Origin of the sequence: Granulicatella adiacens ATCC 49175 (assembly GCF_025150565.1) — a bacterium.
In the GTDB taxonomy this organism is placed as follows: domain Bacteria; phylum Bacillota; class Bacilli; order Lactobacillales; family Aerococcaceae; genus Granulicatella; species Granulicatella adiacens.
The window spans coordinates 519,043-980,415 of the sequence record NZ_CP102283.1 but is presented as its reverse complement, the minus strand read 5'-3'; the positions used below and the strand labels follow the sequence as shown (position 1 = coordinate 980,415).

404 protein-coding genes, 27 tRNA genes, 3 rRNA genes, 3 other RNA genes, 4 pseudogenes, 2 riboswitches and 2 other annotated features (2 of these 445 cut by a window edge) are annotated in these 461,373 nt (G+C 37.3%); of the genes and pseudogenes, 55 read left to right on the top strand and 386 right to left on the bottom strand.

Annotation, left to right across the window (positions count from 1 at the left end; all coding sequences use genetic code 11):
• Both parC and parE read right to left on the bottom strand, forming a co-directional pair.
• On the bottom strand, positions 1–1,047 hold the 5' end (the start) of the coding sequence (gene parC, locus NQ540_RS04880; RefSeq protein WP_005605452.1) for a DNA topoisomerase IV subunit A. 1,422 nt of this gene lie to the left of the window's left edge; 1,047 of the gene's 2,469 nt are visible here — the first part of the coding sequence; its start codon is at positions 1,045–1,047; its stop codon lies beyond the left edge, outside the window.
• Position 1,048: 1 nt separating this feature from the next.
• A complete protein-coding gene (parE, locus tag NQ540_RS04875; protein ID WP_005605450.1) occupies positions 1,049–3,109 on the bottom strand; it encodes a DNA topoisomerase IV subunit B in 2,061 nt (686 codons plus the stop codon).
• A gap of 171 nt (positions 3,110–3,280) precedes the next feature.
• Here parE and plsY point away from each other — a divergent pair, with 171 nt between their 5' ends.
• Positions 3,281–3,901 carry a glycerol-3-phosphate 1-O-acyltransferase PlsY gene (plsY, locus tag NQ540_RS04870; RefSeq protein WP_005605448.1) on the top strand — a complete coding sequence of 207 codons (621 nt, stop codon included), beginning with the start codon at positions 3,281–3,283 and terminating at the stop codon, positions 3,899–3,901.
• A gap of 19 nt (positions 3,902–3,920) precedes the next feature.
• On the opposite strand, the gene NQ540_RS04865 is transcribed toward plsY, so the two are convergent.
• The 16 genes from NQ540_RS04865 to deoD form a co-directional block, all read right to left on the bottom strand.
• Entirely contained in the window at positions 3,921–4,793 is an 873-nt protein-coding gene (locus tag NQ540_RS04865) for an aldose epimerase family protein (RefSeq protein WP_005605447.1), read from the bottom strand.
• A gap of 15 nt (positions 4,794–4,808) precedes the next feature.
• Positions 4,809–5,612, bottom strand: a complete 804-nt coding sequence (codY, locus tag NQ540_RS04860) for a GTP-sensing pleiotropic transcriptional regulator CodY (protein WP_005605445.1) — start codon at positions 5,610–5,612, stop codon at positions 4,809–4,811.
• A gap of 17 nt (positions 5,613–5,629) precedes the next feature.
• On the bottom strand, positions 5,630–7,036 hold the full coding sequence (gene hslU / locus NQ540_RS04855; protein WP_005605443.1) for an ATP-dependent protease ATPase subunit HslU: 1,407 nt from the start codon (positions 7,034–7,036) through the stop codon (positions 5,630–5,632).
• Positions 7,037–7,048: 12 nt separating this feature from the next.
• Positions 7,049–7,579 carry an HslVU peptidase proteolytic subunit gene (gene hslV, locus NQ540_RS04850; RefSeq protein WP_005605441.1) on the bottom strand — a complete coding sequence of 177 codons (531 nt, stop codon included), beginning with the start codon at positions 7,577–7,579 and terminating at the stop codon, positions 7,049–7,051.
• A complete protein-coding gene (gene xerC / locus NQ540_RS04845; protein ID WP_050755084.1) occupies positions 7,576–8,529 on the bottom strand; it encodes a tyrosine recombinase XerC in 954 nt (317 codons plus the stop codon). The genes hslV and xerC overlap by 4 nt, the downstream gene beginning before the upstream one ends.
• Positions 8,530–8,701: 172 nt before the next feature.
• Entirely contained in the window at positions 8,702–10,774 is a 2,073-nt protein-coding gene (gene topA / locus NQ540_RS04840; protein WP_005605437.1) for a type I DNA topoisomerase, read from the bottom strand.
• 147 nt (positions 10,775–10,921) lie between these two features.
• Positions 10,922–11,788, bottom strand: coding sequence for a DNA-processing protein DprA (gene dprA / locus NQ540_RS04835; RefSeq protein WP_005605435.1), 867 nt, complete (start codon positions 11,786–11,788; stop codon positions 10,922–10,924).
• Positions 11,789–11,853: 65 nt separating this feature from the next.
• Positions 11,854–12,624 (bottom strand): ribonuclease HII, encoded by a 771-nt coding sequence (locus tag NQ540_RS04830; protein WP_005605433.1) that lies wholly within the window; start codon positions 12,622–12,624, stop codon positions 11,854–11,856.
• Positions 12,624–13,484: a ribosome biogenesis GTPase YlqF gene (gene ylqF / locus NQ540_RS04825; protein WP_005605431.1), complete on the bottom strand. Its 861-nt coding sequence runs from the start codon at positions 13,482–13,484 to the stop codon at positions 12,624–12,626. The genes NQ540_RS04830 and ylqF overlap by 1 nt, the downstream gene beginning before the upstream one ends.
• 188 nt (positions 13,485–13,672) lie before the next feature.
• Positions 13,673–14,326, bottom strand: a complete 654-nt coding sequence (locus tag NQ540_RS04820) for an NAD(P)H-dependent oxidoreductase (RefSeq protein WP_039848771.1) — start codon at positions 14,324–14,326, stop codon at positions 13,673–13,675.
• Between the two features lie 172 nt (positions 14,327–14,498).
• Positions 14,499–15,200: an MgtC/SapB family protein gene (locus NQ540_RS04815; RefSeq protein ID WP_005605428.1), complete on the bottom strand. Its 702-nt coding sequence runs from the start codon at positions 15,198–15,200 to the stop codon at positions 14,499–14,501.
• A 204-nt stretch (positions 15,201–15,404) separates the two neighbouring features.
• Positions 15,405–20,921, bottom strand: a complete 5,517-nt coding sequence (locus tag NQ540_RS04810) for a putative Ig domain-containing protein (RefSeq protein WP_005605427.1) — start codon at positions 20,919–20,921, stop codon at positions 15,405–15,407.
• Positions 20,922–21,241: 320 nt separating this feature from the next.
• The gene (abc-f, locus tag NQ540_RS04805; RefSeq protein ID WP_005605426.1) at positions 21,242–22,720 is read right to left on the bottom strand and encodes a ribosomal protection-like ABC-F family protein; all 1,479 of its coding nucleotides are present in this window, start codon (positions 22,718–22,720) and stop codon (positions 21,242–21,244) included.
• 83 nt (positions 22,721–22,803) lie between these two features.
• On the bottom strand, positions 22,804–23,454 hold the full coding sequence (lepB, locus tag NQ540_RS04800; protein ID WP_005605425.1) for a signal peptidase I: 651 nt from the start codon (positions 23,452–23,454) through the stop codon (positions 22,804–22,806).
• A gap of 11 nt (positions 23,455–23,465) precedes the next feature.
• A complete protein-coding gene (locus NQ540_RS04795; RefSeq protein ID WP_005605424.1) occupies positions 23,466–24,959 on the bottom strand; it encodes a S41 family peptidase in 1,494 nt (497 codons plus the stop codon).
• A gap of 26 nt (positions 24,960–24,985) precedes the next feature.
• Entirely contained in the window at positions 24,986–25,690 is a 705-nt protein-coding gene (gene deoD / locus NQ540_RS04790) for a purine-nucleoside phosphorylase (RefSeq protein WP_005605422.1), read from the bottom strand.
• Between the two features lie 196 nt (positions 25,691–25,886).
• Here deoD and trhA point away from each other — a divergent pair, with 196 nt between their 5' ends.
• On the top strand, positions 25,887–26,552 hold the full coding sequence (gene trhA / locus NQ540_RS04785; RefSeq protein ID WP_005605420.1) for a PAQR family membrane homeostasis protein TrhA: 666 nt from the start codon (positions 25,887–25,889) through the stop codon (positions 26,550–26,552).
• Positions 26,553–26,604: 52 nt separating this feature from the next.
• Here the strand turns inward: trhA and NQ540_RS04780 are convergent, their stop codons facing one another.
• From NQ540_RS04780 to NQ540_RS04710, 15 genes are all read right to left on the bottom strand, one after another.
• Positions 26,605–27,603: a 2-hydroxyacid dehydrogenase gene (locus NQ540_RS04780; RefSeq protein ID WP_005605418.1), complete on the bottom strand. Its 999-nt coding sequence runs from the start codon at positions 27,601–27,603 to the stop codon at positions 26,605–26,607.
• 61 nt (positions 27,604–27,664) lie between these two features.
• Positions 27,665–28,711 carry an AEC family transporter gene (locus NQ540_RS04775; RefSeq protein WP_005605416.1) on the bottom strand — a complete coding sequence of 349 codons (1,047 nt, stop codon included), beginning with the start codon at positions 28,709–28,711 and terminating at the stop codon, positions 27,665–27,667.
• A gap of 106 nt (positions 28,712–28,817) precedes the next feature.
• On the bottom strand, positions 28,818–29,975 hold the full coding sequence (gene hemW, locus NQ540_RS04770) for a radical SAM family heme chaperone HemW (RefSeq protein WP_005605415.1): 1,158 nt from the start codon (positions 29,973–29,975) through the stop codon (positions 28,818–28,820).
• 18 nt (positions 29,976–29,993) lie between these two features.
• The gene (pcp, locus tag NQ540_RS04765; protein WP_005605414.1) at positions 29,994–30,629 is read right to left on the bottom strand and encodes a pyroglutamyl-peptidase I; all 636 of its coding nucleotides are present in this window, start codon (positions 30,627–30,629) and stop codon (positions 29,994–29,996) included.
• A gap of 9 nt (positions 30,630–30,638) precedes the next feature.
• Positions 30,639–32,354, bottom strand: coding sequence for an NFACT RNA binding domain-containing protein (locus NQ540_RS04760; RefSeq protein WP_005605413.1), 1,716 nt, complete (start codon positions 32,352–32,354; stop codon positions 30,639–30,641).
• A gap of 31 nt (positions 32,355–32,385) precedes the next feature.
• Positions 32,386–33,612 (bottom strand): peptidase T, encoded by a 1,227-nt coding sequence (gene pepT / locus NQ540_RS04755; RefSeq protein WP_005605412.1) that lies wholly within the window; start codon positions 33,610–33,612, stop codon positions 32,386–32,388.
• Entirely contained in the window at positions 33,605–34,750 is a 1,146-nt protein-coding gene (locus tag NQ540_RS04750) for a Nif3-like dinuclear metal center hexameric protein (protein WP_005605411.1), read from the bottom strand. The genes pepT and NQ540_RS04750 overlap by 8 nt, the downstream gene beginning before the upstream one ends.
• The gene (locus tag NQ540_RS04745) at positions 34,737–35,444 is read right to left on the bottom strand and encodes a tRNA (adenine(22)-N(1))-methyltransferase (RefSeq protein ID WP_005605409.1); all 708 of its coding nucleotides are present in this window, start codon (positions 35,442–35,444) and stop codon (positions 34,737–34,739) included. Before NQ540_RS04745 ends, NQ540_RS04750 begins: the two co-directional genes overlap by 14 nt.
• 23 nt (positions 35,445–35,467) lie before the next feature.
• Positions 35,468–36,235 carry a DeoR/GlpR family DNA-binding transcription regulator gene (locus NQ540_RS04740; RefSeq protein ID WP_005605408.1) on the bottom strand — a complete coding sequence of 256 codons (768 nt, stop codon included), beginning with the start codon at positions 36,233–36,235 and terminating at the stop codon, positions 35,468–35,470.
• 34 nt (positions 36,236–36,269) lie between these two features.
• The gene (aspS, locus tag NQ540_RS04735) at positions 36,270–38,027 is read right to left on the bottom strand and encodes an aspartate--tRNA ligase (protein WP_039848770.1); all 1,758 of its coding nucleotides are present in this window, start codon (positions 38,025–38,027) and stop codon (positions 36,270–36,272) included.
• Positions 38,028–38,041: 14 nt separating this feature from the next.
• A complete protein-coding gene (gene hisS, locus NQ540_RS04730; RefSeq protein WP_005605405.1) occupies positions 38,042–39,358 on the bottom strand; it encodes a histidine--tRNA ligase in 1,317 nt (438 codons plus the stop codon).
• Between the two features lie 421 nt (positions 39,359–39,779).
• Entirely contained in the window at positions 39,780–40,574 is a 795-nt protein-coding gene (locus tag NQ540_RS04725; protein WP_233420211.1) for an IS3 family transposase, read from the bottom strand.
• 17 nt (positions 40,575–40,591) lie between these two features.
• Positions 40,592–41,317 carry a helix-turn-helix domain-containing protein gene (locus tag NQ540_RS04720; protein ID WP_005608237.1) on the bottom strand — a complete coding sequence of 242 codons (726 nt, stop codon included), beginning with the start codon at positions 41,315–41,317 and terminating at the stop codon, positions 40,592–40,594.
• A gap of 92 nt (positions 41,318–41,409) precedes the next feature.
• Positions 41,410–42,216 (bottom strand): Cof-type HAD-IIB family hydrolase, encoded by an 807-nt coding sequence (locus NQ540_RS04715; RefSeq protein ID WP_005605404.1) that lies wholly within the window; start codon positions 42,214–42,216, stop codon positions 41,410–41,412.
• A gap of 44 nt (positions 42,217–42,260) precedes the next feature.
• On the bottom strand, positions 42,261–43,406 hold the full coding sequence (locus NQ540_RS04710) for a hypothetical protein (RefSeq protein WP_005605403.1): 1,146 nt from the start codon (positions 43,404–43,406) through the stop codon (positions 42,261–42,263).
• Positions 43,407–43,500: 94 nt separating this feature from the next.
• Between NQ540_RS04710 and NQ540_RS04705 the strand changes: the two genes are divergently transcribed.
• Positions 43,501–43,815, top strand: a complete 315-nt coding sequence (locus NQ540_RS04705; protein WP_005605402.1) for a winged helix-turn-helix transcriptional regulator — start codon at positions 43,501–43,503, stop codon at positions 43,813–43,815.
• 57 nt (positions 43,816–43,872) lie between these two features.
• On the opposite strand, the gene NQ540_RS04700 is transcribed toward NQ540_RS04705, so the two are convergent.
• From NQ540_RS04700 to mnmA, 14 genes are all read right to left on the bottom strand, one after another.
• Positions 43,873–44,955 (bottom strand): 3D domain-containing protein, encoded by a 1,083-nt coding sequence (locus NQ540_RS04700; RefSeq protein WP_005605401.1) that lies wholly within the window; start codon positions 44,953–44,955, stop codon positions 43,873–43,875.
• A gap of 114 nt (positions 44,956–45,069) precedes the next feature.
• On the bottom strand, positions 45,070–45,555 hold the full coding sequence (locus NQ540_RS04695) for a nucleoside 2-deoxyribosyltransferase (RefSeq protein WP_005605399.1): 486 nt from the start codon (positions 45,553–45,555) through the stop codon (positions 45,070–45,072).
• A gap of 83 nt (positions 45,556–45,638) precedes the next feature.
• Positions 45,639–47,264 (bottom strand): ABC-F family ATP-binding cassette domain-containing protein, encoded by a 1,626-nt coding sequence (locus NQ540_RS04690; protein WP_005605398.1) that lies wholly within the window; start codon positions 47,262–47,264, stop codon positions 45,639–45,641.
• Positions 47,265–47,381: 117 nt separating this feature from the next.
• Entirely contained in the window at positions 47,382–47,663 is a 282-nt protein-coding gene (locus NQ540_RS04685; RefSeq protein WP_039848768.1) for a helix-turn-helix domain-containing protein, read from the bottom strand.
• Positions 47,611–47,871: a hypothetical protein gene (locus tag NQ540_RS04680; RefSeq protein ID WP_039848767.1), complete on the bottom strand. Its 261-nt coding sequence runs from the start codon at positions 47,869–47,871 to the stop codon at positions 47,611–47,613. Before NQ540_RS04680 ends, NQ540_RS04685 begins: the two co-directional genes overlap by 53 nt.
• A gap of 105 nt (positions 47,872–47,976) precedes the next feature.
• Positions 47,977–49,608, bottom strand: a complete 1,632-nt coding sequence (locus NQ540_RS04675; RefSeq protein ID WP_005605392.1) for a Na/Pi cotransporter family protein — start codon at positions 49,606–49,608, stop codon at positions 47,977–47,979.
• A 76-nt stretch (positions 49,609–49,684) separates the two neighbouring features.
• Positions 49,685–50,902 (bottom strand): DUF438 domain-containing protein, encoded by a 1,218-nt coding sequence (locus NQ540_RS04670; RefSeq protein WP_005605390.1) that lies wholly within the window; start codon positions 50,900–50,902, stop codon positions 49,685–49,687.
• Complete coding sequence (locus NQ540_RS04665; protein WP_005605389.1) at positions 50,903–51,136, bottom strand: DUF1858 domain-containing protein; 234 nt, start codon at positions 51,134–51,136, stop codon at positions 50,903–50,905. It lies immediately after the preceding gene.
• Between the two features lie 10 nt (positions 51,137–51,146).
• A complete protein-coding gene (locus NQ540_RS04660) occupies positions 51,147–52,154 on the bottom strand; it encodes a CPBP family intramembrane glutamic endopeptidase (RefSeq protein WP_005605387.1) in 1,008 nt (335 codons plus the stop codon).
• Positions 52,132–53,508 carry an MATE family efflux transporter gene (locus NQ540_RS04655; protein ID WP_005605386.1) on the bottom strand — a complete coding sequence of 459 codons (1,377 nt, stop codon included), beginning with the start codon at positions 53,506–53,508 and terminating at the stop codon, positions 52,132–52,134. The genes NQ540_RS04660 and NQ540_RS04655 overlap by 23 nt, the downstream gene beginning before the upstream one ends.
• On the bottom strand, positions 53,508–54,239 hold the full coding sequence (locus NQ540_RS04650; protein ID WP_005605385.1) for an HAD family hydrolase: 732 nt from the start codon (positions 54,237–54,239) through the stop codon (positions 53,508–53,510). Before NQ540_RS04650 ends, NQ540_RS04655 begins: the two co-directional genes overlap by 1 nt.
• Positions 54,239–54,679: an ACT domain-containing protein gene (locus tag NQ540_RS04645; protein WP_039848764.1), complete on the bottom strand. Its 441-nt coding sequence runs from the start codon at positions 54,677–54,679 to the stop codon at positions 54,239–54,241. Before NQ540_RS04645 ends, NQ540_RS04650 begins: the two co-directional genes overlap by 1 nt.
• 101 nt (positions 54,680–54,780) lie before the next feature.
• Positions 54,781–57,183, bottom strand: coding sequence for an SF1B family DNA helicase RecD2 (gene recD2, locus NQ540_RS04640; RefSeq protein WP_005605383.1), 2,403 nt, complete (start codon positions 57,181–57,183; stop codon positions 54,781–54,783).
• A 24-nt stretch (positions 57,184–57,207) separates the two neighbouring features.
• Positions 57,208–58,332 (bottom strand): tRNA 2-thiouridine(34) synthase MnmA, encoded by a 1,125-nt coding sequence (gene mnmA, locus NQ540_RS04635; RefSeq protein ID WP_005605382.1) that lies wholly within the window; start codon positions 58,330–58,332, stop codon positions 57,208–57,210.
• A gap of 217 nt (positions 58,333–58,549) precedes the next feature.
• Between mnmA and NQ540_RS04630 the strand changes: the two genes are divergently transcribed.
• Positions 58,550–58,786 (top strand): helix-turn-helix domain-containing protein, encoded by a 237-nt coding sequence (locus NQ540_RS04630; RefSeq protein WP_005605381.1) that lies wholly within the window; start codon positions 58,550–58,552, stop codon positions 58,784–58,786.
• A 73-nt stretch (positions 58,787–58,859) separates the two neighbouring features.
• Here the strand turns inward: NQ540_RS04630 and NQ540_RS04625 are convergent, their stop codons facing one another.
• A complete protein-coding gene (locus tag NQ540_RS04625) occupies positions 58,860–59,207 on the bottom strand; it encodes a cysteine desulfurase (protein WP_005605379.1) in 348 nt (115 codons plus the stop codon).
• Between the two features lie 73 nt (positions 59,208–59,280).
• A complete protein-coding gene (locus NQ540_RS04620; protein WP_005605377.1) occupies positions 59,281–60,387 on the bottom strand; it encodes a cysteine desulfurase family protein in 1,107 nt (368 codons plus the stop codon).
• A 139-nt stretch (positions 60,388–60,526) separates the two neighbouring features.
• On the opposite strand from NQ540_RS04620, the gene NQ540_RS04615 reads away from it, so the two are divergent.
• From NQ540_RS04615 to NQ540_RS04605, 3 genes are all read left to right on the top strand, one after another.
• On the top strand, positions 60,527–61,798 hold the full coding sequence (locus NQ540_RS04615) for a replication-associated recombination protein A (RefSeq protein WP_005605375.1): 1,272 nt from the start codon (positions 60,527–60,529) through the stop codon (positions 61,796–61,798).
• Positions 61,799–61,867: 69 nt separating this feature from the next.
• A non-coding RNA gene (ssrS, locus tag NQ540_RS04610) (6S RNA) lies at positions 61,868–62,057 on the top strand.
• A gap of 139 nt (positions 62,058–62,196) precedes the next feature.
• Positions 62,197–62,655, top strand: a complete 459-nt coding sequence (locus tag NQ540_RS04605) for a universal stress protein (RefSeq protein ID WP_005605373.1) — start codon at positions 62,197–62,199, stop codon at positions 62,653–62,655.
• Between the two features lie 47 nt (positions 62,656–62,702).
• On the opposite strand, the gene dtd is transcribed toward NQ540_RS04605, so the two are convergent.
• The 4 genes from dtd to prmA form a co-directional block, all read right to left on the bottom strand.
• On the bottom strand, positions 62,703–63,152 hold the full coding sequence (dtd, locus tag NQ540_RS04600; protein WP_005605371.1) for a D-aminoacyl-tRNA deacylase: 450 nt from the start codon (positions 63,150–63,152) through the stop codon (positions 62,703–62,705).
• 9 nt (positions 63,153–63,161) lie between these two features.
• Positions 63,162–65,378, bottom strand: a complete 2,217-nt coding sequence (locus NQ540_RS04595) for a RelA/SpoT family protein (RefSeq protein ID WP_039848763.1) — start codon at positions 65,376–65,378, stop codon at positions 63,162–63,164.
• 77 nt (positions 65,379–65,455) lie between these two features.
• Positions 65,456–66,205 carry a 16S rRNA (uracil(1498)-N(3))-methyltransferase gene (locus tag NQ540_RS04590; RefSeq protein ID WP_005605367.1) on the bottom strand — a complete coding sequence of 250 codons (750 nt, stop codon included), beginning with the start codon at positions 66,203–66,205 and terminating at the stop codon, positions 65,456–65,458.
• Entirely contained in the window at positions 66,206–67,150 is a 945-nt protein-coding gene (gene prmA, locus NQ540_RS04585) for a 50S ribosomal protein L11 methyltransferase (RefSeq protein WP_005605365.1), read from the bottom strand.
• 168 nt (positions 67,151–67,318) lie between these two features.
• Here prmA and gpsB point away from each other — a divergent pair, with 168 nt between their 5' ends.
• The 3 genes from gpsB to NQ540_RS04570 all read left to right on the top strand — a co-directional run bounded on the left by gpsB (position 67,319) and on the right by NQ540_RS04570 (position 69,362).
• The gene (gpsB, locus tag NQ540_RS04580) at positions 67,319–67,732 is read left to right on the top strand and encodes a cell division regulator GpsB (protein ID WP_005605364.1); all 414 of its coding nucleotides are present in this window, start codon (positions 67,319–67,321) and stop codon (positions 67,730–67,732) included.
• 44 nt (positions 67,733–67,776) lie between these two features.
• Positions 67,777–68,133, top strand: an RNA gene (rnpB, locus tag NQ540_RS04575) — RNase P RNA component class B.
• A gap of 80 nt (positions 68,134–68,213) precedes the next feature.
• Positions 68,214–69,362, top strand: a complete 1,149-nt coding sequence (locus NQ540_RS04570; protein WP_039848762.1) for a THUMP domain-containing class I SAM-dependent RNA methyltransferase — start codon at positions 68,214–68,216, stop codon at positions 69,360–69,362.
• Positions 69,363–69,413: 51 nt separating this feature from the next.
• Here the strand turns inward: NQ540_RS04570 and clpB are convergent, their stop codons facing one another.
• A complete protein-coding gene (gene clpB / locus NQ540_RS04565) occupies positions 69,414–72,020 on the bottom strand; it encodes an ATP-dependent chaperone ClpB (RefSeq protein WP_039848761.1) in 2,607 nt (868 codons plus the stop codon).
• Between the two features lie 137 nt (positions 72,021–72,157).
• Complete coding sequence (locus NQ540_RS04560; RefSeq protein ID WP_005605361.1) at positions 72,158–73,270, bottom strand: hypothetical protein; 1,113 nt, start codon at positions 73,268–73,270, stop codon at positions 72,158–72,160.
• Positions 73,271–73,370: 100 nt separating this feature from the next.
• Between NQ540_RS04560 and NQ540_RS04555 the strand changes: the two genes are divergently transcribed.
• Positions 73,371–74,312 carry a diacylglycerol/lipid kinase family protein gene (locus tag NQ540_RS04555; RefSeq protein ID WP_005605360.1) on the top strand — a complete coding sequence of 314 codons (942 nt, stop codon included), beginning with the start codon at positions 73,371–73,373 and terminating at the stop codon, positions 74,310–74,312.
• Between the two features lie 31 nt (positions 74,313–74,343).
• Here the strand turns inward: NQ540_RS04555 and NQ540_RS04550 are convergent, their stop codons facing one another.
• From NQ540_RS04550 to NQ540_RS04450, 21 genes are all read right to left on the bottom strand, one after another.
• Positions 74,344–74,706: a DUF956 family protein gene (locus NQ540_RS04550; RefSeq protein WP_005605359.1), complete on the bottom strand. Its 363-nt coding sequence runs from the start codon at positions 74,704–74,706 to the stop codon at positions 74,344–74,346.
• Positions 74,707–74,729: 23 nt separating this feature from the next.
• Complete coding sequence (locus NQ540_RS04545) at positions 74,730–75,656, bottom strand: PTS system mannose/fructose/sorbose family transporter subunit IID (RefSeq protein WP_039848760.1); 927 nt, start codon at positions 75,654–75,656, stop codon at positions 74,730–74,732.
• Between the two features lie 14 nt (positions 75,657–75,670).
• Positions 75,671–76,483 carry a PTS mannose/fructose/sorbose transporter subunit IIC gene (locus tag NQ540_RS04540; protein WP_005605354.1) on the bottom strand — a complete coding sequence of 271 codons (813 nt, stop codon included), beginning with the start codon at positions 76,481–76,483 and terminating at the stop codon, positions 75,671–75,673.
• A 20-nt stretch (positions 76,484–76,503) separates the two neighbouring features.
• Positions 76,504–77,496 carry a mannose/fructose/sorbose PTS transporter subunit IIA gene (locus tag NQ540_RS04535; protein WP_005605352.1) on the bottom strand — a complete coding sequence of 331 codons (993 nt, stop codon included), beginning with the start codon at positions 77,494–77,496 and terminating at the stop codon, positions 76,504–76,506.
• Positions 77,497–77,669: 173 nt separating this feature from the next.
• A complete protein-coding gene (locus NQ540_RS04530; RefSeq protein ID WP_050755083.1) occupies positions 77,670–79,304 on the bottom strand; it encodes a CHAP domain-containing protein in 1,635 nt (544 codons plus the stop codon).
• A gap of 13 nt (positions 79,305–79,317) precedes the next feature.
• Positions 79,318–80,157, bottom strand: coding sequence for a YitT family protein (locus tag NQ540_RS04525; protein ID WP_039848862.1), 840 nt, complete (start codon positions 80,155–80,157; stop codon positions 79,318–79,320).
• 52 nt (positions 80,158–80,209) lie between these two features.
• Positions 80,210–81,103, bottom strand: a complete 894-nt coding sequence (locus NQ540_RS04520; protein WP_005605346.1) for a YitT family protein — start codon at positions 81,101–81,103, stop codon at positions 80,210–80,212.
• Positions 81,100–81,978, bottom strand: a complete 879-nt coding sequence (locus NQ540_RS04515; protein WP_005605344.1) for a VOC family protein — start codon at positions 81,976–81,978, stop codon at positions 81,100–81,102. Before NQ540_RS04515 ends, NQ540_RS04520 begins: the two co-directional genes overlap by 4 nt.
• A gap of 61 nt (positions 81,979–82,039) precedes the next feature.
• Complete coding sequence (locus NQ540_RS04510) at positions 82,040–82,969, bottom strand: manganese-dependent inorganic pyrophosphatase (RefSeq protein ID WP_005605342.1); 930 nt, start codon at positions 82,967–82,969, stop codon at positions 82,040–82,042.
• 138 nt (positions 82,970–83,107) lie between these two features.
• Positions 83,108–83,869, bottom strand: coding sequence for a pyruvate formate-lyase-activating protein (gene pflA, locus NQ540_RS04505; protein WP_039848759.1), 762 nt, complete (start codon positions 83,867–83,869; stop codon positions 83,108–83,110).
• A 187-nt stretch (positions 83,870–84,056) separates the two neighbouring features.
• On the bottom strand, positions 84,057–86,285 hold the full coding sequence (pflB, locus tag NQ540_RS04500; protein WP_005605338.1) for a formate C-acetyltransferase: 2,229 nt from the start codon (positions 86,283–86,285) through the stop codon (positions 84,057–84,059).
• 333 nt (positions 86,286–86,618) lie between these two features.
• A tRNA-Arg gene (locus NQ540_RS04495) sits at positions 86,619–86,692 on the bottom strand.
• A gap of 57 nt (positions 86,693–86,749) precedes the next feature.
• Entirely contained in the window at positions 86,750–86,977 is a 228-nt protein-coding gene (locus tag NQ540_RS04490) for a hypothetical protein (RefSeq protein ID WP_005605336.1), read from the bottom strand.
• 3 nt (positions 86,978–86,980) lie between these two features.
• A complete protein-coding gene (locus NQ540_RS04485) occupies positions 86,981–87,751 on the bottom strand; it encodes a TrmH family RNA methyltransferase (RefSeq protein ID WP_005605334.1) in 771 nt (256 codons plus the stop codon).
• A 4-nt stretch (positions 87,752–87,755) separates the two neighbouring features.
• Positions 87,756–88,121, bottom strand: a complete 366-nt coding sequence (locus NQ540_RS04480) for a hypothetical protein (protein ID WP_005605332.1) — start codon at positions 88,119–88,121, stop codon at positions 87,756–87,758.
• The gene (locus NQ540_RS04475) at positions 88,087–89,274 is read right to left on the bottom strand and encodes a DEAD/DEAH box helicase (protein WP_005605330.1); all 1,188 of its coding nucleotides are present in this window, start codon (positions 89,272–89,274) and stop codon (positions 88,087–88,089) included. The genes NQ540_RS04480 and NQ540_RS04475 overlap by 35 nt, the downstream gene beginning before the upstream one ends.
• A gap of 133 nt (positions 89,275–89,407) precedes the next feature.
• On the bottom strand, positions 89,408–90,055 hold the full coding sequence (locus NQ540_RS04470) for an amino acid ABC transporter permease (RefSeq protein WP_039848861.1): 648 nt from the start codon (positions 90,053–90,055) through the stop codon (positions 89,408–89,410).
• A 13-nt stretch (positions 90,056–90,068) separates the two neighbouring features.
• On the bottom strand, positions 90,069–90,944 hold the full coding sequence (locus tag NQ540_RS04465; protein ID WP_039848758.1) for a transporter substrate-binding domain-containing protein: 876 nt from the start codon (positions 90,942–90,944) through the stop codon (positions 90,069–90,071).
• 146 nt (positions 90,945–91,090) lie between these two features.
• Positions 91,091–92,869, bottom strand: a complete 1,779-nt coding sequence (gene uvrC, locus NQ540_RS04460) for an excinuclease ABC subunit UvrC (RefSeq protein WP_005605326.1) — start codon at positions 92,867–92,869, stop codon at positions 91,091–91,093.
• A 43-nt stretch (positions 92,870–92,912) separates the two neighbouring features.
• Positions 92,913–94,091, bottom strand: coding sequence for an iron-containing alcohol dehydrogenase (locus tag NQ540_RS04455; protein ID WP_005605325.1), 1,179 nt, complete (start codon positions 94,089–94,091; stop codon positions 92,913–92,915).
• Between the two features lie 103 nt (positions 94,092–94,194).
• Positions 94,195–94,518: a hypothetical protein gene (locus tag NQ540_RS04450; RefSeq protein ID WP_039848757.1), complete on the bottom strand. Its 324-nt coding sequence runs from the start codon at positions 94,516–94,518 to the stop codon at positions 94,195–94,197.
• A 150-nt stretch (positions 94,519–94,668) separates the two neighbouring features.
• On the opposite strand from NQ540_RS04450, the gene NQ540_RS04445 reads away from it, so the two are divergent.
• Together NQ540_RS04445 and NQ540_RS04440 are read left to right on the top strand one after the other, a co-directional pair.
• On the top strand, positions 94,669–95,703 hold the full coding sequence (locus NQ540_RS04445) for a glycosyltransferase family 4 protein (protein ID WP_005605323.1): 1,035 nt from the start codon (positions 94,669–94,671) through the stop codon (positions 95,701–95,703).
• Positions 95,704–95,713: 10 nt separating this feature from the next.
• A complete protein-coding gene (locus tag NQ540_RS04440; RefSeq protein ID WP_005605322.1) occupies positions 95,714–96,340 on the top strand; it encodes a TVP38/TMEM64 family protein in 627 nt (208 codons plus the stop codon).
• 41 nt (positions 96,341–96,381) lie between these two features.
• On the opposite strand, the gene NQ540_RS04435 is transcribed toward NQ540_RS04440, so the two are convergent.
• The 40 genes from NQ540_RS04435 to NQ540_RS04240 form a co-directional block, all read right to left on the bottom strand.
• Positions 96,382–97,884 carry a serine hydrolase gene (locus NQ540_RS04435; protein WP_005605320.1) on the bottom strand — a complete coding sequence of 501 codons (1,503 nt, stop codon included), beginning with the start codon at positions 97,882–97,884 and terminating at the stop codon, positions 96,382–96,384.
• A 90-nt stretch (positions 97,885–97,974) separates the two neighbouring features.
• Entirely contained in the window at positions 97,975–98,574 is a 600-nt protein-coding gene (locus NQ540_RS04430) for a DUF6630 family protein (RefSeq protein ID WP_005605319.1), read from the bottom strand.
• A gap of 112 nt (positions 98,575–98,686) precedes the next feature.
• Entirely contained in the window at positions 98,687–99,673 is a 987-nt protein-coding gene (gene guaC, locus NQ540_RS04425) for a GMP reductase (protein ID WP_005605317.1), read from the bottom strand.
• Between the two features lie 140 nt (positions 99,674–99,813).
• Positions 99,814–100,530 carry a Bax inhibitor-1/YccA family protein gene (locus NQ540_RS04420; RefSeq protein ID WP_005605315.1) on the bottom strand — a complete coding sequence of 239 codons (717 nt, stop codon included), beginning with the start codon at positions 100,528–100,530 and terminating at the stop codon, positions 99,814–99,816.
• Between the two features lie 33 nt (positions 100,531–100,563).
• Entirely contained in the window at positions 100,564–101,568 is a 1,005-nt protein-coding gene (gene ftsY, locus NQ540_RS04415) for a signal recognition particle-docking protein FtsY (RefSeq protein WP_005605313.1), read from the bottom strand.
• 14 nt (positions 101,569–101,582) lie between these two features.
• The gene (locus NQ540_RS04410) at positions 101,583–102,404 is read right to left on the bottom strand and encodes a Cof-type HAD-IIB family hydrolase (RefSeq protein WP_005605311.1); all 822 of its coding nucleotides are present in this window, start codon (positions 102,402–102,404) and stop codon (positions 101,583–101,585) included.
• 127 nt (positions 102,405–102,531) lie between these two features.
• Positions 102,532–106,101: a chromosome segregation protein SMC gene (smc, locus tag NQ540_RS04405; protein ID WP_005605309.1), complete on the bottom strand. Its 3,570-nt coding sequence runs from the start codon at positions 106,099–106,101 to the stop codon at positions 102,532–102,534.
• A gap of 17 nt (positions 106,102–106,118) precedes the next feature.
• Positions 106,119–106,829 (bottom strand): ribonuclease III, encoded by a 711-nt coding sequence (gene rnc / locus NQ540_RS04400; RefSeq protein WP_005605307.1) that lies wholly within the window; start codon positions 106,827–106,829, stop codon positions 106,119–106,121.
• Between the two features lie 115 nt (positions 106,830–106,944).
• Positions 106,945–108,147, bottom strand: a complete 1,203-nt coding sequence (gene hflX / locus NQ540_RS04395) for a GTPase HflX (protein WP_005605305.1) — start codon at positions 108,145–108,147, stop codon at positions 106,945–106,947.
• A 1-nt stretch (position 108,148) separates the two neighbouring features.
• The gene (miaA, locus tag NQ540_RS04390; RefSeq protein ID WP_005605304.1) at positions 108,149–109,090 is read right to left on the bottom strand and encodes a tRNA (adenosine(37)-N6)-dimethylallyltransferase MiaA; all 942 of its coding nucleotides are present in this window, start codon (positions 109,088–109,090) and stop codon (positions 108,149–108,151) included.
• The gene (locus NQ540_RS04385; protein ID WP_005605302.1) at positions 109,080–109,808 is read right to left on the bottom strand and encodes a glycerophosphodiester phosphodiesterase; all 729 of its coding nucleotides are present in this window, start codon (positions 109,806–109,808) and stop codon (positions 109,080–109,082) included. The genes miaA and NQ540_RS04385 overlap by 11 nt, the downstream gene beginning before the upstream one ends.
• Positions 109,805–111,526 (bottom strand): DNA repair protein RecN, encoded by a 1,722-nt coding sequence (recN, locus tag NQ540_RS04380; protein ID WP_005605301.1) that lies wholly within the window; start codon positions 111,524–111,526, stop codon positions 109,805–109,807. The genes NQ540_RS04385 and recN overlap by 4 nt, the downstream gene beginning before the upstream one ends.
• Before the next feature lie 3 nt (positions 111,527–111,529).
• The gene (locus NQ540_RS04375; protein ID WP_005605300.1) at positions 111,530–112,345 is read right to left on the bottom strand and encodes a TlyA family RNA methyltransferase; all 816 of its coding nucleotides are present in this window, start codon (positions 112,343–112,345) and stop codon (positions 111,530–111,532) included.
• 9 nt (positions 112,346–112,354) lie between these two features.
• On the bottom strand, positions 112,355–113,233 hold the full coding sequence (locus tag NQ540_RS04370) for a polyprenyl synthetase family protein (RefSeq protein ID WP_156780408.1): 879 nt from the start codon (positions 113,231–113,233) through the stop codon (positions 112,355–112,357).
• Positions 113,234–113,237: 4 nt separating this feature from the next.
• The gene (gene xseB, locus NQ540_RS04365) at positions 113,238–113,450 is read right to left on the bottom strand and encodes an exodeoxyribonuclease VII small subunit (RefSeq protein WP_005605298.1); all 213 of its coding nucleotides are present in this window, start codon (positions 113,448–113,450) and stop codon (positions 113,238–113,240) included.
• Positions 113,450–114,784, bottom strand: a complete 1,335-nt coding sequence (xseA, locus tag NQ540_RS04360) for an exodeoxyribonuclease VII large subunit (protein ID WP_005605297.1) — start codon at positions 114,782–114,784, stop codon at positions 113,450–113,452. The genes xseB and xseA overlap by 1 nt, the downstream gene beginning before the upstream one ends.
• A 3-nt stretch (positions 114,785–114,787) precedes the next feature.
• Positions 114,788–115,636 (bottom strand): bifunctional methylenetetrahydrofolate dehydrogenase/methenyltetrahydrofolate cyclohydrolase FolD, encoded by an 849-nt coding sequence (gene folD / locus NQ540_RS04355; protein ID WP_005605295.1) that lies wholly within the window; start codon positions 115,634–115,636, stop codon positions 114,788–114,790.
• 313 nt (positions 115,637–115,949) lie between these two features.
• Complete coding sequence (gene nusB / locus NQ540_RS04350) at positions 115,950–116,411, bottom strand: transcription antitermination factor NusB (RefSeq protein WP_005605293.1); 462 nt, start codon at positions 116,409–116,411, stop codon at positions 115,950–115,952.
• Positions 116,411–116,800: an Asp23/Gls24 family envelope stress response protein gene (locus tag NQ540_RS04345; protein ID WP_005605292.1), complete on the bottom strand. Its 390-nt coding sequence runs from the start codon at positions 116,798–116,800 to the stop codon at positions 116,411–116,413. Before NQ540_RS04345 ends, nusB begins: the two co-directional genes overlap by 1 nt.
• Positions 116,801–116,900: 100 nt before the next feature.
• Positions 116,901–117,962: a M24 family metallopeptidase gene (locus NQ540_RS04340; RefSeq protein ID WP_039848755.1), complete on the bottom strand. Its 1,062-nt coding sequence runs from the start codon at positions 117,960–117,962 to the stop codon at positions 116,901–116,903.
• Positions 117,963–118,048: 86 nt separating this feature from the next.
• Positions 118,049–118,816, bottom strand: a complete 768-nt coding sequence (gene accA, locus NQ540_RS04335; RefSeq protein ID WP_005605288.1) for an acetyl-CoA carboxylase carboxyl transferase subunit alpha — start codon at positions 118,814–118,816, stop codon at positions 118,049–118,051.
• The gene (gene accD, locus NQ540_RS04330; protein ID WP_005605287.1) at positions 118,813–119,673 is read right to left on the bottom strand and encodes an acetyl-CoA carboxylase, carboxyltransferase subunit beta; all 861 of its coding nucleotides are present in this window, start codon (positions 119,671–119,673) and stop codon (positions 118,813–118,815) included. Before accD ends, accA begins: the two co-directional genes overlap by 4 nt.
• Before the next feature lie 25 nt (positions 119,674–119,698).
• Positions 119,699–121,069 carry an acetyl-CoA carboxylase biotin carboxylase subunit gene (gene accC / locus NQ540_RS04325; RefSeq protein ID WP_039848754.1) on the bottom strand — a complete coding sequence of 457 codons (1,371 nt, stop codon included), beginning with the start codon at positions 121,067–121,069 and terminating at the stop codon, positions 119,699–119,701.
• 4 nt (positions 121,070–121,073) lie between these two features.
• The gene (gene fabZ, locus NQ540_RS04320; protein WP_005605285.1) at positions 121,074–121,505 is read right to left on the bottom strand and encodes a 3-hydroxyacyl-ACP dehydratase FabZ; all 432 of its coding nucleotides are present in this window, start codon (positions 121,503–121,505) and stop codon (positions 121,074–121,076) included.
• A 24-nt stretch (positions 121,506–121,529) separates the two neighbouring features.
• The gene (gene accB, locus NQ540_RS04315; RefSeq protein ID WP_005605284.1) at positions 121,530–122,000 is read right to left on the bottom strand and encodes an acetyl-CoA carboxylase biotin carboxyl carrier protein; all 471 of its coding nucleotides are present in this window, start codon (positions 121,998–122,000) and stop codon (positions 121,530–121,532) included.
• Between the two features lie 3 nt (positions 122,001–122,003).
• Positions 122,004–123,239: a beta-ketoacyl-ACP synthase II gene (gene fabF, locus NQ540_RS04310; protein ID WP_005605283.1), complete on the bottom strand. Its 1,236-nt coding sequence runs from the start codon at positions 123,237–123,239 to the stop codon at positions 122,004–122,006.
• Positions 123,240–123,259: 20 nt separating this feature from the next.
• Entirely contained in the window at positions 123,260–123,991 is a 732-nt protein-coding gene (gene fabG, locus NQ540_RS04305; protein ID WP_005605282.1) for a 3-oxoacyl-[acyl-carrier-protein] reductase, read from the bottom strand.
• A 4-nt stretch (positions 123,992–123,995) separates the two neighbouring features.
• Positions 123,996–124,949 (bottom strand): ACP S-malonyltransferase, encoded by a 954-nt coding sequence (fabD, locus tag NQ540_RS04300; protein WP_039848753.1) that lies wholly within the window; start codon positions 124,947–124,949, stop codon positions 123,996–123,998.
• Between the two features lie 82 nt (positions 124,950–125,031).
• Complete coding sequence (gene fabK, locus NQ540_RS04295) at positions 125,032–125,985, bottom strand: enoyl-[acyl-carrier-protein] reductase FabK (protein ID WP_039848752.1); 954 nt, start codon at positions 125,983–125,985, stop codon at positions 125,032–125,034.
• 22 nt (positions 125,986–126,007) lie between these two features.
• Complete coding sequence (locus NQ540_RS04290; protein WP_005605278.1) at positions 126,008–126,238, bottom strand: acyl carrier protein; 231 nt, start codon at positions 126,236–126,238, stop codon at positions 126,008–126,010.
• Between the two features lie 26 nt (positions 126,239–126,264).
• Positions 126,265–127,215, bottom strand: coding sequence for a beta-ketoacyl-ACP synthase III (locus NQ540_RS04285; RefSeq protein WP_005605273.1), 951 nt, complete (start codon positions 127,213–127,215; stop codon positions 126,265–126,267).
• Positions 127,216–127,220: 5 nt separating this feature from the next.
• A complete protein-coding gene (locus NQ540_RS04280; protein WP_005605272.1) occupies positions 127,221–127,682 on the bottom strand; it encodes a MarR family winged helix-turn-helix transcriptional regulator in 462 nt (153 codons plus the stop codon).
• A gap of 255 nt (positions 127,683–127,937) precedes the next feature.
• Positions 127,938–129,524, bottom strand: coding sequence for an amidohydrolase (locus NQ540_RS04275; RefSeq protein ID WP_005605270.1), 1,587 nt, complete (start codon positions 129,522–129,524; stop codon positions 127,938–127,940).
• Position 129,525: 1 nt separating this feature from the next.
• Complete coding sequence (locus tag NQ540_RS04270; protein ID WP_005605268.1) at positions 129,526–130,614, bottom strand: ABC transporter substrate-binding protein; 1,089 nt, start codon at positions 130,612–130,614, stop codon at positions 129,526–129,528.
• Positions 130,615–130,684: 70 nt separating this feature from the next.
• On the bottom strand, positions 130,685–131,644 hold the full coding sequence (locus NQ540_RS04265; RefSeq protein ID WP_005605266.1) for an ABC transporter permease: 960 nt from the start codon (positions 131,642–131,644) through the stop codon (positions 130,685–130,687).
• A 6-nt stretch (positions 131,645–131,650) separates the two neighbouring features.
• The gene (locus NQ540_RS04260; protein WP_005605264.1) at positions 131,651–132,709 is read right to left on the bottom strand and encodes an ABC transporter permease; all 1,059 of its coding nucleotides are present in this window, start codon (positions 132,707–132,709) and stop codon (positions 131,651–131,653) included.
• 1 nt (position 132,710) lies between these two features.
• Positions 132,711–134,261 (bottom strand): ABC transporter ATP-binding protein, encoded by a 1,551-nt coding sequence (locus NQ540_RS04255; RefSeq protein ID WP_005605262.1) that lies wholly within the window; start codon positions 134,259–134,261, stop codon positions 132,711–132,713.
• A 100-nt stretch (positions 134,262–134,361) separates the two neighbouring features.
• The gene (locus tag NQ540_RS04250) at positions 134,362–135,420 is read right to left on the bottom strand and encodes a BMP family lipoprotein (RefSeq protein WP_039848859.1); all 1,059 of its coding nucleotides are present in this window, start codon (positions 135,418–135,420) and stop codon (positions 134,362–134,364) included.
• A 124-nt stretch (positions 135,421–135,544) separates the two neighbouring features.
• Positions 135,545–137,989 (bottom strand): DNA translocase FtsK, encoded by a 2,445-nt coding sequence (locus NQ540_RS04245; protein ID WP_005605259.1) that lies wholly within the window; start codon positions 137,987–137,989, stop codon positions 135,545–135,547.
• Positions 137,982–138,296: a DUF1033 family protein gene (locus NQ540_RS04240; RefSeq protein ID WP_005605257.1), complete on the bottom strand. Its 315-nt coding sequence runs from the start codon at positions 138,294–138,296 to the stop codon at positions 137,982–137,984. Before NQ540_RS04240 ends, NQ540_RS04245 begins: the two co-directional genes overlap by 8 nt.
• A 98-nt stretch (positions 138,297–138,394) precedes the next feature.
• On the opposite strand from NQ540_RS04240, the gene NQ540_RS04235 reads away from it, so the two are divergent.
• Together NQ540_RS04235 and yidC are read left to right on the top strand one after the other, a co-directional pair.
• Entirely contained in the window at positions 138,395–138,667 is a 273-nt protein-coding gene (locus NQ540_RS04235) for an acylphosphatase (RefSeq protein WP_005605255.1), read from the top strand.
• A 68-nt stretch (positions 138,668–138,735) separates the two neighbouring features.
• Complete coding sequence (gene yidC, locus NQ540_RS04230; protein ID WP_156780407.1) at positions 138,736–139,665, top strand: membrane protein insertase YidC; 930 nt, start codon at positions 138,736–138,738, stop codon at positions 139,663–139,665.
• A 186-nt stretch (positions 139,666–139,851) separates the two neighbouring features.
• Here the strand turns inward: yidC and NQ540_RS04225 are convergent, their stop codons facing one another.
• The 32 genes from NQ540_RS04225 to NQ540_RS04065 all read right to left on the bottom strand — a co-directional run bounded on the left by NQ540_RS04225 (position 139,852) and on the right by NQ540_RS04065 (position 181,861).
• Positions 139,852–141,891, bottom strand: coding sequence for an extracellular solute-binding protein (locus NQ540_RS04225; RefSeq protein WP_005605252.1), 2,040 nt, complete (start codon positions 141,889–141,891; stop codon positions 139,852–139,854).
• A complete protein-coding gene (locus tag NQ540_RS04220; RefSeq protein WP_050755082.1) occupies positions 141,861–142,499 on the bottom strand; it encodes an HAD family hydrolase in 639 nt (212 codons plus the stop codon). Before NQ540_RS04220 ends, NQ540_RS04225 begins: the two co-directional genes overlap by 31 nt.
• Before the next feature lie 53 nt (positions 142,500–142,552).
• Complete coding sequence (locus NQ540_RS04215) at positions 142,553–144,253, bottom strand: ABC transporter permease (RefSeq protein WP_005605250.1); 1,701 nt, start codon at positions 144,251–144,253, stop codon at positions 142,553–142,555.
• 11 nt (positions 144,254–144,264) lie between these two features.
• Positions 144,265–145,260, bottom strand: coding sequence for an ABC transporter ATP-binding protein (locus NQ540_RS04210; RefSeq protein ID WP_005605249.1), 996 nt, complete (start codon positions 145,258–145,260; stop codon positions 144,265–144,267).
• Positions 145,261–145,278: 18 nt separating this feature from the next.
• The gene (locus NQ540_RS04205; protein WP_005605248.1) at positions 145,279–146,346 is read right to left on the bottom strand and encodes an extracellular solute-binding protein; all 1,068 of its coding nucleotides are present in this window, start codon (positions 146,344–146,346) and stop codon (positions 145,279–145,281) included.
• A 12-nt stretch (positions 146,347–146,358) separates the two neighbouring features.
• Complete coding sequence (locus NQ540_RS04200; RefSeq protein WP_039848751.1) at positions 146,359–147,186, bottom strand: glycerophosphodiester phosphodiesterase family protein; 828 nt, start codon at positions 147,184–147,186, stop codon at positions 146,359–146,361.
• A gap of 320 nt (positions 147,187–147,506) precedes the next feature.
• Positions 147,507–149,234 carry an ABC transporter ATP-binding protein gene (locus tag NQ540_RS04195; protein WP_005605239.1) on the bottom strand — a complete coding sequence of 576 codons (1,728 nt, stop codon included), beginning with the start codon at positions 149,232–149,234 and terminating at the stop codon, positions 147,507–147,509.
• Positions 149,221–150,987: an ABC transporter ATP-binding protein gene (locus NQ540_RS04190; protein ID WP_005605238.1), complete on the bottom strand. Its 1,767-nt coding sequence runs from the start codon at positions 150,985–150,987 to the stop codon at positions 149,221–149,223. Before NQ540_RS04190 ends, NQ540_RS04195 begins: the two co-directional genes overlap by 14 nt.
• 113 nt (positions 150,988–151,100) lie before the next feature.
• Complete coding sequence (locus NQ540_RS04185) at positions 151,101–152,438, bottom strand: MFS transporter (RefSeq protein ID WP_039848750.1); 1,338 nt, start codon at positions 152,436–152,438, stop codon at positions 151,101–151,103.
• A 100-nt stretch (positions 152,439–152,538) separates the two neighbouring features.
• Positions 152,539–153,975, bottom strand: a complete 1,437-nt coding sequence (gene ffh / locus NQ540_RS04180) for a signal recognition particle protein (protein ID WP_005605236.1) — start codon at positions 153,973–153,975, stop codon at positions 152,539–152,541.
• Positions 153,976–153,992: 17 nt separating this feature from the next.
• A complete protein-coding gene (locus NQ540_RS04175) occupies positions 153,993–154,331 on the bottom strand; it encodes a putative DNA-binding protein (protein WP_005605235.1) in 339 nt (112 codons plus the stop codon).
• 141 nt (positions 154,332–154,472) lie between these two features.
• Positions 154,473–154,892 carry a hypothetical protein gene (locus NQ540_RS04170; RefSeq protein WP_039848749.1) on the bottom strand — a complete coding sequence of 140 codons (420 nt, stop codon included), beginning with the start codon at positions 154,890–154,892 and terminating at the stop codon, positions 154,473–154,475.
• 91 nt (positions 154,893–154,983) lie between these two features.
• Positions 154,984–155,520, bottom strand: coding sequence for an LOG family protein (locus NQ540_RS04165; protein WP_005605230.1), 537 nt, complete (start codon positions 155,518–155,520; stop codon positions 154,984–154,986).
• 53 nt (positions 155,521–155,573) lie between these two features.
• Positions 155,574–156,353: an inositol monophosphatase family protein gene (locus NQ540_RS04160; RefSeq protein WP_005605229.1), complete on the bottom strand. Its 780-nt coding sequence runs from the start codon at positions 156,351–156,353 to the stop codon at positions 155,574–155,576.
• Complete coding sequence (locus tag NQ540_RS04155) at positions 156,353–156,634, bottom strand: UPF0223 family protein (RefSeq protein WP_005605228.1); 282 nt, start codon at positions 156,632–156,634, stop codon at positions 156,353–156,355. Before NQ540_RS04155 ends, NQ540_RS04160 begins: the two co-directional genes overlap by 1 nt.
• A 1,049-nt stretch (positions 156,635–157,683) precedes the next feature.
• Positions 157,684–158,598: a pseudouridine-5'-phosphate glycosidase gene (locus tag NQ540_RS04150; protein WP_005605227.1), complete on the bottom strand. Its 915-nt coding sequence runs from the start codon at positions 158,596–158,598 to the stop codon at positions 157,684–157,686.
• On the bottom strand, positions 158,595–159,548 hold the full coding sequence (locus NQ540_RS04145; RefSeq protein WP_005605226.1) for a carbohydrate kinase family protein: 954 nt from the start codon (positions 159,546–159,548) through the stop codon (positions 158,595–158,597). The genes NQ540_RS04150 and NQ540_RS04145 overlap by 4 nt, the downstream gene beginning before the upstream one ends.
• A gap of 254 nt (positions 159,549–159,802) precedes the next feature.
• A complete protein-coding gene (gene lpdA, locus NQ540_RS04140; RefSeq protein WP_005605225.1) occupies positions 159,803–161,209 on the bottom strand; it encodes a dihydrolipoyl dehydrogenase in 1,407 nt (468 codons plus the stop codon).
• A 78-nt stretch (positions 161,210–161,287) separates the two neighbouring features.
• Positions 161,288–162,904, bottom strand: a complete 1,617-nt coding sequence (locus NQ540_RS04135) for a 2-oxo acid dehydrogenase subunit E2 (protein ID WP_005605224.1) — start codon at positions 162,902–162,904, stop codon at positions 161,288–161,290.
• An 81-nt stretch (positions 162,905–162,985) separates the two neighbouring features.
• Positions 162,986–163,963 carry an alpha-ketoacid dehydrogenase subunit beta gene (locus tag NQ540_RS04130; protein WP_005605223.1) on the bottom strand — a complete coding sequence of 326 codons (978 nt, stop codon included), beginning with the start codon at positions 163,961–163,963 and terminating at the stop codon, positions 162,986–162,988.
• A 2-nt stretch (positions 163,964–163,965) separates the two neighbouring features.
• The gene (gene pdhA, locus NQ540_RS04125) at positions 163,966–165,072 is read right to left on the bottom strand and encodes a pyruvate dehydrogenase (acetyl-transferring) E1 component subunit alpha (protein ID WP_005605221.1); all 1,107 of its coding nucleotides are present in this window, start codon (positions 165,070–165,072) and stop codon (positions 163,966–163,968) included.
• 308 nt (positions 165,073–165,380) lie between these two features.
• Positions 165,381–166,439 carry a DNA polymerase IV gene (gene dinB, locus NQ540_RS04120; RefSeq protein ID WP_005605219.1) on the bottom strand — a complete coding sequence of 353 codons (1,059 nt, stop codon included), beginning with the start codon at positions 166,437–166,439 and terminating at the stop codon, positions 165,381–165,383.
• 96 nt (positions 166,440–166,535) lie between these two features.
• A complete protein-coding gene (locus NQ540_RS04115) occupies positions 166,536–166,973 on the bottom strand; it encodes a hypothetical protein (protein ID WP_039848748.1) in 438 nt (145 codons plus the stop codon).
• A gap of 129 nt (positions 166,974–167,102) precedes the next feature.
• Complete coding sequence (locus NQ540_RS04110) at positions 167,103–168,893, bottom strand: prealbumin-like fold domain-containing protein (protein ID WP_005605217.1); 1,791 nt, start codon at positions 168,891–168,893, stop codon at positions 167,103–167,105.
• A 91-nt stretch (positions 168,894–168,984) separates the two neighbouring features.
• A complete protein-coding gene (gene ung, locus NQ540_RS04105; protein ID WP_005605216.1) occupies positions 168,985–169,641 on the bottom strand; it encodes a uracil-DNA glycosylase in 657 nt (218 codons plus the stop codon).
• Complete coding sequence (locus NQ540_RS04100; RefSeq protein ID WP_005605215.1) at positions 169,625–170,134, bottom strand: dihydrofolate reductase; 510 nt, start codon at positions 170,132–170,134, stop codon at positions 169,625–169,627. The genes ung and NQ540_RS04100 overlap by 17 nt, the downstream gene beginning before the upstream one ends.
• Positions 170,135–170,149: 15 nt before the next feature.
• The gene (locus tag NQ540_RS04095) at positions 170,150–171,097 is read right to left on the bottom strand and encodes a thymidylate synthase (protein WP_005605214.1); all 948 of its coding nucleotides are present in this window, start codon (positions 171,095–171,097) and stop codon (positions 170,150–170,152) included.
• A gap of 15 nt (positions 171,098–171,112) precedes the next feature.
• A complete protein-coding gene (locus NQ540_RS04090) occupies positions 171,113–173,002 on the bottom strand; it encodes an ABC-F family ATP-binding cassette domain-containing protein (protein WP_005605213.1) in 1,890 nt (629 codons plus the stop codon).
• Between the two features lie 20 nt (positions 173,003–173,022).
• Positions 173,023–174,687 carry a formate--tetrahydrofolate ligase gene (locus tag NQ540_RS04085; protein WP_005605212.1) on the bottom strand — a complete coding sequence of 555 codons (1,665 nt, stop codon included), beginning with the start codon at positions 174,685–174,687 and terminating at the stop codon, positions 173,023–173,025.
• 97 nt (positions 174,688–174,784) lie between these two features.
• The gene (locus tag NQ540_RS04075) at positions 174,785–176,992 is read right to left on the bottom strand and encodes a Spy0128 family protein (protein WP_005605210.1); all 2,208 of its coding nucleotides are present in this window, start codon (positions 176,990–176,992) and stop codon (positions 174,785–174,787) included.
• Between the two features lie 204 nt (positions 176,993–177,196).
• Positions 177,197–180,289: a Cna B-type domain-containing protein gene (locus NQ540_RS04070; protein WP_005605208.1), complete on the bottom strand. Its 3,093-nt coding sequence runs from the start codon at positions 180,287–180,289 to the stop codon at positions 177,197–177,199.
• A 231-nt stretch (positions 180,290–180,520) separates the two neighbouring features.
• Positions 180,521–181,861, bottom strand: coding sequence for an MATE family efflux transporter (locus tag NQ540_RS04065; RefSeq protein ID WP_005605206.1), 1,341 nt, complete (start codon positions 181,859–181,861; stop codon positions 180,521–180,523).
• A gap of 131 nt (positions 181,862–181,992) precedes the next feature.
• On the opposite strand from NQ540_RS04065, the gene NQ540_RS04060 reads away from it, so the two are divergent.
• A complete protein-coding gene (locus NQ540_RS04060; RefSeq protein WP_005605205.1) occupies positions 181,993–182,298 on the top strand; it encodes a hypothetical protein in 306 nt (101 codons plus the stop codon).
• A 334-nt stretch (positions 182,299–182,632) separates the two neighbouring features.
• Here the strand turns inward: NQ540_RS04060 and NQ540_RS04055 are convergent, their stop codons facing one another.
• Together NQ540_RS04055 and NQ540_RS04050 are read right to left on the bottom strand one after the other, a co-directional pair.
• On the bottom strand, positions 182,633–182,962 hold the full coding sequence (locus tag NQ540_RS04055) for a metal-sulfur cluster assembly factor (protein WP_005605203.1): 330 nt from the start codon (positions 182,960–182,962) through the stop codon (positions 182,633–182,635).
• 11 nt (positions 182,963–182,973) lie between these two features.
• The gene (locus NQ540_RS04050) at positions 182,974–183,735 is read right to left on the bottom strand and encodes a prolyl oligopeptidase family serine peptidase (RefSeq protein WP_005605202.1); all 762 of its coding nucleotides are present in this window, start codon (positions 183,733–183,735) and stop codon (positions 182,974–182,976) included.
• 118 nt (positions 183,736–183,853) lie between these two features.
• Between NQ540_RS04050 and NQ540_RS04045 the strand changes: the two genes are divergently transcribed.
• Positions 183,854–184,663, top strand: a complete 810-nt coding sequence (locus NQ540_RS04045; protein ID WP_005605200.1) for a Cof-type HAD-IIB family hydrolase — start codon at positions 183,854–183,856, stop codon at positions 184,661–184,663.
• 591 nt (positions 184,664–185,254) lie between these two features.
• Here the strand turns inward: NQ540_RS04045 and NQ540_RS04040 are convergent.
• From NQ540_RS04040 to NQ540_RS04010, 7 genes are all read right to left on the bottom strand, one after another.
• Entirely contained in the window at positions 185,255–187,000 is a 1,746-nt protein-coding gene (locus NQ540_RS04040; protein ID WP_005605198.1) for an ABC transporter ATP-binding protein, read from the bottom strand.
• Positions 186,993–188,717 carry an ABC transporter ATP-binding protein gene (locus NQ540_RS04035; protein ID WP_223429375.1) on the bottom strand — a complete coding sequence of 575 codons (1,725 nt, stop codon included), beginning with the start codon at positions 188,715–188,717 and terminating at the stop codon, positions 186,993–186,995. The genes NQ540_RS04040 and NQ540_RS04035 overlap by 8 nt, the downstream gene beginning before the upstream one ends.
• 8 nt (positions 188,718–188,725) lie before the next feature.
• The gene (locus tag NQ540_RS04030; RefSeq protein WP_169304261.1) at positions 188,726–189,202 is read right to left on the bottom strand and encodes a MarR family winged helix-turn-helix transcriptional regulator; all 477 of its coding nucleotides are present in this window, start codon (positions 189,200–189,202) and stop codon (positions 188,726–188,728) included.
• A 121-nt stretch (positions 189,203–189,323) separates the two neighbouring features.
• Positions 189,324–190,691, bottom strand: a complete 1,368-nt coding sequence (gene mgtE / locus NQ540_RS04025; RefSeq protein WP_005605195.1) for a magnesium transporter — start codon at positions 190,689–190,691, stop codon at positions 189,324–189,326.
• A gap of 17 nt (positions 190,692–190,708) precedes the next feature.
• Positions 190,709–191,602, bottom strand: coding sequence for an RluA family pseudouridine synthase (locus NQ540_RS04020; RefSeq protein ID WP_211204703.1), 894 nt, complete (start codon positions 191,600–191,602; stop codon positions 190,709–190,711).
• Complete coding sequence (locus tag NQ540_RS04015; protein WP_005605193.1) at positions 191,599–192,426, bottom strand: NAD kinase; 828 nt, start codon at positions 192,424–192,426, stop codon at positions 191,599–191,601. The genes NQ540_RS04020 and NQ540_RS04015 overlap by 4 nt, the downstream gene beginning before the upstream one ends.
• Before the next feature lie 3 nt (positions 192,427–192,429).
• A complete protein-coding gene (locus NQ540_RS04010) occupies positions 192,430–193,098 on the bottom strand; it encodes a GTP pyrophosphokinase (protein WP_005605192.1) in 669 nt (222 codons plus the stop codon).
• 132 nt (positions 193,099–193,230) lie between these two features.
• Between NQ540_RS04010 and NQ540_RS04005 the strand changes: the two genes are divergently transcribed.
• Together NQ540_RS04005 and NQ540_RS04000 are read left to right on the top strand one after the other, a co-directional pair.
• A complete protein-coding gene (locus NQ540_RS04005; protein WP_005605191.1) occupies positions 193,231–193,815 on the top strand; it encodes a CYTH domain-containing protein in 585 nt (194 codons plus the stop codon).
• Positions 193,816–193,978: 163 nt separating this feature from the next.
• Positions 193,979–194,617, top strand: a complete 639-nt coding sequence (locus NQ540_RS04000; RefSeq protein WP_223429387.1) for a DsbA family protein — start codon at positions 193,979–193,981, stop codon at positions 194,615–194,617.
• A gap of 141 nt (positions 194,618–194,758) precedes the next feature.
• Here NQ540_RS04000 and pepF (NQ540_RS03995) read toward each other — a convergent pair whose 3' ends face one another.
• The 4 genes from pepF (NQ540_RS03995) to NQ540_RS03980 all read right to left on the bottom strand — a co-directional run bounded on the left by pepF (NQ540_RS03995) (position 194,759) and on the right by NQ540_RS03980 (position 200,256).
• Positions 194,759–196,561, bottom strand: coding sequence for an oligoendopeptidase F (gene pepF / locus NQ540_RS03995; protein ID WP_005605180.1), 1,803 nt, complete (start codon positions 196,559–196,561; stop codon positions 194,759–194,761).
• A gap of 131 nt (positions 196,562–196,692) precedes the next feature.
• Entirely contained in the window at positions 196,693–197,358 is a 666-nt protein-coding gene (locus tag NQ540_RS03990; RefSeq protein ID WP_005605179.1) for a potassium channel family protein, read from the bottom strand.
• A gap of 12 nt (positions 197,359–197,370) precedes the next feature.
• Positions 197,371–198,750, bottom strand: a complete 1,380-nt coding sequence (locus tag NQ540_RS03985) for a TrkH family potassium uptake protein (RefSeq protein WP_005605178.1) — start codon at positions 198,748–198,750, stop codon at positions 197,371–197,373.
• 129 nt (positions 198,751–198,879) lie between these two features.
• Complete coding sequence (locus tag NQ540_RS03980) at positions 198,880–200,256, bottom strand: aspartate kinase (RefSeq protein WP_005605176.1); 1,377 nt, start codon at positions 200,254–200,256, stop codon at positions 198,880–198,882.
• A gap of 171 nt (positions 200,257–200,427) precedes the next feature.
• Here NQ540_RS03980 and gloA point away from each other — a divergent pair, with 171 nt between their 5' ends.
• Together gloA and NQ540_RS03970 are read left to right on the top strand one after the other, a co-directional pair.
• Positions 200,428–200,805, top strand: coding sequence for a lactoylglutathione lyase (gloA, locus tag NQ540_RS03975; RefSeq protein WP_005605167.1), 378 nt, complete (start codon positions 200,428–200,430; stop codon positions 200,803–200,805).
• 267 nt (positions 200,806–201,072) lie between these two features.
• A complete protein-coding gene (locus NQ540_RS03970) occupies positions 201,073–201,939 on the top strand; it encodes a zinc ribbon domain-containing protein (protein ID WP_070438742.1) in 867 nt (288 codons plus the stop codon).
• A gap of 68 nt (positions 201,940–202,007) precedes the next feature.
• On the opposite strand, the gene NQ540_RS03965 is transcribed toward NQ540_RS03970, so the two are convergent.
• The 5 genes from NQ540_RS03965 to trkA form a co-directional block, all read right to left on the bottom strand.
• Positions 202,008–202,631: a DUF4230 domain-containing protein gene (locus NQ540_RS03965; RefSeq protein WP_005605163.1), complete on the bottom strand. Its 624-nt coding sequence runs from the start codon at positions 202,629–202,631 to the stop codon at positions 202,008–202,010.
• A gap of 231 nt (positions 202,632–202,862) precedes the next feature.
• The gene (locus NQ540_RS03960) at positions 202,863–203,186 is read right to left on the bottom strand and encodes a hypothetical protein (protein WP_005605162.1); all 324 of its coding nucleotides are present in this window, start codon (positions 203,184–203,186) and stop codon (positions 202,863–202,865) included.
• Between the two features lie 210 nt (positions 203,187–203,396).
• Positions 203,397–204,347: a DUF1002 domain-containing protein gene (locus NQ540_RS03955; RefSeq protein ID WP_005605161.1), complete on the bottom strand. Its 951-nt coding sequence runs from the start codon at positions 204,345–204,347 to the stop codon at positions 203,397–203,399.
• A gap of 119 nt (positions 204,348–204,466) precedes the next feature.
• Positions 204,467–205,930: a TrkH family potassium uptake protein gene (locus NQ540_RS03950; protein ID WP_005605160.1), complete on the bottom strand. Its 1,464-nt coding sequence runs from the start codon at positions 205,928–205,930 to the stop codon at positions 204,467–204,469.
• 10 nt (positions 205,931–205,940) lie between these two features.
• Complete coding sequence (gene trkA, locus NQ540_RS03945; RefSeq protein ID WP_005605159.1) at positions 205,941–207,293, bottom strand: Trk system potassium transporter TrkA; 1,353 nt, start codon at positions 207,291–207,293, stop codon at positions 205,941–205,943.
• A gap of 121 nt (positions 207,294–207,414) precedes the next feature.
• On the opposite strand from trkA, the gene NQ540_RS03940 reads away from it, so the two are divergent.
• A complete protein-coding gene (locus NQ540_RS03940) occupies positions 207,415–207,849 on the top strand; it encodes a SprT family protein (protein ID WP_005605158.1) in 435 nt (144 codons plus the stop codon).
• A 36-nt stretch (positions 207,850–207,885) separates the two neighbouring features.
• A tRNA-Leu gene (locus tag NQ540_RS03935) sits at positions 207,886–207,968 on the top strand.
• Positions 207,969–208,359: 391 nt separating this feature from the next.
• Here the strand turns inward: NQ540_RS03935 and gorA are convergent.
• From gorA to gpmA, 3 genes are all read right to left on the bottom strand, one after another.
• Positions 208,360–209,709, bottom strand: a complete 1,350-nt coding sequence (gene gorA / locus NQ540_RS03930) for a glutathione-disulfide reductase (RefSeq protein WP_005605154.1) — start codon at positions 209,707–209,709, stop codon at positions 208,360–208,362.
• Positions 209,710–210,306: 597 nt separating this feature from the next.
• A complete protein-coding gene (locus tag NQ540_RS03925) occupies positions 210,307–210,849 on the bottom strand; it encodes a cysteine peptidase family C39 domain-containing protein (protein ID WP_050755081.1) in 543 nt (180 codons plus the stop codon).
• 11 nt (positions 210,850–210,860) lie between these two features.
• A complete protein-coding gene (gene gpmA / locus NQ540_RS03920; RefSeq protein WP_039848746.1) occupies positions 210,861–211,547 on the bottom strand; it encodes a 2,3-diphosphoglycerate-dependent phosphoglycerate mutase in 687 nt (228 codons plus the stop codon).
• Positions 211,548–211,720: 173 nt separating this feature from the next.
• On the opposite strand from gpmA, the gene NQ540_RS03915 reads away from it, so the two are divergent.
• Positions 211,721–212,917: an O-antigen ligase family protein gene (locus NQ540_RS03915; RefSeq protein WP_005605150.1), complete on the top strand. Its 1,197-nt coding sequence runs from the start codon at positions 211,721–211,723 to the stop codon at positions 212,915–212,917.
• Between the two features lie 55 nt (positions 212,918–212,972).
• Here NQ540_RS03915 and NQ540_RS03910 read toward each other — a convergent pair whose 3' ends face one another.
• From NQ540_RS03910 to NQ540_RS03820, 19 genes and pseudogenes are all read right to left on the bottom strand, one after another.
• Positions 212,973–215,894, bottom strand: coding sequence for an insulinase family protein (locus NQ540_RS03910; RefSeq protein WP_039848745.1), 2,922 nt, complete (start codon positions 215,892–215,894; stop codon positions 212,973–212,975).
• A gap of 716 nt (positions 215,895–216,610) precedes the next feature.
• Complete coding sequence (locus NQ540_RS03905; RefSeq protein WP_005605148.1) at positions 216,611–217,150, bottom strand: ECF-type riboflavin transporter substrate-binding protein; 540 nt, start codon at positions 217,148–217,150, stop codon at positions 216,611–216,613.
• Positions 217,151–217,165: 15 nt separating this feature from the next.
• A complete protein-coding gene (gene murB / locus NQ540_RS03900; protein WP_005605147.1) occupies positions 217,166–218,077 on the bottom strand; it encodes a UDP-N-acetylmuramate dehydrogenase in 912 nt (303 codons plus the stop codon).
• 34 nt (positions 218,078–218,111) lie between these two features.
• Positions 218,112–219,053 carry a Gfo/Idh/MocA family protein gene (locus NQ540_RS03895; protein ID WP_005605146.1) on the bottom strand — a complete coding sequence of 314 codons (942 nt, stop codon included), beginning with the start codon at positions 219,051–219,053 and terminating at the stop codon, positions 218,112–218,114.
• A 3-nt stretch (positions 219,054–219,056) separates the two neighbouring features.
• Positions 219,057–219,755 carry a 5'-methylthioadenosine/adenosylhomocysteine nucleosidase gene (locus NQ540_RS03890; protein WP_005605145.1) on the bottom strand — a complete coding sequence of 233 codons (699 nt, stop codon included), beginning with the start codon at positions 219,753–219,755 and terminating at the stop codon, positions 219,057–219,059.
• A 15-nt stretch (positions 219,756–219,770) separates the two neighbouring features.
• Entirely contained in the window at positions 219,771–220,295 is a 525-nt protein-coding gene (locus tag NQ540_RS03885) for a GNAT family N-acetyltransferase (RefSeq protein WP_005605144.1), read from the bottom strand.
• The gene (tsaE, locus tag NQ540_RS03880; protein WP_005605143.1) at positions 220,288–220,761 is read right to left on the bottom strand and encodes a tRNA (adenosine(37)-N6)-threonylcarbamoyltransferase complex ATPase subunit type 1 TsaE; all 474 of its coding nucleotides are present in this window, start codon (positions 220,759–220,761) and stop codon (positions 220,288–220,290) included. The genes NQ540_RS03885 and tsaE overlap by 8 nt, the downstream gene beginning before the upstream one ends.
• An 87-nt stretch (positions 220,762–220,848) precedes the next feature.
• Positions 220,849–221,586, bottom strand: coding sequence for an amino acid ABC transporter ATP-binding protein (locus NQ540_RS03875; protein ID WP_005605142.1), 738 nt, complete (start codon positions 221,584–221,586; stop codon positions 220,849–220,851).
• A pseudogene (locus NQ540_RS03870) lies at positions 221,586–222,350 on the bottom strand (amino acid ABC transporter permease); the annotation flags it as partial. The gene NQ540_RS03875 and the pseudogene NQ540_RS03870, both read right to left, overlap by 1 nt.
• Before the next feature lie 406 nt (positions 222,351–222,756).
• A pseudogene (locus tag NQ540_RS03865) lies at positions 222,757–223,539 on the bottom strand (transporter substrate-binding domain-containing protein); the annotation flags it as partial.
• Between the two features lie 154 nt (positions 223,540–223,693).
• Positions 223,694–223,837, bottom strand: a riboswitch (Lysine riboswitch).
• Between the two features lie 590 nt (positions 223,838–224,427).
• Positions 224,428–226,797 carry a phosphoketolase family protein gene (locus NQ540_RS03860; protein WP_005605139.1) on the bottom strand — a complete coding sequence of 790 codons (2,370 nt, stop codon included), beginning with the start codon at positions 226,795–226,797 and terminating at the stop codon, positions 224,428–224,430.
• Positions 226,798–227,185: 388 nt separating this feature from the next.
• On the bottom strand, positions 227,186–227,620 hold the full coding sequence (gene msrB, locus NQ540_RS03855; RefSeq protein WP_005605138.1) for a peptide-methionine (R)-S-oxide reductase MsrB: 435 nt from the start codon (positions 227,618–227,620) through the stop codon (positions 227,186–227,188).
• 11 nt (positions 227,621–227,631) lie between these two features.
• Positions 227,632–229,542, bottom strand: coding sequence for a DNA mismatch repair endonuclease MutL (gene mutL / locus NQ540_RS03850; protein ID WP_005605137.1), 1,911 nt, complete (start codon positions 229,540–229,542; stop codon positions 227,632–227,634).
• Positions 229,543–229,545: 3 nt separating this feature from the next.
• Entirely contained in the window at positions 229,546–232,101 is a 2,556-nt protein-coding gene (gene mutS, locus NQ540_RS03845; RefSeq protein WP_039848742.1) for a DNA mismatch repair protein MutS, read from the bottom strand.
• Positions 232,102–232,123: 22 nt separating this feature from the next.
• Positions 232,124–232,921 carry a TIGR00282 family metallophosphoesterase gene (locus NQ540_RS03840; protein ID WP_005605135.1) on the bottom strand — a complete coding sequence of 266 codons (798 nt, stop codon included), beginning with the start codon at positions 232,919–232,921 and terminating at the stop codon, positions 232,124–232,126.
• 110 nt (positions 232,922–233,031) lie between these two features.
• Positions 233,032–233,355, bottom strand: a complete 324-nt coding sequence (locus tag NQ540_RS03835; RefSeq protein ID WP_005605134.1) for a branched-chain amino acid transporter permease — start codon at positions 233,353–233,355, stop codon at positions 233,032–233,034.
• Positions 233,348–234,046 (bottom strand): AzlC family ABC transporter permease, encoded by a 699-nt coding sequence (locus tag NQ540_RS03830; RefSeq protein WP_039848741.1) that lies wholly within the window; start codon positions 234,044–234,046, stop codon positions 233,348–233,350. The genes NQ540_RS03835 and NQ540_RS03830 overlap by 8 nt, the downstream gene beginning before the upstream one ends.
• Before the next feature lie 73 nt (positions 234,047–234,119).
• The gene (gene tkt / locus NQ540_RS03825; RefSeq protein ID WP_005605130.1) at positions 234,120–236,114 is read right to left on the bottom strand and encodes a transketolase; all 1,995 of its coding nucleotides are present in this window, start codon (positions 236,112–236,114) and stop codon (positions 234,120–234,122) included.
• A 191-nt stretch (positions 236,115–236,305) separates the two neighbouring features.
• On the bottom strand, positions 236,306–236,554 hold the full coding sequence (locus NQ540_RS03820; RefSeq protein WP_005605128.1) for a DUF896 family protein: 249 nt from the start codon (positions 236,552–236,554) through the stop codon (positions 236,306–236,308).
• Positions 236,555–236,695: 141 nt separating this feature from the next.
• On the opposite strand from NQ540_RS03820, the gene lexA reads away from it, so the two are divergent.
• Positions 236,696–237,319 carry a transcriptional repressor LexA gene (gene lexA, locus NQ540_RS03815; protein ID WP_005605127.1) on the top strand — a complete coding sequence of 208 codons (624 nt, stop codon included), beginning with the start codon at positions 236,696–236,698 and terminating at the stop codon, positions 237,317–237,319.
• Positions 237,320–237,361: 42 nt separating this feature from the next.
• Here the strand turns inward: lexA and NQ540_RS03810 are convergent, their stop codons facing one another.
• The 39 genes from NQ540_RS03810 to NQ540_RS03620 form a co-directional block, all read right to left on the bottom strand.
• Positions 237,362–237,856 carry a PTS sugar transporter subunit IIA gene (locus NQ540_RS03810; protein WP_083788958.1) on the bottom strand — a complete coding sequence of 165 codons (495 nt, stop codon included), beginning with the start codon at positions 237,854–237,856 and terminating at the stop codon, positions 237,362–237,364.
• Positions 237,857–237,872: 16 nt separating this feature from the next.
• Positions 237,873–238,688, bottom strand: a complete 816-nt coding sequence (locus NQ540_RS03805) for a MurR/RpiR family transcriptional regulator (protein ID WP_050755080.1) — start codon at positions 238,686–238,688, stop codon at positions 237,873–237,875.
• 122 nt (positions 238,689–238,810) lie between these two features.
• Positions 238,811–240,316 (bottom strand): PTS transporter subunit EIIC, encoded by a 1,506-nt coding sequence (locus tag NQ540_RS03800; RefSeq protein WP_005605121.1) that lies wholly within the window; start codon positions 240,314–240,316, stop codon positions 238,811–238,813.
• Positions 240,317–240,359: 43 nt separating this feature from the next.
• Positions 240,360–241,037 carry an N-acetylmannosamine-6-phosphate 2-epimerase gene (locus tag NQ540_RS03795; protein WP_005605119.1) on the bottom strand — a complete coding sequence of 226 codons (678 nt, stop codon included), beginning with the start codon at positions 241,035–241,037 and terminating at the stop codon, positions 240,360–240,362.
• 262 nt (positions 241,038–241,299) lie between these two features.
• Positions 241,300–241,935, bottom strand: a complete 636-nt coding sequence (locus NQ540_RS03790) for a response regulator transcription factor (protein WP_005605116.1) — start codon at positions 241,933–241,935, stop codon at positions 241,300–241,302.
• On the bottom strand, positions 241,928–242,995 hold the full coding sequence (locus tag NQ540_RS03785) for a sensor histidine kinase (RefSeq protein WP_272876336.1): 1,068 nt from the start codon (positions 242,993–242,995) through the stop codon (positions 241,928–241,930). Before NQ540_RS03785 ends, NQ540_RS03790 begins: the two co-directional genes overlap by 8 nt.
• Positions 242,992–243,726 carry a cell wall-active antibiotics response protein LiaF gene (liaF, locus tag NQ540_RS03780; RefSeq protein ID WP_005605111.1) on the bottom strand — a complete coding sequence of 245 codons (735 nt, stop codon included), beginning with the start codon at positions 243,724–243,726 and terminating at the stop codon, positions 242,992–242,994. Before liaF ends, NQ540_RS03785 begins: the two co-directional genes overlap by 4 nt.
• Positions 243,727–243,859: 133 nt before the next feature.
• On the bottom strand, positions 243,860–244,339 hold the full coding sequence (gene greA / locus NQ540_RS03775) for a transcription elongation factor GreA (protein WP_005605110.1): 480 nt from the start codon (positions 244,337–244,339) through the stop codon (positions 243,860–243,862).
• A 171-nt stretch (positions 244,340–244,510) separates the two neighbouring features.
• Entirely contained in the window at positions 244,511–245,143 is a 633-nt protein-coding gene (gene udk / locus NQ540_RS03770; RefSeq protein WP_039848740.1) for a uridine kinase, read from the bottom strand.
• Between the two features lie 4 nt (positions 245,144–245,147).
• Positions 245,148–246,290, bottom strand: a complete 1,143-nt coding sequence (mltG, locus tag NQ540_RS03765; RefSeq protein WP_005605107.1) for an endolytic transglycosylase MltG — start codon at positions 246,288–246,290, stop codon at positions 245,148–245,150.
• A gap of 184 nt (positions 246,291–246,474) precedes the next feature.
• Positions 246,475–247,080, bottom strand: coding sequence for a GyrI-like domain-containing protein (locus NQ540_RS03760; protein ID WP_005605106.1), 606 nt, complete (start codon positions 247,078–247,080; stop codon positions 246,475–246,477).
• Between the two features lie 60 nt (positions 247,081–247,140).
• Positions 247,141–248,034 (bottom strand): helix-turn-helix transcriptional regulator, encoded by an 894-nt coding sequence (locus NQ540_RS03755; protein ID WP_005605105.1) that lies wholly within the window; start codon positions 248,032–248,034, stop codon positions 247,141–247,143.
• A gap of 124 nt (positions 248,035–248,158) precedes the next feature.
• Positions 248,159–248,488: a DUF1292 domain-containing protein gene (locus tag NQ540_RS03750; RefSeq protein ID WP_005605104.1), complete on the bottom strand. Its 330-nt coding sequence runs from the start codon at positions 248,486–248,488 to the stop codon at positions 248,159–248,161.
• Positions 248,489–248,505: 17 nt separating this feature from the next.
• Entirely contained in the window at positions 248,506–248,931 is a 426-nt protein-coding gene (gene ruvX / locus NQ540_RS03745) for a Holliday junction resolvase RuvX (protein WP_039848739.1), read from the bottom strand.
• A gap of 1 nt (position 248,932) precedes the next feature.
• Entirely contained in the window at positions 248,933–249,199 is a 267-nt protein-coding gene (locus NQ540_RS03740; RefSeq protein ID WP_005605102.1) for an IreB family regulatory phosphoprotein, read from the bottom strand.
• 168 nt (positions 249,200–249,367) lie between these two features.
• Positions 249,368–252,010 (bottom strand): alanine--tRNA ligase, encoded by a 2,643-nt coding sequence (gene alaS, locus NQ540_RS03735; RefSeq protein WP_039848738.1) that lies wholly within the window; start codon positions 252,008–252,010, stop codon positions 249,368–249,370.
• Positions 252,011–252,276: 266 nt separating this feature from the next.
• The gene (locus tag NQ540_RS03730) at positions 252,277–253,968 is read right to left on the bottom strand and encodes a cache domain-containing sensor histidine kinase (protein WP_005605100.1); all 1,692 of its coding nucleotides are present in this window, start codon (positions 253,966–253,968) and stop codon (positions 252,277–252,279) included.
• Complete coding sequence (locus tag NQ540_RS03725; RefSeq protein WP_039848737.1) at positions 253,965–254,711, bottom strand: response regulator transcription factor; 747 nt, start codon at positions 254,709–254,711, stop codon at positions 253,965–253,967. Before NQ540_RS03725 ends, NQ540_RS03730 begins: the two co-directional genes overlap by 4 nt.
• 123 nt (positions 254,712–254,834) lie before the next feature.
• Positions 254,835–255,950 carry a peptide-methionine (R)-S-oxide reductase MsrB gene (gene msrB, locus NQ540_RS03720; RefSeq protein ID WP_005605097.1) on the bottom strand — a complete coding sequence of 372 codons (1,116 nt, stop codon included), beginning with the start codon at positions 255,948–255,950 and terminating at the stop codon, positions 254,835–254,837.
• Positions 255,951–255,966: 16 nt separating this feature from the next.
• The gene (locus tag NQ540_RS03715) at positions 255,967–256,557 is read right to left on the bottom strand and encodes a redoxin family protein (protein WP_005605096.1); all 591 of its coding nucleotides are present in this window, start codon (positions 256,555–256,557) and stop codon (positions 255,967–255,969) included.
• 15 nt (positions 256,558–256,572) lie between these two features.
• On the bottom strand, positions 256,573–257,265 hold the full coding sequence (locus NQ540_RS03710) for a cytochrome c biogenesis CcdA family protein (RefSeq protein ID WP_005605095.1): 693 nt from the start codon (positions 257,263–257,265) through the stop codon (positions 256,573–256,575).
• 178 nt (positions 257,266–257,443) lie between these two features.
• A complete protein-coding gene (locus tag NQ540_RS03705) occupies positions 257,444–259,165 on the bottom strand; it encodes a septation ring formation regulator EzrA (RefSeq protein WP_005605094.1) in 1,722 nt (573 codons plus the stop codon).
• Between the two features lie 170 nt (positions 259,166–259,335).
• Entirely contained in the window at positions 259,336–260,745 is a 1,410-nt protein-coding gene (gene pepV, locus NQ540_RS03700) for a dipeptidase PepV (protein ID WP_039848735.1), read from the bottom strand.
• A 122-nt stretch (positions 260,746–260,867) separates the two neighbouring features.
• Positions 260,868–261,584 (bottom strand): pseudouridine synthase, encoded by a 717-nt coding sequence (locus tag NQ540_RS03695; RefSeq protein WP_005605092.1) that lies wholly within the window; start codon positions 261,582–261,584, stop codon positions 260,868–260,870.
• The gene (locus NQ540_RS03690; protein WP_039848734.1) at positions 261,584–263,254 is read right to left on the bottom strand and encodes a putative polysaccharide biosynthesis protein; all 1,671 of its coding nucleotides are present in this window, start codon (positions 263,252–263,254) and stop codon (positions 261,584–261,586) included. The genes NQ540_RS03695 and NQ540_RS03690 overlap by 1 nt, the downstream gene beginning before the upstream one ends.
• Positions 263,255–263,416: 162 nt before the next feature.
• Positions 263,417–264,268, bottom strand: a complete 852-nt coding sequence (locus NQ540_RS03685; RefSeq protein ID WP_233420212.1) for an IS3 family transposase — start codon at positions 264,266–264,268, stop codon at positions 263,417–263,419.
• Positions 264,247–264,801: a transposase gene (locus tag NQ540_RS03680; protein WP_005608245.1), complete on the bottom strand. Its 555-nt coding sequence runs from the start codon at positions 264,799–264,801 to the stop codon at positions 264,247–264,249. Before NQ540_RS03680 ends, NQ540_RS03685 begins: the two co-directional genes overlap by 22 nt.
• A 77-nt stretch (positions 264,802–264,878) precedes the next feature.
• Positions 264,879–265,925: a recombinase RecA gene (recA, locus tag NQ540_RS03675; RefSeq protein WP_005605090.1), complete on the bottom strand. Its 1,047-nt coding sequence runs from the start codon at positions 265,923–265,925 to the stop codon at positions 264,879–264,881.
• A gap of 85 nt (positions 265,926–266,010) precedes the next feature.
• Positions 266,011–267,264 carry a competence/damage-inducible protein A gene (locus NQ540_RS03670; RefSeq protein WP_039848733.1) on the bottom strand — a complete coding sequence of 418 codons (1,254 nt, stop codon included), beginning with the start codon at positions 267,262–267,264 and terminating at the stop codon, positions 266,011–266,013.
• A gap of 72 nt (positions 267,265–267,336) precedes the next feature.
• A complete protein-coding gene (pgsA, locus tag NQ540_RS03665) occupies positions 267,337–267,930 on the bottom strand; it encodes a CDP-diacylglycerol--glycerol-3-phosphate 3-phosphatidyltransferase (protein WP_039848732.1) in 594 nt (197 codons plus the stop codon).
• A gap of 10 nt (positions 267,931–267,940) precedes the next feature.
• On the bottom strand, positions 267,941–268,786 hold the full coding sequence (locus NQ540_RS03660; protein ID WP_223429376.1) for a helix-turn-helix domain-containing protein: 846 nt from the start codon (positions 268,784–268,786) through the stop codon (positions 267,941–267,943).
• 86 nt (positions 268,787–268,872) lie between these two features.
• A complete protein-coding gene (locus NQ540_RS03655; RefSeq protein ID WP_005605086.1) occupies positions 268,873–269,223 on the bottom strand; it encodes a hypothetical protein in 351 nt (116 codons plus the stop codon).
• Positions 269,210–269,722: a type II secretion system protein gene (locus tag NQ540_RS03650; RefSeq protein ID WP_039848731.1), complete on the bottom strand. Its 513-nt coding sequence runs from the start codon at positions 269,720–269,722 to the stop codon at positions 269,210–269,212. Before NQ540_RS03650 ends, NQ540_RS03655 begins: the two co-directional genes overlap by 14 nt.
• The gene (locus tag NQ540_RS03645) at positions 269,682–270,047 is read right to left on the bottom strand and encodes a hypothetical protein (RefSeq protein WP_005605083.1); all 366 of its coding nucleotides are present in this window, start codon (positions 270,045–270,047) and stop codon (positions 269,682–269,684) included. The genes NQ540_RS03650 and NQ540_RS03645 overlap by 41 nt, the downstream gene beginning before the upstream one ends.
• Entirely contained in the window at positions 270,025–270,453 is a 429-nt protein-coding gene (gene comGD, locus NQ540_RS03640) for a competence type IV pilus minor pilin ComGD (protein ID WP_005605082.1), read from the bottom strand. The genes NQ540_RS03645 and comGD overlap by 23 nt, the downstream gene beginning before the upstream one ends.
• Positions 270,454–270,455: 2 nt before the next feature.
• Entirely contained in the window at positions 270,456–270,761 is a 306-nt protein-coding gene (comGC, locus tag NQ540_RS03635; RefSeq protein ID WP_065427295.1) for a competence type IV pilus major pilin ComGC, read from the bottom strand.
• Between the two features lies 1 nt (position 270,762).
• A complete protein-coding gene (gene comGB / locus NQ540_RS03630; protein WP_233420201.1) occupies positions 270,763–271,749 on the bottom strand; it encodes a competence type IV pilus assembly protein ComGB in 987 nt (328 codons plus the stop codon).
• Positions 271,750–271,780: 31 nt separating this feature from the next.
• Positions 271,781–272,851: a competence type IV pilus ATPase ComGA gene (comGA, locus tag NQ540_RS03625; protein WP_005605077.1), complete on the bottom strand. Its 1,071-nt coding sequence runs from the start codon at positions 272,849–272,851 to the stop codon at positions 271,781–271,783.
• 106 nt (positions 272,852–272,957) lie between these two features.
• Positions 272,958–273,440: a VanZ family protein gene (locus tag NQ540_RS03620; protein WP_005605075.1), complete on the bottom strand. Its 483-nt coding sequence runs from the start codon at positions 273,438–273,440 to the stop codon at positions 272,958–272,960.
• 179 nt (positions 273,441–273,619) lie between these two features.
• Here NQ540_RS03620 and NQ540_RS03615 point away from each other — a divergent pair, with 179 nt between their 5' ends.
• The gene (locus tag NQ540_RS03615) at positions 273,620–275,080 is read left to right on the top strand and encodes a thermostable carboxypeptidase (RefSeq protein WP_005605073.1); all 1,461 of its coding nucleotides are present in this window, start codon (positions 273,620–273,622) and stop codon (positions 275,078–275,080) included.
• Positions 275,081–275,122: 42 nt separating this feature from the next.
• Here the strand turns inward: NQ540_RS03615 and NQ540_RS03610 are convergent, their stop codons facing one another.
• The 3 genes from NQ540_RS03610 to mgtA form a co-directional block, all read right to left on the bottom strand.
• A complete protein-coding gene (locus NQ540_RS03610) occupies positions 275,123–275,683 on the bottom strand; it encodes a GNAT family N-acetyltransferase (RefSeq protein WP_005605072.1) in 561 nt (186 codons plus the stop codon).
• Entirely contained in the window at positions 275,676–276,104 is a 429-nt protein-coding gene (locus NQ540_RS03605) for an OsmC family protein (RefSeq protein WP_039848729.1), read from the bottom strand. Before NQ540_RS03605 ends, NQ540_RS03610 begins: the two co-directional genes overlap by 8 nt.
• 92 nt (positions 276,105–276,196) lie before the next feature.
• A complete protein-coding gene (gene mgtA, locus NQ540_RS03600) occupies positions 276,197–278,854 on the bottom strand; it encodes a magnesium-translocating P-type ATPase (protein ID WP_005605068.1) in 2,658 nt (885 codons plus the stop codon).
• A gap of 188 nt (positions 278,855–279,042) precedes the next feature.
• Positions 279,043–279,198: riboswitch (M-box (ykoK) riboswitch) on the bottom strand.
• 105 nt (positions 279,199–279,303) lie between these two features.
• Here mgtA and NQ540_RS03595 point away from each other — a divergent pair.
• Positions 279,304–279,960 (top strand): DUF6287 domain-containing protein, encoded by a 657-nt coding sequence (locus NQ540_RS03595; RefSeq protein WP_005605067.1) that lies wholly within the window; start codon positions 279,304–279,306, stop codon positions 279,958–279,960.
• A gap of 88 nt (positions 279,961–280,048) precedes the next feature.
• Here the strand turns inward: NQ540_RS03595 and NQ540_RS03590 are convergent, their stop codons facing one another.
• Genes NQ540_RS03590 through NQ540_RS03570 form a run of 5 tightly spaced genes read right to left on the bottom strand, consistent with a single transcriptional unit; the run spans position 280,049 to position 286,422 of the window.
• The gene (locus NQ540_RS03590; protein ID WP_039848728.1) at positions 280,049–282,262 is read right to left on the bottom strand and encodes a TIM-barrel domain-containing protein; all 2,214 of its coding nucleotides are present in this window, start codon (positions 282,260–282,262) and stop codon (positions 280,049–280,051) included.
• Complete coding sequence (locus NQ540_RS03585) at positions 282,249–282,974, bottom strand: DUF624 domain-containing protein (protein WP_005605063.1); 726 nt, start codon at positions 282,972–282,974, stop codon at positions 282,249–282,251. The genes NQ540_RS03590 and NQ540_RS03585 overlap by 14 nt, the downstream gene beginning before the upstream one ends.
• A gap of 42 nt (positions 282,975–283,016) precedes the next feature.
• Positions 283,017–284,579, bottom strand: coding sequence for a type 2 periplasmic-binding domain-containing protein (locus NQ540_RS03580; RefSeq protein WP_005605061.1), 1,563 nt, complete (start codon positions 284,577–284,579; stop codon positions 283,017–283,019).
• Positions 284,580–284,589: 10 nt separating this feature from the next.
• Positions 284,590–285,486, bottom strand: coding sequence for a carbohydrate ABC transporter permease (locus tag NQ540_RS03575; protein WP_005605059.1), 897 nt, complete (start codon positions 285,484–285,486; stop codon positions 284,590–284,592).
• Between the two features lie 18 nt (positions 285,487–285,504).
• Complete coding sequence (locus tag NQ540_RS03570; RefSeq protein ID WP_005605058.1) at positions 285,505–286,422, bottom strand: ABC transporter permease; 918 nt, start codon at positions 286,420–286,422, stop codon at positions 285,505–285,507.
• A gap of 197 nt (positions 286,423–286,619) precedes the next feature.
• Between NQ540_RS03570 and NQ540_RS03565 the strand changes: the two genes are divergently transcribed.
• Together NQ540_RS03565 and NQ540_RS03560 are read left to right on the top strand one after the other, a co-directional pair.
• Positions 286,620–288,290: a sensor histidine kinase gene (locus NQ540_RS03565; RefSeq protein WP_005605057.1), complete on the top strand. Its 1,671-nt coding sequence runs from the start codon at positions 286,620–286,622 to the stop codon at positions 288,288–288,290.
• A complete protein-coding gene (locus NQ540_RS03560) occupies positions 288,271–289,809 on the top strand; it encodes a helix-turn-helix domain-containing protein (protein ID WP_005605056.1) in 1,539 nt (512 codons plus the stop codon). Before NQ540_RS03565 ends, NQ540_RS03560 begins: the two co-directional genes overlap by 20 nt.
• A gap of 43 nt (positions 289,810–289,852) precedes the next feature.
• Here the strand turns inward: NQ540_RS03560 and NQ540_RS03555 are convergent, their stop codons facing one another.
• The 13 genes from NQ540_RS03555 to NQ540_RS03495 form a co-directional block, all read right to left on the bottom strand.
• Positions 289,853–290,233 (bottom strand): rhodanese-like domain-containing protein, encoded by a 381-nt coding sequence (locus tag NQ540_RS03555; RefSeq protein WP_005605055.1) that lies wholly within the window; start codon positions 290,231–290,233, stop codon positions 289,853–289,855.
• Positions 290,234–290,292: 59 nt separating this feature from the next.
• Entirely contained in the window at positions 290,293–291,261 is a 969-nt protein-coding gene (locus NQ540_RS03550; protein ID WP_005605054.1) for an ROK family glucokinase, read from the bottom strand.
• 45 nt (positions 291,262–291,306) lie between these two features.
• A complete protein-coding gene (locus tag NQ540_RS03545; protein WP_005605053.1) occupies positions 291,307–292,005 on the bottom strand; it encodes a rhomboid family intramembrane serine protease in 699 nt (232 codons plus the stop codon).
• Positions 291,998–293,125 carry a 5-formyltetrahydrofolate cyclo-ligase gene (locus NQ540_RS03540; protein WP_050755079.1) on the bottom strand — a complete coding sequence of 376 codons (1,128 nt, stop codon included), beginning with the start codon at positions 293,123–293,125 and terminating at the stop codon, positions 291,998–292,000. The genes NQ540_RS03545 and NQ540_RS03540 overlap by 8 nt, the downstream gene beginning before the upstream one ends.
• A 483-nt stretch (positions 293,126–293,608) precedes the next feature.
• Positions 293,609–293,908, bottom strand: a complete 300-nt coding sequence (locus NQ540_RS03535; RefSeq protein ID WP_005605051.1) for a hypothetical protein — start codon at positions 293,906–293,908, stop codon at positions 293,609–293,611.
• 1 nt (position 293,909) lies between these two features.
• Positions 293,910–294,329: a hypothetical protein gene (locus NQ540_RS03530; protein WP_005605048.1), complete on the bottom strand. Its 420-nt coding sequence runs from the start codon at positions 294,327–294,329 to the stop codon at positions 293,910–293,912.
• Entirely contained in the window at positions 294,311–295,528 is a 1,218-nt protein-coding gene (locus NQ540_RS03525; RefSeq protein WP_005605046.1) for a hypothetical protein, read from the bottom strand. Before NQ540_RS03525 ends, NQ540_RS03530 begins: the two co-directional genes overlap by 19 nt.
• Positions 295,521–295,916, bottom strand: coding sequence for a DUF1310 family protein (locus NQ540_RS03520; protein WP_005605044.1), 396 nt, complete (start codon positions 295,914–295,916; stop codon positions 295,521–295,523). The genes NQ540_RS03525 and NQ540_RS03520 overlap by 8 nt, the downstream gene beginning before the upstream one ends.
• Positions 295,917–296,067: 151 nt before the next feature.
• Complete coding sequence (locus NQ540_RS03515; protein WP_005605043.1) at positions 296,068–297,237, bottom strand: ATP-binding protein; 1,170 nt, start codon at positions 297,235–297,237, stop codon at positions 296,068–296,070.
• Positions 297,238–297,568: 331 nt separating this feature from the next.
• Positions 297,569–297,886, bottom strand: a complete 318-nt coding sequence (locus NQ540_RS03510; protein WP_005605041.1) for a PTS lactose/cellobiose transporter subunit IIA — start codon at positions 297,884–297,886, stop codon at positions 297,569–297,571.
• Between the two features lies 1 nt (position 297,887).
• Positions 297,888–298,190 carry a PTS sugar transporter subunit IIB gene (locus NQ540_RS03505; RefSeq protein ID WP_005605039.1) on the bottom strand — a complete coding sequence of 101 codons (303 nt, stop codon included), beginning with the start codon at positions 298,188–298,190 and terminating at the stop codon, positions 297,888–297,890.
• Between the two features lie 4 nt (positions 298,191–298,194).
• The gene (locus NQ540_RS03500) at positions 298,195–299,490 is read right to left on the bottom strand and encodes a PTS sugar transporter subunit IIC (RefSeq protein ID WP_005605038.1); all 1,296 of its coding nucleotides are present in this window, start codon (positions 299,488–299,490) and stop codon (positions 298,195–298,197) included.
• 17 nt (positions 299,491–299,507) lie between these two features.
• The gene (locus NQ540_RS03495; protein ID WP_039848727.1) at positions 299,508–300,917 is read right to left on the bottom strand and encodes a glycoside hydrolase family 1 protein; all 1,410 of its coding nucleotides are present in this window, start codon (positions 300,915–300,917) and stop codon (positions 299,508–299,510) included.
• Between the two features lie 157 nt (positions 300,918–301,074).
• On the opposite strand from NQ540_RS03495, the gene NQ540_RS03490 reads away from it, so the two are divergent.
• Both NQ540_RS03490 and NQ540_RS03485 read left to right on the top strand, forming a co-directional pair.
• A complete protein-coding gene (locus NQ540_RS03490) occupies positions 301,075–301,803 on the top strand; it encodes a GntR family transcriptional regulator (protein WP_005605033.1) in 729 nt (242 codons plus the stop codon).
• 11 nt (positions 301,804–301,814) lie between these two features.
• Complete coding sequence (locus NQ540_RS03485) at positions 301,815–302,768, top strand: type I phosphomannose isomerase catalytic subunit (RefSeq protein ID WP_005605031.1); 954 nt, start codon at positions 301,815–301,817, stop codon at positions 302,766–302,768.
• Between the two features lie 46 nt (positions 302,769–302,814).
• Here NQ540_RS03485 and pepF (NQ540_RS03480) read toward each other — a convergent pair whose 3' ends face one another.
• The 16 genes and pseudogenes from pepF (NQ540_RS03480) to NQ540_RS03405 form a co-directional block, all read right to left on the bottom strand.
• Positions 302,815–304,608: an oligoendopeptidase F gene (gene pepF, locus NQ540_RS03480; RefSeq protein ID WP_005605030.1), complete on the bottom strand. Its 1,794-nt coding sequence runs from the start codon at positions 304,606–304,608 to the stop codon at positions 302,815–302,817.
• A gap of 129 nt (positions 304,609–304,737) precedes the next feature.
• Positions 304,738–305,229, bottom strand: coding sequence for an endolytic transglycosylase MltG (locus tag NQ540_RS03475; protein ID WP_005605028.1), 492 nt, complete (start codon positions 305,227–305,229; stop codon positions 304,738–304,740).
• 14 nt (positions 305,230–305,243) lie between these two features.
• Positions 305,244–305,735, bottom strand: a complete 492-nt coding sequence (locus tag NQ540_RS03470) for a helix-turn-helix domain-containing protein (RefSeq protein WP_005605026.1) — start codon at positions 305,733–305,735, stop codon at positions 305,244–305,246.
• A gap of 214 nt (positions 305,736–305,949) precedes the next feature.
• Positions 305,950–307,143: a toxic anion resistance protein gene (locus tag NQ540_RS03465; RefSeq protein ID WP_005605024.1), complete on the bottom strand. Its 1,194-nt coding sequence runs from the start codon at positions 307,141–307,143 to the stop codon at positions 305,950–305,952.
• Between the two features lies 1 nt (position 307,144).
• The gene (locus NQ540_RS03460) at positions 307,145–307,822 is read right to left on the bottom strand and encodes a 5-bromo-4-chloroindolyl phosphate hydrolysis family protein (protein WP_005605023.1); all 678 of its coding nucleotides are present in this window, start codon (positions 307,820–307,822) and stop codon (positions 307,145–307,147) included.
• Positions 307,823–307,949: 127 nt separating this feature from the next.
• Complete coding sequence (gene ileS, locus NQ540_RS03455) at positions 307,950–310,739, bottom strand: isoleucine--tRNA ligase (RefSeq protein WP_005605021.1); 2,790 nt, start codon at positions 310,737–310,739, stop codon at positions 307,950–307,952.
• A 70-nt stretch (positions 310,740–310,809) separates the two neighbouring features.
• Positions 310,810–311,035: a binding site (T-box leader), on the bottom strand.
• Between the two features lie 152 nt (positions 311,036–311,187).
• Positions 311,188–317,385, bottom strand: a pseudogene (locus NQ540_RS03450) (SpGH101 family endo-alpha-N-acetylgalactosaminidase); the annotation flags it as partial.
• Between the two features lie 216 nt (positions 317,386–317,601).
• A complete protein-coding gene (locus NQ540_RS03445) occupies positions 317,602–318,234 on the bottom strand; it encodes a V-type ATP synthase subunit D (protein ID WP_082160303.1) in 633 nt (210 codons plus the stop codon).
• Positions 318,235–318,239: 5 nt separating this feature from the next.
• Entirely contained in the window at positions 318,240–319,616 is a 1,377-nt protein-coding gene (locus NQ540_RS03440) for a V-type ATP synthase subunit B (protein WP_005605013.1), read from the bottom strand.
• Positions 319,609–321,390 (bottom strand): V-type ATP synthase subunit A, encoded by a 1,782-nt coding sequence (locus NQ540_RS03435; protein WP_039848726.1) that lies wholly within the window; start codon positions 321,388–321,390, stop codon positions 319,609–319,611. The genes NQ540_RS03440 and NQ540_RS03435 overlap by 8 nt, the downstream gene beginning before the upstream one ends.
• A gap of 31 nt (positions 321,391–321,421) precedes the next feature.
• On the bottom strand, positions 321,422–321,733 hold the full coding sequence (locus NQ540_RS03430) for a V-type ATP synthase subunit F (protein WP_005605011.1): 312 nt from the start codon (positions 321,731–321,733) through the stop codon (positions 321,422–321,424).
• On the bottom strand, positions 321,723–322,724 hold the full coding sequence (locus tag NQ540_RS03425) for a V-type ATPase subunit (protein WP_005605010.1): 1,002 nt from the start codon (positions 322,722–322,724) through the stop codon (positions 321,723–321,725). The genes NQ540_RS03430 and NQ540_RS03425 overlap by 11 nt, the downstream gene beginning before the upstream one ends.
• A gap of 11 nt (positions 322,725–322,735) precedes the next feature.
• Entirely contained in the window at positions 322,736–323,320 is a 585-nt protein-coding gene (locus NQ540_RS03420) for a hypothetical protein (RefSeq protein WP_005605009.1), read from the bottom strand.
• 14 nt (positions 323,321–323,334) lie between these two features.
• The gene (locus NQ540_RS03415; protein ID WP_005605008.1) at positions 323,335–323,817 is read right to left on the bottom strand and encodes a V-type ATP synthase subunit K; all 483 of its coding nucleotides are present in this window, start codon (positions 323,815–323,817) and stop codon (positions 323,335–323,337) included.
• A 17-nt stretch (positions 323,818–323,834) separates the two neighbouring features.
• Positions 323,835–325,799, bottom strand: a complete 1,965-nt coding sequence (locus NQ540_RS03410; RefSeq protein ID WP_005605007.1) for a V-type ATP synthase subunit I — start codon at positions 325,797–325,799, stop codon at positions 323,835–323,837.
• Positions 325,786–326,112, bottom strand: coding sequence for a hypothetical protein (locus tag NQ540_RS03405; RefSeq protein ID WP_005605006.1), 327 nt, complete (start codon positions 326,110–326,112; stop codon positions 325,786–325,788). The genes NQ540_RS03410 and NQ540_RS03405 overlap by 14 nt, the downstream gene beginning before the upstream one ends.
• Positions 326,113–326,342: 230 nt before the next feature.
• Here NQ540_RS03405 and NQ540_RS03400 point away from each other — a divergent pair, with 230 nt between their 5' ends.
• The 3 genes from NQ540_RS03400 to NQ540_RS03390 all read left to right on the top strand — a co-directional run bounded on the left by NQ540_RS03400 (position 326,343) and on the right by NQ540_RS03390 (position 328,181).
• Positions 326,343–326,687 (top strand): hypothetical protein, encoded by a 345-nt coding sequence (locus tag NQ540_RS03400; RefSeq protein WP_005605005.1) that lies wholly within the window; start codon positions 326,343–326,345, stop codon positions 326,685–326,687.
• Between the two features lie 109 nt (positions 326,688–326,796).
• Positions 326,797–327,351 carry a transposase gene (locus tag NQ540_RS03395; protein ID WP_005608245.1) on the top strand — a complete coding sequence of 185 codons (555 nt, stop codon included), beginning with the start codon at positions 326,797–326,799 and terminating at the stop codon, positions 327,349–327,351.
• Positions 327,327–328,181, top strand: coding sequence for an IS3 family transposase (locus NQ540_RS03390; RefSeq protein WP_217953278.1), 855 nt, complete (start codon positions 327,327–327,329; stop codon positions 328,179–328,181). Before NQ540_RS03395 ends, NQ540_RS03390 begins: the two co-directional genes overlap by 25 nt.
• A 353-nt stretch (positions 328,182–328,534) precedes the next feature.
• On the opposite strand, the gene cls is transcribed toward NQ540_RS03390, so the two are convergent.
• The 3 genes from cls to NQ540_RS03375 all read right to left on the bottom strand — a co-directional run bounded on the left by cls (position 328,535) and on the right by NQ540_RS03375 (position 332,358).
• On the bottom strand, positions 328,535–329,995 hold the full coding sequence (gene cls, locus NQ540_RS03385) for a cardiolipin synthase (protein WP_005605003.1): 1,461 nt from the start codon (positions 329,993–329,995) through the stop codon (positions 328,535–328,537).
• A gap of 63 nt (positions 329,996–330,058) precedes the next feature.
• Positions 330,059–330,664, bottom strand: coding sequence for an energy-coupled thiamine transporter ThiT (locus NQ540_RS03380; protein ID WP_005605001.1), 606 nt, complete (start codon positions 330,662–330,664; stop codon positions 330,059–330,061).
• A 20-nt stretch (positions 330,665–330,684) separates the two neighbouring features.
• Positions 330,685–332,358, bottom strand: a complete 1,674-nt coding sequence (locus NQ540_RS03375) for a ribonuclease J (RefSeq protein ID WP_005605000.1) — start codon at positions 332,356–332,358, stop codon at positions 330,685–330,687.
• 237 nt (positions 332,359–332,595) lie between these two features.
• Here NQ540_RS03375 and NQ540_RS03370 point away from each other — a divergent pair, with 237 nt between their 5' ends.
• Both NQ540_RS03370 and NQ540_RS03365 read left to right on the top strand, forming a co-directional pair.
• Positions 332,596–333,150 (top strand): transposase, encoded by a 555-nt coding sequence (locus NQ540_RS03370; RefSeq protein WP_005608245.1) that lies wholly within the window; start codon positions 332,596–332,598, stop codon positions 333,148–333,150.
• Positions 333,126–333,980, top strand: a complete 855-nt coding sequence (locus NQ540_RS03365; protein WP_217953278.1) for an IS3 family transposase — start codon at positions 333,126–333,128, stop codon at positions 333,978–333,980. Before NQ540_RS03370 ends, NQ540_RS03365 begins: the two co-directional genes overlap by 25 nt.
• 97 nt (positions 333,981–334,077) lie before the next feature.
• Here the strand turns inward: NQ540_RS03365 and NQ540_RS03360 are convergent, their stop codons facing one another.
• The 16 genes from NQ540_RS03360 to NQ540_RS03285 all read right to left on the bottom strand — a co-directional run bounded on the left by NQ540_RS03360 (position 334,078) and on the right by NQ540_RS03285 (position 349,726).
• Positions 334,078–334,494, bottom strand: a complete 417-nt coding sequence (locus NQ540_RS03360) for an RrF2 family transcriptional regulator (protein WP_005604999.1) — start codon at positions 334,492–334,494, stop codon at positions 334,078–334,080.
• An 8-nt stretch (positions 334,495–334,502) separates the two neighbouring features.
• Positions 334,503–335,870, bottom strand: a complete 1,368-nt coding sequence (locus tag NQ540_RS03355) for an FAD-dependent oxidoreductase (protein ID WP_005604997.1) — start codon at positions 335,868–335,870, stop codon at positions 334,503–334,505.
• 145 nt (positions 335,871–336,015) lie between these two features.
• Complete coding sequence (locus NQ540_RS03350; RefSeq protein ID WP_005604995.1) at positions 336,016–336,462, bottom strand: HIT family protein; 447 nt, start codon at positions 336,460–336,462, stop codon at positions 336,016–336,018.
• A 13-nt stretch (positions 336,463–336,475) separates the two neighbouring features.
• Entirely contained in the window at positions 336,476–337,024 is a 549-nt protein-coding gene (locus NQ540_RS03345) for a GNAT family N-acetyltransferase (protein ID WP_005604994.1), read from the bottom strand.
• Positions 337,025–337,142: 118 nt separating this feature from the next.
• On the bottom strand, positions 337,143–337,667 hold the full coding sequence (locus tag NQ540_RS03340; RefSeq protein ID WP_005604993.1) for a hypothetical protein: 525 nt from the start codon (positions 337,665–337,667) through the stop codon (positions 337,143–337,145).
• 87 nt (positions 337,668–337,754) lie between these two features.
• A complete protein-coding gene (locus NQ540_RS03335) occupies positions 337,755–338,711 on the bottom strand; it encodes a 3'-5' exoribonuclease YhaM family protein (RefSeq protein WP_005604991.1) in 957 nt (318 codons plus the stop codon).
• 18 nt (positions 338,712–338,729) lie between these two features.
• Positions 338,730–341,159, bottom strand: a complete 2,430-nt coding sequence (locus NQ540_RS03330; RefSeq protein WP_005604990.1) for an ATP-binding protein — start codon at positions 341,157–341,159, stop codon at positions 338,730–338,732.
• Positions 341,159–342,328 carry a metallophosphoesterase family protein gene (locus tag NQ540_RS03325; RefSeq protein ID WP_005604988.1) on the bottom strand — a complete coding sequence of 390 codons (1,170 nt, stop codon included), beginning with the start codon at positions 342,326–342,328 and terminating at the stop codon, positions 341,159–341,161. Before NQ540_RS03325 ends, NQ540_RS03330 begins: the two co-directional genes overlap by 1 nt.
• Before the next feature lie 111 nt (positions 342,329–342,439).
• Positions 342,440–342,784 carry a YlbF/YmcA family competence regulator gene (locus NQ540_RS03320; RefSeq protein WP_005604985.1) on the bottom strand — a complete coding sequence of 115 codons (345 nt, stop codon included), beginning with the start codon at positions 342,782–342,784 and terminating at the stop codon, positions 342,440–342,442.
• Between the two features lie 78 nt (positions 342,785–342,862).
• A complete protein-coding gene (locus tag NQ540_RS03315; RefSeq protein WP_005604983.1) occupies positions 342,863–345,025 on the bottom strand; it encodes a transglycosylase domain-containing protein in 2,163 nt (720 codons plus the stop codon).
• Between the two features lie 185 nt (positions 345,026–345,210).
• Entirely contained in the window at positions 345,211–346,527 is a 1,317-nt protein-coding gene (gene murA, locus NQ540_RS03310) for a UDP-N-acetylglucosamine 1-carboxyvinyltransferase (RefSeq protein ID WP_005604981.1), read from the bottom strand.
• A 27-nt stretch (positions 346,528–346,554) separates the two neighbouring features.
• Positions 346,555–346,785, bottom strand: coding sequence for a DUF1146 family protein (locus NQ540_RS03305; RefSeq protein ID WP_049555919.1), 231 nt, complete (start codon positions 346,783–346,785; stop codon positions 346,555–346,557).
• A gap of 79 nt (positions 346,786–346,864) precedes the next feature.
• A complete protein-coding gene (locus NQ540_RS03300) occupies positions 346,865–347,353 on the bottom strand; it encodes a hypothetical protein (RefSeq protein WP_005604977.1) in 489 nt (162 codons plus the stop codon).
• Positions 347,350–347,949 carry an ATP-binding cassette domain-containing protein gene (locus NQ540_RS03295; RefSeq protein ID WP_005604976.1) on the bottom strand — a complete coding sequence of 200 codons (600 nt, stop codon included), beginning with the start codon at positions 347,947–347,949 and terminating at the stop codon, positions 347,350–347,352. Before NQ540_RS03295 ends, NQ540_RS03300 begins: the two co-directional genes overlap by 4 nt.
• Positions 347,950–347,962: 13 nt before the next feature.
• The gene (locus NQ540_RS03290) at positions 347,963–348,469 is read right to left on the bottom strand and encodes a hypothetical protein (RefSeq protein ID WP_005604974.1); all 507 of its coding nucleotides are present in this window, start codon (positions 348,467–348,469) and stop codon (positions 347,963–347,965) included.
• Positions 348,470–349,318: 849 nt separating this feature from the next.
• The gene (locus NQ540_RS03285; protein WP_005604970.1) at positions 349,319–349,726 is read right to left on the bottom strand and encodes a hypothetical protein; all 408 of its coding nucleotides are present in this window, start codon (positions 349,724–349,726) and stop codon (positions 349,319–349,321) included.
• Between the two features lie 181 nt (positions 349,727–349,907).
• Between NQ540_RS03285 and NQ540_RS03280 the strand changes: the two genes are divergently transcribed.
• The gene (locus NQ540_RS03280) at positions 349,908–350,540 is read left to right on the top strand and encodes a YigZ family protein (RefSeq protein ID WP_005604968.1); all 633 of its coding nucleotides are present in this window, start codon (positions 349,908–349,910) and stop codon (positions 350,538–350,540) included.
• 236 nt (positions 350,541–350,776) lie between these two features.
• On the opposite strand, the gene NQ540_RS03275 is transcribed toward NQ540_RS03280, so the two are convergent.
• The 10 genes and pseudogenes from NQ540_RS03275 to NQ540_RS03230 form a co-directional block, all read right to left on the bottom strand.
• A complete protein-coding gene (locus NQ540_RS03275; protein WP_005604967.1) occupies positions 350,777–351,853 on the bottom strand; it encodes a hypothetical protein in 1,077 nt (358 codons plus the stop codon).
• A gap of 306 nt (positions 351,854–352,159) precedes the next feature.
• Positions 352,160–352,798, bottom strand: a complete 639-nt coding sequence (locus tag NQ540_RS03270; protein WP_005604965.1) for a PepSY domain-containing protein — start codon at positions 352,796–352,798, stop codon at positions 352,160–352,162.
• 127 nt (positions 352,799–352,925) lie between these two features.
• A complete protein-coding gene (gene rpoC, locus NQ540_RS03265; protein WP_039848725.1) occupies positions 352,926–356,570 on the bottom strand; it encodes a DNA-directed RNA polymerase subunit beta' in 3,645 nt (1,214 codons plus the stop codon).
• 215 nt (positions 356,571–356,785) lie between these two features.
• Positions 356,786–360,260: pseudogene (gene rpoB / locus NQ540_RS03260) on the bottom strand (DNA-directed RNA polymerase subunit beta); the annotation flags it as partial.
• Between the two features lie 299 nt (positions 360,261–360,559).
• On the bottom strand, positions 360,560–361,231 hold the full coding sequence (gene deoC / locus NQ540_RS03255; protein WP_005604959.1) for a deoxyribose-phosphate aldolase: 672 nt from the start codon (positions 361,229–361,231) through the stop codon (positions 360,560–360,562).
• Positions 361,210–362,019, bottom strand: a complete 810-nt coding sequence (gene udp, locus NQ540_RS03250) for a uridine phosphorylase (RefSeq protein WP_050755078.1) — start codon at positions 362,017–362,019, stop codon at positions 361,210–361,212. The genes deoC and udp overlap by 22 nt, the downstream gene beginning before the upstream one ends.
• Positions 362,020–362,223: 204 nt before the next feature.
• The gene (locus tag NQ540_RS03245; protein WP_005604956.1) at positions 362,224–363,321 is read right to left on the bottom strand and encodes a competence protein CoiA; all 1,098 of its coding nucleotides are present in this window, start codon (positions 363,319–363,321) and stop codon (positions 362,224–362,226) included.
• Positions 363,322–363,384: 63 nt separating this feature from the next.
• Positions 363,385–365,157, bottom strand: a complete 1,773-nt coding sequence (locus NQ540_RS03240; RefSeq protein ID WP_005604954.1) for an oleate hydratase — start codon at positions 365,155–365,157, stop codon at positions 363,385–363,387.
• A gap of 140 nt (positions 365,158–365,297) precedes the next feature.
• Positions 365,298–365,840, bottom strand: coding sequence for a TetR/AcrR family transcriptional regulator C-terminal domain-containing protein (locus tag NQ540_RS03235; protein ID WP_005604952.1), 543 nt, complete (start codon positions 365,838–365,840; stop codon positions 365,298–365,300).
• 46 nt (positions 365,841–365,886) lie between these two features.
• The gene (locus NQ540_RS03230) at positions 365,887–366,762 is read right to left on the bottom strand and encodes a DegV family protein (RefSeq protein WP_005604950.1); all 876 of its coding nucleotides are present in this window, start codon (positions 366,760–366,762) and stop codon (positions 365,887–365,889) included.
• A 195-nt stretch (positions 366,763–366,957) separates the two neighbouring features.
• Here NQ540_RS03230 and NQ540_RS03225 point away from each other — a divergent pair, with 195 nt between their 5' ends.
• A complete protein-coding gene (locus tag NQ540_RS03225; protein ID WP_005604949.1) occupies positions 366,958–367,815 on the top strand; it encodes a DUF368 domain-containing protein in 858 nt (285 codons plus the stop codon).
• An 844-nt stretch (positions 367,816–368,659) separates the two neighbouring features.
• Here NQ540_RS03225 and NQ540_RS03220 read toward each other — a convergent pair.
• From NQ540_RS03220 to hpf, 15 genes are all read right to left on the bottom strand, one after another.
• Positions 368,660–368,905 carry a type B 50S ribosomal protein L31 gene (locus NQ540_RS03220; RefSeq protein WP_005604946.1) on the bottom strand — a complete coding sequence of 82 codons (246 nt, stop codon included), beginning with the start codon at positions 368,903–368,905 and terminating at the stop codon, positions 368,660–368,662.
• A 107-nt stretch (positions 368,906–369,012) separates the two neighbouring features.
• The gene (tsaD, locus tag NQ540_RS03215; protein WP_005604945.1) at positions 369,013–370,032 is read right to left on the bottom strand and encodes a tRNA (adenosine(37)-N6)-threonylcarbamoyltransferase complex transferase subunit TsaD; all 1,020 of its coding nucleotides are present in this window, start codon (positions 370,030–370,032) and stop codon (positions 369,013–369,015) included.
• Between the two features lie 10 nt (positions 370,033–370,042).
• Positions 370,043–371,125, bottom strand: coding sequence for a ribosomal protein S18-alanine N-acetyltransferase (gene rimI / locus NQ540_RS03210; protein WP_005604944.1), 1,083 nt, complete (start codon positions 371,123–371,125; stop codon positions 370,043–370,045).
• Complete coding sequence (tsaB, locus tag NQ540_RS03205) at positions 371,109–371,840, bottom strand: tRNA (adenosine(37)-N6)-threonylcarbamoyltransferase complex dimerization subunit type 1 TsaB (RefSeq protein WP_005604943.1); 732 nt, start codon at positions 371,838–371,840, stop codon at positions 371,109–371,111. Before tsaB ends, rimI begins: the two co-directional genes overlap by 17 nt.
• Before the next feature lie 18 nt (positions 371,841–371,858).
• Positions 371,859–373,343, bottom strand: a complete 1,485-nt coding sequence (locus NQ540_RS03200; protein WP_005604942.1) for a UDP-glucose--hexose-1-phosphate uridylyltransferase — start codon at positions 373,341–373,343, stop codon at positions 371,859–371,861.
• Between the two features lie 35 nt (positions 373,344–373,378).
• A complete protein-coding gene (proS, locus tag NQ540_RS03195; RefSeq protein ID WP_005604941.1) occupies positions 373,379–374,827 on the bottom strand; it encodes a proline--tRNA ligase in 1,449 nt (482 codons plus the stop codon).
• 49 nt (positions 374,828–374,876) lie between these two features.
• Positions 374,877–375,078, bottom strand: a binding site (T-box leader).
• A gap of 39 nt (positions 375,079–375,117) precedes the next feature.
• Entirely contained in the window at positions 375,118–375,459 is a 342-nt protein-coding gene (locus NQ540_RS03190; RefSeq protein WP_005604940.1) for a MazG nucleotide pyrophosphohydrolase domain-containing protein, read from the bottom strand.
• Positions 375,460–375,705: 246 nt separating this feature from the next.
• On the bottom strand, positions 375,706–376,419 hold the full coding sequence (locus NQ540_RS03185; RefSeq protein ID WP_005604939.1) for a methionine ABC transporter permease: 714 nt from the start codon (positions 376,417–376,419) through the stop codon (positions 375,706–375,708).
• Positions 376,412–377,437: a methionine ABC transporter ATP-binding protein gene (locus NQ540_RS03180; protein WP_005604938.1), complete on the bottom strand. Its 1,026-nt coding sequence runs from the start codon at positions 377,435–377,437 to the stop codon at positions 376,412–376,414. Before NQ540_RS03180 ends, NQ540_RS03185 begins: the two co-directional genes overlap by 8 nt.
• Positions 377,438–377,535: 98 nt before the next feature.
• Positions 377,536–378,393: a MetQ/NlpA family ABC transporter substrate-binding protein gene (locus tag NQ540_RS03175; protein ID WP_005604936.1), complete on the bottom strand. Its 858-nt coding sequence runs from the start codon at positions 378,391–378,393 to the stop codon at positions 377,536–377,538.
• Between the two features lie 508 nt (positions 378,394–378,901).
• Complete coding sequence (gene ftsX, locus NQ540_RS03170) at positions 378,902–379,789, bottom strand: permease-like cell division protein FtsX (RefSeq protein WP_005604931.1); 888 nt, start codon at positions 379,787–379,789, stop codon at positions 378,902–378,904.
• A complete protein-coding gene (gene ftsE / locus NQ540_RS03165) occupies positions 379,779–380,465 on the bottom strand; it encodes a cell division ATP-binding protein FtsE (protein WP_005604930.1) in 687 nt (228 codons plus the stop codon). The genes ftsX and ftsE overlap by 11 nt, the downstream gene beginning before the upstream one ends.
• Positions 380,466–381,011: 546 nt before the next feature.
• Positions 381,012–382,137, bottom strand: a protein-coding gene (gene prfB / locus NQ540_RS03160) for a peptide chain release factor 2 (protein ID WP_211204702.1) whose coding sequence is annotated in 2 segments (ribosomal slippage) — positions 381,012–382,064 and positions 382,066–382,137 — 1,125 coding nt in all. Because the reading frame shifts where the segments join, the coding sequence is not laid out codon by codon here.
• Positions 382,138–382,191: 54 nt separating this feature from the next.
• Positions 382,192–384,636, bottom strand: a complete 2,445-nt coding sequence (secA, locus tag NQ540_RS03155) for a preprotein translocase subunit SecA (protein WP_005604926.1) — start codon at positions 384,634–384,636, stop codon at positions 382,192–382,194.
• Between the two features lie 188 nt (positions 384,637–384,824).
• Positions 384,825–385,367, bottom strand: a complete 543-nt coding sequence (hpf, locus tag NQ540_RS03150; RefSeq protein WP_039848722.1) for a ribosome hibernation-promoting factor, HPF/YfiA family — start codon at positions 385,365–385,367, stop codon at positions 384,825–384,827.
• 378 nt (positions 385,368–385,745) lie between these two features.
• Between hpf and NQ540_RS03145 the strand changes: the two genes are divergently transcribed.
• On the top strand, positions 385,746–386,840 hold the full coding sequence (locus tag NQ540_RS03145) for a glycerol dehydrogenase (protein ID WP_039848720.1): 1,095 nt from the start codon (positions 385,746–385,748) through the stop codon (positions 386,838–386,840).
• A 99-nt stretch (positions 386,841–386,939) separates the two neighbouring features.
• Here the strand turns inward: NQ540_RS03145 and NQ540_RS03140 are convergent, their stop codons facing one another.
• From NQ540_RS03140 to secG, 16 genes are all read right to left on the bottom strand, one after another.
• Complete coding sequence (locus NQ540_RS03140) at positions 386,940–387,512, bottom strand: ComF family protein (RefSeq protein ID WP_223429378.1); 573 nt, start codon at positions 387,510–387,512, stop codon at positions 386,940–386,942.
• A 104-nt stretch (positions 387,513–387,616) separates the two neighbouring features.
• On the bottom strand, positions 387,617–388,975 hold the full coding sequence (locus NQ540_RS03135) for a DEAD/DEAH box helicase (RefSeq protein ID WP_005604920.1): 1,359 nt from the start codon (positions 388,973–388,975) through the stop codon (positions 387,617–387,619).
• 83 nt (positions 388,976–389,058) lie between these two features.
• Positions 389,059–390,186, bottom strand: a complete 1,128-nt coding sequence (locus NQ540_RS03130) for a sodium ion-translocating decarboxylase subunit beta (protein ID WP_005604919.1) — start codon at positions 390,184–390,186, stop codon at positions 389,059–389,061.
• Between the two features lie 13 nt (positions 390,187–390,199).
• Complete coding sequence (locus NQ540_RS03125) at positions 390,200–390,568, bottom strand: biotin/lipoyl-containing protein (protein WP_005604917.1); 369 nt, start codon at positions 390,566–390,568, stop codon at positions 390,200–390,202.
• The gene (locus NQ540_RS03120; protein WP_005604916.1) at positions 390,569–390,886 is read right to left on the bottom strand and encodes an OadG family protein; all 318 of its coding nucleotides are present in this window, start codon (positions 390,884–390,886) and stop codon (positions 390,569–390,571) included. It abuts the gene before it with no gap.
• Between the two features lie 10 nt (positions 390,887–390,896).
• Complete coding sequence (locus NQ540_RS03115; RefSeq protein WP_070437004.1) at positions 390,897–392,288, bottom strand: oxaloacetate decarboxylase subunit alpha; 1,392 nt, start codon at positions 392,286–392,288, stop codon at positions 390,897–390,899.
• An 18-nt stretch (positions 392,289–392,306) separates the two neighbouring features.
• Positions 392,307–393,956 carry a phosphoenolpyruvate carboxykinase (ATP) gene (locus tag NQ540_RS03110; RefSeq protein ID WP_005604912.1) on the bottom strand — a complete coding sequence of 550 codons (1,650 nt, stop codon included), beginning with the start codon at positions 393,954–393,956 and terminating at the stop codon, positions 392,307–392,309.
• Positions 393,957–394,156: 200 nt separating this feature from the next.
• A complete protein-coding gene (locus NQ540_RS03105) occupies positions 394,157–395,476 on the bottom strand; it encodes a sensor histidine kinase (protein ID WP_005604911.1) in 1,320 nt (439 codons plus the stop codon).
• Complete coding sequence (locus NQ540_RS03100; protein WP_039848833.1) at positions 395,473–396,129, bottom strand: response regulator transcription factor; 657 nt, start codon at positions 396,127–396,129, stop codon at positions 395,473–395,475. The genes NQ540_RS03105 and NQ540_RS03100 overlap by 4 nt, the downstream gene beginning before the upstream one ends.
• 51 nt (positions 396,130–396,180) lie before the next feature.
• Positions 396,181–397,557, bottom strand: a complete 1,377-nt coding sequence (locus NQ540_RS03095) for an ABC transporter permease (RefSeq protein ID WP_005604907.1) — start codon at positions 397,555–397,557, stop codon at positions 396,181–396,183.
• 5 nt (positions 397,558–397,562) lie between these two features.
• Entirely contained in the window at positions 397,563–398,210 is a 648-nt protein-coding gene (locus NQ540_RS03090; protein WP_005604905.1) for an ABC transporter ATP-binding protein, read from the bottom strand.
• Between the two features lie 12 nt (positions 398,211–398,222).
• Positions 398,223–399,509 (bottom strand): ABC transporter permease, encoded by a 1,287-nt coding sequence (locus NQ540_RS03085; protein WP_039848718.1) that lies wholly within the window; start codon positions 399,507–399,509, stop codon positions 398,223–398,225.
• Between the two features lie 147 nt (positions 399,510–399,656).
• Positions 399,657–400,121, bottom strand: a complete 465-nt coding sequence (gene smpB / locus NQ540_RS03080) for an SsrA-binding protein SmpB (protein ID WP_005604901.1) — start codon at positions 400,119–400,121, stop codon at positions 399,657–399,659.
• An 11-nt stretch (positions 400,122–400,132) separates the two neighbouring features.
• Entirely contained in the window at positions 400,133–402,427 is a 2,295-nt protein-coding gene (gene rnr / locus NQ540_RS03075) for a ribonuclease R (RefSeq protein ID WP_005604898.1), read from the bottom strand.
• A gap of 4 nt (positions 402,428–402,431) precedes the next feature.
• Positions 402,432–403,160 (bottom strand): alpha/beta hydrolase, encoded by a 729-nt coding sequence (locus NQ540_RS03070; RefSeq protein WP_005604896.1) that lies wholly within the window; start codon positions 403,158–403,160, stop codon positions 402,432–402,434.
• 73 nt (positions 403,161–403,233) lie between these two features.
• Complete coding sequence (secG, locus tag NQ540_RS03065) at positions 403,234–403,467, bottom strand: preprotein translocase subunit SecG (RefSeq protein ID WP_039848716.1); 234 nt, start codon at positions 403,465–403,467, stop codon at positions 403,234–403,236.
• Positions 403,468–403,632: 165 nt separating this feature from the next.
• Here secG and NQ540_RS03060 point away from each other — a divergent pair, with 165 nt between their 5' ends.
• Genes NQ540_RS03060 through NQ540_RS03045 form a run of 4 tightly spaced genes read left to right on the top strand, consistent with a single transcriptional unit; the run spans position 403,633 to position 405,876 of the window.
• A complete protein-coding gene (locus NQ540_RS03060) occupies positions 403,633–404,400 on the top strand; it encodes a Cof-type HAD-IIB family hydrolase (RefSeq protein ID WP_005604891.1) in 768 nt (255 codons plus the stop codon).
• Positions 404,401–404,416: 16 nt separating this feature from the next.
• Positions 404,417–404,893: a glutathione peroxidase gene (locus NQ540_RS03055; RefSeq protein ID WP_005604890.1), complete on the top strand. Its 477-nt coding sequence runs from the start codon at positions 404,417–404,419 to the stop codon at positions 404,891–404,893.
• A 46-nt stretch (positions 404,894–404,939) separates the two neighbouring features.
• Positions 404,940–405,365 carry a pyridoxamine 5'-phosphate oxidase family protein gene (locus tag NQ540_RS03050; protein WP_005604888.1) on the top strand — a complete coding sequence of 142 codons (426 nt, stop codon included), beginning with the start codon at positions 404,940–404,942 and terminating at the stop codon, positions 405,363–405,365.
• Between the two features lie 19 nt (positions 405,366–405,384).
• Positions 405,385–405,876 carry a TlpA family protein disulfide reductase gene (locus NQ540_RS03045; protein ID WP_005604886.1) on the top strand — a complete coding sequence of 164 codons (492 nt, stop codon included), beginning with the start codon at positions 405,385–405,387 and terminating at the stop codon, positions 405,874–405,876.
• Between the two features lie 75 nt (positions 405,877–405,951).
• On the opposite strand, the gene NQ540_RS03040 is transcribed toward NQ540_RS03045, so the two are convergent.
• The 14 genes from NQ540_RS03040 to NQ540_RS02975 form a co-directional block, all read right to left on the bottom strand.
• A complete protein-coding gene (locus tag NQ540_RS03040; RefSeq protein ID WP_005604885.1) occupies positions 405,952–406,377 on the bottom strand; it encodes a F0F1 ATP synthase subunit epsilon in 426 nt (141 codons plus the stop codon).
• Between the two features lie 2 nt (positions 406,378–406,379).
• Complete coding sequence (atpD, locus tag NQ540_RS03035; RefSeq protein WP_005604883.1) at positions 406,380–407,804, bottom strand: F0F1 ATP synthase subunit beta; 1,425 nt, start codon at positions 407,802–407,804, stop codon at positions 406,380–406,382.
• A 23-nt stretch (positions 407,805–407,827) separates the two neighbouring features.
• Positions 407,828–408,760 (bottom strand): F0F1 ATP synthase subunit gamma, encoded by a 933-nt coding sequence (locus tag NQ540_RS03030; protein ID WP_005604882.1) that lies wholly within the window; start codon positions 408,758–408,760, stop codon positions 407,828–407,830.
• Between the two features lie 24 nt (positions 408,761–408,784).
• On the bottom strand, positions 408,785–410,293 hold the full coding sequence (atpA, locus tag NQ540_RS03025; RefSeq protein WP_005604881.1) for a F0F1 ATP synthase subunit alpha: 1,509 nt from the start codon (positions 410,291–410,293) through the stop codon (positions 408,785–408,787).
• Positions 410,294–410,303: 10 nt separating this feature from the next.
• Positions 410,304–410,846, bottom strand: a complete 543-nt coding sequence (gene atpH, locus NQ540_RS03020; RefSeq protein ID WP_005604880.1) for an ATP synthase F1 subunit delta — start codon at positions 410,844–410,846, stop codon at positions 410,304–410,306.
• A complete protein-coding gene (atpF, locus tag NQ540_RS03015) occupies positions 410,846–411,352 on the bottom strand; it encodes a F0F1 ATP synthase subunit B (protein WP_005604879.1) in 507 nt (168 codons plus the stop codon). The genes atpH and atpF overlap by 1 nt, the downstream gene beginning before the upstream one ends.
• A 41-nt stretch (positions 411,353–411,393) precedes the next feature.
• Positions 411,394–411,609, bottom strand: a complete 216-nt coding sequence (atpE, locus tag NQ540_RS03010) for a F0F1 ATP synthase subunit C (protein ID WP_005604878.1) — start codon at positions 411,607–411,609, stop codon at positions 411,394–411,396.
• 24 nt (positions 411,610–411,633) lie between these two features.
• Positions 411,634–412,347 carry a F0F1 ATP synthase subunit A gene (atpB, locus tag NQ540_RS03005; RefSeq protein ID WP_039848714.1) on the bottom strand — a complete coding sequence of 238 codons (714 nt, stop codon included), beginning with the start codon at positions 412,345–412,347 and terminating at the stop codon, positions 411,634–411,636.
• A gap of 138 nt (positions 412,348–412,485) precedes the next feature.
• The gene (gene upp / locus NQ540_RS03000) at positions 412,486–413,121 is read right to left on the bottom strand and encodes a uracil phosphoribosyltransferase (protein ID WP_005604875.1); all 636 of its coding nucleotides are present in this window, start codon (positions 413,119–413,121) and stop codon (positions 412,486–412,488) included.
• A gap of 130 nt (positions 413,122–413,251) precedes the next feature.
• Positions 413,252–414,484: a serine hydroxymethyltransferase gene (glyA, locus tag NQ540_RS02995; protein WP_005604874.1), complete on the bottom strand. Its 1,233-nt coding sequence runs from the start codon at positions 414,482–414,484 to the stop codon at positions 413,252–413,254.
• A gap of 74 nt (positions 414,485–414,558) precedes the next feature.
• A complete protein-coding gene (locus tag NQ540_RS02990) occupies positions 414,559–415,569 on the bottom strand; it encodes an L-threonylcarbamoyladenylate synthase (protein WP_005604873.1) in 1,011 nt (336 codons plus the stop codon).
• Positions 415,570–415,571: 2 nt separating this feature from the next.
• A complete protein-coding gene (prmC, locus tag NQ540_RS02985) occupies positions 415,572–416,444 on the bottom strand; it encodes a peptide chain release factor N(5)-glutamine methyltransferase (protein WP_005604872.1) in 873 nt (290 codons plus the stop codon).
• Positions 416,431–417,510 (bottom strand): peptide chain release factor 1, encoded by a 1,080-nt coding sequence (gene prfA, locus NQ540_RS02980; RefSeq protein ID WP_005604871.1) that lies wholly within the window; start codon positions 417,508–417,510, stop codon positions 416,431–416,433. Before prfA ends, prmC begins: the two co-directional genes overlap by 14 nt.
• Before the next feature lie 21 nt (positions 417,511–417,531).
• Positions 417,532–418,110: a thymidine kinase gene (locus NQ540_RS02975; RefSeq protein ID WP_005604870.1), complete on the bottom strand. Its 579-nt coding sequence runs from the start codon at positions 418,108–418,110 to the stop codon at positions 417,532–417,534.
• 194 nt (positions 418,111–418,304) lie between these two features.
• On the opposite strand from NQ540_RS02975, the gene NQ540_RS02970 reads away from it, so the two are divergent.
• The gene (locus tag NQ540_RS02970; protein ID WP_005604867.1) at positions 418,305–419,648 is read left to right on the top strand and encodes a Mur ligase family protein; all 1,344 of its coding nucleotides are present in this window, start codon (positions 418,305–418,307) and stop codon (positions 419,646–419,648) included.
• A complete protein-coding gene (locus NQ540_RS02965; protein WP_005604865.1) occupies positions 419,645–420,304 on the top strand; it encodes a type 1 glutamine amidotransferase in 660 nt (219 codons plus the stop codon). The genes NQ540_RS02970 and NQ540_RS02965 overlap by 4 nt, the downstream gene beginning before the upstream one ends.
• A 48-nt stretch (positions 420,305–420,352) precedes the next feature.
• Here NQ540_RS02965 and sstT read toward each other — a convergent pair whose 3' ends face one another.
• The 3 genes from sstT to NQ540_RS02950 form a co-directional block, all read right to left on the bottom strand.
• Entirely contained in the window at positions 420,353–421,600 is a 1,248-nt protein-coding gene (gene sstT, locus NQ540_RS02960; RefSeq protein ID WP_223429379.1) for a serine/threonine transporter SstT, read from the bottom strand.
• 200 nt (positions 421,601–421,800) lie between these two features.
• Positions 421,801–422,526 carry a prepilin peptidase gene (locus tag NQ540_RS02955; protein WP_005604861.1) on the bottom strand — a complete coding sequence of 242 codons (726 nt, stop codon included), beginning with the start codon at positions 422,524–422,526 and terminating at the stop codon, positions 421,801–421,803.
• Positions 422,527–422,577: 51 nt separating this feature from the next.
• Entirely contained in the window at positions 422,578–423,747 is a 1,170-nt protein-coding gene (locus NQ540_RS02950) for an AI-2E family transporter (protein ID WP_005604860.1), read from the bottom strand.
• 122 nt (positions 423,748–423,869) lie between these two features.
• On the opposite strand from NQ540_RS02950, the gene NQ540_RS02945 reads away from it, so the two are divergent.
• The 5 genes from NQ540_RS02945 to ssrA all read left to right on the top strand — a co-directional run bounded on the left by NQ540_RS02945 (position 423,870) and on the right by ssrA (position 427,504).
• Complete coding sequence (locus tag NQ540_RS02945; protein ID WP_005604858.1) at positions 423,870–424,895, top strand: lactonase family protein; 1,026 nt, start codon at positions 423,870–423,872, stop codon at positions 424,893–424,895.
• A gap of 112 nt (positions 424,896–425,007) precedes the next feature.
• Positions 425,008–425,832 carry an undecaprenyl-diphosphate phosphatase gene (locus NQ540_RS02940; RefSeq protein ID WP_005604856.1) on the top strand — a complete coding sequence of 275 codons (825 nt, stop codon included), beginning with the start codon at positions 425,008–425,010 and terminating at the stop codon, positions 425,830–425,832.
• Positions 425,833–425,916: 84 nt separating this feature from the next.
• Positions 425,917–426,279, top strand: coding sequence for a fluoride efflux transporter CrcB (gene crcB / locus NQ540_RS02935; RefSeq protein ID WP_005604854.1), 363 nt, complete (start codon positions 425,917–425,919; stop codon positions 426,277–426,279).
• Positions 426,280–426,340: 61 nt separating this feature from the next.
• Entirely contained in the window at positions 426,341–427,066 is a 726-nt protein-coding gene (locus NQ540_RS02930) for a histidine phosphatase family protein (RefSeq protein ID WP_005604852.1), read from the top strand.
• 71 nt (positions 427,067–427,137) lie between these two features.
• Positions 427,138–427,504, top strand: a transfer-messenger RNA (tmRNA) gene (gene ssrA / locus NQ540_RS02925).
• 103 nt (positions 427,505–427,607) lie between these two features.
• Here ssrA and NQ540_RS02920 read toward each other — a convergent pair.
• From NQ540_RS02920 to NQ540_RS02755, 34 genes are all read right to left on the bottom strand, one after another.
• A tRNA-Glu gene (locus NQ540_RS02920) sits at positions 427,608–427,679 on the bottom strand.
• 15 nt (positions 427,680–427,694) lie between these two features.
• Positions 427,695–427,765 (bottom strand) — tRNA-Gly (locus tag NQ540_RS02915).
• Positions 427,766–427,778: 13 nt separating this feature from the next.
• Positions 427,779–427,851: transfer RNA gene (locus NQ540_RS02910), tRNA-Asp, on the bottom strand.
• Positions 427,852–427,860: 9 nt separating this feature from the next.
• A tRNA-Val gene (locus NQ540_RS02905) sits at positions 427,861–427,933 on the bottom strand.
• Between the two features lie 5 nt (positions 427,934–427,938).
• Positions 427,939–428,010, bottom strand: a tRNA-Glu gene (locus tag NQ540_RS02900).
• Positions 428,011–428,029: 19 nt separating this feature from the next.
• Positions 428,030–428,117 (bottom strand) — tRNA-Ser (locus NQ540_RS02895).
• A 42-nt stretch (positions 428,118–428,159) separates the two neighbouring features.
• Positions 428,160–428,233 (bottom strand) — tRNA-Ile (locus NQ540_RS02890).
• A gap of 11 nt (positions 428,234–428,244) precedes the next feature.
• Positions 428,245–428,315 (bottom strand) — tRNA-Gly (locus NQ540_RS02885).
• Positions 428,316–428,328: 13 nt separating this feature from the next.
• A tRNA-Phe gene (locus tag NQ540_RS02880) sits at positions 428,329–428,401 on the bottom strand.
• Between the two features lie 23 nt (positions 428,402–428,424).
• Positions 428,425–428,497, bottom strand: a tRNA-Asp gene (locus NQ540_RS02875).
• 3 nt (positions 428,498–428,500) lie between these two features.
• Positions 428,501–428,573: transfer RNA gene (locus NQ540_RS02870), tRNA-Met, on the bottom strand.
• Positions 428,574–428,582: 9 nt separating this feature from the next.
• Positions 428,583–428,672 (bottom strand) — tRNA-Ser (locus NQ540_RS02865).
• A gap of 12 nt (positions 428,673–428,684) precedes the next feature.
• Positions 428,685–428,758, bottom strand: a tRNA-Ile gene (locus NQ540_RS02860).
• 14 nt (positions 428,759–428,772) lie between these two features.
• Positions 428,773–428,846 (bottom strand) — tRNA-Met (locus NQ540_RS02855).
• Positions 428,847–428,862: 16 nt separating this feature from the next.
• A tRNA-Ala gene (locus tag NQ540_RS02850) sits at positions 428,863–428,935 on the bottom strand.
• 8 nt (positions 428,936–428,943) lie between these two features.
• Positions 428,944–429,017, bottom strand: a tRNA-Pro gene (locus tag NQ540_RS02845).
• 4 nt (positions 429,018–429,021) lie between these two features.
• A tRNA-Arg gene (locus tag NQ540_RS02840) sits at positions 429,022–429,095 on the bottom strand.
• Positions 429,096–429,112: 17 nt separating this feature from the next.
• Positions 429,113–429,198, bottom strand: a tRNA-Leu gene (locus NQ540_RS02835).
• Between the two features lie 25 nt (positions 429,199–429,223).
• Positions 429,224–429,295 (bottom strand) — tRNA-Gly (locus NQ540_RS02830).
• 14 nt (positions 429,296–429,309) lie between these two features.
• Positions 429,310–429,382: transfer RNA gene (locus NQ540_RS02825), tRNA-Thr, on the bottom strand.
• A gap of 4 nt (positions 429,383–429,386) precedes the next feature.
• Positions 429,387–429,468: transfer RNA gene (locus NQ540_RS02820), tRNA-Leu, on the bottom strand.
• Positions 429,469–429,485: 17 nt separating this feature from the next.
• Positions 429,486–429,558 (bottom strand) — tRNA-Lys (locus NQ540_RS02815).
• 5 nt (positions 429,559–429,563) lie between these two features.
• Positions 429,564–429,636: transfer RNA gene (locus NQ540_RS02810), tRNA-Val, on the bottom strand.
• A gap of 11 nt (positions 429,637–429,647) precedes the next feature.
• Positions 429,648–429,763: ribosomal RNA gene (gene rrf, locus NQ540_RS02805) — 5S ribosomal RNA — on the bottom strand.
• Between the two features lie 78 nt (positions 429,764–429,841).
• Positions 429,842–432,758, bottom strand: a 23S ribosomal RNA gene (locus NQ540_RS02800).
• Positions 432,759–432,906: 148 nt separating this feature from the next.
• Positions 432,907–432,979, bottom strand: a tRNA-Ala gene (locus tag NQ540_RS02795).
• Positions 432,980–432,993: 14 nt separating this feature from the next.
• A tRNA-Ile gene (locus tag NQ540_RS02790) sits at positions 432,994–433,067 on the bottom strand.
• 121 nt (positions 433,068–433,188) lie between these two features.
• Positions 433,189–434,738, bottom strand: a 16S ribosomal RNA gene (locus NQ540_RS02785).
• Together the 16S, 23S and 5S rRNA genes with 25 tRNA genes alongside form the textbook arrangement of a ribosomal RNA operon.
• 377 nt (positions 434,739–435,115) lie before the next feature.
• Entirely contained in the window at positions 435,116–436,627 is a 1,512-nt protein-coding gene (locus NQ540_RS02780; protein ID WP_005607089.1) for a phosphohexomutase domain-containing protein, read from the bottom strand.
• 134 nt (positions 436,628–436,761) lie between these two features.
• A complete protein-coding gene (ntdP, locus tag NQ540_RS02775) occupies positions 436,762–437,301 on the bottom strand; it encodes a nucleoside tri-diphosphate phosphatase (protein WP_039849260.1) in 540 nt (179 codons plus the stop codon).
• Positions 437,302–437,431: 130 nt separating this feature from the next.
• A complete protein-coding gene (mutY, locus tag NQ540_RS02770; RefSeq protein ID WP_005607092.1) occupies positions 437,432–438,604 on the bottom strand; it encodes an A/G-specific adenine glycosylase in 1,173 nt (390 codons plus the stop codon).
• Positions 438,595–439,410, bottom strand: coding sequence for a regulatory protein RecX (locus NQ540_RS02765; protein WP_005607094.1), 816 nt, complete (start codon positions 439,408–439,410; stop codon positions 438,595–438,597). Before NQ540_RS02765 ends, mutY begins: the two co-directional genes overlap by 10 nt.
• Positions 439,411–439,536: 126 nt before the next feature.
• Positions 439,537–442,194, bottom strand: a complete 2,658-nt coding sequence (locus NQ540_RS02760; RefSeq protein ID WP_005607096.1) for a cation-translocating P-type ATPase — start codon at positions 442,192–442,194, stop codon at positions 439,537–439,539.
• Between the two features lie 241 nt (positions 442,195–442,435).
• On the bottom strand, positions 442,436–443,659 hold the full coding sequence (locus NQ540_RS02755; RefSeq protein ID WP_005607097.1) for an aminotransferase-like domain-containing protein: 1,224 nt from the start codon (positions 443,657–443,659) through the stop codon (positions 442,436–442,438).
• A 100-nt stretch (positions 443,660–443,759) separates the two neighbouring features.
• On the opposite strand from NQ540_RS02755, the gene NQ540_RS02750 reads away from it, so the two are divergent.
• Complete coding sequence (locus NQ540_RS02750; RefSeq protein WP_005607099.1) at positions 443,760–444,608, top strand: pyridoxamine kinase; 849 nt, start codon at positions 443,760–443,762, stop codon at positions 444,606–444,608.
• Entirely contained in the window at positions 444,605–445,150 is a 546-nt protein-coding gene (locus NQ540_RS02745) for an ECF transporter S component (RefSeq protein ID WP_005607101.1), read from the top strand. The genes NQ540_RS02750 and NQ540_RS02745 overlap by 4 nt, the downstream gene beginning before the upstream one ends.
• An 86-nt stretch (positions 445,151–445,236) precedes the next feature.
• Here the strand turns inward: NQ540_RS02745 and NQ540_RS02740 are convergent, their stop codons facing one another.
• The 6 genes from NQ540_RS02740 to NQ540_RS02715 all read right to left on the bottom strand — a co-directional run bounded on the left by NQ540_RS02740 (position 445,237) and on the right by NQ540_RS02715 (position 452,532).
• Positions 445,237–445,530, bottom strand: a complete 294-nt coding sequence (locus tag NQ540_RS02740) for a hypothetical protein (RefSeq protein WP_005607103.1) — start codon at positions 445,528–445,530, stop codon at positions 445,237–445,239.
• A gap of 577 nt (positions 445,531–446,107) precedes the next feature.
• Positions 446,108–447,115: a UDP-glucose 4-epimerase GalE gene (galE, locus tag NQ540_RS02735; RefSeq protein WP_005607105.1), complete on the bottom strand. Its 1,008-nt coding sequence runs from the start codon at positions 447,113–447,115 to the stop codon at positions 446,108–446,110.
• A 15-nt stretch (positions 447,116–447,130) separates the two neighbouring features.
• Positions 447,131–447,904 carry a type I methionyl aminopeptidase gene (gene map, locus NQ540_RS02730; RefSeq protein WP_005607106.1) on the bottom strand — a complete coding sequence of 258 codons (774 nt, stop codon included), beginning with the start codon at positions 447,902–447,904 and terminating at the stop codon, positions 447,131–447,133.
• Between the two features lie 196 nt (positions 447,905–448,100).
• On the bottom strand, positions 448,101–448,814 hold the full coding sequence (locus NQ540_RS02725; protein WP_005607108.1) for an LPXTG cell wall anchor domain-containing protein: 714 nt from the start codon (positions 448,812–448,814) through the stop codon (positions 448,101–448,103).
• A gap of 183 nt (positions 448,815–448,997) precedes the next feature.
• Entirely contained in the window at positions 448,998–450,803 is a 1,806-nt protein-coding gene (locus tag NQ540_RS02720; protein WP_005607111.1) for an ABC transporter ATP-binding protein, read from the bottom strand.
• Positions 450,796–452,532: an ABC transporter ATP-binding protein gene (locus NQ540_RS02715; protein ID WP_005607112.1), complete on the bottom strand. Its 1,737-nt coding sequence runs from the start codon at positions 452,530–452,532 to the stop codon at positions 450,796–450,798. Before NQ540_RS02715 ends, NQ540_RS02720 begins: the two co-directional genes overlap by 8 nt.
• Positions 452,533–452,834: 302 nt before the next feature.
• Here NQ540_RS02715 and thrC point away from each other — a divergent pair, with 302 nt between their 5' ends.
• Positions 452,835–454,325, top strand: coding sequence for a threonine synthase (gene thrC, locus NQ540_RS02710; protein WP_039849190.1), 1,491 nt, complete (start codon positions 452,835–452,837; stop codon positions 454,323–454,325).
• Positions 454,326–454,374: 49 nt separating this feature from the next.
• Here thrC and NQ540_RS02705 read toward each other — a convergent pair whose 3' ends face one another.
• The 5 genes from NQ540_RS02705 to NQ540_RS02685 form a co-directional block, all read right to left on the bottom strand.
• Positions 454,375–455,124, bottom strand: a complete 750-nt coding sequence (locus NQ540_RS02705) for an NADPH-dependent oxidoreductase (RefSeq protein WP_005607116.1) — start codon at positions 455,122–455,124, stop codon at positions 454,375–454,377.
• 55 nt (positions 455,125–455,179) lie between these two features.
• Positions 455,180–455,863 carry an adaptor protein MecA gene (locus NQ540_RS02700; protein ID WP_005607117.1) on the bottom strand — a complete coding sequence of 228 codons (684 nt, stop codon included), beginning with the start codon at positions 455,861–455,863 and terminating at the stop codon, positions 455,180–455,182.
• A gap of 757 nt (positions 455,864–456,620) precedes the next feature.
• Complete coding sequence (locus tag NQ540_RS02695) at positions 456,621–457,778, bottom strand: ABC transporter permease (RefSeq protein WP_005607119.1); 1,158 nt, start codon at positions 457,776–457,778, stop codon at positions 456,621–456,623.
• Positions 457,765–458,829, bottom strand: coding sequence for an ABC transporter permease (locus NQ540_RS02690; RefSeq protein ID WP_005607121.1), 1,065 nt, complete (start codon positions 458,827–458,829; stop codon positions 457,765–457,767). The genes NQ540_RS02695 and NQ540_RS02690 overlap by 14 nt, the downstream gene beginning before the upstream one ends.
• On the bottom strand, positions 458,826–459,770 hold the full coding sequence (locus NQ540_RS02685) for an ABC transporter ATP-binding protein (protein ID WP_005607123.1): 945 nt from the start codon (positions 459,768–459,770) through the stop codon (positions 458,826–458,828). The genes NQ540_RS02690 and NQ540_RS02685 overlap by 4 nt, the downstream gene beginning before the upstream one ends.
• Before the next feature lie 186 nt (positions 459,771–459,956).
• On the opposite strand from NQ540_RS02685, the gene NQ540_RS02680 reads away from it, so the two are divergent.
• Positions 459,957–460,985: a sensor histidine kinase gene (locus tag NQ540_RS02680; protein ID WP_005607124.1), complete on the top strand. Its 1,029-nt coding sequence runs from the start codon at positions 459,957–459,959 to the stop codon at positions 460,983–460,985.
• On the top strand, positions 460,978–461,373 hold the 5' portion of the coding sequence (locus NQ540_RS02675; RefSeq protein ID WP_005607126.1) for a response regulator transcription factor. The gene runs 213 nt beyond the window's last position; the window shows 396 of its 609 coding nt (coding positions 1–396); it begins with the start codon at positions 460,978–460,980; its stop codon lies off the right edge, out of view. The genes NQ540_RS02680 and NQ540_RS02675 overlap by 8 nt, the downstream gene beginning before the upstream one ends.

Genomic DNA, 461,373 nt, shown 5'->3' with positions numbered 1-461,373 from the left:
TAGAATTGTTTTTAATCCTACTTGTACAGGTCGGCGTTCATCGATAGCGACCATATTGAAGTTATAGTTCACTTGTAAATCTGTATTCTTCAATAAGTAGTTTAAGATTCCCTCTGCATTAGCTTCTTTCTTCAATTCAACAACGATTTGAAGCCCAGTACGGTCTGATTCGTCCCTTACTTCAGCAATCCCGTCAATCTTCTTATTCAAGCGAATTTCATCAATCTTTTTCACTAATAAAGCTTTGTTTACTTCATAAGGAATCTCTGAAATAATGATTTGCGATTTTCCACCTTTAATCGGTTCGATTTTCGTTTTCGAACGGATCACTACTTTACCGCGTCCAGTTTCATACGCTTGTTCTAATTCCTCAAGCCCCTGAATAATTCCTCCTGTTGGGAAATCAGGACCTTTAACAAATTGCATCAATTCTTTCACAGTCGCTTTAGGATGGTCAATCGCATGAATGGTTGCATCGATGACTTCTCCTAAGTTATGAGTAGGAATTTCTGTAGCGTAACCGGCTGAAATCCCAGTAGCTCCATTTACAAGAAGGTTTGGATAACGCGCAGGAAGTACAGTCGGTTCTTCTTCTGTATCATCGAAGTTTAAAACAAATTCAACGGTTTTCTTGTCTAAATCTTTTAGTAATTCTTCTGAGATTTTAGAAAGACGAGCTTCCGTATAACGCATCGCAGCAGCAGGGTCTCCATCCATACTACCGTTATTCCCATGCATTTCAATTAACACATCACGAAGTTTCCAATCTTGACTCATACGAACCATTGCTTCATAAACTGAAGAGTCTCCGTGTGGGTGGAAATTACCGATTACGTTACCGACAGTCTTTGCTGATTTACGGAATTGTTTATCGCTTGTGTTTCCATCGATAGACATCGCATATAAAATACGACGTTGTACTGGTTTCAAGCCATCACGGATATCAGGAAGAGCACGGTCTTGGATAATGTATTTTGAATAACGTCCAAATCGGTCACCCATTACATCTTCCAGATTCAATTCTTGAATATCTTGAATTTGACTCATACTATTCCTCCTCTCCTAGTAACGACAATTGTTCTACATGATCAATTGTTGCTTCTTTTTTCTTAACTGATGGTTTCTTTTCTTCTTTTTTCGGACTAGCTGTTGTGCTAATGGCATTTACATCTGATTCTAAAATGCTCTTATCTTCTTCCAGACCAAACTCAACGTGGCGTTCAATCCACTTACGACGAGGTTCCACTTTATTCCCCATCAAAGTGCTTACACGACGTTCTGCTTGAGCTTTATCATCGATCACAACACGAATTAACGTTCTTGTATCTGGGTTCATGGTAGTATCCCATAATTGGTCAGCGTTCATTTCCCCAAGACCTTTATAACGTTGTAATAAGTAGCCTTTTCCGACTAATTTAGTCTTCTCTTCAAGTTCTTTTTCTGTCCACGCATACTCAATCACTTGTTTTTTACCAGTTCCTTTAGAAATTTTATATAAAGGTGGTAATGCAAGATAAACTTTTCCGGCTTCAATCAATGGTTTCATATAACGATAGAAGAATGTTAACAGCAAGACTTGAATGTGAGCCCCATCGGTATCCGCATCGGTCATAATAACAATTTTGTCATAGTTACAATCCTCAATCTTGAAGTCACTACCAACACCAGCACCAATTGTATAAATGATCGTGTTAATCTCTTCATTTTTCAAAATATCTGAAATCGATGCTTTTTCAGTATTGATAACTTTACCACGCAATGGAAGAATCGCTTGGAACTTGCGGTCACGACCTTGTTTTGCAGAACCTCCGGCAGAATCCCCCTCTACTAAGTAAAGTTCATTCTTCTTAGGGTTCTTACTTTGAGCAGGCGTTAATTTACCAGAAAGAAGTGTTTCCTTCTTCTTGCCCTTCTTACCATTACGGCTCTCTTCTCTGGCCTTACGACTCGCCTCACGCGCTTCACGTGCTTTAATGGCTTTACGAATTAATTCCTGTGCAATTTCACCGTTTTCCGTTAAGAAGAAACCTAGTTGTTCAGAAATTGTATTATCAACAATTCCGCGAGCAGCAGGTGTCCCTAATTTATCTTTCGTTTGTCCTTCAAATTGTAGAATCTCTTCAGGAATACGAAGCGAAATAATCGCTGTTAATCCTTCGCGAACATCGCTACCTTCTAAGTTTTTGTCTTTCTCTTTTAAAAGACCAACTTTACGTGCGTATTCGTTGAACGCTTTTGTTAAGGCACTCTTCATTCCCACTTCGTGAGTACCACCGTCTTTTGTACGAACGTTATTTACAAAAGATAAAATCGTTTCTGAATAACCATCGTTATATTGGAATGCAAATTCGGTTTCAACACCATCCACTGTGCTATCAAAATCAACAACAGGAGATAATGTATCTTTTTCTTCATTTAAGTATTGGATAAAATCGCGAATTCCTTCTTCATAATGGAACGTTTCTGATTCTCCAGTACGCTCATCTGTTAAAACAATTGTAAGTCCTTTTAATAAGAACGCTGATTCTCTTAAACGTTCAGCTAATGTTTCATAAGACCAATTCGTTGTTGAAAATGTCTTATCACTTGGAAGGAAAGTAACTGTAGTTCCAGAACCACGACGGCTTGTTTTTTCTTTTTTAACAGTTCCGACTGGTTCACCACCATTTTTAAACGATTGTTTGTATAATGTTCCATCTCGCAAAACTTCTACGGTTAACCAATCTGACAACGCGTTAACAACAGACGCCCCAACACCGTGAAGACCACCTGATGTTTTATATCCACCTTGGCCGAATTTACCACCGGCATGTAATACAGTAAAGATAACTTGAATAGTAGGAATTCCAGAAGCATGTTTTCCCGTTGGCATTCCACGACCATTATCTTTTACTGAAAGTGATTGATCTTTATGAATTGTTACTTCAATTTTTGTAGCGTAACCTGATAATGCCTCATCGACCGCATTATCAACAATTTCATACGCTAAGTGATGAAGTCCTCGATGATCAGTTGATCCAATATACATCCCTGGACGTTTACGAACAGCTTCAAGACCTTCTAAAACTTGAATCGCATCATCATTATACTGATTCGTCACTTTGCTCATTTAATACTCTCCTTTTTTCATCATCTTATCTATAATACTTGTTTTTAAATATTTTCGCAAGATTTCCCTTCATAAATAGCGTTATAATAATATTTCTTATTAGAATTGTAAGTTAAAATGTTTTTGTGTTAAACTGTTTCTAGACTGTTTTTAAAAGGAGAAGTCAAACAAATGTCATTTACATTTATAATTGGTGCCATAGTGGCATACTTACTTGGTTCGATTCCATCTGGATTATGGGTTGGGCAGTATTTCTTTAAAAAAGATATTCGCCAATATGGGAGTGGAAATTTAGGATCAACAAATGCGTTTCGAGTTTTAGGAAAAAAAGCGGGTTCCCTAGTATTATTCTGTGATATCTTTAAAGGATTCTTAGCGATGATTCTTGCTTTAACTATATTTAAGCAACCTGATATTTCTCCATTGTGGATTGCCTCATTCGCGGTTATTGGTCATACTTTTCCCATTTTTGCTTCATTCAAAGGAGGAAAAGCGGTTGCTACTTTTGCTGGAATGATTTTAGCTTACCAACCATTATTACTTTTATATGGACTTATTATTTTCTTAGTACTACTTGCAATTACACGAATGGTTAGTCTTACTGCTATGGTAACTATCACTTTAGGAGTATTCCTTTCACTACTATTTAATGATTGGACACTAACACTTTTTGCACTTGCAATAGATATTTTTATCATTTACCGACACCGTTCTAATATTCAAAGAATTTTAAACGGAACAGAAAATAAAGTTCCAATGCCTTGGGAACAAAAAAATAAAGACACTAAGTAAGTACTTAGTGTCTTTTCGTTTACTCGAAAATAAAACTGGCTGTAGATTGATAAGGTGTCTTGTTTGTAATTTTCAAGACATTCTTTTTTTCTTCTAAATTTTGCGTAAAATCATTCGCCAAGTCTGGATATCCATCCCAAGGTTCAAAACAAACAAAAGGAGAATCATCTGGCATAGTCCATACTCCTAACGCGCCAATCCCATTTAAAAGTACGGTTACGCTTTTATTCCCTTTTTGAGAGTACAACTTTCCTTTGAAATGAGGGGAATTTGATTTAAATAATAATACATCATTCGTAAATAAATCATGGTGTAATCGAAATTCTTTTTCTGGATACGAAACCCCTTCAAGTGAAGCAAGATATGGAATCTCTAATTCAAGTTTATGAATCGAACTTTCCGAATCTAATTGGATTCGATAATCTTCAAACGACAATCCTTCTTCCAACGGTACTCTAAATGCAGGATGACCACCAATTGCAAAGTACATTTCAGGACTTTGAGTAGTAACGAAATAACTCATATCTAATTGACGACCATTTAAAGTGTATTTTAGACGCAATTGAAAATCGAAAGGATAGTTTTCCTCGATCATCTCATTCGTGAGTAAAAAAGTGGCAAAATCACTTCCATTATCCTCTAACTTAAATGCATAGTCACGAGCAAAACCATGTTTTCTAGCTTCGTAATCATTCCCTTTGTAGGAAAAAGAGTTATTTCGAATAGCACCAATATTCGGAAATAAAATTGGAGATTGTTTATTCCAATGAATCCCATCTGGTTGATACATATATTCCGTATGAGTCTCTTTATCAAATACAGAAGTTAGTTCTGCCCCAAAAATTTTTACTCTGACTTTTAAAAATTTATTTTCTAAAGAAATGTTATCCATGTAATCGCCTCTAAATTATGAATGTTTTAATTCAGTTAATAAGGATTTTTTGATATTTTGATTTTTTATTTTTATATAGGTTCCTTTAGTTCCTAGGCTGCGACTTTCAATAATTCCTGCTGATTCAAGTTTACGAATAGCATTTACAATTACTGTACGAGTAATATTATATTCTTTCGCAATTTTTAAAGCAGTGAATCTTAAATCCATACCATCAAACAATTGGATAATCACTTTAATGGCTTCTAATTCACTATAAGATAACGAACTAAGAGCTAAATGAACATTTTGTTGTTCTCTCTTTTCTTGCTCAATCTTTCTTGTATACCAGTGCAACATTTCTGTTCCAATTACTGTTCCTGCGTGTTCAGCCAAAATAAGATCGTCGGTTGAAAAAGGTTCCTCATCCTTCCCCATTACTACAAAGCCTAGTTGAATTCCTGAAGCAAAAATTGGAATAATGGTGGTCATTGCATTCTTGAAATTATCATGTAATTCAACCGGAAAAATCGTTAGTTCATCCGTTACAGGTATATTTTCCTTCGTGAATTTTAAAGATGTTAATCCGTCCATATAAAAATCCGGAAATTGTCTACTATTTTTATACTCTTTCATACGATCGTTATTTACTTGAAATTCATCATGAATTCCTAACAATCTTCCATCGCTTGATGCGATATATAAATCAACTTTCAAAAGAGTTCCCAAAATTTCTGTTAGTTTATTAAATGGTAAATCCGCTGTTTCAGAATCTCTCCAAATATTATCATACTGGACAATTTCATTAATCTTCCTTAAATCAGCTAAAACTTTACGCATGAGTATATTCTCCTTTTTTATAAAATGTATTTAGTTAAATCTTGATCCTCTCGAATCGCATTTAATTTACTTTCTACATATTGTTCAGTTATTTGGATGCTTCCCATTTGCATCGTTGGTGCTTCGAACAATAATTCTTCTAATACAGTTTCTAAAATAGTGTGAAGACGGCGAGCACCAATATTTTCCATTGTACTATTCACTTCGAAAGCAATCTCAGCCAATTTTGAAACAGCTTCTTTTGTGAAAACGACTTCCACATTTTCAGTAGCAAGTAATGCCTTATACTGTTTTAATAATGCGTTTTTAGGTTCCATTAAAATGCGTTCAAAATCTTCTTTTGATAAATCTTGTAATTCAACCCGAATCGGGAATCGCCCTTGTAGCTCGGGCATTAAATCACTTGGTTTAGCCACATGGAACGCCCCAGAAGCGATAAACAGAATATGGTCTGTATTAATCACACCGTACTTCGTATTCACTTGACTACCCTCAACAATTGGTAATATATCTCTTTGTACTCCTTCTCTTGAAACTTCCCCACCGTTTTGACCTTTGGCAGCAATCTTATCAATTTCATCGATAAAGATAATTCCTGATGTTTCAGCTAGTTTTAAAGCTTCTGCATGCATATCTTCCTGATTGATAAGGTTATTTGCTTCTTCCTCCGTTAATAGTTCTAACGCTTCTTTAACAGTGACTGTACGGCTAATTTTCTTCTTAGGAGTCATCTGGTCAAGAACGGATTGAATTTGCATCATTTGTTCCATTTGGTTACCAGATCCCGCCATCCGCATTGGTTTCTCTGTTAATTCAATCGTTACTTCTTTTGAATCAAGTACTCCATTTCTTAATTGTTGCTCAATATCACGACGACTTTGAGCAATTTCTTCTGTAACTTCTTCCTTCATTTCAGGTTCTAATCCAGGGTTTTGAATGCCCATTTGTTGGAACATATTGAAGAGAGAATCTTGTTGTGGGTTCGAAACTTTCTTCATGATTCCAGGTTTTAAAATCTTCGCAAGCTTTTTAACAGCCTTATCAAAAGCTTGTAGTTTTACTTCTTCTTGTTTTAGTTTAGTTACAATTTGAATCGCATTCTCCACCAAATCACGAACCATCGATTCTACATCACGTCCGACATAACCCACTTCGGTAAATTTTGTCGCTTCGACTTTTGCAAATGGTGCATCAACTAATTTAGCAAGACGACGAGCCAATTCGGTTTTACCAACCCCAGTAGGACCAATCATCAATAAATTTTTAGGAGTGACTTCCTTTTTCATTTCTTCATCTAATAATAGACGACGGTAACGATTACGAAGAGCCACCGCTAACGCTCGTTTTGCATCCTGTTGCCCAACGATGAATTGATCTAATTCAGATACAACTTCTCTAGGTGTTTTACTAATATTTGCTTGCATACTTCCACTTCCTTACGCCAACGTTTCAGTAATGATATTATCATTTGTAAAAATATCAATCTCTGAAGCGATTTTTAAACTTTCACGAGCAATATCTTCTGCTGTTAAATTCGAATCCCCAAATCTTAGGAGACCTCTAGCAGCTGATAAAGCGTAGTTTCCACCAGAACCAATTGTTAGAATACCATCATCTGGTTCAATGACTTCTCCTGTCCCTGAAACAAGTAACACTTGTTCTTTATTCATTACGATTAACATCGCTTCTAATTTTTGTAAACCACGGTCACTTCTCCATTGTTTCGCCATTTCAATAGCTGCACGTTGTAAGTTCCCTTTGAATTGTTTAAGTTTATCTTCAAACATTTCTTCTAAAGTAATTGCATCTGCTACACCACCAGCAAATCCCACAAGTACTTGATTGTCAAAAATACGACGGATTTTACGAGCGGTCCCCTTCATTATCACTTTTTCACCCATTGTCACTTGACCGTCACCAGCCATAGCAACTTGGTTATCTTTTTTTACTGCACAAATTGTAGTCATGATTTTCCTCCGTTATTCTTATTAAAGGCACTAGCGTCAAATTCGTTCTTCCCAGCTTTAGACCTTGGAAAATATAATTGGTAATTTTGTTGAAGAGCTTCTTTTGTCACATGTGTATATATTTGAGTCGAACTGAGACTCACATGCCCTAAAAGTTCCTGAACGGTTCGCATATCCGCACCATTATTCAACAAATGCGTTGCAAACGTATGTCTTAGCATATGTGGATGAATCTTTAATGTTAGTCCACTTTCTTGAATTAGTTTTTCTAAAATATAACGAACTCCATTAGTCGTCAGTGGATCACCTAAATGATTCACAAACACGAAAAAATGCTCCTTCCTTTCTTTAGCCATAAGATCCTTTCGTCCTTCTTCAAGATAAGTTTCTAAAGCCGTTCTTGCAAAGTCACCAATCGGAACATAGCGTTCTTTAGAACCTTTACCGATGACGAGGATAATGCTATTATCCAGGTCTAATTGCTCAAGAGTTAAATTCGTTAACTCACTGACACGCATACCTGTAGCATATAATACTTCGACTAGAGCTTTATTACGTTGGTCTAAAGACTGATTTCCATCAATAGAATTGATAAATTTTTCAATTTCATCTTCATAAAAAAACTCTGGAAGAAGCATTTTACCCTTTTTATAACTGACTGACGCAAAAGGATTTGATTCTACTGCTTTTCGTTCTACCAAAAAATGATAAAAAGAACGTAAACTTGAAAGGAACCGAGAAATACTTGAACGATTATAGTTTTCACGATGTAAAACTCCTAAATAGATTCGAACATCAACGACAGATACATCGTTCCATGACGTAATTGGAACTTCTGTTAAGTAATCGCAGAAATGTTGAATATCACGCTCATACGCATGAATCGTCTCTGGTGAATAACGCCGTTCAACTTTTATATACGCTAAGAAATCTTGCATTTCATTCTTCATCATCTTCCTCCTATCGTTAACTTTATCACAGTAAGCACTTTCTTACAACCGAATTGTCAAAATTATTAAGACAATTAATACATATTTAATAAACTCTGCGTCATAGTCAATGCACTAACATAATTTCACGCACATAAAGAGAGCACCCAGATTTCTCCAAGTGCTCTTTCCTTTATTTTTGAACTTCCTCTTTATAATCGCAATTACTACACACAATTTGTTTTCCACCGCGACCTTTTTTCTCAACTAAGTAGTGTTCACATTTTGGACAATTACGTCCTACTGGTTTATCCCATGAAACGAATTCACATTCAGGATAACGATCACAACCATAGAAGATACGATTTTTCTTCGACTTACGTTCAATCACTTTCCCTTTGCCACAAGTTGGACATGTAATCCCAATATCTTTAACAATGGCTTGTGTATGATGACATTCTGGGAAATTGCTACATGCGTAGAATTTACCAAAGCGACCTAATTTAATCACCATCGGATGGCCGCATTTTTCACAGTTGAATCCAGCTGGTTCATCTTTAATCTGAACTTTCTCGATTTCTACTTCCGCTTTATCCACTTCAACCTTGAATGGTTGGTAAAACTTATCGATAACTTGTACCCACTCTTCTTTCCCTTCTTCAACAAGGTCGAGATTATCTTCCATTGAAGCAGTAAAATGAGTATCCACAATATTTGGGAAGTATTGTTCGATAATTTGATGAACAACATATCCAAGTTCCGTTGGTTCAAAACGTTTAGAAACTAATTTAACGTAGTAACGTTTTTGGATTGTTTCGATTGTTGGTGCATACGTTGATGGACGACCAACACCAATTTCTTCTAATGTTTTAATTAACGTAGCTTCAGAATAACGTGCAGGCGGTTGTGTGAAATGTTGTTCTGGATTTAGTTTTGCTAATTGAACTTCATCCCCAACTTGCATTTCTGGAAGCACGTTTCCTTTTTTCGCTTCTGCATTATCTTGATATACCTTTTGATACCCAGCAAACTTAATTGTAGATCCATTTGCCTTAAACACATGATTGTTTTGTTCTAAATCTACTTGTACAGTATCATAAACTGCTGCAGTCATTTGACTAGCAACAAATCGAGACCAAATTAAGGTGTACAATTTCAATTGATCTTTTGTTAAATAACTTGCGATTGAATCCGGTGTACGTATAACAGATGAAGGACGAATTGCTTCGTGAGCATCTTGAGCGCCTTCAGCATTCTTTACAGTGCGTTTAGTTGCAAGACAGTAATCTTTACCAAACTCTTTCTCAATGAACTCAGAAGCCTCATTTTGGGCAGATGCTGAAATTCGAGTTGAGTCTGTACGCATATACGTAATCAAACCAACTGAACCACTACGACCAAGAGATACCCCTTCATAAAGTTGTTGAGCTACCATCATTGTTTTTCGCGTTCTGAAGTTTAAGCGGTTTGACGCATCTTGTTGCAAGCTACTTGTTGTAAATGGAGCTGCAGGATTGCGTCTACGTTCTTTCTTCGTTACTTTAGTAACTTTGAATGGTTTCTTCTCAGAAAGTTCGTTCATAACTGATTTAACAGTCGCTTCTTTATCTAAAGACGCTTTCTCAGCAGTTGTACCATAATAATTTGCTACAAAAGCTTTCTTTTCTTTTTTGAATTGTCCTTCAAGAGTCCAGTATTCTTCTGGAACGAATGCTTTAATTTCGTTTTCGCGATCAATAATTAATTTTACCGCGATACTTTGAACACGACCAGCACTCAATCCTTTTTTCACTTTCTTCCATAAAATAGGAGATAAAGTGTAACCCACAAGGCGGTCTAAAATACGACGTGCTTGTTGCGCATCAACTAAATCCATGTCAATCATTCTAGGATTCTTAAATGCTTCTTTAATTGCATCTTTTGTAATCTCATTAAACTCCACACGAATAGGTTTGTTTAAATCAAGTCCTAATAAATGCGCTAAATGCCAAGAAATAGCTTCTCCTTCTCTATCCGGGTCACTTGCAAGATAAACTGCATCTGCTTTGGCTGCTTCCTTTTTAAGAGACTTAATTAAATCGCCCTTCCCTCGAATCGAAATATAATGAGGTTCATAATTATTTTCAATATCTACACCCATTTTGCTCTTAGGTAAATCTCTTAAGTGACCTTTACTTGCGACCACTTTAAAATTTTTCCCCAAATAGCGTTCAATGGTTTTAGCTTTTGTAGGAGACTCTACAATCACTAAGTTTTGCTTCACCATTAAATGGCTCCTTCCATCATTACTCTGTCTAATATTAAAATATCAGGCAAAAAGCCTGTATTTAGCGAGATTGTTTAAATTGTCTTTTGTCATCATATCTAAACACATTCTTTTTGTCAAGGCAACAAATTATCTCTTATAGTTTTTTTATGGAAAGTAATGTAGATTTTTATCAATAGTTTCAGCGCTAGAAACTAAACAAGCTCCAGCTTCAATTAGTTGATTAGTTCCTTTTGAATGTGATGAAAAAATACTTCCAGGAATAGCAAATACCTCTCTATTTTCACTCAAGGCAATATTAGCAGTAATTAGACTTCCACTTCTCTCATTAGCTTCTACTACACAAACTCCATGGCTTAACCCTGCTATGATGCGATTTCGGTAAGGAAAATGAAACTTCAAAGGTCGACTTCCTAAAGGATATTCAGAAATAATAAGACCTTTTTCCCCTATTTCTTTATAGAGATTAGCATTTTCAGGTGGATATACAACATCTAATCCACTTCCTATAACCGCTATCGTTTTTCCATCATCCTTCAAACATTCAAGGTGTGCTAAAGAATCGACCCCCTTGGCTAAACCGCTAATAATTCCGATTTTTTTCTGCACTAAATCCTGTACAATAGTTTTCGTACATTGTTTTGCATAGTTTGAATGTTCTCTAGAACCTACCAAAGCGACTAAACGTTCATTTAACAAAGACCATTCTCCTTTATAGAAAAGAACAATTGGAGGTAAATAAATTTCTTTTAACCGTCTTGGATATTCGGCATCCAAAATGGTCAATACTTTTACTTTTTCTACCTTCATTTTTTCAAAAGAAGCTAACCAATCAAATGTCTCTAACCATTTAGAAGTTTCTTCGGGCAAGCTGAATTTTACATCCCCTAAAACAAATGGATGAATTAAAGAAACATCATCATTCAATTTTTGAAATAACTCATAAAACTGTTTACTATTTAATTTTTCACTAATCGCTATTCCAATTAATAGTTTTCTTTTTGTTAATAACATAAATAAACTCCTTCCGGTAAATAGTTTTCAAAACTATTTACGAGAAAGAGTTTATTTTTGGAACTTTATTGTTGATATTCTTTTACAGGTGCAAATGTCATACGATGTATTGGCGTCGGACCTAATTTCTCAAGACCTTCTATGTGTGCTTTCGTACCATATCCTGCATTTTGTGCAAATCCATATCCTGGATACAGTTGTTCGTAATCCTTCATCATTTGGTCCCTTACCTCTTTAGCAACAATACTTGCCGCGGCTATCGAGATGCTCTTCGCGTCCCCTTTAATAATGCCTTCTTGTGGAATTCCTGTATCCAATCTCATCGCATCAATTAATAAATAATCTGGCTGTTCAGGCAACAATTCAATCGCTCGTTTCATCGCCACTTTACTAGCTTCATAAATATTAATTTTATCAATCGTGAATGCATCGACAATACCGATACCAATCGCAACAGCTTGCTCTTTAATCATTTCGAAGATTTCTTCGCGTCTTTTCGCGCTCAACTTCTTAGAATCATCGAGACCAATATCTTCCATACCTTCAGGAAGAATGACAGCAGCTGCTACCACTGGACCGGCAAGTGGGCCGCGACCCACTTCATCAATTCCTGCAATCATTCGATAGCCTTTTTGTTGGGCTGCACGTTCAAAGCTTTGCATTTCCTCAAAGTGTGCAGCACGTTCTGCTTTTTTGGCGAAATGACGTTCAAACTTTGCGATTAAATCTTGAACTCCTTTACGATCGTCACTTCTAAGTTCTGTTAAACGTTCATCCGACAACGTTTGAATTTTTTCAAGAATCAATTTAATTTCTTTGATGGAACGTTTTTCCATTATGCTTCCTCCGTTAACGACACAGGCGCTTGGTCTAATGTATAACGACCCAGTTTTCCTGAACGAATATCAAACACGATTCGTTCACTTGCCTTTTCATAATCTTCTTTAAAGCCTAAATTCTTTGTAATTAACATTAATAAATCAACATTTGAAAGTTCTAAATCGCTATCTATTAAACGATAAGCTTTCTTTAAATACTCTGGATAATCTAATTTAAACTGACTAAGAGCAAAAAGTGCAATATCATCCATGTGAAGGAGTGCATCTTTAATCGCACCCGTAAGTGCTAGTTTATTCCCAACTTCTTCACTTTCAAACTTTGGCCATAAAATACCTGGAGTATCCAGTAATTCAAAATCATTTCCGATTTTTAACCAGCGTTGTCCCTTTGTAACACCAGGACGATTTGCTGTTTCAGCTTGATTTTTATTAATCATACGGTTGATAAAGGTTGATTTTCCTACGTTAGGAATTCCGAGAACCATTAAACGAATCGGTCTAGGACGAATACCTTTTTCCAGATTCTTTTCAAAGACTGGCGCCATTAATTCCTTAATGGCCGCTTTAACCTGTTTTATCCCTTTGCCATCTTTAGCTTCTGTTGTAAGAACTTTAATTCCTTGGCTAGTAAAATAATCATTCCAACGTTTTGTTTGAGATGGATCTGCCAAATCAACTTTATTTAATAAGATTAATTGCTTCTTCTGTCCTTTAATTTCTTCGATAATAGGATTGCGACTTGATTCTGGAATACGAGCATCCACCATTTCAATCACGACATCGACTAATTTCAATTTTTCAGTTGCTTCCCTGCGCGCTTTGGCCATATGCCCCGGGAACCATTGGATTGTTGCCATACGTTTCGAATCCTTTCTATATTACATTCACAAAAACATTCTTATAGAACCAACGAACATTATACCATGTTTTAATCCTTTTTTCCGTTCTCTTCCTTATTCTTTATAATAAAAAAATCTCAGTACAGTAGCAATTATTCATTGCTGATGTACTGAGATAGCAGTTGTTTGCTATGAAAAAATTACTTCTAATCAATTACTTCATAAATACTTTCTGTATTCCAACGAATTTTTGGTTTAATGTCTTCATCTCTATAACCAAACGCGCACATTACTGATACTCCAAATTCTGATGTATCCAAAACTCCTTTTTCTTCTAAATAAGCTTCAACTTTAGCTTTATCATATCCTTCAATTGGACAAGAATCCATTCCCATCAAAACTGCTGCATTCATCATATTCGCCATTTGGATATACGTTTGTTTACTTGCCCAGTCAAAGAGTGATCGTTCATCGTTTAGCTGTGCATCATTTTCTTGGAAGCTCTTGATTCGATGCGCATATGCAGAATCCGGGTCATAACGTCTATGTCTTACCTCTTGCATTATTTTTTCAATATAAGGTGTTTCATAGTTTAATCCTTTACGAGCTAGATAAATCACAAAATGACTTGCTCCATCGAGCATTGAAACAGCGCCCCATGCCATTGATTTTAAATCTTGTTTCATTCCTTCATTGTTTAGTAAAAGCAATTTCCAAGGTTCAAACCCCAATGAAGAAGGTGCTAATCGTCCTACTTCGACAAGGGCTGCCCAATCTTCATCAGAAATACGACGTGTTGGGTCAAACTTTTTAGTAGCATAACGTTGATGTTGCAACGCAATAATTTCTTCTCTATTCATAATAGTAAACTCCTTTATCTTGATTATTACGAAAACTTCAACTAACAAATGATTAACTCATATAAATTAAGTTTATCAGCCAATAAACAAAATAGCAATTCACTCACAAATAATTCTTTTTAATCAATAATAGATATAAAAATAAGACTGGAGTAGTCCAGTCTCACTATAACTATTGCGGATTATTTTCAGAAGATTTAAATTTGACCTTTTTAATTTTAAAGTCAATATGTCTTTCTCTGATGGTTGATTCGATATCATCAATTAGGATTCTCTTATCATTCTCTATTTGAATATTGATTTCGTACTTTCCTCCAATATCCTTAACATCCACATTTGCGATTTGATATTGTTTTAAATTACAGTATTCATAAATATCGTGAACAAGAGAAATATCTCCTACAGTTCCATTAATACTTGCCTGATAAATCTGCTGCTGTTTTGTAAAATCATGTGTTAACCATTGAATTAACATAACAAAGATACTACAAACAATACCAAAGAACCAAAATCCTCCACCAATGGCCATTCCAATCCCTGAAGTAGCCCAAATACCAGCAGCTGTTGTTAAACCACTTATTTTTTTATCCCTCATGAAAATGATACCACCACCAATGAAGGAAATCCCACTTACAATTTGAGCAGCCACACGTGAAGTATCGTAATCTGGAGTGTCCAGAAAAGCTTCTTTAGAAATAATCATCATTAAGGCAGAAGTAAGACAAACAATCACGTGTGTCTTTACTCCGGCTTGTTTATTCCTTGCTTTTCTTTCATAACCAATTAATAAACCACAAATACAAGCCAAAATAATTGATGTAAAATGTCGTAATTCAAGCATTGCATCAAATGAACGTATAAACACTTGATCCATATCTTTCCTCCCTAAAAACGTGTATTCCTATTTTACGTTTGTTTAATAAGAAAGTCAAATTTTATGAAATCGTTTACTGGAGAAAGAAAAAGGAAATTTAACAAAAAAATCAGGAAGTGAGTACTTACGACTCAATCTTCCTGATCTTTTAAATAGGTGCTTTTCTAGAAAAAATAAATTTTTTAAGAAAAACCACTCTAACAACTATTCTTCTTTTCTTTTACCTACATAGAGTGTTAAAAGAATACCACTCCCTAGAAGCATTGGAATGACTTCTGTATGCGCTCCAGTATTTGGCAAAATAGCATTATTGTTAGTCTCATTAGCTACTTTATTTGTAGTTGAGATAGTACTTGCGACTAATGATGGATTCTTATCGGAATTCACTGGAATTGCTGATGGAATTGCTCCTCCAATAGTTGTGCTTCCAACAGGAGTATTATTTCCTGGTGTATTTGTAGAAGGTGTACTATTTGTTGGAGTACTATTTGTTGGAGTTCCATTTGTCGAAGAACCATTTGATGGTGTAACACTAGTCGTCGTTCCGTTAGATGGAATTCCATTTGTGGATGTTGGATTGGTAGGAGTTCCATTTGTTGGCGAAATAGAGCAATTACATGTTCCATCCTTTCCATCTTTCCCATTTTTAACTACGACTTCTTGTTTAGTTCCGTCAGGATTTGTTACTGAAATTGTATAACTTCCATCATTATTATCAGTTAATGTAATAACTGGAGAAATACCATCTTTCCCGTCAATACCATTTTGACCGGAAACACCTGGATCCCCTTTGTCTCCTTTAGGTCCGGTTTCGCCATCTTTTACAACAAATGTTCCAAGAACTTCATCAGTGGCTTCATCAAACTGACTATTACCGTTTTTGTCAAGGTAGAACGTTAGTTTTGTCTCTTTCTTAGCATCGTCGCGTTCTATTTTAACTTTTGGAGTTTCTCCGTCTTTACCGTCACGTCCAGCTTGACCTTGTTCACCTTGCTCACCTTTAGCTCCGGCTGCACCTGGATCGCCTTTATCTCCCTTAGGTCCAGCTACACCTTGAGGACCTGCTTCTCCTGGGTCTCCTTTATCACCCTTAGGACCGGCTACACCTTGAGGTCCAGCTTCTCCCGGATCACCTTTATCACCTTTAGGGCCGGCTACACCTTGAGGTCCAGCTTCTCCTGGATCGCCTTTAGGACCTGCTTTTCCGTCTTGTCCGTCTTTAACAATTAAAGTACCAAGAACGGTATCAGTGGCTTCATCAAACTCATTATTAGCATTTACGTCTTTGTAGAAGGTTAGTTTTGTCTCTTTCTTAGTGTCATCACGTTCTACTTTAACTTTTGGAGTTTCGCCGTCTTTACCGTCACGACCTGCTTGACCTTGTTCGCCTTGCTCACCTTTAGCTCCAGCTGCACCTTGAGGACCAACTGCTCCTGGATCTCCTTTGTCACCCTTAGGACCGGCAACACCTTGAGGACCAGCTTGACCTTGTTCTCCTTTTTGACCATCGGCGCCATCTTTGATTACAGATGTACCTAATACAGTATCAGTATTTTCATCAAACTCATTATTGGCGTTTACGTCTTTGTAGAACGTTAGTTTTGTTTCTTTCTTAGCGTCATTACGTTCTACTTTAACTTTAGGAGTTTCTCCATCTTTACCATTTTTAATGATTGTTTCTATTGGAGATTGACCATCAGGTTGAGTAATGGTGATTGTGTGAGTTCCGTCATTATTTTCTTTAACAGAAATTGTTGGAGGAGTCACTTGTTGTGGCGTAAGGTCAACAACATCAATCGAGATATTTTTTGTAATGGTTTTATTTCCACTAGAACTTGTTACCGTTACTGGAATATCATATTGACCAGCAACTGTTGGAGTTCCTTCAATTGTTTTCGTCTGCTCATTGTATGTTAGACCGCTAGGAAGTTTTGTTTGGTCAACACTCACTCTAGCATCAGAAGGAACCTGTAATGTAACAGGTCTAGCTTTATTTCCTAGAACAATTAACTGACGATCATTTTTCATATCAAGAGATACTGGATCATCAATAACCTTCAAGGTAATAATTTCTTCTGCTGTCCCTTTTCCTAATGAATCTGAATCGACAGACGCTTTCATACGAATTTTGTATACTCCAGCTTTTGTAGGAGTTCCACTAATTGTGTGAGTTGCACGATCATAATGTAACCCTGCCGTTGATTCTAGATAAGAGTCTAAGTCTGACTCAGGTAAATCTACACTTAAGTATCTTGCTCCAAGTTTTGAATGCTCGCTATGACTCACGACCATTTTTTTGATATTTTCGCCTAAATGGATGGTTTGTTCTTTGTCGGTTACATTGATACTTACAGGAAGAGGTCTGATATTAAATCTAATATATCCTCCAGACACCGGAGAATCTGCCATTTCAGCAAATGTTGCCTTATAAGGTACGTAATAATCACCAACTTTTGTAGCAGTTCCAGAAATTGTTTTCGTGGAAGCATTGTATGTTAACCCTTGAGGAAGTTTACTAGTATCAAGCTCTAATCTAGCCTTCTCATCAGAAACTGTTAATCTCACTTCGTCTACAGGAGATAGGACTGTTTTCTCTTGGTTTTTATTTTCAACTGTAACATTTAAATCCCTTGGTGTAACAGTGATTGTTACAGATGCACTAGCAGTTGTGTTGCCACTAATCGTCGCACTTGTTGCTGTAAATGTAGCTGTGTAAGTCCCAACTCTAGTCGGTGTACCTTCAAGCGTTTTAGATACTGAATTATAATTAACTCCTGGTGGTAGGGAACCGGAAGTTAGAGTAATATTTGCACCTTCTGCTTGCAACGGAATTGAAGGAAGAGCGTCTAAAACTTTCACTTCTTTACGATTATTAGGAATCGTAAAGTTAAGTGGTATACTATTTACTTTAATCTTAATTGTTGCAGTTGCTCTTTGGATACTTCCAGCAGCAGTAGTTCTTGTAACATCTGCTGAAGCGGTATAAGTCCCAACCTGAGACGGTGTTCCTGTAATTGTTTTTTTATCTTCAGACCATTTTAATCCTGTAGGTAAAGAGCCAGAAGTATAGTTTACTTTTGTGTTTTCTGGAATCGTTAGACTAATTGGTTCTATTTCTTTTCCTGCAGTAAATTCATAAGAAACGCTTGGGATATTAAACGCACCAGGTGTAACCGTTAGTTCAACTAGTTTTGTTATAGATTCTCCATTTTTTGAAGCTGTAACAGGGATAATATATTTCCCTTCATACTGGCCAACCCCCGAAAATTTCTTTAAAGTTTTATCATAAGTTAATCCAAAGGGAATTTTACTTTCATCTACATTTAATTCAGCACCCTCACTAGTATTAAACTGAATATCTTTATACTTATTCCCTTCAACAACTGTTTGTCTATCATTTGTAATCGTTAAATTTAAATTCGACACTAATCGAGGTGTAACTTCATAGGTAAATCTCGTTTTAATCTGGCGAATCTCATTTTCACTATTTAAATAGGTTGCCGTTACAATTGCAGTTTTCTTACCCTCAGTCTTTTTAACAGCAAATCCAGCTAAACCATTATTGCTGCTATTAGACTCAAAATGAACATGCTCATTATCCTCTTCATACTCCACAGACAGATTAGTAATATTCGTTCCACTTGTAAGAGAAATTGGTACATTAGGTATAGCTTGTCCCTCCTGCCAACTTTGATCAGGAATATTATTTAACCCCTCTAATACTTCAAACTTAAAAGTACGAAATAGATTGTTATCACCAAAATGTCCATCAATAGCTTTAGCTTTAAACGAATACACACCAGTAGGTAGGACTACCCCTGCCTTTTTAGTAATAATATATTTTGTCTTGTCTAAAGGATCTTTCTCAATAGTTATTCCTTGAGGAAGACTATCATGTTGAATCTCTAATGTGGCATTTGCTTTATTTAACACCAAATTTCCGATAGTCTGTTTCTGGTTTGTAGATGGAATGGCTACAGGTGTCGGATTTGATACTTGATAAATTTTATCAGTTTCAAACATAACATCAGCATTCGTTAATGTAAAGTTCGGGTGTTCTGATTTCGGCGTTGTTTGAGAGATTTCTTTAGTAATCAAATTTAGATGGTACGGTGTTACTCGACCAATGTTATCTGTCACTTCAAAATCCACAAAATAATTACCTGCTTTTTCTGGTAATCCTTTAAAATTAATACGATATGGAGATAGTTCTCTATCTTTTGCAGTTGTAGAGTATGCACTATAAAACGTCTCTACAGCCTTATTCCCAGTTAAATTGTCAGAAACTGAATATGGAGAAGTATTTAAAACAAACACATTATCAGCAGAAGCAGGTTTATCTATTGAAAATTCGACTTTTACTCCAGGACTAGCATTTTTAACCTCAAACTTTGTAATTTTAACAGGTGCATCATTGTTTACATTATTATATTCAGTTTTTTTCCCTGGAATAGACATCCATAAATTCGAAGTATATTGTGGAGTTTCTGCTGTAGTATCTGTAATAGTACTAGCCTTACTAGAGTTTAGATAGTACCCGAAAGGAGTTACAGTCATATACGCTGTATTAGTTTTGCTATCATAAGTAACAGAATCTCCCTTTAAATCGTTTGATCCAGTTTGTCCACTATTAAAATAAGAATAAGAATAATTATCAACAATTCTGTATAATGGAGGCTCTTCAACAATAAGATTAGCAACAATTCGAGTAGATGAATCTAATTTTGATTGAAGACCAATTTCATACTTTTTACTTGCTAATTGATGATTTAATGGTAAATCCCTTGTTAAAAAACCTGTTTCTTTTTCATAAGTAAATCCTAAATCTTTCGCATCTTGAGTTAATTCTACTTCATCAGGTGTAATCCGAGTTAATCCAACCTTATACCTTAATTCTAATGTAGAACCATCTTTAATTATTTTATAATCTAAATTCGATCTTCCCTCATCAGGGCCAAAATAACGTTCAAGGGTCATATAAGGTTTTTCGTTAACTGGAGAAGACACTTGCAACCCAGCTGTATTAAGCAGATAACTTACATTATCAGTGTGACCTGAACTTTTCATCTGATTCCATAAAGTTTCAATGGCATTGGATAGATTTAAACGAAGTATGTCTAAGGACTCTTGTTTTTCATCTTTAGAAAGAATAACAGCTCTTGCTTCCTTCAATAATTCGGATGTATGACGCAATAATCCTTCAATTTCGGATTTATTAGTTGAATCATTTAAATTATTTAAAAATTTTTCGGCTTCTTTCGTTACGACTTCGCCTTCAACGATTGCATTATTTAATTGCTCTTTTGAAAGGTTTGACTCTAAACCATCTTCTTTATTAGTTGTCTCTCTCGTTTTGTTATCTGTATTATCAGTTGTTACCTTGTTGATTTCTTCACTTTCAGAATTATTTACTTTATTAGATTCTAGATTAACAATTTCTTGTTCCTTTTTAAATTGGTTTGCCCTAGAAGTAATTTCCTTATTTTCTAATACTCCTTTTTCTTCACTCTGTTTAGTTGTCTCAGTCGGCAAACCAACTTTGGATATTTGTTCTTCTTCAGCATCTTTGTCTTGTGACTTTATACTAGATTCAATGACTTCACTAGCCTGAACAGCGGGTGCGCTTGATACAGTACCTAAAAAGAATTGTCCAATAATAACTGAAGCAACTCCAACACTAAATTTCCTTATTGCAAACTTTTGGCGTTTTTCAAATTTCATTATAATTCCTCACCTTTATTATGATATTTTACTTTTTCTCCTTCTTTCTTGTAGTCCTGCCACCATTCCTGAAATAAAACTATACAAATGATAATTAACATACCCAATCAGATAACAATCGTACAGTACCATTCTAGTTATTTTTAAATAAAAATCAACATAAATTGCCTGAAAAATTCAAAATATTTCAAACTTTGCGAAAAATTCATAAAGTTATATATTTTATTAGAATTTATTTCGAATATTGTGAGAATCAACACGTAAAAAAGGAGACTACCTTTTGATAATCTCCTTGATAAATTTAAAAACTTATTTGATTATTACAATTCTATATTTTTATTAGCAATCTTCTTTTTAAAATAGTTATCGTGTTCAACAAATATAAGAGTAATATCATTATCCAGTATTACTTTCTCAATTTGCTCTCTAGAAATTACGTCGATATAATTCATGGGTTCATCCCATATATACAAATGAGCTTTCGTAGCTAAGCTTATTGATAATAACAATTTCTTTTTTTGACCATCACTGTAAGACTCGATATCACTTTCTAACAGATCTTTCGAAATATTTAGTTTTGATAATAGAGTTCTACAGAGTGTCTCATCGACTTCCTTTGACCGAATATATTCTTTAAAGCTTCCTTTTAAATTTTTAATCTCCTGAGGAACATAAGAAATTTTTAGATTTTTTGGCTTTAAAATCATAGAGGACTCCACTTCTAGTTTACCAATCAGACAATTAAATAAAGTACTTTTTCCAGAGCCATTTTCTCCATTAATCGATATTCTATCCCCTCTTTTTATCACAAAAGAAAGATCTTGAAGAATATTTTTATCTCCATAATTAAAATAAAGATGATTCACTTTTATGAATTCCTTTTTAGGGTAGTTCAATGGTTGTAAAAACAAGGTTTCCTGAAGCTCTATATCTTTTAGTAACCGTTCTTTCTCTTCAATTAGTTTTTCTTGCCGTTTTATAAGATTCTTTGATTTTTTCATCATTTTTGCGGATTGATGCCCAATATATCCCTTATCTGGTTTAATTCCCGATATTTTATGCCCATTTTTAGTGTTTTCAATCCGATCGGACCATTGTTTGGTTTCCTTCGAAGCATCCTTTAATCGGCTAATTTCCTTTATTAGTTTATGATTTTCATTAAATTCTAGTTGATCTTTTTGGAGTTTGTTTTGATACCAACTACTGTAATTTCCACTTTGGATTTCTATACTATTGCGATTAATGGCTAATACATGATCGATACATCCATCTAAAAATTCACGATCATGTGAAATAACCATGAACCCCTGCCTTTTTTTACGAAGATATTCGCTCACTACCTTTCTTCCTAAGGAATCAAGATGATTCGTAGGTTCATCAATTAATACAAAAGCATCTTCCTTCGTAAACAGAATTCCAAGAAGAACTTTCATACGTTCTCCTGGAGATAATAAAGATAAAGGCTGATCCAAAACTCTTAAATCTAAACCTAATTGATTAAGCTCTCTTATAAATTTCCATTCTTCCTCTTCACTACTTTGTCTATATATTTCCAAACACGTTAAATCATGATTTTTAATTGTAGGAGGAAAATAAAAGCATGTAGTGCTATTTGTAATGACACCTGTATATTCTAATTCCTTCGTTAACATTTTTAATAAGGTAGTTTTACCGATTCCATTTCTTCCAATCAAACCTATCTTCCAATTTGTATCAAAAGATAGATTTATCTGATTAAAAATAGGTCTTAGACTACCATAGTAAGAAAAAGAAACATTCTTTAAAGAAATATCAGTCATGAACCCACCTCCTCTATTCTAATTTTACCATATTCATTTAAAGACACAAAAAGGTGATTACGATAATCGTAATCACCTTTATATTAATGGTATAAATTTGAGTAATCTTTAAGACCACCGATTCTATTTAGAGGCCAAACAGTAAATACTGCTTTTCCTTCAATTGAAGCCTGATCAATAAATCCAATCATTCGGCTATCCTTTGAAACTCCTCTGTTATCTCCCATTACGAAGTATTTTCCTTCTGGTACTTTATCTTCTCCAGTCAATTGTTTTAATGTAAAATCATCAATATAGACGGTCTTTTTATCACTATTCGAATTGATAAACGGCTGTTCTACCTGTTTTCCATTAATGTAAAGGACTCCGCCTTTCACTTCAACAGTGTCTCCAGGCATCCCAATCACTCGTTTAATATACTCTTTGTCTTCATCGGGTGCTTTCAAAATAACCACATCAAAACGATTAATACCTCCAAGTTTTGACATAATCATATGATCCCCATTATGAAGTGTAGGATACATCGATTGTCCACTAACCGTAAATGGTCTTCCTACAAAAACGTATAAAAGAAACATAATAGTTGCTGCAACAATTATTGACCAAATCCAACTCACAATTTCCTCGATGATTGGATGAAGTTTTTTCTTTTGTTTACTCTTATCTTTTCGAGACTGAAGACGTTCTTCAATAGATGATAGGCTTGAATTTTCTAGTTGATTCTCTTCGTTCATTCCTATCCTCCTTATTGTAATGCTTTCACCGCAGCTTTATATTGTGTATCGTTTTTCTTCAATTCTTCGCGAATTGCATTCATTAAAGCCGATCCCGTTTGTTCATTCACTTCACCAGTTTCTGAGATTCCTTTTGATTTTTGGAACTGTTTTACTGCTTCAGTTGTTTTAGAATCAAAATATCCATCTGCTTTTACATCATATCCTAAACCTTTTAAGATTGTTTCGATAGTTTTAACATTATCAGATACAGAACCTTCTTTTACGACTTCACGAGTATCCACAATTGTAATGTTATAGTATTCAGGCATTGATACCGCTTCGGTTGGTTCAATTCCTGTTTTGTGAATCCACGTTTCATTTGGAGTTAACCATTTAGCAGTTGTATATTTTAGCTCTGCGTTTTTTGAAACATCAACTACAGACTGTACGGTTCCTTTTCCGTATGTTTTAGAACCAATTAATTTTGCATTTGCAGATTCTTTAAGGGCTCCTGCTAAAATTTCAGATGCAGAAGCACTTCCTTCGTTCACAAGAAGCGCATAAGGTTCTGTGATTTTAAAGGTACCATATTCTTTAGAAGCTTTATAGGCTGTAATTTTACCATTTCTATCTTCAATATTTAAAATAGTCTTGCCTTCTTCTACAAACATATTACTAATCGCTAATGCTTGGTCTAACAATCCACCAGGATTATAGCGCACATCAAAGATAAATTTCTTCACGCCTTTTTGACGTAAATCAGTCACAGCATTTTCAACTTCTTGAGCTGTATTTTTAGCAAACGAATTGATTTTTACATGACCAATCGTTGGATCTGTTTCATCTACAGTGCCCTTTACAGTCTCAATGGAAATTTTCGCTCTAGTGATTTTTACTTCTAATTCTTGACTTCCACGTTGAATGGTTAAAGTGACATCTGTTCCAACTTCTCCACGGACTTTGGATACTACATAAGAAATACTTTTTCCTTCCATATCCTCACCATCTACTTTAAGAATTACATCGTTTTCTTGTAATCCTATTTTTTGAGAAGGTGTTCCTTCACGAGTATTACTGATAATCACTTTATTATTTTCAGATCTTAATTCCGCACCGATTCCTCCGAAAGAACCCGTTAGTGTTTCGTCTATCGCCGCTGTTTCTTCATTTACTAAATAGGTTGTATACGGATCTCCAGCTGCATCACTCATTCCTTTTAAGGCTCCATTAATAAGATTGTCTTTGGAGATGTTCTTATCCACATAACCGTTCATCAAAGTTTTATAGACTAACTCTATTTTACTTAAGTCTTCGTTAGAGAGCACGCTACTATTAGAATTTCCATTGGTAGTTTGCGTAGATTGCGTAGTTTGCGCTTGGGTTTGTGGTGAAACTGTAAGAGTTGTGCCAAAGTAAGTTAAAGCAGCAGTGATTAGTACAGCCAGTATTAAAATCCAAACGGAAACTTTTTTTGACTCTAAGCCTGTTTGAACAGCTCCTTGAGGTTTTGGATTATTTCCCATTCGGGTTCCTTCTTTCTATTCAAATTTTATGCACGAACTGTTTCTAACGCGATTTCCATCATGTCGTTAAAAGTTTGTTCACGTTCTTGTGCAGTTGTTTCTTCACCTGTTAACAGATGATCACTAATGGTAAGAATTGCTAAAGCTTCTTTCTTATGTTGTGCTGCTAATGCATATAGTCCAGCAGCCTCCATTTCAACACATAGCATTCCATAATCCATTAATTTTTTCTTATCTAATTCCGCATTATAGAAGCGATCTGATGATAGTACGTTTCCAACGTGTACACCTACACCACGATCTTTCGCAAGATGATATGCTTTATCCAATAAATTAAAGCTTGCAATTGGAGCAAACGTTACTTGATTATGGAAAATGTTATTGAAGATTGATGAATCTGTAGTAGCTCCTTGAGCTAATACAATATCACGAACTTTAACATTCTCTTGCATACCACCCGCAGAACCAATACGGATGATGCGTTCTGCACCAAATTCAGTATATAATTCTTTTGCATAAATCATAATTGAAGGAATTCCCATTCCACTTCCTTGAACAGAAACACGTTGTCCTTTATAAAGTCCTGTATATCCAAACATATTTCGGACCGCATTATATTGTTCCACTTCAGTCAAGTAATGCTCAGCAATAAATTTCGCACGTAATGGATCTCCTGGCATTAAAACTGATTCGGCAACTTGCCCTTTCGTTGCATTAATATGAACACTCATTGTTAAATCTCCTTTTCTGGGAAACCCCAATACTTATATATCCACTATTTTACTATAAAATGGAATTAATGAAAACTTAAAAAGGCACCTTTAAGCCTTTCTTAACAACGAATATGCTTCAGGTTCACAAAAAAGTCAGTTGGACAAATAACGATTTGCCTTCTATAATAAGATGTATTGAAAGGAGCGTGTTTCTATGAAAGAATCAACTCTCAAAAAAGAACGAAAAGTCCAATCGATAAAATCAGAGATTGTCGGTGAAGTCCTTAATGCGGTCACTCATGGCATTGGAGTCGCATTAGCCATTACTGCGCTTGTACTTCTCTTAATGAAGGCTGTGGCAGTCAATAATACCACGCAAATTATCGCATTTAGTGTTTATGGAGCTTCACTTATCTTATTATTTTTAGCGTCAACGCTCTATCATAGCTTTAAATTTACAAAAGCCGCAAAAGTATTTCAACGAATTGATCACTCTTCGATTTATTTATTAATTGCCGGTACTTATACCCCTTTCTGTTTAATCGGAATTGGAGGTCAAGAAGGTTTAATGTTCTGTATTGCTATTTGGATTTTTGCAGTTGGTGGCGTCATTATTGAAGCATTTTTTTTAGAGAAATTCTCCAAAATATCTGTCTTTCTTTATTTAGCAATGGGATGGGTATCCATTTTCACCTTGAAACCTTTATATGAAAGTATGGGTTGGGGAGGCATTTTCTATCTCTTCTTGGGTGGATTAAGTTATTCTCTTGGTACAATCTTCTACAAACGTAAATATCATAATTTTTACCATGTGATTTGGCATATATTCGTTCTAGCAGGAGCCATTTTTATGTTTCTGGCTATTTTCAAATATTTATAAAGCAAAAAAACATCTCTTAGAAAATTCTAAGAGATGTTTTCTTTTCTTTCAATTAGCATTGAATGTCATTTTTACATGAACCAGTTTCAACATATGCTTTTAAGTTTTCAAAACTTGTTTCAACCATGTTTAATACTGCTTCATCAGTGTAACTACCCATATGAGGTGTTAATAATACACGTGGGTATAATTCAACTAATTTACGGATAGCAGGATTTTTGATTTCTTGACCACGTAAGTCTTTGAAGAATACTTCGCTTTCCCCTTCTAAAACGTCTAAACCAACACCACGTAAGTGACCTGATTCTAATGCTTCGATGATCGCATCGATATCTTGTAATTCACCACGAGCAGTGTTTACTAAGATAGCACCTGGTTTCATTTTGCTGATGAATTCTTTAGTGATTACTTTTCCGTTTGCTGGAATGTATGGAGCGTGAATTGAAATCACGTCTGATTTTGCTAATAACTCATCTAAAGGTACTTGAGTACAGATATGATCAACGCCTTCTTTAGGGAAAGCATCGTAAGCTAATACGTTAGCGCCTAAACCTTTGAATAATGTTGCAGTTGTTAAACCGATACGTCCGATACCAACAACCCCAACAGTACAGTTACGGATTTCTTTAGCAAACATTTGAGTATCTACTGTGAAATCTTGTTGGCTAGTTTTTGCTGCAGTGTAAGCAACGTTACGTAATAATGTCATTGCTAAAGTAACTGCTAATTCACTAATTGCGTTTGGAGAATAGAAAGGAACGTAACCTAATTTCATTCCTAATGATTTTGCGTATTCAGCATCGATGTGGTTTACACCCACAGTACGAGTTAATACGTACTCTACTCCTAATTCTTTGTAGATATCTAAAGTTTCTTTGTTTGCCCAGCAGTTACCACGTAAGATAACAGCTTTGAAACCTTCTGCTTTGCGGGCAGTTTCTTCAGAATTTAAGTATTCTGGAATACATGTTAATTCGTATCCGAATTTCTTGTTTACTTGTTCGAAAATTGGTAATTCAACTTCACGAACCCCATATGCTAAAACTTTCATTTTAAATCCTCCATTTTATATAAATTGAAAAGTAGACCGAAATTCGATCTACTTTTTTGGTTTAACCTACTCCAGGGAAAATAACAGATCCAGCAACAATCCAGAAGACGATTGCGAATACTGCTAATACAGTTCCTAGTAATGAAGCATTACTTGCAAGTGCTGCTTCTTTATCGTATTTGATAGCGTAAGCCACTGCAACTGTTGCTGGTGGTGTAGCTAACATAATTAGAATCCCTTTTGAAGCTTCAGGAGCCATTGGTAAGAATGGGCTAACTGCGAAGATAATTCCAACGAATACTGCAGGAACTAAGATTAATTTAACAATGCTGTAGTACCAAACCATCTTATCTTTAACGGCTTCACCTAAAGAAATGTTTCCTAAAGTGATACCGATTGCTAACCATGCAAGTGGTGAGCTTAAGTCAGCTAAGTAAGTAATAGCTTTGAATAACCATGGAGCTGTCTTATCAATACGTAAGAAAGCATACATAACTTCTTTAGTTTCTTCACCAACTTTAACTTGAACAGCTACTTGTGGTAATGAAGATTGGAAAATCCAGATTAATAATCCGGCAAATGTTGCGATAACGATGATATTACCGAAAATCATTTTGAAGTTTTTCTTCTCGAATTTTAATCCGCTCATACGAATTAATCCGTAAGAATATAAGAACACACGGTAAGCTAAGTTGAAGATATTAGCATATAAAATACCAGCTGCTCCTAATAAACCGTTAATAATTGGAATCCCAAAGAAAGTTGTTGAACCGAATGTTGTTAATACTGATAAAGTAGTTTTACGGTCACCTTTCTCCTTAATAAAGAATAATTCTCCTAAAAGAATTAAAATGACATAAGCGATAAAGCCGAAAATAAATACGTTTAATCCAGTTGTGAATGTTTTGTCGTTAATGTCAACCATGAAGGCTTTGAACGCTAACGCAGGAAGTGCAACTGATAGTAAAACGTTAGATAAGACTTTACCACTGTTTGCATCAACAATATTTTTCTTGCGGATGAAATAACCCACTAAGATAATAGAGATTGTTGAAAAGATAGCAGACACAAATGCTGGTGCTGTTAAAATCTTAACGATGTTTTCCATTGGATAGATATCCCCTTTTCTTTTATTATATTTTTGTGCATTTAAAATGCCATAAAGTATAATAACACATTCTTTAAGAAATGTTTAACAAAACCCCTTGTTTTCATCAAATTTCATTCTGATTTTCATCAATCAAAAATGATTGGAAAACGTTATTTCCAAGAAACTTCCCTCGGTGAGTAAGAACGTACCCATCAGAAGTAGTTGTGAGCAATCCCTCTTCAATTAATTCTTGAATAACTTCTCTGTAGATTTCGTCCATTGAATTTCCAAATCTTTCCATGAATTCTTTCTTTGATACACCAGAAAATTTTCTTAACCCTAAGAACATGAACTCTTCAATTAGCTGTTTTTTAGACAATTGTGTTTCTGAAAAGATAGGAAGTTTCCCCTCTCGGAGCGGCTCAAGATAATGTTGAATAGGTCCATTGTTTTGGTAACGAACTCCATTCACATAGCCGTGGGCACCTGCACCAAATGCAAAGTACTCATCCGCCTTCCAATAATGCAGATTATGTCTTGATTCGTAACCAGGAATTGAATAATTGCTAATTTCATAATGATGGCGACCAAAGTCTTTCATCGTCTTCATTGCGAGTTCAAACATATCTGCTTCTTCATCTTGCGTCGGTAAGGGTAATTTCCCTTGCCTCATCAGATTATAAAAAACAGTCTTTTGTTCTAAAATCAGTGAATAAATTGAGTAATGAGGTAGATCTAGATCCATCGCCATTTTTAAACTCTCTTCAAAATCAGCAATCGTCTGTTTTGGAAGTCTGAAAATCAAGTCAATACTCATATTCTCGAATCCAACTTGTCTTGCATTTTCGATGGTACGGATTGCTGTTTCCTTTGTATGTTTGCGACCAATCGCTTTCAGTAAATCATTATTAAAGGTTTGAACGCCCATACTGAGGCGATTCACTCCTCCTTTTTTCATTACGGTGAGCAGTTCATGAGTACCATCATCAGGGTTCAATTCCATTGAAAACTCTGCACCTTTTTGAAGTGGTAAATATTGATGAATTCCATCCAATAATCGCTCCATTTGTTGTGGATTTAAAGAAGACGGTGTTCCCCCACCCACGTAGAGAGTTTCAAGAGGTTCAATTTTATATTTTTTCCCAGTCAGTTCCATTTCTCTAATCAATAATTCGATATATTCATCAACCGGCTGTCCTTCAATAAATACTTTGTTAAAATCGCAATAATAACAAATATGCGAACAAAAAGGGATATGAATATATGCTGCTTTTGGTAACACTATTCATCTCCCTCCTTTCTAAAAAATGGCTCCCTCTTGAACCTTAATATCTTCATCGTTTAAATAATCACGGATTGTCTCAATCGCTATCTGTAATGCTTTCGTGCTCTCTTCAAGAGGTAGAGACGGTTTATCCGTTGTTTGTTCTGGTATAAACGGAATATGCATAAAACCTGCTTTAAACGGTTTATCAGCCTTTGTTGCAGCAAATAACGCTTGGTACATGATGTGATTACATACGAATGTCCCAGCGGAATTAGATACTTCAACTGGAATTCCCGCTTCACGAATCGCTTTTACAATTCGTTTAATCGGTAAAGTTGAAAAATAAGCAGCTGCCCCTTTTGTTTGAATGGTTTCATCAATTGGTTGTTGGCTGATATTGTCTGGAATTCTCGCATCATCGACATTAATCGCAATACGTTCCATTGTAATTCCAGGTCTCCCCCCTGCTTGGCCAACGCTTAATACTGCATCTGGTTTCACTTCATTAATGACTTCATTCAAACGCTTTGCTGATTCCTTAAATACAGTCGGTAATTCTAAGCGAATGAGTTCTACTCCTTCAATTTCTGGAAAAGCCTTCACACATTCAATCGAAGGATTAATCTTTTCCCCTCCAAAAGGGTCAAATCCTGTCACAATAATTTTCATAACATCCCTCTATTTCGGATTATTATTTCTTAACGCTTCTACCTTTAATGGATCAGGCGTAATATACGTATTTTGTTGGCCTTCGTAGACTACAAAACCTGGTTTAGCTCCATTTGGTTTACGAATTTTCGATACTTGAACATAATCCACTGGAACCGTTCCTGAAAGACGATATTTCGAGTAGTATGCAGCAAGCATAGCGCCTTCACCAATTGTTTCTTCCGCTGGATTACTAGATTCAATAATCACGTGAGATCCTGGAATATTTTGTGCATGAAGCCATAAGTATTCCTTTTTCGCTTGTCGAAGTGTTAATTGGTCGTTTTGTAAATTGTTACGTCCAACTAGAATTCGCGTGCCATCAGTTGCGTAGAACACTTGTGGTTTTGCGCTTCCTTGTTTCTTAATGCCTTTTTTCAAGGCAGAACGTTTTAAGTAGCCGCTCTCTACAAGTTCTTCTCGGATGGCTTCTAAGTTAAAGACATCCGCTTCTTCAATTTGATAGATGACACTTTCTAAGTAATCCATCTCATTTTTCGTAGCTTTTTGTTGCTCATGAATATGCGTTACCGCATTTCTAAGTTTTTGGTATTTTTTAAAATACGCCTGTGCATTTTGAGAAGCCGTTAATAATGGATTTAATGGAATTGTTACTTCTTCGTAGTCTTGATAGAAGTTTTGAACCGTAACACTATTTGCACCTTTTTCAATTTGGTGTTGGTATGTGTTAATCAGATCTCCATATATACGATAATGATCCGCATCTTCTGTTCTGGCTAAATCTTCATCGAGTTTTACCATCTTTTCGCGATTCTTGCGAAGTTCGGATTTTAGCATTTGCAACAGGTGGCCTGCTAATTGCTGAATCTTTTCTTCTTGAATTTTCTGTACATAATAAACACTTAATAATTCAGAGAGGCTGTCAAAGCTTTGAGACTCACCAACCTTACTCATATAAGGAAATGGTAAGAAGTACGTCTTTCCATCCTCTGCCTTTGTAAGTGTAGGCTGAATCGCTGTATTTCCTTCTTCAAGATAGTGATGTAGCGCTTCGGCTAAACTTTGGCCTCCTCTTTCACTACGTTCCACAATTTCATGAGCAGTTTGCTTACTAATCCCTTGAAAGACATTCATCAAAGTTCGCTCATCTGGTTCACCACTATAAGGATGGAGTAAACTATCTAATTCAAAGAGCGAGTATTCAAAAGGATTCTTCTTCTGCGTTTGCGGTGGCAACACATAGCTTGCACCTGGTTGTAAGGTACGATAACTGTTTTGCCCAAGAGAGACACGTTTCACACAATCGATGATCGAGTTATCCTCTTGATTCACTAAAAATAAATTACTATGACGTCCCATCATCTCAATGGTGAAACGATAGCCAGCCTTATCTCCCAGTTCATCACGTGTAGAAACATCCAAATGTAAAATACGGTCATTTTCTACTTGAGAGAACGATTGAATAATAGACCCTTCTAAATACTTACGCAGAATCATACAAAAGTTAGGAGCAACTTCTGGATTCTCTGGTTTCTCAGAAATAAATTGTACACGAGCCATCATTGGGTGTGCCGAACAGACAAGCAAATAATTCTTACGGTTGGCACGAATGGTGAATTGTACATCGTATGGTAATGGCTGATGAATCTTTGTAATACGTCCTCCCACTAATTGAGGCGCCACTTCGTCCATCATCCATTTGGTGAAAATACCATCAAATGTCATGAACCCACTCCTTTCCTTTTCTAGTTAAAAATTATAACGCTGCTAATCGAGCGATTTCGATAATCACTTGTGTTGCTTTTTCCATTGATTCAACAGCAACATATTCATAGCGGCCATGCATGTTTTCGCCACCTGCAAAAATATTTGGCGTTGGTAATCCCATGAATGAAATCTTAGAACCATCTGTACCACCACGGATTGGTTTAATGATTGGAACGATGTCTAAGTTTTCTAACGCTTGTTTGGCCACATCCACACAACGGAAATCTTTTTCGATGATTTCTGCCATGTTGTAGTACTCATCATGTAAATCAACAGTAATGCGGTCTGTATCTAATTCTTTGTTCATACGAGAAGCGATACGTAACATCATATCTTTTTTCGCATTGAATAATTCGCGGCTGTGGTCACGTAAAATGTAGACTAATTTAGCTTCCTCAACAACACCTTCCGCTGCTACTAAGTGGTAAAATCCTTCACGCCCTGTAGTATGTTCAGGAACTTCGAACTCTGGAAGAGCATTTTGGAATTTACGAGCTAATTCTAATGCGCTCACCATAGTATCTTTAGCTGTACCAGGGTGAACGTTCTTTCCTTGAATACGAACTGTAGCACGGCAAGCGTTGAAGCTTTCATATTCTAATTCGCCAACTGGTCCACCATCCATTGTATAAGCAAAATCGCACGCGAATTGTTCTACATCGAATAAATCAGCTCCACGTCCGATTTCTTCATCTGGACCAAACGCTACACGAATTTTTCCGTGTTTAATTTCTGGATGTTGTAATAAATAAGCCCCAGCTGTAACAATTTCTGTCACACCAGACTTATCGTCAGCACCTAGTAAAGTTTTACCATTTGTTGTAATTAATGTTTGACCAACATAGTTCTTTAAGTTCGGGAAGTCTTTAGGGTCTAATACGAATTTTCCTTCTTCGTCTAGGACAATTGCTTCACCGTTATAGTTTTCGTGGATTTGAGGTTGAATATTTCTAGCTTCAAAATCAGCTGTATCTACGTGAGCAATAAATCCAATAGTTGGCACTTCGTGGTCTACGTTAGATGGAATTGTTGCTGTTAGGAAACTGTTTTTAGGATTTAAATACACTTCTTGGAATCCTAATTCATTTAATTCTTGTTCTAAGTCCTTTAAAAACGCTGTTTGAGATGGCGTTGTTGGGACTGTTTGACTTGTTTCGTCAGATCTTGTTTCTTTCTTTGCGTAACGGATAAAACGTTCTGTTAATTCTTTATGCATTTTCTTCACCTGCTTTATAAAATTCAAATGGATCTGTAAAAGTTTCACTTTCAATCACTGTTACATCCCAATTATTTTCTTCTTTCCATTCACGAGCCCATTTGGCTAATTGTTTTCGACATACAACTTCGATATGATGCCCAGCATCCACTAGGAATAATGAAGTCTCTTGAATATCATGCGCTGTATGGTAAAAAATATCACCTGTTACAAAGGCATCTGCGCCGTTTTTTAGTGCATCCAAGTAATAGTTTCCGCCAGAACCGCCCATCACAGCGACTCTAGAGATGAGTCCATCTGGATTTACACGAGAAGGAACGTAGCGGAGCCCCTTGAGTTTGAAACGCTCAGTAACAAAAGCGATAAATTCATCCCCTGTCATTGCTTTTGGAAGATTTCCAACACGACCAAATCCTAGCGTCTTGCCTGCATTCTTCAATGAGAAGACGTCGATTGCTGGTTCTTCATAAGGATGTGAAGCTCTTAAGCTTTTTAAAACATCACTTAATACTTCTTCAGAACAAACAACCTCTAGTTTCACTTCTTCTACAAATTCTGGTTTATTTAACGAACCAATTGCAGGATTTGCGCCTTTAACGGGTGTAAATTGTCCAACTCCTGAAGTTTGAAACGCGCAGTCTTTATAGTTGTCCCCAATTGCTCCAGCACCTGCTTCAAACATGGCTTCTAAAACTTTCTCTGCATTATTTTTAGGAACATAAGTAATGACTTTGACAGATGGAATGGTAGTCGTTGGAGACATCACCGTCACATCCGTTAATAGCAATTCATCTGCCAACCAATCATTCACTCCACCTTTGACTACATCAAGGTTAGTATGTGCCGCATAAACCGCAATATCATGTTTCAAAATTTGTTGGAACATTTTATTTTGCGGAACCGTTAAATCAAATAACGCAACTGGTCTAAAGATTGGTGGATGATGTGCGATAATTAAATCAACGTTTTTAGCAATCGCTTCTTCAATAACACTTGGACGAATATCCAGCGTAGTCATAATCACTTTAACTTCTTGATTCCAATCTCCAAAATGAAGTCCAATGGGGTCTTTTGGAACGGATAAACTCTTTGGCACGCGTTTTTCAAAACGACTTACCACATCTCTAACTGTTGGCACGATCAATCACTCCTTTCAATTCATTAAACGCTTTTTCAAACTGCTCAATTTTTTCATGTTGAGGCGTCTTACTCTTTTGTAATTGCTCCAAAATTTCTTTATTTTTACGGTTCATACGTGTCCATTTTGCAACCGATAATTCTGATGGTCCTTTTAGTAAAATCGGACCGTATTTGATTTCTAATTCTGTATACTCTACTCGTTCTTCGACTGGTTCCGCAACGATAATTTCATATAACCGATGATTATCTTCAACAACCGTCTCATGAGTAATACGGTACGAATGATTCATTAACCATTCACGTACAAAATGTTCTGCAACGTTTGGTTGAAGAATGAGACGTTCTTTACCGTTTAAATGACCGCCACTGAATCCAGCTTCTAGGATCCGAGAAATGAGTTCGCCGCCCATCCCACAAATCGTAACAGCAGTAATCTCATCTTCTTTTGAAAGAATTTGCAATCCGTCCCCAAAGCGTACTTCAATGCTCTCTTCCATCCGGTAATCACGAACTGTTTGCTTTGCTGATAAGAACGGTCCTTCGACCACTTCTCCTGCAATGGCTGAAGTAATCTGGTTATTTTGGATTAAATACACTGGTAAATACGCATGGTCACTACCAACATCGCATACCTTTGAATCCTTTGGAACAAAACTAGCAACTTTAGTTAATCGTTCTCCTAATTCAATCATTTTATACCTCTACATTCTTTTTCTTACGAAATAAATATGACTTTTACACCAATGCTCTTTAGATAAGCTACTGTTTCAGGGTCAGCGGTATGATCTGTAATTAAATGAGTAATCATATTACAATCAGCCGTATGGAAGTTTGAATCACGACCCACTTTAAATCCTTCCGTAACGATGATGCGGTGCCCTGTTGTCCGTTCTAAAATCACACGGTTTACGGCAGTCTCTGGAAGTGCATAGGTTGAAATTCCGTTTTTACTAATCCCTCCAACCCCTAAAAAACAAATATCTGCACGGGCTTTAGAGAATGAGTTGATTGCAAAATCCCCTACAAGAGATTTCTTTTGTTCGAAAATTTCACCACCACTAATCACAATAGATGCTTTCGTAGATGGCTTTTTGAAGATGGAACGACCATTATTCGTTAAAATCGTAACATTGGCATCCGCTAGAAAATTTAATAACAAAAAGGCAGTAGAGCCTGAGTTAATAAAGACCATATTATGATCTCGTACTAATCCCGCGGCTCTTCTTGCAATGTTTTTCTTCATGGAATTATATTGAATTTGTTCCACGTTTTCCTGTTTAATTTTTCCAGCAAGGAAACGTGCGCCTCCGTAGAAGCGCTCGACAACTCCTTGATCTTCAAATTGTTGTAAATCTCTTCGAATGGTGATTTCAGAAACTTCTAACTCTTTCGATAAGTCTTCAACAGACATCTCTTGGTTTTCTTGTAAAAGCTGAAGGATACGTTGTTGTCTTTTAAACACAACCCCTTTACTACTCTTCAAAGTTTCTTCCTCCTTTTAGAAATCCATTCCCGTCTTATTTAATTTTTAATGAAAGCTCATCTAGTTGTTTTGCTGACACTTCACTTGGAGCTTGTGTCATTGGATCTACTGCTGAACTGTTCTTAGGAAACGCGATTACTTCACGGATGTTATCTTCACCAGCAAGTAACATTACTAAACGGTCTAAACCAAGAGCAATTCCTCCGTGTGGTGGGAATCCGTAATCTAATGCGTCTAATAAGAATCCAAATTGACTTTCAGCAGATTCTTTTGTGAATCCAAGAACTTTAAACATCGCTTCTTGCATATTGCGACGGTAAATACGTAATGAACCTCCACCTAATTCATATCCGTTTAATACGATATCATAGGCTTGTGCTTTCGCTCCAGCTGGATCATCGATTAATGCTTGGAAGTCTTCGCTCACCGGACGAGTGAATGGGTGGTGCATTGCAACATAACGGTCTTCTTCAGCGTCATGTTCTAATAATGGCCAATCAACAACCCATAAGAAGTTGAATTTGTTTGTATCGATTAAGTTATGTTTCTTACCAAAGTGTAAACGTAATTCAGATAATGATTGTGCAACCACTGATGGTTTGTCTGCACAGAAGAACACGATATCTCCTACTTCAGCGTTGATACGTTCACGGAAAGCAGATTCTTGGTTCACGATGAATTTCGCGATTGGCCCTTTTAAGCCGTCTTCTTCGACTTTAATCCAAGCCAAACCTTTAGCGCCGAATTTAGCTACAAAGTCCGCTAAGCTATCGGCATCTTTACGAGAGTACTCATCCGCAAGACCTTTTAAGTTAAGTACTTTAACTTCTCCGCCATTTTCAATACATGAACTGAACACTTTAAGGTCAGATTCTTTCATGATATCGCTCACATCGATTAATTCTAAGTCAAAACGAGTATCAGGTTTATCGTTTCCGTAACGAGCCATTGCTTCTGCAAACGAAATACGAGGGAATGGAGTTTGAACCTCCACATCCAATGTATCTTTCATCACTTTCTTCAATAAGCCTTCCATCATCTCTTGGATTTCTTCAGCTGATAAGAAGCTTGTTTCGATATCGACTTGTGTAAATTCTGGTTGACGGTCTCCACGCAAGTCTTCGTCACGGAAGCAACGAACGATTTGGTAGTAACGGTCTAATCCAGCACCCATTAACAATTGTTTAAATGTTTGCGGTGATTGAGGTAATGCATAGAAGCTTCCTTCGTGAACACGTGAAGGTACTAAATAGTCACGCGCTCCTTCTGGTGTTGATTTTGCTAAAATTGGAGTTTCAACATCGATATAACCTTCGCCATCTAAATACTCACGAATAGATTTAGTCGTTTTATGACGTAAGCGTAAGTTTTCTAATACAGGACGACGACGAATATCTAAGTAACGATATTTCAAACGCAATTCTTCTGATGGTTTTTGTTCGTCATCGATATAGATTGGAGAAGTTTTTGCTTTAGAGAATACTTCAACTTCATCGACTAATAATTCAAATTTACCCGTTTTTAGATTTGGGTTTTCTAGGCCTTCTCCACGATAAGCCACTTCACCAGTTACTTGAATCACATATTCAGAACGTAATTTTTCTGCGATTTCAAACGCTTCTTGGTTACGTGCTGGGTTAAAGACTACTTGCATAATCCCTTCACGGTCACGTAAGTCAATAAAGATAACTCCACCGTGGTCACGACGTTTTGCCACCCAACCATCTAATGTCACTGTTTGTCCAACTAATTTTTCACTAATTAATCCACAATATTCTGTTCTTCTTTTCATATCCATCCCTCTTCCTATTTACCAAAGTACTCGTCAATGGCTGTTGTATCCATTGTGATTTGACGATAAATGCTATCAAAATCTTCGTAGAGTTCTTGTAAATTAATTTTTACTTCTTTACCAGTCTTCATTACTTTGACCGGTACTTGTTTTGTTTCTAATTCTTCTTCACCAAGCGTGATAACCACTTTAGCGCCATATTTTTGAGCGTTCTTGAACTGTGGTTTTGCTTTACGTCCAAAGAAATCACGGTCCACTGAGTACCCTTGTTGACGGAGTGAAATTGAAAGTTTCAATACTTCCTCTTCTGTTGCTTCACCAAGACCAACAATATATACATCTAGTTCTTGTAATTCAGGAACTTCTACTTGCTCGTCTTTCATTAATAATACAAGACGTTCGATTCCAAGACCAAATCCAAATCCTGGTGTTTCAGGTCCGTCAAGTTCTTGGACAAGACCATCATAACGTCCACCACCACAAATCGTCGTTTTAGCACCGAATGATTTAGAATCTGTCATGATTTCAAAAATTGTATCTTGATAGTAGTCAAGCCCACGTACCATTGTTTCATCGATTTCAAATGGAATCTCTAATGCGTTTAAGTATTGTTGTACTTTTTCAAAGTGAGTGCGTGCTTCATCTGATAAGAATTCTAAGATGCGTGGTGCATTTTTAACGATTTCAATATCACGTTTGTCTTTACTATCTAAGACACGTAATGGATTTTTGTGAAGTCGATTTTTAGAATCTTCACTGAGTTCATCCGCAAATGGTTCTAAGTAACTAATTAAGGCTTCACGGTATTTAATACGATCAGCAGTTTTTCCAAGAGAATTAATCACTAAGCGCATATTGGACAATCCTAATTCTTTTAATAAATCCCATGCCATTGCAATGGTTTCAACGTCAGTGGCGGGATTTGTAGATTCAAACACCTCAACTCCTAATTGGTGGAATTGACGAAGACGTCCTGATTGTGGACGTTCGTAACGGAACATCGGAGCCATATAATACACTTTATACGGTTTTTTATGTTCTGGTCCAAATAATTTATTTTCTACATACGCACGAACAATCGCTGCAGTTCCTTCTGGACGAAGTGTAATGTGACGATCTCCTTTATCGTAGAAATCATACATCTCTTTTGAAACGATATCGCTTGTATCCCCAACACCACGACTAAATAAATCGTAGCTTTCAAACATTGGTGTACGCATTTCTTCAAATTGATAATCGCCTAAAATGATGCGTGCTGTTTCTTCGATATAATGCCAAATTTTGAGTTCCTCAGGTAATAAATCGGCTGTCCCTTTTGGTTTTTGAATCATATGAATCATCCTTTCTTTCAGTAAAAATAAAAAAATCCCAACTTCAATAGAAGTCAGGACGAAAATTTCGTGGTACCACCTTAGTTCGGAAAGAGCTCTTTCCCTCTTAATGATAACGGAATTACCGGAATAACTTTGCATTATTCTCCTCAAGAGTGTCTTTCCTTGTACGGTTAGAAGCTTTCAGCCACGGCTTCTATCTCTTTAGTGTACGTCTTTATCTCTGTCTAAGGATTTTTATTGTTGCTATAAAGAATACTAGAGGAATGCGTATTTGTCAAGAAAATCTAATTATTTTTTAATCTCAAACTCTACAAGAAACGAAAAAGCAAAATGTAACATATATGTGAAGTGCACCCTGTCAAGTAGACAGGAAAATAATTAAATTGTATGACGAGTTCATAAGAACTCGTCTTTTTGTTTATGCAGGGATTTTTAAACCCATTGATAAAGTAATTCTTTTCTCATTATAGAAGTGGATATACTCTTCAACTTTCTTGAAAAGAGATTCATAGTTTTTGAAATGATATAAACGATATACTTCTTCCTTTAATGTTCCCCAGAACGATTCAATTGGGCCGTTATCGATACATCTGCCAGGACGGGACATGCTGTGTGTTATCTGACCTTTTTCTATAAAGTGCTTAAAGAAATGAGAAGTGTATTGAAATCCTCGATCACTATGAATCATTGTTTTTGTTGGGATTATCTTTCTCTTTATTTGATCAAAAGTGTCTTTAACGATTTGATTATTATTTTGTTTAGATATTTGATATGCAACTATTTTCTTTGTGCCATAGTCTAAAACTGCACTTAAATAAGCTTTTTCTCCCTTTCCATACTTTAATTCAGTAATATCCGTTAATAGTAGAGCCATTGGCTCGTATTCTTTCTTAAATTCTCTATTTAAAATATTAGCTGCGGTGTATTCTTCAGAGTTGGATTTATAACGATAACGTTTTTTTCGTATAATTGCCTTTAATCCCATTAGTTTCATAAGACGCTGAATACATTTATGATTCACTTTTGCATTTCTATAATAGTTTAAATAGATTGTGATACGACGATATCCATATATACCTTGAACAGATTCATATACTTCGTGTATTAATTCCATTAAACGACATAGTCGTTTTTCAGATTCCGAAGGGACACGATTTAACCATTTATAATAGCCAGCTCTACTGACTTTTAACACTTTACATAATTGAGTAATATGAAATCCTCTTTTACTTAATTTTTTAATCGTTTGATATTCCGCTTCAAATCTCGTCTGGCAAACATCAGCTCGCTTTCCACTTCTTGTAATTTTTTTAGTGCGGCATTTTCTGTTTCTAAATATTCGTTTCGTGCCTTTAATATAGCCATTTCTGCACGAATACGCTCAGTTTCTGTCTGTATATTATCTGGTTTTCGTTTTCCTCGACTGTCTATTAATCCATCAGGGCCATATTTTTGATATTTTTTTACCCATTGATACACCAAGTTGTAAGAGATGTTATATTTCTGTGCGGTTTGTTTATAGTTTAATTGATTTCGAATACAGTCTTTGACGATAAGGATTCTTTCTTCGTGCGATGTTTTTCTATATTTCATAGTGTATACCTCTGGCTTAGGATAGTAGGCCTTCGTGGCCTCACCATTAGTATACTTAATAATCCAATTTCGTACAGTTGTAATAGAAGGAATTTTATATTTTCTTGTGATTGCCGTTAAATAGGTTTTCGATTCTAAAAACTCTTTAACCACCTTTTCTTTAAATTCATTTGTATAAGTGTTAAACCCATCTCGATCTTCTAATGCAGAAGCTCCATATGCTTTATAGTTCAAAAAATGCATATTAAATGTTCCAGGTGAAATCCTTAAACCATATTCACTACGCAACTCACGAAAAGGCACACCATCTAAATACAATTCTATGAATCGTTCTAATTCTTTTGCAGTATGTTTCTTAGCCAATCTAAAAAATACCCCCTCTAAAGTAGTTTACTTTTTTAGTGTCTACTTTAGAGGGAGCATATCAATGTTACATTTTGCTTTTTTGCTCTTTACTAAATTAACTTGTCAATCGCCTTAATAACGCCATTGTTTTCATTGGTATCTGTTACGATATCTGCAATAGCTTTTACTTCTTCGCTGGCATTTCCCATTGCAATCGAAAGTCCTGCATATTCTAACATTTCGATATCATTAGCTGCATCTCCAATAGCTGCGATTTCACTCGGCTCGATATTTAGGTTTTGAGCTAATTTTTCTAAACCAAAAGCTTTGTTCACACCTTTTGCTAGAACTTCTACTAAATACTTTTGACTACGAACAACATAAAATTCGTCTCTCCACTCTTCTGGAATAAATGTTTCAAACTCATTAAGTTGTTCTTCATCTCCCATTAGTAGAATTTTATAGAAATCAGTGTTTAAAGACTCTTCGGTTGGAATTCTTTTCAGCTTGCCACTCACAAGTTTTACATCAAACTCCATCCATTCTGTTGGATCCTCATCGAATGAATAATAGTAATCAACACCAGCCCCCATAACGCTAACTCCGTGTTTCTTGCCTAGTTCAATCCATTTTTGAATCGCAGTAGAATCTAGAAACGCATCCATCACGCGTTTACCGGTTTGACTCTCATAAATGTTCGCACCATTTTGGCTAATAATATAATGGTTTTCTTCTAAATAGCCTAAGTCTTTTAAATAAGGATGAATTCCACTCTCAGGGCGACCAGTACAAAGAACTAATAAAGTATCCGTTCCTTTTTTATGGAAATCTTTGAAATATTTTTTTGTTTCTTCTAATATTTCTTTTTTACTGTTTAATAATGTGCCATCCATGTCGATAGCTACTAGCTTAATCATAGAAATCCTCCTAGTTTTAAGTTGCTAATATCTATTTTATCAAATTAACAATCATTTAACCATTCAAAAATGACATCGTTTGTGACAAAGGATGCTCCATTCTGACAGTGAAGTTCGCTAAAGTATTTTTCTTTATCAAATACAACTAATCTCTTTTCTTTTATACTGAGTGAATGGTAGTATTCGATCCCAAATGACGAATCATAATAGTTATCTTTTTTTGAAACACAAACCAACACTGGATTATTCACCGGAAGCTCTTCGAATTCCCTACAATAACGAATAAGTTCATTTAAGGAGCTCTTTCCAAACACCCATTTTGCGTTTTCGATTTGCCAATTTAAGAACGGAACTTTCTTGATATAGAAAGAAACAATTTTCTCAATTGCTACTGGGAATCCAGTTTCAAGATAACGATGTAGGAATTTTGGAATACTCGTTTTAAAGGAATCTAGTAAGGACGGAAAATAATTATACAATACTACTTTGTCTAATACCTGTGGATTTAAATTAGAAGTACGAGCCATAAGTAAACCACCTAAAGATAACCCAATTCCAATTTTAGGAGATACAATTTCATCCTTGTAAGCATCTACTACCTGAGAAACAACCGTATCCCAGTTGGGTATAAAAGCTTTATGTTGATAGCGTATGACATGGGATTGCCCTGGTCCCTCAAAAAGGATACAATTATATCCTTCGTCTAAAGCTGCTTTAACATTTGTGAAATAAAGTTCCTCCAACAATCCATCAAAACCACTACAAATTAGTAAAGTTCCTTTACATTTTTTTGTTGTTCTAAATGATAAGGTACGTAAAGTCACTTCTTTAAAATGTATGTTTTTCATTTGATACGGAATTTGTAAAAGGTCTAACCCACGATAAAAGTATTCAACGGAATTGTTATAGACTTCTAACTTCCGAGAGTCAGTTGGATGTAAGAAAAATTCAGCAGCTTGATAATAACGACTAGCTCTTAAAAAAGCCTTTCCTTTAGAGATATCACTTATATAAAATCTACTTGTTAATAAATCCCCAATCTCCTTCCACTCAGTATACCAAGACTCATAGTCTCTTTCTTTAATCTTTTCTGCAGTAGTAGAAACCTCAGCAAAATCACTTCCTCCATATGGGCAGTACCACATTAAGCGTCTCGTCTCAAAATCAAATTCAAACGTCTTAAAAAACATTTTTTTCCTCCTTAATAGTCTAAATACATGTTAATATGTATAATTATAAAGAATAATTATACGATTAATAGAAGTTACTTTGAGGTGCCTGCATATGGAAAATGAAACATATTTACGAAAATTAGCTCTCCCCTTGTTAGGAAAATGGAGTGTCTTTATCTTATTAACTCTAGAAAAAGAAGAAATGTATTTTGCGCAAATTGAAAGAACACTCGGTTCCATTTCTCGTAAAGTCCTCACCCAATCTTTAAATGATTTAATCGAAATCAACATTCTATACAAACGTGGTAAGGCCAGTACTGGTCATAAAACCTATTATGGATTGACGCCTTTAGGAAAAAGGCTACTTCCCCTGATTCATCAAATTAAAGAATGGATTCGTGAAAATAAAGACGAATTAGAAAACTAAATAATTAAAAAATATTAATAACAAAAAAACACTCTTGGTCTCAAGAGTGTTTTCCTGTTATTTTAAAATTTTAATTGTAACTGTTCGTCTTCCCCATTGATTGGCTTGATCGACAGAAACGAAATGAAGGTCAATTATATTTCCCTTTATCGCACTACCAGTATCCCCAGCAATTGCAACTCCATAACCAGGAACCTCAATCAAACTTCCTAAAGGAATGACACTTGGATCCACCGCAATGACAGTTGGATTAGAGCGCAAATCAATTCCTGTTGCTGTATAGTATCCTAAACCTGGTTCATTATATGAATATCCAGTCGCGACTACTTGTAGTGTTCTTCCGCTAGATTGTGAGGAACTTGAACTGTTTGAGGTAGTCGTAGGCGTCTCAGTCGTAGTAGGAGCTGCTTGAGTCGTCGACGTTGAAGGCTCAGCGGCTACTGGTTTAGCAGCTGTCGTTTCTTGACCTGAAGTAGATGGCGCCACCTGATTCGTTTGTTTAGAATCACTCGTTAATGCAGCAATTGTAGGTGAAAAAGCTACTTTTGCTTCTTTCTTTTCCTTTTCCATCTTCTCAAATGTCGCTTTATTGTCAGCTATCAACTGCTTAAGTCCTTCAATTGAGCTTTGGTAGGATTGACTTTCAGAAGTTAATTTTTCTTTCTTAGTTTCTAAATCGCTTTGTGCCTGAGAAGCTTCAGATTTCAAACGATTCAACTCATTCACTTGATCTGCCAAGTTCTTCAATACTTCTTCATCGGATTGGAAGAACTGTTGAAATACAAATAAACGATTTAGAAAATCTGAAATACTTTCTGAATTTAATAAGTGAAGGATACTGTAAGTTGCTAAATCTGAAATTTGCATCAATTGCAATCTTTTGCTAGCAACCACTTTTCTTTCTTCCACTTTCGCTTCTTGAGTTTTCACTTTTTCCGCAAGAGTTTCTTGCTCTTTATGAAGCGATTCAATCTGTTGGTTTAAACTTTCAATTTCTTGATACTTTGTATTCACTTTTTGTAGTTCTGACGATAATTGAGCTTCTAATTTTTGCACATCCGTTTCTTCTGCAAACACAGAAGGAGCTAAAGGACCTGCAACTAAAAAGAATGCTGTTGTTGTCAAAAATAGTTTTTTCATCTTTTTCAAAAGCGATATTCACCACACTTTCTCCAACATACTCCTTATTTTACAAGAGGAACATATGGAGAACGTATCAGTTATATTACAAAGTTGTAACAAAAGTTTACAGTTTTATGATTCCTTAAGATAGGCTTTTAGAGCTTCTAATAATTCATCGCTGCTAGAAACAATCTCTCCTCTAAGTTTTACCAAGCCTACTGTATATAAATTTACATAGCTAAATTGTGATTCAGCTACCTCTTGCAAGGCAGCTATTTTTTGAGGATTATCTGCTCCTTGTTGGCGACTGTCTGTGTATAAGCCAAGAATTGGCATATCTGCATGGTATGCTACTCCAATTTCACTTGCAACACCAACATCAATGACCGCTCCATCTAATACCGCAATCATTAAATCAGAATCTAATAACGCATCTGTGTCATATTGGGCAATCATTGTTGAGTCTGCATACGAGCTCTTATCATTAATCGCCATTTGTTCTTGTGGCAAATACACCTCTACTCCTGGAAACTGATTACGAATCTTTTCTACGAGTACTTTGTTAAAGGCTAATTCCATTTCCGAGAATAATGGACTTGCAAAATAAATTTTTGTCATTTGAATACCTCCTCTACTAACTTTATCCTACACTAAAAACACCAAAAAGACCAGAAGACATTTCACTCTTCTGGTCTAGTCCATTAATTATATAAAGCATCTACACGTGCTTGAACTGCCTCATCTTCAAGGAACTCATCATAAGTAGAGCCAAGACGGTCTACAATGCCTTTTGGTCCAATTTCGATAATGCGGTTTGCTGTTGTTTGAATGAACTCGTGGTCATGACTTGAGAATAGTAATGAACCTTTGAACGCGATTAAACCATCATTCAATGCTGTGATTGATTCTAAGTCTAAGTGATTTGTTGGATCATCTAAGATTAACACGTTTGCTTTAGAAAGCATTAATTTAGATAACATACAACGCACTTTTTCTCCCCCTGAAAGAACCGTTACTTGTTTCATAACATCGTCTCCAGAGAATAACATACGACCTAAGAAGCTCCGTAAGAAGGTGTTATCTTGCTCTTCTACTGGTGCGTATTGACGTAACCACTCTAAGATGTTTAATTTTTCGTTTGAGAATTCATCTGTCATATCTTTTGGTAAGTATGCTTGACTAGTTGTAACACCCCACTTGAATGTACCACTGTCTGCTTCCATTTCGCCTGTTAAAATCTTGAATAATGTGGTGATCGCAATATCTGAACGGCTTAAGAAAGCAACTTTATCATCTTTAGATAATTGGAAGCTTACATTTTCGAAAATCACTTCGCCATCAATTGATTTTGATAGGCCTTCGACTAATAATAAGTCATTCCCAATTTCACGCGCTGGTGAGAATCCAACGAATGGATATTTACGGCTTGAAGGTTGAATATCATCCAATGTAATTTTATCCAACATTTTCTTACGAGAAGTCGCTTGTTTTGATTTAGAAGCATTCGCAGAGAAACGAGCGATGAATTCTTGTAACTCTTTGATTTTTTCTTCTTTTTTCGCGTTTTGGTCTGCTAATAATTTCGCAGCTAATTGGCTTGAATGTAACCAGAAATCATAGTTACCAACGAACAATTTAATCTTACCAAAGTCAACGTCCGCCATATGTGTACATACTTTGTTTAAGAAGTGACGGTCATGGGAAACAACGATGACTGTGTTATCAAAATTGATTAAGAACTCTTCTAACCATGCGATTGATTTTGCATCCAAACCGTTTGTAGGTTCGTCTAATAAAAGAACGTCTGGTTTACCGAATAATGCTTGAGCAAGTAACACTTTAACTTTGTCTGCTTCGACTAATTCGCTCATTAATTTGTAGTGTTGGTCTTCAGTGATTCCTAAACCTTGTAGTAATTGAGAAGCATCACTTTCCGCTTCCCAACCATTTAGTTCAGCAAATTCCCCTTCAAGTTCAGCGGCGCGAATACCATCTTCATCAGAGAAATCTTCTTTCATATAGATGGCATCTTTCTCTTTCATGATGTCATAAAGATGTTTATGTCCCATGATTACTGTATCAATGACGCGTTCATCTTCGAATGCGAAGTGGTCTTGTTTTAAGACTGTTAAACGTTCATGTGGATCTAGAATCACTTCACCTGTTGTTGGTTGTAATTCTCCAGATAGGATTTTTAGGAAAGTTGATTTTCCGGCACCATTCGCACCAATAACCCCATAACAGTTCCCTGGAGTAAAAGTGATGTTTACATCGTCAAACAATTTACGGTCTGAAAATAATAGACTTACATTTTGTACTTTTAACATTTCGTTCTCCTTTGTTTATGAATTCGATTCATTCTATCATACTCTCACTCTTTTTTAAACCTTTGTACTAACTGTGACATAAAAATAAGCTAGCCTGCTTCAGACTAGCTCACTTGCTTACTTGGTATATTTTAATTCAACCTTATACCCATTCTTCGCAGCCATCTCAATAATCGTCGATAGTCTCGGATTACTCCTTCCCTTTTCAAGATTAGAAACTTTATTTTGCATCAGTTCATTCGCTTTGGCATATTTTCTTTGAGAAAGACCCGTTTCCAATCGAAGTTCAACTAACTGCAAGGCAATCTTTTGCTTCGAATACTCCTTATTAAAATCAGATACAAAATTAGGATACGTAGTATTTAACTGAGTGTATAGTTTCTTCTGGTATTGGCCCATTTGGAACACCTTCCTTATACGTTCTTGAAACTTCAAAGAGTAAATACTCTCGTTTATCCTTACCCGCTCCCCATTTTTCCCAAACAGCAGGTGTCAGACCTTCTTCTTCAATAATGGTCAGTATCGTAAGTATTTTTACTAACTCATTATAAGGTAAATCTTTAATATCCTCATATCCAGATTCGCCAATCTCAAATGTTTCTCCCATAAACATCCCTCCTAAACTCATTATACCTTATAAGGTATATACCGTATACGGTATAAAGGCATTTTCACAAAAAATCCGTAGACAAAATGCCTACGGAAAATTTAATTATTCAGTTACAATAACCGGACGTTTTAAACGTTCCACAGTTTCAGCAATATTTCTGAAATGGTCACTCACACGTTCTAAGTTACTGAGTAAATCCATAACAAAGATTCCAGATTCCGCTGAAGCAATTCCTTTATTCATACGTTTCATATACTTATCGCGTACTTCAATTTTTAATTTATCAATGTCACGTTCAATTTGGATTGCTTGTTGGACTTTCTCTTGGTCTCCAGTAGACAATGCATCAATAGATAATGCAAAACCACTTTTAATAAGCTCATAGATTCCGTCTAATTCTTTAACGGTATCTTCATCAAGAAAAATTTCACGTTCGATAATCGATTTTGCAAAGTCAGCAATATTTTCTGCATGATCCCCGATACGTTCAATATCATTTGCAGTACTAAATAATTCATCGATTGTTTGCTGGTCTTTAGCAGAAACTTTTTGTTGAGAAATTTCCACTAAATACTTAACAATCGCTTTTTCATAAGCGTTGATATTCTTCTCGTTCTCAAGTGCCTTTTTAACAAGCTTTTTATCTCTGTTACGAGCTGCGCCTACTGCATTATCAAGAGCTTGAATGGTTTCTTGAGCCATTGCCGCAAATTCATACATGGTATTTTCTAAGGCAATTGAAGGAGTAACCAAAATGCGTTTATCAAGATAACGCGTAATGCTTTCTTCTTCATCTTCCCCATCTGGAATAATCATTTGGATTAATTTCACTAGAAGATTTGTGAATGGGAATAAGATAATTACATTTACGATATTAAAAATCGTATGCGCATTGGCAATTTGTCGAGCCACATTCCCTGGATCAATGCTTTCAACGACATTCACAAGAATGTTACTTAAGAAAAGCATGAAGTAAATTGTACCAATGATATTAATCATTAAGTGGAATAAAGCTACTTGTTTTCCTCGGCGAGAAGTACCTAAACTACTAATTAATGCGGTCGTACACGTTCCGATGTTATCACCAAAGATGATAAACACAGCGGTTGTAATTGGAAGAACACCTTGACTGGCAAGAGCAATTAATACCCCAATGGTTGCTGATGAACTTTGCAATACAAGTGTCATTAACAGACCAATTCCAACTCCAATAAAAGGGTTACTACCATATTGAAGAATCCAGTTTGTAAATTCAGGTAATTCTTTTAAAGGTTCTAGTGAGTTACTTAATGTACTCATCCCGATAAATAGAATCCCAAAACCTATAAAGATTTCACTCGCTTCTTTTACTTTTGGATTTTTCGTTAGCATGTTAGCCACTAAACCAGCAGCTATGACAATCGGTGCCCATTGTGATAAATTAAAGGAAACCATTTGTCCTGTAATGGTCGTTCCAATATTGGCCCCGAAGACAACTCCAACCGCTTGAGCGAGTGTCATAAGACCGGCATTTACGAAACCAACAACCATTACTGTCGTTGCTGAAGAGCTCTGAATAATAGTAGTTACAAACATCCCTACTAATACGGACATCAAACGATTTTTTGTTAATCTACGTATGATTCCTTTTAATCCTTCACCTGCAACTTTTTGTAATCCATCGCCCATCAATTGCATCCCATATAAGAATAAACTGAGTCCTGCAATTGCGCCAAGAATCATCTGCGTGTACATAAAATTGTAACTCCTTTAAAGTATAACGTTTAGGTATAAATTCATTTCCAGAAAGATTGTAACACATCAATTTTAATTACGAAAGTGTTCGCTTTATATCTGCTTCTTCGAAATGCTTAACAAGCGGTTTGATATCTTGAACATATTCAAGACATCCCCTATACTTCCCTTCTTCATCCCAAACAGCATGATAGGTCACATGAACCATTTTATCTTGTGTTTTAAACCACATTTCTTCTTTTTCTTTCTGTTTTGATTTTAATTGTTCAAAAATCGTTTGGACCGTTTCATGGACACGAGGCGGGTGGCACAGAATAACATCTCTTCCAATTGCACTTGGGGTTCTCTTAAAGATTTTTTCTTCGCCATTTCCTTCGTTGTAGTACTTAACTATATTTTGAGCGTCTACAAAAGATAATTCCATCGGTAATAAATTTAAAATTAAATTCAATTCTTTTAACGAAAGCGAACCGGTAGATAAAGGAATATCTCCCTCTGATTCAACTTGTGTTTCTTCTTTTACTGGAGAAAAAGATTTTTTAACAGCCCATTCTTTTTCTGGTTTTACGATACAGTATCCATAATCAGGCGACTGAGATGCTATTGTCTCCCAATCGTCTACATGAAATACTTGCTCTACCATGGGGATTAAGATATTTTCTTCTTTTTGAATCATCTCTAACATTTCGTCACGGGCTATTTGAAATTCTTCCAAAGTGGATTCTTTACCATCGTTCAAAGCTTTTTTGAAATCACGGTACAAATCTCTTATTTGGTCGTGAACTCCCCACATCACTTTTGGAGGAGCTGTAATTCCCTTTTTTTCCATTATCGGAAACATCGCATACTCTTTACGTTGATAATGATTTTCAAACTGATCCAGCAAAGAAATTTGTCTTCTTAATCCTTTTTCAATTGTAGAATCCTTTGTTTCGAGATAATTGACTAAGAGGCGCTCCACTCTATCTAAAGCCCCTCTAATAGCCAAATTCTCCATTTTCATCACATGAACTGGATGTCCTGGTTGTTCAAAATCAGCTACTGATGTTTGTGTATTCACTTTAGAACCCATCAAATTGGCGTGAACATTACATAAACTCATGATTTCAGCAAAAGTAATACCTTCACTCATTAAGTTTCTTTCCATCAATTGAATCTCGTATGGAGAAATCTCGTCAAACACTTCATTGAACTCTTCTTGAATAACTTCTTTATCCTCACCCGCGTGAAGTCTGAGCATTAGATTTTTTAGAATTTCTTGACGTTCTTCCATAGTGTAATCTTCTTTAGCCATCTAATCCCTGCTTTCTTTTACGATATATCCATTCGCTTCAAGAGTTTCTACAATGGTAGTCAGTGGAATTTTAGCGATCTTTGACCCTTTTTTTAGACTAGTTATTCTCCCCACTGTTTGTACCATTTGTGGTTGATTTAAGGGAGTAAACCCGATTTCCACTAACAAATCCTTTACTTCTGGGTGTTCCTTTAAAGTAGTAAATACAGTGTCTTCTAAATAGATTGTATTCATTGTAAACCTCCTAGAAACCACGTTGGATAAAGTAAATTCCAACTGAATAGTACAATATCACTAGAATATATAAAACAATCTGCCATTTAGTAAAAGTGATGAACCCAATTCCTTTAAAGGCATGATTCTCACTAATGTAAGCTTTAATCTCTGGTAATTTTGCAAATAAAATATAAATTAATAGAACAAATCCTAGAAGTTCTAAAATCGAATGGAGTGGATGTTTGTCTATCACAATGGCAGGAGAAAGGTAAACATCCACAATAATTGCAAAAATAAAGTTATTAATCATATGAAACGCTACAGCCCATTGGAATCCATACTCAAATGCAATATAGGCTAACAGAATTCCCAAGAAGAATGTAAAAATTTCTTGTGATAAATTTGCATGGAATAAAGAGAAAATCATTGCAGAAAAACCAATCGCAAATATTTTCCCATAGCGTTCCATTCGGTATCCAATAAAACCTCTAAAAATAACTTCTTCAATAAATGGAGCAACAACGCCTAAATAAAGTACAAATACAATACTACTCGTAATTTCTGGAGAAGCATCTCCTAAAAGCGTAGCAGGAATCCCCATTTGTGTAAATAATTTATCGATTCCCATTAGAATCAACTTAGAAACGAAACGAATCCCAAAAATGGAACCAGAGATTAAGAAGAAAGTTCCTACGTTCATTTTCTTAGGAGCAACATGTTCAAAAATCCGTTTAAATGGGAATTTAGTTTTAACGACCCAAGCAATAAGGCCAACAAACGCACCAATGTACAAAAATACAGCTGTAATGGTATAAACAAAGCTAGTATCCATCAGTAAATAATGATATTTTGAATCTAATTGCATATGTCTTAATACAGATCTTCCTAAAAGGCTAAAGAAGAAAAAGATTATAAAATAGATTAATAGTCTTCTTGCAATTGATAAAATATCTTTCTTGTATTCAGATTTTACATTCTCTTTTGAAGGAGAAGTTTCCTCAATATTAAAATCATCATTTTGTGTTTGATACATCATTTCCACCTCTATTAATTTTATTTTTAATAACAGCTCGTTTTAGACGAAAGACTAAAAACGTGCAATTGGACATTAAGCCCAAAATTAATCCTATCCAATATGAAAATGGACCGAAATTAAAACCATAATGTAAAAGGAAACCAATGGGTAGCCCAATGAGCCAATATCCAATTAAACACAAGATAAACGGCATTTGAACATCCTTAAATCCTCTTAAAATTCCTTGTATAGGAGCAGCAATAGCATCAAATAGTTGAAAAAGTAAACTATATGCTAAAAATTGAATAGTAATTTTAATAAACTCCTCTTCACTTCCATAGAAACTTGCTATGGTATTCAAATTTAACGCTAAACATATAAGCGTCACAACTGCAATGATAAAGGAGGTCAAAATCCCTATCTTACTATATTGAACCGCTGATAAAATATTTTTCTGCCCAACTTCAAAGGATACAATAATCGTTAAAGCGGTAGAAATACTAATAGGAAAAGCATAAATCAATGTAGCAAAGTTCATAGCGGCTTGGTGAGCTGCAATAACCGTTGTTCCAAACCCTGCCATTAATAATCCTACAAAACAAAAAATTGCAACTTCTGCAAAAATCGATAATCCAATGGGAAATCCAATTTTAAAAGGTTCCTTCCATAAAGAGAACCGGATTCCTTCCCACTTAAAAATGGGATATTTTTTTAATTCTGAGTGCCATTTAAAAACAAAATAAGCAATGAATAATAAGCCCCAATAAGCTAAAGCCGTTCCCAGCCCCGCTCCTGGCCCTCCCATTTCAGGAAAACCAAATTGACCGTAAATCAGAGAATAGTTAAAAAATACGTTCAACGGGACCACTAAAACCATTAATAGCATTGAAAGTTTGGTTAATCCTAGGGCATCTACAAATGATCGCATTACGCTAAATAATAGTAAAGGTACTAACCCAAGAGATAACCAGGATAAGTACTCAAACGCAATCTTTTCCACCGAAATCTCTAAATTCATAATCCCTAAAGTGGGCTTCAAAAATATCCAGCCAAAAAGAAATAATAGAAAAGCAAGAAAAATTCCAATCAGTAAATATTGACGCATGACTTCTATAATTTTCTCTTTTTTCTTTTGACCTAAATATTGGCCAACGATTGGAACTAACCCAGAGACTATCCCTGTCAACATTGTAAAGAACGGTGAGTATAGGCTTCCTCCAATCGAAACCCCAGCTAAATGAACTTCATTGTAACGTCCTGTCATTACTGTATCGATAAATTGAGCTGAATAATTCGCTAACTGATAAATTAAGACAGGAATCAATATTTTTAGTAAATGTTTTATTTTATGATTTTTTTGAGTAGTAAGTTCCATTAATTCTCCTTTATTAACTCCTCGATGGAATTTACTTTAACGAATGCGGTTTTAAAACAATTCTCATTGTCTTCGTTATTCACAACAGCTACAAAGCCTGCAGTATGACTTGCAAACTCTTCGTCAATAGCAGAATCACCAATATAGATCATTTCATTGAAAGCGACATGATAGTTCTCTGAAATGCTCTTTAATGAATCTATAGCAGGTTTAGAAGGAAATTCATCAGTCGTTCCGATAAAATCAAATAAAGATTCTACCTTCAATACTTCTAATACGGCTTTAGTTGGTAATTTCGAATCATTTGTTACTAAAGCTAACATAAAACCCAACTCTTTGAATCGTTGAAGAGTCTTTTTAACATTCCCAAGAGCGATAATTTTATCTGGATTGGAAGTAATATATTGATAAAAAAATTGAACCGTAAACTGATAATTCTCCTCAATATCAAACTCTCCAAATTGAGCAATCACTTCCAGCATGTCTCGAACGCTTCCTGATGCAATAACACTATTTTCAATTATTTCAGAGCTGGTAATTCCTAACTTTCCATATAAAGTCCGATTTTCCTCTTTATCTAAACGCATTCCATTTCTCGCTAATAAAGCTTCGATAACTTGTAAAGTAGGCTCCAACCATAAAGCGGAAGTATCTGTAAGCGTACCATCCTTATCAAAAATAAGAACCTTAATCTGATTATGATTTAAATAATCCAAAAATTTCATTGTCATTATTCAATACTTTGGAGCTCAACGGAAATAATATTTTCTAATGAGCTGATTTCCTTCAATACTTCTTCTACACTAACAGTTGCTTCAGAAATATCAATCATAATTTGAACAACCGCTACACTATGAATGGCTAATCCTTGGAATATCGTTAAAATATTCATGTTACGACTCGCAAATACATCTAGCGTTTTCGTTAACGTTCCTCTAATGTTCTTCATATGAATATTGATAGAAGCTTTTCTTCCTGCATTCACAGAGGAGAAACCTTGTACTTTGCGATAATATTTGTAGTACACACTTCTGGAGATGCCAACCATTTTCACTACTTCGGTTACATCTTTTGCTTGTCCAGTAGCAAGTAATTCCTTTGCTTGCAAAACTTTAGAAAAAACCGGTGGCACAGCATCTTCTGATACTAAAAAATGTTTTTGTCTATTCATTTGCTGTCCTTCTTTCATAATCATTTGTATTCATTTTACCTTATATCAAGGACAGATATCAATTGATTCCTGGAAAAACAAAAAAGAAGTCAGAAAAAATTCTAACTTCTTTTCATAAAGTCATATGGAGAAAGATCCTCCATTCCAATCATCGGTGAAATCAAGTCCTCATCGATTATTCTCATATTTAACACGACGTTTTCTTTTGAATGGGACTCCTCTACATTAAATGAATGAGTATCACTGCTATCTTCTACAATTTTTTCTACAAATTCGTCAAAAGCATTTGTACTCAAATCTCTAAGGAATTCTTGTAAAAAAGTTGCTCTTTTAGGGGAAATGGTGGTCGCGCTTTTTTGAAAGGCTCCAGCCTCTCCACATAAAATTAAGTACTGTTGACCTCTAGTAACTGCTGTATACAGAAGATTTCTTTGTAGCATTCTAGAATATTGATTAACCATTGGTAGAATCACCATTTTAAATTCGGAGCCTTGCGCCTTATGAATGGAACAGCAGTAGGCTAAAGTTAATTGTTGCCAATCCGTTCTAGTGTACTCCACCTCAGTTTGGTCAAATAGAACATAAATCTTGTCTACTTGATCTTCATTTTCTTTTGCAAATTGAATTGCCGTAATCTCCCCAATATCTCCGTTATAAACATTTTCCTCCGGAAGATTCACTAATTGGAGAACCTTGTCTCCAACACGAAACACTCTATCAAACGATTCCACCTCACGAACACTATTTCCAATTTTCGGATTTAATATTTCTTGCATCATTTGATTAATGGCGTTTATTCCAGAGTCTCCCTTGTACATAGGAGCTAATACTTGAATATCTTTTTTCGTGTAGCCTTTTTTCAAAGCTGCGACCACTACTTGTTCGATAATCGACACTAGGCGCTCCGGAGTACATGGTAGAAAACTTCTATCTAGCTGTTTTTGAGCGAAATTATTCGGTAAAAACCCATCTTTAATACAGTGAGCTAATTCTACAATAGAAGATTGATTTGTCTGACGATGGATTCGTTTCAACTCCATTGAAGGAATTGATTTTGTTTCAAGTAAATCTGTAAGGACTTGACCAGGTCCAACCGAAGGCAATTGGTTACTATCACCGACTAACAATATCTTCAAACGATCCGGAGAAGCCTTTAATACACGATTCATTAACCACGTATCCACCATTGACATTTCATCAATGATTAAAAACTCACCATTAATCTCTTTATCTTCAAAACTTTCTTCGGGACTATCAATAGCAATTCCCAACAAACGATGGATTGTTGATGAAGGAAATCCCGTGAGTTCATTCATTCTTTTAGCCGCACGCCCTGTCGGAGCTGCTAAAACTAGAGCATCTTCTACATCTTGAATTTCATTCAATTGGCAATAGACATCAATCACAGCATTTATAATCGTTGTTTTTCCCGTACCAGGTCCACCTGTTAATACAAATATCGGTTCATTCATAATTTGATGAATGGCTTCTTTTTGGAATTCATCATAAATGATGTCAAATTTTTCTTGAGTCCTTTGAATCGCTTTACTAATGGATTCTTTAGAAAGAGAGTCTTTTTCATTAGTCACTCTTCTAGAAATTGCATTTCGTATTCCAAGCTCTGCAAAATAAAGAGAAGCGATAGCAATTCTACTTTCATCTGAATAAACAACGCCTTCTCGAATTAAATCATTCAAAGCATCTACCAATTTTTCAGGATCAATTAAATAATTCTGACAGGATTCTAACAAACGCTGTGCTTGAGTAATTAAGACTTCACTCGAAATATAAGTATCGCCAGTCTGGTAGCAAAAGTCTCTAGTAACAATAAATAAGGCACCTTTTATTCTTGATGCATCATCAGGATCAATTCCCATTGATTGAGCAATACTATCCATCCGCCTAAATCCAAGACCTTCAATTTTTTGTAACAATAGATAAGGATCTTCGTCTAAAATCTGTTTAGCTTTATCTTTAAACATTCCAATAATTTTTTGCGCGATAGAAGGAGTAAAACCTAAATTCGTTAACTCAAACATCAGTTTTTCTGTGCCTTGATTTTGAGTAATAACTTCACGAATCATTTCCTTTTTCTTTTTCGTTAATCCTGTAATTCCATCCAGAGCATTGCCGTCATTTAATATGCGTTCGAGGGCATCTTCTCCTAATTTTTCGACGATTTTCTCGGCAGTTTTCTCCCCAATTCCTGGAAAATGAGCGCTTGAAAAATATTGAATGAGACCTCTTTTTCCAGTAGGTTGTGTTTGTTGATAGTTATCTGCTTGGAATTGTTCCCCATATTTTGGATGAGAGACAATTTTTCCATTAAAACGATAGGAGATATCCGAATGAATTTGGCCGAAAATACCTGTAACAACAATCTCGTCATCTACTGACACGCAGTTTGACTCAATCACACGGACTAACAAAACTTTGTAAAAATTTTGTGCATTCTCAAAAAATGTTGTCAGTACTTCTCCAACAATATAATTAGCCTCGCTCATTGGCTATCTCCTTTCTTTAAAATTTTAAACGTATTGACGTTCTTCCCCGTTCATAAACGCTATATCAATGATGCCTCCACCAAGGCACTCTTCGCCGTTATAAAATACGACAGCTTGGCCAGGTGTAATCGCACGAACAGGTTCATCAAAAATTACCGTTGCCCTCGTTGGGTCCTTTTCATCTAACACAACTTTCACTTTTGTATCTTGTTGACGGTATCTAAATTTAGCCGTACATTCGAACGTTTTCTCTCTTGGTAAATCGTTCGTAAATTGAATATCTGTTGCTGTTAAGCTATCTGAGTAAAGGTTTGGATGATGGAATCCTTGACCAACATATAAAGTGTTTGTTGATAAGTCTTTCCCGATAACGAACCATGGATCATTCGTCTTACCACCGCCACCGATACCAAGACCTTGGCGTTGTCCAATTGTGTAGTACATCAGTCCAGCGTGGTCGCCTTTTACTTCTCCATCAAGGGTCACCATTTTACCAGGTTTAGCTGGCAAATAGTTTGATAAGAACTCATTGAAGTTACGTTCTCCGATGAAACATACGCCAGTTGAATCTTTCTTCTTGGCAGTCGCAAGATCATACTTTTCAGCAATCTCACGCACTTCTTTTTTCTCTAAGTGTCCAATTGGGAACATCGCTTTTTCTAATTGCTTTTGGTTCAATTGACTTAAGAAATACGTTTGGTCTTTATTATTGTCCTTTCCTCTTAATAGGTGAACAATTCCGTTTTCGTCCTTCTCAACACGAGCATAGTGGCCCATTGCCACATAATCTGCTCCTAATTGCAGTGCATAATCTAAAAACGCTTGGAACTTTACTTCTTTATTACACATCACATCTGGGTTTGGTGTACGTCCTAGACGATATTCGCGAAGGAAGTATTCAAATACACGGTCCCAGTACTCTTTCTCAAAATTCACTGAATAATATGGAATTCCTATTTGTTCTGCAACAGCAGCAACATCTTTATAATCTTCTGTTGCCGTACAGACACCATTTTCGTCCGTATCATCCCAGTTTTTCATAAAAATACCGATGACATCATATCCTGCCTCTTTTAATAAGAGAGCTGTTACGGAAGAATCCACTCCTCCACTCATGCCAACAACAACCCTAATTTTTTCATTACTCATTTTTTCACCATCATTTCTTTTTATTTCCTGAACTAGTCGATTTGAAGGTCGAGTTGTCAGATTTATCCTTAATTTTAAATTTATTTTTTAATTTTTCAAAAAAATTGCTTGAAAATCATTGAAAATGCGATAGTACTGGGATTTTTGCCCAGTTGTGCTTTTGACAAACGATTTCATTTTCACTATAATTATATTGAGAAAAAGGGGGCGAAGGTGTATGATGATCTCTTTACGAGCAGCACGGGTTAATCGTAATTTAACACTGTTAGAGGCCGCCAAATATCTTAAAATAAACAAAGATACGCTTACGAAGTATGAAAAAGATTCAACTAATCTTCCATATTCTTTAAGCAAGAGAATGCAGGAGCTATATGAAGTTCCTAGCGAGAATCTTTATTTTGGCGATACCTTGAGCTTCGTAGCACAATTCAAACCGCTACCAGAAGTCGAATAACAGTCCATAGGGTACTCTGCCCGTGCATGATAAATGAGACAGTTCAAATTGAACTGTCTCTCTTTCTTTATCCTTATTTCGTTGTTACTTCTAGAACTCCACGTTCTACTAAGCCTTCTAAAATGAATTCCAATTTTTCAACAGCCATTGCTGTATTTGATTTTCCATACAAATCTACTGTTTGAAGACCATTCTTAGTAACCGTTGAAATTTTCAATGATTTTTTATCTTTGTCAACCATCACTTTTAATTTTAAGCCACGATGATCATCAATGGTATTATCTAAACTACGAATTAGTTGGAAATTTCCAGATTTTGTTTCTGTAAAGCCATTATCACGTAATGTGTATCCTTTACATGTTGGACTAACCGAAAATACTTGGTTTGACCCTTTTAATGATGCAGTTGGTGTAAATGCCATATACGTTTCTCCTCTTTCTTTTTCTACAAAATTAGTTTACCATATTTTACCTTTAAACAAAAGCTCTCTTTTATCAGAGAGCATCCACAAATGCATCAATATCCTCTTTCGTTGACCCCATTCCAAATGAAAGTCTAATTGACTCTTCAAGACGACCTCTTTCATCTGGATACATTGCAGATAATACCGGACTAATTTGCACGCTTCCGGCTGAACAAGCAGATCCAGCAGACACTGAAACATCTTTCAAATCATTAAAGATTAATGTTTGCGTTGCTTTTCTTCCTTTTAGCCAAAGATTACATATATGTGGATTCTTTGGATTAGCCAAACCATTGATCTCAAACGCAATGCCTTTTTGAGTTAATTCAGCAATGAGGTACTCACGTAACTTTTGATATGTTTGAATTAACTCGTCTCTTCTATTTACAACAATTTGAATTGCTTTTTCCAGACCCAAAATATAAGGAACGTTCTCTGTTCCTGCTCTAAACCCTAATTCTTGTCCACCACCCTTAATTAAAGCGTGAATAGGAGCATCTTTTGATTTATATAAAAATCCAATTCCTTTTGGCGCGTAAATCTTATGCCCAGAAGCTGTTAAGTAGTCGATACCATCAACATTAATTTCTTCTTGTGCAAAGGCTTGAACAGCATCTGTATGAAAATAAGTAGGCGTGTTTTTTAAAAGAGCTGCAATTTCTTCGATTGGAAAGCGGGCTCCTGTTTCATTATTAACGGTCATGATAGAAACAAGACGAGTATCTTCTCTTAGAGCTTTTTCAACCGACGACACCTCAACACTTCCGTCTCTATTCGGAGCTAAATATGTTACCTCAAATCCATCTTGTTCTAAAAATTCAGCTGATTTACGAACAGAAGGATGCTCTACAGCGGAAATAATAATATGTCCTTTTTCCTCTGCAAAATGCTCCCGAATACTCTCGAATACTAAATTATTTCCTTCTGAACCTGAACTAGTAAAGATAACGGCATCGTGTGGAGAGGCTTGTAGTTCTTTTAAAATAGCTTTTCTCACACGTTCGATTTTTTGTTTTTGTTCACGACCAATGCGATACACACTAGATGGATTCCCAAAAGAAGACATTTCCTTTGTAATCACTTCTAAAACTTCCGGATGAACCGGAGTTGTTGCTGCATAATCTATATAATTCACCATGCATTCTCCTCACTTTCAAACAATATTATTATAAGGGAAGTCTATTTATTGTCCTAACAAGATGTTTTAATCTTTCCTATTATATCATTCTTTCAACTTATGATACACTTAACTTAAAGAAATTTAAGGAGGAACTGAAATGAACCATCAACCGCTCGCTTACCGCATGCGACCTCGAACGATTGAAGAAGTGATTGGTCAAGAGCATCTTGTCTCTCCTGGAAAAATTATCAATCGTATGGTTGTGGCCAAACAATTATCATCTATGATTTTATACGGACCTCCAGGAACTGGGAAAACTAGTATTGCAAGTGCTATTAGCGGAAGTACGAAAGTATCCTTTAGACAACTAAATGCAGCAACTGATACAAAAAAAGATTTACAAATCGTTGCTGAAGAAGCAAAGATGTCTGGTAGTGTCATTTTGCTACTGGACGAAATTCATCGACTCGATAAAACGAAACAAGACTTTTTATTGCCGCATATAGAAAACGGACGAATTATTTTAGTGGGAGCAACGACAGAGAATCCATATATATCAATTAACCCAGCGATTCGCAGTCGTACACAAATTTTTGAACTCAAACCACTCTCTCCTGAAGATATTATAAAGGCGCTCGTCAATGCAATTGAAGATGAAGAACGTGGATTAGGAAAACTTGATTTAGACGTCTCAGAAGAAGCCTTAAATCACTTTGCAAGTAGTACCAACGGAGACGTTAGAAGTGCCCTAAACGCACTTGAACTAGCGGCGAAATCTACTGAACCTGGAGAAGATGGAATCATTCATATTACGATTCAAATCGCTGAAGAATGTATCCAAAGAAAGGCACTCTCCTACGATAAGGACGGAGATCACCATTACGATGTCATCTCTGCTCTTCAAAAATCCATTAGAGGTTCAGATGTAAATGCGGCTTTGCATTACGCTGCTCGTTTAATAGAAGCTGGAGATCTCACAAGTCTAATGAGACGACTCTTAGTTATTTCCTACGAAGATATTGGACTAGGAAATCCTCAAGGAGCTGCTCGCGCTGTCTCAGCTGTGCAAGCTGCGGAAAGACTAGGTTTACCGGAAGCTCGAATTCCACTAGCAAATGCGATTATCGAACTTGCCCTTTCACCTAAATCAAATACGGCTATTCGCTCAATCGATAGTGCCTTATCGGATGTCAGAAAAGGTCGCGCAATAAGTATTCCAGATTACTTAAAAGATGCTCATTATTCAGGAGCTCCAAAGTTAGGACGTGGCATTGGATATAAATATCCTCATGACTACCCTGAACATTTTGTAAAGCAACAATACTTGCCAGATGCTCTTAAAAATGAGGAATATTTTAAGGCAGAACCAACCTCTTCCTATGAGGAAGCCTTGATGAAACAATACCAAAAATATCGTCAAAATAATTAGTGATTTCTTAAGAAATCGGTACCAAAAATTTATTGCATTTCACCTATTCATGTGCTACTATAATGACATAGAGATCTATGATGTGCGCGGTATTTACTAAGTGTTGACCGAACAATTTACGACTTTTTAGGGATTCAGATTGATGTTACTGATAACAAGCCTTTTCACTTGGTAGTTAGGAAGTAATACATAGAAGCCCACCTGCTTTAGATGCGGGTTCAAACTAACAAATACATCAAACGGCATCGTTGGAAATCTATATAAAGTTATTAACTTTAGGCCACTCTTCGTGAGTGGTTTTTCTTTACCTAAATTCCTATTTTCTTCCTTTTTGGTTCCCTTTTCATTCCCTTAATTTAGGTGTATAATGAGAGTATCAAGAATAAGGATGTGATTTTATGTTTCATGAATATGAAAAAATTCTCGTTCCAATTGATGGTTCAAAAGAAGCAAAACTAGCATTTGACAAAGCCATTGAAGTTGCCAAACGAAATCATGCGAAGCTTCTATTATCACATGTCATCGATACTCGTTCTCTTCAAACACCTACTGGATTTGAAGGAAATTTTTCAGATGAAATTCGTAAGCAAGCTGAAAACTTATTTGCTGAATATGTTGATTATGCTAAATCTCATAACTTTACAGATGTTGAAACCGTATTTGAATATGGTTCGCCTAAAGTGGTCATTTCTAAACAACTGACAAAAAATTACGATATAGACCTTATCATGATGGGAGCTACAGGCTTAAATGCTGTAGAACGTCTCTTCATTGGTTCAGTTTCTGAATACGTGATTCGGAATGCCTCTTGTGACGTTTTAGTCGTAAGAACCGACTTAGAAAACAAACGTCCATAATCATTTGATAAAAAAAATAAGCACAGGAGAAATCCTGTGCTTTCTTTTTATTGATTTTTTGTATCGAGTAAAATCGTTACTGGCCCATCATTTACAAGACTCACTTGCATATCTGCTCCGAACTCTCCTGTTGCAACAGTTAACCCATACTCTGTGCGTAGGATTTCATTGAATTCTTCATAAAGTTGGTTCGCTACTTCAGGACTGGCAGCCCCTGTAAAAGAAGGTCTATTCCCCTTTTTCGTATCTGCAAACAGTGTAAATTGCGAAACAGATAAAATCTTTCCGCCGACTTGGTCAATCGACAGATTCATCTTTCCATTCTCGTCACTAAAGATACGCATGCCTGCAATCTTTCTAGCTAAATAGGACGCATCATCTGTGTTATCATCAGGACCTACACCAACTAATAAGAGGAACCCTTTATTGATTTCACCGACAACAGATCCTTCAATCGATACACTCGCGGACTTCACTCGCTGTAATACTATTCTCATGAACTCCTCCTATGAAATCACACGGCGTACACTGTAAACATCGGGAATTTGTTTAATCTTATCCACAATAAAGTCTAATTGTTGCGTATTCATAATTCCGATATTGACGGAGATTGTCGCCATCTTATTCGCATCAACTTTCCCATTGACCGAGTTTAAAGATTTCGTCGTACTGTTGATTACATTCAAGACTTCATTCAATAATCCATTACGGTTATATCCTTCAACAACCAATTCTGTATCGTATTGTTGACCCATATTGGCAGCATCCTCCCAATCCACTTCGATCAGGCGATTTTGTTCGCTCTCAGGTAGTTGAACGTTCGGACAGTCTTTTCTATGAACAGAAATTCCTCTACCTTTCGTAATATAACCAACAATATCGTCCCCAGGAACTGGATTACAACAACGACTTAAACGAATTAAAAGATTGTCTACTCCTTCAATAATCACGCCACCTTCGTGACGAATTTTCATCTTTTGACTTTCTTTCTTCTGTCCTTGAGTCGTTGTTTTCTCAAAAGCAGTTTCAACAACTTTTTGGTCCTCAATTTCTTTACGAGCTTTATCGGTCATCTTATTAGCAACTGTTTGATAAGAGACTTCTCCAAAGCCAATTGCCGCTAACAAATCTTCTTCCGTTCCAAAGTTGAAGCGAGCAGCAATGTCTTTCATGCCTTGTTTTGTCATAAAGTCTTTGAAATTAAATCCAAGCTCAGTAATTTGTTTTTCGAGTAGCTCGCGACCTTTGATAATATTCTCATCGCGATCTTGTAATTTGAAGAAACGTTTGATTTTATTTTTCGCACGAGTCGTATAAACAAGGTTAATCCAGTCACGGGAAGGTCCAAATGAATTGGCAGAAGTCAATACTTCAACAATATCCCCAGTCTTTAACTGGTAGTTCAATGGAACAATCTTATTATTGACTTTGGCCCCTACTGTTTTGTTACCAACCTCAGTATGAATATTATAAGCAAAATCAAGCGGCCCAGAACCTAAAGGAAGCTCAGATACATCTCCCTTTGGCGTAAAGACATAAACCTTATCTCCGAAGATGTCTCCTTTTACACTATTCATAAAGTCTTTGGCATCTTTAGTTTCATTTTGCAGTTCGATTAAGTCCTTAAACCAATCTAATTGTTTTTGCAATGGATCGTTCGTAACTTTTTCTTTATTTCCTTCTTTATAAGCCCAGTGAGCTGCAACCCCGTACTCAGCTACTTGGTGCATTTCGAAGGTACGAATTTGAATTTCCACAGGTCTTCCACCAGGACCAATCACGGTTGTATGAATGGATTGATACATATTCGCTTTTGGAATCGCAATATAGTCTTTAAAACGACCTGGCATTGGTTTCCATTTCGTATGAATCGCTCCAAGTACTGCGTAGCAATCCTTAATACTATCCACTAAAACACGGATCGCAAGTAAATCGTAAATCTCGCTAAACTGTTTCTTTTGATCTTTCATTTTACGGTAAATGGAATAAATATGTTTTGGTCGTCCATAAATGACCGCTTCAATTTCCAAATCTTTAGTCGCTTCTTTAATATTTTCAATCGTCGTTTCAATGTACTCTTCACGTTCATCACGTTTTGAATTCATGAGATGAACAATACGATAATATTGTTGTGGGTTTAAATAACGAAGAGACGTGTCTTCTAATTCCCACTTAATTTTATTCATCCCTAGACGGTGCGCTAACGGTGCATAAATTTCAAGCGTTTCTTCCGCAATCATTCTTTGTTTTTCAGGCTTATGAAATTTTAATGTACGAAGATTATGTAGTCTATCAGCTAGTTTTACCATAATCACACGCAAATCATTAGCCATCGCAAGAAGCATTTTACGGTGATTCTCCGCTTGTTGTTCTGCGTGAGATTTATATTTGATTTTTCCTAATTTCGTGACACCTTCTACAAGAAATGCTACATCTTTTCCAAACTCATACTCAATATCATCGATACTAAATCCTGTATCTTCAACAACATCATGAAGAAACCCTGTTGCAATAGTATCAGGATCCAGCTTTAATTCCGCAAGAATCCCAGCAACTTGGATAGGATGAACAATATACGCTTCACCTGATTTACGCACTTGTTCCTTATGAGCGAAGGTTGCGAAATAAATCGCTTTTTCTATAAATTGAATGTGCTTCTCATTCATGTACTCCTTACACATTGCAAGGACATCATCTGAGGTGTAAGTCTTATTTTTAGACATTTGAATCTCCTTAAGCATTTCTTGATTGCATGTAGTAATTTATAGTACCGCTCTAAACGAATATCGTCAACTGAAGTTTATTGGAGTATTTCACATTGGTATGATAATGCACTTAAAGCATATAAAGGAGCCGTTTCTGCTCGTAAAATTCTTGGCCCTAATGAACAAGTATGAAACTCATTCATTTGTAATTTGGCTACTTCTTTTTCGTCAATGCCGCCTTCCGGACCAAAAACGAAAACAATCTTTTCTCCTTCTTTTAAAGCTTGTAAACTCTTTACAAGTTGAACCCTTTCGCCTTCTTTTGCAGCTTCTTCGTATGCAATTAATTTTTGATGATACGTTTTTGTGTATTCAATCAAACTGTCGATCGTCATTACTTCACTAACAAAGGGTAATTTTAATCGATGAGACTGTTCGCTTGCTTCTTCTGCTATCTTTTGTAGTCTTTCAGTTTTTTTGCTAGCTTTATCCTTGTTCCATTTCACAACATTTCTAGACATCTCAATAGGAATAATTTCATTAACTCCTAATTCCGTTGCTTTTTGAACAATCCAATCTAATTTGTCTCCTTTTGATAAACCGACTGCAATTGCGGTAAATACGGGAAGTTCCACCTTTTGATTTAAGGTCTTAATAACTCTTACTTCAAAAGGTTCTAAACAAACTAGTTCAACTATGGCTAAGGTACTATTCTCATCCACAACTTCAAACTGCTCTTCTACTTTCATTCTCATCACTTTTTTTAACTGATGAATCTGTTCCTTTGAAAACTCAAGCGAATGAGTAGTTTCACTAACGATTCCTTTTACAAAATAACGTTGCATTTACTCAACATCCTTTTTCATAATAAAACAATTCCACTCTCTCATTATCATTCTTTCAACAAGAGTAAATCCAGCTTTTTCATAAGCTTCCTTCACTTCATTTGCTTTTGACTCTATGATTCCAGATAAAATTAACCTTCCATCATCATTCAGATTTCGATAAGCATCTTCTGGCATTTGAAGTAAAATCTCAGCCAAAATATTCGCAACGATTAAGTCACTCTTCTGATCTACCCCAACAAGTAAATTATTTTCAAAAACTTCAATTTCACCAATGGTAGGATTCAATGCAATGTTTTCTTTCGCAACTCGAGTAGCCATTTCATCAATATCAAATGCAGTCACCTTACTTGCACCTAATAGTTTAGAAGCAATACTTAAAACACCAGATCCTGTACCCACATCCAAAACACTCTCATTTCCTCGAATCGTTTGCTCTAAAGCAGTTAGGGACAATTGAGTCGTTGGATGTGTTCCTGTTCCAAATGCTAAACCAGGGTCCAATTCGATTAATAACTCATCATCTTGTTCCTTTTCATAATCAACCCAACTAGGAACCACTGTTAAAAATCTCGTGACACGCACAGGAAAATAATATTGTTTCCATGCATTAGCCCAGTCTTCTTCTCCTACTTCTTTCACTTGTACGAATAGCGGTCCTGTTTGCAAGCCATAAACTTTAATTTCCTCTAGTTTTTCATGAAGAAGGACATCTGAATCCTTTGACCACTGTGAAGGTTGAAAATATCCTTTAACGATCACTGTATCTGTTTCGTAAAGATCTTTTTGTTGAACTTTTAACCATTCAAGTTGTTCATCCGTTAATTGATAATAGTCCTGTGGATCTTCAATAGAAACTCCTTTAGAACCTAATTCAATCAGAATAGAGCTTACTACTTCTACACTTTCTGAATGTGTATTTACCGATACTTCTAACCAATTCATGATAATCCTCTACTTTATAAGTTTATTTTTAAAAATTATATCAAATTTCATTAAAAATAACTAAAAATAACTCTGTCGTATTTGTATTTTCCTAGTGATTTTAGTATCATAAAGAAGATAAATTAAATTAATGATTATTATGATTGATTAAAAAAGGGGAAAGCAATTATGGCGCGTATTTCATTAAGTACAAAAGATATTTTACAAAAACAATTTAAACGCTCATTCAGAGGTTTTGATATTGAAGAAGTCGATGCATTTTTAGACTTAATTATTCGTGATTATGACACATTCCAAAAGGAAATCAGCTTTTTACAAGCAGAAAACGAACGTTTATTAACAAAAGTAGACGAATTATCTCGTCAAGCAACTGTATCAAAAGTAAATCGTACTTCTAATGTTTCTTCTTCAGGAGTGACTAACTTTGATATTTTAAAAAGACTTTCAAATCTAGAAAAACATGTTTTTGATTCGAAGTTAGAAGAAGGAAATGGTGCTCATTCTTCATTGGATTCAACAGAAGATGATGACGATTTTTATAAAACACGTGTAATTACACCATTACGTGACAACGATTATTAATCATAAATGTATCAATATTGATACATTTAACTAATTACTAAGTAAACTTTGAGTAATCGCGGCATTCAATGCTGAGGAAAGTCCATGCTCGCACAAGCTGAGATGCTTGTAGTGTTCGTGCTTAGCGAAACAATAAGCTAAGGCAACTTCATGTTGACGGCAGAAAAACGAGCTACGGCAATGCTATGCTCTAGTATTCTTGAAAGTGCCACAGTGACGAAGCAATTTTGGAAACGAAATTGGTGGAACGCGGTAAACCCCTCGAGCGAGCAACCCAAACTTATGGTAGGGGCACTCTTACTAGGAAATGAACGAAAAAAGAGACACATCATGTGTAGACAGATGATTACTGAAATTTAATAGATCCTGCTATTAAATGGAACAGAACATGGCTTATAGAAGTTTACTTCAGGATTTTTAGCAAATGGTAAGGAGTGAGGCCTTGAGTCCACTCCTCTTTTTACGAATAAAGGAGAAATCTATGACAAAATATAAATTAGTAGCGACCGCTGCTGCCGGTATCGAAGCTCTTGTGGGTAAAGAATTACGCAACTTGGGTTATGAGGTTCAAGTAGAAAACGGAAAAGCCTTCTTTGAAGGTGACGACTACGATATCGCTCGTACAAATATTTGGCTTCGAACTGCAGACCGTATCAAAATCATTATGGGACAGTTCACTGCAAAAACTTTCGACTCGCTCTTTGAACAAACAAAAGCGATTCCTTGGGAGAAAATTCTTCCAGTCGATGCTGAATTCCCAGTTTCTGGTAAATCTGTAAAATCGACTCTTCACAGTGTTCCAAACTGCCAATCCATCGTAAAAAAAGCGATTGTCAATCGTTTAAGCGAGGCTTATCATCGTCGTACTCACTTGCCTGAGTCTGGTGCCCTCTACCCTATTGAAGTGGCGATTTTAAAAGATGTTGTCACTTTAACAATTGATACAAGTGGAACAAGTCTCTTTAAACGTGGCTACCGTACAGAAAAAGGTGGCGCGCCACTGAAAGAAAACATGGCTGCGGCTCTTGTGATGCTTACAAGTTGGTATCCCGATAAACCATTCTACGATCCGACTTGTGGTTCTGGGACAATCCCAATTGAGGCGGCTCTGATTGGTAAGAATATCGCTCCTGGATTGAATCGTTCGTTTGCTGCTGAAAAATGGACATTCTTTACTCCAGGCGTATTTGACAAAGTCAGAGAAGAAGCAAGAAAAGAAATCCGCACTGATATCCAACTCGATATTCTTGGTGCCGATATCGATGGTTCAATGATTGAGATTGCTAAACAAAATGCGATTAAAGCAGGTGTCGCAGACCAAATCGAATTCAAGCAAATGCAATTAAAGGACTTCCGTACTAAGAAAGAAAATGGAATAATTGTGGCAAACCCACCATACGGAGACCGTCTTCTTTCTGAAGAACAAGCTCAAGCCATCTATAAACAAATGGGTGAAACCTATGCACCACTGACAACTTGGAGTAAATATATTTTAACGAGCGACTTAACATTTGAAGATCACTATGGTCAAAAAGCGACAAAGAAACGCAAACTCTATAACGGTGCTATCCGTACTGACTACTTCCAATTCTGGGGTATTAGGAAACGTCGTATTCAAGAAGAACAATAAAGCACAAAAAAACGCAATGGACAAATGTCCATTGCGTTTTATTATTACTTATTATTCATTCTTTCCAATCACTTCAAATGTCACATGATCAATTCCTAAATCACATTTCACTTGGTCGCCTGGAAGGATGCTTGCACGGATGATTTCTTTAGCAAGTGGCGTTTCAATTTCACGTTGAATATAACGAGAAATTGGACGAGCACCGTACACTGGATTATAAGCATTATCTGCAATCCAATCTTTCAATTCATCTGTGAAGCTTAGGACGATTTCTTGATCTTCTACACGTTTGGCTAATTGTTTCAACATCTTCGTAATGATTCCACGAATATTGTCTTTAGAAAGTGGTGTGAAGAAGATTGTTTCGTCGATACGGTTTAAGAATTCAGGTTTGAAGGTTGCTTTTAGGACACCCTCTACCGCTGTACGAGTTTCTTCATCGATTGTTTCACCTTGATTTTCAAGCAAGAATTGTGAACCGATATTACTTGTCATAATCATCACTGTATTCTTGAAGTCTACTACACGTCCTTTAGAATCGGTTAAGCGTCCATCGTCTAATACTTGTAATAAGATATTAAATACATCTGGATGTGCTTTTTCAATTTCATCTAATAGAACGATTGTATATGGATTACGACGAACAGATTCTGTTAATTGGCCTCCTTCTTCATATCCAACATATCCTGGAGGAGCTCCCACTAAACGAGACACTGAATGTTTTTCCATATATTCACTCATGTCGATACGAACCATATGGTCTTCTGAGTCGAACAAATCTTCTGCAAGAGCTTTAGCAAGTTCTGTCTTACCCACCCCTGTAGGTCCGAGGAATAAGAAACTTCCGATTGGACGGCTAGGATTTTGTAAGCCTGCACGAGAACGAAGTACTGCTGAAGCTACTTTTTGTACAGCTTCATCTTGACCGATGACACGTTCATGAAGAATATCTTCTAAGTGAAGAAGTTTTTCACGTTCGCCTTCCATAAGTTTTGTTACAGGAATACCTGTCAAGCGTCCCACTACTCGAGCAATTTCTTCTGAAGTTACTGATTCTTGAACGAGACGTTGCGTGCTTTCAGCATTCGCTTTATTTTGTTCTTCTAATTCCTTCAATTCTTGTTCAAGAGCTGGAATACGTCCGTGACGAAGTTCAGCAGCTTTTTCAAGGTTATAATCAGCTTCTGCTTGTTCTAATTCACGTTTAGCATGATCGATTTCTTCACGTTTATTACGGATTTTATTGACTTCTTCTTTTTCGATTTCCCATTTCATTTTGAGGTTATTGGCTTTTTCACGTTGTTCTGCTAATTCCTCTTGTAAAATAGCAAGACGTTTTTGAGAAGCGTCATCTTTTTCCATCTTCAACGCTTGTTCTTCGATTTCAAGTTGCATCAAACGACGAGTGACTGCGTCAAGTTCTGTTGGCATTGAGTTCATTTCAACTCGGATTGTAGCACAGGCTTCATCGACTAAGTCAATCGCTTTATCTGGTAAGAATCTGTCAGTAATATAGCGGTTTGATAAAGTCGCAGCAGCTACTAACGCACTATCGTGAATATTTACACTGTGGTGGATTTCGAAACGTTCTTTCAATCCACGAAGAATTGAAATCGTATCTTCAACTGTTGGTTCTTGAACAAGTACTTTTTGGAAACGACGTTCTAACGCTTTGTCTTTTTCCATATTTTCACGGTATTCGTCAAGAGTTGTAGCACCAATACAATGTAATTCACCACGAGCCAACATTGGTTTTAGTAAGTTACCAGCATCCATTGAGCCTTCTGTCTTACCAGCACCAACGATTGTGTGGATTTCATCGATAAATAAGATGATGCGTCCTTCTGATTTTGTTACTTCTTTAAGAACGGCTTTCAAACGTTCTTCGAATTCACCACGGTATTTTGCACCTGCGATTAAAGCACCCATATCTAATGAGTAGATTAATTTATCTTTTAAGTTTTCTGGTACGTCTTTTTTAACGATACGTTGCGCTAATCCTTCAACGATTGCTGTTTTACCAACACCAGGTTCCCCGATTAAGACAGGGTTATTCTTTGTTTTACGAGATAAAATACGAATCACATCTCGAATTTCTTCGTCACGTCCAATGACTGGATCTTGTTTACCAGATTGAACAGCTTCATTTAAATTACGTGCATATTTTGATAATGCTTCATATTGTTCTTCTTGATTTTGACTAGTCACACGTTCTCCCCCTCTTAGCTCTTCAATTCGAGCTCTCAAATTTTCTTTGGTTATATGCTGTTGTACTAAATAGCGTGTTAATGGATGATTTTGTAGTTCCATTAATGCAAGTACAACTACCTCTGTAGATAAGTAATCGTCTTTAAAGCTTTCTCTAATCTTTTCAGCTTCTGTAAAGAGTCGATATAAGTTTTGACTCATACTTTGACCGTATTGGACATTTTGCCCTTCCACTACAGAAATACGGTCTAATTCTTTATCAATTAATTCCTCAAATTCTTTGTCATTCACTTGTAAATCACTATATAAATTTCTAGCAAAGTGATTTGGTTCCATAAATACTTTCCATAAATGAGGAATATCTATTTCTTGATGTTTACGGACCATCGCAATTTGTTGCGCTTGGCCTAATGCTTGTTGCATTGTTGTTGTCATTTTTTCAATATTCATCTTCATTCCTCCTTTTGTGGTCTCTTGACCATGAATTAAGTATACACCTTTAGTCAGGAAAGGTCAATAGTATTATTTGACTTTTTTTGACCTTAATAAAAATTTAAAAACAGCCACTTGAGTAGCTGCTTTTACTATTACATTTCAATTCGAATAGCTCTTCTTATACAATAATATCCTGCTGCTAATTTTCCGTTTGGATCAACAAAAAGTGGTAGATTTACTGAATAGTAAGAAGAAAGAGGTAATAAATTTAACACAGGTGCTTTAAAGTTTTCTTCAAGCCAAGCTCCTTTTGTATATGGACGACCTTCTATAATTTCTGGTCCGAATTCAGCATTTGCTATTTCTAAACCAAACATATTTACTTTCCATAAAGGAGACTTAAACTCATCCTGCAGAAGTGTTCGATGTAGTTGATTTCCCCATTTAAATAATCGTCTTGTACCACTACCGCAACAATATTCCCATTCATCTTCATTTAAAAGTCCCATTCCAGATCTTTCTATCTCTTTGCGTCCCTCATCATAACTAACTGGATCTGCTACATAACACGCAAAAAGATCTGGATTCTGAATATCTTGTTGCATAAAATACTGATCAACTCTTACTGCTCTTGGAAATTCTTGAAAAAGAGCTTCTAATGAATTATCTGGGGTAATGGCCTCTTCTAAAATAGATAATGTTTCACTTGATACCATGTCATCCCCATCTAGCTGACCAGTAACCACAGAATAATGACCAATAAATTTTAAGCCAACAAAATTAGGCTTCTTTTCGACTAACATTGCTGGTATATCTACTTGTCTTAACTCTGAAGTCATGACATTAATCCCATCTTCAACAATTTGAGTCGTTAATTTTTCTTGAGTTAAATCTTTTTCTTGAACATTTTGATTTAAAAACATAAACCCAGTTACGTGTTGGTTCAAATAACGTTTAAACGCATATCTTAGTTCTTGTCTCTCTTCACTGCAGTCAAGACCTGAAAGTCCTGACAAACCGCTATCCCACCCAAGAACAACCTCTTTCTGACCAGGTACAAAAACAAAAACTCTGCCATCAATCGTTACTTCAAACGTATCATTTGTGATACCAGCGTAATCATATTGTACAAACTTTAAATCTTCAATTGTTAGTATTGGATTCACGAAAAAGCGTAGTATATTTCGAATTACTACCTCTTTTGATTCTCTACTTAAATTTTTCCAAGTAGGATTTAACACTCGCTCAAAAAAATCATTAGCCATACTTTCACCTCATCTTCATTATACGTTATTTCTTACAAAAATCACTCTATTTTAACTTTCATTTATGCTATAATTGTGAAGAATCGAAAGGAAGTATTTCATGAATTTATTTATTTTTGGAAATCCGATGTCTGGCAGTTTTTCAGGCCAGCAACAAATTAATCATATTGTTGAAGTTTGTACAGAAAAAGGAATTCCCTTCAAGTTATTTCAAACTCAAAAAGCAGGAGAACTTCCAGAATTAATGGACAAACATCTACAGCAACGAAATCAGCATACAATAGTCGTTATTGTTGGTGGTGATGGCACTCTCAATGAAGCTCTTCAATATTTAAAACAACAGAACATCTTTGTACCCCTTAGCTATTTACCGGCCGGAACTGGGAATGATTTTTCACGGGAAATGAATTTAACTCATCACGCGAGAAAGTGTATCGAAAACCTTTCAAAGAATCATATTATTGACTTAGAGTTTCTTACTTATTCAGAAGAAAACTCACAGACAACTGGTATCATTTTAAATTCGATGGGATTTGGGATTGATGCTGCTATTTGTGAAATAAACCAAAAACAAAGGCAAGCACTCCTGCAAGCTAAAGCGATTAAAAAAGCTTCTTACTTAACTCCTATTATTAAGGCTTTTAAAGAACGCAAAGAGTTTGACGCCCTAATCACACTTGATGACAAAGAAAGTTTTACTTCTACAAGAAATCTTCTACTTGGAGCTTTTAATCACGCCTACTTTGGTGGTGGGATTCGCTTTGTACCTTCTGCAACACAAGGAAGTCATCATTTTCAAATTGCAATTGCAAGAAAAGTTTCTCTTTTTACAGTTCTAAAAGCTCTTCCGTTTATTTTAACAAATGGAACTCATTTCAAACTGTTTCCCAAAAATTTAAAAGAATACTCATGTACAAAAGCCAATATAAAAATTAATGAACCTATAAAAGCTCAAAAAGATGGAGAATTTGTAACATATCCAACGGTGAATTTGAATCTTTCCATGGATCATTATCCTTTTCTACTTACAAATGAAACCTAAAAAGGCGAATGCTAAAGCATTCGCCTTTTTATTACTTTTTAAATAGTTTTTTCAAACTAAATAAAGGTTCAGTTTTAACGATTTTATCATTTCCAATAAAATCTCTCATCATTTTAAGAGTTCGTCCAGCATCTGAAGAAATAAACTGAAATGTTCCAGCTTGTTTCGTATCAATATAGTATGCTCTAATAAAACGTCCTTTAAACATGACATGAGCCCTAACCAATTTAATTTCTTCCCATGGAATTTGAAGATAGCTTTCCGGGTTCTGATGATTATAGAATTCAAATGCGCGATCTCCAATGAGGATATCACCATTTTTAAATCCTATTCCTCCATTAAAAAGGTTTGCTTTTGTTTTATAAATCGCTTTTGTATTTAATGAAACAGCCATAGTCTATCTCCAATCAAGTAGGATTAAGGAGCCATTACTCCTGTTAAACCAGCTAAAATACCTAGGACAAATAGCCCGAAGATAATGTAAATTGGTTTTACATTTTTCTTCAATAACCACATTACTAAGAATGTTAATAGTAAAGCAGCCAATCCTGGAATCAATTTGTTCAAGTTGTCTTGAAGAGTAGTTACCACTTCAGGCGATAATTTTTTACCATCTAATAATTTAGCAACAATCTCTTGAAGTTGTCCACCAGTCACAACATCATCTTTTCCAGGTGTTTGAATATATTGATCAGCCGTCAATTGTACTTTTGTTAAGACAAGTGGGAATTTCATACTTGTCCAACGTTGTACTAAAATCCCCATTACAAACATCCCTACAATTGATGAAACTTTTGTAATAGATTGTAAAATACCACCAGATAAGTCTTTAGTAATCTCAGAACCTTGGCGATATCCTAACTCTTGTGTATACCACATAAAACCGATACGAATTAAGTTCCAAACAATAAAGAAGAATAATGGTCCAATGATTGAACCCGTTGCTGCTAACCCAGCGGCAATCGCACCTAAGATAGGACGAGCAGTAAACCAGAATACAGGGTCACCGATACCAGCTAGTGGTCCCATCATACCAACTTTAACCCCTTGGATTGTTGCGTCATCAATTGGCGCACCGTTTGCACGGTCTTCTTCTAAAGCTAAAGTTACCCCAAGAATTGGTGAAGCAATATATGGGTGAGTATTAAAGAATTCTAAGTGACGTTTTAACGCTGCTTTTGAATCTTCTGGGTTTGGGTATAATTTTTTCAATGCAGGAATTAGGGAGAATGCCCATCCTCCATTTTGCATACGTTCATAGTTCCAAGAACCTTGTAAGAATTGTGAACGTAACATAACTTTTAAGCGGTCTTGTTTCGTTAAAGATACTTTTTTCTCTGTCATCTCATTCACACTCCTTAGTAGTCATTTAAAATGTCACCTAGTGGGTCTCCAGAACCTGAGCGTCCACCAGTTGAACCATTTCCGCTGTTATTAGATAAGTTTAAGTAAATTAACGCTAAACTTAAAGCGATAACACCAGTTGCAATCAATGTTAACTCGTTTAAAGGAGCGATTGCGAAACCGATGAAGAAGAATGGCCAAGTTTCTTTAGAAGCCATTAAGTTAATAACCATTGCTAGCCCCACTGCAACTACCATGTTACCACCAATTGTCATACCATTAGCAAACCAATCAGGAATTGATTTTAAATAACCTTGAACAACATCTGAAGGTAAGAATAAAAGTAATCCGGCTGGAATCATAATTCGTAATCCTTGGCAACATAATGCAACATAATGCCAGAATGAAACTCCTTTGAAGTCACCTTTTTCAGCCGCTGCATCCGCTCTATGGACTAATGCAACTGATAATGTACGTACCACCATTGTTAAAACTAAACCAACTGTTCCTAAAGTAACAGCAGTAGCAATAGCAAGGTTACGTCCACCTTCTGAAAAATCATTCCCTTTAATAAAAATAATAGCTGAAGCTACAGACGCTAAAGCAGCATCTGGTGCCACCGCAGCACCTACGTTTGCCCAAGCAAGCGCAATAATTTGTAAAGAACCACCAAGGATAATTCCCTCAGTTAAATGTCCTGTCGCAAGCCCAACTAATGTACAAGCAATAATTGGTTGGTGGAATTGAAACTCATCTAAAATCCCTTCCAAACCAGCTAAGAATGCGACAATTAGGACTAAAATAATTTGAAATACATTAAAATCCATAATAATCTCCTATCTCTCTATTATAGTTTCAAGCCTTCGTTAGACTTTGCTTCAATCAATTTAAAGATGTCGGCAGGAGAATCCGAAACAACTTTTCGAACATCCATTTTAACACCTAAGTCACGTAATTTTTTATAAGTTTCCACATCATCTTGGTCTAATGATAATGCATTACTTACTTGAACTTTACCTACAGAGTGTGCCATTGATCCAATATTTAATTCATCAATATGAACACCTTTTTCAATAACTTCTAAAGCCTCTTGCGGTGTTTCGAATAATAATAATGCCTTTGTATCCCCAAAACGTGGATCGTTATAAACTTCAACTAGTTTATTTAGTGGAATCACATGAGCACGAACTCCAGTAGGTGCTGCTTGTTCAATTAATTTCTTACGTAAGTCATCTTTTGCAACTTTATCAGAAACTACGATAATGCGGTTTGGATTTGTTGCTTTCGTCCAGCTTGTAGCTACTTGTCCATGTAACAAACGAGTATCGATACGAGCAAGAACGAATTTAATTTTCCCATCTCCAATAACTGTTCCTTCTGGAATGGCTCCGTTAGTAACAGGTGCTGAAGGTGCAGATTTTTCCTCTTTCTTCTCTTCTGGTTGAAGAGCTTCTGGACGAATCTTAACTCCTTCAATCGCAGTTGGTGCAATTGCCTTTGCGATTTCATGAGAAGTATTCATTGAAAAACGACTAGCGTACGATTCAATAAGCATTGGTAAGCTTAAACCAGCAACAATTGCACGATGTTCAGGATCTTCTTCGAACAAAATATTTGCTTGGTTAAATGGGCTTCCTCCCCATAAATCTACTAAAAATAGAATTTCTTCTGTCTCTAGTTTATCAACAGCCTCACGCAGTTTACGTTGTAAGTCTTCAGGGCCTTCACTTGGCATAAATGTAACTGATTCAACTTTTTCTTGGTTTCCAAAAATCATAGAACCAGATTGTTTTATCCCGTCAGCGAATTCACCATGACTTGCAATGATAATCCCTACCATAAAGCTACCTCCTTTATATAAATTTAATCATTTTATTGATTTAATTTATAATAACACAACACTGGGAATTTTTCACTAAAATCAACCGTTAATATACGCTGAATTGAGTGCTTTTTGAGCAATAAAAAAAGATAAAAAACCAGTCAAAAATGACTGGTTTTTTATAACATAAATTAATAGTTAGGACGAGCGTACCCAATGATATAGTATGCGGATAAGCGATGAGTGTGGCGCACTACTTTTGACTCATCAACATTCAAATGTTCCGTGGTATTTCCTTCAATAGTTACGATTTTCCCATCTTCTACTTTTTCAACAATTGCAATATGATCTGCAAGACCATCACCGTTCCAGTCAAAAGTTACAATATCTCCAGCTCTTGGTGTTGATTTGCCAATCCAAATTCTCTTATTTTTGAAAATATTTATGTGATAAGGAACATACGCTTCTTTATCAATAAGATCAATCATTCCCGCAATTTGGTACATAGATGAAACAAAAACATCGCACCAATCATCCCAGCTTTGTACTTTATATCCACTATAACTACTTGGTCCAGAATTATATTGATTCACCAAATATTGGTGAAGAGGATCATACTGTTCTACTCCAATAAAGCCTCGAGCTAAATCCAGTAAGATTTCTTTACGATTTTTAGCTTCGCTAATGTTGGAAACCCAAGCACCATCAGAACCTACATAATATTTAAAATTATCTACCCATTTATTGGTTGCCATCTTTCCATCATCTAAAAGATAATAACTTCCAACCCATTTGTTTCGGGAAGGAATACCATTTGAAAAATGATACCAATCACCGGAAGCGTTTTGTTTCCAACCATCTTTCCCTTTTTGGGCTTCTGGAATCCATTTTCCATCCTCATTGACATAGTATCGATTTTGATCGACCCATTGGTTAACGAGCATCTCTCCCCTTTCACCCAAGTAATAATTACCTCTCCAAGCATTTTTAACTAGAGATTCTTTTCCTTCGTAAAAGTACCAATAACCATTCTCTTTTACCCATCCAGATTTCATCTTCTTATCTCTAATCCAAGCACCATTATCACCAACAAAATAACGATAATCATCTACCCATTTGTTCGTTGCCATTGTGCCATCTTCTTGTAGAAAGTAATTTCCTTTCCATACATTTCTTACTGGTAATCCATTTTCATAGAAATACCAAATAGAATCTAATCTAATCCAATTTTCTTTTTGCTTTTCTGGAATCCAAACACCATCTTTATCGACGTAATATTGGTAATTATCAACCCAATTATCAACACTCATTTTCCCATCAGATCCTAAATAATAATAAGAATCGACCCATTTGTTTCGAGTAAGATTTTCTTGTACGTCATAATAGTACCAAAAACCATCTTCCTTTTTCCAACCGGTTTTTTTGATTTTTCCTGGTATCCATTTTCCTGAAGAATCAACATAATAGCGATAATCATCTACCCACTTATTTGTCGCCATTTGACCATTATGTTCTAAATAATAGTCCCCAATCCATTTAGAAGTCTCTAGAACACCATTTTGATTATAATAGTACCAAATCCCATTTGAATCCTTCATCCATCCGGTGCGTTTCACTTCTTTTTCTTTATTAGGAGCCTCTTCTTTCTTTTTCAATACCGTTTCTTTTGTAGTGACTTCATCTTTTTCAGGCTTTGCAACGGTAGTAGTTTCTTCAGTAACATTTTTATTCACTGTTGATTCTGTTTGATTTTCATTTGCTAAAACCGCTTGTCCATTCATAAAAAGTAAACCTATAAAAATTCCCAAAGCTTTCTTAATTTTCATACTCCCCATCCTTTTAATGCAAAAATTTATTTCCACTGTCGTCAAAGTAGAAAGTAAATCCTTCTCCAATGACCTGATTTACATCTGTAATAATAACAAAGGCGTTCGGATCTATTTCATGAATGATGCGTTGAATTGGCATTAATTGTTGACGATTCACTACAACATAAAGAACTTGTCTTTTATCTTTTGAGTAAAATCCATGCCCATCAAGAACCGTGATTCCTCTGTCTAATTGCTCTTGAATCTTTTGACCAATTAGTTCGTATTGATTTGAAATAATCATTATTGCTTTTCGTGGGTTAAATCCTTCAAGTATAAAATTAATAACCTTACTTGCAATAAATAGCATCATTAACGTTAAAACAGCTTTCTCAAATCCTATTACAAAAGCTAAAGGAGTAACGACAATAGTATCAATTACCAATAATGAAGATGAAACTGGCCATCCAAGATATTTATTCATCATCATTGCAATAATATCTGTTCCAGCAGTTGTGCCTTTTCCTAAAATAACAAGTCCCAAAGCAATACCAACAAATACACCAGCAGCAACCGAGGCTACTACTAGATTCTCAGGTACAAATACTGGCCATTCCTGAGTGTATTTTAGAAACATCGGTAGTTCAAATACAGCAAGAACTGTATAAATCATTGTTTTCTTCTCTAAGTAACGATAACCGACGATTAATAAAAAAACATTTAAAACTAGACTTGATAATGCAGGATCAATATTTAGCGTATAGAACATAAGAAGTGTTACTCCCGTAAGGCCACCTTCACCAAAATGATTAGCTATTACTACAGCGTTAATAGTGTATGAAAATAAAAAACAGCCTAAAGTTACGAGCATAAACGATTTTAAAATATCTTTTTTAGAAATAGCTTGCAGTTTAATTACCTCCCTACTCTGGTTCTCTATGGAATCTTCCATAAAAGTTTTCTGTACTAATTTGATTGATAATCGCACGAGGATCCGCTTCTTTAATAACAGCTACGGCATCCATAACTTCATAAGATGAAATTACTGTATGTAATAGATACATTTTTTCTCGACTAAATCCTCCAATAGCGTCCACACATGATATTCCATGCCTTATATTCTTTAAATAAGATTGCATAACATCTTCCCCATAACGAGTCGTAATCTGTAATGTAACCCTATGATATCTCTGATGGAATGTGCTAATCACTTTCGTAGAAATGTATTGGAATATAATCGAATAACCTGCATTTCTCCATCCAAATAACGCCCCAAATATTACAAGTAATAATGTATTAAATAAGAATACTTGTTGCCAGATGGTTTTTCCGCTCTTATTCGAAACATATAATGCAATAAAATCCATTCCCCCTGTTGAAGCATTCCCTTTCAGTGCGAGCGAAACATACAAGCCGTTTAATACTCCACCAAAAATTACATTCAACATAGTGTCATCGACAAATAAAGGATCAAAATTTAAAACACGAATAAAGAAACTTCCAACAAAAACTTGAAGAATCGAATAAAACGTAAAACGAGCACTAATCCCTCTATAACATAAAATGGCCACAGGAATATTGAGTAATATTAATAAAATCGAAATGGATAACTCTACACCAAATAATTCGGATATTTGATTTATTAAAATTGCAACACCCAAAAAACCACTAGAAAGTAAATTTGAAGGTTGGATAAATACTTTTAATGTGAATGCTTGTAAAAATCCCGAAATAATAACGGCAATCACTGAAATAAAGTGACGAAATAGTTTATTTTTACGGTATTTACGATATGAGTATTTCTCAAGTAAGCTCATGAATGATCACCTACTTTGAAACAATATTCTATCCCATCTTTCGTAGGGACTTTTAAATAGGCATCATAATAATGAAAAGGAACTTGATTCATTTCTAAATGGAGAACAAGATTTTCTAGTTCCTTCATATTTGGAACTCGCCATTCAATCATGGAAAGCCCATAAATACTCTTACTATTCTTATTCCTTTCATTCCAGGAATTTATAGCTAATGAATATCCATCACGGTTTACTTTAAAGTTTTTTCGCTTCGTTACATAATCATATGTTGTTTTAAACGAGAAGTTGTTTATTAAAAATTCAGTTGTTGCTTCTACGTCCATCACATTATAATGAAGTTGCGTAATTCTCGCACTTGCGGGAAATTCTTCAGAAGCTCCATCAATTCCATCAATAAATTCGTGCAACGAACGTTTCATTTCATTTCCTTCTAGATATTGATCCACTTCTTGAGAAGAATTATCTTCAACAACCATAAATTTCAATCGATTTCCCTCTGGATCCATAATATAAAAATTAGTTGTATAACCATCGAATCCTGAACCTATAATCGTTTGTTCTTCCATAATAAAATGGTTCATCAATTCACCAATTTGAGAAGATTTTGTCAAACGAAACCCTATAGAATAGGTTGTTAAAAATGAATCAGAGTCACCATTTCCTTGGACTAGTTTAAAAAGTGGGATACTCCCTCTACCATGACCAATCAAAACTTCATTATCAAATTCTTGCAAAACAGAAAGACCTAATATTTGTGTATAAAATTTTTTCATTACGGTTAAATTTCGAACTGTAATCGAAATTAAAGAAATCGTCCACTCTTTTTTTGACTGTGGAACAACAAAATCTTTCATAAATTGTATCAAATTACGCATGATTTATTTCCTTTACAAAAAAATGGGGAGGAATAAAATTGTTCCTCACCCACTCAAAATTTTATCCTTCAAAAGCAACAGTTAATGGAGGTACTACTTGTTTTTTACGAGAAACAACTCCTGGTAATGTAAGTAATCCATCTGTATAGCTTGAGTTGAACGCTTGGGCAACTTTGTCTTTATAATCTCCTACAACTAAAACTGTTGAGACGCTTGTTAAGATATTTGTAATTACAAAAACAAAAGTATCATATCCATTTTCTGAATTTGCAGCTCTCATACTTTCTTCTAAGGCTTCTCTACGAGCTAATAATTCTTCAGGGTCTACAACATTTACTTGAGCAATACGTAAATTTGCCCCACCCATTGGGAATGATTTAGCATCTAAGTCAATTAACTCCGCTTCAGATTTGTCACCAAGATTTGTTCCGGCTTTTAACATTTCTAGCCCATAGACATTAACATCAATCTCAGCAATGTTGGCTAAATCTGTTGCTGCTTCAATATCTTGTTGTGTACATGTTGGAGATTTGAATAATAAAGTATCCGAAACAATGGCAGATACCATTAATCCAGCAATATCTTTAGGAACTTCAACCCCATATTCTTTATACATTTTGTATAAAATGGTATTCGTACATCCAACAGGTTCTGCACGATAGAATAAAGGATTTGCTGTTTGGAAATTTGCAATACGGTGATGATCCACTACAAATTCAACTTCTACTTTTTCTACGCCAGTTGCGCTTTGTTGTACTTCGTTATGATCCACTAAAGCAACACTGTTTGTCTCTTGTGAAACATCCCCAATAACTCGAGGAGCTTCTTTCTTGAAATAATTTAATGCATATTGTGTTTCTTCATTAGGAGTCCCTAAGGCAACTGCTTCTGCATCCTCACCTAATTGACGTAATAAGAAAGCATATGAAATTGCTGATGTAATTGCATCAGTATCTGGATTTTGATGTCCGAAAACTAATAATTTACTCATTTTATGGCCTCTCTCTATTTAAATTTACATTGACAATTTTAACATAATTACCAATTAAAACCAACAAAAAATGCACTTATACATAAAAATTGAACATAAAAAAACTGTTATAGCTTTTACACTATAACAGTTCTTTCATTAGGCATTTAAAAATCCTTTATAATCATCAGTTCTTAAAATTCGTCGAGCGTTATCCACACGTTCTTGAGTTGGTGGTTCAATATGATCCAATTTATATGGAATCCCTAAATTTTTCCATTTATATACACCCAATTTATGATACGGTAAAATCTCAAACTTCAATACATTTTTCAGTTTACTTACAAATTCACTTAATCGGATGAGATATTCATCATAGTCTGAACGTTCTGGAACTAACACATGGCGAATCCATACGGGTTGCCCTTTGTCTGATAAATACTCTGCTAGTTGAAGAATATTTTTATTCGTCCATCCTGTTAATTTCTTATGTTGTTCATCATCAATATGTTTAATATCCAATAAAATAAGATCTGTATATTCTAATAACTCTTCGAATTTTGAAAAGAATGGTTCGTCATACGTAAATGGCATTCCACAACTATCTAATGTTGTGTGCACTCCAGCTTTCTTACAACGTTTAAAGAAATCAATTAAGAAATCAATTTGCAATAAAGGCTCTCCTCCGCTGACAGTTACGCCACCTTTACGTCCCCAGAATGCACGATATTGCAATGCTTGATCGAGTAATTCTTGAGAAGTAATCGGATGACCGCCCCCAATATTCCAAGTATCTGGGTTATGACAAAACTCACAACGCATACGACAACCTTGCATGAAGGTTACAAAACGGATACCTGGTCCGTCTACAGAACCAAAACTCTCTGTAGAATGAATATATCCAGTTACTGGTTCACTCATCATTATTCCTCCTATCTTTTCTCTTCTAGTATATCACAATTCGTGTCCTTTAGGGCTATTTCGACTAAAAAACGGATGGACGATTTTGCCCATCCGTTTTCTTAATTTCAGCAATTTTGCGAGTCAACCTCACACCATTCGTAATCCAGTTCGGTCTCCTTAGTACAGTCGACCTCACACCTTAACATTACATGCTTTCGTGCATTGTACGGTTGATTACGTCTAATTGTTGTTCACGAGTTAATTTAATGAAGTTAACTGCGTAACCAGATACACGAATTGTTAATTGTGGGTATTCTTCTGGGTGTTCCATAGCATCTAATAATGTATCACGGTTGAATACGTTGATGTTTAAGTGGTGACCACCTTTTGAAGCGTAACCATCTAACATAGAAACTAAGTTTTCTTCTTGTACATCTAATTCACGTCCTAAAGCTTTAGGAATGATTGAGAATGTATTTGAGATACCATCTAATGCATATTTGTAAGGTACTTTAGCAACTGATGATAATGAAGCTAATGCTCCGTGTGTGTCACGACCATGCATAGGGTTAGCACCTGGTGCAAATGGTTCGCCAGCACGACGTCCATCAGGAGTGTTACCTGTCTTCTTACCATAAACTACGTTAGAAGTAATTGTAAGGATAGAAGTTGTATGTTTAGCATTACGGTAAGTTTTATGTTTTTTAACTTTAGTCATGAATTCTTTCAATAACCAAATTGCGATTTCGTCAGCGCGGTCATCGTTGTTACCATATTTAGGGAAGTCGCCTTCTACTTCATAGTCTACAACAACGCCATCTTCATCACGAATTGTCTTAACTTTCGCGTATTTAATAGCTGATAATGAGTCAACTGCTACTGAGAATCCAGCGATACCAGTTGCCATTGTACGTAGAATTTCAGTGTCATGTAATGCCATTTCAAGTCTTTCGTAACTGTATTTATCATGCATATAGTGGATGATGTTTAATGTGTTTAAGTATAAACCACAAATCCATTCCATCATATCGTTGTATTTAGCCATTACTTCTTCATAATCTAAGTATTCTGAAGTGATTGGTTGATATTTAGGACCAACTTGCGCTTTAGATTTTTCATCGATACCACCGTTGATCGCATATAATAATGTTTTCGCTAAGTTAGCACGAGCTCCGAAGAATTGCATTTGTTTACCAATACGCATAGCAGATACACAGCAAGCAATTCCATAGTCGTCGCCCCACTCAGGACGCATTACATCATCGTTTTCATATTGGATTGCAGAAGTTTGAATAGAAGTTTTAGCTGCAAACAATTTGAAGTTTTCTGGTAAACGAGTTGACCAAAGAACTGTTAAGTTTGGTTCTGGAGCTGGTCCTAAGTTTACTAATGTGTGTAAGAAACGGAAACTGTTCTTAGTTACTAATGGACGTCCATCTTCACCAACACCAGCGATTGATTCAGTTACCCAAGTTGGGTCTCCTGAGAATAAAGCGTTGTATTCAGGTGTACGAGCGAATTTAACTAAACGTAATTTCATAACGAAGTGGTCAACAAGCTCTTGTGCTTGTTCTTCAGTTAATGTTCCGTTTTCTAAGTCACGTTGTACATAAATATCTAAGAATGTTGAAGTACGTCCAAGAGACATAGCCGCACCATTTTGTTCTTTAATAGCTGCTAAGTATCCTAAGTATAACCATTGGAAAGCTTCGCGAGCGTTTGAAGCTGGTTTAGAAATATCGAATCCGTAGATGTTACCTAATTCTTTTAATTCTAATAATGCACGGTATTGTTCTGAAACTTCTTCACGTAAACGAATTACATCGTCTGACATTGTGCCATCGCCAATGTTAGCGAAATCTTTTTGTTTTTCAGCGATTAAACGATCAACCCCGTATAAAGCTACACGACGGTAGTCTCCGATGATACGTCCACGTCCGTAAGCATCTGGTAAACCTGTGATAACACCTGATTTACGAGCTGCACGCATTTCTGGAGTGTAAGCATCGAATACACCTTGGTTGTGAGTTTTACGCCAATCACGGAAGATACGAGAAATTTCTTCATCAATCTTGAATCCGTAAGCTTCAGCTGATTGCTCACTCATACGAATACCACCAAATGGTTGTAAGCTACGTTTGAATGGTTTTTCAGTTTGGAAACCAACAACTGTTTCTAAATCTTTGTTTAAGTAACCAGGACCATGTGAAGTGATTGTTGATACAACTTTAGTGTCCATATCTAAGACACCACCAGCTTCACGTTCTTGTTTGTTCAAGTCCATTACTTGTGCCCATAAAGCTTTAGTAGCTTCTGTAGGTCCAGCTAAGAAACTGTCGTCTCCTTCATAAAGTGTGTAGTTTTCTTGGATAAAGTCACGGACATTAACTTCTTCTTTCCATACTTTACCTTTGAAACCGTTCCATTGTTCCATAAATTTTTCCTCCTTAGATAATTGGTTGTGAAACTTATAACAGCTATCTACACAAATATTATAACACAATTAATTTTAAGTGCAATACATAAGTGTAAAAAAATACAAAGATTTTGTTAAGTATTGTTATAATCGCTATTTTAAGGCAGTATAAGTTGTGAAAGATGTATTATAACAGTTTAATATGCTGTACTAAATTTTTGAAACAGAATGAAATATTTCACAATGTGGCTTTAATTATTCACAATCTAACCTTTTTTTACCTTGATTTCACTGACTTAAAAACAAAAAGAGCATTATCAAATTAAATTTGATAATGCTCTTTCAATTTAGCGTTTCAGGAGGGATTCGAACCCCCGACCGTTCGCTTAGAAGGCGAATGCTCTATCCTGCTGAGCTACTGAAACAGTACTAAATTATTATACCTAAAGACGAATATTCTGTCAATCGATTTTACAGCTTCATTACGACTCTTCGGTTTCTTTTTCTCTATCATCTAATTTATGCTTTTTTGAAAATAACATGATGGTATAGATGACCAACATTACTATCGCCATGATTAGTACTCTCACAGCTAAGGCAAAATCATATAAAGCTGCAATGGCACTTAAAGCAAAGAAAATAATTGTCATAGTTTTAACAGTTTCAAGAATGGGACGTTTTCTTCCCATTGGATTTGGTCTATTATCCATTGATTACTCCTTCGTTTCTTTCGTTTTATACATTAATAAAGCTGAGGCAATTGAAACGTTCAGTGATTCCGCTTTTCCAAATATCGGAATCGTCACTACGACATCTGCTAAATCAATCACGTCATCAGAGACTCCCTGACCTTCATTACCAACGACAATAGCTACATCTGTTGCTCCTTGTAAGACTGAATAATCCTTTGAATCTCGATGCAATGCTGTAACAGCCACTTGAACACCCTTCTCTTTGAGTATTGGCAAGTATTCTTGTAAGTTCGCTTGGAAAACGGGAATGTGAAAATGACTTCCTTGCATGGAGCGAAGAACTTTGTCGTTATATAAATCAACCGTCCCCGTCCCTAAAACAACCGCATCAAAACCAGCAGCATCAGCCGTTCTTACAATCGTTCCTAAATTACCAGGATCTTGAACTGCGTCTAACACAATGAAACGACCCTTATGAGGTAATATCTCTTGCTTAACAATTTCAACAACTGCTAAAATCCCTTGAGCCGTCTCCGTCATTGATAACTTATGGAAGACGTCTTGTGATACAACTAGCACCTGTACATCTGTTTGGGCTAACAGATTTTTATAGTCTTCAAGACGATTACTGGTAACCACTATCAACTTAATCTGAGCTCTTTCTTTAATCGCTTCTTCAACAAGGTGTTCCCCTTCAAGAAGATACATCCCTGCTTTCTTACGACCTTTTGCAGTCTGAAGTTTAACAAGCTCCTTAATTTTTTCGTTCTTAGGTGAACTTATACTTTCCATACAACTACCCTTTTAATCCTTCTATTGTATTAATGAATTTCTTTACTTCTGTTTTTTGATTTTGATGAAATCTGCATTTCATCGGTACAACGAAAGTCTCCTCTTTATCTAAATATTGCAATATTAGTTTTGGATTTCCTAAAAGCCTCTTTTCAAAAGAAACTTTTTGAATACGATTGGAAGGGATAACGATGGGTCTATTTGCTCTCCAAACACCTTCTTTAGAAGTTTCAAACAGAACGAAACCATCTTTAGCCCAAAAGAGTACAAAGTTCTGTTCTCCTTTATCTAAAGCTATTAAGCTATCGGTATCTGTCATTTCAAATCCGAAGAAACTAATTTGACTTTTTAAATCCTCGATGATTTCCATTCTTATTCCCCTTCTTTCGTTTCTGAATTGGTTTCTTAGAACTTACTTCTTTCTTCTTCAATTGCTCAACTGGTTTTAATTGTCCTGCATATAATTCGAATGGAACTAGTTTATGTTTTCCAGCAACTTTCTTCAAGTCTCTTAGTTCACGGTCGTTCACTAGACTCAGAACTAAACCATCTTTCCCCATTCGTCCTGTGCGACCAGAACGATGTGTATATTGATCTGTTGAGTCTGCAATATCATAATGAATAACAAGTGGTAAATCTTCAATATCCAGTCCCCGCTGTGCTAAATCAGTACTAAGTAAGAACGGAATCTGCCCTTTTTTAAATAAATCAATAGCTTTTTTACGTTCCGTTTGATGAGCATCACTTGTTAAAAGTGCAACTGGGACTTGATGAAACGATAACTTTTCTCCGAGTAATGCAGCGTTTGCAATCGAATTAACGAAAACTAATGCTTGGTTTGCATTTTCTGAAAAAGCGAGCTTTCTTAACACTTCATCCCGTTTTCTAGTTGGACATTCAATATATCCATGAATTACATTCGCATGCGCAGCGTTTCCCTCTGAAACTTCAACAAAAGTCGGTTGCATATTAATCCATTTACTCACTTCTTCTAAATTTTTATTCTTTGTCGCTGAAAAACAAAGTACTTGTCTTTCAGAAGGAAGTTTCTTTACAAGTTCTCTCGTATTATTCAATTGCTCCGGGTCTAGTAAATAATCTGCCTCATCTAATACAAGCAGTTCTACTTGATGTAGCTTTAATTTACGAAGCTTAGACAGTTCAAGTAATCGTCCAGGTGTTCCTACAACGATTTCTGGTTTTTCCTTTAACTTCTCTACTTGGCGTTTAACGTTTGCACCGCCTGCTAAAACTTGTACACGGATTTCTAACGGTTTCCACTCTCTAATCACTGTTCCAATTTGTTGGGCTAATTCTTGTGAAGGCGCCACAATAAGAGCTTGGAGTGTCCTATCTGCTTTTACTCTTTCCAAAATAGGAACGACATACGCTAATGTTTTCCCTGTCCCTGTCGGAGAGATGGCAACGATATCTGTCCCCTCTTTAATCAGTTCTTGTGTCTTTTCTTGTATCGGTGTTAATGTGTGGAAGCCGTGTTGCTCCCAAATAGTCTTTGTATTCATAAGTGTCCTTTCCGATAACCTTGTTCTTTTGAGTCCTATTCATTTTAACGAAGAAACTCTTATACTTCAAATAGTTTCAACGTTTCTATAAAAAAGAGAACTGCTGTTACACAGTTCTCTGTACTATTTTCTATTAAAGTGCCATTTTATTTTCTAAATATCGTTGCCCTTGTTCAAAAAGCAAACAGATAATCCAGTAAATAATTGCTACTAAAATATAAACTGTCATATAGTTTTGTTCACGACCACCTACAATTTTCGCATTTTGGAAAATATCAGGTAGTGAAATCATCGCAACTAGAGACGATCCTTTAATCATATCCAGTAACACATTACTTAATGGTGGGATTGCAATTCGAAACGCTTGAGGTACAATTACTTTTTGTAAAGTTTGACGATAACTCATCCCAAGAGACATCGCTGCTTCCCATTGGCCATTATCCACTGCATCCATTGCCGAACGTAATACTTCGGAAATATACGCGCTACTTGCAATACTAAAGCAAAGGAGCGCACAGACTAAAGCGGGTAACGTTATTTTTAAGAATGGTAAACCAAAATATAGTAAAAATAAAAACACTAGCGTTGGTGTTCCTCGCATAAAGGACACATGAAACGTTGCAATCCATCGTAGAAAACGGAACCTGGAACGTCTCATTAATACGAGAATAAATCCTAAAATCGTTCCGAATACGAAGCTTGTTAATGCGACTCCTAATGTATATCCTAATCCACTAAGAATAAACCAAAAATTGTTAATCGCAATACTGATATCGAAGATTTTATTTAACATATTAGTCTACATCTGAAATATCGATTTTTTCTGTTTTGAATTCTTTAGGTTCTGTTACGTCTTGCCCGGCGAAGAATTTTTCAGAGATTTTTTTCAATGTTCCATCTTTCTTCATTGCATCCATCGCTTCATTGAACTTATCACGTAATACAGTGTTATTTAATGAAATTGAGAAGCTTGAACTATAAGGGTTTGCGTAAACACCTTCGTTAATCTTAATGTCATATTTATCTTTAGCAAAAGCGACCGCGATTGATTGTAAGTAGTAATCGTTGATAATTACATCTGTACGTCCGTTTACTAAATCAGACATATATACATCATTTGTTACGTTGTCATAAACAACTAATTCCGCACCAAGTTTTTTAGCAATCTTCATGTAGTTTGTACTAGCTGCACCTGCTGCTTTTTTTCCTTTTACATCAGCCCAAGAATGGATTCCTGAATTATCGCTTCCACGAACAACCATTGATGTAAATGAGTATTTATGAGGTGTAGTGTGCAAATAGTCATCGAAGTTTTTCGCACCTTCTTCAATTGAATAGTTGGCGATGTCCGTCATACCACTATCTAATGCTGTTAACATTCCGTCAACACCCATTTCCGTAAATTCAACTTTAAGGTTTAAACGCTTCGCAACTTCCTTCATGATTTCCACATCGTAACCAGTTAGTTCATTATTATCATTATGGAATGATTGTGGATATAAAGTACCTGCAGTTGATACTTTAATGACACCAGATTCAACAATTTTATCCCAGTTTGCTTGCGCATCTGAAACTGATACAGTTGTTTCTTGTGTTTTTGTTGTGTTTGCTCCGCATGCTGCTAATAATGTAGCCACAGCAACGAAACCAGCTTTCATCCATTTTTTCATTGGTTTAACCACCTTTTATTTATTTTTCAACAATCAAAAAGATAGCACATCCATCCAAAAAAAACAAAGATTAAGTCTTGAAAAGCAAACTAAAAAATGAAACAGATAATTTACCTGTTTCATTTTTTAGTTTTACTCTTAATAATTTATTCATTCTGAAACGTTGTTATTATATTGCTTGCAACTTTTTCAGAGATTCCAATCTTCCGTAACTCCTCAACACTAGCATTTTTTATTGCGGTAGTAGTCTTAAAATGACTTAAAAGTTTCTTTCTAGTTTTTGGTCCTACTCCATCTATTAACTCCAATCTTGAAGAGAAAGTATTCTTGCCTCTAACTTGTCTGTGAAAAGTTATAGCAAATCGGTGAACCTCTTCTTGGACTCTTTGAATCAATTGAAAGGCTTGTCCTTTTCGATCTAATTCAATAGGAGTAAATTTTTCTCCATAAATTAAAGAAGCTGTTTTATGTTTATCATTTTTTACCATCCCACAAACCGGAATAGATAAGCCTAGTTCATCTTCAAGAACTTCCATAGCAGCCTTCATTTGGATTTTTCCACCATCCATTAAAACTAAGTCAGGAAGGTCCGCTTTTTCTCTTAGCAATCTGGAATAACGTCTTCTAATCACTTCTTGCGTCGTCGCGAACTCATGGCTTCCAAGGACCGTCTTCACCTTAAATTTTCGATAATGTTTCCGATCGGGTTTCCCATCTCGAAAAACAACCATAGCAGAAACAGGATTCGTACCTTGAATATTTGAATGGTCAAAAGACTCAATCACCGACAACTTTTCAAGTCCAAGAGCTTGTGATAACTCATCTAAAGCACCTAATGTTTTTAACTGACTCTGCTCTTCTCTTCTAAACTTCTCTAATAAAGAAATCTCACTATTTTGAGTCGCTAAGTCTAGCATTCTTTTTTTAGATCCTCTTTTTGGAGATACAGCTTTTACACCCAGTGTCTCGGATAGTAAATCAATATCTAAAGCATCCGGAACTAATATTTCTTTAGGTAAAATATGGTTTTGATCTTCATAAAACTGGATAATAAAGGATAGAACTTCATCTTCAATTTGATCATAAATAGGAAACATCGCTGCTTCCCTTTTAATAATCGTTGATTGTCTTAATAAAAATACTTGAATTGAAATCCATCCTCGATCAACAAAGTACGCAAATACATCTCGATTCGTGAAATCAGAACTCATTATGTTTTGCTTCTCAACCGTTGCTTCAATGTAATGAATTTGATCACGATAATCCATAGCTTTTTCGAATTCCAATCGTTCAGAGGCCTCTAACATTCTCTGATTCAAATCATCTTTAATGGCTTTTACATCTCCATTTAAAAAGCGTTGAATTTTCTTTATTTGTGTTTTGTACTCATCCTCAGAAATTTCATGGTCGCAACAACCGATGCACTGTCCTAAATGATAATAAAAACAAGCTCTGGTTTCATTCTTCCCACATTTTCTTAATGGATAAATTTTTTGAATGAGTTGTTGGGTAGAAGTAGCAGCAGTTACATTAGGGTAAGGTCCAAAATAGATTCCTCCATCTTTTTCAACTTTGTGAGAAATCACTAATTGCGGATCCCTCTCTGAAGTGATTTTTAAATAAGGATACATCGTCCCCTGTTTCAACTTAATATTGTAGTACGGTTGATATTTTTTTATCAGGTTAATTTCTAGTAAAAGAGATTCTTTATTTGTCTTTGTCACAATATACTCAAAATGGTGGATTTCACTAACTAGTTTTTCAGTTTTCGTATCAAGTGCACCTCTGAAATAAGAACGAACACGATTTTTTAAATTCTTGGCCTTCCCAATATAGATAATCTCATCGTTACTATTTCTCATAATATAGCAACCCGGTAAATCTGGAAGATTCTTAAGTTTGCTTTCAATCAATTCACTAGCCATTTAATCTTCCTTTCATTCAAGACTAATAAAAAGTACATACTATTTATAAAGCCGTTTTATATACCTCATAAGCAACTTCTGGAGTCACATCTCCATGTTCGGATAAAGCAACCTTCTTATGACGTTTTAGTCCTTCTACTAATGCTGGGATTACTTCTTCACCTAAACCTACATCACTAAATCGAGTAGGAGCACCTAGAGATGAGAAAAATTTTTCTGTATTTATAATAGCTTGTTCAACAACCTCATTCTCTTCTCCATCTAATCCCCAGACGCGTTTTCCATATTGAACTAACTTATCCCATTTTTGTTTTTTTCTAACTTTCATCATCGCTGGCAATACAATTGATAATGTTCTTCCATGGTCTAATCCATGATTTAATGTGATTTCATGACCTAATGCATGAGAAGACCAATCCGTCGGAACACCTAAATTAATTGTCCCATTTAACGCATTAGTGGCACACCACATAAAAGTAGCTCTATCGTTATAATCAATATGATGAATATCAATAATACGAGGAGCAATCTCAATCAACGTTTGAAGGATACTTTCTGCATAACGATCCTGAAGAATTCCTCCTACTGGATAGGTTAAATAATTCTCCATTACATGGATGAATGAGTCTAAGAGTCCGTTTACTAATTGACGTTCAGGTAATGTATAGGTTAGTTCAGGCTCTAATACTGAAAATACTGGAAACGTCTTTGGCCCTCTAAAACTTACTTTTGCATTTTTTTCAACAAAACTAATCACTGCTCCAGAATTCATTTCAGAACCAGTTGCTGGTAAGGTTAAAATCGTTCCAAATGGTACAACCTCTTGAACGGGTAGTCCTTTTCCAATTCCCCAACCAAATAAATCTATAGGGTCTCCTTCAAACAGGCTGGCTGCAGAGACAAATTTAGTTCCATCAATGACAGAACCACCTCCGATTGCAAGTAAGTAGGTAAAACCTCCTTCTCTTACTTTATGGACAGCCTTCATTAACGTTTCGAATGTAGGATTTGCCTCTATTCCCGAAAACTCATCCCAATCGCGTCCTCCAAGAGCCAAAACCGCTCTCTCAAAGGCTCCATTTTTTTTGACTGATCCTCCACCATATAAGATGAGGACTTTTGCATCTTTAGGTATTTCATTATCAATTTCCTCTATACGTTTTTTTCCAAATAAAATTTTTGTTGGATTTTGAAAAGTAAAATTTTGAATACTCTTTTCCATTTCTCTTCACCTCACGCTTTATCAAATGATGTTTGCTAAAAATAATTAACTCTTAGACTTCTAACAAAATAAACTGGACAACGCCCAGCTTACTTTTCTATTATCAATCAATCTTTGATAAGATATATTTATTTAATCTTTCCGCTGAAATCTCTTTTTCCAATTTTGAAACTTCAATAGGACTTAGAGGGATTTCGCAAGTCTTATTTCCATTATCATCATAAGAAACAACTACTTGTCCCACCTCTTCTCGATACTCGCGAACTACTTTCGAAAACAATAATGCTAGTTCCTTTTCAACTTCTAGTGCACAATGCTCTCTTAAAAGCTGAAATTGTTCCGCTATAACAGAAGGAATATAGTAACAATCTACTAGTGTCATTTCTTCTTCTTTAGATTTTTTATTAGATTTTTTACTTTTTTTCATAAACACCCTCGATTCTTTCTTCTTTTTTAGTATACAAAAATTCAAACAATAAGGCAAAAACATTAATTTTTCTAAATTTTGTTGATGCTGTTTTCCAAATGCTTTAATTCATGGTAAAATGGGTTGGAAATATACTATTAAGGAGTCAATATGCTTACAATAAATATGCTAACTCGTGCAGACAGTGTCAAAGGACAAGGAGTGATGTCTGCAACAGAGGAACAAATTAATTTAGTGACTGAAGGTCTTAAAGGATACAAAGTAGTTGTAAACCAATTAAAGATTGCTGATATTAATCATATTCATACAATTAATCCAGACTTTCTGTTTAAGTCATTCTTAAACAATAAGAAGCAACCAACAATAGCATCAGTACATTTCTTACCTGAAACACTCGAAAAGAGTATTTCTCTTCCAAAACCAATAAAAGAATTGTTCTATAAATATGTCTTATCTTTTTACAAACAAGCGGATTATTTAGTGACTGTGAATCCACGTTTTATTGACGACCTCGAACATTATGGAGTCGATCGTTCGAAAGTTACTTATATTCCAAACTTTGTATCTCGTGAAACCTTTTATAAAATCACTGATCAATCTAAAAGGGAATTAAGAAAGAAATTTGGATTAAATCCTGATCAGTTCACCGTTGTATCTGCAGGTCAATTGCAAATGAGAAAAGGTGTTCTAGAATTTATCGATTTAGCTGAAAAAATGCCTGAAATTCAGTTCGTTTGGGCTGGAGACTTTGCTTTTAAAGGAATTTCTGAAGGACGCAAAGAAATTATGGAACATATGGATGATCTTCCTGATAATGTTCATTTTCTAGGATTGGTTGAAAGAAACCAAATGAATGAATTTTTTAATATGGCTGATGTCATGTTACAACTTTCTTTTGAAGAATTATTCCCTATGACTATTTTAGAATCCATGAATGCTAATATTCCTCTTCTATTACGTGACTTACCTGAGTACAAGCCAATATTATTTGACTACTATTTAAAAGGGACAAGTCAACAAACGTTTAAAGAACAATTAACTAAACTTAAAGAAGATCCTGAGTACTATGCTATGGCATGTGAAGGCTCAAAACGTGGCGAACAATTTTACTCAAAAGAGAGTATTCTTCTCCAATGGCAACAATTTTACGATAAAGTTGCAACAGAAAGAAATTTAAAATCATAAAGGAGCAACAATGACAACCAACGAAATTAAACAAGGAAAACCACTCTCACCTACCGCTCAGAAAGTAATGAATATTGCTTCCATTTTAGGAGCAATCGCAACAGTCGTATTTATTGTTTGGGCTTGGCAAAAGGGCTTATTCACTTCTGAAGAGACTTTATCTGCGTATATGTTACAGGCGGGAATTTGGGGACCTCCAATTTTTATCTTTCTCCAAATCTTACAAACGGTTGTTCCAATTATACCAGGTGCTCTAACAAGTATTGCTGGGGTTTATATTTACGGAAATATTATCGGGAATGTCTACAATTACATCGGTATCATTATCGGTTCGATTATCGCATTCTATCTTGCTCGTCAATACGGTCAACAATTCGTAAAATCAATGGTCAGTGAAAATACGTATAATCGTTATATCAATTGGCTGGATAAAGGAAAATGGTTTGACTACTTTTTTGCTTTTATGATGTTCTTCCCAGTTTCTCCGGATGACTTTTTATGTATGTTAGCTGGTTTAACAAAGATGACTTATAAAAAGTTCATTATTATTATTCTAGTCTTTAAGCCATTCACATTAGCTGCTTATACTATCGGATTAAGATTCATCATCGATTGGTTCTGGGCATTCTTTAAATAAACAAGAAACCCCTGAGAAGAAATTCTCAGGGGTTTCTTGTTTTAATAATCTTTTTTGAATACTTGAACAGTTGCAATCACAATCCCACTAATAAATACACTTAAAGCTAATAAAATGCCAGCAAGTAATAATGGGTTTTTACTTAAGCTTCGTAACCATCCAACAAAAGTGTTTGTATCCTCATCATTAAAGGATAATACACCTTCATTCTTAGCTTCAGACGTAGTTGCAGGTTCTTCAGTTGTTGTTTCTTCTACTACCTTAGTAACTTTATGTACATTACTTTTAATCGCTTTTGTTAAAGTTGGAAAAGTATTTTCAACGATAATTTCATCGCCAACTAATTTATAAGTTGGTTTTGAATCGCCTTTGGTAATAGCTTTAATATCTTTTTCTACTTTAATTTCTTGACCATCAATTTCATGAACTCCAGCTTTTAAAACTGTTTCTTCATGATATTCCGTAAATGCCTTTTCTAAAATAGCATTCCCAAATTGAGCTCTGTAGTATACGCTAGTATTATAATCACTCCAACTACCTACCCCCATTAGCACTTCGATTACTCGTCTACCTTTTTCTTTTGCTGTAATAACATGGTTCAAAGCTGCATTAGGAGAAGATCCAGTTTTAAAACCATCAACATGGAAATAACCTTGATTCATTCCGCTTGCTAGTTGGTTTAGTGTGTAGAATGTTTCTTCTACCACCGTTCCTTCCATTGTTGTCACTGCTGGCTCTCTAGTGATTTCAAGAAATTCTGGGTAATTTTTTAAGAAATAATAAGATAAAGTTGCTAAATCTCTAGCAGTTGTTTGATTATACTCATCTGGAACACCTTCCACGGTATATAATCCACGGAACGCCGATACCACTGCTCCACTTGGATTATAGAACTTAGAATTCGTCATACCAAGTTCTTTTGCTTTATCGTTCATCATTTTAATATATTCTTCATTTGATTGACTGATAGCGTGCGAAAGCATCACAGTAGCTACATTTGAAGAAGGATACATCATTAAATATAATAAATCTCGAACCGGATATTCAATACCTGCTCTAATTTGATTATTACTAATATCATCAATCGTAGAAATAGCTCTGTCTAATTCAGTCGCAGTAATTTTCGTATCTAATGTAATTTTTCCAGCTTTAATAGCTTCATATACTAAATAAGCTGTCATTAGTTTAGTAGTACTAGCAGGATCCCAAGGCTTATCAATATGGTCACCATATAAAATTTGTCCAGTTTCAGCATCGACTAAAATGGCACTTTCTGGTCGATAATACTCACTAACATCATAACCATATCTTTGAGTGATCTCGAAAATCTCATCTTCAATAGAAAGTTCTGTTGATTTTTGCTGAGTCGTTTCTTCTTTCTTCTCCGGAGCGACCGTTGTTGGTGCTTCTTCTGTTTCTTCCACAACAGTTGTTTGCGAAACAGATTCTTCTGTCGTTTCCTCCGCTGAAATGGGTGCTAAACTAGTTAATACAAAAGAACAACTCAGTACTCCAAGTAGAAACTTTAAATTTCGTTTATTCATCACTATCCTCCTTACAATCTATTTTATTTTACTAAGATTTTCTTAAGTTTTCAAATAGAAAGAAGCAAAAACGTAACCATTTTGTAATCGTTACGAAATTTGCTTCCAACTTTTCTCTATTGTATTCACTAATTTATTGAATTTTCCCATCCTTTTTTCCATCATTGAAAAAATTAAAACATTCTCATCATCCAATTCGAAAGTTCCAATAATTATCTCAAGCTTCTGGAGTTCCATTGAAATGCACTCTAGAAATTCCACTAAAGATTGATAGTTACAATGGCTTAAACATTCATCAAGAGAAATCTCTTTTAGCTGTTTTAACTGTTTGAGATTTTTCATGACAGTTTCTACATTATCTCTCCAGTATATCCTTTTAGCATATGATTCTTTTTCTAAAGTCAATAGAAGAATCAACCAATAATCATCCAACAATTCCTCATGAAGAAGTTCAGAATCCTCATTCCATTCATCGCAATCTTCTTGGAACTCTTCCAATAAAAGTCTAGGATCCTCAAAATAATTTTCTAATAATCCTTTTACGGTCTGATTATGGTCTGTGATAATTTCCGAAATTTGGAGATAACAATCTTCATCGGAATCACTGTCTACTTCGACAGTTTCACTATCAAGCGTCTCTTCCAATTCGAATTCATCTTTCCTTCGACTTTTTCGATTAAATAGCCACATAGTTTTTTCCTCCTTTTATGGAGTTCTTTAGATTAGTATAACAAACAATTTTCGAAGAATAAATATCAAATTAAAAAAGCAGAAAGATTTCTCTTTCTGCTTAACAATCTGTTTAAATAGAATCCCCATTAAAAATAGAGTTTTTTACAATCACATAATCAACTTTACGAATGGCTTCGATATCTTTTCCGCCTGCATAAGAAATTGATGATTGCAAATCTTGTTGCATTTCAATTAAAGTATCTTGAAGCAATCCCTTATATGGAACGACAATTTTCTTACCTTCCACATTTTTACGTTCCCCTTTTTGGTACTCAGAAGCACTTCCAAAATACTCTTTGTATAATTGTCCATCCACTTCCACAGTTTTACCGGGTGACTCTTCATGTCCTGCAAAAAGTGAACCAATCATAACCATTGTGGCACCAAAACGAATAGATTTAGCAATGTCACCATGAGTACGGATTCCACCATCTGCAATGAGAGGTTTACGAGCAGCTTTAGAGCACCAACGTAGAGCCGCTAACTGCCATCCGCCAGTACCAAATCCTGTTTTAATTTTTGTAATGCATACTTTTCCAGGTCCAATCCCTACTTTTGTTGCATCTGCCCCAGCATTCTCAAGTTCACGAACGGCTTCTGGCGTTCCTACATTTCCAGCAATTACAAAAGTTTCTGGTAAATGTTTTTTAATATGGCCAATCATATCAATCACAGAATTTGAATGACCATGGGCGATATCTATTGTGATATAGTCAGGAACTAAGTTTTTTTCTTTTAATTCTAGAATGAAATCATACTCTTGCGGTTTTACACCCACACTAATAGATGATATTAAACCATTCTCTTTCATTCGTTTTACAAATGGCAAGCGACTTTGCTCATCAAAACGATGCATAATATAAAAATAACCATTCTTCGCTAAAAACTCTGCCACAGATTCATCAATAACTGTTTGCATATTAGCAGGAACTACTGGAAGTTTAAAAGTGAACTTCCCTAATTTTACTGTAGTATCACACTCCGAACGACTATTTACAATACATTTATTTGGGACTAATTGAATATCCTCATAATCGAATGCATTTAACTCAAACATAAATTTCCTCCTATATCGTTAATGCGTACGTAGGTAGTATACATGATTTTCTACTATAATGCATGTAATTATTTCTTTCCTACTAAAAATATTTTTACAAAAAAATAAGCCTGGGATTAACCCAGACCTATTTCAACGAATTAATCTTTTCCACTTCCGAATAAACGAAGAATATCTAAGAAGATGTTAATAAAGTCAAGATATAATTCTAAAGCACCTAGAATGGCAATTCCTTCAAGAGCTGATTGTCCTTCGAAGTAATCATACATTCTTTTTAGTTTTTGTGTATCATAAATTGTTAATATGATAAAGATGATTAGAGAGATACCTGACATAATCCACTCTACCATTGAACTACGGAAGAAGAATAAGTTAAGAGCACTTGCAATAATAAGGCCTATTAAAGCGCCTAAAGCTTGTTGTCCCCATCCAGTTAAATCTTTCTTAGTTGTAAAACCTACTACTGATAGACCAACAAACAAAGCACATGTAGAAGCAAATGCTTGAACAATACTACCTAAATCATATACAAAAGTTAATGTAAAGAATGTTAACCCTGTTAGTGCAGCATATAAGCAATACATCACCATATAGCGAATAGGATTTCCTAATTTTTCGTAATCAGGTCGCATTAAAAATACAAGAACTAATTGCAATAAGAAAATTCCCCACATACCATATCCATGTGTTTTTACCATGAAATTATAAAATAGACTGAATAATGCAGGAGTTGTGCTAAATAAATAAGCAACCACAGCAGAAATTGCAATTCCACCAAACATCCAGCCGTATACTTTCATGAAAAATTGATTTCTTCCTTCAATACTAGATTGAACACTATAATGATTATTCTCCATTATATCGCCTCATTTCAATTTAATATAAATGTATTATAACATATCTTTCACTAATCCGTAAATAAATTGTTCTGGTTCAAATGGTTGCAAGTCGTCCATCTGTTCACCTAAACCAATGAATTTAACAGGAATATTTAATTCATGACGAATCGATAAAATAACTCCACCTTTTGCTGTACCATCTAATTTTGTTAAGATTAACCCAGTAATATCAATGGTTTCTCCAAACTGTTTCGCCTGAACTAAAGCATTTTGACCAGTTGTCGCATCTAAAACTAATAAAGTCTCATCTGCTCCCGTTTCAATTTCACGGGAGATGATACGATTCATCTTTTCTAACTCTTTCATCAAATTCACTTTGTTTTGAAGACGTCCAGCCGTATCGATTAATAAATAATCAAAGTTTTCTTCTTTAGCCTTCTTAATAGCATCAAAGACAACTGAAGAAGGGTCGCCACCTTCTTTACCTGCAACAACAGGAACTCCGACACGTTCTCCCCAGACTTCTAACTGTTGAATGGCTCCAGCTCTGAATGTATCTCCTGCAGCAAGTAAAACTTTGTTACCTTCTTGCTTCAGTCTCCAAGCAATTTTTCCTATCGTTGTTGTTTTACCAACACCATTGACACCAACAAACATTAGAACTGTTGGACGACCTTCAGCTTTTTTAAGCACTGATAAATTATCTTCGCCTTTTTCGTAAATGTCTACCATCTTCTCAATGATGACTTCTTTGACTTGACCAGAAGTTGTTGCATTTTTTAAACGAACTTCATCTCTTAAGGCGTCCGTAATCGCCAAAGTCATTTCGAAACCTACGTCTGAAGAAATAAAAGTCTCTTCTAAATCCTCAAAGAAATCTTCATCGATTTCTCTGAAATCTGCAAGAAATTCATTCAATCTATCTGAGAAACTGCGACGCGTTTTTTCCATCCCTTTGTCATATTTTTCAATAACAATTGATTCTTTCTTTTCCTCATGTTTAATGACTTCATCTTCACCAGTAAAGGCACGTTTAATTCGATCAAATAATCCCATATTTTTCCCTCACTTTACGCTTGTTTATTCATTTCTATAATATGATAAATAGCCTTAGCAACACCTGAATCCTCATTCGTTGCTGTTACATATTTTGCTACATCTTTGACTTCTTTTGAGCCATTGCCCATGGCTACTGGATAACCGACAACTGTTAACATTGGTAAGTCATTTTCCTCATCACCACATGCTGCCATTTCATCCAGCGAAATTCCTAGAATTTCTCCTAACATCTTTAAGCCATTTCCTTTTGAAACATGTTTTGGAACAACTTCTAATAAAAATGTTCTTGATTTCATACAGTTAAAGCGTTCGAAGAATTCTTTTGGTAATTTTGCAATTCCTTCATCCAAGATGTCTTGAGCGATACAAAGAACGGCTTTATTAAAGATATGTCCCTCTTCGAAATCTTCTGGATTCTTTTGTTCAAACGTAATTGGATGCGGTAATGTATTATAAATTGACGGACGTCCTTTGGGAGGCGTTGGCTCGTAAGCTCTTACCGTATCAATCATCACTAATGGAAGCCCTACTTTGGTTACTTCTTCATGGCAATACTTCATATCTTCTACAGTATGCCCTGTTTCATAGACGATTTCTCCATGTTTTGTTTTTTGAATCAGGCCGCCATTAAAGTTAACTGCGTAATCATCGTCCCCCATTAGGTCTAATTCTTCAAGCAAATGAACAATACTTACAATTGGTCGACCCGTACAAAGAACTACTTTAATCCCATTTTCTTTGGCTAATTGAATAGCTTTTTTATTTTCTTCAGTTATCTTCTTTTCACCAGTTAATAATGTTCCATCTAAATCTAGTGCAATTAATTTAATCAACTATAAAACTCCTTTAAGCATTTCTGCTCACATTATACGCACATTGAACGTATCTCTTATAGTATACCATAAAATAAACCATTCGTATTATAAAATAAGAGGCAGCGCGCATTGCTACCTCTTACTCTTATTTCACTTCTTCTAATTCGTCAAAGTCTTCAAACTTAACGGATGCAAGTTTTGATACGCCAGATTCTTGCATCGTTACACCATACAATACATCTGCCTCTTCCATCGTACCACGACGGTGAGTAATAACGATAAATTGAGTACTATTCGTAAATTCCTTCAAGTAACGTCCGTAACGAGCAACGTTAGCCTCATCCAGTGCTGCTTCAACCTCATCGAGTAAGCAAAATGGAACTGGCTTTACTTCTAAGATTGCAAAGAGTAATGCAATCGCTGTGAAGGCACGTTCTCCACCAGAAAGTAAGCTGAGTGATTGTAGTTTCTTTCCTGGTGGTTGAGCGATAATCTCAATCCCTGTCTCAAGAAGGTTATCTGGATCTGTTAATTCAAGTGTCGCACGGCCTCCACCAAATAAGCGAGGGAATGTGCGCTCAAATTGAGTACATACGGCATCAAATGTTGTCTTGAATCGAGTTGTTACTTCCTCGTCCATTTCCGTGATCGTTTCTTCCAACGTTTGTTTGGCTTCTAGTAAATCTTGTTGTTGCGCTGTTAAGAATGTGAAACGTTCTTGTACAGCTTCAAACTCCTCAATCGCCAACAAGTTTACAGCACCCATTTGTTCAATTTGTTGTTTCAAACTACGAACCAGTTTTGAAGCTTCTTCAATCGACATATCAAGTGTTGTTTTAGAAATCGCTGCTTCAAACGTTAATTCGTATTCTTCGCTCAAGTACGTTAATTTTTGGTCAATAGAAATTTCAAAACGATTTGCTTTCGTTTCTAATCGTGTTTGATTCTTCAATTGTTCTTGTAATTGATGTTGTGCATGCGTACGAGAAGCTTCTGATTGTTTTACATGAATCTCAAGAGTTGCACGCTCATCACGTAACTCTTTAATCAGTGTATCTAATTCATCCACTTGGCCTTTTAATGCATCAAACTCTTCTTGAATTTTCGCGTAAATAGCCTCATCTTCCTCTTGGTTACGAGACTGTTCAGATTTCTTAGAATGTAATAATTCAATTTGATCTTCTAAGCGAGTTTTTTGAAGTTTCGTTTGATGAATTTCACGTTTTTCTTGGTTAAATTGCTCTTGAACACGAGCACGATTTGTTCCAAGTTCTTGCAATTCTTTTTGCTTCTCTTGAATTTGTTGAGTCTTATCTTCATTCGATAATTGAAGGTAATCCAATTCTTTTTTCAAGGATGCATTTGCTTTTTGAAGAGCCACCAATTTCTCATGGTTTTCAACATATTGCTCTTCCAATTGCTCATATGCTTCAATGAGTTCATCCATTTCAAATTGGTTTGCTTGTTGAATACGTTCGTGCTTTTGAACTTCTTCAAGAGCAAATCTTGATTGGAATTCTAATTGATTGAGGGTTTGTTCCAATTGAGTATGACTTGCATTTAATGTGCGATACTCTTCTTCTAGCTTGTTCTTTTCAGCTGTCACTTTTTGGAACTGTGCTGATAATTTTTCGTACTCAGCTTTTGCTTCTTCAAATTGCTTCGTCACTGTTTCTAGTTGACTGTTACGTCGAACGAGTGATTGTTGGCCAGAGTTCTTAGAAGCTCCCCCTGTCATCGAACCGCCCGCGTTTACGACATCCCCTTCAAGTGACACAATACGATAACGATAACCGAGTTGTTTTGCTAATAGTTGTGCTACTTGTAAGTTTGTCGTTACAAGAGTTGTTCCAAGTAAATTTTTGATAATAGAAGCATATTTTTTATCTGATGAAACAAGTTCACTTGCGATACCAATAAATCCGTCGACTTTTTTTGCTTGGTTCAGAACTGTATCTGGAACTTGTTTTTCTTTAATAATTGATAAAGGTAAGAATGTTGCACGTCCTAGACGATTCGTCTTTAAATACGTAATCGCTTTGGCAGCAGCCTTCTCATCCGTTACTACAATATGTTGACTCGTCGCTCCTAGCGCGATATCGATGGCTGTTGTTAATTGTTCATCTACACGGATTAGTTCCGCTACAGAATTGACAACACCCGGTAAAGCCGTTTTGTGTTTAAGAACCTCACGAACCCCTTGATAGTAACCAGCGTAGTCTTCAGAAACTTGTTTTAAGCTTCGAACCGTCGCTTGTAATTGTTGAAGATGACGTTCCTTTTCCATCCCTTCATTAGAAAGAATAGAGTGTTGGTCATTGATTTTTGATAATTTTTCTTTTAGAGCTAGAAGCTGTTTTTCAGAACTTGCTTTTTCTTTTGTGAGTTCTTCAATCTTTTCAATGAATTGATTTGCTTTTTCTTCTAAAGCTCGATGTTCTCCATCAAAGGAATCAAAACGCTCTGTCATTTTTTCTTGAGTGTTTTGGTTTACCTCCATAGACTTCTCAAGGTTCTTCTCTTGGTTGAGTAAACGTGAGATTTCTTGTAATTGCTCAATATAACGATTTTGAAGCTCTTTAACGCTTTCTTCGTTACTTTGACTTAATTGGTCTAATTCTTCGACTAATTGACTCCAAGACTCTTCTACGTTCTTTAATTCAATCTTACGTTCTACTTGATTCTTTTCAAGAAGAGCTAATTTTTCTTCTACTTCTTCTAACTCACGAAGAGCAGCAGCTAGTGCTTCTTGATTTTCCTCATCGCTACGTTCTGCAAATTGGCGACGTTGCTCGAAGACTTTACGTTGACCATCCAATTGCTCTACTTTTTGGATTAATTCTACGTATTCCTCTTGTTTTGCATCGAGGTCTTCATTACGGGCTTCAAGTGTTACTTGATTTTCCTCGATGTCCAATTGAAGGCTTTCTAGCGTTGCTTCCGTTTGCGCTAATTGCTCTTGGAGTTGCTCCACTTCCTGAAGAGCTACTTTCCACTGAGCATTTAATGTTTCAATTTCGACTGCTAAAAGAGCGGTTTCCACCTCTTCTAGCTGTTCCTTCTTAGAAACGTAAGCAATCGCTTTTTCACGTTGTTCTTCTAGTGGTGCTAATTGACCTTCAATCTCATGAAGAATATCTTCCACACGATTTAAGTGATCTTGTGTTTGATTCAATTTACGTTGCGCTTGATTTTTACGGTCTTTGTATTTAAGTACTCCTGCCGCTTCTTCGATAATCATTCGACGTTCTTCTGGTTTTTCGTTAAAGATTTGCTCTACTTTCCCTTGAGAAATCAAAGCAAATGAATCTTTCCCTAATCCTGAATCCATCATTAAATCTGTAATATCTTTTAGACGCACTGGTTTCTTGTTAATTAAAAAATCACTTGCTCCATTACGATTCAAGCGGCGTGTTAATACCACCTGTGTTTGATCGGTTGCCAACACTTTATCTTCGTTATTGATATATAGATTAACTTCAGCAATATTCACTGGTTTTCTAGTTTGAGAACCTGCGAAAATGACGTCATCCATCCGTTTTCCACGTAAACTCTTAGCCGATTGTTCCCCAAGAACCCACTTAATCGCTTCAGAAAGATTGGACTTTCCACTACCATTAGGTCCTACAACCGCAGTCACGCCTTTATCGAATTCAATTGTAGTCTTATCGGCAAATGATTTAAATCCCGACATTTCAATTTTTTCTAATTGCATGCTTTAACCCTTTCTTTCTATGAAAGTGAACTCTTTGTTAGTTCTTCCATAGTCAATTTTGCGGCCATTTGCTCGGCTGCTTTCTTCGTCTTGCCGCTGGCGGTCTTGTATTTTTTTCCATCCACAATTAATTGAACAGTAAATGTTTTATCGTGCGAAGGTCCTTCTTCTTTAACTAATTCATAACGGATGTGTACCGGACCATTTTGTTGCAAGTATTCTTGTAACTCTGTTTTGAAATCAGTAATTAGTTCATATCGTCCATTCTTAATTTTAGGAATAACGACTAGATTAAGAAAACGTTGAACCTCGTTCACTCCTTTATCAAGATATAGAGCGCCGATAAAGGCCTCGAACACGTCACATAAAATAGCTGGTTTCTCACGACCGCCACTCAGCGTTTCTCCTTTTCCAAGCAGCAAATACTCATTCAAAGAACATTCCTTCGCAAGTAACGATAAGCTATCCTCACAAACGATTTGAGCTCGTAGTTTCGTTAATTGCCCTTCTTGGAAGTGAGGAAATTGTCGAAAGAGCCAATCGGAAATCGTTAATTCTAAAACAGCATCTCCTAGAAACTCAATACGCTCGTTATAGATTCCCTTCATCTCTTTATGCTCATTAGCATACGAAGAGTGAGTCATCGCTTCCATGAGCAATGCCTCGTTGTTAAACGAAATATCGAACTTCTCTTTTAAAATTTTTGAGAGTGCTTTTATCTCTTTCATGATGGCCTCCTGAAAAAATCCTTATCTTTAATATTATACGAGTTTTAGGGATGGATTACAAATGTACTCCACAATAAAACGGCTTGATTTATAGGTTCAAGCCGCTTTTTGCATATTATTTACGATAGCCTTTGACACAATATTGATTCTTTTCTTCGACATAGTTTAATGATTCTACGAGGGTACGTTGTTGCAGTTGATTCAACTCCTTCGTCTCCGTCACTTCCAACCATTCTTCATAGTAAGTCATTTGCGCTTTGACTTGTTCTTTTAAAAATGCTTTCAATCGTTCCACATCTGCATCATTGACTGCAGAAATTTGAATCGATGGATAAAGGTTTGGTTGAAATTCTCCCTCAATCAAGTCTGTCTTATTGTAGACTGTTACCATCAGGATTTCTTGCATTTCTAAGTCATTTACTAAATCGATGACTGTTTTTTCATGTAATGAAAACTGTGTGTTTGACGCATCCACTACATGCACTAATAAATCGACATCCGCGCTTTCTTCAAGAGTTGATTCAAAAGCATGAATCAATGTCGTTGGCAGATCTTGGATAAATCCTACCGTATCCGTTAAAGTCACTTCAAAATTCGGGAACAAGTCCACCTGTCTTGTTAGTGGATCAAGAGTCGCAAACAATTGATCCATTTGATAGGTTCCTGCCTGTGTTAATTGATTTAAAATCGTTGACTTCCCAGCATTCGTATATCCAATTAATCCAAGCTGGAATCCATTTGAACTCTTTCTCTTCTCCCGTGAACGTTCACGATGTTTCTTGATTTGTTCTAGCTGTTCTTCAATATCTTGAATTTGTTTACGAATATAACGTCTATCTGTTTCTAGGCGAGTTTCCCCTGGACCACGAGTACCGATTCCCCCACCTTGACGAGATAAACCTTCTCGTTGTCCTGAAAGACGAGGAAGCAAGTAGTTTAATTGCGCAAGCTGTACTTGAAGTTTCCCTTCTTTAGAACGAGCACGCATTGCAAAAATATCTAAAATCAATTGCACTCGGTCAATAATACGACAGTTAATCGATTCATTGAGATTTTTCACCATCGAACCAGTGAGCGATTGATAGAATACAACAAGATCCACTTCTAGTTCATCGACAAGATGGCTGATTTCTTCCACTTTTCCTTTCCCAACAAGCGTACGTCCACTAATCGACTCACGTTTTTGTGTCACAGTAGCAACCACTTCACCCATCGCTGTATCGACTAACTGCGCTAGCTCTTGGTTCGCATATGCGAAATCCTCATCAGTTTGCGTTGTTTGCATACTTACAATTAATACGCGTTCTCTTTGTTCCATTCTATCCCTCCTCTACAAAAGCTGTTAACTCTTCTAATAGTTCTTCTTTCTCTTTTGGATTCTCTAATAAATTCACCCAACGAATTTGTGGTAGTCGATTTCTAAACCACGTTAATTGACGTTTGGCGTATCGTCTTGAGTTTTGTTGAATAGTTGAAATAATCGCCTCACGCGACTGCTCTCCTTCAAAATACGGAATCCATTCCTTATATCCAATTCCACTAATCGATTGGATATCTAGACCTTTTGATTTTTCATATAACTCTCTAGCCTCTTCTTCCAGACCAGCCTGAGACATCAGTTCTACACGCAAATTGATGCGCTCATATAGTAGTGCTCGGTCTGTATTTAAACCAATAATAAACGCATCATAGTGCGGCGTCTTTTGAATTTCTAGGCTTGAGAACTTCTTGCCGGTTGCATGAATCACTTCTAGCGCACGAATCACGCGTCTAGGATTATTCACCGAAATCTTGGTAGCCGCCTCAGGATCTACTGCATTCAATTCATTCCAAAGAACCTCAGAACCTTTTTCTTCCAGTTCTTGTTCTTTTAATAAACGATAGTCCGGATCATTCGAACCTTCGCCACTATAATGGAATCCATATAATAGACCTTCGATATAGAGTCCTGTACCACCGACGATAATCGGTAGCCTCCCACGACTCGTAATTTCTGCAATAGCTGCTTCTGCCTTTTCTTTAAAGTCGCTTGCTGTAAAAGGTTCATCCCACTCACAAATATCTAATAGGTGGTGAGGAATACCTTCTTTTTCTTCCTCAGTAACTTTTGCAGTCCCAATATCAAACTCCTTATAAACTTGAAGCGAATCTCCATTAATGATTTCCCCATTGAAGTGTTTGGCTAGTTCAATACTGAGAGCTGTTTTCCCTACCGCGGTTGGACCCACGATAATCATAATTTTTGGTAGCTTATCGCTCATAATTCTCCTTTAATTGTAACGCCTTTTGCGGATAATCCGTAAAAATAGCTTCAATGTTTAGTTCAAAGCAACGGTTGATGTCTGTATCTTCATTCACTGTCCATACACGTAAAGGCAACTGATTCGTATTCCATTTAAGCGTCCAATCAAGCAACTTCAAATCAGGATGATACGATTCTTTTTCAAGCATGGCATCACCTTTATTTGCCCACTCAACTGACTCAAAGAGAAGTCCAATTTCTTGATCTGGCTTCATCTTTTTGAGCTCAACTAGTGTATATGGATTAAAGCTAGAATAGAAAATTACAAATGGCCACGCCTCGGTACTTTGAAGCGCGAGACATTTCTCAACGAGTCCTTCATATTGAATAATATCTGTTTTTAGCTCGATATTTAATTGCCCGTTAAAGTTCAATTCTTTTAATAAGTGAAGTACTTCGTCTAGCGTTGGAATCTTCTCACCTGCAAAATCGTTCTTAAACCAACTTCCTGCATCCATTGCTTTAATTTCTGCTAGCGTTAAGTTTCTGATTTCACCAGTACCATTGGTTGTACGGTCAACCGTTTCATCATGAACCACGACTAACTGTCCATCCTTTGTTAAATGGACATCAAGTTCAATGCCGTCACTACCGACAAGTACCGCTTCTCTAAAAGATGCGAGTGTGTTTTCTGGATGCGTTCCTTTACTCCCTCTATGTGCAAAGATTTTTGTCATTTGCGTTCACCTTCTGCTCGTGTATCATTTTCTTGTTTAATCGCGTTTGAAATTTGTAATAATTCTTTTGCATTTTCAAGTGTTAATGCGGTAATCGTTGTACCTGAAAGCATACGTGCGATTTCTTCGGTACGTTCTGTTTCGTTCATCACTTTTAGAATCGTATGTGTCCGTTCGCCTTCTTCGACTTTTTCAATATGAATATGCGTATCCGCCATACTTGCCACTTGTGGTAAATGCGTAATACTCAACACTTGAGCGTATTCTGAAATATAGTGCATCTTCGAAGCAATCGCCTGCGCCACACGTCCGCTGACACCTGTATCCACTTCGTCAAAAATAATTGTTCCAACAAGTTGTTCTTTCGTGAAGATGGATTTCATCGCTAAGGTAATACGAGACAACTCCCCACCAGAGACAATCTTGCTAAGAGGCTTCAACGGTTCCCCTTTATTCGTTGAAATGTAAAACTCAACGATGTCAATCCCGGTTTCGAGTAAGCTATCTGAAGTTTCAAATTGAATGGCAAATTGCGCATTCTCCATGTAGAGACCGTGCAATTCGCTCACAATATCTGCTTCTAAGCGTTTAGCCACTTCACGACGAATAATTGAAATCTTCTCTGCAATCGCAAAGGCTTCAAGAGTGGCCTGCTTCAACACTTTTTCAGTTTCAGCGATTAAAGTCTCTTTATTTTCAATCTTATTCAAAGCGTCTCTGGCTTTATCTTGGAAGGCTAGAATCTCTTCTGCATCATCCCCATATTTTCGTTTTAATTGATAGTAAACATCAAGACGCTCTTCAATAAAAGCAAGGCGTTCTTCATCAAATTCGGCATTTTCGATTTCATGACGAATCGCACTTGCAGCATCTTGCAGTTGATAGTAAGCCTCGCTCATTTGCGTAGAAAGTGCCTTAAAGCTTGTTGAAATTGACTCTAAACTTTCCACTTCACGAGTAGCTTCTCCGATGGCATCAATGCTTGAATATTCTTCACCTTCAAGTGCACCTAAAGCTGTCTGAAGAGCCGTTTGGATTTTTTGGAAATGCGTAAAGTATTCTTTTTCTTCGCTTAACTGCTCTTCTTCTCCCACATAAATATTAGCTTCTTCAATTTCTTGCAATTGGAATTTCAACATATCTACTCGTTGTGCGTCTTCTTTTTCTGCTGTTTGCAAGGCTCTAAGCTCTTGTTTGGCAGCAACCACTTTAGCGTATGCTTCATCGTACTCGGCCATTAATGAACCCATTTGATGATGTGCGAACTCATCTAATAGCCCTAAGTGTTTCTCTTCGTTTAATAAGAGGAAATGCTCATTTTGGCCATGAATATCTATTAAGTAAGGTCCGATTTGTTTGAGGAGCGCTACTGTAGCTAACTGACCATTAATGCGACAGTTTGATTTTCCATTTTGCAATAATTCACGTTGAATCATTAATTCATCTTCAACGACTTCAACCCCGAATTCTTGCAGCTTTTCAACAACGGCTGGATCCTCAATTCGGAATACCCCTTGAATCAAGGATTTTTCTTCACCATAACGAATCATCTCAAGCGATGCACGTTCACCAATTAATAGGCCCACCGCATCAATAATAATTGATTTCCCAGCGCCCGTTTCACCGGTTAAAACCGTCATTCCTTTTTCAAACGTACACTGAACTTCTTCGATAATGGCAAAATTCTTAATATAAATCTCTTGAATCAAGTTCGTCACCCTTTACTTTTTTAATCGTTGCGCTTCTTTAACCGTCTCACGCGCGAGTTCTTCAAATGAACGAACCTCATTTGGAGCCGTATTTCTTAAATGCGCTAAAAATTCAATATTTCCACTTCCACCAGTGATTGGTGAATACGTTACTTTTTCTACAGTAAATCCGATTTGTTCACTGAAGCTTAAAATATCCACTAATACATCTTCATGGACTTTTGGATCGCTGACAATTCCTTTTTTCCCAATGCGTTCACGACCTGCTTCGAATTGTGGTTTAATCAATACAAGCACGTCGCCGACTTCTTTTAGAATTGGTTTTAATGGCGGTAAAATCAGTTTCAACGAGATAAACGACACGTCGATGGATGCTACATCCGGTTGTCCTTTTGTAAAATCATCTGGTGTAGCGAAACGAAAATTCATTCGCTCCATGACAACAACACGATCATCTTGGCGTAGTTTGTAATCTAATTGGTTATAGCCCACATCGAGTGCGTAACTTTGTTTTGCCCCGTCTTGTAAGGCCGCATCTGTAAATCCACCAGTAGATGCACCAATATCTAATAAAATCTTTCCATCGACACTGACATCGAATTCTTTTAAGGCTTTTTCTAATTTCAAGCCGCCACGAGAGACGTACTTTAACGGTTCTCCTTTAATCATCAATGAACTCGTTACAGGAATTTTCTCCCCTGGTTTATCGTATCGGTTATGATTCACTGCATCCACAATCTGTCCAGCCATGACAAGACGTTTTGCTTTTTCTCTGGAATCCGTCAATCCTTGTTGGACGACCAGAATATCCACACGTTCTTTTTCCATTTGTTACTCCTATATTTCTAAATACGTTAAAAACTCAATGAGAAGAGCCTTGGTTTGTTCGTTCTCTAACGTAAAATCTACTCCATCCAAAGCATTCTTACAAAAGGCAATTTCAGTTGATAGGGCTTCTTTTGCACCTTCTACACCCAAAAGACTCGGATACGTATTTTTACTTAGTTCTGAATCCTTCCCTGTTTCTTTACCCGTTTGTTCACTTGTCCAACATACATCTTGTAAGTCGTTTTGAATTTGGAATGCTAGACCAAAGTGAGTTGCATAAGAAACAAAAGCTTCTTTCATCTTCGCATCATCGACAAAAAGATTCCCAAGACGAACAGCAGCTAGTAGTAACTCGCCGGTTTTCTCACGATGGATTTCTTTCATTCGTTCGAGAGTAATCGTCACTTCTTCACTAGCAATATCTTTCATTTGGCCAGAAATCATGCCACTCATACCAGAAGCACTCGATAAAATCTTCACGGCTTCCACTAATTGACGTGCTTCCAAGTTGGCATTTGCAGCCACTTCGAATGCTAATGTCAGTAATGCATCCCCAGCTAAAATCGCAGTGGCTTCGTCAAACGCTTTATGCACAGTTGGACGACCGCGACGCATGTCATCATCGTCCATTCCCGGTAAGTCATCATGAATAAGGGAATACGTATGAATCATCTCTAAGGCACATGCTAAGTCTAACGCGGCTTTATTTGTCGATGTTCCAGCAGAACCAACTGCAAGCGTTAAGAGCGGTCTAATGCGTTTCCCACCGGACTGTACCGCATAAAGCATAGCTTCTTTCAAGCGAGCTTCTGTTGGTCTTTCTTCAATAAGCTTTGTTAAGTGATTGGCTACGTCTTGTTGAAGTTGTTGAATGACAGCCTTCACCATAGGACTATGCCTCTTTTCCTTCTGCATTCACTGTAATCATTGCGCGAACAGTTTCTTCTGCTTTTGTTAATGTTTCATTACAAAATTGGCTAAGTTCCATTCCTTCTTTAAATTTATCTAATGCTTCATCAAGTGGAACATTTCCACTTTCCAATTGTCTAACGATTTGTTCTAATGCAGACATTGCTTCTTCAAATTTTAATGTTTTCTTCGCCATTATAAACTCTCCTTGTTCTTTTCATTAACGGTCGCATTTACAAGACCATCACTTAACCGAATCTCTATTTCTTCATTATTTTCAATTTGTTCTACCGAATTTACGATTGTTCCTTTTTTAAACACAATACCGTATCCTCGCGTCATAATTTTTAATGGACTGAGTAAATCCAATTTCTCTACTAGTTGGTGGAACCTAATTTGCTTATCCTGCAAGTAGTTTTGATTACTATCAAGTAATTGCTTTTGTAACCATTCAAGTTTTTGCTTTTGTTGAATTAACAATTGTTCTGGCGATAATAATTGCAGACGGTGCGTAAATTGCATCGATTGTTGTTTTGCCAGATGAAGTCTTTGTTGCATCCCTTGCATCAACTTCAATCGCAATTGATCCACTTGCTGTGCATACACTTCATACATGCGTTCTGGTTTTACAAAAATACCAGACTTTTCTAGTTTACTTAATAACTCTTTACGAGTGTTCAATTGGTTAAGCATCGTTGTTTGCAAGCGACCCGTTAAGTTTCCAAGTGTTAAATGGATGTCATTGAGTACCGGTGTCGCGAGCTCAGCTGCAGCAGTCGGTGTTGCTGCACGTTGGTCAGCTGCAAAGTCCGTTAAGGTCGTATCAGTTTCATGCCCAACACTCGAGATAATCGGTAGTGAGAATGAAGCAACACGTCTTACAACAGGTTCTTCGTTAAAGGCCCATAAATCTTCTATGGAACCTCCACCACGACCAATAATAACAACATCAGCATCCGACTGTTCTACTAAGTCTAAATTTTTAAGAATGCTTGGAACCGCGTGCACTCCTTGGACCACTGTTGGATATAACACGAGTTGCGCAATCGGGAAACGGCGAGCAACTGTTGTTTGAATATCTCGAATAACGGCACCTGTATCACTCGTTAAAATCGCAATTTTCTTTGGAAATACAGGAATCGGTTTCTTCGGTCCAGAGAATACTCCTTCTTCAGTTAATTTTTTCTTCAACTGTTCATAGGCTTGATAAAGAGCTCCTACTCCATCTGGTTCCATGTGCTCAATAATCATTTGATATTTCCCAGATTTCTCATAGACCGTAACACGACCAATCACAAGAACCTTCATTCCTTCTTCGGGTTGGAATTGAATTTTCTTATAGGCGCCTTGGAACATCGTTGCTGCGATAATCGCATTTTCATCCTTCAAGTTGAAATACTTATGCACACTATTTTTATTAAAGTTCGAAATTTCTCCCGTCAAATAAACGCGGTCTAAGTGCGGATCACGGTCAAATTTAGTTTTAATATACTTCGTCAGCGCACTGACGGTTAAGTATTCTTGTTCCATGTCCTACTCCTTCTTACTTTTTGCATTTTTTACGGTTTGCGCTAGTAACATCGCAATCGTCATTGGACCTACTCCGCCAGGAACTGGTGTAATAGCACTTGTGAGTGGTGCCACTTCTTCAAAATCAACATCTCCACAGAGTTTTCCAGCTTCATTACAGTTAATCCCAACATCAATCACAACGGCTCCTTCTTTTACGAAGTCTTTTGTAATAAGTCCTGCTTTCCCTACTGCACTAATGAGAATGTCAGCGCGTTTTGCCACTTGCTCTAGATTTTTTGTACGGCTATGACAAACCGTAACTGTCGCTCCATGATTCAACCCTAAAAGTGCCATTGGCCGTCCTACAATTGTACTTTGGCCGATAATCACCATCTCTTTTCCAATAAGGTCAATATTGTATTCTTTGAAGAATTCCATAATTCCTTGTGGAGTACATGGGACAATCGATTCATCTTTTTGAAGTAACTTTCCTAAGTTTACTGGGTGAAAACCGTCGACGTCTTTTTCAGGAACGATTGCTTCTAAGACTGCATCTGTATCGATATGCTTTGGCAAGGGTAATTGCACCAAAATCCCATGAACGCTAACATCATGGTTGAGTATATTCACGTATTCTAATAACTCTTCTTGTGTCGTTTCTTCACTGAGGCGAATCACGTTTGAATGAATGCCTACTTCAGTAGCAGCGCGTTCTTTATTACGCACGTATACTTGGCTAGCTGGGTCTTCTCCAACGAGAATAACCGTTAGTGAAGGTGTAACTCCACTCTTAGAAAGTTGTTGTACTTCCTGTTTTAGTTCTTCTCTTATTTTTCCAGCTAATGCTTTCCCATCTAGAATTTGCGTCATAGAAGTCTCCTTTTTAAAAAATAATCTCTAGTTTTGATAAAAATAAAATATGTATGGTGAAATTAACAAATGTGTGAATTAACATATATGTTAATTATTGAGCGCGAAGAAGGTGGCTGCGTGTTAGATTGCTCGCATCCTGAAGTTGAGTTCGTCTTCGCAGAAATCGCGTCCACTTCCCAAACCATACGCACATCGTTTTTAACGATGCTTGCGTTGGTTTGGTCCAGTGGTCGATTTCTACCCGCGAAGACTCACATCCTGTTTTAAAAAAGAGTCTGAAACGTTTGCTTCAGACTCTCCTCTTAGAATCTTACCCATTTACAAAGTTTGATAAGATACCATTAATAAATTTCGCTGATTTTTCATCACTGTAAGTTTTGGCAATTTCAATTGCTTCGTTTAACGCTACAGTTTGTGGAACTTCTAATTCTGGAGAAGTCATCTCAAAGATTGCTACTCGCATGATGATCAAGTCTAAACGTACAATACGATTTAACTTCCATCTCTTAGAGTGTTTTTCAATTAATCCATCAATCTTTTCAAGATTATTTTGTACTCCTCTTACTAATGCAATGCTGTATGCAATTTCTGGCACTTCATTTATTAAATCTTCTTCCGTAATTGCATCGCTAGAATAAGGTGAATCTTCTGAGCATTCCAACGCAAGACTGAGCGCATCCACAATGTGCATTTCAGGAGTCATATCTAATTGATATAATGCTTGAATTGCCAACACACGTAGTGCTCGTCTTTTTAATGGTTTACGACTCACTATTCATCCCCCAATTCAAATAATTCAGTTTCTTCTTGTTTCACAGGTAAAATCTCATGAACGTGAACATTTACTTGTGAAATAACGAGTTCACAACTGAATAGCAATTGTTCTTTAATTTTGTTTTGTAATAATAATGCTATTTTAGGAATTGAAACCCCATAGTCTACGTTTCCGTAAATATCGATTACAAAGGATCCATTTTCCTCTGTTAAGTAAGCCCCTTTAGATAGTTCTTTCCCACCAAAGATGGTATTTAATAAACCAGGAACAGGATAAAATCCTTTTACTTGTGCAGCTACAATCCCTGCAATACTTTCAATTACTTCAGGTGCAATTTCAATAGCGCCTAGTTCTTTATCTTTAGAATATTTCTTCATTTGTTCCATTTTGTAACCTCCTTTTTTACTAGAAAATTACTCTTTAAAAGATTTTCTCAGTCTCATTTAGTTTACCATGAAACAGGTATTCTAACAACTACAGTCCATTTTAAAGGATGATTAATTCACGAGGAACTTGTTGAATGACTTCGCCGCCAGTTTCATTGATAATAATGTCATCTTCAATACGTACTCCACCCACACCTGGAAGATAAATTCCTGGTTCATTTGTAATCACATTTCCTGGTACAAATGCTTGTGTTGCAATACGAGAAACATTTGGTGCTTCGTGGATTTCAAGACCGATACCATGTCCTGTTGAATGAGTGAAGTATTCTCCATAGCCACGGCTAGAAATGTAGTCACGAGCAATCTTGTCTAATTCTACACCTGTTTTACCAGGACCCGCTGCTTCACTTACTTTTAATTGAGCTTGTAAGACAACATCGTGAATTTCTTTTAATTGGTCGATAGGTTCGCCTACTGCAATGGTTCTAGTCATATCTGACACATACCCATTGTAATAGCAACCAAAGTCTAGTGTTACAAGGTCACCTTTTTCAATAACTTTTGCACTCGCAACTCCGTGAGGCATTGAAGAACGAACTCCGCTTGCAATAATCGTATCAAATGAAACTCCTGTCGCACCTAGTCCACGCATATAGAAATCTAATTCATTTGCCACTTGGATTTCAGTCACTCCTGGTTTGATGAAATCTAAAATGTGTAAAAATGCAGCATCTGAAATACGACATGCTTCACGAATTGTTTGAATTTCTCCTGCGTCTTTCACTTCACGAATTTTTTCGACAATGTTTTGTGTTGGAATTAATGCTGTATCAAATGCATCTTCAAAGATTTCTAATTGAGAAACTGAAACATGGTCTGCTTCAAACCCAACAAATTTTAAGTCGTTTTCGCGAATGATTTTTTCAAATGCTGGAACCCAACCTGTTTTGTGTTCAATCACATGAAATCCTTGTGCTTGTTGTTGAGCTTGTTGTGTATAACGAGCATCGGTAACAAAATAAGCGTCTGTTAATGTGATTAATGCAAACCCAGTTGTTCCAGTAAAGTTGGCTAAATAACGTAAATTGTATGGACTATAAACAATGAATCCATCAATTTCTTGTTCTTTCATGGAATTTCTTACTTTTTCTAAACGTGTCATAAACAATCCCTCCAATGAAAATGGTAACTTTAGTATAACAAAAAAGAGCCTAACAACAAAGTCAGGCTCCTTGATTTTACTCATTTTTAATACTGATTAAATCGTTCTAATCGACGAGATACAATCTCCTCTTTCGATTTCTTCATCCAAAAATCTAATTGTACTTTTAATTGCTCACGTAATTCTGATGCAATTTGTTCATTAGATTTTTTCTTCTCAAAAATCACTCGGTCAACAATTTTTTGATCTAATAAATCATGACAAGTAAATTTCATGAGTTCAGCAGCTTGGGCAGCTTTCGATCCATCTTTCCACAAAATAGATGCAAATCCTTCAGGAGAAAGAATAGAATACATCGCGTACTCCATCATCCAAACTTCATTAGCGACTGCCAACCCTAAGGCTCCACCACTACCGCCTTCACCACAGAGAATGGCAATAATGGGAACTTTGAGATGACTCATAATACGAAGATTATCCGCGATAGCTTCTCCGATTCCACGTTCTTCTGCAGTAGCCCCACAAAAAGCACCCGCTGTATTAATAAAGGTAACAATTGGACGATTAAACTTCTCCGCTTGCTTCATCAATCGTGCACTTTTTCGGTATCCTTCTGGATGCACTTGGCCAAAATTCGTTTTGAGATTTTCTTGAAGAGTATGCCCTTTTTCCATCCCAATAACGGTAACAGGAGTTCCATTTAAGGTAGCAATCCCACCTACTAAAGCTTTATCATCTGCATAATAACGATCTCCATGTAATTCAATGAAATCGTCAAATACAGCTTTAATCCATTCTTTTGTCGTTGGACGATTCACGTCACGCGCCAACGAAACAATTTTCATCGGTTTCATGCATTTGACTCCTTTCTATGAAGTACAAGAAGTTTATGAATTGTTTTTTTCATCTCTTTACGATGAATCACTGCATCAATAAAACCTTGCTCTAGCACGGTTTCCGCTGTTTGGAAATCATCAGGAAGTTGTTGATTCATTGTTTGTTCAATAACTCGCTTCCCTGCAAATCCTACGATGGCTTTAGGTTCAGCAAGAATAATATCCCCTTGCATCGCAAAACTAGCTGTTACCCCACCTGTAGTTGGATCTGTTAATACGGTTAAATAAAATAATCCAGCTTGATGATGTTCTTCAACCGCTCCAGAAATTTTAGCCATTTGCATCAGAGAAAAAATTCCTTCTTGCATTCTAGCTCCTCCAGAAGCAGTAAAAATAACTACTGGCAATTGGCGTTTGATTCCTTCCTGAAAAGCCTTGGTGATTTTTTCACCAACAACTTGTCCCATTGAACCCATCATAAAAAATGAATTCATGACACAGCAAATGAAGGTCTCTTCTCCAATGGTAGCAATCCCGACAGTAACAGCTTCATTTTCTTTAGCAACTTTTGCTGCTTTTTCTAATTTCGCTTCGTACCCTGGAAATGCCACATCCACTTTTGGTTTTTCATCTTCAAAAAGCTCTTCGAATTTGTCGACCGTAATGGCTAAACGTTCTGAAGCACTAATTCGAAAATGCGCATCACAATTTGGACAAACTTTTAGTGCCCCTAAATCTTCTTTGTAGACGGTCTTACCACAACCAGGACATTTAATCCATTTTCCATCTGGTACAGTAGGTAACTCAGACTGCTCAGACAAGTCTACTTTTATACGATTGATGGTGATATACGATCGTCTTTTAAACAGACCCATCTAATCACTCCTTTACTAAATCATTCTAATTCTCTTTAGGCTGATTCCAATGTTTCAAAAATTCCGATTCAACATAAGCAGTTGTATAATCGCCGCGTTTGAATGCTGAAGAATCTAATAAATCTTCCACAAATTCCTGGTTGGTATCTACACCTTCTACTACTAATTCAAATAACATGCGTTTCATTCTTAGAATCGCTTCTTCACGTGTCTTTCCATGTGCAATCAACTTCGTTAACATCGAATCATAGAAAGGTGGAATCTGATAGCCAGTATATAGAGCAGATTCAATACGAACGCCCATTCCACCAACAGGTTGATGAAGGAACGTTACCTTCCCTGGAGAAGGTCGGAATCCTTCAAATGGATTTTCAGCATTTAGACGACATTCAATGGCATGTCCTGAAAAAGAGATATCCTCTTGGGTAAACGGAAGCTCTTCTCCAGCAGCAATTTTGATTTGCTGTTGGACTAAATCCACATTCGTAATCATTTCTGTAATAGGATGTTCCACTTGAATTCGGGTATTCATTTCCATGAAATAGAAGTGTTTATCCTCATCTACAAGAAACTCGATGGTCCCTGCATTTTGATACCCTACTGCTTTGGCGGCTCGAACAGCTGCCTCTCCCATATCTCTTCTAAGTTGAGAAGAAAGAGAAGGACTTGGAGCTTCTTCAATAATTTTTTGATTTTTTCTTTGAAGTGAGCAATCACGCTCGCCAAGATGGACCACATTTCCATGTTGATCCGCTAAGATTTGTATTTCAATATGTTTTGCAGGATAAATGATTCTTTCCATGTACACATCTGCATTTCCAAAGGCTTGTAAGGCTTCTTGTCGAGCTGTGACAAATTGATGTTCAAATTCTTCCACAGACTCCACACGACGGATTCCTTTTCCTCCGCCACCTGCGACAGCTTTGATTAACAGAGGGAATCCAATTCGCTTAGCCAGTTCAATCCCTTCTTCTACAGTTGGCACTATATCATCGCTTCCTGGAATAACTGGTACATTTGCTGCAATCATCTGTTTACGTGCTTCTGCTTTATCTCCCATTTGAGAAATAACTTCACTAGAAGGTCCGATGAAAGTTATTTGACATTCTGCACACATTTTAGCAAATTTCGCATTTTCAGATAAAAATCCAAATCCTGGATGGATTGCTTGTGCGCCAGTAGTCACAGCCGCACTTAAAATATTTTCTACGTTTAAGTAAGAATCTTTTGAAGCAGCTGGGCCAATACAGACAGCGTGGTCCGCTAATTGTACATGAAGAGCATCTTTATCCGCTTGGGAATAGACTGCTACCGATTCAATTCCTAACTCACGACAAGCTCGAATAATACGGCAAGCAATCTCTCCACGGTTTGCGATTAGTACTCTATTAAACATAGGCTTAACGTCCAATAATAAAGGTTAATTCAGCTTCTGCGACTTTCTTACCATCGACATAAGCAACGCCTTTACCGATTCCTGCATATTCTTTTAATTTAACGATATCCACTTGAAGTGTTAACACATCCCCTGGAGTTACTTTTTGACGGAATTTAACATTGTTTAATCCGCCTAAGTAAGCTGTTTTTCCTTTGAAAGAATCAAGTTTTAATAATGGGATTGAACCAGCTTGTGCTAATGCTTCAACGATTAACACACCAGGCATTACAGGTTCACCAGGGAAATGTCCTTGGAAGAAGCTTTCGTTAAATGTCACGTTTTTACGCGCCACAACATGTTCACCTGGTACTAATTCATCAACACGGTCGATATATAAAATTGGTTGACGGTTAGGAATTAACTCAGCTACGTCAGTTACAGTCATAATGTTCATCTTTTTTTCCTCCTAAAATTGGGTTTAGCGAATCGCAAATAGTTTTTGTCCGAAATCAACCATTTGGCCGTTTTCTACAAGGACTTCCACCACTTCACCATTGAAGTCACTCTTAATTTCGTTCATGATTTTCATTGCTTCGACAATACATACAGTATCGTTTGAAGTGATTTGTTTACCCACTTGTACAAATGGATCTGCATCTGGTGAAGATTGTAAGTAAACCACCCCAACGATTGGGCTTGTAATGTATTTTGCATCTGTTGCAACTTGTGGTGTTTCTTGAGCTTCTGCAGAAGAAGCGGCATTTACTGGTGCAACTTCTACTACTGGACTTGCCACGTTTGCAACGGGTGCAACGGCATTAGAAACGACTTGAGGGTATTCCTCACGTTTACTAAATTGCACTTCGAACTCTTCATTTGATAAATGAAACTCCGTCATGTTCGATTCATTGAACAAAGTCATTAGTTCTTTAATTTCTTCTACATTCATGTATTAATCCTTCCATTTCTTCACACAGATAACGGCATTATGTCCTCCGAAACCAAGTGAATTACTGATCGCTACTTCTACTTTCGTTGCAACACCAACATTTGGAGTTACATCTAAATCACAAGCTTCATCTTGCTCTGTAACATTAATCGTTGGTGGAATAAAATCTTCCTCAACTGCCTTCACACAAGCAATTGCTTCAATTGCTCCTGCAGCTCCTAATAAGTGACCAGTCATTGATTTTGTACTAGACACATGAACCTTATCCGCTGCTTCTTTTAATGCATAACGAATTGAAGTTGTTTCAGCAGAATCGTTTGCTGGAGTACCTGTTCCGTGAGCATTCACATAGTCTACTTCGCTTGGAGTTACTCCTGCTTCTTCGATAGCTTGTAGAATTGCTTTACCAGCACCACTTCCGTCAGGATTTGGAGCAGTCATATGATAAGCATCTCCGGTAGCACCATATCCAACGACTTCTGCATAAATTTTAGCACCGCGTTTTTGTGCGTGTTCTAGGCTTTCAAGAACAAGAACCCCTGCTCCTTCACCCATTACGAATCCGCCACGCTTTTTGTCAAATGGTAATGAAGCTGCATTTGGATCTTCGCTGCTTGAAAGAGCCGTTAAAGCCGCAAAACCTGCAATTCCGATTTCACAAATAGAACCTTCCGCACCACCGGCTAAAATCACATCAGAGTATCCATGTTTAATGTTACGGAATGCTTCCCCGATGGCATGAGTTCCTGTTGCACAAGCAGTTACTAATGACGTACATACACCACGTGCACCAATTTTCATTGAGATATTTCCTGCGACCATATTACCGATAGCCATTGGAACAAATAATGGAGCTACACGAGTTGGACCTTTATCATGCATTTTAATGATTTGGCTTTCCATTACGGTTAACCCACCGATACCAGAACCCACCATAACACCAAAACGGTCGTAGTCTGTATTTTCTGGAGTAATCCCGCTGTCTTCTACCGCTTGCATTGCTGCTGCAAGTCCGTATTGACAGAATAAATCCATTCGTTTTGCTTCTTTACGATCCATGTATTTTGTAGCATCGAAGTCTTTCACTTCAGCAGCCACATAAACATCTAAGTCTTTTTTATCAAATTTTGTAATTGGAGCAATTCCGTTCTTACCTTCTTTAAGGCCTTCCCAGAAGCTTGCTACATCATTTCCTAAAGGAGTGATGGCTCCCATTCCTGTAATTACTACTCGATTCATTGTTTTCCTCCTTTAAGAGATTACATGTATAATCCGCCGTTAACGTTTAACACTTGTCCTGTAACGTATTTTGTTTCCGCTAAGAACACACATGCTTCAGCAATGTCTTCTACTGTACCAAAACGACGTACTGGGATTTGTTTTTCCCACTCATTACGAATCTTTTCAGGTAATGCTTGTGTCATATCTGTATCGATGTATCCAGGAGCAATAGCATTTACTGTAATCCCACGAGAACCAATTTCTTTAGCAACAGATTTTGTTAAACCAATGATTCCAGCTTTACTTGCAGCATAGTTTGCTTGACCTGCATTTCCAGTAACCCCAACGATACTTGTAATGTTAATAATGCTTCCTGATTTTTGTTTTACGAAAACTGGAGTCGCAAAACGAATCATATTGAAGTATCCTTTTAAGTTAATATTCATTACATCGTCAAAATCAGATTCACTCATACGCATTAATAAACCATCTCGCGTAATTCCAGCGTTATTGACTAACACGTCAATGCGTCCAAAACGCTCTTTTACTTCGTTAATAAAGTTTTCAGCTACGTCGAATTTCGAAACGTCTCCAACAAACGTCATCACTTCACCAGGATAAGCATCAAATTGAGCAAGTGTTTCTGCATCAATTTCACGAGTACCGTTTAAAACAACATTAGCACCAAGTTTGGCAAATTCTAATGCGATCCCAAGACCAATCCCACGACGGCTCCCTGTTACAACAACTGTTTTATCTTTAAATTTCATTTCGTTATCCTTTCAGTTCCTTTACTTTTTCAATGGTTTCTGACATTGCTTTAAGGCTATCTGTTTGGAATAATTGAACAGAAGCACCTTTTGCTTTGGCAATTTGTTTCACCATTTGCGTCAATGTTTTGCCAGGACCTACTTCAATAAAGACATCTACGCCGTCTTGAAGCATCCACTCTACATTTTGTTTCCATTTTACGGCATTCGTAATTTGATCACAGAGAACGTCTTTTGAAGGTACGCCTTCATGTGGAGTGCCTAACGTATTGCTTAATACCGGGCATTTACTTTCGTGTAACTCTGCCACTTCCATCTCAGGAGCAAAGCGAACTTTCGCTTCTTTCATTAATGGTGTATGGAAAGGTCCAGATACTACTAGTGGCACAGCTCTTTTAGCGCCAGCTTCTAAGCATTTTTCGCTTGCAACATCAACTGCTTCTGCATGACCACCAATGACTAATTGTCCTGGTGTGTTGTAGTTTGAAGGAACTACAAGTGCTTCTGGTGTAGAGACTTCAAGGCAAATGTCTTCGATAACATTGTCTTCAAGACCTAAAACGGCCACCATTTTCCCTTCGCCTTCTACAACCGCTTCTTGCATATATTGACCGCGTTTGGCGACTAAATTTAGAGCTTCCTTGAAGTCAAGGACTCCTGCTTCCACAAGCGCTGAATATTCACCTAGAGACAATCCAGCAGCCACATCTGGTATGATGCCTTCTTGTTCTAATACACTTGCTAACGCATGAGAAACCGTTAATAACAACGGTTGCGTATATTCTGTTTGATTGATTCGTGTGGCAGGTTCTTCCAAAAGAATGTCCGTCACACTGTATGGCAGAACGTTACTTGCTTCTTCAAAAACAGCTTTAGCCACCTCGAAGTGCTCAGCAATTTCTAAGCCCATTTGTGGTTTTTGACTTCCTTGACCTGGAAATAAAAATGCGATTTTCATGAGTTTCCTCCTATTGCGCTGTAAAAAAAATGGTGGAAATATGCTAAATAAGCATATTTCACCATTCCCTTTTTTCATTTAATTAAAAACGTGCAAGTTCTTTCTGGATGACTTCATGAGATTCGGCCATCAATTCTTGAATAATCTCTGAACAGCTTTGTTCTTTTGAGATTAAACCAGCAATTTGTCCAGCCATCATTGATCCCATTTGAGTATCTCCTTCCACTACGATTCTACGTAAAGCACCACGTCCAATTTCTTCTAAACGTTCAAAATCAGGATTTTCTTTACTAGTTTCCTCTTTTTCCGCTTGAAGATAAATCTTCGTTAATTTATTACGTAAAACTCGAACTGGGTGACCTGTAATTTGTCCAGTAATAACAGTATCGATATCTTTTGCCTTTAAAACAGAAGCTTTAAAGTTGTCATGTGCAGTACACTCAGTAGAGACCAAAAATCTTGTTCCTAGTTGAACCGCATCGGCACCTAACATTAAAGCAGCTGCCATTCCGCGACCATCTCCGATACCACCTGCACCAATCACTGGTACACTCACTGCATCTACTACTTGAGGTAATAGAGCCATAGTTGTGGACTTACCAATGTGTCCACCGGCTTCCATTCCTTCTACTACAATAGCATCTGCTCCTTCTTTTTCCATTCTTTTTGCTAAAGCAACCGAAGCGACAACTGGAATAACTGTGATACCAGCTTCTTTAAACTTCGCCATATATTTGCCAGGACTACCAGCACCAGTACAAACCACTTTAACGCCAGCCTGACAGACAACATCCACTACTTCATCAACAAATGGACTTAATAGCATAATATTTACACCATAAGGTTTATCTGTTAAACGATTCATTTCTTCAATAAATCCTTTAACGACTTCGCCAGGAGCATGTCCGCATGCAACGATTCCTAGACCGCCAGCATTAGACACAGCACTTGCAAGCGCAGGATTTGCAACCCATGCCATTCCTCCTTGGATAATCGGATATTCAATTCCAATCATTTCGCAGATTCTTGATTTCATGTGTTACCATCCTTTTTTGTGATTATTTTTCAGCTAATTGTTTATCAACGTAGTTCACTAAGTCTTGAACTGTTTCTAGACCTTCTTTAGTATCGATTTTTACATCGAATTCATCTTCGATATCGTTGATGATTTGGAATAAATCTAAGCTATCTGCGTCTAATTCATCTTTAAGACGAGTAGTTAATTGTACTTCTTCTTCCTCTTTACCTAATTGATCTACGATAATTGCTTGAATTTTTTCAAATGTCATTGTGTTTTCCTCCAATATTTTAAAAATTATAATGTGATTGTGATACTTCCCCAGGCAAGGCCACCGCCAAAACCTGATAGAAGAATTTTTTTATGTTCTCCGATTTTCAATGTTCCATTTTCTACGAGTTCATTAAATAAAATCGGAATACTAGCAGCCGAAGTGTTTCCAACATGATCGATATTCATTGGGAATTTTTCGATCGGTTGTTTTAATTTCTTAGCCACTTGTTCGACTAAACGACGATTTGCTTGATGTAACAAGTACAAATCAATATCGTCAGCTGTATATCCAGCCTTTTGTAAAGTATCTTGGATATTGACTGGAACAGTTTTGCTGACTAATTCATAAACGCCTCGACCATCCATTGTCATGGTTGAAACTGTTTGATTTGTCATTCTTTTTCCAGCGACTAATGCCTCAGATTTCTGTCCATCATTTTGTAATGTTTCCGCCAAAAAAAATGGCTCTTCATCTTTTTGTAAAAGAACAGCTCCAGCACCATCTCCAAAGAGAATAGCCGTTGAGCGGTCTCCCCAATCGAGTGAACTAAGCATCGTTTCTGCTCCGATGACGATTCCGTATTTTCTTTGCCCGTGTTCTAACATCTTTAGTCCAGTAGACAATGCAAATACAAAACCACTACAAGCTGCACTCACATCGAACGCAAAAGCATTCGTTGCTCCGATAGCTCCTTGTACAAGAGACGCGCAAGAAGGACTTGCTGCATCAGGTGTCATCGTTGCTACAATGATAAATTCAATAGATTCAGGATTAATCTGACTCTTTTCAACTAAGCGTTTTGCGGCAATTGTTGCCAAATCACTTGTTGTCTGTTCTTTTGCCCAATATCGGGTTTTGATTCCTGTTCTCTTTACGATCCATTCATCAGAAGTATCTACTCGTTTCGCCCAGTCATCATTTGTGATCACGGACGTTGGGAGATAGGAACTTGTCGCTATCACTTGAACCCCCACAATGTCTACTTCCCTTCTTGATTTGCTAGTACAGCCTCGTGTAGGAAATCATGTAAATTATGAAGCCCCTTCACAAGAACTGCCATTTCTTCAGCGTTCATTCCTTCAATTGTTTTTAAAACTAATTTTTCATGGAATTTACGATGAAGACGATAAAGTAAGCGACCTTTCTTGGTCAGACCTAAAATTACAATTCTTCGATCGGCTTCGCTCTTCAAACGAACCACGTAGCCTTTTTTGACTAATGCATTTACTGCAACTGTTAGCGTCCCAACAGTGACATTCAATTTATTAGCGACTTCCGTTGTCGTATGTTCGCTATACATTCCAATCGCTTCAATGGCATGCATCTCTTTAATGGATAAATCATTAAATTGGCTTTGCGCCAGCGAAGATTCTTCAATGTCGAGCATTTGGTTAAAGACGTCCACCAAGTACCCGTTTATGGTCTCTAGAGTTGGTTCCATAAAAGATTTTCTCCTTTTGTTTGAATATCAAATCATTTGATGTTCAAAGTATATTATTTTTTACTTTGACTGTCAAACTATTTTTTGTAAGTTATTTTGAAATTCAAACTATCTTCAAATTTATTAGTGCTTACATTATGATAACAAAGGGATTTTAATTTTTTCATTTTCATAAAAACAACAATTTTGAAAGAAAACTATCCAGCTGAAAATATATGAAAAAAGCTAGATAGAAGACTCTATCTAGCTTTTGAACTACTTTTTGAAAACACATTTCCCATTTACATAGGTTGCTACCACTTCCACTTTTAATAAGTCTTGTGGATTTCCTGCTACAATATTTCTATCTAAAACGACAAAATCGGCCAAATTGCCTACTTCCAATGTTCCGATATCTAATCGACTTAATGCTTTAGCGGCACCACTGGTGTGCGCCTTTAATGCTTCAACAATAGAAATGCGTTGTTCAGGCATTAAACAAGGTTCCGGTAACTGTTCTCTAGTTTGACGGGCTACCGCGTTAAACATCGACTCAAACGGTGTAACATCCAGTACCACTGGCGTATCCGTTCCAAAACCAAGCGTCGCACCTTCTTCTAAGAAGGATTTGAACGGGAACATATGACGCGCACGCTCTGCTCCAACTTCTTCATCTAAAGTTTCATATCCGACTAATAAATGACTTGGCTGAACAGAAACAATGAGGGAAGCTTGAGCCGTTAATGGAAGGTCTGTAGGATCCATCACTTCTAAATGCTCAATCGTGTTGAATTTATACGGTGCGTCAAAGGGGGTTTCTTCTTGAGCCTTTTTGAAATTTTGAAGCGTTAAAGCAATGGCCTTATCGCCTACCGTATGAATTCTCATTGGCCATCCTTCTTTATTGGCAAGAAGCGTTAAACGTTCCATCTTTTCTTCTGTTAAGAGTGGCCCTCCGACATCTCCCTCGAAGAACGGCATTGGATACGGCTCTTTCAAATAGGCGGTATGAGAACTTGTCACTCCATCATAAAATTGCTTTACGCCACCCATTTGAAGCATTTTGGAACGGTATTTTTTGTACAGTTCACGGTTTTGTTCTACTGCCTCACGCATCGCTGGGAAGAAGCTAACACGTACAGTGGCCTCTTTTTCCACTTTTGCGTAAAGCTCAGGGTATACAATATCATCAGGACTTTCACCCGTTAAGGCCACATCCCCAACTGCCGTCACACCCATTTGGTTTAAGTATGACATATAATTTTTTAACGCCTGTTCTTCATCGTCTTTATAAACAGATAATACTTTTGATAAATAATAGATGGCTTTTGCTTCAAGAAATACTCCTGTTAGCTTGCCGTCTTTTACAACTGCTTCTCCACCAATGTTTTGTGGAATGGCTTCTGGGGTTAATTCGAGTACTTCTAGTGCCTTTGAATTAAACCAAATCGTATGAGCGTCCCCTGCAATTAAACAAATAGGAATTGTCTTTGAAGCTTTATCAAGGTCTTCATTCGTTGGCAAAATTTGCTGTCCAAAATCACTCGCATACCATCCAATTCCAATTTTCCAACCATTATATTCAGGAATGGATTCCGCTTGTGTGATGACTTCTTCAATAGAGGCTCCTCCCACCGCTTTCATTTTTCCTAAATGAATTAAAGCAGACAAATACAAATGAACATGCGCGTCAATAAACCCAGGAGTCACTAATTGGTCTCCTACATCGATAACTTCCCCTACAAGGGAAGTATTGTAATCTAAATGGTTTACAATCACGCCATCTTTGATTTCTAAAATAGCAGGTACTGCTTCATTTGTGTCTCCAATGAAGATATTCTTACTTTTTAAATAATAGTGCATATTATAATCCCATCTTGAAGTCTAAAAAGGCTTCATTATATTTTGTTATCCATTCATTTCCTAAAAACTCATAATGTTCCAGAGATTGGATAACTTCTTCTGATGGATAGAACGTCTCATCTGCAGTGACTTCTGGATCCATCAACTCTTTGGCTTTTTCATTAGGAGTTGCGTACCCAACAAATTCAGCATTTTTGGCTGCATTTTCTGGACGTAACATAAAGTTAATAAAGGCATATGCTCCTTCAACATTCACTGCTGTGTGCGCAATTGCAAAGTTATCCGTCCAAACGGCACTTCCATCTTTTGGTAAAATATATTGTACGTTTGGATTTTCTTCTGCAACTGCAGCTGCATCTCCAGAATACCCCATTCCGATTGGAGCTTCTTCCAGTTTCATCATGGTTTTAATTTCTTCATTGAGTACTGCGCGAACATTTGATTTTAATTCTTTCAATTTTTCTTCAGCTGCTTTTAATTCAGTTTCATTCTTAGAATTTAATGAATACCCTAAGGATTGGAGAGCCATCCCTAACGCTTCACGGTTTCCGTCAAGTACAAGAAGTTTGTTTTTAAACTCCTCTTTCCATAAATCACCCCACGTTTGGATACTTTCAGGATCGATATACTTCGTATTCACCATAATCCCAACCGTTCCCCAGAAATAAGGAATGGTGTATTGATTTCCTTGATCAACGGGACTATTTAATAAGAAAGAAGAAATATTTTCTAGTCCTTTAATCTTTGAATGGTCTAATTTTTGAAGTAAATTCTGATTTACTAATTTGGTAATACTTGATTCACTTGGAAATACCAAATCATATCGCGTTCCACCTTGTTTCAATTTAGCCTCCATCGCATCATTGGAATCAAATGTTTCATAAACCACTTGAATTCCAGTTTCTGCTTCAAATTCTTTAATTAATTCTGGATCGATATAATTCCCCCAGTTAAATAGGAACAATTGTTGTTGTTCTGAAGAAGAACTCGATTCTTCTTTGGCCTCTTTGTTTTGAATAAAATTTTTTACTCCAAATAAAATAGCTACCATTGCAAGGATAGCAATCATTAAAGTGACTAGTCTTTTCATTTATAACCCCTTCTCATTAAAAAACTGCTTTTAACAAAGATTCAAATCCAAATTAAAAGCAGTTTCATTATTATTTTGATTTAACGTAGTTTTTGCCGTTCGCAGCTGGCCCTTCCGATTTACCAATGAATCCTACCAATACAATGATAGTAATCAAATATGGCGCAATCGTCAAGCCTACTGACGGAATATCTTTAATAATTGGAATGTAGTTTCCAATAACCCCTAAACTTTGAGCAAGACCAAAGAGTAAAGCGGATAACATCACACTCACAGAATTCCATTTACCAAAGATCATCGCTGCCATTGCAATAAATCCTTGACCCGCTATGGTTGTCGCAGAAAAGTTCAGTGTAATCGATTGAGCAACAATAGCTCCACCAATCCCTGCTAAGAACCCTGAGATTAATACTCCTGCAAAACGCATATGATAAACATTAATTCCTAAAGTATCGGCTGCTTGAGGATGTTCCCCAACCGAACGTAAACGTAAACCAAATTTTGTTTTATTTAAAATCATCGAACAGACAAAGGCCAATCCAATAGCTAAATAGGCTAAGAGGAAAGTATCTGTAAAGAAGATTTGACCGATGATTGGAATTGAACTTAGTACTGGAATAGTTGTCTTTCCAAAGTAGTTCGTAATAATTTCCGTTTGTCCGAGTTCGTTATACAAAAGTCTACATAAAAATACGGTTAAAGCGGGTGCCAGTAAGTTTAACACCGTTCCTGAAATAATATGATCAGCGCGCAAGTAAACAGTAGCTACAGCGTGAATCACCGAATAGCATGCTCCAGCAAGTGCCGCAACAAGGAGCGCTATCCAAGGTGTCCATGCGCCCAATTGTGGTGCAAATGCTAGGTTGAATACTGCAGATGCAAAAGCACCTATAACCATCGTTCCTTCAAGACCAATATTAACAATCCCACTTCTTTCAGAAAATACACCACCAAGTCCAGTTAAAATAAGAGGCGTTGAATAGATGAGCATATTTCCGACAATTACTTGTAATAGAGTGACTAAATCCATATCTATTTACCCCTTTCTTTTCCCAAAACTTGGAAATTTATCGACAATCACTTGCATTAAATAGTTCGCCCCAACAAAGAAAATAATAAAGGCAACTACAATAGATACAACCTCTGTAGGAATTTTTGCAAGTAGTGGCATGGAAATTCCACCAATCCGTAAAATTGCAAATACTAATGAAGAGAATAAGATTCCAAATGGATTACTTAGACCTAATAGCGCTACCGCCATTCCATCCCATCCAATACTTGGTAAGCTTTCAGAAGCAAATGCATGTTGGAATGTTCCTAATCCTTCCATAACTCCTCCAAGACCTGCAAGCCCACCAGAGATTAACATTGCTAAAATAATTGTTTTTTTAGCGCTCATACCGGAATACTCGGCCGCGTTTTTATTTAGCCCTACTGTTTTCAACTCAAATCCGGTTGTTGTCTTATTCATTAAAAGCCAGACAACAAACACAGCAGCTATCGCAATGAAGATTCCACCATGTAATGTAGATTTGCTTGTTAATTGATATAAGAAAGACATTTTTAAGCTGGCGGCTTCTGGAACGGATGCTGTAATTTCTGCTTTTTCTGTTAGAATTTCACGAATCACATAATTCACAATATGCAATGCTGTATAATTCAACATAATCGTCACGATAACTTCACTCGTATTAAAGTATGCTTTTAAATAACCCGCAATTCCTGCCCATAAAGCCCCTGCAAGCATCCCTACAAGAATACATAAAGGAAGTAATACAATTTTAGGTAAATCAGAGAAAAGAAGTCCTGTTGTAACAGAAGCAAACCACCCCATCAACGCTTGACCAGCTACCCCGATATTGAAGAACCCTGCATAACTTGCAAATGCAAAACCTAAGGCTACAAGAATCAGAGGCGTAGCTTGTCTTAAAGTTTCACCAATATAAAATGGTTTTCCTAGGGAACCTTTTAAAAGAGCTGAATAACCTTTAACAGGATCAAACCCAAATACCGCCATAATAATGGCCCCTACTAATAGCCCTAAAACAACTGAAAGGACAGGAATAAGGACTTTTTTATAACTCGCACCTTTCATTTTATAACTCCTCCTGTTTCATAGCTCTTACTTGTTCTCTTGTAGAACCAGCCATCAATAATCCTAATTCTGTTTCATTTGTTTCCTTAGTGTCTAACACATCCACAATTTTACCTTCATACATAACGGCAATTCGGTCCGCCACGTTTAAAATTTCATCTAGTTCAAAGCTCATTAACAAAACTGCTTTCCCTTTATTTCTTTGTTCAATAAGGCGTTTATGGATATATTCAATCGCCCCAACATCCAATCCCCTCGTTGGTTGTGCTGCAATTAATAAACTTGGGTCACGATCGATTTCTCGAGCAATAATCGCTTTTTGCTGATTTCCTCCTGAAAGAGAACCAGCTGAAATAGTAGGACTTGGTGTACGAACATCAAATTCTTCAATTAAGCGTTCTGCCAAATCGACAAATGCTTTTTTATTAAGGAATCCTCTTTTAGAGAGAGGTTCTTTATAATAAGTTTGAATTCCAATGTTCTCATCTAATCCCATTTGCAATACAAGCCCATGTTTATGACGGTCTTCTGGAATATGGCCTAGTCCCGTTTCCGTTCTTTGTCTTGTTGGCAGATGCGTTAAATCTTTTCCATTTAATTCAATTGAACCCTCTTCAATTTTTCTCAAACCTGCAAGAGCTTGAACGAATTCTGTTTGACCATTCCCATCCACCCCTGCAATACCAACCACTTCACCGTGGCGAACTGTTAAATCCAGACCGTTTACCGCATTAATTCCACGACTATCCTTTACAACTAAATTCTTAATTACAAGTGCGTCTGTCGTTGGTTTTGCAGCTTCTTTTTCCGTTTTAAAGGAAACTGAACGTCCAACCATCATATCTGCTAGTTCCTGATCAGAAACACTTCCCATTTCTACTGTCCCAATGACATTTCCACGACGAATAACAGTACAACGATCGGCTACAGCTTGAATTTCTTTAATTTTATGAGTGATTAAGAAAATCGATTTTCCTTCTTTTGTTAATTGCTTCATGATTAAAATCAATTCTTCAATTTCTTGTGGCGTCAATACAGCTGTTGGTTCGTCGAAGATTAAAATATCTGCCCCACGATAGAGAGTTTTAAGAATCTCCACTCTTTGTTCCATTCCCACAGAGATGTCTTCAATTTTAGCGTCTGGATCCACTACTAAGTGATACTTTTTAGACAACGCCAAAATTTCTTCTTTTACAGTATTTTTATTGATAAAACCGAATTTAGTTTGTTCTTTCCCTAAAATAATATTCTCAACAACTGAAAATTTCTTCACTAGCATAAAGTGTTGGTGAACCATCCCGATTTTCAATCGGTTCGCTGTATTTGGTGAATCAATTTTCGTTGGAACACCATTGACTTTAATTTCTCCCTCTGTTGGTTCTAATAAACCAGAAAGAATATTCATTAAAGTAGATTTTCCTGCCCCATTTTCTCCTAATAACGCATGGATTTCACCTTTCTTTAACGTTAAATCAATTTCGTTATTCGCAACAAAATCCCCAAATTTCTTCGTGATTCCTTTCATCTCAATCACAAATGTATCTTGTACCACTCTTCTCACCTCATAAATGATCTATGTATAAAAAAGTAGGAGTGAAGAAATATCCATTCTCTTCCACTCCTACTCCTCTCGTTTTAATCGTTAAATCTAATTAAGGTTTCGCAGGAACTTCTTGTTTTCCATCGATAATTGCTTTCTTATATTCAGCAACTTTTGCCTTAACTTCTTCCGTTAATTGACCATCTGTTAAACCAACACCATCATCTGATAATCCGTATACCACTTGTTCTCCACCATGATAGTTTCCTTTAGCAGCATCATCCGTAAATTTCATTAATGCCTGTTTAACACCTTTTAAAGTTGAAGTTAATGTAACATTACGAGAATCGTTGACCTTACCTTCTGCTTGTTGGTCTTGGTCTACCCCGATTACCCAAATTTTACGATCTGGATTTGTTTCAACGATAGATTTGGCTGCTGCAAATACACCTAAACCAGCACCACCTGCTGCCGCATAGATAACGTCGAAATCTGAAGCGTACATTGCTTCTGCTAAAGATTTAGCTTTTGCTGCATCAGAGAATGATTCAGCATATTGAATTTCAACAGTTGCATTTGGATTTACAGCTTTAACACCAGCTTTGAATCCTGCTTCGAATTTGTCAAGCGCTGGTCCGTGCATTCCACCGATGAAAGCAACTTTATTTGTTTTTGTAGTTAAACCAGCAGAAACCCCAGCTAGGAAAGCAGCCTCTTGGTCTCTATAGTTGATAGAAGCTACGTTTGGTTGTTCTACCACACTATCAATGATTGCAAAGTGAGCTTCTGGATTTGCTTTTGCTGCTTCTTCAACAGCTTTTTGTAATTTAAATCCGATAGCAAAAATAATATTATATTCATTTAACACTGCTGTGTTGAGGTTTGTTGTGTAATCAGATTCTGACTTAGAAAGAATGTAATCAACGCCATTGCCTTTTGTTTTACCACCATTGTTTTTACCCCATTCTAACAAACCTTCCCAAGCACCTTGGTTGAAAGATTTGTCATCAATACCACCAGTATCTGAAACCATAACGGCTTTAAAATTATCATTTGAACCTGAATTTGAAGCATTTGATGATGAAGATGAGTTAGTAGAAGAACCACCACATGCTGCTAATACAGCACTTGCACCAATAGATAAAGCGAATAAAGCAAAACTCTTCTTAATTTTCACAATAAAAAACCTCCAATAAATGATTTACTACAGTCATTCTATCATAAATAAAATGAAAAGCAAGATAAATCTTTCTATTGGAGGTAATTTTATCGAAAAATGTTCGTGTTTTACATTTCTAAGTGTTTGTTTCAGTGGTTTCAGAAGCATTATTTTCACTGAAAACATGAACATTCACTTTTCTTCCTTTGCTTCCATCTGCAGGACCGACATAACCACGCGCTTCTAAATCGTCAATCATTCGTGCTGCACGGTTAAATCCGATACGGAAACGTCTTTGTAAGTAGGAAGTACTAATCGTTTCTTGTTCTTTTAATAATTCGATGACTTCGTAGAATAGTTCGTCTTCAGGTTCACTACCACCAGCAGCAGTTGTGTTTTCTGAAGGCATCATCGCTTCATCATACTCTACTTCTTGCTGATTTTTCACGAAATCAACGATACGTTCGACTTCTTCATCCGTTAAGAATGCACCCTGTACACGAATTGGTTTATTTTCACCCATTGGCATATACAGCATATCCCCGCGTCCTAAAAGTTTCTCAGCGCCATTAGCATCAATAATCGTACGAGAGTCTGTACCACTAGATACCGCAAAGGCGATACGAGAAGGAACGTTGGCTTTAATAATCCCTGTGATAACGTCAACCGATGGACGTTGTGTTGCTAGAATCATATGAATCCCGGCAGCACGAGCCATTTGCGCAAGACGAATAATCGTGTCTTCCACTTCATTACTTGCAACCATCATTAAGTCCGCAAGTTCGTCTACAATCACGACGATATAAGGAAGCGTTGGGTTATTTTCGCCTGTTTCACGGTTATATTGTTCGACATGAGCGTTATACCCATCGATATTACGCATTCCCATTGAAGCAAATAATTCGTAACGTTTTTCCATCTCAGCCACAACCTTTTGTAAGGCTTGCGCGGCTTTACGAGGGTTTGTTACAACCGGTGTTAATAGATGAGGAATACCATTATACACATTCAACTCTACCATCTTCGGATCAATCATCATCAGTTTCACTTCATGTGGTTTTGTCTTCATTAAAATACTTGTGATAATGCCGTTAATACATACGGATTTACCAGAACCAGTTGAACCGGCAATTAACATATGCGGCATTTTCGTAATATCGCAAAGACGAACATTACCAGAGATATCTCTTCCTAATGGTACGTCTAAAGGTTTTGGAGATTGAATCGCCGATTGAATCACATCGCTAAAGGATACAAAACTTGTTTGGCTATTTGGAACTTCAATCCCTACATATGGTTTTCCTGGGATTGGAGCTTCGATACGAATATCTTTAGCAGCAAGTGCTAGAGCTATATCATCACTCAAGTTAACAATCTTACTTACCTTCACACCGATTGCTGGTTGAATTTCGTATTTTGTAACGGCTGGCCCTAGCATTGGGTTTGGCATGACTTTAGCATCCACCCCAAAACTTGCAAACGTACGCTCTAAAATACGCATATTGCGTTCCACAATTGTACGTTCATTCGATTGATCGGATTGTTGAACAGGATTCAATAAGGTCACTGGAGGTAATTGATAATCTTCATCATTTTCCTCGCCTCCCATTGCTAAGTCTCCGATATCTTCCCCATCATCCTCAAACGCATCATCCTCATGGATAGAGTTTTCTTGTGTTTTAGAAGCGATTGGCGATGGAGTTGAAACTACTGGTGTTACCGGCGGAACTGGCTCTGGAGAAACTACTGGCTCACTGTAGACAGGTTCATACAATTCCTGCTCCGTATCTACCATTGATTCATCTTCATAATCATCAAAGAAGGCATTTTTCATTCGGTTTAATAAGGAATGTTCTTTTCGTTCTTCCTTTACTGGTTCTTCTACTGGTAAAGAATCATCCGGATGGGTTTCTGGATTTGAAGTATATAAATCCTCTTCTTCAAGCGCTTTTTGTTTGGCTTCTTTTTCTGCCTTTTTCTCAGCAATTTTTTGAGAAAGATTGGATACGTGAGTTCGAACAAAATTCATAACATCACTTAAATGAATATCAAAAATAAGTAAGGCACTGCATACTAGAAGTAAGAATACTAATAAATAAGTTCCCCATTGCGATACGAGGAAATAAGTTCCCGCATATAAAAGCGTACCAATGAGCCCTCCACCAAGGTTTTGAGAAATCATATTGGATGTAAAATCAACCATAAATCGGTTCATCATCTCTTGAAATAAAGGAGACCCTGAACTCGTAAAGCTACTATAAGTCATTACCGATACAAATAGGAGTAACGCAATACTTGAGCAAACTGCTGCCACAGTCCATCTCCAAATAATTTTAGGCATTCGTCCTCTAAAGAGCATTCCAAATCCAGCAAGGATTCCGCAAATGCCTCCGAACACAAATAAATCTCCTATAAAGAAGCGAATGACGTTTGCAAAAAATTTACCCAAGAATCCCAGTTGAAATATTGCTAATAAACAATAGACAATCAAAAATACCGCTAACGCTTCTATAGAAAGTAAGGGATTTGAGTTTTGAGTATTTTTGCTTCTAGACGTTTTTTTCTTTGTTTGTTTAGCCACGTTCTTCTCCTTTCAAGTCTACTAATTGATTTTTTTTATCAACAATCATAATTCCATGAAAAATCTGAAGGTCACATTCACAAGGAACACAATAATCTGTTTCTACAGTGTTCCAAAATGCAACACAGCAAGATCCTTTCTCACGTTTTTCTGGATAGTTATCTTCAAAATTTTGATAGAGAGCCTGATAGGCACAAAGAGCCTCTTCAATCTCATCAAATTCTTCTGTCGAAACAATCATCTTTTCCCAGTCTTCAAAAAACCACCATGGTTCATCATGACCCGCTGTTTCAATCACTTTAAACATGTTTTCACCTCGTATCTTAGTATACCAAATTTTAGGAAATCATGGTAATCTTGTTTCATAAAGATGACAAATTAATCATCATTTAAGGAGGTATTTCTATGATTACTCGACAAATTCGCGTCTGGGGACGAGTTCAAGGTGTTGGCTTCCGTTTCTTCACACAGCAACTCGCTATTCAACTAGAGATTACTGGAACGGTTCAAAACAAAATGGATGGTTCTGTCCTAGCCGTAGCTCAAGGAGAGCCAAACGCTGTCAATCGCTTTATTGAACGTGTAAAAGCATCCACTTCTCCTTACGGACGTGTCGACCGATACGAAGAATGTTCATTGATGGATGCACCTCTTTTTACAAAATTTGAAATTATATAAAGAACATTGCTATTTCAACGAAACCCGTGTAAAATAAGTCATGTTATTAAATGAAAAGGAAAGTGATTATGAAACTTACTAAAAAAACGCAACTGCTTTTCGTTGCAACTGTTCTTCCACTACTATTAGCAGGATGTACCGTGCAATATAATGCAGATCATCAACCCGTTGGATGGCTCTATGAATATCTAGTCGTCCCAACACAATGGTTATTAAATCAAATTGCTTCTATGTTTAATGGAAATTATGCTATTGCGATTGTTATCGTCTCCGTTTTAGTCCGTGTGGTTTTAATGCCAACACAATTCCATCAAATGAAATCAATGCTTGTGCAACAAGAGAAGATGGCTGTTTTAAAACCATATATTGCGGAAATTACTGCTCGTGCAGAACAAGCAGCAACTCCTCAAGAAAAACTAGAAATTCAACAAGAGCAAATGGATCTATACAAGTTAAATAACGTCTCATTAATGGGCGGACTTGGTTCTGGATGTCTTCCACTCTTAATTACACTTCCAATTTGGAGCGGATTATATAATGCAATCTTGCTATCTAACGAGATTTCAAGCAGTGACTTCATGGGAATTGCTCTAGGTAAAGAATTTGTTCCTTTAGCAATTGCTACAGCTGCACTATACTACATTCAATCTCTCGTAAGTCAAATGGGAATGGATGAAGAAACAAAGAAACAAAGTCGTTCTATGAACTATATTTTACCAGTAATGATGTTTATGATGACTTTCCAATCACCTGCAGGGGTTGGTATTTACTTCTTTGCTTCCGCTTTAATTCAAATCTTACAATCTTGGATTCAAAACACATACTTACGTCCAAAAATTAAAGCTCAAATTGACGAAGAGTTAAATCATGACAATGTAGTTTTACCAGAGCGTAAAACACCAAGCAAACCAGCACAAAAAGCAACACAACAAGAAACTTTTGCAAAGCGCCAAAATAAACCAGTTGGAAGAAACGCTGGAAAACAAAACCGCAAATAATAACGCAAAATACCTTTGAGAGTCTTCTCAAAGGTATTTTTTTGATGCACTGTGTATCCTGCATAATACGTAACATAGATGATACACTTTTCGTTTTTAAGTAAGTTTGTATCATTTTTGATACGTATCAAAAATTGTATGATCATTGTTTTTCTGCAAAAAAAAGAGATAAGAATCCTTATCTCTTCAATCGTTAAAAACTTCTTGTAATACTCTTTCGCCTAGTTCTATTTCATCCGACAAACTGAATTTTTGATTATTCCAAACTTGCCTTTTTCCTAATTGAATAGACTTCTCCAAATGTGATAACCATGGGTGCATTTCCATTAATTCTTGGTTACTTAGAACTTCCTTACTAAGAATCATTCCTCCAAGCGCTACGATTAGTTTAGAAATTTCGTCACTATACAACCATTCTAAAAATAATAGCGCTTGCTCTTTCATCTTACTTTCTTTTACAATCCCCACAGTTCCTCCACCAATCAGTGGTTGTTTTCCAGGAATACGAGCTACACCAAAATCAATATCGTTTTGCAACTGACCAGCAAGCACTGTTGAATAGTTAGAAAAGACGGTCATCATTGCTGTTTTTCCTTCAGCAAATTCCTGAACGATATCTCCCCACCATTTATCTTTGTTCTGATCACTAGTTTTCAAACTAGCCATATATTGCTCTAAAGCCGTTTGATAAGGATTATCAACTTGATTTAACACTTGCTCACGGTATCTTGGTAAGAAATCACATGAAGCAACGAGCGGCGTTTTCATCGCAATACTATGCCCATACTCAGTTTGAGATGCCTTATTTATATTCTTAGTGAAAAATTGGCAAATCAAGTCAAATTCTTCATAACTTTGTGGTACAATTAATTCTTTTCTAAACCGCTCATAAAACTCTCGTTGAACTAATTTATTTAAAAATAAGTCCTTGCGATAATAAAGTAATTGAACGGAAACATCTAAAGGAACACCATACCATTTTTTATTTGAATACATAAATTCGTTTAGTAATTTTTCGTCAAATTGTTTAAGAAGTTTCTTACTGCCTTCTACATCCTCTAAAGGAACAAAAAGATCCTCCGCCACTTCAGGTAACACGGCCATATCCAGTCGGATTAGATCATACCTCTTTGTGAATGCACTATTTTTAATTTTCGTAACATCGTACTCTGAAGATTCCAATTCTTCTATTTCAATGCGAATATTTGTCTCATGTTCAAAAATACCTGATAAGAATTTCAACACACGAGTTGTTGGAGAACTAATCGTTAGCAATCGTATCTTCTGAGGATTTGCATATTTCGTATAAACGTTTTTAGCTCTAAACCCTTCTGGTGTCATCAGAATACGACCCATATCCCCATTTTTAATTATATCGATGACCTTTTTAGCACACAATTTATAATCCAACTCAAAAATATTTTTTTTTGCACGAATAAGTTGAAAACTATCTAGAGCAAAAATATTTTCTATTCTGCTTCTTCCTAACCAAGACTGAATTTCTTGAATGTTTCTAAGAATCTCTCTATCAATTGCAAAAATAGCGCTGAACTCGTCAAGCCTCTCATATTGTTCAAACAATCGAATTAAATCTTGCCTATTCTCCATTGAAAATCTCTCAATTGAAATATGTTCAGAAATCTCATTCAAAATATCTTCAGATAATGATTTCCCATTCTCGAATTTATAATCGATTAACAGTAATTTTTGATTACCTTTATTCAATCGTTTTATTAACTCTTTTGCTAAAAGACTATAATCAAATGAGATAACACCATATTTATTCGGATCCTCCAAAACATCAACAAAATGTATTTTCGTATCCTGTTGAAATATTGTTAACACATTGTCTTTTGGAACATACCCAACAAATACTGCAACTGAAGGTTTTAATAAACTTTCCTTTTCTACAATACTTCGTAAATTTTTTTCTTTAAAATAGAAAACCTCAATCTCAATACTCTCTTTTTCAGCCTGTTGTAATATACTTTCGTAGAACACAGAATAATGTTCTTTTAAAACAAAGGGAATAAAAACAACTACTTTATTCGAGAAGCCCTTTCTCAACAGTTGAGCCTGAGGATTAATCGTATAACCTAATTCTTTTGCAGCCTTTAGGACTTTAGAAATCTTTTCTGAACTGACATTACCTCTCTGGTTTAAAACATTAGAGGCGGTTCCGTGAGAAACACCTGCTAATTTAGCAATGTCCTTAATTGTCGCCAATTCATTTCCTCCCTTAACTTATCTAAGTAAGTTAATAATTCACGTTCATTTTCTACAACAAATCCATTAATCCCGCAACGCGCTGCTCCCCAAATATTTTCTGACAAATCATCAAAAAACATCGTATCGTGAGGATCTAAATTGTAGCGTTCAAGAAGGATGTTATAAATTTTTTCATTGGGCTTCAAGACTTTTTCTTCGCAAGAAAGTACGATTCCTTTAGCAATAGAAGCCGCTGGAAGGTATCCTTCTTTTACCAAATCATAAAAAGTATAAGCTGTATTTGATAAAATGTAAATATTGTAGCCATTTTTTGAAAGTTCAATAATTCTATCTTGAACCTTTGTATAAACATCCACGTATTTATACCAGTATCTTGAAAGTTGAGTTAATTCATTTCGATACTCTTCCCCAATTTTAGTTGTAACTATCTCAATCATTTCTTCCCTAGTCTTCACACCTTCATCAGTTTGAACCCACAAACCAGTTTCAAAAACCTCTTTTCTTAACAAGTTTTGTAATTTTCTATCATCTGTAATAGCTTGTAAAATCTTCTCACTATTCCATTCAATGAGGACGTTTCCCATATCAAACACTAAATTTTTCAAATTATCTCCTCCAATAAAAAAGGCAATGACTTATATTCATTGCCTTTTAAATGTTATTTCTTTTTCTTTGATTTCTTAGCGTTTCTTCCTCTTGTTAAGTACAATGCTGCTGTTGAAATAATCATAAGAACTACAGTATATACAAAAGTCATTGCTTGAGCATTTGTAGTTGCTGTTTCATCACTGGCTTCCTTAATAACAATACCTAAAGGTTTAAATAAAGGATGATATAAGAATACGGATAAATCAAAGTCTGATAGTAAGCTGTTAAAGTTCAATACTGCCACAGATAATACCGTTGGCAAGATAAATGGAATGATAACTTTAATCATCGTTTGAAAAGTTGAAGCTCCCATACTACGAGATGCTTCTTCTAATTCATCATCAATACTGAAGAATACAGCTCTCACCATTCTGTATGAGAATGGTAATTTAACAACAATAAAAGCAATTAGTAACATTACAACAGTACCGATTAATACCCAGTTTAAGATAATCCATCTTGGTTGGTTGTATGTGAATAAAAATCCTAAAGCAATCAACGTTGATGGTAAAATCCATGGTACTAATGCACCGTATTCAAAAAGGAAATCAAATTTCCATGTGCTACGACGTACGATTCTTGCAATCACAATTGCTAAAATCGTTACTAACACCGCAGCCAATCCTGCATACACCAAACTGATTAAGTAAGGAGAAAATGCAGAAGCACTTGTAAAGAGTTGTTGGTAATTTTCTAGCGTAAAGTTCGCAAATGAAATTTCACCCTGTTTTATCGCTAATGGTTTTGTAAATGAATACAAAATAATAAATACAATTGGCATCACATAGATGAAGAATAAAACATAAGCGACAATATGCGCAATCACATTACCAATTGGTGATTGAATCTTTTGTTTTTTAATTTTTGCTTTAGTTTTTGAGATTGACATATAACGACCACCACGTTCAACACGATTCATGATAGTTAATAAGATAATTGTCGCTAATCCCAATAGCATAGCTAAAAATGCAGCTAAATCTTTTGAGGATTGTGATTTAGCAAATGTAATAATCATTGGGTTAATAGTTTGGAAATCAGTTCCCCCAACAATTAATGGTGCAGAAACTGCAGCTAACCCTGTTAAAAATGTTAAGATTGTTAACGCAAAAATGGTTGGTAGCAATGTAGGTAAAACAATCTTAAACAACACATTTGCTGGACTTGCCCCCATATTTCTTGCAGCTTCAATCGTATGATAGTCAACCGACCTCACTGCGTTTCGTAAGAACATCATATGGTTGGATGTACATGCGAAAGTCATAATAAATAATACAGCACCAAACCCGGTAAACCAGTTACTATCTAAACTTGGGAAAATTTGAGTTAAGAATTTAGTAATCACACCATTGCTTCCATAAACAAATTTATATCCAGTAACTAATACTACCCCACCATAAACTAGTGACGTCATATATCCAAGTTTTAATACTTTACTACCTTTAATTTCCCAGTACTCTGTAAATAAAACTACTAAAGTACCGACAACATTAACGGTAATTACTAATGCTACCGCTAAAATAAAACTATTTTGAATGGATTGCATTGCACGTTGAGAAGAAAAAATCTTCTGAACAGCAGTGAATGAAAATTGCCCATTTTTGTAGAAAATTTCTTTTAGTAGATTTAAGTTTGGGTAAATGACTAATGCAATTAATATCCAGCCCACAATGAGTCTTAAAATCCATTGACTTAGGCTATTTCTTTTGGCCATTAATCTCACCCCTAGTACTGTAGAATATCATTAGGATGAATAAATAATGTTAATTCTTGTCCTAACTCAAAAATTTCTAGATAATCATTCTTCTGAATCACACGTAGGATTTGTTCACTTTCAGCTTTAACGGTGTATTGAACCAATACCCCTTTAAACTCTGTATCAACCACCGTTCCTTTAATTGTGTAATCTTCTTCAGAAGTTGATTTGAATTTAATTCTTTCAAGTCGAATGTATCCAACTTTTTCTTCTTCCTTACCAGTCAATTCTTTCATTGTCTCTTCAGTAAGTTTATTAATATCTCCAATGAAATCACAAACAAACTCAGTCGCAGATTGGTTATAAATTTCTTGTGGAGTACCCACTTGTTCGATAAACCCATTATTGAATACAGCAATTCTATCTGAAAGCGTCAATGCTTCTTCTTGGTCATGGGTTACGTACAATGTAGTAATTCCTAAATCTCTTTGCAATCTCTTTAATTCAAGACGTAAATCAATTCGAAGTTTAGCATCTAAGTTAGATAAAGGTTCATCTAAGCAAAGAATTTTTGGTTCTAATACTAATGCACGAGCAAGAGCCACACGTTGTTGTTGTCCCCCACTTAATTCAGATACATTTCGTTGTAATTGTTTATCTGAAATTTTAATCTTTTGAGCAATTTCATTTACTTTTGCATCAATCTCAGATTTTGGCATTTTTTTGATTTTTAACCCATATGCGATGTTGTCATATACAGTCATAGTTGGGAATAAAGCATAACTTTGGAATACAATACCAATCTCTCTTTTTTCAGGAGCTAGACGAGTTATATCTTTCTCGTCTACGAAAATATTTCCTTTGGAAGGATCAATAAAACCAACTAGTGTTCTTAAAGTTGTAGATTTACCACAACCTGAGGGCCCCAAGAATGTAAAAAATTCGCCCTCTTTAATTTCTAAATTCAAATCATCTACGGCGACAAAGTCACCGTAGCTAATTTGAACATTCTCAAATTTAATCATGTTCAATTCCTCATCATTCTATTTTAAAAATTCAAGTTCAACTTTTTCAACCCATGAGCTGATATTTTTTGAAATGAATTCCCAATCTAATTTTTGAGATTTTACTTTACTCATAAAGTCTTTAACATCATCATTTGCTTGTTCAAGAGCTTTTTTATTTGCTGGAATAGAAGAGAATTTCTTAGACCATTCAGCTTGAACTTCTGCACTACCAAACCAATTAATGAATTTTTGTACTGTTTCTTTCTTCTTAGAAGTGTTTAAAATACCAATTTGTTCAGTTACAAACGGTTCACCAACTTCTGGATACATAACATTGAAGTTATATTTACGTTCGTTTTTATTTTGTAAATAACCAGAACCCCACATCATGTTATATTCAATACCATCTTTTTTATCGATAATCATACCAATATAGTCTGTTTCACTTGCTACGACTTTAGCGTTTTGAGCGTACCCCTTGATAACGTCCCAGCCTTCTTTAGAAACTCCTAACTCGCCGCTGTCATCGCGGTAGCGAGAAGCAATACTTCCTAAGATAACTTTTGAAGTACCTCCACTTAATTTGAAGATGTTATATTTACCTTTGTATTCAGGTTTAGCTAAGTCGGTCCAATCTTTTGGCATTGTTGAAGATTCGTTACCAATCAATACTAGTGGTTGTACTACTAATGGATAGAATAATCCGTCAGCATCTCCAAGAGATAAGTCTACTTCGCTTTTCCAACTTGGCTCATATTTTTCTAATAAGTTTTCATCTTTCAAACGGTTAAATTCCATATTATTTAAACCAAAAATCATATCCGCAATCGCATTATTTTTTTCTGCGATAACACGGTCTGCTAACTCACCACCGTTGATACTTACAAATTCAATATTAAAGCCATTTTCAGCAGCTTTTTCTTTCAACCAGTCTCCACGACCGTTTGATACTGAGTTTGAGTAAATAACGATTTTTTCATCTGAAGATCCTGATGATCCAGAAGATGCTTGCGTACTTTCAGATGAAGAAGATGTGCTAGGCGCACATGCCGCACCAAGTATCGCAACTGATAATAAAGCTAATTTTTTCAATGTTTTGTTCATAAAGATTCTCCTTTATTTTTGTATATTTTTAATATATGAACTTAATAAATATGGCCAATCGGTTTGAATAATATCAAATCCCATTTCCAATAATTTGCCAAAGCTACCATCTAAATCTCCTGAAACTGCTCTATGGTCATCACAGTCTCCACATAACTTAGACACTTTATTTAATGTCAAAGTATTGGCCCAGAGTAGCAATCCTTTTTGATGAAGTTCATCCATAAAATCAGGATTTACCGTTTCAGCATCTAGAGTTTTAAAGATTAACTCAACAGCAACTGTATTGATGTTGGCATATTGCTCAACCAACCGATACTCTTCTTGAGTCTTGACGATTGGCATAAAAGCGATTTCAAATTTAGCCGCATTTAAAACTTCTAGAATTTCTGCTTTAGCTGGAGCTTTTAAAATACAACAACTTGTATCTGGACGTTTTTTTAAATAATCAAGGAACGTATCCCAGTAAAACCAGCTACGATCTAAGTTGATAAAGCAATCCTTTTCTGATAAATAATCTAAGATAACATCGACTCTCTCAACATGACCTTCAAGTGGTTTATCGAATTCATTCGTCACTACAAGATGATCGATTTCATCAGAGTTTAATTCTCTAATATCTACTTCCTTTCCAAAAATATACTTTTCAACCCCGTCATGTAGTCCGTAAAAAATACCATCTTTTGAACGAACAATATCGAGTTCGACAATATCAGCACCATGTAATAATGCGTTATTAAAGGCTAGTCGAGTATTCTGAATTACAGAAGCTCCACAAGTTCCTCTATGAGCGCACACTAGTACATGCTCTTTTCTTGCTTCTTGTAATGGATTAGTCATAATCATCCTCCTCTACTTTGATAGTGTACAATTAATTTTGGAACGTGTCAATATGAAACGCTATCATTTTTCACCGCTTTTTTCACACCATTATATTCTTCTTAAAATTTTATAATTATTACATGTGTATCCTGCATGATACGTATCACAGATGATACAACTTTAATTCAAAAACTCCTTTTGTATCAATTTTGATACAAATCATTTTTGATACAGCAGAACTTTTCCAACTTATGATGTAACAATTATGTTACGTAACAAAAATGTTACACTTGCAAAAAAGACATAGCGTTTTTTCGCTATGTCTTTTCTAATGATTGTTATTCTTGCATCATCCCAGCTTGGAGTTGGTACATTTTATAATAGAGTCCTTCTTTTTCTAAGAGTTCCGTATGCGTTCCGCTCTCGACGATTTCTCCTTTATCGAGTACAAAAATTTGGTTTGCATCTTGAATCGTCGATAATCGGTGCGCAATCGCTAAAGTGGTTCGACCGTTTCTCATCTTCTTAAGAGATGTTTGAATCACTTCTTCGGTTTGCGAATCGATATTAGCAGTCGCTTCATCCAGAATCAGGATTTTCGGATTGGCTGCAATCGTTCGAGCAAAGGCGATTAATTGGCGCTCACCGCTAGAGAATGTTGAGCCCTTTTCAGAGACTTTATGGTCATATCCTTGTGGAAGTTGTTCGATAAAATGATGAGCATCTACGAACTCACTCGCCTGCTTCACGTCTTCGTCTGTGATGTCTTGGTACATGCGAATATTAGAAGCAACCGTTCCATGGAATAAGAATGGATCTTGAAGTACGAGTCCGATTTTATCGCGAAGAACTTCTTTTGAATATTGTTGAATTGGAAGTTCATCAATCAAGATTTCCCCTTCTTTAAAATCATAAAATCTTAAGAAGAGATTCATGATGGAAGACTTCCCTGAACCCGTCGACCCTACAAAGGCAACGGTCTCTCCTGGATTCACCACAAAATTAATATTCTTAAGTACATTTCGTTTCCCGTCATAAGAGAAAGTAACGTTTCTAAATTCAATCTTCCCGTCTTTAATCTCAGTAACCTTCCCAAGTTGTTCAGGTTCATAATCGGTATTATCGATGACTTCAAAGACACGCGTTGCTGCAATCATCGACGTTTGAATAATCGAGAAGTTTTGTGTCACATCGATTAATGGATTAAATAACTGATTCGAGAATTGAATAAAGGCGTACATCACCCCAGCAGTCACTCCTGCTATTTCCCATGTAAGGCCAAAGTATAAAATAATGACCGCATAGGCAACGAGCTTCAAAAGTGACATCGCTGGGCGAAGGAACAAACTGTTCACGTTAATCGAACGATTCGAGAATTGCACATGTTCCTCGTTAATCTGTTCGAATTCACGTCTTAAACGTTCTTCTTGATTAAAGGCCTGTATCATCTTCATCCCGTCAATACTTTCTGCAAGCTTCACGTTAATCTCACTGAGCTTCTCACGCGTCTTACGAATTACGCTGTGAGATAAATGGTTATAAATTTTAACGGACGCAAACATCACCGGAATAAAGAGAACCATTAAAATCGTAAGGCCTACATTCATACTAAACATCGCAGACAGTGTTGCCACGACAATAAATAAAGTACTTAGAAATGTCGAAAAAATCGAACTAAACATATCGCTAACTGCCTGTGTATCGTTGGTTAAACGAGAGACAATCGCTCCAGCTGGAGTTGTATCAAAATACGTCATATTGAGCTTTTGCATGTTGGTAAAGGCTTCTTGACGTAAATCGCGAACAACACTATTGGATACATAACTAAAAGCATAGGTTCCGATATACGTGAGTAGAACACGTAACAAGAATAATGAGTAGTAAACCATCAGGATCCAGTACCCTTCATTCCATACGCCATTATCAATATACGTATCGATATAATAACGAGCCATCAATGGAATCACCGTTGCAGTCACACTGGATAAGAGGATAAATAATATCGCAATCGTACTCGACTTCTTATAACGCCATAAGTAGGCGATGAGTCGATTAAAAGTCTTCATGTTCAACTGCGTCTCCCCCTTCCTCAAGTGTCGCTTCAAGCTGTTGACGGTCGTAAGTTTTAGCATACCATCCACTAAGCGCCATTAATTCTTCATGCGTTCCTTTTTCCACAATACGTCCATCTTGGATCACGATAATCAGGTCCGCGTGCACAATCGCTGATAGACGATGCGCAGTAATCATCGTTGTTTTGTCGCTACGTTCACGTTTCAAGTTTTCTAAGATTAAATGCTCTGTCTTCGCATCAACAGCCGATAACGAATCATCAAGCATCAAGATTTCCGGATTCACTACAAGAGCGCGTGCCATCGATAGACGTTGTTTTTGACCGCCTGATAAAAGGACACCCTTCTCCCCGATTAACGTATCGAACCCTTCCGGCATCGCCATAATATCGTCATACAATCCGCAGCTTTTAGTAGCTTCTATCACTGCTTCATCAGGAAGTGTTGGATTTCCAAAGCGGATATTGTCTTTAATCGACATCGCAAATAAAATCTGTTCTTGTGGCACATATCCCATAAGCGTTCGCAAATCCTTTATGCGATAGTTTTGAATGGAACGTCCATTCATCAAAATCTCTTCTTTTCCTGCATCGTATTGACGAAGGAATAATTTTAAGAGCGTTGATTTTCCAGAACCTGTTGGGCCCACAATCCCAAGCGTTTGCCCTTGACGAAGGTGAAATGCTACATCTTCTAATGTTGGCACATCTTCGTATTGGAAGTTGTGAATATCGACATCAATCTCACGAACTTCTGTAATCGGAAGTGCGTTAGGAGCTTCTTTGACTTCGCTTGTTTCGTCCATTAAGGTTTCAATACGACGATACGAGATGCTTGCACGTTGACCGATATTTAGGAGCCAACCAATGGCTTGAAGCGGCCACACCAGCATATCTAAATACGTCATAAAAGTAATCATTTCTCCAACCGTGAATTCACCCTGTTGGATTAAATAGCCACCATAACCAAGGCTAATTAAGTAGCTGAGCCCCACGAAAATCAGAACGATTGGATCAAACAGATTATTAAATTTTGCAGCATGGTTATTTTTCTTCCACGCATCTTGGTTGGTTTTCCAAAATAACGTCGTTTCTTGTTCTCCATATCCAAATGATTTGGTAACTTTAATCCCAGAAACACTCTCGTTTACATGGTTATTCAGCAGTGAGAAAGCTTCTTGCGATTCTTTGAAACTTTGATGTTCCGCACGAACTACAATATTTGTCGCGATCGCCAGTAGCGGCAATGGAATAATCGCAACCAGCGTTACTCGCCAATCGAGCACAAAGAACATCGTCGCGAGCGTCACTAGCGCTGTAATCGAAGCATCGACGGCCGACATCACACCGCCACCAGCTGTCATGACAACAGCACTCACATCATTGGTGGCATGGGCCATTAAATCTCCAGAACGGTACTTTTGATAGAAACTTGGAGACATCTTTGTGAAGTGCTCGTATAGACGATTGCGAAGTCTTTGTCCGAGCGAGTTTGCAGTCCCGAAGATGAACAGTCTCCATACAAAACGAAGGCCATACATGGCTACTGCTGAAAGGAGTAACAACAATAAGTTCCATAGTAAAGACGATGTTGTTAAGGTCTTCAGGTCAATGGCATCGACAACTTCCCCAATCACTCTTGGTGGAATCAGATTCAGTACACTAACAAGAGATAATGCAAGAATCCCGATAGCATATCGTTTCCACTCTAATTTAAAAAACCACGATAATTTCTTTAGTAAATACATTTTGCTCTCCTTTCACACGTCTATCTATTGTACTATAGTCCTCTTTTCATTTCATATGATAAGTACTAAAAAAGGCAACCCTTTTCCCAGTAGAAAAGGATTGCCTCACTATTTTAATTTTTCTTTTGCGTTTGTGGATAAATCCACAAGAAAACAACAAGGGCGATCACCGCAAGTGTCGTTACAAAGATGACACTGATTTGTCCTGCTGTTACTAAGTTTGAATCAAAAGAGCTGAAAATACGTGCGATAACAGCTGTTGAAATCGCACCAGTGAACTGTTGCAATGTATTCACAATACTATTCCCATCTGCTTGAATCTCTGAATTTAATTGCGCTAATGAATAGGTTACATTGCTTCCCATTACAAATCCAATCCCTGTCATAAAGATTACGTTTAGCGCTAAGAGTGGATAAATCGTTAATCCTGGGAAGAAGACGCTGATGGCTACTCCCCCAAAAGCCGCAAATACTAATCCCGTTAAGATTGGTTTTAGCGGGCCTGATTTATCATACCAACGACCCGACACAACAGATAATACCGCAACCATCGTAGCCCCAGGGAACATGAAGAGCCCAGCCACTGTGGCTGTTTCGCCCCACGCCAATTGAATAAAGTTTGGATAAATAAACGATAAACCTAAGACGACTGCTTGGAAGGCTAACACGATATAAAGTGTCGCATTAAAGCGAACAAGCTTGAATGGTTTAAACGATAAGAGTGGATTCACTTGGTTAAAGTAAAAGAACGCCGCAAAAGCCACAACTACTACTCCAAGGTAGATGACGGATAAATGTTCAATCGCCATCAGTAAGCTTGCAAGGCCAATCCCTAACGTTACAAACGCCATAAAGTTGAATGGTTGCTTCTTCGGTGACTCTTCCGATTGAATCGCCCAAAGTCCCATCACTAATGAGAAAATAAGGAATGGAATCAATGCGTAGAAAATCGCACGCCATCCAAACATACTTGAGACAACACCCCCAAATGTTGGACCGATTGGTGGCGCAAGAGCGGTCGTCATTCCTCCGATTCCAATCACAGTTCCATGTTGGTGTAAAGGCACTTTTGTCAATACGATATGGAACATTAGTGGAAGTGCAATCCCTGTTCCAATCCCCTGCATAAAGCGTCCGAGTAATAAAATCAATAAGTTTGGTGAAATACAGTCGATTAAGACCCCACCGATAAATAAAAGATTCGCAGCCAAGAAGAGTTGGCGAATCGTGTAGTTTCGTGTTAAATACGCCGTAATCGGCACGACAATGGCAATAGCCAGTAAGTATCCTGTTGTTACCCATTGAATCCCTGAAGAATCTGTATTGAATTCTGTCATCAATGTTGGGAAGGTAACGTTCATTGCGGTTTCAATCAGCACACCACAAAAGCTCATAATCGCCGTTGCGACTACCGCTGAAATGACATGCCATGTTTTCGTTTGATTTCCCATTGAGTTCTCCTTTCTTTGCGTTATCTTCTCCATAATAAAAACCGCAACCTTACGTGTTTAGTAAGATGTTGCGGTTTTTATTATTTTATAACGCTGTTTCCTAACGTTTTTTCTTTAATTTTTTCAATTTATTTTGTTTTTGACGGCGTGCGTATTGTTGCATACCGATTTGAGCAAGTTTATTCGTACGTCCGCCCATGCCCATTTGGTTCATCATGCCTTCTAAGCCTTTCATGTTACCGTTGGACATTTGGTTCATCATCTTCTTAGACTCGTTGAACTGTTTAATTAAACGGTTCACTTCTGCAAGTGGACGAGCTGAACCTGCCGCAATCCGTTTACGACGAGCTTGTGATAAGATATCTGGATTTTCACGCTCTTGTGGAGTCATCGATAAGACTATAGCTTTCATACGAGCTGTATCTTTTGGATCCACTTTTAAGTCGTTTAGACCAGCCATTTTATTTAACCCCGGAATCATCTTCAAGATGTCTTCAAGTGGTCCCATCTTATTCACTTGGTCTAATTGGTCGATAAAGTCATTAAAGTCAAAGGTATTTGCTTTAATTTTATCAGCCATCTCTTGCGCTTTGGCTTCATCGAAGTCTTGTTGCGCCTTCTCGATAAGGGTCATCATATCCCCCATACCAAGAATACGAGAAGCCATACGTTCTGGGTAGAAGATTTCGAAGTCTTCTAATTTTTCCCCACGACCTGTAAATTTAATTGGTTTTCCTGTAACAGAACGGATAGATAGAGCCGCACCACCACGAGTGTCCCCATCAAGTTTTGTAAGGATAACCCCTGTAATATCCAGACGTTCGTTAAATGTTTGAGCAACGTTTACGGCATCTTGCCCTGTCATTGAGTCGACAACGAGTAAGATTTCACTTGGATTTGCAACTGCCTTGATGTTTTGTAATTCTTCCATCAAGGTTTCGTCAATATGCAAACGACCGGCCGTATCGATAATCACTAAGTCTCGACCATCAATTTTCGCTTTTTCAATCGCTTGTTTTGCGATTTCTACTGGGCTTACTTGATTTCCAAGTGAGAACACTGGGAAGTTTAATTGTTTTCCTAATGTTTGTAATTGGTCAATCGCGGCTGGACGATATACATCGGCAGCAACGAGTAATGGGCGTTTCTTTTCATGTTTCGCCATGAAAGAAGCGAGTTTACCAGCAGTTGTTGTTTTACCGGCCCCTTGAAGACCGACCATCATCACTACCGTAGGCGGTTTAGCTTCGAAACGGAATGGCGCTTGTTCGCCCCCCATTAATTCTGTTAATTCTTCGTTAACGATTTTAACGACTTGTTGTGCTGGTGATAATGCTTCAAGCACATTGGCACCTAATGCACGTTCGTTGACTTTACGCACGAAGTCTTTTACAACTTTGAAGTTAACGTCAGCTTCTAAAAGCGCAAGACGCACTTCACGCATCATTTGTTTTAAGTCAGCTTCCGTAATTTTTCCTTTTCGTGAAACGGAAGTCATCGCATTTTGCAAACGATCTGATAATCCTTCGAATGCCATAATTTCACTCCTTGAGTTTATTTATTCATCTCTTGTAATTTTGAAACGATTGAAGCAATCTGTGTTGCCTCAGGATAGTTCTTTTGAATCTCTTTTTCTAATTCATCATAGTGCTCTTGGCGTTTATAGAAATCAGCGACAAGATGCAATTTCTCTTCGTAGTTTTCTAATAACTTTGCCGAGCGGCGGATATTATCATATACTGCTTGACGGCTCACGTCAAATTCTTCGGCGATTTCACCAAGCGAATAATCATCCCCATAATAGAGCTCCATATATTCGAGTTGTTTATCGGTTAAAAGGCTGCCATAGAACTCTACAAGCAAGTTCATTTGCGTTGTTTTTTCTAATTCCATTCGTTGCCCTCCCTTAAACTCATATCCTTTATTATAGCAAAGTTAGGGGTATTACGCTAACAAAAAACGGAGTAGAACTTCCACCAGAACTTGCATCATTCCGACTTACATTTCCACTCCAAAAATAGAACTACATTCGATTTATTTTGTTGTCACCCTTTTTACACAGAACATTCTACCAAACTGCATCAACAGTTGAAGAATACTCCATCCCATCATCAAAAGAACTAGTTTACTACAAATCCCAAAAACTTCTTGTAAGAAAAGTGGAAGGGTACTATCCACAAATGCATCCACAATCATAATATGACTGGCATAGATTTGATAAAATAGTAAAAGAAGGATTAAAGCTTCCCCTACTCCAATTAGCCAATCGTGTTGCTTGTTACTTCGTTGCACTATTCCAAACACCAACAGTCCATTTAAGGATAGAAAGAGTATTTGTACTCCTTCATCAAAAAATACACCACTTTGATTATAGAAATAGATTGAAAAAAGAAATTGAATCAATAAACAGATAAAAGACAAATACTGGTAGACCTTACTTAACGACTTCATCATTAGCTCATTCCCCTTTCTATTCAGCTATTCACTAAGTAAATTATATAAAACATAAAATCGATTTTTAAGTAAATGCACTCGAAATTTAAACTTATACCAACCCAATAAGTGCTTCAATTTCCGCTAGACTTTTCGCAAAATGAATTTGACTTCTGTCGTCTTCGCTTAGTAAGTTCGCCTCCACCATTTTATCGAAAAAGGCTTCTAAATGGTCGTAGTAGCCTTCCATATTATAAAAAATACAAATGCCATTGGTCTGGCCTACACGTACCCAAGAAACGACCTCTGCGATTTCTTCAAGGGTACCAGGACCACCAGGAAGGGCAATATACACTTCACTGAGTGCGATCATCTGATTTTTACGCTCGGACATCGTATCGACAATATAGAGCTTCGTAATATCTTGTTTCGCAATTTCACGGTCTACAAAAAACTGCGGCATCACGCCAATCACTTCGCCACCTTCCTGCATCACAGCAGTCGCTACTACTCCCATGAGTCCAGTATTTCCACCACCGTAGACAAGCGTGTGGTTGTGTTTTGCCATCCACTTGCCTAGTTCTTCTGTTTTCTGATCAAATGCAGGACAATTACTTTGGCTTGCGGCACAATAAACTGCAATATTCATACGTTCTCCTTTAAAAGAAAGAGGCGTAATCTCTTACGCCCCTCCATTCATTTTTATTTAAATGCTGCGATAATTTCGTCAGCAATATTTTTAGAACAGATAACACCTGTTGTCTTTTTGTTAGGAACTAAGAAGTCTACTTCTTTTCCGTCAACTGTACTGTAGTGTAATCCTAGTTCTTTAGCAATCACCATTCCTGGTGCGATATCCCATGGAGCAAGTAATGTAGAAACATACGCTACAGATTTTCCTAAAATCACTTGGATATGCTCGATTGAAGAAGCACCGTAAGTACGAGTAACCATTGCTTTACGAATCATTTCTGCTTCTTTTTCAGTCGCTTCTAATAACATAAATCCATTCACGTTGATTGAGCTGTCGCCAATACTGTGGATTTCAGGAGTTGAAAGACGACGGCCGTTGCAGTACGCACCGTAATCTTTAATACCGTACACGAAGCGATCACGCATGACATCGTAAATGTAACCTAATAGACCTACGCCATCTTTATATAACGCAATCATAATACCGAAGTCTTCTTGACGTTTCACGAAGTTCAATGTGCCATCGATTGGGTCGATTAACCAAACGTAACCGTCCATTGAAGTTAATTCGTCACCGAAACCTTCTTCTCCCATGATTTTGTGTGTTGGGAATTGTTCGCGAATTTTTGCGATAAAGAATTGTTCGATTTCTTTATCCACGTTTGTTACTAAGTCGTTACGACTTGTTTTTGTATCTACTTTTAATGGCTCCCCAAAGCTGTGACGGATTTTTTGTCCAGCCTCCATAATCCAGTCATTTACTAATAGGTGTGTTGCTAATAAATCCATTATTTTTTCAATCCTTCCATACGAATAATTTTTGTTGCGTTTTTACTTGCTTGGACAACACGATACAGGCTATATCCACTTACTTCCTCGAATTCACGGCCAAGTCTCTTCTCTTCACCGATACTACGGACTACCGTTTTAAATTCTTGGTAGGCTTTTTTAAATGCCTCGACTTGGATTCCTTTTTCGTAAGCCTCTTCGACCGCATTCCAAAGTTTGATGACTTTATTCATCTCTTCATGCGACCATTCCAAATCAATTGGATAACTATAATTGGCCATTTCGCCACCTCACAATCATACCTATTTAGTATACACTTTTTCTGCAAGAGTTTCCATTTATGCATAAAAAAACTTTTTAATAAAGAAGATGATTCCTGAGAATCCTTGCGGATTTTTTCATTGTCGTTGTAAAGGGGCACCGGCTCAAGCCTTACGTCTTTCGCCTTTAAAGCCTCAAAGCAGGAGTAAGAAAAACATTTCTAACTCCTGCTAATTCGCATTTAATGCACTTTCCCATTACTACGACGATGACATCCGTCAGATTCTCAGTCATCATCTTCTTGGTGCTTTATATGGTTTAATCCTACTCTTACAGAATTTACTAAATAGGTTGATTCCTCGAAAATTTGAGACAATAACTCAAATTTTAAAACTGCTTTTCAGTTTAATTTGTTAATAGCATGCCCTTCAAACTTAGTCCCTATACTCTCTAACTCAAGAAGCACAGCCACCTTTTCTCTTGGGTACAATCACAAAAGAAAACCAATCATTTATGGATTACTTCGTATCCACGGATTCTATATTAGCAATAACGGGAATAGCATTAAAACGAATAAGAGGGCGTAGGATTTTGAATCCATACGCCCTCTTTGAGGCTTTAAAGGTGAGAGACCTTGGGCTCGAAGCGATGCCCCGTTATCGCTAATATGAAGATATCCGTAAGGATACAGAGTAATCCATAAAAGTATTTTTAAGAATGAATTATTTTCTTTCTTGCATTTATGGATTACAGAGAATCCGCGGATTTTGTAGTTGCAGTGACAGGAAGTGCATCAAAACGAGGGAGAAAGACAGAAATGCCATAGATACAATGTATCTATGGCATTTCGTTTTCTTTCCCCCACAAAGTTGAATAGGAATGAGATAGCTGCTTACAGCGAAACTCATTCCATTCAACCACTGTGCTAAGAGGGCGTAGGATTTTTAATCCATACGCCCTCTTTGAGGCTTTGAAGGTGAGAGACATCGGCTCGAACCGGTGCCTTGTCACAGCATCTACAAACAAATCCGCAAGGATTCGTTGTAATCCATAAAGCCTTTTTCTTTGATTATTTTCCTTCTTGGTATTCTTTTGCGATTTGCGCACCAAGCTTCGCGTTGTTATAAACAAGCTGAATGTTTGTCTTCAAGCTTTCCCCGCCTGTTAACTCAACGATTTTCGCTAATAAGAGTGGTGTGCTGTCTTTTCCGTGAACACCTTTTTCGTCTGCTTCACGAACCGCTTGATCGATAATCGCATCGATTTTTTCATGTGGAATCTCGTGTTCAGCTGGGATTGGGTTTGTGACTAAGATACCGCCTTTAAGGTTCAATAACTCAGAGTAACGAATCATTTCAGCAACTTCTTTAGCTGATTCAACTCGGCTGTTTAATTTGTACTCAGATGTACGAGTGTAGAATGCTGGTAAGTAGTCTGTTTGGTAACCTACTACTGGAACGCCTTTTGTTTCTAAATATTCAAGAGTACGTGGTAAATCAAGAATCGCTTTGGCACCAGCGCAGACAACTGTTACTGGAGTTTGTCCTAATTCATCTAAGTCTGCTGAAATATCCATTGTTTCTTCAACGCCACGGTGAACCCCACCGATACCGCCAGTTACGAATACTTTGATACCCGCTAAGTGCGCACCAATCATCGTTGTCGCTACTGTAGTTGCACCTAAAACACCTTTAGCAAATGTTTCTGCTAAGTCACGGCGTGATACTTTTGCAACTGGTTTTTCTTTTGCAAGACGTTCTAAGTCAGCTTCTTCTAAACCAATTTTGTATTTTCCGTCCATGATAGCGATAGTTGCTGGAACAGCCCCATTGTCGCGGATAATTTGTTCAACAGTTTTAGCCATTTCAACGTTTTGTGGATATGGCATTCCGTGTGAAATGATGGTTGATTCTAACGCAACGACTGGTAAGTTGTTGTCTAAAGCGTGTTGCACTTCTTTACTGATTGATAATAATGGATTCATGATAAACCTCTTTCCTTTAATTGTTGATATTCTTTTTCAAATGACTTAGCATTTAAGTCTTTTCGAACTGTTTCAATAGCTTGGACTGTATAGTACGAATTCGTTAATCCGTATCCAATCGACTCTTCCAAACTTGCTCCCTTAAGAGCCCCATAGAGTACTCCAGAAGAAAATGAATCTCCTGCTCCTGTCACATCACAGACTTGCTCTGCTTTAATCGGTGTAAAAGTCTTTACGATTCCTGTAACATCTGCAAAGACGCCACATTTGGTTCCTTTAGTAATCACAATGTTTTCAACGCCATCCCTCTGCCACAGAGTAGCCAGTTCAGGAAGTTCGTGTTCGCCGTACCTCGTTTTTGACTCATCTTCATTCACGACAATCCAAGAAACTCCTTGTAATTTGTCTGGGATTCGTTTCATCTTCGGTCCGCTCACTGGAATAATCGCAAGTGGAATTTTTCCTTCATTTGTTAGCTGTATAAGCGCTGCTAATGTTTCTTGAGGAAGATTGAGATCCGCAATGACGAGCGCTGCTTCTTTCACCGCTTCTTCATGCGAAGTGAGCCACTTAGGTGTCATCTCCTCACAAATGCTCATATCTGCTAAAGCAAGACACATATCACCTTGTAGGTCCAAAATCGCTGTATAATTCGACGTTATTTTTCCTGAAAGTCGGTCAACTAATGAAAAATCAATGATGTCTTTCGTTTCTCTTTCAAGCCATGTAAAACTTTCGTCATCTCCTGCTACCGATAACATCTTAACAGGAAGCCCTAGTCGTCCTAAATTTTCAGCAATGTTTCTGGCAACACCACCTGCACTTAATGATGAGACTACTGGATTGCTCGTTTCGAGCACGAGATTTTCGAGCAATTGGACTTTCTTGTCCACGTTCATTCCACCGATACAAAGTACGTAGGAATCCTTAAATTTCTTGTCCTCAGACATGAAACATCCCCCTTCGTTTACATAAAGGTTCGATGAATGGAGGAGGATGAAGCTTTTCCTTCATTCGGTCTTATACGCTTCATTATAAGCGATAACCCCCACTCCAATCAAGCTATCCAGGAGGAAACCACAAATATTTTAAACTTCAGTCAGATAATTGTTCGGGTTTAAAACGCAAACTACGTCATCTTTTCTTTAACAGCAACAAAAAAGGACCCGAAAATTCGAGTCCTCTAAGTTCATTAATATGAAAATTAAACGTGAATTGGCATACCTAATGCTAATTCAGCTGTATCCATAACTACTTCTGATAATGATGGATGTGAGTGAATTGTTAATGCGATATCTTCTGCATTCATTCCAGCTTCAATTGCTAAACCTAATTCAGCAATGATATCTGAAGCATTCACGCCGGCAACTTGTGCACCAACGATTACGTTATCATCTTTAGTAGTGATTAAACGAACGAAACCTTCAGTAGCGTTCAATGATAATGCACGACCATTTCCTGATAATGGGAATTTAGAAGCTTTCACTTGTAAACCAGCATCTTTAGCTTGTTGTTGAGTGTATCCAACTGAAGCTAATTCTGGATCAGTGAAGGCAACAGAAGGCATTGCACGGTAGTCAACAGCCACTGCTTTACCTGAGATTGCTTCTGCAGCAATTTTTCCTTCGTAGCTTGCTTTATGAGCTAAAGCTGGTCCAGGAACGATATCACCAATAGCAAAAATATTTTTAACGTTTGTACGTCCTTGGTTGTCAACTTTTACTAAACCACGTTCAGTCATTTCAACACCAGCAACGTCTAATCCTAATTCGTCAGTGTTAGGACGGCGACCTACAGCAACCATTACGTAGTCCGCTTCAACCGCTTCTTCTTTGCCGTCAACTGTGTACTTAACAGTTACGCTGTCACCATTATCAACAGCTTCTTTAGCCATTGCGTTAGTTACGATAGTAACACCTTTTTTAGCCATGTTATCTTCAACAAGTTTAACCATGTCTTTGTCAAACATTGAAAGGATGCTTGGAGCACCTTCAAGGATTGTCACTTCTGAACCTAAGTTAGCGTATGCTGAACCTAATTCTGAACCGATAACTCCACCACCGATAACAACTAATTTTTTAGGAACTTCTTTAAGACCTAAACCACCAGTTGAATCGATCACGCGTCCACCAAATTTGAAACCTTTGATTTCGATTGGACGGCTACCAGTAGCTATGATAGCATGGTTGAATGAGTATGTTTGAGCGCTGTCTTCAGTCACAACACGTAAAGTGTGTTCGTCTACTAAGAAAGCTTCTCCACGAATGATTTCAACTTTGTTTTTCTTTAATAAGTACTCAACACCAGCAGTTAATTTCTTAACAACTTGGTTATCTTTCCATTCTTGAGTTTTTGCGAAGTCTAAAACAACTTCTTTAGCAGTCACACCAAATACTTCTGAGTGTTGTGCTTCTTGGTAATGATGTCCAGCAGCAATCAATGCTTTAGAAGGAATACATCCAACGTTTAAGCAGACACCACCAATATATTCTTTCTCGATAATCGCAACTTTTTGACCTTCTTGTGCTGCACGAATAGCTGCAACATATCCACCAGGGCCGGCACCGATTACGACTGTATCTAGTTCAATAGCGAAATCGCCTACTACCATTTTTTTCACCTCTTAAAAGTTTTCAAATAAGGAACCGACGTAAACACGTGTCTACGTCGCCCCTAACTGTTTAATGAATTAAGCTTCCATTAATAATAATTCTGGATCGTTTAATAGACGTTTGATTTCGTTCATAGCTTTTTGAGCAGTTGCGCCGTCCACGATACGGTGGTCAAAGCTTAATGATAATTTCATGTTACGTCCGATTACGATTTCATCGTTTTCGTTGATTACTGGTTCACGAACGATTGTACCAACACCTAAAATCGCAACTTCAGGGTAGTTGATAACTGGAGTGAACCAACCGCCACCTACTGAACCGATGTTAGAGATTGTAATTGTTCCTTGTCCCATTTCAGCAGCTGTTAATTTACCTTCATGAGCTTTTGCAGCTAATGCGTTAATTTCATCTGCAATACCGAACATGCTCTTAGTATTCGCATCTTTGATATTTGGAACGAATAAACCTAAATCTGTATCTGTAGCGATACCGATGTTGATGTAGTTTTTGTAAACAATTTCTTGAGATGCGTCATCGATAGAAGCATTCAATACTGGGAATTTCTTCATTGCTACTGCTAAAGCTTTAACAACATAAGGTAAGAATGTTAATTTAGTACCTTGTGCAGCTGCAACATCTTTGAATTTCTTACGGTGATCCCAAAGTTTAGAAACTTCAACTTGGTCATGTAATGTAACGTGTGGTGCAGTATGTTTGCTGTTAACCATTGCTTTAGAGATTGCTTTACGCATTGGAGTTAATTTAACACGTTCTTCACGTTCTGCTGATCCAACGAATGGTTTAGCTGGAGCTGGAGCTGCTGCTGGTGCAGATGCTTGAGCTGGTGCTGCAGATGCTACTGGAGCTTCTACTGCTGCTGGAGCTGCTGCAGGAGCTGCTACTGGCGCGCCACCGAAGTTATCGATGTCTTCACGAGTTACGCGTCCACCTTTACCAGTTGGAACTACTGCTGTGATATCAACGCCTTTTTCACGTGCATATTGACGAACTGAAGGCATTGCTAATACTAATTTACCAGGGTTGCTTGCTGCTGGAACTCCAGTTGGAGCTGCAGGTGCCGCTGGAGCAGCTGCTGGTGCTGCTGGTGCTGCTGGAGCCGCTGCTGCAGGTGCGTGAGAACCGCCTTCTGTTGCGATTTCAACGATTACATCACCAACGTGAGCTACTGTTCCTTCAGATACTAAAACTGCTGTAACAGTTCCAGATACTGGAGAAGGAATAGATTCTACTGATTTATCGTTTTGTACTTCGAATAAAATGTCATCTTCAACAATCTTGTCGCCTACTTTGATGTCGATTTTAACGATTTCACCTTCTGCAATTCCTTCACCGATGTCAGGTAATTTGAATTGGAAAGTGCTTGATGCTGCAGGTGCTGCTGGTGCAGGTGTTGCCGCTGGAGCCGCTGCTGGTGCAGATGCTTCGGCTGGACCAGAACCATCGTCGATAACTACGATGATGTCGCCAACTCGTGCTACTGTACCTTCTTGAACTTTAACTTCTAATACTTTACCACTTACTGGAGAAGGAATTTCTTCTACAGATTTGTCGTTTTGTACTTCGAATAAAATATCATCTTCTTGAATTGTATCTCCGACTTTAATGTCGATTTTTACGATTTCGCCTTCTGCGATACCTTCACCGATATCAGGCATTTTAAATTGGAAAGCCATGCTTGTACATCCCTTCTTATTTTTATAAAACTCTAAAGAGCACACTCATGCGAGAGGCTCTTTAGAATGAAAATTGTTGAATTAGAAGTTCACTGTTTCGCGAACTTTAGCTTCAATATCGCTAGCATTTGGTAACCAGTCGTTTTCTGCTTGACCAAATGGGAAGATTGTATCTGGAGCTGCAACACGTCCGATAGGAGCTTCTAAACTTAAGATTGCACGTTCAGAAATTTCAGACATTACCATTGCGCCGATACCAGCTTGACGTTGTGCTTCTTGAACAACCACTACGCGACCAGTTTTTTCAACTGATGCTAAGATTGTGTCTAAGTCTAATGGAGAAACAGTACGTAAGTCGATAACTTCTACTGAGATTCCTTCTTTTTCTAAGTTTTCAGCAGCTTTAACAGCTTCACGAACCATTGCACCGTAAGTAATTACAGATACGTCTTTACCTTCACGAGTTACTGCAGCTACTCCTAGAGGAACTGTGTATTCTCCTTCTGGAACTTCTTCACGGAATGAACGGTATAATTTCATGTGCTCTAAGTAAACAACTGGATCGTTGTCACGAATAGCTGCGATTAATAACCCTTTTGCATCGTATGGATTTGAAGGGATAACCACTTTCAAACCTGGTGATTGAGCTACTAAACCTTCTAAGTTATCTGAGTGTAATTCTGGAGTATGTACCCCACCACCCATTGGTGAACGGAATACGATTGGCATGTTACGAGTTCCACCCATACGGTAACGTGTACGAGCTGCTTGAGCTACCACGCTATCCATTACTTCGAATACGAAACCGAAGAATTGGATTTCAGGAACTGGACGGTAACCTTCTAAAGCTAAACCGATTGCTAAACCACCGATACCAGATTCTGCTAAAGGAGTATTGAAAACGCGGTCTTCACCGAATTCATCTTGAAGTCCTTGAGTTGCACGGAAAACCCCACCGTTTTTACCAACGTCTTCCCCGAAAATTAGGACATTTTCATCACGTTTTAATTCAACAGCCAATGCATCAGTGATGGCTTGAATCATTGTCATTTGTGCCATAATTATTTATTCTCCTTTGCTTTAAAGTGTTCGATTTGTTCTTTAATAACGTTTGTTGGTTCTTCAAACATTGTTTCTAAGAAGAATGAAACTTTTTGTTTAGGTTGTTTGTCAGCCTCTTTAATAGCTTCTTTGATTTCTTCTTTAGTCGCTTCGATTACTTCGTTTTCTTTTTCTTCTGACCATAAGCCTTTAGCTGTTAGGTAGTTACGGAAACGAATTAATGGATCTTTCTTAGCCCATTCATCTTGAATTCCTTCTGGTTGGTAACGAGTTGGATCGTCACCTGATAATGTATGAGGACCATAACGGAAGCAGATTGTTTCGATTAACACAGGACCGTTTCCGGCAACTGCGTATTCACGAGCTTTTTTAGTTACAGCGTAAACTGCTAATGGGTCCATACCATCTACTTGGATACCAGGGATACCAGCAGCAACAGCTTTTTGAGCTAATGTTGGAGCAGCTGTTTGTAACTCACGAGGAGTTGAAATTGCCCAACCGTTGTTTTGAATGAAGAAGATTGCAGGTGATTTATAAGCACCAGCGTAGTTAATACCTTCATAGAAGTCCCCTTGTGAAGATCCTCCATCACCAGTATAAGTTACTGCAACGTTTTTCTTACCACGTTTTTGTAAACCTAAAGCAACACCTGCTGCTTGAACATATTGTGCACCAATAATGATTTGTGGTGGTAAAGCTTTTAATGATTCTGGGTACATGTTACCTGCAACATGTCCACGAGACCATAAGAATGCTTGTGATAATGGTAAACCGTGTTTTACTAATTGAGGTACATCACGGTAACCAGGTAAAAGAACGTCTTCTTTTTCAATTGCTTTAATTGAAGCTAATTGAGAAGCTTCTTGTCCAGCTGTTGGAGCATAGAAACCTAAACGTCCTTGACGGTTTAATGCAGTTGAACGTTCGTGTAAAATACGAGACCATACCATATCTGTCATTAATTCAACTAATTCGTCGTCAGATAAATCTGGTACTAAGTCAGGATTTACAACTTTTCCTTCTGCGTCTAACACTTGAACCATTTCAAAGTTCGTGTTATTTGGTGTGAAAAGTGCATCGAGATTGAATTTTTTCTTCGTTGCCATACTTCTTTTTTCCCCTTTTCTATAAGAAATTGTGCTTCACAGACAAAACAGGTAGTTAAAACTGTACTATTCCCTCTGCTATCGTATAATAATTTAACAAACTTTTGTGAATTATGCAAGCAAAGAAGACTTTATAGAGCGTTTCTGTTAACTTTGTGAATAAAGTTCTATTTTGTTACGCTTTATAAAGTCTTTTTTTATTCCGATTTGTTCATCTCTTTATCTGTTTTCATCTATTTTCAGCAAATGAACCTATTGTTTTCACTTGCAAACTGTACTAGTTTCACTTTTAGAACTGTACTAATTTATTAAAACAGTTTTAATTGTTTATAAATTTTATCTGTCTTTTCTAAATGCGAAACACTTAGCCCAATCAAACGAATTGGCTTTTCATCCATCATTTCTTCAAATAGTTGCAATGCAAGCTGAAGAATTTCTTCTTTTTTATTAAAATAGTCCCGTAATGTAACACTTTTACTTGTTGTATTAAAATTAGAATCTCTTAATTTTAAGGAAATTGTACGAGATGCTAATGCTCTTTTCTGTAGCATGCTCGCTATTTCAAGAGAAAACTTTTCTAAATACTCACTCAAAATACCATGATCTGTCGTATCCTTGATAAGAGTTCTTTCTGAACCCATGGATTTTCTTTCTCGATACAAAGTCAATTGATCATTCGAGATTCCTCTTACCTGTGCATATAACCTAGGTCCTAAATTTCCAAATCTACTTTCTAATTCTGCTTTCGATAAATGAAGCAAGTCTTCTCCCGTTTCAATTCCTGCTCTTCTAAGCTTTTCGGCACTCACTTTTCCAACCCCATAAAAATCTCCAATTGGAATAGTCCGAATAAATTCTTGTGCGTTTTCAGGTGTAATCACTGTAATTCCAGAAGGCTTTTGATAACCTGAGGCCATTTTAGCCAAGAACTTATTAAAAGACACGCCCACAGAACAAGTAAGTCCAGTCTTTTCATACACTTCCTTTTGAATCAAGTGTGCTACTAAAGTGGCAGAAGCAATCCCCCTACTATTATTGGTTACGTCTAAATAAGCTTCATCAATCGAAAGTGGTTCTATCATATTCGTAAAGGATTTAAACACCTCACGAACTTGAGAGGATATCTCTTTGTACAAAGAATAGTTTCCTGGAGTAAGAATCGCTTTTGGACATAGTTTCATGGCTTTTGCTGTAGGCATCGCAGATCGAACACCAAAAGCTCGTGCTTCGTATGAACAAGTTGAGACGACTCCTCTTTCATTGGGTTTTCCTCCAACAATAACTGGTTTTCCTCTCCACTCTGGGTGCTCTCTTTGTTCAACAGAAGCGAAAAAAGCATCCATATCCACATGTAATATTTTTCGCATCTATACCTCCACCTGAAAACGAACATTTGTTCTTATTATATCAACCTTTTCAAAAAAAGTAAAAACGGAACGTTCTCACGTCCCGTTTTAAGAAGATTATGAATGAGTTACTAGTTTAGACTGTTTTAAATAGCGAATCCCATTTCCAATCACAAAAGCAATACTTAAAATAAATAGTACTAAGCGACTCCATTCGAATCCCGAAATGATTTGTTGAAATACACTATTCAACTGAAGACTACTTGCGTGGTTGTTGACAGTAACCCCAAAAGCACGGACAACAAACATCAACCAGCCTATACAAAGCATTCCGATCGTATTCAACATTAATTCAAAAAGGCTATCTGGGAACCTCCTGCGTGCATATTCTAGGCCAAAAACAATCACAAGAATAAAACTACTTAGGATAATGACATACCATCCTTCACGAGTGATTAAAGAATCTCCTAAACTCATTAAGTAGATTGTAATCATTAAATAGAGGATGGTCACAATTGCAACTAATTTATAGAAGTAAGACATCAGTTTTTCCATTGAAAATCCCTCCATCCATATATTCTTTTCCTACTTCTATTTTACTCCTCAGTACTTCTATATTCAACCTTATCATTTGCAAGTCCAAATAAAAAAGACCGACAGTATAACTGTCAGTCTTTCATACTATTATTGATCATCTTTTTTATTTTTTGCAAAGAATAATAATCCAGCAGCTGCTGCTAGTAAAACAATTCCTCCGATAATGTAGAAGCCTTGACTTCCTGTACCAGTATTTGGAAGTTCTTCTTTTTTATCTTCTGTTGTAGAAGGTTCTTCAGAAGAAAGAGCTGTCGTAGTATCTAAAGTAGTAACTTCACTAGTAGTACTTTCTGTAGTTGTTACTTCAGTAGTTGGTGCTTGTGTAGTCACTTCTGTAGTAGTTGTTTGTGTAGTTGTACTTGCTTCAGTAGTCGTTGATTGTGTTGTTGTCGTTGCTTCAGTAGTAGAAGCAGTTGTTGTTGTCGTTGTTGTAGTAGTCGTAGTGGTTGTTGTTGTCACTTCTTTTGGTTGATCTTTCAATTTGAGAAGACTACGTTCTACTCCTAAAACAACTTTGTATTCTGTTGCGTCTAATTCATATCCTTCTGGAGCTGTTTTCTCTTTTACAGTAAATTCTTTTCCAACGTACTTTTGGTCAAAAGCTTGAGAAACCGCATTTCCATCTTGGTCCGTCGTCAATTCAACAGTTGCTCCGCTAGGATCTGTAACGACATACACCGCACCATTTACTGGCTGACCAGTTACAGCATCTACTTTCACTAGTTTAATCGTGTATGCTCCAGCAGCCTCAATGGTTCCTGAGAATAATGATGTAGCAGTAGCTGTAAAAGTTGTGTCTGTTACATTTGTGCGACGAGTAATTTCTTCTCCGTCTTCTTTTGTAAGAGAAACCATATTGGCTACCTTGCTTCCATCATTTGGTGTAGTTGTTTCGTAAGTGACAAAATATTTTTGACTTCCGTCTTTAAATGTAATTGTGAAGCTCTTATAATCGGCTGCCCAATTAACTGTATAGTCAACTCCCTCTGTTAAAAGAACGAAATCAGCAGCATCTGCTGAAGTTCCTTCAGTCATCGAAGGGGCTTTATAGACTAATAATGATTCAGGAATATATTGGATACTTGCTGTACCATCCAATTGAGGTAGAACATCATTTAAAACTAAATTATTCCCTAAATTCTTTCCACTTGTGTTAACACGAACTCTCCATCTAGAGACATATTGGCCAGAAGATGGACTGCCAGCAGCTTTTAATTTAGGAGAATCCCAAGCTTTTCTAACTGCTTGACCACCATTTTTGGCAAAGTTTTCTTCCCCTACTACCGCGTCAGGTATATAAGTTTTTGAAGTGTGTACTTGAGTAATCACTGTTTTCAATGATTTAGAATCAAAAGTAACAGTCTTGTCGGTTACATCTTGCTTATAGACAAAGTTTAGAGCTAAGTTTCCTTTTACTCCTTTAACTGTATCCGCATTTTTCTTTTCTAGATACTTTTCTAAGTTTTTCAAAGTAACGGTTACAGTTCCTCCTTGATTATCACCATTGCTTTCAAAGTGAGCATCTGCAATTGGAACTTGAGTCTCTAAATCAACTAATTCAATATCATTATTATTAAAGAATGTTAGTGAAGGCGGTACTGTTAATTTAAAGAAATCGCCATTTTTAATATTATTGTCATAACTTGCTAAATCGAAAGTAGCTCTTAACTTATACGAATTGTTCGTTCGTATTTGATAAACGCCATTTTCATCTGGAGTTAACTTCGTATCAGATTGATCTAATAATTCTAATCCCGAAATAACTTTTTCTAACTCTCTACCTTCTGCAGCGTTTGCAAAAGAATTACCAACAAATAATATTGACAAAATCATCAATAAACTTGCAAAAAAATGAAGTCTTTTAGACTTAAGATTCATATTATACCTTCTTTCTATTCATACTTTATAACGATTGTATCATAAAAATCATATAATGAACATAAAAATTGAGTAAGTGAATTATTTTCACTTACTCAACTCTCCAATCTATCGGTTTTTGATTTGTGGCTATTAGAAAATCATTAATTTTACTAAATGGTTTACTTCCAAAGAAGCCGCGGTAAGCTGACAGTGGGCTTGGATGCGGAGACTTTAAAATTAAGTGATTCGCATTTGTAATCAATTTTTCTTTAGATTGTGCAGGTTTTCCCCATAATAGAAATACGATTGGGTGATCACTTTTATTTAACGATGAAATCACCGCATCTGTAAAAGTTTCCCATCCCATTCCACGATGACTATTCGCTTCATGTGCTCGGACTGTTAAAACGGTGTTGAGAAGGAGCACCCCTTGTTTTGCCCAAGAGGTTAACTCTCCAGTCTTTGCAACGGGGATTCCTATATCCGTTTCTAATTCCTTATAGATGTTTTGCAAAGAAGGCGGAAGTGCCACACCTTGTTGCACTGAAAAACTAAGTCCATGCGCTTGATGATCTCCGTGATAAGGGTCTTGACCTAAGATAACCACTTTCACTTGATCAAATGGTGTGAGTTCAAGCGCCTTAAATACATTCTCCGCTTTTGGAAAAACCTGATGTCGACTTCGTTCTTCTCTTTCAAACAAACGAACCTTTTTAAAGTATTCCTTTTCTTTTTCTTCCCCAATCACATCATGCCAAGTGGTCATAAGAACCCTCTTTTCGTTCATAAATTTCAAAGGTGTGAGGATAGAGATTTTTTTCATCTATTTCCCCTTCTAACGATTTTACTTTAATAAAATCATGCCAAGGAAATTCTGTTGGAAAATAAGAATCTCCCTCAAAACTAGCATGAATTCTCGTACAATAGAGAAGTTCCACATGATTTTTCAACAGATTATATACTTGTGCTCCACCACAAACATAAATATCCTCATGTCGACTATCTTCAACAATCTCCTCAATATTCGTTACGACTTCTGCACCAGGAACAATATAATCCGAGCTAGTAGTTAGGATGATGGTTTGTCGCCCCGGAAGTAAGCGACTTCCCATTCCTTCAAAAGTCTTTCGACCCATTAATATTGTTTGCCCCATCGTGACTTCTTTAAAGAACTTCAAATCATTCGGCAAACGCCAAGGAAGTGTCCCATCTTTTCCGACTAGACCCCTCTCATCTTGAGCCCAAATATAAATTAGCATATTTTTCCTCCTGCATTAAACAGCTATAGGCGCTTTAATTGTTGGATGTGATTGATATCCTTCAACCACGACATCCGTAACATCAATATCAAACATCGATTTTTCAGGATGTTTTAAAACTAGTGTAGGTAACGCCATCTCTTCACGCGCTAATTGTGTTTTTACTTGTTCCATATGATTTAAGTAAATGTGTGCATCTCCTAAAGTATGGACAAATTCACCCACTTCTAATCCTACTTCATTAGCAATTAAATGTGTTAATAATGCATAGCTTGCGATGTTGAACGGTACTCCGAGGAACACGTCTGCACTACGTTGATATAATTGGCAACTTAATTTACCATCCGCCACATAAAACTGAAACATTGTGTGACATGGTGGAAGAGCCATACTTGGAACATCTTCTGGATTCCAAGCAGAAACAATCATCCGACGTGAATCAGGGGAATTTTTCAACAAGTTGAGTAAGTCTTCGATTTGGTCAATGGTTTCTCCTTTTGAAGTTTTCCAATGACGCCATTGTGAACCATAAATATTTCCTAGTTCTCCGAATTCCGCCGCAAACGCATCATCCGATAAAATTTTCTCACAGAAGTCTTTTTTCACTTCTTGATAAACTTCATTAAACGCTTCGTCTTGTAAGCAACGGCGACCAAAATCTGTCATATCTGGTCCTGTGTATTTTGGCGAAGACACATAGCGTTCAAATGCCCATTCATCCCAAATATGATTATTATGCTCTAATAAATATTTGATATTAGTGTCTCCGTGTAAGAACCACAATAATTCGCTCTTAATTAATCCAAAAGGGACTCTTTTAGTCGTCAAAAGAGGAAATCCTTTTTGAAGATCAAAACGCATTTGATACCCAAAAATACTCTTCGTTCCTGTTCCAGTACGATCTGTTTTTGTCGTACCCTCTTCTAAAATTTTAGTTAGTAACTCTTTATACTGCTTCGTCATGTCTGTTCCTTTCTATTAATTCCCAGCTAATTCTGCTAAATATTCCCAACGTTCATAGGCGTTTGCAGCTGCTTCTTCTGTTTTATCGAGTTCTTCTTGTAATGCTTGTAATTTTGCAAAATCTTGCGCAGTGGCATTCATTTCGCTTTGCAAGGATTCCATTTTTTCTTCTAACTCTTGTATCGTCGCCTCAATAGTTTCCCATTCTTTCTTCTCTTGATACGTCATTTTCTTGGCCGGAGTTAGCTTAGTAGTCTCCTCTTTACTCTTTTCCACTTTGGGAGTTTCGACAACTACTCTCGATAAACTCTTCTCTTGTTCTAAGTAATCACTCATAGACCCATAGAACAATTCCGTTTGACCTTCTCCACGGATGACAAATAATTGTTCCACCGTTTTATCTAAGAAATAACGATCGTGAGACACAATGAGAACTGCTCCATTAAATGATTGAAGAAAGTCTTCTAATACAGTTAATGTATCGATATCTAAATCGTTTGTTGGCTCATCCAGCAATAAAACATTCGGCTTTGTCATTAATAAACGGAGTAAATAAAGTCTTCTTCTTTCTCCCCCGGATAGTGTATGAATATATGCACCATGCAAATGTCTTGGAAACAAAAAAATCTCCAGTAATTCAGAAATGGATGCCACTTCTCCATTTGCGCGTTTAATTTCTTCTGCTTCTTCACGTAAGTACTGAATCAATTGTTTATCCATTGGGATATCTTCGTCTTGTTGCTTATAATACGCAATTCGAACAGTCTCCCCTACAACAAACTGACCGCTGTCAAATGGAATTTGCCCAGCTATCGCATTCAGAAAGGTTGATTTTCCGACTCCATTCACACCCGCAATCCCAATTCTGGCCTGGCTTTGGATAATCCAGTCAAGGTTTTTAACGATATCCTGTCCGTTAATAGAAAGAGAGGTCTGATTGAATTGGAAGACCCGTTTCCCGATTCTCGTTTGGTCAAATTCCATTACTAATTTTTCTTGACTAGTTGTCTGTTTCACATCTTTTTCTAATGCTTCAAATCGCTGAATACGCGCTTGTTGTTTTGTCGTACGAGCTCTTGCGCCCTGACGCATCCATTCTAATTCGCTCTGGTATAATCGCTTTTGCTTTTGGCTCATACGGCTCGCAATTTGCTCTCTTTGGCTTCTTTGCTCTAAGTAAGACTCATAGTTTCCTTCATGGGCTTCAATACGACCATTGACCAATGCAAACATATACGTTACCGCACGTTCTAGGAAGTATCGGTCATGGGTAACAAGCATCATCGCACCTTTATAATTGGCTAAGTAGCCTTCCAACCATTCTATCGCTTCAAGGTCTAAGTGGTTTGTTGGTTCATCTAGTAAGAGTAAATCCGGTTCTTCCATCAATACTTTTGCAAGACCAACACGTTTCTTTTGACCACCTGATAAAGTCCCGACTTTCTTTTGGATATCCGTCAATCCCATTTTCTGAAGAATAGTTTTAATTTGAACCTCTACTTGCCATCCATCAATTTCGTTCATTTTTTGCTCAAGGGCACTATATCGTTTTGTAAGGCTTTGGGACGTTGGATTTTCACGTAATTGATCCACCACTTCTTCAAAATCATGAACGACTTTTAATGTTGGATGATCGCCTTTATATAACGCTTCAAAAATTGTATCTTCATCGTCCAATTCCGGTTGTTGAGATAAATATCCAATTCTGTAGTCATTTGAAGTTGTAATATCTCCTGATTCTGCAAAATCGACCCCAGCTAAAATCGAAAGAAGCGTACTTTTACCAGTCCCATTTTGACCAATGAGACCTACATGTTCTCCTTCATTGATAATAAAAGAAACATCTTCTAATAGTGTTTTTGCACCATAAGATTTTTTTAAATGATCTACTCTAAAATCTTTCATGCAAACTCCTTTCGTCACCTCTAATAGAGGCCTTGAATTTTTCCATCTTCACTTACGGTAATTCCTAAGGCTGCGGGTACTTTCGGAAGTCCAGGCATTGTAAGAACTTTCCCTGTCAGCGCAACAATAAATCCAGCACCTAATTTAGGAACAAGTGAACGAATGGTGATTTCAAAATTGTTTGGACGTCCTTTCAATTTTGCATTATCTGAGAATGAATAAGGTGTTTTTGCAATACAAATATTCATTTCATTCCAACCCATACGCTCTATTTCTTTTAAATCTTCGAGCGAATTCTCGGTATAATTCACTTTCGATGCTCCATAAATTTTTGTAGCAACTGCATCAATCTTTTCTTGAATCGTCGCATCTACTGGATACAATGCATTAAACTGACTCTTTTGTTCACAGAGTTCTACTACTTTTTCGGCTAACTGAATTCCGCCTTCTGAGCCTTTTTCCCAAACGGAAGACAAGACACAATCTACTCCAATCGATTCACAAAGCTCCATAAACAATTCTCTTTCAGCCAGAGTATCCGTTGTAAATTCATTTAAAGCTACGACCATTGGAATACCGTACTGTTGAACATTCTCAATGTGTTTAGCAACGTTTTTAAATCCTTCTCTTAATGCATCGAGCGATTCCCCATTAGATAACTCTTCGAGAGACAACCCTCCATGCATTTTAGTCGATCGAATGGTCGCGACAAGAACTATCGCATCTGGAGACTTGCCTAATACTGGCACTTTAATATCCAGGAATTTTTGAGCTCCTAAGTCGGCCCCAAAACCAGCTTCTGTCACTGTATAATCCGCCAATGTTAAGGCCATCTTTGTAGCCATCACACTATTACATCCGTGTGCAATATTGGCAAATGGTCCTCCGTGAACGATAGCAGGTGTCCCCTCTAAAGTTTGAACCAGATTCGGTTTAATGGCCTCTTTCAATAAGGCAGTAATCGCACCTTCTACTTTTAAGTCAGAAACACGAATTGGATTGCCAGAAATATCATACGCGACAAGAATATTCGAAACTCTCTTTTGTAGGTCATTTAAGTCCCGTGCTAAACAAAGAACAGCCATCATTTCGGTTGCAACTGTAATCTCGAATCCGTCCTCTCTAGGAACTCCATTTACAGGACCTCCGAGCCCGATTTCAATCGTTCTTAAAGCACGATCATTTAAATCTACCGCCCTTTTCCATAGTATTCGTTTGATATCAATATTTAGTTCATTTCCTTGATGGATGTGATTATCAATAATGGCAGATAGAAGGTTGGTTGCACTCGTTAATGCATGCATATCCCCAGTGAAATGAAGATTAATTTCTTCCATCGGAACCACTTGAGCATAGCCACCACCTGTTGCCCCTCCTTTTAGTCCAAGAGTGGGCCCCAAAGATGGTTCTCGTAACGCAATGGCTGTTTTCTTTTGGATAGAGCTTAAAGCATCCCCAAGACCAATTGTAACGGTTGATTTCCCTTCCCCTGCTGGAGTAGGATTCATTGAAGTTACTAAGATTAACTTACCATAGTTGTTGGCTTCATGTATATCTGATTTAAGAATCTTCGCTTTCACTTTCCCATATAAATCAATCTCATCTTCTGTTAATCCGAGCTTACTTGCTATCTTTGTAATTGGCTGCATTGTCGCTTCTTGTGCAATTTCAATATCCGACTTCATTTCTCCACCTCGATTCAAGTATATTCGTTTTATTATACCATTTAATAAATAAAAAAAAAATGAGGATGCATATGCATCCTCATTTAAAGATTAACGATTAGTTTTCTCTTTTCTTAAATCCTAATACTGCAAATCCTGATAACAATACAGCAACACCTGCTCCAGCTAAAGTAGCTGTAGCACCAGTATTTGGTAATTCTGGTTCTTTTGGTTCTTCTACTGTTGTAGTAGTTGCTTCAGTTGAAGGAACTTCAGTAGTAGTTTCAGTTGTTGTAGTTGTAGTTGTTGTTGTAGTTGTAGTAGTTGTTGTTGTTGTCGTTGTAGTAGTTGTTGGTTCTTCGTATTTGTTAGTAAATACTAAGTTGTCACCATCAGTTACATTTGCAACTAATTGACCTTTTCCGTTATCTACAACATCAACAGTTACTGTGTATACTTTAGAATCGTAAGTATATCCAGTTGCTGAACCAGCTTTTTCTGATACTGTGTAAGTATGTTTGCCTGCAGCTGTATATTCAATTTCTTTGAATGTTACTGAACCATCAGCTTTGTTCTTAGCTGTAGCAACAACATTTTGGCCTTCTTTCAATTCGAATTCGAATTGATCGTCAGCTAATGTTCCACCGTTAAGAACTTTAGTAGCTGTTAATGCTTTTTTAACTGGTTTAGCAGAGTAAACATTAGTGAATGTTAAGTTATCTCCATTTTTAATTGTAGCAACTAATTGACCTTCACCATTGTCTTTTACTTCAACAGTCACTTCGTATGCATTTGTATCAAATGCAACTCCGTCATCTTCAGTTCCAGCTTGTTCAGTTACAGTATAGGTGTGGACTCCCTCTGTAGCATAAGTAATTGCTGGGAATTTAATTGAACCATCTTGAGCGTTCTTAGCTGTTTGAACAACTTGACCGTTTTCTTTTAGTTCAAAAGTATATTTATCAGCTTCAAGAGTTTTGTTTTGTAAAACTTTAGTAGCTTTTAATTCAACTGTTGTAGGAGCAGCTTTATATGAGTTAGAGAACTCTTTGCTGTCATATTTAACACTTGCAATTTTTTCACCGTATACATCTTCTACAGTAACTGTAGCAGTGATTGTTTTTTCATCGTAAGTGTAACCTTTTTTAGCATCGTTTACTTCTTTAATTGTGTAAACAGATTCGCCAACTTCGCTGAATTTAATCGCTTTGAATTTCACTTTACCATTTTCATCGTTTTTAACTGTTTCAACTACTTGACCAGTTTTGTCGATTAATTGGAAACTGAAAGCATCTTTTTCAAGAGTTTTTCCTTCTAATTTCTTAGTTACTTGGAATTCAACTTCGTCAGATTTAGCACCTGTACCGACACCATCAGTTGTAGTAATTGGAGCAAATCCATCTACTTCAAATGGTTCAGCTTTTTCATTCGTTGTAACAGTCGCATGGTTTAAAACACGTTTAGTAACTGGATCAACAGGTTTTGTTAAACGAGTTCTATAAATTAAATACAAACCTTTGTTTGGTAAAGTTCCGTCTCCGTTTGGAGTAACAGTAAAGTTGTTTTTATCTGTTACTTGAACATGTGCTTTGTCTAATGGAGATCTTCCATCACCGTTTTCCCAGTTAGGGAAGTAGTAACCAGTAATTTCACTTGCTAATACTTGACCTTCTGGAATTGTATCTTTGATAGAAACTCCAGTGTAGTTCTCAGCATAACGGTTAATACGTACACGCCAGTTTACGTAGTTAGGGTCATTAGAATCTTGTACCCCCCATTTAGTAAACCCAGTTGGGTCATCATCTGGAACAATACGAGTTAAGTGGTAAACCCCAGCACCTGGAATAGTAATTTCATATTCCTTGTTTCTTTGTACATGGTCTGCCCATACTGTCGTAAATGAAGCTACAAGTTCTTTATTTTCGTTGAACTTTTTGAAGTATTCTTCATTTGTAACAGTAATTTTAGCAGTATTTGTTGCTTTGTCTGTTGTCAATTCCGCAATAGTTTCCCCATTTGCAGCCTTTAATGGAGTTGTTGAATCTTGTTCAATTTTGAACTCCGCAGGAACTTGATAAGTAACAAAATCCCCATTGTTAAGGGTAACATTATCTGGGAATTTGTAAGTTGTTTGTAGATAGAACTTACCTTCACCATATTTTGCGTGGTCGACTAATTTATTAGTATTAATCGTTGGTACCGTCGTTAACGTATATTCTGAAGATGGTTTTTCAGCAGCGTTAACAACACTATTCATTTTAAGTAAAGGTACGAAGACCGATACTAGCATCAATAGTGCTACAAAAGAATGAAATAATTTTTTCATCTATAATTGTCCTCCTAATTTTTAGTTATAGTCCACTACGGTTATAATAAAGGTTTCCTTAATCACTTGTCAATCTTTTATTATGTTAAATTTTAAAACTTTATATTTTAAATATGAATTTTCTATTGTTTTAAACAAAAAAAAGAGAATAAGTTTTTAAATAAAACTTATTCCCTTCATAAAACCTACTATATTATAGAGATTTTAGTTTTCTTTTCTTTGAAACTTTAATAATGCCACTCCACCAATTAGGGCTACCGCTCCAAGAAGTGCTAATGAAGCAGCTGTACCTGTCTTCGGTAACTCATCTTTTGGTTTTTCAGGAGGCGTATTTGGAGTTCTCTTGTTTGTAACCACAAATCCTTCTTGAACATTTCCTGTAATCAGAGTTGTATATCCTTTTCCTACTGTTTCTTCAGAAATTGTATATTCAATCTTCTTACCATCTTTATATTCATCAAGATCTGTGAAGTTACCTGTCCAGTTATTCTCTTTCGATAATACTAATTTCTTATCTGTTTCTTTTCCATCTGCAAGTAACTTAATCGTTACACTTGTTGGACGAACACCATCTTGGTCATTAGCATCATCCCAAGCTTTTGTTACTTGGATACTTGTCTTCCCTGGAGTATAAGAGTTTGTGACGTTGAAGTCTTTAACCGTAGCTGTGTAGCCTTCCACTTTTTCTTCTACAATTGTATAAGTGATTTCTTGTCCATTCTCATACTTGTCAAGATTTTCAAAGCTCCATTTCCACTCGTCAGCCTCTGTTACTTTCTTCGTAGCCACTTGTTGACCATTCTTCAATAAGTTGATTGTGATTTCTTTTGGACGTTTGCCATCTTGGTTGTTGGCATCATCCCAAGTTTTACTTCCTTTAACAGAAGTCTTTTCAGGAGTTCTAGAGTTTGTCACTACGAAACCTTTTTTAGCATCTCCTGACACTTGGCTCACATAACCATTTTTAACAGCTTCTTCTTTAATAGAATACTCAATCTTTTTACCATCTTTGTATTCATCTAAATCTGTAAAGCTTCCTGTCCAATTGTTTTCTTTCGTTAATTGAAGAGTCTTATCTGTTTTTTGGCCATCTGCATATAAAGTAACCGTTACTGTTGCAGGACGTTTGCCATCTTGGTTATTCGCATCATCCCAAGATTTTGTTACTTGTACGCTTGTTTTACCAGGTGTATACGAGTTTGTGATATCGTACCCATTTACTTTAGTTGTATAGCCTTCTACTTGTTCTTCTACAACAGTATAAGTAATTTCTTGTTTATTCTCATACTTGTCTAGATTATCAAAACTCCATTTCCAACCATCAGCTGCAGTAACTTTTTGAGTTTTAAATTCTTGACCATTCTTCAACAATTTAATGGTAATTTCTTTTGGACGTTTGCCATCTTGGTCGTTAGCATCATCCCATGTTTTAGTTCCCTTCACAGAAGTTTTTTCTGGAGTTCTACTATTTGTAACAGTGAAGCCTTGTTCTACGCTACCTGCTGTTGAACTTGCATATCCATTTTCAACAGTCGTTTCCTTAATAGTGTATTCAATTTTCTTACCTGCTTTATACACATCAAGATTTGAGAAGCTTCCTGTCCAATTGTTTTCTTTATTTAAGACAAGCGTTTGATCTGTTTTTTGACCATCTGCATAAAGAGTGATGGTGACACTTGTAGGACGTTTTCCGTCTTGATCTTCGGCGTCATTCCAGCTCTTAGTCACTTGGATACTTGTCTTTTTAGGTGTGTACGAGTTTTTGATGTCATATCCTGTAACTTCTGTTGTATACCCTTCTACCGCTTCTTCGGTAATCGTGTAATTCATCTTTTTACCGGTTTTGACATTATATTCATCTACATTTTCAAATGTATACTTCCATTTACCAGAAGCATCTGGTGTCACATCTTTAGATTGAACTACCTTTTGATTTTCATCTAGTAAGTTCACTCTGATTTTTGAAGGACGTTTTCCATCTTGATCATTGGCATCATCCCATGTTTTTTCACCAGAAATGTTGATTTTAATTCTCTTATTAGTAACAGTTTTTAAGGCTCCACCTTTAGGAGTTACTTCTAAAGTAAATGTATCTCCATTTAATTGATACCCAGTAGGAGCTTGAATTTCTCTGACTGTGTATGTTCCTTGTTTTAACACACCAGAAATAATCGTACCGTCATTACCCGTTTTTAGTTCGAATTTTTGGTTGTCTGGACCAGTGACTTCGAACACCGCATTTGCAAGAACAATATTTTTATCTTCTTCATCGACTTTCGTCAATTTGATTTTACTTGCTAATTGTCCATCGGCAGTACCACCAGCTTCTGATGACTTATAAGTAAATCCGTGTTCTTTCGAACCACCTGCATGCGTTACTTTAATTTTATTTCTTAGAGAAGAACCAATAGTGTAAGTCGTTCTATAAGTTAAGCGATATTGTTTCGCTCCAGTATCTCCCATATTAATCGTAAATGATTGGTTATTGTTTCTAAGTTGAAGTTTGCCTTCTAAACTAATGTTCTTAAGTCTTCTAAGAATTGCACCTTCATCTGTATATTCTACTTCTTCTAACACAAAAGAACCCGGAATATAAGTTTCTCCATTTGGAAGTTCATCTGTAATAACCGCATTTTTTAAATCTGCTTTAGCATAGTTGATATTTGCATACCATTCTACTTGATCAATCCGTTGGCCATTTTGTGTAACTTGTTGACCCCATTTAGAAATAATTTGATCTGATGGAACTCCTACTTTTGTTACCTTAAGATTTGTAGAAGTGACTTTCCCTTTAACAGAAATATCAAATTGGTTAACCACATTGTCTTTTGTAACACGTTTATTAAATAGAGCACCTAAATAAAGTTTCCCTTTTACATTATATTTATTATTAATTTTGTCATTAAAGGTAACTCGAATCTTACCTCCAATAGCTTCAGGGCCTGTAGTCACAACAGCTCTAGCTATAACATTCCCCTCAGAATCCGTTAAATCAAATTGGGGTTCTGAATATCCAGGTGGAAATGTTAAATTATTGGGTAGTGTAATATCGAAATAATCACCAGAATGTAATACAGAACCCGAATTACTTACTTGCCAATCCATTGCTAAGTAAAAGAAGTCGTTTTTATTTAACTCGTTAACAGACTTTTTATTTGCATTTTGGATTTCAAAATGTGTAATCGTTGCATCTACTTCCTGAGGCGTTCCCTGCGCAAATACTGAAGAATTCAATCCTTGCATGAGAAAACCAACGACGACAAACAGCGACAATAATTTTAAAAATTTTTGTTTCATCTTAATCTCCTTTTTCTATGTGCGTTTCCCAACATAACACATGAGCAACTAACCTCTCATTCCCCAAATAAGAAAAAAATCATCACCTTTCCACAATAATTGTTAACTATCGATTAAATTGTAACATAAAAAAGAACATTTTATAAATGTTATCATAATTTCTTCATATAAATTTATATATTTCGGGATTAATTCCCCGAAACTTAGGATATAACATTTTTTATATACTCATTAAGAAAACTGCTCTGCTGGAAATTTATTCTTAAATAAATAATATGCGATCATCAGTGGAATTAACGAACCTAGCCATGCTAATGGGTTTGCCATCGTTGCTCCCGTATACCCGTATAAATTAGAAAGTACTACGGCTGCAAACGCACGCATAAATAATTCCATAATTCCCGCTACGGTAGGTGTAAAAGTCTTTCCTACCCCTTGTAAAGTGTATCGATAAATAAAGAGCAATGATAAAAGACTATACATCGTTCCATTCGTTATAAAATAAATCGCCCCTAACTCAACCACTTCTTCATGTCCAACGCCGACAAAAGCACGAATAAAAATAGGACTAAACAGATTGAGAATAATTCCTACCGAAATGGCAAAAGTCAGGGATAACTTAATGCAGTCTCGTACGCCTCTCCAAATACGATCGTATTTTTTTGCTCCATAATTTTGAGCCACGAAAGTTGCCATCGTTACTCCAAAGGACATCATTGGAAGAATAGCAACCTGATCAATTTTTTGTGCAGCTGTATAAGCAGCTACAGCAGTTGCTCCCAATTGATTTAAAGTGATTTGAATAATAATGGCCCCTATTGCAATAATGGAGGATTGAAAGGCCATCGGAAACGAAATACGAACATGTTCTTTAACGTCCGAAGATTCTGCAACGAAGTCTTTTGAGTTCAATCTTAAAATAGGAATTTTCTTCCATATATAAATAATACATGCGAGAACAGAAAAAATTTGAGAAAGAACTGTCGCATATCCTGCTCCTTCAACTCCCATTCCGAACCCAGCAATAAAAACAACATCTAGAATAATATTCATGATGCAAGCAATCACAAGGAAATACAATGGCGTTTTCGCATCTCCAATAGAACGGAAAATGTTAGACAGTAAGTTAAATGCCATAGATGAGAAGATTCCCGCAAAAATGACCATCAAATAATCATAAGCGCCATCAATAATTTCAGCTGGTGTTTGCATGACTTCTAAAATTTGACGACAAAAAACCATACTGAGAATTGTTAGAAGAATAGCAACCACGGCAGAAATGAGTATGGATACATAAAAACTACGCTTTACTCCTAAATAATCTTTAGCGCCGTATCTTTGCGCAAGTGGAATGGCTAATCCTGCCGTTAATCCATTTGCAAATCCTAAAATAAGAAAGATAATACTTCCAGTTGAGCCAACAGAAGCTAATGCATGAACACCAATCGTTCGTCCAACGATAAATGTATCCGCCATGTTATATAATTGTTGAAATAAATTACCGATTAATAACGGAATCGTAAAGTTCCAAATCAACTTGATAGGCTTGCCACTTGTCATATCTTTTGCCATAATTCACTCTCCTTTCTAAAAAACAGCATTATCTAGTATAATGCAAACAAATAAAAATGAACAGTAATTTAAATAGTTCTTTTTTCAAAAACAGAGCTGTGATAAAATATAAATGAAAAGAGGCGAACGTTATGGCAGATTTTGATAAAAATAGAATTGCAAAAATGCAACAATACTTAACAGAAGTAACAGACCCTGAATTTAAAGGGAGTGCCACCGATAAAACTATCGCAATGGCTGAATTATTCAATTACTATCATTCCGATTGGAAAGCTGATGCAAGTCACTTCGTCGATCAAAACCTTGAACTCTTCGACGACGAAAAAATGCAAATGCTCTTTCGAAACTCAAATGCGGGACGTAAATCCCCACATACCATCATCCGACAAGAATCAAAGAGTAAATATAAACGCCCGATGAGACCGGGAGAAGACTAAGGATGTGAGGGCGAACGTTCAGGACTGAATCACTGGACTGATATGACGCAAAGGACTTTGAAAAAGTCGTGCAAAATCCTTCACAGTGTGAAGGATTTGGGTGTGGGCATTGGAAATGATATCGAATGATTAATTTATAAGACAATACAATATAAAATATATGCGGTATTAAACATAAACTCGAAACTCAATAACCACCCTGCATTCAAGTCAAAGCACATACCCTTGAATGCACCATGAAAATTATCATATATGATAATTTCACCATACGTATTTATCTGACAGAATTTATTTTATTGCAAAAAAAAATCCCCACATCTGTGGGGATTTTGTTTTATCTAATACCTAATGCAATTCTTGCGTATCGTGACATCCGTTCAGGAGTCCATGCCGGATACCAAACGAGTTTCACATCGATTGTCTTCACTTCTTCAATCTCAGCTAGCGCACGATGAATTTCATCTGTAATAATATCTGCTAAAGGGCATCCCATTGTGGTAAGGGTCATATCCACTTTACAATGGCCTTCTTCATTTAAGTCCACTCCGTAAATCAATCCTAAGTTTACAATATCAATTCCTAACTCAGGATCAATGACTGTTTCTAACGCTTCTAAAATCTTTTCTTGCATTGCTTCTGCTGCAGTTTTATTCTCTTCTGTCATTTGCTTCTCTCCTATTGAAATACTTTTTGGAAAAAATCCGCTACAGCTTCAAACACTTGGTGAGGTACACGATGACCTTCCCCTTGTGTCTCATGCCATTCTACCTTTGTAGCGTAAGGTTCATTCTTAATACTATCATAAAACTCTTTATTTAATTCATATGGCACTTTATCATCTGCCGTCCCATGCCATAAGAATAATGGACGTCCATTAATATGTTCAGGTTGTTTTGCAAGAGCCATTGCATCTAAGAATGCTTTATTCTTCTCAATTTCCGCTTCTAATGCATCACACTGTTCCTTCGTTGCTCCTGTCATCCAAATGGAAGAAATCGTCCATTTAGCAAAACGAGCAGGATCCGCACTTCCCATCAAACTGGCAGCAGCTGTAATCTCAGGATAGCGATTGAACAATGCGTATGTCGTAATACCACCCATGCTTAAACCAGACACACCAAACTTCTCTTCATTTAAGAGTCCACGTTGTCTCATCTCTTCTTTTAAAATAGGAAGTTCTTTAATATTATTGGCAACGATTTCCCAGATTTCTCCTCCAATTAGACGCACACCTCTGTCTCCGTGTAACAGTTGGTCTGGTAAAATCGCACGAATGCCACGCTTAGCGAGTTCAACCCCAATCGTCACTACACGATCTTTACTACCTGTCCAACCATGATAGAACACAACAATAGGAAGTACTTGGTCTTTTAAAGCTGTATCTACGACTTCTGCATAAGGGATTCCCTTTACTTCACGATAATCAATTTGAATCATAACTTCCTCTTTCTTCTTATTTTATTGAAAATATGGTACACTTATACAGATATTGTACTAAAATGAAACTTTTATCTCAAGTTTCCAATTTACATAACTTTATTAGAAAGGAGTATTTATGAACCAAAAATTAATTGCTATCGATTTAGATGGGACTACTTTAAATGCAAATTCTGAACTGACACAAGAAACGATTGACACTCTTCATGCCGTTCAAAAACTAGGTCATAAAGTTGCTATCGTTACCGGTCGTCCTTATCGTAGTTCAAAAGAAATTTATAACCAATTGAATCTGGGAGGCCCTATTGTTAACTTTAATGGTGCTCTCTGTCATAATCCAAGCAAGCCAGAATGGGATGGACGCTATCATATCACATTGGATACTGAACTTGTTTTAGATTTAGTTGCTTTTAACAAGACTTTACCAGTGGATTATTTGATGGTCGAAGGGACTGAATTAATGTATTCCAATATTGCAGAATTACCTGATTGTCCTTATTATCCAAAAGATCAAAAACCATTACTGATTCATCCAACAACAAAATTAAAAGAAAAGCCTACAGCGGTAGCGTTATTCTCTGACTTAGAATTACAATCTGAAATCAAGAAGAAAATTTTACATCGTTACAATAACGGCATTGAAGTAAGAACTTGGGGAGGCAGTTACCCTTGTCTAGAGGTGATTACAAGCGGAATTCATAAAGCAAAAGCCGTTGAACATCTTTCTCGTTACTATGATATTCAGCAAGAGGACATTCTTGCCTTTGGTGATGAGGACAATGATATGGAAATGATTCAATACGCAGGGCACGGCGTTGCGATGAAAAACGGTATTGATGAATTGAAAAATGTGGCTAATGCCATTACTCCATTCACCAATGATCAAAATGGATTAGCAAAGTATTTGCAAGATTACTTTAAATTATAAGATGTAAGAAATCGCGCTTAGAAACAAACTAAACTACAAAACTTTCGAGTTATATTACTCAATCGACATAAATTTGTAATAGGTAACCAAAAAGGATATCCTTTTTCGTTTTCTGTTATTTATAAACAGTCTTTAATGCTCAAAGAACTCTAAAATTTTGCATACGTAAGTTGTTTGGTTTATAGAGTTATACGCAGTGGTTTATTGACTTTCTTTTCATCACTCGTGATTCAAGAAAGTCTAATAAACTATGCGGGCGAAAGACTACAAAGCAGAAAAAACTCGCACTGTGAAGGATTTTCTTGTCTTCTGTCTTTCTGCCATCCTGCGTAGTTGAGCTCGCAATCGCAGAAATGGCGTGCGTTTCCCCAAACGTACGCACGACTCGTACCGAGTCCTTTGCGTCGTTCGGGTCCAACGTTCCATTTCTGAGCGCGATTGCTCACATCCTGTGTAGTTGAACTCGAAAAGTCAGAAACGCGGAACTTCGCACTGTGAAGTTCCGCTTCCCGAAACACCGCAGAACGTTTCACGTTCTTTTCAGTGTTTCGGTCCAGTGATTCGTTTCTAATCGCCTTTTCTCGTATCCTGTTATTCAAACTGGGCTCTGTATAATCCTGCATAGAATCCGTTTTGGGCAATCAATTCATCATGACTTCCTTGTTCCACAACATTTCCTTTTTGCATAACAAGGATTTTATTTGCGTTACGAATGGTTGAGAGCCGGTGCGCAATCACAAACGATGTCTTATTCGTCATAATATGATCCATTGCTTTTTGAATCTCCACTTCTGTACGCGTATCTACGTTTGAAGTAGCTTCGTCTAAGATAAACACGGAAGGACTTGCTAGAATCGCTCGGGCAATCGTTAGTAATTGTTTTTGCCCTTGAGAGATATTATCGGACTCTTCCGTAATCACAGTGTCATAACCTTTTGGTAATTTACGGATAAAATCATCTGCGAAGGCTTGTTTGGCAGCAGCTACTACTTCTTCATCCGTTGCATCTTGACGACTATAGCGTATATTCTCACGTATCGTTCCTTTAAAGAGCCATGTATCTTGTAACACCATTCCTACTTTCGAACGAAGTGACTCTTTCGTATAGTCTTGAATATTATGACCATCGATTTCAATGGCTCCACCCGTAATATCGTAGAAACGCATCAGTAAATTAATGACGGTTGTCTTCCCTGCTCCCGTAGGCCCAACAATCGCTACTGTTTCACCAGCTTTGACATCGATATTTAAATCTTTCATCAATTGAACTTCAGGTGTGTAACCAAAACTCACGTGTTTAAACGTTACATCCCCATGGACTTCTGGAAGAGCTGGTTTTCCGGTTTCTTCTTCCATTTCTTCAGCATCTAGTAATTCAAAAATCCTTTCTGCTGCAGCAAGCATCGATTGAGTGAGCCCCATCATATTGGCTGCTTCCCCCATCGGCTGACTAATATTTTGCATATATTGAAGAATCGCTTGAATACCACCGATTGTAATCATTCCACCAGTAGCTAAAAATCCCCCGATAATTGCAACAAAAACATAGACTACATTATTGATTAAACGAGAGATTGGTTGCATAAGTCCTGCAAAGAAAGTAGCTTTCCAACTATGTTCATAAAGTTCATCATTTAATTGGCTAAAAGCTTTTTCTGAACGGTCTTCATAATTGAAGGCATTTACAATATCATGCCCGGCGTAATACTCTTCTATATATCCATTAATCGTTCCTGTTGTTTCCTGACGGCTTGCAAATGAGGCAGCTGATTTTTTACCAATCATCCCAATAGCAAACATCGATAGTGGAATCCCTAAAATCCCGACAATGGCCAGAGGAATACTAATCGTAAACATCATTATAATGATTCCAATAAACGTTAATACCGTAGTAAAAAATTGTACGGAGACTTGTGAAAACGAATCGTCAATGGTTTGAATATCATTCGTTGCACGACTTAATAAATCTCCTCGTGATTGCTCATCAAAATAACGCACTGGTAATCTCGTAAACTTCTCATCGATTTCTTTTTGAAGACGATAAATGATATCACTAGAAACTCGCGACATAAAATATTTTCCTAAGAAGTTTAGCCCAGCAGCTAATACATATAAAATCGCTAATAGCTTCCCTATTTCGAATACTCCAGCAATATCTACAGAAGTATAGTTAGACTCAATAAAGCTATTACTAATTAAAGTTGTCGCATTCCCTAAAATTTTAGGTAATTGCACATCTAACACAACTGAAATGAAGGATACAATTAAAACCATAATGACAACAAAACGGTACGGTTTTAAATATCCTAAGAATCTTTTTAAAACGGTCTTATTCATTAGTATCCTCCAATTCTTCTAAACTTGATTGTGAATTCATAATTTCTTGATAGATTTGATTTGAGACTTTTAATTCATCATGTGTTCCGATACCGACAACTTCACCTTCATTTAACACAATGATTCGAGTCGCATCAGTAACAGAAGTAATTCGTTGAGCTACAACAAAAACAATCGAATCTTCATTTATCTTTTTAAGATTATTACGAAGTCTCGCTTCTGTTTTTGCATCAAGTGCTGAAAAACTATCGTCATAAATATGAACGGAAGCTTTTTTCACTAATGCTCTCGCAATCGACAACCGTTGTTTTTGACCACCAGAGAAATTATCTCCTTTTTGCTCAACATGTGCATCCAAACCGTCTTCTAAACTCGAAACGAATTCCCAGGCTTCTGCTAATTTCAACGCTTCAATCATTTCTTCATCAGTTGCATTTTCGTTACCAAATTTTAGATTCTCACGAATCGTTCCTGAAAACAGCATGCGGTTCTGAGGAACAAATGCAATTTGCTGGCGTAATTCTTTTTCAGCATAGTCTTGAATATTCACTCCATTATATAAGAGCTCTCCTGAACTGGTATCTAAGAAGCGTAATAATAAATTCATTAAGGTTGATTTACCAGCACCGGTAGATCCAATAATCGCTATTTTTTCTCCAGTCTTCGCCGTAAAATTCACATCTTTTAACATTTCTTTTTCTGCACCTTCGTATTTAAAAGAAACATTATTGAATTCTACTGTTTCAATCTTTTCTAGACCACGCTCTGTTTCAACAAATTTTTGAATATTTTCTTGATCTAAAACTTCATTGATTCTGCGAGCTGCTACTAAGCCTTGAGGAACCATTACAAATATAAATGCCAACATTAATAATGAAACAAGTACTAAAGCAGAATATTGAATAACCGCCATCAATGATCCGATATCTAGTTGTAGGCCTTGTACAAGATTTGCCCCAACAAGAACAACGGCTAAATTAGCAAAGTTAATGGTAATCATCATAATAGGAGTAATAAGACTGAATTTCACGTTTAAATCAAAAAGCAGTTTACGATAGCCTTCATTGACTTCATCGTATCGCTTCAATTCATACTCACTCTTATTGAATGCTCTAATCACACGAATCCCTGTTAATGTATCTCGAATAATTTGTGTTAATCGGTCTGTTGTTTGTCGAAGAATCGTAAACCCTTTTGAAACAGAAATAATCATCAAAACGATCGCAATTCCTAAAAATGGAATGGAGCCTAATAAAACAAGAGAAAGTTCAAAATTCATTCTCATGGATAAAACAATAGACCCAATAAACATTAGAGGTGCCATTAAAATTAAATTCATTGAAAAACCAATCGTTTGAGACAAGCTTTGTATATCTCGCGTTGTACGATTGATATAAGAAGACGTACCAAATTTTTGGAAGTCTTGTGTTGAAAATCGCTGAATTTTGTTAAACATGCTGAGTCGTAAATCACGAGCCAACCCAGCGGAGAATTTACCAACAAATCTTACAACAGTTACTGAAAGTACCAAATCTAAGGTTGTTGTCAGTAACATCAATCCTCCTTGTTGTATAATCGTCGCTTGGTCTTGTTTCAAAATTCCATTTGAAACTAAAGAAGCTAAAATGGTAGGCGTTAATAAAGTTGAACCTACTTGTAAAACGGTCAAGATTATAATCGTGAAAATCGTTCCACGATATCGCTTGATATGTTCCAAAATTTTCCTCATTGATTCATATCCTCTCTTATTGAAATTGTTTGTATCGGAATGGCATCAATTGTATTCAAGATGCGGTTTAATAACGCAAAAGAATTATTGATTTCCTGAACATCCTCAGAAAGAATAATTTGGCGCATGACTTCTTGTTTATTTTTGTCAACAATTTCTGCAACCTTTTTTCCGTAATTAGTAAGCGAAACTAAAGTAATTCTTTTATCTTTAGGATCACTTTTCCGTTTAATATAGTTGTATTTTTCTAAAGAATTAACAAACTGAATTGTCGTAGAAGTTTTAATCTCAAAAAAACTACTAATGTCCTTTACGGTTAATTCTTCTCCAGTCTCTTCAAGATGACAAAACAATAACATCAGCACATCTGTTTCAGAAGGTGTTAAATTCGGTGCAATATTTCTAAAAAATTTAATTTTATTCATTCTTGTAAAAAGATGAATAATTTCATCTGATAAAGCTTTTGAATCCATCATTATCTCCTTTCTTTCAATTACATACTCTAACTTAACACAGCATAAATAGGTAGTCAACCTATTTATTTTAATCAAAAAAATATAGTATATAAACAAATGCCTATATACTATATCGTTTCTATTTAGCTAAATACACCGAAATAAATTGGCTGACAATCGTGAAGTAAACAAGCACAGTCGTCAAGTCGTTCACGGTTGTGATAAATGGTCCACTGGCAATCGAAGGATCAAAATTGAATTTCTCCAACGCGAATGGAATACAAGTCCCTGTCAATGCGGCTACGAAAATCGACGCGAACATCGCAAAGCCGATAATGCCTCCAAGAACGAGATTTCCTTGCCATAGACTCACAATACCAAATACCACTACTCCAGAAATCAACCCAATCCCAAGACCGGTTGTCCCTTCTTGGACAAGTACTTTCCAGAATGACTGCTCTTCTTCATGAAGACCAATCTTACGGATTGCAACCGCAAGTGATTGTGTCCCTGTATTTCCGGCAGTACCAGTAATTAAGGTGATGAAGATGGCAAAAATACTTGCTTGTTGAATCAGTGGCTCATAATGTCTGAAAAGGAATGCCGTAACGGTTCCCATGATGAGAAGGGTCATAATCCCTGGCAGTCGGTTGACAATTCCTGCCCACACGCCTTGGTGAGCTTCATCAACGTTTACCCCAGCAAGACCTGAATAGTCGCTAGTCGCTTCTTCTTCGATAACATCCAACGCATCATCGACTGTGATAATCCCTACTAGTGTATTCGTATCGTCAACGACTGGAATTGCAAGGAAGTCGTAGTCTTTAATCGTTTGGGCTACTTCCTCTTGCGCATCATTGACGTGTACGGTTACGACACGGTCAATCATGATATCCTTGACGAGCTTTTCGTCTGGTTTCACGATTAAGTCTTTCAATGTAAGAATCCCAGTTAAATGATTTTCATCGTCAGTCACATACACATAATAGATGGTTTCAGCGTCTTCAGCAAAACGTTTAACAGTTGCCATCGCTGTCTTTAATGTATCTGATTCACGCACGGCGATAAATTCCGTCGTCATCATCGCCCCTGCTGTTTCATCTTCGTAATTCAATAATTGACGGAGTTCACTTGCCGTTTTATGTGGCATCAAGCGTAAGTATGTGCGGACATTTTCTTCCCCCACTTGCTTCAACACGTCTACTGCATTATCGGAATACATTTCCGCAAGCATTCGTGAGGCATAGGCTTCGTCCATTTCATTTAAGTACTCTTCCACATCTTCTACGTCTTCTTCTAAAAGTTCGAACACCATTGCCATTTCTTCGGGCGTTAAGTATTGGTAAGCCAGCTTTCTCTCTTCCAAGGTTAAACTCAAGTAAATTTGTGCCTGGTCGTAAGTGTGGTTTTCAAAGAAGATTTCTCTGAATTGCTGCTTATCTTCTGTTGCTAAAGTATGTTGAATTTGTTCTAAAATATCATCAAATTCATAAACGATTTCTCTCAATGGTGATTCTCCTCTCTTTACTTCTTATGCGCTTCAATCCACTGACTCATATCCTTAGGGAGTGGAGCTTCTATTATCAGTTCTTTTTTCGTCATCGGATGAATAAATGTAAGTGAGTGACAATGCAGAGCTTGTCGGTCTAAAAACTCATCTTTAACACCGCCATACAAATCATCCGCCACAAGCGGTGCCCCAATCCATGAGAAATGAACACGAATTTGATGTGTGCGTCCAGTGTGTAATAAAATCTCAACAAGTTCTGCTCCAACAAGGGTTTCTTTCTTCCAGTACTCGGTTAAGGATGGTTTTCCATCTTCTGATACACAACGATTAATAATCGACCCTTCATGACGACCAATAGGGGCATCAATAAATCCGTGTGCTTCTAGAGTTGAAGTGTCATGTACTAATGCCAAGTATTTCTTTTGAATTGTTTTTTCTCGTAATGCCTGATCCATCCATGCATGTACAACACGGTGCTTGGCAAACATCATAACTCCTGTTGTATCGCGGTCAAGACGTGTCACCACATGAGTAATTTGGTCCGCATACCCACGTCTCTTATAGTACCCTTTCACTCGATTGGCCATCGAATGGTCCGGATGTAACTTTGAAGGAATCGAAGCAGTCCCAACAGGCTTATTAATAATGAGTAAATATTCATCTTCATATAAAATGTCAATCGGAACTTCACTTGGAATGACCGTTTCATGCTCTCCAGAAGGTGGTATCACCATTGTAAGGACATCTCCAGGTTGGAGTGTTTTCAAAACAATCTCATGACGGCCATTGATGAGTAATTCTCCGTTAGATTTGACATGGGCCAGAAACGTTCTTGAAATGCCTATTTCTTGCAGAAAAGAACGCATCATCATCGGATACTCGTATGGGTAATTCCACGTTAAAATCAACGGACTTCCTCACTTCCATTACAATTCAATTCACGGGAACCAATAAATGCATCTTCAACGCGGTCCCAGAATGGAGTATGGCGGTATGCCGCAAAAGAGATTCGTTCTTGACTAATTTTTAATTGAATCTCTTCAATCTCATTGCCATCATAAGTTAAATGATCAATCGCCATGACCATTCCTTCTTCACTTTCAGGACGAAGGGTCAATACATTATCTTTGGCGAAAATCATTGGTGAGCTGAGTGTACGATAAACTCGATTATTAATAGACGCCATCTCTGACATTTGCATCACTTCAGCACGCGGATGCACGACTGCTCCACCAAGTGACTTGCTAAGGCCTGTTGAACCAGTTGGGGTTGCAATGCAAAGACCATCTCCACGGAAGTTTTCAAACAAATCACCATTTATAAAGACTTGGCAAAATAACGTACCGTTTACTTTGCGTAAAGTTGCCTCATTTAAAGCTGAATAATGTGCTGTTTCACCATTTTTTAACTTCACAGTAACGTCAAGCAAAGGATAGCTGACACGCTCTCCTTTGTCCTTCTTTAATGACTCGATTAATTCATCCACTTCATAATTGCGCCAATCCGTATAAAATCCGAGGTGCCCAGTATGAATCCCAACAAATCGGATCTGATCTAATTGATTACGATAATGATGAAAAGCTCCTAAAAGAGTTCCGTCTCCACCAACTGTAATCACAATATCCGGATGTTCATCATCTCTAGTAAATTCCCCTTGTTGGCAAAGATGATTAAAGGCATTCATGACTTCTTTCGTTTTTTCTGATTGATTTCCATATAAACCGACTTTCATGACCTACCTCCGTTTCTTTCTTTTTCTTTGATTTTCCTTACAAATTGCAAAAATATATTGCGCTTCCTGGATTTCCTCTCTGATTTCAGACATCTCTTCATCCAGTAAGAAGGCTGCTTCCGCTGCACGTTCTAATCGTTCATGAATCGCTTCAGGGAATTCTCCTTTATATTTATAGTTTAAAGAGTGTTCAATCGTCGCCCAAAAATTCATTGCTAATGTACGAATTTGAATTTCTACTAAGATCTTCGTTTCCCCTTCAATTCGTTGTACAGGATACTCCAACACAAGGTGGTAAGAACGATATCCACTCGCTTTTTTATTTTGAATGTAATCTCGTTCAATCACGATTTCAAAGTCGTTTCTTTGACGAATTAGACGAACGACTTCATAAATATCATCAACGAATTGACACATAATACGAAGTCCAGCAATATCTTGTACGCCTTCGAGAAATTCTTCTCTAGGAATATTACGAACTTGCATCTTTTCTAGAATACTCTCAGGAGTCTTCACACGCCCTGTAATAAATTCAATCGGAGCATGTCTTCCTTCTTGACGATACTGACGACGTATCCCTTTTAATTTAATTTTTAATTCTTCAATTGCTTGATAATACGGAGCTAGAAAGGCTTCCCAATCTTCAACAAGCGGCGTTTCCAACTTTTCCATATTTCCACCTACTTTTTTTCATTTCCGTTCTCTATCATACCATATTTTATGTAAAAGCTTGACTAATTAATGCGATTTTTTTCAATTCTCCCTCATTTTGAGATACAATAGAATGCTGAAGGAGGAATATGATTGTTACAAGTAGAAAGAGAATTTAAAAATTTACTGACCAAAAGTCAATATCATTCGCTACTAGAGGATTTTAAGCCCCTCTTAACTAAAGAGATTACCCAAACCAATAGTTATTATGATTGGGATGGAATCCTCCAATCTCATAAAATGGCTTTACGTATCCGAATTGTTGAGGGAAAAGCCATTGGAGAAATCACTTTAAAAATTCCCCAATCAAGTCTAGAAGTATTGGAATTCACTCATGAAATGCCTGTTGAAATCCTTCATCAATACAATGAACAAAAGCAATTTTCACTTCCTTTATCCATAAAAGAAGCATTAGAAAGTAACGGAGTCTTTATCGAAAAGGTCAAACAAACTGCTCTATTAACCACTCATCGATTTGAAGGTCCCTTATCTAATAACGAATGGCTTGTTTTAGATGAAAGTTACTATAACGGAAAAGTGGACTATGAAATGGAGATGGAAGTTCAGAATCTCTCATTGGGAGAAGAAGTCTTTTTGCAGATTCTTCAAAAGTATCAGATTCAACGAGAACAAGAAGAAAGTAAAATTAAACGCGCCCTTTCAAGTATCTCCTCCTAAGAGAGAAAACCGCATTTTATTCTGAATTTTTTAGGAACTATGTTACAATAAAGTTACAAAAATAAAGTTAGAGGAACAGAGGTGTCAGATTTTGAGTACCTACGAAACAAAAAATCTATCAAAAAACACTTCACACGAAAAGATTTTCGAATTATTTTTATTCGTGAATCCCTTGGGAACATACTGTTATCGCTGTGAAAATGAATTACTAAAATTTGTACGTAATTCTGAATTTAAAGTGCATTATCACTTTTTAACATTTCATAATTTACAGACCGTTAATCAATATATGAAAAACCAAAAATTACCTGTAACGGATTTAGATTTACGAAATGATATATACATGAAGATTTATGATGCAGCCCTCTCTTACAAAGCTGCACTATTACAAGGAAAACGTCTTGGACATCAATTTCTGATTGAATTACAACAACAAATTCATCAACAAAAACGCGAATACAATGATGACTTGTTAGAAGAAATATTAAATAAAGTTGAAATTGATAAAAAGATGTTTTACGAGGATAAATCTAGTTCCGCTGTAAAAAAAGCCTATGATCGAGATCTTCAAATTGCGCAAGAGATGAATGTTACACATACACCTTCCCTTGTTATTTTTGATAACTCTAATCAGCCTTATGGATTACTCTTAGCTAGTAGCATTACAGCTGAAACTATTGCTGAAATTTGTAATGGTGAGCCTTTACCAGGGTATCACTCTACAAAAAAATTAGTAGGAACACATACAAATGAACCTCAAAAATTTGATAAAGTGGTCAATATGAATTTAAATCGCTATTAATTATCTCCCAACTAGAGTTTCTAGTTGGGCTTTTTTTATAAAAAATTATTAGCTTCCCATTATTTCTTTTAAAACAAAAAAAGTCCGTAAGAAAATTTCTTACGAACCTTTTTGTGTTTTAGAACCAATTAATTTTTGAGATTATTCACTCATTAAAGCTTCTAATTGAGATAGACGTTTTTCAAATACATCAAATGCATCATATAAGTAATCTTTCTTCGTCATATCTACTCCAGCTTTCTTCATGACTTCGATCGGAGCATCACTACGTCCTGCACGTAAGTAGTTTAAGTAAGCTTCTAAATCTTCAGGAGTCCCATGTAAAATCTTATCTGATAAAGCAGTTGCTGCAGCCATACCAGTTGCATATTGGAATACATAGTAATTCATGTAGAAATGAGGAATACGAGCCCATTCGTATGCAATTTGTTCATCTTGGATGACATTCGCATAGTATTTAGCGTTGATTTCTCCATATACTTTTGCAAGAGATTCTTGCGTTAATGGTTGACCTTGTTGATCCATTAAGTGGATTTGATGTTCAAATTCCGCAAATTGTGTTTGACGGAAAATGGTTGATTTGAAGCGGTGTAAATAGTTGTTTAAGATATATTTTTGCGCTTCTTTATCTGTATGTTTCTTCAACAAGTAATCTGTTAAGATGTTTTCGTTTGTTGTAGAAGCAATTTCTGCTAAGAAGATTGAGTAATCTCCGTATTGTTTTGGTTGTGTATTACGAGTGAAGTAGCTGTGAGCACTATGTCCTAACTCGTGAACTAATGTGAAGAAGTTTGATAATTCATCATGCCAGTTCAACAAGATGTATGGTGCTGTTGAGTATGCCCCACTTGAGTAACCACCACTACGTTTACCGATATTTTCAGCAACGTCGATCCAACGATCAGCATAAGCTTTTTTCATGATTTCAGCATATTCTTCTCCAAGTGGTAGTAAGGCTTCACGACTTGCTTTTGCAGCTTCTTCGTAATTATATTTAATTGGAGCGTCGCCTGTAATTGGTACGTATAAGTCATACATATGCAATTCATCTAAGCCTAATGCTTTTTGTTGTAATGCAATATAACGGTGTAGTAATGGTAATTTTTCGTTTACCACTTCTACTAAAGCATCATACACTTCTTCCGGAACTTGGTTTGAAGCAAGTGCTGCTTGGCGAGCTGAGTCATAGTTATGGACTAAAGCGCTGAAGTTATGACCTTTCACTTCTGTACCAAGTGTGCTTGCGAATGTATTTTTTAAGTTGATGTATGGTTTATATAATGTTTCGAATGCTTCCTTACGAACAGCTTGGTTTTTAGATTCGATATATACTGAGTAGTTTCCGTTTGTCAATTCAACTTTTTCGCCATCTTCAGTTGTGATTTCGTCAAACTTGATATCAGCGTTATTTAATAAATTGAACGTTTTGCTTGCGCCTTGGAACACTTCACTTGCTTTTGATAATAAAGCTTCTTCTTTATCTGAAAGCACGTGACCTTTTTTAATACGCGCTGTTTCTAATAATACACGGAAGTCTTCTAGTCCTGGTTCTTGTTTGAAATATTCTTCGAACTCTTCATCGGATAATGCTAAGATTGCTGGACTAAACCATGCAGAAGCGCCTGAAAAATCAATATATGTAGAGAACGCACGTTGGTTTAAAACTTGATTTTCGTTATTTGAAGTATCTTGGTCTGCTTTTAAATGTGAGTAAACATAAGCTGTTTCAATCTTATCATCCACTACGTTTAAAAGATTTAAGAACGCTAATAATGATTCCCCGTCTTTTAGTGCTGTATCTTTTGCAGCAGCTACTGCTGGAATTTGTGATTTTACAAATTCTAAATCCTTTTCAAATCCTTCGTTTGATTCGTAAATTGCGGAAAGGTCCCATGTTAATTCTACAGGAACGTCTTCACGTCTTAATGGTTTTTTATTGGCCATTATAATCCCTACTTTCTAAAAAGTTGATAGTCATAGTGTACTATGAAATGGATGCTTTGGAAAGGGTTTGAATCCATTTTTAAAGAAAAAGAGACCAAATGAATCGCTTTTGATTCATCTGATCTCGTTAATTAGTCTTCAAGGAAAGTGGCTTTGTCTAAACTATCCGTTCCGATAATCGCTACAAGAATGACATCCTCACGAATGAGAAAATCTGCGAACACTTTTGTATTCAACGATTCATCCTTTCCTTCACGATATCCAATTAAGTTCAAATCATAATCTTTACGTAAGTCTAAATCTCTTAGTTGTTTTCCAACCCATGATTTTGGCGGATAAAATTCTACAAGCGAGATATTCCCATCAAGAGAAATCACCTCAGCTAGTTTATGGTGAAGAATGTTCTTTACGAGACGAATTCCTGTTTCCTTTTCTGGGTTTACCACACGTTGTGCACCCATCTTCGTTAAGATTTCTGTTGTTGTTCGGCTTTTTGCTTTGGCAATAATTTCAGGAACACCAAGTCGACTGCAGTGCATTACTGCTAAAATGCTCGCTTCTAAACTCGAACCTGTAGCAACCACAACTGTATCGCAGTCACCGATTCCAATTTCTTTTAAAACATCTTCATCTGTAACATCAGCAATCACTGCTTTTGTGACCAGCGATTCAATACGATTGACGTTAATTTCATCACGGTCCACAGCAATAATGTCGCAATCATAGTCACTTAGTTGTTTAGCAATGGTCATCCCGAATACGCCTAATCCTAAAATACCAACTGTTTTTCTCATCATAATTCCTACTTTCTATCCAATTATTAATGGTGCTTTTGCATACTTCATGTCGAGTGTTTTTTTCTTTCTGTTTGAAAAACTTAACAGAACCGTTAATGGTCCGATACGTCCAATAAACATCAACAGCATAATCACAATTTTTCCAAGAAAAGAGAGCGTCGGTGTTAAATTTGCCGTTACTCCTACTGTACATACCGCTGAAATAGTTTCAAATAAAGTATATAACAATGGAGCATCTGGATCCGTTAAGCTGAGTAAGAATACACTCGTTAGAATTAATGTAGTAAATACGATAAAAATCGTTAAAGCTTTTCTCGCTAATTCTTGCGAAATACGATGATTTCTAAATTGAATCATACGCTCGTCATATACTTCTGAGCGAATAAACAAGAGAACTACTAAGAAAGTTGTCGTCTTCACTCCACCAGCAGTCCCACCAGGAGAACCTCCAATTAGCATTTGAATAGAATATAAAAGAAGGCTAGTTGGATGCGCTGTTGTGTAATCAATCGAAGCAAATCCTGCCGTTCTCATCGTCACTGTTTGGAAGAAGCTGACAAGCAATTTATCTAAAAATGATAGATTACCTATCGTATTTGGATTATTCCATTCCGTCAACATGGTTAAAACCGTTCCGCTTAAGAGAATAATCCCAGTTAGCCAAAGAACTATCTTCGTATGATAATGCAATCGTCGGTAGAATGATTTTTTCTTTTTGCTCTTTGTAGATTCTCGCATAGATAAATAACTGTTTTTGAAATCAAACCAAACAGAAAAACCAATCCCGCCAAGAATAATAAGAGCTGCAATGACTAAATTCAACAGTGGATCCGTTGCATAGTTAATCAGACTATTTGAACCTAAATTATCAAATCCCGCATTACAAAAAGCGGAGATGGCTAAGAAAAATGCTGTGAAGATTCCCTTTCCGGTTCCTAGTTCAGGAACGAAACGAAAAGATAAAATAACTGCTGCAATCAATTCAATAACGAAAGTATATTTAAAAATCGTTGTTAAATATTTTTTGAAATCCTGACCATCTTCTCGATTCAAACTATCTTGCAGGGCTAGTTTATCGACTAAGGACATCTTCTTTCCAGAATCATAGAGGAAAAAAGCTATGATACTCATTAGTCCCAAGCCTCCAATTTGCATCAAAATCATACAAATAATCTGACCAAAAACATTATACGTTTCGGCTACGGGTTGCGTAAATAGACCCGTTACACACACCATCGATACGGTAGTAAATAAATGGTCAAAATACGTAGCTTGTGAGGTCGCTATTTGCGAAATCGGCAAATTAAGTAGTAATGATCCAACCAAAATCACAATGGCAAAACTGGCTGCAATCCTTTTTGGAATGGAATCTTTCAATAAGAAACGAATCATCTTCGTCCCTCCTATTCTAAACAAAAATACTGCGCTCAAAATAAAAAGAGCAGAATATATTCGATATTCTACTCTTCCTATTGATTAATTACAACCGTTAATGTTTCATTTTAATATGGAGAGGAAAAATTATTCCACCACTTGATATTCTTTTTCTTCACCGAAAAATTCATCATACAACGCGCGGATAGCTTTCTTTTCATATTGGTCTAAAATACCAAACATCATCGAAACCTCAGATACCCCTTGGTTATATAATTCAATATTGATTTGAGTACGAGCAAGAGTTGAAGCCACACGAGCAGTAGTACCGACCATGTTGACCATCCCTTCCCCTACTAACATAATCAAGCAAAGTCCACGTGTAAAGCTTGCTTCGTCTACATCTAATTCAGCATAGAATCGCTCTACAATAGACTCTAATTGTTCATCAGTAGCATCTTCCCCACGAATGATAATTGTCGCATCATCAATGCCTGTGGGAATATGTTCAATCGATATGCCCTCTTCTTCAAAAATCGTCAATACTTTACGGAGGAAACCAATCTCATGGTTCATTAAGTATTTCTTCACGTAAATACTTACGAAACCTGGTGAACTTGCAATACCGGAAATAACATTTGGAGAAGTCACCTTCCCTTTCATAATGTAAGTTCCACTTGCTTCAGGATTGTTCGTATTACATACATGCACTGGGATTCCTTTTTTGATAGAAGGCAGAAGTGCTTCTGTATGGAATACTGAAAAACCAGCGTACGATAACTCACGCATTTCTGTATAAGATAATACATCGATAGGGAGTGGTTTATGAACAATTTTTGGACTTGCTACATAAATCGCATCCACATCTGTGAAGTTTTCGTACTCATCAGCGTTCACCGCATTGGCTAAAATTGACCCAGTAATATCTGATCCCCCACGAGAGAACGTTACGATTTTTCCTTCTTTTGTAACTCCATAGAATCCTGGGAAAACAATCACTTCATTTGTTAATTGTAAGTACTCTAATTCATGATAGCTTTCTTCCAAAACGCGAGCTTCCCCTGGAGTATCACTCACCCATAGTTTGGCTTCTCTAGGTCCAACATATTTAGCAGCAAGACCTTCTTGGTTAAAGTAGGACGCGATGAGGCGAGCATTTAAGTCTTCCCCACTTGCTTTATAAGCATCCATTAAATATTCAGAGGATAGATCGTTTCTTTCTTTTAAGTTTTTAAAATGAATTCGAACGAGTTCAAACACTTCTGGTTTTAATTCCAACTCATCGCTGATTTCTTTATAACGGACTAAGATTTTCTTTAATACTTCTTCATCATAATTCCCTTCAATATGAGAAGTTGCTAATTGGATAAGAAGATCTGTTACTTTTTCATCATCAGAAGACCGTTTTCCTGGTGCTGAAACCACTACAATTTTACGACTTGAATCGGATTTTACAATATTAAAGACCTTTCTTAATTGTGTGGCATTTGCTAAAGAGCTCCCACCAAATTTGATTACTTTCATATGACACTTCCTTATTTTTCAATGTACCTAGACTACCAAATTAATGAATGGAACGCAACGAATTTCCACTAATTATATACATTTGTCTTTGAAATAGAAACAGTCTTGAAAACTTGTATTTATCATTCGAGTTTGTTAGTCTTAAATAAAATAAATAAAGGAGGTCACACCATGTCAAAAATGTTGCATACTTGTGTCCGTGTTGAAAATCTAGAAGAAAGCATTCGATTCTACGAAGAAGCATTTGGTTTTAAAGAAACAAGAAGAAAAGACTTCCCAGAACACAAATTCACAATCGCTTATCTCGCTTTTGAAGGAGATGACTATGAATTAGAATTAACATATAACTATGGCCACGGCCCATACGAAATCGGTGACGGATATGGTCATATCGCCATCAGTGCTAAAGACTTAGAAGCTCTTCACGCTGAACACGTTGCTAAAGGCTATGACGTTACAGAATTAAAAGGATTACCAGGACATCCAGCAAACTACTATTTCGTGAAAGACCTAGATGGATACAAAATCGAAGTTATCCGCGAAAAATAGTTCATACATGACATTCCACACTCCCTCTGCTATAATGTATTCTATGCGATGAGGCGACACGCAGTACATAAGAGACTGCGAGTTATGTGGAACAGGCGTGCTTAGGCACACTACCGGATGTAGCTGTTTGTAGTTCGTGATGTGAACACGACCTACTCATCTGAAAAGATGCCACGCTAAGACTAGGAGTTCCTAGTCTTTTTTTATAGTAAAATTATGATACAATAGCAATGAAATTTAGTAATACATATGGAAAGAGGAAACTTCATGAAACAATGTCCATTCTGTCATGAAATGATTGACGAAAAAGAAACACTCTGCCCTTATTGCGGCACCGTTCAAGATGAACTTTCTGCTCCTACTGCCATTGAGCCAAATGATGGAGTTCAAACAGACTTATTAGATGAAAATAATGAACCTACTGCTTCATTCACTACAAAAGTTGAAACGAAAATTCCAGAAGAAGATAACCGTAGTTCACAAGAAAACCGAGTAAAGAATAACCGTTTTGCATATGCAGGTGCGTGGAATAAATTCAAACGATTCTTTACTTTCTTTGGAGAACGTTTGCTTCACCCAACGAATCAATATTCGCGGAAACGTCAATATAGTCGTACTTATGGGTACGCGTTAATTATTTTAGCGACTGTAATGTCTGCATTCATTACAACTCATGTCATTCACACTTTATTTACCCAGTATCAATTATTCGCTGATATTTCAATCTTACCAAGCTTAACAAGTACCCCCAATTATATTTGGATGTTTGTTAGATTCCTGGTATTTTACTTATTCTTCTACCTTGGATTCCCTACTATTTCATATGGGCTAAAACATGTTTTCCAAAAACGTCAACATGTCTTTAACTACTGGTTAACTCAATATGAAGGAATGAATGTCTTAGCAATTCTATTATTAGCCATTGCAACTGTTATGACTTTTATTTCTCCAGTGTGGTTTTTCGTTGGAATCTTAATTGTATTCTTTGCGCATATTTTACTTTATATTGTGACACTAGCCTCATCTATTTTTAAAAGCGCAACAGAATCCTCCATCGATCCAGTATACTTATCACTCATCGGTTTAGTGGTACAATTAATTATCACCATCAGCCTACTCTTAATCTTATTCTAAAATGCAAAAGGAAAACCCTGACCATCTCTGGTCAGGGTTATTTATTTCTAAAATTCCATGCGAAAGTGTTATTCTGAAAATTCTACAGTCAATTTAGGGTCTTCAAACATAGAGGAAACTAATGTTTTATAATAATTGATCGCAGATTCTTTAATATCATCTTTATATTTTTCTAAATATTCTTCTTGTTTTTCACTAGCTAATTGATTAGTTACAAGTTTTCCTGTATCAACATCCTCTGTCGTTCCACTCAACAATTCTCCATGGCTATCATATAAATCATAAGGATTATCTTTCGAAAGTTCTACACCTATCACTTCAAATTTAGGAACAATAATCTTAAATTCATTCTCACCTATTTTTTCTATTTTCACAGGTTTTTTTATTCCAAATTTTGCTTTATAATTTAAAATTACTAATGCTGTCTTTTTTGAAAATGGTACATCAAAACCAAAAACTTGTGTTGATTTAGTCTCAGTAATAATATCTTTAACTCCCGCATTCAAAAATACAACTTCATTCACTTTTTCTAAATACTCGATTGAAATCGAGGATTTTGGAGTTTCAGGTTTCTGACTAGTAAGCCCCCATACATATGAAACTAAGATTACACATAATAATCCTGCTAACCACCATAATGGTACTAACGTCTTAAAAAAACCTTTCCATTCCAATTTAAATTTATCTTCCATATCCCACAAACTCCTTTAAATTTATCCCATATTTGTGGTAAATATAACATATCCAAAAGGTATATTCAACAAAATTTCTCACCTTTTTATTATTTACCTCAAATTCATTCATTATTTTTCACTTATTAGAATATTCGTGTTAAAGGGAGCATGTAAAGCATGATATTGGTTTGCAGTATCTTATCTTATTTTAAATTACAAACAGAAAAGAATAACCAGAGATAGCCAGATCTATTTTTTAACTTTATTTTTTAATACAATTCCAACAAATTGTCCTATAAAACTGATACCTGAATACATCAAAATATAAATAGTAGCAGAATCATTTAGTAAAAAGAGATTCGGAATCCATAAGAGTCCAAGAACAATCGAAAAATACCATCTAAATCCGTTCTTTATAGCGAAGACTAGTGAAATAAGGAATACAAATATAGGGATGACCATCAATAGTAGAAAGATACCACTTCCTGTATCTTTCACTAAATATAATGGAATGCAATAATACATCATAGCAATAACAATATACACGGTATACTTTTTTATCCATTCTTTCATTGCACTCTCCTCCTTTTTACAAGAGCTATCTTCTTAAAAAATTATAACATTAATTTATTTTTTTATTGTGAAGACCTTATTGTGATATAGAAGAAAAGCAAAAAACAGCCTTCCAAGAACCTAAAGAGGGGGATTCTAAGAACTTACAGCTGTTCTTAGTTGGTTCTGGTACGACTGCTTTTTGTTTATAAAATATTCAATCTGACTTTACTATTGTTGATTGAATAGATTTTTAATACTTTCAAAGATGGAAGTGAAAAATTGGGCAATTTTATCCAACCATCCTTCGTTTTTGGCTTGTTCGACTAAGCTGTTAATCTTTTCGCCGACTGATTTTGACAAGCTATTTAATTGCTCTAATACTTGTTTGGAATCAATCGCACTTGTGTTTTGGTAGTTTTGTGCAAAAGCGACTAACGCATTAATTTGATCTTTAGAAATCACATTTTGCAATGAATTATTCTTCAAGGCATTATTAATAATGCGTTCGATATCTTCCTTAGTTGCTAGTTGTCCTTGCTTTTGTTTGAGTTCTGCAAGTTCTTTTTTGATTTCAATCATCGCTTTATCGAGTTTTGAGGAATCGAATCCTTTTTGGTTTGCATTCTCTTGCGCGATTTTATTCGTCACTTCTAATTCCTGTTGAGCTACTTCAGTACGTTTGGCGTCCAGCTGAATCCCGTTTGCTTCGAAGGCTTTATATACACCTGTTAAAGCGGACTCTCCAGTTACCTTTGATACTGCTGCTACTTCAATTTCTGCATCAGTTACTCCAGCAGTGATGGCCGCATTAGCATATTGCTCAGCTGTCACTAGGGTGATGTTTTCAGGAGTCTTAATACGAACCTTCACACCAGTTCCTTTATCTTTCTTTTGAACCATCACTGAAGAAATCATAACAGAAGTGTTTCCATCTCCACTTCCAAGATATTTAATCATATCTTGCCCAGTTGCTTTTTCGGTTTTCACTGTATTCGAATCTTTAATTCCTAATAACTCTGATGTCTGTTTAATTTGTGATTCATTTAATCCTCCGCCATAAACAACGGTCGGTTTGCCCCATTTTTCATTGATGGTCGTAGTATCAATGGCATATGCACTCTTCATGGATAATCCCATCAATGCAAGGACGATTGCGGTTCCTTTCACCCATTTCTTCATGAATGAACCTCCTTTATTCAAAATCGTAACTCACTCGTTACACCTCTAGTATACAAAAAGAACTTTAAGAAAAGAGTGCTCTTTCCTTAAAGTTCTTTATCTATTTGTTTAAGAATTTGTTAACGTCTTCGAGTAAATGCCTTCATAGTTGTTGGAGAGAAAAGCATAATGATTGGATAAATTTCCAAACGTCCTGCAATCATCCCAATTGAAAGGACAAATGTATTGAAATCCGAATACATCGAGAAGTTGCTTGTAGGCCCAACTTGACCAAGCCCTGGCCCGATGTTGTTAAAGGTTGCAGCTACACTTGAGAAGGCTGTTGTAAAATCGCCTGCTTCAAATGAAACGCAGAGTAACAATACGAGGAAGAACAGTACATAGACGATTAAGTAGTTGGCAATACTCTTCTCCATCTTATTGTCAATTGGTTTTCCATTCATCGTTGGAACAAAGACACGGCGAGGTTGTCCCATGCGCTTTAATTCGGCAATCGCACTCTTGAAGTACACGATGACACGAGAAACTTTAATCCCCCCTGCTGTTGACCCTGCGCATCCCCCAATAAACATTAGTAGAAGAAGCAAGGCATGTGGGAATACTCCCCAGAGTCCAAAGTCGACCGTTGAATATCCCGTTGTCGTAATAATCGACGATACCGTGAAGAAGACGCTACGAATTGGAACTCCTAAAGCCGTTTGAGTAATCGTCAATACGGTAAAGATAATCATCGTAAAGCTAAGGACGATTCCGACATACGTACGCATTTCTTCATCTTTGATAACGTCTTTAACAGCGCCTAAAAGAATAAAGTAGTACAAGTTAAAGTTGATTCCAAAGAGCATCATCCCTACTCCGATAATCCATTCCACAGCTGCAGGATTGGCGTAAATACTAAATCCAGCATTGTTAATCCCGAAACCACCTGTTCCAGCTGTACCAAACGCTAGAAGCAATGCATCAAAGAGTGGTACTTGGAAGACGACTAGAATAATCACTAGTACGGAAGTCATTGCTAAATAAATCATATATAAGATTTGCGCTGTATGCGCTAATTTTGAAACAAGTTTTCCAAACACAGGTCCAGGGACTTCCGCACGCATTAATTGCACGGATTCAGAACCATGACTTGGTAGAATCGCAAGTGCAAAAACCAGTACCCCCATCCCACCGACTAAGTGAGTGAAACTTCTCCAAAATAATGAAGAATGTGCTAATACAGAAAGGTCTGGAATAATGCTTGAACCCGTTGTTGTTAATCCACTTGCTGTTTCAAAGAAGGCATCTACCACATTAGGAATTTCCCCCGTAAAGACAAAAGGTAATCCTCCAAAGAAAGAGAGTAAAATCCAACTCAACGCAACGGTAACAACCCCGTCCCGAGCCATAATTTTAAGCGGCTCAGGTTTTTTAAAGCTTAAGAGAGAGCCAATCACAAGCAGCATCAGAATCGTACCAGCATAAGCTAGTTTTTGAGTGTGTGACTCTTGATAAATAAAGCTAACAATTAGTGGTAAAGCTAAAAGTGCTGCTTCAACTTGAAGCATTTTTCCCACAAAATAGCGAACTGTTTTTATATTCATTGCGACACCTCTATTCCAAAATGTCGTTAATGTCGTCAAAGTCTTTTTCCGTTGTCACGACGATTACCTTATCAAATGGTTCAATGGTATCATTTCCGGCAGGATAGATTAGTTGTTGTCCACGAACTATAAACGCAATCAAGAGATTTGATTTTGTTTTGAGTTCTGATAGTGGAATGCCACAAATCGCACTATTCTTTTGAACACGGAATTGCAGTGCTTCAACTTGGTTATCTGCTAAACGGTATAATGCTTCAACATTTGACCCTTGAGTATTTGAACGTGAACGAACGAATTGAATAATTTCATTAGCTACGATATGTTTTGGAGTCACAACTGATTGGCTGTCAAAACCTTTAAATACTTTAAGAAGAGCTGGACGACTCATCTTCGTAATAATCTTTTGGACGCCTTGTTGCTTTGCATATGCAGAAAGGATTAAGTTTTCCTCATCAATCCCTGTCATCGATACAAACACATCATATTCTGTAATGCGTTGTTCCTCTAATACATCGTGATCAGTTCCGTCAGCATGAATTACTGTTGTATGTGGAAATGCATAGCTTAAAGTTTCACTGCGCTCTTCATTCACTTCAATCACTTTCGTATCGATTTTAGTTTGTTTCAACATATTGAGTAAGTAATAGGTGATACGACCACCACCAACAATCACGGCCGAAGAGACACTCTTCGTTTCTTGTCCTGTTAATTTTAAGAAATTACGTAAGTCAGGATAAGCTCCAGTAATATACACATGATCTCCTGCTTCTAGTGTTGAATCTCCGTCCGGAATAAAGCTTTGCTCGTTACGATGAATCACACAGATTAAGATGGATTCAAAACGATTACGCACTTCTTTTAAAGATAATCCAGCAAGACGTGATCCTTCGTTGATTTCTAATTCCAGTAAGCTCACACGATTTCCAACAAAATTTTCTACACTTAATGCAGAAGGATAATTAAAGTTATTCGCGATATCACGAGCTGTCGAAAGCTCAGGGTTAATCAGTAATGAAATTCCTAAACTTTCACGAATGAGTTGTAATTGTTGTGAATACTCAGGATTACGCACACGTGCAACTGTATATTCCGCTCCAATTTTTTTCGCAAGAATTGACGCAATAATATTAATTTCATCCATTTCCGTTACGGAAATAAAGATATCACAGTTTTCCACTCCTGCTTCTACAAGAATGTCGTAACTAGCACCATTTCCACAAATTCCCATTATATCGAATTTGTTTAAGAGTCGATCAATTAAATCTTGATTTTTATCAATCAATACAATGTCATTTTCTTCCGTTGAGAGTTCTTGGCAAATGACTTCGCCGACTTTCCCCCCACCGACAACAACAATTTTCATTTAGTTTCCTCCAGATTGAAAATCTTATACCCTCCTATTTTACCCGTCTGGTGCGGAAAGGTCAAAGTTTATCTTGTTTTCTAAAGGTGCAAAGAATGTTACACTAAGGTCGGAGGCAATTATGAACGAACACGAATTACAAAACTTAACCGAGGAGATTTCGCGCACGTCTTTTCACCGCGAATTCACGCACAAAATCACTTATAACAATCGTCTACGTTCTAGCGGTGGTCGTTATCTTCTGAAGACGGGAAATATCGAGATAAATCCAAATATAGAAGACAAACTCGGAATCGAAGCACTTATTGGTGTTATCAAACATGAGCTTTGCCATTATCATCTTCATCAAATGGGTCGTGGCTACCGTCACCGAGACCAGGACTTTAAACAACTCCTTCATCAAGTGGGCGGCAGTCGCTTTGTCGAACGAATGAGAGAGCCGAACTTCATTTACGAATGTACATCGTGCCATCACCGCTACCCTAGAATGCGCAAGATGAACACGAACCGCTACGTATGTGGAAAATGTCGTGGAAAATTAATCCTTTTAGATTGAAATTCCGCTAAACATTTGATAAACTGAAATAGTTCTGCGGTCGTGGCGGAATGGCAGACGCGCTGTCTTGAGGGGGCAGTGGGTGTATACCTGTGCGGGTTCAAGTCCCGCCGGCCGCATAAACAAACGAAACACCCTAGATGGTTATCCATCTAGGGTGTTTTTGTGCTTGTAAATCTAAATGATTTTGTGGAGTGATGAAGGTAAGCTCACCGTCACCCAACATTCACACTGTGAATATTGGCTGAACGCTTTTGCTCAAATCCTGTGTAGTTGAGTTCAGGCTCGTAGCTTTCGCGTTCCTTTCCGATAATTATCCGCACGTCCTTATCGGACGCTTGCGTTAATTTCGGTAAAGGGTCGAGAGCTGACCACTCGCCTTCACATCCTGTTAGTTGAGTTCGCCATCGCAGAAATGGCGTGCGTTTCCCGAAACGTCCGCAGAACGTTTCACGTTCCTTCCGGCGTTCCAGTCCAACGTTCCATTTCTGAACGCGATGTCTCACATCCTTAACGCATCGTCACAAATTCCTCTGATCCTGTTGGATGGATTGCTACAGTTGCATCGAAGTCAGCTTTAGTGGCTCCCATTTTAATGGCTACTGCGAAGCCTTGAATCATTTCGTCAACGCCATATCCAATCCCGTGGAGTCCGACTACTTTTTCATCTTCACCTGCTGTAATCAGTTTGAAGCGTGCTTGTTGGCGATGACTTGTCACAGCTGAATACATTCCAGCAAACGTTGACAAGTATGTCTTCACGTTTTCCTTACCATACTCTTTCACGGCTTGTTCTTCTGAAAGTCCTACTGTTCCTATCGCTGGGTGTGAGAACACGACTGTTGGAATCGTAGTGTAGTCCATTTTCGCGTTTGTTTGTCCATTAAATAAACGTTCTGCTAATGTACGGCCTGCTTTAATTGCTACTGGTGTTAGTTCTTTTTCACCAGATACATCTCCTAAAGCGTACACCCCTTCTGCTGTCGTTTCTTGGAATTCATTCACTTTGATAAATCCACGTTCTGTTAATTCAACGCCTGCTGCTTCAAGGTTTAATCCAGCTGTATGTGGGACACGTCCAGTAGCCCAAATCACTTTTTCAGCAGTGAAAATTGTTCCATCTTCAAATTGAATTTCCACACTACCATTTTCTAATTGAACGAGTTTTTGAGGCACTTTATTAGTATGTAAAGTTGGGCCTGATTTTTCCATTTCGGCAACAAGCACTTCAATAATCGAATGATCGAAGTTACGAAGTGGACGATCGCGGCGAACAAATAGGTCTGTCTTCACGCCTAGCGCATGTAAAACACCAGCAAGTTCTACGGCAATATATCCAGCACCTAAGATAGCAACAGATTGTGGCAACTCATCCCATGCAAATACATCGTCAGACGTGCCTCCAAGTTCTTTCCCTTCTACATTTGGAATCGCAGGTTTTGCGCCTGTTGCAATCACAATATGTTTTGCACGATACTCTTCCCCATTCACTTCGATTGTGTGAGCATCAACAAAGCGTGCGTATCCTTTAATAACAGTCACGTTGTTACGTTCAAATGTTCCATTATAAGAATTACGTGAACGGTCAATATACGCTTCACGATTTTTCTTTAGTGTCTTAAAATCGAATTTTACATTTTCTGCTGTAAAACCATAGTCTGGTCCATAGGCGTGAATCGCTTCTGCAATTTGCGCTCCATACCACATAATTTTTTTAGGAACACAGCCGATATTTACACATGTTCCTCCAAGTAAGTTTCCTTCTACTACAGCCACTTTTGCACCATACATAGCGGCACGATTGGCTGTTGCAATACCACCACTACCGCCACCGATAGAAATTAAATCAAATTCTTTCATTCATTCTTCCTCCTTTTTGTCACATTCATTCTATCAGAGTACTTTTGATTTTGTCTTAAACCCTGCTCATAGAATTAGTTTAGGCACAGAAAAAAATGATTACTTCTAAGCCTTGCGGTTTTATTTTATAATCGCTGTTACGGGGCACCGGACCAAGCCTTGGTCTTGCTCCTTCGAAGCTTCAAACGGGAGTAAGACCAAAGTCAAAACAGGACTCACAGTGTGAGTCCTGTTTGCTTTGTAGTCTTACCCCCGCAAGGCTGATTAGAATTAAGCGAATCACAAGTGATGAAGCTTGATTCAATCAGCTACTGCGTCTAACTTTATAAACTGTTTTAACTAAGGAACAAGTTCCAACTCCGCGTAGTTCACATTCGATGCGATTCCCGTTACTGCGATTATAAAAATCCGCAGGCTTTTTCGTAATCATTTCTTTAGTGCTATTCATTTTTATGAGACAGAGTTTAAAAATACTCTGATAGAATTATGTGCCCAATAACGGCCTCTTCGCTCCTTACTACTGTGCTGAGATTTTAATTTTGCTTTTCAGTTTTGAAGCTTGGTGCTGTCTAGTTTGTTGACTTAGTGCGCTATCAACTAAAGTTTTTCTAGCCAGATAGCGCAAAGTGTTTGGACAGCTGGAATAACGGTTGTAATAGATCCATGGTTGTCGTATGCCTTATACCAGAGTTTTCCATTTGAATCGAAGGCGTATTGGTACACCACGACCCAGTGATTTTTATACGGGCTACCAAGTGCAGCTGTTGTTCCTACGACAACAGGCACGCCGTCTTCAAGAAGGCGTGGTACAACTTTTTCACTAAATAAATTAAAATGTGTCTTATAACCGTATTTCTTCCATTCATGATTGAGTCCACGTTGTACGTCCCAATAAAAAGTTCCACGATAGGGAAATGCGTATTCAATAGAAGCTTCCATGCCTTTTAGGAGCTCGTCCATCGATTGTGTCACGACTCCTTCGCGTTTTGACATCAGTGCTGTTAACGCTGCTGCAGCATACGTTCCACAAATTCCTGGTGTCTTTCCATTTACATAAGCTTTGAACGGTTCCATTTCACTTTCAGGAAGGCCTCTCCATTCAACGCTCTCTTCTAATGTGTGCTTTTTCTCCCACTTCATTCGCATTCTCCTTATTTCTCAAAATGATATTCTTTTACTTGTAGATTTTCGTCTAAATCAAATACAAGTGGTGTCCCTGTTGGGATTTCAAATTTCAAAATTTCGTCTTCACTAAGATTCAATAAATATTTCACTAAACTACGTAGAGAATTTCCATGCGCAACAACTAAAACATTCTTACCATCTAGTAAATCCACCGCAATCTTATCTTGCCAAATCGGAAGCACGCGTTCTAAAGTTGTTTTCAATGTTTCCCCTTGAGGAAGATCCTTCACTTGTAAATGTTTGTAGCGTGGATCTTGCGCTTGTTTAGCAGCTTCTTCTTCGCTAAGAAGCGGAGGCATCACGTCATATGAACGTCTCCAAAGCAACACTTGTTCATCGCCGTATTTTTCACGGGTTTCTTGTTTGTTTAGTCCTTGTAAGGCTCCATAATGTCGTTCATTTAATCGCCAACTCTTCGTTTCTGGTAAATAGTCTTGATTTAATTCAGACAAGACGATATGACCTGTATGGATAGCTCTTTTTAATACGGATAAATACACATGATCAAATTGAATGCCTAATGAACGTAGTACTTTTCCTGCGTGATGGGCTTCTTCTTCCCCTTTAGCAGTTAACTCCACATCGCTCCAACCAGTAAATAAATTGAGGGCATTCCATTCACTTTCTCCATGTCGAACAAATACTAATTTCATTTTTATTCCTTCTTTCTGAGAATCTATCTTTATTGTACGCCTGTTTTCTGAATCTTTCAAAGAAGGTCGCCCCAACACCTTGCAATTTGCCCTCTCTAGTCATTTAGTGGTAAAATAAGCTGATATCTATTTCATTAGATTAATTGGTATTAAATTTACCTGAAAGGACTATTATGAAACTACTAACGATTATCGGAAAAATAAAACGATTCTCGAACCAGGACTTAGCACTATACTTACTCATTATTAGTAGCTTCCTTCCGTTTTATTTATTCCTAACATTGTTTGGCTTATATATCATACTTCTTGCCTTTACCGGGAAATTAACACAAGTTCTAAAAGACCTCGTGTCACACCCATTTTTACTAACATTCATTGGATTTAGCTTTGCCGTTTCGATGGTGTCTGGAAACTATATTGGGGCTGTAATCTCAATTGGCTTTTTGATGTATGCTATATTTTTCAATTATTATCAAAGGCGATTGACACCGGACTTTTTCCATATTGTTCTGCAGACCATCTTACTACTTAGCATTTTTGCCGCTGGATTTGCATTTTTAGAACACTACGAAATCGTTCATAAATTTAACTACACATTCCTATCTCCGAAGATGCAAGTATGGCACCAAAACCGTGCCGAAGTAACCTTCTTTAACCCGAATTATTACGGAATCATTTGTTGCTTCTGTATTATGATTGCCTTCTACTTACTTAGCATCACAAAGAGTTGGTTCTGGAAGTTCATTGGTGCTGTTGCGATTGGAATTAATCTATTTGGTCTCAGCTTCACTCAAAATAGAACGGCTTTCCCAGCGATTATCTGTGGAGCCATTATTTATCTCTTTACAACGATTCGAAACTCAAAAGCATTCTGGCTCAGTATTGCTGCTTTTGGAATTGGTCTGATGTTCCTCTTCTCTAACGATATTGGAGTTCGTATGGGAACCCTTGATTCATCTATGGAAGAGCGGATTTCAATTTGGAATTCAGGGATGGTTCTCTTTAAACAAAATCCATGGTTTGGGGAAGGGCCTCTAACTTACTTGCACAGTTTTGCAAGAATCGGTGCTCGCTACCATGAACACGCACATAGTTTATATATTGATACACTTTCAAGCTACGGAATTATTGGAACATTGCTTCTTGCAATTGCTTCTTTTAAACCTGTTCGTATGATTTTAGAAATGAGTCGCGATCCGAAGAAACGTCCAATCGTTGGACTCTATGTGTCACTTATCGTTGTACTTTTCGTACATGGCATATTCGATGTGGCCATTCTTTGGGTACAAAGTGCATTCCTATTCTTATTAGTGATGACAAGTATCCCAATGTGGCTAAAACAAGAAGAAAATAAAATGTCCCATGAATAGTAAACAATAAAACTCCCAACTTTCACTTTTGTGAAGGTTGGGAGTTTTTGTTGACTTATTTTGTTAAGTTACGAATGTTTTTGAAGAGATCTTTATGGTTTTCAATCTTCGTTTCATTTCCAATTACAACCAACGCATTTTGAGCCATGATGGCTTTCATCGTTGGAGCGTATGCGCGTACCTTTTCAGGAGTTACCGCTAAGACTTCATCACGGAACTGTTGCACTTTCTCTTGTGTCAAATGCGTGAAATAACGCGTGAAGGCTACTGCACCTTTTTGAGCCGCTGAAAGTGGACGGTCAATCGTACTGAATGTACCAATCAAGTTCTTTTCAAACTCGGCCTTAGAAAGGTTGAAGTTTTCTAAGTACTCCACTTGTCCGTCATATCGTTCGAGTGTTTCAACGATGTTCGGGTCGCGGTAAGAAAGACCTGCGACGTCCCCTTTATCGGTGATAACACTCATACCGCCGTATGCCCCACCTTGAACACGAACCGTATTCCATAAATAATCAAGTCCTAGAACTGATTTTAAGAATAGGTTCATTCCGTTCACCGGCACCCCTAGAAGCGTTTGGTTATATCCTTTTGCGACATAGTTGATTTCTTGCGCGGTCTTGAATCCTTCGTTTAACACTTCCACTGGATTCGTGAAGGCTTGTTTTTCAACTTTGTGATTTCCAAGATGTTTGAAGAAGTCCTCTGACACTTGTTTGAAATGTTCAAAGTCTTCCTTACTTCCGACAAAGGTTGCCACTAATTGGTCTGTTGTTAAAATCGTTTTTAACACAGCTTTCAAGCGGTCGATAAATGCTTGAGGTTTAGCGTCAAAACCAGCAACCACATCACAAATAAAGTCGTAGTAATCGATTCCTTCAAGCGATTGTAAGTATTTCGCGCCTTCGTAGTAATAAGACTCTAAACGACGAAGCGCAGCCACGTGTGAACCATAATTGAAGTTCATCTCTAAGTCCGCTTTCACATTGAGTAAGAGCTCTTTAATCTTCTCTACATCATCTAAGTTCGAACGATGAACGATTTCTTCAATCAAACTCAAAAGCTGTGGTTGATATTCAGACAAGGCTTTCCCACTTACAGTAAATTTAGGATAGTAGATATTGTCTGCTACCGATTCAGTAATTACAGTCGCATTCGTTCCGATACCACCAGTGTAGAAGTCAATTTCTGTGCTAAGAGCTTCATCTGTGAAGGTTTCTGTTCCAACTTCTCCTAACACTTCTGTTAAGAAGGCCACAACTGGAATGTCTTCTGTCTTCACGCCGGATAAATCGAAGTAATATTTCACGTAAGAAATGCCTGCTGTGAAGTCTTCATAGTGTAAGAAGGTTGGTATGCCTTCATGTTCTTCCACAGTTAGTGGTAATGGCTTCACTTCGCGGTCAATATCTTCAATGGATAGTTTAGGTAATTTTGCCAAATCTTCTTCCTTGTCTGGAGTCGTTTGACGTTCTAATAATTTTTGAGTTTCTTCAACCAATGCTTCTAATTCTTCGTCACTTAGTGAAGCCTTATAAGCAGCTAATTGTTCTTTTAGCGCTTGGTCTTTACGCTCTAGAAGTCCTGGTTCAGGAGAAAGTGTAATCACTGCTGAGTGCGTATTTTCTAATAATGTACTTTGAATTAATTTTTCGAAGTATCCATTGGTCATTTCTCTTTGAATCTTATCTAAAATTGGTTGGTACTCAAATGTCTCGAACACATTTCCACCATATAACCAGCTCGTTAGCGCGTTTAGAGAATACAGAATCCCTTTAGGAGTAGAACCTTCTAAAGCTGTAAGCTCTTTGTATCGGAACGCCGCCTTGTTTAATGCCGCTTGAATGGCTTTTTGAGGAATTCCTTCTTCAACAAGTCGTTTTAATTCTGTTTCAATAATTGATATAAATTCTTCTTTTGCAGAAGGATTTGTATCTTTCAGAACAATTTCAAATATAGGTGAATATGTTGCCGCACCAAAACCACCAGATACATCAGAACCGAGACCTGACTTCAAAAGTGCTTTTTTAATAGGTGCTGTATTACTTCCTAAAAGAAGTTCGTCTAATACTGCTAAAGCAATCAGTGATTCAGCATCTGTACCTTTTCCAGCAGCCCAAACATAAGCAAGCAATGTTTTGTTTTCCTCAGATTCTTCTTGAGAAATCGAGAATTTTGCCTCTAATTCATGTCTTTTTTCAAACGGAGCTTGTTCAACAGGACCAAAGTCATAAGCTTTTGGTTCGAATGCATCAAAGTATTCACTTAACTGATCAAAAGCAACGTCTAAATCTAGATTCCCGTATAATGTAACACGCGCATTGCTTGGGTGATAATATTTGTCATGGAAAGCCACAAATTTCTCTTGTGTTAAAGTTGGGATGCTAGCAGGCATTCCTCCTGAAATATGTTTATACACCGTATCTGGATATAAAGTTGGTTCAATTAAACGATATAATTCTGATTCTGGTTGGGAGAAAGCCCCACGCATTTCGTTATAAACAACGCCTTTATAAATCAGTTCATCGTCTGCATTTTCTAAGTGATAATGCCATCCCTCTTGCATTAAAATTTGAGGATCATGCTTGAAGTTCGGATAGAACACAGCATCTAAATAAACAGACATTAAATTGGTAAAATCTTTTTGATTACGAGAAGATACAGGATAAACTGTTTTATCCGAATAAGTCATCGCATTTAAGAAAGTATTTAGTGATCCTTTTAATAACTCTACAAAAGGTTCTTTCGTTGGATATTTTCTTGATCCATTTAATACTGAATGCTCAATAATATGCGCAATTCCATTATCATCATATGGTGGAGTTCTAAACGCGATATTAAAAGCCTTATTATCGTCTTCGTTCTCTAAATAAAGAACTTCCGCTCCTGTTTTTTCATGTTGATATAAATACCCTACTGAACGGATATCTGGTAAGTCTCTTTTTTCTAATAATTTAAAGCCTTTAAACTCTTTTGGCATAAAATTCCTCCTTCTTCTTAAAAGGTTTTCACTTATTTTAACATTTTTGGTGCAAAAAAAGAAGATTAGAGGCTGAATTAAGTTGTTTGGTGAAGATGCTGGATTTACAATAAATGGAATCACAAATTTATAGGCGAGTGTGTCCATTTATTTACTAGAGAATTTTTATCATCTTAAAATGTAGCATATATGTTACATTTTACTTTTTTTAGACTTCTTTTCCGTTGAAAATTTACTATTCAAATATTTAATAGAATTTCATTGGACTCATATAATTTTAGTTCGGATTTAAAACGATTCCTCTTCGTTTTTGGTAAACTAAGGGAAATATTTTATTGTGGAAGAATCTTTTCCAATATTTTTTCTTTATACACTATATTCCCTTGACTAATCAGTAGATTATTATTTATATATAAATCGCTACTTTTTATACACTAAAAGTTTACTTTAGGGAATATTTCTTGTTTTTATCAGAAATATTATTTTCAATTTTTTTGAATCTATTTTGTGGTTACCGCCATGTAAATTTCCACATATAGTGTGTTTTTTAAGATTATATTATTTGTATTTCACTCTTCTCCCTATAAACACAGAAAAGGAATTAAGCAACCTCCATCGCTTAATTCCTTCATAAATGTGAGCACTCAAACTTCCTTTCCCTATATATACAAAACTCCCTCAATTCACTTATAAGTGAATTGAGGGAGTTTGCTTTTCTATTGCTTGTTTTGTTTCAATTTGTAAGTCGCATATGCTTTTAAAGAAATCGTTCCAAAAATAGCAACGGTTAATAAATTTAGAACACTTGCGATCCAACCTTGAGTAAATACAATCGTTGTAGAAGACTGATAGAATAAAACATCTAATGTTGGGGCAATCAACCCAAAGATTGCAATATTCACTGACGCTTGAACCACGTTAAAACGAATCATATCGTGTTTTGAAAACACTCCTTGTCGAAGGCTATTTCTTCGAATCGCAAATCCAAACGTAAAACCTAACGCAGCTGAACTTATAGCCCAAGAAATCCATAAATGATCTGTATTGATTAAATCAAACAATACATGGCCAGTAAACCCAACAATGGCAGCTGGAAGTGCTCCAGCAACACCCGCAAAGAGCGCAAGGTACCCATATGCCAACTGAATATATACTCCTTCAATCGGTGTTGTAATCGACGTTACGGTCATTAAAGCAGTCATAATTACAATTCCTAAAATTGTATAGACAACTGTTTTTTGTAATCCGTCTTTCACAATCCTCTCCTCCTCTTAATGCGATGTAGGTTCTTCTCCGATAATTCGAACTTCTGGTTCTAGAGAAACTCCATCTTTTTCTAAAATAACTTTTTGAATATGGCGAATTAGATCCATATAATCTGTTGCCGTAGCGTTGTCAATGTTCACGATAAATCCAGCATGTTTATTGGAGACTTGTGCCCCACCAATTTGATATCCTTGTAAGCCAGCGTCTTGAATTAATTTCCCAGTAAAATATCCTTCGGGACGTTTAAAGACACTTCCGCATGAAGGGTATTCAAGCGGTTGTTTACTTTGACGTAAATGCGTTAATTCTGCAATTTTTTCGTCAATCTCTTCTTGATTCCCTTTTTCTAATTGGAATCCCACTTCAATCACTAAATCTCCAGTATTTTGAATGAAACTATGTCTGTAACTAAACTCTAATTCTTCAGCAGAATACGTCTTTAAGTGGCCTTCTGGAGTAATCACCTCTACGTATTCTACAACTTCACTGACTTCTCCACCATAAGCGCCCGCATTCATATAAATGGCTCCACCTACACTACCTGGAATTCCACATGCAAATTCCAAACCTGTTAAGCCATTTTTAGCAGCTTCCTTAGAAACGTCAATTAAGGCTACTCCACCTTCAGCAACAATTTTTGTACCGTCTACTTTTAAATGAGACATATCATTCAACATAATTACAGCGCCGGAAATTCCACCATCTTTAATGATAACATTAGAGGCATTTCCTAAAATTGTCGTCTGAATATTTTGCTCGCGTAACCAATGGGTGACTTCGCTTGCTTCTTGCTTATCCTTTGGAAAAATAAGAATTGCAGCATTCCCACCAGTCTTAGTAAATGTATATTTTTTTAGAGGTTCATTGTAAAAAACTTTTACATTCGGAAACTCTTTTGAAAATAATGTATAGTCCATACTATTCTCCTTAATCGTAATCCTTTTAATACTACTATTCTAATGAGTTTACGTCAAATGTTAGGAAACCTTGGGGGGCTTTTGCCATAACAATTCTTTCGCAAATCAAGTGGCTTAACAAGCTACTATTTGCCGAAACTGGATTTTCTGATTTTGTCTGAACTGCAATGATAAAGCTATGAATAATCGTCTCAAATCCACGTTTGTACAAAGTAGAATCCCAACTCGAAAATCCATCCAAAACATCATCTTGACCTTGAGTAATCACCAAATCCGTTAAGTTTCGAAGGGAATAAGTTCCACTAGGACTTTGCACTTCGATTCTTTCTAAGTTAGCTCCAGAAGTTTCATTGAATTGAACCAAAGCCGTTTCATTTTCATTCTCTAGGTAGACCATACATTGTTCTAATACCCCGTCCTTTTTCTTATAGAAATAAGTACCATTCGTTGGAAGTGAGTCCATTAAGTAAAGTGCTGTATCTAAAGGATGAATAAAGACATCAAAGACTCTAGTTCTTGTATCTTGAGAAACAACAGTACAGTTCTTTTCTGCAATAATTCTCTTCTTATCTTCTACACTTTTTAAGACTTCCACTTTAGGAGCAAAACGTCTATTAAATCCAGCCATGATGAAGGTATCGTGTTTTTTTGCTAGTTGATATAACTCCAGAGTTTTTTCATAGCTAGGAGCTACTGGTTTATCGATATAAACAGGAATTCCTTTTTCTAAAAATTGTTTTGCCACCTCGAAATGAGCTTTTGTAGACACATGAATAAAGACTCCATCTAAAGGAAATTGCAATAATTCCTCAATCGTATTACAAGGAATACATCTCCCTAATAATTTAGATTCTCGATTCAACACTTCTTGATTTCGAGTACACATATACCATTTGACATTCCCAATCGAACGCATCACCGGTAAGTAAGCTTTTTGACTAATCGCTCCAACACCAACAATCCCAATATTTAACATTCTTTATCCTTCCCATTCTTGTAGTAATTGATGAACCATTTGAGCAGAACGTTTCCCTGCTTGAACAATAAAAGTATCAAAATCAACAGCAGAGGTCCCGCGCTCTGGAATATCTGAAATCGCACGAATCACAATAAATGGCACTCCAAATGCGTGACACGCTTGTGCAATTGCTGCGCCTTCCATTTCAGACGCCATCACATCTGGAAAGTGCTTTAAAATATGTGTTCTTTGCTCACGAGTATGGATAAAGCTGTCAGAAGAAACGATAAGGCCTGTATGGCTCTTTAAATCCACCTTAGCAATCGCTTGTTCAATGGACGGTAAGAAGTCCTGGTTCATGGCAAAACGCGCTGGCATGCCCGGCATTTGCCCGTATGCGTAATTAAAGGCTGTTACGTCAGCATCGCAGTACGCCAGTTCCGTTCCAATGACGATATCTCCGATTTCAAGAGATGAACCAAACCCACCTGCAGAACCTGTATTCATCACCAAGTCTACTCCGAAGCGATCGATTAAGATTCCAGTAGCCAGTGCAGACATCACTTTTCCAATTCCGGATTGGACAAGTACGATTGACTTTCCAACAAGTGTCCCTTCAATAAACTCCCAATTGGCAACGGTCGTTTTCTTCTCAATCGTCATCTCTTCTTCGAGCAGACGTTTTTCTTCTTCCATTGCCGCAATAATTCCAAATTTCATTCTTTCACCTCATCCTTATCGTTCAATCATCTTCGCCATCAAGACAATATCTTCATATCCGTCACCGATTTTCACACCGTTCTTAAGTCGTCCTTCTTCTTCAAATCCACACTTTTCATAGAGGTGACGGGCTTTTTTATTGATAGCAACAACCTCAAGTTCAACACGAGAAAGAGTTGAATATTCCCTCACCCAATCAAGCATTTCTTCCATCATGACGGTCGCAATTCCTTGGCCCCAATAGGACTTCAATACGCTAATTCCTAACTCTCCACGGTGTGAAAATTTAGTATGCAGGCTCCCAGCAATCGAACCAACGGCAATAATGGCATCCCCATCTTTTGCTAGTAACATATATTGATTTTCGTTTTCATAGAGCGATTCAATAAACAGCTCTTCTTGAGCGACAGAATATCTCAATCCTTCCGCTCCAAAAGAGAGAAAATCTGTTTCGCTTCCTACTTTTTTACTATAATCTAATAGCGCTTTGGCATCATCTTTGACTGGAAGCGCAAATGTAATTTCTTTTTCTTTACTCATCAGTGACCTCCAATTTCTTGATAAATTCTTCGTACTCTTTTCCATGTGGGATTAAGCGAATCACTCGTTCAGACTCACCGTCTCCTACACGGTCGATTTTCACCTTTAAGAACGTTGAAGGAAGTTCATCTTCAATATACTGCGCCCATTCAACGACGCACACGCCACCCGCATAGAAGTACTCTTCAAGCCCTACTTCACTGGCGCCACCACTTTCTTCAATACGATACATGTCCATATGAAATAGCGGCAGTCTCCCTTTACGATACTCGCGAATCAATGTATACGTTGGGCTTTTAATCACACGGTCGATGCCTAAGCCAACAGCTATTCCTTTGGTAAGAGTCGTCTTTCCAGCGCCTAAATCGCCTTCTAAGATCACACAACTATTGGCAAATATCTTTTCTCCTAGACGCTTGCCTAGTGCCATTGTCTCCTCTTGTGATGTTGTATGTACTTCAAACATGATGATACTCCTTCAACCTTATCTCGTTGTCTTGCATAAAAAAAAGAGCCAAGACAAACTGTCTTAGCTCATTATAGCATATTTCACTTATTTTAGAACGCGTCCTAAAAATTCTTTTGTACGGTCCACTTGAGGATTTTCAAAGATTTGTTCTGGAGTGCCTTCTTCTGCGATAACCCCTTTATCCATGAAGACAACACGGTCACTCACTTCTTTGGCAAATCCCATTTCGTGAGTAACCACAATCATTGTTAGCCCTGTGTGCGCTAAGCTTTTCATTGTTTCTAGCACTTCGTTAACCATTTCTGGGTCAAGTGCTGACGTTGGTTCGTCGAAAAGCAATACATCTGGTTGCATCGATAATGCACGCGCGATAGCCACACGTTGTTTTTGACCACCTGATAATTGACGAGGTTTTGCATTGATATACGCAGACATCCCTACTTTTTCAAGGAATTCTTTTGCGATTTTTTCTGCTTCCTCTTTTGATTTTTTCAACACTTTCATCGGTCCAACGATACAGTTTTCTAACACGTTTAAGTTGTTAAATAAGTTAAATTGTTGGAATACCATTCCTACGTGAGTACGGTATTCGTAAATGCTCTTGTCATGTTCAAGAATGTTTTGTCCGTTGTAGGAAATTTTTCCTGAAGTTGGTTTTTCAAGTAAGTTGACACAGCGTAAGAGTGTTGATTTACCAGAACCACTTGATCCGATAATTGTTACTACTTCCCCTTGTTTTACTTCAAAAGAAATATCTTTAAGAACTTCATTAGTCCCGAAAGTTTTACTTAAGTTTTGAATGGAAATTACTGCTTCGCTCATTATGCATTTCCTTTCTGTCTAGTTTTTTCTTCGACTGCTGACATTGAATTTGAGTTTAATGGATCTGAATAAATCACTTCATAGTTATCTGGACCATCTAATTTACGTTCGAAGTAACGTAAGATACGAGTCACTGTGAATGTCATGATGAAGTATAAAATTAATGTGACAAAGAATGTATCAAAGTAACGGAAGTTTTGACCCGCAACTGTTTTTGTCGCAAAGTACAATTCTGAAACTGAAATTACGTTCAATACAGAAGTATCTTTGATGTTGATGACGAACTCATTCCCTACTGCTGGAAGGATGTTACGGAGTACTTGTGGGAAAACAACATAACGCATTGTTTGCCAGTGAGTCATCCCAATAGCTTGGCTGGCTTCAAATTGTCCTTGGTCAATCGAAATAATCCCACCACGAACGATTTCTGACATATAAGCCCCTGTATTAATCGATACGATGAAAATCGCAGCGAATGTAACATCTAAGTTAATTCCAAACATTAATGCTGTTCCGTAGTAAATTACCATCGCTTGTACGATCATCGGTGTTCCACGGAAGAACTCTGTATAGCAGTTTAAAATCACAACTGCAATTTTTAAAAGGATTCGTTTAGGTCCTTTTTCTGGTAGTGGAATTGTTTTAACAAATCCGATGAACATCCCGATTAATGTCCCGATAATTGTACCAATAATTGAAATATATAGTGTAATCCAGGCACCTGTTAAGAACATTTGCCAGTTCTGTTGAATGATTTTTACAATCCAATCAATACTCATTTATTTTCCCACTTTCTATATTTTGTGTATGTATACGCCACACAATGTGGCGGTGTGTTATGTTTGTGCTTCGGCAGGAGTTTATGTGCTCCTGCGCAGAGGTTTATTGACTTTCTTTTCATCGCTCGCGATTTAAGAAAGTCTAATAAACTTTGCGGACGAAAGACTACGAAGCATAAAAATCTCGCACTGTGAGATTTTTATTAGCTTCTGTCTTTCTGCCATCCTGTAGTTGAACTCGGGCTTGTTAAACTCAAAGTTCTATAAAGTTGAGCTCGCCATCGCAGAAATGGCGTGCGTTTCCCGAAACGTCCGCACGACTCGTTCCGAGTCCCTTCCGGCGTTCCGGTCCAACGTTCCATTTCTGAACGCGATGTCTCACATCCTACTCTGCAGCTGGCTGATTTTTAATTGCGTTTTCCATAATTTGTTGACGTTCTTCGCTAGAGATTGTTTTTAATGCTTCGTTGATTTCTTTTGTTAGTGAGCTATCTTTTCTCACACCAACAGCTGTTTGTGTGTCTTCTGGTGATGTTTTGAAGCCATCTGTTAATTTAACCATTACGAAGTCGCTGTTTGCTGCTTGAGCTGAAATTGCTTCTGGTAATTCAGAAACGTAAGCGTCAATTGTTCCAGATTGTAAAGCCACACGCATTGCTGGGAAGTTATCCATAGCAGTTTGTTTGTCGACACCAGGAATTTGGTCGATTACTGAGTAGTGGAAAGTATTTAATTGAGCTGTTACTTTAGCACCAGAGAAATCCGCTAATGAAGTAGCATTTGCGTATTTAGAACCTTTTTTAACGACTAATACTAATTGTGAATCATAGTAAGAATCAGTAAAGTCGATTGTCGCTTTACGCTCTTCAGTAGGACTCATACCAGCAATGATTGCATCTATTTTACTTGAAACAAGAGCTGGTGTTAAGCCATCCCACTCCGTTTTAACAATGACTAATTCTTTTCCTAATTGTTTAGCTACACGTTTTGCGATTTCAACGTCATAACCACCAGCGTATTGGTCTGTCCCTTGAATTTTTACCGCACCGTTTGAATCGTCGTTTTGAGTCCAGTTAAATGGTGGATAACCAGCTTCCATCCCTACCACTAATTGGTTTTGATTGGCTGTTCCTTGACTAACAGGGGTTCCACACGCTGCTAATCCTACTGTCATTGCTAAAGCTGCAATTGCGCCTAAAATTTTTTTCATTTTCTTTCTCTCCTTCTCGATTATCAAACTGGTTCACTCATCACACACAAAAAAGGAACCACGAACAAAAGCCGTGATTCCCCATAAAAAAAGTCATAAGTAGTCATTCTTTTGCCCGGTAATTGATTGCACTTCATGAGTATCTGGGCAGATATCATGACAGTGACTGACCTATTATGACCAGCCCCCAACGTTTTCACGTTTCGGCGAAATCCCCTTTCCAGTTTCCTGTACTCTTGTCATCCGCACCTCAGTTCAATAACCATTTGATTTAATTGTTGAACATAAATTAACACATAATTTTTTGAAAGTCAACCCCTATATTTTCATTTTTTGAAAATTACTAACAAAATTATAATTTATATTATATTTCGAAATAAGACTCACTTAGATACCTTTACGCAGTAGCTGATTGGATAAAGCTTCATCACTCGTGATTTGCTTTATCCCAATCAGCCTTGCGAGGATAAGACTACGAAATTAAATCGACTCACACTGTGAGTCAATTTTTCCTTCTGTCTTACTCCCTCTTTCCCCTCCCTCATTCACTAACAGCTTGCCTTAGAAATGACTGTTTTTTTTGCACTAAAAATTAAATGATTACGAAGGAACTTCGAGTTTCTATAATCGCAGTGGTGGGGAATCGTATTAAATGCGAATTAAAGGGAGTAAGGAATAAATTCCTAACTCCCTTTTTGAGGCTTTAAAGGCGCAAGACCAAGGCTTGCGCCGGTACCCCACTACAGCGATTTTTACAGAAACCGAAGGTTCCGGAGTAATCATTTATTATATTTTATATTCTTCTCAGCACAAAAAAGAGTGCCTCATTTCTGAGGCACCCTATTAGATGAATTATTTATTCACATTTTCCCATTGCCAGCTCACAACTTCAGGAATATCTTCCCCATGTTCACGGATGTAGCTGTGGTGGAATTCCACAGTTTCGTCCATTTTCGCAGCAAATTCGCTAGCTTTTTCGCCATATACAGCAACTGCAGCGTCTTTAGCAACGTGGAAGCGGTCCATTTCAGATAATACACGCATATCGAATGGAGTTGTGATATCTCCGTTTTCACGGTATCCGTGGATATGAACATTATGATTGTTGCGATCGAAGAATAAATCACGAATCATACCTTCATAACCGTGGAAGCAGAATACAACTGGTTTATCAGTAGTAAATAATTTATCAAATTCTTCGTCAGATAAACCACGTGGATCCACTTTTGGAGAACGTAATTTCAAGATATCTACTACGTTAATGAAGCGAATCTTCAATTCTGGGAATTGTTTGTGCAAGATTGAAATACCTGCTAATGCTTCTAAGTTAGGTTCAGTACCTGCAGCAGCAATTACTACGTCTGGTTCTTCTCCTTCTTTCACTGTTGAAGCCCAATCAATTACTTTGTAACCTTCGCTCACTAATTCTTTAGCTTCTTCTACTGAGTAGAATTGTGGACGTGGGTGTTTTGAAGAAACGATTAAGTTAATTTTATCTTCTGAACTTAAAGCTTCAGCCATAACAGCCATTAAACTGTTTGTATCCGCTGGTAAGTATTCACGAACGAATTCAGGTTTTTTCTCAGCTAAGTGTGTTAATAAACCTGGATCTTGGTGAGTATATCCATTGTGGTCTTGTTGGAACACTGTTGATGTTGCAATCAAGTTTAATGATGGATAGTTTTTACGCCATGGAGCGTGAGTTTTAGCTTTACGTAACCATTTGAAGTGTTGAGTAATCATTGAGTCAACTACACGTAAGAATGATTCGTAAGATGCGAAGAATCCGTGACGACCTGTTAATACATAACCTTCTAAGAATCCTTCAGCTTGGTGTTCTGATAATTGTGAGTCGATAACACGACCAACTGGTGAAATCCATTCATCGTAGCTTTCGTCACGACGACCAACCCATTGACGGTTCGTTGCTTTGAAGACTTCGTTTAAACGGTTAGATTTAGTTTCGTCTGGTCCAAAGATACGGAAGTTATCTGGGTTTGCTTTAACTAAGTCAGCAGCAAATTTACCAAATTCAATCATATCTTGTTTTTGGATAGCACCTGGTTTAGATGTATCGATGGCATGTTTAGTCCAATCAGTAATTTCCATTGGTTTTACAACCCCTGCGTTAGTGATTGGGTTCATGCTCATACGACGTGGGCCTTTAGGAGAAATTGCAGCAATTTCTTCTACTAATTTACCATTTTCATCGAATAATTCTTCTGGACGGTATGATTTCAACCAGTCCACTAATGCATCGACATGTTCCATAGCTTCTCCAGATACTGGGATTGGAACTTGGTGAGCACGGAATCCACCTTCGATTGGTTCATGGTTCCATTCTTTTGGACCTGTCCAACCTTTAGGAGTACGTACTACTAATACTGGCCAATGAGGCATTGTAGCTTCTTCGGCGCTCTTAGCACGAGCTTCTTTTTGAATCGCTTGAATTTTTTCAATAGCTTCATCTAATTTAGCAGCCATTAATGGGTGAACTTTTTCAGGATCTGTTCCTTCTACGAAGATTGGATCCCATCCTAAACCATTGAAGAATTGTGTTAACTCTTCATCCGTACGACGAGCTAAAATAGTTGGGTTGTGGATTTTACCACCGTTTAAGTAAAGGATTGGTAAAACTGCACCATCGTTTACTGGGTTGATAAATGTGTTTGAGAACCAACCAGCTGCTAAAGGACCCGTTTCTGCTTCTCCGTCACCAATAACTGCTGCTGCAATTACGTTAGGATTATCTAAAACAGCACCTGTAGCATGTGATAATGAGTAACCTAATTCTCCACCTTCGTGAATTGAACCAGGAGTTTCTGGAGCCGCGTGAGACGCAATTCCTCCAGGGAATGAGAAGATTTTACATAATTGTTTGAACCCTGCTTCATCTTGAGTGATTTGTGGGTATAACTCTGTGTAAGATCCATCTAAGTAAGAGTTAGAAACCATTACTTGTCCACCGTGACCTGGTCCTTCAATGTAGAACATATCTAAATCATATTTATTAATAGCACGGTTTAAGTGCGCATAAATAAAGTTTTGTCCTGCGATTGTTCCCCAGTGTCCGATTGGATGAAGTTTAACGTCTTCTTTTTGGATTGGACGACGTAAAAGTGGGTTATCTTTTAAGTACATTTGAGCTACTGAAATGTAGTTCGCTGCACGCCACCAAGCATCCACCTTTGCTAAGTATTCTGGTGTATCAAATTGTGTCATGTATTTTCTTCCCTTCTTGTTTTTGGTTTCCTAAAAAATCAGAAAAGCCGATTCAAAAAATTATCATTTTTTAATCGACAAGTATTTACCATAGCCTGTAGCCTCTGTCAAGAAGAAGCATTAGAACCTTCAGAAAATACATTAGTTTTCTTTGTTTTGTAGGAAATATTCCTGTTTTCGAAACGGTTATTTAGAAATCGAAAACGTTCATAACCACATTTATTTGACTGTTTTATCTCGATTTTTTGATCATTTAATTCATCGAGCACTCTATATTACCATTTTTTATGTTCATTCCGCAATAAAACGTTCATAAAAAGTATGATAGGATCAAAAAATCCGAGGTTTCCACCCCGGATTTTCCATATAATAAGGTTCAAACAGATCTTTATTTAAAATATTGAAGAAACTCTCCGTAACCTTCTTCTTCGAGTTTATCAACTGGGACAAAGCGAAGAGACGCTGAATTAATGCAATAACGTAGTCCACCTAATTCTTTTGGACCGTCTTCAAAGACGTGTCCTAAATGTGAATCTGCTTGTCCACTTCTTACTTCAGTTCTTTTACGGCTTAGTTTGTAATCTTCTTTCTCCGTTAGAGTTGTATTTTCAATTGGTTTTGAAAATGATGGCCATCCACATCCTGCATCAAATTTATCCTTTGAGCTAAAAAGTGGTTCACCACTGACGATATCTAAATAGATTCCTTCTTCGTAGAAATCATCATATTCTCCTGAGAAAGGTCTTTCTGTGGCTTCATTTTGAGTCACTTCGTATTGAATTTCTGTTAATCGTTTTTTTAGTTCTTCTTTTGAAAATTCCATCGTGGTCTCTCCTATTCAAATTGTTGTCGTTTCGTTTGATGCGGATCTTGAATTCTCTTGAAGAGATGTTCCAAGTCCTTATTCGTTAAATGAACGAGTACGGGTCTACCGTGCGGACAGTTATATGGATTTTTACATTTTGCTAAATCCACTAATAACTGACGTGCTTCCCATTCACTTAAGTGGTGATTGGCTTTAATCGAACCTTTACAGCTCATCATGATCGCTGTAGCTTCTCTTAATTTAGCTACCGTAATCTTCTCGTCGGCCAAGATAAAGTCGATAATCTCTTCAATAATCGCCTTCTCCTGCCCTTTCTTAATCCATGCTGGATGCGATTGAATTTGGAAGGTATTTTGTCCAAATGGTTCCATCTCAATTCCAAACTCCTCAACAAGGGATAATCGTTCTTCCAATTTCACGCTATCCTTCTTCGAGAACTCCAGTAATATCGGAACCATTAGTGGTTGACTGACTCGGCCTACTTGACCAATCTCCACTTTGAACTGTTCATATTTAATCCGTTCTTGGGCGGCATGTTGGTCAATCATATATAAGCCTTTTTCGTTTTGCGCGAATAAATAAGTTCCATGCATTTGTCCAAAATAATGCAATTCTGGGAATTCCTTTTCGAAAGGCTGTGTATCGATTTTCTCAGCTAATTTCAAGTAGTCTGCATGGTCATCGTGGCTGTCCACGAGTTTTTCTTGAAGGACAGGTTCAACTACTTTCCTTACTTGAATAGGCGCATCATCGACCGGTAGAACTTCCACTTCTTCTCTTACATTTTCTGAATAAGAAGGTGTTTCTACGCGAGTAGGCTCCACAATAGGTGTCTTCAATTGCCACTCCAAAGTTTGTTGGACTGGTTTTGGAGCTTCTACCCTGTTTTCTTTGCGTTTGAAGGACAAGTCTTCAATCGACTCAGGAATGCGTTGTACACCCTGTATCGCCTCTCTAATCGCTTTTTGAATTACGAGAGAAAGTTCTTGCTCTTTACTGATTCGAACTTCTTGTTTCGTTGGATGCACGTTCACATCAACGAGTTGTACGTCCATTTCAATCGAAATAATGGTAATTGGGAATCGTCCGACCATTAATGTGGATCCGTATCCTAATGTAATGGCCTTTGCGATTGCCATATTGCGTATTGGTCGTCCATTAATGAAAATCGATAAGTAATTGCGGTTTGAACGAGTGAGTTCTGGGAGCGACGTATATCCTGATACTTTGAAATCTTCGTCTTCTCCACTAAAAGGTAACATCTTACGAGCATTTACGGGTCCAATATTTCCTGCGACTGCTTGCAGCAACTCACCCTTCCCAGAAGTTTGCAATAACAGATTACCGTCATTTTTTAAAATAAAGGCAATTTCTGGGTGACTGAGAGATGCTTTACTCACTACATCCGTAATATGAGCTAACTCCGTCTGCAATGTACGAACGAATTTCAACCTAGCCGGTGTATTATAAAACAAATCTTCAACTAGGAAAGTCGTTCCTTTTAATGGTGGAACGGTCTTCTCTTCTTTGATTTCACCAGACTCGATCTTTAACTCTACGCCGCTGTCTTCTCCGGTAGAAGTTGTCAGCGTCACTTTCGATACGGCCGTAATACTCGCTAAGGCTTCACCACGGAACCCAAGTGTACGAATTCTAAAGAGTTGTTCTGGCGAATAGAGTTTACTCGTTGTATGACGTTTAATCGACATACGAGCATCCTCTTTCGTCATCCCACTTCCGTTATCTTGAATGCGAATCTTGCGAAGACCACTCTCTTCGATTTCAATCTCGATACGAGTACTGCCAGCGTCAATCGCGTTTTCGAGCAATTCCTTCACCACAGAAGAAGGACGTTCGATGACTTCCCCTGCTGCGATTTGGTTTGTCAGTAATGGACTTAATTCTTTAATGGTTCCCATACACTACTCACCCTTTTCTATTTGTTGCCATTTATACAGGATGTTCATTGCATCCATTGGCGTCATGCTCATTAAGTTTAATCCTTTAAGCTCGCGAACCCATTCAGGCATAGTTTCTGCTTCTTCTTCAAAGAGCGATACTTGTTCCACGAAGGTGCTATTTTCATTAGCTGCCCCTTTAGCTTCTAAATGATTTAAAATCGTGCTGGCATTTTTTAACAGCTCTGTTGGCAGCCCAGCCAGTTTCGCCACATGAATTCCGTAACTCTTATCAGCAGGACCTTCTAATACTTTATGCAAGAAGACCACTTCGCCATTTTCTTCAACGGCTCCCACATGCACATTGCGTAAATCTGCATATTTCTCGCTGAGTCTTGTTAACTCGTGGTAGTGTGTTGAGAATAATACTTTTGCAGATAAATGCTCGTGAATATATGTGATGATGGCTTCAGCGAGCGCCATTCCATCATAAGTAGCCGTTCCACGTCCGATTTCGTCAAACAATAGCAAGCTTGTTTCATCGGCATTTCGAAGTGCATGGTTTGTCTCCATCATCTCTACCATGAATGTACTTTGTCCAGAAATTAAATCATCAGCAGCCCCAATACGGGTAAAGATTTTCGTAAAGACTGGAATCGTTGCACTCTTAGCAGGTACAAAACATCCGATTTGCGCTAAGATCACACAGAGCGCTAATTGTCTCATGTAAGTCGATTTACCGGACATATTCGGCCCAGTAATGAGAAGAATATGCTCGTCTGGACTCATTGAAATGCTATTTGGAACATACGTTGATTGTCCCATCACCTTTTCAACAACCGGATGGCGACCATCCTCAATCCAGAGTCTACGGTTCTTCATTGAAATCGTAGGCTTCACCAGGTGATAACGTTCGCTCACCACACTGAAGGCTTGCAGGACGTCTATCGTTGCGACCGTTTTTGCCAATTGTTGCAACTCGGCCGTATAATGTTTCACCTGTTCACGCACTTCTACGAATAATTGATATTCGAGTGCACTTGATTTTTCTTCCGCTTCTAGAATGAGCGTTTCTTTTTCTTTTAATTCAGGCGTAATAAAACGTTCCGCATTCGCCAGCGTTTGTTTACGCTCATAGCGGCTACTATCGAGTTTCGATAGATTTGATTTTGTCACTTCGATATAGTACCCAAACACCTTGTTGAAACTAATCTTCAATGAACTGATGCCTGTTTGCTCACGTTCTTGTTGTTGGAGAGAAGCAATCCATTCTTTTCCGTGTTTCATCGTATCGCGGTACGTATCGAGTGTCGCGTTATATCCTGAACGGATAATATTTCCATCTGAAATCGTCAGTGGCGCATCTTCGTCGATGGCACGGTCGATTAAATCGTATAACTCAGGAATGTCGAATAAGTTTTCTCCAAGAGCGCTCCATGCCTCTGAGTCCAAGCTATCCACAATCGATTTAAAGATTGGTACTTGACTAAGTGTTTGTTTAAGTTGCAAGAGGTCTCGTGCATTGGCGGTTCCAAATGACACTTTTCCCACGATTCTTTCTAAGTCGTACACACGTTTCAATGTTTCGATAAAGTCTGTACGCTCGAAGTAATGTTGGTTCAATGTTTCTACTAATGCATGGCGTTTTTGAATCGCTCCTTCTAATACAAGTGGTTTTTCAAGCCATTGTTTGAGGAGACGTCCACCCATCGCCGTTTGCGTCTCGTCTAAGAACCAGAATAGTGACCCATGTTTTTGGTTGGAACGGATTGTCATCGTTAATTCTAAGTTACGTTTTGTCTCATAATTCATTGAGAGATAGAACTCGCTTTGATATGCTTGTGCTTTTTGTAAGTGCGAGAAACTTCTCTTTTGAGTCAGTTTCAAATAACTTAATAGATTTTGTACGCATCGAACGGAAGCTTCATCTTCTAGTTCTGAGACTAAGTCTGTGCAGTCTTCTGCATTAATTTCATCTTTTTCAATCGTTGAAATCAAGATTTGCATGCTTGTAAACAGATGGCGAAGTTCTTCTGTCACATCACTATCGACAAGAACGACTTCACGGCATAGTAAACTTGAGCATTCGCTACGCACTTCTTCTAAGTTTTCAAGTTGTGTCACTTTTAATTCCCCAGTTGACACATCCACATATGAGAGTGCATATCGTTTCCCAACAAGCGGTAAAATCGATACTAAATAATGGTTTTGATTTTGCGCTTGATATTCTGTATACGTCCCAGGCGTCAAGACTTGAACAACGTCTCTCTTCACCATTCCCTTTGTAAGCTTTGGATCTTCCAACTGCTCACAAATGGCTACTTTCTTTCCAAGTTCAATCAGCGTTTTTATATATTCTTTTGCGGCATGATGCGGAACCCCACACATTGGAATTGGGTCCTCAGCATTTTTATTTCGACTGGTTAGTGTAATTTCGAGAAGTCGTGCTGCTTCAATCGCATCATCATAAAACAATTCATAAAAATCACCTAGTCGATAAAACAATAAGCAATCAGGATATTTTTCTTTAATCGAAAAATACTGTTGCATCATCGGTGTGTGTTTCGTTTTTTGTGGCATTTCGGACTCTCTTTCTAATATTTTATTCAAAAAATGGTGCATCTGGAGTAATACGAATCGGTTGAATGGATTTCGCCTTCCCCGTTTTATCATCAATATCAATCAAACAAGCACTTAATTGGCCTTCGTCGTCTTCTGCCACTTCAAATCTTGCCGGTAATTGATTGAGGAATTTCGTAATAATAATATCGCGGTCCATTCCGAGAATTCCGTTATACGGACCTGTCATTCCCACATCACAAAGGAAGGCTGTCCCTTGCGGTAGAACGCGGGCATCATTTGTTGGGACATGCGTATGTGTTCCAACGACGGCAGACACTTTTCCGTCCAAGTACCAAGACAATGCTTGTTTCTCACTCGTTACTTCGGCATGGAAGTCGATAAAGATAATCGGAGTTCTCTTTCTCGCTTCGTCAACTGCCTCTGTGATTTTTGCAAAAGGATCGTCCAATGTATTCATAAAGACACGGCCTTGCAAGTTGATGACGGCCACTTCTTTGTCGTTACATTTTACATAAACGATTCCTTTTCCTGGAACTCCTGCTGGATAGTTCAGCGGTCGTACCATTTTTGTGGCATCTTCAATGAAATCAAAAATCGCTTTGTTATCAAAGGCGTGATTCCCAAGCGTTACTACGTCTGCACCAGCCTGCAATAACTCCTTATAAATCTTCTCCGTAATTCCTTTTCCATGGGCAGCATTTTCCCCATTAATGACAGTGATTTGCGGTTTATATTTTTTCTTTAATTTTGGGACGTATTGTGCGACCATCTCTCTTCCAAGAGATCCGACAACATCGCCAACAAATAGTAATTTCATAAGAGTGCCTCTTTCTAAATCAATGTAGCTCTATTTTACCATAAAATAAGGCTGGAAAATACCTAGATACAACCATGTAGTATGGAACTCAATTAACATATATGTTAATTTCACATCACTTGTAATAACACCATGTAAATGACCGTTGGGACAAAGATACTCAGCAGCGTATTCTCTTTCCACCACTGCAATAACACTACAATTACGACTGCAATGAGTTCTGGAATTCCAAATGGTGCGTTTATAAACGAAATATCCTTCAAACAATAAACGACTAAAATCGTAATAATCGCTTGTGGCAAGACCGCCGAAATAAACTGCATACGGGAGGATAAATTCGTTTGATTGCGGAGTACTAAAAACGGAAATAATCGAATTGCAAAGGTCACGACTCCACTAGTAATAAGAGCAAGAATAATATACGTGCTACTCATTTTCTTCCTCCTTCATTTGTAGTTTCTCACGTTCGAAGATTGAAATTAAACCGATCATCGTTGTCGCTAAGGCGCACACAAGAAAATATTGTTTTCCAACAAGAATTAACCAGAAAATGGCACTCACGCCTCCAATGATAAATGGGAAGTAACGATCAGCCTTCTTCAATTGGTTCACAAGAATCACGACAAAAAGCGCCGTCATTGAAAAGTCGATTCCCTTTGTGGAGAACGGAAGAAATTCGCCGATGACTACTCCAATGACTGTACCAAAGACCCAATAGAAATGGTTTAAGAGCCCAACATAGACCATTACATTTTCGTCGGTATCAGTTTTCGTTTGTTTCATCCCTACTAAGAGAGAAAAGGTTTCATCTGATAGGGCGAAGATTAAATAAAATGCTTTCCAGCCCAACTTTTTAAATTCTTCAATAAAGCCAACGCCATAAAACAACATTCTGGCATTAATAAATAAAGTCATTAAAGCAATCATCCAAAAACTCATCCCTGCGCTCATAAATGAGACAAGAGCAAATTGCATGGATCCTGCATATACAAAAATACTTGAAAAAATAGAAGCCCAAGCCGGAAATCCTTCTTGTGACATCAAGAGTGCAAATGCAATTCCTAAAAAGATATACCCGAAACAGATGGGTAAACTAATCTTAAATGCTTGTTTCAATTCGTTCATACATTCTCCTAAAAACAAAAAAAGATTGAAAGTCCACTACTTGTGGGCTTTCAATCTTCATTTTAACCTATTTTTATAAAGATTTAAATGTATTCACTACGTTTTCTACAGTGAATCCTAATGTTTCCATGACTTTATTTCCGTTACCTGATAAACCGAAGCGGTCGATCGTCACAGTAGCTCCGTCAAGGCCAACATATTGTCCCCATCCGAAACTTGCCCCCATTTCAACGGCTACACGTTTACGAACATCGCTAGGTAATACTGATTCGCGGTATTCTTTTGGTTGTTCTTCGAATAAGTTCATGGATGGCATTGAAACAACTGATACATCAATTCCTTCTTCTGCAAGAACTTTTTGCGCTTCGATGGCAAGAGCAACTTCAGAACCTGTCGCAATCAAGATACCTTCTGGTGTATCGCATTTTTGAGGACTTACTACATAAGCCCCACGTTTCACACCTTCATATGCTAATTCCTGTGAATGTTCAAGAACTGGTAAGTTTTGACGTGAGAATACGAGTACTGATGGACGGTCTTTTGTTTCTACGGCCACTTTCCACGCAGCAGATACTTCGTTCCCATCTGCAGGACGAATCACGTTTAAGTTTGGAGTTGCACGGAACGCTGCCAATTGTTCGATTGGTTCATGCGTTGGTCCATCTTCCCCAACTGCAATTGAGTCATGTGTATATACATAGATTGCAGGTAAATGAGAAATCGCTGCAACACGCATCGCTGCTTTTAAGTAATCTGCGAATACAAAGAATGTACCACCATAGACACGGTTACCACCATGAAGAAGCATGCCGTTCATCGCAGCTCCCATCGCAAATTCACGAACCCCAAACCAGATGTTTCTTCCTCCGTAATTTTCGTGAGAGAAGTCTGTATCTGCTTTGTTCATTGTGTTGTTTGATGAAGAAAGGTCTGCAGACCCACCCCATAAGAATGGAATATGTTTTCCTAATTCTTGAATTGCAGCTTGGCTTGTTACACGAGAAGCCATTGCTGGGCTACCAAATTCATATGAAGGTAATACTTTTTCTAGATCTACTTCGATGTTTTCTGCAAAGCTATCTTCGAATTCTTTTGCAAGTTCTGGATAAGCTTGTTTATAACCTTCGAATAAAGTTTTCCACTCATTGTAGTCATTTTCACCTGTTTGGACTAATAATTTATCAAAACGGTGTTGTACTTCTTCAGGCACTTCAAATGGGCCATATTCCCATCCGTAGTTTGCTTTTGCTTCTGCAATGCCGTCAGGTCCTAAAGGAGCTCCATGAACTTTATTTGTTCCTTGGTTTGGAGCACCGTAACCAATAACCGTTTTCACTTCAATAATCGTTGGTTTTTCTTTTTGGCATTGTGCTTCTTCAATAGCTTCTGCAATTTCATCTAAGTCGTTTCCATCTTCAACGCGAATATAGTTCCAACCTAATCCTTTGAAGCGTTTCTTCACATCTTCGGTAAACACTTTATTTAATGGTCCATCTAAACAGATGTCATTTGAATCGTATAACACGATTAATTTATTTAATTTCAATGTCCCTGCTAGAGATGCGGCTTCATACGAGATTCCTTCCATTAAGTCCCCGTCACCACATAATACATAAGTATGGTGGTCCACAACTGGGTACCCTTCACGGTTGAATTTTGCAGCTAAATGAGCTTCAGCCATAGCCATCCCAACACCGTTTGCAAACCCTTGTCCAAGCGGACCAGTAGTTGCATCTACTCCATCCGTGTCATGTACTTCTGGGTGCCCCGGTGTTTTACTTCCAAGTTGGCGGAAGTTTTTCACATCTTCAATTGATAAGTCATAGCCAGATAAATGTAATAAAGCATATAACATTGCAGATCCATGACCTGCAGATAATACAAAGCGATCGCGATCGACCCAATTAGAACGTTTTGGGTTCACCTTTAAATATTTAGACCAAAGTACATATGCCATTGGCGCTGCACCCATTGGTAGGCCAGGGTGTCCTGAATTCGCAGCTTGAATGGCATCCATACTTAGTGTACGAATCGTATTCACTGCTAGTTGATCGGTTTTATCAAACATACAATCACTCCTTAAATATAGTTTTCCTTAATAGGAACTTACTACTCTATTTTACTAAATTCAAACATTCTTTTGCAACCGTTATTCTAATCTTTAATAAAATAAAGTAACCCCTTGCAAAATTGATTCAATTTTACTAGAGATACAAATAGTAGAAAAAAAGAGGCTGAAAATCCTCAACCTCCTAATCCTTATTCTTCTCCTCGATTATGTAATCCTTTTTCTTTTTGGATTGCTTTTAGTTTATCAGGAGTCACATCATTTCCTTCTTCGTCAACAATTTTTAATCCTTCAATATGATTACGCATGCCTCCACGAAAAGCCTCCAAATACTCTTGACGTAGGAGTTGTTGTTCTTTTTCTTCTGTAGGTGTTAATTTTCCTTCTTTTTTCTTTTTAGCCAATTCATTGATACGACTAATCTTCTCTGGTGATAACATTTCTTCATTCCTTTCCTTTTATTCGTCCCTAGTGTATCACGATTTATAAAAACTTCCTAAAAATCCGATTTACATACGAACATTTGTTTGATTTTCTAGTATGGTCTATGATAAACTATTTTTAAAGAAGGAGATGTTCCGATGACAAATTTAAAAGATTCAAGACAATTAGATGTTTTACAGTTTATTTATAAAGAAGTTCAAGAACACGGTTATCCGCCAACAGTGCGTGAAATTTGTAATGCTGTTCAGCTTTCTTCGACTTCTACCGTTCATGGCCACTTGTCCAGATTGGAAAAAAATGGATTCATTCAGCGCGACCCAAGTAAACCTCGTGCGATTGAATTAACAATGGCAGGATTAAAGGCCATTGGTGCAAAGGCAACTGCTATTCCTATGCTTGGTGTGGTTACAGCTGGTGAACCAATTCTTGCTGTAGAAGAAGCAAGTGACTTCTTTCCAATTCCACCAGAATTACAAAATGAATCCGACGATCTTTTTATGTTGCGTATTAAAGGGGACAGTATGATTAATGCTGGAATCTTTGATGGTGATTCTGTTATCGTTCGTAAACAATCTACTGCAGCTAATGGGGAGATTGTCATTGCAATGACCGAAGAAGACACTGCTACTTGTAAGAGATTTTACTTGGAAAAGGACCACGTTCGCTTAGAACCTGAGAATGACACAATGGAGCCAATTATTCTTCCAAATTGTACTATCCTAGGAAAAGTAGTTAGCTTATACCGTAGTCATATTTTCTAAAACAGAAAAATCCGCTCTATTGAGCGGATTTTTTTATTTTATTTAAGGCTTCATCGTTACTTTCCCAACTTCTGATTTTCCATCTACTGACCCTTCAGTCGCGATAGAAAATGTATCCAATTTATCCATATTTGTAAAGAGAACCATCATCGCTGTATCTTTACCAGCTTCATTTAATGCCTCTAAATCGACCGTGGATAAAACTGTATTCTCGTCCACCTTTTGACCAACAGTTACTGTTGTTTGAAACGGAGCTCCTTTTAATTCAACTGTATCGATTCCCATATGGACTAACACTTCAAGTCCTTCAGGAGTTTTAATCCCCACAGCATGTAACGTTGGAAAGACATTTACAATTTCTCCTTTAACAGGTGAAGTAATCACTCCACTTGTTGGAAGTATCGCAAAACCGTCTCCCATCATTTTACCCGCAAAAACGGGATCATTCACTTGCGTAATTGGAACTATGTCTCCAGATGCTAGTGCATAAACTACTACTTCTTTATCTTTTTTATTCTTTTTGAAAAATCCAAACATTTTATCTTCTCCTTCTTTATTCAGGTTGAATCGCATGCAATGTATTTGAAAAAATAGAATGCTTTCTTTCCTTATCGATTTCCTTGTAATAACTATACAAAATATCAACCACCACTAAAACCGGAAACTGTGGTGAAATTGTCGTCCCTTGTTCCAAAGCATTTTTCATCGCAATAAGAACCAATTCATCGCATTCATGCGATAGTTCCTCGCTCTTTTTAGAAGTGATTAGAACTGTTTTTGCTCCCTGATTCTTTGCAATATTTACTGCCTTTACCACACTTTCATTTGCCGAAACTGTGATTCCAATGACAAGACAATCTTCATCAACAAGCACACGATTCATAAGCATTGTATGCAAATCCGTGATTGCCTCACAAATCATCCCAAGTCTCATAAACCGAAATTTCATCTCTAATGCTGCTAGTCCAGAGCTCCCTTGACCATATATATATACCCTTTTTGCACTGCTGAGCAATTCACAAACTCGAATTAATTGAGCTTCATTTACAAGGGAAAAAGACTTCGACAAAAGCTCAGCATAATCTTCAAGAACGATTTTAGTCGAATTAATATGAAGAGTCGACTCTTCCTTACTTCTCTTTTCATAATCATAAATAAATTGTCGATATCCGTTATATCCGCATTTCTGGGCAAATCTTGTCAGTGACGGAATGGAAACGAATAAACGATTGGACACTTCTTGTGCCGAAAGAGACACTCCTTCTGGAATTGGTTCTAGAAAATACTGTGCAATTGTCTTTTCAATCGGTGTTAAAGTATCGTAAATAGACTCTATAATCGGAACCACTTTTTTCTCGAATGATAACACCTGCATCTCCCCTTTGCATTTGTTTCTTTTATTATAACATACGATGCATACTCTTTTTTAAAATTAAAAGCAGGCAAACTAGACACGAGGGCTAGTTTACCTGCTTTAGTTAAGATTGATTACTAGTCATCTACACCTAAAATTTCATTGATATTATTTTTATAAAGGATAGCTTTAGCTCCATAAATTGCTTGAATGCCACCTTTCACTTCAAGAACATCAACTGCACCGATTTCTTTTAACGTTGCCTTATTTACTTTTTCAACATCTTTAACAGATACGCGTAAACGTGTGATACAAGCATCTACATCTTCGATATTTTCTTGACCACCCAAAGCATCAATAATACGAACGCTATCTTGTTTTAAGCTGTCTTTCGTTTCCACGACTGGTTTTTCATCACTAGCTAAATCATCTTCAACACGTCCTGGTGTAGCGACATTGAATTGAAGAATAAACCATCTAAATACAACATAGTATAAAACGCTCCAAACAAGACCAAATGGAATTTGTAATAACCAGTTTGTCTTATCATTTCCTTGTAAAACACCGAATAATGTGAAGTCGATAACCCCACCCGAGAATGTATTACCGATTGAAATATTTAAAATATCAGCGATGAAGAAACTTACCCCATCAAGGAATGCGTGAACTACATATAATACTGGACTTACGAATAAGAACATGAACTCAATTGGTTCTGTAATACCAGTAATGAATGAAGTTAATGCAACCCCGAAGAATAAACCAGCATATTTTTTACGACGATCTTTAGGAACACAGTGATACATTGCTAAGCAGGCAGCTGGAAGACCAAACATCATTGTTGAAAAACGTCCAGCAAAGAAACGAGTTCCTTCAGTAAATAGTCCTACATGGTTTGGATCAGCTAATTGAGCAAAGAAGATTTTTTGAGCTCCAACCACAGTTTGGCCAGCTACAACTTCCACTCCACCTAATTCTGTAAACCAGAACATTGGATAAATCATATGGTGTAACCCTACAGCACCACATAAACGCATTAAGAATCCATATAAAAATGTACCAATTGGACCAGCTTGTGAGATATATCCACCAGTAGACACTAATAATTGTTGGAATGGTGGCCATACTAAGAAGAAGATCGCTCCCACAAAGATAGACGCAAATGATGTTACGATTGGAACAAATCGGCTACCACCAAAGAATCCAAGTACTTGAGGTAATTGAATATTGTTATAACGGTTATGTAACCATACAGCTACTGATCCGACTACAACAGCACCGATAACCCCAGTATCAATGGAAGCATCTTTTGCCATAAATAATCCAACAAGCGCTTTAATAGTTGCAGTCATTACTAAGTATCCTGTAACCCCAGCAAGAGCAGCAGTTCCTTTGTCACGTTTTGCTAGCCCGATACAGAGCCCGATACAGAGAAGAAGTGATAGATTTGCAAAGACAACTTCTCCAGCTTGGCTCATCACTTTAAAAATCGCTTGTAATACCTCGTTATTTAATGCAGGGTATGTCGCAACAGTTGTTGGATTGGATAAAGCTCCCCCAATCCCTAATAGCAAACCAGCTGCCGGCAAAATGGCAATTGGCAACATAAATGCCTTCCCTATTTTTTGTAAGACTTTAAACATATGGTTTTCCCCCTAAACTTAAAATGAATAATTCTTATCTTTCCTAGTGTTGATGAATAGCATCAACAAATTTTTTTGTAATGAGTTGTGGACGCGTAATCGCAGAACCTACAACCACACTATAAGCGCCCAACTCTAGCACTCTTTTCACCTTTTCCGGTGTATCAATATTTCCCTCTGCAATTAAAGGATGTTTGATTTGTTTCAAAACCGTTCTTAATATTTCGAAATCATTCGCTTCAATTTTATCACCGTTACTTTGTTTCGTATATCCCACTAAAGTACTTCCGATAAAATCAAAACCAAGTTCATCAGCATGAATCATTTCTTCTACTGTAGAACAATCCGCCATCAATAATTGATCAGGATATTTTTCTCTAATTTCCTTATAAAATTCGTCCAACGATTGTCCATTTGGTCGAGTAGATGAAGTCGCATCAAGTGCAATAATATCTGGTTGAACCGTCATAAGTTCATCTACTTCCTTCATTGTAGCAGTAATAAAAACATCCGAATCGTTATAATCTCGTTTAATAATTCCAATAACTGGTAAATCTACAGCTTCTTTGATTGCTTTTATGTCCACTACTGAGTTGGCCCGAATCCCCTTTGCTCCTCCTTCCTTTGCAGCAACTGCCATACGAGCCATAATATAATCACTATGCAATGGTTCATGCGGCAATGCTTGGCATGATACAATTAATTGACCATGTATTCTCATAAACAGCCTCCTTTTTTAAAACCCTTTCATATCTATCAGTATACTAGCCAAAGAAACCATTTTCAATATACAACGTTTTTTTAGTAAGTAGTTTCAAAAACTGTCTCCATCATTTGTTTCTTTATCCATTTTTCGAAATTACTTTCATACCAGATCATAGACACTACAATAAAAAAAGATGCATGGAAAATTCCATACATCTTTTTCGTTTTGATTCTTCTTATGATTCATATTCATTCATAACTAATGACAGTAACTAAACCTACATTTTTATTAACTGGTGCTTGAATGCATAAATCGTTGCTTGCGTTCTGTCTTCTACTTCCAATTTTGATAAGATATTGGAAACATGCGTTTTTACTGTTTTTAAAGTAATAAATAATTCATCGGCAATTTCTTGATTTGATTTTCCTTGTGCAATTAGAAGAAGAACCTCTAATTCCCGTTGAGTCAAATCATCATGAGGGAAATGTTGTTGCTTCATTTGGATTCTATTCACTAATTTATCAGTCACTTGAGGTTCAAATACGCCGTCCCCTTGATAAGTATCACGAATAGCTTTAGCAATTTGAGAAGCCGAAGAAGTTTTTAAAATATAACTTTTTGCACCCGCATTGATGGCTGGAAAAACTTTTTCATCATCAATGAAACTAGTTAAAATAATGATTTTTGCTTCTGGCCATTGATGTAAAATTTCTTTTGTCGCTTCAATCCCATCCATCTCAGGCATGACTAAATCCATTAAAATGATGTCCGGTTTATAAGATAAAGCTTTCTCTACCCCTTCTCGACCATTCTTTGCTTCAGCAATAACATCGATATCATCCTGCATTGATAAATACGAAGACACGCCTAATCGTACCATTTCATGGTCATCTACTAATAAAACATTAATCATAATTTCCCTCCAAATGACGACCAAGCGGAATTTTGATTTCTATTGTTGTCCCTTGATTTGGGAAACTTACAATCTTCACTTGTCCACCGAGTCCTTGTACTCTTTCTTTCATATTATTGATTCCATAACTACCAGTATGGATATCATCAACGTTAAATCCAACACCGTCATCTTCTATTTTAAAGATTACATTTGAATCTTTCTGTCTTAAGTAGACTTCTAAATGCTTGGCATGAGAATGTCTTAAAGTATTCGAAAGTAAGTCCTGAGCAATTCTAAAGAGATGATCTTCAACCCCTTCTGGCAAAGTAACATCTTCTATATCCCAATGAATTTTCATTTGCACTTTTGTTTGTAATTCCACTAATAAACCTTCGATTCCGGATTTTAAGGATTTATTTTCTAACGAAATTGGTCGAAGGTGTAGTAATAATGCACGCATTTCAGACTGAGCTTGGGAAAGAACATGTTCAATCATAGCTAGTTGTTTTTGTTCTTTTTCATCAAAATGTTGCTTTCTTTCATTCAACGCTGAAATCATCATCATTGCTGCAAATAATTGCTGGCTTACAGAGTCATGTAATTCTCTGGCAATACGTCTTCGTTCTTGTTCAATGACTTGTTCTTTCGTTTCTTCTCCAACATACTGCGGTTTTCTACCAATTTCTTGCAACTCTAGAGATACCGTTTCAATCTGATTCGATATCGCCATTGATTGAGCATAAAATGCTTTTAAATCTAGAATTGTTGCTTCATTCAACCAATTAGATTCATCTTTATCTTTGACCAACTGAAATTGAGCTTTTTGAATCATTAACAGCTGCTCTGTAATTTTTCTTTCTGCCTGACGATTTAATCCATATAAGATAATTGCAGAAACTAATGCAAAAAATAGAAGTATTAAAAGAAATAATGTGATAGTCCCAAGAGTTTCCTGAAAACTAATCTCTTCTAAATGATCAAAATTAAACCATTTTCTAAATAGAAATATGAATACTGTACTGACAATACTGTAAAGAGCTGAAAATAGAAGCCAGCTTTTGAGGATTCGTTGCTTCATGCTTCAATCACCTCAATTTTTCCAGCTACAATAGTCGTATAGATTTTAATTCGCTTACTCGTTCTTTGATAATCTTTACTGTATAGTTGAATCGACTCATTGCTTAGGGTATAAGTTTGCTTTTCAAACTCTATTTCTCCAGCGAAACTATGATGGTGAATCATGACACCGACTCCATACGGAACCAAAATTCGAACTCGTCCAAGTCCTTTTCGTATCACAATTACGTTTTCTTTTGCCGGAAGAATCGTATTTCCTAAATCAATAATGGTATCTCCAACTAATTGTCCAGCATTAATATCGTTCCATTCATAAGGTTCATTTCCAATGATTTGAGATCCTATCCAATCGAAACGTTTAATTTTCTCTGAATCAATCTCTTCCTCTCTAGAATTCACAAAAATATATTCTTGCTGATCTTTTCTTTGAAAAATAGTCGTTATCTTAGAAAAAGACGAACTATCCTGACTAAATAATAGAATGAGTAATGCCCCTATCATGCCTAACCAAATCCCAGCAGTAGACAGTAAAGGCAATACCATAAACAAACCACCAAAACATAAGCCTAAATTTTTCATAAATTTAACACGTCTAAAAAGAACTAAACTACTTACGATAGTAGCTACTCCAAGTGCAAAGATGATAAATAAGCCCATTCTTGTAGTAAGTTCAATGGCTGAAACAATCGTTCCTAATAATAATACAATGAGCATTCTTTTAATATTTTTCATCTTCTCACCTCCATATAGGTATTAGTATATCATCTTCTCACATACAATCCTATCATGAAATAATTTCAAGACCATCAGTCTAAAGAATGATATACAAAAAAAGCTAGGAAGTCTCCTAGCTTTTTAATATGAATTAAGCAGATTGAATATCAATAATTCTGATCTTCATTTCTCCACCTGGAGTTGGAATTACTACCTCTTCATTTAATTTTTTACCAATAATCCCTTTGGCAATTGGAGAATCATTTGAAATCTTACCTTCAATTGGATTTGCTTCTGCACTACCAACAATTGTATAAGTTTCTTCATCTCCATCTGGTAATTCGATAAACGTAACTTTTCTACCTAATGATACAATATCTTTTTCAACATTGTTATCGTCAATTATTTCAGCAAAACGAATCATTTTTTCTAATGTTGAAATACGACCTTCAACAAAAGCTTGTTCATCTTTAGCTGATTCATATTCAGAGTTTTCTGATAAGTCACCGTAACTACGAGCAATTTTAATTCGCTCTACAATTTCTTTACGTTTAACGACTTTTAATTCTTCTAATTCCGCCTCAAGTTTTGCTTTTCCTTCAAGCGTCATTGGAAATACTTTTTCAGTCATACGACTCTCCCCTATATTGTTTTTTAGATTATCTCAATCTACAATGCTAAAACTTTAACATTTTATAGTGAAGATTGCAAGCCCTATTCATTATTTTTATATGATTTAAAGAAATTTTAGTGAATTTTTTGTATAGAAAAGACCTTTGAAACAAGTTCAAAGGTCCAGAAATTAAGCTAATTCTCTTAAAATAGAAGCTATTTTTGTAGTCATTAAGTCAATTGCAACTGTATTCGATCCACCCTCAGGAATAATGATGTCTGCAAACTTTTTAGTAGGTTCAATAAATTGATGATGCATTGGTTTAACAACAGACATGTACTGATGAATGATTGAATCAAGTGTTCTACCACGTTCCACCATGTCCCGTTTAATGCGTCGAATAATTCGAATATCATCATCTGTATCTACATATACTTTGATGTCCATCAAATCACGTAAACGTTTATCTTCAAGAATAAGGATCCCTTCAATGAGAATGACATCTTTTGGTTCTTGATGAATTGTTTTATCACTTCTTGTGTGATTTTCGTAATCATATACTGGTTCTTCAATCGATTCAAATTTGATTAATTTATTCATATGTTCAATTAATAAATCTGTATCAAAAGCAAATGGGTGGTCATAGTTTGTTTTTAAACGTTCTTCAAACGGCATATGGCTTTGATCTTTATAATAGTAATCTTGATCAATTTTTACGATCGTTAATTCCGGGAAATTCTCCAAAATTTTTCGGCTAACACTTGTTTTCCCACTTCCTGAGCCACCAGTAACTCCGATAACAATTGGCTTTCTCTTTTCCATGACCTTACTCCTTATCCACATATTTAGCTTTTAATTCTAAATGTTCTTCATACGTTTTCGCAAAATAAATTTCTTTCGTATGAATATCCGCTACAAAGTATAAATAGTCCGTTTTTTCAGGTTCTAATGCGGCTACAATAGAATCCTCACTTGGACTATTATAAGGTCCTGGCCCTACACCATAATTTTGGTATAAGTTATATGGAGAATCAACTTCTAAATCTTTCAATGATAGAGCTTCTTTATGTTCTCCTAAAGCATATTGTACAGCAACGTCTGTTTGAAGCATCATGCCTTTTTCAAGACGATTATAGAAGACACTAGCGATCTTCTTACGATCCTCGAGTTTAACCCCTTCTTTTTCGATTAAGGAAGCTAAAGCCATAATTTGTTGTAAAGTATAAGGACTTGCTTCAATTTGGGAGTAGTATTTTGATAATACTTCATCTGTTTTAGCAACCATTTCAGTAATTAACATTTGAAGTGTTTTATTATCGTTCATATCATAAGTTGCTGGGAAAAGAAATCCTTCTAGAACATACTTCACATTATATGAATTATATGACTGAGTTAATAATTTTGGATACTTCTGAACTAACAATTCAATAAAACTACTATCCTGAACTTTAGCCATAAAATCTTCAGCTGAGTATTTCGTTGATTTTGCAACTTCTTTAGAAATATCACTCAGTTGCTCTCCTTCTCGAATCACAACCTTCGTTGCGTTCAAGTTTTTCTCTTTTCCTTTACCCGAAAGCTCTTCAATAATTTCATCTAAAGTCATGCTTTTTGAAACTTGATAAGCTCCTGCCTTAAATCCTGCGACATTTTTAAATTTTAAATAGAACGTGAAAAATTTTGAATTACGAATAAACTCTTTTTCCTTCAAATGATTCGCAACATCTTTAACAGATTCCCCTTGATTAATTTCAAATTCAACCAATTCTGTTTGTTCGCTATCTACAGGTTTTACTTCACCATTAATGTAGTTCCAAGTAAAGATTCCTCCAATTAGAACAATTGCTAGAAGTGCAATCATGAAATACTTCATAATCTTTTTAATAATAGACGTTTCCTTCTTTCGGATATCTCTTTTAGAATCCGTCTCGGAAATTAAGGAATGCTTTTTATGTTCATTTTGAGACATTGTTTTCCTCCTAAGATAGTCACATAAGGTAACCATAGTTGTAGTTATTATACCCTATTATTATAAAAAAATGAAGAAACTCAATTAGAAAAGGGAGTTAGAACGTTCATATAACAATATTTTAAGCTAGTTCATATTCAATAAAAGGTAACAGTCTCTATTCGTACTGTTACCTTTTGGGGATTTATTCGACTGAATATCTTAGAATTGTTTTTTGCTTTTCTTCGCTCGTTCTGTTTTTATTTGTTAAATAGATTTCAAGGTGTACATTAGACGTTCTTTTTAATTGTAATTCTGTAGCCAATTTATCCATCTTCTCAAAAGATTGAGGTTCGTCATCAAAACTTCCTAAGTGTAAAATTTGAATCGCTTTTTCCCCTTCAAATTCTTTAAAAGAGATTCCCTCATATAAATTATTAGGCTTTTTTTGCTTTACGATTTTCAAAGCTTGGTTATAGATTTCTTCAGTGATGAAATCTGGTTGTTTAATCATTAAAGTATAACTTAAATCATTCTTATCAAACTCAACCTTATCCCCTTTTTGCCATAGACCTTCTAAAGGAAAAACGGTAAAATCATTAATTTCATTATTCAATGCTAATTTTTTAAACAACATCTTGATACCATAGGCCACTGAATATAAAGCGGAAATTCTATTTGAGAAATCTTCTTCATTTGGATTTCCTTTTCCTTTAATCGTAATGAACTTTTGCTTTGGAACATCTACTAATACAGCTTTAGTTTTTACACCGTATAATTCTTTCTCTTGTTTTCTCCATTCATACTTCATTTTTCTCACGCCTTTCTATTTGATACTCTTATTATACGATTGAATACTTGCCAACCTATGTCATGTTTTATATTTTTCTCCAATTGTTTGAATCAATTGCTTTATTTGTAGGCGTATTTCTTTTGGTTGAAGTACCTCGACATTTGAGCCAAAAGAGAATAAGTAACTAACCATTCTTTCATCATTTGGGAGTTCAATAGTTGTCAATAAATCTCCATTCTCATCAACAGTGATTTCTGTAGTAATTTCATCATAAACGCGATATGCCACTCTTTTATCAAATTTAACCTGGAGAGAAATCGTATTACTTGGTACTTTTATTTCGTTCAACGAAATGCCTTCAAACGAATCCTCATACCTTTCTTTCAAAGTCTTCAATTTTTTTATTCTGGATAATTTAAATAATCTATAATCATTTCTAGATAAACAAAAAGCATACAAATACCAATTAAAGCCTTTAAACCATAATCGAATTGGCTTTACTATTCTTGCAGTTTCTTGTAGATGGCTAATATAGTCGAAAGAAATTAAATTTTTATTCAAAATCGCCAGCTTCAAATTTTGAAATACGGCCGGTTCTTGTGTAGATTGCCATCCTTGAAAATCAACTTCAATCCAATTGATCATCTCCATATTAAATAAGGCAGACAATTTGATAAGAAGATTTTTGTCAGATAAGTCACTCGTTGTCCCTAATCCTTGTAAGGCATTCATTATTTGTTCCTTTTCTTCTTGAGATAACAAAGATTGATTTAAAATAAAATCTCGAGATATCTCAATGCCTCCCCCTTTCCCTTGAGTGGCGTAAATGGGGATCCCCGCACTACTAAGATTGTCAATATCTCGGTAGATTGTTCTAATTGAAACTTCAAAATGGTCCGCTAGCTGTGATGCTGTGACTTTTCTTTTCGATAGAACATAATATAGCAGTCGAAACAATCTATTATTATTCATACATTATCTTCACCTCTTAATGGATTATATCCTTTTAATGTTGACATCATTTGTCATGTTTTGCAAATGAAACTATATTTCTCTAAAAAAATAAAAGACCAAGGCAACCCTTGGTCTTTTTGGACTATAAATCTTCTTCTGCTAAGAATGTGTTTAATACTTCTTCAATCATATCCCATTCAGCTTCTGTTTCGATTGGGTTTAATTGACCTTCAGTACCATCTTCAGCTTCAACATATGAGAATGCTTGTAATTCTACTTCTTCACCTTCAGGAATTCCTGCTGGATAGCATAAAACATATGATTTATTGTAATCTTCTGATTCAAAAGTAAATAATACTTCGTGTAAAATTTCGTTTCCTTCTTCGTCAACGATTGTAATGTGTTCGTGACCTTCGTGTCCTTCTAAGTGATCATGTTCATGATCGTGTTCGTGATGTGAATGTTCTGTCATTTTCTTTCCTCTTTCTTTTATTGATTTCCATTTAAATCTAAATAGTTTTGCAAAATCATGACTGCTGCCAGCATATCAATGACTTGCTTTCTTTTTTTTCTTGAAACATTTCCTTCTTCTACAAGCATCCTTTCAGCTTGCATCGTAGTAAGGCGCTCATCATGAAAAACAATGGGAATTTGGAGTCTTTTCTCTAGACTTGCTCCATATCGTCGAGAAGCCTCTACTCTTGGACCTTCCGTGTTATTCATATTTTTTGGTAGACCTATTACAATTTTCTCAACACCGTATTCTTCTACCAATTCAACAACACGTTTAAAGCCAAATTCAGAAGCCTTTTCATTTATCGGAATCGTTTCAACCCCTTGAGCAGTCCATCCCATTAAATCACTAACGGCGACGCCCACAGTTTTACTTCCGACATCTAAGCCCATCAATCTCATATTAGGCATCTCTTCCTGTAGAACGAATATAATGTCTAATGAGTTCTTCCAAAATCTCATCTCTTTCGTGACGACGGATTAAATTACGCGCATCTTTATGTCTAGGAATATACGCTGGGTCCCCAGACAATAAATATCCTACAATTTGATTAATTGAACTATATCCTTTTTCATTCAACGCATCATACACGATAGTTAAAGTTTCTTGAACGCTTTTTTCATCCTTTTCATTAAACTTAAATAGGACTGTTTCATCTATTGAACTCATACTGACACCTCATTTCAATATATATGCTTATTTTACAGGATTTTCAGTAAAACTACAATCGATACTTACCGATTCTTAAACTTTTAGAAAGCCTTTCCTTTGCTTTCACAATAAAAACCTTCCTTAAAACTCATTCATAAGCTTAAGGAAGGTTTCCAAATTTTGGTCTTATTTAGCTAAATATTCTTTAAGCAATTCAAATGCTTGTGGAATACCAGCTGGGTTCTTACCACCTGCTTGAGCCATATCAGGACGGCCTCCGCCTCCACCTTGGATAGCTGGAGCAATCGCCTTAATGATATCGCCTGCTTTCAATCCTCTTGCATTAGCATCTTTTGATACGGCTACTAAAAGATTTGCTTTATCCGCAGAAGCAGTACCTACTACGAAGATATCGCTAGCACCTTTTTGTCTCCATGTATCTGCTAATTGACGTAATTCATCCATTTCTTTGTTTTCAAGAGCTACAGTAATGAATGAAGTTCCGTTCACTTCTTCTACGTTATTGAAGACATCTGCTACTTCAGATTTCATAATTTTAGCTTTCAGTTTTGCAATTTCACCGTTTGCTTCTTTCAATTCTTGGCCTAAAGTAGCCACACGTTCTACAACTGTATCTAATTGGATTGCTTTGACTTCACCAGCCACTTGTTTTAATAAGTTTTCGTGATGGCTTAATAGGTCAAAAGCTTCTTTACTTGTGACAGCCTCGATACGACGAACGCCAGCACCGATACCAGATTCAGACACAATCTTGAATAATCCGATTTCTTGAGTGTTCGCTACATGGATACCACCACAAAGTTCGATTGACCAGTCACCAATGTTGACCATACGAACCAAGTTGCCGTATTTTTCACCAAAGAGTGCCATTGCCCCACGACTTTTCGCATCTTCAAGTGTTGTCTCAACAGTCACTACTTCTAAACCAGCCCAGATTTTTTCGTTTACGATACGTTCCATTTCAGCTAATTCTTCAGAAGTTACTTGACCAAAGTGACTGAAGTCGAAACGTAATCCAGTTGGTGTTACAAGAGACCCTGCTTGGTTTGCGTGAGTTCCTAGAACATCTTTCAATGCTTGGTGTAATAAGTGAGTTGCGGTGTGGTTTTTGATGATTTTTGCACGTTCAGAAGCATCTACCACTAATGTGTAAGCTGCGTTTACTTGTAAGTCTCCTATCACTTCTACTGTGTGTAATGGTTGTCCGTTAGGAGCTTTCTTCACTTGTAATACATTGGCTACAACTGTACCGTTAGCATCTTGGATTGTACCGTGGTCTGCTAATTGTCCACCCATTTCAGCATAGAAAGGTGTACGATCAAACACTAATTGAGCATGTGCATCTTTATGTGCAGATTCTACTAATTCATCATCGACAACGATGGCTTTTAACACGCCTTCTTCTGTTGTTGAAGCATATCCAACAAATTCGCTCTCTACAGTGATATCACGTAATACTGCAGATTGAACATTCATTGATGTTTCTGTATTACGAGCAGCACGTGCACGATCTTTTTGAGCTTGCATTTCTGCTTGGAAACCTTCTTCATCGACTGTGAACCCATTGTCGCTAGCGTATTCTAATGTTAATTCATATGGGAATCCATAAGTATCGTATAGTTTGAACGCATTTTCGCCAGAAAGTGTCGTTTCGTTTGAAGCTTTCATATCTGCAAAAATAGTTTCTAAGATAGATAAACCGTCGTGAATGGTTTCTTGGAAACGATTCTCTTCGTTTGCAATCACTTTTTGGATGAATTCCATATTTTCAGTAACTTCAGGATAGTAGCTGTGCATAATTTGAGCAACAGTTGGAACTAATTTAGTTAAGAATGAACCTTGAATTCCCAAACGTTGTCCATGCATTACTGAACGACGGATTAAACGACGGATGATATATCCACGGCCCTCGTTTGAAGGAAGCGCGCCATCCCCAATCGCAAAGCTTACTGCACGAATGTGGTCAGCGATTACTTTGAATGAAACATCTAATTCTTTAGAGTCATTGTATTTCTTACCAGCGCTTAAGCTTTCTAATTGCTTAATAATTGGCATAAATAAGTCTGTTTCAAAGTTTGTTGGTGTGTCTTGGATAACAGAAACTACACGTTCAAGACCCATCCCCGTATCGACGTTCTTATGTGGTAATGGTGGATACGTTCCGTCTGGCATATGGTTGAATTGAGAGAATACTAAGTTCCAAATTTCTAAGTAACGTTCGTTTTCTCCACCAGGATAGTTTTCTGGATCATCTTCTGCTAAGTTATTATATTTTTCTCCACGGTCGTAGAAAATCTCAGTATCCGGACCACATGGACCTGCCCCGATATCCCAGAAGTTATCTTCTACTGGAATGATGTGATCTTCAGGAAGACCAACTTTATCCATCCATAATGCTTTTGTTTCTGGATCTTTTGGATAATAAGTTACGTATAGGCGGTCTGGATCAAGTCCTAACCATTTTTCACTTGTTAAGAATTCCCATGCCCATGGAATGACTTCTTCTTTGAAGTAATCTCCAATTGAGAAGTTCCCCATCATTTCGAATAAAGTATGGTGACGAGCTGTATGTCCTACGTTTTCGATATCGTTTGTACGAATACTCTTTTGAGCATTGGTAATACGTGGAACTTCGGGTGTTTCAGTTCCATCAAAGTATTTTTTAAGAGTGGCAACCCCTGAGTTAATCCACAATAATGTTGGATCGTTTACAGGAATTAAGCTCGCACTTGGATGCACCTTATGTCCTTTTTCTTGGAAGAAATCAAGGTACATTTGACGAATTTCGCTACTTGATAATTTTTTCATCTTCATTCTCCTTCTTTTTGTAAATAAAAAAACTGCCCCATTGCTGCAAGGGCGTCCTACCGCGGTACCACCTTGCTTACAATGAAACAGCTGTTCATTCATCTCTAATTCCGATAACGCTGGAAGAACGTTTGTATTTCTACAAAATTTTCAATCGGGAGCACGATTTTGATAGCTATTTTCACCAGACAAGCCTCTCTAATATGTAAAATCTCAATCCGATTGCTTACCTTTAGAAGTATACGAAAAGAGCCTTGTTTTGTCAACTATTGCAAGTCTTGTTGCCTTTTTATCGGAATGCGTAAATAGACCTTTGTATACTCATTTGATTTTGAATCAATCGTCATCGTAAATGCTTCCCCAAAAAATAGTTTCAACCGTTCAGTGACATTCTTAATTCCAATACCACCAAGCTGTTTTGATGAAGTTTCTTTCCCACTCATTCCGACGCCATTATCGGCAATGCAAATTTCAATCCATTCATCAATCTTTAGAAGTGTAATATCAATTTGCCCTGGTCTATCGATTTCTTTAATTCCATGATAGATTGCATTTTCTACGAGAGGTTGAATAACAATTTTTGGAATCATAATCGGAGGAATTTCTTCTGAAAAATCGATTCGATAATTTAACTTATCGCCATATCTTTCCTTTTGAATAAATAAATATTGTCGTACATGCTCTATTTCTTGTTGTAATGTTACTAATTCATTTCCCGCATTCAGCGAAAGTCTAAAATAATTAGAGAGTGCTTTGGTAATTTCTACTACTTTTTTATGGTCTTGAAATTCAGCCATCCAAATAATAGTCTCCAAAGTATTATATAGAAAATGCGGATTAATTTGACTCGTTAATGCCTTTAATTCATAAACTCTGGTCAGTGCTTCTTGTTCTTTTTCATCCTGCATGAGTTTTTCAATTTTCTCTAACATTTGATTGAAACTAGCAGCCAACACTTGGAATTCTTGCGCACCGTTCTCCTGTGCTCGAATCGTAGTGTCTCCCTCTTCAACTTTCTTCATGACCCGGCCTAATTGTTTTACAGGAAGCAGTTGATAACGCATCAGAGCATAAATTCCAAACATACAAATCATTAAACTAACAATCCCAACAGCACTCACAATCGCAAGCAATTTGAACGACGTCTCTTTAAAACTACTAAACGAGCTTACCCCAACTAAGACCCAATCACCGTTTCCAATGGTACTCTTATGAACGAAGTAATCTTCAGAGACCATCGAATCCATCGGACTATTGGAGATATCTTGAACGGACATTTGTTTTTCTACCGACTCGAACACTTCAGAATCCGGATGATAAATAATCGTGCCATCTTTTTCAATGACAAAAGCATATCCATTTGTTCCTAAAGAAAGTTCTTTAACATACTTTTCTAATTCTTGATAATCTACATCTAAACGAATCACACCAAGTTGTTGTCCATCTTCTCCTTTTATTTCCTGACTAATAGAAATAACCACTTGATTACTATTATTTTTCGTCGATTTGATAATAGGCGTGTTTGATTTTAGGATAGCTTCTTTATACCATTCTTGCGCCATCATATCTGTAGATGTTACCATCTCTTCATCCATGCCAGTCTTTAAGATTCTACCATCTTTTGTCACAAATAGGATGGCTCTAAAGCCTGGATGACTCTTTAAAATAGTATCAAACAACTGATGAATTGCATCCTTGTTGTTTGCATGGTCGTTTTGGGCATAGGTTTGAATTTCTTTTGATTGGGCTAATGCTATTGAGGTTGATTTTAAATTACTAACATATTGCTCAATATATTTTGCACTCGTATCTATCTCATGAATCGTATGCTCTTCCACTTCTCTATGAAACAGTTCACTACTTTGAACCCAGTAGAAGCTACCAATGATGACTACAAGTACACATAGCATTAAACTCAGATATCCAAATAAACGTGTTGCTAAAGACTTTTTTCTCATACATTAGCTCCGTTTCTAAATTTTTTTGGAGTAACTCCCACTATTGATTTGAATCGGTAGGAAAAATAATTCATATCTTCAATCCCTACGGCTTCTGCTATCTCATATATTTTCATATCGGTAGATAATAAAAGTCTTTTCGCCATTTGAATGCGCTGATCTGTTACATATTCTTGGAAAGACTTACCAAGTTCTTTCTTTATAAGCATACTTAAATAATTCGAACTAAATCCTAATTGTTTTGCCAGTTCTACTAGAGATAATTCCGGATTAGATAATTGCTCTAAAATCAATTTCTCAAAGTGAACAGATTCAGATTGACTGGTATTCTTACTGGCTAATTCTAATAATCTTCTTTGTTTTTCTTCTTCATTCAATTTTGAGACAACTTTTATAAGCAAGGATTCAATTTCTGTTTTGGTAACAGGCTTTAGAATATAATCATCGACCCCTAATTTAACTGCTGATAGCAAGTAATCCACATAATCATATCCTGTTAAAAAGATAATTCTTAATTGTGGAAATTCAGCTCTTGCTAATTGAGCCAAAGTAATTCCATCCATTTTTGGCATATTAATATCCGTCAGCAAAATGTCTGGCGCCTGCTCTTGAATCATTGCTATCGCCTGTTTCCCATTTTCGGCCTCTAGAACGCTTGATATCCCCAAACTTTCAAAATCAACAAGAGAAGCAATCCCTTTTCGGATAACTGGTTCATCTTCTACAATCAAGATTGAATACATAAAATCCCCTCCTGTTTCCATTATACTCTTTCATAAAACTTTTTCGAGTGAGTTTTGCATAAAAAAATGCTTTAAAAGAGAGAAATTCCCATCATTAACCCCTCTCCTCTAAAGCATCTATTTCTATTTAACAAAGTCTTTCAAATAACCATATCCTTTAGAATCCATTTCATCCAGAGGAATAAACTTAATGGAAGCACTATTAATACAGAATCGTAGTCCGCCTTTATCACTAGGGCCATCTTCAAACACGTGGCCTAAATGAGAATTTGCAATACGACTTCTTACCTCAACTCGTTTCATATTAAAACTATTATCTTCATGATAAGTAACTACTTCTGAAGAGATTGGTTTCGTGAAACTTGGCCATCCACATCCAGAATCAAATTTGTCTCGTGAAGAAAATAGTGGTTCTCCTGTCGCTACATCTACATAGATTCCTTTTTCATGATTATTCCAATATTGATTTGAAAATGCTAATTCTGTACGATTTTCTCTAGTTACAGCATATTGTTCCTTTGTCAATGTTTTCTTTAAAGTCTCCTCATCAGGAAGTGGATACATATTCGCATCAATAACTGGATCATTTGCTTTTTTCACATCAATGTGACAATATCCATTTGGATGTTTCTTTAAGTAATCTTGATGGTAGTCTTCAGCAACTACGAAATGGCGTAGTTTTTCCGTTTCAACTGCTAATTTTTTCCCTAATTGTTCCTCTTTTTCTTTCATGACCTCCTGTATAATCTCACTATCGGCTTCATCTGTATAATAAATTCCTGTACGATATTGGCGGCCTACATCATTTCCTTGTTTATTCACTGAAAAAGGATCAATCACTCTAAAGTAATATAATAATAATTCTCTTAGGGAAACTTTATCCGCATCATAAGTTACATGAATTGTCTCAGCATGGTCTGTACTATGAATAAGTTGATAATTGGTTGTTTCTACATTCCCATTGGCGTAACCACTAACAACATCATTTACCCCATTAATTCTTGAAAAATATTCCTCAAGCCCCCAAAAACAGCCTCCTGCCAAATAAATTTCTTTCATATTTGTTGCCTCCTTTTTGGTATTGGATTTGTTTTCTTCTTTTTCAATCAGATTCGTGACCTTTTTTGAAATCGATTCTGATTCAGAAGAACTGACTACTGTATTGCCTTTACCAAAATACAAAGCTCCCGCTAATAAAATAATGAAGGCAAAGACTGAAATCATTAGTTTTTTATCCATTCTGCTTTCTCCTCTTCTAAAGTGTTTCTAAAGTCTTCACGATATCCTCATTCGTTACGTGACCTGGTTGAACTCTTACCACTTTCCCATTTGCATCAATAAAAGCTGAAGAAGGGTACCCAACGACTCCTAATTTTTTTAAAAACTGACCATTATTATCTACTAAAACTGGAAGTGTTTTATACTCCAACCCAGAAAACCATTCTTTAAAGTCGTCTAATTTTTTTTCACGATTCACACCTGGTGCAACAACAGTTAGAACGACTGCATCTTTAGGAGGCGTGTCCGCTAATTGATTAATATCAGCAAGTCCAGCTAAACAGATTGGGCACCATGAAGCCCAAAATTTCAGATAGATTTTCTTTCCCTTATAATCTGCAAGAGAAACGTCTTTCCCATCTAGCGTTTTAAAAGTATAATCACTCACTTCATCCATCCCCATTGTTCCATTCATTGAATCTTTATTTTCTGTCTTTTGCTCGCTCATCTTTCCCATTTCTTCAGTCGTAGATTTCATATCCATTTTATCCATACCCATTTGTGAGTTTTGGCAAGCAGCTAATAAAAATGTACTAAATACGGCTAACAATAATTTTCTTTTCATCATTATTTCTCCTTTTAATTAATGAAGTATTTGTGGGAGCTGTGCCCAGATAATGGCTAAACCCATCAACACAATTACTAAACCACCAAGTTTTTTTAATACCATTAAACGTTTTTTTGCAAGATTGAATATTTTAAATGCCCAGGTTGACGCAATCGATAGTATTAAAAATGGAATGGATAATCCAAGAATATAAAGACATAATAAAAACACTCCATAAAATGGACTAGCTTGTTGTGTTGAAATTAATGACAACACTGCACTGAGTACAGGTCCCACACAAGGTGTCCAGCCAAAACTAAAGCTGAGACCTAGTAGATAACTACTCCATAAAGATTTTTGATTTTTAATCTCAAATTGTACAGTCTTTTGTTTTTGTAAAAATAAAAATTGAAAGAACTCCATCTGATGCAAGCCTAAAATAACAATTATGACCCCTAATGAAATATTGAACCACGCATTGTATATCAAGCTTCCTAAGATAGTTGCTGCAAAGCCCAGAAAGAAAAAAACTGTTGAGATTCCCGTTATAAAAATCAATGTCCGGATAATTGGTTTCCAATAAATAGAAACTTTTCCAATCTGAATATGTCTACCATCTTGTTCACTCATTAAAACTCCAAAATATACTGGGAATAGCGGTAAAACACAAGGTGAAAAAAAAGAAAATAGTCCTGCAAAAAATACGCTACCCATAAAAACAAAATCCATTATACCCCTCCTTCATTTGTACTTTCAGTATACTCCTAACCTATATAAAGAAATATAGATTTTCAATCCAAAAAACTTGAATATAATACGATATCTTATGTTTAATTGATTGAAAGTAAGCTCTCAATGCATAGAAAAAGCCACGTGAGCTCTCACTCACGTGGCTAGAATATTTACATTAGAAGAATAAGCTATTATTCTTTTCTGATTGATAGTTTTGACGGACACGGTTACCAGCACCCGGTTCCACTTGTTCTAACGCTGACTCAATAATTTGTAATGATTCATCGTATTTGAATGTGTGGTTGAATAGGTCAAGTGCACGACCAATTGCAGTTTCGATTTCAGGATGTGATAAACGATAACGGTTGGCATGTTGTATCATATACTCCGTTAATTGAGCGTTGTCCACAATTTGCTCTGTAAGGATATCTAATTTCTCAACATCCTCTTCAATCACATTATTTGCGGCATTAATTTCACTCATATCTAACTTCACACGATTCATTTTTTGCCATAATTGCTCAATACGATTGCTTGTTGCAAAGAACAATTCTAAGTATTCTTTTGGAAGACCTGGTAAGTGGTATTTCTCAATCGTACGTTTCATATTACGTAAGTCTAATTCGAAGACATCTAATCCGTCACGAATCGCTTTTTCTTGGCTACGTAAATCAGATAAAGTGTTTACTAAATCCGTTTGATCTTCATCAATACTATTTAATTTATCAAGAACAAGTTCGTAATGTTCTTTTACAACGGAGTAAGGCACTTGATGATTTTTCATCGCCTTGCTGTAGTATTGAATAGCTTCTTGTTCTTTTTCTAATTGTTCAGCAAATTCTTGAACACGAACAAACTCATTATTCGATAAAATATAATTTTGTGATACACGATCAACCTCAATATTCACATAACGGTTGCTTTGTAATACTTGGTTCAATCGTTTTTCAACTTGCACTTTGTTACGGTATACAAATTCACGTGCTTCAAATTCCGCTTCCATCACATCGTAAAGTTGGTCGATTTCACGAGCTACTTTATCTAATTGTTGACGAGCTTCCTCTAATTCTGTAGCAGCAATATGGTTACGAGCCACTTGAATCGTTTTTTCAATGCTCTCAATTTCATCAGGAATAGAAATCTTCGAGAATTGATAATGCTCTTCAACCATTCTCTTGTAGCCTTGTTTTAAATCTTCCACTTGCTCATTATAGACAGTATCGATTTCTTTTAAGAGTTGAGGAACTTGTTCCACGATGGATTCAAATTCTTTCATCTCTTTCTCAATACGACCAAGTACTTCCTTGGCTTCTAAGTGATCTCCTTCGTTAGTTAAAGTATTAAACTTTGCGAAGTCCAACTCTAAGTAAGCTAAACGCTTTTCTAAAGTCTCTAAAGCCTCTCCAAACGAAAAGCTATGTGCTAATAAATCTTTTCTCATTGAAGCATAACGTTCTTGTAATAAATCTAACTCCGCTCTATTTTGCTTCTCACTATCTAATAATTTTTGTAATGCTGAATAGATTTTATCAACTTCTGCTTTTGTTTCTTCTATTAAGTTCTCAGCTTGTTGAGTAACTTGTCTCCCCTTAAAGAAGTTTAATTTTTGAATATATTGTTCTGCACTTACTAGAGCAGCTTCAATTTCAGGAAATCTAAAACGTGTGATTGTTTGCCAAGTCGCTTGCCATGTCTCATAAGTTCTCTTTGTTTGACCTGTTAGATTTAGATTCTTCAAAGTATAGAAAGTATCCGCAATTGGCACTGCCATTAACTTATCTTTTTTCTCAGATAATTCCTCAATCACTTTATTTTGTTTTCTTGTTAAATAGATTGCTGTTCCATATAATGCAGCACCTAGTACTACAATCAGCACTAGAAAGATTATAAATCCCATGCTTTAGCCTCCAAAAATGAATAATTTACAGTTTTCACACATAATATCATTAGTAGTATAGCACGTTTTACAAACGAATAGCAAAGAACTTTTAAGAAATCACGGGATTTTTTGTAATTCTAATGCAAAAAGAAAAGGTGGATGAAAATCATCCACCTTTCCCAAAAATTTTACTTAATTAATTCGTAAATCGCTTCTGCATAAATCGCTGTAGATCTGAATAAATCCTCTAAAGCGAAGAATTCATTTGCTTGGTGCATTGTATCGATTGAGTCCGGAAATAGCGCACCATACGCTACACCACGTTCGAAGATACGTCCGTATGTACCACCACCGATTGATTGTTCATGTGCAGGTAATCCTGTTTGACGGTGATATACCTCTAATAATGTTGACACTAACTCATCTTCTGGAGATACATAGTGAGGAACTTGTGCTTTCCCGTGAGCAACTGTGAAGCCGTATCCTGAAGCAACTACTTCTGTCTTAATTTCAAGACCTTCAGCAGTGACCCCTAATGGATAACGGAAGTTTACTACAGCTACCCCACCTAATTCTGGAGTATAAGTGAAGATTCCGGCATTAGCTGTTAAAGGTCCCATCACTTCATGGGTATAAGCTACTTTTAAGTTTTTACCTTCTGTATCTTCATGTAATACTTCAGCAGCAAATGCTAAATATTTCTTCGCATTGCCTTTGAAGTTGAATTGGTTTAAGAATTTCGCTAAGTGTGTACCAGCGTTGATTCCTTTATCTGGAGTAGATCCGTGTGCTGATTTACCAACCACATCTAAGATGACTTTCCCGTCTAAAACTTGAGCAGTTCCTTCAACAGGATTTGCAGAAACATATGCAAAGAAGCGGTCCACCACTTCGTTTTCATTTGGAACAATAATTTCCGCATGCGCATCTTGAGGAACCATGTTTTCACGTAAGCCTGCATCGAAGCTTAATAATTGGTAATCCCCCTCTGATGCTTCACCTGGAATATCATAGTGTAATGACAGAATTCCTTTTTCCCCGTTAATAATTGGAAATGTTGCATCTGGTGAGAAACCAAAGTCTGGCATTTCTTCTGTTTGGAAGTAACGGTCCATACATTTCCAACCGGATTCTTCGTCTGTCCCAATAATGAAACGAACACGTCTAGAAACTGGTAATCCTAATTCCTTAATGATTTTTAGCGCGTAGTAAGCTGCCATACTTGGTCCTTTATCATCGCTTGAACCACGAGCATAAATACGATCATTTATAATTTGTGGTTCAAACGGATCTGTATCCCAGCCTGTCCCAACTGGAACAACGTCCACGTGACCTAAAACTCCAAGAGTTTCTTTAAAGTCTGGATTTGGTGCAAATTCGATATGCCCTGCTAAGTTACCAACTTGTTTTGTTGTGAAACCATCACGTTCACCGATTGCCAAGAAAGCTTCTAGTGCTTCTTTAGGACCGGGACCTACAGGCGCTTCCTCTGTCGCTTTTGAATCATCACGTACACTGTCAATACGTAATAATGTAAATAAATCTTTTAATAAATCTTCTTTACGAAGTTCTACTTCTTTTTTCCAATCAATTGTCATCCAATCGCTCCAATCTCTATCAAGTAGATTCAATAGTCTTATCTTACCATTTTTACAAAGCGATGAAAAGCGGTTAAACACTTTCTAAAACAAATAAAAGCTTAGGATTTCTCCTAAGCTTTTTAGTCATTGATTTCTAATGATTGTCGTTCTTCTTCGGTTAATGGTCTGCTCTCTCCTAACGCGAGACGCTCATCTAGCTTGAGTGTCCCCATCGTGAGTCGCTGCAAGTCTACAACGTTTTTCCCACAAGCTTTGACCATTCGTTTCACCTGATGGAATTTTCCTTCTTTTAGATGAATCTGAACAATCGATTCATCCTGCGTCGTTGAAAGAATATCCAGACGTGCAGGCATGCACTCCGTCCCATCCGATAACACAATGCCCCTCTCAAAAGCAGCGGCATCTTCAGGAGTCATCACCCCTTCGACTCTTGCTTGATAGATTTTTGTGACGTGTTTCTTTGGTGAAAGAAGACGGTGTGCCAATTCTCCATCATTTGTCAAAAGTAATAATCCGTGCGTATCGATATCCAAACGCCCTACAGGAAAGACTCCCTTTTTAAAATAGAGCGGATTGATTAAATCCAGAACCGTTTTATGCAGATTATCTTCTGTGGCACTGACGACTCCTTTAGGTTTATTCATCATAATATAGACAAATTCTTCATACTGAATTTTTTCACCATCGAATAAAATCTCATCCGTTTCAGGATTCACTTGAACTTTTCCATTCGTTACGACTTTCCCATTAACGGTAATTTTTTTTGACTTTAATAAAGATTTGACCTCGGAACGAGTTCCAAGGCCACAATCTGCTAAACATTTATCTATTCTCATTATTTCATCCTCAATTTACGACGAATGCCACCGACACGAGCGCCAAGCATTTCATCAGCTAATCGATTCTTCAGCGTAATCAGTCCGTATGTCGCTACTCCGACAAGACCAACCACAGCAACTGCAATTAAAGCACGTACTTTACCACCAATTGGCATGACTTGTTTAATTGCAAATAATGTAATCGCAGAAGTCACAGCCATTGCAAAAGATGCAAGAAGTACTTGCCCAAATTTCTTCAATACGTAATTCAAATCGAATCGAGTCAATCGAAGAACGTGGCGACACATATACAGTGTAGCTACAAAGAACGCAACCGAACTCGCAATTAACGGACCTGCTCCGCCAAGGAAGTACATCATCATTGGTTGCCATAGCAATTTAATAATCACTGTAAATCCTAATGCTTTAATGGCGATAATATGTTGTTCCATCGATTGTAAGATATATGTGAACGTTACAAATAATCCTAAGAACACACACATGACGCATGAGACAACTAATAAATAAGTTCCAGTTGGGTCTGGTGAATAGAACACATTATATATTGGTTCCGATACAATCGCCATACCGACAGAAGCTGGAATCATAATATACGCAAATAAACCAAGGTTATTCGCTATGACGCGTTTAACTTCTTCCCGGTCATTCACAGAATAATGAGCCGCAAGCAGTGGCAGAGCCGCTGTCGAAATACTCATCGCTAGCGAAATCACGATCATAATAATCTTATTCGCATTAAATCCAAACAAGGTGATGAGTTCTTTACCTTCTTCAAAAGAGTAAGTTGTAAAGATTGGCACGAAACGTTGGAAGGTTTCTTGGTCAATCAAACTGATGATTTGAATACTTGAAGTCACTAATACGAAAGGTAACGCCTCCCGCATTACTTCCAGAATAATCTTCCAGAAACTTAATGGACGTTCAGGACGACCCTCTTCCATTAATTCCATCATGCCTTTATGGTCGCGTAACATCTTATAAGCTAAGTATAAGAACGCAATGACCGCTCCGACAAAGGCCGCGAATGTTGAATGAGCTACAGCAAGAACATAACCACCAGAAACGATACGCATCACGAAATAAGTTAGAGCTAACATATATACGATACGCACTACTTGTTCCCATAATTGAGATTTCGCAGAAGCAGCCATTTCGTTGTACCCTTGATAGTATCCACGCATTAAGCTAAGCGGTGGAATAATGAGTACCGCAGGCGTTAACGAACGGATGACCAAAATACTATCAGCAATCTCTTCAGGAGTAGCTCCTTTTGCAAAAAGTGGCGCTGCAAAATACATTCCTGCCGCAAATACAAACCCTAAGAACGTCATAAAGAGCATCGTTCCTTTAAACAATCTCCAACTCGTCTTATAGTCTCTTCTTGCATGGTTGTCCGCTACGATTTTAGAAATTGCAACCGGAATTCCAGCTGTTGATATTTGTAATACTAATGCATAAATATTATAGGCGATAAAATATAAGTAGTTCGCATTATCCCTATCTGCACCCATCCACATTCCCCAAGGAATGATATAAAGAGCTCCAAGTAATCTTGAGACGATATTCCCAATCGTTAACCAAGATGAACTTTCCAAGAGAATTTGTTGCGAATTTTTCTGATTTCGAATTTTATCACTTAGGCCTACATAAGGCTTTCTTTTAAACATATATTGATAAATCCTCTTTCTTAAATTATACCAACCATAAGAGTACATTATTTTAATGTAAAATGCTAGCATTCTTATGAAACCTTAAGCAGTTACTAAACTTTGCATAAAAAAGAACCGAGCCCTTTGATATGTACCCAGAATCCTGGACACATTTTTAAATTAAGCTGAACACATGGATGTTTCCCTGTATAGAACAGGGGGCATCCATTTTGTTTTTTCTTGAATTCTTTTGTTATTGTAATAATCTATATATTCTTCCACAGCCGTTTGAAATTCCTTAAAGGTAGAATATTCCATTTCAAAACCGTAGAACATTTCGTTCTTCATTCTGGCGAAAAACGTTTCTATAATGCAATTATCATAACAATTTCCTTTTCGGGACATTGATTGAATAATCCCTCGTTCATTTAATGATCTTTGGTAAAATGCGTGTTGATATTGCCAACCTTGATCAGAATGGAGAATCAATCCATTAACATCAGGGAATTTTTTGAAAGCTCTATTTAGCATCCTTTGAATCTGTTCTAAGTCGGGGCTTAGAGAAAGATCATAGGAGATTATTTCATTAGTAGACATATCTAAGATTGGAGAAAAGAAACATTTTCCCCAAGAAAAAGTGAATTGAGATACATCTGTACTCCATTTTTGAAGAGGCCTTTTGGCCACAAAATCTCTGTTAATAATATTATCAGCAACTTTTCCAACACTACCACGATAAGAATGGTATTTTTGTTTAGGGCGTTTTCCAAACAAATCATTTATATGCATCAGACGTTGAATTCTTTTATGATTAACAACGTAACCTCTACGACGAAGTTCTTGGTAAATTCTTCTAACACCATATCTACCTTTATTTTCATGAAAGATTGTTTGGATTTCCAATAATAAATCCCCATTCTTTTCAGCCACAGCATCTACTTTATTTAATTCAAAATAATAAGTAGATTTAGCCATTTTCATCGCTTTAAGAAGATATTTTAGTTGGTATCCTACTTCTCGAAGTTCCTTGATGATCGCTGCTTTCGCGCCTTGAGAAGCGCAGCTTCCTGTTCTTTTCTCAAGGCTCTCAGTTTTTTTATAACAGCAATTTCAGCTTCTAAATATGCATTTCGCTCACGTAATCGAACTAATTCTTCTCGTTCGGATTCTGAAAGGTTACCAGTCACAGCCTTTTTATTCATAATAAGCTCCTTAGATAATGCTTGTCTACGTTTCTCATTCTTTAGACCATTATATCCATAAGTTAGGTACTTGTGAACCCAAGAACTTAATAATCCGCGACTAATTCCTGCTGGAAAAGAAACCTCTGAAAGAGTCTTCCCGTTTAAAACCTGTAGAATAAATGTCAATTTTTCTTCTGCTGTCCATTTTCTTTGCCTTTTAACGCGCTCTAATCCTTTAGGTCCGTGAATTTTTTCAATTTTATCCCAATCCAGTATTTTTCTTTGGAAACTCCTTTTCATAACTTTTTCAGGCGTTTCGGCCCATATTCCTTGTCGATATAATTCTACACATTTCATTTTGAATTCAAATGAGTAACGCATAATAAATACCCCCTTTACTGGTTTGTCCAGTAAAGGGGGTACATATCACTTTAGCCCGATTCTTTCTATTGATTTGATTAGTCTAATAAACTTGTTTGTCCTTCTTCTCCCACTTCAACAGGAGCTGCTACTCCAATGCCATAGTGAGCACGAACTTTTTGGTTCAAGTCGGCAACGACTTCTGGATGGTCTGCCAAGTATGCTTTTGCATTCTCACGACCTTGACCAATCTTCTCGTCGTTATAAGCGTACCATGCACCACTCTTCTTCACGAAGTCAAGGTCTGCAGCCATATCGAGTAATTCCCCAAGTTGAGAAATCCCTTCTCCGTACATGATATCCACAACAGCTGTTTTAAATGGTGGAGCCACTTTGTTTTTAACAACTTTGATTTTAGTTTGGTTCCCTAAGATTTCAGTACCTTGTTTGATTTGATCAGCACGACGTACTTCTAAACGAACTGTCGCGTAGAATTTTAACGCACGTCCACCAGGTGTTGTCTCAGGATTTCCGAACATAACGCCTACTTTTTCACGGATTTGGTTGATAAAGATTGCGATTGTTTTTGTTTTGTTAATAGAACCTGATAACTTACGTAGTGCTTGAGACATTAAACGAGCTTGCAGACCTACGTGTGATTGTCCCATGTCGCCATCGATTTCGGCACGTGGAACTAACGCAGCAACTGAGTCAACGATCACAATGTCAACGGCTCCTGATGATACTAACGCATCTGCAATTCCTAATCCTTGTTCCCCTGTATCTGGTTGAGATAATAGTAATTCATCAATGTTTACGCCTAAAGCTTTTGCGTATTCTGGATCTAGAGCATGCTCAGCATCGATAAACGCTGCTACTCCACCACGTTTTTGAACTTCTGCAACCGCATGAAGTGCAACAGTTGTTTTACCTGATGATTCTGGTCCGTATACTTCGATGATACGTCCACGTGGGAACCCACCTACGCCTAATGCGATATCTAATGCAAGAGACCCTGAAGATACTGTTTGGATTTGTGTATCTACTTTTTCTCCTAATTTCATTACGGCACCTTTACCGTAGCTCTTTTCAATTTTCTTTAACGCATCTTCCAATGCTCTTTGACGATTTTCATTTTCTGCCATGTTTTAATTCCTCCACGAATTTTAAGTCAAACATATTGTACACTATGTTCTATTCTATGCGCAAGCAATATGCGAACATTTGTTCTTATTTTGTTCGAACTTGTTTTAAAAAATATTTTCTGAGTAAATTCCATCCATGTTGTACTGCGAATTCACGATTATCGTTACGATTACGTGCAAGGTGTAATTCAAGAACTTCTACGTCTGTCCTGGAAGCTAATGCGACGAAAATCGTTCCGACTTCTTTTCCTTCCATTTCACTTGGCCCTGCAACTCCCGTAAATGAAATGCCTAAATCACTTTGATAATGGAGTCTTGCTTGTTCCGCCATGGCCTTGGCACATTCTGCACTAACCATTCCGTATTGATCCAGCAAGGTACTATCGATTCCTAGTTGCGTTTCTTTCGCTTCTCTTTGATAAGCGACTGTTCCTCCTTGGAAGTAGGATGAGCTTCCTTCAAAGGCAACGACACTTGCTGCAAACAATCCACCCGTTAAACTTTCAGCGCAAGCAATCGTAAGACCTGATTCTTTTAGTAAATCAACAGTGACTTCTTGTAATGTATTGTGGTCCCCGTATCCATAGAAAAATTCTCCTACTTGCGATTGGATAAGTAGTTCCATTCCATCAAGAAGATCTCTGCACTCTTCTTCTGTTTCACCATTGGCCGTTAAACGAAGCATTACTTCAAATTTACCAGCATATGGTGCAATCGTCGGATTTGTTTGTTCTTCAATTAGATTTTCTAAAATGGTTACTAAGCGTGATTCTCCAATTCCAAAGAAGCGTAAGTAACGTGATTCAAATAAATCCACTTTGCCCACTTTCTTACGTAAGAAAGGCAACACTTCTTTTTGCATCATCATTTTCAATTCATTTGGTGGTCCAGGTAAAACAATGAATTGTCGGCCATCTTTTTCAAAACCGCACCCTACTGCAAGTCCGTTATGATTTTTAAAAACCGTTCCACCTTCAAAGGCTAATGCCTGTCTACGATTATTTTCACTCATATCCCTATGAGAACGCACATGAAACTCAATCACTTTTTGAAGAGCTTTTTTATCTTCAACTAGGGGCACTTCTAAAAAGCGCGCCAATACTTGCTTGGTAATATCATCTGTTGTTGGCCCAAGTCCGCCAGAGAGAATAATCAAATCACTTCTTGAAGCAGCCAATTCAATCGCTTCAACCATTCTTTCTTCATTATCGCCAACTACTTGTTGATAGTAAGTTGGAATCGAATTTTTCGCCAATTCTTGAGCTAAATACGCGCTATTCGTATTTACAATTTGACCCATAAGTAGTTCAGTTCCGACTGCTATAATTTCCGCATTCATTTTTTCGCCTTCCTTACACTCTTTTTCGTAAAAATATAAAGCCCAAAACAATAATGTTTCAGGCTTCATTTGTTATTCTGTTTTAGTAAATGAATCCGCAAATACATGTCGATTCTTTACAAAATAATCCAAACCTGAATAGATTGTAAATACTAAACAACTATATAATAAGATTTGTCCAATTGGAACGCCAATTGGCTTAAAGAACAAATCATCCGTCAACAGAAAAATAATCGCCAACATTTGAGTAGCAGTTTTCACTTTTCCTGGCCATGCTGCAGCCATAACTTCTCCGTCGCTTACTAATAATAGTCGTAGACCAGTTACTGCTAATTCACGACAGACAATGATACTAACCACCCATGCTGGGGCTAAATGAAAAGAAACAAGCATGATGAAAGCCGTCATCACTAACATTTTATCTGCTAAAGGATCTGCAAACTTCCCAAAGTTTGTTACTAATTTGTATTTGCGTGCTAAATAGCCATCAAGATAATCTGTAAAACTAGCTACCGCGAAAATAATCATTGCCAAGAAGTGTACAACATTAATTTGTGAACCTAAAAGATTCATCGTACCGAACGCTTCACTTGGCAAACTCATGAGAACGATAAATACCGGGATCATGAAAATTCTCATTACGGTTAATTTATTTGGTAAATTCACTGAGTTTCTCCTATTGTACTGTAATATAAATTCTATTTGCAGTTGAACCTTCTGGAATTTTTAGTTCAACTCCTCCAACGGTAATCGTTCCTAAAGGTGTATAACCAAAATCCATTCGAATGGTAGTTGTTCCTTCTGGAATAGAACCAGAAACTGTTTGCCCAGTACTTGGTACTCCATCAGCGACAACTGTTCCATCTGCAGAGATTTGAGCCCAAAGATCGGTTCTTGCTTGGTTCAACACTTTAACCTCTAGAGGGAATTTACTTACTTGAGCAGTATAGTATAAAGCATTCCCATTCGCGTATGAGTAATTGACACTAGTAACTTCGGGAGCTTTTGTTGTTGTAGTAGCAACCGTGGTTTCTTGTACAGCACTTTGCTGAGTCGTTACTTGTGTGGTAACCTGATTATTTCTTTGACTACGAGTGTTTAAAACCGCTTGTCCAATTGCAAAAATAATCGCTACTATGAACATTCCCAATAAAATTGTAGGGAAATAATTCTTTAAAGTATCTGATATTGAAGACCATTTACTCTTATTCTTATTTAAACGTGTACGATTACTTGTTACTGAAGCCGAAGTAGCTGTAGAAGTCGTTGTTTTAACAGTTGCTTGTGGAATTTCTGATGCATGTTCTTCTAATAAAGCTGCTCCGTCTAAACCAACTGTGTCCGCAATCTGTTTAATGAACGCACGTGTATAAAAAGCACCTGGCATCAAGTCAAAGTCATTATCTTCAATTGCAATTAAATAACGTTTTTGAATTTTTGTAATTTGTTGCAAGTCATCAAGAGTGTATCCTTTTAATTGCCTTGCACTTTTTAAAATTTCTCCGATTGTTTGTGTCATCATTTCACCATCTTTTCATTTTCTCATTGAAAAGTATACCATATCTTGAAAATGAAAAAAACAAAAGAAGTTGCTATCTAGCGTTTGGTTTATTTTACAAACTGAATAATTAGTGTATCTTCTTTCGTGTGGCCATTTGGAAGGTATGCCTTTAATATAAATTGATGTGCTTTCTCGTTCCATTCTACCCTCACTGTGCCATTAGAAAATTGAATATTATCCGGAAAAGTCATTTCATCCCCTTTAAAAGAAAGCCTTTGACGCACTTTTTGACTCGCCATCTCGAGCAATAAATCCATTCGATACCCATCTTCTAGAAGGCGATATTCAAGAGTGTTATGGGCATGAATTTTTAATAGAGCAATGATGAGGAAACTAGCAATAGCAAGGAGTGCTAAAAACTGAAAAAGTAATGTTCCTTTTCTTTTAGGGTTTATCATTTTTCTTTTCCTTTACCTCTTTCACTTTGATGTAAATAACACGATTCTTTGGTGCAAAATTTAATCGAAAAGTATTCCCTTGATTTAAAGTTAGTAACATCAGTAATCTGTTACCATTTCTTTGAATGGATAAGGAGCGAATGCCGTAGAGAAATGGTTGGTGTCCTCCACTTCCTCCTGATCCTTTATAAATCTTCCCTCCGTCCCTCCAACTAGAAACTAATGTAATCACCTCTGTTTTCTCAGATGTCATGTTTTCAAAATATGCAATATAAGGATTGTAGCCGTTAAATGACTTCAGTCTATATCCAGCATAATTATAATTCATCTGTTGTGCTGCTACATGCCATTTAATATCATCAGGAACATTGAGTCGATCTTTGATTTTTAAAAACGCTGTGCAAAGTCCCATAAATGCCACTAAACTAATCGAGATAATGGTAAGCGCTAAGAGGTGTTCAATGAGAAGAAATCCGGACCTTTTTCTCGGTAATTGCATTGATTTGGAACACCTCCTTATGTTCTCCACAAGATACTGTTACTATTGTTGGTGAGCCGGTTGAATTTACTTTTTCTAGTGTAACTTTTTTCATCTTTTGGAACTCTTCATTTGGCAATTTATCAATAGTTGTAGGATAAGTAGCGCTAGCTTGTAAATCCATTAGCTGTGTCGATGCTGCATCCAAAAAGCATCCTTTTAGTTGTTGCCGGCGGTACAGTTGCCCTACCGTAAAACTAATTAAGGAGACAATAACCGATAAAACCATCAGCCCTATTAACGCTTCAAGCAATACATATCCTCTACTTGTCGGTAATTTCAACATGATACTTAGCCTCCCCTAATTGAAAAACATAAGTGTATCTGCGATTCTGTCCATCAAAAGTCACGGATGAAAACTGATTTACATTCCCACTATAAGGTTTGAAACTATACGTTTGAATTGAATAACTCTTCATTGAATCTGGAAAACGAATCTTCTTATCCAGTTCTCTTGCTCCATGACAATTTAATACCACTAGGCCGCCCGAAACTGTCACAAATGAACCTTTGCCCGTTGAAATTGCTGTAATCTGCGCTGTATCCATTACTTGCTCAAACTCTCTAAGAAATACTTCTTCCCTCCAATTTACATAGGAACGACTAATCAAAGGTGGTGTCAGTATAAGTAAAAAGCAAGCAATGCCAAGCGCAATTAAGCATTCAACAAGCGTAAATGCTCTTTTCTTCATAATTATTGAGCATCAGGCGTGATAAGCTTAGGATCTACCTTTTTATAAGCTTCCATTTGTTTTTGATCAATATACTTTTTGTTAAGCAATTCTTCTACCGTCGGAACTTCTTTTGTATTATTTTGCAGCATATACGATTGTTGTTGAGTCTTGACTACATTCACAATTGCTTCGTCAGCTTTCTCTTGTGCAGTCTTTCTTTGTTGCGCAATATTCGGAATAATCAGTAGCATCATCAAGCCAATAATAAAGAGACACACGAGTAATTCGATTAATGTGAAGCCTTTTTTCTTTGTTTTCATTTTCATTTTAATTTCCTCCAATCATTGTTAATGTCGGTAGTAATAAGATGAGATACATGGAAACGATGAGGAAGCCGATTCCCATCAGGAGTATCGGTTGTATCCATTTGATTTTCTTTTCGACTCCTTTGGAAAATTCTTCAAGCATTTGATCTGCGTATACCTTTAGTTGAACATCTAACTGTCTTGTCTTCTCTCCTTCTAATACAAGCCAAATAAATTCTTTTCGAAATAGCCCTATTTTCTTAAGTGCACCCGAGAAGGATTCTCCTCGGACTAGTTCCTGTTCAATTTTTTCAGCAAGAATTTTTGAAAGGTTACTCGTTCCTTCCTTCTTCATTTCCGCAACCATAGTTAAAAGAGATTGTCCATTCCCTAAAAAATAAGAAAATTCTCTAGCATACAAAAAAGTGACATATTGTTGAACGCTCTTTCCAACAATCGGGAAATGAATCAGACTTAGAAATTGACGATACGAATCCTTTTGTTTCCAAAAAGAATAAATGAGAAAAGAGAGAATCATTCCAACCCCAAGAATAACGAGTGAAATTTGCGGTAAATTTTGGAACCCTAGCCATATCCAATATAGAAATCCACTCTGCTTTAATTGTTCCTCTTGAATCATACTTCCTAACTGATCGAGTAATAATACTCGGATACAAAGAATCATCCCAATCACAAAGATAAAAAGAAAGGCTGGATAAATCATTGTTTGATGCATTTTTTTCTTTTGCTTTAGCTTACGGATTAAAAAATCTCCAATAGAATCACAAGCTGTCTCGAAGCTTCCAAATTGCATCGATAAATAAATTTGAGAAGTATGAGTTTCTGAAAAGCCAACCTCTCTTAAACATTGATCAAACCGATGTCCTTCACTCAACAACTTTCTCATCTGTTCTATCTGGCTCTTCTGTGCATCAAATAAATACTCTAAAAATTTTAAGGATTCGTCTAAACTAAACCCTTCTTGCAATAAATGAGACAATTGAAGCATGAATCTAGCTTGAATGTCGATATTCCATTTTTTAGATAATTTGATAGGTTTCGTAAGTTTTTTCAGTAATATATCCCAATGCATAAGCCTTTCTTAACACCTTATTAAAAGGATGAATCCTTTCTTCGTCTCTTTCGAACTGATTCTTGTTTAAAAAGTTCGAAATGTTACGATTAGTTTCAATTTCAAAAATCGTTCCTCTTTTTTCTCCGTTCGCTAAGTGATTACAATAGATTTGGCATTCTTGCTGACACAGAGCGCAGTATCTTGGAAGTAAACGCTGTGAACAAATTGCAATAATCGTTTGTTCTAACATGGTCTTACTAACTCCAAGTTCTATTAGTCTAGAGATGACACCATTACAATCTTTAGCATGCACCGTCGCTAAAATTAGATGCCCTGTTAAAGCAGCACGAATAGCCATTTTTGCGGTCATTTCATCTCTAATTTCCCCAATGAGAAGAATATCTGGATGATGTCTTAAACAGCTTTTTATTAAAAGTTCGTAAGTAATCCCCGCTTTTTCATTAATTTCTGTTTGAAGAAACATAGGTTCATGATATTCGACTGGGTCTTCCATTGTAATGACTTGTAACGTCTTTTCATTCATTCTTCCTCTAAGTAAAGAATACATGGTGCTTGTTTTTCCAGAACTAACAGGACCAGAAAATAGAATTAATCCACTTTTATATCTAAGAAACTGTTCTAATAATCTCCAATCCTTTGGAAAGTAGGTTGTCGCTTGGATAGAAGTATTCTCTTTTTTGGAACGATGTAACAGTCGAATGACCATTGATTCTTTTTGCTTAAAATTGGTAATAATAGATAATCGTAACTCAATGATTTGATGAACTGAGAATTCAAAAGTCAGTGACCCACTTTGAGGTCGTCTTCTCTCCCCAACATCCATCCCAGCTTGGTATTTCAAATATGAAATAAACTGTTCAGCAATCTTCGTTGAAACTTTCCTTAGTTCTTTTAAACCATTAACATCTCTTAGATAAAATACATACTCCTCTCCAATGGGCAATAAATGAATATCATCCAACTGGTGGGAAATGGCTTGTTTAAAGATTTCCTCGGCTAATTCATTCATTTCCATATCTCTTCCTCCACTCTTTGACTAGTCATAATGAGCTATGAAAAATGAAATGAAAAAGCCTCTCAAAATAAAAAAACGTTGAAGAAAATCTTCAACGTTTTTCTCTCTATTTAATTTTTTTCAAAGTTCCTAAACCGACTCCAAACATCGCACCTAATGCATCAATAAAAACATCTTGAATCAAAGGAGTTCTTCCAGGTGTGATTCCTTGATGGAATTCATCAGTAATTGCGTATAAAACGGTTATAAAGAAAGCTAGAAATTGAGGGAATCCTTTCTTTCGAACATGAACACTTAATCCTCTTGTCCATTGGTAGCCAATGAAAAAGTAAGCTAAAAAATGGGTTATTTTACGAATAAAAAATTCAACGAATTGAGCATAACCTAATGAAGGAATACTAATCGTTTGTCCCGCATATTCAAACTTAATCTTTGAAAGCAATTCTGAAAATGGTTGAGAGGGCAATCCCTTTTGAATCGTCGATACTAAGGATTGATCTTTGTAGGACATACTAGAACTAACAAATATTAGAACCATCGCTGCAATTGCTAAAGTAATTGCAATTGTTCCTTTAGTTTTTTTAGACATAAAACCTCTCCTTCTCTTAAACTTTCTCCATTATGAAAGACACTCTCCTTGAAGTCAAGTTAATTTTAAAAATCTTAAATTCGACAAATATTAACTAAAAAATAGATAAATATTCATATTGACTCCCAAAAATGAAAGCGTTACAATAAAATAAAAACCGTTTTAGGGAGGGTCATACAATGGAACGTTATACGCAGGATTTAAGTTTGTTAGTGAAACAAATTGAATTACTTGAGGAGCAACAACAAAAACAATATTTTTTCTATAATTTATTTTCTCCAGATCCTAATCCTTATAATAAGGCATTTGAAGAAATTATTGAGTATTTAATTAGTTCTAGTGAAGCTACTTTTTTAATCCATCATTTTGAAGATTTTTCTCATACTCTTTCTATCCGGCAACAAAAGCAATTTCAAAAATTGAATGACTATTATCTTCGTCATCAGTTTTCTACCCACTGTTTTCATAAGCCTTATTCGGAAGCTTTGTACACATTAACCTCACTGTGGATTAAAGGACTTCGTGGAGAAAGCATCATTAATTTATTCCCTCACCTCAATCTTCTAAGAGAATTTTTCCATTTAAAATATCAAAAACAATTAAATATGAATGAAGTGAAATATATAGATGTTCTCAAATCCATATATGGAGTAGAACTTACTGAATTCTATTATCAGCATATTAAAGAAAGTAAAGCTTCTTTTTTACGTTTATATAGAGATTATATAGAAACCTTTCCAAGCGAATACATTCCAATTCAACATTTACATTTGAGTAAAGAGGAAACGATGTCTGTGTTATACGATATTATCCGTATTGCACAATCCGTTATTTCGAAACAAAGCATCCTTATTAATTTTGGCCCAAATCCTTTCCCAACCATCTACCAAAATGAAGAGACCATTTATCTTAATTTAGGTATATTTACAGATTTTGTAAGTGCCCTAAACCAATGTCTAAAATTACTAGGAGAAGTTTTTATATTAGATTATAATCACTCTGTAACAACAAACGATAAAAGTGAAACAGAACAAAATTTTATGAAACACTCCATCATTGGCTTTTGTACACTTCTCCCTTTATTAACAGATAGTCTTACAAAAGTAATCGTCAACAGAATTTTCCCAGAAAAAAACGGGGATCCTGCCTTTCTTGAAAAGATTCATGAAGAACTGACTTTCCATTACTTTAAAACAAACAAAATCAATAATAGTATCGAAAGTTATCAACCCCTCCAAGAAATGCTAAAATATTTCATCGAACTAGAAATTGAAGAAGAATGGTTTGATAAAAAATTTGATTCCCTCGATTTATCTCATCAATGGAATTTGCGCATTGAACAATATTTAAACAAAACTCCTCATTCTCATGTCGAGGGAGTTTTAAGACACTCCAATTGGACTAAAGGAGAAATTGGAGTTGCTTTTGGAAAACTATCTGGGTATTTTTCTATATTTTGTAGTGGTTTACCAAAAGAACCTTATGACCATCCTTTTTCAGAGTTTTTAGAACATTTTTCTGGCGGTAAACTTCGTTGGTGGAGACCAAACTATCAATTATACAGTAAGCTAAAAATGAACGAGGAATCCTATAAATGCTGCTGGGTATTTTTTAAACAAAAGATTAATCATTTTAGATAAAAATAATACCACATCAACTTATTTGTTGATGTGGTATTGTTTTTACAATCCTTTAAATTTTTTTGGACGATCTGTAGGGATTTTCGTAGCAGCATGTTTTTGTAACCAAACAATATGATACCATCGATTAAATTTGCAACCACAATTTTCAAAACGTCCACATTCTTTAAAGCCTAAATATTGGTGATAAGATAAGCTATTATTAGTTAAATACTCATCTTCTACTTCTGGCACCGCCACACAAGCGTATATGTTTTGATAGCCTAATTTCAATAATTGTTTTTCAAGTTCTGTATACAATAACTTTCCAAAACCTTTTCTTTGATGTTCTAGGCTGATATAAATACTAACCTCTGTTGACCAGTCAAATGCTGCCCTTTGAGAAAATCTCCCAGCATATGCATAACCAACAATCTCTTTCTCCTCCTCTAAGACTAAATAAGGAAAAGCCTCCAATGTTTTAGCAATACGCTCTTGAAATTCCTCTACACTAGGAACTACTTCTTCAAACGTTATGGCCGTATTTAAGACATATGGTGCATAAATTTCTTGAATATAACGAGCATCCTCTACTGTTGCAACTCTTATATTTGTATTACCCATTCACTGTTACTAATTCCACAGGAGGAACATTAACTCCTTGTAGTAGTTTTTGAATAGGACATACACGTTCAGCAGCCTCTAAAATTTCTTTAGCTAATTTTTCTTCCCTTGTTGGCATTAAAACTCGGACTGAAGGTAAGAATAAATACCCTTCTCCAACAGGATCTTTTGTTAAATCCACTTTCACTTCGACTCTACATTGATGTTCTAAATTCAAACCTTTTTCAACAATGCCAATGGAAGCATTTAGACAAGTAGCATAAGCCAGTGCAAATAATTGCTCAGGATTGGTTCCTTTTTTTTCGCTTAAAGGAGATGAAATTTCGACTTCCCAATTTTTATCACCATTTCCCTCAATAAATGATTTCCCATTTAACGCATCCACGTTCACAGCTGTTGTAGTATAAATAATTTTTTCCATAAAATCACCCCTAATGTTTTTATGATTGAAGAATAGCACATTTGTAACAAAAAAAGCTATCATAACAACTTGTTACGATAGCTCTTTTGGGGTTATAACCATTCTCTATATTTTTTTATATATGCTTTTTTAACAACCGTTACGAGGAACATGTATCCTGCGATAATGAGAATTAATGCAAGGAAGTATAGCCCGTTTAGCGGTGCAAGCTTTAATGGTGCTGCTAGTTTTGTGTAAGGAAGAACCGTTACAACAAATAAAGCGAATAAAGAAGTCACTAGCAATGAGAACGCTGGTTTTGATTGTACAAATGGTAGTTTTGGCGAACGTAACATATAAATCACCATTGTTTGTGACCACATAGATTCAATGAACCAACCTGTTTGGAAAACCATCAAGAAGAATGCTGGATTCGTAGATGACGCATAACTGCTTCCAGTAATCATTGGTGCAATTCCAAAGAACATCACTGCAAAAGTAATGATGTCGAAGATAGAACTGGTTGGTCCAAACCAAGCCATAAATCGTGTGATAGAGCTTGCTGTCCATGCGCGTGGTTGTTTTAAGAAATCTGCGTCAACATTATCAAACGGTAATGCCACACAGCTTAAATCATAGATTAAGTTCAATACAATTAAGTGAACTGGTGCCATTGGTAAAAATGGTAAGAAAATACTTGCGAACAATACAGAGAAGATATTTCCGAAGTTTGATGAAACGGTCATCTTAATGTATTTTGTCATGTTCGCATAGACTTTACGACCTTCAATCAATCCTTTTTCAAGAACGAGTAAGTCCTTATCTAATAGAACAACATCTGCGACTTCTTTGGCAATATCCACGGCACTATCCACAGAAATTCCAACGTCAGCCACTTTTAGGGATGGAGCATCATTGATACCGTCTCCCATATAGCCAATCTTGTGACCTTTGCCTTTTAGTAAATGAATAATGCGTGCCTTTTGTTCTGGAGATAGTTTTGCAAAAATGGTTGTTTCTTCAGCAACTGCTGCTAACTCTTCATCGCTCATATTTTCGATTTCTGTACCAAGTAAGACTTTATCCACCGGTAGTCCTACTTTTTCACAGACCGTTAGCGTTACTTTTTCATTATCACCTGTAAGAATCTTCGTCGTTACGCCATGCTCTTTCAACGCTTGAATCGCTGGTGCTGCAGAAGGTTTTGGTGGATCAAGAAAGGCTAGGTATCCCATTAGAATCATATTCGATTCATCTTCCACTGTGAAGGAATAGCTAGTATCTTGATATTTCTTTTGACTCACCCCAAGGACGCGAAGTCCTTGTTCGTTTAAGCTGCTCACTGCTTCTAGGATGGATTCGCGAATTTCATCCGTAATTGGGTGAACCACATCTCCGTCTTTTACATGAGTAGAGATGCTAAGCATTTCTTCTAGTGCTCCTTTTGTTACGAGCACCGCTTCATCGTCTTCTTTCACGATAACGCTCATACGACGACGTTCGAAGTCAAATGGCAACTCATCAATCTTTTGGTAACGTGTTGCTAAATTTTGTAGATCTTCGTGTTCGTCGGCTTCTTTTTCTGTACGTGTAATGATGGCACGGTCTAATAAGTTTTTAAGTCCTGTTTGGAAGTAGCTGTTTAAATACGCAATTTTCAATACGCCCATATCTAGATTTGCGTGAATATCTAATGGGTATTCAAGAATAATTTCATCTTGTGTGAGCGTACCTGTTTTATCAGTACAGAGAATATCGATAGCCCCTAAATCTTGAATGGCATTTAATTTTTTAATAATGACTTTTTCTTTGGCCATGATCACTGCCCCTTTTGCAAGGCTGGCTGTAATAATCATTGGCAACATTTCTGGAGTTAATCCCACGGCAACACTTAAGGCAAATACCCCTGCTTCTAACCAGTCGCCGTCTGTTAATCCGTTAATCAAGAATACAACTGGTACTAAGACAAGCATTAAGCGAATCAAGAGCCATGAGATTTTATTCATTTCTTTCTCGAAACTTGTTTGTTCTTCGAAAGTATTAAGTGTTTTTTCGATACGACCAATCATCGTATCATTCCCTGTGACTAAAATAACTGCTAAAGCACTACCGCTGACAACGTTTGAGCCCATAAACACAAATCGTTCGCTCTCGAGTGCTTGTTTTTTCTTTTCTTCTTCATCTGGAACCCAGATTGATTTTTTCTCAACAGATTCACTTTCACCAGTCAAGCTGGATTGTTGGATAAAGAAGTCACGTGTTTCTAATAATAATGCATCCGCTGGTAACATGTCCCCAGCGCTTAATTTAATAATATCTCCAACTACTAAATCTTCAATCGGAACTTCCATCTGTTCGCCATCTCGAATAACCGTTGCTGTATTGACGATTAGACTAGATAAGTTACTAGCCGCCTTGTCACTTTTCATTTCTTGCACAAATCGAATCGTTCCTGACACAGCCACGAGCACCACGATAATGATGGAAGTTGTTGGGTCTGCTTCACCTGGTTTTGCTAGAATCACATTCGTGAATAATGAGATTACCGCAATCACTAATAGAATTACCGTAAATGGATTGATAATAGACTCATAAATCTTTTTCCAAATTGAATCTTCTTTAGCCTTTGTAATTTTGTTTTCTCCATATGTTTCACGGAGTGTTTCTACTTGTTCTTCAGTGAGTCCTTTTACAGATGTGCCTAACGCTTCTAGGACCTCTGCCATTGGACTCATTAGTGCTAAATCGAATCTTTCTTTTGCTGTTTTCATAGTCTTCACCTCGTTTTTAATTTAGGCGAAGCTCCGGGTGATCATCGCACTCTTCCCTTCGCTCTTTGATTTTTTTCGTTCGACTCTCCGGTCCTGGCATATGATCACCCTCTTTCTAGAAATTTTAGGCAAATGAAAAAGCACCTTGTCACAGCTTAGACGCGACAAGATGCTTACTAAATAAACAATTCTTATATTCTCGTCCAAGCTTTAACATCATGGAGCGATGAAATGACATTAGTCTCTGCCTTCACGACAGAGGCTGCTGACCAACGAATAGTGTCTCCACTATTTTGCGGTAGTCATCCGTATCTCCATGGTAGTCTCACCTACCGATTTACTATATTCAAGGTAACATTAAAAATGCTATTTGTCAAAGAAACGATTTCAAAAAACATGTATATTCGAACTTATTAGTAGTATAATGAAATAGAAATGGAGGGATTTCAATGAAGAAACTGATAGAATCATTCTTGATAGCTCTTACTTTAGGGGGCTGTTCACTTTTCCAAAAGAAAGAAGACTCGAACACAACAACTCAAACACAAACTCAATCCACAACTACTAGAACGTCCAGTACATCAACTACAAAACAAACCAAAACTAGTACTACAGCGGAACCTACTACTGTGGTTTCAACAACAATAGAACAAAAAGAAGCAACCGTACCAGTTCCAGAAACTGTATCTACTGAAAAAGTTGTTATCCCAGCGGAGCAACCAAAACCATCCTCAATGGATCTTCAAGCAATAAAACAAGGAGACTTCCGAAGCGTAGAGGGAACTTGGAGAAACTCAGCTGGTTGGGAAATTCACATCGACAAAGAAGGAAAAATTTCAAGTAGCCATGGTGATTTGAAAGTTGGAATTACTAAACAACAATACCAAGAAGGGCTTCTCAACTGGATTATGGTTCCGGAAAACAATGAGAATACTTTTGTTGGAGGTGCGGTATTCTCCTTCATTCCCCAAAATGTAGAATTGACTTATGGCTTACTTCCTGGTGAAAAAGATCAATCGGACATTTCAAAAGATCGTATTTTCGGGACACAAACAGTTACTGATGGCAAAACCGTTAAAAACATGATGTATTACAAAGTGGATTAATCTATATAGCACTGTATTCAACGAATGAATGCAGTGTTTTTTTAACACAGAGAAACGGATACCTCCTATTGGAAGTACCCGTTTTTTGTTATGGTTCACTTATAAATAAGATTTCTAGCAATCGTCCTCTTAATTCGTCATCTTCATGATGTAAGATATTAATGATTTCATTCGCATCTTTAGCATTGACTAATCGACGATATAAGTGTTCTTTCGTTTCGTATGGAAGGTGCGCATTCTTGAGTACTTGGAAGATCGCCTCGTTTCGATTTACCGTTTGTTTTTCGCCCACTGTAAACTCAACAGTCGCATTTTTATTTTCCAATTCAACGACAACATCTTGGCTTCCTTGAACATGAACACGGTGAATTCTGTTTACTGGAAGGATGCCTGTTTCCCCTTCAACAGTTAATTGGATAGTACCTAAATTCCAATCAACAGATAATGTCGTTACACAACGAGCGCCATCTAAGTCTTCCACCATATCAAATGAATGATGGGTTCCTGGGAAGACATACCAGTCGATAACTTCAGGTAAATCTACCCCCATATTCACACCAGAACCATCTAATGGAACAATCGCCCCTTCCTTGGCAAATACAGGAATTGATTCGATATCTCGATAAATATCAAGCACTACTTCTCCTGCATACTCTCTTCCCGTGAAGAAGTCGTACCATTTTCCTTCAGGGAACCATACTTGAACTTTTGCGGATTGGTAATCTTTGTTCATTGGTTCTGTGATTGGAGCAACCATTAACTCGCTACCGAAGAAGTATTGATTTGGCACACGGTAACTTTCTTCATTTTCAGGATAGAAATAGTACATCGGACTCACAAGTGGTGCGCCCTCTTCATGCGTTGCCACATTCATCGTGTAGAGATATGGAAGTAATTGGTGTCTTAGACGTAAATAATGCTTCATGATTTCTGCTGTATTCTTCGTAAAGAACCATGGTTCCTTACTATTAAATGGACTATTAGTACTATGAAGTCGTGTAATCGGACTAAAGACGCCATATTGTAACCAGCGAATTTGTAATTCTTCATCATAATAACCGCCCATATGTCCGCCAATATCATGACTCCACCAGCTATAACCAATATTAGACGCTGTTGATGTAAAATAAGGTTGGAATTTAAGAGACTCCCAAGTTATAAAAGCGTCTCCAGAAAATCCAACTGGATAACGATGGCTTCCTGGTCCAGCATAACGAGACAAGATTAATCCGCCATCTTTTCTCTTACAATTATCGACATAATGATAATGATTCAATAACCACAATGGATCTTGTACCCCTTGCGTTCCTTGTTGCCAGTCAATCCACCAGAAATCAACCCCTTGTTCTTCTAATGGATAATGAACATCTTTAAAGTAAGATTCTCTAAAACGTGGATCTGCAATATCAAAAATAGCAGCTTCTTCACTGGCTGCATCTAATCCTAGACGTTTTGCAACAGCTGGATACGCATCTTCATACGCTCGAATACCATCAGCTGGATGGACATTTAGAGAAAGTTTTAATTTCTTATCATGCAGTTTCTTTAATAATTTTTCCGGCTCTGGAATGAGTTCTCGGTTCCAAGAATATCCTGTCCACCCACTACCGAAGCGTTCTGGAATCTTCGTGATATGCCAGTCCATATCTAACACGCCCACCGCAAGCGGAACTTGTTCATCTTCAAAACGTTCAACGAGACTTAAATACTCGTCGGCAGTATACGCCCAATAACGACTCCACCAGTTTCCTAAGGCATAGCGTGGCAATAATGGAGTTGCACCTGTTAAATGATAAAAGTCTCTAATTGCTCCTCTATAGTCGTGACCATAAGCAAAGACGTAAAGGTCCACTTCGCTTTCTTTTTTGATAAAACCTTCTTTTTCGTCACTGATAAATCCATTCGAATCATCTAAAATGGCATAACCACTCTTACTAATAATACCATCTTCTAATTCTATAGCTCCGTTCGCTTGGTCAAGGGTTCTCGTTGTTCCTTTTAATGTTTCAATTGGTTCACCAAAGTACCATCGGCTTCCGAAAATAAAGAACTGACCCTTTAATGCAATAAATAGATTTTGATTATTGAATTCGCCTTTGTTATAGCGCAAACGGAAGAAGTTCGTATTAATATCTAATAACTCTGGTGTTTCTGTTGCTTCAACCTCTACCTCTCCAAAGTCTCTGTTTTGGATTAATTGCGTATGTCTATCTTCGAACTGCCCATTATTTGAATATTCTAACCGAATGAGTTTATCTGTTAGAACGCTGATACGATAAAAATCTCCTTTAAAAATTTTCATCTTGTTTACCTCCATTGCTTAATTTATATGCCTTTTTAAACATTTTACTCGTTACTTTTACATTTAATAATGCCCAGATTGCAAATCCCCCAAAAGTGAAAACGTAAATTGCCGTCAATAATCTCTCCGGTGTATTCACACTCATGTACACTACAGCGCAGTTAAATAGAATCAATAGAATTGCTCGTAACGGATCTAAAATACAAACGAAAATGCTATTGATAACACTGGCTTTTAAACTATTTTCAAATAATCCGATATAGGGTAAGAGAATGGCAACGCCTAATATCACAAGCATTCCAACTGGCGCTAGAAGCAATAATCCATATCCATTCAAGAAGTTTGTATTCGAAAAAATACTGTAGTTCAAAAATAGTAGAACTCCAAGTAGCACGAGAGCTGCCCAAATGACAGTAGCTTGCTTAAAGTTGGATTTAAAAATGCGAAAATAATGATAAATAATATCGCCATCATCGCCCTTTAAAATCCGATGTAACATCGTATTTAGAGATGTCACAGATGCTCCCATCGTCACCAAAGGAATACTTGTGATAATAAATAATGTGTTCAATAGAATCAAATTGGTAATGAGCGTTAGCCCTCTAACGAGTGGCCCATCTATTCGAAATAGTTTTTGCAATGAAATCACCGTACCTATATGAGAAAAAGGAAGCGAGAAAGATTTTTCTTCAATCTCGCTCCCTCTACTCATTGTATTTTAAACGTTTCAGTTGGGGTATTAGTTAAATTGTGATTATTTAACTTCTTTTTGATAACGGTCATATGCGTCTTGTTGAATCTTGATGAATTCATCCAATCCCATATTTTTAAGATTTGCTAAGTAAGATTCCCATTCTGTTTCAATTCCGCCATCAACTACCCATTTAGAGGCTTGTTGTTTAACGTAAGAATTAATACTTACGTATAGAGAAGCTAATTGGTTAAGTTCTTCTTGAGAATAAGTTACATTAGGGTATGCTGGTAAAGCATATTGTTTTAATTCTTGGTCCATCTTCAATTTCAAACCGTCACCTTGAGTTTGGTCGATTTCAACACGATTGTTGATATCATCACTCACATACTTAGGTCCAAAGTCACGAAGAGAATTAATCCAAGCAAATTCATCGGCAGATTTACCGTCTTTTGGAGGTAATACTTTATATTTGTCGCCATCTTTTTCAGTACCAATTCCAAATGAACCATAGAAGTTTTGGATACTTGCATCATCAGTATAGAATTTATCGAACCATTGTAATAATTTAGCAGGGTCCTTAGCTTTTGTTGTCACTAACAATTCATTACGTCCATAGTTGTAGTGATCTGGGTCTGAAGAAACATACCCTTTTCCATCAGGACCTTTTATCGCTGGTAAAGGAACATATTCGCTTGCATGTAAGCCAAATGTAGCATCAGCAGTCCAACCACTTGAAACACCTACTCTAGATACTGATTTATCCATACGTTTTGCAACACTCATAGATGAATCTTCAGTGAAGATTTCAGGGTCAATTAACCCTTTCTTGTATGCTTCATGCATTGCTGCAATCCCTTGTTTATAACTTTCTTCTGTACGAAGATATACAGGTTTTCCATCTTTAACAGACATTTCATAAGTGTTATCTGCACCTAAGCGGTTATTAAATGGCATGATATAAGAAAATGTTGGGTCAAAGTTACCTGAACCAAATGGGATTTCGTCCGTTGGATCTCCATTACCGTTTGCGTCTTTATCTTTGAATTCTTGAAGAACTTTTACTAATTCATCATAAGTTTCAGGTACTTTTAACCCTAAATTATCAAGCCATTTTTTATTAATAAATAGTTGGTTTGCTACTGTCGGACGCATTGGTAACTTCTTAGGAAGACTATAAATATGTCCATCAGGAGATGTAATCATCGCTTTTAATCTTGGTTCTTTTTCCATTGCCTTCGTTAAATTAGGCATATTTTCTTTAATTAAATCTTCTAGAGGAATGAATAAAGATTGGTTTTGAGCAATTTCAGCATCCGTAAATGCGTTTGAACCTAAGAATGCATCAGGTAGGTCACCACTTGCAATTAAAACAGATTTTTTATCTGTCCAATCTGCTGCAATAAGAGTATCCCAGTTAATTTGAATACCAGCTTCTTTTGCAGAATCATCAATAAATCCTTTATGGTAATCTTCACCCCAGTCAGACCATCTAACTGTTGTAATTTTATAAGTATTCTGATCTGATTTTTCGTCATTCGACTTGGTTGTTGAATTTGAGCAAGCTGCTAGTCCAATAAGTGTAGCTGCTGCTAAAAACATATACTTCATTTTATTGATTTTCATAATATCTCTCCTATTCTTTTAGAGCACCAATCATAACACCTTGATTGAAATATTTTTGGACAAATGGATAAAGCAACATAATTGGAGCCGTTGAAATTACAATCGCTGCATATTTCATCATATCGGCTTTAATACGAAGCTCGGATGCAAGTTCCCCTGTTGCCTGAGATTGCATCATTTGATTACTAATTAATAATCGTCTTAAAATTAATTGCAATGGTTGCAATTCTTCTTTCGTTAAATAAATCAAAGCGTTGAACCAAGAGTTCCAAATACCAACTGCTGTCCATAAACCAATTACTGCAATAATAGCTTTTGATAAAGGAACCACGATTTTGAAGAAATAACGAATCGTTCCGCATCCATCAATTTGAGCGGCTTCCCACATTCCTTCTGGGATACTGTTATTGAAGAATGTTCTTGCAACGATGATGTTATAAGAAGATACTGCAAATGGAATCACCATTACCCAGAATGAATCGACAAGTCCTACACTCTTCACTGTTAAGTAGATTGGAATCAATCCACCTGAAACAAACATTGGAACAATGTAGAGAACGCTGATCCATTTTTTACCGAGTAGGTCACGTCTAGATAATGCGTATCCAGCAGGGATATTGATTAGTAGAGCAAATAAAGTCCCAACTACTGTATATAAAATCGTATTGAGATAACTTCTTAAGAACAGTGGTTGTTCAATTAACCGAAGGTATCCATCTAATTTCCATTCATGGGGAATGAACCATACTTTACCATTGGCTACATCAGCAGGATTACTAAAAGAAGCAATCACAACGAACCACAATGGGTATACGATTAATAATATTAACAAGATTGCAAAACCGTAAATCAATACGTCAAAAAACAAATCTGATTTTGATTTTCTTGAAACCTTAAACCATTTCACGGTAAGACCACCCTCCTTTTAAAATAGTCCTGTTTTGGTATATCGTTTAGAAAACCAATTGACAGATAAAAGAATGATTAAGTTGACTACAGTATTGAATAATCCGATTGCTGTAGAGTAACTGTATTGGAAGTTAATCATCCCAACTTTATATACGTAAGTCGAAATCACCTCACTTCCAGCTAAGTTCAATGGATTTTGTAATAGTAATACTTTTTCAAAACCGATACTCAATAAGCTACCGGCTCTTAAAATCAATAGAATCATTGCTGTTGGTAAAAGTAATGGCAAGTCAATGTTGAGAATCTTTTGTATACGACTAGCCCCGTCCATCGTAGCTGCTTCGTAATACGTTGGGTCGATGGCAGATAAAGCTGCTAAGTAAATAATGCTGTCCCACCCAATGTGTTGCCAAACATCACTCCATACATAAACGCCAGCAAAACTATCTGGTTTTGCTAATAAGTTCGGCATCGTCCATCCAAGTGATTTAAAGATATTAGCAAGTAACCCACTATTTGGTGATAAGAATAAAATGATCATCCCACACATAACCATTGTTGAAATAAAGTGCGGTAGATAGGTGGTTACTTGAAAGACCTTTTTGAATTTTCCTGTTCTTATTTGATTACATAAGAGCGCTAGTAAGATTGGTAATGGAAACCCCACGAGAATGCTATAAATTGAAATCTTTAATGTGTTCATCATCGTTGTTCCGAATTGAACTGATTTAAAGAATTGGGTGAAATATTTAAATCCTGCCCACGGGCTATTTAAAATTCCGTTAGCTGGTGAGTAATCTTTAAAAGCAATTACAAGCCCTAACATTGGGATATATGCAAACATTATAAGTAAAATAATTGAAGGAAATAGAAGCACATATAAAGGAATGTTGCTTTTTATTCTTCTTTTTTGTAATGTGGTTAAATCTTTCATAATTTCCCTCCTGTTTAAATATCTGTCATTATTTTATAAAATAAAACGCTTTCTTTATATCATTATTTCGATAAGAAGTATTCACTATTCAGACAATATTTCAAATATTTATATCACTTTTCCGACATCTTCTTAATTCATATCGTTTTTTGACAACTTTTGTGATAGTGTTATACTTGAGAAGTGAGGTAATAGTTATGAAACTACATAGTATTCTATCTAAAAGACATTCTTTTAAATTTTTCTTTCAAGTATTATTAGTCCTTCTTATCCTCATTACAGTGATTAGTCTCTTTGTCAGCAATGCCACAAGAGATTTTATTAAGAATCAAAATATTCAACAGTTGACGAGTTCTATTGAGATTTACGCCAATGGACTTAATGATGAAATGCGTTCCGTCGAACGCTTTTTGTATTCAACCATCACACACGATGAGGGATTAGAAGAGCTGAATGAGCCACAAAGTTACATGGATTATGAGCAAACCGTTAGAAAAGTACAGACAACTTTTAATGATTATGAATACCAACACGAAACGCATATGTCGTTTTTAGTAGCTACAGAAGGTACGCATCATTTTCTGAGTGCATCCACTCTCTATATTCCCTATCAAGATTACTTATATTTAAAAAACAATATCAATTCGTTTAGAAATAATACTGACGACCGTAAATGGCAACCCATTATTATTAATGATACGGAATACTTAATTAAAGTCGTTCATTATAAAGAGAAAACAATTATGGCAATTATCTCAGCAGATGACATTCTAACGCCACTTAGAAAACTAAATATCGGAAAAAAAGGACAAATATCATTAAAAGAGCCAAAGAATTTATCGCCTTCAACTCACTTGATTGAGGCTGATAGCGAACGGACTCAACTACCTTTTGATATTTATGTAGCAGTTGACTACACAGATGTATTTAAGAGCATCGTTCTTTTTGAAGTCTTGATCGCCATTGTTCCAATTCTCATTGCGATAGCTTCTCTTGTGTTGATTATATTCATTCGAAACAGAATGTTGAACCCGATTACACGTTTAACAGATCGTCTTTTACGCATCGATGAATCAACATCGATATATGACATTACTTCTTCTGAAGGGATTTTGGAAATCGATACTGCAAATGATAAATTGAGCCAAGTACTATTCGATATGCAAGAGTTAAAAATCCGTGAGTACCATGCTCAGTTGGAATTAAAAAAGGTCGAACTTAACTACTTAAAGAGTCAAATTCGCCCTCACTTTTATTTAAATATGCTCTCTATGATTCACAGTATGCTTCAAACGAAGAACTATAAAGAAATCGAAGAGTTAACTATTTTAACATCTGACTACTTACGATACCTCTTTATGGTGGATCAAGACTTCTCACCGCTCAAGAAAGAAATCCAACATATTAAAGACTACTTGGAGATTCAGCGCATTCGTTATGGGAATCATATCGATTTTGCGTTAACATTCGACGAAAGACTACACAATGCATTGGTCCCTTCTCTCTTACTTCAGACATTTGTTGAGAATACGATTAAGCACGGTTTCTCTTTCCAAGATGGAATCGTCATTAACCTTTCTCTTCAAAAACGAATAGTTGATGAGAAGCCTTATATTGAGATTTGTGTTAAAGACAATGGCCCAGGATTCTCGAGGGAAATTCTAAGCAAACTTAAAAATATGGAATCATTAATATCTGAAGACGGACACCATATTGGGATTACAAACGCGATTGAACGACTCAATCTTTTATATTCGAATGATTATACAATTACGTTTGAAAATAACGACACAAGCGGTGCCAGAATTGATGTTCTAGTTCCTTATAAAGAGTTGAAAGGAGATTCTAATGAATATACTACTCGTTGATGATGACCGTTTTATCATCGAAGCGTTACGTGAAAAAATCCGTTGGGATCGATTAAAAATCAATAACGTCTATGTGGCTAACAGTCTCTCTCAGGCTCAAGCAATCATTAAAGAAAATCCTATTCACCTAATGATTAGCGATATTGAGATGCCTCAAGGAAGTGGTCTTGAACTGCTCTCTTGGGTGAGAAATGAAAATTACGATATCAAAACTATTTTTTTAACGAACTATGCAGATTTCAACTACGCACAAAAAGCAATTGAATTGCAAAGTTTTGAATACTACTTAAAACCGATTAACTTCGAAAAATTAGAGTTTATTATTCAAAAAGCACTTGATAAGATTACAGAGCAGCGTCCACAAGCCTCACACGAAACTGCGTTCCAAACTGAAAACAATTTCTGGTTTGAATATTTAAGAAAACCACGCATTCACCGTCTGGAAGAACTGCAATCTGAACTTCTAAAGCGGAATTTAAATTTAAAGGAACATCAGTATTTTCTAACAGGCGTGATTACATTAAATATTAGTGAGGCAGATTACGCTCCGGAAATCCCATCATGGACCTCTCAATTAAGAAAGGTATTACAAGCCTTTTCTAATGAGAGGTATCAACTAGCAAGCATGTTTAAGATGGAAGGTCTTGTCGACCATTACGTTTGCTTCTTTAGAGTGGATAGTTCTATCAATAGTGAGGAATTTGCAAGAAAAATCCAACAAGAAATTCTGAATAAATTACATCGCAATTCAATTTTAACGTTCAAAAGTTGCTTCCAATGTAAAACTATTTTACAAGAGGTTAAAGAACTCTACTCAGCAACAGGGCAACAAGTTCCTTATTGGAATACTATTATCCCAGTTTCTTCTGACGTTGACGTTTTACAGAAAAAAGAAGTTGCAATCAACTCCATCACCTTCTCGGATTCATTAGACGAATCCGAATTAACAAAGAGTCTCTTACACTATATTTCAAACGGAATGATACCAAAAGTCATCTTACAAAAGTTACATCTGGACTGGACGCAACAAATCGGGATTTACTTAGACCAAAACGGGATTTCAGCACATAAGCTATTTCAAAATGCTCAGCATGATTTTCTATTCCAAAGAAAATTTCATTCGATTGAATCTTTTGGGGAATACTTCACTTACTATTGGTCTCATGCGAGAAATTTCGTAACAGATGCAGAGAATCAAAAAAATAGCATCCAACGTATCATCGAATATATCGACCATCACTACAAAGAAGACTTAAGCCGAAGCACTTTGGCTGATATGGTTTATCTTAGCGCGGATCACCTAGCTCGAATCTTTAAGAAAGAAACAGGTGAAACTTTGGTCAAATATATTACGGATAAACGCATCAATGCTTCTAAAGAATTACTATCAGAAACGAAAACGCCTATTGCACAAGTAGCCTCTGAAGTCGGATATGATAATTACTCTTATTTCACGAAAATCTTTAAAGAGAAAATTGGTGTTTCTCCTGGGGACTACAGAAAACAGCATACAGATTAAATAATAAAAAAGAGCTAGTTCAAATGAACTAGCTCTTTTCATATTAGTTTTCTCTTTTTTTCACTTTTCCATTCCATGCTTCAAAACCATGTTTTAAAATAAAGATATTTGTATATCCATTTTTCTTTAGACGATAGGCACAACGACCTGCAATAGAAACGCCCTCTTCATACAAATAGATTGGTTGGTCTTTACGCAATTCCATGAAACGTTCTTTAAATTGAGAATATGGAATGTTACGCGCTCCTAAAATATGAGCAGCTTTAAATTCATCTTTTTCACGGACATCAATCAATTGCCCGTGGCGTAAATCTTTACCAAACTCTTCTGCACTCACTACTTTAGCAGATGATTGACGCATCCAGATTAATACAAATAAATAAATTCCATAGGCCATAAATAAAGCCCAAACGATATACCACATGAGACTTAACTCCTTTAATAAATATTTAATCAGACAAGAGATATTGTATCATGTTTCTTTTAATCTTTCAAAAGCACTAAAGAAGCTGCTCCAATGACTCCTGCATCGTTCCCAAGTTCAGCTAAACGTAAATGTGTTGTTTCGCGTACTTGTGGGAAAACTAATTGTTCGTATTCTTTTCGAACGCCTTCTAGCAAGAACTCTCCTGCTGCGCTCACTCCACCACCAATGACGATGAATGATGGATTTAACATATTGGCAACATGTGAACATGCAATTCCTAAATATTTAGAAAAATGACGAATCACGATTAAGGCTAAAGGATCATTTTGTTTAGCCAAATCAAATACGTCTTTAGCACTGACATCTTGCCCATCATCGATTCTTGCTTTTAATTCTGAATCGCCTGCATATTCGTCGGCATAACGACGCGCTAAGTTCACAATTCCTGTTGCACTTGCCACGGTTTCAAGACAGCCTTTTTTACCGCAAGTACATGCAAAAGGTCGGTCACTAAAATCTACCGTAATATGTCCAAGTTCTCCACCAGCACCAGCAACACCATGAATCAAGCGATTTTCAGCGATAATCCCACCACCAACACCTGTTCCAAGTGTAAAGAAGGTTACATCTGGCTGGTCTCCGCCAGCACCCATCCATTTTTCACCTAATGCTGCTACGTTGGCATCATTATCAATGAAGAACGGAAGGCTGAGTGCTCCTTCGATTTTTTCTTTCAATGGTTGTAATGTTTTCCAGTTTAAGTTGTAGGCACCGATCACTGTACCATTTTCTCTATCCACAACACCTGGAGAACCCATCCCGATTCCAGCAAAGTTTTCATTTGTTAGTCCTAATAATTCTAAACGATGACGAATCGACTCAATGATGTCCTCTACAATATGACTTCCTTCGTCTAAAATATTTGTAGGGATCGACCATTTTTGTTGAACTTCACCTTCAAGTGAAATAATCGCAAATTTGATGGACGTTCCGCCCAAATCAATACCAATAATTTTCTTTTCCATTGTATTCACTCCATGAAACTTGTATATGCTTTCATTATAACAGCATTATCTTTTCATTCCTAGCCAAAATAGTAAAAATGCGATGACAAAATACGCTACAATTCCAGCAATGCGTGAAGCAGGTTTTGTCAGGCGGTCGCCTCTAAAGCTAATCGCCAACATCACTAAATATCCACCAACGAGTCCTCCTAAGTGCCCATAGTTATCGACGGCTGAATTAATAAATCCAAGGACAATATTGATAACGATAAGTCCTGCGTATTGCATTCCCATTTGCCTAAAAGAACGAATGTAGCCGTGTTTTCGTGATAAATAAACTACAGCTCCCATAAGTCCAAAGAGTGCCGTACTTGCCCCCGCAGATATACTTGATGAAAAAGCAAAACTAGCCAGGTTTCCCATGATTCCTGATAACAGATATACCACAAGGAATCTCCAGTGACCAATTTCATATTCCATCTGACGGCCAATCATATATAAGAAAACACTGTTAAATAAAATATGTTCCAATCCAATATGTAAGAAAATTGGGGTGAGAAACCGATAATATTCATGTTGATAAATGATATACGGATTGAATTTCGCCCCGAAATTAACAAGAACTTGTCCATTCGTGCTACCACCTGCAAGCGTCATTACGATAAATAATGCTGCTTGAATCGCTAAAAATAAATAAGTAAAGCTGAAGCTCTCGTTGAAATTGCGCTTCATGCGTTCTAATTTCCATGGATTGATTTTAAACATCTCGAACCACTCCTTCACTTGTAATAATCGTTGGAATATGAATGTCCGTTTCAAATACTGGCCAGTCGACAACAGGAGTCACCTGAGTTGTATATGCTAGCGAGAGAATACGATAATCGTCCACCTTTTGCAAGGTTCTATCGTAATAGCCACCGCCAAATCCAATACGATCTCCTTTAGTGCTATACAGTAATCCAGGAACAATCACTAAATCTAAATCTTTGGCTTCAAATAGCGGATGCGCGCTATCAATCACTGGCTCTAGGGCTCCATACGACGTACGTTTAAAGGTTGTTTGTTCATTCCACTCTACAAACACTAATGTCTTATCGGGCATTGTGACTGGAGCAAAAACTTTTTTACCTGCACTTCTAGCCTCTTGAACGACCAAGTCTAATTGAAATTCAATTCTCATTGGCATCGTTACAGCGATTGTTTTAGCCTCAATCCATTGTGGCATTCCTTTCAGCCACTCTACTACCCGTCTTTCTTCTGCGCGTCGTTTCCCTGGAGTCATTTCTTCGAGTATTCTCTTTTGCTGAGCGCGTTTCAAGTTCTTCACGTCTTTTTGATACGTCTCAAAGAGTTCTGTGAATAACTTCAAGAATTCGAGTTCTACCGCGCGCATGCTTCTTTCTTCCAAAATTGGACTGCTGAGTAATGGCGCTTTTTCCATGATTGGTTCGTCCGTTAAAATCACAGGCAATTCATTAGAGAGCATTTCATGATCAATCGCCCACACTTTTGTCCATTCTTTTTCTTCTAAATGTTGCAAGAAGAATTTCTCTTTAATCACTTCAAATAAGTTATTTTCAATTACTTCATACTCTGGCAACTGATTTTTCACAGGACGAATTAAATCAGCGATATAAGCTTCTGTCGCATCATGCAATAGACACGCAAGGACCGTTCCTGTTTGGTATCCTCTAGCAATAGCTTCTTGTGCGCAGTTAATGCTATGCAATCCTACTGAATAAAAGAAACGAAGATGTCCATTTCCTCGACATATCATACTTAAGGCATGCGCGATATCTTCAATGGCTACGTTGTCTGGTACCATTTCAAGCGGATTAAACACGCGACCTGTATATGTATTCATCAATAATTTTTTGTCTTCCATACGTTCCTCCATGGTTGATGTCAGTTTATTTTATCATTGAATTCACGCGATTTAAAAGGATTTAGGCATTTCTTAATGATTCTATTTATTATGATTGTCTCTTCTCAACATAGAAAAAGATTCCTTCGAAGTCTTACGGATATCTTCATAATAGCTGTAACGTTGCACCGGTACAAGCCGTAGTCTTGCACCTTCGAAGCTTCAAATGAGGAGTACGAAACAAGTTTCAACTCCCCATAATTTACATTCGATGCTCTTCACGTTACTGCTATTATAGAATCCGTAAGCTTCTCTGGAATCTTTTTCTTACTCATACTATCAATTCGACTTTTTGATGCAATTATCTTTATTTTACTTTGACACCCCCCTATACCTCATTAAATTTTAATCCAAATGAAATAAAAAAAATAAGAATTAATTAACATAGTCATGCTAATCAATTCTTATTCTAATCAATTATTCTACACCTTCTTAATTTTCCTATTAAGATCCAAATGAATCATATTCTGCACTTTTCTTTTCAAGAGTTTCGACTACTTTATTTGAAAACTCACCTTGAATAGATGAATCTAGTTCCTTTACAATTTTAGATAAAACTAACTTTGTATTTTGCGCTTCAAGCTTTATGGCTTTCATGTTTCTTCTCTTAAGAAAAATCTTTTCTGTCTTTTTTGCCAACGAAAAAATATTTGTTATAAGCCAACGCTCATATTGCTTTTGAAAATAGATAAAATTATCCTGTGTACCTTTAAACAATCTGTCAATTTCATCACCAATATTCATCCTATTCTCCTTTCAATTCTTGAGTATCACTATTTAACTCACGTTGTTTATAATATAGTTCGTCAATTTCTTTTCTTAATACATATTGTCTTTTTTTATATTCGTCTTTAACCTGGCTTTGTTTCTCTTCTAAATTCTTTTGATGCTTCATAAAAGACGAAATTATTTCATTATAGACATTAGATGAAAAATGATTTAAACGACTTATTGCTTCAGTATTATCTGAATTTTGCTTTTGTAAATATTGATAAGCGATTTGACATTTCTCTTCTGATATTTTCAACAGTTTTGCTTTAATATCATATAACTCATTATTCTTTCTTTCGAAATCTCTACAAGAACTCAAATAATCCTCTTCAAGTTGTTCTAGAATTCTTTGTTTAGTTCGTATTGAGTTCTGAATTACTTCATTTTGTTCCATTCGTTAAATTCTCCCGCCAATTCGTTATCCTTCTTTAACATATCAGTAATACTACTCTTAATTTGTATTTCTAGATTTTCAAAATCCTCAGATAGTTTTTTTGCTTTTTCTTCCATGGGTTCAAAGTACGAATCAACATCATTAACTATACTTGCTCGAGTAATTCCTCCTGCATAATATGCTTCTTCAACTTCATCGGCAGAAGAAACGAATCCCCAAGGAACAGTTCTTGTGCTTGATAAAATAACTTCCGCTTCAGAATGCGCTTGTTCCTTGATTTTGTTAATTGTCTCAAAAGCAGTTTTTGCGGCTGAAGATAATCCAGACGATATCAGTTGTGCTTGATCAGAGTCTAAGAAAATTTCCTCGCTCTTGCTTAGCCCATCTAATAACATTTTTCTTTTTAACATTAAATTTAGATACATTCCTGAACGAGCAATATCTAAAGAAGTAGAAAAGTGATACTCATATCTCGAAGTATCATTTTTAACTTTAAGAGAGCCATCTGTATTGAAAAGATATCCTCCCCACATATGTTGCTCTATAAATTTAATTAATCCTAAATACTTAGAATCTACATGTCGAACTATGCCTACCGCATTATCACTATTTTTTGAATTATACCCAAAGGCAATTATGTCAGATTGATCAACATGATTTATAATTCTATACTTCATAGCATCAACCTTTAAACGTTCTTCTTCTGTAAAAGTTGGATAAATATTAGGTCCTTGATAAATATGCACTTCCCCAATTCGTGTGATATCACTAACCCTAGCAAGAGAAATCTGAACTTCCATAGACCCTAATGAATGTGCATAAAGATTAACTTTCGAATCTGGATAATCCTTAAGAATTTGATTTAATTTATTTGCAGCCGCATCTAGCTGTGGTGTTACACTCTTTCTAAAAGTAGCAATTTTCCAAACCATTGGTAAATCATTATCGACCCAATCTGGCCAAGAACCTTCTTTAAATGGAGCTTTTGAACCTTGGAATAATACCGTGAGTTCCTTTGTTTCAGGATTTTCAACAACATATCCATCTAAACCCGTGTTATCATGGAAAACTTCACGGACTATACCGATTGTAATTGTATTATTCCCATCAGAAACCCTAATAGGAGCCCCTTCAACCAAAGATGAATCATATTCTTTCTCGGCAATCATTTTATTCAATAAATCAGTATATTTACTCATATTTGTTTTCCTTAACCATTTTTTCTAATTCTGGTGACCAACTGCCACCACCACTCATTAAATTTCCTGTATTCGTATTTTTATGAAGAAAAACTGAAACATGATAAATTTCGTTCTCATTTACATATAAATAAACAATAATGCCCCCCATCGGATTCCGTTCAAATGATGAAATATTATAAGTCTTTATAATTCCTTTGTCAGAAAATGCATTCTTATCAATAGATAGTAAATCTTTTTTATAAACTTCGTGCGCTTCCTCGCTATATACAACTTTTTCCATTTCATTATATTCAACTTGCTTCATTATTTTTTTACCTCCCACTAACAATCCAAAAATCGCTAATACACTAATTATTCCAATTACGAGTTTTTTCGTTATATTCATTGGACACTTCTCCTATATTCTCTGATATGAAATATATATTACTTTTTTGATAGTATATCATGAACCCTCATTCTTTTGAACCCCCACTAAGTACCCACACATTTTTAAAAAGGTAGAATAAGTCAGTTTACTAATATCAAAATATAGACAATTAATTTTTAAATTTATTGTATGTTCTATCTCTAAAAACCTCAAGCATTCTATTTAAAATTAGACCGTTGTTATATTGTTCTTCAAAAACAGACGGGTTATAAATTTTTTTGCATTGTATAGTTTTTTTTCGTATTTCTCCTATATAAGTATCTTTGTTTTGCCATTCTAAACTTATGAAATTTTTAAATTCTATTCTTTCCTGTTCATTTTCAAATAGCAAAACTACCGAAAAGAACCTATCTCTTGAATATTGAGCTTCACGACTCCAATCAATGTAGTAAAAAAATTCATTGAGTTTATATATAATTGAATCTTGCTCCATATATTTAAATGATATCTCATTAAAATTTTCATCATCAACATCATCCCATTGAGGGCATGGAGTAAAATATCTTCCACCATCCAATGATACACCACTAAATTCTAACAATAATGTTGAAAAATAATTTAACTGTATTGTCATCCACTGTGGATTAGAGTCCATTTGACTAAACATATAAAATTCCTGTCTAGGATTACTAATATCTAAAAAATCATAGGTTATTGTAAATTCAGGGAAGATTTTATGGAACTTTTCCATCTCTCCATGAGGTCCATTCGTCCAATTATCATATTGAGTTATGTATAACTTTAATTTTTCCAATGCCGTTTTATCAATTCCAAATCTTTTTTTCCAAAGTTTTTCTACTTTATCTAAATCAGCAGATTGATTAATAGGTGTATTAGAATCTTGGATTCGTGTGTAGATATAATTTGCTAGTAAAATCTTCCCCTTATTATTTCCTATATAATTTTCTTTTAAATAAAAAGGTGTAAAATTACTATTTTTAATTACTATAATATCTAATGTAGCGGTTTGTAGAACAATACTCTCAACTTTAACTATTGGTCGGATATCTCCTGCAAATTTTTTATCTTTTAAAAAGTCCACAATATTCTGGGTATTTCTTCTATTTAAATCATTCTTTACATCTTTAACTTTATAATCATCTGATTCATCTACCCCAATAATTATAAGTCCATCATTTTCAGTTAAGTTATTAGCCATAGAAATAATATCATGAAGTAAATTTAACTTTTGATCTTTTGAATACCATTCCTTTTTAAAATCCCAATATTCACCTTCTTGTCTTAAACCAATTAATTCCTTAATTATTTCCGTATACATTTAAAACTTCCTCTCTCCTAACATTAGAATTAATTATACCTCTAAAAACAAAAAGACACACTAACATTTTTCTAAATGCTTATCTCTAAATAATTTCTAATTAAATTTTAAAAACAAATATTTAACTGTATAAAATTCTCAAAACAAATTTACGTAATTCTCCTGTTTAAAGAACGATTGCAATTTCGCTTTTTCTAGAGTTACTTCCTTTAGAGCGCTTTTGACCATATGCAGAGTAAATTCTATTGTATAAAAACTATCTTAGTACACTTACAAATTCAGCAAAAAACACAGATTAGCAGAAATGCCAATCCGTGTTACTTTAAACTTATTATTGTGCGTATTTATCACAGTACAGTTCAATTAACTCTTTCGCTAATAACTGAACGATTTCGGTTGAAGCCATTTGGTCTTCGGCATGCATGAACAATAATGAGAATTCTGTTTTTTCTCCGCCTGCTTCTTTTTGAATCAGCTCTGCGTGAATTTTATGCGCCTCGACGAAGGCTTCTTCTGCTTCCACAAGTTTTGCATTTGCGTCTTCAAACGACCCTTTTTTAGCCAATTGAATGGCTTCTACAAAAGAGGATTTGGCTGCACCGCTATTAGCAATCAGCTGGAAACAGATGAGTTCCATTTCTTCTGTCATACTATTCTCCTATCAATGCAAGTGCTTGGTCTAATACTTTTGGACCGTTCATCATTCCATAGTCACGCATATCGATGGCTTCTACTGGAATATCGCCTGCGATTTCTTTTACTGCAGGCAACTCATAACGAATTTGTGGTCCAATGAGAATAACATCTGCTTCATGAATATTCTTTTTCGCTTCTGTAATGGATTTTGCTTCGATAGAAACTTCAATCCCACGTTCAGTCGCACTTTGTTGCATTTTTTTAACGAGCATACTTGTCGACATGCCTGAATTACATACTAATAAAATTTGTTTCATAATCTTATCCCTTCATTTCTTGTTCCACAACTTTGTCATGAACTTTGATAAATGGAATGTATAGAAGAACTCCAAGTGCAAAGATGACTAATTGAACGAGAACTGCTCTGAAGTCCCCTGCTGTTGCTAACCATGCATTTAAGAAGACTGGTGTAGTCCAAGGAACTTGTACAAATGCTGGACTCATGAAGCCTGCAACTGTTGCTAAGTAGCTGATTAAAATACCAAGAGCTGGAACGGCGATAAATGGAATCGCTAATGAAATGTTATAAACGATTGGGTAACCGAATAATACAGGTTCATTGATATTGAAGAGTCCAGGTCCAAATGATAATTTAGCTACGTTTTTAGAAGCAGCATTGCGGCTCACTAAGAATGTTGCAACTAATAAACATAATGTAGATCCACTACCACCCATTAAAGCAAATGTTTGAACTTGAGATAAGTTGATGATGTGTGGAATCGCTTGTCCATTGTTTGCTGCAGTGATGTTTTCTGTAATGTTAATTAATAGTAATGGTTCTAGAATTGCACTGTAAATAACGGCTTGGTGAATCCCAAATAGCCATAACATATTTCCTAGAGAGTAAATAATGATTACCCCAATTAAGCTTGTACCAATATGACGAATTGGTTCTTGGATGAAGACTGTAATAATTGAGATTAAGTTTGTTCCAAATAAGTTGAATAATAATGCTGATACAACCCCAAATAATGAAATAACGGTCATTACTGGAAGTAATACGCTGAATGATTTACCAACTGCTGGTGGAATGTTGTCACCAAGATTAATTTGTAATGCTTTGACACTTGATAATTTGATGAATAGTTCTGTTGCAAGAATCGCTACGATAACCCCTGCAAACATTGCGCCTGTACCTGTGTTGTTAAATGAAAGAACGCCTGAAATATTTACGGCATCCTTTGCACCATCAGGAACTGCAGAAACTGTATTTGGCATCATAACAATTAAAGAAACTAATGATAGCATTGATGCTGCCAATGGGTTTTCAAAATCTCTGTTTTTCGCTAAGAAATAACCGACCATTACGGCGATAATAATTCCTGAAATGCTTAAAGTACCGTTTGCGATTGTAATACCCCAATATTGGAATTTCGTTAATGTATCCCCTTCAAAAATCCACTTAAATACTGTGTTGTTCAAAAGAACAATTAAACCTGCCAAAATATATAATGGCATTACTGTCGCAAATGCATCTCTTAGGGTTTTTAAATGAATTTGGTTCCCCAATCTACCAGCAAACGCGGCAAATTTGTCAATAAATTTCGAGTTTTTCATCTGAATATCTCCTCTCTTTATTCCTCGACTTCTACTTCAAATCCGTTATTGTCACTAACGTTGCGATACCATCTTCCACTACTCTTGATGGTTCTCTTTTGCGTTTCTAAATCTACAGAAATAAATCCATAACGATTCTTGTACGCATTATTCCAAGACCAGCAATCAAAAGCAGTCCATGTATGATATCCAAAACAGTTGCTACCTTCTTCAATCGCTTTATGTAGCCAAGTGAGATGTTCTTCGTAAAATTCAATACGATACACATCATCGATGACTCCATTTTCTCCAATGAAGCGACCTTCGTTTTCCACACCCATCCCGTTCTCACTAATGAACCATGGGATATTGCCATATTCTTCCTTCACAATCATGGCGATATCATAAATGGCTTTCGGGAAGATTTCCCATCCACGATATGGATTCATGCGACGTTCAGGCCATTCATACTCTTTGAAGTATTGGTCTGGCATCCAAGGTGTTTTGTACTCCTCAGGATTTGGTTGCGCTTGAACGCGTTTTGGATGATAGTAATTCACTCCAAGAAAATCGACTGTATTTTCTCGAATGAGCTGCAATTCCTCTTCAGTATGACTCCACAACACACCGTCCTCCTCTAGTTTTTTCACCAAGGTTTCAGGGAATGTTCCCTTCACCGCTGGATTCAAGAAGACTCTGTTAAAGAAATCATTTGTAAATTGACTTGCTGCTATATCTTCTGGAGAATCACTTCTTGGGTAAGCCGGCGTCAAGTTCAAAATAATCCCAATCTTACCCTCCAATCCTAATGTGCGATACAGTTGAATCACTTTGGCACTTGCAAGATTTAGATTATAAATCACTTGAACAGCTTCTTTCCCTTTCCCTTTTAGGTTCGGATAATGGAATGCATATAAGTATCCTGCTTCTGGAATGACCATTGGCTCATTGAAAGTTGTCCAGTAATGAATCTTATCGCCAAAACATTCGAACGCAGTCTTGGTAAACTTCACGAATAAGTCCACGACATGTTTACTTTCCCAACCGCCATATTGTTGAAGCAATTCAACTGGCAAATCGAAATGATGTAAATTCAGTACAAGTTCAATATCGTTTTTCTTCGCTTCTTCAATAACAGCGTTGTAAAATTCCACAGCCTTTGGATTAGCTTCACCCGTTTCGAAGTCTTTAATCAAACGGCTCCATTGAATCGATGTCCGGAATGAATTAAATCCAATCTCCTTCATCAAACGAAAATCTTCAGGATACGTATGATAAAAATCACTCGCCACATCTGGACCGACGCCATTAAAGAAAGCTTCTGGAGCCGTTCTAAACCAGTAATCCATCACATTTTCATGTGCCTTATCGAATTGTCCTTCTGTCTGCGGTCCACTTGAAGCAGCACCCCACCAAAACCCTTGAGGGAAACTCAATTGTTTCTTCATAATTAACCTCCTTTCTGTAAGCTCTTTCACGTATAGTATATCACAATTTAAATATTTGTCTAGACAATATTTATAAATAGTATTCAAATTATCGATTTTGCCTATTCATTCTACATTTGTTATAATATGGCTAAGTTTAGAGAAAGGATGACATTCGATGAGCGTAAAATATTTACAGATTTACCATGCGATTCGTGAAAAGATTTTAAGTAACGAATACGCCATTAACCAACAATTACCCGATGAAATCACATTAACGAAAGAATTCAATAGCAGTCGAATGACGGTCAAGAAAGCATTAGACTTACTCGTTTCTGAAGGGCTTATCTTCAGAAAACGCGGCCAAGGTACATTTGTCCTCTCTCGTGGTACGTCGAAACGAAAACTCATCGTTCCAGAACGTGATATTAAAGGACTGACGAAGATTTCTGAGGATTCACACTCTACTGTTGAATCCAAAATCATTCATTTCAAATTAGAGTTTGCCTCTGAATTTCTAGCAGAAAAATTACAAGTGCCGGTGCAAAGTCCTATATACAACATTCACCGCCTTCGCATTATCGACGGCAAGCCGTACGTATTAGAACAAACCTATATGAGTACAAGCGTCATTCCAGGGATTACGGAAGAAGTTTTATTAAACTCCATCTATCAATATATTGAAGGTCCATTAGGCTTGCGCATTGCAAGTGCTACTAAAATCTTACGTGCAGCACCTAGTTCAGAAGATGAGCAAGACTATTTACAACTCCTTCCAACAGAGCCTGTCTTTGAAGTAGAACAAGTGGCCTACCTCGATAATGGAACTCCATTTGAGTACTCGATTAGCCGACATAGATACGATCTATTTGAATTTAATTCATTTGCACTAAGACATTCATCATAGGAGGCATAAATATGACAAAACCAATTTTTTTAAATGCTGTTCTTCAAGAGAAAATTTGGGGAGGAACAAAACTAAATTCTCTTTTTAATTTCACTCTCCCTTCTGAGAAAACAGGAGAAGCGTGGATTATTAGCGCGCATCCAAATGGAATTTCAACGATAAAAAGCCCTGCAGAATATGCAGGACAAGGATTAGATGAACTCTATAAAACCCATCCAGAGCTCTTCAATGGGCAACAATTAGCAAGCTTCCCTCTTCTGATTAAGTTACTAGATGCATCCGATGACTTATCAATTCAAGTGCATCCAGATGACGAATATGCGCTGGAACATGAAGGCGAATATGGAAAAAATGAATGCTGGTATGTCGTACAAGCAGAGCCAGGCGCAAAAATTGTCTATGGACATACAGCGATGACTCCTGAAGAATTTGCAGAGAAAATCGACAATGAAGCATGGGGCGACCTATTTACCGAAGTTCCTGTGAAAGCGGGCGATTTCTTCGATGTTCCAAGTGGAACGATTCATGCCATTGGTGGCGGTATTGTGATTCTTGAGACGCAACAAAATTCAGACACGACTTACCGCGTCTATGACTACAAACGCACTGACGACACTGGTAACCCTCGTCCTCTGCATATTCAACAAACAAAAGATGTCACAACGATTCCGCATAGTGTCCCAACAACTAACCAACAAGTGGTGACGACTGACAAGGGAACAAGAACGACTTTTGTAGAGAACAAGTTCTTTACCGTTTGGAAATACGATATCGACGGCGACTACAGCGATGCCCTCTCTTCTACTTATCATCTTGTGACGGTGTTAGACGGAAAAGGAACGCTCACAGTCGATGGAACACAGTATCCAATCCAAAAAGCAGATTCCTTTATTCTTCCTTCTGGAACACCTACACTTCAAATCAACGGATCTGTACAACTGATTGTGTCTCAATCAAACCAATAAAAACGAAAAAAGGTCAACAAGGGATTTCCTTGCTGACCTTAATTTTTTATGCATTCAATTGTTTTGTAATATCTACGATTTCGTCGATTAAGCCACCGATGGTTGCAATCGTATCTTTCAGTGGTGCATCTGTTGAGACATCCACGCCTGCTGCTTTCGCAAGCTCTTCTGCGCTCTTCGTTCCGCCCATCTTCAATACTTCTACCCAAGTGTTTGCTAAACTTGCATCTTTTTGAATCATTTTCGCCACTTGTGTACCAATTGTTAAACCAGCTGAGTAAGTGTATGAGTAAAGTCCCATGTAATAGTGCGGTTGACGCATCCATGTTAACTCTGCTCCTTTGGTAAGAACCACTTCTGGTCCCCAGAATTTCGCAAGAGTTTCTCTAAATAAATCATTTAACGTATCTGCGTCTAAACTCTTACCTGCATCCACTAAGCGGTATACTTCGCGCTGGAAGTACGCTTCTAATAAGTGAGTCACAAAGTTGTGGTAGTACGTTTTAGCGACCATTTGAGAAATAATCCAACGTTTCATACGTAAGTCATCGCCTGCTTTGTTCTTCAAGTAGAACTCAACTAATAATTCGTTTGTTGTAGATGGAGCTTCCACAAAGTACATACTTGGACGACCATCTAGAATATTTTGGTGTTTATACGCCAATTGGAAGTGCCCTGCGTGACCTAATTCATGCGCTAACGTCATGCAGTCATTCATATCTTCTGTAAAGAACATTAAGATAAATGAATTTGCCCCGTAAGGTGATGAACAGAACGCACCAGTACGTTTACCGATTGTTTCAGCGTAGTCAATCCAACGATTGTCGAAGGCTTCCTTCATAATCTTGAGGTAATCTTCTCCTAGAGGTTCTAGCCCTTCTAAGATGTATTGTTTTGCTTCGTCATACGTTACTTTGGCTGCATATGTTGGATCTACTTCTAGTTTCAAGTCTTCATAACGCACTTCATCCAATTGATAGATTTCTTTGATTAGACGTGCAAATTTGCGCATATGTGGTGCTAATTCTTCCATGATGACATCGATTTGACGGTCGTATAATTCACGAGAAACTTTTTGACGGTCTAATAAATAATCAATCACTGAATCGAATCCACGCAATGTTGCCATTGTTTTTTCTTTTTGAATTTGTGTGTTATATGCTGAAGCTGTACTGTGTTGGTATTTGCGTAATGTGTCGCTAAATACTTTAAAGGCTTCACGACGGATTGCTGTATTGGCTTCTGATTGCATACGGCCTTCGAAGCTGTTGTATGTCATTGGAATCACTTGTCCATCTGCTTCTACGTCTGGGAAATGCATATCTTTAAATTTAATATCGTTGTACGCTTGGTAACCAGCATCTAATGTATTTCCTAGAGCAGCTAGAGTTGCTTCCACGTCTTTTGATAATAAATGTTTTTTATCTTCTAAGAGACGTTCGATATATAAGGCGTCTTCTTTATTCTCACGTGCTTCTTCTAATACTGCATCATCCAATTGGCTTAATTCAGATTCAAAGAAACTTAATTTGGCATCTAATCCTGCTAATACAGTACGTGTTTGTGCAGCACGTGTTTGTGCCTCTTTATCTTTTGTATTTGCGCTCACAGCAAGGTTGCAATACGCAGAAATTTTACCGCGTTGTTCTAATAAGGTACGGTAGGTTGCTAAACCAGCATTCACTTGATGTGCTGTTGTAATGTTTCCTTCGTATTCTTTTTGGAAACCATCTACTTTTCCTTTTAAGTCTTCTAACGCTTCGTTAAAAGCTTCTTCTGTTTCAAACAAATGCGATAAGTCCCATGTTTGATTTACATCTACTTGACTTCTTTCAATCATACTCTCACTTCACTTTCTAAAATCGTACTTCCATTGTACCATAGTTTTCATCTAATTTTCAGAAAATTTTAATTTATTTCAATAAAAAAAGTGCTACAGCCTTGAGACTGTAACACTCTGCATTTCTTATTAACGTAACGCACCAATAGCACGTGCGATTTCTTCATTAGAACTTCCTGGTTTAATCTCGAAAGTTCCAGTCCAGATGTTTTCAGCGATATTATTTGTTGTTAAGTAATCAACAAATTCTTTGGCACTCTTAATTAATCCAGCTTTTTCTAATTTTTCAGCAACATCATTTGATGATTCACCTTCTTCAACTGTAATAGATACAGGTTTTGAAGATTGAGTAGTTGCTGCTTCTGTTGTTGAAGCTTGAGTCGTAGCTGAAGCACTTGTTGACGATGCTTTACTACTTGATTCTTTTTCAGCTAATAAAGATTCGTAAGCGGCTTTATAGCTTGCTTCATTTGCTCCTTCAGTAACGATTGGCAAATTCACTGCATCCAATTGGCTTTTCAATGATTGCGGAACTAATGGCCAAATCACTGTTACCAATGCTAAAATTAACGCTGCTACTAAGAAGCCCATTCCTAAAGAACGAAATTTCGTTTTACTCATGTTCTTCTTCCTCCTTATTTCGCATCTGCTTCAAAATAATTATCAATCACTAATTGTACTGTTGAAACAGGTACATTCAATTGCTCAGAAATTGTTTCTACTGAATTTCCATGGCTAAATAATGTAATAATTTGTTGTTTAGTTACATTGTGTAGACGACCAGATTCTTCCACAGCAACTTCTTCTACTGTAGTTACTTCTTCTTCAACGGGAGTCGTTTCTTGAACTACCTCTAAAACTGGTTTTTCAGCAACACGAACTTCTGCTTGTTTTGCAGCGCGAACTTCTTCGTAAGTTGGCTCAACTGATGGTCCTTTGTATACAGTTGTCCCTTCTAATTCTTGAATTTTTTTCTTTAATGAATATACTTCACGATTTAATTCCAATAAACCTTCCGCTAATTCATCAATCTCCTCTTCATTTTGATTATCCTTTAAGAATAGTGAAATGAATAAGAAAAATACTGCTAATGCTAATAACGCTAGAACTACAACCCATACGTGCATTTTTTCACCTCATTAAATAATATTTTTTTCCTTTCATCCTATTTTAAATAATGTTAGAGAAAATATCAAGGTTCACGGCAGAGTTTATCATTTTGTTAAGCATTTGTCATAATGTGAAATATATTGATGTTTTACTGAAAAATAAAAATCTTTACCTTATTTCATCCGAATGGAATGAGCAGGTAAAGATTTTTCATTTATCCGAATCCATCCTTTATTGATTGATTCGTTTTTCTTTTTGACTTAATATTAATAGATTTTCTCGAAGTTCTTGCTCCATTTGTGTCAATTCATATTCTGCTTTTCTACGTTTTTGACGACCTTCTTGTTGAATCAAGATCGTTTCTTCTAACGTTTCAATTAAGTCTTGTTGTGTCTTTTGAAGTGTTTCTAAATCGATAATACCTCGTTCATTTTCACGAGCTGTTTCAATCGTCGAAATTTTCAACATTTCCGAATTCTTTTGAATTAATTGGTTCGTTGTTTCAGACACTTGTCGTTGCGCTGTAACCGCATCTTTTTGACGAAGTAATGTCATTGCAATCGCAATTTGATTTTTCCATAAAGGAATCGTTGTTGTAATAGAAGATTGAATTTTTTCTGCCAATGTTTGATTCGTATTTTGAATTAAGCGAATTTGTGGTGCTTGTTGAATCGTCATCTGGCGCGTTAATTTCAAGTCGTGATTTCTTTTTTCCAAACGATCAAGGAACTGATGCAAATCATTAACGGTTTGTACATCCATTTGGTCTCCAGTTTCTTGGGCTTTCTTCATGGCTTCAGGAATTAATGTTTGTTGCATTTCTTCAATTTTTAATTCCCCTGCAGCAATATAGATGCTTAATGCTTCAAAAAATTCTTTATTTCGTTGATAGAGCTGTTCAAGAGATAAATTATCATTTAATAAGCCATTTTTTTCATGGTCTAATTTCACAGCAATCTTATCTACTTGAGATCCAACTTCTTGATATTTCGATTGCATTTCGTAAATAGATTTCTTCACACGTCCAAAAATTTTACGGAAAATATTAGAGTCCTCTGCCACTAAATCTTGTGGATTCGTCTCGTTGAGGCGCATCATCAATTCATTTAAGGTGTCGCCAATTTCTCCAGTATCTTTATTTTGAACATGGGCAAGCATTGAATGTGAAAACTCCCCTAATTGCTTTTGAGCTCCCGCACCATAACTAATAATGGCTTGCATATTTTTTTCATCGATTTGTTTCGCTAAAGCTCGAGCTTGTTCTTGTTGTTTCTCGGGCAATGAATCCACCAAAGCCTTTTGTGGTTCCACTTGTTCTTGTGGAAAATCAGCCGAAACATCTTGTAAACTTGTATTTTTCACAACATCCTCACCAAAGGGATTTTGAATGAGGGCATCTACCATGCTAGTTTTTTCTTCTGTCATTTTATTTTGCTCCTTTACCTTTTTCTAGAATCTTTCGAGAGACATAGTCCATTTCTGCTTCAGAATTTTGAATTCTATCTTTTTGGAAATGTAAATAATCTTCTTCTAACTTCTCACAAGTGAGTTCAATCTTTTCAGCCAATTCTTGCAACGTTTGATAAGTTTCACTACCTTTAACAGGTTGTTCACTCATCTTCCGGTAGGCTGTTGTCATTTCTTTTAACGAAGGCACACAAGTATGCACAAACAAATCCGCATCTGGTAACTTTTCTGGATTTGCCACAAGTTCTCTAAAGTAATCCTTCATTGTTATAGAAGTATTATAGCGATTCGCAATAATTCTGAGTTTTGTATACCCTTGGATATTGTCCTCAATTTCGTTGATTTGATCTTTTACGACCGCCATTTTTTGTCTAAAATACTCAATATCCTGTTTGGAAAGTCCAGATTGTTCATACCCTTCTTGTACTTTAGTGGAAGTCTTTTTCAAAGGTTTCTTTGTTTTTTCAAAAAATGATTGAACCTCCATCTCTCGAGGAAATAGAACAAAAAAGAAAATGGCAAGTAATAAAACAGTTACTACTATCCCTTTTTTCATTGAGCCATCCACATAATCCGCCAATCTATACGTTAACAAGATAAAAAAGCTCAATTTTATTAGTCTAAACCACTGTTTCATGGCATTCCCTCCTTATAGCATTATTGTATCATTCTCATCTTGTTAAACATGGTACTTAAGGCCGATTTTTATATGATTTTTATTCAAAAAAACTGAGCCGAATTTCTCAGGCTCAGTTAAAATTTTACTATTCTGCTTCCGAAACTAATGCTTCTGGGAAGTGTTCGCGTACAATTGCTGCACAACGATGACATAAAGTTGGTGCATCTTCTAATGTTCCTACTTCAATCTTCACAGCACGGCAACGTTCACAAGTTTCACCTTTGGCATGTTCAACAACGACTTTCACGCCTTCGCCTTCAACCGCATTCGCTGGAGCTTCAACTCCTTCTGCAGCCACTTCTAATTCACTTACGATGAATAATTGAGCAACATTGGTGTTTAAGCTGTCTAATAAAGCACGAACTTCATTAGATGGGTAAAGCGTTACTTTTGCCTCGAAGTTCTTACCGATTAATTTCTCGTTACGAGCTTCTTCTAAAGCTTTCAAAGCAGTGTTACGAACTTTGAAGAATTCAGCCCATTGTGCTAATACTTCCTCTTTGTTTTCGTAATTTTCAACTGCTGGGAAATCAGCTAATTGAACATAAGCTTCTTCTTCCTTCAAGTATTTCCAAACTTCTTCACTCGTGTGAACTAAGATTGGACTTAGTAATTTCGTTAATTTCACTAAAATATCGTAGATGACTGTTTGCATTGCACGACGTTGGTAGTTATCTTCATGTTCGATATACACAACGTCTTTTGCAAAGTCTAAGTAAAATTGTGATAAATCAACGGTACAGAAGTTCATCACTGTTTGGTAAATAGTTGAGAACTCGTAGTTTTCATACGCTTCTTCAATGGTCTTCACAACATCATTGAAACGAATCATCATGTATTGGTCCACACTACGTAGGTCTTTAAACGCTACGGCATGTTTAGATGGTTCGAAGTCTGTAGTGTTCGCTAACATAAAGCGCATTGTGTTACGAATCTTACGGTATGCTTCAGAGATTTGGTTTAAGATTTCAGTACTGATACGTACGTCTGATTCATAGTCCACAGAAGATACCCATAGACGAATAATGTCTGCCCCTTTTGTTTGCATCTCTTTTGCAGGTGAGATGACGTTTCCTAGAGATTTACTCATCTTCTTACCTTCTCCGTCCATTACGAACCCTTGAGAAAGAACCGCTTTATAAGGTGCTTGTTTATGAACCGCTACACTTGTTGTTAAACTTGAGTTGAACCATCCACGGTATTGGTCTGATCCTTCTAAGTATAAATCAGCTGGGAATGTTAATTCTGGACGAACGCTTAATACGCCAGCATGTGAGCTACCTGAGTCGAACCATACATCCATGATGTCCATTTCTTTTGTAAATGTTCCATTTGGACTGCTTGGATGTGTGAACCCTTCTGGTAATAAGTCTTTTGCTTCACGCTCGAACCATACGTCAGAACCGAATTCTCCTACTAGTTTAGCAACGTGTTCGATTGTTTCTGGAGTGATGATTGGTTCTCCGTTTTCACCGTAGAATACAGGAAGTGGAACCCCCCATACACGTTGACGAGAGATAACCCAGTCACCACGGTCGCGAACCATGTTATAAATACGGACTTGACCTGATGGATGATACCATTTCACATCATTTTCAATCACATCTAAGATATCTTGACGGAACGTATCGATTGACGCAAACCATTGTGGAGTTGCACGGAAGATAACTGGTTTCTTCGTTCTCCAGTCATGTGGGTAACTATGCACGAAATAGCTTAGTTTTAGTAATGAACCATTGTCAGCTAACATGTCTGTAATGACTTTATTTGCTTTAGCATAGAACATTCCTTCAAAACCAGGAGCTTCCGCCGTGTAATGACCTTGGTTATCCACTGGTGATAATACATCTAAGTTGTATTTACGTGAATAGTAGAAGTCGTCTTCCCCGTGTCCAGGAGCTGAGTGAACTAAACCAGTACCCGCATCAAGCGTTACGTAGTCCCCTAGCATCACTAGTGATTCACGTTCGTAGAATGGATGCCATGCTGTTGCATATTCCAATTCATTTCCACGGAATTCTTTTACTACTTCCACTGATTCCCAACCTAGAGTTTCAGCAAGTGAGTTCACTAATTCTTTTGCTACTACAAAAGTACCTTTTTCAGTTTTCACTTCTGCGTATACATAGTCAGGATGTACGAAAATCCCTAAGTTTGCTGGAAGTGTCCAAGGAGTTGTTGTCCAAATAACGAATGACGCATCATCAGATACAACACCTTTTCCGTCTTTCACTTTGAACGCCACATAAATAGATGGGCTTTCTACGTCTTTATATTCAATTTCAGCTTCGGCAAGTGAAGATTCACTTGATGGAGACCAGTAAATAGGTTTTAACCCTTTGTAAATATAGCCATTTTCAGCCATTTTACCAAATACACGAATTTGTTCTGCTTCGAATTCTGGTTGAAGCGTTAGGTACGGATTATCCCATGTACCAGTAACTCCTAAACGTTTAAATTCCGCACGTTGGTTGTCCACTTGACGTAATGCGTATTCCGCACATAATTTACGGAATTCAGCAATTGATAATTTTTTACGGTCAACCCCTTCAGCATTCGCAAGAGCTTGCTCGATTGGAAGTCCATGTGTATCCCATCCTGGAACATACGGCGCACGGAATCCGCTCATTGATTTACTACGAACAATAAAGTCCTTCGAAATTTTGTTTAAGGCATGTCCCATATGAAGTGCACCATTAGCATATGGTGGTCCATCATGAAGAACGAATGATGGTTTCCCTTCATTCTTTGCTTGACGTTGTCCGTATACATCGGCTTCTTCCCATTCTTTTTGATACTCTACTTCTTTTGTTGGTAAGTTCCCACGCATTGGAAATTCTGTTTTCCCAATTTGTAAGGTTTCCTTCATTTTCATCAAATTTCCTCCTTAATTAGACTTCTCTTACAATCATTGTTCCGCAAAATATAAAAAAGCCCCTGCAAACAGCAGGGGCGAAATCAATTCCGCGGTACCACCCATATTTACAAATGATATTCATTTGCCTAGGTAAATTGTTAACGCCATTTAAGCGACCCTTCTTAATCTATCATGTATTTCAGAAAAGTTTCCAAGAGATGATTCTTGCTATAAACAGGGACTGCCAACCTTCCACCTACAATCGGCTCTCTAAAAAGTATATTTACACAAGTTGTTCTCTTCATTGAACAGATAAATTTTACGCTATTTCAAAATATTTTGCAACCTTTTACTTTTTTAAAAGGAGAAAACCGGCTCACATTGTGAACCGGTTTGAGGGCAGACTATTTTTCATGATTATAAGGGCTGGTTAGGTGGGCCCTTATAGGCAATGATTGTTTCTTTCCTATTCTCTTTTTTTACCTTTTTTCGTAAAGATTAATCCTAATCCACCGAGTGAAGCTAGGATTGCTCCTACTAGACCTGGAGTTGCATCCTCAATACCTGTATTTGGTAAAGCTTCTTTTTCAGATTTAGCACTTGCTTGTTGAGCAGGAGCTGCAGGTGTTTTACCACCTTCGTTTGCTGCAGCAACCACACCACCACGATTTGCTTGAGTACCAGAATCTACTTGAGTAGAAGAATTATCTGGAGTTGATGGATTCACCGGTGCTGTAGGATTGCTTGGTGTTGAAGGATTAGAAGGGACTACTGGATTACTTGGTGTAGCAGGCGATGCAGTTTTAAATGTTACTGCATATAAACTAAAGTGACCTACATGTAATGTTACAGAATTGCCTTCCCCTTTAGTAAATTTAATTGGGCTAGCAGTTTCTCTATCATCAGTTACAAAGTATGCATTATCGACTTCTTTATCTACTGGGAAAGTAACTTTTGCTTCTCCATTTACCGCTACAGCACTTCCATCTTTTGCCGCAAAAGTAATTTCATAAGCTTGGTATTCTTTTCCGTCAAGGCTCTTAATCGTTCCACTTACTTTTTCAACCTTAAGCATCTTAATCTTCTTATCCAAGTATTTAGTTGGAACTTCAACAACTACTGGAGTATCTCCATTTTCGTCTTCAAATCTCGCAATACCTGTCTTCTTATCAATCGTTACCTTCACACCTTCTGTTTCGTATAGAGGTAATTCGATGTTTGGTTGATTTGGAGTTGGTTTTTCTGGATCTGGAGTTGGCTTCTCTGGATCTGGAGTTGGTTTCTCTGGATCTGGAGTTGGCTTCTCTGGATCTGGAGTTGGTTTCTCTGGATCTGGAGTTGGTTTCTCTGGATCTGGAGTTGGCTTCTCTGGATCTGGAGTTGGCTTCTCTGGATCTGGAGTTGGCTTCTCTGGATCTGGAGTTGGCTTCTCTGGGTCCGGATTTGGTTGAGGCTCTTCCGTTTCCTTCACTTCTTTCAACTCTTCCACTAATCGTTGAACCGCATTTGGTGTCAATAGATTTTGTTCAGCAAGTCCTTCTTTATAAGCAATGAGACCAGCTAAGTATGCTTTCACTTCTTTACGGTCAATTTTACTTACTCGATCGATTTCTGCTTTAAGCGCTGACTCATCTACTGGAGTATCGGCTTCCACTGGTAATACAAAACGTAATTCTGCAGCAGAAATATGTCCATAGTCCCCATAAGTTTCATTACCAGTAAAGATAGCTTTCTTCACTTTAATTGGAGCACCAAAGTTAACAACCTTCGTCTTAGCATCATTTCTCCAACCTTGGAAGCTAAAGTGATGTTCTTTGTCATTTTCGTCAATGACTGTTAAACTTCCGCTCATCACTCGTCCATTTGCACCAGATTGTCTTGGTACATATTCAAAGCGAGTTGATTCAAGTGGAGTCTTAAATGTTACTTTAAGAGATTGTCCTAAGCTATCCACTCCATATGGTGTATGCCACAATGTATTTGGATTATTATCAAATGCATAGTAAGGATTATCTACATTTTCATAAGGAGCTTCAATTCCTCCGTCAGCAATATCATCCCAAGTAGGACTTGTACGTTTTTCTTGAAGGGCTTCTTTTGCTTCTTGCACTCTTTGTACTAAAGCTTTTGCATCTTCAATACTAATATCATCTTCAGCTTCTAATAGAGCAGCAACTGCATCTTTATACGCATTTAGAGATTCAGATTTGTAATTTCCGTTAACGACTGGTGTGTTCTTTTCAAATGCATCATCAACAATCATCTTACCAGTTAACTTAATTTCTTCAATTTCTAGGTTATCCATCATGAAGTCTTTATAACCTTTGAAGTTGATTTCGTTATTATTTGTGTCACCTTTTGTATCGGCACCACGAGCATTTGAGTAAATACCAACCCAAGTGTTTCCACCTTTTTCACCTGTTACGTAGAAGCTTACTCTCTTAGGTTTTGAAGATTTTTCCCAAGTATTTTCTAAATCGTATTTTGTTAATTTACTACGACGACTATTTTCTCCATTACCAATTACGAATGAGTATGCTCCATTAGATCCTGCTTCGTAATCGAATGTTACTTTATAAGTTTTACCTTCTTCAAAGCGGAAGTTTTGAGGAATTGTTTGGTAAACAAGTTTATCATATCCTGATAAACCATTTGTCTTCAATGACCAATCCCCTTCAATTACGTCGTTGACTTTCTTACCATTCCATCCACGTTGAGTATATGGTTCATGTTTTTCAGATAAGTGAGTTCGGTTATCTTGAACCCCTTCTACATCCCCAACTACAAATGGGAAGATTCCTTGAGGCACCTCTTCAAAGTTTTGTTTGAATTTACCAGAACCTGTATCGTGGTTATCACCATACATGACTGATTTATTTTCAAACACACGAATTTCATCGAAGTAAGTTGCTTTTTCATCAGCATCACGACCAAGTTCTAATGTTACGTTAGAAACATCATCCCCTGTAGTAAAGTATACATACATATTTTGGAAGTAACTTGTATTATCGATTGTTGCATTCTTTTTCAATGTGTTATGAGCATGTGCTTGAACATAGTTTTTCGCAATTGATTTATTCGTGTAATTTGAAATTACTTTATCGCCAACGCGAACTGTAATATCTGCACGAGCATCACTACGGTTATCTACTCCTACATAAACTGCATATTTCGTATTTGGTTTCAAATCAGTTAATCGTTGTTTCAAGGTTACTCTTTGTTTGTTTCCTTGAATACGAAGCATTTCGTTTGCACCTTGAGATTTCACAATTTCTGCATGTTCTGCATCTCCTGTTTTTTCCCAATGATCTAATGTTCCACTGTTGAAACCTTGGTCGTAGATGTGTAATCCTTCACTCCATACCATTGTCTTTTTGCCTTGAGGAGCTTTATAAAGTACATATGGTTGGTATGCGTCCCCTGTAATTTGAACCTTACGATCTGCGCCAACTGTTAATTCAACAACATCTTGTTTTCCTTGGTCTGTTAAACGATAGAGGTATACTTTATCTCCAGTCCAATCTTCTGGAAGTGTCCATTCAGTTGTTCCAGTTGTGTTTGTAAAGAAGTACATTTTTTCTTTGTCACCTGTTAAAGGTTTACCATTTTCATCCCAGTTCCATGGAACTAAATAGCTACCACCATTTTCGATGACACGACCATTTAATGTAGTCACACGTTTACGGTAATCTGGACTATTTGGATCATTGGATTGACGAACGATTTTCACTTCGTCCCCTTTGTCATTTGTTAAATGTACTTCCATTTCTGGTGTCCACTTATAGTTTTGACCGTTATCGCTCATTGCAACTGGGTTTCCATTAATCCATTTAGTTACTTTGTAGTGTTGGAAATACTTCGTCATAATGTTGTTTTCGAAGAGGTTACGAATATATCCTTCGTAGTCGCTTCGACCTTGCCATCCTTCGAAGTCTTTCATGTTATATCCACCAAGTAATGGATAGTTTGCAGCCCCACCATAGCTTGGATAGTCGCCTACCCATGAGTCTTTTTGATGGTTACGGATGAATCGAGTGATATTTGAGTTGATTCCTTTCAGTGTATATCCACCGTAAGTTAAGTCAGCTGCCCAGTGTTGGAATGTTGAATCATATTCCGCACCATAACCCCACTCAATTGTCATTCTCCAACCTTGAGAATTAATTTCTTTAGAGATGATATGAGTTGGCCAAGCAGAGTTATCTCCTGATTGTCCATTTCCCCATACGTCTAGATAAATGAAATCAAGTCCTTCTCCTAATTTTTCTTTCAATTCTTTCCAACGTTGGAGACGGTTGTGAGCTAAGTCATAGCTAGCATCAATATTAATCCCTTGGTCTAACCAGTTCCAACCATACATGTAAGTTCCGTCTGGATTCTTACGAAGAATTGCTTCACTAAAGTATTTAGACTCTGGATATGTTTCAGAAGCGTTTACGTGAATACCGATTTTTGCACCGTATTCTCTTGCTCTTGCTAACAGTTTCTTGAAGTCTTCAACTCCACCAATTCTCTTACCGATATCTGCATAGTTTAAGTGACCTGAGTCGTGACCTTCACTACCATATCCTTTAAGAAGGATTGATTGACCTAAGCCATCTGTGTGTAAGTTAATCTTCTTAATACCATCTAAGGTCATTAAGAATGGGTTTTGCGCTTGAGAAGCGAAGTTCATCGCAATACGATAAGCGACTAAATCTGGAACAGATTCTGCTCCTTTTGGATTGTTCATGATATTACGATATGCAATCGCACCATCTTGCCAGTCCACGACATTATCTTTATTTAAGTCTTTTGTAATAACAACTTTTGAACTTGGTAATTCTAAAGTATATTCAGGGTATACCAAATTCTTATAAGCACGTTGATACCAATAAGGTGAACTTTGAATTCCTAAGTAGTTTACACCTTCAACTCTTTGTAATGCAGTAGTTAGACGTGCAAAGTCATTTCCTTGATAAGTGAATTGTGAGTTACTCCAAACTGATGCTGACAATTCATTTGAGGAAACAAATCCATACATAAATCCATAAGTATACTCATTCATTTTTCCAGAGTGTAAATCTAAATGGTAATCTCCAGATCTATGAGTGTTTGTAGACATTTGAGCCCCATCAAATTTGGCATTTTGTTTGTTAGAGCCTACTGAAACAAGTGTATTTCCAGGGAATTCAATGGTTTGAATAAGTTTACGAACATTGTCTACCGGTTTGCCCATTTCAACGTTATTTTTATTGACTACTTTAGTAACGTCAAAATGCATTTCGTTTCCAACTAATTGTAATTTAACAGTAATCTCAGCATTGATAAATTCATCATCATTTCTTACTGTCATCACATACTCAGCTGTTTTATCGTCAATTTTACGATATTGAACTTCTGGTTTTACTAAAACGCCATTGATAGACATTTTATCAATTTTTTGAACTTGACCTGTTAATGTCTTACCATCTAATTCATATTCTTTCACACGTGGAAACGCAGTATCAATAATCGCTTTTAATGTTTCAGATTGTAGCGTTTCATAATGAACATCTTGGTCGTTTCTAGCAAGACCATCATCCACTGGATTATTTGGTTCATTATCTTGTCTTACATTTTCTTGGTTATCTGCTTTAATCGATACTGAAGTTAATTCTGATCCCCAAGTACCTGCTTTTAAGTAAACTTTTTTGATACCCGCTAAAGCATTTTTCACTGCCTCTGGGACAACCTCAGTACTAAATAAGTTTTGTCCATTATTCGTTGCGTTTAATTGACCATCTTTTTTATAAACAATAGAAAGATGATTTTCTTCACCAATAGCAGGCGCTTCTACACGAGTCTTGCTATACCAAGTGTTTACACCTGGTCCTTTGTATTGCCAGAACCAACCACCTTTGTCATATCCTACAAAGATGTTGTTGTCATTATCTTTATATTTTAGATAGACACCAAATCGAGTTTCAGCAGGTGCTGTATTGGCTTTAAAGGTTAAATCAATGTTGACATTTCCTTCTTCATCTGCTTGTAAGCCTTGTTTTTCGAATAAAGCTTCATTGGCTCCGTTGTCATTAGATGATGTTGAAGTTAATTTATTGTAACGAACGCCACCTTCTTCAACAACCTCTACTTTCCCTTTTACTCTACTAGAAGAATCCCATTCTTTCGTTGGAGCTGTTTTTTCAGTTGCTTCTCTATTTTCTCCAGTAGCAGCTGTTGCAGCTTTTTCTTCTTCAGATTTTTTCTCTACTGTTTTATCTTCTTTTTCTTTTGCTTCCTCAGCTTTAGCACCTGTTTCAGTTTTACCCGTTTCAACATGTTCAGTTGCTGTTGCTTCAGTAGCTTTTTCTTCTTTATTGGTTACTTCTCCAGTTCCTTCTTGAGAAGTTGCTTCAGTACCTTCCTTTGCAGAAGCTTCCGTAACCGGTTTTTCTTCGGAGCTATTCTTAGGTGTCTGCGTGTCTGCTGCTGTTACTTCAGATACCGCTTCCCCTGATTTCTCCTCAGTATTTTGTACAGCTTCATGATTTGGTGCATTTTCAGTTGCAGTTGCAGTTGCAACGACTTCTGTTCCAGCTACTTCAGTAGCAGAAACAGGTTGAAGTGTGCCAAAAAAGAAAGCCCCAATAATCACAGAACAAGTTCCGACCGTGAGCTTTCTTATAGAGAAGCGCTGTCTCTTCTCCATATTTTTGTGTTTATACATAATACCCCTCCTTAATATTATAAAAACGTTTCCATAAATAATTTTAGCATTTTAATAATCTTGGCACATGAACGTTCTTGCTCTTTACTTATACTTTTTTGCTCTTTTTTAAACCGCTTCCATTTTGTTTATTATTTAACAAAATTTAAATGCAAAAAAGTCCTTAGCACAAATAGTGCTAAGGACCTCATTTTATTTTTGTCCCATATCTTTGACTTTCATAATACGAGTAATGCTTGCGCGTTCATTTTCTTCAAGTTTCATTTCGATAAAGTAAATCGTTTCTTCTAATTGTGGGATCAATCGATATTCAAGGGCGTTTACACGACGTCTTGTTTTCTCGATTTCATCTGCAAGAAGTTGGCAAGTTTTTTCAATCTCTGTCAATTCTAGTAGATCATTTAACACATCTGAGATTTGCTCTACAGAATCATCAATCTCACTGTTTGAGTTTAAGTAACCATATTTGAAGTCACTTTCCTCATTTTCATCTTTCACAGTGAAATTCATTTCTGGAACATATACACTCATAATGTTCTTTTCTTGAAGATCTAAGGATACGCTTTGAGGTGGAATCGCCACGAGCTCTTCAATGAACGCTTCTTCTAATGTTGCCTTTGCAAGAACGAAGCTCTTCATCCCTTCTACGAGACGAGTTTCAACCGCATCACGTAACGCATTATTTTTTCGAATTAATTCGATGAACTGACGCATTAACTCATCTTGTTTATCCTTTAGGAGTTTATGCCCCCTTTTTGACACGACAAGACGATGCTTTAATTTCGTCAATTCCATTCGGGTTGGTTTGACATTCAATCGTGTCAAAGGAATCACTCCCCTTCCGGAAGGTATTCATCTAATAACTCATCCTTAATCCGTTTCAATTCCGTACGTGGAAGGATTGATAAGAGTTCCCATCCAAGGTCTAATGTTTCTTGGATTGAACGGTTCGTGTAGAAACCTTGTCCAACATATTCACGTTCAAAGCGTTCTGTAAACTCTACATATTTCTTATCCGTTTTTGATAATGCAGATTCTCCTAATACAACTGCAAGTTCTTTAGCTTGTTTACCAGTCGCATAAGCCGCGAACAATTGGTTCATCGTTGGCGCGTGGTCCTTACGAGTCTTTCCTTCACCTGAACCTTTATCTTTTAAACGAGATAATGAAGGTAGTACATTAATTGGAGGTTGAATCCCTTGTTTATCAAGAGCACGGTCCAAAATGATTTGTCCTTCTGTAATATATCCTGTTAAGTCAGGAATTGGGTGAGTAATATCATCTTCAGGCATTGAAAGGATTGGAATTTGCGTTACTGATCCTGGTTTTCCAACGATACGTCCTGCACGTTCGTAAATAGTAGAAAGATTTGTATATAAGTAACCTGGATATCCACGACGTCCTGGAACTTCACGACGAGCCGCTGAAATTTCACGAAGCGCTTCACAGTAGTTTGTCATGTCTGTCATGATAACAAGTACGTGCATTCCTTTTTCAAAGGCTAAGTACTCAGCTGTTGTTAATGCGATTTTTGGAGTCGCAATACGTTCAATCGCTGGGTCGCTCGCTAAGTTTAGGAACATGACTGAACGGTCAATCGCCCCAGTCTTACGGAAATCTTCCATGAAGTATTCCGCTTCATCGAAAGTAATCCCCATTGCAGCAAATACTACCGCGAATTTTTCGTCGCTATTTAATACAGTCGCTTGACGGGCGATTTGAGCTGCTAACTCTTTGTGAGGAAGCCCTGAACCAGAGAATACTGGTAATTTTTGTCCACGAACAAGAGTGTTCAAGTGGTCAATCGCAGAAATCCCTGTTTGAATAAATTCATCCGGATAGTCACGAGAAACTGGATTAATCGCTTGTCCGTTTACATCTAAAGTCGCTTCTGGAAGGATTTCTGGGCCGTCATCCATGACGTTCCCCATCCCATCGAAAATACGACCAATCATGTCTTCAGATACGTTTAATGATAATGGTTTACCGCGGAAACGTACTTTTGTGTCACGAATGTTGATTCCGCTTGGTCCTTCGAAAATTTGAACCATTGCTTTATCTTCGTTTACTTCCAGTACTTGTCCATGACGTAATTCACCATTTTGTAATTGGATTTCAACCAACTCATCATATTTAACGCCTTCGACTTGTTCAACCATCATTAAAGGGCCAACAACTTCACTAATCGTACGATACTCTTTAAGCATGTGTCATCCCTCCATGTTGAATTGTTTTTTCGATATCTGTTTTAATTTGCTCTCTGATTTCATCGAAGCGAGCAATTTCAGATTCTGGAATATATTTTGAACGTGCGATACGATCACGCACATCTTCTGTTCCGTCGATGATTTCAGCATAGTATGAACCGAGTTTCATCGCACGACGCGCTTCTTTTTCAAATGTCAAGATGAGTTCTAACATGCGATATTGTTTCTCACGAGAGGTGAATGTATCGACATCGTCAAACGCATTTTGTTGTAAGAAGTCTTCACGAAGCATTTTAGCGGTCATCATCGTTAGGCGGTCACGTTCAGATAATGATTCAAGACCAACTAAACGAACGATTTCTTCTAAGCTTGCTTCTTCTTGTAAAGTGTTCATGGCATGTTGCACATATTCAGACCAGTTTGCATGTACGTTTTCGTCCATGTATTTACCCACTTCTGGATCATACAATGAGTAAGAAGTTAACCAGTTCATAGATGGGAAGTGACGTTTTTGAGCCAATGTTGCATCTAATCCCCAGAATACTTTAGCTACACGCAATGTATTTTGTGTAACAGGTTCTGAAGTATCTCCCCCTGGAGGTGATACGGCACCGATTGCTGTAATGGTACCTTCACGGCCATCGCTACCTAATGTCTCAACACGTCCTGCACGTTCGTAGTATTCTGCGATACGGCTTCCTAAGTATGCTGGGTAACCTTCGTCCCCTGGCATTTCTTCTAGACGTCCAGACATTTCACGAAGCGCTTCTGCCCAACGTGATGTTGAGTCCGCCATAATAGCTACGTTATAACCCATATCACGGAAGTATTCCGCAATCGTGATACCTGTATAAATAGACGCTTCACGAGCCGCTACAGGCATGTTAGAAGTGTTTGCGATTAAGATGGTACGTTCCATGATAGATTCGCCCGTTGTTGGGTCAATCAATTCTGGGAACTCATTCAATACGTCTGTCATTTCGTTTCCACGTTCTCCACAACCTACGTATACTACGATATCCACGTCTGCCCATTTTGCGATTTGGTGTTGCACCACTGTTTTACCAGCTCCGAATGGTCCTGGTACAGCTGCTGCTCCCCCTTTTGTTACTGGGAAGAAAGTATCGATAACACGTTGTCCTGTTAACATTGGAACTTCCGTATTTTTCTTTACTTTATAAGGGCGCCCACGACGTACTGGCCAACGTTGGATTAAGTTGAAATCGCGCACACCTGATTCTGTTTCGATTTGGTACACTGTATCTTCAATCTTGAAGTTTCCAGCTTCAACTTTAGTTAATTTTCCTTTAACACCGTAAGGCACCATGATTTTATGTTGTACAACTTTAGTTTCTTGTACATAACCGATAATGTCTCCAGCTTCTACTTCTTGACCCACAGCTAGTGTAGGAATGAATTCCCACTCTTTTTCACGATCAAGGGCATCCACGTTTGTACCGCGGACTAAGAAGTCACTTTGTGATACTTCTTTAAATTTATTGAGGGGACGTTGAATCCCATCAAACATTTGAGATACAATCCCTGGCGCCAATTCAACAGATAATGCTTCCCCTGTTGTTTCGACGGGTTCTCCTGGTCCAATTCCTGAAGTTTCTTCATATACTTGAATCGATGCGATATCTTTACGCATTTCAATGATTTCACCGATAAGACCTAAATGACCTACACGACAAATATCTTGAATATTCGCATCTTCCATTCCTTCAGCAGTCACAAGAGGACCTGATACTTTTACGATTCTTCCGATCTTCACTGAGGTACCTCCCTTAGGTTTAATTGGTTGGTTATAAGATGTTTTGTCCAACCGCTTTTTCAACATTTTCTTGAATTCTTGATTTTCCAATTCCTAAAGATCCTTTATGGTTTGGAATAAGGATGATGGCTGGTGAAATTTCTGCATCATAACGACGAATTGTTTCCGGAATCTGACTAGCAATAGCTTCCGTTACATAAATAATCCCAAATTGATTTCCAGCAAGTTCATCAATCGTCTTGCGTGCACTTTGCGCTTCATGGCAAGGATACACGTCAAACCCTAAAATTTTAAAAGGAAGGATGGAATCTTTGTCGCCCACTACAGCAATTTTATGAGACATAAACTGGTCGCATCCTTTCTCTTAATTGTTCTTCAGTAAACTCATTGTCCACACCAACCAGTAATAGACGAAGGTTTTTTACTTCCATCTCTAACGCATGAATATACGCAAGACTTGGCAGCGGTCCAAATGGTTCAAAAGTCGCTTCTTCTAGAATGTGATAAATCAATTCTTCTTTTAATAATTCCAATGCAAAGACTGGATGTTCTTCCTGTTCTAAAATCGCAACAATCTTGTCATAGTATGGAACATGACGATATAGGTCAATAAGAGCCTCTGTGCCCTTATCAAGCACTTCGTCGATTAATAATGTCTTATCGACTGTTCCTTCGCTAGACAATACCCCAATTAAGAATGAGCGTGATTGTTTTTGCTTTGCAGCACGGATTAAGATAGTGATATTCTCCAAATCAATCATAATGTTCACGATTTGATGGATGACTTCTTGATTCATAGTACGGTCGATGAGTCGAAGATGTTTGAAATAGTAGCGATCCATAAATACATCGGCAGCTTCTAAGCGGCCAAAGTTTTCAAAATCAGCATACGCTTCACGAACCCCTTCAATCATAATATCTGGTACATCGAGTGAATCTTGAGTTTCGACTAATTGATTTAAGGTTTCGAAGGAATAACGTCCTAACGGTACACATAAATGCTTTAAGTCTTTTCCAGAGAACTTCGATTTCAGAAGAACTTTTAAATTATGGTAAGTGTAACGAATCGAGAATACATCAAGGAGTGATGCATCCGGAATGAGTTCTAACACCTCATCATAGTTGCGCTTCAAATGGGCATCTAAGACTGGATCGAACTGTCTTGATTCGAGAACTTCTTGTACATCTACCTCATAACTTGTCTTTTGCAAGGCTTCTAATGCTTGTTGTAAGGATTTAGATACGAGAATCCCATTCAATTGTTCCTTGGACAGTAATTGCTGTTCAAGAATACGAACGGTCGTATTCACTCCTGAATAGGCTAAATCATTCATTCCATCCCTCCTTACCCAATGAATGCTTTTCTAGCTAAGATAGGTGAATATTCTTCTTTTAAATCTTCAATTAATGCTTCGAATAAATAGTTATATTCGATACCTTCTTGTTTCAACACAAATCCTGCTTTCTTTGGAAGAGTGGCTGCGTCGATGTGAACGAAATTAAATTGCGAAGTTAACGCAGTTTTGTCTTCCTCGCTCAAACGAGAAACAGTTTCCTCACCAAAAGTAAGTGTTGTTTGTTGTTGTTTTGGTAATTTGCGAATAGCTGACTCGATAAAGAGACGTAATGTTTCCCCGCTCCAGGTAGACATTACTTGTAGAACGTCCTCAAATACACTCTCAAGAAGTTCACGTTTAATGCGCAAGACTTCTTTTTTACTTGCGTTCAAAATAGTCTGTTGCTCTTTTTCGTATTGTGATTTTGCTTCTTGTTTTAATGCAGTTTTCTTCGCCATTTCTTGTTGCGAATATTGTGCATTCATTTGATTGATACGTTCTTCTTGTTCTTTAGTAGCAACCTCAATTCGCTGCTTTGATTCTTTTTCTAAATCCGCTAGAATAAGTTGTTTTAGTTGCTCTAAATCTTTCAAGAATACCCCTCCTCTTAACCTTTGTTAATGATAATTAAGATAGAAGCAAGTAATCCTAAGATTGCGTAAGTTTCAACCATTGCGGCAAAGATAATCCCTTTAGTAGATTCTTCAGGTTTTTTCGCTAAGATTTGTACACCTGCTGCTGCTACTTTACCTTGGGCAATCCCTGAGAATAAACCAGTGAATGCGATTGGTAAAGCTGCCATGAATAAGTATAAACCAGCTGCTAAAGTCATTGAAGCTGACATGTTAATCATGATGAAGAAGGCAACGATGAATCCGTAGATCCCTTGTGTACCAGGTAATAGTTGTAAGATTAATGCTTGAACGAATTTTTCAGGTTGTTCTTTAATTAAGGCAGCAGCTGCTTCACCGGCAATCCCTACCCCTTTCGATGATCCAATCCCTGAGAAGATAATGGCAATTGCCATCCCTAGAGCAGCAAAGATTTGCCCTCCACCATTTTCAGCGAAAAATGTTAACCAGTTTGTCATAATTTTATTTCCTCCATTTATTCTGATTTCTGTTGTTTCATATCAACGTATTTTTCATATGTTTTGAACGGTTTTAATGCGTGTCCACCGCCGTCGTAGAATTTACCAAAGAATTCAACGAACTGTAGACGTAAGCCGTGAACGTAAGCTCCAAGGAATGAAAGGAAAATATTCAACCCTTGTAAAGCTACGATTAAGAAGACACCTGCTGTAAAACGTGCAACTGGTGGAAGGAATCCTACCAACATATTGAACGCACTTGCGATACTTCCCCCTGATACAGCTAGAGCCATTAAACGCGTGTAACTCACGACGTCTGCTACGTATCCACTAATTCCGTACAAGTTATATAGACCGCTCGCTAAACCGCCCCACTTGTTTTCGCTCGTTAGGACAGTTACGACTACAATCGCAACGGCTGCGATAATCGCAATCGATGAACCGATTGTCGCAATCCAAGAAATATTGAGTACCATTGAGCCTAATACATAAAGAATGATACCTGTAATAATGGCTAACCATCCAAGATGACTCGTGTAGGCATCGGCATATGCTTTTTTCTTTAGATTTGAGTAAGCCCCAAGTGATAAGCCGACCATAATCTGAATAACCCCGAAGATAATCGATAAGATCATAATCGTAATAAGGTCATTTGAGAGTGATAGTGGCTGGAATGGTAAATCCGCCCCAAATGCTGATCCAAATATAATCCCCCAAATCATAACGGGGTAGCTTAATAAGTGGAAGAACTTCAAGTTGCGTTTCATTCCTTTATCAAAATGGAAGAACTTCAACATGATGAATGTTCCCAACCAGAGAAGTGCTCCGTATCCTAAGTCCGCTGCCATCATTCCGAAGAATGCAAGATAGAATGGCGCAGTATAAGGAGTTGGATCTAATTCTCCGTATTTTGGTAATCCATACATTTCTGTTAGGTTTTCGAATGGTTGTAAGAAGGCGTTGTTTTCTAACACCGTTGGCACTTCTTCGTACTCCTCTTCAGCAATTTCGAGTGGAAGGAAAACATACTCTCCTTCACCTAATTTTTCTTCTAATTGTATTTCTACTTCTTCTACTGCTTTAGTCGTCATCCAACCTTGAAGAACAAAGACATGTTCCCCATTCACTAATTCATTTTTGGCTTGTTCTTTTTGTAATTCGTTATAGGTAACTTCGGCAGAAAGCTGTAACTTGCGAAGAAGATCTTTTTCTTCTTGTAAGTCGTCTAACACTTTCTTTTTAGCCCCAACAACGGCTTTTTGCGTTTCCAGATTTTTCTTTAACTCAATAGAAGGAGCTTCCTCAAAGGCGTACCATACAATACTGAAATGTGCTTTAGCAAGTTCTGTTTTGGCTTCTAATTGTGCCTTTCTTGGATAAGTCACTAGAAGTCCGATTTCCTCACGCGTATGATACACTTCATGAACAGAAATCAATTCACTGTTCTTCAAAATTTCTAAGTATGCATTATCCACTGCTTGAGGAATGACACCCATCTTTGTCTTCGTATAAGGATGTTTGAAAATATCTTTTGGATAAAAATCAAGAACACTCCACTTACGCAACAGCGTTTCTTTTTCTCTCAGTTCTTTTAATTCATCCTCTTTTTTGCGTAAAGAAGAACGAATATTTTCAACATGTTGAACGAGCTCATCCGTATTCCACTTTGAAACTTCCTCTTGAAGTTCAGAGAGTGTAAACTGTTCTCTTGCAATTTTTAACTTTTGAATCATTGAAGGTTGCTTTTGATTTTTTTCAACAAAAGCAATCGCTGCGTTAATTCCTTCGAACTGTTGTTGAAGAGTATTTACTTCTTGTTCATCAGCATCTTTCAAAACGATGGATTTTTGTGTAAATAGTTCTTTTGCCTGTTCTAGCGAGGTTACTTCTAAAGATTGTAATTCTTGAATAGCATCTAATAAGTCATTTTGCTTTTCTGTAGGAGCAATTAACATGACTTTATTCATTTTAGCTATCGCCATATCTCTTCAACACCTCCTTCACAGTATCCTGAACTAAATCCTGCTTCAGATTATTGAAACGTTCCGTTAACGCATGAATTTCTGCTTTTTCTTCCTCTTTCACTTTCGCTTCAAAAGCCACTCTCTTTTGTTGATTTTTTTCTTTCAACTCCTTAGCGTAAACTTCTAACGATTGTTCCATATTCGATTTTGCTTCATTCACTCTTTGATCTGTTGCTGCTTTCGTTTCAGAAAGCTTTTCGTCGAATTTTTCCTTCAACGCTTTCGCTTCAGATTCAATCGCTAAAACAGAATTTAGAATCTCCTGACTCATGTGACACCTCCAATCCATTCGTTTTCACGAATAGTAAAATGCTTTCCTTTCCATTATAAACTTTCTTTTGCTAGGTATCAAACGATAATTTACCAGTATTCTCGGGCAAAATGAAACTTTATAAATAGGAAGAAACACATCTTTTTTTTGAAAATTTTTTCTTTTCTATTGCTTTTTAGAACATTTGTTCGTATAATAAATATGCAAACAAATGTTCGGAGGTATCGAAAATGGAACAACGCAAAACACCATTCACATCATTTATCAAACCATTGTTAAACAAATTACACGTTTCTGAAGAAGAATATGAAGAACGAGATATTTTCTTTAAACCAACTATCATGCCACTGATTGATGTAGTGGAACAAATTCACCATAGTTATTATTTTAAGACACCGATTGTTCTTCACTTCGAAAAATATGACAATGCTGGGAATTTGATTACTTTTACTAAAAACGGATTGATTAAAAGTCCTATCCAAATGAATAATCACTTTGTTTTCTTAGAGCAAGAAACTGGGATTACCCATATTCTCAATGTAGAACAAATCGTTGCTTGCATGGAAATCGATTAACAAAAATACCATATATGGTATTTTTCTACTTCAGTTAAACTGAAAAAGGAACTCACAAACATGATATGTACCCCCTTTACTGGACAAACCAGTAAAGGGGGTATTTATTATGCGTTACTCATTTGAATTCAAAATGAAATGTGTAGAATTATATCGACAAGGAATATGGGCCGAAACGCCTGAAAAAGTTATGAAAAGAAGTTTCCAAAGAAAAATACTGGATTGGGATAAAATTGAAAAAATTCACGGACCTAAAGGATTAGAGCGCGTTAAAAGGCAAAGAAAATGGACAGCAGAAGAAAAATTGACATTTATTCTACAGGTTTTAAACGGGAAGACTCTTTCAGAGGTTTCTTTTCCAGCAGGAATTAGTCGCGGATTATTAAGTTCTTGGGTTCACAAGTACCTAACTTATGGATATAATGGTCTAAAGAATGAGAAACGTAGACAAGCATTATCTAAGGAGCTTATTATGAATAAAAAGGCTGTGACTGGTAACCTTTCAGAATCCGAACGAGAAGAATTAGTTCGATTACGTGAGCGAAATGCATATTTAGAAGCTGAAATTGCTGTTATAAAAAAACTGAGAGCCTTGAGAAAAGAACAGGAAGCTGCGCTTCTCAAGGCGCGAAAGCAGCGATCATCAAGGAACTTCGAGAAGTAGGATACCAACTAAAATATCTTCTTAAAGCGATGAAAATGGCTAAATCTACTTATTATTTTGAATTAAATAAAGTAGATGCTGTGGCTGAAAAGAATGGGGATTTATTATTGGAAATCCAAACAATCTTTCATGAAAATAAAGGTAGATATGGTGTTAGAAGAATTTACCAAGAACTTCGTCGTAGAGGTTACGTTGTTAATCATAAAAGAATTCAACGTCTGATGCATATAAATGATTTGTTTGGAAAACGCCCTAAACAAAAATACCATTCTTATCGTGGTAGTGTTGGAAAAGTTGCTGATAATATTATTAACAGAGATTTTGTGGCCAAAAGGCCTCTTCAAAAATGGAGTACAGATGTATCTCAATTCACTTTTTCTTGGGGAAAATGTTTCTTTTCTCCAATCTTAGATATGTCTACTAATGAAATAATCTCCTATGATCTTTCTCTAAGCCCCGACTTAGAACAGATTCAAAGGATGCTAAATAGAGCTTTCAAAAAATTCCCTGATGTTAATGGATTGATTCTCCATTCTGATCAAGGTTGGCAATATCAACACGCATTTTACCAAAGATCATTAAATGAACGAGGGATTATTCAATCAATGTCCCGAAAAGGAAATTGTTATGATAATTGCATTATAGAAACGTTTTTCGCCAGAATGAAGAACGAAATGTTCTACGGTTTTGAAATGGAATATTCTACCTTTAAGGAATTTCAAACGGCTGTGGAAGAATATATAGATTATTACAATAACAAAAGAATTCAAGAAAAAACAAAATGGATGCCCCCTGTTCTATACAGGGAAACATCCATGTGTTCAGCTTAATTTAAAAATGTGTCCAGGATTCTGGGTACATATCAACACTGTGAGTTCCTTTTTTATTCGATATTGCAAAGCTTTTAAAAGTCTGATTTTTAGGCGCGATACCTCGTATCCTTTAGTTGAACTTGAAAAAGCAGAAACGGCGTCCACTTCCCGAACCGTACGCTGAACGTTTCACGTTCCTTACGTCGCTTCGGTCCAGTGTTTCAGTCCTGAGCGTTCGCCCACGTATCCTTGAGTTGAACTCGTCATCGCAGAAATGGCGTGCGTTTCCCGAAATATCCGCTCGGCTGTTTCAGCCGCTTACGGTATTCCGGTCCAACGGTCCATTTCTGAGCGCGATGCCTCGTATCCTTTTATAAAATCGGGGCGAATAAGCGAGCAAATTTTTGTTTGAATTTTTTCCATCGGGATTGTTTATCAAAATAGTCTTTAGTCGCAATTGTACAATTATGTAAGTCTTTTAGAAAGTCTGTTTCTACTTGTCTAGCGACTTCTTCATTATAAATAAACGCATTGACTTCAAAATTCAATCGGAAACTTCTCATATCAAAATTAGAAGTTCCAACTGTCACTAGTTCGCCGTCTACGATCATTGTTTTGGCATGTAAAAATCCATTTTGGTATACATAGACCTTTACTCCGGATTGAATAATTTGAGAAGCATAAAATTCTGTTGCACGGTAAACAATTGGATAATCTGGTTTACTTGGAATCATAATGCGAACATCCACTCCAGACAAGGCTGCAATCGATAAAGCTTCCTGAACGCTTTCATCTGGAATGAAGTAAGGGGTTTGAATCCACACAGATTTTTTTGCCATGGAAATCATCTTAATAAGTCCTAGTTTAATCTTTTGTAAACTAGCATCTGGACCTGTTGAGACGACTTGAATCGTATTTTGCCCCATTGACTCTATCACGGGGAAATATTCAGGAAAGAACTCTCTTCGTTTGTCTTCATGTACGGCAGCATTCCAGTCGATGAAAAATCGTGATTGTAGCGAATATACAGCATCCCCCACAATTCGTAAGTGCGTATCTCTCCAGTACCCAAGTTTTCCTTTTCCTAGATATTCATCTCCGATATTAAACCCACCTACATACCCGATTTTTCCATCAATCACAACAATTTTACGGTGGTTTCGGTAATTGATACGCCAGTTAATAAAGCCTAACGAATATCCAAAGAAGGCAACCGTATGACCGCCAGCCTCATGCAGTTTTTTCCAAAATCCCTGTCTAGTTGTACGAGCTCCTAGGGCATCATAAATGACGAGCACTTCGATTCCTTCTCGTGCTTTTTCAATTAGAAGATCCATAATTTCATGTCCAATCGTATCATCATTAAAAATATAATATTGGAGGTGAATATGATGTTGAGCCTGCTCGATATCTGCCTTTAACTGAGCAAATTTATCTTCTCCTGACACGTACAGAGTCACTTCATTGTTTTCTGTAATAATGGCATCATCGGTTTCTAAAAAGAAGGAAGCTAAATCTTCTTGATATTCATTTTTAAAACGAAACTTGGGAGCACCTATTTTTTCTTTGGTTCTTTCTAAATCTCTTTGTTGCTGTTCGACCAATTCTTGAAGGCCAACTGTTTCTTGAGATTTCATATTAAAAATCCGTTTTTTCCGAATTCTTCTTCCAAAAAAGAAATAGATAATAAATCCAATAATCGGTAGCATGATAAGCACAATAAGCCAGCCCCAAGTAGCCGCAATTTCTCTGGGCTCCCTAAACACTGTGATGACTGCCACAATCGTATTCGCAAGAATGATGAGGTAAAGGAATGAAGTAATAAATTCCATACGCTCTCCTTTCTTTATTTAAATAAAAAAGACCACGACGAATCAAGGCCTTTTTATTTTTAATTAATCATTTAATAGATGAGATTGTTCTCTACGTGATAAGAAGCGAGTTCCTTTTGGAATATAAACATCTCTTTTTACGTAAATAAGTGTTACAAAGATGAGTAAAGTCACAGCAAGCGTCACTAAAAAGTTCGTCCCAAATCCGAAAACGCCTTGAGCTAAACTCACTTTTTCTGCAGAAAACACTGTTGGAGCTCCAATTCCAGTAGCAATCACATGGAATCCATAACTTACAATAGTTGCAATTAAACTTGCTGTTACAACATTTAATGTAGTAGACGACGTACGCGCATTAAACGCTGTACGGACCGTGTTTCTAGCAAAGAATCCTGAAAGACCTACAAAACCATAGGCCATGAAGGAATCATGTAGAGAAACAACGAGGAATCCTGCTCCTGTTGGATGTAAGAATACATGGAGTAATCCAAAGAGGACACTCGCAATCGTTCCCCAAATTAATCCTTGTCTTAGAGACACAAAAATTAATGGAAGAATCGCTAAATCCACAAAGAAAGGTAGGCTTTCTTGAGGGATATAGGATAGAGCTACTGAAACCACAACAGCTCCTAATACTTCAAGTAAGATTTTTACTGCTTTTGAATTCATTCTAATCTCCTTAAAAATCGTTATTTTTTATAATTAGAGGCTTCCATAATCATTGGTAAAATGACTGGACGACGTTTCGTTTTATCGAATAGATAACGGCTAAGAGCATCACGAACCTCTTGTTTTAATCTTGGCCATTCGAAATCTTCACTTGCCAAGTTTTCTTCAACAACATCTGTTACAATTTTTTGAGCTTCCGTTAGTAATTCCTCACTTGTTTTCATATATACGAATCCACGTGAAATAATTTGAGGGCCACTCAAAATCTTACCTAGTCTTCTAGAAATCGTCACAACGGCAACAAAAACACCGTCTTCTGATAGAATTTTACGATCTTTTAGAACGATATTTCCAATATCGCCCACGCCGATTCCGTCGACCAATACATTTCCTGCTGCTACTTGACCAGAAGCATTCATTTGGCCATTTTCAATTTCTACGACATCCCCTTTTCCAGGAATGAAGATGTTCTTATATGGAATTCCTAATTCATTCGCTAATTCCGCATGCGCTAATAAACTACGATACTCCCCTTGAACCGGAATGAAGAAGGTTGGTTGCAACAAGTTAATCATTAATTTCAAATCATTAGGAGTTGCATGGCCACTTGCTTTTTTACTGTTTGCCATTTCAAACACTTCCGCATCTGCACGATAGATTAAATCCTTCGTACGAGCAATTTGAGTTTCCATCGCAACTGAAGGAGTCGTTGCAATATACACTAAATCTCCTTCATGCAAGTTTACCTGACGATGACGTCCTAATGCCATTTTTTGAAGAGCTTTAATTGGCTCTCCAGCATTTCCAGTTTCTAAAATGACAAGTTCATTATCTGGTAATTTTTTCATTTGATTGAAAGTAATAATCAATTCTTTATCAGGAACTGTTAATTTATTCAGACTCAATGCGATATTAACAATTTCTTCCAGTTCTGAACCTGTTAGGAAAATTTTGCGTCCAGATTCATATGCTGCATTGATGACTTGTTGAATCCGTAAAATATTACTTGCTACACAAGCTACCACAATACGACCTTGCGCATTTAGGAAAGTTTCTAACATCGCTTCAGCAATTTTACGGTCACTGACATTTTCAACAGGACTTTCCGCATCACTTGAATCGCTTAATAGAGCAAGAACATAGTCTTCCCCAACATCTGTAATACGTCCAAAATTCGTTTGATATTCCACTGAAGCACTTTGATCGAATTTGAAGTCCCCTGTATATACGATATTTCCTTCGCTCGTTTTAATCACAATCGCCAATGAATCTGGAATCGTATGGGTTGTTTTAAAGAATTTAATCGTAGCACTTGCAAAGTCAATTTCTGTATTTTCAGTAACTTCGTGGTAGTCATTAAATCCTTTCACTAATTTCGAAGATTCAACATAGTATTTCGCTAATGCAATCGTTAATTTTGAACCAAAAACGGGTGCATCAATATTTTGTAAGAAATAAGGTAATGCCCCTACCGCATCGGCATGTCCGTGCGTTAAAAACACCCCTGCAATTCTCTCTTTGTTTTCTTCTAAATAACTGAAGTCTGGGATGACAACATCAATCCCTAGTAATTCATCTTCCGGATAAACTAAACCGCAATCTAGCACGAAGATGTCTTCTTCAACTTCAACGGCATATAGACTTTTACCGTTTTCTCTCACGCCACCTAGTGCGATGATTTTAATTGAACTCATGATTTACCTCTCATTTTCTTTTATTTACAATTATTTCTTTTAGGCGGACTTCACCACCATATATGCTCTTTTAGAATACCATAATTGTCGACATATTGCGAATTTCAAAGTCCTTCCACGATGCTCTTTTAGTGTGCATTAGAACTCTTTCATTCATTCCTTCGATTCGAAAAAAAATCCTTTTAAAAGTGATATGTACCCCCTTTACTGGACAAACCAGTAAAGGGGGTATTTATTATGCGTTACTCATTTGAATTCAAAATGAAATGTGTAGAATTATATCGACAAGGAATATGGGCCGAAACGCCTGAAAAAGTTATGAAAAGGAGTTTCCAAAGAAAAATACTGGATTGGGATAAAATTGAAAAAATTCACGGACCTAAAGGATTAGAGCGCGTTAAAAGGCAAAGAAAATGGACAGCAGAAGAAAAATTGACATTTATTCTACAGGTTTTAAACGGGAAGACTCTTTCAGAGGTTTCTTTTCCAGCAGGAATTAGTCGCGGATTATTAAGTTCTTGGGTTCACAAGTACCTAACTTATGGATATAATGGTCTAAAGAATGAGAAACGTAGACAAGCATTATCTAAGGAGCTTATTATGAATAAAAAGGCTGTGACTGGTAACCTTTCAGAATCCGAACGAGAAGAATTAGTTCGATTACGTGAGCGAAATGCATATTTAGAAGCTGAAATTGCTGTTATAAAAAAACTGAGAGCCTTGAGAAAAGAACAGGAAGCTGCGCTTCTCAAGGCGCGAAAGCAGCGATCATCAAGGAACTTCGAGAAGTAGGATACCAACTAAAATATCTTCTTAAAGCGATGAAAATGGCTAAATCTACTTATTATTTTGAATTAAATAAAGTAGATGCTGTGGCTGAAAAGAATGGGGATTTATTATTGGAAATCCAAACAATCTTTCATGAAAATAAAGGTAGATATGGTGTTAGAAGAATTTACCAAGAACTTCGTCGTAGAGGTTACGTTGTTAATCATAAAAGAATTCAACGTCTGATGCATATAAATGATTTGTTTGGAAAACGCCCTAAACAAAAATACCATTCTTATCGTGGTAGTGTTGGAAAAGTTGCTGATAATATTATTAACAGAGATTTTGTGGCCAAAAGGCCTCTTCAAAAATGGAGTACAGATGTATCTCAATTCACTTTTTCTTGGGGAAAATGTTTCTTTTCTCCAATCTTAGATATGTCTACTAATGAAATAATCTCCTATGATCTTTCTCTAAGCCCCGACTTAGAACAGATTCAAAGGATGCTAAATAGAGCTTTCAAAAAATTCCCTGATGTTAATGGATTGATTCTCCATTCTGATCAAGGTTGGCAATATCAACACGCATTTTACCAAAGATCATTAAATGAACGAGGGATTATTCAATCAATGTCCCGAAAAGGAAATTGTTATGATAATTGCATTATAGAAACGTTTTTCGCCAGAATGAAGAACGAAATGTTCTACGGTTTTGAAATGGAATATTCTACCTTTAAGGAATTTCAAACGGCTGTGGAAGAATATATAGATTATTACAATAACAAAAGAATTCAAGAAAAAACAAAATGGATGCCCCCTGTTCTATACAGGGAAACATCCATGTGTTCAGCTTAATTTAAAAATGTGTCCAGGATTCTGGGTACATATCAAAAGTCCTAAGCTTCTTACTTTGTTAAAGCAAAAAAGACCGAGAGTTTCTCGGCCTTTCCTTTTACTGTTCTTGTACCTTGTCAATCATATCTTGAATCGTTTTTTGATTATAAAATCGAATTTGTTCTTGGATTTGCTCTTCTTGTAGTTTGCCCATAATTTTCCCCATACGAGAACTTACTAGGCAAGAAGGATCTGAGGCCTCTTTAAATGTTTTTTCTAGGCGCGCATCTTCAGAAACAAGTATAAAGATGTCTCCTAATTTTATTTTAGAGGGGTCTGAAATCCATTGATAGCCACCCTGTTTTCCAGCAGCTGTACTCACCCATCCTTTTTTCACAGCTAAACTCATAAGCTTTCTGACGATAGCTGGATTACTACAAGCGTTAAAAGCTAGCTCTTTACTGGAATAACGATTATCATGATGAATCGCTAAATAGGTTAGACAATGAATCATTACGATGAAGTCATTTCCCATTAAATCACCTATTGAATCATTCCGAATACATCATTCAATGCTTCAGCCATTGTTGGATGTGTAAAGATTTGATCGCGAAGAACTGTGTAAGGTAAATTTGCATTCATTGCGGTTGCAATAATATTAATCACTTCATGGGCTTCTTCAGCAAATAATGTTGCACCAACGATTTGGTTATTTGAAGCGTCTACTAACACTTTATAGAAGCCGACTTGGTTTCCAATAATTTTAGCTTTTGGAATTGCCATTGCAGGAAGTTTTGCAAATTTCACTTCGATACCAGCTTCTTTTGCTTGTTTTTCATTTAAACCAACACTTGCTAATGGTGGATTAATGAAGGTTGCTGTTGGGAATTTCGCACGTTGTTTCGTAGAATAGCTTGTATCCCCTGCTAAGAAGCGTTTAACGATACGGAAATCATCTAATGATACAAATGTGAATTGTGGTCCTCCGTTCACATCGCCCATAGCAAAGATATGAGGGACATTTGTTTGTAAAAATTCATTCACTTGAATCGTACCACGTTCGCTTACAGCCACTCCTGCTTTATCTAAATCTAAGCCTTGAATATTTGCACGACGTCCTGTTGCTACTAAAACCGCATCAGTAGTAAAGGCTAAAGGTGTTCCTTCTCCCGTTACCGCTTGAATAATCACTTTTCCATCTTCTTGATGAACATTTTTTAATTGAATTCCTAAGTTAAAGGAAATCCCTAATGACTCTAATTGTTCTTTAACAGCAGCAGATACATCATCATCTTCACGAGGTAAGAATGTATCAAAGACATCCACTACGGTCACTTTTGTCCCGAATTGAGCATAAGTTGCCGCAAATTCTAATCCAATAAATCCACTACCAATGATGACTAGGCTCTCAGGATATTCTTCCATATCCATAATTGTTTCGCTAGTATGAATATTTCCTCCAATCGTTAACCCTTCTACTGGTGGAACAAATGGAGTAGCACCTGTATTAATAAAAATACGTTCTGCTTTAAATAATTTCTCTCCTTCTGCAGTCTCTACAGCTACAGTATGGTCATCCACAAAACGAGCAGTTCCGTCAATAATGGTTGTTTTTTCAACTGAATCTACTTTATTGTAGTTCGCTTGGTTTAATGCAGAAATTAAAGCCTTTTTCTCTTGAACGCTCTTTGCATAATAAGTACTTGCTTCTTCTGTTGAATATTGTTTACGAGCAGCTTTCGTCGCTAATTTTTTAGTTGGAATACATCCAACATTAATACAAGTACCTCCGTACATTGCTTTTGATTTTTCAATAAGGATTGTTTCTTCTCCTTGACTTCCTAAATAACCGGCTAAAGTCTTTCCAGCTTTACCAAATCCGATAATAATATTCTTCACTGAAGTTGTCATATAAATCACCTTTCTAACTGTAATTATTTTTATTACACTTTTGAGTATACACTGTTTTCCAAAAATTTCAAAAGAATCTGCTCACAGTTTTGAAAAAAATTTTAAAAAGGCACCTACATGACGTAGATGCCTTCCTCATAAACATTTATAAAAAAGATTTTAATTGGGTCACTAATTGCTCTAATGTTTCGCCTTTTGGTTGATACTCCTCAGATGACATTTCGTCCCAAGGAACCCACCACACAGGACCTCGACCATTATGACCATAATCCTTCATATCTCCTGATTTTCTTGGAAATAGATGCCAATGGACATGCGCATCTCCATTTCCAAGTAATTCGATATTCATTTTTTCCGCATGAAATGCTTTTGCAACAGCTTCTTGAACAATGCTCATTTCTTCGAGAAATTTAAGTTTTTCTTCTGGTTCCATTTGATGCAATTCTGTTACATGTTGTTTGGCTAAAAACAAGGTGTACCCTTTAAAATACTGTCCATCCCCTATCACTACATAACCTGTTTCAAGTTCTTTAACAAAATGCGGATTTCTTCCTTGTTTGATCAATTCAATCCGATCACAAATCAGACACATTTATCTTTTCCTCCTACTTTAACAAATCTGCTTTAATGATTGAATAATACGCCATATCACAGATTCCTTGATTATTCTTGCCAATTTGTCTCAGTGTGCCTTCATAAGTCATTCCAGCCTTTTGCATTACTTTTCCACTGGCTGGGTTATTTACATCATGTCGGGCACAAACCCGGTTACATCCCGCCTCTTCTAATAAATAGCGACTAACTGCAATCAACGCCTCTGTCATTATTCCTTTTCCCCAGCATTTGCGACTGAGTGCATACCCAATCTCAACAGCGTCAATCTTTTCTTTTACATACACGGTATCAATATTACCGACGACCTCGTCATTCAAGACAATTGCCCACTTGAACTGTAGCGGATTTTGATAACCTTCCACCCATCTTTTTAGACTCTCCTTAGTTGTTTCCACAGACTCATGTGGAAGCCACGTTAGATAATGCGTCACTTCAGGATCACTTGCCCAGTTTTCAAACATCTCTTGTGCATCCTCCACTTGAAATGGTCTGAGAATTAACCGTTTTGTGTGAATTGTTTTTGTTCCTATTGGGTTCATCGATACTCCTCCTAGCTCTTCTGTTTATGGTAGCACAGGTAGACAACCGCTTCAATATAAAAAAAGGAACTAAGCTTTAGATTAGCTTAATTCCTCTTAATTCCACCCTAACTATTTTTCATGGTGTACTATTAGCTTTTTCTGCTCTTTTTATACTTTCTGGAGTAAATTCTCTTTTTTCAAAAATAAATGAATTAATTTCGGTAGTCCCCGTCATGTAGCCTTCATTATCCACATCCTTAATAGTGATAGTGATATGAAGTCCTTTTGGCCTAGTTTCAACCGATACCGTTTTTAGCAATGTTTTTCTTTTCCCTTGATATACATAATCTAAATAGAACGGAGAAACACTTCTTTCTGATTTAGAAATGTCTACTGCTCCTTTTGTTCTAGAATGAGCTGCTAGATTTTTTAAATACACTCGATCCTCCGGAGAGTTAATGTCGTTCTCGGAATATTCACCAATAATCAATTCTTCAATATTCTGATTTGATTGATTGATGATTTCATAAGAAAACAAAGCATCCTCATTATATTTTGGACGAGTAAAACTAAACACAATCCATAATAGCCCTAATAACACAAGGCTTATCGCAAATTGTAAAATCAATTTTAATAGTCTCTTTGAACCCAATGTTTTCATTTCACACCTCAATTAAATGAATGTCGGTTGGAGTTTTGCTAGTGATAGTGATGGCTTCTCTATTTACGAATACTATCGAACTTTTTCTTACTCATTGGATAATGGTTTATAAAATGAGCGGTTATCTAAACCAAATACGCGTTCTGAGAATGCTCCAGGTTCTGTCTTATCCAGCGCATTCGACATCATCGTAATTGTCGCATCTAATAAGTCGATATGGTGCAATACCTCAGCTTCAAGTAGTTGTGGTCGAACTGGCGAGCCGTACTCTAACTTTCCATGATGCGCTAACACTAAATGTTTCAACAAGAGAACTTCTTCTTGATTTTCGTCAATTCCTAGTTCTTCGCAAGCTTTTGTAATCTCTTCGTCCATAATCACGATATGCCCGAGTAAGTTCCCTTTCAAGGTATACTCTGTTCCAATAGCCCCTGATAGTTCCATGGTTTTGCCGACATCATGAATAATAACACCCGCAAATAATAGTGAACGATTGATTTGAGGATATTGACCTGCAATCGATTTAGCTAAACGCAACATGGATAATGTATGGTAGCTTAGCCCTCCTACAAAGGCGTGATGATGACGTTTAGCTGCTGGATATTCAAAAAAGTCTTCTTGATATTTCCCTAGAATATTATGGACAATTCTTCTAAAATACGGATTTGTAATCTCAAACATTAATTGATTGAATTCTTCTTCCATTTCATGTTTGGTCATCGGAGCGTGTTCAACAAAGTAGCTTGCAGAAGTCGGCTCTCCTTTTGACGCATCTGTTAGACGAAGACTCACAATTTTGACTTGCGGAGAATTATTGTATAGTTCCCGTTTTCCATTTAAAAGAACCACTTTTCCTGGAACATATTTTTCAATATCTTCAGAGGTTGCGGACCAGTACTTCCCATCCATTTGACCAGACTGATCTTGGAAGGTAAACGCAATAAAAGGTTTCCCATTTTTGGCCATTCGTACATCCGCAGATTTAATGAGTAGGAAAATCTCAAAGCTCTCATCTACATTATATTCATACAATTTCTTTGTCATAATTGACCCTCTTTCTCTTTAGCTCAACTTTAGAATGTTCTCTTTTGAAATTTCTGTAGGAACTTCCGTAGTAAAGTAAAATACTTGTGTTACACGAGATAGCTCTTCCATTAATTCTATCATAATCGATAGCCGTTCTCTATCAAAGTTTACGAATCCATCGTCAATCAGAACCGGAATTTTCATTTTCTTAGCTAATTGGAAAATAAAGGCAAATCGAATCGCAATATACAATTGGTCCAATGCCCCTTTTGAAAGATAGAAAGCTTCCATCCACTGACCATTTTGCTGCTGTACTTTCGCCTGTGTATCGCTCAAATGAATCTTCGTATATTGTCCCCTTGTTAATCGGCTAAAAATACGACTCGCTTCCTCTACAATCAATGGAACTTTCGTCGGAACCTTTTCATCTAGTTGCTTTAAGATCCATTTTGCAGCATACACTTGAGTTGCCCAATCCTTCATCGCTTCCTGAGCTTCGAATCGTTCAAAGTCCGCTTCCATTTGAAGATCTTCTACCTGCTCATCTTCTTCCAATAGTTCCGCCTTTGTTTGGAGACTTACTAGTTGGTCTCTGACTTCTTTACGTCTACTTTCCAACTGCGCCTTCGTGAAAACCTCGTCTTGAAGTTCTTCTTCAAGCATTTCACGATGCAAGCTTTCTTTCTCTTCACTCGAGAAAATAGCGACTTGCTTTTCAATATAGGCTCTTTTTTGTGACAAGGCTACTCGATGGTCCAGAGTTGCCAGGTGACTTCTAAAGGCTTCTATCGTTGTAATGCCAAGAGGACGCAAGCTATTTAGCAATTCCTCTCTTACTTCTATTGCATCTTGTTCTAATTGCGCTAAATGTTGCTCTTTCTTCAGGATACTTTCTTGGAGTTGTTCCATTTTGGCTTCTCTTTTTTGAGAATTCATCCATGCTTCACGAATGATTCCTAGTTGTTGCTGGACAGTTGCCGGTGCTGTGATCTGTTCATTTTTCCAGAAGTCTTGAGTTTCTTCTTTAAATGCTGAAAGTCTTTCTTCCAACTGATTCCACTGTGCCTTCTTTTGTATGAAATCATTAACATTACGTCCTTCGTTTCGGCTAATAAAGCGTTTGGCATCTTCTAAGGTCACTTCAATGCCTTTATCCAAGAGAATTTGTTGAACACGTTCATTCTCTCTTTTGCTCTTTGGAGAAATGACCTGTCCGTTTTTTTGTAAAAAGAAAGCTCCTGCAACCCCAAGACCGCTAGCAATGATCACACTTGCTAGTACTTGATTGGTTAAAAATCCAACAACAATCATCACGATAATTCCAATCAGCCCTATGAGTATTTCAATCCGCATCGACGTAGTAGGTTGATTTTCCCTTTGCATTGCATCGAATTTGGCGAGTTCGGCCTCTGTAAACGGTTGAACACCTTCTCTTTGAACACCGATATTTCCAGGATGAGTCTTCAACTCACGTTCCAATTCAAAGGTACGTTCTTCAATAGCAGCCACACTTTGAGCTTTTGTATAAAGTGCTTCAAGCTCTGTGTCTTCTGTAGCTTCCCCTAGAGTTTGAACTTGGTCTTCTGTTCGTTTTAACTCTTCTTTTGTCTGTTCGATTTCTTTTTCAAACGAACGTAAGCAATGATTCGCCTCTATCGCCTTAGAATGGTCATATTCTTTTGGTAACTCGTACTGTCCTTCAATGGCGCGGTATTCTTCCAATGCATCAAAATAGGTATGCTTTTCTTCTAAAGCATCTATTCTGTTTTGAATCTTGGAAAGTTTTGTCGTCAATTCCTCTTCTTCTTGTTGGAGCCCTTTAATAGCATGAAGATATCCTTCATAGAGTGTATTCTCGCTTTTTGTTTGCGACAAACGATTCGTTAAGTCCTCGAGTCGATCGATTCGCTCATTGAGTTCTAGTTTTTTGGCTTGAGGTCGGTATAGTTTATTCGCATCGTTCAATAGACTTTGACTCTGTTCATATGCCCCTTTATGTCCCATCACACTGAGACTATATAAGAAGCGATGCATTTCTTCTTCATTACTAAAGACGTTTTGTTGTAACTCCTCCTCATTAAATCCAAAAAGAGAATGGTACTCACTCAATGTTAATTCGTGAAGGATGCGCTCCAGCATAGACTCTGGTAACGCCTGACCCGTTTCGGCCGATTTTAATACTAATTTCTTTTGAGAACCTACTGCAGTTCTTTCAATGATGAGAGACCCTAGTCCTTCATCTTCAATCCACATTCGCCCGCCCCGCGTATTCGTATGAAGTGGCTGATAAGGATACACCCCATTCTTCTTTTGCTTAAAATCAAAGAGCATTTGTTCGATAAATCTTCGAATGGTCGTCTTCCCAGATTCGTTCAGCCCTTGAACGACTTGTAAGTTCGGATGGAAGGTAAACGTCTCATGTTCCCATTTTCCAAAATGATCGATTTCGATTTTTGAAATATACATTAACCTTCCTCCCTTCCTAAAAAGCGAGCTTCTAATAAACGCATCGCACGTTCGTGAATCTCTTCTTGGACATCTTCTTGATGGAGAAACTCCCTCATCCATTGATTGGCAAACCCGCTCTTTGCAATCTCCATTTCAGAAAAAATCGTAGAATCCTTCTCCCCTACTAAAGAGATTCCAGAGACGCCGCGTAAAGGCTCTATCATTCGTTCTCTAATACTCATTACACTCACAAGTGAGCCTCTTTGTTCCAATAAAGAATTCACTACCAGTGAGAGTTGCTGTAACTCTTCTCTTGTGAACAGCGACTCTTGTATTTGCAAAAAGACTGTAACGAGGCTACGTTTTTCTACTTTTGGAAGATTCTCTACAATGAGATAAGGAACTGTTTCTAAACGAGCCCTTTCTGTAATCCTTATTGTCACGTCCATCCAATCCTTCTTACTCGTCTCAATAAAGTGAATCTGTGGAGGACACCCTGAAGTGATTTCGACTAAAAGCGCTCCTTTTTCTCCACTCTCAGATCGGTCAGCTCCCTGTGTCGTTCCACTATACCAAGCACATGGATTCTGTGATACTTCTTGGCAATGATGAATATGCCCTAGCGCCCAGTAATCATAGTTTTTAACTCTTAATTCAGGAATTGAAAAAGGAGCATAGCGCCCACTGGAAGAAGTCACCTCACCATGTAAAACCCCAACATGAACATCACAGTGCGGACTCTTGATAGGATACTCTTGTATTTTTCGTTCAGAGATAACAGGAATATCATAACTAAATCCACTAAAGGCCACCCGTTCCCCCATTTTTGTCTCTAGTTCAATTGTTTCTACAGTATTTCCAAAAGTATAAATATGCTCTCCAGGCACATAAGGAGTCCCTGCATCATGATTGCCAAGCGCTAAAATAACGGGAATCCTAAAAGGAGCCAGCCGATTCAGTTGCTGTTGAAGAAATAACTTTTCTTTAATAAACGTCCGTTGGCTATCCAATAAATCTCCAGATAAAACAAGCGCATCCACTTCTTCTTCAATGGCTTTATCTACAACTGTTTTAAAAGCATCATATGCAGCCTGTTTTAACTCCCTTGCGATTTCACGATGATTCTTTCCAATACCTGCATAAGTAATCCCCAGATGGACATCTGATGCATGGATCAATTTGACCATTCTAGTTACTCCTTTCTTTTCTTCAAAAAAAGCATATTTTCCTGAACCGTCTTTCGTGCGTTCAAAGAAAATATGCTTTGGATCGATTCTTATTAAAACCGTTTGATTGAACTATTTACCATTATAAAGCTCTTGAAGTGGATTTGTAATGATACGGTTAATGTCTTGCATAATCGTATTCAAACGTTGTTCCGCTTCCATCAACGCTTTAATATATTCATTTTCGCTCACTTTTTGTCCTAATTCTTGAGCTTTTTGAATATCTTCTTCCGTAATTTCTTGTCCTGAATATTGTTTTTGTTGTAATTCGATATTCACTTGACGGAATTCATCGAATAATGCTTTTGCTGTTTCATCTGCTTCAATGGCTTCGAAGCTTTCTTTTACAGTTTTGAATTCAGCTAAATCACGCAAATCACGTTCTAATTGGTTTGCTGTATCATAAATATTACTCATCTTTCATCCTCCTGATTGTTTTGTTTTATTATAACATATCGTCGTCTACTACACTACAAATACGAACGTACATTCGTACTATCGATTATTAAATTTATTCCAGATATTTTTACCCCATTCCTGAAGTTGATTCCAGATTTGTTCTCCAGTCTTTTGGGCATCCTGAATAAAATTATCTAGCGTATTATTTTGATTTTTCTGATTTGATTGTTTCGTTTTTACAGGCTCTACATTAAAGGCTGTATTGGCTGTATATTGGAGTAAGCCTTCCATCTCTAGTTTAAAGAGTGGCCCTACCCCTTCTCTGCTAGAAGCAGATAAAGAATAGTTTCCGGATTGGTCATACCCCATCCAAGTTGCCACCACTACATCCGGCGTGTATCCAATCATCCATTGGTCCCTAGAACCATTTTCATTATTAAGAGCTTCTGTAGTTCCTGTCTTGCCGGCAATAATTTTACCTGAAGGGGAAAATGGAGCTCCTAGCCCTTCTTGACCATAGACTGTTAAAAGCATGCTTGTCATCTTCTTAGCTACTTCTTCAGTCGTTACACGATTGTCTTTAACCGCTGTATTATCGACAATGACTTTCCCGTTTGCATCTACAATTTTAGTAACAAAACGAGGTTTCGTACGGACACCTTTATTGGCAAAGGCTGTATAGGCTGAGGCCATTTGGATTGGAGAAACCCCTTTTGTAAGTCCTCCTAAAGCAATCCCTAAATATTCATCTCCTGGATCGGTTTCAATTCCAAATTGATGGACTTTTTCGATTCCTTTTTTCAAACCAATTTTATCTAATAACCACACTGCTGGAGCATTCCAACTTTGGTTCAACGCTTCTGTCATCGTAACAGTTCCTTGATACTGTTTATTCCAGTTTTCTGGAGTATATTTGTCTGACCCATAAGAACGTTTCTCATCCACAAGTACAGAATTCGGTTGGTATCCTTCTTCCAGTGCAGAAGTATATACAGCTAATGGTTTAAACGTAGAACCGGGTTGTGCTTGTAGTTGAGTGGCACGGTTAAATCCTCGGAAGGTATGTTTCTCATTCGTACGTCCTCCAACCGTTGCTAGAACATCTCCATTCTGTGGATCCATAGCCACAGAAGCCGCCTGAGCAATCGTTCCGTCACTAGCTTTCGGGAATAACCAACTATTGGAGAAGGTTTCTTCCATATCTGCTTGCATCTTTTGGTCTAAGCCAGTATAGATTTTATACCCTTTATTTAGCAGTTCTTCTTCACTAATCCCATAATTATTAGTAATTTCGTTAATGACAGCATCAAAATAATAAGGATATTTATAACGAGAGTTTGCTACATAAGCGTCTTGAACCGTAATGACTTCCGCTCCGGCTTTATCCGCTTCCTCTTGCGTAATTTTCCCATTAGTCACCATTAATTGTAACACTGTAGCACGACGTTTCACCGTTGCTTCCATATCATCGATTGGATTATACACATTAGGTGCCTTTAAGCTTCCGGTTAATACGGCAGCTTCACTGATGGTTAAATCTTTGGCACTTTTACCAAAGTAACGTAAAGACGCATTTTCAATTCCGTATGCGCCATTGCCAAAGTAGGCATTATTTAAATACATCTCTAAAATTTGATCTTTCGAATATTTCTTTTCCAGCTCAAAACTTAAAAAGAGTTCTTTTGCTTTTCTTAAAAACGTCTGATCTTGTGTTAGAAAGGCATTCTTAGCCAACTGTTGGGTGATGGTACTTCCTCCACCTGTGACACGACCGCGATTGAGTAATAACCCGAATGTGGCACGTAAGAACCCCATTGGATCAAACCCATGGTGATCATAGAACCGCTTATCCTCAGTAGAAACGAGGGCATTAATCATATTTGGAGAGATTTGATCGATGGTCACAAATTCTCCTTTATTGATATTTAAAACTCCCGCTTCTTGATTATTACGGTCATAAACTTCTGTTACTTGTACCATCCCAGCTCTTAAGCCACTAACATCAGTAGTTTTAGCGGTATAGACTAAAAATGCTGAAAATGCCGTAATAGCCGTAAGCATGAGGACAAGAATTAATTTCGTGACATGGAATTTTCTCCAAAAACGACGAATGGCTAACATAATCTTATGATTCCAAACTCTTTTTATAATCGATTGTTGTGTAGGCTCTTCTGTATGACGATGTTCGACTGTCTCTTCTTGTTCTTGATTATGTGTCACGTGATCGACATAATCTTTTTCATTAAATTCTTCGTTCATACAATCCTCCTTTTAAATTGAATCTATTATACTGTACCACAAAAACTTTTAAATCCACATAAAAGTTTTTGACCTTTTACAAAAAATTAAACGATTCTTCTTTTACATCCTAGTCTTTTTAGTCCACTAAGTCGCATAAAAGAAATAAAGGACGAAGGAAATCTCTTCCTTACGTCCTTATGATGTTATACTGCAAATAGTCTTTCTAAATCTTCATTACTGAACGCTTGGCCTTCTGGTTCGTTCACACGTTCAATCGTTGCTCCTAAAGCACGCAATTTTTCATGGAATTCAAAGTATCCACGGTCTAAGAACTGTAATTCTGTGACTCTTGTATATCCTTTAGCGACCATACCCGCAATAATTAATGCCGCAGCTGCACGTAAGTCCGTTGCTTTTACTTCTGCACCAGACAAGACAGAAGCACCCGTCATCACAGCAGTGTGGGAATCAATACGGAATTGAGCTCCCATACGACGCATTTCTTCTAAATGATTGAAACGGTTCTCGAAAACTGTTTCCGTCATCGTACTAGTTCCTGTTGCTAGCAATTGGGCAATCGTCATTTGCGCTTGCATATCTGTTGGAAATCCTGGGTGAGGTAATGTTTTCACATCGGTTGGTTTCAATGAATCTGGACCAATCACACGAATGCCATCTTCCTCTTCAATAAATTGAACACCCATTTCCCCTAATTTAGAAATTAATGGTTGATTGTGCTCTGCAATTGCATCTTCAATAAACACATTTCCTTTCGTTACCGCTGCTGCGACCATGAAAGTTCCTGCTTCAATACGGTCCGGGATAATTGAATGGATGGTTCCATCTAAACGCTCTACCCCTTCGATACGCATATTTTCAGTCCCTGCACCTACAATTTTAGCACCCATTTTATTTAAAATATTAGCTAAGTCTACGATTTCTGGCTCACGAGCTACGTTTTCTAAGTGAGTAGTTCCTTTTGCTAATGTTGCGGCCATCATGATATTTTGAGTGGCGCCAACTGATGGGAAATCTAAGTAAATACGAGCTCCATGAAGTTCATCTGCATGCGCTTCAATATATCCCTCTGTTTGAACGATCGTTGCTCCCATCGCTTCGAACCCTTTTAGATGAAGGTCGATTGGACGACTACCGATAGCACACCCACCTGGCATCGCCACACGCGCATGTCCAAAACGAGCTAATAGTGGTCCCATAACAACGATTGACGCACGCATTTTACTTACATATTCAAAAGCAGCAGTCGTTGTAATATCTTTTGTGGCATTCAACGTAATCGCTTTTTCTTCTTCATCAAATGTGCTTAATACGTTTAGGCTTCCTAATACGTTTAACATCATATGTACATCTGATAAATTCGGTACGTTTGTTAAATGAGTAACGCCTTTATCTGCTAAAATACTTGCTGCTAAAATCGGTAATACCGCATTTTTAGCTCCTTCAACTTTTACTGTCCCTTGAAGACGTGTATCGCCACCGCGAACAATCATCTTTTCCATGAAATAACCTCCGAAAACTCAATCCAATTACTGTATCACATTTTGAATATACTGATTTAAATAGTCCGATAAATCGAATATGACTTTTGCTATACTTGCGCCCATCCAAATGGCGATGAGTAAAAAGAGGATTCGTGCTTCTTGTACGCGCCCTTTTTTCAGAATTTTTTCAATTTGAATTCCTTGAAGCGCCCAGTAACTCAGTACGATAAAAGCAATAATTAACGTCATTCTAACCATCAATGTTACCTGAATCATACGTACTCCCCCAGTCATATACTGCCTTTCTATACTACCATATTTGACCATTAAAAAAAAGCAGGAGATATCCTCCTGCCTACCCAATTAGGTAAAAGCATCCTAGTCTAATAAGTGCGGCTAAAATCAGGCTTAAAAATAACGTTTTTTTAGAGTCTTGAATGAATATTGCTAGTAGAGTCATCCCTGAAAACAGAATGGGTAACGAACCTAATACAAGGGGATGAACCCCTCCGATTTCGAAAAATAAAATTGCCTTGATGCAGAACATTAAAAATACAGAAGCCCACATCATCCTCACTAATATTCGTCCTATAAAAACGCGGCTTCGGCTTCGAACTAGTATCAAAAGTCGCATGCTCTCATACTCATTAATAAAATACATCAAAATAAGAACTTCCATTACCATTAAGAAAACACTTAAAAGATGGCCAAAAAGAAAGGTAACGGGTATAAAACTGAAGTGAGCTTCGATATAAAACGACGGTAATGGATGAAACAAATTCCATACTATTAACAAACCAAAAATATAGAGAACCCACTCTCGAATGGGAAATAACTGTTTCATTGAAGAATCAGCTTCCCTTCTTCCATCAAATATTCCTTATCAAACTGTAATTCGGCCAAATTATCATGAGCAGCAATCACAATCGATTTCCCTTCTTCATGAAGCTGTTGAACTAATTGATGAAACTGATCTAGTGATTTTTTATCTAGACCTCGAGTTGGCTCGTCTAATAAAATTAAATTTTGATCCTCCATCACAGCTTGAATAATCCCCATTTTCTGACGCATTCCAACGGAATATTTTTTCACGTGAACTTTACTATCAAAATCTAAATCGAAATTATTCACTAATTCTCTTATTTTCGATTCATTGTAATTTTTATTGATAGAGGCTAAAAATTTAAGATTCGTTTTTAAACTACTTTCTTCCATGAACGCTGGATTCTCAATCAAAGCTCCAATTCGTACATCACTATCTACAACAACTTCACCTCTATCCGGCTCCAAAATATCACAAAAAAGCTTAAATAAAGTAGACTTTCCGCATCCATTAGCTCCTACAATGTGAATAAGCTCTCCTTGTTCAATTTTGAAATCGACCTCTTCTAAAATCACTTGAAACCCAAATTTTTTGGATACATTTTTTAGTTCTAACATGAGTACCTCCCCTTCACACTGGTAATAGATAGAATATCGTAAAATGAGATGTTAATGAAAATAGGATAGAACCAATAATAGCCATATTTCTATTACACCCAATAGAAATCGTATAGATGATTAATCCCGAACAAATTAAATACACGCTTTTTAATAGAGCAAATATCAGCATCTCCTTTGAAAATGCTTGTCCATTCATCATTTGGAATGGTAACACTAAGGAGAATTGAGCAACATAATAACAAACAACTGAAACTAACACTGTTCCCAATTGATAAAACTGATAGTTTTTCTCTCCAACTCTTTGAATGAGAAGGTAACGTATATGATGTCGTCTCCAAATGACAACCCCTAGTAAAACTAATAATACGGTGTCTGAGAAATATGCTGTAAAATGGGAAGACAATAAGTCCAGTATTAAATCACCGAAAATTTGCCCTTTTAAAACAAAAGAGACTCCAGAAACAATCGATAATCCATACACCCATTGTTGTCTTTTTCCAATGAGGAGTTCATCCATTAATACCCCTCCTTCAAATCCATCTTTCTTCTGATAATTAATAGGAGAATCGTCAAAAGACTATAAAATATCGCAGGATATACAAAAACAACCCAGGCTGAATGAGAAATAGTTTCTCCTAATAATGTGTACATTCCTGGTTGAATGAGTGATAAAACACAAATTGAATAGCCGATAATCGGAGAAATTCCACCTATAACCATTGCTGATAAAAGCGATATAATCACTAATAACAATCCACTGCATAAATAAATGATATATCGTTTTAGGAACAATCCAACTGAAAAAACAAATGAATAGAAAATGGCGTATCCTAAGGGAATTATTACTATCGTACAGATTAAATTAATAAAACTATTTGTCGAGAAGTTAATCGTGAAAGACCACGTCAAATAAGAACTACTCTCTTCGAAAATAAATGGTGAGTAAAATAAATGAACTAATATCGCCTGAAGAAACATTTTCACTAAGAAAACAAAATAGATTATGATAAAGTTCGTTTTAAATTGTTTTGATATAAGTGGTGAAAAGAATGTTTTTTTATGTCGTAATCTCACAGATTGTAAATAGTCGCAATGTGTTATCCTTTGTCTGATACATTCATGAGAAAAGAATAGCGGTGGAATCATGAATGCTACAAAACCATATACAGCATCCACTACCTGAATGGAGCTGAATATAATTTCATAAAATAGTGGTATTCCTCCTTCAGCTCCTCCAAAATGTCCCGTAGACAGATGATAATGAATATAGTTTAGAATCATAACGATGGAAAGTATCCAATAGAAAATGATTGAGAACATTGACCATTTATTTTTATAAAATACCATTTTTTTCACCTACTAATAATTATTCTGTATCGTAAGCAGCTGTGAATTGTAGTGTTACTCGACTCCAGCTTGGTTCATAAAATCTTGAAGTAACTTTCGCATAGTAATAATATCCAGGTTTCCCAGAATTATTATCCGCCCATGTAGTTTCTAATTTTTTAAGTTCAACAGTATCTGAACGAATATATTTTCCTGAATTTACAAGAGTAGCAGTGTATCCAAAAGAATTAGGTAGTGAATCTCCCCAAAAACCTGCCCACCTAGATTCATTGTTCTTTACGTTATATTCCTCCGTATATCCGGATTGGCCTAAAGGTGGAACACTGATATATCCGGTTGTCCAACTTTCCGCAGCTATTTTACCTAGCGATAATAAAAAACAAAAAACTACAAAAAGATAGACGATTCGTTTATTTCTTCTTTTCATGATTCTAGCTCTTTATCTTCACAATCTATTTTGTTTACGCTTTCATTATACTCTTCTTATTTATAACCAACAATATAAATTTGTGAAGAAAAATCTCTTTTATTCGTAAAAATTCTATATTTTTGACACTTAAACGAAAAAGAAAATTTATGCTATACTAATACCAAAGTGAGGGGAAAGAATGTTAGAGAGATATAAAACGATTAAAGAAGCTGGGACGAATGAAATCGAGATTAAGGGGTCTCGTTTTATTGCGCATTTTCAGCGAGTAACGAACGAAGAACAAGCGCTCGAATTTATCCAAGCTATCAAAAAAGAACATTGGAAGGCAACGCATAACTGCTCTGCTTTTCTCATTGGGGAAAACGACCAAGTACAGCGCGCGATGGATGACGGTGAGCCTAGCGGAACAGCAGGTGTTCCTATGCTAGAAGTATTGAAGAAAAATGAATTAAAAGACATTGCTGTGGTAGTCACTCGTTACTTTGGCGGTACAAAGCTAGGCGCTGGTGGGCTCGTTCGCGCATATTCTGGGGCTGTAAGTGAGGGCCTGAAAGCCATAGGAGTGGTAGAATGTCGGCTTGAGGCACAACTCTCACTTACTTTCAACTATGCTCATGTAGGAAAAGTGGAATATTATTGCCAAACTCAACAGATTCCAATTGTAGATAAAGTCTTTCTAAACGACGTGCAATTTACTTGTAGCCTGCCCGTTCAAGAAGTGGAACACTTTGAAGCAGAAATCATTGAGCTCCTGCAAAACCAAGTCACTTTTGATAGTCTTGGTACAAAATATACCGAATACGAAATCTAATCAAAAAGACCTATTCATTGAATAGGTCTTTTTGTAAGGTTCTAAAGGGAGTTCAATTTCAAAAAAATTATCGCACTAGTTGATTGACTTAAACAAAGCTTTGATTCTTTGTTTAAGCCGAATCAACTTTGCGTGGGAGCCATAGGAACTCATTGAGAAAGGTTTGAGTTCTGGCCTCTCCTTTGACCTACACTAGAGGAAACGTAAAGAGGGGGCACGGGTTTCCAGACGTTTCCTTAAAAGAGAAGATTATCAATATCGGTTTGCGACAATAGAAGATCCATTTTCGCTAAATTGGAGTAACGATTCATCGTTGGAAGTTCATCCAGTATGACGATATCTGTTCCAAGGCGTTTTAGTAATTGATCAATCATATTCGAAAGTCGCATTGCAAAAGGGCCACTCGTAATAAATCTACGTGGGACTGCCTCCATCATCATGATGATTTCTAAAATATAATTTTGAATGGCTTTAGTATCTAAATCTGTTTCTTGTAAAAAGATGATTTCTCTCTCATCGGCCATCGCCAGCATAAAAGCACCTTTTTTATAGAAGCCCATCGCAGCAATTGGAGAAAGTGTCAATTGAATTTCACAGCTACCTGTAAGAATTCCTTGAATCATCTTTTTAGCTCTCAGAAGTGAAAAATCACTAACAACAATGGGTTCAGGCTTCACTTGGAAAAATGGCTTGAGTTCTTCAATCGAATCGAAACTCATCTCCTTACGAGTGATTCCTAGAGACTTTATTTGTTTTGTTTTTTGGTTATATTCTAAAACAGAGTAAAAATCCTCTTTTTGTTTAAGAACTTTCGCCGCTTTTAGAATTTCTTCCCAGTTTCCTTCTTGAAGTAATACTGTAGTGATTCGCTGTACAAAAGTAATTTCAGACTTTTTTAAATCGGCAAAAAGATCAAATGGTTCATTGAAGCTTGAGATAATTGGTAATTCTCTAGCTCCTTTCACAGGATACCCTTTTTGCTTTAAGTATTCCATTTCGCCTTCATCAAATTCACTTCGCTTTACAAACTGAACTTCGATGCCTTTTCGAAACCAAAATGCTTCTGGTTTTTCTTCTCCAACAACCTCATCCGACATCGAAACAAGTCTTTCAGAAAGTCGATATCGAACAAGTTCCTCTTCGTTCTTAAAGTATAATAAGCGAAAATCTTGTGGTTGATTTTTTTCAATTAGAAAGAAAAACTTAACGGCTCCCGTCTTATTCTGGAAAGCAAAGGCAGCATTTTTGAGTTCTGTTTGCTTTTTTACCTTCTTAAGAAGCAACGGTATCATTTGGTACAATTCTTGACTCATATACACTACCCCTATCTTTCATTTATTCATTTTTATTATACTACCTTTCACATTTTTTTGATAGCGTTTTTAGTTTTTATTTAAAATATTATATATTTGACGTTTTTTAATGATTTATTTCCTTTATAAACTATTAATTCCCACTATCTCATGAATTTATTCGTTTTTTTAACCGCTCAAGTTTCTCTATTTTCAGAAAACTTAATCTTTTCTTAATTATTTAATCGTGATAATTTCTTAATTTGTGTAAAAAAATACCCCCTCAAGCATTGGAAACCCAATCCTTGACGGGGTAAGGAATATTTCTTAACGATCGATTTCTGTTACTTTTCCTGTAGCATTCGAAACTTTAACAGTGACATCATCATTTGCACCTAGATAAATGTCAAATTCCCAAATGACTTCACCATCATCTCTGTCAACACTCCACTCACGGATAGAACCGTTAGGGTATTCTTTTTGAGCGACAGCAGCCATATCATCCACTTGTTTCAATGAAGCTGTGTCAATTTTCTCTTCATTTCTTTCACCTGGATCAGCTGGTACTTCAGCATATTTAGAGAATGATTTTGTAGCTTTATCATAGCGATACGTATATTCTTTTGTATCGTTGATTGCTTCAATTTCATAATACATCCCATTTACAAATTCGATAGTGGTAATGTCTAAATCAGGGAAAGCTTTTTTGAAAGTGTCAATCAATTCTTTCTGCATTGCATTTTGACTTCCCATAGACTGACTAGAATTTGTCGCTGCACTTGAAGTAGTAGCTGTATTAGCTGTACTTGTAGTGGCTGTCACAGTTGTAGCAGGAGCTTGTGTTGTCTGTTGCACTGTTGTTTCAGGAGCAGCAGTCGTAGTTTCTTTTGCTGGTGCAGCTTGATTTGAACAGGCTGCTAATAGGCTTGCGGCTGCAAGACTTAAGATTTTTGTTGTTTTTTTCATTTTTTCACTCCATTCTTAAGTTTCCGCTATTATACACTATTTTGTTAGAACCTCAAAGAAACTTCTATGAATAATCTAAGAAAAAACACCCTATTGAAACCATCAATAGGGTGCTTGAATTCACAGATTATTCATTTGTGTCTTCTTCAGAAGGAGTTGGTTCTCCAACAAGAACTTCTGTTTGTTCCACTGATAATACTGGTTCTGAAGTACTTGTTTCCATATTGCGGTAACGAGCCATACCTGTACCAGCAGGGATGATCTTACCAATGATAACATTTTCCTTCAATCCGAGTAAGTGGTCTTTCTTGCCGCGGATAGAAGCATCTGTCAAGACACGAGTTGTTTCTTGGAATGATGCAGCAGACAAGAAGCTGTTTGTTTCTAATGAAGCTTTTGTAATACCTAATAATACAGGACGAGCTGTCGCAGGTACTTCACCGTTCATGATTGCAGAGCGGTTACGTTCTGTAAAGTCTGCAATATCAAGTAATGTTCCTGGAAGGATTTCTGTTGAACCTGGATCCATTACGCGAACTTTACGTAACATTTGACGAACCATTACCTCAACGTGTTTATCGCCGATTTCTACCCCTTGCATACGGTATACTTTTTGTACTTCACGTAATAAGTAGTTTTCAACGGATAATACGTCACGAACACGTAATAATTCTTTAGGATCGATAGAACCTTCAGTTAATGGAGCACCACGATCGATGATTTGTCCTTCTTCCACTTTTAGACGAGCTGTAAATGGAACTGTGTAAGAACGAGTATCTGTAGAGCCTTTAATCGTAATTTCTTTTGTACGACTTCCAGCATTTTCTTCGATAGAAACGACTTCACCCGCTACTTCACTGATTGTCGCAACCCCTTTAGGATTACGAGCTTCGAAGATTTCTTGGATACGAGGTAAACCTTGAGTAATATCGTCTCCGGCAACCCCACCGGTATGGAACGTACGCATTGTTAACTGTGTACCAGGTTCCCCGATTGATTGAGCGGCAATTGTACCAACTGCTTCCCCAACTTCAACTTCTGAACCTGTAGCTAAGTTACGTCCGTAACAGTATTTACATACACCATGTTTTGTATCACATGTGAAGGCTGAACGAATTGTAATTTCTTCGATTCCAGCTTCAATAATCTTACGAGCAATATCTTCAGTAATGATTTCATTACGTGCTACTAACACTTCACCTGTTTCAGGATGTTTCACTGAACGTTGTGCGTAACGTCCTAACATACGTTCTTCAAGTGTTTCAATGACTTCATTTCCCTCTTTAATCGCAGTAATTGTTAAACCACGATCGCTTCCGCAGTCTGTTTCACGAATGATAACATCTTGCGCAACGTCTACTAAACGACGAGTTAAGTAACCTGAGTCGGCTGTCTTCAAGGCCGTATCGGTCATCCCTTTACGAGCACCGTGAGTAGACAAGAACATTTCCATAACGGTTAAGCCTTCACGGAAGTTTGATGTAACCGGTAATTCCATGATTTTACCGTTAGGAGCGGCCATAAGTCCACGCATACCAGCAAGCTGAGTAAAGTTAGAGATGTTACCACGGGCTCCAGAGTCACTCATCATGAAGATTGGGTTACGAGAACCTAATGTGCGAATTAACGCTTTTTGTATATCATCTTTCGCTTTGTTCCATGTTTCGATAACACGTTCATAACGTTCGTCATCTGTAATTAAACCACGACGGAATAATTTAGAGATGTTGTCGACTTGTTTATGTGCTTCAGAAAGAATTTCTTTCTTGTTATCAGCAACTGAAATATCTGCAATCCCTACTGTTAAACCAGCACGAGTTGAGAATTTATATCCTAAGTCTTTCATACGGTCTAACATCATTGAAGTTTCAGTGATATGGAATCGTTTGAACACTTCTGCGATGATTTGACCTAAGTTTTTCTTCTTAAATGGCGAAACGATATCACGCTTAGCAATTTCTTCTTTGATGTTTGCTCCTGGCTCTAAGAAGTATTTATCTGGTGTAGCTACTTCTAAGTTTTCCATTGTTGGCTCATTTAAGTAAGGGAATTCGTTTGGCATAATTTCGTTGAATAATAATTTACCAACAGTTGTGACCATCATTCTCTCTTTTTGCCAATCCGTAAATGGTTTATGAGCAAGTGAGCTTGCTGGAACTGCAATACGGCTGTGTAAATGTACATAACCATTGTTATAAGCTAATACTGCTTCGTCCATGTCTTTGAAGAACATACCTTCCCCAACACGGCCTTCTTGTTCCATTGTTAAGTAATAGTTCCCTAAAACCATGTCTTGAGATGGAGTAACAACTGGTTTACCATCTTTAGGGTTTAGGATGTTTTGAGCCGCTAACATCAGTAAGCGAGCTTCTGCTTGAGCTTCTTGAGATAGTGGTACGTGAACCGCCATTTGGTCTCCGTCGAAGTCGGCATTGTAGGCTTCACACACTAATGGGTGAAGACGGATTGCACGACCTTCTACTAGAGTTGGTTCAAACGCTTGAATTCCTAGTCTGTGAAGTGTAGGTGCACGGTTCAATAGAACTGGGTGTTCACGAATAACTTCTTCAAGGATTCCCCAAATATCGTCATCTAAACGTTCAATTTTACGTTTAGCGCTCTTAATGTTTCCGGCGATTTCACGTTCAACTAACTCTTTCATTACGAAAGGTTTGAATAATTCAATCGCCATTTCTTTAGGAAGACCACATTGGTACATCTTCAAGTTTGGTCCTACTACGATTACAGAACGTCCAGAGTAGTCTACACGTTTACCAAGAAGGTTTTGACGGAAACGTCCTTGTTTCCCTTTAAGCATGTGGCTTAATGATTTCAATGGACGGTTACCTGGTCCAGTTACAGGACGGCCACGACGACCATTATCGATTAAAGCATCCACCGCTTCTTGTAACATACGTTTTTCGTTTTGAACGATAATACGTGGTGCGTTTAATTCTAATAAACGTTTTAGACGGTTATTACGGTTAATCACACGACGGTATAAATCGTTTAAGTCACTAGTCGCAAAACGTCCACCTTCTAATTGAACCATTGGACGTAAATCTGGTGGGATAACTGGAATAACATCCATTACCATCCAACCAGGTTTGTTTCCTGATTCTTTGAAGGCATCTAGAATATCTAAGCGACGGATTGCACGCGTACGTTTTTGACCTTGAGCTGTTTTCAACTCTTCTTTTAATTCAGCGATTTCAGCCTCTAAGTCAACTTTATTTAATAATTCTTGAACGGCTTCCGCACCCATTGCTGCATGGAAACGAGTTCCAAATTCAGCACGTTTTTCACGGTATTCACGTTCTGTCAATAATTGTTTGTTCATTAATGTTGTGTCGCCAGCGTCAATAACAACGTAGCTTGCAAAATAAATGACTTCTTCCAACGCACGTGGACTCATGTCTAACACAAGTCCCATGCGGCTTGGAATGCCTTTGAAGTACCACACATGTGATACTGGAGCTGCTAATTCGATGTGTCCCATACGTTCACGACGAACTTTTGAGCGTGTAACTTCAACTCCACAACGATCGCAGACTTTGCCTTTATTATTAATTTTCTTTAATTTTCCACAAGAACATTCTAAGTCTTTTGTTGGTCCAAAGATTTTCTCACAGAATAAACCATCGCGTTCTGGTTTTAAAGTACGGTAGTTGATTGTTTCAGGTTTTGTAACTTCCCCATGTGACCATTCACGGATTTTCTCCGGTGACGCCAAACCAATCTGCATACTTTCAAAATTATTTACATCTATCAAGGGGCCTACCTCCCTTTCTTTTGGAATTGCCCTACGATTCCAATAGTTCTATTACTCTTCGTCAATTTCAAAATCATCTTCAACAACGTCTACTTCAACGTCTTCAGATGAAGTTTCTTCTGCTGCTGATAATTCAGCTGCGCGGTCTGAATATTCATCTAATTGCGCACGTCTTTCGTTTGTTCTTTCAACGTCACTGAAACGAATTCCTTCGTCTTCGTCCATATCTTCTAGTTTGATTTCTTCATCCTGTGCATCCAGTACTTTCATATCAAGACCTAAAGCTTGTAATTCTTTTACTAATACGCGGAATGATTCAGGTACACCTGGACGTGAAATTTGTTGACCTTTAACGATTGATTCGTAAGTCTTCACACGACCAACAACGTCATCTGATTTGTACGTTAAGATTTCTTGTAATGTATACGCAGCACCATAAGCTTCCAGTGCCCATACTTCCATTTCCCCGAAACGTTGTCCACCAAATTGCGCTTTACCTCCAAGAGGTTGTTGTGTAACGAGTGAGTATGGTCCAATTGAACGAGCGTGAAGTTTGTCGTCAACCATGTGAGCAAGTTTGATCATGTACATAACCCCTACTGACACACGGTTATCGAATGGTTCCCCTGTACGTCCATCATATAGAATTGTTTTCGCATCACGAGCCATACCCGCTTCTGCAACAGTTCCCCATACGTCTTCATCTTGCGCACCATCGAATACTGGTGTTGCGATGTAAATACCTAATTCACGAGCAGCCATCCCTAAGTGTAACTCTAACACTTGTCCGATGTTCATACGTGAAGGTACCCCTAATGGGTTTAACATGATGTCAACTGGTGTTCCATCTGGTAAGAATGGCATATCTTCTTCCGGCATAATACGGGAAACAACCCCTTTATTACCGTGACGTCCGGCCATCTTATCCCCTTCATTGATTTTACGTTTTTGTACAATATATACACGAACTAATTTGTTTACGCCAGGTGCTAATTCATCACCTGCTGCACGTGTGAATACACGTACATCACGGACAATACCGCCACCGCCGTGAGGTACACGTAGAGATGTGTCACGAACTTCACGAGCTTTTTCACCGAAGATTGCGTGTAATAAACGTTCCTCTGGTGATTGTTCTGTTAACCCTTTAGGAGTTACTTTACCAACTAAGATGTCACCATCTTTAACTTCGGCACCGATACGAATAATTCCGTCTGCGTCTAGGTTCTTCAATGCGTCTTCCCCAACGTTTGGAATCTCACGAGTAATTTCTTCAGGTCCAAGTTTTGTATCACGAGCTTCTGAATCGTAGTCATCGATGTGGATTGAAGTATACACATCGTCTTTAACTAGACGTTCACTCATGATAACCGCATCCTCGTAGTTGTAACCTTCCCAAGTCATGAACGCTACTAGAACGTTTTGTCCTAATGCTAATTCACCTTTTTCCATAGAAGGTCCATCTGCTAGGATTTCGCCTTTAACGACTTTATCCCCTTGTGCCACGATTGGACGTTGGTTGTAACACATACCCGCGTTTGATCCGTGGAACTTAGTGATGTGGTAAGTATCTAATGAGCCATCAGCTGTACGTACACGTACTTCTTTAGCATCAACGAATTCGACTACACCATCACGTTTACATAACAAGGCAACCCCTGAGTCATGTGCAGATACGTATTCCATACCTGTACCGATGAATGGTGCTTTTGGATTTAACAATGGAACAGCTTGACGTTGCATGTTCGCACCCATCAACGCACGGTTTGAGTCGTCGTTTTCTAAGAACGGGATACATGCTGTCGCAACTGCAACTACTTGTTTTGGAGAAACGTCCATATAGTCAACGCGTTCTACTGGCACTTCTAAGTTTTCAGATACGTAACGCGCCATAACAACATCATTCACGAAGCTTCCATCTTCATTTAATGGAGAGTTTGCTTGCGCTACTACGAAGCTATCTTCTTCGTCAGCTGTTAAGTAGTCAATTTTATCTGTAACTTTATGAGTGTTCCAGTCTACACGACGGTATGGAGTTTCGATGAAACCATATTTATTGATCTTCGCATAGGTTGATAAGCTGTTGATCAACCCGATGTTTGGTCCTTCAGGAGTTTCGATAGGACACATACGACCATAGTGAGAATAGTGAACGTCACGAACTTCATATCCAGCACGGTCACGAGTCAAACCACCAGGTCCTAACGCTGATAGACGGCGTTTGTGTGTTAACTCTCCTAATGGGTTTGTTTGGTCCATGAATTGTGACAATTGAGAAGATCCGAAGAACTCTTTAATTGCCGCAACGACTGGACGGATATTGACTAATTGTTGTGGTGTCACTGTCGCAGTGTCTTGAATTGACATACGTTCGCGAACCACACGTTCCATACGAGATAAACCAATACGGAATTGGTTTTGTAATAATTCCCCTACTGAACGGATACGACGGTTTCCTAAGTGGTCGATGTCGTCTGTTGTTCCGATTCCTTCGTAAAGGTTTAAGAAGTAGCTGATTGTAGCGATAATGTCGCTTGCAGTCACGTGTTTCACGTCTTCCGTCACGTTTCCGTTACCGATGACTTTAATCACGCGTTCTGGGTCAGCTGGTGAATAAACTTCTACTGTTTGGATTATTACTGGCTCTTTAATAACACCGTCTTCTGATGGATGTAAAGTGAATAGGTTCGCACCTTTTTCAAGGACTTCTACCACTTTTTCCATTACATCACGTTCAAGAACCGTTCCTTTTTCAACAACGATTTCTCCTGTTTCAGGATCTACTAAGTTCTCAGCAATTGTTTGGTGTAATAAACGATTTTTTAGGTTTAATTTTTTATTGACTTTGTAGCGTCCAACTGCTGCTAAATCATAGCGGCGTGGGTCAAAGAAACGAGCTGTTAATAAGTTACGCGAACTTTCAGCTGTTTTTGGTTCACCTGGACGTAGACGGTCATAAATGTCTTTTAGGGCTTCTTCTGTACGAGATTCATCCATACGTTTATGAACATCTTTATCTAGAGTTAAACGTAATGTTTCGCTATCTCCGAAGATTTCTTGGATAAGCTCATCTGAACCGAAACCTAACGCACGAACTAATACCGTTAATGGAATTTTACGAGTACGGTCGATACGCACATAAGAAATGTCTTTTGAGTCTGTTTCATACTCTAACCATGCACCACGGTTTGGAATTAATGTTGAACCATATAATTGCTTACCGTTTTTGTCAGGTCTGTCATGGAAATAAGCACCTGGTGAACGAACTAATTGAGATACAATTACACGTTCAGCACCATTAATGATAAATGTACCCATCTCTGTCATTAATGGGAAGTCACCAAAGAATACTTCTTGGTCTTTCACTTCACCAGTTTCTTTGTTCACTAAACGCATTTTTACGTAAATTGGAGCCGCGTAATTTGCGTCGTGATTTCTAGCTTCTTGTAAATTATATTTTGGAGCATGTAATTCATAATCTAAGAACTCCAATGATAAATTACCTGTATGGTCTTCAATAGGCGAAATATCCTTGAACATTTCACGGATTCCTTCATCCAAGAACCATTGGTAAGAATCTGTTTGGATTTCAATCAGATTAGGTAATTCTAATACTTCACTGATTCGTGCATAACTTCTACGCACACGGTGTCTACCGTATTTCACATCATGATGTGCCAACTCTTCCACCCCTAATAATTAGTATTGATAAATGTTACAATATGATGACATTTATTAAAAGTTCGTAACAAATGAAGATTTCGGTCGATTTTTAAACAAAAAAAAACCAAAAGAATTGTTTGCGGTCATTTGTGAAAAATGCAAATTCTTTTGTTTTAAGCCTTTATTTGTAAGGAATTGGACAATATTTCAACCCTCACACCGATTAAAATCCACACTTATTGCGTTATATTATTATACACAAAATCCCAAGCACCGTCAAGGTTGACGACACTTGGGAAAGTTAGATTTTATCTGGTTTTTTCGGACTAATATGTGCCCTCTTCAACCGATTGATTCTTCACGATTTTCACAATCCGGCTTGTTCCAAGACGACTTGCTCCTAATTCGATGAATTTTTCGGCATCTTCAATGCTAGAAATCCCGCCAGCGGCCTTTACAAGAACACCTTCTCCAACGTGTTTCTTCATTAGCGCCACATGTTCAAATGTCGCACCCGCAGTTGAGAATCCTGTTGAAGTCTTAATGAATTCCGCACCCGCTTTTGTTACGGCTTCGCACATCTTGATGATTTCGTCTTCTGTAAGAAGTGCTGTTTCGATAATCACTTTTAAGATATGACCGCCACATGCTTCATGAATTTGACGAATTTCATCTTCTACAGCATCAAAGCGTCCATCTTTCACGTCACCAATATTAATGACCATGTCGATTTCGCTAGCTCCATTTTGGATAGCATCTTTTGTCTCGAAGACTTTGGTTGCTGTTGTGCTATAGCCGTTCGGGAATCCGATAACGGTACAGATAGCTAATTTTCCATTCACATATTCGCTCGCACGTTTGACAAAAGAAGCTGGAATACATGCTGAAGCAGTTTCGTATTTCATCGCATCATCTAAAATCTCTTTGATTTCACTCCAAGTAGATGCGGGCAATAGTAATGTATGGTCAACTGTTTTCAATATTTCTTTGATTTCCATATAATCCCTCTTTCATATTTTGCACGGTCTTCTTTAATTAAATTACGAAGTGCTTCAACCGCGACTTTAATGGCTGCTTCTGTATCATGTACGATTGGATTTGATAACCCTGATGCTTCCCGTTCTTGGTTCCCCACTACTAAGAAAGTAGATCCAACGCGAACGCCTAAGTGGCTCGCCACAACGAATAACGCTGCTGATTCCATTTCAGAAGCCTTCACGCCAAGACGCTTCCAAGCTTCCCACTTGTTTTGCAAGTCAAAGCTGACCGGCATCACTTGTGGTTCGTGTTGTCCGTAGAATGAATCTTTACATTGCACAACCCCTGCATGTGTTGTGTATCCTAAGCCTTTACCCGCATTAATTAGCGCTGTTACGACATCATAATTTGCAATAGCTGGGAATTCAATTGGCGCGTACTCACGTGTTGTTCCTTCTGTACGAATTGCACCTGTCGCAATCACGATATCGCCACCTTTAACGTCTATATCAATTCCGCCACATGTTCCAACACGGACAAAAGTATCGGCACCACTTCGTACTAATTCTTCAAGCGCAATTGCAGCTGACGGTCCACCGATTCCTGTTGACGTCACACTTACTTTTTCTCCGTCTAAGTATCCTGTATATGTAACATATTCACGGTTGTCCGCTACTAACTGCGCATTTTCAAAGTGTTCCGCAATTTTAGCACAGCGTTTCGGATCCCCTGGCAAAATCACATAGCGACCTACATCCCCTTTACGTGTATGGATATGATATTGTAATCCCTCTTCTGAATATTTCATGAATACCTTCCTTCCCTGCACCATTTGTGCCTCAATATTCCCCTAGCAAACTAGGAAGGGGCCATGGTTTTTCCATAGCCCCAGATAGGAGGATGATGACAAATCTTCATCAAATAATTATGCCTATAGATGCCTTTTGCAAGTATAGTTGAAAGGATTAAATAATTGGATATACAGTTACCATAATTATCTCTATTTGCCTCTTCATCCCTCTACACTCATGAATATTTTACCAAAATTACCATCTTTTTGCAAACGGTTCATTTTTGATTTTGGATACGAAATTTTTATTTTTTTATCAGCTAATAGCTCGTCTATGAACTCCCAAATGCAAGCCTCCATCTGACTTTCTGGATTTGAGACCGGGCGCAAGAATGGTCGCAAGATTTCTTTCACTCTTTCAATAAAACCCATCATTTCGACATCTCCACCAAAAGCCATTTGTTCCAACAATATCCACGCATATCCCTTCCACACAAGATTAGGCACCTTAAACGTCTCCGTATAAATCGGGAACGTTAAGAAAGAATCGGGAAGTTCTTCTATGGTTTGACGGCATCGGTATAACTTTACGAGAAATGCCCTCGTGAGTGGAGACGCTAATTTCTTAAAAAGCATTGTGTCCCTTGACGTCCATTTCATCTCTCTATTCGGTTTTAAGTGTGCTTTTACAGGAACAGAATCTTCGACAAGCTTCTTCCACTTTTTCCATGAGAACGATAAGAGCGGTACCCGTACTATTTGATAAGTCATTTGCTGAGATCGAGGTTTTATCTTAATTCGCGTATGAAAAATCATCTCCCCCTTCACAAAGAAAATTAAATAATTCCCTAATTGCGGGTGATATTTCATTAGAAAGCTAAAGGTATCTGTCAATTTATGCTGACTCTCATAATTCTCCCCTAAAATCCACTGAACTGACATTCCAATTTCATTTAAATGTTTCGTCCGCTCTACGATATCCTCAGGAGAAATTACGCTACATTGATACTCAATGCACCAAGCATTCTTGCCTTCTGTAACGACGATATCTGGAATCTGTTCAATAGACGACACATACGGCTCTAACTCAGCATGAAAGCCATGACTCTTCAAACTCTCTAGTAGTAGGTGTTTTCCTTCTTGATGTGCCTGAGTTTCCTCCTGCCTGTGTTTCTTTGGAATATGCGCAAAGAACACGACTCCATTTCTAGAAATCTTCTTTGTTACCTCTTCTCCGCATTCCGGGCAAAAATAGGCTTCATCTTCTTTAATTTGTGTGGCATGAATCAACTCTCCTGTTTTGGTTCTAACGATATTCATATCTATCACCTCAACAACAGATACGAAAAAACCTCTCTAAGAGACTTAGAGAGGTTTCACTCATTAGATTAAGTTTGCGTCTTTGAGAAGTTCTTCAATCATCGTACCTTTAATTTTCTTAGCAGCACGTTTTTCAAATAATTTCACTAAGAATGGCACTTTTACATCAGCTAATTTCTTACCATCCATCAAGCGGCTTGTTGATTTTGTAAGAACTCGTAAATCGTAAGCTGAAGCGAACACTTCTGGTACCCCACGATCGACATCAAGCAATGTATACACTGCTTCCATCGCTGTACGAACAGAATATTCTGTTGTGAACACTGTATCGCGAGGAGTTTCAGCGAAGTTACCAATGAAGGCAATATTTTTAGAGCCATTTGGAACAACGAGCGGACGGTCGCCATCTTTACGAGCCATGAAGTAGCTTGTGATATAAGGCATGTAGCAAGGCACTGTGTTGCATCCTTCGCTAGCAAATTCATGAATTAATTCTTCTGGGACACCCATGTGATATAACCATTCTTCGGCAATTTCAATCCCTGTACATTCTTCGATTGGTTTTTCCACATAGTTTCCTTTGATTCCTGAATATAAACCATAAATCCAAACGACTAATTCATCTTTACTTTGTGCTTTAAAGTGTGGTTGACGGTTTAATGTGTAGCTCATCATCCAGTTTGAGTCACGAACGGTTACGATTCCTCCTGTCACCACTTTTCCAGCATAAGGATCACGTTTTGAGATTTTTTGAATATACTGCGCGATTCGTTTGTCTTTTACAGTTGTTGTAGCTGAAACGAACCAGCTTTGGTCTGGCAAGTTTTCACAGAATACTTCAGGATGTCCGAAGCGTTCATCTTGTTTCGCTAAGTTTTTCCATAAGCTCCATGCTCCGCCTAATTCTTTTGAGATTGGTGCTGGAGTATTGTTATCCCCATATGTTGTCGCAGCAGTAATACTACCATTTGTCACAAATACTAAGTCGTTTTCTGTTAAATTACGTGTTTCTAAAACGCCACCTACTTCTAACACAAGTTCTTTGGCAATCATGTCACTTCCATCATGTTCAACAATCACATTTTTAACAACTGTATCGTATTCGAATTGAACATTGTGTTTTTTCAAATAGTTCACGAGCGGTAAAACAAGTGATTCATATTGGTTGTATTTCGTAAATTTCAATGCAGATAAGTCAGGTAGACCGTCGATATGGTGAATGAAACGTAAAATGTAACGGCGCATTTCAATGGCTGAATGCCATTTTTCAAAAGCAAACATACTAGCCCAATAAGTCCAGAAGTTTGATTCGAAGAACTCTTCGCTGAATACATCGGTAATTTTTAACCCTTGCAATTCAGATTCAGACATCAAATATAATTTCACCATTTCTTCACTTGACTTATCGCTTAATGTGAATTGTCCATCATCTGGAATGCGTTGCCCTTTATTTTCAATCACACGACATTTAGAATAGTTAGGGTCCTCTTTATTAAGCCAGTAGAACTCATCTAGTACTGAGGCATCTTCGACTTCTAGTGAGGGAATAGATCTGAATAAATCCCATAAACATTCGAAGTGGTCTTCCATTTCACGTCCCCCACGAATAATGAATCCGCGCGTTGGATTTAAGATTCCGTCCAAGCTTCCTCCTGCAAGTGGAAGTTCTTCTAAAATATGAATGTTTTCTCCTTTCATTTGGCCATCTCTGACTAAGAAAGCAGCGGCTGATAAAGATGCAAGTCCTGAACCAACTAAGTAAGCTGATTTTTGGTCAACTCCTTGTGGTTTTTTAGGGCGGGCAAATGCTTCGTAATTTCCGTTTGAATGATACATAGTAATTCCTCCTAGTTCCTGAAAATCAGGTTTTATTCTTTACATGCATTACTCTACTCCCGTTTTATCAAAAGTACCATAGACAAAAAAATCCCAATGTCCAAAGTTTGGACATTGAGATAAAATTGTAAAGTAATTTATTAAGAAACGCGAGCCACAATCGTTCCAATCATGACCTGCTCGATTTTTTCAACAAGTTCTTTAGCCGTACCAGGCATTTGACGGCTAATCCAATCAAGCCCTACCCCAACAAGTGCATACGTATAAAACTCAATCGAGAATTGTACTTGCTCTGCTTCTTCGCCACTGACATTAATTTCATTAAAAATCAAATCCGTCAAGAACCGTTCAACTTCACGTTGCAAGAGCCGCTCGACATTTTCTTTACTAACAGAGCGATACGTGTTAAGAACAAAGTTGCGATTATCATCCATATATTGAAACAGTGCCTCCAGGGCATCTTGCCAATTCTCATAAGAAATATTTTCTCCAAGCGTAATATGCGCCTCATTTAAATAAATCCATTCTACTAATTCATAAATATCATGAAAATGATTATAAAACGTTTGACGACTAATACCGCACTTCTTCGTTAAATCTTGTACTGTAATTTTCGTCAATGGCCGTTCATTCATTAGTTCTTTTAGCGTATTGGCTAACATCTTTTTCACAACAAGTGTCATTTGTATCCCTCTGTTTCATGAAGAAAAGAGCGGGTTTCCCCACTCTTTATTTTTCTAAATTCTTTTCTTGTACGATATCCCATGAGAAGCCTAAAGCCCCTTCACCAAGGTGAGTTCCAACAACTGGACCAAAATAGGCCAATGATGTTCGTAATTTAGGATATTGTTCTTGCATTTTTTGTCTCCACGCTTCACCAGCTTCTGGAGCATTTGCATGAATAATGACTAATTCATAGCCATCTCCGTCTGTTGTTCCTGTTTCATCTGCAAATAATTGTTCGATACGTTTCATCGCTTTTTGTTGCGTGCGAATCTTTTCAAATGGAACAATTTTTTTATCGACAAATGTCAAGATTGGCTTAATTTTCAACATAGAACCCACTAATGCAGCCCCTGCAGATAAACGTCCACCGCGTTGTAAATTGCTTAAATCATCAACGATAAAGTAGGCTGTCGTACGATCAACTAATCGTTGAACAGTTTCTACAATTTCTGAAGGAGAATACTCTCCAGATTTTGCCATTACCGCTGCTAATTTTACAGCTCTTGCTTGAGGTGCACAACTAATCCCTGAATCAATTGGATAAATCGGCACTTCATCTTTCATGTCATCGGCCACAGCCACACAAGTTTGATAAGTCCCACTAATTCCGCTAGAAATAGTAATAGGAATAATAGCATCATAATCTTTTGCAAGTTCGCGGAATAATTCGTAAGTTTCTCCTACTGGTGGTTGTGTACTCGTTGGAAAGATTGAAGAAGATTTTACTTTTGCATAAAATTCTTCAGATGAAATATCTATATCTTCACGATACGTCTCTTGTCCAAAAATAACAGACAACGGCATCACATATACATTTAGCTCGGCTAATTCTTCTTTCGTTAAATAAGCTGTACTATCTGTAACGACAGCAATTTTCATCTATCCAACTCCTTTCACATTTGAAATTAAGTGAACTTTAAAGTCAAAAAAACTTCAAAACTCCTACACCCAAGTATAACAAAAAATAAATACCTGCGCAATGAATGGTAAGTTTTCTAAAAGAAGCTTAACAATACTTGCTCATCCATCAAATTGCAGTATAATAGAAGACATAGTAATTTTTTTGGAGGTATTATGGAACAAAGATCAACGCAACATCAATTAGATAAACAAAAGAAAAACGACTGGTTTTTACGATTCTTCAAAGGAATGTTCATCGGTTCAGGATTTATCCTCCCTGGTGTCAGCGGTGGTGCACTTGCGGCCATCTTTGGACTTTATGAACGCATGATTGCTTTCCTCGCAAACGTGACAAAAGACTTCAAGAAGAACGTATTATTCTTCTTACCAGTCGGAATCGGTGCTCTTGCAGGTATCGTTATCTTATCATTTGGCGTAAGTTACTTACTTGGAAACTTTGAAACAATCATCCTGTGGTTCTTTATCGGATGTATCGTAGGAACAATCCCTGCTCTTTGGAAAGAAGCTGGAAAAGAAGGTCGCTCAACACGCGATATTATCATTCTGATTGCTTCATTTGTCGGTGGATGCTTACTCCTTTACTTAGGTGAAAATGCAATTGGCGGTAGCGTTGAAGCTAACTTCTTCACTTGGATGATTGCCGGTGGATTAATCGCTCTTGGAATTATCGTTCCTGGACTTAGCCCATCAAACTTCATCGTATATATGGGGATGTACAAACAAATGTCAGATGGTTTCAAAACATTAGATATGAGTGTGATTCTTCCAATCGCATTAGGTGGACTTGTAACATTAGCTCTCTTCTCAAAACTTGTACACTACATCTTTAAGAAAGCTTATCCACAATTATTCCACTTCATTTTCGGAATCGTGCTTGCTTCAACTGTAATGATCATCCCAACAAACTACGCTGGATTTGACATCGTTCAATACCTTGCCTGCGTTGTTATGTTAGGATTTGGAACATGGTTAGGTGCATTTATGGCGAAACTTGAAGACACTTATAAATAACATTTCAAACAGCTTTGCTTCTCGCAAGGCTGTTTTTTTATGCCTCAAATTAACCGTTCTGTTAATTTCCTCTTCTACTTCAAAAAGCAAAATGTAACATATAAGTTACGTAACTTATATGTTACATTTTGCTTTTTTATTAATCATCTTGCACTTTGTCACGAATAGAACTTACAACCTCTCTACTTGAGTAGAATTTTCAACCCAATAGGCGATTATGGTATTGCACCAGAAAACTAAAAAGAGAATTCGCTTATCAGACATTTATTGAAACCATAGCGGGGAAGCATATCGAATGCGAATTAAAAGCCGTTATGGATTTATCCATTACGGCTTGTTTGACGCTTCGAAGGAGAAAGACTTCAAGACTTTCTCTGGTATCCCACTATTTTGTTTCAATAAACAATGACTGATAATAAGAATGCTCTTTCCTCATAAAATGCACAAACCTCATCCCTTCTCCTTTGTTCCTTTATCGAGAATGGAACTTTATAAACTCTCTCCTCGAGTAGAGTTTTGCACCAAGAAGGCGATTAGGGTACTGCACGAAAAAATTAAAAGAGAATTCGCTTATCAGACATTTATTGAAACCATAGCGGGGAAGCATATCGAATGCGAATTAAAAGCCGTTATGGATTTTATCCATTACGGCTTGTTTGAGGCTTTGAAGGAGAAAGACTTCAAGACTTTCTCCGGTATCCCGCTATTTTGTTTCAATAAACAATGGCTGATAATAAGAATTCTCTTTCAAGCACCATCCCTGCTAACACCATAATCGCCGCCCTTGGCGGAACTTTTGAACGCACAAAAAAACTCTCTCGAAGTGAGAGAGTTTGTAAAGTTCTTATTTGAGACCGTATTTTTTGTTGAAACGATCCACACGTCCGTCTGCTTGAGTGAATTTTTGACGACCTGTGTAGAATGGGTGAGAATCAGAAGTGATTTCCACACGTAGTAATGGGTATTCGTTACCGTCTTCCCATACAACAGTTTCACTTGAAGTCTTTGTTGAACCTGATAAGAATTTGAATCCTGTAGTTGTATCCATGAACACTACTGGATGATAATCTGGGTGAATTCCTTGTTTCATTTCTATTCCTCCTGCCCTGAATTATTTGCTAATCCAGAGTTATTTATTTTCGCATGCATAATGCAACACGAATATAATACCATGCTCAAATTGAATTTGCAATAGTTTTATTCTTCCCCTAATTCTAGCCCTGGAACAGCATTCAAATCCATTTTCGCAAAGTCTTTTTGCATGTATTTAGTAAAGGCTGCAGCACCAATCATCGCCGCATTATCTCCACAAAGTGACAATGGCGGGATGGAGAATGTGACTGTTGGATAGTGCTCTTCCATCATCTGTGTCATCGCTGTACGAAGCCCTTTATTGGCAGCCACTCCTCCTGCTAACACGAATTGTTTTACAGGATAAGCTTTAAGCGCACGTCTTGTTTTTTCGACTAAAACTTCTACGACACTGGCTTGGAAACTAGCAGCTAAATCTTCGGGGACAATCTCTTCGCCTTTTTGTTTGGCGTTATGAACACGATTGATGACCGCTGATTTTAATCCACTAAAACTGAAATCAAAATGGTCTTCATGAATCATCGCACGTGGAAAGTCGTAAGTGTCCGTTCCTAGATGAGCTAATTCATCCATTTTCTTTCCACCAGGATAGGGCAAGTTCAAAATACGACCAATCTTATCATACGCTTCTCCTGCCGCATCATCTCTTGTTTCACCGATAATTTGGAACTTTCCATCTTCTGGCATATACACCAATTCTGTATGCCCTCCGCTGACCACAAGTGCCATTAAAGGAAACTGAAGAGGTTCTACAAGTTGATTAGCATAAATATGCCCTGCCATGTGGTTCACTGCAATCAGTGGTTTTCCACTCGCTAATGCCAAGGCTTTCGCTGCAGAAATCCCAATGAGAAGTGCTCCCACAAGTCCTGGACCGTATGTCACCGCAATAGCATCCATATCATCCAAAGTTTTGCCTGCTTTAGCAAGAGCTTCGTCGATAACCTGCGTAATTTGTTCGACGTGATGGCGGCTGGCAATCTCTGGCACAACCCCTCCAAAACGCATATGACTTTTAATTTGAGAGGCAACAATATTTGAAAGGATGGTATTTCCGTTTTGAATCACGGCTGCACTTGTCTCATCACAACTACTTTCAATTGCTAGAATCAATGTTTCTTTCATATTGTTCCTCCTATCTTTGTTCAATTTCTAAGCGATATTCAATCGCATCTTCTACTGGATCACTATAATAATCTCTTCTCGTATGGAAGGCTTCGAATCCAAGAATTTCATATAAATATTGAGCACGCTTGTTGCTTTCACGTACTTCTAAAAAGACAACTTTCACATCTCTTTGTTTCAAGTCATATAAGGCCATTTGCCATAAACGTTGTGCGAGCCCTTTACCTTGATAGTCTTTAGCAATTACGATATTCGTTATCGTTGCTTCATCAAGAACTGCTTGGACTCCAAGGAATCCTACTAATTGGCGTTGCATCCATACTCCGTAATACGTGTTTGCTGGATTCTCCAAATCTGCAAGGAAACTCTCGACGCTCCAATGATTGGGATGCTCGTAATTTTCTTGTACTAACTCAACTAATGCTTCAGCCATCGCTAAATCAGCTGGTTGAAGTCTTGTAAAAGAGTACTCTGACGAATGGAAGGAAGATGGCGTTTTTGGTGGTAATGTATAGAGCATTTCTACAGCATCCTCATTTTCAGGAGTATAATAATTTTCCTTCGTTCCCATAACGCTATAACCATTCTTTCTATATAAACGAATTGCTTTGGTATTCGATACTCGAGCTTCTAAAGTAATTTCTTTTTTATCAAGGGCTCTTGCAATTTTTTCAATTGCTTTTAACAATAATGTAGCTACATTTAAAAAACGATAATCGTGTAGTACAGCTACATTTGTAATATGTAAATCCGTACTCTCTGTCGTTCTTGCACCGATAAAGCCAACAATATCCTTTTCCACTTCCAGTACGATATAAATGGCATCAGGATTATAGGCAACATCTTTTTCAAGAATATCTTTTGCCCATGGCGACTCTCCGTTATAAGCTGCCTCTTCCACTTCAAAAATACGAGCGGCATCTTCTGGAATTCCAATTCGAATTTTGGCTTGCGCCCCATTTCCAAGAATGACTCTTTTTTCAAAATTTTCAAATTGATTGCGAATCGGTTCTTTCTGTTGCGACCCGTCTAGAAACAGTACTTTGATTTTTTCAAACCACTGAATGAAGCGTTCTTTAAACTCGTTCCACATACACTGACCCCTTTTCTAAAGGATGCTCAGCTTGCCAATTCTCTTCAGCTTCTGCCAGTTTCAAGTACATTGGGACAAATACGTCCGCATCAACAGCTTCCTTATTTCTTCCTAATTCAATGAGCGATGTTGCGTGAGGAATAGCGTCAGGCCCTTCAAGCCACTTCGCCTCACTCGCTCCTTTTTCTACGATTGCATCTTTTGTAATCGATTGTAATTGCCCTACAAAAGTTACTCCCATTGCAAATTCCGGCAACACTTTCAAGAAATCATCCCATGAAATATGTTGCTCTGGAATCACCTTTTTAAACCCTTCTTCAGTCTTTTGATAGCCTACCGCGAAAATATTTCGACGTCTAGCATCAAAAAACGGTACAACGATTTTTCCTACTTCCACTTTAGAAGCAAGGTTCGGTAAAAAGACGTCGAGACTGGAGACGCCAACAAGTGGAATCCCCAGACTCTTTGCGAGTGTTTTAGCAATAGTAACGCCAATTCGAAGTCCCGTATAAGAACCGGGTCCTTCAGCAACAATAACCTTCGTTAAATCTTTTGCTGTAATGCCGGCTTCTTCAAAAACGGCTTCAATGGTTGGCACAAGGAGAACACTATGTTGCAACGTGTTCTCAATCGTTTGTTCAATCATGGTACCGTTTGTCAGTTCTACAGCGACCGATAATGTCTTATTCGATGTATCTAGTGCGAGGATTGTCATACGGCACTTCCTTTCTAACTATTTCGTAAATTCATGCATGAAGGCGCTAAATGCTTCTTGGCCTTCTTTTGTTTGTTTAAAGACGCCTGCATATTCTAACACACGGCAGAATTTTGCACTCACCGCTTTTTGTAAAAATGCGTCTACAGTTTCTTTCGTTGGTTCTTGTGCTTTCAATTCTTTTGCCCATTCTTGGTGAATGGTTGCGACTGCTTCAAGAGGTGCTTCTCCAACAAGATAGTCTCTCACTTCGCGAAGCTCGCGTTCAAGACGTGGCGGCAAAATCGCAAGCCCCATCACTTCAATTAAACCAATATTTTCTTTCTTAATATGTTGTACATCCGCATGTGGATGGAAAATTCCATCTGGAAACTCCTCTGTCGTACGGTTGTTACGTAATACTAAATCAAACTCATACGCATCTCCTTGACGGCGCACGATTGGAGTAATCGCATTATGCGGTTCGCCGTTTGATTCACGTAAGATTTCAAGGTCTTTGTTTTCGTAGTCTTCCCATGCTTTTAAGATATCAACTGCTACTTCAAATACTTCCTCACGATTATTTCCGCGAAGACGAAGCGCAGAAAGTGGCCAGTATAGACGTTCGATTTTAACGGTATCAAACTTCTTAGAAATTCCAGTTTCCAAGACTTTAGCAAGGTTCATTGGGAATACGTAACGTCCCCCTTGATAGTGGTTATGACTTAAAATCGATCCTCCAACAATTGGAAGCCCTGCATTTGACCCTACAAAATAATGAGGGAATTGTGTCACGATTTCAAGAAGTCTGCTAAAGGCTCCCTCATCCACTTTCATTGGCTCTAGATTTTCAGACAAGAAGATGGCATGCTCTGAATAATAAGCATATGGAGAATAATGGTAGCCCCAAGACTCTCCACCAAGTTCCATTCCAACAATACGGTGGTTGGCACGACCTGGCCAATTGATACGACCATGGTAGCCTACGTTTTCAAAGCATAAACGGTTGGCAGGATAATTGAAATCCTTCGATTGCGCTGCTTTGATAATTTCTTCTTTCGTTTTTTCTGGTTTTGATAAATTAATCGTGATTTCTAAATCGCCATACTCTGTTTCTCCGTTAAAAGAAATATTTTTAGCGATATCATTGACCTTAATTAAGTTCAAATCGAGCGCCATTTTATAAAACGCGTCTGTCGCTACTTTAGGTCCTTCTTCGTATTTATTCCAGAATAGACGGTTCAATTCTGAAGGTTTTGGAATCACAAGGTTCATTAGCTCTTGTTCAAGCCAGTCGCGTTCTTCAGCGTCATCTGCAATCCTCCCTGCTTCAACAGATGCCTCCACCACGTTCGCCATTGCTTCTAATAGAGATGGTTGATCGATTTCTTTACAAGCCTCAAAAGATTCTTCTCCCACTAAATAAAGCACGCGATTTAATAAATAGCTACGATCCTCTTTTGATACATACCCTGATTCAATCGCACTATTTACAAACTCCTGAATCGCTTTATTCATTTTCATAATCTGGTCCCCCTACCAACTAAAATTCATTCCTATTAATATGCACGTGCAATCCAAACTGTATGCACAGCCGGTTTGCCAGTAACGATACATTTCTCTTTTTTCACTGGAGCGTTAAATGGAATGTTACGAGTTGTGAAGCCTGTTTCTTCTTTGATTTTCGCTTCACTTTCTTCTGTTCCGTCCCAACCAACTAATACCCAACCAGGTACTTCGCCAGCTTCGCGTTTTGCTTCGATGTGAGCTTTCAACTCATCTAAAGTATCAATGTTTGTATATTCATTAGAAGCACGCATCGCACGAGCAGTTTCTAACATACGAACTTGCATTTTATCTAATTCAGATAAAATGGTATCTACTAAAACGTCGAATCCAACTGCTACTTTTTCATCTAAGTCACGCATTTTTGTCATCACTTGATTATTTTCTAAGTCGCGAGGTCCGCATTCGATACGCATTGGGACACCACGTAATTCCCACTCATTGAATTTGAATCCTGGTGAGTTGTCAGTGTCATCGATTTTCACACGTAATCCAGCAGCTTTCAATTCTTTTTGAAGCTCTTCTAATTTTTCTAAGATGGCTGGATTTTTCTTCCATGGTCCAACAGGAATTAAGACTACTTGTGTTGGAGCCACTTTTGGAGGTAATACTAACCCTTTTTCGTCCCCATGAGTCATAATTAATGAACCGATTAAACGAGTAGATACTCCCCATGAAGTTGTATGGGCGTATACATGTTCATTTTCTTTTGTTAAATATTTGATGTCAAACGCTTCAGCGAATTTTGTTCCCATATAGTGAGAAGTTCCCGCTTGAACAGCTTTACCGTCTTTCATCATTGCTTCGATGGAGTAAGTGTCTACTGCCCCTGCGAAACGCTCTGACGGAGTTTTTTGACCTTCGTAAACTGGCACTGCTAATACGCCTTCTACAACTTCTTTATAAACCTCTAACATCTTCATTGTTCTGCGACGTGCATCTTCTTCATCTGCATGCGCTGTATGTCCTTCTTGCCATAAGAATTCTGAAGTACGTAAGAATGGTAAAGTTTTCTTTTCCCAACGGAATACATTTGCCCATTGGTTAATTTCATATGGAAGATCACGGTATGAATTAATCCAGTTTGAAAAAGCTGTTCCAATCATTGTTTCACTTGTTGGACGTAGTGCTAAACGTTCTTCTAATTTTTCGCCAGCTGCTTCTGTCACCCATGGTAATTCAGGCGCGAATCCTTCAATATGGTCTGCTTCTTTTGTGAAGAAGCTTTCTGGAATTAACATTGGGAAGTATGCATTACGAATGCCTTCTTCTTTAAAACGACGGTTAAATTCCTCTTGAATATGTTCCCAGATTTCATATCCGTCTGGTTTGAAAATCATACATCCACGCACTGGTGAATAGTCCATTAAATCTGCTTTTTGAATGGTTTGAATATACCATTTAGAAAAATCTTCTCTTTGTAAGTTTGTTTTTTCTGCCATCTGCTTAGCTCCTTTTCATTTTTTGTGAAATAAAAAAAGCCACTCCCCTAAAAAGGACGAATGACTCGCGGTACCACCTTAATTACACTTACTTTGTAAATGTCTCTTTAACATTGATAACGATGATTTCACCGGATTATTTTCATAATCACTTCGTTTGGTAGGTTCAGTTAAAGAGCGGGGGTTCTTTCTCAGCAATCAGAACTTTCTGTACCCATCATTTCACTTACTTTTCCAAGTCCTATCCTACTCTAAACACACTCGTAAAGCAAGTGTTTTCTTGCTGTAAACTAGTCGTTTTTTGCTGTTTGCTCTATGTACTCCATCAAGTTCGTTGAATGCTGGTATTTAATAGCCGCACTTAAGTCTTTTTCTAAGATGACTTTCTCTAAATCAATTCCGTTTACTCCTGCAATAGCAATCGTATAATGAATTACGTCTGCCAGTTCTTTCCCTAATTCTTCGATCACAGCTTCTTTATCTCCATCTTTTCTTCCGTCTCGGATGCTAATTTGTTCAGCAACTTCACCAATTTCTTCCACTAATTTAATAAAAAGTCCTTGATCATTGTTTCTATTCTTATATACATTTTCTAAGTATTCTTGATACTTTTTAATTGTTAGTTTTGACATCTTCTCACGCTCCAAAAAATAGCAATAGACATAGAGTCTATTGCTATTTTACATAATTTATTTAGGCAAATAAAGACAGATACTGCAGAGAGTTATGAGCCATTTCTTGGCACTTTTCATCGTATCCTGTAGTTGAACTCGCCATCGCAGAAATGGCGTGCGTTTCCCGAAATATCCGCACGGCTGTCTCAGCCGCTTACGGTATTCCGGTCCAACATTCCATTTCTGGGCGCGATGGCTCGTATCCTATCGTTTATCTATTGCTTTGACGGTTAAATCTCCAATAATTTGAATGATGAATACTAAAACAAGGATAGCTACTGTTGCTACAAAAATGATATCTTGTTTGTTTCTAGTAAATCCAATCATATAAGCAAGGTTTCCTAATCCACCTGCTCCGATTGCACCGGCTACAGCAGTAGAACCTACAAGTGCAATGGCGGTTACCGTAATTCCTGAGACAAGAGCTGGTAAAGATTCTGGAATTAAAACCTTTGTGATAATTTGACGAGTATTCGCCCCCATCGACTCAGCTGCTTCAATCACTCCAGAAGGAATTTCATTTAAAGCAATATCGACTAGTCGAGCATAGAATGGAGCTGCACTAATCACTAAGGTTGGAATTGCCCCTTTTGGACCAATAATGGTGGTCATAATCGCCTTTGTAAATGGCATCAGCAAGGTTAATAAGATAATAAACGGAATAGAGCGGAACACATTGATAATGCCTCCTAAAATAAAATGAACAAACTTATTTTGGAGACTACGTCCTTTTCCCGTTAAAAATAGCAAAATACCTAGTAGCAAACCAATGACAAAAACATAAAAAGTTGGAATAAAGGTCATATATAATGTTTCATTAGTCGCCTTGATCACTTCATTCCAATTCACGTTTTCAAAAGAAAACATTTGTTGAAACAATTCTTCTATACTCGTTTGAGCTAAAAATACATTAAACATTCTCTAACACCTCCACAATAATTTCTGCTTTTTGAAGGTATTGAATAACTGCTTCTGCTTTTTCTTCGTTTTCTTCAATTAGAATAATCATACTACCCAGCACACCTTTTTGGGTTATATTCACTTTTGCTTGTAAAATTGATACTGTCGCATCAAGTTTTCGAATCGCCTCGGATAGAACAGCATCTCCTGTTCGATCTCCTAAATATTGAATACGCACGACTACACCAGGACGAAGAGAAGTCGCTAAGTGACTAAATACTTCTTCCATTTCATCTTCCACTCGTTCTTCCCCAACGAATTGTTTTGTAATAGGTTGTTTAGGATTCTTGAAGACTTCAATAACCTCCCCACTCTCAACCACTCGACCTTCTTCCATCACGGCTACACGATGACAAATTTGACGAACAACATGCATTTCGTGTGTAATCAACACAATTGTCAAACCTAATCTCTCATTGATTTCTACTAGCAATTTAAGAATATCTTTGGTTGTTTTAGGATCCAAAGCACTCGTTGCTTCATCACAAAGTAATACTTCCGGATCATTTGCAAGTGCACGAGCGATTCCCACACGTTGCTTTTGTCCCCCGGATAATTCTGAAGGATAAGCTTTTTCACGCCCACTTAATCCCACTAATTCAATCAATTCTTTGACTTTTCGATTACGGGCATCTTTAGCAACGCCTGCAATTTCTAGAGAAAAAGCAATATTTTCTTCCACGGTTCTAGACCAAAGTAGGTTAAAATGTTGGAAAATCATCGCAATTTTTTGGCGTTCTTTTAAAAGAGCTTTTCGTTTTAATTTAGTAATGTCTTTTCCATTAATAGAAATTTGTCCACTTGTAACTGATTCTAACCCATTCAACAAACGGATAAGTGTACTTTTACCAGCACCTGAAAAACCAATAATCCCAAAAATTTCTCCTCGGCTAATTTCTAAAGAGACATCTTTGACTGCCTCAACCGTGCCTTGTTTTGCTTTATAAGTTTTCGACACGTGTTCCACTTTAATCATCTCTTCACTCCTTCAACTGTTAAAAAAGAGTGGAAAGTCCAAGGCACATCCCTTAACGGCTTTCCACTCCTCTTGTTTCTGTTTAATAGTATATCACATTATTTCGCAGGAACTACAGAACCATCTGTATATTTCTCACTAATAAATTTACGGATTTCTTCACTTTGTAACACTTTAATTAATGCTTTAATTTTTGCATTATCTTTTTCTGATGGTTTTACTGCAATTAAGTTCGCATATGGAGAACTTTGATCTTCTAAAGCAATTGAGTCTTTAACTGGTGAAAGTTTTGCATCAATCGCAAAGTTTGAGTTAATAATCACTGCATCCCCTTCATTTGCTTCATAAGTAGAAACTAGCAATTCAGGAGCAATTTCAGTTTTAATTTGGATATTTTTTGGATTTTCCGCAATATCACTTAGTCCTGCAGTAACTGGGTTAACACCCTCTTTTAATTTAATTAAACCAGCTTTTGTAAAGAAGCTTAAGAAACGTCCTACTTCAGCAGGATTCGTTGAAGCATAAACTACAGCATTTTCTGGTAATTCTTGTAATGATTTGTATTTTTTAGAATAAATCGCCATTGGTTCAATGTGTACATTCCCAACTGATACTAAGTCTTGACCGTGTTCTTTGTTGAATTTTTCAAGATATGGGGTATGTTGGAAGTAGTTTGCATCAGCATCTCCACCATAAACAATATTATTTGGAGTCACATAGTCGTTAACGATATTAATTTCTAATTCATAACCTTCTTTTGCTAAAATCGGTTTTGCAGCTTCTAAAATTTCAGCATGAGGTGCTGGTGAAGCAACTACCGTAATTTTTTTATCTTCTGATTTTTCTGCTGTTGTTGTTTTTGACTCTCCTGATTGAGAATTATTGTTTCCGCATGCTACTAATGCTGTAGCTACAAGTCCTAAAGTTGCTGTTTTAAAGATTTTTGATAATTTCATATTTTTCTCTCCTTATTATTCCATAATTCATTTTGGAAACCCACATGCGCGCGTCGGGATTTCCACCAGATGGATGCATGATTGATTTGGTTTTGGGCCATAAAAAAAGCTTCTCCCCTATTTTAGAGGCGAAGTTTCGCGTTACCACTCTAGTTCCAATGAACCTCACAGTTCACTGCTTAAAAAGTACATTGCATTAGCAAGATACTTTTGTACTTTATCGAGTACAAGACGCAAAAGCTTGATCACCTTTGTTGCTCCCAGACCATTTTCAATAAAGTGCCCTGTATCCTTTCTCACCATCCGGATTCTCTTTCACATTCTTCTCTATTTACTTATCTGTTCATTGCATTGTTTTATCTGATGAAATTACTATATACGATAAGCTATCTTAGAGTCAATGCAAAATGCGTTATTTATATATATCAGTTTCTTTGAACTCGTTATAACTATTATGCATATTAAAAATAAAAAAGATGAGCATCTCTGCTCACCTTTAGTTTAAGATTTATTTCTTTAGGAATCTTCTCATTGAAAGAATAGACCCAAAAGCTCCGATAGTGATACCGATAGCAGCCATGGCCAATGAGACATAAATTAAGAATGGATTAGGATCAAGTAAGCTAAAACTTGAACCAGAGAAGAAGTCTGATCCACCTTTATAAATCCATAGATAGATTGACCACACTAATCCAATTGGAATAATAGAACCAAGTAATCCAATCATCCCACCTTCTAAGAAGAAAGGCCAGCGAATATACGCCTTTGTAGCTCCTACTAAGCGCATAATCTCAATTTCAGTTCTTCTTGAGTAAATTGTTGAGCGAATCGTGTTAGAAATTAAGAACATTGCTAACGCTAATAGCCCCACAATAATGACAGCACCGATATTTCGAGCTGTAGCAATAATTCGGAATAAATTATCCGCACGAGCCTCACCATAACGAACACGAGCTACGTAATCCATTCCTTCGATAGCTTTAGCAACTGCGCTTGTTTTTTGAGGTTCTTTTGCTTTTACGTCAAAAGCATTACGAAGTGGATTTCCATCATTTTTAAACAATGAAAATTCTTCAGCAAAGCTCTTTGTTACATCTTCTAATTCTTCATCTTTTGAACGGAATGTTACAGATTCTACATCCGCCAATTCTTTAATTTTCGCTTCTAATTGATCTGTCTTTTCCTGATCTGCTGCCAAATCAATATATACACGAACATTAACGTCATTTTCAATATCTGATCCAATTTTGTTCACATTAAATAGTAGTGAAACAAACACACCAACGATTAAAAGAATCATTGATACCGCAGAAACCGAACCAAACGTCATTAATCCGTTTCTGAAAAGACTCTTGAAGGCGTCACGTATATGACGACCCATCGTTCTAATCTTCATATCCGTATTCCCCCTGTTCTTGGTCACGAACAATTTGTCCACTTTCAATGGCTAAAACACGATGTTTTTTCTCGTTTACAATTTGACTATTATGAGTCGCCATCACAATGGTAGTTCCTTGTTCATTAATTCTTTCTAAAATATCCATAATTTCCATAGATGTATCCGGATCTAGGTTTCCTGTAGGCTCATCGGCAATTAAAATTCCCGGAGTATTCACAATTGCTCGAGCAATCGCTACACGTTGTTGTTCCCCACCAGATAATTCATTTGGGAAGTTATTCATACGGTGTTTTAAATTTACTAATTCTAACACTTCATCGACGCGGCGCTTAATTTCACGAGGAGATTTTTCAATTACTTCCATCGCATAAGCCACATTTTCATAAACTGTTTTATTTTGTAAAAGTTTAAAATCTTGGAATACGACACCAACATAACGGCGTAAGAATGGAATTTGACGATCTTTAATCTTCATCAAATCATATTTTCCCACACGAATTCTACCCTTTGTCGCTTTTTCTTCACGATACATCATTTTAATGAAAGTTGATTTCCCTGCACCAGAAGGTCCTACTACATAAACGAATTCTCCATCTTTAATTTGAATGGATAAATTATTAATAGCAGTGATACCTTTATTATATTTCTTAGTTACATTCATCATTTCAATCATAAACTCACCAGCTTTCTAATCCTACGATTTTTTTAATCTTCACTATTATAGCACCCTAATATTACAACACCTTCACATAAGATTACAGAAATATTAAATTAAGGATACGAGGGCGAACGCTCAGAGCCGAATCATTGGAAACAAACACCGCAAGGGACTTGGAACAAGTCGTGCGGATGTTTGTTGAAATGGACGTCGGCTCTGTGAGCCCGAGTTCAACTACTCAGGATACGAGGGAGAGAGACAGAAGCCAGGAATAACCTCACAGTGTGAGGTTATTCTGCTCTATCTAACTCCAAATCGTTCCTAATAGAACGATTTCCACACAGTTTATTAGGCTTTCTTGAGTCACGAGTGATGAAAAGAAAGTCAATAAACCACTGTGCCTTACTCAATGCACAAATAGGGTTGAATTTCTTGATAGGCACCGAAGCCCATCAAACTATCTAGGAAGTTTCATCCCATAATACCCCACCTAATTAAAATGAACTTAAAATAGTCACCCTCACAAGATAAAAACACCTAGCATTCACTAGGTGTCCATCTCTATGCTTCTTCTCCAGCCTTAGTACCTTCTAGAGTCCATTTTAAGTACGCATCCATGAACGAATCTAAGTCTCCATCCATCACCGCACCAATATTTCCTGTCTCATATCCAGAACGTAAGTCTTTTACCATTGAATAGGGGTGGAAGACATAATTTCGAATTTGAGAACCCCAGGCGATATCTTTTTGCTCACCACGAATAGCTGCCAATTCTGCCGCCTTCTTCTCTTCTTCTAATTGGAATAATTTCGCCTTCAACATCGCCATCGCTTGGTCTCTATTTTTAAATTGAGACCGTTGCGCCTGACTCTGCGTCACGATTCCAGTTGGAATATGTGTAATACGTACCGCAGAAGACGTCTTATTAATATGTTGTCCACCGGCACCGCTGGCACGATACACATCTACTTTTAAGTCATCTGGATTAATTTCAATATCAATATCTCCATCCATTTGCGGAACGACGTCTACCGAACAGAAGGATGTATGACGTTTCCCAGCTGCATCAAACGGTGAAATACGAACGAGTCTATGTACTCCTTTTTCAGAGCGTAAGTACCCATATGCATTCAACCCTTCAATCGATAAGGTAACAGATTTAATCCCAGCTTCATCCCCGTCTTGGTAGTCCACTGTTTCGACTCTGTAGCCATGCTTTTCAGCCCATCGCATATACATACGAAGAAGCATACTTCCCCAGTCTTGCGATTCTGTCCCCCCAGCTCCTGGGTGAATTTCTAGGATAGCACTGTTCTTATCATGTGGACCGTTCAGTAACATACTTAATTCGTACCGTTGTAAGTCTTTTTCAAGAGACTGAATCGCCTCAACGATTTCCGCATGCACTTCTTCATCTGGCTCTTCTTTATACATTTCAAATAATAAACTTGTTTCTTCATGAGCTAATTCCATTTTATGGAAAGTATCATAAATCGACTTTAATTCATTATTCTTTTGAATGACTTGATTCGCTTTTTCGCTATCATCCCAAAAAGATGGTTCAGACATTTCCTGCTCGTAAGCTGCGATATCTTCTTCTAGGCGATCTAAGTCAAAGAGACCTCCTATAGCTGATAATTTGCTCATTCATGGCTTCAAGTGCATTTCTAATTTCACTAATTTCCATATTGACCTCTTTCTAAAAGAAAACGGCGAAATGCTTCGCCGTCTCCCTTATTTATTAAGCTTTTTCTGAATCGTCATCAGAAGTTCTGTCGTGACCTGTAGCCACTACACTACGAACTCCTTGAACTTGTTCACGTTGTAAGTTTTGACGAATTTGAGATTTCATCAAGATACGCGTTACGTCATAATCGATTTCAGCAATCATTTGTTGGAATCGTTCGTATCCTTCAGTTTGGTACTCCGTTAATGGATCGATTTGTGCATATCCACGTAAACCAACACTTTGACGTAATTGGTCCATATCATCGATGTGATCTGTCCACTTACGGTCAACCACACGTAAGATAACTACTTTTTCGAACTCAAGCATTTGATTGTCGCCATTCAATTGCTCTTGTTTTTCTTTGTAGATTTCCATTGCTTTTTCATATAAGAGTTCTTCGATTTCAGCAGCTGTTTTGCCTTCTAAATCGCTAATTGAAAGTTCATCTGGAGCACAGATTGAGTTGTGAGCAAAGTCCACAATTCCCTCTAAGTTCCATTCTTTTTGATCCGCTAAAGTATGGCTTTCCACTACACGGTGGATAGTACGACGAATCATTCCTTTAGTTACATTTTCAAGTGATTTCTCTTCATTGATAATTTGTAAACGTTGAGAGTAGATGATTTCACGTTGTTCACGCATAACCTCATCGTACTCTAGGACACTTTTACGTGTATCGTAGTTGTTTCCTTCAACACGTTTTTGTGACGACTCCACTTGTTTGGTTAACATCTTACTTTGGATGAAGTTATCATCTTCTTCATCTGTTAAGTTTAGACGTTCCCAGATAGCTTGCATCTTTTCTCCACCGAAACGTTTCATTAAATCATCTTCTAATGAAAGGTAGAATTGTGTTGCACCTGGGTCCCCTTGACGTCCACTACGTCCACGTAATTGGTTATCGATACGACGGCTTTCGTGACGTTCTGTTCCGATTACGCAAAGTCCACCTAGTTCTTTCACGCCTTTACCAAGCTTAATGTCAGTACCACGTCCGGCCATGTTTGTCGCGATTGTTACAGCGCCACGTTGACCTGCTGACATGATAATTTCTGCTTCTTTAAAGTGGTTTTTCGCGTTTAGTACTTCATGAGGAATTCCTTCTTCGCGTAGTAAGTTCGAAATCAATTCACTTGTTTCAACCGCAACAGTCCCTACAAGGATCGGTTGTCCAACTTCGTGACGTTGTTTAATATCGTTAACAACCGCTTTAAATTTACTACGTAGAGATGGATAAATTAAATCTTGTCCGTCAACACGTTGAATTGGTCGATTTGTCGGAATAGCTACAACGTTCATGTTGTAAATTTCTCTGAATTCTTCTTCTTCAGTCTTGGCAGTCCCTGTCATTCCTGACAATTTACGATACATACGGAAGTAGTTTTGGTAAGTGATTGTCGCCATTGTCTTAGATTCGTTTTCAACTTCTACGCCTTCTTTAGCTTCAATCGCTTGGTGAAGACCATCTGAGTAACGACGACCTTCCATGATACGTCCAGTAAATCCATCAACGATTTTAACTTTACCTTCATCCACTACATAGTCGATGTCGCGTAACATAATGTAGTTTGCACGTAAAGCTTGGTCGATATGGTGCACAAGTGCTGCATTATCAACATCGTAAAGGTTTGGTAGGCGGAATGTTTGTTCCGCTTTGTTAATCCCTTCGTCTGTTAATGAGATTGTTTTAGAAGTTAAGTCGATTGTGTAATCTTCTTCCTCTTTTAAGCCTTTAACAAACATATCTGCACGTTGGTATAATACTGTTGATTTTTCAGCTTGTCCTGAAATGATCAATGGCGTACGCGCTTCGTCGATTAAGATTGAGTCTGTTTCATCGACAACTGCGTAGTTCAATGGACGTTGTACCATTTGTGATTTGTAAACCACCATGTTGTCACGTAAGTAGTCAAATCCTAATTCACTGTTTGTGCTATAAGTGATATCACTAGCATAAGCTGCACGTTTTTCTTCTGAAGACATTCCTGTTAAGTTTAACCCTACAGTCAAGCCTAGGAAGTTATATAACTCACCCATTTCGCGAGCGTCACGACTTGCTAAGTATTCGTTAACTGTAACTACGTGAACTCCGTCTCCTGATAATGCGTTTAAATATACAGGCATTGTCGCTGTTAAAGTTTTACCTTCACCAGTACGCATTTCCGCAATGTTCCCATCATGAAGTGTAATTCCTCCCATGATTTGAACTTTATATGGGAATAAGCCTAATACACGTTTAGCTCCTTCACGTACTAACGCGAATGCTTCAGGAAGAAGAGCATCTAAACTTTCCCCTTTAGCATATCTCTCTTTAAATTCTTCAGTTTTTACTGGAAAATCAGCATCTTCTAATGCAGCCATTTGAGATTCTAACGCAATTACTTTATCCGCTAATTTCCCTAAACGACGTAATTCGCGCTTATCATTTTCAACTAACTGTCTCAAAAAATTTGCCATTTAATTAACTCCTTTTTTATCTTCATCAATCGTCCTTATCTTAAAGTATGTAGATGATGAATATTTTAAAACTAATAAAGTCCTACAAATTGGTAACTAGACCTATTGCATCTTATTCATTTTACCATTGTTTAGCTAATTAAGAAAGCAAAAAAAGGTGACTTTTTCAAAGTCACCCGATTTTTTTATTAATTTGTTTCAATCAAACCATATTTTCCATCTTTACGACGGTAAACAATGTTTGTTTCGTTCGTTTCAGCATCTTGATAGATAAAGAAGTTATGTCCTAACATGTTCATTTGAAGAACAGCTTCTTCGCTATCCATTGGTTTTAAATCAATTCGTTTTGTACGAACGATTTCTAATCCTGTTTCCTCTTCTTCCGGAGCTTCAGGAAGTGTTGGTAACACAATATCGAAACCTTTTTCACGAGATTTACGATTGATTTTTGTTTTATGTTTACGAACTTGTCTTTCCAGTTTGTCTACTACTAAGTCAATGCTTCCATATAAATCAATTGAAGTTTCCTCAGCACGTAGAACTAAATAAGGAAGTGGAATTGTTACTTCAACTTTTGCAGTCTTTTCAGTGTAGACTTTTAAGTTAACGTAAGCAGTCGCATTAGCTACGTCAGTAAAATACTTTTCAAGTTTGCTAATTTTCTTTTCTGCGTATTGACGAATCGCTTCTGTGACCTCAATATTTTCTCCACGGATATTATATTTAAACATAATACTCTCCCCTTTCATCTGGAAAACCAGATTTGAAGAAATACCCTAAGGACCACTCTTAGGAATTGCTTCGTTTGATTTCTATAGTTTTATTATAAAGCATGATCCTTGTTTTTACAACCGTTTTCAAGCTCTCTTTCATTAAGAATTAGTAAGGAAAGTCTTTATTTTTGCGAACTTTTCTTTACCTTTTTCGTTTCCATTACCTAAATAGTTTCTTCTTCATTTTATAAATTCTCTATTATTATTTTCCTTTTTCGACCCCGTTAAATACATTGAATCTCAAATACTTTAACAAAACAACATAAAAATTTCATCAAAAGAAACCGTTTTAATTGTATAGTGAAATTATAAACAAACTATAAAGGAGTTATGATTATGGAAAAAGTATTTGCTAGTCCGTCTCGTTATGTTCAAGGGAAAGATGTTCTTAAAACTGGACTTTCTCATGTTTTGTCCCTTGGTGATCGACATCTTCTTCTTTGCGACCCTATTGTTTATGATTTAGTCGGTAAAGAACTAGAAGAAAATCTCCTTAAAGAAGGTGCGTTTGTTCATCGTGAAATCTTCCATGGTGAAGCAACCAATGATGAAGTTCACCGCGTTGCTGAAGTCGTGAAGGAACATCACTTGAATGTTGTCATCGGCTTAGGTGGTGGTAAATCTATCGATACAGCTAAAGCGATTGCGGATGATTCGAATTGTCCAGTAGCAATTTTACCAACGATTGCTTCGACAGACGCTCCAACTTCAGCTCTGTCTGTTATTTATTCAGCTGAAGGCGTGTTCGAACGCTATCGTTTCTATAAGAAAAATCCTGAATTAGTTTTAGTGGATACAAAAGTCATTGCTAACTCTCCTGTTCGATTATTAATCTCAGGTATTGCTGACGCGCTTGCAACTTGGGTGGAGGCTCGTGCGGTTATTGAAGCCCAAGGAGGCACAATGGTCGGTCAAGTGCCAACTCTTGCAGCAGAAGCCATCGCTCGTGTTTGCGAAAGTACTTTATTCGAAAATGGTCTACAAGCTGTAGCAGCGGCAAACGCAAAAGTAGTTACTCCAGCTTTAGAAGCCGTTGTCGAAGCCAACACACTTCTCAGCGGTATCGGTTTTGAATCTGCTGGTCTAGCAGCTGCTCATGCCATCCATAACGGATTCACTGCAATTCATGGAGACATTCATTCTCTTACTCACGGTGAAAAAGTCGCCTATGGTACATTAACACAACTGGTATTAGAAAATCGTCCAAAAGAAGAACTTGATAAATACATTACTTTCTACAAAGCACTCGGATTACCAACTACGCTTAAAGAAGTGAAATTGGATTCTGTTCCTTATGAAGACTTACTCAAGATTGGAACCCTTGCAACACAAGAAGGTGAAACCATCCACCAAATGGCCGTTGACTATACCGCCGAAGATGTCGCAAATGCTCTGCTCGCTCTTGACCAATATGTCACTACAAGATTCTAAAATTAACTAAGTCAACTAGCCCAAGCTGATTACTGCTTGGGCTAGTTTAATGAATGCTTTTGTATCATTAATGATACAAAAACATTTATGATACACTTTTTATCTAAATAATGTCAGAGATTCCACTTCTTCAACACCCATTTCCCTCAACGTTCTTGCGGCAAGATGGATTGTTGCACCTGTTGTATAAACATCATCCACTAGTAAAACTTTCTTTGGAATCACCACACTCTCTTTTATTTTGAAGGGTTGCTTCAACTGCAAGCGTTCTTGCCTTGTTTTCTCCGATTGCTTCTTTCCACTGCCTATATGTTCTAAAAGCGAAACGGTAGAAACATGACACTGTTCCAGTATATACGGAATCGTCTCGAACTCTCTCTTCATTAGACTTGCTTTGGACGAAGGTAATGGACAAAGAACGAAACCATTCTTTTGATACTTAAGCAACTCTTGCCTTAACTCTTTTATAACCAACACCGTCACTCTTGTATCTCCTACAAATTTGAACAACTCCATAAACTTTCGCCCTGCCTCGTCATAAGCATATAAGGCAGTGTTCTTTAAAAGAACTGCTTCTTTTACTTGATGCCATTTTTGACAATCCGGGCAAACTTCCACTTTCGTCATCAGTCGTCCGCACTCTAGGCAAGTTGGATGTTTTTTTAATTCCATAAAAGGCTTTTCACAATGGACGCAAATACACTTTCGGTTTGCACCCAGTAAAAACGAGAGTATTGGCTGAGCTCGATCAACTTCTTCTCCGCACCATAAACATTTCATTTGGACTCCCTCCCAAGAAGCGCTTGTTGATTTAAGTCTTTGATTTCCCAGACCGCCTGAACCATCGCCTTTGTTTTCCCATTATGAAAATACACAACTTCTCCTGTCGGGCATTCTGCGGTCCGTCCAACGCGTCCTGCGATCTGCACCAATACCTCTCTTGAGAATTCCTCTTCGTGGGCATTGACGACACAAACATCGACTCCTGAAAAAGTCACTCCTCGCTCTAAAATGGTTGTTGTCACAAGAAAATCGAGCTCTCCTGATCTCATCTGCGCAATTCTCTCTTGCCGATACGGTTCTTTAGAACTAACCGTCTCGAATTTTGCATTTGGAAACTGTCGTCTGAGAACTATTTCAATCGGAACAAGGAGTATAATTCGTGGTACAAATAACAAAAACCGTTTGCCTGCTTTAACATGTTCCTCTATAAACCGCTGAACAGATTTTGGCACTTTCTTCTTTTTCAATCTTTTGTCTAAATCTCCGATAAAACTCATCGTTGGTACTACTAGTGGTTTCTTGTGATATCGCTCTGGTAACAAAGATACCGACAGTTCTTTCCGTTTGATTCTTTTTTCTAGCGTCTGGGAAGGTGTTGCTGTTAAATACAGCAAACAGCCATCCTCTTTCACCGCTCGATGGACTGCACGAATCAGTAATTCATTATCCCGGTATGGGAATGAGTCCGTCTCATCAATCACCACTAAATCAAATGCGCGGTAGAACCTGAGCATCTGGTGCGTCGTTGCAATCGTAAGCGCCACTCTCTTATACCCTTCATCCGACTGCGAGTGCAAGACGTTTTGTTCAACTGCTGGGAAAGCTTCCTTCAAACGAGGCGCCAACTCCACACATACATCAATTCTTGGTGCGGCAATAGCGACTCTCTTTCCTTGTTGTAACATCCATTCGATGCTCGAAAAAATCATCTCCGTTTTCCCTGAACCTGTCACTGCCCAAAGTAGGTGCTCACGAAAACCAGTTTGCTTTACAACTTTCAAGCATTCCAAAGATAGCTGTTCCTGTTTTGTGCTCAATGTATGTTTATAGTGCGCTAAGGCTTCTTCTCTTTTTAGAAAAGGCTGCTCTTCTTCAGGTGTCGCAATTATGACACTACACTCCTTTACCTTTCCCATTGCGATGCACTTCAAGCAATACCAACATTCACCTTTTGTACAATTGATGCAAGGTCCTTTCGCAAATTCCAACGAATCGGTATTCCCACAAAATCGGCACTGCTTCTGCCTATTTTTGATAGTAATCCCCACATCTAGCACTGCATTAGGAGAAACTTTACGCTCTTCTAGCATCGATTGAAACACTGCCTGGATTCGCCCAACTGTCTCTTCCATCTTCACCACCTCATTCCAAACTACGCAAAAAAACAGAAGAAGATTTCTCTTCTTCTGTTTTTTGTTTGAAAGGAGTGCTTCTATTATGAGAAGAATGCGAGTAATACCCCTGCCGCAATCGCACTACCGATAACTCCGGCTACGTTTGGTCCCATTGCGTGCATTAATAAGTAGTTACTTGGGTCTTCTCTTTGTCCTTCTTTTTGTACAACACGAGCGGCCATTGGTACGGCAGATACCCCTGCAGCACCGATCATTGGATTAATCTTACCGCCTGATAATTTGTACATCAATTTACCCATTAGAACCCCCGCTGCTGTTCCTCCAGCAAAAGCGATTAACCCTAATAAAGTAATTTTAAGAGTTGATACGGATAAGAATAATTCCCCTGTTGCTTTTGCTCCAACGGTTAATCCTAAAATAATAGTAACACCGTACATCATCGCATTTTGTAGAACTTTTGTAATGTTTGGAACTACCTTAATTTCTTTAATTAAGTTACCGAGCATTAAGCATCCTACTAAAGGTGTTGCACTTGGTACTAATAAGCTGACGAAAATCGTAACGATGATTGGGAAAAGAATTTTTTCCGTTTCACTGACTTTACGGTTTTCTGTCATCTTCACTAGACGTTCTTTCTTCGTTGTAAGCGCACGAATAATTGGCGGTTGAATGATTGGCACAAGCGCCATATATGAGTACGCTGCTAGGGCGATTGCTGGTAATAAGTGCGGTGCAAGTCTTGTTGTTAAGAACAAGGCGGTGGGTCCATCCGCACCCCCGATGATTCCTACTGAAGCGGCTTCTTGCGGTGTCATTCCCCACATTACTGAAAGGAAGAATGCGACGAAAATACCGAATTGAGCTGCCCCACCAAGCAAGATAGTTTTCGGATTAGCTAGTAGCGGGCCGAAGTCTGTCGAAGCTCCTAAGCAAAGGAAAATCAACGGTGGATAAATCCCAAGGTTCGTTCCTTGATATAAGTAATACAAGAGTCCACCAGGTCCATTTTCAGTAGGAGCATCCATTAATCCTGCTAACGGTAAGTTTACAAGGAGCATCCCGAACGCAATCGGAACCATTAAGTATGGTTCATACCCTCGTTTAATCCCTAGATATAGAAACACACAGGCGATAATTAACATAATGATATTTTGAATTGTTAAATTATAGAGCCCACTCGTTTCAATCAACTGTTGAATGACTTCCATAAACCATCGCCTCCTAAATCGTTAAGAGTGGTTGGTTCGATTCGACAGATTCATTACTTGATACATGAATTGCTTTCACAACACCGTCACAAGGAGCAAGGATTTCATTTTCCATCTTCATGGCTTCTAAAATCACGAGTACATCTCCTTTTTTCACTGCATCACCGATATTTTTATTGACCGATAATACAATCCCTGCCATTGGAGCTGGAACCACTTCACCGTCCCCTGTTGGAGCAGGATCCTGTGTAGGTTTCTTTTCTTCCACTGGCGCATTAGGTGCTGGAGCTGCTGCTAATTTCTGCTTTGCTTCTTCATTTGAAATTTCTTTTAGTGAGACGATAAATGTTTCGCCATTTACTTCTACTTCATATTTTTTCATTTAGTCCACCTTCTTTTCAATCGATACAATTTCAAAGTGCTTGTCTGGTACATCCGCACTTGCTTGTGTTAAAGCTACTAATGCGGCTACTCTAGCAAGTTTATTCGTTTCAAATAGTGTTCCATCATTTGTTGGAGCCTCAGGTTTCACCTCAACTGGTTTCCCCACAACTCCAACTGTTGTATGACTCTTTGCTTCCAGGATTTGGATAACTTTAGAGCTTCCTTGCATGAGGAACATTAGAATCGTCAACATCACAAACACAATTCCCATTGAAACGATTGTGATCCATAAGATTTCTAATAAACTTAGTTGCATAACTCTCTCCTCACTTTACAGTCGCAAAAATCTTCACGATTTCAGATGGTTTTTGCCATTGTCCATTTTTCTTAAGCAAGAATTCTTTGCCGACTTTAGGGAAAAGTGCGTAAGTTAAGACGTCTTCGTCACTTCTTGCTAAATCTCCAAGTTCTGCTTTGAGTGTTTCGAATTCAGGTGGCAAATGATTGGCTGGTCGATCCGTGATAACTTCTTGATCCCCAATGATTGATCTTCTGAAGCTTTCTTGAATTGGCACTGGTGATTGTCCATATGAACCAAGTAAGTATGCTTTCACTTCGTTTGAAACCACTTTATAGCGTTTGCCAGTAAGAACATTCATCGTTGCTTGAGTTCCCACCATTTGGCTCATTGGAGTTACGAGTGGTGGATATCCAAGGTCTGCTCTTACTTTTGGCACTTCTTTTAATACTTCTTCGTATTTATCCGTTGCACCTGCTTGAGTTAATTGAGAATACATATTCGATAACATCCCACCAGGAACCTGATATAAAAGCGCACGTGGATCTGGTGTTAACATTTTTGGATTTAATGTTCCATCTTTAATGTATTTATCTTTAATTACTCGGAAGTGGTCTGCAATTGGTTCTAATTTTGCCAAATCAACGGAGATGTCATAGCCAAGTTCACGAAGCGCAATCGCTAACGATTCCGTAGGCGGTTGACTAGTTCCTTCACTGAGTGGTGAAAGAGCTGTGTCGATACGGTCCGCACCAGCTTCAATGACTGCTTGATAAGTGAGTTGCGCAATACCACTTGTGCAGTGAGTGTGTACAACGATTGGAACAGTAATCACTTCTTTTAATGCACGAACAAGCTCAATCCCACGAGCTGGTGTTAAAATTCCAGCCATGTCTTTCACACAGATAGAATCCGCACCCATTTCTTGCATTTTAGCTGCTAGTTCTTTGTAATAGTCAATCGTATGCGCATCACTAATCGTGTAACAGATTGTCATTTGCGCTTCTTTACCTGTCTTCTTCACGGCATTTAGTGAAGCTTCCAAGTTACGAACGTCGTTTAACGCATCGAAAATCCTGAAAATATCAATCCCATTTTCTGCTGATTTTTCGACAAATTTTTCTACAACATCATCGGCATAGTGACGATATCCCAAAATATTTTGTCCGCGTAACAGCATTTGAAGCGGTGTTTTCTTTAAATGTTTTTTCAAGGTGCGAAGTCTGTCCCATGGGTCTTCGTCTAAGAAACGAATACAGGCGTCAAACGTTGCTCCACCCCAACATTCTAAAGAGGCAAATCCTGCTTCGTCTAATTGATCTAAAACAGGGAGCATATCTTCAATTCGCATACGGGTTGCCATCAACGATTGATGAGCATCCCGTAAGATTGTATCTGTAATTCCTATTTTTCGAGTCATCACCGAACACTCCTTCCACTATAATACGTCGATAAAGCGTTCGATTGTCTTGATGCTTTCAAGAGCATCTGTTGGAATTTGATGTTCTGGATTTGCATCATTAAATGCTTTCAAGTAATCCAAACGGAATTGCATACGATCACGAATCAATTCAGCGTAGTCTCCGTTCATTTCAGGCACTTCATAGCCTTCTACTGGTAAGTATTCCATTCCTGGAAGGCCGCCAAACAAATCAAATTTTGCTTTACCATCAACAACTGTTTCAATTACACCAAGAGACACTTCTTTCGTCACTTTCTTACCTAAGAAATCCCCTGTATTGATAATGTAGCAATCTACTCCTTTATCAAATAAAGCTTTGAATTTTTCGTAGTCTTCTACTAATGGATATACACGGAATGGGTTTGCGTATGGTTCGATAACGAGCGCATCTAAGTTTGCTCCAGCCCCTGTATTTTCAGCTGTTGAACGTTTTGTCATTAAAGTACATCCTAAAATAGATGCTAAACGTGGGTCTGTGATTTTCACTAATGGTGGAAGTGCATCATCTTTCATAATCCAGAAAATAGATTGAATTGGTTCTTGAATCTTATCGACGCGGTTCGGGGTTGAATAACGAGATTTAATTGTTCGCCCGTTACCATTCCGAATATCTTCTGTTACTAATACTTTACGGCCGTTTTCATCCAGAGTCACACCGCAGTTTTGAACCGTTACGAAGTAATCTTGTTCTCTGTGACCTGCTGGATAGTCATTTGTTTTGTCGAAGTAAGAAGGTTCCAAAGCTACAGATGAACCATCTTCTACCGAAATTACAAATGCATCGTCGTGTAATACTTCAATATCATATTTATTATCATGTTTTGCGTGTGTTAATGTAGACTTCCCTGATCCAGATAATCCAAAGAAGCTTGCAACGTAAGATTCGCCTTCTTTACGGAAAATCTTCAATCCGCCGTGACAAGAAACGTAGTTGTTACGAGCGGCAGTTGCCCAAGCAAGTGTCAATGTTCCCTTTTTGATTTCCCCAAAATAACTCATTCCTAAAATTGCAGCACAATTATGTTTCGTATCAAAGAACGCTAATCCATCTGGGTAGTCAGGATGTCTCCATGTAGGATCAAAGAAAATAAAAATGTCATTTTCATCATATTGTTTCGATGCATCATAACGTCTCTTATATTGGTCATTGAAAATTTGGAAGTTCAATAACCAAGAATATAAGTTATTAATATGTTCTTTAGGCATCGTGATGTGCGCTTTTACCATAAAGTCTTCATCAAGACCTACAATAGCCGTTCCTTTAATAAAAGGTTTAAAAGCGCTGTTATAAATTTCGTCGCGAATAATTGGAATAATCTTTGCATCTTCTGACGGATTATTCCCTAAAATTCGACGAGCTTTTGCCGTACGTCCAACGACACTCCCATCCACTACCGAAAGAATATGCGCATCCTCGGGTAATCCTAAATCCTTCGCATTTGCTACGAATGCATCTAATACAGTTGTATTGGGTGCATGTGACGCTAATTCATACGCCTCTGCCAGAGTCGGAATTTCAGTCGCATTGTTCGAATAAAAAGCTGGTTCAATAGTTGCCTTCAATTGCGAAAGATGCGGATTGCTCTTGCGTATAGTGTCTGTAGCGAAACGATCAATTGTTGCCATAATATCAACCTTCCTATCTTTTTATTGATATCTTTATTATACACGAAAACGCTTTAAATGTAAGCGTTTTTGTGATATTATTTTCTAATTTACTTATTTTTAACATTACTGATCCATTACAAAAAAGCTGGATTATCTCCTAAAAGAGATAATCCAGCTTTTTCATCAATTCAATAAACAACACTCCTTCCATACAGCTTTTATTCTGTTTCTATTTCAAAACACATTCCTGTTTTGATTGCATAAAAGCGATGTTTAATTTCTTCTTGTTTTAATAATTGATGGACAATGTATAATCCTACCCCATTACCACTTCCTTTATTACTTGTCGATGGTAGTAATGAATATGCCATCTCTATTTCTTCCTCCGTCAGAGGTTGACAAGGATTCTCTATTTTTAAGATACCATTTTTAGCAGAAACTTTGATAACACCTCCTTCATTTGAGTAACGAATCGCATTAATCATCAAATTATTCCAAACCTTTTGGAAGGCCATTTGGTTCATTTCTATTGTTGAAGATTCTAGATCCGTTTCAATAATTAAATTTCTTTCTTGTGCTAAAATTTTAAATTCTTTGTTCCAAATAGGAATCATTTTTTCTAGTTGAATCGATTGCTTTTCCATTGTGCTTTCTTGTAATTTTGAAAGCTCCAATATTTCTTGAACTAATACAGATAACTGGTCCACTTTGCCAAGGGATGCTACTAGATATTTATCTCGATCTTTGTATTTTCCTACATTAAGGCTCATGTTTTCTAGCATAATTCTTAAACTAGCAAGTGGTGTTTTCAACTCATGCGAGGCACTACGAAGAAAATCCACTTTTGTTTTTTCTAAGCGAATCATTTTTTGATTCTTTTCTTCTAGTTCATCAATTACCGACAATAAATGTTGATACAAATCATTAATTTGCACTTCCATCTGTCCAATCTCATCTGAACTTGGTTCTAAAAAGGCTGCATCTCTTTCTAAATTCATCATTTTCTCTGTGACTCGAGACATTCTCATCAGAGGTCTTGATAGTTTTCTTGCGTAAATATAAGAGAAAATTACTGCCGTAAATATCGAGATGGCTAAAGACAATGGTAAATAATGGAAAGTGACTCGCGTGGCTTGTTTGACCATTTCCGTCGTTGACACCACTTGAATAAATAATTTTTTCCCATCCTTAGTCGTGACTTCACGGTCTTCGATAATCACAGAATGTTGATTGCTGTTCTCATCTATTGGTAATTTTGCTCCTAAAGTTACACTTTCTCCAGTGCTTTCATGCTTCAAATACGCTGTTATACCTTCATTATTGGCATACACTTGTAATGCTGAAGCAGCTCCCTTTTCATCCACTTGAGAAAGACTCTGTACAAGAACATCCGCTTTTCTACTCAGTTCTTGCTGCCGTTCTTGCATGTAAAAATGCGGGAAAGCAAAATATAAGAATAAATGAGCAACCGCAACGAGTGATATTAATATACTAAAAGTATAAATGAAAATTTTTGGAAATAATTTTAATCTTCTCATTTTAACTCCAATTTATATCCAACATTTTTAATAGTAACAATACAATCTAATTTTAGCTTTTTACGTAGCTGTTTAATATAAACATCCACGACTCGATCAAATGGTGGATCTTCATGGTTAGACCAAACATGATCTAAAATTTGTGAACGGCTCAAAGCTTGTCCCTCATGCTTCACAAGCAGTTTTAGAATCGACAGCTCTTTAGCAGTCACTTCTACTAATTGATTATTTACATACGCTTCAAATCGCGTAAAATTAACACTTGTATCCTGATAACTCCAGGTTTCTACTTCTCCATAATGTCTTTTTAGCAAAGCCTCAATCCTCTTATAAAGGACCATTAGAGAAAATGGTTTTTGAATATATCCATCCACAAGTAATTCAAAGCTTTTTACTTGAGTCTCCTCATCTTGTAAGGCTGTTAACATCAATATTGGGACATTACTTTTCTGTCGAACTTCTTCTAATACTTCAAACCCATTCTTTCGGGGCATCATAATATCTAATAGAATCAAATCAACGGATTCTCGGTTAAATACTTCGAGAGCTTCGACACCATCACAAGCTTCAAAGACTGTAAATCCTTGTTCACTTAAAAATTCTCGAACACCTTCTCGAATAGCCTCTTCATCTTCAACAATTAATAAATTCAAAAACATCACCTCTCTTTCTATTATAACAATCTTTACTATTGTAAACTACCTTTATTCCGTATCCTGTAACAAGCTCTTCGGTGATTTTTGTAAAATCAATGCGCTCGCAAGCAATACCGCAATGACAATAACCACTAACCCAAGTCCAATAACGATTCCTTTGTCCATATTTGAAACTGTTACTGATAGTTCCGTTAGAGTCTTATTAAATCCATCTACTGCAGCACCTCCACCTAAGTTAGCTGATTTTGCTTCGTTGGCAAGTTGAGTTCCTAAACTACTATTCACTTGTCCTAAAATTAATTTTCCAACCCATTCACTGACAGGTCCCCCTGCTAAAAAGGCCGCCCCAAAACTTGCGATACTTACCATTCCTACTTCACATAGCATTTGTGTAATAATTGTTTTCTTTGTCATTCCTAATGCTAATCGAATTCCGATTTCCTTACGACGGCTGTTTGTCCACAAGAACAAGATTAACACTAAAATAATCGCAGAGAAAATTAGACTTCCGATGAATAATTTATTCGTTAGACCATACACAAGGTTAATTGATTTTTGTAAAGTTGGATAGTTTTGGCTACTTTTCACTAATGTATAAGCTTTCCAGTTAATCCCTAATTTTTTAGCTTGTTCCATTACCTTATCGATGTCATATTCTCCTGAAACTAGGAAAGTTGCATCTAAATAAGTGCCATCTTCTTCACTAAATCCATACATTAAACGACTTGTTTTTAAGTCTGTTAAAATTGTATTTTCGTATAATTCTTGAGGAGCAGTTACTCTTCCTTTATTTTTCCCACTAAACGTTCCGACAATTGTTACTTCAGTTTCGTTGTTTGCTTTCTTTTCATTATCCGCATCATAAATATTGGATTTTAATTTAATCTTGTCTCCAACTTTTAAATTGTTTTTCTTAGCAAAGTCTTCATGAACCATTGCTACGTTCGTATCTGAATCTGTAATGTGTCTTCCAGATGTTAATGTGAATGTTTGAGCTGCAAAACGTTCATCCATACTTGAATCATTAATTCCCGTTACCATCGCAGCTTTTCCAAAACGTTTCACACGGTTGGCATCCAATTTAACACCTTGAGCTGGGATTAATTCTTGATCAACTAAGTCCGCTACAACTTCCATTCGTTTAATAGCTTTTTGAACACCTTCAATCCCTTCAATGGCTTTGATATCTTTCCCCTTCAAGTTCCCCCCACCACGAGCAGTTCCTTGATTGTGACGACGGTCAATTTGCATTGAAAAAGACGAATTAATCGATTTAAAGGTTTCTTTTGCAGCTGTGTCTGTCGCATGTTTTACAGATAAACTACTTAAAGCAACAGTTGCCATACTGAATAAGATAAAGAAAATTATGAACGATTTAAATTTCTTTCTAGTCACGTATGCCCAAGCATTTTGAATAATTCTCATTTATCTCACCCCTTCTTTCCTTTTGATTTTTTTAATTGTCCTTCTTCAAGTGTAAGAACTTCGTCACAAGCGTCGGCTACTTGCGGACTATGAGTCACCACAACTACACACTTTCCGCTTTCATGGGCAGCCATTTTTAAAATATCAATAATTTCAGCAGCTGTTCCTTCATCTAAGTTTCCTGTTGGCTCATCTGCTAAAATGATTGGCGCTTTGGATACTAAAGCTCTAGCAATAGCTACACGTTGTTGCTGTCCACCTGATAGTTTCAATACATTTCTATGAATCAATTCTTCTCCTAATCCTAATTTTAGAAGAATTTCTTTATCCGCTTTTTCGTTTACAAGTTTGACATTTTCAAGCGGTGTTAAGTAATCAATCAAATTGTAGTTTTGGAAAACTAAGCAAATATGATCTCTACGATGATCGCTGTATGAACCTTTTGCAATATCTTCTCCTTTAAATAGCACTTTTCCCTTTGTTGGACTATCCAATCCTGCTAATAAAGATAAGAATGTTGATTTCCCAGCACCCGATTTACCTACAACAGCAATAAATTTTCCTTCCTCAAACTGTGCATTTAAATCTTTTAAAACATATTTTTGTGCATTCTCATAACGATAGTAAATATTTTCTAATGATAACACTGACATAAGACCACTCCTTTAATTCATTTGACTTAATATTTTCTTTGGTTTTTTCATTAAGATTACAGCTGTACTAAATAGTACTGCTAATACAATAATGACAATGACGATGACTAATGTTTTAACACCTTCCATTAGCGTAAGCTGCGGTAAACTGGATTCAAATAATGACTTGACCTGAGCAGGTATATCATCCGATGAAATCAATCCTGAGTAAAATTGATTTGCCACAAACTCACCAAAGAATAATGCGATTAAATAACTTCCTGAAGCAATCGTAAACAGCTCCAGTAAAATTTGACTAATAATTTTTCCTCTTGAAATACCAAGAGATAATAATATTCCAAATTCATGGATTCTTTCACGTAAGGTGAATAATAAAATTAAGAATAATATAATGACTGCTAATGCGAACACAGATCCCGTTAATAACATCATTAATGATTTAAAATTTGAAATTGGACCTGATACTTGTTCAAAAACTTGTTCATTTTTGGATAATTGTAAAGTTTCCCAATTTAGTGAAAGTTTTTTTACTTCTTTAATCACAGAGTCTAGTTGAGAAGGATTCTTTACAGTATAAATAGCTCTATGCACAACTTCGTTCGACTCCTTATTACCTGCTAATAACTGACTCGTTTTATAATCCATATACATACGATTTTCAGTTAAATCACTTGTGAGGCCTGTAGATTGCTCTGATAATTTTCCGTTGAAAATCCCAACGACTTCAACAGTGATTTCATCATAAGAGCCTCCACCTTCTTCTCCATTCTTAAACAGTTTCATTTTGATTTTAGAGCCAACCGTCCAGTTGTTCTCTTTCGCTAACTCTTCATGAATAAGAACTTTATTTCGATCTTCTTTTGTTAATGCTCTCCCACTTTGAATATTTAATGCTCCACTGGCAAAATTCATTTCATTATTGCTATCACTAACGCCTCGAACACCCACTAGCTCACCGAGATTTCCTTGATCTAGTTGAACAGATTGTTCTCTTTGAACAGCTTTAGCATCTTGCAATTGCCCTACCGCATCATATTCATATTGAACATCTTTAACTCCATCTGTTTTCTCAATTTGAGTTAATTGCTTCTTTTGTATCCCCCCATCATTTAAGATTGATTCAACTTGAAAGCCTGAATTTGAAAGACTAAGGAGTTTCTCTTCAACCTTCCCAGTACTTTCTTGCATCGAAAGAACTGCTAATACTGCTGAAGAAATTAGTACCATAATGAAAAACAAAATTCCTGTCCGAATTTTCTTTCTGATTAAGTATGCTCCAGCGCGTTTCTTCCAATCCATTTGCTCACTTCCTTTCCTTATCCGTGATTTCATTTTGCATTCCCAATATGAAACCAATATGAAATAAATCTACAAAATAAACAGATCTATTAATTTTAGATTTTCTTAAAACTAAAAAAGCTGGACAAACGTCCAGCTTTTTCTCATTTAATATCTTTCTTTCATTGCACGGTCGATTTCGCGTTTCATATCCTTTTGCTTTAAGGCATCACGTTTATCGTAATTTTTCTTCCCTTTCGCAACTCCGATTAATAACTTCGCAACGCCATTTTTAATGTAAACCTTCAGTGGCACTACTGTGTTGCCGGCTTGCTTTACTTGCTCCAATAAATAATTGATTTGCTTTTTATGAAGCAATAATTTTCTAGTTCTTAATGGGTCATGATTGAAAAGCGTCCCTTGTTCAAACGGACTAATATGAACCCCTACAAGAAAAGCTTCTCCTTGCTTCAAGCTCACATATCCATCTTTTAAATTGATACGCGCTTGACGAACTGATTTGATTTCTGTTCCGGTTAAGACCATCCCAGCTTCAATCGTTTCAAGAATTGTATAGTCATGACTTGCTTTTCGATTTTGTGCGAGCACTTTATCGTTCGTTCCTTTAGGCATTCACGAACCTCCTAGCGTCTTTTCTTTTTCGTTTTAATGGCTTTTTTAAAACGTTGACGTCCTTTTGATTTTTTTCTCTTTTTAGAAGACTTATCATCAAAGCGTTCGCCTTTTCTTGGTCGTTCAGTTTTAGCCAATTTTGCATCTTCTACGAGTAGGAAATCGACTTCTCTAGCTTCCACATCTACTTTCACACATTTCACACGAACACGATCCCCAATACGGTAACTTACACCCGTACGTTCGCCAAGTAAAATCATATGGCTTTCAATAAAGTTAAAGTAGTCTTGTTTCAAGTGAGAAATATGAATTAATCCTTCTACGGTATTCGCTAACTCCACAAACATTCCGAATTTTGTCACCGAGCTTACGATACCATCGAATTCCTCTCCAACCTTATCTTGCATGTATTCGGCTTTCTTCAATGCGTTCACATCGCGTTCCGCCTGTACTGCAAGTCGCTCCATACGAGACGATTGGTCTGCAATTTGTTGCAACTTATCTTCTAGAAGCATTTCTTCTTTCTTCGATAAATGACCTGGATGTTTTCCGTAATGACGAATCATACGATGAACGATTAAGTCTGGATAACGACGGATGGGCGAAGTGAAGTGCGTATAATCCTCAGCCGCAAGTCCATAGTGTCCCGTTGGCGTGATATCGTATTTAGCTTGCTTCATTGAACGGAGCATCATCGTTGATACCACCGCTTCATACGGCTCACCGCGTACTTCATTCAAAGCTTTTTGCAACTTCTTCGGTGTAATCGAATCGTTCTTCCCTTTAATCGTAATACCAAATGCGGTAATAAACTCTAAGAAGCGTTGGAGTTTTTCGCTATCTGGATTTTCGTGAATACGATAGATAAACGGAACCTTCAATTGTTCATAGTGACGAGCCACTGTTTCGTTAGCAGCCAGCATAAAGGACTCAATGAGTCGCTCTGCTACGCCACGTTCACGTAGTACAATTTCAGTTGGGGCACCTTTTTCGTCCACAAGAATTTTTGCTTCTTGTGTATCAAAGTCAATCGCTCCACGTTCCATACGTCTACGCTCAAGAATCGTATGTAATTCTTTCATATTCCAGAGCATTTCTTCAATCTCTGGAGTGATTTTTTCGGAAGCTTCATTCGTATTGAATAATACATTCACTTCATCATAAGTTAATCGCTCGTTCGATTGAATCACACTTGGGAAAATCTCGTGCTGATAAATTGTTCCGCTACGGTCAATTTCCATGCGTGCAGTTAACGTTAATCGCTCTTCATATGGATGTAGCGAGCAGATTCCGTTTGATAATCGTTGCGGTAACATTGGAACCACACGGTCTGTTAAATACACACTTGTTCCGCGTTCGAATGCTTCCTTATCCATTTCAGAATTTTCCGTTACATAATAAGAAACGTCGGCGATGGATACCGTTAAGACAAAGGTTCCATCTTCGCGTTTGACTAGAGCTACCGCATCATCTAAGTCTTTGGCATCTGCTCCGTCAATTGTCACGGTTAATTCTTGGCGTAAATCCACACGCCCTTCAAGTTCTTCCGGTGAGATCACATCACTCACACGGTTGGCTTCCTCTATAACAGAGTCTGGGAATACTGTTGGAATTTTTAATTGATGTAAAATCATTAAAATATCCATGCCGACAGCGTCTTTATAGCCGATTTCTTTGACGATATGCGCCTTCAAGACGAGTTCGTGACGCTCTGTTTCATAACTGTCAACTTCAGCAATCACGACGGTTCCGTCAACTGGGTTTAATCCCTTTCTAGTTACATAACATTTCGTTTTCTTTAATTTAGAATCTTTTAATGCAATTTCGCCACAATAGCCTGTTTGCATCATAATCTTCGATGGATAACGTGTATAAATCCCCACCACTTGCTTCACAGCGCGTTCTATGATTTTCACGATTGTTCCGCTTGCGGCTTTATCGTTATAAGGATTTTCTTCTTGTACGATACGAATCGCAACTGTGTCTCCATCCATAGCGCCATGGACATCCGTTCTTGGGATAAAAATATCTGGTTTTCCTTCTTCAACTGTGACAAAACCAAATCCTTTATCGTTTAATCGGAATGTTCCTTCTAACGTACGATTTTTTTGATTGAATCCAAATTTACCTTGTCGTGTTAATACAATTTTTCCAGAATCTTCGAGGTCAGCTAATTGTTTCACTAAAATCTTAAAGTCCTTTGAACCAGTAAATCCGAAATGCTCACTAATTTCTTGAACAAAAAAACTTTCGGATTCATGTTCCATAAAGAAAACCATTAAGATTTCTTCTAATGATTGTCTCATTTCTTTACCTCCATTCTTGTTGATTTAGAAAAGAGAGAACAGTCTCTTGGAATTCCTTTCTAACAGGACTAACCGTAATCACGTGCCCCGCTTCTTCATACCAATGTAATTCCACTTGAGCATTCACCAAAGCTTCTTTTAATTCTAAAGAGGCTTCAGGATTTACAAGTGTATCTTGTTCCCCTTGTGCAATATAAAAACTTCCTGTTACTTTATCTAAATTAGATGCTACTTCACTTGAAAAGATTTGTAGTTCATCTAATTGCTTTTGGGCTTTCAACTTCATCTCGATACTATCAAAAGGACGATTTAGTTTTAAATAAGAAGCTTGAGCATACATCATAAAACCTTTTAACAGCCCAGGAAGTTGCGGATTTCTTACAGAAATCGGTGAGCAAAAAGTCCCAGCATAATCTACCAGTTGCTCCGTTGCGGCCTTTGTAGCCATAATTCCTCCCATAGATAGACCAAAAGATGCAATCGTATTAAACCCCGAATTTTTAACAAATTCGATCGCTTTTTTAGCATCTTCATACCATTTACTAGGAGAATTATTAAGAATATCATCGACATAAGGAGTTCCATGGCCAGAAAATACGGGAACATAGACTGCATAATCATGACGATGTAGAAACTGCGCAAGCATTCTCACATCTGCCGGTGTCCCAGTATAAGCATGAAATAAAATCACCGCTCTTGTATTACCTTCTTTTCTTAACCATAATGCTTCCATAATAAAACTCCTCTAATCTGTCAAATAAAAAAGTACAATTGGTTGGATGTCCGAACAATTGTACTTAAAATTACTATTTTGATGAAATGTATGCTAAAGCAAAAGCCAACAGCATGAAGATTGTTCCTAAAACAACAGTAACACGAATTAAGAACGCCTCAAAGCCACGTGCTTTTTGTTTTCCAAATAATTGCTCTGCTCCACCTGTTAAAGAACTTGCCGCATTTGTCTTAGAAGGCTGCATAGCCACTACAATAATTAATAATACGCATACCACTACCATCAGTGATAAAATCAAATTGTACAAAGGATTCCCTCCTTAACTAAAATTCTTTTCAATTTTAACACAAAAATCACGATAATTCCACTGTTTCATTTAAATTAGTCCTCTAAACTCTATTGCACTAACTATGATTAAAATAGCTAAAAACATGGTATACTAGAATAAGACTTAACGAAATGGAGTGACATAATGAAAGGTTTTGTATTTTTTGATTTGGATGGGACGCTACTAAATGGGGAGTCAAAAGTAGACGAATCAACGAAAAAAGCTATTCAAGCATTGAAAGAAAATGGGTATGAACCCTTTATCGCAACAGGACGCTCTCCTGCTGAAACTCGCGATATTATGGAGAGTGCAAACATCCACTCAGGAATATTTATGAATGGTCAAGTCGTTATTTATCAAGGAGAGCGTGTTTATTCTTCAGAGATTCCAACTGAAACAGTTGAAAAATTTCATCAAATGGTAAAAGAAGATGGATATGGCCTTACTGCATACAATGATAAACAGTTCTATTTAGTAGCATCCTCTCCAGGTGCTAAAGATGCTTATGGATTTATCCACTCTAACCCGCCAGTACTTAATCCAGATTTCTATAAAGAAAATCCAATTAACATGATGCTCTTTATTTCTCTTCCACCAGCCGAAGAAAAATATAAAGTAGCTTTCCCAAATCTTGATTTCCTTCGAAATACACCGTACTCAGTCGACGTGATTTCAAAAGGAAATTCTAAAGCAGAAGGCATCAAACGCTTTTTAGAACACTTAAACCAAGAAGACGCCAAAACTTATGCATTCGGAGATGGGCCAAACGATATCGAGATGCTCCAAGCAGTATCTCATCCTGTAGCCATGGGCAATGCCCTCCCTATTTTAAAAGAAATTGCTGAATTTATTACAACAGATAATACCAATAATGGGATTGTAAATGGTTTAAAACACTACGGACTTATATAAGAAAGAAGGAAGACGAATGTCAATTTATGAAATCGAAGTTCCAACTATTGACGGTGCATCAACTACTCTTGAAGAATTTAAAGGTCAATTATTGCTAATTGTCAATACCGCTAGTGGATGTGGACTTGCTCCCCAGTTTGAAGGACTGGAAAAGCTCTATTCGGAATTTAACGTGAAAGGCTTCTCTGTTCTTGGATTCCCATGCAATCAATTTGCTGGTCAAGAACCATTAACTGCTGAACAAGCTGCGGCCAATTGCCAATTAACTTACAATACGACTTTCCCAATGTTTGGTAAGGTTAAGGTAAATGGTCCAGAAACACATCCATTATTTGCCCTATTAAAAGAAGAGACTAAAGGCCTCCTAGGCGAAAAGGTTAAATGGAACTTTACAAAATTCCTCGTAGCTAAAGATGGAACGATTTTAAAACGATTTGCTCCTACTACAACGCCTGAACAAATTCGAGACGAAATCGCAAGTCTTCTTTCATAATCAAATATATGATAGAATAAAAAGAAAACGGTAAGGAGAAAGCACTATGGAAGTCAATGAAATTTTACGTATTTTAGAAGAAATGAATGTAGCTGTTGTTGCGACTGCAGACGAGAACAACCAACCTCATGCACGCCATATTCATATCGGTGTTGCAAACGAAAAAGGTGTGTTCTTTATGACAAGTCCAAAAACAAACTTCTACAAACAATTAAAACAAAATCCGAAAGTTGCTATTACTGCTATGAAGAGCGAAGACTACTTAATCCAAGTAATTCGTATTGAAGGTGTTGTGAAAGAAATCGGGCGTGAACGTCTTGAAGAAGTACTAAAAGATAATCCATTCGTTAAAGATGTTTACCCTAACGAAGAAGACATTGCTAGCGTACAAGTATTCCACTTATACGAAGGGAAAGGTTTCTACCATAGCCTTACTCAAGGACATAAATACGTGTTTGACATACACGAATAAGGATTAGAAAGAGGATTTTATGAAAAAACTTTTATTAGCACTTGCAGCATTAATGGTTGCAGGACTAGCTATCTTCTATTTTTTACCAGATAACAGTAATACTGCTAACGCAAACGTCGTATTTCAAGACGAAAGCGGAAAGAAATTAACAGAAAAAGACTTCACTGGAAAACCAACAGTCTATTATGCTTGGGCAAGTTGGTGTCCAGACTGTCAACAAGAACTTCCTATCTTAAATACTTTAAAAGAGAAATATGGAGATAAAGTAGAATTCGTTGGCGTTGCGATGATTAGTCAAAAAGAACCGATTGAGAATGGGAAAAAATACTTGAAAGAACATTCTCTTTCGCTCAATTATTACTCAGATGTTGATTCAAGCTTCCAAAAATATCACGAAATTACAGAAATTCCGACCCTAATCTTCACGGATAAAAATGGAAAGATCGTTAAGAAGTCAGCCGGTGTTCTTCCCCAAGAAGAAATCGAATCCTACATCAAAGAAATTTTATAAAATTAAAAACTAGCAGAAATATCTGCTAGTTTTTTTGTCTGAACAATAAAAGAGAGGATGCACGCATCCTCTCTTTTACTTTCTTCTATGCTTATAAACACCAATACGATTGATTGCTTTACTTAAAGCAATTTTTGCACGATCCATATCGCTTTTTGAACGACTTGTATCGCTTAAAACTTTTTCAGCTTTATCTTTTGCATGTTCGGCACGTGTCACATCAATGTCTCTTGCACGTTCAGCCACGTTGGCAATAATCGTTACGACATTATCCCGCACTTCCATAACTCCACCACCGATTGCAATATAATCAGTTGGCGAATCCTCTAAGAATCGTTTCACTCGAAGTGCCCCGATTTTTAAAGGAAGCATGATTGGAGCATGATGCGGTAGTATGGTGATTCCGCCATCGACTGCATCGGCACTCACAGAATAGGAACGATGGTTATACACTTTTCCTTCTGGTGTTGTGACAACGACCAGTAATTCATGTTCAGCCATCTTTAATTTCCTCCAACAAATCCTGCTGCTTTAGCTTTTTTAATCACGTCTTCGATTGGTCCTACGTTACGGAACATATCTTCTGGAATATCATCATATAAACCATCGATAATTCCTTTAAATCCGCGAACCGTATCTTTAATTGGAACGTATGAACCAGGTTGTCCAGTGAAGGCTTCAGCAACGTGGAAGTTTTGTGATAAGAAGAATTGAATTCTTCTTGCACGGTTTACAATAACTTTTTCGCTATCTGATAATTCATCAATTCCTAAGATGGCAATGATGTCTTGTAATTCACGATAACGTTGTAGCATTTGTTGTACTTTCATCGCTACTTCATAGTGTTCTTCCCCAACAATTTCTGGAGTTAGGGCACTTGAAGTTGAAGCAAGGGGATCCACCGCTGGGTAAATCCCTTGTTCAGTTAAACGACGTTCCAAGTTTGTTGTTGCATCTAAGTGAGCGAATGTTGTTGCTGGAGCCGGGTCTGTATAGTCATCGGCTGGCACATAAATCGCTTGAATAGATGTAATAGATCCGTCTTTAGTTGAACTGATACGTTCTTGTAATTGACCCATTTCTGTCGCTAATGTTGGTTGATACCCTACGGCAGAAGGCATACGACCAAGTAACGCTGACACTTCTGAACCTGCTTGCGTGAAACGATAAATGTTATCGATGAATAAAAGCACGTCTTGTTTTTCCATATCACGGAAGTATTCCGCAATAGTTAACCCTGTTAGTGCTACACGCATACGAGCTCCTGGTGGTTCGTTCATTTGCCCAAACACCATCGCTGTTTTAGCAGATACGCCTGATTCTTGCATTTCATGGTAAAGGTCATTCCCTTCACGAGTACGTTCCCCTACCCCTGTAAATACTGAAATACCACCAAGTTCTTCAGCGATATTATGAATTAATTCTTGAATTAATACGGTTTTCCCTACACCGGCACCACCGAATAAACCGATTTTACCACCTTTAAGATAAGGTGCTAAAAGGTCAATAACTTTAATCCCTGTTTGTAGAATTTCATATTGACTGTTTAATTCTTCAAATTTTGGTGCTGGTTTATGGATTTCATGTCTTGTAAAGTCTTCTGGGAATGGTTCTTTCAAGTCGATTGTATCTCCTAAAACGTTGAATACACGACCTAATGTTTCAGGTCCCACAGGAACGCTAATTGTGCGTCCTAAGTCCACTACTTTCATGCCACGTTGCAAACCATCTGTAGATTCCATGGCAATCGTACGAACTGCACCATCCCCTAATTCTACAGCAGTTTCCAATGTAACAGTCTTTTCACTTCCGTCACTTGTTGTTTTCACAACTTGTAATGCATTATGAATATCTGGAACGCCTTCTTCTAAAGGAAATACCACGTCTACAACTGGCCCTACTACTTGTAAAATCTTTCCAGTTCTCAATCCATTTTCCTCCTTCTAAAATCCTAATGTTCTTCCAGAGCGGCTGCTCCACCGACAATTTCTGTAATTTCTTGTGTAATTTGCGCTTGTCGTCTCTGGTTCAAATCTTGCGTTAAGTTACTGATTAAATCCTTGGCATTATCGGTAGCACTTCTCATCGCAGTCATACGAGAGGCATGCTCTGCAGATTTAGCATCGATAATGGCTCCGTAAATAAGCGATTCCGCATATTGTGGAAGCAAGATGTCCATAATTATTTCCTTATTTGGTTCGAAAATATAATCCAATTCGTACTCTTTTGCTTCATCTTCATCCAAGTCGATAATTGGTAACATTTTTTCAACACGATAGTTTGATAAAAGTGCATTTACATGGTGATTATAGCAAACGTAAAATTCATCAAATTCACCGTCACGGAACATTTGGACCGCACTTGACACAATCTTTCTTACTTCTTCAAAGGTTGGAATATCTGATACATCATTAATTTCAAGACGTACATCCACTCCCATTTTTTTGAAGAAGCGACTTGCAGCATCCCCAATGGTTAAGATGACATATTCATCCTTTGATTGGTGGTCTAACTCTAACATTTCTCTTGTTGATTGGAAAATGGAAGAGTTGTAACTCCCAGCAAGTCCTTGATCAGATGAAATCACTAAATATCCAGTCTTTTTAACTGGACGTTCAATTAATAAATCGTGATAGTCGATAAAAGAAGTAACTACTTCTCCATCCTCTGACGTTTCATCGACAATCTCTTCTCTATTGTGATTTGCGTATAGTAAGTGAGTTACAACTTCACGGATTTTTTGAGCGTAGTCTTGATAGTGACGCACTGCTTGCTCTGATTTGGCTAATTTTGCTGCAGAGACCATCTGCATGGCGCTAGTGATTTGACTTGTTTTCTTTGTTGAAACAATTCTCTTCTTTAAATCATTTAAGGAAGCCGTCATTCAGGTCACCTCTCCTTTCTACGCTTATTGAACACGTTCAAATAAATGAATTTGTTTGAAACTCTCAATCACTTTGTAGAATTTCTCTTCATCCGAAATCACATGTTGATCGCGGATTTCATTCAATAAATCTCTATGTTCGCTTTCTAAATGTTGATATAACGCTTTTTCAAATGATTTAATACGATCGATTGGAATCGCATCTAATAAACCATGTGTTAAAGCAAATAAAACCGATACTTGATATTCGATTGGTAATGGTTGGTGAACATCTTGTTTCAAGACTTCAACTGTACGTTTACCACGATTTAATTTTTGTTGAGTTGCCGCGTCTAAGTCAGAGCCAAATTGTGTGAAGGCTTCTAACTCACGGTAACTTGCTAAGTCGATACGTAATGTACCAGAAACTTTCTTCATCGCTTTAATTTGGGCAGAACCCCCAACACGCGATACAGATAATCCGGCAGATAAACCAGGACGTACCCCAGAGTAGAACAAGTCACTTTCTAAGAAGATTTGTCCATCTGTAATAGAGATTACGTTTGTTGGGATATATGCAGAAATATCTCCGGCTTGTGTTTCGATGATTGGTAAGGCTGTTAATGACCCTGCTCCTAATTCATCACTTAATTTCGCTGCACGTTCTAGTAGACGTGAGTGTAAGTAGAATACATCCCCTGGGTATGCTTCACGACCTGGTGGACGACGAAGTAATAGGGAAATTTCACGGTAAGCGGCCGCTTGTTTAGATAAATCATCATACACAATTAACACGTCGCGACCTTGATACATCCACTCTTCACCCATTGCAGTACCTGCATATGGTGCAATATAAAGCATTGGCGCTGGTTGAGAAGCGCTGGCAGATACAACGGTTGTATATTCCATGGCTCCATAACGTTTTAATGTTTCAACGAGGGCTTTAACAGTAGATTCCTTTTGTCCAATTGCAACATAAATACATAATGTATTTTTACCTTTTTGGTTCAAAATCGTATCCACTGCAATGCTCGTTTTACCAGTTTTACGGTCACCAATGATTAACTCACGTTGCCCTTTACCGATTGGCACTAAGGCATCGACTACTTTTAATCCTGTAGGTAATGATTGTTTTACACTTTGACGTTGCATAACGCCAGGTGCTTCATTTTCTACTGGACGTTTTTTTGTTGTTTCGATAGCACCAAGTCCGTCAATTGGACGACCTAACGCATCCACAACACGCCCGATAAGCGCATCTCCAACAGGAACATCCAAAATACGGCCTGTACGTTTTACAGGCTCTCCTTCATGAATGTTCTCATAAGAACCAAAAATGATGACACCCACATCTTGTTTTTCCAAGTTTTGTGCCATACCATAAGCGCCATTTTCAAATTCTACTAATTCTCCAGCCATTACGTTTGTAAGGCCGATGACACGAGCAATTCCGTCACCAATGAAAGAAACCTCTCCGATTTCTTCGATTTGTTCTTTCGTTTCAAAAGAAGAGATTTGGTCACGAATTCTCGCTGTAATATTACTCATTTCCATTTATGCCATCTCACCTCTTCAATCCAGTTTGGCTAACTTTTTCTTTGAATTGTTTTAATTTATTTGAAATTGTTCCATCTAAAAGAAATTCTTTGGTTTTCAATTGAACACCGCCTATAACAGAAGGATCAACTGTATTTACCCAAGAATCGTATTCTTTTTCTGTTTTATTTTGAAAAGCAATAGCAATACGTTCAATTTGCTCATCCGTTAAAGGAATTGCAGAAACAATTTCTAATTTATTTGCGTTATAAAGTTCAAGAAACGCTTCTAGTGCTTCTACGATATTCATAGAACCATCTTCTGACGGAAAAGTCGCTAAGTACTCCTGCGTTTCACTAGATAAGTGACCAAATGTTGATTCTAGAACTGCCAATTTTTTATCATACGAAACATGTTCCAAATGCATCAGCTGTCTAAAAGTAGATGTATTTTGAATTCCATCTAAAATTGCTTGAATTTCATTTGTTACTTGATCTAAGTGACCTTCATATTTTGCCTTTGCATAAAAATGGCTGGCTTCTTTAACGATATCTTTATGATATTTTACCATTATCCTTCCAACCCCTTAATGAAGGACTCAATCACTTCTTGATGTCTTTCTTTTGTCACTTCTTTTTCAAGAATTTGACTTGCAAGTTGAATAGATAAGTCCACAATCTCATCTTGTACTTGAGCAATGGCACGTTGCTTCATTGAATCAACTTCCCGTTGCCCTTCTGCTTTCATACGAGAGACTACTTCTTTACCTTCTTTAATCATTTCATCTTGCGTTTTTGATGCTGCTTCACGAGCGTTATTTAAAATATCGCTCCCCTTCAGTTCTGCTTTATGAATAATTTCATTCGCATTCGCTTGAATTTCTTCCGCTGCTTTTTTCTTTTCTGCAGCTTCATCTAAATCTTTAGAGATTTTATCCCTACGAGACTCTAACATTGCATTTACTTTATCCCAAGCAAAATATTTTACTAGGAAAAGTAATAATGTCATAGAAACTAGCACGACCAAAGTATCACCTAAAACGGTACTGGTATTACCTGACAACATTACTTCAAACATCGCTCACCCCTCCTTTTCGACAATAATCCCTTCATTTGAATCTATTTGACGAAAACAAGGATAAGAGCGATTAATACTGCGAAGATTGGCATCGCTTCGATTAAGGCAACCCCGATAAACATTGTTGAACGTAATTCGTTGCTTAATTCTGGTTGACGAGTCATTGATTCGATTGTTTTTACGATTACTGCTTGGTTCCCGTAGGCTGCTGCTAAAGCTGCTCCTACTACTGCAATTGCTGCTGCTAATTCTGTCATTTTAAATTCCTCATTTCTTAAAAATTAATGTTTCATTACTTTATGTGAGATATATACCATCGTTAACGTACAAAATACATACGCTTGAATAGCTCCAATCACAACTGAAAAACCTTGCCAAATTACACCTAACGGAATGGCAAGAATATACGTTATTAATCCGGCTGCTGATGAGAACATCACGATTAAGCCTAATAACACTTCACCAGCATATATATTTCCGTAAAGACGAAAAGCCAGTGTAATTGTATTCGTAAACTCTTCAATTAACTTAATTGGGAGCATAAACGACATTGGACTTAAATAAGAATGTTGAATATATCCTTTGAGTCCCATCTTCTGTACGCCAGAATAATGTGCGATTAATGTAGTCATCAACGCCAATGCCAAACATACGATTGGGCTGGCAGTAGGGCTTGCAAAATAACTATGATCCTCATAATGGATATAGAAAATGAGGCCCACCATATTGGCGACTAACACAAAAGAAAACAGTGAAAAAATATATAAATAATATGTTTGTCCCGTTTTCTCATCTACTGCGTTATTAACAATTCCTTTTGTAAATTCCATTAAAGCCTCTAAAGCATTTTGTAGCTTTCCTGGCTTCATGGACACTTTCCTGGCCGATAATATTGTAAATAGCGCAATGAGTATAACACTAACCCCACACGAAATCAAAATCGGAACTGAAAACGACACTCCAAAAATCTCAATCACTTTTGGTGTTGCTTCCATGAATCTTATTTCCCCTCCTTTTCACCAAATAAAGAATCTGACAACATCTCCATACATTGAGGCATTCGCTCAGTACGGTGATTATTGTCAGATTCGTTGGCAATAGTCTATCGCAAAAGCGTTGACTACATTAATTAATTATTTGGTTCCGAATAAACGATCTCCAGCATCCCCTAATCCTGGAAGAATGTATCCATGCTCATTTAATCGTTCATCTAATGCTGCTGCATAAATGTCGATTTCAGGATGTGCGCTACGTAAGGTTTCTACTCCTTCTGGGGCAGCTACTAAGCAACAAAACTTAATAGAGTTAGGCTGTGCACCACGTTTAAGTAATGCATCAATTGCTGCAACAGCACTTCCCCCTGTAGCTAGCATTGGATCTACGACAAACAACTGTCTTTCAGAAATATCTGAAGGCAATTTCACGAAATATTCTACAGGTTGCAAAGTATCATGATCGCGATACATACCAACGTGACCAATTTTAGCAGCTGGAATCAATTCTAAAATTCCATCTACCATCCCTAAACCAGCACGAAGGATTGGAATAATTGCTACTTTTTTACCAGCTAATGTTTTTAATGTTGTTTTAACAAGAGGAGTTTCGATTTCTACATCTTCAAGAGGTAAATCTCTAGAAACCTCATAAGCCATTAGCATTGAAATTTCGTTTACAACTTCGCGGAATACTTTTGTTCCACAATCTTTTTGACGAATCATTGTTAATTTATGTTGAATTAACGGATGATTAAGTACGTGAAATTTTCCCATTTGTCATTCTCCTTCCAATACATTAGTGTCACTTCTGTTATTTTACCTAAAAAACTAGTAAATTTCTAGTATCAGTTTGAAAACTTTTAATTATTTTCATAAAAAGTAACAAACTTTTACATCAAGTTGTTTATGCATATAGTTTGAAAGTTTCAGTCAATTGTTTCACTTCTTGACGGACACTATTTAACACTTCTTTATTTTCAGGATTTGTTAATGTTGTAAGGATTAACTCTGCTACTTTCTTCGCAGCAACTTCATCAAAGCCACGAGTAGTAATAGCTGCCGTTCCGACACGAATCCCACTTGTTTTAACAGGTGGTAATGTATCAAATGGAATGGTATTTTTATTCACTGTAATTCCAACAGTGTCAAGTAATTCTTGCGCTTCTTTACCGTTTAATCCAGTTTCTTTAATATCGAGGAGTAATAGATGGTTATCAGTACCACCTGAAATCGCACGAATCACTGTTCCTTCAAACACTTGGGCCATTGCTTTAGCATTATTCACGACTTGCTCGATATACTCACCAAATGCTGGTTGAAGAGCTTCATGGAAAGCAACTGCTTTACCAGCAATCACGTGTTCTAACGGTCCACCTTGGATTCCAGGGAAGATGGCGCTATTTAGTTTCTTGCCAAATTCTTCTTTTGCTAAAATTAAGCCACCACGTGGTCCACGCAATGTTTTATGTGTTGTTGATGTTACTACGTCAGCATAAGGTACTGGACTTTGATGGGCTCCTTTAGCGACTAAACCAGCAATATGTGCCATATCCACCATAAAATAAGCTCCAACTTCCTTAGCAATTTCGCCAATGCGTTTGAAGTCAATTTCTCGTGGGTACGCTGAAGCTCCAGCTACAATTAATTGTGGTTTTTCTTCTTTAGCAATACGTTCTAATTCATCATAATCGATTGTTTCAGTTTCTTGATTTACTCCATAAGAAACAAAATGATAATCTTGTCCAGAGAAGTTTACTCCCATTCCGTGAGTCAAGTGACCACCATGGTTTAAGTCCATCCCTAAAATCTTATCGCCCTTCTTTACTAAAGCACGATATGCAGCCATATTTGCTTGAGAACCCGAGTGAGGTTGAACATTAGCATATTCAGCACCGAATAATTCTTTTACACGATCAATCGCTAGTTGTTCGATGACATCCACGTACTCACATCCGCCATAGTAACGACGCCCTGGATACCCTTCTGCATACTTATTCGTTAGAATACTTCCTTGTGCACGTAAAACTCCTTCTGATACGAAGTTTTCTGATGCAATCAATTCAATCCCCTGTTGCTGACGATGAAGTTCTTTTTCAATCGTCTCAAAGATGATTTTATCTTCTGTAAATTGACTCATTCAACTACCCCTTTCTATTCTTACCTTCCTATTCTATCACATTATCACTTTTTGTAGAAAAGCTATGAGTTTTCCTAAAGGACAGTGGATGCCGCTTTTTTCAAACGGTTCATATACGCGATTCCAACGCCCTCTTCTGGCGCGCCCTGAGCTAAAATTATATCTAACTCCAAATGATCTAATGTTCGAAGTGCATCAAATAACGAGCGATTCATATCATCCACGCTCGTACCCATCTTGTAAATACCTTTCACCCTACTTTCAACCGCATCTACAATTGCATTTTGAGCCATAATACCGACTGTCTTCCCATTATTCTGAGCTTCTTGGATAGCTTTTGTAAAGGACTCTACTGCCCCTTCTACAACCAACACTGGTGTTTTGGGGGCGTAATGACGATATTTCATCCCTGGAGATTTGGGTATTTCACGCTCTCCAGTTTTTGTGGTAACAGAAGATTGAATAGGCCCAATAACCGATTCAATCTGCTCTTTTGTTATCACGCCCGGTCTTAAGATAACAGGTCCCTCTTCGTTCGTTAAGTCAATTACCGTTGACTCTACACCGACAGTGGAGGAGCCTCCATCCACAATTCCACGAATACGACCATTCATATCTTCAAATACATGTTGTACTTTTGTTGGACTTGGCTTCGTCGATAGGTTCGCACTTGGTCCCACGAGAGGAATACCCACTTTTGTGATTAATTCTAATGTCAATGGATGATTCGGCATACGAAATGACACCGTTGGCAGCCCAGCGGATAAGGCTGGAGCGTAAATTCCTGGTTTTGCCTTTAGAATCATCGTCAGTGGCCCCGGCCAAAAAGCCTTCGCTAAGGTTAGCGCAATTTCAGGGACTTCTTCTACAGTAGAAGTCATCTGCTGGATATCACTAATATGAACAATCAGTGGATTATCACTTGGACGTCCTTTGGCTTCAAACACCTTTAAAACAGCTTCTTGACTTGTTGCGATTGCTCCTAATCCATATACCGTTTCCGTTGGAAAAGAAACAATTTCTCCCTGTTGTAAAGCTTTAGCTGCAATATCTAAGTTTTCTTTTGTAAAAATTTGTGTTTCCATTACTACGCCTCCTTTCCACTCACAATAATCATTCGATCTAATCCTGCAATATCTTTTTGGATGCTTACTTTTCGATTTGGACAAGCTTCACTAAAAATTCGTTGTACACTTGCCCCTTGGTTAAATCCAATCTCGAAAAAGGCATGCCCACTATCTGTTAAAAATTCTTCTAATCGGTTGGCAATCTTTTCGTAAATCGCAAGGCCTTCATTTTCTGCAAACAATGCCTGAATTGGCTCATAAAGTCGCACTGATTCATCCATTAATGCTTCTTCTGAAAATGCAATATACGGTGGATTACTAATAATACATTCAAACTGTTCACGAGGTACGTTGCTATATACATCACTGTAAAACAATTCAGTTTGAAGATTGAACTTATCTCGATTCTTTTGAGCAACAATGAGTGCTTCCTCTGAAATATCGCACCCCTTATAATGATGTCGCCCAACCAGTCTTTCAAGACTTAAAATAATACATCCCGTTCCGACGCCAATTTCTAGGACATTCCCAACTGGACACTGTTCTAAAAACGACTGGACCTTTAATACAAGCTCTTCCGTTTCAGGACGAGGAATTAAGGTATCCTTAGTAACGATAAATTCTTCCCCTAGAAACTCAGCAACTCCTGTAATTTGCTGCAATGGTTCAAACTTACTTAAGCGCAACAACTCAGGTTCCAAGTCCTCGAAAGTCACCTTAGCTTCTTGTCGTAAATTCAAAAGAAATTGCGACAACGTCCAATGATTCTTAAATAGCATTAATTCTCTAACTAGGTGCTGGCATTCTTTGCGCCCTATATTCGGTTGTTTCTCTTCTAAAAAACAAGAAGCCCTTATGAGGACTTCTTGGTTCGTTGGATTAGTTGTTTCCATTATTTAATTGCTCCAATTTTTCTGTGTGATCATAAAGAATTAAAGCGTCGACAATTTCATCAATTTTTCCAGCTAACACTTGGTCTAACTTTTGAAGTGTTAAACCAATACGGTGGTCTGTAACACGGTTTTGTGGGAAGTTGTACGTACGAATACGTTCTGAACGGTCCCCAGTACCAACTGCAGACTTACGGTTTGCATCATATTCAGATTGGGCTTCTTGAGAAATCTTGTCGTATACACGCGCACGTAATACTTTCATTGCTTTCTCACGGTTCTTCAGTTGCGAACGTTCATCTTGCATTGCAACAACAATTCCTGTTGGCAAGTGAGTTAAACGTACGGCAGATGCAGTTTTATTAACGTGCTGTCCGCCGGCACCTGATGCATGGTAAATATCCACACGAATATCTTTATCTTCTAATTCAATTTCTACTTCTTCTGCTTCAGGCATTACAACGACTGTTGCTGTTGAAGTATGCACACGTCCTTGAGATTCAGTTGACGGAACACGTTGTACACGGTGCGCACCAGATTCATATTTTAATTTAGAGAATACATTATCCCCTGTAATCATTAAAATAACTTCTTTATATCCACCGATACCTGTAACGTTGGCATCCATCACTTCTACACGCCAGCCTTGTGACTCTGCATATTTTTGATACATCGTTAGTAAGTCACCAGCGAATAACGCGGCTTCGTCTCCACCAGCAGCTCCGCGAATTTCCATGATGATGTTTTTACCATCATTTGGGTCTTCTGGTAAAAGTAAAAATTTGATTTTATCTTCTAATTCTACTTTTTCTTTTTTGAGGGAGCTTAGTTCTTCTTTCGCCATTTCTGCCATTTCGGCATCTAAGCTTTCACCAAGCATTTCCTCTGTGTCGCTAATTTCTTCAACAACTTGTTGATAACGTTTAAAGGTTTCTACTTTTGGGCGTAAATTCGCTTCTTCTTTTGTTAGTTCCATGAAGCGTTTTGTATCGCCAATAACTTCCGGGTCACTTAATAGCTCTGAAAGTTCATCGTACCGAATAATAAAACTATCTAATTGATCGAACATACTTTTCTCCTTTTTCTTCTCTTATAAGCGTTCTTCACCAGGATGGTTATAGTGATAACGACAAACTGGATAATAAGCATCATTACCCCCAATTTGGATTTGTTCTCCCGTATACACTGGTACACCATCCACTACACGCATATTCATACTTGCTTTTTTATGACAATACCAACAAATCGTTTTTATTTCTTCGATTTTATCAGCATAAAGTAATAAGTATTTAGAACCTTCAAATAATTCGTTTTGAAAATCATTCTTAAGTCCAAATGCCATTACTGGAATATTTAATTCGTCAACAATTCGAGCGAGTTCAAGAATGTGATGTTTTGATAAGAATTGAGATTCATCAATCAAAATACAATATGGTTTTACAGCTTGCCCTTCGACAATTTCGTAAATAGGTGTCTCTTCAAAAATGGGAATTGCTTCACGACGAACACCGATACGGCTAGAAACATAGCCAACTTGATCACGATCATCTATTGCACTCGTAAATAATAAAACGGGCTTGTTCTGTTCCTCATAATTATGAGCAACCTTTAAAATTTCAATGGATTTACCACTATTCATTGCACCATATTTAAAAAATAATTGTGCCACTTTCTATTCCTCCAATTGATAAACTATACCTTTAATATCTTACGATAAACTGCTACGTTTGTGCAAAGAAAAACCGTTTCTTATAAGCACATTACCCTTAATAAATTTGCATAGTATTTAAAAAGTTTTTTTAAACCACTTTTGATTAAAGTATGCTACAATAGTGAAGAATCTATAGGAAAGGATCGTCAAAATTGAATATAAGAACACAAGTTGCTTTAGGAGCAGGGAAATTCACTAGATGGGCTCTTAAAACTTTTACAAAAGGTGGCAGTAGCATGCCAGGAAAAGTGGCACATGCTATTGATCCTACAATTTTAAAATCCCTAGCGGAGAACTACGATGTGATTATCGTCAGCGGAACAAACGGAAAGACATTAACAACTTCCCTTATCGTTCAACTTTTAAAACAAAAATATCCTAATATTTTAACAAACCCAACTGGAGCAAATCTAACTCAAGGGATTGTATCTACTTTTTTAAATCATTCTCCTAAAAAGGGTGAAAAGAACATTGCTGTTCTAGAGGTGGATGAAGCTACGATTAAGCATATCACTCCTTATATCGAACCTAAACTATTTGTGTTTACGAATATTTTTCGCGACCAAATGGATCGATTTGGTGAGATATATACAACTTATCAATTTATGTTAGACGGAGCGGCTTTTGCTCCATCTGCAACCATTCTTGCAAATGGAGATGCGCCAATATTTAATAGTGACGAATTACCTAATCCACGTCTATATTTTGGATTTAATCATACTGAAGATAGTGAAATGATGGCTCACTACAATACAGATGGTGTTCTTTGTCCTCACTGCCAATCTATCTTGCATTATAAGAGTATTACTTATAGCAACCTTGGTAAATACTATTGTCCAAAATGCGACTTCAAACGTCCTGAATTGAATTATGCAGTCACTGCTTTAAATGAATTGTCTTTAACAGGTTCTTCATTTGATATTGACGGTACAACTTTCTCAATTCCAATTGCTGGACTATATAATATTTATAATGCCTTAGCTGCATACTCTGCTGCAAAATTCTTTGGCCTTTCTACGGAAGAAATCCAAGAAGGCTTCTCTAAAGCGCAGCGCGTATTCGGTCGTCAAGAAACCTTTGCCGTTGAAGATAAAGAAGTGATGTTGAACTTAATTAAAAACCCAGTTGGATTTAACCAAATCGTTCAGTTATTAAGTTATGAAAAAGAACCATTCAGTTTAGGTGTTCTCTTAAATGATAACCCTGCAGATGGTCAAGATGTCAGTTGGATTTGGGATGGCGATTTCGAAGGCTTACATGCTTTGAATGCAGTCGATACAGCCATTAGTGGTATCCGTGTGGAAGACCTCGGTGTACGTATGGAAGTTGCCGGTTTTGAAAATATCAAAGTCTTTAAAACAAATGCAGAATTAATCGATTGGATTCGCAAAGCGCCAACGAAGAAAGTCAATGTACTAGCAACTTATACTGCTCTACTCGACTTACGTAAAGACTTTGCTAAAGAAGGATACCTTAAGGAAGGGATGAACGGATGAAATTAAGAATCTGTCATTTATACGGAAACCTAATGAACACATACGGTGATAATGGAAACTTACTCATGTTACAACACCGTGCAAAAAAATTAGGATACGAAGTCGAAACTACTCTTATCAGCTTAGAAGAAGACTTCAATCCAGAAGAATTTGATATCGTAATGTTTGGCGGTGGTCAAGATTATGAACAAACTGTTGTTGCAAAAGATCTTCAAAACAAAAAAGATACTTTAATCGAGTATATTGAAGATGATGGAGTTGTCGTAGCTATTTGCGGTGGTTTCCAATTATTAGGCCGTTATTACGTAAATGCTAGTGGCGAACGTCTCAATGGGATTAGTGCTATCGACGTTTGCACTAACGGTCAATTTCCAAATCGTTTAATTGGTGATGTTGAAATCTTTAACGAAGAATTTGGAGAAACGTATTTAGGATACGAGAATCATATTGGTAGAACTTACTTAGGTAAAAATATGAAACCTCTTGGAAAAGTAGTAAAAGGTTTTGGAAATAATGAAGAAGATCATGCGGAAGGTTGTCACTACAAAAACGTGTTTTGCTCTTATTTCCACGGACCAATTCTCGTTAGAAATCAACACCTTGCAGATCGAATTATTCAAACGGCTGCTCAAAGAAGACATGCAAAAAATGCATAACAAAAACCTCTATTCAACAAATTTGTTGAATAGAGGTTTTTCAATATACTACTCTAATTCTGCTAACTGAGGATTCAGTTGAATGTTGCGTCCTTCTTTTTTCCATTGTCTAAATTCTGCTGCAGCTGTAAATAATACATCTGTAGAAGAATTCAATGCAGTCTCGCAAGAATCTTGTAGAACTCCGATAATAAAACCGACACCTACAACTTGCATTGCGATATCATTAGAAATTCCAAATAAACTACATGCTACAGGGATTAATAATAATGATCCACCTGTGACACCAGATGCCCCACAAGCAGCAATTGTTGATAACACACTAAGTACTAATGCTGTTAGAAAATCAACTTGAATTCCTAAAGTATTTACTGCTGCTAAAGTTAATACTGTGATTGTAATTGCAGCCCCCGCCATATTAATCGTTGCTACTAGTGGGATTGATACAGAATAACTATCTTCGTCCAATCCTAAATCTTTACAGAGTTGCATATTTACTGGAATATTTGCTGCAGAGCTACGAACAAAGAAAGCAGTTACTCCGCTTTCTTTTAAACAGCGTAAAACAAGCGGAAATGGATTTTCTTTGATCATAAAGAATACGATGATTGGATTCATAACAAAAGCTACAAAAAACATGCTTCCAATCAGTACTAATATTAAACTACCATAATTCGCAAATACCCCTACTCCATTTTCTGAGACAGTTGTATATACTAACCCCATTATTCCAATAGGTGCAAAACTAATTACTAACTTCACTACATGACTAGTTGCATCTGATACTTGCTTTAAAAGATTCTTCATAGGTTCGTCCGCTCTTCTAAATGCCATCCCAAATAGAACTGCCCAAGATAATATTCCAATATAATTTGCAGAAACTAATGCATTTACCGGGTTATCTACTAATTTAAGAACTAAAGTTTCCAATACTGCAGCGATTCCTTGCGGTGCAGTGACTTCTGTCGTACTTTCTGCAAGAGTCATTGTTATAGGAAATGCAAAGCTTGCAATTACTCCAACTAAAGCAGCTCCAAAAGTTCCAAATAAATAGAGAAGAACGATTGACTTCATATTTGTTTCATGACCTTCTTTATGTTGAGCTAAAGCACTCATTACGATAAAAAATACTAGCAAAGGCGCAATTGCTTTTAATGCATTTACAAAGACAGTTCCTAAGATTCCAACGACTGTTAAAGAAGGAACAAAAATTCCTAAAAAAATGCCAATTCCCATTCCAATTACGATTCGATTAATTAAACTGAGCTTACTCAGTCTCTCTACAATGTTGTTCATATATTTCCTCTATTCTCTTTCTTATACGGCGTCTATCTTACAAAAGTTTATAGCTTTCTGCCAAAAATATATCCACATAACAAAAACATTTGTTCACAATACAGATACACTATTTGTTTTTATATTTGTCAGATAGAATAGTCTTAGTATAGTTTTTATACTTAAAATCAAACTAAAACTCAAAAGAGAATAACGTTTAACTAGCCAATCCATTGAATTGAAAATAAATAAGTTATAATGGCACTCATACTTATAAAAGGTGTAAATGGGATTTTATCACTTCGCTCTTTTAGTCTAAAGAAAAAATGTAAAAAACAACAAAATACTCCTCCACATACAAAAGAAAGCAATCCTACAAAAGTAATCTGGATTGGAGAAAAAATGATTCCTAATGTTGTTAAAAAATAAACATCTCCCATTCCAAAAGCTTCTTCTTTCCAAATGAAGTGCCCCAAACTCTTAATAACCCCATAAAACAAGAATCCAATTATCATTGAAAATAATCGTTCTTCCCAAGTCTGAGAACTAAGTAATATTTCAAAAAGTAATAGCAATAAAAGTACTCTTAAATCAACTTCATAGGAATCAATATCCATCAATGCGATTAATACTAAAAAAGAACAAAAAAAGAATCCTAAGATATCTAGCGGACCTTTTAATAGAGCTACCAAAATAAATAATAAAGAGACGAATACTTCAATAAAATAATAACGTCCCCCAATTTTATGATGGCAGTAGCGACAACATCCTCTAAGATAAAGATAAGAGAAAATTGGAATTAAATCCCAAAAGTGAAGAATATGTCCACAACTTGGACAATGAGATCTTGTAGATATAAAATTTTCTCCATTGTTTAGTCGAACACTAACAACATTGATAAAACTTCCAATAGAAGCACCCATTAGTGCAATGAAAATATAAAGCATAAAAAAACCTCCCTTACTTAACAATACGTTTTGTAAGAGAGATTCGGAAGTTTATTCTTCAATCTGTACTTCTTCAACTTTATCATTGTAGTACAGACCAGAGTATTCCTTATACCACGCAAAGAAATGCGTAATGAATACTTTAACCACTGCATAGACTGGGACAGCTATTAATAACCCAACAAGTCCAAACATCTTTCCAGCAGCCAGTAAAATAATCAAAATTGTTACAGGATGCATTTTTAATGATGATCCTAAAATTAAAGGTTGTAAGACACGACTTTCAATTAATTGTTCAATAACAAAAACCAAAAATACGTGGAGTGCTAGAGTAGGATTGGTAACAAAACCAATAATTAAAGCTGGCGTCAACCCAATTATAGATCCTAAATAAGGAATAATTGTTAGAAGACCTGCTATCATCCCTATAGTAACTCCGTAAGGTAATCCAATAAGCGTATATCCAATAATATAAGTAAATCCAACACAGATAGCAACTGTAATTTGTCCACGGATATAAGAACTCACTTGTTGATTCATTTCATTTAACATCACACTAATCTTGTGTTGAGATCGTGTTGGAAACATTCTAGTCACAAATGGAATCACTTTATTTCCGTCTTTGAGAAGGTAATAAAGAATTACTGGCATTGTCATTATCGTAATTACGATATCCCCAATAATTCCTACAACACTACCTATACCGCTAAAAGTAAAATTCAAAATTCCATTTAATCGTTCTGTAATTGATTGAATAAAATCAGTGTTAATCTTGTTGAATTGCTCTTGAATCGTTTCAAAGAAGCCAGTCTGCATGAATTTTTCAACTTGCTCACTAATAATTTGATAATAGTATGGCAGTTGTGATACTAAATCTAATAATTGCTTTTGAATAATTGGAACGAGGCTGGTAATAATCATAATAAAAATAACAATTACGCCAACCATTACTAATAAAATAGCAATTCCCTTTGGAACCTTTTTATTCAGCAAATAATCATAAATCGGTTTTACTAAATAATAAATTACTGCTCCACAAGCAACAGGAACTCCAATTGCCGAAATAAAGTCTTTTAACGGATTAAATAAATAAGACGTTTGAGAAAATAAAATTAAATTAATGAGTAGTAATGATAAGATTAAAAGACCGCTCACTAGCTGATTATCTAAAAACCATCTCCAAAACCATGTCTTTCCTTGGTTTTCTGGTTTATTATCCATAAGATTCCTCCTTATCACATTTTCCTCTAGTGTATCATATTTTCTCCGTCTATGATTAACATTTGATTAGATTTTAGAAAAAATTGTATAATTATTTTATCTTGTGACATGGAGGAAATCTCATGAAAGAAAAATTTTATTTAGGAACTTATACCAAAAGAGAAAGTAAAGGTGTTTACTCTGTAATTTTGAATAAAGAGACTGAACAATTAGAAAACCTGACTTTAGAAGCAGCACTAGAAAATCCAACCTACTTATATTATTCAAAAGAGAATCATCTACTTTTTGCAGTTGGAAAAGAGCACAAGGATGCAGGAGTCACTGCAAACCTTACCCTCACCTCTCCAGTCAAACGTTTATCATCATTCTACGATCAACAAGCCGTTCCTTGCTATATCCGATATAATGAGCGTTCGCATGATTTACTAACTGCAAACTATCACGGAGGTTTTATAGAACTATACCATTATGATAATAAAAATCATTCGATTTCTTTTGTCGATAAAAAAGTGCATTCAGGATCTAGCATTCATGAAAATCAAACAGCTCCACATGTTCACTATACAGATTACACTCCAGATGAAAAATGGATTGTGGTATGTGACTTAGGAATCGATACTGTATTTACATATAAACGTACAGCAGAAGGCTTAGAAGAAGTCGCACAGTATAAGACAAAAGCTGGAAGTGGTCCTCGTCACCTTGCATTCCATCCAACACTTCCTATTGCTTATCTGATTTGCGAACTAGACGCAACTGTAGAAGTACTCTCTTACAATAACAAAAATGGAACTTTTAGAAACTTAGACAAGATAGCATTAACAACTGAAGATCAACAAGCTTGGGGAGGCGCTATTCATCTCACCCGCGACGGACGTTTTGTTTATGCCTCAAACCGAGGCTTTGACGCGTTATACACTTTCTCAGTAGATGCATCAAGCGGATTACTCACTCTCGTACAAACAATCGAAAGTTATGGTTCGGTGCCTCGTGATTTCCACTTAAGTAATGATGAAGCTTATGTCGTTGTTGGACACCAAGAATCAGACAACTTAACGCTATTTAAACGCGACTTAGAAACTGGTGAACTCACACTTCTTCAAAAAGACTTCTACGCTCCTGAAGTGGTTTGTGTCGTTCCGCAATAGTAATCAATTTTAAGTCTCTTCTTTTTTTGAAGAGACTTTCTTCTTTATTGTGGTAATCCTTGCCAGAAAGCAGTATAATCGTTGTTAGCAGACTTTATAAAGGAGTGGAAAAATGCTTAATCTTATAGAGATTATTAAAACTATTATTTTAGGAATTATCGAAGGCGTTACTGAATGGCTACCAATTAGTAGTACAGGTCATTTAATTTTAGTGAACGAGATTATTCAATTAGACGTTTCTGCTAAATTCCTAGAGATGTTTAATGTTGTCATTCAACTTGGTGCCATATTGGCGGTTGTCCTTGTTTATTTCAACAAATTAAATCCATTTGCAAAAAATAAGAAACGTAAAGAATTCATTGAAACCATTGATCTTTGGAAGAAAGTGATTATCGGATGTATCCCAGCCGTTATTCTAGGATTCATTTTAAATGACTTTATGGATGAATATTTTAATAAACCAATCATTATAGCACTTGCTTTAATTGTATACGGGGTTGCTTTCATTTACATCGAAAGACAACACAAAAATATCGAGCCGAAAATTAAAAGCTTTAAAGAGTTAGACATTTTGACGGCTATTAAAATTGGACTTTTCCAATGTTTAGCTCTTGTACCAGGCACTAGCCGTTCTGGATCAACCATCCTTGGTGGTTTACTTGTTGGAACAAGTCGTTCAATCGCTACTGAATTTTCATTCTTCATGGGGATTCCAATTATGTTTGGTGCTAGTGGATTAAAACTATTAAAATTTGGATTCCACTATTCATTTGCTGAATTTATTATTTTAGTAGTTGGATCAGTTGTTTCATTTGTTGTTTCACTATTCGTAATTAAATTCTTATTAAAATACATCAAACAACACGATTTCCAAGCGTTTGGTTGGTACCGAATTGCACTCGGAATTATTGTTCTTGGAAGTCTATTCTTTAAATAAAGTAAAAGCTGGATTTACTCCAGCTTTTTATTTTTTGCAAAAAACAGGTATAATGAATATATTCAAATTAGAAAGAAGGATACTATGTCATTACTTTTTGTCGGAATTGGTGGAGCGATTGGGGCAATTCTACGTTATTTACTATCTCAACTTCCTTTCCAACATGAATTTCCATTAAAAACACTACTAATTAATTTATTAGGTTCGCTTGCCATCGGATATTTAAGTGCTAAATTCCAACAGGGACATTGGTTTGAAGGAGATCAGTGGCTTTTAATTACTGGAGTCTGTGGTGGATTTACTACTTTTTCAACATTCAGTTTAGATTCCCTTCAGTTAATCCAAAATGGTAATACTCTCCTTGCGATTCTTTATATGATTGTAAGTCTAATTGGGGGTCTCTGTTGTGTGGGAATCGGATTTTTTCTTGGTAATTCTTCATTTTAAATTAGCAATTTTTTAAAAATCAGTTTACAATAGAATAAAGAACAAGAACGGAGGTCTTTTTATGACGAAAAAAGGGGTAACTTTATATTTTATGCGACATGGAGAAACCGTCTTTAACCGCTACAATTTAATGCAAGGATGGTCTGATACTCCTCTAACTAAAGAAGGTCGCCTTGATGCTATTCGTTCTGGTTTAGGAATGCGAGATGTTCATTTTGACGCCGTCTATACTAGTGACTTGCGTAGAACCGTTGAAACTGCCCAACTATTTCTTAAAAACCATCCCAACCGTGATAACCTCACTATTGAAATGATGCCAGAATTTCGCGAAGTTTTCTTTGGAAGCTTAGAAGGAAAATCTGCGAACGACTTATGGAGCGAGTTGTATAAAAAACTTCAAAGAAACTTTGACGACTTAGGTGGAAGAAATATCCAAGAAGAACTTAATGGTCTGAAAGAGCTGGACCCTGATCACCTTGGGGAAAACTTTATGGAGTTTTGGTTACGTGTTGAAAAAGGACTTCTAAAAGTAGTGAATCAACACAGAGATACGAATCATAATGTATTGATTGTCAGCCACGGCATGACTATTCGAAATATGCTTCATGAATTAATTCCAGACTTTCAATTATCAGAACTTATTGGAAATGCTTCATTGAACATTGTTGAATATTCTGAAGGGAAATTTAACTTAAAGGCATTAAACCAAACGAATCACTTTGCTCTCCGTAAAGAAGCAAAAGACGATGAATTTAGTTTCATTCCAATAAAAATGCGTGATTATTAAAGAATTGCATGTCATTTAAAACTTTGTTACAATAGGAACCTAGGGAATTCCCTAGGTTTTTACTTTTATACGGGGTCGTTACGGATTCGACAGGTATAGGTTGAGCTTTCAATGCATTCCGTAGGTTACGTCTACGTAAAAACGTTACAGTTAAATATAACTGACAAACAACAAACAAACACTTTAGCTTTCGCAGCTTAATAACTGCTAGCTAAGATCTGTCCGGCATCGCCCATGTGCTCGGGTCCAGGTCCTATAATCAGTGGGATACGATTCACTTTTCCGCCTGTCTAAGTGAATAAGAGATTATCAGGCTAGCTTAAGATGATGCTTGTTTATCAGCTAATCAGTAGCGAAACTTAAATAGATAAACTATGAATGTAGATTTGATTGTGTCGATATACTTGGACAGGGGTTCGACTCCCCTCGGCTCCATTATTTTACAAATAAATCGCCTTATTTAAGTGAATAAGGCGATTTTTTCTATTCTAATTCGTAATTTATCAAAACAAAAAGCCTACTTATCAGTAGGCTTAAGCGATGACCCGTACGGGACTCGAACCCGTGTTACCGCCGTGAAAGGGCGGTGTCTTAACCGCTTGACCAACGGGCCAATATAAGAGAATAAAGCGGGTGACGAGAATCGAACTCGCGACAACAGCTTGGAAGGCTGTAGTTTTACCACTAAACTACACCCGCATTTTATAAAGAGCGGTCCCGACGGGAATCGAACCCGCGATCTCCTGCGTGACAGGCAGGCATGTTAACCCCTACACCACGGAACCACTATGAGATGGAGGTTAACGGGATCGAACCGCTGACCCTCTGCTTGTAAGGCAGATGCTCTCCCAGCTGAGCTAAACCTCCAAATATGACCCGTACGGGACTCGAACCCGTGTTACCGCCGTGAAAGGGCGGTGTCTTAACCGCTTGACCAACGGGCCAGGATAACAAATAATAAAACGGAGAAGGAGGGATTTGAACCCTCGCGCCGGTTTCCCGACCTACACCCTTAGCAGGGGCGCCTCTTCAGCCTCTTGAGTACTTCCCCATCATCCAAGATTTTATTATTTTCTAATAACAAAGTTATTAATGGGCCTAAATGGACTCGAACCATCGACCTCACGCTTATCAGGCGTGCGCTCTAACCAGCTGAGCTATAGGCCCTAAATATTTAAAGCGGGTGACGAGAATCGAACTCGCGACAACAGCTTGGAAGGCTGTAGTTTTACCACTAAACTACACCCGCATTATATTTAGAATGGCTCGGGACAGAATCGAACTGCCGACACCTTGAGCTTCAATCAAGTGCTCTACCAACTGAGCTACCGAGCCTAGCGAATATTATATTCATCTAACGGTCCCGACGGGAATCGAACCCGCGATCTCCTGCGTGACAGGCAGGCATGTTAACCCCTACACCACGGAACCTAATTGCGGGAGTAGGACTCGAACCTACGACCTTCGGGTTATGAGCCCGACGAGCTGCCAACTGCTCCACCCCGCGATAATATTAAGGAGGATAAGGGATTCGAACCCTTGCACGCTTTTACACGCCTGACGGTTTTCAAGACCGTTCCCTTCAGCCGGACTTGGGTAATCCTCCAAGATATAACTATGGACCTTGTAGGACTCGAACCTACGACCGGACGGTTATGAGCCGTCTGCTCTAACCACCTGAGCTAAAGGTCCAAGCTCTAAAGAAATAGCGGCGAAGGGGATCGAACCCCCGACCTCCCGGGTATGAACCGGACGCTCTAGCCAGCTGAGCTACACCGCCATGATATTAAATTTAATGGAGACTAGCGGGATCGAACCGCTGACCTCCTGCGTGCAAAGCAGGCGCTCTCCCAGCTGAGCTAAGCCCCCATAAGAAATCGGGAATACAGGATTCGAACCTACGACCCCTTGGTCCCAAACCAAGTGCTCTACCAAGCTGAGCTAATTCCCGAATATGCACCCAACAGGAGTCGAACCTGTAACCGCTTGATTCGTAGTCAAGTACTCTATCCAATTGAGCTATGGGTGCATTGTATATTTAGTTAATGCCGAGGACCGGGGTCGAACCGGTACGGTCATCACTGACCGCAGGATTTTAAGTCCTGTGCGTCTGCCAATTCCGCCACCCCGGCATGGGCCATGGTTTTACATTGGCTAAGCGGAAGACGGGGTTCGAACCCGCGACCCCCACCTTGGCAAGGTGGTGTTCTACCACTGAACTACTTCCGCAAATTTGGTTTTAATGCCGGCTAAAGGACTTGAACCCTCGACCCTCTGATTACAAATCAGATGCTCTACCAACTGAGCTAAGCCGGCTAAGTGCGGGTGAAGGGACTCGAACCCCCACGCCTCGCGGCGCTAGATCCTAAATCTAGTGCGTCTGCCAATTCCGCCACACCCGCAATTTCTACTATGAGAATGAGTGATACAGGGCTCGAACCTGTGACCCTCTGATTAAAAGTCAGATGCTCTACCAACTGAGCTAATCACTCATCAATGGAGGTTAACGGGATCGAACCGCTGACCCTCTGCTTGTAAGGCAGATGCTCTCCCAGCTGAGCTAAACCTCCATTATAATAAAGCGTGGCAACGTCCTACCCTCGCAGGGAGAAACCCCCAACTACTATCGGCGCTAAGAAGCTTAACTTCTGTGTTCGAGATGGGAACAGGTGTATCCTTCTTGCCATCGTCACCACACTTTATTTCTGAAAAAACTTTCGTTCTTTCAAAACTGAATCTATATCCAACTCCATCAATCTACCAGCTATACAACTCGTGGTTAAGTCCTCGACCGATTAGTACTAGTCCGCTCCATGCCTCGCGGCACTTCCACTTCTAGCCTATCTACCTGATCGTCTCTCAGGGGTCTTACTCACTTAATGTGATGGGAAATCTCATCTCGAGGGGGGCTTCACGCTTAGATGCTTTCAGCGTTTATCCCGTCCACACATAGCTACCCAGCGATGCTCTTGGCAGAACAACTGGTACACCAGCGGTGTGTCCATCCCGGTCCTCTCGTACTAAGGACAGCTCCTCTCAAATTTCCAACGCCCGCGACGGATAGGGACCGAACTGTCTCACGACGTTCTGAACCCAGCTCGCGTACCGCTTTAATGGGCGAACAGCCCAACCCTTGGGACCGACTTCAGCCCCAGGATGCGATGAGCCGACATCGAGGTGCCAAACCTCCCCGTCGATGTGAACTCTTGGGGGAGATAAGCCTGTTATCCCCAGGGTAGCTTTTATCCGTTGAGCGATGGCCCTTCCATGCGGAACCACCGGATCACTAAGCCCGACTTTCGTCCCTGCTCGACTTGTAGGTCTCGCAGTCAAGCTCCCTTCTGCCTTTACACTCTTCGAATGATTTCCAACCATTCTGAGGGAACCTTTGGGCGCCTCCGTTACACTTTAGGAGGCGACCGCCCCAGTCAAACTGCCCGTCTGACACTGTCTCCCACCCCGGTAAGGGGTGCGGGTTAGAGTGGTCATGTCACAAGGGTAGTATCCCACCGTTGCCTCCTCCGAAACTGGCGTCCCGGATTCTTCAGCTCCTACCTATCCTGTACATGTGACACAAACACTCAATATCAAACTACAGTAAAGCTCCATGGGGTCTTTCCGTCCTGTCGCGGGTAACCTGCATCTTCACAGGTACTATAATTTCACCGAGTCTCTCGTTGAGACAGTGCCCAGATCGTTACGCCTTTCGTGCGGGTCGGAACTTACCCGACAAGGAATTTCGCTACCTTAGGACCGTTATAGTTACGGCCGCCGTTTACTGGGGCTTCAATTCAAAGCTTCGCTTGCGCTAACCTCTCCTCTTAACCTTCCAGCACCGGGCAGGCGTCAGCCCCTATACGTCATCTTTCGATTTTGCAGAGACCTGTGTTTTTGATAAACAGTCGCCTGGGCCTATTCACTGCGGCTGGTATTGCTACCAGCACCCCTTCTCCCGAAGTTACGGGGTCATTTTGCCGAGTTCCTTAACGAGAGTTCGCTCGCTCACCTTAGGATTCTCTCCTCAACTACCTGTGTCGGTTTGCGGTACGGGTCCTATAAATCTTGCTAGAAGCTTTTCTCGGCAGTGTGACATCAGAAACTTCGGTACTAAACTTCCCTCCCCGTTACAGCTTGTCGCATCTGTGATAAGCATTTGACTCATCAGCCGACTCACTGCTTGGGCGTACACTTCCAGTCGTACGCTTTTCTTAGCCTCCTGCGTCCCTCCATTGCTCAAACGATTTATAGAAGTACAGGAATATCAACCTGTTGTCCATCGACTACGCCTATCGGCCTCGCCTTAGGTCCCGACTAACCCTGGGAGGACGAGCCTTCCCCAGGAAACCTTAGTTATTCGGTGGACGGGATTCTCACCCGTCTTTCGCTACTCATACCGGCATTCTCACTTCTAAGCGCTCCACATGTCCTTACGGTCATGCTTCACCGCCCTTAGAACGCTCTCCTACCACTGGACCATAAGGTCCAATCCACAGCTTCGGTAATCTGTTTAGCCCCGTTACATTTTCGGCGCAGGGTCACTCGACTAGTGAGCTATTACGCACTCTTTGAATGATGGCTGCTTCTAAGCCAACATCCTAGTTGTCTGTGCAACCCCACATCCTTTTCCACTTAACAGATATTTTGGGACCTTAGCTGGTGGTCTGGGCTGTTTCCCTTTCGACTACGGATCTTATCACTCGCAGTCTGACTCCCGGATATAAATACATGGCATTCGGAGTTTATCTGAATTCGGTAACCCGAGATGGGCCCCTAGTCCAAACAGTGCTCTACCTCCACGATTCTCACTTCCGAGGCTAGCCCTAAAGCTATTTCGGAGAGAACCAGCTATCTCCAAGTTCGATTGGAATTTCTCCGCTACCCACACCTCATCCAAGCACTTTTCAACGTGCCCTGGTTCGGTCCTCCAGTGCGTTTTACCGCACCTTCAACCTGGACATGGGTAGATCACTTGGTTTCGGGTCTACGTCCACATACTTCATGCGCCCTATTCAGACTCGCTTTCGCTACGGCTCCGACTCTTCATCTTAACCTCGCATGTAAACGTAACTCGCCGGTTCATTCTACAAAAGGCACGCCATCACCCATTAACGGGCTCTGACTACTTGTAAGCACACGGTTTCAGGTACTCTTTCACTCCCCTCCCGGGGTTCTTTTCACCTTTCCCTCACGGTACTGGTTCACTATCGGTCACTAGGTAGTATTTAGCCTTGCCAGATGGTCCTGGCGGATTCCGACGGGATTCCTCGTGTCCCGCCGTACTCAGGATGCTAGTAGAGTTCGTCAAGATGTCGCGTACAGGATTGTCACCTTCTGTGATGGGCCTTTCCAGACCACTTCTGCTATCTTGATGTCTTCTCACGTTCTAGTCCTACAACCCCAACAAGCAAGCTCGTTGGTTTGGGCTCCTCCCGTTTCGCTCGCCGCTACTCAGGGAATCGATTTTTCTTTCTCTTCCTGCAGGTAATGAGATGTTTCAGTTCCCTGCGTGTACCTCCTAATGAGCTATGTATTCACTCATTGGTAACACCCTATGAAAGGTGCTGGGTTCCCCCATTCGGAAATCTTTGGATCTTAGCTTACTTACAGCTCCCCAAAGCATATCGGTGTTAGTTCCGTCCTTCTTCGGCTCCTAGTACCAAGGCATCCACCGTGCGCCCTTATTCACTTAACCGTTGGTTAAATGTCGCATAGCGTTGCGTTTTGTTAAAAAACTCTTTTCGTTAGATGTTACTCTAACGCTCGGTAAATTAATTGGTTATTTGTTGTGATATAGTATTCAGTTTTCAAAGAACAAAATTCTCTGCTATTTGTAACAGATATGGAGACTAGCGGGATCGAACCGCTGACCTCCTGCGTGCAAAGCAGGCGCTCTCCCAGCTGAGCTAAGCCCCCTAAATTCAAACTAATGGGCCTAAATGGACTCGAACCATCGACCTCACGCTTATCAGGCGTGCGCTCTAACCAGCTGAGCTATAGGCCCTTGTTCGCATTTAGAACTTTTGTTTTGAGAGATGAACCTCTCAAAACTAAACAAAGAAGTCTAAACCCTGTAGGGTTCCGTATTACCTTCAATACCTTACGGCACTGAGGTTTATCCTTAGAAAGGAGGTGATCCAGCCGCACCTTCCGATACGGCTACCTTGTTACGACTTCACCCCAATCATCTATCCCACCTTAGGCGGCTGGCTCCAAATGGTTACCTCACCGACTTTGGGTGTTACAAACTCTCGTGGTGTGACGGGCGGTGTGTACAAGACCCGGGAACGTATTCACCGCGGCGTGCTGATCCGCGATTACTAGCGATTCCGGCTTCATGTAGGCGAGTTGCAGCCTACAATCCGAACTGAGAATGGCTTTAAGAGATTCGCTTACCCTCGCGAGTTCGCTGCTCGTTGTACCATCCATTGTAGCACGTGTGTAGCCCAAGTCATAAGGGGCATGATGATTTGACGTCATCCCCACCTTCCTCCGGTTTGTCACCGGCAGTCTCACTAGAGTGCCCAACCGAATGCTGGCAACTAGTAATAAGGGTTGCGCTCGTTGCGGGACTTAACCCAACATCTCACGACACGAGCTGACGACAACCATGCACCACCTGTCACTTTGTCCCCGAAGGGAAAGCTCTATCTCTAGAGTGGTCAAAGGATGTCAAGACTTGGTAAGGTTCTTCGCGTTGCTTCGAATTAAACCACATGCTCCACCGCTTGTGCGGGTCCCCGTCAATTCCTTTGAGTTTCAACCTTGCGGTCGTACTCCCCAGGCGGAGTGCTTAATGCGTTAACTGCAGCACTGAAGGGCGGAAACCCTCCAACACTTAGCACTCATCGTTTACGGCGTGGACTACCAGGGTATCTAATCCTGTTTGCTACCCACGCTTTCGAGCCTCAGCGTCAGTTACAGACCAGAGAGTCGCCTTCGCCACTGGTGTTCCTCCATATATCTACGCATTTCACCGCTACACATGGAATTCCACTCTCCTCTTCTGCACTCAAGTTCCCCAGTTTCCAATGACCCTCCCCGGTTGAGCCGGGGGCTTTCACATCAGACTTAAGGAACCGCCTGCGCTCGCTTTACGCCCAATAAATCCGGACAACGCTTGCCACCTACGTATTACCGCGGCTGCTGGCACGTAGTTAGCCGTGGCTTTCTGGTTAGATACCGTCAAGGCGCTAACAGTTACTCTAGCACTTGTTCTTCTCTAACAACAGAGTTTTACGATCCGAAAACCTTCTTCACTCACGCGGCGTTGCTCCGTCAGACTTGCGTCCATTGCGGAAGATTCCCTACTGCTGCCTCCCGTAGGAGTTTGGGCCGTGTCTCAGTCCCAATGTGGCCGATCACCCTCTCAGGTCGGCTATGCATCACGGCCTTGGTGAGCCGTTACCTCACCAACTAGCTAATGCACCGCGGGTCCATCCATCAGCAGAAGCTTGCGCCTCTTTTCCTCTTCAAACCATGCGATTCGAAGACCTATGCGGTTTTAGCATCCGTTTCCGGATGTTATCCCCCTCTGATGGGCAGGTTACCCACGTGTTACTCACCCGTTCGCCACTAGATTGACCAGTGCAAGCACCGGTCGCTCTCGTTCGACTTGCATGTATTAGGCACGCCGCCAGCGTTCGTCCTGAGCCAGGATCAAACTCTCATGAAAAATTTGAATTTTCATGAGCTTTAAAAAGCTCATTTTAATTACTGACTTATTGTATCTCTTTAAGAGATAAGAAATTGTTGTTTCTTCATTCAATTGAATGAAGTCCCTACACATTTGGTTCGTCTTCTTTGTTCAGTTTTCAAAGGTCAATCGTTGTTTTTCAACAACTTCTATATCCTATCATAGGACATTTTTACTGTCAACAGTTTTTATTCAACTTTTTCAAAGTTTTTTGGAACTGTTTTAAAAGCGAACGTTCGCTTCACAGTGATATTAATTTATCATATTCAGATTTGGTTTGCAACTGAAAAGATATACTTTTTATAAAAAAATAATACAGTTCACAAAAAATGCAAACTGTATCTTTTTAATCATTATTATAACAATGCTTCTAGTCTATTCCGATTGAGTTCTGGATAGCGATTCAAAATTTTATTTATCGTTTTAAGAATCTTAGTTTGATACCCCACCATATCATTTTCTATTTGTAATACTAAAAGTGGCTCATGTAGACTCATCCGTAAAAGAAGCCATCCATCTCCATATTCCCCTTTAAAGTCAATTCGAACTCCTTCTTCATTTTCGAGATTTACTACCCAGTCTTTCGGAATCCAATTAGGGAAATCTTTGATTACTTCTAACCCTGTAGCTTTGAAATCTTTAGTTTCAATCTTAAAACGAACTTCTACAACTTCTTTAGGTTGGACTAGCTTTTTAATTAATGAATCTAAGGTTTCCCCTTTAGCAACCAATCTAGGAAGCAACATTAATATTTTTGCGACCACATACGCTCCATCATCTAAAAAGTAATTCTCTTTGAACGCAGCATGACCACTAGTTTCAATCGCAAGCTGACAATCAGTTCCTTGATTATTTAATTCTATTGCTTTGTTTATAACATTACGATAACCCGATATATATCGATATTGATGCCCACCTAACTTCATAATGAATTTCTTCAAGTGTTCAGTTGTAGGAGAATTCGTTACTATTGTTGTTCCAGGATGCTCGCTTATCACAATCACACTTAAAACAGCAATTAAATTATTTCTATTGAGAAGTTCCCCACTTCCTGTTACAACCGCAGCTCTATCCACATCTGTATCAAAAATCACACCATAATCAGCATTTACCGCTAGTACTTGTTTCTTAATACTTTCCATTGCTTCTTTATTATCTGGGTTCGGAATATGATTTGGGAAAGTTCCATCTGGATCTAAGAATTGTGAGCCTTCCGTTTTAGCACCTAGTTCTTCTAGTACACTTTTTGCAAAGAAGCCTCCTGCTCCATTCCCAGCATCGACTATAATATGTAATCCTTCAAGCGGTTTTTCTTTTTCGCTCTGACTTCCCTTACGAATCAACTCCACTAAATGACGACTGTATCGTTCAAAAATACTTTTTACTTCTATAGTAGAAACTGATTCTTGTGGTAGTTCTTCCTTTTCATCCACCAATGCAATAATATCACGAATATCACTGGACTCTAATCCGCCCTCACGCGTGAAAAATTTCAGTCCATTGTAATAGTATGGTAAATGACTCGCAGTAAACATCACTGTCGCATCGCAGTTAAATTCTTCAAATTGAGTCGCCATAAACATACTTGGAGTCGTTGCCATTTCAAAATCAATTACGTGAACTCCAAAAGCCGATAAAACTTTAATAAATTCTTTTGTTAACTCCGGTCCACTAATACGACTATCACGACCGATTCCAACAATTAATTCCGAAATATTTTTAGACGGATACCGTTTCTGTAACCATTTCACGAAAGCACTCGCAATTAAACAACTTTCTTCTACTGTCAATGTTGCATCAAACTCTTCTGTCGCAATAGCAATACCGCGAATATCTGAACTCAGTTGTAACTCTTTGATTTTTGACATGGGAACTCCTCCTTCACTATAGTTTTATTTTACCAAAAGCGCTAATGCATTAATAGAAGGTTTCCAAAAAATTATCCTAGATAACAAAAAAGCAAGCAGCCTTTGCTACTTGCTTCTAACTCAGCTATCATGAGTTATGATTTACGATAGGTTAATTGAATATATCTTTCATACCATAAATCGACATATTCTGGTGAGAACGGCCCTTTTTTATTATTAATCCAATCCACAAGAATTTCTACATTCGCCTTTAGGATTTGATCAATTTCTTTCGAATAGTGCATTTGACGGCGATGTAATTCATACTCATCGACATCAAGCAATCGTTTTTCGCCATCTGGGAAAATCTTAATATCTAAATCATAATCGATATATTTCAACGCCTCAGCATCCAATACATAAGGCGATGCAAGATTACAATAATAAGATATCCCCTTTTGACGAATCATCGTCACAATATTAAACCAATAATGTTTATGATAATAAAGTAACGCTGGCTCCCTCGTCAACCATCTTCTTCCGTCGGACTCAGTCACAAGAGTATGATCATTACAAGCGATAATAGCTTGATCGCTTGTCTTCAAAATCATGCTATCGCGCCAAGTGCGATGAAGACTACCATCATGTTTATAACTCTTGACAGTGATGAATTCTCCTTCTCTGGGATTGTGCACCACTATATCCAACTTTCTGTATCTATTTAAGAGATAACTCTTAGTGTTTTTCAAATCATTAGTAGTATAGCATATTTCTACCATTCTGTGAACAAAAAACAGTACAGCGATGCGATTTCAGCTCATTCATTTATAAAAGCTCTTGTCCGACTAAAATCTCGCACATTTTCCCTTGAACTCTTGATTGAGGCAGAAGTTTCATCTCTTCTTTAGTAACCCACTTTAGAGTTCTAGATGAATTATTCTTCACCTCACCTAATGCGCTCGCATATTGCAATTCAATATCCCATCTTTGATGACTGAAAATATGCTTGACCGATTTAGGAAGTAGTCGAATCGGTGTTAATTTCATTCTATACAGACTTTCGAATTGCACTTCTAATGGTATATTCTGATTGATTTCATAATTTGAAGATTCTTCTAGCACGCCCTCAAATAGATCAATCGATTCTCCAATTGTGCTGAAATCACGAATCAACGGAAAATGCCAAAAGCCACTGAGTAAATCCGCTTGTGTATTTTTTTCAACTAAAAATCTTCCTTGCTCATCTTGAACCACAAAGGCTCTCCATTTCATCGGAGTTGGTTTTTTCTTAGGTTTTTTAATTGGATAAATATGCATCGTTCCATTTAAATATGCCGCACTGAAATCCTTCACCGGACTTTCTTCTGGACGAGGATTCACTGGAGATTCGATATCGGAACCTAAATCCATCAGAGCCTGATTAAAATCTCCAGGTCTGTCAGGGTCAATAAGAATTTCAGCAATTTCTTGGAAAGCCCATCGATTACTTGGGTTTCCAATATCTAAATTCACTTCAAACAGTCTACTAATGACTCGCATCAAATTTCCATCAACGGCTGGTTCTGGCAACCCGAATGCAATACTTGCAATCGCTCCAGCAGTATAAGGACCTATCCCTTTTAACGATAGGATTCCGTCATAAGTATTTGGAAATTCTCCACCAAACTCTTCCATCACTTGAATGGCTGCCTTTTGCATATTACGTACTCGTGAGTAATATCCAAGTCCTTCCCAGCATTTTAATAACGTCTCTTCAGGAGCTTCAGCCAAATCTTTTATAGTTGGAAAAGTCGCTAGAAAACGCTCGTAATATGGAATTACTGTATCCACTCTTGTTTGTTGAAGCATGATTTCGCTCACCCAAATGAAATATGGATTTTGCGTTCTTCTCCACGGTAAATCTCGTTTTTCTTTATCATACCAATCTAGTAGCGCCCGTCTAAAACGCTTAATTTTCTTCTCGTCCCACATTTTTACGCCAATTCCGGCTAAATCCATTCTTCTTTCTCCATTTCAAATTGCGCGATAGCTTGTTCAATCACACTGGAAGTAAATCCTTTTTGATACAACTTCCCTTTGATTTGATACCATAGCGCTGATTCAGTATCTTCATATTTTTTGGCGATACGTCGGTAAATAGTTGCAATCTCCTTTATTGCCAATTCTGCTTCCATCTCATTTTGAGCTTCAAACGATAGAAACGGAACTACTTCTTCAGCAATTTCTTTCGAATATCCTTTTTGCATCACGAATCCTTTTACCTTTTGCTTTGCTACTTTAGTAGTAATTCTTTTTTGTCCTTTCAAATACGCCTGCGCAATTTGAATCGCATTTTCGAGCTGCTCTTTTAGAGAATAGCCTTCGAGAACGGTTTGAATGACTTTGTCACTAATCCCCTTCTTCTGTAAATCAAAAACGACAGACTTCGGCCCTTTGAATGTGACAAACTTTGCCTGATTCAAATAGCTTTCAGCATAAAACGTATCATTAATAAAGTTCTGTTCATGTAACTTTCCAAGAACTTCATTAATAATAACGTCATCGAATTCCAATTTTTCTAATTTTTCATAGACTTCCTTCGTCGAACGAAGCTTGAAGTTTAAAAAGTGTAATGCTTTTTGATAGGCTTGCTGAATACAATCATCATGCTGAATTTCTTCAATTTGTTCTTTTGTCAGTTCGGTCCCTTTAAATAAGGCATACTTTACAACTGTTGCCTCATCTACACCAAAGGCAAAAGCATCATTCAAATAAATATTGTAACGCCCTTTTTTCTTCTGCGCCTCAATTTTTGTAATGACCATATCCCCACACTCCAATCTACTTAAAATATTTTAGCAAAATACACAGATGAATAAAAGTTTAACTCTCTAATCTACTTTCATATACGAAAAAGGCTCACTAATAGTGAGCCTTATTGAGTCAATTAATTAATCTTTATCCATCCCCATTGCGCGCATAATTGCTTTAGCAATTTCAACGATTGGAACAATTGAGAATGCTGAGCCAACTACAAACAACCATTGACCCGCTGTTAGAGTTGCTACATCAAACACCGTTGTTAATCCAGGAATGACCATTACACTTAACAGCATTACTGCTGATAATAGGATTGCGTAGTTAAACATCTTGTTTTTGAACGCCCCAACTTCGCCAAGTGATTTGTACACTGACTTCACGTTGAACGCATGGAACAATTGGATTAAACCTAATGTTGCAAACGCCATTGTTTCCCCAACTGGGTTCCCCCAATTAGCGATATGAGTTGCATACCAGAATACAAATAATGTAATTCCGCCTTCGAAGAAACCTTGGTAGAAGATACTTGGTAACACACCGTTTGATAAGAAGTTCGAACTCTTACCGCGTGGTGGGTGATTCATAATATCCGCTTCCGCTTCTTCAAGACCTAAAGCAATCGCTGGGAACACGTCTGTTACTAAGTTGATCCATAAAATATGGATTGGTTCTAGAATGGACCAACCAGCCATTGTCGCAACAAACATTGTCATTACTTCACCGAAGTTTGCAGATAGCAAGTATTGAACAGCTTTTTGGATATTCGAGAATACTTTACGTCCTTCTTCAACAGCTACTACGATTGTTTCGAAGTTGTCATCGGCAAGTACCATATCTGAAGCGCCTTTAGAAACTTCAGTACCTGTAATCCCCATACCAACACCGATATCGGCTTGTTTAAGTGAAGGAGCATCGTTAACTCCATCCCCAGTCATCGAAACAACTTTACCATTCTTTTGCCAAGCTTTTACGATACGAACTTTATGTTCTGGAGATACTCGAGCATATACAGAGTACGTTTCAACCGTACGTTCTAATTCTTCATCAGAAATATCGTTTAATTCGCCACCAGTTAATACTCCGTCTTCTTGATCTGGACGAAGAATCCCTAAACGTTTTGCAATCGCTTGGGCTGTATCACGGTGGTCCCCAGTAATCATGATTGTACGGATACCAGCTGATTGCGCTACTTTAATCGCAGCCGCTGCTTCTTTACGTTCTGGGTCAATCATCCCTACTAAACCGGAAAAGATTAAATCATGTTCGATTGAATCTGTGTCGATGGTTTCAGGAAGAGTATCAATCACTTTATATGCCATCGCTAACACACGAAGAGCTTGAGTGGCCATTTCTTTGTTTAATTTCATTAATGTTGTGCGGTCATCTTCAGTGAATGCAGAAACTTCACCATGTTTTTCAATCTTAGTCACACGTTCTAATAACATATCTGGAGCACCTTTAGTTGCAACCAAGTATTTGCCGTCTTCTAATTGATGGATCGTTGTCATTAATTTACGAGTTGAATCGAATGGAACTTCCGCAACACGTGGAATGTTTACTAACTCTTCACGTACATCATACTTTTTATCAAGACCGTATTGAACCATCGCTGTTTCAGTTGGGTCCCCTAATAATGAATTGTCTTGAGAAATCTTAGTATCGTTGGCTAAGTTCATTACACGAAGCGCCATGTTGTCCTTAGAAATTTCTTCTGACGCATCATGAATTTCGTTGTCATAAACCATTTTTTCAACCGTCATTTGGTTGAGTGTCAACGTTCCTGTTTTATCGGAGCAGATAATTTCAACTCCACCTAATGTTTCAACCGCTGGCAATTTACGAACAAGCGCGTTACGTTGCGCCATTTTTTGAGTTCCTAATGCAAGGATAATTGTAGAAATCGCTGGTAACCCTTCTGGAATTGCAGCAACGGCAATCGCAATCGCTGTTAATAACATATGAGTCCATTCATTTCCTCTAAGCATCCCTACTACGAAGATAATAACAGCAATCACTAAAATCATGATTGTTAGCCATTTACCAAGAGCATCTTGATTTTCTTGAAGTGGTGTTTTACCTTCTTCAGTGTTTGCTAACATATTAGCGATTTTACCAACTTCTGTATTCATACCAGTACTTGTAACCACACCAACAGCACGGCCGTAAGTTACGTTTGTACTTGAGAACGCCATATTTGTACGATCTCCAATTCCTACTTCATCGCCTGTAGGAATCACTAAGTCTTTATCAACAGGAACAGATTCCCCTGTTAAAGCAGACTCTTCAATTTTCACAGTGTTTACTTCGAATAAACGCATATCCGCTGGCACGACATCCCCAGCTTCAAGGATAACGATGTCTCCGACTACGATATCTTCCCCTTTAACGTGTTCCACATGTCCATCACGTAAAACACTTGCTACAGGTGAAGCCATTTTCTTCAACGCTTCGATAGCTTCTTCAGCTTTTGATTCTTGGAATACCCCTAGAATAGCATTCAGTAAGACAACTGCTAAAATGATAACGGCATCTGTCGGATCTGGTTCACCACTATGAGCAAACATCGAAACAACCGCAGCGACTAAAAGCACTAAAATCATGAAATCTTTAAATTGATCCACAAATTTTTCTAAAAGTGATTTTTTCTTACCTTCCTGTAATGTGTTTGCGCCGTATTTTTCAAGTCTAGAAGCAACTTCTTGTGAACTTAATCCAGCAGGGCTAGATTGAACTTCGTTAAAAACTTCCTCCACTGACTGTAAATATACGGGTTTTGTTTGTTGTTCCAACAAAATACACTCCTTTTCTTTTTCTATAAAAAGAGAGACTTATGCCCATCATCCTTTTGATAATAAACATAAGTCTCACTGTTCAAGATAATACCAGCGAGAATTCGCTTGCTGTTGATATTATCGCAACGATTGGTTGCCAGTTACTCCCTTATAGAGATCGATTATTGTTGTAGTTACTATACCAAATAAGTGTGAGATTTGCAAATTTTTTAGATAAATTGTTAACCTTTCTTTTTACCTAAATTTCGCGGATTTTAGCCAAATCCAACCGTTCCAATGCCGGTGCATTTTTCGAGATAAAGTAATCATCAAGCACTTTAGCTTTCAGATTCATCGCTTGTAACTTTTCATCCATCATCGGCGTTTTCTTAAACACCCATTGCGTCCCATGAAGGATTCCTTCACTGACACCTGATGTCAGAAGCCACTTCTTAGCACGCTTACTTTTTTCGATATATTTTTCAACCATTTCTTTACGATGCTTCGCGAACATTCCATTTTCAATGAAGAGCGTAAATGTTTTTTGCATCATCACATTCGAATCGTAATCCATCCATTGCTTTCTCATTGAAAAAGCTTCTACCAATTCTTTGGGCAAGACAACAATCCCTATTTTCAAGGCTGAAAACAAAATAGATGAAAAGGATTTTACATAAATAACTCGTCCATCCATATCGTAATAATGAAGTGGTGTTGCATTCCCCTCTACAAAGTCTGCCATATAATCATCTTCAATAATATATACAGAGTAACGTCTCGCCAGTTCTACAATTTTTTTCTTGGTGCCTTCGCTGTAACTTCCACCTAGCGGATTATGAAACCTAGAAATCGTATAGAATAGTGAAAACTCTCCACTCGCGAATAATTTTTCTAATCGGTCTAAATCAATTTCACCATCCATCTGCCGTTCAATCGTTTCGTACGGAATATTCAAATGCTTCACCAATTCATTCATTCGTGCATAAGTCGGTTGTTCGAGCAACACCTTTTTCCCTTGAATCATCTGTAACAAAATATAGAGTGCTTGTTGAGTTCCAGTCGTGATAACTAGTTGCTCCTTCGCAGCATATACCCCATACTCTTCTAAAATAGGCATTAACGCATGAATCAATTCATCCATCCCAGAAGCTTGCTCTTTTTTAGTTAATTTTAGATCATGCGCACTAGCAAGCGATTGATTAAAGCAGATACGCAAGTCCTCAATCGGAAGTTGTGAATAGTCTTCTTCAAATTCCTTCAACGGTTTCGGCTCAGAATTCTTTAATACATAATAGCCACTTTTTTCGACCGCATAAATAAAACTTTCATCTTTTAGACTACGTAAGGCTCGTTGTACCGTATCCTTATTAACCCCGTATCGAGAAACTAATTCTCGAATTGAGGGAAGTTTATCTCCTTTTTGAAGATTCCCAATTAATATTTCCTCTTTTAATAACTGAGCTAATTGCTGGTATTGATACATGACACACCTCCACTGTACCGGTACAGTTTGTTTTCATCTCTATTGTATCCTCACCTGTCCCGTTTTACAATACAGATACATTGAAACTCGAGGAATAGATATGAAAAAAATATTAATCGCAAACGACTTGCCAGGAATTGGCAAAGTTGCACTCGCACCCGCTATCCCGATTTTCGCTTGTTGTCAGATTGAAACGATTCTACTGCCTACAGTACTTCTTTCATCTCATACCGGCGGATTCAATAATATCGCGATTGCGGAGCAAACAGAATTTATGAGGCAGTCCCTTTACCAATGGGAGCATCTGGAATTAAAACCAGATGCTGTTTTGACAGGATACTTCCGAAACACAGAACAAATTGAATTAATGGTCGATAACATTGAAAAACTGCCAGAGTCTACGAAAATTTTTATCGATCCAATCATGGGGGATAACGGAAAACTGTATAGCGGATTTACAAAAGAACATGTTGAAGCCATGAGAAAACTCATTCAAAAAGCTGATGTGATTTATCCAAATATTACAGAAGCCTGTCTTTTGACAGATACGCCCTATCCAAAAGGAAAAATCACGATGGACTTTACAAGAGAGTTAGCTAAGAAACTAGCCGAACTTGGGCCAGCGTCCATCATTATTACTGGATGTCCTGATAATGAGAAAGTTACAGGCGTTCAGCTATATTATAAAGAATCGGATTCATTTTTTGATTTTTATATAGCAAAATACCCGCATCATTTTTACGGTACAGGTGATACACTAGCCGCTCTAACAACTGCGTGCATCCTTCAAGACATGACCGTGGAAGAAGCCCTATCGTTCACACTTAAATTCATCGACGAAGTGCTTCAACTGAGCAGCCAACAACCTGAACGAATTCCATTTGGTCTTCCAATCGAGAAAAAACTTGGAATGCTAACCACAAAATTTACTACTGAGGTGTCATTATGAAAAATACAGATTTAAGAGATTTAGTTCAAACAAGCTTATTCGCAGCTTTAATTTTTTTAGGTATTAGTGTCTTTAGAATTCAAATACCATTTTCCACACAATTCGTTCATTTTGGGAATGCACTTGTTGTTGTTGGATGTTTATTATTTGGAACAAAACAAGGAGCCTTCGCTGCAACCATCGGGCTTGGAGTCTTTGATATCTTAAATGGTTATGCTGCCGTTGTCTGGGAAACCATTCTTGAATCATTAATTGTCTGCTTAGTCATCCATCTTGTTTACGAAAAAGCATTAAAGAAAGATGACAAAATTAGAAACATCATCTTAATTGGTATTTTAGCAGCCCTCACAAAAATAATTGTGAATATTATTAAATATACATTTTTACGTGGAGTGATCGTGGGAGGTCTCGCCTTAGCTCCAGCCTTTATTCAAGCCATCAATAAGATTACAGGGACTTTCGGTTCAGCCGCCCTTACTATTATTGCAGTTCCAATCATATATCCACTTTTTAAAGAAGCCTTAAAACGTGTAAAAAGATAAACAAAACAGCTATTACGAACTCAATCGTAATAGCTGTTTCTTTTTTATCACCACAGAGGAGTATTAGAAATATATAGATTCTCCTGTCAGCGGTCTAATAAATAATTAGCAATAATTTTTAACGCTGACTCTATACTATCATTGACTTCTTTTCTTGTCTCAAAGTCATCATCCCAATAATAGATGTCCGACAACCCTCCATGAGGCGGAAATAACGACTTGTACACATCTAACTTTTCTCTTTCATCAAGAATTCCATTTGCATCTAGAAATCCCTTTAAATTCATCAAAGTTTTAATTTGTGGATTCACATCTTCTATTTGATATTGGTTAATTATTTCCAATAAATGATCAATTGCATTAATTACTCCTTCTGACATCGCTATTCTCCCTTGATTACTTTTCTCTATTTTACCATAGTAAACTTCTCTTTTTCACCATGGAAGAAGGTTACCAGAAAAAGTCTAAGCACCATTTCCCTTTCCGCGACAGAAGGTTACTAGAAAAATAGTGAAAATCAAATAAAACTCCTCGGAGTTATTGTGGCAATAGTAGGGAATTATAACCAATGTGAATTAGGGAGAGTTGCGATTATTCGCTACTCTCCCTTTGAAGCTTGGTAGGTTTGAGACCTTAGGCTCAAACCGTTATCCTACTATTCTTGCCACAATAACAACTCCGACAAACTCTTAGCACTCTTCTCTTTCCCTCCACAGAGGACTATTAGAATCCCCCTTGTTTGTATTCAAAAGAAAGAACTCCTTGGAGTTATTATGGCAATGGTAGGAAATCATAACCAATGTGAATTAGGGAGAGTTGCGATGATTCGCTACTCTCCCTTTGAAGCTTGGTAAGCTTGAGACCTTAGGCTCAAGCTGGTATCCTACCATTTCTGCCATAATAACAACTCCAAAGGAGTTCTTGCTATTAATCTAGTCTTAATAATACAAAGGGATTCTAATAGCCCTCTGGATTTTTCTTTTGCCAGTTCCATGAGTCGCGAACCATATCGTTCAAGTTCTTTTCTGTTACCCATCCTAGCACTTCTTTTGCTTTAGACGCATCCGCATAACAAGTTGCGATATCCCCTGCACGACGAGGTGCAATTTTATAAGGAATATCCACTTCATTTTCTGCGATAAATGCTTTTACTAAATCTAATACACTGTATCCAATACCAGTTCCTAAGTTAAAGACTTTTGCACCTTTTTGAGCCGCATTGTTTTTAACTGCAAGTACGTGCCCACGAGCTAAATCAACAACGTGGATGTAATCACGAACTCCAGTCCCATCATGTGTATCGTAGTCGTCACCAAATACACTTAAGAATTCGCGTTTACCAACAGCCACTTGAGTGATGTATGGCATTAAGTTGTTTGGAATTCCGTTTGGAGCTTCTCCAATCAATCCACTTTCATGCGCTCCGATTGGGTTGAAGTAACGTAAATTTGTGACAGACCAGTTGCTATCTGAGAAAGCAACATCATTTAAGATTTGTTCAAGCATCACTTTTGTATAACCATAAGGGTTTGTTGCGCTTGTTGGCATTTCTTCTTTAAAAGGAACTACGTTGTTCATACCATATACAGTTGCACTTGAGCTGAACACGATATCCTTCACGTTAAATTGACGCATTACGTCTAATAACACTAATGTTCCTGTGATGTTGTTGTGATAGTATTCTAAAGGTTTTTCAACAGACTCTCCCACAGCCTTGAACCCTGCAAAATGAATCACTGAATCGATGTTTTCTTTTTCAAAAACTGTTACTAGGAAATCACGATCAAGAATGTCTCCTTCATATAGCGGGAAATCTTTTCCTGTGATTGTTTTTAAACGGTTCAATACTTCTGGTGAGCTATTTGAAAAGTTGTCGACAATAACAACGTCAAATCCAGCTTTGTCTAATTCGATTACTGTATGAGAACCGATATATCCTGCTCCACCTGTTACTAAAATTGCCATGTTTACTTCCTCCCCTTAGTTCAACACGTCTTCTGCGTGATCTTTTTGTAACGTCAAAATACGTGGACCATCTTTTGTAATGGCTAATGTATGTTCAAATTGGCAGCTTAACCCACCATCTAATGTATGAGCAGTCCACCCATTACTTTCCATTTCCGCTTTCCAAGTTCCAGTATTCACCATTGGTTCAATGGTAATAACCATTCCTTCTTTTAAGCGAAGACCTTTTCCTGGTTCACCGTAGTGAGGTACTGCTGGGCTTTCGTGAATCGTTGGCCCAATTCCATGTCCGATAAAATCACGAACAACAGATAATCCTTCACTTTCTACATAAGTTTGGATTGCGTGTCCAATATCTCCAATACGATTTCCAACTTTTGCTTGTTGAATTCCTAAGTATAGAGCTTTCTTTGTCACTTCATATAAGTGGTCAATTTCTGGAGTACTTTCGCCAACAATATAGCTCCAGCATGAATCTGATAGGGCTCCTTTTAACTCTACACAGAAGTCTACTTTTACTAAGTCGCCTGATTTTAATGGCTTGCGACGTGGAAAACCGTGACAAATCTCATCATTGATACTTTGACACGTTGCGTATTTATACCCTTCATAGCCAATTTGAGGAGCAGATCCTCCTGCTTCTTCAATTTTTCTTTGGACAAATTGATCGATATCCCAAGTAGTGACACCAGGTTTAATAAAATCACGAAGTTGAACATGAATTGAAGCTAAAAGCGCTCCAGATTCTTCCATTGCATCAATTTCGCGTTTTGATTTTAATGTAATCATGAAATAAACTCATCCTTTCTAACAAAAGCAATTATAGCATATAAAATAAAATAAAGAATAGTTATTTAAACAAGTTTTAACTAGATGTACAACTAAATCTTCCAACCCAACTTTTCCACTAAAATTTTTTCGTTTCAAACTACTGAAAGCCTCTAACAAAAAAACACCGCCTCATTGCGGCGATGTCTTAAATGAATTATTGTGGTGGTCTAGAACCTCTACCTGGCGGGAATGGTCTAGGTGTAATACTTGTTGTTGTCTCAGTTGAAGGATCTTCAGCTACAGGAGAAGCAGTCGTTGGTGCTTCTGTTGTTGGAGCCTCAGTAGTTTGTACTGTAGTAGTTGTTTCTGCAGTTGTTGTTTCTGCAGTTGTTGTTTCTGCAGTTGTTGTTTCTGCAGTTGTTGTTTCAACAGTAACTTCTTCATCTGATTCTGAGGATGCAGTTTCTGTTGTTGCTTCGACTAATACGTTCTCTCTAATATAACCAATATATTTATAACAACTTTCTTCCTGCGTAAATTCTGATGCAGAAATAGTTGCGCTTGTAGCCAAAGCTCCAGATAATACTAATCCGATTGTTAATACTATATTTTTATGTTTTTTATTAGAAAACACAAAATATCCTGCACTAGTCAACACGAGCACCCCTAAAGTCATAAAAATGATATTAGAATTCGTTCCTGTATTTGGTAATGTTGCAGGTAATTGACAAGCCCCTTTATCATATGCATAAACAAGCAAAATACGATCCTGGTTTCCTAACTCCGTATACTCGCCTTTTTGGATATTTGCTTTTTGAATCTCTGTAAGATTCGAGAAGTTTACTTTTTGAATTTCTTCTGCAAAAACATTGTTCGTGAAATATCCAAACCAGCCTAACAACAGTGCAACAATGAATAAAAATTTCATTTTTTTCAACGCAAATCAGCTCCTTAAAATTCATCACAATAATTATACATCTTTTCTTCATAAAGTTCAATACTTATTATTTTTGTATGAATTTTGTTTGAATTGTTTTTCGGATATTAACGCTTATAAAAAGCCTTTAATCCTAAGATTAAAGGCTTTTTACAAAATATTTTCTGAATCAAATTAATCCAATTCAATTTGACCTGTATAGAGTTTGTAGTAAACACCATGTTTTTCCATTAAACTTTCATGGTCTCCGCGTTCGATAATTTCACCATGATCCATTACCATAATCACATCGGCATTACGAATCGTAGATAAACGGTGCGCAATTACAAATGATGTGCGCCCTTCCATCAATTGGTCCATACCACGTGAAATTAGCGCTTCAGTATGGCTATCGATTGAGCTTGTTGCTTCATCTAGAATCAATACTTTAGGGTTAGCAACGGCAGCACGTGCAATCGCAAGTAATTGACGTTGACCTTGAGACAAGCCTTCGCCATCCCCTGTAATTTCTGTTTGATATCCTTGAGGCAGACGTTTGATAAAGCTGTGGGCATTGGCTAATTTCGCCGCTTTAATGACTTCATCATCAGTTGCATCTAAATTACCATAGCGAATATTATCCGCAATTGTTCCAGTAAATAAATGCGTGTCTTGCAATACAATCGAAATTGTCTTACGTAAGTCATCTTTCTTAATCTTTGTTACTGGAATCTCATCAAAAGTAATCACACCAGAATCAATCTCATAGAAACGGTTGATTAAGTTCGTAATCGTTGTTTTACCAGCACCAGTCGCCCCTACAAAGGCTACCTTTAATCCTGGTTCAGCCCAAACATTGATATCTTTTAAGATACGCACACCTGGCACATATCCAAAGTCAACATTGTGTAGTTGAATATTTCCGACAACCGGAATACGTTTGTCGCCATCCACCCAGTACCATTGATTTGGATCGCGTTGGTCCAGAGTAACCGTTCCTTCGTCGAGTTCAGGTTCTTCACGAAGGATGGCAAAGATACGTTCTGCCCCCGCCATCGCACTAAGAAGTACGTTCATTTGTTGAGACATTTGACCAAGTGGTTGTGCGAAAGTTCTTGAGAATTGTAGGAATGAGGCAAGTCCTCCAATATCCATCGCGTTAATAATCACTAAGTATCCCCCAACTGCTGCAGTAATCGCATAGTTCACATAACTGATGTTCCCTAAGATTGGGAACATGATACTTGAATAGAATTGTGCGTTATTGGCAGCTTCTTGAAGTTCAATGTTGAGTTTATTGAATTCATCAAGCACTTTATGCTCGTGGTTAAATACTTTAACGACTTTTTGCCCTTCAATATGCTCTTCCACGAATCCATTCACTTGTCCAAGAATCGCTTGTTGCGCAGCGAATTGTTTTCCTGACTTCGCCCCTAGTTGTTTCACAATTTGGAACATCAAGAATACCATCGCAATCAGAAGCACTGTTAAGATTGGTGAAAGGATGACCATCATCACAAACGTCAATACTAATTGAAGCGTTGAACTGATAATCATTAACATACTGTTGTTAAAAGCGTTTTGAATATTTTCAAAGTCGTTTGTAAAACGAGACATTAAGTCCCCATGCTTATTCGTATCAAAGAAACGAATTGGCAATCCTTGAATATGATTGAATAAATCTGAACGCATTTTCTCGATAGTATTTTGTCCAACTGTGACCATTAAACGCGCAGAGAAGTAGCTGGCTGTTGCTCCAAGCATATAAACAATCGCGATAAAACCAAGCATTTTCGCCAATCCTGCTAAATCCCCTGTTTCAATAAAATCATTGATTAATGGACGAATCGCATACGTTCCGATAATTCCAGAAGCACTTGAAATGATTAAGCAGACTACAACAACTGCAAGAGTCATCTTACTCTTCCATAAATACCCCCATAAGTCTGCCAAAGTTTGCTTCATGTTTTCTGGACGTTTTGGTCCTTTAATTTTACTCATCTCCTTTGGCTCCTTTCATTTGGGTTTCATAAATATCACGATACAAGTCGTTTGTTTCCATTAACTCTTCGTGAGTTCCTAGTCCGTTTACTTTACCATCATCTAACACAAGAATATTGTCTGCTCCTTGAATAGATGAAATACGTTGGGCAATAATGATGACCGTTGTATCTGGTAAATGGTTGAAGAACGCTTCACGGATTTTCGAGTCAGTCGCTGTATCAACCGCTGATGTTGAATCGTCTAAGATTAACACGGCTGGTTTACGTAGCATTGCTCGAGCAATTGTTAGACGTTGTTTTTGTCCTCCTGAGAAGTTTGAACCACCTTGTTCTACACGAGTATCGTATCCATCTGGCATTTCCATAATGAAGTCATGTGCTTGTGCATGTTTGGCCGCTTGAATCATCTCTTCTTCTGTGGCGTCCGGATTTCCCCATAAGAGGTTCTCACGAATCGTTCCAGAGAATAACGTATTCTTTTGTAATACCATAGATACGTTTTGACGAAGGTCTGCAAAACGATACTCGCGAACATCATGTCCGCCCACGCGAACAGTCCCTGCTGTAGTGTCATAGAGTCGAGGAATCAACTGTACAAGAGAAGATTTTCCAGAACCGGTTGGCCCGATAATTCCAAATACTTCACCTGGTTTAATCTTGAAGTTGATGTTGCTTAACACTTCTTCATCTTGTTGTTTTCCATATGAGAAATGAACATGGTCGAACTCCACTTCACCATAAACTTTATCAACCGTAATTGGGTATTCTGGTTCTTCCACATCGATGTTTGTATCCAATACTTCGAAGATACGATCCATAGAAGCTTTTGTCATTGTCAACATCACGAACACGAATGAAATCATCATGAGGGACATCAAGATTTGTGTGATATAAGAAATGAAACTGATAAGGTCTCCTGTTGTCATCGTTCCACTGATAACAAGACCACCCCCAAACCACATCACAGCAATTGTTACCGCATAAATCGTTAACTGCATGATTGGGTTATTCCACATTACGACATACATCGCATGTAAGGCACGTTCTCTAAATGTAGAGTTTTCTTTACCGAATTTTTTCTTCTCAAATGTTTCACGTACGAATGATTTTACAACGCGAATTCCGATAAAGTTTTCTTGTAGTGTACGGTTAATGCCGTCTGTTGCTTGTTGTAATTTTCTAAAGCGAGGAAAGGCTGTAGAAATGATAAGGGCTAGCGATAACACTAAGATTGGTACAGCGACCATGAAGACAAGTGATAATTGTGCATTGATGCTTACTGCAAAGAAGATGGCGAAGATAAACATCATTGGCGCACGCGCTAAAATACGCATTGTCATAATGGCTGTATTTTGAATGTTGTTCACGTCACTTGTCATACGCGTAATCAAAGAAGCATTTGAGAAGTGATCGATGTTTTTAAATGAGAAAGCCTGAATTTTCTTCATTTCAGCAGAACGTAACTCTGCGGCAACTCCAGTGCCCGCAATCGATGCAAATTTCGCACCAAGAACTCCAGCTGAAAGAGATACAATCGCTACAAGAATCATAACGAACCCTTGTTGCATAATAAAGCCTAAGTCTTTATTTGGAATCCCTTCGTCGATAACTTGCTTCATAATAATCGGTTGCGCTACTTCACAGAGCACCTCGATTAAAATGGCAAAAAACGCTAAGAAAGGATATTTTTTATACTTACTAAAAAACGGAAGAATCTGTTTTAGCATTTTTTCACTCCTTTTTATGATTTTTGATAATAAAAAACTGCCTCTGGGCACACGCCAAAGACAAGCATTCTGCTAAGAATTACTAAAATAAGTTTATCAAGCTTTGACTAGGTTTTCAAATGAAATCCTTTATTTTTTAACTGAATTTTCATTTTATTTTAAGGGAATTCTTTCTTTTCAAAAAAACAAAAATAGAATCTCCAATCGAATGTTTTTCATAGATAGTAGCTCAGTGTTTTGTGTTTGCACCGCGATTTATGGTACAATGAGCCAAACGAAATTTTAGAAAGCGAGGGACTCAAGTGTCCACAATCCAATACATTAGTACACGAGACACAAACAATCGCGTGACCGCTTCTCAAGCCATTCTAAAAGGAATCGCTGAAGACGGCGGATTATACGTACCAACTACCCTCCCAGAAGTGACTTTGGACTGGGAAGTGTTACAAAATCAAAGCTATCAAGAAATTGCCATTGAAATTTTATCTGCATTTTTAACAGATTTTACAAAAGAAGAAATCACAGCCTGCGTACATTCAGCATATGATACAACGTTTGATACAAAAGAAATCGCACCTGTGAAAAAAGTCGGCGACCGTCATTTCATGGAACTCTTCCACGGAAGAACTATCGCCTTCAAGGATATGGCACTATCCATCTTGCCGTACCTTCTCACAACTGCTGCTAAGAAAAACAAGTCTGACAAAGAAATCGTGATTCTAACAGCGACCTCAGGAGACACTGGTAAAGCGGCCCTTGCAGGATTTGCGAACGTTCCTCATACAAACATAATCGTCTTCTATCCAAAAGGCGGCGTAAGTACAATCCAAGAACGCCAAATGGTCACACAAGCAGGCGATAACACATTTGTTTATGGAGTAGAAGGAAACTTCGATGACGCGCAAACAAAAGTCAAAGAGTTATTTGCGGATAAAGAATTAAATGCTACTCTTGCAGAAAAAGGATTCCAATTCTCTTCTGCAAACTCCATCAACATTGGACGTCTTTGCCCACAAATCGTGTACTACGTATTCGCGTATGCACAATTAGTGAAAGACGGCACTCTAGCAATTGGCGATCCAATGAACGTTGTGGTTCCAACGGGTAACTTCGGTAACATCCTAGCAGCCTACTACGCAAAAGGAATCGGTGTGCCAATCAACAAACTCATCTGCGCTTCAAATGAAAACGATGTGCTTGTTGATTTCTTCCAAACTGGAACATACAATCGACTACGCGAATTTAAATTAACAAGTTCTCCAAGTATGGATATCCTCGTTTCAAGTAACCTTGAGCGTTTCGTCTTCGAATTAACAGGACGTAGCTCGGACACAACGAACGCACTAATGACTTCCCTAAAAGAAAACGGAAGCTACTCTGTTCCAAATACAGATACGGCTCTCTTTAAGCAATTTTACGGAAACCGTGCAAGCCAAGAAGAAACGGCTCAAACGATTCATGATGTATTTAAGAGTGAGCATTACTTATTAGATCCACACACTGCGGTCGCAGATGCTGTGTATGCGAAATATAAAAAAGAAACAGAAGACGCAACTCCTACAGTGGTAGTATCGACTGCTAGTCCATACAAATTCCCACAAAGCGTACTTTCAGCACTAGACGTGGATACGAATCAATCCGACGCAGAACTGATGAACGCGATTCAACAAGAAAGTGGCATTGCCATTCCAACAGCTGTAACAAGTGTATTGGATGCCCCAATCCGTCATACAAAAGTTCTTTCAATCGAAGGCATGAAACAATCAGTACTTGATTCCTTAAACATTCAATAAAACAAATAAAGACAAGAAATAGTCGAATCGACTATTTCTTGTCTTCTTTTTATTCTTCTGTTAGGAAGCCTTGTGCTTTTAATACATCGAGCATTTTCGCACGTTTAGCCCCAAGCGTATGGTATTTTGTAGACACTTGTTTTGTAAAGGCATCTACACGACGGTTCGCATCGCGAAGGTCGTAGTACTCTGTAACAGTCGCATCATACTCTTTCAACTCTTCTAATGGATTCTCAAGTTCACGGTATCCATTTTCCATATGAATCACTTCTTTTGGAAGGCGTGGCTTTAATTGTGGCTCTTGCGTTGGCCAACCCACAGCTAATCCGATTGCTGGGTAAGTATATTTTGGTAAATTTAGTAACTCAACAATTTTTGCTGTATCGTTAAAGAAACTTCCTAGATACACAGTCCCCATTCCTAAAGATTCTGCCGCCACAACAACATTCTGAGCTGCAATCACTGCATCTGTTAACCCCGATACGAAACGGTCTGCGCTACCTTGAACCCCCACTTCTTGTCCTAGGGCTTTTGCAATCTCCGTATTACGACGTTGGTCAACCACAAACACGAATAAATGTCCGCTAGTTGCCACATATGGTTGTCCACTAACTGCCGCTAATGCTTTCTTCAACTCTGGGTCTGTCACACTAATAATCGAATACGCTTGTAAGTACATACTTGACGCTGTTCTTTGCGCTACTTCTACTAGTAAATCCACTTCCTCTTTTGTCAATGCTTGGTCTTTAAACGCACGAATCGTACGGTGATTTAATTGTGTTTGGATGGTTTCATTCATCTTAATTACTCCTTTGTATCAAAAAAAGAGTCGACTGCTCAACTCTTTTTGGTTTTTAGAAATATTGTTTGCCTGTTTCCAAGGCTGCTTCTGGCATAATTACTTCGCCGTATTCTTTTAATACTTCCCATGAAATTCTTGAAAACTCAGCATACTCACGAACAAGTGCCATTTTCGCAGCCACTTCTTCTGGTTTTTCCACTTGATGGAAAACATGTAAGAAGTAATGTCCGCTGTAACGGTAAAGAACAGATTGGTCAAACTCACCTGCTGTTTCTTTTGCCATTGAAACAAAGTCTTCGAAGTCTTCAAAAACTACTGTCATATCAATTGGTTTCAATGTTGAAGATTGTTCTTCCGTATTTATCACTGGTTTTGGAGAAATTTTTCCTTCTTCTTTATCCTCTTTACGCTTCTTCCCAATACGGTCTGTTAGAGAATGTTGAATCGTATCAACGATATTGCGCACCATACGCTCGTCTGTCGATTCATCTCCCATGTCCACAATACGTGTTACATAGAGTTCTAGGCCGTCTGGATTTGGCATGATTTGGAAACTCAATCCGTCTGAATCTTCGAATTGATTCAAGACGCCCATCTCCTCTAAAATACTATGGAAAAAGCCTTCGATTTCGCCTGGATTTCCAAGTAATTCAGGTATTGATGTACCACGGTCGATGAGATCTTGGTTCTCGATACGTAATAAGAATGTATCGTCGTTAATGCGTTCCATTTCCATAATATTCACCCCTTTTTCCTTATTTATTTATTCTAGACCAAACCTGACAAAAATAAAAGAAATACGATTGGAACACGAATATTAATTGGTTTGTGCTTCTTGAAAAATAGCTTGGATGGGGCAAATTGAACTTGCGTTCAAATATACTAAAAAAGATTACTGCGAATCCTTGTGAATTTGAATTATAATCGCTGTTACGGGGCACCGGCGCAAGCCTGTAGTCTTGCACCTTCGAAGCTTCAAACGGGAGTAAGACCAAAGACAAAACAGGACTCACAGTGTGAGTCCTGTTTGCTTTGTAGTCTTACCCCCGCAAGGCTGATTAGAATTAAGCGAATCACAAGTGATGAAGCTTGATTCAATCAGCTACTGCGTCTAACTTTATAAACTGTTTTAACTACGGGACAAGTCCTGTACTCCGCGTAAGCACAGTGGTTGAATGGAATGAACTTCGCTGTTTCCAGCTAGCTCATTCCTATTCAACTTTGTGGGGGAAAGAAAACGAAATAGCCTAAATACATAATTATATTTAGGCTATTTCTGTCTTTCTCCCTCACATTCGATGCGATTCCCCGTTACTGCGATTATAAAATCCGCAGTCTTCTTTGGAATCTTCTTTAAAATAAATTTTCAACTAAATTTATGGCATCCATCCAAAACTAATTTGTAAATTTAACTCATTCGTATTTCTTATTTTTGGAAGGGTCGATAGGATGGAATTGGGCGCGAAACGACGATACTTTTTCTTTTATAAGGCTTAGGCTTTCTTCAGGCTGCGACCAAATTGTCTTGTACGAATCTGTTGGATACTAAAGGCTAATGCAACATATAATATTCCGAATAAGAGGACCATTCCTAGGTTGAAAGCGTAACTTGAAAAATCTGTTGAAGGATTTTCTGCAGCTGAAATCACGTAATATACTGGGAAGAATTTTGCGATACTAATAGCTACCGGATTAAGTAAACTTAATGGTACAAAAATTCCAGAGATAAACGATAATCCCATCCCAATCACTGTACTTGCTGCAGAATAACCATAACGATTGTCCCCAATAATTACTGAGCAAAGGAATGCTAATGCGTAGGCTGTAAGAGCCATCGAAATCGTGAGCATTAATGATTTTGGAGCTCCTGCACTCACATAGAAGCTTGGTGCTAAAATAGCAACAAAAACTAAATTAATTCCTACGATGATTCCAACGACGGTTAATCCACCAAGGAATTTTTCAAACGTCACACGATTCACGCTCTTCATGCCGATGATGATTCGTTTTGCTACTTCATCTTTTTCAAGTAAGGCAAAGATTAATCCAAGCAAGAAGATAAAGACTGAAATGTAAACAAATGGTGTGTATGAAAAATAGATTTCACCAAATTTTGCATAGTAATCTGCATCTTTGACAGTAGCATCTTTTGATATCACACTCACTGTTGCTTGCTCTTTTAAAATTTTATCCATATTTTCAGCACTGAAATTGCCTTGATTTTTCAACACGACTGCATAGCGTATATATGAATTTACGTACTCTCGAAGTAAATTTCCTTCAAGCGAATTTCCAATTTCCATATTCAATGCTTCTTCCCCTTTGTTGATTCTTGCATCAACGTCTGATGGAATCCACATTGCGCCATCCGCATCATTTGCATAAACTGCTTCTTTCATGCTGTTATCGCTATTGGTTGTTAGAGTGACTTTATGATCTTTTTTCAGAGAAGCAATCATTGCATTGATAATGTCGCTATTTCCTTCTGATTCGTCTTTAATCACGACTTTATACTTTGTGTCTTGGAATCCTGTTACTTCTTGATTTCCTAGCACTTGAGAAAGTCCCATTCCCATAAAGATAACTAGGAAAATAATCGCATATGATTTTAATCGATAAGCAAGTTTTAAAAAATATTTATAGACTATCATAACGTGTTCTCCTTAATCTCCATAATGCACATCCTAGAAGTGCTAGTGTGTAAATACCAAGCAATAAGTAAGTTCTGCCTAGATGGGCACTCCCTACGAGTCGGTTTAATTGATAAAATCCTGTAACCATTAATGCGACCGGATTAAATTGATTAAATCCTGGCATAAAGGTATTGGCAAAACCTTTCATTGCTGTTCCCATCATTCCAGCTAGCGCCGAGAGAACGAGGTTTAGCATTAACGAGAAGATGATTCGCCCTTGCATAGTGAGTTTTTGATTGGTTCCTATCAAAAGACCTGCTGAAATTCCGAATACATTTCCCATCAACATAAGAAGGAGACTTCCTCCCCAATCTGCGAATAAATCAATTTTCAATACTTGTGTCATGTAGATAAGTAAAATTGCGTTCGAAGTGATATTGAGCAATAATCCAATCAAAAAGCAATTGATAATGAGTTTTCCTTTGCTAAATGGACTGCCCATAATACGTCGCCCAATCGGTGACACATTTCCGTTTAAATAGGCTGCACAAACAACACCACTAAATACGGAATACATTGTAAAGCTGGCAAGTGCACTATAGAATAACATCGTTCCTTGGCTCACATCGCTGGTTGCCTGAGTAACCCAACTCTTATTAAAATCAATGCTTGCAGCCCCTTGCCCCAAACTTTGAACTTGTTTAATTTGTGTCACTACATTTTTCAAAACACTTTGAGGAACCCCCGACGATTTGCTTACGACTACATCTAAGTTATTGTCAACGAATCCGTCAGCTTTATCATCTGTTACGAGTTCTTTCCCAGCCTCCTGAGAATCAACATCAATAATTTCAAAATAGTCTCCCGCTTGTTCGAATACATAATGGTATGGATTATTTGTTGTCATTGCTACACGAACTGTACCCATATCTTGATTCATAATTCCTGAAAAAGACACGAAATAGAGTGAAACCAAGATAATTGGATAAAGTAACACCCAGAACGAGAATGAAAAATCTTTTAAAGCGTCTTTTGATAAATAAGTAAATAATTTTAAGAATGTCTTCATGAATCTCGAAGTCCTTTCCCTGTATATGCAAGGAATACATCATCTAAACTTGGTTGTTCACTGTATAAACGAACATAGCTCAAGTTCAATTCTTCAAGGGCATTAGCCACGTGAAGCAAGTGATTCGTTCCTTGTTCGAAGTTGAATTTCAAATGATCTTTATGTTGCTCTAAAACAAGAACGTGCGGAATTTGTTTTAAGCGAGCCACTTGTTCTTCTGTTGGAACGGTTGACAGTTCTACTTGGATAATTTCAGAAGTTGCAATAGATTTTTTCAATTCTTGAGAAGTACCTGAAACAATACTCTTCCCTTTATCCATAATCACGATTCGGTCACTTAACCCGTCCACCTCATCTAAGTAGTGCGTTGTGTAAATAATCGTACTTCCCTGTTCATTGAGCTTGCGAATACCTTCTAAAATAAATGAACGACTTTGTGTGTCTACCGCAACAGTTGGTTCATCAAAGAAAATTAGACTTGGTTTATGTACGATTCCGCAGGCGATGTTCAAACGGCGTTTCAACCCACCACTCAATTTCTTTGGAACGAATTTGCGGAAATCTTGTAATTCTACAAACTCAATTGCCTCTTGTACATATTGTTTTCGTTGCTTAGAATCTGAAATATACAGTCCGCAGAAGAAATCAATATTTTCTTCTACTGTTAAATTATCTAAATACGCTAAATCCTGTGGAACAATCCCAATTTCGCGTCGTACTTTATTGGATAACGGAAACTTGCTTTCTCCTAAAACCGTTACTTCACCACTATCAAAGGTTAAAAATCCTAACATACTGTTAATCGCAGTTGTCTTTCCACATCCGTTTGGTCCAAGAAGCGCTAGCAGCTCTCCTTTACGAATTTCAATATCAAAATGATTTAATGCCATCAAGTCTTTGTATCGTTTTACAAGACTTTTTACTTGGATACTGTTTTCCATGTCTTCACCTCATTGATTGTTTTTACATTCTTAGTATATCCAGCATGCTTGTCACAAACTAGTGTCAAATGTCGTTAGTTGTATATGACATTTGTCATAAATGAGTAGATATTTCTCCCTATTTGGGCTACACTGAAAGAAAGAGCGTCGGAGGTGAGAGATTTGCGGACTTTTTTAGAGAAATTAATGTTCTTTATTCTGATTAGTATGTATTTGATAGGACAACAAGTAGAGGTCTTTACAATCTTTCTAGGACTTTGTATTTTTATTTTCTCTCTATCCATGGAAGTTTTTGAAAATAGTTGGATACAACGCATTGCTTTGGTAATTTCTGGTGCATTATGTATTGTCTTTCCTGAGTGTGTACTTTATATTTCAATTTTCATCATGCATGCCGCTCAACTGTTTGGACCCCCAGGAATTTTTACTGGAGTTCTCCTTCTACTACGTCCAAATCTATTAACATTACTACTAACCGTTATTGGAACATATCTTATTTTGCGTAGTAGCTATGATAAAAAATTCAGAATAAAGAGTCACCTTATCCAAGACGACTTGGAGCATGAACGATTGATTCTACTTCAAAGGCAGCAATTTAGCCAAGAAGAAACCTTAAAACAGATGGAGGTGGCTACTCTCAAAGAACGTAACCGTATTTCCCATGCCTTGCATGATCAAATTGGACATACGTTGAGTGCGTCGATTATGCAACTAGAAGCCCTACAAATTATCACTAATGAACCTGTTGTGGAGAAAAAATTGGAACAAGTTTCAGGAATTCTTCAAAGCGGAATGAACGAAATCCGTTCAACCATTCATAACCTTTATGATGACTCCTTCTTACTTTCTCAAAAGATGGATGAAATTCTTCATCCCCTTGAGAAGAAGGCGCAAGTCAATTATCAAAACACAATATCTGATGAGATCCCCATCGGTTTGAAATACGATATCCTTACCATTTGTAAGGAAATGATTACGAACTTTATGAAGTATTCAAATGGAAATCAACTTCAATTGTTCTTATTAGAACAGAACAATTATTATACGATTCAATATAAAGATAACGGGAACAAAACTCATAATATAACCCCGGGAATGGGACTCACAATGATGAAAGAACTCGTAGAGAAACATAAAGGAGTTATGACACTACAAACTACAAACGGATATGACATCTTTATCCGTATTCCTAAACAGGAGGAGCACCATGATTAAAACGATTCTTATCGACGATGACTTTTTAGTTTTGCAAGCCTTAGAAACCATTCTATCTGTTCAAGACCATATTGAAGTGGTAGGGACTGGAAACGACGGGCGTGATGCTGTTGAATTATATATTACTCATCAACCAGACCTCGTTTTGATGGATATTCGTATGGAACCAACTAGTGGAATTGAGGCAGCACATGAAATTTTAAAGGATTTTCCAAAAGCAAATATTTTATTCCTAACGACCTTCCAAGATGATGAGTATATTACCAAAGCACTTTCGATTGGTTGTAAGGGATATTTATTAAAACAACATATTAAAGGCATCCTGCCAGCCATCGAAGCTGTAATGAACGGGCAAATTGTTTATGATTCAACGATTGAAATGCCAGTG

Coding starts and splice junctions, on each gene's coding strand:
- NQ540_RS03795 (WP_005605119.1), bottom strand. CDS start 241,037: ATGAGAATACATGGTCAATTAATTGTATCATGCCAAGCATTGCCGCAT.
- hflX (WP_005605305.1), bottom strand. CDS start 108,147: ATGGAACAAAGAGAACGCGTATTAATTGTAAGTATGCAAACAACGCAA.
- sstT (WP_223429379.1), bottom strand. CDS start 421,600: ATGAACAACATTGTAGAGAGACTGAGTAAGCTCAGTTTAATTAATCGA.
- NQ540_RS04555 (WP_005605360.1), top strand. CDS start 73,371: ATGAATTTATTTATTTTTGGAAATCCGATGTCTGGCAGTTTTTCAGGC.
- NQ540_RS04830 (WP_005605433.1), bottom strand. CDS start 12,624: ATGGAAAAACGTTCCATCAAAGAAATTAAATTGATTCTTGAAAAAATT.
- NQ540_RS04510 (WP_005605342.1), bottom strand. CDS start 82,969: ATGAGTAAATTATTAGTTTTCGGACATCAAAATCCAGATACTGATGCA.
- NQ540_RS03045 (WP_005604886.1), top strand. CDS start 405,385: ATGAAAAAACTTTTATTAGCACTTGCAGCATTAATGGTTGCAGGACTA.
- NQ540_RS04690 (WP_005605398.1), bottom strand. CDS start 47,264: ATGTTAAAAGTACAAAATGTAAGTCTATTATTTTCAGACCGTAAATTG.
- pepV (WP_039848735.1), bottom strand. CDS start 260,745: ATGACAATTGATTGGAAAAAAGAAGTAGAACTTCGTAAAGAAGATTTA.
- NQ540_RS02930 (WP_005604852.1), top strand. CDS start 426,341: ATGACGAAAAAAGGGGTAACTTTATATTTTATGCGACATGGAGAAACC.
- NQ540_RS03535 (WP_005605051.1), bottom strand. CDS start 293,908: ATGAATATTGGTGATGAAATTGACAGATTGTTTAAAGGTACACAGGAT.
- NQ540_RS03395 (WP_005608245.1), top strand. CDS start 326,797: ATGCGTTACTCATTTGAATTCAAAATGAAATGTGTAGAATTATATCGA.
- NQ540_RS03295 (WP_005604976.1), bottom strand. CDS start 347,949: ATGTTAGAACTAAAAAATGTATCCAAAAAATTTGGGTTTCAAGTGATT.
- NQ540_RS02700 (WP_005607117.1), bottom strand. CDS start 455,863: ATGGAAATGGAACGCATTAACGACGATACATTCTTATTACGTATCGAG.
- NQ540_RS03515 (WP_005605043.1), bottom strand. CDS start 297,237: ATGTATACGGAAATAATTAAGGAATTAATTGGTTTAAGACAAGAAGGT.
- NQ540_RS03980 (WP_005605176.1), bottom strand. CDS start 200,256: ATGAAAGTAATCAAATTTGGTGGGAGCTCTTTAGCAAATGCCACACAA.
- NQ540_RS04620 (WP_005605377.1), bottom strand. CDS start 60,387: ATGGTGAATTATATAGATTATGCAGCAACAACTCCGGTTCATCCGGAA.
- NQ540_RS03085 (WP_039848718.1), bottom strand. CDS start 399,509: ATGGATTGGAAGAAACGCGCTGGAGCATACTTAATCAGAAAGAAAATT.
- NQ540_RS03090 (WP_005604905.1), bottom strand. CDS start 398,210: ATGTCAGTGTTATCATTAGAAAATATTTACTATCGTTATGAGAATGCA.
- NQ540_RS04205 (WP_005605248.1), bottom strand. CDS start 146,346: ATGAACAAAACATTGAAAAAATTAGCTTTATTATCAGTTGCGATACTT.
- trkA (WP_005605159.1), bottom strand. CDS start 207,293: ATGAAAATTGTTGTTGTCGGTGGGGGGAAAGTCGGCGAAGTCATTTGC.
- NQ540_RS03115 (WP_070437004.1), bottom strand. CDS start 392,288: ATGACTCGAAAAATAGGAATTACAGATACAATCTTACGGGATGCTCAT.
- mutL (WP_005605137.1), bottom strand. CDS start 229,542: ATGGGAACCATTAAAGAATTAAGTCCATTACTGACAAACCAAATCGCA.
- NQ540_RS03030 (WP_005604882.1), bottom strand. CDS start 408,760: ATGACGGCTTCCTTAAATGATTTAAAGAAGAGAATTGTTTCAACAAAG.
- ileS (WP_005605021.1), bottom strand. CDS start 310,739: ATGAAAATGAAGGAAACCTTACAAATTGGGAAAACAGAATTTCCAATG.
- NQ540_RS04135 (WP_005605224.1), bottom strand. CDS start 162,904: ATGGCTTTCCAATTTAAAATGCCTGATATCGGTGAAGGTATCGCAGAA.
- NQ540_RS03345 (WP_005604994.1), bottom strand. CDS start 337,024: ATGAACCCAATAGGAACAAAAACAATTCACACAAAACGGTTAATTCTC.
- NQ540_RS03690 (WP_039848734.1), bottom strand. CDS start 263,254: ATGTTTAAAAGAAAGCCTTATGTAGGCCTAAGTGATAAAATTCGAAAT.
- NQ540_RS03730 (WP_005605100.1), bottom strand. CDS start 253,968: ATGAGAAAAAAGTCTTTAGCAACACGTTTATTTGGATATCTGAGTTTA.
- NQ540_RS04210 (WP_005605249.1), bottom strand. CDS start 145,260: ATGATTAAATTTGAGAATGTTCAAATTAGCTACGGTGACTTTGTCGCC.
- NQ540_RS03715 (WP_005605096.1), bottom strand. CDS start 256,557: ATGATGAAAAGAAAATTATTGTTAGCCGTATTTAGTACATTTTTATTA.
- NQ540_RS04810 (WP_005605427.1), bottom strand. CDS start 20,921: ATGAAATTTGAAAAACGCCAAAAGTTTGCAATAAGGAAATTTAGTGTT.
- NQ540_RS04090 (WP_005605213.1), bottom strand. CDS start 173,002: ATGAAAGATTTTAGAGTAGATCATTTAAAAAAATCTTATGGTGCAAAA.
- NQ540_RS04215 (WP_005605250.1), bottom strand. CDS start 144,253: ATGGCCAAAAGAAATAGCCTAAGTCAATGGATTTTAAGACTCATTGTG.
- fabG (WP_005605282.1), bottom strand. CDS start 123,991: ATGAAATTTAAAGATAAAACAGTTGTTGTAACAGGGAGCCGTCGTGGG.
- mutY (WP_005607092.1), bottom strand. CDS start 438,604: ATGGATTTAGCCGGAATTGGCGTAAAAATGTGGGACGAGAAGAAAATT.
- deoC (WP_005604959.1), bottom strand. CDS start 361,231: ATGGAAATCAAAGAAATATTGAAAACAGTTGACCATACATTACTATTG.
- NQ540_RS03790 (WP_005605116.1), bottom strand. CDS start 241,935: ATGATTAATGTTTTATTAGTAGATGACCATGAAATGGTACGATTAGGC.
- NQ540_RS04685 (WP_039848768.1), bottom strand. CDS start 47,663: ATGGGCCAATACCAGAAGAAACTATACACTCAGTTAAATACTACGTAT.
- NQ540_RS04030 (WP_169304261.1), bottom strand. CDS start 189,202: ATGGATTCAAAAGCTTTATCAGATGAAATTATTCATCTTTTTACAAGA.
- atpB (WP_039848714.1), bottom strand. CDS start 412,347: ATGGAAGCAACACCAAAAGTGATTGAGATTTTTGGAGTGTCGTTTTCA.
- NQ540_RS04675 (WP_005605392.1), bottom strand. CDS start 49,608: ATGTACACGCAGATGATTCTTGGCGCAATTGCAGGACTCAGTTTATTC.
- NQ540_RS04485 (WP_005605334.1), bottom strand. CDS start 87,751: ATGGAAAGTATAAGTTCACCTAAGAACGAAAAAATTAAGGAGCTTGTT.
- NQ540_RS04085 (WP_005605212.1), bottom strand. CDS start 174,687: ATGAAGTCGGATATTGAAATTGCACAAGAAGCGACAATGCAGCCAATT.
- NQ540_RS04015 (WP_005605193.1), bottom strand. CDS start 192,426: ATGAAAGTCGGTTTATATGGAAATCAATCAGAAAAAACGAAAGAAGTC.
- NQ540_RS04540 (WP_005605354.1), bottom strand. CDS start 76,483: ATGGATTTTAATGTATTTCAAATTATTTTAGTCCTAATTGTCGCATTC.
- NQ540_RS03350 (WP_005604995.1), bottom strand. CDS start 336,462: ATGTGTCTGATTTGTGATCGGATTGAATTGATCAAACAAGGAAGAAAT.
- ruvX (WP_039848739.1), bottom strand. CDS start 248,931: ATGAGATTGATGGGCTTAGATGTCGGAAGTAAAACTGTGGGCGTCGCC.
- NQ540_RS03885 (WP_005605144.1), bottom strand. CDS start 220,295: ATGAGTAAAGAAAAAGAAATTACATTTGCGCTTCCAGTCAAAGATGAT.
- NQ540_RS02695 (WP_005607119.1), bottom strand. CDS start 457,778: ATGATAGTCTATAAATATTTTTTAAAACTTGCTTATCGATTAAAATCA.
- msrB (WP_005605097.1), bottom strand. CDS start 255,950: ATGGATAAAAAACTAATGATTTCAGTCTTTGCCTTCATTATTTTATTA.
- NQ540_RS04780 (WP_005605418.1), bottom strand. CDS start 27,603: ATGAAAGTTTTAGCATATGGGGTTCGTGAAGTTGAATTACCAATTTTC.
- yidC (WP_156780407.1), top strand. CDS start 138,736: ATGAAACTTACTAAAAAAACGCAACTGCTTTTCGTTGCAACTGTTCTT.
- NQ540_RS03050 (WP_005604888.1), top strand. CDS start 404,940: ATGGAAGTCAATGAAATTTTACGTATTTTAGAAGAAATGAATGTAGCT.
- NQ540_RS04275 (WP_005605270.1), bottom strand. CDS start 129,524: ATGCACTATTATTTAAAAAGTAAGAATATCTTCATTGGAGACACAAAT.
- NQ540_RS04865 (WP_005605447.1), bottom strand. CDS start 4,793: ATGGATAACATTTCTTTAGAAAATAAATTTTTAAAAGTCAGAGTAAAA.
- NQ540_RS04745 (WP_005605409.1), bottom strand. CDS start 35,444: ATGATTGAATTAGGAGAACGATTAACTAAAGTTGCTAGTTTTGTTCCA.
- atpA (WP_005604881.1), bottom strand. CDS start 410,293: ATGGAAATGAGTAATATTACAGCGAGAATTCGTGACCAAATCTCTTCT.
- NQ540_RS04050 (WP_005605202.1), bottom strand. CDS start 183,735: ATGATTCAAATTGATTATCGTGAAGTAAAGGGAATCCCTTATGCAGAA.
- NQ540_RS03405 (WP_005605006.1), bottom strand. CDS start 326,112: ATGAGTCAGGAGATTCTAAATTCTGTTTTAGCGATTGAATCTGAAGCG.
- NQ540_RS04190 (WP_005605238.1), bottom strand. CDS start 150,987: ATGTATTTACTAAAGAAATTATCGTGGTTTTTTAAATTAGAGTGGAAA.
- NQ540_RS03565 (WP_005605057.1), top strand. CDS start 286,620: ATGAAACTACATAGTATTCTATCTAAAAGACATTCTTTTAAATTTTTC.
- NQ540_RS03305 (WP_049555919.1), bottom strand. CDS start 346,785: ATGATTCAGGTAACATTGATGGTTAGAATGACGTTAATTATTGCTTTT.
- tsaB (WP_005604943.1), bottom strand. CDS start 371,840: ATGACAATCCTCGCACTAGATACATCGAATAAGACATTATCGGTCGCT.
- tsaD (WP_005604945.1), bottom strand. CDS start 370,032: ATGAAAGAAACATTGATTCTAGCAATTGAAAGTAGTTGTGATGAGACA.
- NQ540_RS02945 (WP_005604858.1), top strand. CDS start 423,870: ATGAAAGAAAAATTTTATTTAGGAACTTATACCAAAAGAGAAAGTAAA.
- guaC (WP_005605317.1), bottom strand. CDS start 99,673: ATGTTTGAGTTAAATGCATTCGATTATGAGGATATTCAATTAGTCCCA.
- NQ540_RS04075 (WP_005605210.1), bottom strand. CDS start 176,992: ATGAAAAAATTATTTCATTCTTTTGTAGCACTATTGATGCTAGTATCG.
- NQ540_RS04670 (WP_005605390.1), bottom strand. CDS start 50,902: ATGGCTAAAGAAGATTACACTATGGAAGAACGTCAAGAAATTCTAAAA.
- NQ540_RS04530 (WP_050755083.1), bottom strand. CDS start 79,304: ATGAAAATTAAGAAAGCTTTGGGAATTTTTATAGGTTTACTTTTTATG.
- dinB (WP_005605219.1), bottom strand. CDS start 166,439: ATGCGAAAAATATTACATGTGGATATGGATGCTTTTTTCGCTTCTGTT.
- NQ540_RS04045 (WP_005605200.1), top strand. CDS start 183,854: ATGAACCAAAAATTAATTGCTATCGATTTAGATGGGACTACTTTAAAT.
- NQ540_RS03655 (WP_005605086.1), bottom strand. CDS start 269,223: ATGATAAACCCTAAAAGAAAAGGAACATTACTTTTTCAGTTTTTAGCA.
- NQ540_RS03300 (WP_005604977.1), bottom strand. CDS start 347,353: ATGAAACAGTTATTTCCCATTCGAGAGTGGGTTCTCTATATTTTTGGT.
- NQ540_RS03220 (WP_005604946.1), bottom strand. CDS start 368,905: ATGAAACAAGGAATTCACCCAGATTATCATCCAGTAGTGTTCATGGAT.
- NQ540_RS04165 (WP_005605230.1), bottom strand. CDS start 155,520: ATGAATATTGCAGTTTATTGTGCCGCAAGCCAAAGTAATTGTCCTGCA.
- lexA (WP_005605127.1), top strand. CDS start 236,696: ATGACAAATTTAAAAGATTCAAGACAATTAGATGTTTTACAGTTTATT.
- NQ540_RS04270 (WP_005605268.1), bottom strand. CDS start 130,614: ATGAAAAGACTAGTCACTTTAATGATTGCTATCCTTGCAATGGTAGCT.
- NQ540_RS03120 (WP_005604916.1), bottom strand. CDS start 390,886: ATGCAACTAAGTTTATTAGAAATCTTATGGATCACAATCGTTTCAATG.
- NQ540_RS03105 (WP_005604911.1), bottom strand. CDS start 395,476: ATGAGAAGATTAAAATTATTTCCAAAAATTTTCATTTATACTTTTAGT.
- NQ540_RS03495 (WP_039848727.1), bottom strand. CDS start 300,917: ATGAAGAAACAATTGAGTTTCCCTCAAGGGTTTTGGTGGGGTGCTGCT.
- NQ540_RS04130 (WP_005605223.1), bottom strand. CDS start 163,963: ATGGCACAAATGACAATGATTCAAGCCATCACTGATGCATTGGCTGTT.
- NQ540_RS03185 (WP_005604939.1), bottom strand. CDS start 376,419: ATGTTTAATGTATTTTTAGCTCAAACGAGTATAGAAGAATTGTTTCAA.
- NQ540_RS02705 (WP_005607116.1), bottom strand. CDS start 455,124: ATGAATGAAACCATCCAAACACAATTAAATCACCGTACGATTCGTGCG.
- NQ540_RS02780 (WP_005607089.1), bottom strand. CDS start 436,627: ATGTCAAAAATCAAAGAGTTACAACTGAGTTCAGATATTCGCGGTATT.
- NQ540_RS04545 (WP_039848760.1), bottom strand. CDS start 75,656: ATGACAGAGAAAAAAGTATCTTTAACGAAACAAGACCGCTTAAAAGTT.
- proS (WP_005604941.1), bottom strand. CDS start 374,827: ATGGCAGAAAAAACAAACTTACAAAGAGAAGATTTTTCTAAATGGTAT.
- NQ540_RS03280 (WP_005604968.1), top strand. CDS start 349,908: ATGTTAGAGAGATATAAAACGATTAAAGAAGCTGGGACGAATGAAATC.
- NQ540_RS03175 (WP_005604936.1), bottom strand. CDS start 378,393: ATGAAATTATCAAAAATCTTTAAAACAGCAACTTTAGGACTTGTAGCT.
- NQ540_RS04345 (WP_005605292.1), bottom strand. CDS start 116,800: ATGGAACAAATGAAGAAATATTCTAAAGATAAAGAACTAGGCGCTATT.
- NQ540_RS03925 (WP_050755081.1), bottom strand. CDS start 210,849: ATGAAGTGGGAGAAAAAGCACACATTAGAAGAGAGCGTTGAATGGAGA.
- NQ540_RS02965 (WP_005604865.1), top strand. CDS start 419,645: ATGAAATTAAGAATCTGTCATTTATACGGAAACCTAATGAACACATAC.
- abc-f (WP_005605426.1), bottom strand. CDS start 22,720: ATGACTGATATTTCTTTAAAGAATGTTTCTTTTTCTTACTATGGTAGT.
- NQ540_RS04240 (WP_005605257.1), bottom strand. CDS start 138,296: ATGTTTAAAGTGATTGAAACAGCGGGTCATGATGAACCATGGTGGTTT.
- NQ540_RS04760 (WP_005605413.1), bottom strand. CDS start 32,354: ATGACATTTGATGGTATTTTCACCAAATGGATGATGGACGAAGTGGCG.
- pflA (WP_039848759.1), bottom strand. CDS start 83,869: ATGAGTGAACCAGTAACTGGATATATTCATTCTACAGAGAGTTTTGGT.
- NQ540_RS03990 (WP_005605179.1), bottom strand. CDS start 197,358: ATGATGAGAAAAACAGTTGGTATTTTAGGATTAGGCGTATTCGGGATG.
- NQ540_RS03340 (WP_005604993.1), bottom strand. CDS start 337,667: ATGAAAACATTGGGTTCAAAGAGACTATTAAAATTGATTTTACAATTT.
- NQ540_RS03335 (WP_005604991.1), bottom strand. CDS start 338,711: ATGACAAAGAAATTGTATGAATATAATGTAGATGAGAGCTTTGAGATT.
- NQ540_RS02685 (WP_005607123.1), bottom strand. CDS start 459,770: ATGGAAAACAGTATCCAAGTAAAAAGTCTTGTAAAACGATACAAAGAC.
- liaF (WP_005605111.1), bottom strand. CDS start 243,726: ATGAAAAATATTAAAAGAATGCTCATTGTATTATTATTAGGAACGATT.
- NQ540_RS03040 (WP_005604885.1), bottom strand. CDS start 406,377: ATGGCTGAACATGAATTACTGGTCGTTGTCACAACACCAGAAGGAAAA.
- atpH (WP_005604880.1), bottom strand. CDS start 410,846: ATGGTAAAATATCATAAAGATATCGTTAAAGAAGCCAGCCATTTTTAT.
- NQ540_RS03270 (WP_005604965.1), bottom strand. CDS start 352,798: ATGAAAAAAACAACAAAAATCTTAAGTCTTGCAGCCGCAAGCCTATTA.
- NQ540_RS03095 (WP_005604907.1), bottom strand. CDS start 397,557: ATGAGAATTATTCAAAATGCTTGGGCATACGTGACTAGAAAGAAATTT.
- accA (WP_005605288.1), bottom strand. CDS start 118,816: ATGAAACCGATGAAAATTGTTTCGTTGGCGCGTGACGTGAATCGTCCA.
- NQ540_RS03800 (WP_005605121.1), bottom strand. CDS start 240,316: ATGTTTAAAGTCTTACAAAAAATAGGGAAGGCATTTATGTTGCCAATT.
- NQ540_RS04710 (WP_005605403.1), bottom strand. CDS start 43,406: ATGTTTTTTAAGACGTTTGAATTTGATTTTGAGACGAGACGCTTAATG.
- NQ540_RS03680 (WP_005608245.1), bottom strand. CDS start 264,801: ATGCGTTACTCATTTGAATTCAAAATGAAATGTGTAGAATTATATCGA.
- NQ540_RS03555 (WP_005605055.1), bottom strand. CDS start 290,233: ATGTGGTATATCGTTTGGGCTTTATTTATGGCCTATGGAATTTATTTA.
- mltG (WP_005605107.1), bottom strand. CDS start 246,290: ATGTCTCAAAATGAACATAAAAAGCATTCCTTAATTTCCGAGACGGAT.
- NQ540_RS02750 (WP_005607099.1), top strand. CDS start 443,760: ATGAAAAAAATATTAATCGCAAACGACTTGCCAGGAATTGGCAAAGTT.
- NQ540_RS04260 (WP_005605264.1), bottom strand. CDS start 132,709: ATGAAAGGTGCGAGTTATAAAAAAGTCCTTATTCCTGTCCTTTCAGTT.
- NQ540_RS04155 (WP_005605228.1), bottom strand. CDS start 156,634: ATGGCCAATTATAGTTATCCAATTGATTTGGAATGGTCGCATGAAGAG.
- NQ540_RS03145 (WP_039848720.1), top strand. CDS start 385,746: ATGGAAAAAGTATTTGCTAGTCCGTCTCGTTATGTTCAAGGGAAAGAT.
- NQ540_RS04340 (WP_039848755.1), bottom strand. CDS start 117,962: ATGACACGTTTAGAAAAAGTAAGAAATTCCATGAAAGAACAAGAAATT.
- lpdA (WP_005605225.1), bottom strand. CDS start 161,209: ATGGTAGTAGGCGATTTCGCTATTGAACTAGATACAGTCGTAATCGGT.
- NQ540_RS04550 (WP_005605359.1), bottom strand. CDS start 74,706: ATGGCTGTTTCATTAAATACAAAAGCGATTTATAAAACAAAAGCAAAC.
- NQ540_RS02950 (WP_005604860.1), bottom strand. CDS start 423,747: ATGGATAATAAACCAGAAAACCAAGGAAAGACATGGTTTTGGAGATGG.
- NQ540_RS03055 (WP_005604890.1), top strand. CDS start 404,417: ATGTCAATTTATGAAATCGAAGTTCCAACTATTGACGGTGCATCAACT.
- NQ540_RS02725 (WP_005607108.1), bottom strand. CDS start 448,814: ATGAAATTTTTATTCATTGTTGCACTGTTGTTAGGCTGGTTTGGATAT.
- NQ540_RS03490 (WP_005605033.1), top strand. CDS start 301,075: ATGAGCGTAAAATATTTACAGATTTACCATGCGATTCGTGAAAAGATT.
- NQ540_RS03410 (WP_005605007.1), bottom strand. CDS start 325,799: ATGGCGATAGCTAAAATGAATAAAGTCATGTTAATTGCTCCTACAGAA.
- NQ540_RS04280 (WP_005605272.1), bottom strand. CDS start 127,682: ATGGAACCAACTCTAGAGACCATAAACGGGTACTTGGTGGACGTCTTT.
- NQ540_RS03950 (WP_005605160.1), bottom strand. CDS start 205,930: ATGAATATAAAAACAGTTCGCTATTTTGTGGGAAAAATGCTTCAAGTT.
- NQ540_RS04815 (WP_005605428.1), bottom strand. CDS start 15,200: ATGGATCAAGTGTTTATACGTTCATTTGATGCAATGCTTGAATTACGA.
- lepB (WP_005605425.1), bottom strand. CDS start 23,454: ATGAACGAAGAGAATCAACTAGAAAATTCAAGCCTATCATCTATTGAA.
- NQ540_RS04265 (WP_005605266.1), bottom strand. CDS start 131,644: ATGGATTTAGTCACTCTATTACAAGTAATTGTCGGAAATATGCTCATC.
- alaS (WP_039848738.1), bottom strand. CDS start 252,010: ATGAAAAAATTATCAAGTAGCGAAATTCGTCAAATGTACCTTGATTTC.
- recA (WP_005605090.1), bottom strand. CDS start 265,925: ATGGCAGAAAATGAAAATCGTCAAAGAGCATTGGAAGATGCGTTAAAG.
- hpf (WP_039848722.1), bottom strand. CDS start 385,367: ATGTTTAAATATAATATCCGTGGAGAAAATATTGAGGTCACAGAAGCG.
- tkt (WP_005605130.1), bottom strand. CDS start 236,114: ATGTTTGATAAAACCGATCAACTAGCAGTGAATACGATTCGTACACTA.
- NQ540_RS04055 (WP_005605203.1), bottom strand. CDS start 182,962: ATGACAGAAGAGAATAAAACTGCAGCAGAAGCAATGCAAGAAAAGATT.
- NQ540_RS03915 (WP_005605150.1), top strand. CDS start 211,721: ATGAAACTACTAACGATTATCGGAAAAATAAAACGATTCTCGAACCAG.
- NQ540_RS03955 (WP_005605161.1), bottom strand. CDS start 204,347: ATGAAGAAATGGGTGAAAGGAACCGCAATCGTCCTTGCATTGATGGGA.
- NQ540_RS03970 (WP_070438742.1), top strand. CDS start 201,073: ATGAAACAATGTCCATTCTGTCATGAAATGATTGACGAAAAAGAAACA.
- pcp (WP_005605414.1), bottom strand. CDS start 30,629: ATGAAAATTATTGTGACAGGATTTGACCCTTTTGGAGGGGAAAAGATT.
- NQ540_RS03985 (WP_005605178.1), bottom strand. CDS start 198,750: ATGATTCGTTTCTTATTGAAAGATTCCATTCCAAAAAGGATTGCAGCC.
- pepF (WP_005605180.1), bottom strand. CDS start 196,561: ATGGCCAATAAAAAACCATTAAGACGTGAAGACGTTCCTGTAGAATTA.
- gorA (WP_005605154.1), bottom strand. CDS start 209,709: ATGAAAGAATTTGATTTAATTTCTATCGGTGGCGGTAGTGGTGGTATT.
- NQ540_RS04515 (WP_005605344.1), bottom strand. CDS start 81,978: ATGCGTAATTTGATACAATTTATGAAAGATTTTGTTGTTCCACAGTCA.
- xseA (WP_005605297.1), bottom strand. CDS start 114,784: ATGGAACAAGAATACTTAACCGTCAGTGCGCTGACGAAGTATATTAAA.
- hslV (WP_005605441.1), bottom strand. CDS start 7,579: ATGACTACAATTTGTGCAGTAAAAAAAGATAACCAAGTTGCTATGGCT.
- NQ540_RS03415 (WP_005605008.1), bottom strand. CDS start 323,817: ATGACAAACTGGTTAACATTTTTCGCTGAAAATGGTGGAGGGCAAATC.
- NQ540_RS03425 (WP_005605010.1), bottom strand. CDS start 322,724: ATGAATGATTTAGCCTATTCAGGAGTGAATACGACCGTTCGTATTCTT.
- NQ540_RS04655 (WP_005605386.1), bottom strand. CDS start 53,508: ATGGAACTTACTACTCAAAAAAATCATAAAATAAAACATTTACTAAAA.
- NQ540_RS04160 (WP_005605229.1), bottom strand. CDS start 156,353: ATGGATTTATTAGCAACACACCTATTAGTAAATGACTGGATTATGGAG.
- NQ540_RS04455 (WP_005605325.1), bottom strand. CDS start 94,091: ATGGAAAAGAGTATTCAAAATTTTACTTTTCAAAATCCAACAAAAATT.
- NQ540_RS04450 (WP_039848757.1), bottom strand. CDS start 94,518: ATGAAAAAAAGTAAAAAATCTAATAAAAAATCTAAAGAAGAAGAAATG.
- NQ540_RS04185 (WP_039848750.1), bottom strand. CDS start 152,438: ATGGGAAATCAAACGAAAACATGGCATGTCATTTCAGCGGTAGTCGCA.
- mnmA (WP_005605382.1), bottom strand. CDS start 58,332: ATGAGTAATGAAAAAATTAGGGTTGTTGTTGGCATGAGTGGAGGAGTG.
- plsY (WP_005605448.1), top strand. CDS start 3,281: ATGTCATTTACATTTATAATTGGTGCCATAGTGGCATACTTACTTGGT.
- crcB (WP_005604854.1), top strand. CDS start 425,917: ATGTCATTACTTTTTGTCGGAATTGGTGGAGCGATTGGGGCAATTCTA.
- NQ540_RS04110 (WP_005605217.1), bottom strand. CDS start 168,893: ATGAATCTTAAGTCTAAAAGACTTCATTTTTTTGCAAGTTTATTGATG.
- NQ540_RS03130 (WP_005604919.1), bottom strand. CDS start 390,186: ATGGAAGTCATTCAACAGTTGATTGAAACGAGTGGGCTCTATAATTTA.
- NQ540_RS03810 (WP_083788958.1), bottom strand. CDS start 237,856: ATGTTTGGATTTTTCAAAAAGAATAAAAAAGATAAAGAAGTAGTAGTT.
- NQ540_RS03370 (WP_005608245.1), top strand. CDS start 332,596: ATGCGTTACTCATTTGAATTCAAAATGAAATGTGTAGAATTATATCGA.
- gpmA (WP_039848746.1), bottom strand. CDS start 211,547: ATGAAATTAGTATTTGTTCGACATGGAGAAAGTGAATGGAATGCCCTC.
- NQ540_RS03875 (WP_005605142.1), bottom strand. CDS start 221,586: ATGAGCGAAGCAGTAATTTCCATTCAAAACTTAAGTAAAACTTTCGGG.
- ftsE (WP_005604930.1), bottom strand. CDS start 380,465: ATGATTGAAATGATGAATGTAACTAAGAAATATAATAAAGGTATCACT.
- NQ540_RS03750 (WP_005605104.1), bottom strand. CDS start 248,488: ATGACAGAACATTCACATCACGAACACGATCATGAACATGATCACTTA.
- accB (WP_005605284.1), bottom strand. CDS start 122,000: ATGAATGTAGAAGAAATTAAAGAACTAATGACTTTGTTCAATGAATCG.
- NQ540_RS03190 (WP_005604940.1), bottom strand. CDS start 375,459: ATGTCAAAACTAACAATTAAAAAGTATCAAGAATACTTAGAAAATGTA.
- NQ540_RS03895 (WP_005605146.1), bottom strand. CDS start 219,053: ATGTTAAATATTGGGATTGTTGGTGTTGGAGCGATTAGTCAAAAAGCT.
- NQ540_RS04660 (WP_005605387.1), bottom strand. CDS start 52,154: ATGATGTATCAAACACAAAATGATGATTTTAATATTGAGGAAACTTCT.
- NQ540_RS03440 (WP_005605013.1), bottom strand. CDS start 319,616: ATGCTTAAAGAGTATCGTACGATTAGTGAAGTTGTTGGCCCTTTAATG.
- prmA (WP_005605365.1), bottom strand. CDS start 67,150: ATGAATTGGTTAGAAGTATCGGTAAATACACATTCAGAAAGTGTAGAA.
- dtd (WP_005605371.1), bottom strand. CDS start 63,152: ATGAGAATAGTATTACAGCGAGTGAAGTCCGCGAGTGTATCGATTGAA.
- NQ540_RS03430 (WP_005605011.1), bottom strand. CDS start 321,733: ATGTCTCATAAAATTGCTGTAGTGGGCGACAAAGATTCCATCCTTCCT.
- NQ540_RS04200 (WP_039848751.1), bottom strand. CDS start 147,186: ATGACTAATCCATTACAAGAAGCAAGAAAAGAGCATGTACTAGTGTGC.
- NQ540_RS03840 (WP_005605135.1), bottom strand. CDS start 232,921: ATGAAATTACTATTTGTTGGCGATGTTGTCGGATCTCTTGGAAGAGAG.
- ffh (WP_005605236.1), bottom strand. CDS start 153,975: ATGGCATTCGAAGGATTATCAGATCGTTTGCAAAATGCGATGACTTCC.
- NQ540_RS03965 (WP_005605163.1), bottom strand. CDS start 202,631: ATGGAAGATAAATTTAAATTGGAATGGAAAGGTTTTTTTAAGACGTTA.
- NQ540_RS03580 (WP_005605061.1), bottom strand. CDS start 284,579: ATGAAAATCAATAAAATGAAGTATATGTTTTTAGCAGCAGCTACACTT.
- NQ540_RS03520 (WP_005605044.1), bottom strand. CDS start 295,916: ATGAATATAACGAAAAAACTCGTAATTGGAATAATTAGTGTATTAGCG.
- atpE (WP_005604878.1), bottom strand. CDS start 411,609: ATGACAGAATTAGCAGCAGCAATTGCAGTAGTAGGAGCAGCTTTAGCA.
- NQ540_RS03135 (WP_005604920.1), bottom strand. CDS start 388,975: ATGGAAGAGACAGTTGGGCGAATCCAGGCAGTGTTTCAATCGATGCTA.
- NQ540_RS03820 (WP_005605128.1), bottom strand. CDS start 236,554: ATGTTATCACCAGAGAAGATTAGTCGTATCAATGAATTGGCTAAAAAG.
- NQ540_RS04170 (WP_039848749.1), bottom strand. CDS start 154,892: ATGATGAAGTCGTTAAGTAAGGTCTACCAGTATTTGTCTTTTATCTGT.
- comGA (WP_005605077.1), bottom strand. CDS start 272,851: ATGGAAATGAATGAATTAGCCGAGGAAATCTTTAAACAAGCCATTTCC.
- NQ540_RS04520 (WP_005605346.1), bottom strand. CDS start 81,103: ATGAGCTTACTTGAGAAATACTCATATCGTAAATACCGTAAAAATAAA.
- NQ540_RS03890 (WP_005605145.1), bottom strand. CDS start 219,755: ATGAAATTTGGAATTATTGCGGCAATGGAAGAAGAAAAACGTCTGCTC.
- galE (WP_005607105.1), bottom strand. CDS start 447,115: ATGGCAATTTTAGTAACAGGTGGAGCAGGATATATCGGTTCTCATACA.
- NQ540_RS03940 (WP_005605158.1), top strand. CDS start 207,415: ATGAACGAACACGAATTACAAAACTTAACCGAGGAGATTTCGCGCACG.
- clpB (WP_039848761.1), bottom strand. CDS start 72,020: ATGAATATTGAAAAAATGACAACAACAATGCAACAAGCATTAGGCCAA.
- smc (WP_005605309.1), bottom strand. CDS start 106,101: ATGCAATTAGAAAAAATTGAAATGTCGGGATTTAAATCATTTGCCGAT.
- miaA (WP_005605304.1), bottom strand. CDS start 109,090: ATGAGCGATAAGCTACCAAAAATTATGATTATCGTGGGTCCAACCGCG.
- cls (WP_005605003.1), bottom strand. CDS start 329,995: ATGGAATTTATTACTTCATTCCTTTACCTCATCATTCTTGCGAATACG.
- NQ540_RS03485 (WP_005605031.1), top strand. CDS start 301,815: ATGACAAAACCAATTTTTTTAAATGCTGTTCTTCAAGAGAAAATTTGG.
- NQ540_RS03475 (WP_005605028.1), bottom strand. CDS start 305,229: ATGAGTAAAACGAAATTTCGTTCTTTAGGAATGGGCTTCTTAGTAGCA.
- comGD (WP_005605082.1), bottom strand. CDS start 270,453: ATGAAGAAAAGAGCATTTACGCTTGTTGAATGCTTAATTGCGCTTGGC.
- fabD (WP_039848753.1), bottom strand. CDS start 124,949: ATGAAAATCGCATTTTTATTTCCAGGTCAAGGAAGTCAAAAACCACAA.
- NQ540_RS04175 (WP_005605235.1), bottom strand. CDS start 154,331: ATGGAATTAGAAAAAACAACGCAAATGAACTTGCTTGTAGAGTTCTAT.
- NQ540_RS04385 (WP_005605302.1), bottom strand. CDS start 109,808: ATGACAAAAATCTTTGCACATAGAGGGAGTAAAGGAACGCATCCAGAA.
- NQ540_RS04535 (WP_005605352.1), bottom strand. CDS start 77,496: ATGGTAGGGATTATCATTGCAAGTCATGGTGAATTCGCTGACGGGATA.
- NQ540_RS04590 (WP_005605367.1), bottom strand. CDS start 66,205: ATGCAACGTTATTTTGTAAAAGGAATCGTTAGTGAAACTACTCATTCG.
- aspS (WP_039848770.1), bottom strand. CDS start 38,027: ATGAAAAGAAGAACAGAATATTGTGGATTAATTAGTGAAAAATTAGTT.
- NQ540_RS04665 (WP_005605389.1), bottom strand. CDS start 51,136: ATGAATACAATCTATTTAGAAGACACTGTATTTACTACTTTAAAGGAA.
- NQ540_RS03620 (WP_005605075.1), bottom strand. CDS start 273,440: ATGTCTAAAAAAACTAAAGGAACAATTGCAATTACTTTAGCAATTGCA.
- NQ540_RS04065 (WP_005605206.1), bottom strand. CDS start 181,861: ATGGCAAAAGATATGACAAGTGGCAAGCCTATCAAGTTGATTTGGAAC.
- ftsY (WP_005605313.1), bottom strand. CDS start 101,568: ATGGGATTATTTGATCGAATTAAACGTGCCTTTACTGGTGAAGATGAA.
- rimI (WP_005604944.1), bottom strand. CDS start 371,125: ATGTGGAACGAGTTTAAAGAACGCTTCATTCAGTGGTTTGAAAAAATC.
- NQ540_RS03380 (WP_005605001.1), bottom strand. CDS start 330,664: ATGAATTCAAAAGCAGTAAAAATCTTACTTGAAGTATTAGGAGCTGTT.
- NQ540_RS02680 (WP_005607124.1), top strand. CDS start 459,957: ATGTTCTTTATTCTGATTAGTATGTATTTGATAGGACAACAAGTAGAG.
- topA (WP_005605437.1), bottom strand. CDS start 10,774: ATGGTGAAGCAAAACTTAGTGATTGTAGAGTCTCCTACAAAAGCTAAA.
- NQ540_RS03290 (WP_005604974.1), bottom strand. CDS start 348,469: ATGGATGAACTCCTCATTGGAAAAAGACAACAATGGGTGTATGGATTA.
- NQ540_RS04645 (WP_039848764.1), bottom strand. CDS start 54,679: ATGAATAGACAAAAACATTTTTTAGTATCAGAAGATGCTGTGCCACCG.
- accC (WP_039848754.1), bottom strand. CDS start 121,069: ATGTTTAATAGAGTACTAATCGCAAACCGTGGAGAGATTGCTTGCCGT.
- NQ540_RS02955 (WP_005604861.1), bottom strand. CDS start 422,526: ATGCTTTATATTTTCATTGCACTAATGGGTGCTTCTATTGGAAGTTTT.
- glyA (WP_005604874.1), bottom strand. CDS start 414,484: ATGAGTCAATTTACAGAAGATAAAATCATCTTTGAGACGATTGAAAAA.
- NQ540_RS03465 (WP_005605024.1), bottom strand. CDS start 307,143: ATGACAGAAGAAAAAACTAGCATGGTAGATGCCCTCATTCAAAATCCC.
- NQ540_RS03725 (WP_039848737.1), bottom strand. CDS start 254,711: ATGTATTCAATCTTGATTGTAGAAGATGAACCAGTTATCCGAAAAGGG.
- NQ540_RS03275 (WP_005604967.1), bottom strand. CDS start 351,853: ATGAGTCAAGAATTGTACCAAATGATACCGTTGCTTCTTAAGAAGGTA.
- hisS (WP_005605405.1), bottom strand. CDS start 39,358: ATGATTCAAAAACCAAAAGGGACAGCCGATTTATTACCTGAGGAACTC.
- NQ540_RS02765 (WP_005607094.1), bottom strand. CDS start 439,410: ATGGTCATTACAAAAATTGAGGCGCAGAAGAAAAAAGGGCGTTACAAT.
- NQ540_RS04695 (WP_005605399.1), bottom strand. CDS start 45,555: ATGACAAAAATTTATTTTGCAAGTCCATTATTCTCGGAAATGGAATTA.
- NQ540_RS03540 (WP_050755079.1), bottom strand. CDS start 293,125: ATGGAAGACAAAAAATTATTGATGAATACATATACAGGTCGCGTGTTT.
- NQ540_RS04070 (WP_005605208.1), bottom strand. CDS start 180,289: ATGAAACAAAAATTTTTAAAATTATTGTCGCTGTTTGTCGTCGTTGGT.
- NQ540_RS03590 (WP_039848728.1), bottom strand. CDS start 282,262: ATGAAAATTTTTAAAGGAGATTTTTATCGTATCAGCGTTCTAACAGAT.
- NQ540_RS04440 (WP_005605322.1), top strand. CDS start 95,714: ATGACAACCAACGAAATTAAACAAGGAAAACCACTCTCACCTACCGCT.
- NQ540_RS03830 (WP_039848741.1), bottom strand. CDS start 234,046: ATGAACGAATTGAAACAAGCATTTAAGATTAGTTTACCCATCTGTTTC.
- codY (WP_005605445.1), bottom strand. CDS start 5,612: ATGCGTAAAGTTTTAGCTGATTTAAGGAAGATTAATGAAATTGTCCAG.
- atpF (WP_005604879.1), bottom strand. CDS start 411,352: ATGTTTGAAGTAATGTTGTCAGGTAATACCAGTACCGTTTTAGGTGAT.
- NQ540_RS03550 (WP_005605054.1), bottom strand. CDS start 291,261: ATGGAAAAGAAAATTATTGGTATTGATTTGGGCGGAACGTCCATCAAA.
- NQ540_RS04430 (WP_005605319.1), bottom strand. CDS start 98,574: ATGTGGCTATTTAATCGAAAAAGTCGAAGGAAAGATGAATTCGAATTG.
- fabZ (WP_005605285.1), bottom strand. CDS start 121,505: ATGAACATTATGACTGTAACTGACGTAGCTGAGTTAATTCCTAACCGT.
- NQ540_RS03650 (WP_039848731.1), bottom strand. CDS start 269,722: ATGCAATTACCGAGAAAAAGGTCCGGATTTCTTCTCATTGAACACCTC.
- NQ540_RS04700 (WP_005605401.1), bottom strand. CDS start 44,955: ATGAAAAAACTATTTTTGACAACAACAGCATTCTTTTTAGTTGCAGGT.
- NQ540_RS03740 (WP_005605102.1), bottom strand. CDS start 249,199: ATGAGTTCAATAGATGAAACAGTCCTATTTAAGTTTAATGAAAAGGAT.
- NQ540_RS02940 (WP_005604856.1), top strand. CDS start 425,008: ATGCTTAATCTTATAGAGATTATTAAAACTATTATTTTAGGAATTATC.
- NQ540_RS04475 (WP_005605330.1), bottom strand. CDS start 89,274: ATGAATACAAAGACTATTTGGGAGCAACACGGCTTCCACACATTAACA.
- NQ540_RS03470 (WP_005605026.1), bottom strand. CDS start 305,735: ATGCACGTATGGGTTGTAGTTCTAGCGTTATTAGCATTAGCAGTATTT.
- upp (WP_005604875.1), bottom strand. CDS start 413,121: ATGGGAAAATTTCACGTACTTAATCATCCGTTAATTCAACATAAATTA.
- NQ540_RS04775 (WP_005605416.1), bottom strand. CDS start 28,711: ATGGAAAACATCGTTAAGATTTTAACAGCACCAGCATTTGTGTCTGCT.
- NQ540_RS03360 (WP_005604999.1), bottom strand. CDS start 334,494: ATGGGAAATGACTTCATCGTAATGATTCATTGTCTAACCTATTTAGCG.
- secA (WP_005604926.1), bottom strand. CDS start 384,636: ATGGCAAATTTTTTGAGACAGTTAGTTGAAAATGATAAGCGCGAATTA.
- NQ540_RS03785 (WP_272876336.1), bottom strand. CDS start 242,995: ATGAAGCAACGAATCCTCAAAAGCTGGCTTCTATTTTCAGCTCTTTAC.
- NQ540_RS02690 (WP_005607121.1), bottom strand. CDS start 458,829: ATGAAGACATTCTTAAAATTATTTACTTATTTATCAAAAGACGCTTTA.
- NQ540_RS04465 (WP_039848758.1), bottom strand. CDS start 90,944: ATGAAAAAATGGATGAAAGCTGGTTTCGTTGCTGTGGCTACATTATTA.
- NQ540_RS03560 (WP_005605056.1), top strand. CDS start 288,271: ATGAATATACTACTCGTTGATGATGACCGTTTTATCATCGAAGCGTTA.
- parE (WP_005605450.1), bottom strand. CDS start 3,109: ATGAGCAAAGTGACGAATCAGTATAATGATGATGCGATTCAAGTTTTA.
- NQ540_RS03570 (WP_005605058.1), bottom strand. CDS start 286,422: ATGAAAGATTTAACCACATTACAAAAAAGAAGAATAAAAAGCAACATT.
- tsaE (WP_005605143.1), bottom strand. CDS start 220,761: ATGTTTGAAGTACATACAACATCACAAGAGGAGACAATGGCACTAGGC.
- NQ540_RS03245 (WP_005604956.1), bottom strand. CDS start 363,321: ATGAATATCGTTAGAACCAAAACAGGAGAGTTGATTCATGCCACACAA.
- NQ540_RS03960 (WP_005605162.1), bottom strand. CDS start 203,186: ATGAAAGAATGGATAAAAAAGTATACCGTGTATATTGTTATTGCTATG.
- NQ540_RS03460 (WP_005605023.1), bottom strand. CDS start 307,822: ATGAAACAGTGGTTTAGACTAATAAAATTGAGCTTTTTTATCTTGTTA.
- recD2 (WP_005605383.1), bottom strand. CDS start 57,183: ATGAGCGAGGCTAATTATATTGTTGGAGAAGTACTGACAACATTTTTT.
- msrB (WP_005605138.1), bottom strand. CDS start 227,620: ATGGAATTTTCAAAAGAAGAACTAAAAAAACGATTAACAGAAATTCAA.
- NQ540_RS03545 (WP_005605053.1), bottom strand. CDS start 292,005: ATGTTTAAAATCAATCCATGGAAATTAGAACGCATGAAGCGCAATTTC.
- NQ540_RS03200 (WP_005604942.1), bottom strand. CDS start 373,343: ATGAAAATGAATAAAGCGATTCAGGAGTTTGTAAATAGTGCGATTGAA.
- accD (WP_005605287.1), bottom strand. CDS start 119,673: ATGGGTCTGTTTAAAAGACGATCGTATATCACCATCAATCGTATAAAA.
- rnr (WP_005604898.1), bottom strand. CDS start 402,427: ATGAGACAATCATTAGAAGAAATCTTAATGGTTTTCTTTATGGAACAT.
- map (WP_005607106.1), bottom strand. CDS start 447,904: ATGATTACATTAAAATCAAAACGCGAAATTGATGCAATGGAAGAATCT.
- hslU (WP_005605443.1), bottom strand. CDS start 7,036: ATGCAAGCAAATATTAGTAAAACACCTAGAGAAGTTGTATCTGAATTA.
- NQ540_RS03610 (WP_005605072.1), bottom strand. CDS start 275,683: ATGGGTAATACAAATATAAGAGTTGCAACAGTAGAGGATGCTCGTTAT.
- NQ540_RS03230 (WP_005604950.1), bottom strand. CDS start 366,762: ATGAAAATTGCTGTCGTTACAGATAGTACAGCTTATTTAACGAAAGAA.
- NQ540_RS04680 (WP_039848767.1), bottom strand. CDS start 47,871: ATGGGAGAAACATTTGAGATTGGCGAATCTGGATATGAGGATATTAAA.
- NQ540_RS04705 (WP_005605402.1), top strand. CDS start 43,501: ATGGAAAATGAAACATATTTACGAAAATTAGCTCTCCCCTTGTTAGGA.
- NQ540_RS03705 (WP_005605094.1), bottom strand. CDS start 259,165: ATGGGATTTATAATCTTTCTAGTGCTGATTGTAGTACTAGGTGCTGCA.
- murB (WP_005605147.1), bottom strand. CDS start 218,077: ATGGACTATACATTATTTTCAAAAGAGTTTCCGAATGTAAAAGTTTTT.
- fabK (WP_039848752.1), bottom strand. CDS start 125,985: ATGAAATCAAGAATCTGCGAAATGATTGGAATTGAATATCCGATTATC.
- NQ540_RS03330 (WP_005604990.1), bottom strand. CDS start 341,159: ATGTATATTTCAAAAATCGAAATCGATCATTTTGGAAAATGGGAACAT.
- NQ540_RS02720 (WP_005607111.1), bottom strand. CDS start 450,803: ATGAGTAAAATTAAAGGACCAAAACGTCCAGAAAACATGAAGCAAACT.
- deoD (WP_005605422.1), bottom strand. CDS start 25,690: ATGAGTGTTCATATTAATGCAACGAAAGGGCAAGTTGCCGAATCAGTT.
- NQ540_RS04480 (WP_005605332.1), bottom strand. CDS start 88,121: ATGGAAATCATCGAGGATTTAAAAAGTCAAATTAGTTTCTTCGGATTT.
- trhA (WP_005605420.1), top strand. CDS start 25,887: ATGAAAGAATCAACTCTCAAAAAAGAACGAAAAGTCCAATCGATAAAA.
- NQ540_RS03755 (WP_005605105.1), bottom strand. CDS start 248,034: ATGAATAATAATAGATTGTTTCGACTGCTATATTATGTTCTATCGAAA.
- NQ540_RS03180 (WP_005604938.1), bottom strand. CDS start 377,437: ATGATTAAAGTGGAACACGTGTCGAAAACTTATAAAGCAAAACAAGGC.
- prfA (WP_005604871.1), bottom strand. CDS start 417,510: ATGTTCGATCAATTAGATAGTTTTATTATTCGGTACGATGAACTTTCA.
- smpB (WP_005604901.1), bottom strand. CDS start 400,121: ATGCCTAAAGGAACGAACGATAAAGTGCTCGCACAAAATCGAAAAGCA.
- murA (WP_005604981.1), bottom strand. CDS start 346,527: ATGGAAAAGATGATTGTTCGCGGTGGCGATACACGTCTTCAAGGGACA.
- ftsX (WP_005604931.1), bottom strand. CDS start 379,789: ATGAAGATTAGAACGATGGGTCGTCATATACGTGACGCCTTCAAGAGT.
- gpsB (WP_005605364.1), top strand. CDS start 67,319: ATGGCGCGTATTTCATTAAGTACAAAAGATATTTTACAAAAACAATTT.
- fabF (WP_005605283.1), bottom strand. CDS start 123,239: ATGAATCGAGTAGTAATTACAGGAATGGGAGCCATCACTCCTTTAGGA.
- NQ540_RS03225 (WP_005604949.1), top strand. CDS start 366,958: ATGGAACAAAGATCAACGCAACATCAATTAGATAAACAAAAGAAAAAC.
- NQ540_RS04435 (WP_005605320.1), bottom strand. CDS start 97,884: ATGAATAAACGAAATTTAAAGTTTCTACTTGGAGTACTGAGTTGTTCT.
- NQ540_RS03235 (WP_005604952.1), bottom strand. CDS start 365,840: ATGACACTTGTTGTGAAAAAGATGTTAGCCAATACGCTAAAAGAACTA.
- NQ540_RS03910 (WP_039848745.1), bottom strand. CDS start 215,894: ATGCCAAAAGAGTTTAAAGGCTTTAAATTATTAGAAAAAAGAGACTTA.
- NQ540_RS04060 (WP_005605205.1), top strand. CDS start 181,993: ATGGCAGATTTTGATAAAAATAGAATTGCAAAAATGCAACAATACTTA.
- NQ540_RS03140 (WP_223429378.1), bottom strand. CDS start 387,512: ATGGAATTAAAAAAACATCCAACTTGCCTAGAGTGCGGACGACTGATG.
- greA (WP_005605110.1), bottom strand. CDS start 244,339: ATGACTGAAAAAGTATTTCCAATGACGCTTGAAGGAAAAGCAAAACTT.
- NQ540_RS03695 (WP_005605092.1), bottom strand. CDS start 261,584: ATGAGAATAGATAAATGTTTAGCAGATTGTGGCCTTGGAACTCGTTCC.
- NQ540_RS03510 (WP_005605041.1), bottom strand. CDS start 297,886: ATGACAGAAGAAATGGAACTCATCTGTTTCCAGCTGATTGCTAATAGC.
- NQ540_RS03505 (WP_005605039.1), bottom strand. CDS start 298,190: ATGAAACAAATTTTATTAGTATGTAATTCAGGCATGTCGACAAGTATG.
- gloA (WP_005605167.1), top strand. CDS start 200,428: ATGTCAAAAATGTTGCATACTTGTGTCCGTGTTGAAAATCTAGAAGAA.
- NQ540_RS04605 (WP_005605373.1), top strand. CDS start 62,197: ATGTTTCATGAATATGAAAAAATTCTCGTTCCAATTGATGGTTCAAAA.
- NQ540_RS03670 (WP_039848733.1), bottom strand. CDS start 267,264: ATGAATGCGGAAATTATAGCAGTCGGAACTGAACTACTTATGGGTCAA.
- NQ540_RS03110 (WP_005604912.1), bottom strand. CDS start 393,956: ATGGCAACAATTGATCGTTTCGCTACAGACACTATACGCAAGAGCAAT.
- NQ540_RS03355 (WP_005604997.1), bottom strand. CDS start 335,870: ATGACAACTTCAGTGAAGAATATTATTATCGGATTTGGTAAAGCTGGA.
- xseB (WP_005605298.1), bottom strand. CDS start 113,450: ATGGCGAAGAAAACATTAAAATTTGAAGAAGCAATGTCTGCATTAGAA.
- NQ540_RS04525 (WP_039848862.1), bottom strand. CDS start 80,157: ATGCTCGTAACTTTAGGCTGTTTTTTATTTTCATACACTATTAACGCT.
- NQ540_RS02745 (WP_005607101.1), top strand. CDS start 444,605: ATGAAAAATACAGATTTAAGAGATTTAGTTCAAACAAGCTTATTCGCA.
- NQ540_RS03320 (WP_005604985.1), bottom strand. CDS start 342,784: ATGAGTAATATTTATGATACAGCAAACCAATTAGAACGTGATTTGCGT.
- comGC (WP_065427295.1), bottom strand. CDS start 270,761: ATGAAAATGAAAACAAAGAAAAAAGGCTTCACATTAATCGAATTACTC.
- ung (WP_005605216.1), bottom strand. CDS start 169,641: ATGACCACTTGGCATGATGTGATTGGGGAAGAAAAAGAAAAGGAATAC.
- NQ540_RS02990 (WP_005604873.1), bottom strand. CDS start 415,569: ATGGAAACACAAATTTTTACAAAAGAAAACTTAGATATTGCAGCTAAA.
- NQ540_RS04420 (WP_005605315.1), bottom strand. CDS start 100,530: ATGGAGAATAATCATTATAGTGTTCAATCTAGTATTGAAGGAAGAAAT.
- uvrC (WP_005605326.1), bottom strand. CDS start 92,869: ATGGCTAGTGAATTGATTGAAAGCAAACTTAAGAATCTTCCAGATTTA.
- NQ540_RS03710 (WP_005605095.1), bottom strand. CDS start 257,265: ATGGATTTTGTTTTTATGGGTAGCGTATTTTTTGCAGGACTATTTTCT.
- NQ540_RS03400 (WP_005605005.1), top strand. CDS start 326,343: ATGGAACAACGCAAAACACCATTCACATCATTTATCAAACCATTGTTA.
- NQ540_RS03315 (WP_005604983.1), bottom strand. CDS start 345,025: ATGAACGAAGAATTTAATGAAAAAGATTATGTCGATCACGTGACACAT.
- NQ540_RS04235 (WP_005605255.1), top strand. CDS start 138,395: ATGATTACTCGACAAATTCGCGTCTGGGGACGAGTTCAAGGTGTTGGC.
- NQ540_RS04490 (WP_005605336.1), bottom strand. CDS start 86,977: ATGGATAATAGACCAAATCCAATGGGAAGAAAACGTCCCATTCTTGAA.
- NQ540_RS04115 (WP_039848748.1), bottom strand. CDS start 166,973: ATGGAAAAACTGATGTCTTACTTCTATAAATTAGTTGCAATTGTGACC.
- NQ540_RS03525 (WP_005605046.1), bottom strand. CDS start 295,528: ATGAGTAAATATACTGATTTATTGAATAAAATGATTGCCGAGAAAGAA.
- NQ540_RS04650 (WP_005605385.1), bottom strand. CDS start 54,239: ATGACAATGAAATTTTTGGATTATTTAAATCATAATCAGATTAAGGTT.
- NQ540_RS04370 (WP_156780408.1), bottom strand. CDS start 113,233: ATGGTGAAGGCTGTCATTCAACAACTTCAACAAGACGTAGCCAATCAC.
- NQ540_RS03660 (WP_223429376.1), bottom strand. CDS start 268,786: ATGATGACACAAACAATCGGAGAAATTTTAAAAAGTGCAAGGCAATTA.
- NQ540_RS04375 (WP_005605300.1), bottom strand. CDS start 112,345: ATGGAAAAAGAACGTGTGGATATTCTGGTCGTCCAACAAGGATTGACG.
- NQ540_RS03835 (WP_005605134.1), bottom strand. CDS start 233,355: ATGAGTAGCACGTATATTATTCTTGCTCTTATTACTAGTGGAGTCGTG.
- prmC (WP_005604872.1), bottom strand. CDS start 416,444: ATGGAAACAACTAATCCAACGAACCAAGAAGTCCTCATAAGGGCTTCT.
- NQ540_RS04795 (WP_005605424.1), bottom strand. CDS start 24,959: ATGGGAAATAATCCAAAACCTCAAGGAGCTGTTCAAACAGGCTTAGAG.
- NQ540_RS04715 (WP_005605404.1), bottom strand. CDS start 42,216: ATGATTAAGCTAGTAGCTATCGACATGGATGGCACATTATTAAACAGT.
- mgtA (WP_005605068.1), bottom strand. CDS start 278,854: ATGAAAACAGCAAAAGAAAGATTCGATTTAGCACTAATGAGTCCAATG.
- udp (WP_050755078.1), bottom strand. CDS start 362,019: ATGAAATATTCAGAAGAGGGATTACAATATCATATCCATACACGTAAA.
- NQ540_RS03125 (WP_005604917.1), bottom strand. CDS start 390,568: ATGAAAAAATATGAAGTAGAAGTAAATGGCGAAACATTTATCGTCTCA.
- NQ540_RS04560 (WP_005605361.1), bottom strand. CDS start 73,270: ATGGCTAATGATTTTTTTGAGCGAGTGTTAAATCCTACTTGGAAAAAT.
- NQ540_RS04820 (WP_039848771.1), bottom strand. CDS start 14,326: ATGAATAGAGAAGAAATTATTGCGTTGCAACATCAACGTTATGCTACT.
- NQ540_RS04195 (WP_005605239.1), bottom strand. CDS start 149,234: ATGAAGACTTTTAATCGACTCATCGCCTACTTATGGCGTTATAAGAAG.
- NQ540_RS03645 (WP_005605083.1), bottom strand. CDS start 270,047: ATGTTGAAATTACCGACAAGTAGAGGATATGTATTGCTTGAAGCGTTA.
- NQ540_RS03375 (WP_005605000.1), bottom strand. CDS start 332,358: ATGAGTTCAATTAAAATCATCGCACTAGGTGGCGTGAGAGAAAACGGT.
- NQ540_RS04145 (WP_005605226.1), bottom strand. CDS start 159,548: ATGTCTGAGGACAAGAAATTTAAGGATTCCTACGTACTTTGTATCGGT.
- NQ540_RS02715 (WP_005607112.1), bottom strand. CDS start 452,532: ATGCTAAAACAGATTCTTCCGTTTTTTAGTAAGTATAAAAAATATCCT.
- NQ540_RS04445 (WP_005605323.1), top strand. CDS start 94,669: ATGCTTACAATAAATATGCTAACTCGTGCAGACAGTGTCAAAGGACAA.
- NQ540_RS04010 (WP_005605192.1), bottom strand. CDS start 193,098: ATGGAAAAGTTGGAAACGCCGCTTGTTGAAGATTGGGAAGCCTTTCTA.
- NQ540_RS04290 (WP_005605278.1), bottom strand. CDS start 126,238: ATGACATTTGAAAAAATTCAAGCAATTATCGTAGATCAATTAGGTAAA.
- NQ540_RS03530 (WP_005605048.1), bottom strand. CDS start 294,329: ATGGAACAAAATGAAGTAATTCAGAACTCAATACGAACTAAACAAAGA.
- NQ540_RS03760 (WP_005605106.1), bottom strand. CDS start 247,080: ATGAAGTATGAATGGAGAAAACAAGAGAAAGAATTATACGGTGTAAAA.
- NQ540_RS04100 (WP_005605215.1), bottom strand. CDS start 170,134: ATGCTAATTTATATTTGGGCTCAAGATGAGAGGGGTCTAGTCGGAAAA.
- pepF (WP_005605030.1), bottom strand. CDS start 304,608: ATGATTGAAAGAAGTCAAGTAGATGTAAATCAAACATGGGACTTATCG.
- folD (WP_005605295.1), bottom strand. CDS start 115,636: ATGACGCAAATTCTAGATGGGAAAGCATTAGCTGGAAAAATAAGAGAA.
- NQ540_RS03060 (WP_005604891.1), top strand. CDS start 403,633: ATGAAAGGTTTTGTATTTTTTGATTTGGATGGGACGCTACTAAATGGG.
- pdhA (WP_005605221.1), bottom strand. CDS start 165,072: ATGGCAACGAAGAAAAAATTCAATCTCGATGCACTTTTCACACCAAAT.
- pepT (WP_005605412.1), bottom strand. CDS start 33,612: ATGCATAAAGAATTAACAGAACGTTTTATCCGTTACGCAAAGAAAGAA.
- NQ540_RS04615 (WP_005605375.1), top strand. CDS start 60,527: ATGAACCATCAACCGCTCGCTTACCGCATGCGACCTCGAACGATTGAA.
- NQ540_RS04040 (WP_005605198.1), bottom strand. CDS start 187,000: ATGAATAAGACCGTTTTAAAAAGATTCTTAGGATATTTAAAACCGTAC.
- NQ540_RS03595 (WP_005605067.1), top strand. CDS start 279,304: ATGAAGAAACTGATAGAATCATTCTTGATAGCTCTTACTTTAGGGGGC.
- NQ540_RS03860 (WP_005605139.1), bottom strand. CDS start 226,797: ATGACACAATTTGATACACCAGAATACTTAGCAAAGGTGGATGCTTGG.
- ylqF (WP_005605431.1), bottom strand. CDS start 13,484: ATGGCAACAATCCAATGGTTCCCGGGGCATATGGCCAAAGCGCGCAGG.
- mutS (WP_039848742.1), bottom strand. CDS start 232,101: ATGCCACAAAAAACGAAACACACACCGATGATGCAACAGTATTTTTCG.
- NQ540_RS03285 (WP_005604970.1), bottom strand. CDS start 349,726: ATGAAAAGAAGAAATAAACGAATCGTCTATCTTTTTGTAGTTTTTTGT.
- NQ540_RS04625 (WP_005605379.1), bottom strand. CDS start 59,207: ATGGCATTTACACCAACTGCATCATTAAAAGGGTCAAACCAAGTATTT.
- NQ540_RS04630 (WP_005605381.1), top strand. CDS start 58,550: ATGATGATCTCTTTACGAGCAGCACGGGTTAATCGTAATTTAACACTG.
- pflB (WP_005605338.1), bottom strand. CDS start 86,285: ATGGAACAATGGAACGGTTTCAAAGGTAAAGTATGGAAAGAAGAAGTT.
- xerC (WP_050755084.1), bottom strand. CDS start 8,529: ATGAAGAATGAAATGCAAGATTTCTTAGCGTATATAAAAGTTGAACGG.
- comGB (WP_233420201.1), bottom strand. CDS start 271,749: ATGCTTCAATTGTCTCATTTATTGCAAGAAGGGTTTAGTTTAGACGAA.
- NQ540_RS02755 (WP_005607097.1), bottom strand. CDS start 443,659: ATGTATCAATACCAGCAATTAGCTCAGTTATTAAAAGAGGAAATATTA.
- NQ540_RS03070 (WP_005604896.1), bottom strand. CDS start 403,160: ATGGAAGCATTATGGTTAAGAAAAGAAGGTAATACAAGAGCGGTGATT.
- udk (WP_039848740.1), bottom strand. CDS start 245,143: ATGGAAAAGAGAAAGCCAATTGTTATCGGAGTTACTGGTGGCTCAGGA.
- NQ540_RS03605 (WP_039848729.1), bottom strand. CDS start 276,104: ATGGAAAAAATTATTTATACTACAACAGCTGTGAACGTGGATGCGTTA.
- NQ540_RS03585 (WP_005605063.1), bottom strand. CDS start 282,974: ATGAGTAGAGGGAGCGAGATTGAAGAAAAATCTTTCTCGCTTCCTTTT.
- NQ540_RS04595 (WP_039848763.1), bottom strand. CDS start 65,378: ATGTCTAAAAATAAGACTTACACCTCAGATGATGTCCTTGCAATGTGT.
- NQ540_RS03240 (WP_005604954.1), bottom strand. CDS start 365,157: ATGTATCATTCAAACGGAAATTACGAAGCATTTGCCCGCCCTAAAAAA.
- rnc (WP_005605307.1), bottom strand. CDS start 106,829: ATGAAAGAGATAAAAGCACTCTCAAAAATTTTAAAAGAGAAGTTCGAT.
- NQ540_RS04150 (WP_005605227.1), bottom strand. CDS start 158,598: ATGAATCCATTATTATCAATCAGTAAAGAAGTGCAACACGCTTTAGAC.
- dprA (WP_005605435.1), bottom strand. CDS start 11,788: ATGTTATTAACAAAAAGAAAACTATTAATTGGAATAGCGATTAGTGAA.
- NQ540_RS02740 (WP_005607103.1), bottom strand. CDS start 445,530: ATGTCAGAAGGAGTAATTAATGCAATTGATCATTTATTGGAAATAATT.
- NQ540_RS03325 (WP_005604988.1), bottom strand. CDS start 342,328: ATGGTCAAATTGATCCATGCATCAGATGTCCATCTGGGGATTACTTAT.
- NQ540_RS03615 (WP_005605073.1), top strand. CDS start 273,620: ATGGAACGTTATACGCAGGATTTAAGTTTGTTAGTGAAACAAATTGAA.
- NQ540_RS03500 (WP_005605038.1), bottom strand. CDS start 299,490: ATGAAAAACTCGAAATTTATTGACAAATTTGCCGCGTTTGCTGGTAGA.
- NQ540_RS04095 (WP_005605214.1), bottom strand. CDS start 171,097: ATGACGAAGCAGTATAAAGAGTTACTAACTAAAATTTTAGAAGAGGGT.
- NQ540_RS04570 (WP_039848762.1), top strand. CDS start 68,214: ATGACAAAATATAAATTAGTAGCGACCGCTGCTGCCGGTATCGAAGCT.